The sequence below is a fragment of the Streptomyces sp. NBC_00523 genome (assembly GCF_036346615.1).
Lineage (GTDB): Bacteria > Actinomycetota > Actinomycetes > Streptomycetales > Streptomycetaceae > Streptomyces.
Genome location: NZ_CP107836.1, coordinates 3,698,233 through 4,149,506, shown reverse-complemented (window position 1 = coordinate 4,149,506; position 451,274 = coordinate 3,698,233). Strand labels below are relative to the sequence as shown.

The following is a 451,274-nucleotide window of genomic DNA, read 5'->3' as shown; positions in this document are numbered from 1 at the left end:
ACCACCCCGGAACCCGCGCCCGCCGCCTCCGCGCCCGCCCCGGCGGCCGCCCCCGCCGGGACCGAGCCCGAGCCCGTCCACACCCTGGGGACGGACCCCGCCGCCCGGCCTTCCGCCCCCGAGCCCATGCGCTCCGACTCCGCCTCGGAGACCACCGGCAACCTCCCGAAGTTCGGCGAGAGCGGCCTGCCCAAGCGCTCGCGCGGGCGCACCCTGGCCGCCGCCGAGGCCCGGGCCCGGGCCACCGCCCCCGAACCCGCCCGGGAGACCGGCGCGGCGGAGGACGCACCCGACCCCAAGGCGCGGGCGGCCCGCTTCAGCAGCTTCCGCAACGCCGTACGGCCCGACTCCCCACCCCCGGAGGACAGCTCCCGATGACCGCCACCACCGACGAGAAGCTCAACTGGCTGCTGGAGGGGCTCCTCGAACGGACCCCCGGCGCCCGGCACGCCCTCGTGCTGTCGAGGGACGGCCTCAAGCTGTGCCGTACGCCCGAACTCTCCGTCGACCAGGCCGACCAGCTCGCCGCGATCTCCGCCGGCATCCAGAGCCTGTCCCACGGCGCGTCCGTGGAATTCGGCAACGGCAGCGGCGGCGTCCGCTCCGCCATGGCCGAGTTCTACGGCGGCATCCTCTTCATCGTGGAGGCGGGTGCGGGCGCCCACCTCGCGGTCGTCGCCGCCGAGAGCGCCGACGTGGGCCTCGTCGGCCACAACATGAGCGAGCTGGTCGAGCAGCTGGGCGAGCACCTGGTCGCCCCGCCGCGCGAACCCGTCGACACGGTCGCCGCCGCCCGGGGCACGGCCGTATGACACCCCGCCCCCGCCCCGGCAGGGACGACGCGCCGGACCGGCTGTACACCCTGACGGGCGGCCGCACCCGGTCCGACTCCGCCGCCTTCGACCTGGTCACCCTGGTCGTCGCCGAGTGCGAGCCGGCCCCCGGCATGCAGTCGGAGCACGTGGCGATCCTCCGGATGTGCGAGCGGCCCACCGCCGTCGTGGAGATCGCCGCCGATCTCGACCTGCCCGTGAGCATCGTGCGCATCCTGCTCTGCGATCTGCTCGACACCGGCCGGATCAGCGCCCGCCATCCGCGTACCGCACGCGTATCGGACCGGCTTCCCGCCCCCGACATCCTGGAACAGGTGCTCGTTGGACTCCGCAACCTCTGACCGCGCCGCCCTGAGAGCGACGGCCGACAACGGACTGAAGATAGTCGTGGTCGGCGGCTTCGGGGTCGGCAAGACCACCATGGTCCGATCCGTGAGCGAGATCCGTCCGCTCAACACGGAGGAGACGATGACCCGCGCGGGCGAGGCGGTCGACCACCTCGACGGCGTCGGGTCCAAGACGTCCACCACGGTCGCCTTCGACTTCGGCCGGATCAGCCTGGACGAACGCTCGGTGCTCTACCTGTTCGGCGCGCCCGGCCAGGAGCGCTTCTGGTTCCTCTGGGACCGGCTGTTCTCCGGCACCCTGGGCGCCGTCGTCCTCGTCGACACCCGGCGCCTGGCCGATTCCTGGTACGCGATCGACCGGCTCGAACACCACGGCACGCCGTTCATCGTCGCCTGCAACGACTTCGGCGGCCCGCTCCACACCGAGCAGCAGATCCGGGAGGCGCTCGACATCTCCCCGGACGTCCCGCTCGTGGAGTGCGACGCGCGCGACCGGTCCTCCAGCAAGTACGTGCTGATCACCCTGGTCGAGCATCTGCACCGGCTCTCGGCGGCCCGTACGGGGGACACCCCCGCGCCCGCCGAGGACACCCCCGCCCTGACCCCGGAGCCCACCCCGTGACCGAGTGCCCCCACGCGGCCGGTGCCGTGCCGCTGTCCGGACCCCGCTTCCAGGGCGACCCGGTGCGGCTGTACCGGGAGATCCGGCGCGACCACGGAGCCGTGGCGCCCGTCGTCCTGGACGGCGGGCTCCCCGCCTGGCTGGTCCTCGACTACCGCGAACTCCACCAGGTCACCAGCGACCCGGTGCTGTTCAGCCGCGACTCGGACCTCTGGAACCAGTGGGAGAACGTCCCCGCCGACTGGCCCCTGCTGCCCATGATCGGCCGCAAGCAGCCCTCGATCCTCTACACCGTCGGCCCCCGGCACGCCGAACGCGCCGCGATGATCGGCAACGCGCTGGAGGCGATCGACTCGTTCGCCCTCAAGCGCTTCGCCGAGGAGTTCGCCGACGAGCTGATCGACCGGTTCTGCTCCAAGGGCTCGACCGACATCATCGCCGAGTACGCCATGCTGCTCCCCGCCCGCGTCCTGGCCCGGATGTACGGCGTGAGCGACGCGGACGGCGACGCGCTCGTCGGCTCGATCAACGACATGATCGACGGCCGGGAACGCGCCCTGGCCGGCCAGCAGCACCTCGCCGCGACGATGCTGAAGCTGCTGGCCGACAAGCACGCCGAGCCCGGCGACGACGTCGCCACCCGGATGCTGGCCGACCCCGGCGGCTTCACGGACGAGGAGGTCATGCAGGACCTCATGGTCATGATGGCGGCGGGCCACCAGCCGACCGCGGACTGGATGGGCAACTCGCTGCGGCTGATGCTCACCGACGACCGCTTCGCCGCCTCGCTCTCCGGCGGCCGGCACAGCGTCGCCGAGGCCATGAACGAGGTGCTGTGGGAGGACACCCCCACGCAGAACGTCGCCGGCCGCTGGGCCGCGCGCGACACGCACCTCGGGGGCCGCCACGTCCGGGCGGGCGACCTGCTCCTCCTGGGCATCGCGGCCGCCAACTCCGACCCCCAGATCCGCGTCGACGGCTCGGCCCTGACCGGCGGCAACAGCGCCTTCCTGTCCTTCGGGCACGGCGAGCACCGCTGCCCGTTCCCGGCGCAGGAGACCGCCGAGGTCATCGCCCGTACCGGCATCGAGGTCCTGCTCGACCGCCTCCCGGACATCGACCTGGACGTCCCCGCCGGGCAGCTCACCCGGCGCCCCTCCCCCTGGCTGCGGGGCATGACCAGTCTGCCCGTCGTCTTCACACCCACCCCCGCCCTCGGAGGCCGGATATGACTCGCATCGCCCTCGACCCCTTCGTCGCCGACCTGGACGGCGAGAGCGCCGCCCTGCGCGCCGCGGGGCCGCTCGCCGAGGTCGAACTCCCCGGCGGGGTGCACTGTTACGCCGTCACGCACCACGCCGAGGCGAGACAGCTGCTCACCGACGCCCGGATCGTGAAGGACATCAACGTCTGGGGCGCCTGGCAGCGCGGCGAGATCCCGATGGACTGGCCGCTGATCGGCCTGGCCAACCCGGGCCGCTCGATGCTGACCGTCGACGGCGCCGACCACCGCCGGCTGCGCACCCTCGTCGCGCAGGCCCTCACCGTGAAGCGGGTGGAGCGGCTGCGTGCGGGCATCGAGGCGCTGACGACCGCGAGCCTGGACCGCCTCGCGGCCCTGCCCGAGGGCGAACGCGTCGACCTGAAGGCGGAGTTCGCCTACCCGCTGCCGATGAACGTGATCAGTGAGCTGATGGGCGTCGACGCCGCCGACCACCCCCGGCTCAAGGAGCTCTTCGAGAAGTTCTTCTCGACGCAGACGCCGCCGGAGGAGGTCCCGCAGATGATGGCGGACCTCGGCGCGCTCTTCACGAAGATCGTGGACGCGAAGCGGGCGGAGCCGGGCGACGACCTGACCAGCGCCCTGATCGAGGCCTCCGAGGACGGCGACCACCTCAGCAACGAGGAGATCGTCAACACGCTGCAACTGATCATCGCGGCGGGCCACGAGACGACGATCAGCCTCATCGTGAACGCGGTCGTCGCGCTGGAGACCCACCCCGAGCAGCGCAAGCAGGTCCTCTCCGGCGAGGTGCCGTGGGAGAACGTGATCGAGGAGACGCTGCGCTGGAACACCCCGACCTCGCACGTCCTGATCCGCTTCGCGACGGAGGACGTACAGGTCGGCGACAAGGTCCTGCCCAAGGGCGAGGCCCTGATCGTCTCCTTCGGCGCGCTGGGGCGCGACGAGCAGCAGCACGGCCCGACGGCCGGTGAGTTCGACGTGACGCGCTCGCCCAACCGGCACATCGCCTTCGGCCACGGCCCGCACGTCTGCCCGGGCGCGGCCCTCTCCCGGCTGGAGGCGGGCGTCGCCCTGCCCGCGCTCTACGAGCGCTTCCCGGAGCTGGAGCTGGCCGTTCCCGCCACCGAGCTGCGCAACAAGCCGATCGTGACGCAGAACGACCTCTTCGAACTGCCGGTCGAACTGAGCTGACCCGGGCCCCGACCCACGGGCCACGAGTCGGAACCCCTGTCTCATCCGACGGACAGGGTGCGTGGCCTCCGCACCGAGGCGTTACGCTCCGACTCGTGGCCGACATCCAGATTCCCGCTGACATCAAGCCCGCAGACGGGCGCTTCGGCGCCGGTCCCTCCAAGGTGCGGACCGAGGCGCTCGACGCGCTGGCCGCCACCGGCACGTCTCTGCTCGGTACGTCCCACCGCCAGGCACCGGTGAAGAACCTGGTCGGCGCGGTGCGCGAGGGCGTACGCGACCTCTTCTCCCTCCCCGAGGGTTACGAGGTGATCCTGGGCAACGGCGGCTCCACCGCCTTCTGGGACATCGCGACGCACGGTCTGATCGAGTCCAAGTCCCAGCACCTCAACTTCGGTGAGTTCTCCTCGAAGTTCGCGAAGGCCGCCAAGCTGGCCCCGTGGCTGGCGGACCCGACCGTCATCGCCTCCGACCCGGGCACGCACCCGGACCCGCGGGCCGAGGCGGGCGTCGACGTCTACGCCTTCACGCACAACGAGACCTCCACCGGTGTCGCCGCGCCCATCAAGCGCGTCGCGGGCGCCGACGAGGGCTCCCTCGTCCTGGTGGACGCCACCTCCGGCGCGGGCGGCCTCCCGGTCGACATCGCCGAGACGGACGTCTACTACTTCGCCCCGCAGAAGTCCTTCGCCTCCGACGGCGGCCTCTGGATCGGCGTCTTCTCCCCGGCCGCCCTGGAGCGCGCGGCCCGCGTCCACGCCTCGGGCCGGCACATCCCGGAGTTCTTCTCGCTGCCCACGGCGATCGACAACTCGCTGAAGAACCAGACGTACAACACCCCGGCGCTCGCCACGCTCTTCCTGCTGAACGAGCAGCTGACGTGGATGAACACCCAGGGCGGCCTGGACTTCACGACCGGCCGCACCGCCGCCTCCTCCGGCCACCTCTACGGCTGGGCCGAGGAGTCAAAGTACGCGACCCCGTTCGTCACCGACCCGGCCAAGCGCTCCCAGGTCATCGGCACGATCGACTTCGCGGACGAGATCGACGCCACCGCCGTCGCCAAGGCCCTCCGCGCCAACGGCATCGTCGACACCGAGCCCTACCGCAAGCTCGGCCGCAACCAGCTCCGCGTGGCCATGTTCCCCGCGATCGACCCGTCGGACGTCCAGGCCCTGACGGCCTGCATCGACTACGTGATCGAGAAGCTGTAGCCCGTACGTCGGCGAGGGCCCCGCACACCCGGTGTGCGGGGCCCTCGCCGTACGCTCACGCCCCGCCCAGCCCCCACCGCTCCTCCCCGTCCTCCCACTCGCCGGTCCGGGCCAGACCGGCCCCGGCGGCCACCGCCGCCGAGGCCGCGTGTTCGGGGTGGATGTGGGCGACGACAGTCGTGACGCCCACCTCCCGCAGATGCGCGACCAGGCCCCGGGCCGCTTCCCCGGCGTATCCCCGGCCCTGCCACGGGACGCCCACCACCCAGGCGATCTCGGCGCGGTCGCCGCGTACCGTCGCCTGTACGTAGCCCACGAGGGTGTCCCCGGCGCGCAGCACCCAGTTCCACCACAGCTCGGCCGGGTCCGGGGAGCCGGCCGTCTGGCGGGTGTAGCGGGCGCGCAGGGCCTCGGCGGTCTCCGGCTCGCCGCCCGTGAAGGCGTGCAGGGCCGGGTCGGCCAGGACGGCGGCCATCTCGTCCGCGTACTCCACCCGCAGGGGCAGGGCGTCCAGGCGGGGCGTGGCGAAGGGCTCGGGGGTGCGGGGGCTCATGGTCCGGGGACCTTACGCGAAACCCCTGCGGGGCGCCCCGCGCCCGGATGAGCCCGGGCCCGTACCGGCGGACCATGGAGGTATGGATACGGTCCCGCAGCTCAAGCCCTTCGTGAAGCAGTACGCGGTCCTGCTGAGCACGCGGCGGCAGGACGGGACGCACGCCGACACCCCGGTGAACATCGCGGTCGAGGGCGACCACGCCTACATCCGGACGTTCTCCTCGGCGTGGAAGGTGGAGCGCATGCGCAACCACCCGGTGGTGCGGATCGGCCCGTGCACCGTGCGCGGCCGCCCCACGGGCCCGCAGATCGAGGCCCACGCGCGCCTTCTCCCGGCGGGCTCGAAGGAGAACACGCACGCGTCGCGGATGCTGTCCCGCAAGTACCCGGCGATGCACGGGGTCCTCGTCCCGCTGACCCACAGGCTGAAGCGGGACCGGACGCTGCACTACGAGATCCGGCCGATGGAGCCCTGAGCGCGCTCAGCCCTTGCGGCGCCGCCGCCCCAGCAGGAGCAGCAGGAGGATCGCGCCGACCACGACGCCGCCGGTCACCGTGGTGCCCTTAACCGGCACCCCGTCCCCGCCATCGGCCGTGTCCTTCGTCCCCCCGGCCCGGTGCGTGGACCCGCCGCCGCCCCCGTCCCCGGTCTTCTTCAGGTCCACCCGCACGACACTGCTCCGCTCGCCCTCGGAGCCGTACATCAGGGCGGAGCCGTCCGCCGTGTACGTCACGGACTCGGACTGCGGCAGGAGCGGCGCGTCGACGGCGTAGTCCTTGCCGAGCCGCCCGTTCGCGAAGGCGTAGCCCCGGGCGCTGAAGTAGGAGCGCAGGACGAGCTCCTTGCCGTCCGGGGAGAACGCGCCGTCCGTCACCCAGGGCACTTCCCCGACCCGCCGGAAGACGTTGTCGCCGCCGGTGGTGAGCTTCGCGGGCCCCTCGTAGAGGCCGCCGCCGTCCTCGTTCTTCGAGGCGATGTAGACGCGCCCGGTCTTCGGGTGGACCATCAGCGCCTCCGCGTTGCGCGGCCCGTCGGCGTACTTCACGTCGTACTGGGTGGCCCGGACGGTCGCGTCCTTGAGCGTCTTCGGCTCGGGGAAGCGGTAGATCCAGACGTGGTCCCAGCTGCCGTTGAGGTTGTCGCCGATGTCGCCGACGTAGATGTCCCCGTCCGGCCCGATCGAGATGGCCTCGACGTCGCGGGGGGCGCCGACGCCCTTCATGGTGATCGTCGCGACGGTCTTGCCCGTACGGGAATCGACCGCGAAGACGTACGGACCGTCGTCGCTGTCGTTGTGCGTCCAGTAGATCCCCGGGTGGAGCCGGCTCGCGGCGAGCCCGCTGGACTCGGTGATCCGGGGGTCCTCGATGGTGAAGCTCCGGTCGGGCCCGTCGTCGGCGAGCGCGGGGGCCGCGGCGAGGGCGAGAAGCACGACGGCGGTGCCCAGGGAGGACGTCATTCGGTACGAACGCATGGCACAAGTGTCCATCGTCACCTACCGGCGCGTAGCCAAGATCCGCCATGATGGCGCCATGCGTTTCATGTGTGTCGGCGATTCCATGACCATCGGGCGCGCCGGCGACGTCACGTGGCGCTACCGCATGTGGCAGCACCTGGAGGCCGCACCGGACGGCCCGCACGAGCTGGTGGGCCCGCGCACGGCCCTGTACGACGCCGATACGGGCACGGCCTCGTCCTCCGCGTACGCCGCCGACGACTTCCCGCCCGCCGCGCGCCGCCACCTCTCGGGCTGGGGCGAGGGCTGGCTCCACATGGCCCCGCTGATCGCGGACGCGGTGACCGCGCACCGGCCGGACGTGCTGCTGGTCTCCCTCGGCCTGATAGACCTCGGCTTCTACACGGACAGCGCGCAGACGGCGGAGAACGCCGCCGCGTTCCTGACGGCGGCCCGCGAGGCGAACCCGCGCATCCGCGTGGTGCTGCTCCCCGTGATCCCGAACGTCCGGGCGGAGACGGACGCCCCGTTCGCGGCGGAGTGCGCGCACTTCAACGAAGCGCTGGCGAAGACGGTGGCGGACGCGTCCACCCCGCAATCCCCCCTCCTCCTGGCCTCCCACCCCCCGGCGTACGACATCCACACCTCCACGTACGACGGCACCCACCCGAACCCCACGGGCGAACACCACCTGGCAGCGGCCTTCGCGGACGCGATGCACGAGGCGTGGGGCGTGGGCGGCCGATACGCGGCGACGGCCGCCTTCGCAGTCAGTAGTGGTAGCGGGCCGCGAGGATGACGATTTCCTCGGCCGTGACCAGGTAGACGAGCCGGTGCTCGTCATCGATGCGGCGCGACCACGCTCCGGGCAAGTGGTACTTCAACGGCTCCGGCTTGCCGATGCCCGTGAACGGGTCGCGCTTGACGTCCTCGATGAGCTTGTTGATCCGCGCGAGCATCTTGCGGTCGTTCTTGAGCCAGGACGTGTAGTCCTCCCAGCCCTGGTCCTCGAAGACAAGCCTCACTCGGCACCCTCAGCCGGATCGATCAGCTCACGCTCCGACACGTCGACGTGAGCCAGTGCGTTCTCGTAGGCCTTGAGCAGCCGTCGCGCATTCGCCGGAGAACGCAGCAGGTACGAGCCCTCACGCAGAGCCGCGTAGTCATCGGCGGAGACGAGCACGGCATTGCCGTGCTTGGAGACGATCTCGATGGCCTCGTGATCGTCGTTGACCTTCTTGATCAGCGGAAAGAGAGCCTTGCGGGCTTCACTCGCGGTTATGGACATGGCTCAGCCTTCCCTTCAAGAGTGGTACTCGATAACGTACCACTCTCGGCACCCTCGGCAAGAGGTCCCCGCGTCGGGGACCCGTTGTTCGCGGGCGAGGAAGGAATCCGGCATGGAGGAGCTGCGGGGCGGCTACAGGGGGCTCTTCTGGGTGGTGTCGGTGCTGTGCGGGGCCGATCTCCTGTGCATGGCCTCGACCTGGCTGCCCGGTGCGTACACCGTGCCGGAGTGGCTCGTCATCGGACTGTGCCTCGCGATGTTCCCGGCCTTCTTCGTCGCGATGATCTGCAGCCTCATCAGTGGAGCGGCGGCCCAGCTGATGGGCTCCCGCAATGCCGGGCGGCTCGGCAGTTACGTCCTGCTGCTGCCACGCGCCCTCAAGTTCGCCTACGCGGGCGCCATCTGCCTGGCCGCGCTCGGCGTCGCGACCGGCGCCGGCACGGCCCAGGACACGAAAGCAGACGCGTCGGGCTACTACTACACCTACTGGGACAGGACCGCGAACCCTCAGCACAGCGTCAGAGTGGAGCTGACCGAGCCCGCGTACTTCGAGGCGCTGAAGGGACAACTCCGGATCTTCAGCGCCATCCCCGCCGTGCTCCTGGCGTCCAGCAGCTTCCTCGTCCTCGCCTCCGCGTCGGCGTCCGCGGGCCGCACCGGGACGGCTCCGGAGTTCCTGTGACACGGCGGCCCCGTCACCCCGAAGGCTTCGCCCGTACGTGCATCCGCTCGCCCTGCGGTCCGAACAGGCTCAGGAACTCCACCGGGTCCGGTCCCGCCGCCCCCCACCAGTGCGGCGTATGGGTGTCGAACTCGGCCGCCTCGCCCGCCGTCAGGACCAGGTCGTGGTCCCCCAGGACCAGCCGCAGCCGCCCCGACAGGACGTACAGCCACTCGTAGCCCTCGTGCACCCGTTGCTCGACCGGGCCGGACGGGCCCGTCGCCCCCGGCATGACCTGCTTGTACGCGTTGACGCCGCCGAGATGCCGGGTGAGCGGGACGAAGGTCATCCCGTGGCGCTTGAAGGGGCGGAAGGTGACGCGGGGATCGCCCGTGTCCGGCGCGCCGACCAGTTCGTCCAGCTGGACGCCGTACGCCTTCGCCAGGGGCAGCAGCAGTTCGAGCGTGGGTTTGCGGCCGCCCGACTCCAGGCGGGAGAGCGTGCTGAGCGAGATGCCTGTCGTCTCGCTCAGCTGCGTCAGCGTCGTCCCGCGCTCGGTGCGCAGCGCGCGGAGGCGGGGGCCGACGCCCGTCAGGACGGCGGCCAGGTCCTCGTCACCCATCGGGTCTGCCATGGTTCCATTTGCCGACCCGGCAAGGCACCTTGTCAACCGGTGGCGCCCGGGGAGCCCGGTTCCGCCGGACCGATCATCGCCATCGACAGCCGCGTGAACTCACTGGTCAGCCACTCCGGCGGCACCTGCCGGGGCCGCCGCCCGTGGTGCGCCAGCAGCTCGTCCACGGACCGCGTCAGCACCTTCACCACCACCGCGAGGTCGCCGTCCACGCCGTGCCCCCGCGTCCGGGCCCGCTCGGACTCCGCCGTCAGGAACTCCACCCACACAGCGCGCCACATCGAGAGGTGCTCCTCCATCGCCCGGCTCACGCCCAGCACCTCCACGAAGGCGACCCGGGCCGCCTGCGGGTCCCGCGTCACGGCCCGGACATACGCCTCGAAGAGCCTGCGGACCCGCTCCTCGGTCGGACAGGTCTCCATGCCCTCCGCCGCCAGCTCCGCCTGCGCGGCCTGCATCCCGGTCATCGCGACCTCGTCGTACAGGTCGGTGAGCAGCGCCTCGCGCGAGGCGAACTCGCGGTGGAAGTCCCGGACCTCCACCTGCGCCTCCGCGCACAGATCCTCGACAGACGTGTGCGCGTAGCCGTACACCGCGAACAACGTCCGCCCGGCCGCCATGAGTTGCGCGCGCACCCGCGCGGGGTCGCGCACCGCTCGTACGCCGTCCCAAAGCTCCACCACGGTATCCACCACGGGTCCTCCTCAGTCCGTCCAGGCATACGGAGCGTAACGACACAATCACCGTACTGCACCCATCTCGCCCCCCACCACGCCCATAAGCGGCCCGAACAGCAGTGCCGTTCCCCGGAACGGGAGCATGCGCCCCACACCTCCGACAGATATTCGATTCGACCACCCGGCGGGGCGGTTCCCGGTGATTGAATGAACTCGCCCTGCCACAGGCCGACTTGCCTGCGCAAAGAGAGAGTTCGGTCCCCCGCCTCGAAAGGGACCCGTGCGCCCCTCGGAATTCCCCGGCGAGGCCGGGATGCGGACAAAGGTCATAGACGCCTGCGAGTTGCCTCGGCGCCACGGCCTGCCACGCCATGCGCGAGGGGACCACGACGGTGCAGGCCTTCGCGGGCATCACCGTCTACCCGCTGCCCGCGGTCGCCGCCGCCGTCTGGAGGTTCACCCGCCGGGACATCCGCTGACCCCGCCGACGGGCGTACGCCTCACGTGGCTGCGGCGTCCACGGCCAGGATCGTCGCGACCCGTTCCCGCCAGGGCTGCGGGCGCGGTGGGTACTTCGCGAAGTGGGCCTCCTCGGCCGCCTGCTGGGCGCAGGGGCCGCACAAGGTCTCGTCCGCCCTGGGCCGGAAGACGTGCTCCGGCCCCTCCCCCTCGCACGTCACGTGCGGCCTGACCGTCGCCACCGGCGCCACGGGGGCGGGTGCCTCCGGCAGCTTGTGGACGAGGCGGTGGCGTACGAAGCCGTAGGCCGACCGCACTCCTTCCGCCGGGAGGGAGTTCACCAGCGCCTGCCGCAGCTCCGACGCCCTCACGCCCCGTCGCAGCCAGTCCGCCGCCATCCCGGACAGGCCGCGCGCCTCGCGTACGCCGAGGTGCAGTTGCGGGTTCGCGTGCCGCAGCGAGAGCAACACGCGTTCCGCCTCCGCGACTTCCGGATCGGCCGCCGCTCCCGGCTCCGGCGCCGCCTCCGCCGCCTCGGCCGCAGGCGCTTCGGTGGGTGGGTGGGGGGTGTTCTTCTCCCGTTGTCCTTCAACCTCTGGTTGGGAAGCGCCGACCGTCCGAGTACCCGCCCGACCGCCCGCCGGTGACCGATCAGCCGGTTCGGCCTGCGCCTTCGCGCCCCTGAGCCCCCGCGCCTCCTCGTCCGTGAGCGGCACGTTGGAGAACAGCTGATCCGTCATCCACAGCCCACCCTGGCCCTGCCACCGCCACTCGTGGACGTAACCGGCTTCCTTCAGCTGGGACTTGGCCCGCTGGTACGCACGGCCCTTGATCCCGATCCTCTTCGCGTGATCGCTCAGCGCCTCGCTCGCGCGGGACTCGGGCAAACCCTGCACATACATGATCAGAACCTTTGCATCGCTGCTCAGATTCGAATGACGTACGACATCGTGCGCGGCCTTCACATAGGCGCGGGAGGGCGAGATAGCATGCCAAAGCATCTTCGGTGGACCTCGTGAATCCATCAGGGGTGAAGGCCCTCGGCCCCGGGTGTTGCTGCACCCCCCGAGGGCCGCCCCGTGCGCGATGCGCACGGAGCGTAACGACGCCGTCACCGTACAGCAGAGATTCCGTCCGACACCACCTTGGTTACCAGCTCGAACAGAAGTGCTGTATCCACGAACGGATCCTCGGCGGTCGGCTCCGAACGCCAGTCCAGCGGATACGTCAGCCCGCGTAGCGCGGGCACGCCCACGAAGTCCGAACCCTTCCGCACGAGCGCGTCCACGCCCGCCGGCCAGCGGTACGCACTCGCCGTGCCGGGCTCGACCAGGAAGTACATGCTCCGCATCCCGATGTGCGAACGGATGATCGGGCCTGCCTGAAAGTCCGTGAACTGCATGATCTCGTACGAGACTTGCTCGCCAAGTACGCCCGAGATCCGCACCGCGTCGAAGTGAATGCCCGCGTGCCGCAGGGCGTGACCGCTGACGGGGATCCAGCTGGGCACCAGGGTCGGTGAATTTTTCGGTTCCATACGGTAAGCGTCGGCGTCCGCACTTAACGTGACCAGAGGCACAGGGAGTCTGTGCACCGTTGTGAACTCGGAGGTGGGGCTGTGCACTCCAGTAGTACTGGCGACGGAACCGCTGAGATGTTCGGTGCGCTGTTACGGCACTGCCGCGAGCAGGCCACCCTGTCCCAGGAAGCATTGGGGCTCAGGATCGGCTTCTCCAAGTCGCAAGTGGCGATGGTGGAGAGGGGACACAGACCACCGAAGGGGAGCTTCGTCCCAAAGGCGGACTCGGCGACGGGGGCGAACGGTGCGCTGATCGCTGCGGCGTTGAAGCTGAAGTTCAGCCACCTGGCCACCTGGTTCGGCCCATTCGCCGAAGAGGAAGCCAAAGCCATGATGAGGCACGAGTACGAGTGCCATGTCGTGCCCGGTCTCCTACAGACAGAGGACCACGCGCGAGCCATGTTCCGTGGGGCCTGCCCGCCCATCGAGGACGACGAGATCGAGGGCAGGGTCGTCGCTCGCCTCGCGCGACAAGCCCTGCTGACTCGCAAGCCGCTGCCGGACATCAGCTTCGTCCTGGAAGTAAGCGCGCTCGCACGTCCCATCGGCGGACGGGACGTGCACCGCGCACAGCTTCAGCACATCCTCGAGGTCAGCCAGCTGCGGCATGTGCACATTCAGCTGATGTCGCCCCACAGGGAGACACATGTCGGCCTGAGTGGCCCCTTCGTCCTCCTGGAAACCGAAGACCGGCGGCGACTGGCGTACTTGGAGGTCCAGAGCCGGAACTTCCTTGTAAGCGAACAACCGCACTTGGCAGACTTGTTCGCCACGTATGGCATGCTGCGAGCCCAGGCTCTTAGCCCTGAAGAGTCGCGCGAGTGGATCAAGCAGATGGTGAAGGACTATGAGCACTGACCTTGAGTGGTTCAAGAGCAGCTACAGCGGCCCGGACAGCGGTAACTGCATCGAGGTCGCCCTCTCCTGGTCCAAGAGCAGCTACAGCGGCCAGAACGGCGGTGACTGCGTAGAGGTCGCCACCTGCCCCCACACCGTCCACGTCCGCGACTCCAAGGACATCACCGTCCCGGCCCTCGCCCTCTCCCCCGGCGCCTGGGACACGTTCATCCGCCACACCGCCGCGTAACGCGGCGCCCCGCGCCCCGCGCCCCGGCCCATGATGGTCCGGGGCCGTTGCCCTCTCACTTGTGGGCGCGCTTGGCGCGCTCGTCGGGAGGCAGCTTCATCGCGTCCGCGACAGCGGGATCAGGTGGCGTCGACTTGAGCGCTGAGACCAGTTCTCCGGGCTCCTTGCCGAAGAACGGCCCCCGTGCGTCGGCCGGCTTGGTGTCGCCGTCCGCCTGCCGCACACTCGGGATGACGTCGCCCTCGCCCAGGATTCCGTCCTGGTAGGGAATGATGGAATTCGGGCTCAGCGTCGACCAGCCGGCATTCTGCACCGTCTTGGTCTTGCTGAAGTAGAGGATGGGCAGAACGTACTGCTTGCCTACCTCCAGCATGGGTTCGCCCTCCATGCGGACGGCGTCGCGCCGGTCACCGTGGAACTGCCAACCGTCGATGTCCGTCTCGAAGGTTGACGGCGCGTTCGACGCTTCGTTCCGCGACCACAGCACCTTGTCGATCCGGAGACTGATCACCCGCGGGATGTAGCCCTCGCCCGCCTCGGTCTCTTCCGGCGTCGGGGCGAGTTCACGCTGACCGGTCACCGTCGCGACCACGAGGTGATCACCGTAGGTGACCCAATCCGTGAGTGTGTCACTGGGCAGCAGCTGATCGCCGTGGGAGATGGTCACCGAGGATCGAGCCGACTGATGATCGTCCCCGTGGGCCTGAACCACCAGTAACGTCACCAAGGCTCCGACAACGATGGCTGATCCAGCAGTAGCTGCCAGAACCTTAGAGCGCATGCGATGACCCCCGGTCAGTAAGTGGCGTTGGTCTCGGAGACGTTGTGCGACTCGATGTACGGGTTGTTTCCGTAGCCGGGCGTTTCCATGCAGGCGTCACTCGTCCCGCGCCGCGAACACCTCGCGCGCGGCGGCGAGCCCGTTCAGCGCGGCCGGGAAACCGGCGTAACCGGCCATCTGCGTGATGACCTCCACGGCCTCCTCACGCGTGCCGCCCACGTTGAGCAGGCCGTGGAGGTGCACGCGGAGCTGCGGGCCGACCGTGCCGAGGGCGGTGCACAGGGCGACGGTGACGAGTTCGCGGGTCGGGAGGTCGAGGCCGGTACGGGAGTAGATGTCGCCGAACGAGAATTCCAGCACGTAGCGGGCGAGGTCGGGCGCGATGTCCTTGAGGGAGTCGATGACCTGCTGGCCCGCGTGCCCGTCGATGTCGGCGAGGGCCTGCTGACCGCGTGCGAGCCGGTCGCCGCCCGGGGTGTCGGGGACGGGGACGAACGGGGCGTCGTCGGGGCGGGACTCGAAGACCTCGCGGGCGGCGGTGAGGCCGTTGAGGGCGGCGGGGAAACCGGCGTACACGCAGACGTGGATCAGCACCTCCACGATCTCCTGCCGCGTGCAGCCGACGTTGAGCGCGCCGCCGATGTGGAAGCGGAGCTGGGGCGCGGCGTTGCCCATCGCGGCGAGGGCGGCGACGGTGCTCAACTGGCGCTGACGGCGGGTGAGTCCGGGGCGCGTGTAGATGTCGCCGAAGCCGAACTCCACGATGTAGCGGCCCATGTGCGGGGCGATGTCGGCGAGGCCGTCGATGACGGCGTCCTGGGCGCCGTTCGCGACCTCGCTGAGGGCCGCGTATCCGCGCTCGTACCGGTCGTTCTGCTGTTCGGTGCTCATGCGGATGACGGTAGGAGTTCGAGTGCGCTCCAACGCAAGCGCGCCCTGCGAAAACCGGTGGGGCGGGGGCGGGGGCGACTGCGATGATGCCCGGATGGACGAGCCGAACCCGATCGATCTGGACACCTGGCCGCGCCGGGAGCACTTCGCACATTACCGGCGGCGGGTGCCGTGCACGTACTCGATGACGGTGGAGGTCGACGTCACCGCGCTCACGGCCGCGCTGCGGCGCTCGCCGCGCAAGTCGTACCTGGCGCAGGTGTGGGCGCTGGCCACGGTGGTCAACCGCCACGAGGAGTTCCGCCTGTGCCTGACGGAGTCGGGCGACCCGGCGGTGTGGCCGGTGGTGCACCCGGCGTTCACGGTGTTCAACGCGGACCGGGAGACGTTCGCGTGCGTGTGGTCGCCGTACGACGCGGACTTCGGCACCTTCCACGACGCGGCGGCCCCCCTGCTGTCGAAGCACGCGGACGCGACGGAGTTCTTCCCCCAGGGCCCGCCCCCACCGAACTCGTTCGACGTCTCCAGCCTCCCGTGGCGCGCCTTCACCGGCTTCAACCTCAACATCCGCGACGGCTACGACCACTTGGCCCCGATCTTCACCCTGGGCCGGTACGTGTCACGCGACGACCGCGTCCTCCTCCCCCTGGCGGTGCAGGTGCACCACGCGGCGGCGGACGGGTTCCATGCGGCGCGACTGGTGAACGAGCTGGAGACGCTGGTCGCGGAGCCGGACTGGCTGTAGGACCAAGGGGGCCCGGCGCCCGCGCCCCCACACCTGGGGCCACGCCGTCATCACCTGGCCCGACGGAACCGTCCGCGAAGGCTGGCTGCGGGCCGGGGACGCCATGGACTTCACCTCCGCCGTAGCCGCAGAGACCGCCCTCGGCCTCGCCGCAGGCAAGGCCCGCCCCGGCGCCCACACCCCGGCCGCCGCCCTCGGCCCCGACCTCGCCATCGCCGCCGGAGCCGACTTCGTGGACGCCGCCATGCGCTGAGGCAGGGCCGGGCGGGGCCGAGCGAGATGCACGGCCGAGCGACGGCACTCCTGCGGGCCAACTGACCGGATCTGTCCCCCGATGCCCTCGGCAGGACACGGCGTTTGATGAAGGCGGCCGTACGGGACTGCCTGGTCAAGGGGTACGAACCGCTGATCGACGTACTGGAACTGCCGGACAAGGACGACCGCCATGTCCTGGCCGCGGCGATCCGTGCCAAGGCCCAGGTGATCGTGTACGGAGAGATCCAGCGCATCGCCGACAGCTGGACGAATCCGCCGGGCACGGCGCCGACGTGATCGAGCGCCTGGGCAGGAACCGTCTCGTCTCGTCCGCCGCGGCCCTGCGGGCGCTCGCCTGACCCCGGGCGTCAGCCCCGCAGCTCCGCCACGTCCTCCTCGGTCAGGACCAGGTCGCGGGCGGCCATGTTCTCCTCCAGGTGGGCGAGGTTGCCCGTGCCGGGGATGGCGAGCAGGGACGGGGACGAGGCCAGGAGCAGGGCCAGCTGGACCTGGGTGGTCGTTGCGCCCAGGCGGGTGGCGACCTTTTCCAGGCGGGTCGTGTCCAGGGGGGTGCGGCCGCCGCCGAGGAGGAAGAACGGGACGTACGCGATGCCGGCGGCCTCGCACTCCGCGAGGAGGGCCAGGTCGTCCGCGTACGGGTTCTGGACGCAGACCACGGGGGCGATGGCGCGGGCCTCCGCGAGCTGGGCGGCGTCGATGTTGCTGACGCCGAGGTGGCGGATCAGGCCCTCCTCGCGGAGGGCGGCCAGGGCGGCGAAGCGTTCGGCGACGGACTCGCCGCCGGGGCCGCTCATGCCGCCCACCCGGAGGTTGACGACGTCGAGCCGGTCGACGCCGAGGGCGGTCAGGTCCGCCTCGACCAGGGCGCGCAGCTGGTCGGGGGTCGCCTGGACGCTCGGGTGGCCGTCGGGGCCGGGCAGGGGGCCGACCTTCGTCGCGATGACCAGGTCGTCGGGGTAGGGGGCGAGCGCCTCCCGGATGAGGTCGTTGGCGCGGACGTCGCCCCGGGCGTAGAACGCGGCGGTGTCGATGTGGTTCACGCCCAGCTCGATGGCCCGGCGGAGCACCGCGATGCCGTTCTCCGGGGTGCGGGTGGGGCCGTCGAACGTGCTCATGGGCAGGCGCATCGCGCCGAAGCCGAGACGGTTGACGGTGAGGTCGCCGCCGAGGGCGAACGTGGTGGTCGTCATGGATTCATGCTCTCCGGAGGGCCGGGCACGGCCCAGCGCGTGGCAGGTTGCTGCCAGCCGTACTGCCAGACTGGCGGTATGCGGAACGAACAGATCTTCTCGGTCCACGGCGACGCGGAGCTGCTGACACGCGCCGGACACCTCCTCGAATCCGCCCGCACCGAGTTCCTGTGCGCCGCTCGTACGCTGACGACCTGGCCCCGGCCGGAGACCTGGACGACCCCGGGCCCCGGCTTCACGACCCGGAAGCTGCTCACCCCGGCGGCCCTGGCGGACGAGGCGACCCGCGAGCACCTGCGGCTGGTGCTGGGCGCCGGCGCGCAGGTCCGCATCACCGACGCGGAGCTCCCGCACGAGACGATCATCATCGACCGCCGGGTCATGATCCTGGCCGGCCGCGAGGCGCCCACCGGTCGCGAGTACTCGGTCACCACCGCGAAGACCATGATCGACGGGGTGCATTCGCTGTTCGACGCGATGTGGAACCAGGCGGCGGACTACGACGCGTACCTCGCCACGGACACCCCGCAGCTGACCCCGGACTCCCGCCAGATCCTGGAAGCCCTCAGCACGGGCCGCACCGACGACTCGGCCGCCCGCCACCTCGGCCTCTCCCTCCGCACGTACCGCCGCCGCGTGGCGGAGCTGATGGTGACGTTGCAGGCCGCGTCCCGGTTCCAGGCGGGGCTGCGGGCGGGGAAGCTGGGGCTGCCGGGGGGCGGCGGGCACTGAACCCGGGGCGCCCCCTCGCGCCGGAGCGCGGAGGGGGTGCCGGGGGCGGGGGTCAGGAGAGGCAGCCCGCGGTGGTCGGTCCCATCGAGGTGATCGTGTGCGTCACCGTGATGGTCTGGCCCGGGGACAGGGTGAAGTTGTACTCGGCGGCGACGCAGTACAGCTTCGACGTGTCGTTGGAGAGGGTGGTGACCTCGGTGGGCCGCAGGAACGTGTAGTCGCTCCCGTCGGCGACGTACACCGTCGGCTCGTAGATGTCGTTCGTGGTCATGCAGACGTACCCGTCGAGGTGGCACGGGGTGGCCGCGGCCGTCGCCGCGGTCGCCGCGCCCGAGCCGAAGGCGGTGAGGCCGGCCAGGGTGGCGGCGACCAGGGCTCCGCGCATGACGTTGTGTCGCAACATGAGGGTGTTCCTTTGCAGTTGGGCGCGAAGGGTGACCGCGCTCTCCGAACTAAGCCGGTTCGCATGGGGGTTGCCGCGAACCGGCGCGCGATCGGAAGCTAGGGAAGGCCCGTTACAGGTGCGTTACTGCGGTGCCAGCGTGCGTACCACGCAGAACTCGTTGCCCTCCGGGTCCGCCAGGACCACCCAGCTGCGGTCCTCGCCCTGGCCGATGTCCACGCGGGTGGCGCCCAGGGCGAGGAGGCGGGTGACCTCGGCCTCCGTGGAGCAGTCGATCGGGCTCACGTCCAGGTGGAGGCGGTTCTTGACCGCCTTGGTGTCCGGGACCCGCTGGAAGTAGATCGTCGGCGGCATCTGCCGGGCCCGGATGTCCTCCGCCGTCGGGTCCCAGGAGCTGATCTCGACCATGTGCTCCGTACGGTCGAGGACCGTGAAGCCCAGGACCTCGCACCAGAACGCGGCCAGGCGCTCCGGGTCGTGGCAGTCGACGCTCAACTCGGTGAACCTGCTGGTCATTCCGCCGCCTTCCGTAGGGTGAATTCGTTGCCGTCCGGGTCCAGGAACACCCCGTCCGGCCCACGTCGCGCACCCAGTTCGATGAGGCGGGCGGCCTCCGTCTCCCCGTCCGCGCCCGGCGGGAGCGTCAGCTCGAAGTACAGGCGGTTCACGTCCGGCTTCGCGTTGACCGGCGGGCCGCCCCAGGTGAGCTTCGTGCCGCCCTCCGGGGACTGGACCGCCGTCTCCTCGTCCTGGTCCCAGACCAGCGGCCAGTCCAGGGCCGCGCTCCAGAAGTAGCCGACCGCCTGGGTGCCGTCGCAGGCGACCGCGCCGATCACCCCGGTGTCCGCCAGGAACTTGTTGCCGGCCTCGATCACGCAGAACTCGTTGCCGTCCGGGTCGGCGAGGACGATGTGGCCCTCCTCCGGGGTCTGGCCGATGTCGATGTGCCGGGCGCCGAGTTCCAGCGCCCGGGCCACCGTCTCCCGCTGGGCCTCCGGGGTCGCGCTCGTCAGGTCGAAGTGGGCCTGGTTCTGCCGGGTCTTGGGCGCCTGGCTCTCGGTGAAGCGGAGCGCGTAGCCCTTGCCGTCCGGGGGAACGACGACCGTGCCGTCACCGGACCGCTCCCAGCGCAGGAGCCCCGCCCAGAAGCGGGCCAGGTCCGGCGGGTCGGTGGCGTGGAAGCCGATCGCTGAAAGGTGGGGCGTCATCTGTCGTACGTCTCCGATCCGTTGGCGTGCGCCCGCGCATACTAGGGACGGCGTACGGGAAGGGCATCCGGATTTCCGGGGCGCCCTCAGTCCAGCGTCACCCGCGCCGTCACCGGCAGGTGGTCGCTGCCGGTCTCCGGGAGCGAGCGGACCCGGCCCACCGTCGCCTCCCTGGCCATCACCTGGTCGATCCTCGCCAGCGGGAAGGACGCCGGGAAGCTGAACGCGAACCCGCGCTCCGAGACGTTCAGCCGGGACGTCAGGGGGTCGATCCCCCGGTCGTCCACCGTGGCGTTGAGGTCGCCGAGCACGATCACCGGGCCCGTGGTCTCCGCGTCCAGCGCCCGGCCCAGCAGCCGGGCGCTCTCGTCGCGGCGGGCGGTGCCGAGGCCGCCCGCTCCGAGCCGGAAGGACGGCAGGTGCGCCACGTACACCGCGACCTCGCCGAGCGGGGTGCGGGCGACCGTGCGCAGGCCCCGGCTCCACGGCTCCGGAACGGACTCCGGCTTGATATCCACCGTCCGGGTGCCGGTGAGGGGATGCCGCGACCAGATCCCGACCGTGCCCCGGACCTCGTGGAACGGGTAGCGGGCGGCGAGTTCGGTCTCGTACGCGGGCAACGCCTCCGGGACCAGTTCCTCCAGGGCGATCAGATCGGCGCCCTGGGCCGCCAGCGTGCGGGCCGTGCCCGCCGGGTCCGCGTTCACGTCGCTGACGTTGTGCTGCACCACGACCAGGTCACGCGGGCCCGGGTCCGCCGCCGGAAGCAGCAGCCCGCCGAACGCGTACGCCCACGCCACCACAGGCAGGACCACGGCCGCCGCCGCGAGCGCCGACCGGCGCAGCAGGGCGAGGGCCAGCAGGGGCACGACGGCGAGCCCGAGCCAGGGCAGGAGCGATTCCAGGAGGCTGCCGAGGCGGCCGGGGGTGTTGGGGACGAGGCCGGGGGCGACGAGGAGGAGCGCGGCGAGGGCGGAGAGGGCCGCGAGGACCCTGCCGCGCCGCCAGGGGCCGGGGCGGCGGGCGGGGGCCTCGGCGACCCGCTCCCGGACGCGCCACCGGACGGCGTCCCCCCACCGCACGCTCATGCCTTCCCCCGCTGCCCCGACCTGCGCAGCCGGGACCGTACCGCTCGCTGGGCGACCGGGCCCAGGCCCTCCAGCGCGGCGGCCAGGGCGGCGAGTTGGTCCAGGGATGCCAGGGCCTGTTCGGCACCGGACGGGTCGACGCCCTCGTACAGTTCCAGGCCGACGAACGCCGCCGAGGCCGCCTTCGCCAGGCCCGTCACGTCCACGAACTCGGCGAGCGGTGTGCCCGCCAGGACGCGGGTGAGGACCCGCTCGATCTCGTCGGTCCAGAGGGTGAGGCCGGCCGCCGTGGCCGCCGCGAGGCGCGGTTGCGTCTGGCCTCCGGCGAGCAGCTGGCCCAGCACGGCAACCTGGCCGCCCGCGCGCTCGGAGGCGTTCAGCTCGCGGGCCACGGCGAGGAGTTCGCCCAGCGAGCGGACCGCGTCCAGGCGTTCCCGGTAGGTGGCGAGGCGCTGTTCGGCGCCGTAGCGGCAGGCGGCGGCGAGCAGGTCGTCGACGGTGCCGAAGTGGTAGAAGACGAGGGCCTGGTTGACCCCGGCGGTCGCGGCGATGCTCCGCGCGGAGGTCTTCGCGATGCCCTGCTCGGTGAGCGTGGCGAGGGCGCCGGTGAGGAGCTTGGTACGGGTGTCCGTCGCGGTGTCCTTCGTGGTGCCCCTGGCCCCGGAACCGCTGCTCCTCGCCGCGGACGCCTCGCTCTTCCCGGCAACCGCCTCGCTCATGCCCGTACCTCCTCGCGTACCGGACGCAGATCCTGCCGTATCCCGCGCGCCGGTGCGTACTCCGCCGTGAACGAGCCCTCGTAGCCGAAGAGGGGGCCGAAGCGGCGGTTGGTGACGCGGACCTGGATGCGGAAGCGGCCCGCCGCCTCGTCGTACGACTCGCGGACCACCGCGTCGCCCCCGATCAGCTGCGGCACCCGTACGTCCACCGGGCCCTCGCGGAAGCGGTGTTCGCCGGAGCGGATGACGAGGGCGCCCGCGCTGTCCACGGTGAGGTGCAGGTCGGTCGCGAGGTGCTGGTGCGTGCCCAGGTAGTCCACCACGCACCCGCGTTCCGGGCTGTGGACCATCGTCGCGTCGAAGCGCCGGGGCCCGTCCGGGAAGGCGAACGTCCGCACGAAGGTGACCGTTTCGCGGCCGAAGGAGTCCGTGAAGGGCACGTTCTCGATGGTGAAGGGGATGTTGCGGCCGGTGCGCGGGACCAGGATGTTGCGCGTGCCGCCCAGCGCGAGGAACGGCCGCACCCACGGACCGCCGTGCCAGACGCGGTCCATCACCCCGCGCCCCGTACAGGACTCGCCGCTGTCCAGGCCGACGGAGAAGCGGCGCCGGATGCGGGGGTGGAGGCGGTCGAAGTCGGCCCCCAGAGCCTGCCGGAAGATCGAGTTCACGGGTGCTCCAAACGGTCGAGCAGGGCGGGCGGGGTGGCGGTGGCGCTGGCGGGCCCGCGCCCCGGCGGGCGGCGCAGACAGCGGCGGGCGGCCGGGGTGCCGGGCAGCGGCGGCAGCAGGAGGGCGGCGAGCAGGACCGGCACGGCGGCGACGAGCACCGGCACGGCGGCGAGCGGCGCGGCCCAGGCCGCGGCGGCCACGACGAGCAGCCGGGCCGCCACCTCCCCCAGGGACCGCCACAGCGCCCGCTCCGGGGTGATCCCGCGCTCGCACCACAGCCGCAGCCGGTCGAACGACCAGGCGGTCGCCCAGCCCATCAGCGGCCGGAAGAGCAGGCGGTCCGCGAGCCTGCCCCAGCGCGGCGCGTAGTCGTACCCCGTGAGGAAGCGGAGACCGCCCTCCGCGCAGGGCACGTAACGCCAGTAGCCCCGGCCCTCCGTCAGGAACGACAGCGGATGCGCACAGGCGAACCGGAGAGCCGACGTCCGCGTCCCGTCCGGGCGGTGGCGCTCCCCGGCGGAGATCCCGGTGCCGGAGACGAAGAACCCGGGCAGCACCCGTACGCCGTACGTGAAGCGCTGTGGCTCCCCCTCCGCGCCCGGCAGGTACGCGATCCGCGTGAACCGCAGATCCCAGCGCTGATGCTGGGCCGGATCCTGCGTGCGTTCCCAGACAAGGTCCAGGTCAACCCCGATCCGCGCCTCGATGTACAGGCCGTCGCTCACGATCCCCTACCCCCCTCGGGTCGATTGAGCAGTCGCTCAAATCGCGATGACGCAGACAGTAGAGGAGTTTGAGCGACTGCTCAAGTGGCGGTGCGGGTGCCGCCAGTGGAGGGACGCGGGCGCGTGCGTGCGGGTGGCCCACGGCCCTGCCGCCCGGGGGCCGCCGGAAGCACGGACTTACGTTCCCGGGCATGAAACGGACCTCTGCCCTCGCCACGACGGCCTGCCTCCTGTGCCTGGCCGCCGCCGTCCCCGCCGCCCCCGCCGCGGCCGACTACTCCGGCAACCCGCTGGCCGGGGACAGCGGATTCGGGGTGCTCGTCCAGGACGACGCCGTCCTGGGCAGTACGGAGACCGAGGGGTCGGTCGCCATCGGAGGGAACCTCACCTACGGGCCGGGGTACAACGTCGCGCTGCAGACCCCGGGCACGTTCACCGCGCCCGGCGACGACCGCCCGACCGCCCTGCTGGTCGGCGGCAGAATCGATCATGCGGCCAGCTCGCCGCAGGGCGTGCTCCAGGTCCTCAGCGGCGGCTACGTAAAGGTCGGCGACCCGACCGGCTCGACGGTCCTGGACGAGGACTCCAACGGCGCCGAGGTGAACACCCACATCGTCGCCGCAGGCGCCGGGTACGACTCGACGCCCCGCGTACAGGAAACGGTCCACCAGCCGGTCGAGTCCGTCACCGACACGACGGGCCTGCCGGATCTGGACGCGCTCTTCGCGACCTTCCGCAACCGCTCGGACGCCATCGCCACCTGCGCCACCAACGTCGTCCTGCGCGACGCCTCCGGCACCCCGCTGCCCGACCAGACGGGCTTCCCCGCCGGCACGAGCGCGCACATCACCCTCACCGAGGGCGAGACGAACGTGCTCCGGCTGACCGGCGAGCAGCTGAACAACCTGTCCGAGCTCACCTTCGACAACCAGCCGGACGCGACCACCCCGTTCGTGGTGGACATCGACACGACCGGCACGGACAGCACGTACGTCTGGCACATCCCGAACCTCGCGGGCGTCTCCGGCGACCAGGCCCCGTACATGCTGTGGAACTTCCCCGACGCCACCGACATCACCATCGCGGACGGCGACTCGCTGGAGGGCACGATCTACGCGCCCCGCGCCCACCTCACGGACCTCGACCCGTCCAACATCGAGGGCACGATCGTCGTACGGGAGCTCACGGCCGGACCACTCGGCGACGGCGGCACCTCGGTGGACGCGGGCGAGATCCACCAGTTCCCGTTCGCCGCCGACATCGACTGCGCCGGTACGGGACCCTCCCCGTCCCCGAGCCCGACGGACTCCACGCCGACACCCACCCCGAGCCCGACGGACTCCATGCCCACCCCGAGCCCGACGGACTCCATGCCCGCACCCACCCCGACGATGTCGTTCCCCGGCCCCTCGCCGACGGAAAGCTGCCCCACAACACCCCACCCGGACCACAGCGGCCACCACCACCACCCGCCGCACGGCGGCCGCGACCACCGCCCGCCGCACGGCGGGCTGGCCGACACGGGGACGGCCACCACTCTCTACGCGGCGGGCGGCGCTTTCGCGCTGGCGACGGCGGGAATCTTCCTGCTGGGCCGCAGGCGCAGGCCGAGGCACTGACGTACTGAATATGCGTGTTTCTGCGATGTTTTTGCTCTTCCAATACGACTACTTGCGGCCTGCCCGGCGCGACAGCTACGTTCGCCCGCAGTCGAGCGAGTGGAGGAGCACGTGCCGAAGGACCCCGCGCGGGTCGGGTACCGGGACGTCGTCTTCGCCCGGATCGACGGCTACCGTCCGCTGCTCCTCGACCTGACCGTGCCCGCCGACGCCCCCGGGCCCGTGCCGCTGCTCATCTGGATCCACGGCGGAGCCTGGCGCGCCGGGTCGCCCCGGGTCGGCGATTCCTGGCTGGGCGTCGCGGACCCGGTCGGCGCCGCGCTGGCCGCCGGATACGCCCTCGCGACCGTCCAGTACCGGTTCAGCGGCGAGGCGCACTACCCCGCCCAGCGCGACGACGTCCGCGCGGCCGTCGCCGCCCTGCGCCGCCTCGCGCCGGAAGCCGGGCTGGACCCCGCACGGTTCGGGGCCTGGGGCGAGTCGGCGGGCGGCCACCTCGCCGCCGTACTCGGGCTCGACCGGCGGGACGCGGAGCCCGATTCGGAGGTTCAGGCGGTCGTGGCGTGGTACGCGCCCAGCGACCTCACCACCCAGGGGCGCGACCCCGGCTCACCGGAGAGCCTGCTCCTCGGACCGGAGGCCGCCCAGCAGGAGGAGGCCCGCAGGCCGGCCGGGCCGCTGGCCCACGTCTCCGCGGCGGCCCCGCCCACGCTGCTCATGCACGGCGACGCGGACCGGCTCGTCCCGTGCGACCAGAGCCGCAGGTTCGCGGACGCGCTCACGGCGGCGGGCGCCACCGCCGAGCTCGTCGTCGTACCGGGGGCCGGTCACTGCTTCGTGGGGGCGGATCTGCGGGAGCCCGTACGCCGCAGCCTGGACTTCTTCGACCGCCACCTGTGAGCCGGGACGGCCTCACCGCCCCGGAAACCGCTCCCCGCACGCGCTGCAGAAGACCGGCGCCGACTCCGGGGACATCCGCCCGCACTCCGAACACACCCGGTCCAGCGCGCAGGGCGCCTCGCCGCCCTCCTGCGCGTACACCGTCGGCTTGAGCGTCAGGCCGGGGCGGCGGCGGTGCACCGTCAGATAGGCGAGGCCGTCCGGGCCCGCCGTCACGGAGCGGCGCGAGGTGCGGGGCAGCCACGTCACCGTGCTCGGGGCCAGTGTCAGCGGCGCGGAACCGTCGCCGGGCACGATCCGGCCGCCGCCCGCGAGGACGACCAGCAGCACGTCGAGCACGTCCTCCCGGTGCTCCCCGACCTCCGCGCCCGGCGGCAGCCGCACGAGGTTCGCGTCCAGCTCCCTCCCCTGCCGGTCGAGCTGCCACAGGGCGCCCCGGTCCTCGGGGCCCGCGGCGGCGAGCAGTTCGTCCAGTACGGCCAGCACCTCGGGAGTCGCGTTCACGCCGCCCAGGCTACGACCGCGTCCCCCTAAGCTGTACCGCTGCCGAACGAGGAGACACCGCGTCATGCGCGAAGAGAAATACCCCCCGATCGAGCCCCACGACCACGGCATGCTCGACGTCGGCGACGGCAACCTCATCTACTGGGAGGTCTGCGGCAACCCCGCCGGAAAGCCCGCCCTCGTCGTCCACGGCGGCCCCGGCTCCGGCTGCACCGAGCGGCCCCGGCGGTACTTCGACCCGGAGCGCTACCGCGTCGTCCTCTTCGACCAGCGCAACTGCGGCCGCTCGACGCCGCACGCGAGCGACCCGGCCGTCGACCTGCGGCACAACACCACGGACCACCTGGTCGCCGACATGGAACGCCTCCGCGCACACCTCGGGATCGACCGCTGGCTGCTGTACGGGGGTTCCTGGGGCTCCACGCTGATCCTGGCGTACGCCGAGCGGCACCCGGAGCGGGTCGCCGAGATCGTGATCCCGGCGGTGACCACGACCCGGCGCACCGAGATCGACTGGCTGTACCGGGGCGCCGGGCTCTTCTACCCGGAGGCGCGGGACCGCTTCCGGGCCCACGTCCCGGAGGCCGCGAGCGACGCGACCCCGGACGTGCTCGCCGCGTACGCCCGGCGCACCGTGGACCGCGATCCGGCGGTACGGGCGCGGGCGACGGCGGAGTGGTGCGCCTGGGAGGACGCGGTGCTGTCCGGCGAGGCGTACACGGGCCCTCCCCCGTTCAGCGGGCGGCCCGGCCGGGCTCAGGAGGCGCTGGTGCGGATCTGCTCGCACTACTTCTCGCACGGCGCCTGGCTGGAGGAGGGGCAGCTGATCCGGGACGCGGGGCGGCTGGCCGGGATTCCCGGGGTGCTGGTGCACGGACGGCGGGACATGGGCGGGCCGCTGGGCACGGCGTGGGAGCTGGCCCGGGCGTGGCCGGACGCGGAACTGACGGTGATCGAGGACGCGGGGCACCTGGGCGGGGCGGCGACGAGCCGGGCGATCCTCACCGCACTGGACCGGTTCGCGGCGGCCTAGGCGGAGACACGCTTGCTTCGAGCGCGCTCGAAGGAGTTGGCTTGGGGCCCATGAAGTACACGCAGCTCGGACGCACCGGACTCAAGGTAAGCCGCCTCGTCCTGGGGACGATGAACTTCGGCCCCCAGACCAACGAGAGCGACAGTCACGACCTCATGGACGCCGCGCTGGACGCCGGCGTCAACTTCTTCGACACCGCGAACGTCTACGGCTGGGGCGAGAACAAGGGCCGCACCGAGGAGATCCTCGGCACCTGGTTCGCCAAGGGCGGCGACCGCCGCGACAAGGTCGTGCTCGCCACCAAGGTCTACGGCAACATGGGCGCCGACGGCGAGGCGTGGCCGAACCACGACAAGCTGTCCGCGGTCAACATCCGCCGGGCCGTCGACGCCAGCCTGAAGCGGCTCCAGACGGACCACATCGACCTGTACCAGTTCCACCACGTCGACCGGGACACCCCGATCGAGGAGATCTGGCAGGCCATCGACGTACTGATCCAGCAGGGCAAGATCCTGTACGCCGGTTCCTCGAACTTCTCCGGCTACAAGATCGCCCAGGCCAACGAGCGCGCCCGGCAGCGGGGCAGCTACGGCCTGGTCAGCGAGCAGTGCATCTACAACCTGATGGAGCGCGGCGCCGAGATGGAGGTCATCCCGGCCTCCCAGGAGTACGGCCTCGGCGTCATCCCGTGGTCGCCGCTGCACGGCGGCCTCCTCGGCGGCGCGATCCGCAAGGAGCGCGAGGGCGGCGGCGCCCGCTCCACCTCCGGCCGCTCCGGCGACGCGCTGGCCGACCCGAAGGTCCGGGCGCAGATCCAGGCGTACGAGGACCTGCTCGACAAGCACGGCCTGGAGCCCGGTGAGGTGGGCCTCGCCTGGCTGCTGACGCGGCCCGGGATCACCGGCCCGATCTCCGGCCCGCGCACGCGGGAACAGCTCGACTCGGCGCTGCGCGCGGTGGAGCTGGAGCTGTCGGCGGAGGTGCTGGACGCGCTGGAGGAGATCTTCCCCGGCCCGGGCCCGTCGCCGGAGAACTTCGCCTGGTAGAGGTAGAAGTCGCCCGTCAGCCGACGGCGGCCGCCACGGCGACGACAGCGAACATCAGTACGAGCACGGCCGCCATGATGCGGTTTCTGGTCTTCGGGTCCACCCGACGAGCGTAACCGCCCCGGCCTACGTGAACGCGACGCGGCCCCGCCCCGGAGAACCGGGAGCGGGGCCGCGTAGTCGCGTGCGAGCGTAACCCCTACGCCGCCGTGGCCAGCTGCTCGCGCGGGACGAAGCGGACGTGCGGGCGGCCCGGGCGCAGGTCCACCTTGAGGCGCAGACCGCCGAGGCGGGCCAGGATCACGCCGATGCCGACCGCCGCCGCGAGGGACAGCGCGCCGCCGACCACCATGCCGGTGCGGGCGCCGTACGCGTCGCTGATCCAGCCGACGATCGGGGCGCCCACCGGCGTACCCCCGGCGAAGACCATCATGTACAGGCTCATCACACGGCCGCGCATGGCCGGGTCGGACGCCATCTGGACGCTGGTGTTGGCGCTGATGTTGGTCGTCAGGCCGATCATGCCGATCGGGACGAGCAGGACCGCGAAGATCCAGACGTTCGGCGCGAGCGCCGCGACGATCTCCAGCAGGCCGAACGCCGTACCGGCGGCGACCAGCATCCGCAGCCGCGAGGAGCGGCGGCGGGCGGCGAGCAGGGCACCGGCCAGGGAGCCGGCGGCCATGAGGATGTTGAAGAACGAGTACATCCCGGCGCCGCCGTGGAAGATCTCGTCCGCGAAGGCCGTCAGCCAGATCGGGAAGTTGAAGCCGAAGGTGCCGACGAAGCCGACCAGGACGATCGGCCAGATCAGCTCGGGGCGCCCGGAGACGTACCGCAGCCCCTCGCGGAGCTGCCCCTTCGCGCGCGGCACGACGACGGACTTGTGGAGCTCACTCGTCCGCATCATCATCAGGCCGACGAGCGGGGCGAGGAACGACAGGCCGTTGAACATGAAGGCCCAGCCGCTGCCGACCGTGGTGATCAGCACACCCGCGACGGCGGGACCGATGAGCCGGGCCGACTGGAAGTTCGCCGAGTTCAGGCTGACCGCGTTGCGCAGCTGCGCGGGGCCGACCATCTCGGACACGAACGCCTGACGGGCCGGGTTGTCGACCACGGTGACCATGCCGAGCAGGAACGCGATCAGATAGACGTGCCACACCTGGACCACGCCGGAGAGCGTGAGCACGGCGAGCACGACACCGCAGGCGCCCAGGGCGGCCTGGCTGACGAGCAGGAGCTTGCGCTTCGGCAGCCGGTCGGCGATGACACCGCCGTACAGGCCGAACAGCAGCATGGGGAGGAACTGGAGCGCCGTGGTGATGCCTACGGCGGCGGCGGACCCGGTGAGGCTCAGAACGAGCCAGTCCTGCGTGATGCGGGACATCCAGGTACCGGTGTTGGAGATCACGGCGCCCGTGGCGAACAGGCGGTAGTTGCGGATCTTCAGCGACGAGAAGGTCCCGCCGGTCTTGCTCTCGTGGGTGGAAGTCGGTGCGGGGGCGGAGTCTGCTCCGGATCCCGTACTCAAAAGGGTTCGCCTCCTCGGCGTGGACATCTTGCTGGTCGACGGGACGGAGACGCGTCTCGCGGAGACGCGGTTCTCACAGGTGGGCGAGCTTCTCCAGCACGGGCGCCGCGTTGCGCAGCGTCTCCCACTCGTCCTCGTCCAGGCCCTCGGCGAGCGTGGTCAGCCAGGCGTTCCGCTTCTTGCGGCTCTCGGCGAGCATGGCCTCGGCCTGCTCGGTCTGGCTGACCATCTTCTGACGACGGTCATCGGGGTGCGGTTCCAGCCTGACCAGCCCCTTCGATTCCAGCAACGCGACGATGCGGGTCATCGACGGCGGCTGGACGTGCTCCTTGCGGGCCAGCTCACCCGGCGTGGCGGAACCACAACGGGCGAGCGTCCCGAGCACCGACATCTCGGTCGGGCTCAGCGACTCGTCGACGCGCTGATGCTTCAGGCGCCGGCCGAGCAGCATGACGGCGGAACGGAGGGAGCTCACGGCGGCGGCACTGTCGCTGTCGTGGATCAGGTCAGGCATGTTTGTTAGCGTAACTCATTACCTACCCTAAAGACCACTTGTGGTACACGCGCGAGAGGGAGATCACTCCGCCCGTCCGGATCGGCACGGGGCGTGAACGTGGCGGGTTTACCAATCGATCACCCAAACGAGTGAGCCGGTGGCGGAAAATCTCGCGCGGCGGGCCCGTGGGGCGTAACCCTGCTTGGCATGGGATCGACAGTGCTCAGCCTGCGCATAGACGGTGAGCTGCTCGACCGGCTCAAGCAGCATGCCGCAAAACGCGGAATGAGCGTCCAGGACTATGTGGTCCGGACGCTCATTCGCGACGACTTCGACGAGCGCTTCCAGTCGGCCGTCGAGGAGACGGAGAAGTTCTACGGGCCGGAGAAGCTCTGCCCGGCGGACGGCGTACCGGCCGAGGAGGTCAACTGACCCCCCGGGGCCGGACCGCGCCCCGCCCCTACGTGAGGCCGAGCGCCGGCATCATGTAGTAGAAGACGAAGACCGCCGACACCGCGTACATCGCGGCGGGCACCTCGCGGCCCCGGCCGGAGGCCAGGCGCAGCACGGTGAAGGCGATGAAGCCGATGCCGATGCCGTTGGTGATCGAGTACGTGAACGGCATCATGACCATGGCGAGGAACGCCGGGATCGCGAGCGTGAAGTCGTTCCAGTCGATGTCCCGCACCGAGCCCGCGATGATCAGGAAGCCCACCGCCAGCAGGGCGGGGGTCGCCGCCTGCGAGGGGACCATGGTCGCCAGCGGCGTGAGGAACAGCGCCACCGTGAACAGCAGGCCCGTGACGACACTGGCCAGACCCGTACGGGCGCCCTCGCCGACGCCCGCCGTGGACTCCACGAAGCAGGTCGAGGCGGAGGAGGAGCTCGCACCGCCCGCGGCGACCGCGACACCGTCCACGAAGAGCACCCGGTTGATGCCCGGGAAGTTGCCGTCGGCGTCCGTCAGCTTGGCCTCGTCGCCGACACCGAGGATGGTGCCCATCGCGTCGAAGAAGCAGGACAGCAGCACGGTGAAGACGAAGAGGATGCCGGTCAGCACGCCGACCTTGTGGAAGCCGCCGAACAGGCTGAAGTGACCCAGCAGCCCGAAGTCCGGCGTGGCCACGGGGTTGCCCGGCCACTCCGGCACGGTCAGGCCCCACGCCTCGCCCGGCAGGTCCGCGACCGCGTCGATGATCAGCGCGACGACGGTCATCGCCACGATGGAGATCAGGATCGCGCCCGGCACCTTGCGGACGATCAGGATCAGGGTGAGCAGCGCACCCAGCACGAAGACCAGGACGGGCCAGCCGTTGAGGTGGCCGTCGGAGCCGAGCTGGAGCGGCACGGTGGTGTGCGCGGCGTCCGGGATGCGGGAGACGAAGCCCGAGTCGACCAGGCCGATGAGCAGGATGAACAGGCCGATGCCGATCGCGATGCCCTTGCGCAGCGAGCCCGGTACGGCGTTCATCACGCGCTCCCGGAGCCCGGTCGCGACGAGCAGCATGACCACGATGCCCGCGAGGACCACCATGCCCATGGCGTCGGGCCAGCTCATCCGGGGGGCGAGCTGGAGGGCGACGACGGTGTTGACGCCGAGGCCCGCGGCCAGCGCGATCGGCACGTTGCCGATGACGCCCATGAGCAGCGTGGAGAACGCGGCGGTGAGCACGGTCGCGGTGACCAGCTGGCCGCCGTCGAGCTGGTGGCCGTACATGTCCTTCGCGCTGCCCAGGATGATCGGGTTCAGCACGATGATGTAGGCCATCGCGAAGAAGGTCGCGAATCCGCCGCGGATCTCGCGGGCGACCGACGACTTCCGCTCGGAGATCTTGAAGAAGCGGTCCAGCCCGTTGGTCGGCTGGGGAGTCGGGGCATCGACCGGAGCGGTGGCCGAGGGGGACATGTATGACCTCAGTACGTGCCTAGAGGGGATCAAAAGTGGTCAGCTTTGGACTTTCACACGAATAATTCGAGCCAGCCGTAAGCAGATTCAGTATGAATACATAAGGCGAAGATCGCTATCTCCGCGCGTAGACCCTTGGGCCGACTGGCCCGACGAGGCTTATATACGCGACGCATACACTGGCCGCATGGCGAAGTGGACACCCAAGCACGAGGCACCGGAGCCCCTGGAGGGCCCGGTCGTCGCGACCATCACCGGCGGCACGATCCTCTGGTTCGTCCTCTTCCTCGTCCAGATCCCGTTCTACAGCTGGTACGACGACCACGGCCATCTGTGGTGGGTGTGGACCTGCCTGGCCGGCGCGGGCCTCGGCCTGATCGGCATCTGGTACGTACGGGGCCGCGACGCGGCCCTCAAGCGCGCGGCGGCCGCGGCGACGGCGGCGGACCCGCAGGCCGACTGAGGCGGAGCCCCGTACCGTCGAACCATGACGCAGCGGGCATCCGAACTTTCCGGGGAGCAGCGCGCCGGCGCACCCGGGCGCGGGCTGACGGCGGCCGAGGTCGCCGAGCGGATATCGCGGGGCGAGGTCAACGACGTACCGGTGCGGTCCTCGCGGTCGCTGACCGAGATCGTCCGGGCCAACGTCTTCACCCGGTTCAACCTGATCATCGGCGTGCTCTGGGTGATCATGCTGGCCGTCGCGCCGATCCAGGACAGCCTGTTCGGCTTCGTGATCATCGCCAACACCGGCATCGGCATCGTGCAGGAGTGGCGGGCCAAGAAGACGCTGGACAGCCTCGCGGTCGTCGGTGAGTCGAAACCCGTCGTCCGGCGCGACGGGAAGGCCGCCGCGATCCACACCTCCGAGATCGTCCTCGGCGACCTGATCGAGCTGGGCCCCGGGGACAAGGTCGTCGTGGACGGCACGGTCGCCGAGGCGGACGGCCTGGAGGTGGACGAGTCCCTGCTCACCGGCGAGGCGGACCCGGTCCTCAAGAAGACCGGCGACACGGTGATGTCCGGCAGCTTCGTCGTCGCCGGGGGCGGCGCGTTCACCGCGACGAAGGTCGGGCGCGAGGCGTACGCGGCACAGCTCGCCGAGGAGGCGTCCCGCTTCACGCTCGTACGGTCCGAGCTGCGCAGCGGCATCTCGACCATCCTGAAGTACATCACCTGGATGATGGTGCCGACCGCGACCGCCCTGGTGATCAGCCAGCTGGTGGTCAAGGAGCACAACTTCAAGGATTCCATCGCCCGCACGGTCGGCGGGATCGTCCCGATGATCCCGGAGGGGCTGGTCCTGCTGACCTCGGTCGCCTTCGCGATCGGGGTCGTACGCCTGGGCCGCAAGCAGTGCCTGGTGCAGGAGCTGCCCGCCATCGAGGGCCTGGCCCGGGTCGACGTCGTCTGCCTGGACAAGACCGGCACGCTCACCGAGGGCGGCATGGACGTCACGGAGCTGCGCCCGCTGGGGGACGCCGAGGAACCGTATCTGCGCCGCGTCCTGGCGGCCTTCGGCGCGTCCGAGCCCCGTCCCAATGCCAGCCTCCAGGCCATCATCGACGCCTACCCGGCGCCGGAGGACGGCGCCTGGACGACCACCGGCACGCTGCCCTTCTCCTCCGCCCGCAAGTACAGCGGCGCCGCGTTCACCGAGGACGGCGGCGCCTCCTCCGCCTGGCTGCTCGGCGCGCCCGACGTGCTGCTGTCCGAGGACGACCCGGCGCTCGCGGAGATCGGACAGCTCAACGAACAGGGCCTCCGGGTGCTGCTGCTGGCCCGGGCGCGGGGCGAGCTGGACGCGCCGGACGCGGCCCGGGGAGCGGATCCGGCCGCCCTCGTCGTACTGGAACAGCGGCTGCGGCCCGACGCGGGGCAGACCCTCGCGTACTTCGGCGAGCAGCGGGTCGCGACGAAGGTGATCTCCGGGGACAACGCGGTCTCGGTCGGCGCGGTGGCCGCGAAGCTCGGGATGGAGGGCGCGGAGCATCCGCTGGACGCGCGCCGGATGCCGGAGGACACGGACGAGATGGCGTCCGCGATGGAGCAGAACGCGGTGTTCGGCCGGGTCACCCCGCAGCAGAAGCGGGAGATGGTCGCCGCGCTCCAGTCACGCGGGCACACGGTCGCGATGACCGGCGACGGCGTCAACGACGTCCTCGCGCTGAAGGACGCCGACATCGGCGTCTCCATGGGCTCGGGCTCCGAGGCGACGCGCGCGGTCGCCCAGATCGTGCTGCTGAACAACAGCTTCGCGACCCTGCCGTCGGTCGTCGCCGAGGGCCGCCGCGTGATCGGCAACATCACCCGGGTCGCGACCCTGTTCCTGACGAAGACCGTGTACTCGGTGCTGCTGGCCGTCCTGGTGGTCTGCTTCCAGGTCGAGTACCCGTTCCTGCCGCGCCATCTGACCCTGCTGTCCACGCTGACGATCGGCGTCCCGGCGTTCTTCCTGGCCCTCGCCCCGAACAAGGAGCGCGCGCACCCGCACTTCGTACGCCGCGTGATGCGGTACGCGATCCCCTCGGGCGTCATCTGCGCCGCCGCGACCTTCGTGATGTACCTGATCGCCCGGCACCACTACTCCGGCACGGGCGCCCTGGACGCGGAGACGAGCGCGGCGACGCTCACGCTGTTCCTGGTCTCCATGTGGGTCCTGGCGATCATCGCCCGCCCGTACACCTGGTGGCGGATCTGCCTGGTGGCCGCGATGGGCCTGGCGTTCCTGGTCGTCCTCGCGGTGCCCTGGCTCCAGGACTTCTTCGCCCTGAAGCTGGTGGGCACCCAGATGCCGTGGACGGCGGTGGGCATCGCCGTGGTGGCGTCGGTGGCCCTGGAGTACGCGTGGCGGCTGGTGGGCCGCCGCTTCGGAGGGTGAAACGGCGGCCCGGGCCGGGCTACTTCACGTCGACGTAGTCGCCCGTGGCGGTGGCGGCCGGGGTGGTGGACGTACCGGCGAAGGTGTAGCGCCAGTAGCCGTCGACCGTGGCCTTCACGGTCGTCCTGGCGTCGCCCTTGTTGTTCGTCTTGACGGTCTTCACCGTGGTGTAGGTGCTGCTGCCCTTCTTACGGAACTGCAGCTTCACGGACTGGCTGGTGTAGCCGTGGTACTTGAGGTCGTCCCAGTTGGCCCGCGAGAGCCAGCCGGTGACGGTGATGGTCTTGCCCTTCTTGACGGGCTCGGGGGAGGCGTTGACGGTCTGCTTCGACGCGCGCTGCACGAGGGTGGTGCCCAGCTTGTCCTGGACGACGAAGCCGATGTCCTCCGGATCGGCCTTGTCCGGGTCCTGACCGTTGAGCGCGACCGCGTAGCCCACGGCCTTCCACTTCGTGGCGTCGGCGTTGCCCAACAGGTCGAACTCGGGGTAGACCGCGATGTTCCCCTTGCAGGTGGCGACCGTGGCGGACACCTTCTTGCAGACGGGGGAGTCGTCGCCGTAGAACTCGTTGGCCGGGTTGTCGAACGAACCGCGGTAGAGCCCGACCTCCAGCATGAAGTCCTTGGCGAAGATGTTCACGTCCGCGGCGTGCGTCACCGTGAAGGTGGTCGGGACCCGCTTGGTGTACGTGGTCCCCACCACCAGCGGCTTGCCGCCGTTGACCGTGAACTTCGAGAAGGTGAGGGCGAGCGGAGCGGGCTCGCCCTCGGGCGCGGCGGAGCGGGCTCCGGACTTCGCGCCGGTGTGCGCGGCGGCGGACTGCGCCGCGCGCGCCAGCTCGGCGATGCTGCCGGTCGAACCGTGCGCGCCGTCGGCCTGGGCGGCCGACGGAAGGGCGAGAGCGGAAAGGGCCAGGGCGCCGCTGACAGCGGCCACGGTGGCACGTATGCGCATGTTCGTTCCCCAAGGTGGAGAAGGGGGCCCGCCGCGACGGTCGTCGCGCGGGCCCAAGGGTGTCTACGGAGCCTGATGGCTCAACAGACGAGACGGCCCCCACCTGTGAACGGTTGTGTGCTTCCTGAGACTTTTTTGTGAAGGCACCCTTCCGGTTCGCTCAGTCGAACCAGCGGTCCCGTGCCAGCTCCTCCGTACGGGACGGGTCCTCCAGGAGCGCCGCGACCTCGAAGCGGCGGGGCCACTGGGCGGCGGCCCAGGCCAGGCCCGCCGCGACGCCCTCCAGGGTCGCGGCGTGCACCACGCCGTCCGGGGTGCGGCGCCAGTCGAGTTCCACGCCGCCCGCGCGGAGTTCGCCGTGCTCGATGTACGTGGCCGGGGTGGCGGGCCCCAGCAGGACGCGGACGGACTCGGGCACCTCGTGCTCCTCGCCGTCGCTCGTGACCTCGGCCGCCACGGTCTCGCCGAGCCGCCGCACCTGGAACAGCTCGGCCAGCTCCGCCGCGTGCGCCGGGGCGACGGGCAGCAGCGGCAGCCCCTCGGTGAGCGGCAGCAGGTCCGGCGCGTCGGCGATCACCGCGTCCGCCGCGTCCACCACCCGCACCTCCCCGTCCACGACCGCCCGCAGCTCGTCCGGGAGCGTGACCTGGTCCGGGTCGAGCGCGGACAGGGCGGTGTACAGCGCGTGCAGCTGTACGGCGCTGACCGGGCGGTCCGCGTCGGCGAGGCGGCCCAGCAGCTCGGCGGCCCCGCCCGGCTCGTCCAGGAGGGCGGCGACCGACGTCCGTACGCCCAGGGCGCGCAGCACCTCGGCGTCCTCGAATCCGGTCGCGTCGGCGGAGTCGTAGAGCCCCGCGAGCCGGGGGTCCCCGCCGTGGGTGCGCAGGCCCGCCGGGCGGCGGCCGTCCAGCACCGGGTGGCCGCGCAGCCACCAGGCGGTGTACGGGCGGACGGACTCCGTGGTGCCGTCCGGGAGCAGCACCCGGACCGGCTGGGTGAGCGCGTCCCGCAGCGGCGGCCGCGCCAGCATCGCGAGGGCCTGCGGCCAGGCGTCGTCGTCCACCAGGTCCAGATCGCGTACGGCGACGAGCTCGGTCGCGACCGGCGGCACCGGGCTGTCCGGCAGCTGGTCGAGGATGTCCTCGCACCACACGTCCACCGCGTCGAGCAGCCCGGCGTCGTCCGGCTCCGCGAAGTCGCTGTCCCGGGGCTCCAGTTCGTCCGGGTCCAGGACGACATCGGTGGCCCGTACGAGCGCGAAGGTGGCGAGCACCCCGCAGGCGGTGAGCGGCTGTTCGCCCCAGCGCTCGGCCAGCTCCGCGTCGCACAGGGCGAGTTCGCCCTCGCGCATGACCTGGGCGAACGGGCTGTCCGGCAGCACGAGTTCCCCGGCGGGGGCGAGTTCGCCGTCCTCGTCGGGCAGCGCGAGCGCGCCGAGCCAGGGCTCCTCGCCCGGTTCCAGGGCGGCGTCCCGGGCCAGGGTGAGCACGGTCTCCGCCAGCTCGTCGCCGTCGAGCGCGTCCTCGTCCCAGATCTCGCCCGCGTCCAGCGACCCGGCGACGGCGGCCCGCACCTGCGGGGTCGTCAGCACGGCGCGCGGGGTGGCGGGCAGGGCCCCCAGCTTCTCCAGGAGCGGATGCGCGGCGTCCGGATGCGCGACCTTGAGCCCGAGCCGCCCGAGGCGGTCCAGGACGGGCCCGGACAGGGCGTCGGGGAGCGGGAGGAGGACCTGCCGGGGGCCGATGGTGGTGCGGGGAAGCGCGGGCGCTTCGGGGTCGCCGGAGGGGGTGTCCGGGCCGCCCCTGGCCAGTCCCGTACCCGCGCCCGCCAGCGGAACCGGGAGGCCCGAGAGGCGGTCCGGGTCCACCCCGGCCAGGCTGTCGTAGAGCCGCCGCCACCAGGCGGGTTCGCGTTCCAGGCCGGCCAGGCGGTCGATCGCCTCGGTCAGCGGGACGCGGGCGACGCCGAGCGTGCGCAGCTCGACGCGCCGTTCGAGCCCGGCGGGCAGCAGGCACGGCAGCACCTCGGCCAGCACGGCGACCGTCAGCGTGCCGGCGCCCTCCACCACCTCGGCCTCGACCGGCCGCAGCCCGACCGTGTCCTTGCGGACGCCCTCGTCCCAGCCGTCCCAGCGCTCCGGTTCGGCGGCGGGGTCGCGCGGGGCGGCGGGCTCCAGGAACGCCACACGCGGCAGCCGCTCCAGGATCGCGCCGCGCAGTGCGCCGTCCAGCACGCCCTGGCCCAGGGGGCCCGGGACCAGGGCGATCGTCGCGACGGACACCGGCTCCCAGTCGCCGAGCAGCTCCGCGTACGCGTCGGCGGCGCGCTGCACCAGGAAGTCGGTGAGCGGTCCGGGGGCGGGGTGCCTGCGGGTGGTGTCCAGCGGCAGCGAAGCGATGAGCAGCGCGGGCAGGCCGAGCGGTTCGTCGGTGGGCGTCGGCGCGTGCACGACGGGTGCGGTACGGGGGTGGACCGGGGCGCCGTCCGCGTCCACCGGGACGGCCCAGGTCACCGACCAGTGCGGGCGGAGGCGTTCCTCCAGCGGGCGGTCCGCGAGCAGGGCGGGCTCGATCGGGCCGTGGTGGACGGCGGTGCGCCAGCGGTTCGTCCCGTGCGCGGAGTCCTCGATGTGGGTGTACGGGCCGTGCTGGGAGCGGCGGAGGGTGCGTACGCCCTCCGGGGTCTCGACGACGACCTCTTCGAGCCCGGTCAGCGTGAGGAGCAGGGCGTCGTCCACGGCGGCCAGCAGCCGTCCGACCAGGTCCTCGGCGACGCCGTCGCGCAGGGGCAGCACGACGACGGTGTCGTAGCCGTCGGGCGCGGTGCCCTCGGCGGGCAGCGGGAGGCGCAGCAGCGGTACGTGGCCGTCGCGGCGGCGCAGCTCGTCGCCCAGGCCGGGGCTGCCGACGGCGGCCTCCCGGGCGAGTTCGCGGGCCTCCGCGAGGGACCAGCGGACGCCGCCGTGGCGGCCGGTGACCGCCGGCTCGTCGCTCACCGCGAGCACGGCGGCGAACCCGACGCCGAAGCGGCCCACGGCGCCCTCGTGCCCCTCGCGCTTTGCGGAGGCGCGCAGGGTGGACAGCGATTCGACGCCGGTGGCGTCCAGGGGGGCGCCGGTGTTCGCGGCGGCGAGGACGGCGGGGTGGCCGTCCACTGCGGGGTGCAGCGTGAGCCTGAGGCGGCCCGGGGTGCCTGCCCGGGCGGCCGCGTCGGCGGCGTTCTGGGCCAGCTCGACCACGAGGCGGTCGCGGTAGCCGCCGAGCGCGAGGTCCTCCTCGGCGTTGGCGTCCTCCCGGAACCGGGCGGGTCCGGCGCCCCAGGCGGCGAGCACGCCACGCCGCAACCGCGCGGTGCCGAACGGATCGCCCTCCGTCGCGTTGATGCCCATGCGCGTGCTCCCTCTCGGTCAAGGGTCAGGGACCCCGGCCCACGGTCCACGCGAACCCGGCCGACCTCACCCGAAGGCTTCCGTCCTCAATCGCCGGACAGGCTGGGTTTCACCACCTGCCCGCCCACTCCCGGCCTACCCGGCCGACACACTCAAGCCCGTCCGGCGATTGAGGACGGAACCGGTTCGCCGGAGGGACCCGAGGACACAGGGGCCCCGGGCGAAGTCCGGCTACGCGTCCCCCAGGTCCCCCGAGGCCCCCCGGGCCTCATCGTGCAACGCGTACTCATCCACCCGCATCGTGTCCAGCCGATGCGGCACCGCCGCCGGCGGCTTCGGCATGACCGCCGCCTCCGAGTGGCCCCCGCACCCGTACGACAGCGACACCACATGCCCGTCCGCCGGACCGAACTCGTTCGCGCACACCCCGAACGCCTGCCGCAGCGAGCCCGACAGCGGGACCAGGAAGGCGCAGGAGACGCACGAGGCCGGCGCGGCCTGTGCCATCGGGGTCTTCGGGCCGAACTCCTCGTCCCAGCGGTCCGCCGCCGAGTGCAGCCCGTAACGCGACAGCACCCGCGCCCGCCGCATGCCGAGCTCGTCCGCCACCGCCGCGATCGATCCGCGCACGGCCGGGTCCGGGCGCGTCGTCAGCTCCGCGTCCTCGACGTCCACCAGGTCGGCCAGCTCATCGGTGGCCGGCGCGTTCGGCAGCGGCTCGTCCGCCCCCGTGTAGCCCGGTTCGAGCCGCAGGTCGTCCGACTCGGTCGGCAGCAGGTCCCCCGGACCCATGTCCCCCGGCCGCAGCCGCTCGCTCCACGGCACCCACTCCGGCGCGAGCAGCGCGTCGGAGCCCGGCAGCAGCACGGTCTCGTCCAGGGTGACGTTCTTCGCGCGGGACGCACGGGCCACCGTCACGGCCCAGCGCCAGCCCCGGTAGCCGGGGTCCTTGCACTCGAAGTAGTGCGTGACGACCCGGTCCCCCTCGGAGACCACCGCCACATGCTCACCCACGATCCCCGGCGCGGCCGCCTCCTCCGCCGCCGTGCGGGCGAGGTCTACCGCCTCGGCGCACAAACGGTCGGGAGCGGGGGTACGGGCGGTACGGGCCGAACGGCCTCGCGTCGTCGCAGCACTCACAGGTCTCGCTTCTCTCCTACGCCAGTCTCACGAGCGCGCCAGCACATCGACCATCGATTTCGGCCATACGGTCGCGGACGGAGCGGACCTGAGGGCCGCGTCGACGTCCACACCCGTTGAGCCAACCTCGGGCACGCCTTCCGTCATCCATTCTGCGGGATCGACGAGAGGCGCGCGGCCGAGAACAACCGCCGGTGGCGCGCTACGCACGCTACCCTCTCCGCCGCTCCCCGCCCACCTGCCGTCCGAAACGCCGACGATTCCACCCCCGCGCCGACCCCGCGCAAGGCCGCTCCCGGACCCCCGCGCACGGCCTTTTCGCGCCGAACCGACGCCGCGCGCCCCGTCCCGGCACCGGCGCGGCACTGACCCGACGGGGCGGTCCGGACCGCGCCCCGCCAGGATGCCGGTTCGCGTTGCCCGGTCCTGGGGCACTATGACCAAGTGGCTTCAGCCAGGTCGCACGACGGTCCCGGCCCGCTCCGCAGTGCGGGCCGGTCGATCGGTCATGCCCTGCGCGTCCCCTTCACCGGCACCGCCCGCTCCATCCGCAAGGCAACCCACGCGCACGGCGCCGGCGAGAGCGGCCTCGGCAAGCTGATCGAGCTGCACGCGGTGAACGGCGCGGGCGATGTGATGATCACCGTCGCGCTCGCGTCCACCGTGTTCTTCTCCGTACCGACCGACCAGGCACGCGGCCGCGTCGCGCTGTACCTCGCGGTGACGATGGCGCCGTTCATCCTGCTGGCCCCGGTCATCGGCCCGCTCCTGGACCGCCTGCCGCACGGCCGCCGGGCCGCGATGGCCGGATCCATGCTGGCGCGGGCGGTGCTGGCGCTGACCATGTCGGGCGCGGTCGCCACCGGCGACCTGGAGCTGTACCCGGCGGCGCTCGGCGTACTGGTCTGCTCGAAGGCGTACGGAGTGGTGCGCAGCGCCGTCGTACCGCGCCTGCTGCCACCGAAGTTCTCGCTGGTGAAGGCGAACTCACGGGTGACCCTGGCCGGGCTGCTGGCCACCGGGGCCGCCGCGCCCGTCGGGGCGGGGCTCCAGACGATCGGCCCGCAGTGGCCGCTGTACGGCGCGTGCGCGATCTTCGTCGGCGGCGGGATCCTGGCGTTCACGCTGCCGCCCAAGGTGGACTCGGCGAAGGGCGAGCGCCGGGCGCAGCTCGTACCGCCGCACGGCGGAAGCGAGCCGCGGCCGTCCTCCACGAAGCCCGGAAACAAGACCGGAAACAAGACCGGGACCAAGAGCCGCGAGCGGCGGCCCGGACTGCGGTCGGTCGGCCCCTCCGTGCTGCACGGCCTCCAGGCCAACGCGGCGCACCGCGCGCTCTCCGGGTTCCTGATCTTCTTCCTCGCGTTCCTGCTGCGCGAGCACCCGCTCGCCGGGCAGAGCGCAGCGATCTCGCTGGGCATCGTCGGCGTGGCGGCGGGCGTGGGCAACGCGCTGGGCACGGCGGTCGGCTCCTGGCTGCGGGCGCGCGGCCCGGAGATCATCGTCGCCTCGGTACTGGCCCTGGCCCTGGGCGTGGCGGTCCTGGCGGCCGTCTTCTTCTCCACGGTCATGGTCGCCGCGCTCGCCGCGACGGCGGGGCTCACCCAGGCGCTGTCGAAGCTGTCGCTGGACGCGATGATCCAGCGCGACGTGCCGGAGGAGGTGCGGACCTCCGCGTTCGCCCGCTCCGAGACGGCGCTCCAGATGGCCTGGGTGGTGGGCGGCGCGATCGGCATCGCCCTCCCCCTCAACGGCGTACTGGGCATGTCCGTCGCCGCCGGGCTGCTCGCCCTCGGCGCGGCCGCCTCCGTACGGGGGCTGCTGGGCGCCGCGCGGCGCGGCTCGCCGCACCCCCGCGTGGCGTGAGCGGGAGCGACCGATAGCCTTCGGCCCATGACCGTTGCGTTCTTCTCCGGTAAGGGCCGTCGAATCGGCGTCGCTCTTGGTGCCGTGTCCGCGGGACTCCTCGTCCTCTCCGCCTGCGACAAGCCGACGCCGCTCGCCACCGTGACGGTCGGCGACAACTCGGTGAGCTCCGAGGCCGCCTGCTACAACGACGGCAAGGCCCTCAAGAACTCCGAGGCCCAGAAGTGCCTCAACAAGGAGGCGGAGAAGAGCATCAAGGTCTCGATGACCGACACGGTGCACTTCGGCGTCGACCCGGAGATCGCGGACAACGGCTGGACCCTCTTCCTCGACGGCCAGCGCGGCGAGCCCGAGCCCTCCAAGAAGACCTACCGGTCGATCAACGGCAGCGCCTTCTTCTCCACCCAGACCGAGGGGGCCGCGCCGAAGAACTCCCAGGTCAGCATCGTGGAGACCAAGGGTGCGAAGGTCATCGGCATCTGGCACTTCAAGCTGGAGAAGTCCGACTGACGTGCGTGTACTCGTCGTGACCGCGGTCCCGGTGGAACGGGACGCGGTCACGCGTGCGTACGGGGACGAGCCCGAGGTGCGCCGGGTGCGCGGCGCGGAGATCCACCGCGCCGGCCCGCTGGACGTGCTCGCGGGCGGCGCGGGCCCGGCCGCGTCGGCGGCCTCGGCGGCGTTCGCGCTGGCGGCGGACCGCTACGACCTGGCGGTCTCGGCGGGCATCGGCGGCGGCTTCGCGCCGGTCGCCCCGCTCGGCTCGCTGGCCGTGTCCCGCCGCGTCGTCGCGGCGGACCTGGGCGCTGACACGCCGGAAGGCTTCGTGCCCGTGACCGAGCTCGGCTTCGGCCGCGCCGCGCACCTCCCGCCCCGCTCCCTCGTACGCGCCGCCGCCGAGGCCACCGGGGCGACGGCCGGGGACATCCTCACCGTCTCCACCGTCACCGGCACGGCGGACCGCACCGCCGCGCTGCTGGCCGCCCACCCGCACGCGGTCGCCGAGTCCATGGAGGGCTTCGGGGTCGCGGAGGCGGCGGACCTGGCCGGCGTACCGGTCCTGGAGATCAGGGCCGTGTCGAACGTCGTCGGCCCGCGCGACCGCGACGCCTGGCGCATCGGCGACGCGCTGACCGCGCTGACCGAGGCGTTCGGGAAGCTCATACCCGTACTGGAAGGCTGGACCCGCCATGACCGAGACGACACCGCGGACTGACACGCTGCGCATCGCCTTCTCGCCCTGCCCGAACGACACGTTCGTCTTCGACGCCTGGGCGCACGGCCGGGTCCCCGGCGCACCGGCGCTGGACGTCACCTTCGCGGACATCGACCTCACCAACGGCATGGCCGAGCGCGGCGAACTGGACGTGCTCAAGGTGTCGTACGCGGTGCTGCCCTGGGTCCTGGAGGAGTACGCGCTGCTGCCGTGCGGTGGGGCGCTGGGCCGGGGCTGCGGCCCGCTCGTCCTGACCCGCGAGGCGGGCACCGACCTGACCGGGAAGACGGTCGCCGTACCGAGCGAGCGCTCGACGGCTTACCTGCTGTTCCGTCTCTGGGCGGCCGAGGTGGTGCCGGGCGGGGTGGGCGAGATCGTCGTCATGCCCTTCGACGAGATCATGCCCGCCGTCCGGGACGGCAAGGTGGACGCCGGCCTGGTCATCCACGAGGCGCGCTTCACGTACCAGAACTACGGCCTGCACAACCTGGCCGACATGGGCCGGCACTGGGAGGACACCACCGGCCTGCCGATCCCGCTCGGCGCGATCATCGCCAAGCGCTCGCTGGGCGCGGACACCCTGAAGCTCCTCGCCGAGTCCGTACGCACGTCGGTCCGCATGGCCTGGGACGATCCCGAGGTGTCCCGCCCGTACGTCACGGCCCACGCCCAGGAGATGGACCCGTCCGTCGCGGACCAGCACATCGGCCTGTACGTGAACGAGTTCACCGCGGACCTGGGCGAGGACGGCTACGCGGCGATCCGCGGCCTGCTGACCCGCGCGGCGGCGGAGGGCCTGGTGCCGGCACTGGCACCGGACGCGCTGTCGTTCGGCTGAGAGCCGGGCGTGTCCCTGTGCCGCTTCCCGGCCCGCCCGACGCAGAACGCGTCGGGCGCCTTCTTCAGATTCGGGTAGTCGAGCCGCGCGACCAGCTCGACCTGATAGCAGGCCATCGTCTCCTGGAGGTCGTCGGGGCGACCGTAGCGGGCGTGCGTGGAGAAGGTGACGACTGTGATGTCACCCTCCCGGAAGAGCCCGGCGACCTCGACGCCCCCCTCGTGCGGCACCGGAACGGCGGCCAGCCGCGCCTCGGTGAGCGGGGCTTCGCGGGAGGCGTCGAACAGCGCCCTGGCGTAGGCCCCGGCGTCGCGCTCCATGCCGGGGCCCATCTGGCTCTCGGTCGTGGTGCCGGGCGGTGGCGGTTCGGGAAGCGTCGCCATCACCCACACGAAGCCGATGACGACGACGGCCGCGAGGGTCCCGCCGCAGCCGGCGACGGCACGGTAGGTCGCGGACTGACGCGGCGGGGAATAGCCGGCGCTCATAGCGGTCCTTCGGCGCATCAGGGGGTGGCCTCCGCGCGTTGCGGAGGTCACCCCCTGATGCCGGTTCGGAGGGCGGGAGCCCTCGGGGTCAGTACTTGGCCGCGGCCAGAGCCTGCTGGAAGGCCAGGGCGTAGCGGGAGGTGCCGGTGTTCGTGGGGTGGTAACTCTCCATGCTGGGGCAGATCAGTGCCCCCGGGCAGGAGAAGTCGCCCAGTACCCCGTCGGCGGGACCTGCGACCAGGTCGTTGATGCCCGAGGGGTTGTCACACATCCGGTAGCCGTCGAACGCGTCGTCGGGAGAGTAGAAGGTCACGGGGACTCCGTTCCCCTTGGCGGTGTTGACGGCGGCCTGCTGCTTCTCCTTCATGTCGTCCGCCCAGCCGTTGATCAGAACCTGGGCACCCGTAGTCATCACACTGGTGCAGGTGAGGCTGTTCGGATTGAACAGCTTCGGGTACCCGAGAAGAATGATCTTGGCGTTCTTCGCCTTCTTGTGGATGCGGTCAAGGGTGTCCGGCAGCCTGCCCGTGGCATACGTGAGCCTCTGCTGGACGGTGGCATCGTCCGGGCAGCCCACGAGGATGTTGCCGCAGTCACCCACGGTGCCACCGAAGTTGGCGTCGTTCCCGCCCAGGGTGAGAGCCACCAGCGTGGTGTCGTCGTTGAGGAAGCCCGAGTCCATCTGGGTCACCTCCCCGTAACGCCCCAGCGAGCCCGGATCCCCGACCCCCGGTGAGGCGTAGAAGGGATCCACATCGTACGTATAGGCCCCGCTGCACGCCACGGAGTGGAAGTCCAGGGTCTTGTCCAGGGCATCCGCGCGGCCCCCCACCGTGGTGGACGAGCTGGCCAGGACCGCCTTGCGCGCCCAGGAGTTGCGGCTGCGCATGCAGGCGTTCCAGTTGTGGCCGGGCGAGGTCTGGCTGCTGAGGGAGGCGTACGGGCCCGTGACCGTCCCGTAGTCGTACGCACCGGCGCCGGTGCCCGAGGAGTAGGAGTCGCCGAGCTGCACGACGATGTCCTTGGGCTTGGCCGGAAGCGGCTGGAAGGCGACGGCGTCCCAGGTGACGTCCTCGTCCGCCGTGCCGTCGGGCGTGTAGTTGCTCAGCGAGACGCTCTGGGTGCCCGACGCGGAGGAGAAGTTGAAGACGCCGAGGCTGACCCAGCTGTTGTTCTCCACGTGCACGTTGAGGATGCGGTTCTGCGAGGGGCCCGCACCCGGGTCGATGGTGTAGACCGCGTCCTGGGTCTGGGAACCCGTATCGGGCAGATGCACCATGACGCGGGTCCAGCCGTCGATCGGCTGGCTCAGCTTCCAGGTGCCGGTGATCGCCATGGGCCCGCTGACATCCGGGGTGTGGGCGAGGTCGTACTCGTACGCGTTGGTGGCGCCGGTACCGGAGTTGCGGGTATGGGCGTACCAGAAGTGGTCACCGAAGCCTCCGCCGATCTGGTGGAGGTCCCCCTTGGCCTCGTAGTGTTTGTCGCTGTCCGCTTCGAACGGGCTGAACTTGAAGGTCCCCTTGTTGGACCAGGCCGCCTTGGAGCAGCCGTCAGTCATCGTGGGGACATCGTTGGGCACGTTGTCCACGACCAGGGCGCCGGCGGGCACCGAGTTGTTGCACATGTGCCCGGACCCGTTGTTGCCGTTGGGCAGCTCCGACCTGAGGGTCTTGTACGTCAGGTACTCGTGGCCGCAACTGGAGGGGCAGTTGACCTTCCAGGTGGTCTGGGTCGCGTGGTACCAGTGCGGCGGGTCGCAGGTCTCGCCGAGGTGGTCGACCTCGCAGCGCGGCGGGTTGGCCGGGTCGCAGGCGTTCACCTGCGGGTCGCAGAAGGTGTCGAGCTCCGGCTTGACGGTGGAGCGGTCGTGGTCGGTGCTCCACCAGGCGGGCGAGTAGCCGGCGGTGTTGCTGTCGTCCACGACGCCGTCGGAGCCGTAGGCGCGCCCGGTGTCCATCGGCCAGGCGCCCCAGCCGAGCACCTTCTCCTCGTACGACCAGTTCTGCGGGTGGGCGGCGTCGGCGTAGGTGTTGTTGTCCAGGAACGCGTGCCGGTCCGGCGGGTAGAGCGGGTTCGACGGGTTGTTGAGGAAGCCGAGCCCCCACGGCTCGGTCGGGCCGCCGCCCGGGACGTAGAAGTTGAACCCCGAGTTGTAGTTCCACAGCGCGGCGAACCAGTTCTCCGGCGCGGCGGGGTCGTCCGTGTTCAGCTTGAGGGTGGTCGAGGCGTTGTCGGTGTGGATCTCGTTCCACTTGTCCGAGAGCGTCCTCGCCGCCACCGCGATGTTGGACGTGTAGTCGAGGGCGATGGCCTTCTGCTCGGCGGCCGTGAACTCACCGACGCCTCCGATCTTCATGCCATCGGTCTGCTGGCCGATGCCGTAGCCGCAGTCGGCCTTGGTCCAGTCGATCAGCCAGTGGTCCGACGGGTTGGTCGGGCTGTTCGGGTGGCCGTAGAAGCCGTTGGTGCTCGCGAGGGTGGAGCTGGTCTGCCCGGGCAGCGCACCGCCCTCGGCCTGCCACATGTTCGATTCCTGGGCCACCACGCCGAGCAGGACCTGGGCGGGGATGCGTCCGCCGTTCGTCCCGTTCAGGGTGGGCAGCGGGAACATGCCCTGCGGGTTGACCGTGCCGAGCCCGTTGGCCGTGCGCCAGCCGCCCTGCCGGACGTACCCGCTGGTGAGTTCTCCGCGTATGGCCATGTCGACGGCCCACTCGACCTGGTTGGGCGTCGGCTGGTACGCCTGCTGCTTGGGGTCGTTGCGCGGCTGCGAACAGGCCCGGTCGTTGTCGATGGTGGTGTTGGGGTCGCCGACCACAGTCGCCGCCAAGGCGGTGCTCTTGGCGGTCGCGGTGTTCTTGGCGGTCGCGGTGTTCTTGGCGGTCGCGCCCTTGGCCGTGGCCGTCAGGGCCGGGGACGCCTTTTTGCCCTCTGTGGCGTGCGCCGCCTCCGGGCCGGTGGCCGCGGCCGCGGGCACCGTGAAGGAGATCTTCTTCGAGGTCGCCGGGATCTCGGTCTTGATCTGGAGCGGCGAGGGCGCGTTCCACCCCGTCGCCGCCAGGGGGCTCGACACATGGCTGCGCAGGCTGACCGCGACCGCCTGGTCCACGGCGAGCGCCCCCGTGGAGGAGACCTTCGCGTCGGCCGGCACCTTCAGGTGCCGTACCGGAGCGGGCAGGTCGCTCGTGGACGTGGGCGTGCCGGTGAGGAAGACCCGTCCGGCGGTGCCGGCCTCCAGGCCGAGCGAGCCCGTGGCGCCCTGCGCGAGGGTGGTGGTGCGGCCGTCCAGCGAGCGGCGCGCCCGCACCGTCTTGCCCTTGCGGTCCAGGAAGTTGACGCCGCCCTCGGCGTCGGCCCGCAGCTCGAAGGCGGGCCCGGAGGTGGCGGCGAGCTCGGTGGTGCGGTCCTCGCGGTCGAACCGGATCAGCCGGCCCGCGGCGGCACCGACGATGGAGTCGCCGACCGGGACCGCCGAGGTGATCTGGACGTTCTCGGCCTGTTTCCGGGTGACGGTTCCGGTGGCCGTGTCGACGGTCAGCAGCCGGGTGCGGTTCTGGTCGTCGTCGCCGAGCTGCGTCAGTACGGCGGTCTCGCCGGTACCGCAGCCGGGGTTGAAGTACCCCAGGGTGACGTTGTCGGAGAGCTTGGTGACCTTGCCGTTCGTCAGGTCGACGACCGCCGCGAAGGCGCCCCGCTCCATCAGTTCCGGCTTGTTGGTGAACTCCCGGGGGGCGTACACCACGACGGCGCGTTTGCCGGACCCGGTGACACAGGAGTTCCCGATCCACAGGGCCGTGCCGAACCCGGGCTCCGAGAGCGTGGCCACGGTGCGCCACTGGTACGCCTGCTTGCTGTCGGCGGCGAGCACATGGAGGCCCGATCCGTCACCGGCGACCGTGACGGCGCGGTCCGCGGACTTCTTCCATGCCTTCGGCAGGTCCTTCTCGGGGGCCAGCACCTTGGACGACTGGTCCTGGCGCGGCCCCTGGGGGCCGGCGTCCTCCACCACCGCGGTGCCCTCGTGGGACGGACCGGCCCACGCCTGTCCGCCCTGGATCAACCCCGCCGCGACGACGGCCATGGTGACCATCGCACAGGGGATGCGTGTTCTCTTCCGCACTCTCAAGGATTCTCCAAGTTTATGTATATATCTGGCAAAGGAGCATGCTCTCGATATGTCATTTGGCGCATGCGCGAGTTCGGGAACTCCCCCATTCGGCAGGGGTCGCCCTCACCGCCCGTCAGTCGAAAGTCAATTACCTTTGAATTCCGAGTACAAATTCCCCCTGCGACGCAACCTGGCACACATATGCCCGCCCGGTCACGTTCGCCTGGTAGACGGCTGGTCAATTCCGCAGAACCGGGCGAAGACCAGGGACGTCGCACCTCTGGCGCTACGTCGGGACGACCGGCTGCGGCGGGCTAAATTCCACATGCTGGACGAGAATATTCAATGAGCCCCCTTTACGAGTCGGCACGGCCGCCACCGGACACCGATAACTCCCCGCACCTGCCTGTTCCCAACCTCGCGGAGCATGGCGTAAATGCGTCAGCCGCGATACACCTTGGGGCACCTTGGGGTGATTCATGGGGGCTGCCCCGCCTCTCCCGAGTGCGCTAACTTGGTACGCGCTACAGACTTAGCGATCCCCGGGGGGGGGAAATGAGTAAGTCGGACATAGGTAACGGAGTCAACGAAAGAGAGCTAAGGCTCCTGCAACTCCTGTATTCCGGATATGAGGACGCCCGGGCGGCGCGCGCCCTGGGGCTGAGCCACCGCACCGTGCAGCGTGATGTGAAAGGGCTGATGCTCAAGGTCGGCGTGAACAGCAGGCTGGCGCTCGGCGCACGGGCGCAGGAACTCGGCTGGCTCGACCGGACCCGCGGGGGCGATGAGGGCCGTCGGCCCGAAGCACCATGGGAGCAGGGGGTGGCCGGCCAGGATGCCGCCTAGCTGAGGGCCACCGGGTCGGGGGCGTACAACACATGTGGGCGCCCCCCGGCCGGGGACGCCCACACCGCGATGTCTCGCTGCTACACGTCGAGCTGGTCCGCGACCGCTCTCAGGAGGCCGGCGATCTTGGCGCCCGCCGCCTTGTCGGGGTAGCGGCCGCGCTCCAGCATCGGCGTGATGTTCTCCAGGACGGTCGTCAGGTCCTGGACGATCGAGGCCAGCTCGTCCGGCTTGCGGCGCTGGGCGGCCGCGACGGACGGGGTCGGGTCGAGGATCGACACGGAGAGCGCCTGGTCACCGCGCTGGCCGGCGACCACGCCGAATTCGACGCGCTGACCGGGCTTGAGAGCGTCGACCCCGGCCGGGAGCACGGACGAGTGCACGAAGACGTCGCTGCCGTCGTCGCGGGAGAGGAAGCCGAAGCCCTTCTCGCTGTTGAACCACTTGACCTTGCCAGTCGGCAAAGCACGCACCCCATCTCAACCCGTATGCCGGAACGAATGCCCTCAGCAGGTCAGGCCGTCCTGTGGTCGTGCTCCCCTGCTGGCTGAAGCCTCCACAGGGGAAGTACCCCTCGTCAAGCCTGGTCATCCGGACTGTGTCCGGAAACGGCACCTGCGTCACCCGGACACCGTTCCGCCCTCCACCCGGAGACGGTTTCGCTGCGTCCGGGAACTACCCTGGCGGGGTGAGTACCTCATCTTCCGGCGCGGGCGACCGGCTGGTCCGGATCGGCGCGATCGTCTTCCTCATCGGCGCCCTCTCCACCCTCGCCACCATGGCCCCGCTCTTCCTCGGCACCGATCCGCTGCCGTCCATCGCCTGGTCCCTCTGCATGCTCATGGGCGTCGGCTTCCTGATCGCCGCGGCAGGCGTGATCCGCTCGGCACGGGCGGGGTCGCGGGAGCGGTAGCCGCGTCGTCCGGCCTTTGGCCAGAAATGCGTTGCACTTGCAATGCACCCCTTGGTAGAGATGGAGCTCCTTGCAGCGCCGTACCGGGGGGACGACATGACGGGATGGGACATCGATCCGGGCGGGGTGGAGTCGATCCTGTCCCTGGTCGGGCTTGCCGCCAAAGACCTGAGCAAAGACGTCAGGGGCTACGGCAGGAGCGTCGAGGACGCGGCGGTGTCCGCGGGGACGATCAGCGGGCCCTATTGCGGTGAGGCGCCGTCGGGTCCGGTGGGCGCCGCCGTCGTCAACTTCGTGACCGACACACAGCACAAGATCACGTTCATGGCGGCCCGGGCCAAGAAGTCGATGGACGGCACGGTCAAGGCGACCACCGAGTACATCGAGGGCGACCTCGCCATGGCGGCCCGGGCTCAGCGCGAGGCGGCCAAGGCCCCCACCCCCGCGGAGCTCAGAGCCGCCGGAAAGCCGCCCGGCGAGCGGGACGGGAAGTAGCCGCCGTGATCCAGCCCGGCGGCATCCCGCAGTACACCGGCGACTTCGCCCAGTTGGAAAAGGCCGCGTCCGGTCTTCGTACGCACGCCCTCGGCATCCGCACCAGCGGGAAGGACGTGCATTCCCGCTTCCAGGCGACGGCCGGTTACTACAAGGCACCCGAGGCCGACCAGCTGTTCTCGTCCACCCAGCCGGTGATGGACACGGCGGAGGAGTTCGCCACGGACATCGAATCGCTGGCCGACGCCCTGGACACGTTCATTCACGAGGCGAAGCCGCACGCGGACCGGCTCAAGCAGCTGAAGCTGGACGCGATCGACTTCGTCCACGGCGTCGAGGGTGACGACGACTGGACCGAGGACCAGAAGAAGCTCGACGAGCACCAGGCCCTGATGGACGACGTGGCCACGGCTCAGGACGGCTTCCACGAGGCGGAACGCAAGGCCGCGAACGTGATCGAGGCGATCAGTCCGGCCATGTCCAGGCCCCGCTGGACCGTCGACGACGGCTCCCACGGGCCCCGTACGTACGGCCCGTCCGAGGACCTGCTCGCGGGGATGAAGAACCTGCCGTGGGGCAGCCCCGAAGACCGCACGTACGAACGCTGGAGCCTCGGCTGGTGGGGCCACGGGGCCAAGAGCTGGGCCTGGGAGGGCCTTGCCAAGGACAGCATCTGGGGCGGCATCGACGGCCTGGGCACGCTGGTGGGCTTCCACGGGGAGAAGGACCGCGACGAGGCATGGGACGGCTTACGCCGGACAGCCGTCGGCGGGTACGCGTACGGCATGGACGCCCTGGGCCAGGGCGAGCACCTGTCGGACTGGCAGCGGGAGAGCGAGGCGTACGCGAAGGAGTTCGCCAAGCAGCTCGTCGCGTACGACGTCACGCCGGAGGACCCGGCCCGGGGCCACGCCATCGTCTCGTTCAATCTCCTCACCCTCTTCGCGGGCCCGCTGGGGGTCGCCGCCAAGCTCGGCAAGGGCGGAACGTTCGCGAAAGCGGCGGGCACCGTGGCCCGGATCGGTGACGCCCTGGACCCGCTCGGCGGCGCGTTCAGAGCGGCCAAGGCCCTGTCGGACCTGCCCAAGGTCTCCCAGGTACTCGCCAACGTCAGCGACCACCTCCGCATCCCGGCCTCACGCTTCCCCGACGGCGTCCTGGACCTGGACCACCGCTACCGCATCGACAAGGACGGCAACTTCGTCCCCCTCGACCGCGAGGGCAACCCCCACCTGGAACCGGCGAGACACGAGCCGACGGCAGAGGGCCGGACCGGCGACGAACACCCGGCCCGCCGGGAGCCGGCCGCCGTCGGAGGCCACGCGCCCGACGCCACGACCCACGCGGGCGAAGGGTTGCCGCCGCGTGGCGGGCGCGATGCCGGGCACGTCGCGAATGCTGATGCCCCGGGCAGCCACCATACCGACGGTGAGGGCGACGGAACGCACCACACCGCGGACTCCGGACCGGCAGAGGCACATGCGGGGCACGACAACTCTCCGGCGCCTCCTTCCGACATCGACCCGGCGAAGTACAGCAAGGACATCGGCAACGTCGCGCAGGCACAGACCGGACGAATCACGCCCGAGCAGGAGGCCGGAGTGGTCGACGAGCTGGCCCGCGCCAAGATGGACGTTCGCGACCAGCAGACCCTGCTCCGTTCCTTGCGCAAGGATCCGTACGGCGCCGGTGTGGCCGAGATGATCACACGTGGCCATCTCCGCGACGTGGAGGGCTACAAGTCGCTGCTCAACATGTGCAAGCAAGGCCCCAGCAAGGCGGACCCGAAGGGAATGGTGCCGGCCGCGTACATGGCTATGAGACTGGCAACCGAACTGCAGGAGCACGGAGTGGCTCGCATCGGAGTGGAGCTCGACACGAGGACGTTCGACCTGGACGTCTACACGCGGCATCCCGATGGCTCGATTGCATACGGATACCAGCTCAAAGACGTCAATAACATCAACGGGATCAGCAGCGCTGCCGAGAAGGCGTCCAGTCAGTTGACGTATGAGGGAATAGACCATCGCGTGGCGCTTCTGGATATCCATAAGCCAATGTCGGACCTCACACCCCGCATGTTCAACAAGGCGGAGTTTCTCGCCCGGAAAATGAACGGAACCTTCCTCCTGCGTTTCACCGATGGTTCCCTGTCCGTACCGCCGAGCGGAACTACGTTCCCGTAAGGAAACATCATGTCAAGACTGCTGCGCGCACCCCGGGAGTGCGGTTCCTGGTACTGGGACCTGTACGACTTCGCCGAGCCGGGGCTGAGGTCCGCCCTCATGGTTGCTGCCCGCATGTGTGACGTTCTGGCCGGGCTCGAACTCCTTACGCCGACCGCGCTCACGTACAGGTGGTATGTCCTGGACATAGGGGCAACAGGCGTAACAACCACCCTTGAGCTCACCAGGGGACTGAGTGACCCGACCGTTCCTGAACGAGTCACCGGCAGCCGCCCCACGGCACAACCGGCCGCCGACATCGCCGACATCGCCGTGCTCGGCGCAGGAAAGTGGTTCGATGCGGACGGCCGGTCCTGGTCCGAATCCGAACTGGTGAATCTGTCCCTTTCGACTGCCCCGACCGGACTCTCGGCAGAAATCAGGGTGCACCACGATGTCTGGGGATGGCATGACTTCGCGGGCCGGCCCCAGCCCGCGGTGTACGACAAGAATGCTCCACGGCTCACGGCAGCCCTGGCCGAACTGAGCGGCCTGCTCGGCATGAACCCCGAACCCGGCGAACCGACGTATTTCGGAGCGGCTACGCGTGAGGGGATCGCCACACGCGAAGTACAGGAGGACGGCATGGGCCCCGACGTGACCGACAGGCTGTGAGTGAGTCCGGGAAGGGCGCCGACATGATCACCTCATCTCCTGTCGGCGAGTGGTCATGGGAGCCCCGTGCGAAGGATGCTGAGTTCAGGCACGGACATGCTGCGCAGACCGCGACGGACCTGTGGCGCCGGTTGGCGGAGCCGGGGCTCGCCCGGCCCGGCGGGAAGGCCGGGGTGCGGGTCTCCCACCGGAATGACCCTCGGGACCGCGTCGTCATCCGTATCGACTGCCCCGGCACATGGCTGGAGCCCGGGGGCACGTACCGCGCCGAGAAGCTGTTCGCCGTTCAGGTGGAGGTGTGGGGCGGCACCCTGCTGGTCGCGACGCTGGAGACGTACTCCGATGCCTGGCTGACCATGGACACCCGCGGCAGGGAACAGCCCGAGGTGTACGCGCTGAACGCATCCCGGCTCGCCGCCGCGCTCGACGGCATCTCGGCGCTGCTGGGCGGTCCGCCCGAAGCGGGTGAGGAGAATCGGTACGCGGCACCGAGCACGACCGGATTCAGGGACGTACGGGCCGAAGGTCCCGCCTACGACGATGCCTGGGGGACCTTCGAGACGCTCGACCGCGCACGGCTGCTCGACTCCCGCTTGCCGCGGTCCGAGGACGACTACGAGCAGATCGCCGACGGCCCCGTCCGGTACGTCGCGGTCCGGCGGGACGACCGGACGCTGGGATTCGTCTGGGCGGCCGTCGACGATTCCGCCGCCGGGTACGTCCCCCGTACCGCAGCCGGTGACGAGGCGTTCGACGCCGGGGCGGCCTGGGTCACGGCCCTCAGGGAAGCCCGTCGCAGCGGGCTCACCCCGCTCGCGGCACTGCGGGACGCGGTCCGGCGCCCCGCGCCGCCGGAAGCCGGTGTCATCGCCGAGGGGGGTCCCGTGGAAGCACCGTCCCTGGACGCCCTGGAGGAGCTGTCCGGCCGGTACTGACCGCATCGCGCGCCATCCTCACAAGACGGAGCAGCATGACCCAGGACGTCATCGCACTCACCCCCCGAATGCCCGACCCGAAGGCGCTGCTGGCCGGGTTGCACGCGGGCGGCCCCGACCTGCGGGTGGACGAGGCCGGGGACGGGGCCGTCGTGCGACTGTGCGCGGACTCCGGACAGACGCTGGTCTCGCTCGAAGCACCCCGGTATCTCCAAGTGTCCGGCGAGGTCGAGAGGCTGCTCGGCAAGGGTGTCTGGGACGAGTCGCCCGTGTGGTGGACGGAGGCGCGGGCGTCCAGTGCGGCGGCGGGCGCGGCCCGGCTCGCGGGGTCCGTCGGGGGGCGGCTGGCAGCGGTGCTCGGGGGCGCCGTCTGGCCGCCCCGGGCCGGGCACACCGAGGTGGTCCCCGGCCTCGCGGGGCTCAGCGGCGATACGGCGCCCCCCGGTGTCGACGTGCTCACCGCGAGGGCGGCCGTCGTCATCCAGGGACGCCCCGTCGTGGCCGCGACCACGTGGCTGACCGACGTCGCCCGTAGTGCCGTACGCACCGGGCGGGAGCTGCAACTCGTCACGCCTCCGGATACCCGGCTCACGTTCCCCGTTCACACCTTGCTCGACGGGGTGCCTTCGCGCTGGGTCGTCCGGGATCCGGAGTGCGGCTACTACGACGGCCTCTCGGGGGCCGTACTCAACTGGCACGACGGGCACTTCGCCCCCGCCACCACGGACAACGGCGCGCCCCGGACCGCGGAGGCCTTCCGGCGGCGGGCCGGGTACGAGGGGGAACGGCAGCTGCTCCTCTCCCTGCGCACGATTCATCCGGCCGATGACCGCCTCGTCCTCGGCGGCGCCCTGGAGCTGGCCTGGCGCACGCTCACGGGAGCGCCACCCGCCGGGTGGTCCACCGCGGAGCCCGTCAACGTGCCCTGGTCACCGCGCCAGCTGACCGAACTGGCCCGTGGGCGCGCCCGGCAGTCCCTGCCCACCTGGGTGGTCGCCGTGGGCGGTTCGGGCCGACCCTCGATCGCCACCGTGCGGGTGTCGCACACCGCTGCCGGCGTCGAGGAACGCGCCACGATCGTCCTCGGCTACGGGCCCGGCCACGACGTGCCGCTGGATCACGTGCCGGAACTCGCGGCGTCCCTGTCCACGGGGCACGGCCTCGCGACCATGGTCACCCAACTGCGTTCCGCCCGGGCCGACCTGAGTACCGCAGCCCGGTACGAACCGCCTCCAGTGCCCGTCTCCTTCACCCTGGGGCCCGACGCCGTCGCTGGTCTCGACCTCACCGGCACAGCCCTCGCCGACACCGTGCCGGTGCGGCTCGGATCGACCGCCAGACCGGGGCTGCACTACGTGCTGGGCGACGGCGACGGCCCGTCCGGCGGGGAACGGCTGCGGGAGATCCACGTACGCATGAGGCGCGCCGCCCGGACCGCTGATTCGGTCTCTCCGCGAGGCTTTTGACGGGGTGTCGGGGCTGTGCTTCGCTGCCCCGGGCATGTTGTTCCTCTGCCCGGAAGGCCGCTCATGACCAAGCTCCTGTCCCTCATCACCCCCGTGCACCGGGCCGGGCTCACGTATCTGCGGGAGACGTACGACTCGCTCGCGGGCCAGGTGCTGCCCGAGGGGTGGGAGTGGGAGTGGCTGATACAGGAGGACGGGGAGGGGGTCGGGGCGGCGGAGTTGCTGCCGGACGATCCCCGGATCAAGGTCGCTTCCTCGCGGCGCGGCGGGCCGCATGTCTCGCAGACCGTGGCGCTGGGGCGGTCGTACGGGGAACTCGTCAAGACGCTGGACGCCGATGACCTGCTGACCGAGGGGGCCCTCGCCCGGGACATCCGGGTGCTGACCGAGCGGCCCCAGGTCGGGTGGGTCACCTCGGCCGTGCTGGACCTGATGCCGGACGGCAGCCGCGTCGGCTTCCCGGACCCGGCGGAGGGGCCGGTCGAGCCGGGCGACGTCCTCGCCCACTGGGAACTGCACCACCGGGCGCAGGTCCACCCGGCCACCCTCTGCGTACGCCGGCAGCTCATCGTCGCCCTCGGCGGCTGGACCGCCCTGCCGGCCTCGGGCGACACCGGGCTGCTGCTCGGGCTCGACGCCTTCAGCCCGGGCTGGTTCATCGCCGAGGTGGGGCTCCTCTACCGGAAGCACGACGGCCAGATCACCACCGACCCGGCCCATGCGCAGGGGCCCGAGTGGGACGCGCGCATGCGGGTCATCGGGGAGCGGGCCAGGGCGTTCCGGGAGCTGTTCGGGGCGCGTTAGCGCGCGGTGCGCCGCGTGTACGCGTCCAGCCAGGCGGGGAGTTCGGTGAGCGAGGCGAGGACGGTGTGCGCTCCGGCCGTGCGCAGTTCCTCCGCGTCGCAGGGGCCCGTCGTGACGCCCACCGGGACGGCGTTCGCGGCCTGGGCGCCGCGGACGTCGCCGATGTGGTCGCCCACGTAGACCGTGGCGCCGTGCTCCTTCAGCGCGACGGCCTTCTGCTCGGCCCAGAGGTTGCCCGCGATGACGTCCGGCTCGATGCCGAGGTGGGTCAGGTGCAGCTTGGCGTTCGGCTCGTACTTGGCGGTGACGACCATCGTGCGGCCGCCGCGCTCCCGTATCGCCTCGATCGCCTCCCGGGCGCCGGGCAGGGCGAGGGTCGGCTCGATGGCGTACGTGGGGTACATCGCCCGGTACCGGTTGGCCATGGCGGGGACGTCGGCGGCGGGGAACCAGTTCGCGAGCTCGTCCTCCAGCGGGGGGCCGAGGCGGCTCACCACGAGATCGGTGTCGATCGGGGTGCCCGTCTCGGCGACGAGGGCCTCGTAGACGGCCTTGATGCCGGGGCGGGAGTCGATGAGCGTCATGTCCAGGTCGAAGCCGACCGTGAGGGGTGAGGGGGTCATACGACCCATTGTGCCGGGCCGGCCTTCGGCCGGGGGTGGGGTTTCGGGCGCGCCCGGGTGGGCGGGACGGTGGGCCGCCGGGGGCCCGGGCGCGGGGTTCCGTCCTCAAACGCCGGACGGGCTTGGGTGGCGCGGGCGTCCAGGAGGCGCTCGGTTCCGTCCTCGCCGGACGGGGCGGCGCTCCCCCTACCTCCGCCTCGACCGCCACAGCAGGAACAGCGCCGACGCCACCGCCGCCGTGCGTACTGTGACCGGCCATACGTCGCTCAGCGCGTCCTTCATGCCGTGTTCCGGGATCGGGGTGCCCCAGCGGCCGTCCATGCGGCCCCAGAGCCAGACCAGGGCGGCCGTCGCGATCACGCCGGGGAGGCCCATCGCGGCCCACTTCGCTTCCGCGCGGGACAGTTTGCGGGAGCTGTACGCGAGCAGCCAGCCGCCCGCGAGGGCCAGCAGGGAGCCCATCGCGGCGCCCACCACGAGAAGGGCGGCCGCCAGCAGCAGGACGGGGTGGCCGATGCCCCGGCGGGGGGCCGCCTCGGGGGCCGCCAGGACCGGGCGGGCGCGGCGGAACCGGCGGCGCGCCTTCTCCGGAGGGGCCTCCGGCTCCGCCTCCTCCTCCGGAGCCTCGTCCTCCTCTTCCTCCTCCTCGGCCTCCGGCTCCGGCTCCGGCGGCCGCAGCAGCGCCGGGATCTCGACGCCGCCCCGGAACCCCGGCACCTCCGTACCCGGGCCGAACTCGCCGAACGCCCCGGGCCCCGTCTCACCGAACGGCCCGGGCTCGTCCCGCCACCACTCGCCGTCACCGGCGTCCGCCCCCAGCTCGTCCATGCCCAGCCGGTGGGGGGCGGAGTCGTCGGGGCCGACCCGGTACGGGGCCGAGTCGTCCGGATCCGCCTGCTGCGGCACCGGAGCGTCGGCGTCCGGGTTCGGCCGCCGCAGCCCGAAGCGGCCCTTGGCCGCGCGGCGCGGCGCGGGGGCGTCCGGGGCGGCCCCCCGCGCGGCCGGACCCCGAAGACTCGCGCGACGTGGTTCAGGGATTTCCGGATGCTCCGGCGGCTCCGCCGCCCCCGTCTTCGCCGCTGCCGCCACCAGGTCGTCCGGGGTGCCGAGCGCGCCGATGATGCGGCGTACCTGACCGGGGGTGTGGGCGCCCTGCGCCTCGCGGCGGCGGTCGATTTCCGTGCGGAGCTCCGCGATGAGGCGCATTCGGGCGCCCGACGGCAACTGTTGCTGCTGAGCCAGGTCGCCGACCCGGCTCAGGTAGTCGTAGACGAGCTGGTCGCTCTCGATCCCCACGCGTCGCTTCCCCTCGGTTCCCCGCCACCGGCCTGCACCGACGGTAGCGCCCTCAGGGCTGTCCGGAGCGGCTAACGTGGGGCGGATGGGGACGACCACACCACCGCGGACGCTCGCCGAGGCGCTGCGCGCCCGGGACGACGAGTCACTGGCCGGGCTGCTGCGGGCGCGGCCCGATCTCCTCTCCCCCGTGCCGGGCGACATCACGCAGCTCGCCACGCGCGCGGGCACCCGCGCGTCCGTCGTACGCGCCCTGGAACGCCTGGACCGGTTCGCCCTCCAGGCCGCCGAGGCGCTCGCGGTGGCGCCCGACCCGGCACCGTACGACACGCTGCTCGGGCTGCTGACCGGCGACGGGCAGGACGACGGCGAGCAGCGCGACGACGTGGGCACCGCGATCACCGAGGCGCTGCCCGGCGCGCTCGGGACCCTGCGGGAGCAGGCGCTCGTCTGGGGCGACGACGACCGGCTCCGGCTCGTCCGCACGGCGCGGGAGCTGCTGTCGCCGTCGCCGCAGCACCCCTCCCCCACCGGTCTCGGGCCGACCGTCGCCGAGGCCACCGCGGGCATGTCGCCCGGCCGGCTCCAGGAGATCCTGGCCGCCGCCGGGCTGCCCGCCACGCACGACCCGGTGTCCGCGGTGGCGGCCCTGACCGGGCTGTTCACCGACCGCGCCCGGATGGGCGAGCTGCTGGACACCGCGCCCACGGAGGCCCTAGCGGTGCTGGACCGGCTCGTGTGGGGGCCGCCGTACGGGGAGGTCACGCCGAATCCGACGGCGCCCGTGAAGTGGCTGCGCGACCGGGGGCTGCTGCTGCCCGTCTCGACCCGGACCGTCGTGCTGCCGCGCGAGGCGGCGCTGCATCTGCGGGCCGGGCGTGCCCACCGGACGCCGGAACCCCGGCCTCCGGCCGTGACCGCCGTCGCCGAACGCGATCCACAGGCTGTGGACAGCGCGGCGGCCGGCCAGGCGTTCCTGGCGGTGTCGACCGTCGAGGAGCTGCTGAAGCACTGGAACGGCGGCGGCCCGGCCGTCCTGCGCGCGGGCGGGCTGAGCGTGCGGGAGCTGCGGAAGACGGCGACCGCGCTGGACGTCACCGAGCCGGCCGCCGCGTTCTGGGTGGAACTCGCGTACGCGGCCGGGCTGCTGGCCTCCGACGGCGAGGCGGACGAGCGGTACGCGCCGACGCCGGCGTCCGACGAGTGGCTGGAGGCGCCCGCGCAGGAGCGGTGGGTCACCCTCGCGACGGCCTGGCTCACCGCGACCCGGACCTCCGGCCTGGTCGGCGGCCAGGACGCGAAGGGGCGGGCGCTGTCCGCGCTCGGCCCCGACCTGGACCGTTCCGCCGCGCCGGAGGTACGCCACCGGGTCCTCGCCCTGCTCGACACGTTGCCGGCCGGCACCGCGCCCGACCCCGAGTCCGTGCTCGCCCGGCTCCGCTGGGAGCGGCCGCTGCGCGGGGCCGCCGCCGAGGGGACCACGGATCTGCGGTCCCGGATCGCCCTGTGGACGCTGAACGAGTCGGAGCTGCTGGGCATCACGGGGCGCGGCGCGCTCGCCGGCCAGACCCGCGCCCTGCTCACCGAGGGGCCCGCGAAGGCCGCCGGGCTGCTCGCCCCGCTGCTGCCGGAGCCCCTGGACCACGTGCTGCTCCAGGCCGACCTGACGGCCGTCGCGCCCGGTCCGCTGGAACGCCCGCTGGCCGACATGCTCGGCACGCTCGCGGACGTCGAGTCCAAGGGCGGGGCGACGGTGTACCGCTTCACGCCCGGGTCCGTACGCCGGGCCCTGGACGCCGGGCAGACCGCCGCCGACCTGCACGCCTTCCTCGCCACGCACAGCCGTACGCCGGTGCCGCAGCCGCTGAGCTATCTCATCGACGACGTGGCCCGCCGCCACGGGCACCTCCGGATCGGCGCGGCCTCCTCGTACGTGCGCTGCGACGACGAGACCGTGCTCGGCGAGATCCTGGCCGACAAGCGGTCAGCCGCGCTGCGGCTGCGCCGGATCGCGCCGACGGTGCTGGCGGCGCGGGCCGACCCGGCGTCCCTGCTCGACGGGCTGCGCGAGATGGGGTACGCCCCCGCCGCGGAGTCCGCCGACGGCGACGTCCTGATCACCCGCGCCGGGGCCCTCCGCACCCCGCCCCGGTCCGCGCCCGTCCCCGTCCCCGAGGGCCCGCCCGTGCCGGACACCACGCTTCTCGGCGCGGCGGTCCGGGCGATCCGGGCCGGGGACGACGCGGCGACGGTCGTCCACGCCCAGAAGGACACCGCCGCCGCGACGCCGCCGGGCGCGCTGCCCCGCACCACCGCCGCGGAGACCCTGGTCACCGTCCAGGCCGCCGCGATGACCGGCTCCGCGGTGTGGATCGGCTACGTCAACGCGGAGGGCGCCGCGAGCCAGCGCGTGATCGCCCCGGTCCGCGTGGAGGGCGGCTATGTGACGGCGTACGACCACACGGCGGACGAGATCCGCACGTACCCGCTGCACCGCATCACGGGCGTGGCGGAGCTGGCGGAGTAGGCCGGCCGTACCTGTTTGCCTCCGGGCCGGGCGTGGGCACACTTTGGCGTGTCCGCGACTACGGGGGATTCACATGCGACGTACCGACGCTGCCCGGCAACTGGGCGGCTTCGTCCGCGAGCACCGCACGGACGGCGGCAGACGCCTGGTGCAGGCCGGTGTGATGTCGGCCGTCGGCGCGGCCGGACTGGCCTTCGGGATACCGGTCGCGCTCGCGTCCGTCGGCACCACGGACGGGGCCCCGGAGCTGGCCGGACTCCTCCTCGGGGTCGGCCTCGTGGGCCTGGGCCTCGGGATCTGGCGGTTCGTCCAGGGCTTCCGTACGCGTGAGCAGAGCTTCGACGTCCACGAGCGGGGGCTTACGCACCGGGTCGCGGGGGCCGCGACGCTGATCCCGTGGGAGGACATCGCGTCGGTGGGCGCCCACGGCGATGACGGGCGGCCGTTGGCCGAGGCGCGGGGGATGGGCTTCGCCTGCGTGATCCGCCTCCGCGACGGCCGGGCCATCCGGATCGACTCCTTCACGGCCGACGCCCCGGAACTGGCCCTCACGGCGCACGCGGCGGTCCACCAGGGCCGGCTCCCCCGGGGCCGCGGCCGCCGTCCCCCGACCTCGTGAGCGCTGCCCTGCGGACCGCCCGCGCACATCCCAGCCCGTCCGGCGCTTGAGGACGGAACCGGTGCGCCCGGACCGGGGCAATCGCGCGAGGCCCCCCAGTCCGGACCGGGCCAACGACACACCGCCCCCGCATGCGGCACACTGGAGGTTTCCCCCGAGCCGGAAGGGCCAACGCGCGTGAGCGGACCCCTCATCGTCCAGAGCGACAAAACGCTCCTCCTCGAAGTCGACCACGAGCAGGCCGACGCCTGCCGTCGGGCCATCGCGCCGTTCGCCGAGCTGGAGCGGGCGCCCGAGCACATCCACACGTACCGGCTGACCCCGCTCGGGCTGTGGAACGCCCGCGCGGCCGGGCACGACGCCGAGCAGGTCGTGGACGCGCTCGTGACGTACTCCCGGTACCCCGTACCGCACGCGCTGCTCGTCGACATCGCCGAGACGATGGACCGCTACGGCCGCCTCACCCTGTCCAAGCATCCCGTGCACGGGCTCGTCCTGACGACGACGGACCGGCCGGTCCTTGAGGAGATCCTCCGGTCGAAGAAGGTCCAGCCCCTGGTGGGCACCAGAATCGACCCGGACACCGTCGCCGTGCACCCCTCCGAGCGCGGCCAGGTCAAGCAGACGCTGCTCAAGCTCGGCTGGCCCGCCGAGGACCTCGCGGGGTACGTGGACGGCGAGGCGCACCCGATCGAGCTGGACGAGGACGGCTGGGCGCTGCGTCCGTACCAGCAGCAGGCCGTCGACGGCTTCTGGCACGGCGGGTCCGGCGTCGTCGTGCTCCCCTGCGGCGCGGGCAAGACGCTCGTCGGCGCGGGCGCGATGGCGCAGGCCAAGGCGACGACGCTGATCCTGGTCACGAACACCGTCTCCGCCCGCCAGTGGAAGCACGAGTTGGTGAAGCGGACCTCGCTGACCGAGGACGAGATCGGCGAGTACAGCGGGACCCGCAAGGAGATCCGGCCGGTCACGATCGCCACCTACCAGGTGCTGACGACCCGCCGGAAGGGCGTCTACCCGCACCTGGAGCTCTTCGACTCCCGCGACTGGGGCCTCGTGATCTACGACGAGGTGCACCTGCTCCCCGCCCCCGTCTTCAAGTTCACCGCCGACCTCCAGGCCCGCCGCCGCCTCGGCCTGACCGCGACGCTGGTCCGCGAGGACGGCCGCGAGTCGGACGTGTTCTCGCTCATCGGACCCAAGCGGTTCGACGCGCCGTGGAAGGAGATCGAGGCGCAGGGCTACATCGCCCCGGCGGACTGCGTCGAGGTCCGGGTCAACCTCACGGACTCCGAGCGGCTGGCGTACGCGACCGCCGAGGCCGAGGAGAAGTACCGGTTCTGCGCGACCACCGCGACGAAGCGGAAGGTCACCGAGGCGCTGGTGCGCAAGCACAAGGGCGAGCAGACCCTGGTCATCGGGCAGTACATCGACCAGCTGGACGAGCTGGGCGAACATCTGGACGCCCCGGTGATCAAGGGCGAGACGAGCAACGCACAGCGCGAGAAGCTGTTCGAGGCGTTCCGCCAGGGCGAGCTGAACGTGCTCGTGGTGTCGAAGGTGGCGAACTTCTCCATCGACCTGCCGGAGGCGACGGTCGCCATCCAGGTGTCGGGGACCTTCGGTTCGCGCCAGGAGGAGGCGCAGCGCCTGGGCCGGGTGCTCCGCCCGAAGGCCGACGGGCACGAGGCGCGGTTCTACTCGGTCGTCGCGCGCGACACGATCGACCAGGACTTCGCGGCGCACCGCCAGCGGTTCCTGGCCGAGCAGGGCTACGCGTACCGCATCGTCGACGCGGACGAGCTGCTGTCGGAGAGCTGAGGAAGGGGCACGGGTGCGGCGGTCAGCGCCGCCGCACCCCCGCCTCCTCCGCGTACTCGCCGAGGACGACGACGCCGAAGGCGGCCTGCGCGAAGACCTTCACGGCACGCAGGGCGCCGGCGGCGCGGTTGTGGGGGTGACCGGGGGCCTCGGTGGCCCCGGTCCTTCTCGGGTCAAGGGTGACGGTGCTCATGTATCCATGGTGCTCCGGACGGGCGCGCCGGGGCGTCGCCCCACAGACGGAAGCGCGACGCCACCCGCGTACGCCTCCGGTCGCACGGCACCCCCTACGGGAGGACGGCGTCACCTAGGGGACGGACGAGTGCCGACGGACGCGCGCCGACGGACGAGCGACGAGCCTCGGAGCCGTAAAAAAGCATTCGCGCCCATCCCCCACGCCCCGGTACACTCCCCGGTCTGCCCGCCTCCCGCACCGTGGTACCGGCGGCCCCCGAGGGGCCCTTCCGGCAGCCGGGGGAGCGCCGCCGACCGGACGGAAACCGGCCGACAACCGTACGCACGATCGATCCCCGAGCGGACCGCACACCCCCCAAGGGTGAGACGCGGTCCGTCGTCCTGCGTTGAATGCCGGAGGCAACACCGTGCCCGCGCACGAATTCGAGAGCGACACCACCACCGACCCCCTCGCCCATGAGCGCGCCCATCTCGCGGCATCCCGCGCCGCGCTGCGCGCCATGCGGGAGGACGCCCAGGCCCTGGACATCCGCGACGTCACCGCGAACTGGGTGAACGCGGCGGTGCTCCAGGCCCAGATCGACGAGCGCATCAAGTCGCTCGCGGACCTGGCCCACACCCCGCTGTTCTTCGGGCGCCTGGACTACCTGCACGTCGTCGGGGCGGAGGAGGCGGAAGGCGCCGAGGGCGAGGAGTTCTACATCGGGCGCCGCCATGTGCACGACGCGCAGGGCGACCCGATGGTGATCGACTGGCGCGCCCCGGTCTCCCAGCCGTTCTACCGGGCCTCCCGCAAGGACCCGCTGGACGTCGGCCGCAGGCGCCGCTTCGGCTACACGGGCGGCGACCTCACCGCGTACGAGGACGAGCACCTGACCGACCCCGCCGAGGCGGAGCAGACGAGCAAGCTGCTCCAGGCGGAGATCGAGCGCCCCCGCGTCGGCCCCATGCGGGACATCGTCGCGACGATCCAGCCCGAGCAGGACGAGATCGTCCGCAGCGAGCTGGGCGGCACGGTCTGCGTGCAGGGCGGCCCCGGCACCGGGAAGACCGCCGTCGGCCTGCACCGGGTCGCGTATCTGCTGTACGCGCACCGCGAGCGCCTGGCCCGCACCGGCACCCTGGTCGTCGGCCCGAACCAGTCCTTCCTGCACTACATCGAGCAGGTGCTCCCGGCCCTCGGCGAGCTGGAGGTCAAGCAGGCGACCGTCGAGGACCTGGTCACCGGGCAGATCGAGGTCCGGGGCACGGACGAGGCCCCGGCCGCCGTCGTGAAGGGCGACGCCCGCATGGCGGAAGTGCTGCGGCGCGCGCTGCGCTCGCACGTCACGCTGCCGACCGAGCCGGTCATGGTGGTGCGCGGCTCGCGGCGCTGGCGCGTGCCGGCGTACGAGATCGAGGAGATGGTCCAGGAGCTGCTGGCCCGGGACATGCGCTACGGCGCCGCCCACGAGGCGCTGCCCCAGCGCATCGCGCACGCCGTCCTGGTGCGCATGGAGCAGTCGGGCGAGGCGCCCGACGACCGGGTGCAGAATTCGGTGGCCCGCAACCCCGCCGTGAAGGCGGCCGTGAAGGCGATCTGGCCCGCCGTGGACCCGGCGAAGCTGGTCCTGCGGCTGCTGTCCGACGCGGATTTCCTGGCGGTGCACGCGGAGGGGCTGCTCTCCGAGGACGAGCGGAAGGCGATCCTCTGGACCAAGCCGGCGCGCAGCGTGAAGACCGCCAAGTGGTCCGCTGCGGACGCGGTGCTGATCGACGAGGCGGGCGACCTGGTGTCGCGTACGCACTCGCTCGGCCATGTCGTGATCGATGAGGCGCAGGACCTCTCCCCCATGCAGTACCGCGCGGTCGGCCGCCGCTGCTCGACCGGTTCGGCGACCGTCCTCGGCGACCTGGCGCAGGGCACCACGCCCTGGTCGACGCAGAGCTGGGAGCAGGCGCTGCACCATCTGGGCAAGGCGGACGCGCTGGTGGAGGAGCTGACGGCCGGATTCCGCGTGCCGCGCGATGTCATCGCGTACGCCTCCCGGCTGCTCCCGGTGATCTCGCCGGGGCTGACGCCCGTGGAATCGGTGCGTGAGTCGCCGGGGTCGCTGTCGGTACGGGAGGTGGCCTCCGATGCGCTGGACGCGGCGGTCGTCGCGGCCTGCGAGGAGTCCCTGACGCACGAGGGGTCCATCGGCCTGATCGCCGCCGACGCCCGCATTCCCGCCCTCGCCGACGCGCTGACCGCGGCCGGGCACACGTACCTCTCCCCCGGCCAGGAGACGACCGCCGAGTCCCGGCTCACCCTGGTCCCGGCCTCGCTGGCGAAGGGCCTGGAGTACGACTACGTGGTGCTGGACGAACCGGCCGCCGTGATCGACGGCGAACCGGACGAACGCACGGGCCTGCGCCGCCTGTACGTGGCGCTGACCCGTGCGGTCTCCGGCCTGACGGTGCTTCACGCGACGCCGCTGCCGGAGGAGTTGGCGTAGCGAAGTGAACGGGGGCGGGGGGACCCTCGTCACCCCCGCCCCCGCCCGGTCATCAACCCGCCGTGCAGGCACGCCCGTTCAGCTTCACGGTGCCCGGGTCGGCCGCCGGGCCCGTGCGGCTGCTGTTGAACCCGAAGTCGATCGAGGCTCCGGGTGCCAGCGTCCGGTTCCAGGACAGCGGCGCGGCCGTCACCGTCCGTCCGTACTGGCCGAGTTCGGCGCTCCAGGTGTGGCTGAGCTTCTGGTCGCCGGGCAGCAGCCAGGTCAGGGACCACGGCGTGACGGCCTTGCTGCCGGTGTTCTTCACCGTGACCGTGGTGGTCGAGCCGGTGTTCCACGGGTGCGAGGAGTACGTGACCTGGCAGGCCCGCTCCGGACCGGTGGCGTCGCCCGCGTCGTCCAGGTAGGAGGCGATGTAGGCCAGCGGGGCGTTCCAGTTCACCGCGACCTCGTTGGTGGCGTACGAGCCGTTGTCGTCCAGGTAGCACATCGCGGCCGCGCACCCCTTGAGCTTCGCGGCGGCCTCCGGGTCGCCCGAGGTCGGCGCGGTCAGGTTGGGCCCGCCCGCGAGGGACCCGGCGGGCGGGTGCGGCAGGGACGGGTCGGACTCGTGTGCCCAGAACCGGTGGTGCTGGTTCTGCGAGTACCGCTCGCCGTAGCCGGTGACGTACGACTGGTTCAGCGGGTTGCGCCCGAAGAGGTAGTCCGCGCCGCGCAGCACCGCGTCCCGGTAGCCGGTGTCACCGGTGAGGTCGGCGGCGGTCGCCAGCACGATCATGTTGTTCAGGACCTGACTGTTCGAACCCCAGGCGTAGTTCAGGTCCTTGGGCGCGTACGGCACGCCGTACAGCTGGTCCTCGGTCTGCGCCTTGTACTGGTCGGCGGCGGTCGTCACGACGTTGCGTACGTCCGCGAGCTGGGCGGCCGTCAGGTCGTTCGGGACCGTGGCCAGGGTCAGCACGCCGAGCCCGGCGGTGCCGCCCCACCACATCCCGCCGTCGGCGGGGAAGGCCGCGTCCACGTCACCGTGCAGCGGCGAGTCCAGCAGCGCCTGGCGGTACGTGTCCTTGCCGGTCGTGGTGAACAGCTCGGCGGCGGCCCAGTAGAACTCGTCGCTCACGTCGTTGTCCTCGTACGTCCCGCCCCCGACGCCGTCGGCCGGGCTGGCGTACACCGCCGGATGTGCCTTCGCGGCGGTCCACGCGGCCTCGGCGGCGGTACGGCACTGAGCGGCGAACTCCGCGTCGAACGGGGCGTACAGCCGGGCGCATTGGGCGGCCGTCGCGGCGAGATTCAGGGTCGCGGCGGTCGTCGGCGGGTGCAGTTCGCGCTGCTCCGGGTCGAGTTCGGGCCGCATCGGGATGCCGGTCCAGTTGGCGTCGTGCACCTTGTGGTGGGCCATGCCCGCGAGCGGCTGCCCGGCCGGGACCTGCATGCGCATCAGGAACTCCAGCTCCCAGCGCGCCTCGTCGAGGATGTCCGGCACGTCGTTGCCGTGCTCGGGCACCCGCAGCGCGCCGTCGCCCAGCTCGGCCGCCTCCGCGCCGTCGGCGGTCAGCGTGCGCTCGTAGGTGTCCATCAGCTCGGCGACCGCGATGCCGCCGTTCACGACGTACTTGCCGTGGTCCCCGGCGTCGTACCAGCCGCCGCGCACGTCGAGCCGGTAGTCGCAGACGCCCGCCTGGCAGGGCACGTCCGTGTCGCCCTTGTTCGGCGCCACCCCGAGGTGGCCGGCCGGGCGCGCGTACTCCTCGCCGACGAGGTCCGCGTCGATCGCGATGCCGCTGCGGTTCTGGTAGAAGTACGCCAGCGAGTCGGACCGGAGGCCGTCGTACAGGTCCGCCCGGATCGAGAAGGGCTCGCTGACCTGCCCGTCCGCCTCGATCGTGAAGCCGTCGCCGGTGGCGGTGGCGTCGCTGAAGTCGAAGGTCTGCACGTTCTGCCGCGAGGTCGGGTCCTCGCCGCCGGGCTTGGTCGTCCCGCTCGCGACGGTCGCCCCGTCGGCCGCCTTCAGCGCCCACGGCAGCGGGTCGGTCGCGTCGGTGACCAGGGTGCCGGTCTTCGGGCCCTTGGGGAGGTAGCCGACCTGGTTGACCCGCACGGGGGACCCGGTGTCCGGCTCGTACACGGGCGGCTCGGCGCCCCCGCGCAGCGACACGTCGTCCACGCAGAAGGTCGCCGCGTTCGCGCCCCCGCCGACCTGGAAGGCGACCTGCGCGGCGTCCTGGTCGGCGGACGCCGTGAAGACGTGCGTGTGGACGGCCGCCTCGGCCCCGATCTGATCCGTCGCGGACAGGTCGGCGGTGTACGGGTCCGTCGCCATCTGCACGTTGGTGTGAATGGACAGCGGTACGGTCGAACTCGCCGTGTACGTCAGGGTGTACGCCTCCCCCGCGACGAGCGGGATGTCGTTCTGCCCGACGATCGCGTCCCATGGGTTGGCGGTCCCGCCCGGCACGTCGGCACACAGCCGCCCGTCCACCACGGCGACCGGCGCATTGGCCGTCGACCACCAGGGCGCGACCCCCGCGGAGAAGTCACCATTGGTGATCTGCTCCGGAGCGGGGTCGCCGTCGGCGGCGACGGCACCGGGCGCGGTCAGAATGCCGCCGCAGAGCGCGGCAGCCGCCAGCACACCAATCGCGCGGCGCCTGCGCCGAACGAAGGACGGGGGCGAGGAGACGTTCACCTGGAGCCTTTCGTCGTGGGGCCGGAAGAGCGAGATGGGAGCGCTCCCACAACAGATGGGCATGCCGGGGAGGCGCGCCATGGGAGCGATCCCATCACCGCGAGGCCATTGTGGGGCGGGGGGCGGCGGTTGCGCCAGGGTCATGACAGAACGACGTTCCGGCCCGCGACTTGGTCGCCCCGGTCCGGGGCAAGGGTTCCGTCCTCAATCGCCGGACGGGCTGGGTTTCCCGGCGCCACCACCGAAATCAGCCCCTCCGGCGTTTGAGGAGCGGGGGTCCGGGGGCAGCGCCCCCGCGGGAACGGCGCGCAACGGGCGCACCCGGCGGCACCGCACCGCCCCCACGCCCCGCGCCTAGCGGTCGAGCACCGCCCGCCACTCCCGTACCGCATCCGCGTCCACCGGCCCGGCCCAGCCACCGGGCCGCGCCGCGCCACCGATGTGCACGGCGTCGATACCCGCGTCCAGGAGCGCCGGAAGGTGCTCCAGCCGCAACCCGCCCCCCACAAGAATCCGCGGCTCGTACCCGGGTTCGCCCCGCCGTCCCGCCTCGGCCACCAGCGTCGGTATCCCGGCGTCCACGCCCGCCGCCGCCCCGGCCGTCAGATACGTGTCGAGCCCCGGCAGATCCGCGAGCGCCTTGCGCAGCGCGTCCCGGTCGGCCGCCCGGTCGATCGCCCGGTGGAACGTCCACCGGCAGCCGTCCAGCGCGGCGACGAGCCGTTCGACCGCGACGAGGTCGGGGTTCCCGTCCGCGTCCAGGAAGCCGAGCACGAACTCGTCCGCCCCCTCCGCCCGCAGCTCCCGCGCCTTGCGTACGAGTATCTCGACGTCACCGGCCGCGAAGCCGTCGGCGACCCGGAGCATCACCCGAAGCGGAATGTCCACCGCGGCGCGGATCGCCGCGAAGGTCGCACAGGACGGGGTGAGGCCGTCCGCCGCCATGTCGGTGACCAGCTCAAGCCGGTCCGCACCACCCGCCTGGGCAGCGACCGCGTCCTCCGCGTCGAGAGCGATCACCTCCAGGACTGCACGGTTGCTCATGGGATCCCAATCCTCCAGGAAGCAGCTACAGGTCTAGTCCAATGGCCCAGCCTACGGGGCGGTAGGCCGACGGCGCAGCCCTGACCGCGAACGTGAAGATACGCGAGGCCAAACGGCCGACAAGCGACCGACCGGCGGAGCCCGTTCATCCGCAAAGGATCACCCTTGCCTCGACATAGGGGGTGGGGGTATACATGGAAGGAGAAGAGATACCCCCCAGGGGTACCTACGCCAGGGTATCCGGGGACCACCACGAGGAGGGCCGCCCCGTGTCAGCGCCCACGCACACCGCGCACCCAGCGCACGCCGCACAGGCCGAGGTAGAGCTGGCCATCGGCGGCATGACCTGCGCCTCCTGCGCGGCCCGTATCGAGAAGAAGCTCAACCGGATGGACGGCGTCACGGCCACCGTGAACTACGCCACGGAGAAGGCCCACGTCACCTACGACGGCGCCGCCGCCTCCGTACAGGACCTCGTCGCCACGGTCGAGAAGACCGGCTACACCGCGCACGAACCCGCGCCTCCGGCACGTACGACGGAAGAGGCGGCCGTACCCGCCCCGCAGGCGCCCGACACCCTGCGGCAGCGGCTGATCACGGCCGTGCTCCTCGCGGTGCCGGTGGTCGCGATGTCGATGATCCCGGCGCTCCAGTTCGACAACTGGCAGTGGCTCGCGCTCACCCTCACCGCCCCCGTCGTCACGTACGCGGGCTGGCCGTTCCACCGGGCCGCGTGGACGAACGCGCGGCACGGCGCGGCGACGATGGACACGCTCATCTCGCTCGGTACGTCGGCCGCGTTCCTGTGGTCGCTGTGGGCGCTGTTCTTCGGCACGGCCGGGATGACCGGCATGACGCACCCGTTCGAGCTGACCATCGGCCGCACCGACGGCGCGGGGAACATCTATCTGGAGGCGGCGGCCGGCGTCACCGCGTTCATCCTCGCCGGGCGCTACTTCGAGGCCCGGTCGAAGCGGAAGGCGGGCGCCGCGCTGAAGGCGCTCCTCGAACTGGGCGCCAAGGAGGTCGCCGTCCTGCGCGACGGCCGCGAGGTGACCGTGGACACGGCGGACCTCCACGTCGGCGACCGCTTCCTCGTGCGCCCCGGCGAGAAGATCGCCACGGACGGCACGGTGGTCGAGGGCTCCTCGGCGGTCGACGCGTCCATGCTCACCGGCGAGTCCGTCCCGGTCGAGGTCGCCGTCGGCGACACGGTGACCGGCGCGACCCTCAACGCGGGCGGTCGCCTCGTGGTCGAGGCGACCCGGGTCGGCGCGGACACGCAGCTCGCCCGGATGGCGAAGCTGGTCGAGGACGCGCAGAACGGCAAGGCGGGCGCGCAGCGCCTCGCGGACCGGATCTCGGCGGTGTTCGTCCCCGTGGTCATCGCGCTCGCGCTCGGCACGTTGGGCTTCTGGCTGGCGGACGGCGCGGGGATCACGGCCGCGTTCACAGCGGCGGTGGCGGTCCTGATCATCGCCTGCCCGTGCGCGCTCGGCCTCGCCACGCCGACCGCGCTCATGGTCGGTACGGGGCGCGGCGCCCAGCTCGGCATCCTGATCAAGGGCCCCGAGGTCCTGGAGTCCACCCGCCGGGTCGACACGATCGTCCTGGACAAGACGGGCACGGTGACGACGGGCCGGATGACCCTCCAGACCGTGCACACGGCCCCCGGAACCACGGAATCCGAAGCCCTGCGCCTCGCCGGAGCCCTGGAACACGCCTCCGAACACCCCATCGCCCAGGCGGTGGCGACCGGAGCCGCGGAACGCACGGGCGCGGCTCTTCCCACTCCGGAGGACTTCGCGAACGTCCCCGGTCTGGGGGTGCAGGGCGTGGTCGACGGCCACGCGGTCCTCGTCGGCCGCGAACAGCTCCTCGCGGAGTGGGAGATACGCCTCCCGGCCGGCCTGGCCGCCCGCAAGGCCGAGGCGGAGGCCGCCGGACGGACGGCCATCGCGGTCGCCTGGGACGGCGAGGCGCGCGCGGTGCTCGAAGTGGCCGACGCGGTGAAGGACACCAGCGCGGAGGCGATCGGCCGCCTGCGCCGCCTGGGCCTGACCCCCATCCTGCTGACCGGCGACAACCGGGCGGTGGCGGAGTCGGTCGCGGCCGAGGTCGGGATCGACGAGGTGTACGCGGAGGTCATGCCTCAGGACAAGGTGGACGTCGTCAAGCGCCTCCAGGCGGAGGGCCGCTCGGTGGCGATGGTCGGCGACGGCGTGAACGACGCCGCCGCGCTGGCCCAGGCCGACCTCGGCCTGGCGATGGGCACGGGCACCGACGCGGCGATCGAGGCGGGCGACCTGACCCTGGTCCGCGGCGACCTCCGCGCGGCCCCGGACGCGATCCGCCTGGCCCGCCGGACCCTGAGCACGATCCGGACGAACCTCTTCTGGGCCTTCGCGTACAACGTGGCAGCGCTCCCGCTGGCCGCGGCGGGCCTGCTGAACCCGATGATCGCGGGCGCGGCGATGGCCTTCTCGTCGGTCTTCGTGGTCGGCAACTCGTTGCGCCTGCGCGGGTTCAAACCCAGCCCGTCCGACACACCCAGCCCGTCCGGCGTCTGAGGACGGAACCGCTCACGGGGTGGCCCCAAGCCCACGGGGTCGCCCCGGAAAGCCGCCTAGTTGCTCTGACCGGTAAGGGTCGCCGGGTTGGTGGTCGCGACGGTTGGATGTGCGGCGACGTCCGATCCGATCGCTGGAGGCGCGGTGGCCGAGCCTGTCCGTGTGCGCAGACTGACCGACCAGGAGGGGCAGAAGCTGCAGCAGATCGTGCGCCGGGGCAGCACGAGTTCGGTGCGCTACCGGCGCGCGATGATGCTGCTGGCCTCGGCCGGCGGGAACCGGGTGCCGGTGATCGCCCAGCTGGAACTCGTCGCCTACCTGCGGAAAGTGCACGGCCGCGTCATCCGCATCGGCCGTGAAGCCCTACGGTGCCTGCTCCGGCGCCGCGGCACCACCTTCCAACGCACCAAGACCTGGAAGGAGTCACCCGACCCTGATCGCGACGCCAAGCTGGACCGGATCGAGCAGGTGCTGGAACGCTTCCCGGACCGGGTCTTCGCCTTCGACGAGTTCGGGCCCCGGGGGATCCGGCCCACCGCAGGCTCCTGCTGGGCGAAGCAGGGCAAGCCCAACCGGCTGCCGGCAACCTACCGCCGCACCCACGGCGTCACCTACTTCCACGGCTGCTACTCCGTGGGCGACGACCGCCTGTGGGGCGTCAACCGCTGCCGCAAGGGCACCGCCAACACCCTGGCCGCGCTCAAGTCGATCCGCGCCGCCCGGCCCGACGGCGCCCCGATCTCCATCATCCTGGACAACCTCTCCGCCCACACCGGCGCGGACATCCGCCGCTGGGCGAAGAAGAACAAGGTCGAGCTGTGCTACACCCCGACCTACGCTTCCTGGGCCGACCCGATCGAGGCCCACTTCGGCCCGCTGCGGCAGTTCACCCTGGCCAACTCCCACCACCGCAGCCACCCCGCGCAAACCCAGGTACTGCACCGCTACCTGCGCTGGCGCAACACCAACGCCCGCCACCCTGACGTACTCGCCGCCCAACGCAAGGAACGCGCCCACATCCGCAGCGAAAAGGGCATCCGCTGGGGCGGACGCCCCCTCAACACCGCAGCCTGACCAGCCGTGAACAGCAGCTCCCGAACGCCGGCGGGGCAAGTTGCAGGAGAAGGACAGCGACAGAAGGATGACTCAGGAGACGGACGGCTCGATCTCCCCCGCGAAGACGATGACCTGGTCGATGAGGCTCCGTCGCAGATGGACGACATCCGTTCCCGCCAGGCGGGGGCCTCCATCAGGCGTGGTGAAGACCCACTGGTACCGGGCCCATTCGTCAGGCATGTCCACCGCTGAGCAGCGCACCATCGTGCCGGTCCCCGCCGGGTGGCGCCGGATGTCCAGCACGAACCGCTCGACCGCCGCGATTCCTTCGCTGCGACCCAACGGGCCCCAGAAGACCACGTCCGAGGTCAGGGCCTGGGAGAGCAGGGCAGTCACATAGCTGTCGTCCGAGGCGTTGAACGCGGAGATGAACGTGTCGATCGCGGAGCGTGCGGTCTCTTCCTGCATGCCCCAGTAATACCAGCCGTTTCGCGTGCGCTCGCCCCACGAGCCGCCTTCCGATCACGGTGAACCATCCCGGTCACAGCACCCGGCCCCCATCCGCGCCTCCAGGCGCCCCCGCACGGCCGCCCACTCCTCCCTCGTAATCGAAAAGATCGCCGAATCCCGCAACCGCCCCTCCTCCCCCGGCACCCACGAAGGCGACCAGTTCCGCAGCACGCCCTCGAACGTGGCGCCCACCGACTGGATCGCGGCGCGCGAGCGCTGGTTGCGCGCATCGGTCTTGAGGTCGACGCGCGAAACACCCCACTCCTCGAACGCGTGCCGGAAGAGCAGGTACTTGGACTCGGTGTTCACCCCGGTGCCCTGCGCGGACGCGGCGAGCCAGGTGAAGCCGACCTCGATGGCGGTGAGACTGTCGTCGCCCATCCAGTACCGCGGCTCCCAGAAGGCCGTGGCCCCGATGACCCGCCCGGACCCCCGGTCCACCTGGACGTAGGGCGCGAGCTTCCCGTCGGCGGCGCGCCCCAACTGCGCGTCGATGTACCCCTCGACCTCCCCGGGCCCGGGCACCCAGGTGTAGCCGTACGAACTCCGGTCCTCCTGCCCCGCGAGCAACAGCCCCTCCGCGTGCCGGTGTTCGAGCGGTTCGAGCCGCACCCGAGAACCTTCCAGAACCGGCCCCACCAGCACGAAAGTCATCGCTCACCCCATCCAGTCGGCACCAAGGAATCAACGGGCCCACGCCCGCGCGTAGATTCCCAGAGCCCCGCCCCCCATGTCGCCCGAATATGGCCGCCCGCCGCCCCCCAACCCCCTTTGTCAGTCCCCCCGTCTACGCTCGCCGCATGACTTTGATCGACAGTGCGTGCGAGTTCCCCGGGCACGAGGTCAACCTCGTGTTCGCCCGGGGGTTGTCCCGGGACGCGCTCGTGGCGGGGGTGCGGGAGCAGAATCGTGAGGCGCTCGCCGAGGGCGAGGCAGGAGGTTGGGCATGGGCCGTGCATGACATGGCCAACTGGGAGATCGAGGACTACGACGACATCGACTACACGCGCATCTGCGCGTCCGGGGGCGAGATCGTGGTCATCGTGACCGAGCCGTGCAGCGCCAAGGCGCACGGGCCGAGCTTCACGTATCTGCGCGACGGGAAGTGGATCGTCCACTTCAGCTTCGAGGACGTGGAGGAGCGCGTCGGCGACAACCCCGACTACATGTCCGCCGAACTGCTCGCGGCGAATCTCATAGGCCCCGACGCGGAATGCGTGGCCTGGGAGACCGATCCGAGCCACGACTGCGACGTGCACGACTTCGACAAGAGGGAGCGGATCATGCGCGCGATAGCCGCCTGCTTCGGTCTGCCCTCGCCGCCGCTCGCCCCGGAGGTGGCGGCGCTGTGAGCGTCCCCTTCATCGCCCCGGACACGTTCGTCACGTACGCCAAGGGCCTCGACCTGCCTGCCCTGAGCGGGATCTACACGGACCTGGGCCTCCCCGCCCGTACGCAGGGCGCGTCCGACGGCTGGGCCTGGCTGACGCACGACGCGGCCACGTACAAGGGCGGCGACCTCGCGACGCGGGCGGGTTACCTCACCGGATTCCGTTACGAGGAACGCTTCGGCCGTCCCAATCCCCTGGAAACCGTGTTCCTGGCCTCCACCCCGGCCTGCGCGTGCCCCCATGGGCAGAACTACTCGGTCCCGCACTGCGAGGCGCACCCGTTCCACTTCATCCACAGCAGGGGCGGCTTCTCGACCACGTACTTCAACCTGGGCGCCCGTCGCGAGTCCCGCCGCTCCGGCGACCTGCTCGTACGCGAGCTGCTGGCCGCCGGGATCGTCGGCCGGGAGACCCCGCGGTACGAGACCGAGCCCGGGTTCAACGCGGACGGCGCCGTGACCCTGCGGATCATCGCCGACCACTTCGGTCTGCCCGCCACCGCCTGAGCGGCGGGGCGCGCCGCACCGCACCGCCCCCCGCCTCAGCCGAAGAGGTTCAGCTCGCCCTCCCGCGCCCCGGACAGCTCGTACCGCGTGCCGGTCAGCGGCCGGCCCGCGTACAGCCGGATCAGCGTCGCCCCGTCCCCGGCGTACCGGCCCGGCTCCCGGCCGCCGTCCTCCGGGCCGAGCCGCAGCTCGCCGTCCGGGCCGGTCAGCCGGGCGGTGAGCGGGACCGGGCTCCGCTTCCGGGACACCGCCGCGAGCAGGTCCAGGGCGGGGGCGAGCCCGGCCCCCGCATAGGCCCCCTCGGCCCCGAACGCCTCGCGCACGTCCCCCGCGTGCACCCACTCGCCGAGCGCGATCCCGTCCATCGCCCCGCCCGCCGCCGCGATGACCGCGCCCGCCTCGGTCATCCCGCGTTCCAGCTCGTCCACGACGCGCGCGTTCGTCCAGTCGGCCCGCTCCGCGATGTCCCGGTCATTGGCCTCGGGGCTGAACACCCCCGGCTCGAACCGGCCCTCCACCACCCGCGTCAGCGCGGCCCCGCAGTGCGCGAGCACGTCCCGCACGGTCCAGCCGGGGCAGGCGGTGCGCAGCTCGAAGTCGCGGTCGTCCGCCTGGCGCAGCAGCGGTACGAAGACGTCCCGCTCGGTGCGCAGCAGCAGACCGGGCAGTTCCGGATCACGTTCGTCAGCCATGGCCACAACATAACGCCCGCCTGCGGAAGGGGACTTCGGGCGGCCCGCGCCGCGACCGGCCGCCGGGCCTACCCTCGTACGCATGACGGACGACCACCGCACGCAGTACGAGGATGCGCTCCGCACCCGCTGGCACGACGCCCTCGTCGCGGCCCGGGGCGGCGCAGACGGGCCCGATCCGCTTCCGTACGCCGACAACCTCCTCGCCCGCTGGGCCGAGCCGCAGCGCAAGTACCACACCATCGCCCACCTCGCGGCGGTCCTGGACCGGATCGACACCCTCGCCGGGCACGCCGCCGACGCGGACGCCGTACGGCTGGCGGCCTGGTTCCACGACGCGGTGTACCGGCCCGACCGGTCGGAGAACGAGGAGCGCAGCGCGGTGCTCGCCGAGCGGGCGCTCCCGGAGGCCGGGGTGCCGGACGCGGTGACCGGGGAGGTCGCCCGGCTCGTCCGGCTCACCGTCACGCACGACCCGGCCACCGGCGACACCAACGGCGAGGTGCTGTGCGACGCGGACCTGGCCATCCTCGCGGCGCCGCCGAAGGAGTACGGGGAGTACGCGGCGCAGGTCCGCGAGGAGTACGGCTTCGTGCCGGACGAGGCGTTCCGCGAGGGGCGGGCGGCGGTGCTGCGGCAGCTCCTGGGACTGCCGCAGTTGTTCCGTACGCCGTACGGCATGAGGGAGTGGGAGCCGAAGGCGCGGCAGAACCTGCTGACGGAGCTCGAACTGCTCACGCACTGAGCCGTGGCGGCCGGGCAGCCGGGGAATGTGCCGGGCGGCCGGGGAATGTCAGGAACGTTTCCGCTGTTGCGACCTGTCATGCCTGACTCCGCGCGCGCCTCTTCCCGTATGCCCCTGGCCGTATACATTCTCGGCCTCTCGGTCTTCGCCCTGGGCACGAGCGAGTTCATGCTCTCCGGGCTGCTGCCCCCGATCGCCGACGACATGGACGTGTCGATTCCGCGCGCCGGACTCCTCATATCCGCGTTCGCGATCGGCATGGTCGTCGGCGCCCCGCTGCTCGCCGTGGCGACGCTGCGGCTGCCGCGCCGCACGACGCTCATCGCGCTGATCTCGGTGTTCGGTCTCGGCCAGGTCGCGGGTGCGCTCGCGCCGACGTACGAGGTGCTGTTCGCGTCCCGCGTGGTCAGCGCGTTCGCGTGCGCCGGTTTCTGGGCGGTCGGGGCGGCCGTCGCCATCGCGATGGTGCCGGTGAACGCGCGGGCCCGCGCCATGGCCGTGATGATCGGCGGGCTGTCCATCGCGAACGTGCTGGGCGTCCCGCTGGGCGCGTTCCTCGGCGAGAACCTGGGCTGGCGGTCCGCGTTCTGGGCGGTCGGCGCGGCCTCCGCGGTGGCCCTGGCCGGCGTGATGACGCTGATCCCGCGCATCCCGCTGCCCGAGGAGAAGCCGCAGCTCAAGCGGGAGATGGGCATCTACCGCGACCGCCAGGTGTGGCTGTCGATCGTGATCACCGCGCTCGCGGCGGGCGGGGTGTTCTGCGCGTTCAGCTACCTCGCGCCGCTGCTGACGGACGTGGCCGGTCTGGACTCGGGCTGGGTACCCACCGTCCTCGCGCTGTTCGGCGTGGGCGCCCTGGTCGGTACGACGATCGGCGGCCGGGTCGCGGACGCGCACCTCTTCCGGGTGCTGCTGAGCGGGATCGCGGCGTCGACGGTGTTCCTGGGGGCGCTGGCGCTGTTCGCGTCGAACCAGGCGGCCGTGATCACGCTGTCGTTCCTGCTGGGCCTGTCGGCGTTCTACACCGCGCCCGCGCTCAACGCCCGGATGTTCAACGTGGCGGGCGCCGCGCCGACGCTGGCGGGGGCGACGACGACCGCCGCGTTCAACCTGGGCAACACGGGCGGACCCTGGCTCGGCGGCACGGTGATCGACGCCGACTTCGGCTTCGAGGCGACGGCCTGGGCCGGGGCGGCGATGACCGTGGCGGCACTGGTGGCCGTGGTGTTCTCGCTGCGGCTCCAGCGGGCGCATGGCTCGGCGGCCTCCCGGCTGGTGGCGCAGGGTTCGCCGCAGGCGGCGCCGGTGGAGTCGACGGAGTGCGCGACGGGCTGAGGCGTACGGAGGGGGCGTACGGCGAGGGCTTGAGGGGCTTACGGCTTCGGCGCCGGGCGCCCCTTCGGCCGCCGCAGCCCGGCCTCGGTCAGCCGCCGGACGAGCTCCTTCGAGCCGATCTCCCGCGCCCCGGCCCGCACCGCGTCCTCGTACCGCGCCTCCGGGATGTCGTAGTGGTCGCGCTCGAACGCCCGCTCCGGGGCGCCGATGGATGCCGCGAAGGCGTGCAGCTCCTCGAAGGACACATCGCTGACCAGGTGCGACCAGAGGCGCCCGTGCCCGGGCCAGGTCGGCGGGTCGATGTAGAGCGTCACGGCCGGAGTATCCCGCTGAGCGCGCCGACGGGTGCGACCGCCACCGCGGCCTTGGCGCAGACCCAGTGCGGGTGCGGCCCGAGCTCCGGCTCGACGTCCAGCGCGTGCGGGTCGCCCGCGTCGCAGACCGGGCAGAGCGGCCAGCGGCCGTACCGCTCCAGGAGCGCGTCCTGGACGTCCTGGGCGATCAGGCCGACGACGAACTCCGCGCCCTCCGGCCACTGCTCCACCCACCAGCGGCGGTGCGTCACGGCGTCCTCGACCATGGACACGATCTGCGCCTCGGCGACGTTCCCGGCGGCGAGGTCGGCCATGACGAGGGCGCGGGCGGTGTGCAGCGCCTGCTCCAGGCGGTCGGGCCGGTCGGACCCCGGCGGGTTCTGCTCCATGCAGCCATTGTCCACCCGTATGGCGGCGTCAACGGCTTTCGCCAAAGGTCACACCAAAGAGGGTTGACGCCCTTCCGACTTGAAAATATCTTTCAAAGGTGACCAATGACCTGAAGGAAAGTTTCAGTACGGATTCGCCGCCCGCCCCGGCGGCCCTGGCCGCCAAGGTGCGGACGCTGTCGCCGTCCATGACCCGCTCCATGCAGCGCGTCGCCGAGGCCGTCGCAGGCGACCCGGCGGGCTGCGCCGCCCTGACGGTCACCGGTCTCGCCGAGCTGACGGGCACCAGCGAGGCGACGGTGGTCCGCACCGCCCGCCTCCTGGGGTACCCGGGCTACCGCGACCTGCGCCTCGCGCTCGCCGGTCTCGCTGCCCACCAGGAGTCCGGCCGCGCCCCCGCCGTCACCGCGGACATAGCGGTGGACGACCCCATCGCCGACGTGGTCGCCAAGCTGGCCTACGACGAGCAGCAGACCCTCGCCGACACCGCCGCCGGGCTCGACACGGTGCAGCTGGGCGCCGCGGTCGCCGCCGCCGCCACCGCGCGCCGGATCGACATCTACGGCGTGGGCGCGTCCTCCCTCGTCGGCCAGGACCTGGCCCAGAAGCTGTCCCGGATCGGACTCATCGCCCACTCCCACACGGACCCGCACCTCGCGGTGACCAACGCCGTGCAGCTCCGCTCCGGCGACATGGCCATCGCGATCACGCACTCCGGCTCGACGGGCGACGTCATAGAGCCGCTGCGCGTCGCCTTCGACCGGGGCGCGACGACGGTCGCGATCACCGGCCGCCCCGACGGCCCCGTCACGCAGTACGCGGACCACGTGCTGACGACGTCCACGGCGCGCGAGAGCGAGCTGCGCCCGGCCGCGATGTCGAGCCGCACCAGCCAGCTCCTGGTGGTCGACTGCCTGTTCATAGGCGTCGCCCAGCGTACGTACGAGACGGCCGCCCCGGCCCTCGCCGCCTCCTACGAGGCGCTGGCCCACCGCCACACCCCGCGCACCCGCTGACCGTCACCCGGACGCCCTCCGGCAGCGCCCCGCACCCGCCCCGCCACCGCACGCCGTACGAGAAAGCAGAGCCGCCCTCCATGACCTCCCTGACCGACGCCACCCCCGACGGCTACGGCGAGCTGCGCGCCGAGCTCGCGACCCTCACCACCGAGGCGTTCCGCCCGGAGCTCGCCGAGATCGACCGGCTGGCCACGGCGGACATCGCCCGGATCATGAACGGCGAGGACCAGACCGTCCCGGCCGCCGTCGCCGAGCGGCTGCCCGAGATCGCCGCCGCGATCGACGCCACCGCCCAGCGCATGGCCCGCGGCGGCCGGCTGATCTACGCGGGCGCGGGCACCGCGGGACGGCTGGGCGTGCTGGACGCCAGCGAGTGCCCGCCCACGTTCAACACCGACCCGGCCGACGTCATCGGCCTGATCGCGGGCGGCCCGTCCGCCATGGTCACCGCCGTCGAGGGCGCGGAGGACAGCAAGGAGCTGGCCGCCGCCGACCTGGAGGCGCTGGAGCTCACCGCCGACGACACGGTGGTCGGCATCTCCGCCTCCGGCCGTACGCCGTACGCGATCGGGGCCGTGGAGCACGCCCGGGCGAAGGGCGCCCTGACCCTCGGCCTGTCGTGCAACGCGGACTCCGCGCTGGGCGCCGCCGCCGAGCACCCCCTTGAGGTCGTCGTCGGCCCCGAGCTGCTGACCGGCTCCACCCGGCTCAAGGCGGGCACGGCCCAGAAGCTCGTGCTCAACATGATCTCGACCATCACGATGATCCGCCTCGGCAAGACGTACGGGAACCTCATGGTCGACGTGCGTGCCTCCAACGAGAAGCTGCGGGCCCGCTCCCGGCGCATCGTCGCGCTGGCCACGGGCGCGTCCGACGAGGAGATCGAGGCGGCCCTCGCCGCCACGGACGGCGAGGTGAAGAACGCCATCCTGACGATCCTCGGCCAGGTCGACGGCCCCACGGCCGCCACGCTCCTGACCGAGTCGGACGGCCACCTCCGCGCCGCGCTCGCCGCCGCCCCCCGCACCACCTGACCTGCCGCACCACCTCTCCCGCACAGCAAGGCACCACGCACCATGGCTACAGAAGACAAGAACCGCGCCACTGCCGCCGCGATCCTTCCGCTCGTCGGTGGCGCCGCGAATGTCAGCTCCATCGCCCACTGCATGACCCGGCTCCGGCTCGGGCTGCACGACCGTTCGCTCGTCCAGGACGACGCGCTGAAGGCCGTTCCCGCGGTCATGGGCGTGGTCGAGGACGACACGTACCAGATCGTGCTCGGTCCCGGTACGGTCGCCCGCGTCACCCCCGAGTTCGAGAAGCTGGTCGAGGAGGGGAAGGCGGAGGCCCCGGCCCCCGCCCCGGCCCCGGCCGGCGCCGCCCCGCTCACGGCGGAGGAGCTGGCCGCGCAGGGCGCCGAGATGAAGGCGGCCCGCAAGGCGAAGAACGCGACGCCGTTCAAGCTGTTCCTGCGCAAGATCGCCAACATCTTCGTGCCGCTGATCCCGGCCCTGATCGGCTGCGGCATCATCGCCGGGCTCAACGGCCTGCTGGTCAACCTCGAATGGCTGCCGTCGGTCACCCCGGCGCTCGCCGCGATGGCCTCCGGCTTCATGGCCCTGATCGCGGTCTTCGTCGGCTACAACACCGCGAAGGAGTTCGGCGGCACGCCGATCCTGGGCGGTGCGGTCGCGGCGATCATCGTCTTCCCGGGCGTCGCGAACATCGAGGCGTTCGGCCAGAAGCTCTCCCCCGGCCAGGGCGGCGTCCTCGGCGCCCTCGGCGCGGCGGTCCTCGCGGTGTACGTGGAGAAGTGGTGCCGCCGCTGGGTGCCGGAGGCGCTGGACGTGCTGGTCACGCCGACGCTGACGGTCCTCATCTCCGGCCTGGTCACGATCTTCGGCCTGATGTACGTGGCGGGCGAGGTCTCCACCGCGATCGGCGACTTCGCGGACTGGCTGCTCTCCAACGGCGGCGCGGGCGCGGGCCTGATCCTGGGCGGCTTCTTCCTCCCGCTCGTCATGCTGGGCCTGCACCAGGCGCTGATCCCCATCCACACCACGCTGATCGAGCAGCAGGGCTACACGGTCCTGCTCCCGATCCTCGCCATGGCCGGTGCGGGCCAGGTCGGCGCGGCCATCGCCACGTACTTCCGCCTCCCGCGCAACGAGTCGATCCGCAAGACCATCAAGTCCGCCCTGCCCGCCGGGTTCCTCGGCGTCGGCGAACCCCTGATCTACGGCGTCTCGCTCCCGCTGGGCCGCCCGTTCATCACGGCCTGCGTGGGCGGCGCGTTCGGCGGCGCGTTCGGCGGCTTCTTCAACCAGCTGGGCGACGCGGTCGGCTCCACCGCGATCGGCCCCTCCGGCTGGGCCCTGTTCCCCCTCCTCGACGGCAACCACGGCCTGGGCGCCACGATCGCCATCTACGCGGGCGGCCTGCTCGTCGGCTATGTGGCGGGCTTCCTGGCGACGTACTTCTTCGGCTTCAGCGGGGAACTCCTGGCGGAGTTCAACGTGAGCCAGGAGGAGGACGCCGCCACGGCAACGGCGACCCCGGACCCGGCCACGCCTTCCGATACGGCGAAGGCACCGGCGGCGGTCTGAGACTCGCGTGAAACGGAGCGGCGGCCCCCTTCACCACGGGGGCCGCCGCTCCGTCGTGGCCGAAAGTGCGCCAAGGATGGCCGAGAACAGCCCCCTCCAAGGAGATCCGGCGCGGGTCGATGTGAACACCAGCTGATTCAAGCCTGAATCACTCCTGTCCCGCTGGTGACACTCATGCGCGGAGAATCCCTGGGGGGACATTGCCTTCCGCTACACCCGGCCGTTTCGGTCTCGCACGCGCGAAGCGCGCGAGACGCATCTCGGCCTGCACCGCACTCGTTCTCTCCGCCGGCATGCTGCTGGCGGCTCCGGCCTCGGCCGACGACGCCTCCAGGGGCTCCGGCGGCCCCGAGACGCCGGCCACTACGAAGCCGCGCCTGGACCTGAACGGCAACGGCGACAACGACCTCATCTACCGAGGCGTGGACGGCGTCCTGTACGTCAAGGCGGGCCCGTACGCCCCGGACTACCCGTTCCGCATCCCCGCCACCGACCAGCAGGAGATGCACAAGGACATCATCGCGATGGGCGACCTCAACGCCGACGGCCCGCCCGAGATCGTCACGCTGTCCGCGACCGGCACGCTCACGCTGTACCCGAGCGCGGGCGAGGAGAGGACCTCCCCCGCCACCTGGTCCGGTGACGGCTGGCAGAAGTACAACAAGATCCTCTCCCCTGGCGACCTGACCGGTGACGGCCGCAACGACCTGCTCGCGCGCACGCCCTCCGGCGACGTCTACCTCCACGCGTCCACCGGCGCCATCAAGGGCGAGCCCTTCGCGCCCGCGGTCAAGGTGGCCTCCGGCTGGGAGACGTACGACCAGATCGTCGGCCTCAACGACAGCAACGGTGACGGGTTCGGCGATGTCGTCACCCGCACCAGGGGTGGCGACCTGTACTTCCTCGCGGGCACCGGCGACGCGGCGAAGCCCTTCAAGGCGCCCAGCAAAATCGGCTACGGCTTCGAGATCTACAACCAGCTCGTGGGTGTCGACGACATCAACGGAGACGGCCACGGCGACCTCCTGGGCCGCAAGCCGAACGGCGAGACGTACATCTACCGGTCCACCGGTCAGGGCACCTTCCGCACGCGTGTCGCCGATGCCTTCGGCTGGCAGAAGGCCGCCCTTTTCGTCGGCCAGGGCGGCAACCCCGACTTCGGCAAGCATGAGGCCGTGGGCACCACCGACAACGGCAGTTCGTGGTGGTACGACTCCAGGAACAACGGACAGTTCGCCCCCCGCACGTTCTACTACACCGCCCAGTCCGGGCTGACGAGGCTCGTCTCCTCCCTCGACGTCGACGGCCGGGCCGAACTGCTCCAGGTCCAGGGCGGCCGGATGACCATCGGGAACCACTCCTTCGGCAGCGGCTGGGGCGCCTACGACGATCTCATCGGGCCGGGCGACCTGAGCGGTGACGGCAAGGGCGACCTGCTGGCCCGCGACACCAAGGGCGACCTGTACCTGTATCCGGGCAACGGCCTCACCGAGTTCGGTGCCAAGATCAAGGTCGGCTACGGCTACGGCACGTACCGCCACATCGTCGGCGCCGGCGACCTCACCGACGACGGCAGGACCGATGTGGTGGCCGTCGCCAAGGACGGCACGCTGTACCTGTACGCGGGCACGGGCCAGGCGTCCGCGCCGCTGAAGGCGCGCGTGAAGATCGGCTCCGGCTTCGACATCTACAACAAGTTCGCCGCGCCCGGCGACATCAACGGCGACGGCAGGGCCGACCTGGTCGGCGTCAACGGCTACGGCGACCTGTACCGCTACACGTCCACCGGGACCGGCACGATCACCAAGCGCGTACAGATCGGCTACGGCTTCAACATCTACAACGGCCTGTACTGATCACTGCGCCTTCGACCGGAGCGGCGGCCCCTGCACCAAGGGGGCCGCCGCTTCGTCGTAGGCCTCAGACCGGAAAGCCGTCCGTGGGCAGCGTGACGTCGAACGGCGCGGGAAGCGCGAGCGGCTTGCCGAACGGCACCGCGTCGGAGTGCTTGTACGTGCCGTGCTCGCTCGGCTCCGTGAACAGGGTGGCCAGGGCGCCCCGGGTGTCGAACCGGTCGATCAACAGGTACATCGGCACCCCGGCCCGGGCGTAGGCCCGGTACTTCTTCGTGCGGTCCTCGCGGGCGTTGCCCTTCGAGGTGATCTCCACGACGAGGAGGGCGTCGGAGGCGTCCATCGGGGCGCTGACGCCGGGGTCGGCGGCGTCGATCAGCTCGGACGGCATGACCACGAGGTCGGGGACGTAGAGCTTGTCGAGCGGGGCGACGTGCACGCCCAGCGTCTGGTAGATCTCCAGTTCGTCCGGCAGATTCCCGTAAAGACAGCGCTGCACCTTGGCTGCGATCCCGTTGTGATGTGCATGCGGCGGCGGTACCAAGACGATCTGCCCCTCGTCGATCTCGGCGCGCCACCCCTCGGGCACGTCCAGTTCCTGCCAGGTGCGCAGAAGGTAGTCCCACTGGCGGCCTTCAGGGTCCTGCTGGGGTTCGACCATCGCGGCGGTCATCGCGGGTCCCTTCTCCGAAGCCTGTCCGAGGAGCGTAGATCGGCGGATTCACGGCACAGGGCCGCTTTCCTCAGCGTCCCACGTCCGAGTGACCGGCGCACCGAGCGCCGCTCACCGTTGCCCCTGAGCCAACCCCAACAACACCCCATGCGTCTCCCGGTCCGCAGCCACCACCAGCCCGCCCGCGCCCCGGTCCACCGGCAATCCGTCGATCCCCGTCACCACGCACCCCGCCGCCTCACACAGCGCGATGCCCGCCGCGAAGTGGACGCTGTCCAGGCGGAGGCCGGGCCCACCGTCGGTGAGGTACGCGGCACGGCGCCCCGCGGCGACCCACGCGACGGCCACCGTGCTGGAGACGACGCGCGGGCGGAACCCGGCGACGAACTCCGGCGTGGCCATGAGCTCCACCGCGCGGAACCCCGGCGCGTGCGGGAACGGCGGGTCCAGGTTGAGGTCCACCAGCCGCGACCCCGCCGAGGGTATGAGGCGGGCGTCCCACCCGTCCGAGCCCCGGACCCACGCCCCCGCGCCGTCCGTCCAGAAGACCTCGCCGCTGAACGGGTCGGCGGAGGCCGCCGCCACGATGCCGGCGGACGAGGCGGCGTCCCGGAGCGCGACGTTCACCGCGACGAGCATGTTGCCCACCGCGTAGTTGAGCGTCCCGCACAGCGGGTCCACCAGCCACCGGCGCCCCGCCCCGGCCGCCCCGCCCGCCCCGCTCTCCTCGCCCGTCACCGCGTCATCGGGCCGGGCCGCGCGCAGCACGTCGAGCACGGCCTCCTCCGCCGCGATGTCGGCGGCCGTGGCGAAGTCACCGCCGCCCTTCTCGTACCGCGTCAGCGATGCCCCGTACATCTCGCGTACGACGGACGCCCCCGCGGACGCCGCCCGAATGGCCACTTGCGCATCGCTTTCCATGGTCACCATCTCCGCAGGCTAACTCCGGTCACCCGAAGCCCCGTTCGCCCCCCACCCACACCGCGACCTCCGCAGCCCCCCGCCGGACCGCCTCATCCCCGTCCCAGGCAAGCGCCGCGCACGCCGCCGCGAGGTCCGGCGCCTCCGCGTCCAGCACCCCCGTCTCCAGCCAGTCCGCCTGCCCCTCGTCCGCCCCGGCCACCGCACGGGCAAGCACCCGCACCGCCGCCACCGACCCCACCCGGGCCAGGGCCTCCGCCGTCCGCCGCGTCACCGCTGTGTCCTCCGCGTCCAGCAGCAGCCGCACCAGCACCTCCGCGACCTCGGGCACCTCCGCGAAGGCCGCGAGGTCCCGCCCCGCACGCGCCCGCCCCTCCCACGAGGGAGACGACGCCGCGGCCAAGCCCGCCTCCCACGCGCTCACCTCGGCAACTGCCCTTCCCGGTTGATCTCCGTCACCCGCGCCCGCAGCACCGCCCCCGGCGGCGCCTGCCGTACGGAGTCGGCCGGGCAGTCCCACACCACCCCGCCCCCCGGCGGCCGCAGCCGCACGTACGGCCCGACGCGCCCCAGCACCCGGCCGATCCGCCCGTCCCGCACGTCCACCGCGAACGACCCCGGCTCCGGCGTACACGCCTCCAGGGCCTCCCCGGCCTCCCCGCCCGTCATGACGCCGCCGCCCTCTCGTCCAGCACCCGGCTGAGCTGCTGCGCCGCCGCGAGATTGCAGCGCCCCAGGTCCACCAGGACCGCCGGGTCCTCACCCGCGCACGAAGCCGCGTCGATCCGCAGCGAGGGCAGCTTCACCCCGGCCCGCGCGAAGCCCTCTCTCAGCAACGCCACCAACTCCTCCGCCTCCCGAATCTTCGCCACTGCCGCCCTGCGCCGTTCCGTTGTCGTCATGATCCATTCCTTCCACGCTGAGTAATGACGATGCATACCCAGAGTGGTGATTCTCTCGCTAGCCTGGAAGAGGCGCAGGCCCAACAACCGCTCGTGTGTAACAGGGAGTTGTCATGCCAGGTCCCAAAGAGCTCGACCCCGCCTCCTCGCCTCGCGCCCTCCTGGGCGCCGAACTCCGCCACCGAAGAGATCGCGCGGGCCTGTCCCAGGCCGAACTGGGCCCTCTGCTGTTCGTCAGCGGCTCCTTCATCGGCCAGTTGGAGGACGGCAGCCGCCGCATGCAGATGGACCAGGCGCTCAGGCTTGACGACATCCTGAAGGCCGACGGCTTCTTCAAGCGCAACTGTGCGGCTTTGGAGAAGTCGAAGTACCCGGATCACTTCGCGGAGGCAGCGGAGGCGGAGGCCCGCGCGACGGAGATCAAGGAGTACGCGCCGCAGCTCATCCCGGGCCTGTTGCAGACGGAGGCGTACGCGCAGGCAGTGTTCAGGAGCGGACTCCCCACGGCCGCCGAAAGCACGATCGAGGAACTGGTAGCCGCCCGTCTCGAACGAACTCAGATCCTCGCCGATCCAACCACGCCGTTGTTGTGGGCCGTGTTGGACGAATCGGTGTTACGTCGACGGGTGGGCGGCCCTGACATCATGGCAGCAGCACTTCGCCACATCGCCGGGCTGATGAGGCGGCACCGGGTCATCGTGCAAGTTCTGCCATTCTCAGCGGGTGCCCACACGGCCATCGAAGGCTCGCTCAAGCTGATGGCGTTCTGCGACGCACCTCCGCTCGCGTACCTACAGGCCCTGGGCACAGGGCAGTTGCAGGACGATCCGGCAACGGTCAGGCAGTACGAACTGACCTACGATCTGGTCGTGGCCAGCGCGCTCTCACCGGCAGCGTCCCTGGCGTTGATCGAGTCGGTGGCGGAGGATTACGAGCATGAGGCACAAGAGTTCTAATTACGATCTGTCCACGGCTATTTGGCACAAGTCGAGCTACAGCGGCGCAAGCGGCGGCGACTGCGTAGAGGTCGCAACATGGCGCAAGTCCACGTACAGCGGTCCGAGCGGCGGCGACTGCCTCGAAGTCCTCGACGGCATCCCGGACGTCGTCCCCGTCCGGGACTCGAAGGTCACCGACGGCCCGGCGGTCGTGTTCGCGACGACCGCCTGGCAGCAGTTCGTCACCGACCTGAAGCACGTCTGACGCGACGAGACCCGGAAGCCGGTACCACTGGCGGACACAGTGGTACCGGCCGCCTTGACCTCAACCACGCTTGAGGCAAGACGATCTCATCCATGCAGACAGCAGCTACGGAATGGATCAGGCAGAACTCCCACGCGCTCACCGCGCGGAAGCCCGACGAACCGTTCGACGACCTGCGGCCGCTCGCCCCGCTGGTGCGCGACGCCAGGATCGTCGCACTGGGGGCCGCCACCCGGCAGACACGCGAACTGTCGGAGGTGGCGCACCGCGTGGCGCGCCTGCTGGTGGAGGAGGAGGGCTTCCGGAGCGTCGTCCTGGAGGGTGACGATCCCGGCAGGCTCGGCCTGGCGGCGTACGTGGCCACCGGCGCGGGGGACCCGGGGGCCATGCTGGCGGAGGCCCGGGCGTTCTGGCGGACCGGGGAAATCCTCGAACTCGTACGGTGGATGCGGGCGTACAACGAGCGTCACCCGGGCGACCCGGTACGTCTCGCGGAGCCACCGACCGCACAGGCGGGCACCCTGGCAGAAGCGGAACGCGCACTCGCCGACGGTGCGGCCTGGTGGCAGCGGCACACGGGCGACAAGGTCGTCTACTGGGGCGGCATGGCCCACACCGCCATCGGCACCCCGCGCACCGTGTCCGTCTCCCCCACCGAGCCCCCACAAACGCACCGGAACATGGGCGGTTACCTGCGCGAGCGCATGGGTACGGGCTTCCGCTCCATCGGCCTCACGATGCCCATGCCCACCCCGAGCCCGGCCTTCGTGGACACCGTCCTGACCGAGGCCGCTGGTACCGGGCCGGCCTACTTCCTGGACCTGACCCTCCCCCGCCCCGAGCCGGTACGCCGCGTCCTGGACACCCCGACCCGCACCCGCCTGATCGGCCCGACGTACGACCCACGGCACGACGAGTCCCACCACATGTCGGGCGCCGCCCTGACCACCTGGTTCGACGCGATCATCCACACCCAGGAGGTGACCCCGTCCCGCCGGATCACTGAATGATCGCGCCCCGGCTGCTACTCCGCCGGTGACCAGGGAGCGGAGCACAAGTGCGCGACGCTGCGCCGGTCACGGCCCTCCCGAGGTCCGTCAGCGGCCTTGCCCACCGCGACCATGGAAACGATCGCCCAGCCCGGGTTCGGGGCCAGCTCCTTCGTCATCCCTTCCAGGTCGAACGCCCGGAACTGGTGCGCGGCCAGCCCCATGGCCTGGGCCTGAACGGTCATGTGCGCGATGGCCTGGCCGAGGTCGTAGTCCGCGAACTCGGAGTAGAGCACCTGTGTGTCATCGACGTACCGGCGCGTGAGGGTGACGACGAGCAGGCCCGCGTCCGTCGCCCAACGGGCCGAGCTCGGCGCAAGATGAGGGATCATCCGGTCGTGCTCCGGCTCACCGGGCCTGCCGGTGAAGAAGCCCCACGGCTGAGAGTTCCCCGCCGACGGCGCCCACCGCGCGGCTTCCAGCAGCAGCCCGAGTGCGTGGTCGTCGACAGCCGCCGCCGGATCGAACCGGTAGGGGCTGAACCGCCCGGCAAGCAGTGGGTGTATACCGCTGGGCGGTTGCTGAGGACGATGCATGCTCCGCTGCAACCGGCGCCCACGAGTGCGTATTCCGACCGCTGCGAGCGGCTTGATCACGCCTCGATACGTGCTCTAGTGCGCGATGCCGTCGATCAGCTCGCGCGCCCCCTGACGCAGCAGCGCGACGGCGACAGACGTGCCGAGCGTGGCGGGGTCGAGGCGACCCGCCCACTCGTGGGCGTTGAGGACGGTCTTGCCGTCCGGTGAGAACACGCAGGCCCGGAGCGACAGTTCGCCGTTGCCCTCGACCCGGGCGAATCCGGCGATCGGGCTGTTGCAGTGGCCCTGCAGGACGTGCAGAAGCATGCGCTCGGCCTGCGTCTCCCGGTACGCGTCGGGGTCGCCGAGCGGGCTGATGGCGTCGATGATCTCGGCGTCGCCCTCGCGGCACTGAAGCGCGAGGACTCCCGCGCCGATCGGCGGAATCATCGCCTCGGTCGACAGGACCTCGGTGATGACGTCGGTCCGCCCGATCCGCTCCAGCCCGGCGACGGCGAGCAGCAACGCGTCCGCGTCGCCCGCGTCCAGCTTCGCCAGGCGCTTGTTCGCGTTGCCGCGCATCGGTACGCATGCGAGGTGCGGGTGCGAGGCGGCGAGCTGGGCGACGCGGCGCACGGACGAGGTCCCGATCCTGGTCCCGGCCGGGAGCTGGTCGAGAGTGAGCCCGCCGGGGTGGATGAGCGCGTCCCGGATGTCGTCCCGCTTGAGGAAGGCCGCGAAGGTCGTACCGGCGGGCAGGGGCCGGTCCGCCGGGATGTCCTTGACGCAGTGCACGGCGAGATCGGCCTCCCCGGCGAGAAGGGCCGCGTCGACCTCCTTGGTGAACGCCCCCTTCCCCTCGACCTCGCTGAGGTCCCCCATCCACTTGTCCCCGGTCGTCTTCACGGGGAGGACGGCGGTCTCGATCCCGGGATGAAGCACGGCCAACTCGGCCCGCACACGCTCGACCTGAGCGAGTGCCATAGGGGAGTCACGGGAAACGATACGAATCAGATCAACCGGCATGAAGGCACGTTAGCCCCGTGGATGCGGCAATTCCATCTCCCACGGTGCCGTCTCCCGGGGCTCAAGCCACGAGATTCGAGCGCTCTTTGAGTGGAATGGTTGGGCGGGCCTGTACCCGCCCACCCGCCCCCGTTACCCGCAAGGGTTCACTTTTCGCGATCAAGTTGCGACGGACGGTAGGCACGCTTTAGCTTCAGCGAGGACATAGACCTTGAAGACGGCCCCCGCCGGTGCGACAACACCGCCAGGGGCCTGACCACCTCGATCGAAGGCTGACGGAGACGATCAGATGGCTGACGACCAGTCTAGTAGCGCGCCCTTCCCCCACCACCCGATGGCGAACCCCGGTTACGGCAAACGTTCCGCGCCGGACGAACGTCCGCGTACGGGTCAGGACTTCACGCACCTCGATCCGCGTGACGCGGCCATCGCCGCGTACATCGACGGGCTGTGCGACGGCGCCGACATCTCCGTCAAGGCACTCGCGAAAGCCCTCCCGTACGGGCAGTGCGCGGTCCGTACGTCGCTGAACCGCCTTCAGGAGGCGGGGCACCTGCGCCGGGGCAGCGAGTGCGTGGCGAGCGGGGTGAACCTGCTGTGGGTGACGCGGACGTTCTTCTCCCGCACCGCGCGGGATGACGCGTGGTGGGCGAGCTTCAGCCGGGGCGACGTACCCAAGGAGACCCAACGGGAAACACGGTCACGGGCGTTCATCCTGCTGGCCGCGCTGGGCCGCCAGGCCCCCGTGCTGTCGCTGTCGCAGAGGGAGTGCGTGACGCTGGAACCCCAGGCGTCGGAGTGGCTGCGCAGGGGCGCCACGGAGCCGGAAGTCCTCCGGGCGCTTACCACCGGACTGCCCGACGTCATCCACCACCCGGCGGCGTTCGTCGCCAAACGCCTCCAGACGAAACTTCCCCCGGCCCGCGAACCCCACCCGGTCCTGCGCACCCTGGAATGCAGCGAGTGCCGGGCCCCGGGCACCCCGGAAGCCCTCCCGGGCGGCAAGTGCCGCCCCTGCGCGGGCAAACCCACCCGCGAGACCCCGGCCCTCCCCGCCCAACAGGTCCGCGCCCAGGCCCGAGCCGTAAGAGCGGGCCTGATCCCCAAGTCGGACCGCCCCAAACGCTGACACGCCACGCAAGGGGATCACGCGATGCCAAGCCAGTGGTGACACCCCGTCAAGGACTGCCGTACGGGCTCGGACCTGGCGTCCTCAGAGCAAAGACCGCTCCGTGCGCACGCGCACGGCCCACAAGGAGAGTCCCACGGCGATGACGCACACCACGACCGCGCCCAGAACGCGATAGAAGCGACGGCCGGCCGTCCTGTCCGCACTGGTGGCAGGCGCGATCGGCGCGAGCTCACTGCTCCTGGCGGCACCGGCACAGGCGGCCGGCTGCAACAGCACCCGCGTCTGCTTCTGGTACAGCGGGACCCTGGGGAAACGATCAACTACACCCTCGGAGCCAAGTACGCCTTCTGCCTCACCGGCTGGTAGCTCCCACCGCCTTCCCGCCACCGCCTCCGCGCCGACCTCGGGCGGCGCGGAGGCGCTGGGTCAGTGGGTGGTCGGGATGATCGTGGGGCAGTACTCCTCGTAGGCCAGGATGCCGGAGGGCAGGAGGTAGCCGTAGTAGATGGCGTCACCGGTCTTCGGACCGACGATGCCGTCCGCCGAAAGACCGCGGCTCCGCTGGAAGTCGGTCAGGGCCGCGTAAGTCGCCTGCCCGTACACGCCGTCGCGCACGATCCCGTACCCCGCCAGCTGCAGTGCCTTCTGCACACAGACGACCGCGTCACCGCGCTGATCGGGCTTGACGTACGGGACACCCACGTCGGCCTGGGCGACGCCGGCGAGCGAGGTGACGGCGATGACGGCGGCACCAAAGGCGACGGCTCCGCGGCGGAGGGCGGTCTTGATCATGAAAGGTTCCCCATCTCGAAAGCGGTCACGGGCCGCCCCGGCAGGGCAGTCCGTGACTCGGACGGGACTCATGCTCAGCGCCGCGCCAGGCGTCCCACCAGGGCTTCCCGTCCCTGAGACATCCCGGGCCAACCGGACACGACCGACCGGCGCGTCCACCCCCGTCCCACCCCCGTCCCACCCGCGTCCCGGTCGCGCTTCCCGGTGCGGGACGCGTCTACGGAGCGACGGGCGCGGCCGGCCGCGCCACCCGCTCGATCATCGCGCGATGCGCCGCGCGGGCGCCCTCGTCGATCGGCTGCTCGTGCTCGGGACGCAGCCCGGTCCGGCCGTCCAGGCCCTCGCGCAGGATGTCGGCGTGCCCGGCATGGCGGTTGGAGTCGCCGAGGACGTGGACCAGGACGGCGAACAGGGTCGTGCGGTCATAGGGTTCCGGCCACCAGGGCACGTGCCCCGGGGCGTCGAGGGAGAGCGCGCCGATCGTCGCGTCGGCGTGCTGCCACGTACGCCGGTAGAACGCGGTGACCTGCTCACAGGTCTCCCCCTCGGCCGCCCACAGGTCACTCCCGTCGGCGTCCTGCCACCGGGGCAGCGGCTCGGGGGAGGGCCGCCCGAAGACCTCCCCGAAGTACCGGGCCTCCACGGTGGCCACATGCTTCACGAGCCCGAGCAGATTCGTCCCGGTCGCCGTCAGAGGCCGCCGCGCGTCGTACTCGGACAGCCCGTCGAGCTTCCAGAGCAACGCCTCCCGGTCGCGCCGGAGCCGCTGGTGCAGAACGTCTTTCGCCGTCTCATCGATCATGCCCGCCGACGCTGTCACGAAGCGCCCGGGCCCTCAAGGACGTCGTCGTAGGAGACGGAACCAAACGATATCGCTCAACCAGGTGGAGTGATATCGTTTTGTTCTCGGGGTCGACAGCGAGGAGCATGCACATGGCCAGGACCGTCATCGACCTCGACGAGGCCATGGTCGCCGAGGCCATGCGCATATTCGGCACCAAGACCAAGGCCCAGGCGGTGCGCCTCGCCATGGAGGACGCGGTCAAGCGCCACCTCCGACAGGAGGGCTTCGACGCCATGGACGCCGGGGAGCTCGACTTCAGGGAGATCGTCGAGAGCACCGGCCCCCGCAACGCCGACGGCAGTCTCAAGCGCGGCGGCGGCCGGGCCGCCTGATGCAGGACCGCTATCTGATCGACAAGTCCGCGCTCGCACGCTGGACCAAACCCGCCGTCAAGCAGGTACTCAAGCCGCTGCACGAGCGGTATCTGCTGGCCGTCTGCCAACCCACCGAGTACGAGATGGTCCACTCGGCCCGGGACAGCTCCGAGGCGACCAGGATCAGCACCTGGTTGCACGCCTTCGACTACCTCCACGTCACGGAGAACACCTTCGCCCGCGCCCTGGAGGTCCAGCGCCACGCCCTCCATGCCGGTTTCCACCGAGCCCTGTCACTCCCGGACCTTCTGATCTCTGCGACCGCGGAGCTCAACCGGCTGACCGTCCTGCACTACGACGGCGACTTCGACATGATCGCCTCGCTCACCGGCCAGCCCGCCGAGTGGGTCGTCCCACCGGGCAGCGCCGACCGCTGAGCGGGGGCCCCTGAGCCGCTACGCCACCGGCCCCGCGCTGTCCGCGATCAGCTTCAGCAGGCCCGGGAAGCGGGATTCGATGTCCTCGCGGCGGAGTTGGGCCATGCGGCTGTTGCCGCGGTCCACCTGGCGGACCAGGCCCGCTTCGCGAAGGACGCGGAAGTGGTGGGTCCGAGTGGACTTGGAGACGGGCAGGCCGAACGACGTGCAGGAGCGTTCCGTGCCGTCCGGCTGGGCGGCCAGGGTGGCCACGACCAGGTAGCGCATGGGGTCGGACAGGGCCTTCATGACGGCCTGGAGCTCCATCTCCTCCGGGGTCGGATGCCCTTCGGCGTCCGGCATGACGCACCTCCTCCGCTTCGGTGACGGGCCTCGCCCCCAAGGTACTACTTGCGTCGTACCTGACGCCGTGCCAGTCTATCCGGCGCCAGGTACGAATTTGCTCGTACCTGACCGCCCTCGCCCGCCCCCTCACCCCCGGAGCCCTCCCGTGCAACAGACCGCCCCCGCCCGGCAGGGGCTGACGCTCGCGGTCGTCCTGCTCGCCGTCTTCGTGGTGCCGACCTCGATATCCGGCACCGCCGTGGCGCTCCCCGCCATCGGCGCCGACCTCCACGCGGGCTCGGCATCCCTTCAGTGGGTGGTGAACGCCTTCAACCTGGCGTTCGCCTGCTGCACCCTCGTCTGGGGCTCGCTCGCCGACCGCATCGGCCGCATCCGTGCCTTCACCACGGGCGCCGCGATCTTCACCGCCGCGTCCGTCGCCTGCGCCGTCACGCCCAATGTGTACGTGCTCGACGCGGCCCGCGCGGTCGCCGGGATCGGCGGGGCGGCGCTCTTCGCCTGCGGGAGCGCGATCATCTCGACGGCCTTCGACGGTGCCGCCCGCGCCAAGGCGTTCGCGCTGTTCGGCACGGTCGCCGGGATCGGCGTCGCGCTCGGCCCCACCGTCTCGGGACCGGCCGTGGACGGACTCGGCTGGCGCTGGATCTTCGGGCTGCACGCCCTGGCCCTGGCGCTCGTACTGCTCTGCCTGCCCGCCGTGGCGCGTACGGTCGAAGAGCCGCGCGGCACCGGCGCACCCCTGCTCGACCTGCGCGGCGCCGCCGTCTTCGTCCTCGCGATGCTCGCGCTCACGTACGCCATCGTGCAGGGCTCGCAGTGGGGCTGGACCGCGCCCGGCACACTCGGCCTGCTCGCCGTCGCGCTCGTCCTGCTCGCGCTGTTCACCGCGCACTCACGGCGGACCGAGGCCCCGCTGCTCGACCTGTCCGTCCTGCGGAACAAGGCGTTCCTCGCATACTGCCTGGTGCCCGTGGCGGCCTCGTTCGGCTTCGTCACGCAGCTCACGTACCTGCCGACGTATCTGACGACCGTCGCCGGACACAGCCCGTCCGCGGCGGGGGCGACGATGCTGCTGCTGACGCTGCCCGTCCTCGCCCTGCCCCTCGCGGGCGCGCACCTGGTGCAACGCGGCACCTCCGCGACCGCCGTGATCCTGGCGTCGCTGGGCTTCCTCGCGATCGGCGACCTCGCCCTGCTGCTCCTCGGCCCGGACACCTCCACGCTCGCCATGGCCGTGCCGATGCTGCTCACCGGGGCGGGCATGGGTCTCTCGGCCGGGCTGGTGGACGCCCAGGCACTCGCCCTGGCCGACCCCGCGAAGGCGGGCATGGCGGCCGGTTTCCTCAACACCCTCCGCCTGGGCAGCGAGGCCGTCGCCGTGGCGGTCTTCGGCTCGGCAGTCGCAGGGCTCGCCGCCGGACGGCAGGGCAGCGGAACGTACCCCGCCGCCTACGACTCCGCCTTCCACACGCTGCTCTGGGCGATGGCGGCCGTCTGCGCGGCGCTCGCGGCGGCCGTCGTCACGCTGGCCCGCAGGGAACCACGAGCCTGAGGGGCGGCCCTACGCCGTGCGCAGCTCCGCGAACACGCCCCGGACCTCCGCGTCCTCCGGCGTACGCCAGGGGCCGGACACGTGACCCTCCACGTCCGCCGGACCGTCCGCGGCGGGTCGCAGGAGGCGGTTCACGCGGAGGGTCACGTCCCTTGTCCACAGGTACGTGCCCGTGGGGTTGTCCGTGGCCTTGGCGGCCGTGACGCCGAGCGGGCTTCCGGGTCCGGAGTGGGTGATCGTCGGGTCCGGGGTGTCGGTGACGCTCTGGGCCTGGGGCTCGGCGCGGCCGTCGAGGAGTGCGAACAGCTGCGCCACCAGGACCGGGTCATGGCAGCCGTCGTACACCCAGCGCTTCCCGAGCACCCCGTGCGTGGTCATGCCGACGAGCGCGTCCTCCGCGCCCGCGAGCGCGGCGCCCCGGTAGGTGAGCGGCACGAAGTACGGCACCGGCACGTCGCCCGAGGTGTCGGTGACCACCATGAGCTCGATGCCCACCTCGCCCTGCGGATCGTCCAGCCGGAAACCGCCGGACTTGATCAGGGAGGGGCGCGTGGGGCCCACGTACCAGGGGCGGGTGGGGAGCCAGGCGGTGAGCAGTTCGAGCTTGGTCGGCGACAGGGTGGTGCGGTGGATGACGGCCATGCCGGAGGTCTCCCTCGGTCGCGTGAACAGCGGGTTTCCCTGCGTGCGGGGGCCGTTGTCAGACCCCCGCGCTAGCGTGAGCCTATGACCTTCGGGGGCGACACCACCGTGCGTATCAGGCCGCAGCAGTTCCACGAGACCGCCGGCCTGGAGGACTGGCGCGTCGTCGGCGAGGGCGCGTGCGCGCACTTCCGCACCGGCGGATCATTCACGGCCGGTACGCGCTTCGCGCAGGCCATCGGCGAGCTGCCGGACCTCGGCGACGACCACCCGGACATCGACGTGCGACGGGACGGCGTGACCGTACGGCTGATCACGCTCACCGATGAGTACTTCGGGATGACCAGCCGTCATGTCGAGTCGGCCCGGCGGATATCGGAGGCGGCCCGGACCCTCGGCCTGACCGCCGACCCGTCCTTCATCCAGACCGTGCAGGTCACCGTCGACGCGCTCGACGGCCCCGCCGTGGTCGCGTTCTGGCGCGCCCTGCTCGGCTACGAGCACCGCGCGGGCAGCCCCGAGGACCTGGTCGACCCGCGCAGGCGCGGCGCCCCCTTCTACTTCCAGCAGCTGGACACCCCGCGCCCCCAGCGCAACCGCGTCCACGTCGACGTATGGGTGCCGCACGACCGGGCCGAGGCCCGGATCGCCGCCGCCCTGGCCGCCGGGGGCCGGCTGCTGAACGACGCGGACGCCCCGCACAACTGGGTCCTTGCCGACCCCGAGGGCAACGAGGCGTGCATAGGGGTGGCCGGCCCGCCCGGACCGGCCACCGACTAGGGCTTACGCCTCACCACGCGGTCGGCGCCGGAGGCGGGACCACCTCCGGGCGGTCGTCGCAGGTGATCGTGTTGGGCAGCAGCCACGGCGCGAGCCAGCCGCCGTCGTTGCCGCCCAGGTCCGTGAGGCCGAACTCCGAACCGGTCGAAGGGAAGTTGAACGAGCCGCAGTTGTTGACGCCCACCGCGCCCACGTTGCGCGCGTCCACGTTCTCGAAGGTGGCGCCGCCCGCCGCGCGGGCGCTCAGCACCGAGGTGCCCGTGCCGTCGACCCTGATGTCCTTGAAGTGGATGTTCTTGATGACGTACTGGTCCTTCACCCCCCAGTCCGAGACCAGCATCACCGCGTTGTACGTGCTGTCCAGGAAGTCGTTGCCGGTGACCCGGATATCGGCGCCGTCGATGCTCCGGTCCAGCGCGTAGACCCACAGCGCGCCGAGCCCGATCTTCCAGTTCAGCTCGAACGTCCCCGCGCGGACCGTGGTGTTGCGCGCGAGGTCCACCTTGCCTGCGAAGGGCTCGGCGCCGAAGCGGGAGCCGAGGTGCAGGGCGCTGCCCTCGCGGACCGGGTCGGCGACCAGGTTGTCGGAGACGGTGATGTCGCTGCCGCCGTAGACCGCGATGCCGTTGGCGAGGACCGGGGTCTGGACGGTGTTGTGGTCGAAGGTGTTGCGGGCGTTGGTGGTCTTCTCGGCCCACATGGCGAGGCCGTCGTCGCCCGAGTTGCGTACGAAGGTGTTCGTGACCCGTGAATCGGTCACGCCCGTGTGGAAGTTGATGGCGTCCGCGATCTGGTCCACGATCACGGTGTCGGAGACCTTCAGGTTCTCCATCGGGCCGTCGAACCACATACCGACCTTGGTGTGGCTGATGTGCAGGCCCGCGATGGTCGAATCGCTCATCGCACCGCCGATCGCGTTGACCTGGTCGGTGTCGATGCGCTCGCGCACGTCGCCCTCGATGGCGAAGCCGGACAGATGCACGTTGCGGCTGCCGCCCTCGGCCGCGGACTTCCCGTAGAAGCCGACGCCGGTGTGCGTCGAGCCGTCCGCGGCGGGCTCGGCGAGCGCGACCTCGCGGCCCTTGATCTTCGTGTACCAGCTGCCCGCGCCGGTGATCGTGACGTCGTCCACGACGATGTGCCGGTCCACGCGGTAGGTCCCCGGCGGGATGTACACCTTCAGATGGGTGCGCCGGGCGAACGCGATCGCCTTCTCGATCGCCCCCGCCGCGTCGTGCCGCCCGGTCGGATCGGCCCCGAACGCGAGGACGTTGGCGGCGAGGAGTTCGACGTGCGGCAGCCCGACGCGCTCGGAGTCCAGCAGGTCGATCGCCGTCCACGCGGCCCGGCTCCCGGCCGGCACGGTCAGCCGTACGGTGTCGCCCGCCCGGTACGTACGGCCGAGCAGGAGGCGCTGCTCGTCGTAGAAGTGGCTCGGCCGGAACGGCTTGTCCACGACCGGGGCGGGCGTCGTCTCCGCGGGTACGCAGCCGCACTCGGTGATCCACCAGTCGGGGTGGAGGAGCCCGGCGCCCGGGTCGTTGGAGAACGGGTACTGGTTGTACAGCCAGGAGTACTGCGAGGTCAGCGTCATCGTGGACCGCTTGGAGCCGTTCACCGCGACGTCCAGCGGCGCCGTGATCCCGCCGCCGCCCGGCGCGTCCGGGATGCTGTAGCGCACGGTGATCGCGTTGGCCGCCGCGGGCAGCGTGAACTCCACGTGCTGCCCGGGCGTCAGCTTGACCGCCTTGCGCCCCGACGCCTCGGACGGCAGCGTGTACGCCTCCCGGTCCGGCCCGATGACCGTGCCGTTGGTGACCGCGTTCTCGGCCTCCTGCTCCACGAACGCCACCTTCGCGCCCCGCCCCCGCACCAGCGCGGGATCGAGCGCGGCGCGCGTGACGACCGGGGCCGGAGCGGCGGCGGGCCGGGGCCCCGCGAGCGCGGGCGCACCGGCCAGCACCCCGAACCCGACGGCGGCCGCGGTCACCGAGGCGACCGTGGACGCGTACAGCCCGGCCCGGCGCGGTCTTCGCACCGCCGCCGCGACAGCGGCGATCTTCCGTGACATCGCATGCCCGTTTCTCTGAGGAGTCGACGGGGCTCAACAGCCGTACACGCGTGGGGAGGCCGCCACCGTCATGAGTGAGGCGACAGTAGGGCGCGCGGCGGCCCGCCCACAAGACTTATGCGAGGAGATTTCCTCAGCGTGAGGCTCGCATGCAATATCTCGTCATCTTTTTGCGTTCAGATACGCAACGGGTTCGCTCAGTCCTCCACCACCGCCAGCGTCAACTCCGAGTCCGCGTGCACCGTCACCCGTACGGGTACGAACTCCGTCGCGTCGGTCCGGGACTCCCCCGTGCCCGGGTTCAGGGCATAGCGCGGGTGGGGGCCGGGGCTGATCTGCCAGCGGACACGGTGGCCCGGGGCGAAGCGGTGGGCGGTCGGGGTCATCGGGACCGTCACACGGACCGGATCCGTGCCCGTGGTGCGCAGGCGGGCCAGGCCGTCGCAGACGTTGACCGACCGGCCCTCCGGGTCCACATCGCACAGCCGGACGAACACCTCGCCGTGCCCCGTGTCCGTGGAGGCGCTGATCCGGGCGGAGACCGGGCCGAGGACGGTGAGGGGTCCGTCCAGGGCGGGCCCGGTGAACGTGAGGACGTCCGCGCGCGCCTCCAGGGACGCGTTGTCCCGCTCCCCCGCCGTACGGGAGAGCAGCGCGCCGCCCAGCGTGGGGACCCGGTCCTCCGGGTCGTGGCGGAAGGAGGCCACGGGCGCGGTGTCCGTGGGGGCCTCATGGGTGAGGTGGCCGTCGGCGGTCGGGTACCAGGAGGCCGTGGACGCCTCCGGGGGCCACGCGTCCAGGTCCCGGACGCCCGCCTCCGCGCCGCCCACGTGCACACGGACCGGCGTCGGGCGCAGACCGGACGGGTCGTCGCACAGGTGGGCCCGGAGCCAGGCCAGGGATTCGGCGAACACCTCGGCCCAGCCCGCCTGGAGCGCCGAGGTGTGGGTCCACGGGCCGACGAGCAGGGACGCCTCGCCGCCCGCCCCGCGCAGCCGGCCGTACTGCGCGAGGGTCTGGTCCACCAGGGCGTCGTACCGGCCGGTGATGAGGGCGGTGGGCACGGCCGTCGCCCCTTCCGCCGCCCCGGCCAGGGACGCGCCCTCCCAGTACGGGTCGTCCGCGTCCGGGTGGGCCATCACCTCGTCCAGCCAGGGGATCTCACCGCCGAGCTCGTCCGCGTACGCCCCGCGCAGCGGACGCGCGGTGACGGCGGAGCGCAGCCGGCGCTGGAGGCGCAGGGTCGCCCGGAGGAACGCGCCCATACCCCGGTGCTGGTAGGTCATGCCGGCGCCCACGGCGAGCGCGGTCCCCAGATTGAGGACGCCGTCGGTGTGGAAGAGGGCGTACGGATCGTGCAGCCCCACCTGCACCACCATGGCCTTCAGCTCCGGCGGGGGATCGAGGGCCAGCGCCCACTGGACGTACCCGAGGTAGCTGGGGCCGACGGTGCCCAACCGCCCGTCGAACCAGGGCTGTTCGCGCAGCCAGCCGACCGCCGCGAGGCCGTCGGCGGGCTCGTTGCGCCAGAGGTGGAAGCCGCCGCCCGAGCCGCCCGTTCCCCGGCAGCTCTGCACGACCACATGGAAGCCCTGTTCGGCGAAGAGGATGCCGTACTGCGGGGACCACGGCACTCCCCGCCCGTACGGCGTACGGACCAGGAGGGTCGGGAAGTCGCCCTCGGCGCGCGGGAAGTAGTGGTCGGTGAGCAGGGGACTGCCGTCGGCGGCGGAGACCGTCAGACCGCGCTCCACGCCCACCTTGTGGCGCGCGGCGGGCAGCCCGCGCCAGGAGGCACGCATCAGCCGGGAGGCGAGCGGCGGCTTCGCGGACGACGGCGTCCATGCGGGCCGGGGGCGGGCGTGGTGCGTCGGTCGGGTCATCTTTCGCCTCCATCGGTACGTCACGCAGCGGTGCGGCAACCCGCACTCTATTCTCGTACTAAGTACGAGAATACTGGATGCTTGGATGGACCGCGGAGGCGACCCGGGTGAGAGAGGCTGAGCACGTGACCCGCACCGAAGGTGCCGGAGGCATCGATCCACGCGTTCTCTGGCGGGAGCAGGACCGGCCCCGGCGCGGCCGCAGACCCGCGTTCAGCCGCGAGGCGATCACGGCCGCCGCGGTCGCCGTCGCGGACGCCGAGGGCATCGACGCGGTCACCATGCGGCGGGTCGCCGCGGAGGTGGGCGCCGGCGTCATGTCGCTGTACAGCTACGCCCCCGACAAGGAGACGCTGCTCGACCTGATGATCGACCACGTCTCCGGTGAGCTGCCGACGGACGGCCCGCTCACCGGCGACTGGCGCGCCGACCTCAAGACCATCGGCCGCCACCAGCGCGCGAACATGCTCCGCCACCCCTGGCTGCCCGCCGCCGTGCAGGCCCGCCGCACCCTGGGCCCCCGCACGCTCGCCTTCGTGGAGCACGCCCTCGCGGCGCTGCGGCCCATCGGGCTCGACGGGGCGGCCCGGCTGGAGATCTTCGCCCAGCTCACGTCCTTCGTGGCGGCCCATGTGGCCTACGAGGTCGGCCAGGCCCGCGCGGCCCAGGACCCCGGGCGGGCGGCCGCCGAGGCGGTGTATCTGGCGGAGGTCGCGGCGGACGGCAGCCATCCGGAGCTCGCGGACGCGCTGGCGACGGCGGGGCGGCCGGTCACCCCGGACGCGATGTTCGACCGCTTCCTCACCCGCCTCGTGGACGGCCTCGACGCGGGCTGAGCTCCCACGCGTACACGTACACACAAAGACACCGGCCCCCGGGGACGCATCCCCGGGGGCCGGTGCTCGGTACTGCTGGAACTGCCGATCCGTCAGGATCAGAAGTCCATGTCACCGCCCGGCATGCCGCCCGGAGCGGCCGCGGCGGCCTTCTCCGGCTTGTCAGCGATGACGGCCTCGGTGGTGAGGAACAGCGCGGCGATCGACGCGGCGTTCTGCAGCGCGGAACGCGTGACCTTCGCCGGGTCGAGGATGCCCTCGGCGATCATGTCGACGTACTCGCCGGTCGCGGCGTTCAGACCGTGGCCGACGGCCAGGTTGCGCACCTTCTCCACGACGACGCCACCCTCGAGACCACCGTTGACGGCGATCTGCTTCAGCGGGGCCTCCAGCGCGAGCTTGACGGCGTTGGCGCCGGTCGCCTCGTCGCCCGAGAGCTCCAGCTTCTCGAAGACGGCCGAGGCCTGGAGCAGAGCCACGCCACCACCGGCGACGATGCCCTCCTCGACGGCGGCCTTGGCGTTGCGCACCGCGTCCTCGATGCGGTGCTTGCGCTCCTTGAGCTCGACCTCGGTGGCGGCACCGGCCTTGATGACCGCCACGCCGCCGGCCAGCTTCGCCAGGCGCTCCTGGAGCTTCTCGCGGTCGTAGTCCGAGTCGGAGTTCTCGATCTCGGCACGGATCTGGTTGACGCGGCCCTGGACCTGGTCGCTGTCACCGGCGCCGTCGACGATCGTCGTCTCGTCCTTGGTGATGACGACCTTGCGGGCGCGGCCGAGCAGGTCGAGACCGGCGTTCTCCAGCTTGAGGCCGACCTCCTCGGAGATGACGGTGCCGCCCGTGAGGATGGCGATGTCACCGAGCATGGCCTTGCGGCGGTCGCCGAAGCCCGGGGCCTTGACGGCGACGGACTTGAAGGTGCCGCGGATCTTGTTGACGACCAGGGTCGACAGGGCCTCGCCCTCGACGTCCTCGGCGATGATCAGCAGCGGCTTGCCGGACTGCATGACCTTCTCCAGCAGCGGAAGGAGGTCCTTCACGTTGCTGACCTTGGAGTTGACGATCAGGATGTACGGGTCGTCCAGGGACGACTCCATGCGCTCCATGTCGGTGGCGAAGTACGCCGAGATGTAGCCCTTGTCGAAGCGCATACCCTCGGTGAGCTCCAGCTCCAGACCGAAGGTCTGGGACTCCTCGACGGTGATGACGCCTTCCTTGCCGACCTTGTCCATGGCCTCGGCGATGAGCTCGCCGATCTGGGTGTCGGCGGCGGAGATGGAGGCGGTCGAAGCGATCTGCTCCTTGGTCTCCACGTCCTTGGCCTGCTCCAGGAGGGCGGCGGAGACGGCCTCGACGGCCTTCTCGATGCCCCGCTTGAGAGCCATCGGGTTCGCACCCGCGGCCACGTTGCGCAGGCCCTCGCGGACGAGCGCCTGGGCGAGAACGGTGGCGGTGGTCGTACCGTCGCCGGCGACGTCGTCCGTCTTCTTGGCGACCTCCTTGACCAGCTCCGCACCGATCTTCTCGTACGGGTCCTCCAGCTCGATCTCCTTGGCGATGGAAACACCATCGTTGGTGATCGTGGGGGCGCCCCACTTCTTCTCGAGGACGACGTTGCGGCCCTTGGGGCCAAGGGTGACCTTGACGGCGTCGGCGAGCTGGTTCATGCCGCGCTCGAGACCGCGCCGGGCCTCCTCGTCGAACGCGATGATCTTGGCCATGTGAAGTGGTCCTCCCGGACAGGGGTGGATTGCTCCGGACCGAGTGGCGCCCGCGACGGACGGCCTGCGTGCCCTGCGGTTCCTTCCCGCCTGGCCTGCGGGCCTCACCGGCCCGGTCCAAAATTCTGTCACTCTCACCTGGAGAGTGCTAAGCCCAATGATTAGCACTCGACCCCCGAGAGTGCAAGCGCCCCCGGCCGGAGTGTGGACAACCCCGGCGACCCCAGGACGCACCTGGGCAACGCGAAGGGCCCGTACCCCTAGGTACGGACCCTTCGTACGTGCGTGGCGTCGCGGCCGACGTGCCGTGCCGGGCTCAGCCGACGGCGAGCTTGACCATGTCCGCCTGCGGCCCCTTCTGGCCCTGCGAGATCTCGAACTCGACCCGCTGACCTTCTTCGAGGGTGCGGTACCCGTCCATCTGGATCGCGCTGTAGTGGACGAATACATCCGCACCACCGTCGACCGCGATGAAGCCGTACCCCTTCTCCGCGTTGAACCACTTGACGGTGCCCTGAGCCATGCCTAACTCCCCTGTAACGTGTGTGCGCCGAAGCGCGTCGACCGCGGCTGAATGTATCTGCCCAACTGCCCTGTGCAACAGGTCAATCGGACGACAATTCTGCGCAGCGCCGATCGCCCGAATATGAGGAATTCATGAGTTTGCGGGGCAAGTCGGGCCCGACAAAGGCGACTTAAGGCGCAAGAGGCGCAGGCACATTGGCTGCTTCTGATCGTGGCGCGGCGCATTCTCATATGCGAGGGGCACGGGCAGCGAAGGGGACTTCCCACACTCTACCCCGCTCAACCATGCAGAATTGCCCCCTCCGCTTCTCTCGCGGAGGGGGCAATTGCGGTGACGCTACGGAGCTTTGGGCTCAGCAGCCGCCGGCCACCGCGGGGATGATCGAGACGCCGGCACCGTCCGGGGTGGCCGCGTCCAGGCCGCCTTCAAAACGCACGTCGTCGTCGTTGACGTACACGTTGACGAAGCGGCGCAGCTTGCCCTGGTCGTCCAGCACGCGGGCGGCGATGCCCGGGTGGTCCTTCTCCAGCGAGGCGATGACCTCGGAGAGGGTCGCACCCTCGGCCGGAACCTCGGCCTGGCCGCCGGTGTAGGTGCGGAGGATGGTGGGAATGCGGACCTTGACGCTCATGGCGGTGCCTTCCTGAAGTCTCGGGTGGTCAGCTGGTGGCGAGTCCGGCGGCGCGGAAGGCGTCCAGGCTCGGGCGGATCGTGGCGGTCGCCTGCGAGGTGTCGGCCACCGCGTCCAGCGTCTTGAGGCCGTCACCCGTGTTCAGGACGACGGTGGTGAGCGCCGGGTCGAGCAGGCCCGCGTCGATCAGCTTCTTCGTCACGCCGACCGTCACCCCGCCCGCCGTCTCGGCGAAGATGCCCTCGGTGCGGGCCAGCAGCTTGATCGCGTCCACGACCTGCTCGTCGTTGACGTCCTCGACGGCGCCGCCGGTGCGGCGGGCGATGTCCAGGACGTACGGGCCGTCGGCCGGGTTGCCGATCGCGAGGGACTTGGCGATCGTGTTCGGCTTCTGCGGGCGGACCACGTCGTGACCGGCCTTGAAGGCGGTGGAGACCGGGGAGCAGCCCTCGGCCTGGGCGCCGAAGATCTTGTACGGCTTGTCCTCGACCAGGCCGAGCTTGATCAGCTCCTGGAGGCCCTTGTCGATCTTCGTGAGCTGCGAGCCGGACGCGATCGGGATGACGATCTGGTCGGGCAGCTGCCAGCCGAGCTGCTCGCAGATCTCGTACGCGAGCGTCTTGGAACCCTCGCCGTAGTACGGACGCAGGTTGACGTTGACGAACCCCCAGCCCTCGCCCAGCGGGTCGCCGATGAGCTCGGAGCAGAAGCGGTTGACGTCGTCGTAGTTGCCCTCGATGCCGACCAGCTCACCGCCGTACACCGCGGCCATGACGACCTTGCCCTGCTCCAGGTCGTGCGGGATGAACACGCAGGAGCGCAGGCCGGCCCGCGAGGCGGCGGCGCCGACCGCACCGGCGAGGTTGCCGGTCGAGGAGCAGGAGAGCGTGGTGAAGCCGAAGGCGCGGGCGGCCTCGACGGCGATGGCGACGACGCGGTCCTTGAAGGAGTGCGTCGGGTTGCCGGAGTCGTCCTTCACGTACAGGCCGCCGGTCACACCCAGCTCGCGGGCGAGGTTGTCGGCCTTGACCAGCTTGGTGAAGCCGGGGTTGAGATTGGGCTTGTCGGCCACATCGGCGGGCACCGGCAGCAGCGGCGCGTAACGCCAGATGTTGTTCGGGCCGGCCTCGATGCGCTTCTTCAGCTCGTCGGAGGAGCCGCTCGGCAGGTCGTACGCCACTTCGAGCGGCCCGAAACAGGACGCGCAGGCGAAAAGGGGACCGAGTGCGAACCGTTCACCGCACTCGCGACAGGAAAGTGCCGCGGCGGGACCCAGGTCCACAGAGGATTCGGTGTGTGCTGCGACGGTTTCAACAGCCATGATGGCGAGGCCCTTTCTCCTCATCTTCCTCACGGCGCGTTTCGCCGCGAGACGGAATTGGCACCTTCCCCACCTGACCTCGCGGTCGGCGGGAGGGTTGCCGGGACTTCAACGGGCCGTTCCCTCTGTCCCTCTGGATGAGCGCTGTGGCAACGGATCTTGGATCCGCGCGTTTGTCGGCGGACCGACCCCGGCATGTGATGGCCGTCCGCGTTGTTCAAGACTGTAACCGAAGGACCGGACGGGTGAGATAGCCGTCCGTACCGCGAGATGGATCACATACAGGGAGTATCGACCGTGCTCGAAGAGGTCGAACGCTGGCTGACCAGGCGTTCCTGGTCAGCCGCCGACCACCCGCCGGGGAGTGCGCGGGCCGCCGCGAACGGTACGGGCGTGAGCGTCGTTCTACCGGCCCTCAACGAGGCCGCGACCGTCGGCGACATCGTCGCCACGATCCGGCGCGAGCTGATGGAGCGCATTCCGCTGGTGGACGAGCTGGTCGTGATCGACTCGGGCTCCACGGACGCCACCGCCGAGGTCGCCCGGCGCGCGGGCGCCCGGGTCGTCCACCGCGACGCGATCCTGCCCCGCCTCCCCGCTCTCCCCGGCAAGGGCGAGGTGCTGTGGCGGTCGCTCCTGGTGACCAGCGGCGACATCCTGTGCTTCATCGACGCGGACCTGAAGGACTTCTCGGCGGACTTCGTCTCCGGCATCGTCGGCCCGCTCCTCGCCCACCCCGAGGTGCAGTTCGTCAAGGCGATGTACGACCGTCCGCTCGGCGAGCTGCCCGGCCAGGGCGGCCGCGTCACCGAGCTGGTGGCCCGCCCCCTGCTGAACCTCCACTGGCCGCTGCTCGCGGGCTTCGTCCAGCCCCTGGGCGGCGAGTACGCCGTACGCCGCTCACTCCTGGAGCGGCTGCCCTTCCCGGTCGGTTACGGGGTCGAGCTCGGCCTGCTCGTGGACGCGCTGCACACCGTGGGCCTCGACGCCCTCGCCCAGGTGGACGTCGGCGTCCGCGTCCACCGCCACCAGGACGGCCAGGCGCTCGGCCGGATGGCCGCCGCGATCTACCGCACCGCGCAGGTGCGGCTCTCCCGCGGCCATCTGGTGCGCCCCTCGCTGACCCAGTACGAACGCGGACCGGACGGGTTCGTACCGCGCACGTACCCCGTCGACACGCAGGAGAGGCCGCCCATGTGCGAGATCGAGGAGTACGTGGCACGCCGCGCGGCCTGATCACGACCCCCACGCCGTCCGGCTTCGTACGTTTGGACGGATCGGGTTCGGGCTAGATTCCGGCCATGGTCTCCGAGCACGCCCCCCAGCCCGCTGCCCAGGTCCTCGTCGCGTCCAACCGCGGCCCCGTCTCGTACGCCGTGGGCGACGACGGCACCCTCGAAGCGAAACGGGGCGGGGGCGGACTCGTCTCCGGCCTCAGCGCCGTGGACGACAAGATGTGGGTCTGCGCCGCCCTCGGCGACGGCGACCGCGAGGCGGTGCGCCGGGGGGTCGGCGAGCCGGGCGTCCGGATGCTCGACATCGACGCCGGGGTGCACGCCGACGCGTACAACGGCATCGCCAACTCCGTGCTGTGGTTCGTCCACCACATGCTGTACCAGACGCCCGTCGAGCCCGTCTTCGACGCGGAGTTCCGCAGGCAGTGGGCCTCCTTCGAGACGTACAACCGGGCCTTCGCCGAGGCGCTGGCCGAGGAGGCGGGCGAGGGCGCGGCCGTCCTGGTGCAGGACTACCACCTCTCGCTGGTCCCCGGCATGCTCCGCGAGCTCCGCCCCGACCTGCGGATCGGCCACTTCTCGCACACCCCGTGGGCGCCCGTCGACTACTTCCGGCTGCTCCCCGACGACATCGCCGAACAGCTGCTGCGCGGCATCCTCGGCGCCGACCGCGCCGCCTTCCTGACCCGCCGCTGGGCGGACGCCTTCATCAGCTGCTGCACGGAGATCCTGGGCGGCACCGGCCGCACCCGCATCGGCGTCCACGGTCTGGGCGCCGACGCCGGATTCCTGCGGAGCCGGTCGCACGAGGCGGACGTGGACGAGCGGATGGCGGCCCTGCGCGAGCAGATCGGGCCCGACCGGAAGACCGTCGTCCGGGTCGACCGCACGGAGCTGTCCAAGAACATCGTCCGGGGCCTCCACGCCTACCGCACGCTGCTGGACGAGCGCCCCGAATGGCGCGAACGCGTCGTGCACGTCGCCTTCGCCTACCCCTCGCGCCAGGACCTCGCGGTCTACCGGGAGTACACCGCGGAGGTCCAGCGGGTCGCCGACGCGATCAACAAGACGTACGGCACGGACGGCTGGACCCCGGTCGTCCTGCACGTGAAGGACGACTTCGCCCGCTCGCTCGCCGCGTACCGGCTGGCCGACGTCGCCCTCGTCAACCCGATCCGGGACGGCATGAACCTGGTCGCCAAGGAGGTCCCGGTCGTCTCCGACGAGGGCTGCGCGCTGGTCCTGTCGCGGGAGGCCGGCGCGTACGAGGAGCTGGGCGAGCACGCGTTCACGGTCAACCCGTACGACGTCTCGGCCACGGCCGACGCGCTGCACGAGGCGCTGACGCTCCCGGACGACGCGCGGGCCGCCCGCACGGAACGGCTGGCCGAGGCGGCCACCGCGCTGCCGCCGCAGCAGTGGTTCCTGGACCAGCTGGACGCGCTGCGGCGCGCTTAGCGACTGGGTCTTTCCTTTGGATCAGCCCGCGAGCCCGGCATGATCCAAAGGAAAGGCCCTAGGCGAGGCGGTCGGCGAGTTCCCGCAGGTACGCCACGACCGCGCCCGGGCCGGGCAGGGACAGGTCGGCGCGGTCGGCAAGCTCCGGCACCTCGGCGCTGCCGCTGCAGATGAGCAGCCCCGGGACGGCGTCCTCGTCCCGTGTCCGGAGCTTCTCCACGGCCGCGAACGCGGCAAGGTCGCCCAGGTCGTCGCCCGCGTACAGCACGGACGTGGCGCCGATCTCGCGCACGTACTCGGTGAGCGCGACGCCCTTGTCCATGCCCGGCGGCCGCAACTCCAGGACCAGGCGCCCCGGTTCCACGATCAGCCCGTGGCGCGCGGCCAGCTCGCCGAGGGGCCCGCGCAGCGCGTCGAACGCGGCCTGCGGGTCGGCGGCACGGCGGGTGTGCACGGCGAGGGCGTGGCCCTTGTCCTCGATCCAGCTCGTGGCCTCCCCCAGCACGCTGGGGAGCTCGGCGCGCACGGCCGCGACGCCCGGGTGCGGTTCGGGGGCGTGCACGGTCCCGGTCACGGCGTCCCAGCGCTCGGCGCCGTAGTGCCCGAGCACGACGAGGTGGTCGAGCCCTTCGACTCCGGCGACCCCGGCATACCGCACGGCTACCTCGGCGGGGCGCCCGGTGATCACGGCCACGGACGCGACCTTCGGCGCGAGGGCGGCGAGCGCCGCCACGGCTCCGGGGTGCGCCCGCGCCTGCTCGGGGTCCGGCACGATGTCCGCCAGCGTCCCGTCGAAGTCGAGCGCGACGAGGGCGTGGGCCGGGCGGGCGAGGATGGCTTCCAGCCCGGTGCGGCCTGCGGTGGTCTGTGGGGTGCCCATGCGTTGAGCGTATCCCCGCGCCCCCGCTGCTCAATCGCCGCAGGGGCTTGAAGTGGCCGCCGCACGATCCAGCCCCGCCGGCGTTTGAGGCGCGGGGTCCGGGGCGGAGCCCCCGGTTTCGGGAAGGGGCGGGTAGGGGAACAGGTCCGCCGCAGGCGCAGCGCAGCCGCACGCGCTTCCTACCGCCGCCCCCGCCGGGCATCCCGTACGCGCCGAAGGCGATTCACCGTCACCGGGTCCTCCTCCAGCGCCCGCCGGTCATCCAGCAACGCATTCAGCAACTGATAATAGCGCGTCGGCGACAACCCCAGCCGCTCCCGGATCGCCCGCTCCTTCGCCCCCGCCCCCGCCCACGACTGCCGCTCCACAGCAAGCACCGCACGATCGCGGTCGGACAGCGGCGCGGACTCGGCAGGGCCGTTCGGGGGGTGGGCGGTCATATCAGCCAATATATGGCGCGCCCCACCCCCGCGGAACGCGGAGGCTACTCCGCCGCTTCCGCCGTCGTCGCATCCCGCGATATCCGCTCCAGCACACTCTGCGGGCTGGACCCGGGCTCGACCGCCTTGCCGATGTTCTCCTTGATCGACTCGCTCGCCGCCGCCCAGGACGTCTTGCCGAAGGGGTAGAACTCCGACTCCGGCAGCGCCGCCAGGAACTGGTGCAGCGGCTTGTACTTGGCGTCGTCCTCCATCGCCGCCGACGCGCTGTTCGTGGGCGGCAGCAGGTCGTACATGTCGGCGAACTGGATCACGTTCTTGTCGGTGAACAGGTAGTCGAAGAACTTGCCGATCTCGACCCGGTGATCGTTCTGCTTGAAGCCCATGATCCAGTCGGCGACGCCCATCGACCCCTCGGTCGGACCGTGCTCGCCGGGCAGCGGGACCATGCCGACGCTGACGCCCTGCTTCTGCGCCTCCTCCATCAGCGTGGGGTGGCCGTTGAGCATGCCGACCTTCCCCTTCGAGAACTCCTCGAACGCCTTGGCGCGGTTCAGCTTGCCGGGGGCGACCGGGCCGACGAGGCCCTTGTCCACGAGGTTCGACTTCAGCCAGTCGAACGTCTTGACGTTCTGCTCGGAGGCGATGTCGTACGAGCCGACCTCATCGGTGTAGGCGCCGCCCCCGCTGAGCATCCACATCAGGGTCTCGGCCTGGGACTCCTCCGGCCCGAGCGGCAGCGCAAAGGGGTAGGACACCCCGCGCTGCTTGAGCGCGGCGGCGTCGGAGGCTATGTCGCTCCAGGTCCTGGGGGCGTTGAGGCCGGCCTGCGAGAAGAGCTTCTTGTTGTAGAAGAGCAGCCGGGTGGAGGCGACGAACGGCAGCCCGTACTGGATGCGGTTGACCTGCCCCGCGTCGATCAGCTTCGGCAGGAAGTTCGCCTGGGTGGGGATGCTCAGCATCTCGTCGGCGGAGTAGAGCTTCCCGGCCTTCGCGTAGTCCGCGTAGGCGCCGATCTGCGCGATGTCGGGGGCCTTGCCGTCCTTGACCATCTTGGCGACGTCGCGGTCGATGTCGGTCCAGGGCAGGACGGTCACGTCGACCTTGATCCCGGGGTGGGTCGCCTCGAAGCTGCGGGCGACGCCGTCCCAGTACTTGTCTGACTTGTTCGCCTCGCTCGTGCCGTAGTCGGCCGCGACCAGCTTCAGCGTCACGTCGCCGGAGCCGCCGCTCGTGCCGCAGCCCGACAGCGTGGCCGTCATCCCCATCACGGCGACAGCCGCCGTCAGTCCCAAGTAACGCCGTCGCACAGCTCAGTCCGTCCTCGTCGATTACACCGCCCGCGGCTCCCGCGTCCGCGCGGGGCACTGCGGGTGAGCTGCGATTTTCCCCGCCACCGGCGTAGAGGTCTACACCACGGAGGTATCGCTTCCACAACGCAGCAGCATTGCACGGGGCCCGCGGCGACTGCTAAGTAGGTCTCGACGTACGGGCCTTATTGGTCCAGACCTTTAACCGACGGCGCGTCAGTTCCCTTACGGGCCCGTTCCGTCGCCCCGAGCCCGCCCAGCCACAAGGAGCCGCTCCGCATGTCGCGTACCGCATCTGAGATTGCCACCCAGCCCAGCTGCTGGCGGCGTGCCGCACAGGCGGGCGCGGAGTTCGAGGGGCTGCCGAAGCCGGGCGAGCGCGTCGCCGTCACCGGATGCGGCACCTCGTGGTTCATGGCCATCGCGTACGCGGCCCTGCGGGAGGCCGCGGGACAGGGCGAGACGGACGCGTACGCCTCCTCGGAGTTCCCGGTGGGGCGGCCGTACGACCGGGTGGTCGCGATCACCCGCTCCGGTACGACGAGCGAGGTGCTGGCGCTCCTGTGCGAGCTGCGCGGGAAGACCGCGACCGTCGCCCTGACCGGCGACCCGAGGACCCCGGTCATGGAGGCCGCCGACGCGGTCGCGGTGCTGGACTGGGCGGACGAGGAGTCCGTGGTCCAGACCCGGTTCGCGACGACCGCGCTCGCCTTCCTGCGGGCGGGCCTGGAGGCGGCCGGTCCGCTTCCCGCGGGCGTGAAGACGGTCGCCGAGGCGGCGGTCGACGCGGAGCTGGCGGTGACCGAGCCGCTGGCCGAGGCGGTGGTCGCGGCCGAGCAGTGGACGTTCCTGGGGCGCGGCTGGACCTACGGTCTCGCCCAGGAGGCCGGGCTGAAGATGCGCGAGGCGGCGGGCGCCTGGACCGAGTCGTACCCGGCGATGGAGTACCGCCACGGCCCGATCGCGATCACCGGTCCGAACCGGGTGGCCTGGGTCTTCGGCGCCCTGCCCGAAGGGCTGGCCGGCGAGGTCGCGGCGGTCGGCGGGACGCTCGTCGCGCACGGGACGGCGGACCCGATGGCCGACCTGATCCGCGCCCAGCGGCTCGCGGTGGTCCTGGCCGAGTCGAAGGGGTACGACCCCGACCACCCGCGCAACCTCTCGCGCAGCGTGATCCTGCCGGAGTAGGGCCTGCACGGGCGGGGAACGGACCCGGGATCGGGCAGGCGCGGAGCCCTTCCCGGGCGGCCTTCTCGACAAACCGGGCCCTTCCCCGTAACCGGTACCGGGATTTTGTATGGATGCGCAACAAACAGCACTAGTGGACTAGACCTTTTGGGGTCCCTCGGGCGAAACTGTTCCACGTGAAACACGTCATCGCCCTCGATGTGGGCGGCACCGGAATGAAGGCCGCACTGGTCGGGGCCGACGGCGCCCTGCTCCACGAGGCACGGCGCGCGACCGGCAGAGAGCGCGGCGCCGACGCCGTCGTGGAGTCGATCCTCACCTTCGCCGCCGACCTGCGTGCGTACGGCGAGGAGCACTTCGGCGAGAGCGCCCTCGCGGCCGGTGTCGCCGTACCCGGCATCGTGGACGCGGAGAAGGGGATCGCCGTCTACGCGGCGAACCTGGGCTGGCGTGACGTACCCATGCGGCAGCTGCTCGGCGAACGGCTCGGCGGCGTACCCGTGGCGCTCGGCCACGACGTCCGCACCGGCGGGCTCGCCGAGGGCCGGATCGGCGCGGGTCAGGGCGCCGACCGCTTCCTCTTCATCCCCCTCGGCACCGGGATCGCCGGAGCCATCGGCATCGCCGGTGCGATCGAGGAGGGCGCCCACGGCTACGCGGGCGAGATCGGCCACATCGTGATCCGGCCGGACGGCCCGGACTGCGGCTGCGGCCAGCGCGGCTGCCTGGAGACCCTGGCCTCCGCCTCCGCCGTCAGCCGCGCCTGGGCGGCCGCGTCCGGCGACCCGAAGGCGGACGCCGCCGACTGCGCCAAGGCCGTCGAATCCGGCGACCCGAAGGCGGTCGAGGTCTGGCAGAACGCCGTCGACGCGCTCGCCGCCGGACTCGTCACCGCGCTCACCCTGCTGGACCCGCGCACGCTCATCATCGGTGGCGGGCTCGCCGAGGCCGGGGAAACCTTGTTCACACCACTCCGTGCGGCCGTCGAGGAACGCGTCACGTTCCAGAAGCTGCCCCACATCGTCCCGGCGGCCCTCGGGGACACCGCCGGATGCCTGGGCGCAGGGCTGCTCGCCTGGGATCTACTCTCCACGGAGGTATCCGCCTGATGGCCGGACGCGCAGACAGCACCGTTCTCGCAGGGGCCCGGGTGGTACTGCCCACCGGCAACGTCGAGGACGGCCGGGTGACCGTCGAAGGCACCCGCATCTCCGGCACCCAGGCCGAGAACGCCCCGGTCCTGGACCTCTCCGGGCACTGGATCGTCCCCGGCTTCGTGGACATGCACAACCACGGCGGCGGCGGCGCGTCCTTCACCTCCGGCACCGTGGACGAGGTCCTGACCGGCGTCCGCACCCACCGCGAGCACGGCACCACGACCCTCGTCGCCTCCACGGTCACCGGCGAGATGGACTTCCTCGCCGAACGCGCCGGCATCCTCTCGGAACTGGTCGAACAGGGCGACCTCGCCGGCATCCACTTCGAGGGCCCCTTCATCTCCCCCTGCCGCAAGGGCGCCCACAGCGAGGCCCTGCTGCGCCACCCGGACCCGGCCGAGGTCCGCAAGCTGATGGACGCCGCGCGCGGCACCGCGAAGATGTTCACCCTCGCGACCGAGCTGCCCGGCGGCATCGAGTCCGTACGGCTGCTCGCCGAGCACGGCGTCATCGCGGCCATCGGCCACACCGACGCCACGTACGAGCAGACCGTCGAGGCGATCGACGCGGGCGCCACCGTCGCCACGCACCTCTACAACGCGATGCCGGCCATCGGCCACCGCGCGCCCGGCCCGATCGCCGCGCTCCTGGAGGACGAGCGGGTCACCGTCGAGCTGATCAACGACGGCACGCACCTGCACCCGGCCGCGCTCGAACTGGCCTACCACCACGCGGGCGCCGACCGCGTCGCCCTCATCACCGACGCCATGGACGCGGCTGGCTTCGGCGACGGCGTCTACCAGCTCGGCCCGCTCGCCGTGAACGTCGAGAACGGCGTCGCCCGGCTGGTCGAGGGCAACTCCATCGCCGGCTCCACCCTCACCCTGGACACCGCCTTCCACCGCGCCGTGACCATCGACCGCATCCCCGTCGAGGACGTGGTCACGTCGATCTCGGCCAACCCGGCGCGACTCCTCGGCGTGTACGACAAGGTCGGCTCGCTGGAGCCCGGCAAGGACGCCGACCTGGTCGTTCTGGACGAGGACTTCCGCCTCAAGGGCGTCATGCGCAAGGGCGAATGGATCGTCCGGCCCGAGGCCGCGGCGAGCTGACTCCCACGTAACGAAGAGACGGCGGTTGGCCCCGAGGTCTGGGCCGACCGCCCCCTCTTTGGCATGATCGCCTGGGAAACCAGCATGGAAAGCGCGTTCCCGGCAGGGAATCAGCGCGCAGCACGGAACGAACGCGAAGGGGCGGCCGCGGTGATCCTCACGGTCACGCTGAACACGGCACTCGACCTGACCTACTCCGTCCCCGCCCTCGTGCCGCACTCCAGCCACCGGGTCACCGACCTCTCCGAGCGCCCCGGCGGCAAGGGCCTCAACGTCGCCCGCGTCCTCACCGCCCTCGGCCACGACACCGTCGTCACCGGCTTCGCCGGCGGTGCCACCGGGAGCGTCCTGCGCGACCTGCTCGCCGCGCTCCCCCGGCAGAGCGGCACCCTCACCGACGCGCTCGTCCCCGTCTCCGGCGACACCCGCCGCACGCTCGCCGTGGCCGACGCGGCGACCGGCGACACCACCCAGTTCAACGAGGCGGGACCGCACGTCACCGCCGACGAGTGGACCGCCCTCCTCGGCGCGTACGCGGACCTGCTGAAGACCGCCGACGCCGTCGCCCTGTGCGGCAGCCTCCCGCCCGGCATCCACGTCGGCGCGTACGGCGAACTCGTCCGGCTCGCCCGCACCGCCGGCGTCCCCGTCCTCCTGGACACCAGCGGCGAACCGCTGCGCCGGGGCATCGCCGCCCGCCCCGACCTGATCAAGCCGAACGCCGACGAGCTCGCCCAGCTCACCGGCTCCCGCGAGCCCCTGCGCGCCACCCGCGACGCCCGCCGCCGCGGCGCCCACGGCGTCATCGCCTCGCTCGGCCCGGACGGCATGCTCGCCGTCACCCCGGACGGCGTCTGGCGGGCCTCGCCGCCCGCGCCGGTCAAGGGCAACCCGACCGGAGCGGGCGACTCCGCCGTGGCCGGGCTGCTCTCCGGCCTCGTGGAGTCCCTGAGCTGGCCGGACCGGCTGCGCCGGGCGGTGGCACTGTCGACGGCGACCGTGCTGGCCCCCACCGCGGGCGACTTCGACCGCACGGCGTACGAGGAGCTGCTGCCGCGCGTCGCCATCGAGGAACACGCAGCGGGGGCGGCCTGACGCCGCGCCCCGCCCCGCACCGGGCCCGCCCGCCGGACCCGGAGAAACAACAGAGGTCAGCAATGCCGCTCGTCAGCACCGGTGAACTCGTCTCGGCCGCCCAGGCCCAGGGACGCGGGATCGCCGCCTTCAACGTCATCACCCTGGAGCACGCGGAGGCCATCGCCACCGGCGCCGAACGCGCCGGCGCGCCCGCCATCCTCCAGATCTCCGAGAACGCCGTGAAGTTCCACGGCGGCCGGCTCACCGCCATCGCCGCGGCCGCCGCCGCCGTCGCAAGGACCTCCTCCGCGCCGCTCGCCCTGCACCTCGACCACGTCGAGTCCGTGGACCTGCTCCACCAGGCCCACGACGAGGGCTTCGGCTCCGTGATGTTCGACGCGTCCAAGCTCACCTACGAGGACAACGTCCGGGCCACCGCCGAGGCCGTCGCCTGGGGCCACGCGCGCGGCATCTGGATCGAGGCCGAGCTCGGCAAGGTCGGCGGCAAGGAGGGCGAGGCCCCGCTCGACGCCCACGCCCCCGGCGTCCGCACCGACCCGGACGAGGCCGCCGCGTACGTCGCCGCGACCGGCGTGGACGCCCTCGCCGTCGCGGTCGGCTCCTCGCACGCCATGACCGAGCGCACCGCCGCCCTCGACCACGAGCTCATCGGCCGGCTCCGCGCCGCCGTCCCCGTCCCGCTCGTGCTGCACGGCTCCAGCGGTGTCCCCGACGACGAGATCCGCCAGGCCGTCGCCGCCTCCGGCATGGTCAAGATCAACGTCGGCACCGCCCTGAACACCGCGTTCACCGGCGCCGTCCGCGCCCACCTGGCCGAGAACACCACGGGCGTCGACCCCCGCAAGTACATCGCCCCCGGCCGCGAGGCCATGGCCGCCACGGTCGCCGGCTTCCTCGCCCTGATGGGCTGAGCGGACCCGGAAAACGCACCGGCCCCCTCGCCCGGAGGCGAGGGGGCCGGAATGGCCGGGGCGCCGGTCAGCGGGTCTGGTGACCGGCCTTCAGCGACAGCTGGTCCAGGTTGGCGTCGCACTGATCGCCCTCGTTGCACGAGATCATCAGCGTGTTCGCGCCCTTGACGAGGTTGACGTAGGCGTACGTCGTCGTCCAGCCCTTCTCCAGGTCGCCCTCGGGGGCGTTGGCGAAGTTCTTCATGTTGATGGACCGCGGGTCCTCCTGGTTGACCGTCAGCGAGGTCTTGGCGTCCTTGCCCGGCACGCCGTACGTCACGAACAGCGTGTACTCACCGGCCTCCGGCACCTCGACGGACCAGGTCGCCGAACGGCCCACCTCGTTGAGGTTGATGTACTGCCCGTTCGCGCTCTTGGCGCCCTTCACGGAGTTGTCGAGCTCCGCCGAACCGCCCAGCAGGAGCGCCGCCGCGTCCTGCTTCGGGAGCTCCACCGGGGCCGAGGAGGACGGGGACGTCTCCGGCGTGGGGGACTCCTCGACCTCCGAGCCGGGCCCCTGCGAGGCGTTCGCCTCGGCCTTCTTGTCCTTGTCGCCGTCGCTCGTCATCAGCGCCGCGCCGATGCCGATGAGCACCACCGCGACGACCGCGACCGCCGCGATCAGGAGGCCCTTGGTGTTCGGGCCGCCCTTGCCGGAACCGCCGCCGCGACCGCCCTGCTGCGGCACCTGTGTGGTGGCCGCGCCGCCGGGATACGTCTCCGGGGCGGCGTACTGCGGGCTGGGCTGACCGTACTGGCCCTGGGGCGCCTGCGGCGGGTAGCCGTACGCCTGCTGCTGCGGCACCTGCTGCCCGTACTGGCGCTCACCGACGGTCCGCACCTGGTTGTACGAGGTCCGGGGCACACCCGGCTGGGCGGCGGGACCCGGGTAGCCGTAGCCGCCCTGTCCCGGCGGCTGCGCACCGGCCGCCTGCCCGTCCGCGTAGAGGTAGCCGAACGGATCGTCGTCCTCGGGTGTGCTCGCGCCGTTGTTCCCGGCCATCCCTGGGTCACTCCTCACCATGTCGTCAGCCGTCGCCGAATAGCGCCGGCCGTCGCCGACCGGCCGAGCCTACCTCGAATGGACGATGTCAAGAATTGACAAGGACCTCGGCGGGAACCCGGGCGGGGACGCGCGGAAGAACGTCAGCCGGCTCTGCGGTGAACCTTCGACCGCGACCGCTTCTCCACGTACATCCGCTGGTCGGCGGAGCGCAGCACCTCTTCCGCGGTCATCCCGCAGGCCGCCCAGCCGATGCCGAAACTGGCCCCCACGCGCACCGCGCGCCCGTCGACCCGAATGGGCGGAATGATCGCATTGCGCAGGCGAACGGCCAGGTCAGCCGCGTCCGCCGCACCCAGGCCGTCCGCGAGAACGACGAATTCGTCACCCCCGAGCCGGGCGACGGTGTCCCCGTCCCGGACACAGGTGGTCAGCCGCCGGGCCACCTCGATGAGCACCGCGTCACCCGTGTGGTGCCCGAAGCGGTCGTTGATCGACTTGAAGCCGTCCAGGTCGCAGAAGAGGACCGCGAGCCCCTTCGCCCCGTCGTCCCGCGATGTGTCCGGCGCCACTGCGTGCACGTGGTGGTCGAAGGGGTGCGCACCCGGACCGCCGACCGGGTAGTGCCCCCGCGTCTCGTCCACGTCCCCGTACGCCGCGTCCACCGCCTCGACGTCCGTCGTCGCCGCCGCGTCCGGCCGGGCGCACAGCCGGGCGCCGAGCCGGGCCCGCAGCTCCGCGCTGTTGGGCAGCCCGGTGAGCGCGTCGTGCGAGGCGCGGTGCGCGAGGTTCAGCTCATGGCGCTTGCGCTCCTCGATGTCCTCCACGTGCGTCAGCAGGAAGCGCGGCCCGTCCGCCGTGTCCGCGACGACGGAGTTGCGCAGCGACACCCACAGGTACGAGCCGTCCCGCCGGCCCAGGCGCAGCTCGGCCCGGCCGCCCTCGGCGGAGGTACGGAGCAGGGTGCCGATGTCCTCGGGGTGGACCAGATCGGCGAAGGAGTAGCGGCGCAGCACCGACGCGGGGCGGCCCAGCAGCCGGCACAGCGCGTCGTTCGTCCGCAGCAGCCGCCCCTGCTGGTCACCGCCCAGCTCGGCGATGGCCATGCCGCTGGGGGCGTACTCGAATGCCTGGCGGAAGGATTCCTCGCTGGCCCGGAGCGCCTGCTGCTCGCGCTCCAGCCGGACCAGGGCCCGCTGCATGTTGGCCCGGAGCCTGGCGTTGCTGATCGCGATGGCGGACTGCGAGGCGTACATATGGAGCGCCTCGCGGCCCCAGGCGCCCGGGCGGCGTCCGTTGCGCGGCCGGTCGACGGATATGACGCCCAGCAGGTCCGAGCCGCCGCCGGACGCGTACATCGGGGCGTACAGCCGGTCCTGCGGGTGCCACTCGTCCTCGAAACGCGGCTCCGGGCCCTCGGTGTGCCACTGCGGCACGTCGTCGTCCAGGAGGACCCAGCCCTCGGTGTGCGGTATGAACCGCAGCCCGTCCCACGCCTCGCCCATGAGCAGCCGGCGTTCCCAGGAGGCGCGGGAGCCGACGCGGCCGGTGATCAGGGCCTCGGCGGCGTGGTTCCCGGCGAGGGCGGCGACGACGAGGTCACCGTCGGGGCGGACGAGGTTGACGCAGGCAAGCTCGTAGCCGAGGTTGGCGACGATCCCGTCGGCCACCGTCTGCAGGGTGTCGGCCAGGCTCCGCGCCGTGTTGAGATCGGCGACGGCCTGGTGCAGCTGCCGCATCGTCGCGAGACGGACGTAGGGCTCCGACTCGGCGTCCATCGCTCGCACTCCCCGAGACCTCGACAGCACTCCAGAATTCATATCGACGTACGTGACGTACTTACTGCAGTGTCACGGCCACTGAATCACAGCGAGCTGTGCACCCGGTACACAGGGTCAGCAAATATTGCAGTCTGTGACTCAAGTCACAAACGAGCGGGAAGAGGTCACAGCAGGTCAGAGAGGTGACGAAAACCGGCGGTCCTAGGGCCTGTCGTCACATTCCCGTCGTCCGCCCGGAGGGCGGGCCGGGCGGCGTCAGGTGCGTGCTCTCGGCGTGCCGGCCCCAGACCCCTGTACTGGATGTACTGGGGTCTGGGGCCGGTGCGGCGAGAGGGCGTGCATGGCGTCGCCCGGCAGACGGGAATGTGACGACAGGTCCTAGGACCCGGCTGGTCCCCTGGCCCGATGCGGGGGCGCGGAACGCGCGGCTAGCGTTCCCGGTGTGTTGCAGACGAAACCCCCCACCCCGCGTACCGAGCCCGTCCCCCATGCTGAGGGGGTGAGCAACGAAGAGTTCCGTGCCGCCCTGTCCCGGCTGGCGGCCGGCGTGGTGCTGGTCACCGCCCAGGAGCCGCCGCTCGACGCGGACGGGCGCGGCGAGGACGTCGGCATGACCGCGACCGCCTTCATGTCCGTGTCCCTGGACCCGCCGCTGGTGATGGTGAGCCTGCGCAACGACTCGCGGATGGACGACCTGCTCGCGGAGCAGCCGCTGTGGGCGGTGTCCGTGCTGGCGGAGAGCCAGCGGCACATCGCGGGCCGGTTCGCGATGAAGGGCCGGATCAGCGACCGGCTGCTCTTCGAGGACATCCCGTACGTACGCGGCGAGGTCACCGGCGCCCCGCTGGCGGGCGGCGCGCTCGCGACCCTGGAGTGCCGCACGGAGCAGCGGGTGGTCGCGGGTGACCACACCCTGGTGATCGGCCGCGTGCTGGGGGCGCGGGTCCCGAGCGGGGACGGCGGACCGCTGACGTACTTCCGGGGGAAGTACCGGCAGCTGGGCTGAGCGGGGGACGGCCCCACCGGCCTCGGGGGCGGCCCTACCAGTCGCGCCCCGAGCGACCCCGCTTCGTGTCGCTGCGCTGCTTCTTCTCGCGCAGCCGTCGTTCGTTGATCCCCCGGGGGATCTTCTTCTTCACGCGCGGCCTGGGCGGCGGGGCGGACGCCTCCGCGAGAAGGGCCGCGAGGCGTACGGCGGCCGTCTCGCGGTTGCGCCACTGCGAGCGGTGCTCCGAGGCGCGTACGGCGATCACACCGCCGGTCAGCCGGCCCGCCAGCCGTTCCAGCGCGCGTGCCTTCCACACCTCGGGCAGCGCCTCGGTGGCGGCGAGGTCGAAGCGCAGCTCGACCTGTGAGTCGCTGGTGTTGACGTGCTGGCCGCCGGGCCCGGACGACCGCGAGAAACGCCACATGAGCTCGGCCTCCGGCAGGGAGACCGAACCTCGGATGACATAGGGCCCGGACATGACACCCATGTTCCCCGCCCCACCAGCTGTTCGTCACCTCTTTTTGCCCCGCACCACCGCCTCTTCGGTAAAGAAAGTAAAGGCGGGCGGAACCTACCGGTCCCCTGTCGGCGTTATGACCTGTGACGGTAGCTTCGTGACCGCGAAGCCCGCACCCGACAGATGAAAGGGACTTCCCATGGCAGTAAGCCTGTCCAAGGGCGGCAACGTCTCCCTCACCAAGGAGGCCCCCGGCCTCACCGCCGTCACGGTCGGCCTCGGCTGGGACGTCCGTACCACCACCGGCACCGACTTCGACCTCGACGCCTCGGCGATCGCGGTCAACACCGGCGGCAAGGTCTACTCCGACGGCCACTTCGTCTTCTTCAACAACAAGGCGACCCCGGACCAGACCATCGTGCACACCGGTGACAACCTCACGGGCGCGGGCGAGGGCGACGACGAGCAGATCAACGTCAACCTGGCGGGCCTGCCGGCCGACGTCGACAAGATCGTCTTCCCGGTCTCGATCTACGACGCCGAGACCCGCAGCCAGAACTTCGGCCAGGTGCGCAACGCGTACATCCGCATCCTCAACCAGGCCGGCGGCGCCGAGATCGCCCGCTACGACCTGAGCGAGGACGCCGCCACCGAGACCGCCATGGTCTTCGGCGAGCTGTACCGCAACGGCGCCGACTGGAAGTTCCGCGCCGTGGGCCAGGGCTACGCCTCCGGCCTGCGCGGCATCGCCCAGGACTTCGGCGTCACCCTCTGACGCAGGCAAGCTCTTCGAGGAGCCCCCGGCCGAACGTCCTGCGGCCGGGGGCTCCCGCATGTCCGGACACCTGATCCCGACACACCCGGTCCCGACCGGTCAAAGGCCGCCGGATAACGGACATGACAGCCCCTCAGTCGGACAAGAACTGGTCAAAGAAATGTGAGGCATTTGTTGGTGCACCGTCAATAACGCCGATTCGGTGGCAGGCTCCCGGCTCGTAACCCCCCACGGAACGAGCAACGGAGTTTGCATGACCCCCCACATGAACACCCGTCGCGCCGCAGCCCTGGCCGCCGTGGCCGCGATGGTCCTCGTCGGCATCCAGTCCGGTGCGGCGAACGCCCACCCGAACACCCCCGGCGACTCCGCCTCCGCCTCCACCCCGGCCTTCAGCAGCGCCTCGGCGCGCACCGCCGCCATCAAGACCGCCCAGTCCGACGCCTCCTCCACCGCCTCCGCGCTGAAGCTGGGCGCCAAGGAGAAGCTGATCGCGCGTGACGTGATCAAGGACGCCCACGGCACCGTCCACACCCGCTACGAGCGCACCTACGCCGGACTGCCCGTCCTCGGCGGCGACCTCGTCACCCACACCGCCGCGAACGGCAAGCTCAAGAGCGTCACCAAGGCGACCACGGCCCGCATATCCGTGCCGTCCACCACGCCGAAGATCAAGACCGCGGCGAGCGCCCGCAAGGTGATCTGGGCCGGCGACGGCACCCCCGTCCTCGCCCTGGAATCGGTCAAGACGGGCGTCCAGAAGGACGGCACCCCCAGCCGCAAGCGCGTCATCACCGACGCCACCACCGGCAAGGTCCTCCAGAGCTACGAGGAGATCGAGACCGCCGGCGTCGGCAACAGCCAGTACAGCGGCAAGGTCGACCTCTCCACCACCGCGTCCGGCTCCGGCTTCGAGCTGACCGACGGCGACCGCGGCGGCCACAAGACGTACGACCTCAACCAGGGCGAGAGCGGCACCGGCAACCTCGTCACGGACGACGACGACACCTGGGGCGACGGCACCGGCAACGACCGCCAGACCGCCGCCGTCGACGCCCACTACGGCGCCGCGCAGACCTGGGACTTCTACAAGTCCGCCTTCGGCCGCGACGGCATCGCGGGTGACGGCAAGGCCGCGTACTCCCGGGTCCACTACGGCGACGCGTACGTCAACGCCTTCTGGGACGACAGCTGCTTCTGCATGACGTACGGCGACGGCGCCGACAACAAGAGCGCCCTCACCGCCCTCGACGTCGCCGGCCACGAGATGAGCCACGGCCTCACCTCGTCCACCGCCAACCTGAACTACTCCGGCGAGTCCGGCGGGCTCAACGAGGCCACGAGCGACATCCTCGGCACCTCCGTCGAGTTCTTCGCCGACAACGCGACCGACGTCGGCGACTACCTCATCGGCGAGAAGATCGACATCAACGGCGACGGCAGCCCGCTGCGCTACATGGACGAGCCCAGCAAGGACGGCGGCTCGGCCGACTACTGGGACAGCGGCGTCGGCGACCTCGACGTGCACTACTCCTCGGGCGTCGCCAACCACTTCTTCTACCTGCTGTCCGAGGGCAGCGGCGCGAAGACCATCAACGGCGTCGACTACGACTCCCCGACCTCCGACGGCTCCACCGTCGCCGGCATCGGCCGGGACAAGGCCGTCCAGATCTGGTACAAGGCCCTGTCCGAGTACATGACCTCGACCACCGACTACGCGGACGCCCGCACCGCCACCGAGAAGGCGGCGACCGACCTCTACGGCGCCGACAGCGCCGAGCTCAAGGCCGTCGACGCGGCCTGGAGCGGCGTCAACGTGAAGTAACCCCTACGCGGGGAGCGGGAGCCGGTCAGCCGTCCGCGGCGGGCCGGCTCCTGCCGTACAGCCACGCCTTCCACAGGTCCGACAGGTCCTGGCCGGTCTCCTCCTCCACGTACGCCGTGAAGTCGGCCGTCGACGCGTTGCGGTGCCGGTACTTCTTCGTCCAGCCCTTCAGCAGCGCGAAGAACTCCTCGTCGTCGTCCACGGCCTCGCGGATCTTGTGGATGACCATCGCCCCGCGCCCGTACACCGGATCGTCCGAGATCCGGGCGGCGGACGGCGGATCGGCGGGCGGGAAGGACCAGTTGGCCTTGTCCTCGTAGGCGTCCTCGAACGACTCCTCGGCCGGGGTGTCGTTCTTCTCCTCCTCCCACAGCCACTCCGCGTACGTCGCCAGCCCCTCGTTCAGCCACATGTCGCGCCAGCTCTCCGGCGTGACCGAGTCGCCGAACCACTGGTGCGCCATCTCGTGGACGAGCAGCCCCACGCTCGGCGGGCCGGGGAAGAACGGCCGGTTCTGCGTCTCCAGCGCGTACCCGGCGTCGTCCTCGCGGTCCACGATCGCGCCCGTCGCGGAGAACGGATACGGACCGAAGTGCTCCGCCTCCCACTCCACGACCTCCGGCACCCGGCTGACCGTCCGCGCGCTCTCCTTCGCCACCTCCGGGTCCACGGCCGTGAACACCGTGATGCCACCCGCCATCGTGGACGTCTTCGTCTCGAACTTCCCGATGGCCAGGGTCGCGAGATAGCTCGCCATCGGCTCGGCGGTGTGCCAGCGGAAGGTGGTGCGGCCCTTCTCCGTGACCGGCGGACCCGCCATCACGCCGTTGGAGACCGCCGTGAGCCCCTTCGGGACGGTGACCGTCAGGTCGTACGCGGCCTTGTCGCTCGGGTGATGGTTGCCCGGGAACCAGGCCATCGAACCGGTCGGCTCACCGAGGGCCAGCGCCCCGTCGTCGGTCGGCAGCCAGCCCTCCTCGGAGTCGTCCGGGTCGGTGATCGTCTTCGGGGAGCCCGAGTAGCGCACGACGACGCGGAACGTCTCACCCTTGCGCAGCCGGTCCTCGACCTTCGCGTCCGTACGGAGCGTCAGCTCGTTGCCCGCCCGGTTCACGGCGGCCGGACGCCCTTCCACGGTCGCCGACTTCACGGTCAGCCCGGCCAGGTCCAGATTGAACGAGCTGAGATCCTGCGTGGCTCGCGCGGTGATCTCGGCCGTCCCGCGCAGGGTCTGCTCGTCCGGGTCCACGTCGAGCGTGAGGGCGTAGTGCGTGACGTCGTAGCCCCCGTTGCCCAGCTTCGGGAAGTACGGATCGCGCACCCCGGACGCCCCCGGCCTGCCCTCCACCCCGCCCGTGCAGGCGGGCGCGAGGAGGGCGAGGGCGAGCAGGGGGAGGGCGGCGCGGGCCGCCCTGCGGCGTGCCGGGGTTCGATGATCCACACCGATGATCCTATGTGCGGAATGTCGTAATCCGGGGGTGGTGGGCCGGGATCACAGCACCGCGATCCCCAGCGGCCGTTCACCGGCCGCCAGACGGACCGGGGGCGTCTTCCCGTCAAGGGCGACGACCGTAATGCCGTTCCAGTAGCCGTCACGGGTGAAGCCTCCTGTGACGTACGCCGTACGGCCGTCCCGCGACACGGCGACGTCCTCGTGCGGGCCGTCCAGCTTCACGACGCGCTCGGAGCCGTCCGGTTCACGGATCGTCAGCGACGCCCCTTCGTCGTCGGAGGCGATCGGTCCGGTGCCGACGACGAGCAGCGTGCCGTCGGGGGCGAGGGCCGCGCCGTGCTGGTGGGTGTTGGCCGTCATCCGCTCGACGGCGACCTTCCCGGTGCGCGGGTCGAGGACCGCGAGCCGCTCGCCCTCGAACGGCAGCAGCAGCTTCCCGTCGGACGGCCGCACCACCGCGTAGTGCGGCTTCAGCCAGGACCCGAGACCGCCCTCGGTGCCGTACGGGGCGACCTCCATGCGGCGCGCGCGGAGCGTGTCCGTACGGACGGACGTCACGTCGAACGAGTCGTGCCCGGTGGCGTACGCCTCCGAGCCGTCGCGCGACACGTCCACGTCGAAGGGCCGCCGCCCCACGGGGACCGTGCCGGTCACCTTCCGGGTCGCGGTGTCGATGACCTCCAGGACCCCGTTGCCATCAGGCACGTTGACGCCGACGTACGCGTGCCGGCCGTCGAGGGCCAGCGCGATACCCATCCCGCCGCCCCGGTATTCGCCGGTCGTCGCGGGGCCGGTCCGCGTCTTGTACGGGATCAGGTCCAGCCGCGTCCGCTTCCCGGTGTCCACGACCGCGACGCCCTCGGCGGTGGTGACCCACGCCCGCCCGTCCGCGCCGACGACGACGCCATAGGGGGCGGTGCCGACCTTCACCCGGTCGAAGGCACCCCGTACCGGGTCCACGAAGGACACGGTGTCGGCCCCGAAGTCGGCGACGAGCAGGGTGCCGTGCGGGGTGGTGCCGGGCTCGGGCGTGGCGGTGGGCGCGGGGGCCTGCGCGGCGGGCGGGGTGGCAGGGGACGCGGGCGCGTCGGTGGCGGCGCACCCGGCGAGCACGGCCGCGGCGGCGACGGCGGCCAGGAGGACGGGGAGGGGGCGCCGGGGGCGGTCCGGGGCCCCGGCTCGGCAGGCGCTCACCGCGTGCCTCCCGTGTCCGACGCGGCACGCAGCAGCGCCGCGATCCCCGCGAAACCGCGCCGCTCCGCGTGCTCCAGGGCGGTCACCCCGTCGCCGTCCGGCAGCCCCGGCGTCGCGCCCGCCGCGAGCAGCAGCTCCACGATCTCCTGGTGCGCCCGGCCGCCGTCGCCGAGGATCACGGCCTCCAGCAGGGCGGTCCAGCCCAGCCGGTTGACGTGGTCGACGTCGATGTCGGTGACCTTCAGCAGCTCCCGTACGTACGCGACATGACCGCGCTCGCTCGCCGGGATCAGCGCGATCCCGCCGAACCGGTTCCGCAGCTTCAGGTCGGGACCGGCGGGCAGCAGGACGCGCAGCATCTCCACGCTGCCCGTGACGCCGGTGGCCAGCCAGGGGCTCTCCTCGCGCCGGTCCTGCGCGTCCGGGTCGGCGCCCGCCGCGACGAGCACCCGGGCGGCCCCGAGGTGGTTGCCGTGGACGGCCAGGAGCAACGGGGTGCGCAGCTCCACGTCGCGGACGTCGACCCGGGCGCCGCCCTCGATCGCGGTGCGCACTCCGTCGGTGTCGCCGGTGCGGGCGGCGTCGAGCAGCTGGTGATCGAGGGCGTTCATGTCCGTCTCCCGGGAGGTGTGCGCGTAGGTACTACTTGGCGAGGGCGGCGACGCCGGCCTGCGCGAACTTCTCGTCCAGGTCGCCGCTCGGGGCGCCCGCGACGCCGATGCCCGCCACCGGGGCACCCTTGACCTGCACGGGGGCGCCGCCCGCGAGGAACAGCGTGCCAGGGATGTCCTTCAGGTTCGGGGCCTGGGCGAGCCGCTTGGCCAGCTCGGAGGTCGGGGCGTTCCACGACACGGCGGTGTACGCCTTCTTCTCGGCCGACTCGTAGGCCTGCGGGCCCGAGCCGTCGCCGCGCAGGGTCAGGATCGTGTTGCCGTTGCGGTCGACCACCGAGACGGCGACGCGCTGGTTCTCCTTCTTCGCCGCGTCCAGGGCGGCCTTCGCGGCCTTCGTCGCGGCGTCGAGGGTCAGGTGCGTGGTCTGCTGGAGGTTGCGGTTCGCCGTGTCGGCCTTGACGGTGGTGGCGGGCGCGGCGGCCGGGGTGGACGCGTTCGCGGACATCGCGCCGAAGGTGCCGGCCCCGAGGGCGGCGGCGACGACGGTACCGGTCAGGACACGGGTGCGCAGCGACATCTTCTTCATCAGGGGCTCCTCAGCGGGGGGCGGAAGCGGGTGGTTCCCGCGTCCTGCATCCATCGTTGGCCCACAACCGCCCCCGGACGGTCGTCGTACCGGCTCGACCCGGCGCCCGGGACGGCTGACGTCCCCATCGGCCGATCGGTTGATGCGCGGACGCCCGTCCGGGGGGACGATGGAATGTCCACGCAGGTCAGCGGGGTTCCTCCGGGACCGGAGAGCAGGGGTACGAGGTGGAGCAGCGGTACGAGGACGGGCTCCGGCCCGCGCCGGAGGAGGGCACCGACGACGGGGACACCCGCTCCCTCGCCCTCCTCATGCACGCCGCGTTCTTCCTGCTCCTCGGCGCCTCGCTCACCCGGTTCCTGCTCCGGCACCCCGGTGAGGCCCGCACGCCCTGGATCATCGGTCTCTCGATCGCCCTGGCCGTGCTGTACGTCGTCGGGCCCGTGCTCGGCTCGCGACCCACCGCCCGCAGCCTGGTCTGGCTCGGTGTGCTCGTCGCCGTGTGGATGACCGTCGTCGTCCTCGCGCCCAGCTTCGCCTGGTGCGCGGTGCCGCTCTTCTACACCGGGCTGCGCATCCTGCCGCCCCGTGCCGCGTACGCGCTCGTCGCCCTGCTCACGCTGTTCGTCGTCGCCGCGCAGCTCCGCCTCGCGCACGGCTTCGACCCCAACCTCGTGCTCGCCCCGCCCGCCGTGGCCGCCGTCGCCACCGCCGTGTTCGTCCACATGCAGCGCCAGGCGGTACGGCAGAGCAGGCTCATCGACGACCTGCTCCGCACCCGCCGCGAACTCGCCGCCACCGAGCGCCGCGAAGGCACCCTCGCCGAACGCCAGCGGCTGTCCATGGAGATCCACGACACCCTCGCCCAGGGCCTGTCCAGCCAGCAGATGCTCCTCCAGGCCGCCGACCGCACCTGGGACACCGACCCGGCCGCCGCCCGACGCCACATCCGTACCGCCGGAGGCATCGCCGAACGCAACCTCGCCGAGGCCCGCCGCTTCGTCCACGACCTGGCCCCCGCCGACCTGGCCGAGGGCGGCGGCCTCGACGCCGCCCTGCACGCACTCGCCGCCCGCGAAACCGCCCAGGCGCAGGGCAGGTTCACCGTCCGCTGCCACATCGAGGGCGCCCCGCACACCGTCCTGCCCGACCGCACCCAGTCCGCGCTGCTGCGGATCGCCCAGGGCGCCCTGGCCAACGTCACCGAACACGCGGGCGCCACCGAGGCCGCCCTCACGCTCACGCACCTGGACGACCGCACCGTCCTCGACATCGCCGACAACGGCCACGGCTTCACCCCCACCGCCACCGCCCCCGGCGGGGTGCGCGGCCACGGGCTGCCCGCCATGCGCGCCCGCCTCCACCAGCTCGGCGGCACCCTCACCATCGAATCGGCCCCCGGCGAGGGCACCGTCGTCACCGCCACCGTTCCCGTCGCCCCCACACCCCAGGACCCCGCATGAGCGCCGACCCGACCGCCGACGTCACCGCGGGCCCGACCGCGGACCGCATCCGCATCCTGCTCTGCGACGACCACGCCGTCGTACGCGCCGGGCTCCTCGCCCTCCTCGGCAGCGAGCCCGACATCGAGGTCATCGGCGAGGCGGGCAGCGGCGAGGAGGCCGTCGCGCTCGCCACCCGGCTCACCCCGGACGTCGTCCTGATGGACCTCCAGCTGGGCAGCGGCATCGACGGCGTCGAAGCTACCCGTCGCATCGCGGCCGGGCCCGGCACCCACGTCCTCGTCCTCACCACGTACGACACCGACGCCGACATCACGCGCGCCATCGAGGCGGGCGCCACCGGCTACCTGCTCAAGGCCGAACGCCCCGAGGAGCTGTTCGCCGCGATCCGCTCCGCCGCCCAGGGCCGCACCACGCTCTCCCCGCCCGTCGCCAGCCGCGTGATGGCCCGCATGCGCGCACCCCGCCACACCCTCACCGACCGCGAACGCGACATCCTCGGCCAGCTCTCCCGGGGCCTCGGCAACCGCGAGATCGCCCGCGCCCTGTTCATCAGCGAGGCCACGGTCAAGACGCACCTGGGGCGCATCTACGACAAGCTCGGCGTCGACACCCGCGCGGGCGCCGTCGCCGTCGCCAAGGAGCAGCGGCTGCTGCCGTAACGGGCGACACGCCGGGCATGACACCATCGAACCGTGCTCGACATCGGCTACTCCCTCTCCCGCCGCTTCCCGGACCCCCCGCAGACCGACTACCGCCGCGCGGACGTCCGCGCGCTGCGGCACGACCTGTTCTCCGGGGACGTCTACCTCGCGGACACCAAGGCGGACCGCGAAGTGTCCACAGCCTGGGGATGGGTGCCGGTGCTCGACTTCGCCTGGGCGCTGTGCGACATCGTCGAGCAGCTCGACCAGGACCCGCGCGGCAGCCGTTCGCACCGCCGCCAGCAGGCCGAACTGGACTTCACCGAGTCCACCGACCGCATGCTCTTCGAGCGCCGCTTCGGCTGGGTCGACATCGAGGCCGACTGGATGGACCCCGAGGAACCTCCGCTGACCTTCAGCCACTCCCTGCTGCGCCGCGAGGCCCGCGACTTCCTGCACGACCTGATCGCCGACCTGGCCGACATGCACGAGGGCCTGGCGGACAACCCGGCCGTCTGGGACCTCCAGGCCCGCTTCCCCCGCCTCTGACCGGGCGCCCCGCCCCGCGCCTCACGCCTCCGACCGGGGCGACGGGGGGCCGCGGGGGCCTCACGCCTCCACCCGCACCCCGATCTGCGCCGCGAACGCCGGTGCCAGCTCCATCAACTGCACCGGACTGATCACCGCGCCCGCCAGCCGCTCCACGCCCCGCGCGATGTCCAGCTCCGCGGTCCCCCGCAGATCCACGTCCTCCATCCGCACCGCACTGAAGTCCGCCCGCTTCAGCACGCAGTCCCGGAACTCGACCCGCTTCAGCCGCGCGCCCCCGAAGTCCGGCTCCGCCAGCACACAGCCTTCGAAGACGACGTCCGTCAGCCGGGCCTCCCGCAGATTCAGGTAGTCGATCTTCCCGCCCCGCACCACCACCCGCTCCAGCACGGCACCGTGCAACTGCACCCCGCCCAGCCGCGCGTCCACCACCTCGACGTCCCGCAGCGACGCCTCCGCGAGCTCGGTGCCCACCCCCCGTACGCCCGTCAGCACCGAATCGATGAACCGGGCCCGCACCAGCTCCGCCCGGTCCAGGGCGCAGCCCTCCAGCGCGCAGTCCATGAACCGCGCGCCCCGCCCCGACGCGTCCGCCAGGTCCACCGACGCGCCGAACCGCAGCCCGTCGTAATCCCCGTCCGGTTCGAGGCCGCCCTCCCCGAAATCCACCAGCGGCGGCAACCGCACCTCCGGGCGCCGCGCCGCCTTCACACCACCGCTCCGACCACCACTGCGCACCATGCCCCCATCGTGACGCACGCCACTGACAACGCCCCGCCCGCACTTGACCTCGACCGCGCTTGAGGTCAGAGGCTGGGGCCACCAGCACCCACACCAGTCCGGGGGATCCCGCCATGCACGCCGTACGCCTCCACACCTTCGGCCCCGCCGAGAACCTCCGCCACGAGCGGACCGAGGACCCCGTCCCCGCACCCGGCCAGGTCCGCATCGCCGTCCGCGCCGCAGGAGTCCACCTCCTCGACACCGCGCTGCGCCAAGGACTCCCCGGCCCCAACCCGGTCCCCACCCCGCTGCCCACCATCCCCGGGCGCGAGGTCGCCGGCACCGTCGACGCCGTCGGCGAGGGCACCGACACCGCCTGGCTCGGCCGCGACGTCGTCACCCACCTCGGCAACGTCCCCGGCGGCTACGCCGAACTCGCCGTCACCGACGCCGACCGGCTCCACCCCGTGCCCGAAGGGCTCGGGCACGCCGAGGCCGTCGCCATGATCGGCACCGGCCGCACCACCCTCGGCATCCTCGCCGCCACCCCGCTCGGCCCGGACTCCGTCGTCCTCGTCACCGCGGCCGCCGGAGGCATCGGCACGCTGATCGTCCAGTACGCCAAGAACGCCGGGGCCACCGTCATCGGCCTCGCGGGCGGACCCGCCAAGACCGCCCGCGTCCAGGAGAACGGCGCCGACCTCGCCGTGGACTACACCCGCCCCGACTGGCCGCGCCGCGTCCGCACCCACCTGGACGCCCTCGGCCTGCGCGCCACCGTCCTCTACGACTCCGTCGGCTCCACCACCGCCCGCGCCGCCTTCGGCCTCCTCGGCGAGGGCGGGCAGCACGTCGTCTACGGCTGGTCCGGCAACGACGGCCCGTTCACCCCGTCCCCCGGTGAACTCGCCGCCCGCTCCCTCACCTCCGAGAACGTCCTCGGACCCGGCCTGCTCCGCAGGGGCGGCGGACTGCGCGCCCTGGAGACCCGCGCCCTCGCCGAAGCCGCCGCGGGCCGCCTGCGCCCCGCGGTCCAGAGCTACCCGCTCGCCCGCGCCGCCGACGCCCACCGCGACCTGGAGACCCGGGGCACCATCGGCAAGGTGGTCCTCATCCCCTGACGGCGGCCCCGGTCACGGACCCCGCCCGGCTCACGCCCCGCCCAGCTCCGCCAGCGCCCCGTCGGTCAGCCGGTACACCGTCCACTCGTCCTGCGGACGCGCGCCCAGCGACTCGTAGAACGCGATCGACGGGGCGTTCCAGTTCAGCACCGACCACTCCAGGCGCTCGTAACCCCGCTCCACACAGATCCGCGCCAGCTCCGTCAGCAGCGCCTTCCCGTGCCCGCCGCCGCGCCGCTGCGGGCGTACGTACAGGTCCTCCAGGTAGATGCCGTGCACCCCGCGCCAGGTCGAGAAGTTCAGGAACCAGAGCGCGAAGCCGACGACCTCGCCGTTCTCGTCCGACTCCGCGATGTGTGCGTACGCCGCCGGCCGCTCGCCGAACAGCGCCTCCCGCAACTGCTCCTCCGTCGCACGCACCTCGTGCAACGCCTTCTCGTAATCGGCCAGCTCACACACCATGGCGTGGAGGACGGGGACATCGGCGGGGGTAGCGGTACGAATCATGCGTGCAGGGTAGACATCGCCCCGCCGACGCTTACCCCCGGCCCATCGGTGAGACGGACCTCCGCACCACCCGAGCGATCTCCGCCTGCTCCGGAGCCAGCCGCCGCGCCCCGCCCTCCGCCGACCAGCACGCGTTCTGGAGCACCCGCCCCAGCGTCCACGCCGCCGCCCGCCCCCGGTCGAGCCCCAGCACCCCGGTCATCGCGTCGAACCGCTTCCCCACCGCGCCCGCGTCGAACCGGTCCACCAGCGCGGGCAGCAGTTCGAACCCCGGGTCCCCCACCAAGGGCTTCGGATCGATGGCCACCCACCCGCCGCCGTCCTCCCGCGCCAGCACGTTCCCGAAGTGCAGGTCCCAGTGGAGCAGCCGGTCCCCCGGCTCCCCCGCCACCTCACGCACCGCCGCCGCACAGTCCCGTACGAGCGCCCGCTCCTCCTCGTCCACCAGACCCGCCACGACATCCGGTGCGGCGGCCAGCATCCGCGCGGCGGCCTCCCCGAGCCCCCGCAGCCCGGCCCCGGAGCCCGTCGCGCCCGCCACCGCCCCCGGCCGCACCGCCGTCAGCTCCGCCAGCAGCCCCGCGATCACCCGGACCGCCCGGTCCGCGTCCGGCTCGCCCGCCAGCGCGCGGTGTCCGTCCAGCCGCTCCAGGAGCATCGACCCGGTCTCCGGATCGTGCTCCAGCAGGCGCACCGCCCCGGCCCCCGCCGCACCCCACAGCCGCAGCGCGACCGGCTCCCCCGCCGTCTCCGCGTCCACCGGCTGCAACTTCAGCACCGCCCGCCGCCCGTCCCCCTCCCGGACCACCGGCAGGACCAGCGCGCACACCCCGTACATCGCCGCACCGTCCCGGCGCAGCCCCCACCGCTCCAGGAACTCCGCCGCCCGCCCCGGCAGCGCGGCCACGAACGCCCGGCCCGCCTCCCCGTTGTATGCGGACTGAGTAGCGATGAGGGCATCCGGAATGTCGATCACGCCCCCGATCGTAGGAGCGTGCGTCAATCGGGCATGCCCTCCGGCCACCCAGCCCCGCCCGCCCGGCCCCGCACCACCCCCGCCGGGCGGCTGCTCCGCGCCCTCGGCTCCTGGATCCGCAGCGCCCCCGCCGGGCGGCTGCTCCGCGCCCTCGGCTCCTGGATCCGCAGCGCCCCCGGCACGTACCTCTGGCTGACCGCCCTCTTCGTCACCACGGTGATCGTCCACCAGATGTCACCGGCCTTCGAGGAGGAGTTCCTCCGCCAGCGCTCCACCAACATCCACGAGCTCTCCCGTAACCCCGTCCGCGTCCTCATCACCAGCGCCTTCTGGATCGACAGCGGACAGTGGCTCCCCTACGCCGTCCTCTACACGGTCTTCCACGCCCCCGCCGAACGCCGCCTCGGCACCCCGCGCTGGCTCGCCGTCGCCGCGACCGCGCACGTCCTCGCCACCCTCGTCAGCGAGGGCATCCTCGCCTGGGCCATCCGCCACGGCCACGCCCCGGCCTCCGCCGCCAACACCCTCGACGTGGGCGTGAGCTACGCCCTGGCCGGCGTGGTCGCGGTCCTCACCTATGACGTCCCCCGCCCCTGGCGCCCGGCATACCTCTTCGCGGTCCTGGTGATCTACACGGTCCCCCTGATCACCAACCCGACGTTCACGGACATCGGCCACCTGACGGCGGCCCTGATCGGCCTGGGCTGCTACCCGCTGACACGGCGCGGAACGAAGGCGTGAGAAACCGGGTCGAGGCCCCCCAGGCGGCGCCCGTCTCAGTTCATGTCGTGCAGGAATTCCCCCAGGGCGGCCAGCAGTTCGGCCGGTGCGTCCTCCTGGACGAGATGCCCGGAGCCGGGGATGATCCTCAGCCGAGAGCCCGGCAGCGCGTCGGCCAGCTCATGCGCCTTGGCCACCGGAATCCAGGTGTCGTCCTCCCCCCAGCAGACCATCACCGGAACCGCGACCTTCGGATACAGCGGCTGGATCTCGTCCGTGAACCGCTGGTCGGCCTGGGCGATCTGCCGGTAGAAGGCGGCCTGGCCGACCTCGGTCAGCCACGGGGACGCCAGCGCGCTTGCCGTGGCGGGGTGCAGCCCGGGGCTGCTGGCCGAACTCAGATACTCCCGCAGCAGAGCGGCGTGCAGGGCCGGCGGAAGCTGCTCGAAAACGTCGGTGTGCCGGCCGACCAGCCGGAAGAACGGCGACCCCCAGGGTGCGAGCGCCACCGGATCGACGAGCGCCAGTCGCCCGTAGCGGACGCCGTGCAGCAGATGGGCGCGGAGGGCGACGGCCCCGCCGAAGTCATGGGCGACCACCGCGGGCGCGTCGAGCCCCCAGTGCCCCATCAGCTCGGCGAACACCTGGCCCTGCGCGCCCAGCGAGACGTCCTGACCCTCGTGCTGCTCCGATGCCCCGTAGCCGGGCATGTCCCAGACGTACACCGGGTGCCGGTGGGAGAGGGCCCGCGCGATCCCGCGCCAGACGAAGGACGAGAACGGGGTCCCGTGCAGCAGCACCACCGGATCCCCGTGCTCCGGCCCCAGCCGGTCCCAGCGCACTTCTCCGACGCGGCTCCGGTAGGTCTTGGTCAACTTCCAGTCGGTCAAGGCTCCCTGTCCTCCGCTCGCCCCCGTAAGCGTGCAGAACGGCCATTCCGGCAGCCGGGCGACGAGCGTCGGAGTGCGCACCGACCCCCGGCGGGTATCGTGCCCGGGGGTCGGTCGCGTACCGCCTGTGACCTGCGGTTTCTCATCTGAGCCCCCTGTCGGATTCGAACCGACGACCTACGCATTACAAGTGCGTTGCTCTGGCCAGCTGAGCTAAGGAGGCGTGCCGGAGCAGTCTAACCAACCCGGCCCCCGGCCCCGTGCAGAAATTTCACAGCCAGTGAACTACTGACAGATTCGAAACCTCCAGGTAGCGTCCATGCAGGTTCACTCAGATGGACCAGACCACTCCCTTACAACGGATCGTCCGGCACGTTCCTGCCGGTGGAGGAGAAGAATCAGCATGGCCAGTGTCACGTTCGACAAGGCGTCCCGCGTCTACCCCGGCTCCACGAAGCCCGCGGTCGACCAGCTCGAGATCGACATCGCGGACGGCGAGTTCCTCGTCCTCGTCGGTCCCTCCGGTTGTGGCAAGTCCACCTCGCTCCGCATGCTCGCGGGTCTCGAGGACGTCAACGGCGGTTCCATCCGCATCGGTGACCGCGACGTCACGCACCTGCCGCCGAAGGACCGGGACATCGCCATGGTGTTCCAGAACTACGCGCTGTACCCGCACATGACCGTCGCGGACAACATGGGCTTCGCGCTCAAGATCGCCGGTGTGAACAAGACCGACATCCGGGCGAAGGTCGAAGAGGCCGCCAAGATGCTGGACCTCACCGACTACCTGGACCGCAAGCCGAAGGCGCTCTCCGGTGGTCAGCGCCAGCGTGTGGCGATGGGCCGCGCGATCGTGCGTGAGCCCCAGGTCTTCCTCATGGACGAGCCGCTGTCGAACCTCGACGCCAAGCTCCGTGTCTCCACCCGTACGCAGATCGCCTCGCTCCAGCGCCGCCTGGGCATCACCACCGTGTACGTCACGCACGACCAGGTCGAGGCCCTCACCATGGGCGACCGCGTCGCGGTCCTCAAGGACGGCCTCCTCCAGCAGGTCGACTCGCCGCGCAACATGTACGACCGCCCGGCCAACCTCTTCGTCGCCGGCTTCATCGGCTCCCCCGCGATGAACCTGGTCGAGGTCCCGATCACCGACGGCGGCGTGAAGTTCGGCAACAGCGTCGTCCCGGTCTCCCGCGAGGCGCTGACCGCCGCCGCGAACCGCGGCGACACCACCGTCACGGTCGGCATCCGCCCCGAGCACTTCGACATCGTGGAGCACGGCGGCGCCGCCGCGAAGACCCTCACCAAGGACTCCTCGGACGCCCCGGCCGGCCTGGCCGTCTCGGTCAACGTGGTCGAGGAGCTCGGCGCCGACGGCTTCGTCTACGGTGCCGCCGAGGTCGGTGGCGAGCACAAGGACCTGGTCGTCCGCGTCGGCGGCCGCGCCGTCCCGGAGAAGGGCACCAAGCTGCACGTCGTGCCCCGCCCGGACGAGCTGCACGTCTTCGCCACGTCGACCGGTGAGCGCCTCACCGACTGACGTCGCACACGCTGTACGGTGGCCCCGCACGATCTCCGTGCGGGGCCACCGCGCGTCCCGGGCACCGTCCGCAGCCCCGGACGCGTTTGAAGCGGCGGAGGCGAATTCCCCGCCAGAACGGTCATTTCGCTTCCGTTCGTCAACACGCGATTCGAAAAGCACACTCGAACCATCCCCCGCGAGGGTGACGTAATGTCGCCACGCCATCACCGGCCGCTACGCTCGCTGCGTGACCCACACCGTGCGCCGTATCGGCCGAACTCTCGCTTTCGTACTGCCCGTCGTCATGGTCCTGTCCGGGACCCTCGCGGTCACCGCCGTGCCGTGGGCAGCCAGCAACTCCGACTCGCAGCTCCTCGCCGCGTCGGCACGTACCGTCCCCGACGCCAAGGGCGCCGAGGCCGCCGTCAAGCAGCGCGCCCCGCAGGACGTCCTGCGCGACCGGCTCCTCCAGGAGCTCCGCGCCAAGGACCCGGGTGTCGCGCTGACGGACCTCCAGCGCGCCGTCGAGGGACGCCCGTCGCTCGCCAAGCACTGCATGTCCATCGCGAAGACCCTGGGCAAGGCCGCCGTCGACAAGTACGGCCCGACGCGCGCGCACCGCTTCTCGCGCCCCGTCTGCGACACCTCGTTCGCCTCGGGCGTCGCCCAGTTCAGCTGACCGACGCGACACTCCCCGCTGCCGGGCACGGCTTATCGTGCCTGGCATGCATACGTTTCCGACGCAGGCCGTGATCCTGGCGGGTGGCCAGGGGTCACGGCTGCGCCCGTATACCGATGACCGCCCCAAGCCGATGGTCGAGATCCCGGGTACCGGGACGCCGATCATCGGCCATCAGCTTTCCTGGCTGGCCGCCGAGGGCGTGACCGACGCCGTGGTGTCGTGCGGGCATCTGGCCGAGGTGCTCCAGGAGTGGCTGGCCGACGCGGTGCTGCCGCTGCGCGTCACGACGGTGGTGGAGTCCGAGCCGCTGGGACGCGGCGGCGGCCTGAAGTACGCGGCGGCGCGGCTGCCCGAGCCGGACGAGCCCTGGTACGCGACCAACGGGGACATCTGGACGCGGTTCTCGCTGCGCGAGATGGCGGCCTTCCACGCGGAGCGCGACGCGACCGCGACCCTGGCGCTGGCCCGGCCCCGCATTCCGTGGGGCGCGGTCGAGACGGACGCGTTCGGGCACATCACGGACTTCATCGAGGCGCCGCCGTCGCCGTATCTGATCAATGCCGGGGTGTACGTGTTCTCCCCCGCCTTCACGGGACTGCTGCCGGACCGGGGCGACCACGAGCGGACCACGTTCCCCCGGCTGGCCCGCGAACGCCGGCTGGCCGGGTATCCCTTGCCGCACGGGGCGTACTGGCGGGCGATCGACACCGCGAAGGACCTGACGGAGGCCGCCAAGGAGCTGGACGGGCGGTAGGACGTACGACGACGGGGCGGGCCCGGAGGATTTCCCTCCGGGCCCGCCCCGTCTCCCGTGGGGCGCCCGCCGTCAGCCGAGGAGGCCGCCGATCGGGTTGCGGCCCCCGCTGCCGCCGTCGCCGCCCGAGCTGGACCCGGGGTCGGGCTCGGAGCCGCCGGTGGTGGAGCCGCCGCCGGTGCCGGTGGTCCCGGAGGAGCTGGGGCCGGAGCTGGTGGCGGGCGGCTGCTGGGGGGTGGTCTGCTGCGGGGGCTGCTGGCCGGTGCCCTGGGTCTGGCTGGGCTGTCCGGTGCTCGCGCCCGCCGCCTGGCCCGTCTCCCGGACGCTCTCCGAGGACGGGGTCGAGGCGTCGGCGGACGGGGTGTGCGGTGCGGTGCTGTGCGAGGGCGTGGGCTGCCGGCCGGTCGGGCTCTTCGACGCCTTGCCCTTGCGGGACTTGTCGGGGAGGGGCGAGCCGGGCAGCTGGTTCGTGGGGACGCCGTGGGGGCCGGGGACCGTGACGACCTCCGTGGAGCGGACGGCACCGCCGAGGACGGAGCCGATGAGCAGGGTGAGGCCGACGACGATGCTGGCGACGACGGCGCCCCGGCGCAGCACGCGGCGGCGCAGGTCCCAGATCTCGGAGCGGGGGCCGAGCTTGCGCCAGGCTTCCCCGGCGAGCCGTCCGTCGATGGAGTAGACGGGGGCGCCCGCGATGATCAGCGGGCTCCAGGCGGCGAGGTAGATGATGTCCGGCGCGTCGTAGGCGGCGACGGTGCGCCAGCTGACGGTGACCAGGAGGGCCGCGGACAGCAACGCGCCGACGGTGGCGGCGACCCGCTGCCAGAGCCCGAGGACGGTGAGGACGCCGACGACGACCTGGAGGAAGGCGATCGAGAGCCCGGCACCGACCGGGTGCGACAGGGCGAACTCGCGCAGCGGCTCGGCCAGCGCCCACGGATGGAGCGAGTTGAGCCACTTGACCATCGAGCCGCGCTCGCCGCCGTCGAAGTAGACGGGGTCGCAGAGCTTGCCCATGCCCGCGTAGATGGAGATGAAGCCGAGGAACACCCGCATCGGCAGCAGGACGACGCCGAGGTTCATGCGGCGGCCCGGGTAGTACGCGTGGCGCACGTCGTCGGTGCCGCCCTGACGCCGGCCGCGGTCCTCCTCGTCGGTGAGGTCGACGGCGGGCTCGTCGTCGTACGGGCCCCGCGCGTCGTAGCGGTCCGGGTCGTACGGGCCGGGGTCGACGGGGTCGTAGGCACCGACCGCCCGGCGCATCGGGGGCAGCAGCGGGCCGCCGGAGCGGGGTGCGCCGATGACCGGGGTGGGCTGGGTCTCCTCGAGCGAGGACTCGTCGAGGCGCGGGATGACCTGGGTGCCGCCGCCGCGCCCTTGGTCGAACTCGTAGGAGGCGTACGGGTCGTAGGGGTCGTACGCGGTGTCGGGGCGGCCGGCGGTGGAGTTGCGTACGGCCTGGAGGAGTCCGGTGGCGCCGGGGTCGCCGGGGGCGGACTTGCCGCTCCAGACGACGGGGGCGCGCCGGCCGCGTCCCGCTCCGGGGGCGCTCATGGCGGGGATCCTGGGCGCGCCGGCGGAGGTCACACCGCGCAGCCGAGCGCGCTGGCCGGGCGCGAGCTGCACCCGGAAGCTGGCGTGGTTGACGATGACCTGCGCAGGGTCGCAGTCCACCTTGGTCATGCTCAGGGCGGGTAGTTCGTCGAACCGAGGCGTTCTGGTGTCCACACTCATCTAACCGAGTGATGTGTGATTAGGACACTGCCTCCACCGTGTCGAAGGTGTCCGAGACCCGTCAACAGGTGGTGGGGGGTTGCGCGGGGGCGCGTGCACGTGCGCGCGCGCCCCCGGGTGGCCCGTTCCGGGCCGGTGGATCAGGCGCGGCGGCGCGCGACCTCGTACATCACGATGCCGGCGGCGACACCGGCGTTGAGCGATTCGGCACCGCCCGGCATGTTGATGCGGACGCGGTAGTCGCAGGTCTCGCCGACGAGGCGGCCGAGGCCCTTGCCCTCGCTGCCGATGACGATGACGACGGGCCCGGCGAGCGCTTCGAGGTCCTCGACGGTGTGCTCGCCGTCGGCGGCGAGGCCGACAACCGCGATGCCCTCCTTCTTGAAGGCTTCGAGGGCGCGGGTCAGGTTGGTGACCTTGGAGACGGGGGTCCGGGCGGCGGTACCGGCCGAGGACTTCCAGGCACCCGCGGTCATGCCGGCCGCGCGGCGCTCGGGGACGACGACGCCGTGGCCGCCGAAGGCGGAGACGGAGCGGACGATCGCGCCGAGGTTGCGCGGGTCGGTGACGCCGTCCAGGGCGACGATGAGCGGGTCCTCGCCGTTGTCGTACGCGGCTTCGAGGAGGTCCTGCGGGTCGGCGTACTCGTACGGCGGGACCTGGAGGACGAGACCCTGGTGGTTGAGCCCGCCCGTCATGCGGTCGAGCTCGGGGCGCGGCGCCTCCATGAGGTTGATGTTGCCGCGCTCACCGGCGAGCTGGAGGGCCTCACGGACGCGCTCGTCGTTGTCGATGTACTGCTGGACGTAGAGCGTGGTGGCGGGCACGCCGTCGCGCAGGGCCTCGAAGACCGGGTTGCGGCCGACGACCATCTCCGAGGTGCCCTTGACGCCGCCGCGCCGGGGGGCGGGACGGCGGTTGGCGGCCTGCTTGGCCTTGGCGGTCGCGATGCGGTTCTTCTTGTGCTTCTTGCGCTCCTCGGCGGGCGGGGTGGGGCCCTTGCCCTCGAGGCCACGGCGTCGCTGGCCACCGCTGCCGACCGTGGCGCCCTTCTTGTTGGACGTGCGGCGGTTCCTGCGCTGGCTGTTCCCGGCCATGACCTACCTGTTTCGTTGCTTCGTCGTGCGTACGTATAAGTGCAGTGTGCCGCCCGGCGGACCGGGCGGCATGTGGTGGGCTACTGGCGCGGGCCGAGTGTCCACCGGGGGCCGGACGGGCTGTCCTCGATGACGAGTCCGGACTGGTTGAGCTGGTCGCGGATGGCGTCGGCGGCGGCCCAGTCCTTGCGGGCGCGCGCGGACTGCCGCTGGTCGAGGACGAGGCGGACCAGGGTGTCCACCACGCCGTGGAGGTCGTCGCCGCGGTCGCCCTCGCCGGCCCAGTGGTCGTCCAGCGGGTCGAGGCCGAGGACGCCGAGCATGGCGCGGACCTCCGCGAGGCGCGCGACGGCGGCTTCCTTGTCGTCGGCGGCGAGGGCGGAGTTGCCCTGGCGGACCGTGGTGTGGACGATCGCGAGGGCCTGCGGGACGCCGAGGTCGTCGTCCATGGCCTCGGCGAAGGCGGGCGGCACCTCGGCGGCCGGGGCGACGGTCTCGCCGGCCTTCTCGGTGACCCGCTGGACGAAGCCCTCGATGCGGGCGAACGCGGACTCGGCCTCGCGCAGGGCCTCCTCGCTGTACTCGATCATGGACCGGTAGTGCGGGGTGCCCAGGTAGTAGCGCAGGACGATGGGGCGCCAGGTCTTGACCATCTCGCTGACGAGCACGGAGTTGCCCAGCGACTTCGACATCTTCTCGCCGGACATGGTGACCCAGCCGTTGTGCACCCAGTAGCCCGCGAAGTCGTCGCCGAACGCCTTGGCCTGGGCGATCTCGTTCTCGTGGTGCGGGAAGATCAGGTCGATGCCGCCGCCGTGGATGTCGAAGGCGGTGCCGAGGTACTTGTGCGCCATGGCGGAGCACTCCAGGTGCCAGCCGGGGCGGCCGCGGCCCCAGGGCGTCTCCCAGCTGGGCTCGCCGGGCTTGGACGCCTTCCACATGGCGAAGTCGCGCTGGTCCCGCTTGCCGGTCTCGCCCTCCCCGGAGGGCTGGCGCAGGTCGTCCAGATCCTGGTTGGACAGCTCCAGATAGCCGGGGAACGAGCGCACGTCGAAGTAGACGTTGCCCTCGGCGGCGTACGCGTGGCCGCGCTCGATGAGGCCCCGCATCATCTCGATCATCTCCGGGACGTGCCCGGTCGCGCGCGGTTCGTAGGTGGGCGGCAGGCAGCCGAGCGCGTCGTAGCCCGCGTTGAACGCCCGCTCGTTCTCGTAACCGATGGACCACCAGGGGCGGCCCTGCTCGGCGGACTTGGTGATGATCTTGTCGTCGATGTCCGTGACGTTCCGGACGAACGTCACGTCGTAGCCGCGGTAGGCGAACCAGCGGCGCATGATGTCGAAGTTCAGTCCGGACCTGATGTGCCCGATGTGCGGGGCGGCCTGGACGGTAGCGCCACAGAGGTAGATCGAGACACAGCCCGCTGTGAGCGGGACGAAGTCACGGATCTGCCGGGCGCTGGTGTCGTACAGGCGAATAGTCACCCCTCAAGGGTAGTGGGCCCGCACCAGTGCCCCGCGCCCCTGTGGATATTGCGGGCGCAGTTGTTACGGGGGCGGGCGCGGGCGCGTTACTACAGGGCGGGGGCGGGCGCCCGCGCGCGGGGTCAGCCGGTGCGGTAGACGAGGGCGGTCGCGAGGCCGGCGATGCCCTCGCCGCGGCCGGTGAAACCCAGCCCGTCGGAGGTCGCGGCGGACAGCGAGACGGGGGCGCCGACGGCGTCGGACAGCACCTGCTGCGCCTCCTCGCGCCGCTTGCCGATCTTCGGGCGTACGCCGACGACCTGCACGGCCACGTTGCCGATCTCGAACCCCGCCGCGCGGACGATGCGGGCGGCCTCGGTGAGCAGGGTGACCCCGGCGGCGCCGGACCACTCGGGCCGCCCCGTGCCGAAGTGCTGCCCCAGGTCGCCGAGGCCGGCGGCGGAGAAGAGCGCGTTGCACGCGGCGTGGGCGACGACGTCCGCGTCGGAGTGGCCGGCCAGGCCGGGGCCCTCGCCGTCCCAGCGCAGACCGGCGCACCACAGCTCGCGGCCCTCTTCGAAGGCGTGGATGTCGGTGCCGATGCCGACGAGCGGGATGACGGGGGCGGGGCCCTGGGCGGGCCCGGGGGTGTCAGAAGCCATCGTTGGCCCTCCTGCGTGCGAGAACCGCCTCGGCCAGGACCAGGTCCAGGGGGCGGGTGACCTTGAACGCCTCTTCGTGTCCGGGGACGACGACGACGGGCGCGCCGAGCTGTTCGACCATGCCCGCGTCGTCGGTCGCGCCCTCGCCGCTGACAGCGACCTGCTCGTGGGCGCGGAGCAGGGTGGCGCGGTCGAAGCCCTGCGGGGTCTGTACGGCCCTGAGCCGGGCGCGGGCCGGGGTGGAGAGCACCGGCTCGGGCGCGCCGGGGGCCCCGGGCTCGACCTCCTTGACGGTGTCGGCGAGCGGCAGGGCGGGAACGACGGCGGGGGCGCCGTCGCGTACGGCCTCGACCACCGCGTCGACGGTGTCCACGGGGACGAGGGGCCGGGCCGCGTCGTGCACCAGGACGGCGGAGATGGTGCCGGGGAGCGCGTCCAAGCCGCGCTTCACGGATTCCTGGCGGGTCTCGGCTCCGGGCACGACGAGGAAGTCGGTGCGCTCCGGCAGGGCGTACTCGTCCAGGAGGGCGCGGACCTCGGCGACGCCCTCGGGCGGTGCGACGACGACGACCAGGGACACGTGCCGGGAGGCCGCCATGGCACGGACGGCGTGCACGAGCATGGGCGTCCCGCCGAGCGCGCGGAGCGCCTTGGGGGCGCCCGGGCCGAGCCGAACGCCGCGGCCGGCCGCGGGGATCACGGCGGCCGTGCGGTAAGGACGCGGTTCTTCAGACATCGGTTGCACTCCGAGGCTTCGGCATGTTTGTGTCCACGGCCGACGTGGGTATGGCCACAAGCGAGCCGGGCGCTGCGCCATGACTCGACCGGGACCCTTTCCGTGACCCCGGGCGAGCCGGGACACGCCGCGGCCGTTCGGGGTCGGTCTCGCACGCCGGTTCAGCAAGATCGCGAGCAACGTACCAAGGACGTGTACCGGGGGATCATCGGCAAGTGGCCGGAATTCGCCGTTGGATTGCGGTCCGGACATGCCGCAGCGCCCGACGACACAGCGTGAATACAGCTGGTCAGCGGGCACCGCGGCACATTATCTACGGCCGGTGCGATCCGGTCGTCATGACCGGTGCCATCCGGTTCAGGATGCGAGGACCTCGTCGAGGAGAGCCTCGGCCTTGTCCTCGTTGGTGTTCTCCGCGAGAGCGAGCTCACTCACCAGGATCTGGCGCGCCTTGGCGAGCATGCGCTTCTCACCTGCGGAGAGTCCGCGCTCACGCTCGCGACGCCACAGGTCGCGAACGACTTCGGCGACCTTGATGACATCGCCGGATGCGAGCTTCTCGAGATTTGCCTTGTAGCGCCGGGACCAGTTCGTCGGCTCCTCGGCATACGGTGCGCGCAGCACCTCGAAGACGCGGTCCAGCCCTTCCTGCCCGACTACGTCGCGCACACCCACGAACTCCGCATTGTCCGCCGGCACACGCACCGTCAAGTCGCCCTGAGCGACCTTGAGCACCAAGTAGGTCTTGTCCACGCCTTTGATCTGGCGAGTTTCGATAGCCTCGATCAGCGCGGCCCCGTGATGGGGATAGACCACGGTGTCGCCAACCTTGAACGTCATGTGACAGGTACCCCTTCCGTGGCTATCAAGCGTAACACGAGAATCGCCACTCCTGAATGGCGTTTTCGCAGGTCAGGGCATATCTCGGGGCTTGACAAGAGAGACACGGACGTGCTGCGGAGGGCCCCCGGAAGAGGGTATTCGCAGGTCGGAGCGGCTGTCCGGCGACGGAGAAACGCGGACGTTACACACACTCCGGCCCGCTTCGAAGGGGCCGAACGTCCCGTTTTGTCGGGTTCCGCTTGCTGAACATTCCGTAGTCCGTTCGATGATGGATCACTCGTTCGGACGTAAGTGCCGATGGCCAATGAAATTGATCAACGTACGACCCCGGCGGGGATTATGCGCAATGAATGCGCCACCGTCCGTGAACAGCGCAGGAAGCCCGGGGCGAACGCGTGGCCGGAATTTGATCAAGCGCGTTATGTGGAGGGACTGCGAATGTCCGTACGTGTCCGGCCCCCACGATCACGGGCCCGTCAGGGGCGGGTCGGGTGCGGGGCGGTGAGGAGGGCTCGGTAACCTGACGGCTGACAGACCCTTAGGGCGGCTTTACCCCAGGCGCCCGACCCGTCCGAACCGTCCGCACGTTCAAGGAGTTGCCGCCGCCGTGAGCCGCAGCCTTCGACACGGCGCCCTCGCCGCCACTGCCATCGCGTTCTCGATCACCGCGCTCACCGCATGCGGTGCGGGCAACAACGCGCAGACGCTCGAAGTCCGCCCGGACAACGCCTCCACCCGGTCCGGCGACATCAAGATCCAGAACGCCAACGTCATCACCCAGCCCGAGCGCGAGGCCAAGGGCCCGGCGGTCGTCACCGCCACGCTGTTCAACAACGGCTCCCGGGCGGAGACCCTGGAGTCCATCACCCTCAAGGGCGGCAGCGGCACCGTGCAGCTGCACCCCGCCGAGGGCTCGGGTCCGGTCGTCGTCCCGGCCGGCGGCCGGGTGATCCTGGGCGGCCAGGGCAACGCCTCCGCCGTCATCGAGAACGGCGACGAGGCCACGGAGAACGGCAACGTGCAGCCGCTGGTCTTCAAGCTCAGCCGCTCCGGCGACATCTCGCTGGCCGCCTCGGTCGTCCCGGCCAAGCACTACTTCAAGGGCTTCGGCCCCAGCGCGCTGCCCGAGCCGTCGAAAACGCCGGACGCCTCGCCGTCCGGCTCCGCGTCGCCGGACGCGTCCGGGAGCCCGTCCGGCGAGGCGTCGGCCTCGTCCTCGGCCTCCGAGTCCGGTCAGCCCGGCTGAGCCGCACCCCGCACCGCACATGGCCGAGGCGCCTTCCCGCCGGGGGAGGCGCCTCGGCCATGTCATGCGTACGGGCCGGCCTACGGCTCGAACTTGTACCCGAGGCCCCGGACCGTCACCAGGAACCGGGGCGCGCCCGGGTCCGGCTCGATCTTGGCGCGCAGCCGCTTCACGTGGACGTCGAGGGTCTTGGTGTCGCCCACGTAGTCCGCGCCCCAGACCCGGTCGATGAGCTGCATCCGGGTCAGCACCCGGCCCGCGTTGCGCAGCAGCATCTCCAGCAGGTCGAACTCCTTGAGCGGCAGGTCGACCTTGCCGCCGGAGACCGTGACGACGTGCCGGTCGACGTCCATGCGGACCGGTCCGGCCTCCAGGGCGGCGGGGGCGACCTCCTCGGGCTCGCCGCGGCGGCGCAGCACGGCCCGGATGCGGGCGACGAGCTCACGGGAGGAGAAGGGCTTGGTGACGTAGTCGTCGGCCCCTATCTCCAGGCCGACGACCTTGTCGATCTCGCTGTCCTTGGCGGTCACCATGATCACGGGCACGTTGGAGCGGCTGCGCAGCTGGCGGCAGACCTCGGTGCCGGGGAGTCCGGGCAGCATCAGGTCGAGCAGCACGAGGTCGGCGCCGTTGCGCTCGAACTCGTCCAGGCCGTCGGGTCCGGTGGCCGCGATGGCGACCTCGAAGCCTTCCTTGCGGAGCATGTAGGACAGGACGTCGCTGAAGGATTCCTCATCCTCGACGACAAGCACTCGGGTCACGGAAGGGCCTCCGGGGAAGGGAATGAATCGAAGGAGTCGGGGGCGGCGTCCGGGTGGGACGCCGCGTCGCCGTTGACGATGAGCGGGCCGCCGGACGCACGGTCCCGGCCGCGTGCGGAGCCCGCTTCGGGCAGCCGCAGGGTGAAGGTGGAGCCCTGTCCCTCCGAGCTCCACACGGTGACCTCCCCGCCGTGCGAGGCGGCCACGTGTTTGACGATGGCCAGGCCGAGGCCCGTACCACCGGTGGCGCGTGAGCGGGCCGGGTCGACGCGGTAGAAGCGTTCGAAGACCCGTTCCCGGTCCTTCTCGGAGATGCCGATGCCCTGGTCGGTCACGGCGATCTCGATCTCCTCCCCGCCGGGCACGACCACGCGGCGGGCGGCGATGCCGACGCGGGTGCGGGCGGGGCTGTAGTTGACGGCGTTCTCGACCAGGTTGCCCAGGGCCGCGGCGAGCTGGCCCCGGTTCCCCCATATCCGCAGGTCGGCGGTGCCGCCGGCGGCCATGGTGATCTGCTTGGAACCGGCCTGCTGGCGGCAGCGGTCGATGGCCTCGGCGACCAGCTCGTCCACGCGGACCGGCTCGGCGTCCTCCAGCGGGTCGTCGTTCTGCACCCGGGAGAGGTCGATCAGCTCCTGGACGAGGTTGGTGAGCCGGGTCGCCTCGATCTGCATCCGGCGGGCGAAGTGCTCGACGGCCTCCTGGTCGTCGGAGGCGTCGAGCACGGCCTCCGAGAGCAGGGACAGGGCGCCGGTCGGGGTCTTGAGCTCATGGCTGACGTTGGCGACGAAGTCGCGCCGGACCGCCTCGATGCGACGGGCCTCGGTGAGGTCCTCCACCAGCAGCAGCACCAGCCGGGAGCCGAGCGGGGCGACCCGCGCGGAGACCGCCAGGGCCTCGCCCCGGCCCGTGCCGCGGCGCGGGAGGTCCAGTTCGACCTGGCGTATCTCACCGTCGCGGCGGGTGTCCCGCGCCATGTTGAGCATCGGCTCGACGGCGAGGCGGCCGCCCCGGACGAGCCCCAGCGCGTACGCGGCGGAGCTGGCCTTGACGACGCTGTCGCTCTCGTCCAGCACCACCGCGGAGGAGCTGAGCACGGACAGCACCGTGTCGACGCCCGGGGGCAGCGGGGCGCCGCTGTCGGACCGCAGGGAGGTGCGCGTCGGCTTCTTCTGGTCGCGCTCGCTCCAGCGGAACGCCAGCATGGCGATCACACCGGTACCGACACCGGCGATCGCGGCAGCTGCGGCGACCGCCGCGTTCACGTCCATGTGTCCAGGTTATGCGGCGCGTCGGACACTCTCCCAGCCGTCCGGGGGCCTCCTCGGTCACTCGTCGCCCAGAGTTCACCGAGGGGCAAGGGCCGGTTCACTTGGCCGGTCGGAATCCGACGCGTACGCCCGTCACGGTGGTGTCGTGGGGTTCGGAGCCGGTCATCGGCGGGCCCCGGCCTCGGTCAAGGACTGGAGAGGGACACCCATGCGTGACGCGTACCACGAGGAACTCGACTCGATCGGCGAGGGCCTGGTCGAGATGGCACGGCTCGTCGGCTCGGCGATAGGCCGGGCGACGACGGCGATGCTCGACGCCGATCTGAAGCTGGCGGAGTCGGTGATCGCCGCCGACCAGAAGGTGGACGACCTCCAGCACGAGCTGGAGGCCCGGGCCATCGCGCTCCTGGCCCGCCAGCAGCCGGTGGCGACCGATCTGCGGATCGTCGTGACGTCGCTGCGGATGAGCGCGGACCTGGAGCGCTCGGGCGACCTCGCCCAGCACGTCGCCAAGCTGGCCCGGCTGCGCTTCCCGCAGTCCGCGGTCCCGCACGACCTGCACGCCACCATCCTGGAGATGGGCCAGCTCGCGCAGCGCCTGATGGCGAAGGCGGCCGAGGTGATCGTCACCAAGGACGTCGACCTCGCGCTCCAGCTGGAGCAGGACGACGACGAGATGGACCTGCTGCACCGCGCGCTGTTCCAGCACCTGATGGACGACCGCTGGAAGCACGGCATCGAGACGGCCGTCGACGTGACGCTGCTCGGCCGTTACTACGAGCGGTTCGCGGACCACGCGGTGTCGGTGGCGAAGCGCGTCGTCTACCTGGTGACGGGTGAGCACGCGGACGAGATCCAGCAGCCCACGCCGGTCGACGGGGCTTAGGGGCGACGGGGCGCTCAGGAAGGCTCCGGCGCGGGAAGGGCGGGGCGCTCGTGGCCGGGCGCACGCCCGCGCGCACGGCTCGTACATACGTTCCTGCGCACGTGCGCCGTTGATGCGCCCGTCCGGGTGGGCATGCAATAGGACGGGGCGGCACGACGTGTCCGTACGCCCCGGGTCGCGGGCCCCTCGATGGGCGTGCGGCCCTGTCGTACGCCTTGAGGAGGAACCATGGCCGACTCCCCCATGACCGAACCGGAGCGGGAGGCCCCCGCCGAGGTGGTGCCGCTGACCGTGCTCGGCGCCTGCGGCTGCGGATCGGGCTGCGGGTGCGGCTGCCAGTCCGGGGCGCCGTGCCAGTGCGGGGGCTGCTCCGGCTGACGCCGCCGGCCGCTGGGCCGTACGGGTTACGAGGGTGACGCCTCCGCCTTCGTGACCCGTGCCCCGGCCGGCCGCGCCGGTGCGGCGGTCTCCGCCACCGCGGTCTCCGCGTTCGGCAGGCCGCGCATGAGCAACCAGTAGCCGGCGGAGGCCACCGTGCCCAGGAGTGCGGTGGTCGCCCACAGCCAGCCGGCGCCGAAGTGGTCGATGACCACACCGGACATCAGCGGGGCGATCAGCGCGGCGGCCGACCAGGACAGGGTGTACATGCCCTGGTAGCGGCCCCTGCCGTGGGCCGGGGACAGCTGGACGACCAGGCCGTTCTGCACGGGCGCGTTGATGATCTCGGCGACCGTCCACACGCTGATGGTCAGCGCGTACACCCCGACGGAACCGGCAAAGGCCGTCAGCCCGAACCCGTACCCCGCGAGCAGCGAGGAGGCGACGAGCAGCCGGCGCGGGTCGCGGCTCTGGATGAACCGGGTGACGGGGATCTGGAGCACGACGATGAGGACGCCGTTGACGGCGATCGCCGTACCGAAGTCGGAGCTGCTGAGCCCGTCCGCGCCCATGGCCACCGGCAGGCCCACGTAACCCTGCTGGAAGATCAGCGCGATCACGAACGACAGGCCGACGACGCCCATGAACCGTCCGTCGCGCAGCACCGTGGAGAGCCGTACGCCGTCGTCGGCGGGCACCCCGCCGACCGTGGGCCCGCCGGACCGCTCCGGCCGGGACTCGGGCACCTTCAGGAAGACGACAACCGCGCAGACGAGGGTCATCGCGGCCTCGCCGACGAAGCCCGCGAGATAGCTGTACTCGGCGACGAACCCGGCACCGGCGGAGGAGACCGCGAAGCCGAGGTTGATGGCCCAGTAGTTGAGCGAGAAGGCCCGCACCCGGTCCTTCGCGGGCACGATGTCGGCGATCATCGCCTGGACCGCCGGGCGGGAGGCGTTGCTCGCCATGCCGACGACGAACGCGACCCCGGCGATGGCCGCCGGATGCGTCATGAAGCCGAGCACGGCGACCGCGGCGGCGGTGGAGAGCTGGGCGGCGAGCATGGTGGGCCGCCGCCCGATGCGGTCGGTCAGCACCCCGGCCCCGAGCGAGGAGACGACCCCGCCGAGCCCGTGGAGGGCGGCGACGAGACCGGCGTACGAGGCGGAGTAGCCGCGGTCCAGGGTCAGATAGAGGGCCATGAAGGTGGCGACGAACGCGCCCAGGCGGTTGACCAGGGTGCTGGTCCACAGCCACCAGAACTCCCTGGGGAGCCCGGAGACGGTTTCCCGGGTGGCGCGGGTGGCCCGTCCGAGACCGGTGGCAGACATACGGGTTCCCCCCAGGGACGTACGACGGATGACGCCGGGGGAAGTAAGAGGCCCACCGACGGTCCGAACATTACGAATCCGTGGGAGGCCGCTGCCACTCAATTGACGCCCCCCGTCAAACGACGGAACGCCCCCTCCTCCGGCCCTGTCCGCTCTGTGACCGGTCGCGCGCGCCTCGGACGGGTTCGATTACGCTCGGACTCATGGCCGACGCACCGTACAAGCTGATCCTCCTCCGCCACGGCGAGAGCGAGTGGAACGCGAAGAACCTGTTCACCGGATGGGTGGACGTCAACCTCACCGAGAAGGGCGAGAAGGAGGCGGTCCGCGGCGGTGAGCTGCTGAAGGACGCCGGCCTGCTCCCCGACGTGCTGCACACCTCCCTCCAGAAGCGCGCCATCCGCACCGCCCAGCTCGCGCTGGAGGCCGCGGACCGCCACTGGATCCCCGTCCACCGCTCCTGGCGTCTGAACGAGCGCCACTACGGCGCGCTCCAGGGCAAGGACAAGGCGCAGACGCTCGCCGAGTTCGGCGAGGAGCAGTTCATGCTCTGGCGCCGCTCGTACGACACCCCGCCGCCCGCCCTCGAGGACGGCACCGAGTTCTCCCAGAGCGACGACGCGCGCTACGCGACGATCCCGCCGGAGATCCGCCCGCGCACGGAGTGCCTGAAGGACGTCGTCACGCGCATGCTGCCGTACTGGTACGACGGCATCGTCCCGGACCTCCTGACCGGCCGCACGGTCCTGGTCGCCGCCCACGGCAACAGCCTCCGCGCCCTGGTCAAGCACCTCGACGGCATCTCCGACGCCGACATCGCGGGCCTGAACATCCCCACGGGCATCCCGCTCACCTACGAACTCGACGCGGAGTTCCGCCCCCTGAACCCGGGCGGCACCTACCTCGACGCGGACGCGGCCAAGGCCGCCATCGAGGCCGTGAAGAACCAGGGCAAGAAGTAACGACAGCCCCGAGAAGCCCCCGCCCTGCATCGTCGGACGGGGGCCTTCGCGTGGCACCCCGCTGAGCGAGCAGACCTTACGTCAGATCACATCACCCAACGCGAGGGCTCTCTCCGCGCTGTCGATCAGCTCCTTGTACGTGAGGACTTCAACCCGGTTCAGATGTGATGCGTGAATGCGCAGAGCCTCGCTGATTTCCGCTTCTGCAATTTCTGGCTGACTCAGCGGGTGCCCGATGAGGACGAGTGCGCTCGCCCGACGCGTATCGATCCCGAACTCCGTCAATATTCGTTCTCGGCTCTCGTCCAGGCCGACGAGGTAGTTGATGGCCTGACCAACGGCCTCGGACACCTCTCTTCTCGGCACCCAGGAGCCTCGATGCTCCTTCACCAGCTTCACACCAGCAGCTCTTTTCAGTTCGACGATGTACAGAGAGCCGTCCCCGCGGATGAGCGGGATGTCAACCTCGTCTCCAGGCACCAACCTTCGTTGCCGGGCTTCCCCGATGAAGTGTCCGCCGAATATCCAGTGCATCCCCTTTAGGGCCCTCTGCAGAGCGTGCTCGGTCGTAGTGGCATCTTCAGCCAGTCGCCGCAGCTCACGCAGGTGGGTCGCCCTGCGTTGCAGCTCTGCCGCAAGCAGGACCGTACGGCCGTCTGCATCCGCCCCGAGGACCGCAAGCGCATCGGGGGACGACACGATTCGGCGCGCGGCTCCCGCTGGATCTTTTATCTCCACCCGATTGTTCAGCACTCGCTCGGTCCACAGCGCGTGCTCTGCCATCCCACGAGGTATGTAGTAGCGCGCCGGATCTTCTGCGGGGGCTTGCATGAATCGAGCGTCCGCACCCAGCCCGCGAACGTATTGCACAATCTCCGCAAGACTACAATCAGGATGGTCTTCGAGGTATCTCTCGGCTTCCGCGCACCAGAATTCGTTCATCATGGCCACGGTTCTCGAAATCGAACCGAGCCCCAACTCGTCACGAGGGCCGTGATCCACATAACGCAATCGGTACTTCTCTTCGTAGTCGGGTCTGAGCAGTCTTCCTTCCGCGTAGTGAAGAGCATCTTGAAGTGACCGCACGACCTCCCACTCCTCCGGCTGAGCGGCCGTGAGTCGCGCCGCGCCGAGGAGTTCCGTAAGCCGCTTTCCTCCCTTTCGCCTCCCTCCGGTGCCGGACCGAATGTGGCGCAGAGTCGCGGCAAGCGCGCTCTTGACGGTTTCCTCCGTAGCGGCAGCGAGGATCCGCCCGAGGTGCATCTCGAGAGCCATGTCAGATCGTGTGGGCATGAGCGGGAGTCTGACGCATGAGCTCCGATAAGTTCGGCTCTTGTGTCCGCGCAGACGACCGATCACCGGTCCATCATCGATGCAATCCTCGACAACTGCGGCCGCTCCACGCTGCCGTACCAGCAGGCCCACCGCGGCGATACCTTCGGGACCGCGTTCTGGTTCAACGACCTCATCGCCGTGGACGACGACAACGAAACGTACGTGCAGTACCTCATGACCGCAGGGGCGTTGACCCGGTACGACCTCGCCGAGATACGTCTGCGGCCCGGGCTCTCGGAATCCCCCATGAGCGCGAACGGCCTGATGATGATGGGGTTCCAGGAGGGCTGGACGCCCCTCGGTGACACCGGCGTCTCCGTCATGCCCGCAGGTGTGCTGCACTCGCTCGCGCGGCGGAAGAAGTGGGCGTGGGCGACCGATGAAATCACCGACGGCATCGCCGCGAAGCCGGAGGACCTCGCGTTGCTGGGCGACGGTCCGATGCCGGCATATGTACTGGGCCATGACGTGGGGCCGGACCGCACTCAGCGGGAACAGGCCGTGATCATCGGTGAGATCGTACGGCGCGGCGACGGACAGGAGTTCGTCTGGGGCGGGCGCATCCCCCACGGCTGTGCCGGGGCGCCGGTCTTCGTGGGGCGCCACCTCGAGGAACGCAGCTTCCGGCTCGTGTGCCTCGGCGTCCTACTGCCCGGCGAGAGCGGGATGGCGTGTCATCGCGTGGCCGGCTTCGACCGGATACGTACCGCCGTACGAGGTCTGCCGCGGCAACCCGTCGCCGAGACCCATGACTCGGCGCCCGCCCCAACCCGGTGGTGGCGCAGACGGGAGTGACGCGCGTCACCCCGGCCCGTACCCTGGGCGCCCTGCGGGGAAGAGCGGGAGGGCGGTTATGGGTGAGCCTTTGAAGACCTTTGTCGGGGGTGCCGAGGTCGAGGTGCCCAACAGCATTCCGGCAATCCGGGACGCGCTGCCGGAGGGGCGGCGGGCGGAGTTCGAGCGGGCCATCAACGAGGCGGGGGTGCATGAGATCCAGGCCGTGATGCGGCACTGGATGCTGGAGGCCGTGCCCGATCCGGAGGCCGAGCGGATTCTGGACCGGCTGGCGCGGGACGAGGCCGAGAGGCGGAGCGTCGCTTGAGCTTCCGGATCTCCTACGCGCCGCCCGCCGACGACACCCTTGCCAAGATGGCGGACGGTGAAACATTCCGGGCCGGGATGGCGGCGACCCTGGGCCGTGAGCCCTATGGGCACGGGTCGACCGCCGTCAAGGGGGAGCACGATCGCCGGGAGGCGACGGTCGCCGGGGCGATCGTGCTCTATTACGTCTCCGGTTCGGTCCTCACCGTCACCGTCGTACGGCTCGTTCCGCTTCCTTGACGGAAGGTCAGGCGAGCTTCTTCGCCTGCGCGTCGATCACCGCGGTCGGCAGGTCGAAGTCCTCGCCGGAGCCCGCGGCCGCGAGGTTCATCGAGCTGAGCGTGGCGAGCGTCGCGCCCTGACGCAGCGCGGTGAGCTTGAGGGAGTTCTTCTCGCCGTCCGACTCCACCGTCACCGTCCAGGCCGCCGCCCCCTCGCCGCCCTTGACCTGCTCCTCCGCGATCTTGGCGACCTTCTGCTTGTCCCCGCCGACGGTGAGCGTGAAGCCGCCCGCGCAGTCCGTCGCGGCGGTGCGCAGCGCGGCCAGCGTCTCCTCGGCGCCCTTGCCGTCGTACGACGCGAGCGTGGTCATCGTGGTCGTGATGTCGAAGGCGGCCTTGAACGCCTCCTCCGGGTCGGCGATGTCCTTGTCCGCGCCCTTCTTCGGCACGCTGGCCACCTTGCGCTGCGTGCTGGCGACGGGCGAACCGGCCTTGGCACCCATCAGCGCGTCGCCGAAGACGTCGCAGGACTCCTTGTCCGCGGTCACGTCCTTGGCGTCGATCAGGTCGGCCGGACCGGCCTTGGTGATCTTGTGGTCCTTGACGTCGCCCTGCGCCAGCGAGACCTGCTCCAGCTCGGCGGCGGACAGCGCCTTCGCGGGGGCCTCCGCGCCCTTGTCGTCGCCCTTTTCCGACGGCTGGGCCGAGGAGCCGGCCGCCTTGTCGGCGCCCTTGTCGTCGCCGTCCGAACCGCAGGCGGCGGTGAACAGCGCCAGGGACATCACGGTGGCGGCAACGGCGGTACGGCGTATGACAGTGGGTCGCATGGCCCGTCCTTCTGCTCAAAGTGTTTCGCCCGCACGCGAGCAGCCCCGCCGGGTTCGGCGCGGCTGAAATAGGGGTGCGTGGGGGTGATCCAACTCTATGAGCCCGCTGTGGTTTGGCAATCCTTTACCTTGGGCATCGCACGTGATCGTGACGACGTCGTGATCACTTCGCGCACACCGTTCAGGGGGAGCCCGCCGTGCCGATCGATTCCGTTCCCGCCGATGTCCTCGCCGCGTTGGGCACGCCGCCCGGTCTGGTCGCCTCCTGCGAACCGCTCACCGGGGGCACGTACAACGCCGTCAGCCGCGTCCGGCTGACGGACGGGCGGGACCGGGTGGTGAAGGTGCCGCCGCCGGCCGCCGGGGACTGCCTTTCGTACGAACACGACCTGCTGGTCAACGAGGTGACGTTCTACCGGGCCGCCGCCGACGAGACCTCCGTGCCCCTCGTCGTACGCGCCGAGCTCGACCCGGCCGCCGCCACCGGCCCGTACGTGGTCATGTCCGCCCGCGCCGGCCGCCCCTGGCACGAGCTGACCGGCGCGATGGCCGACGGCGAGGAGGCGCGGCTGCGCACCGAGCTCGGGCGGATCATCGGCCGGCTGCACGGCGTGCCCGCGCCGGGCGGCTTCGGCTACCCCTCGCAGGCGCTCGGCCCGCTCGCGCCCACCTGGCGGCAGGCGTTCACCACGATGACGGACGCGGTCCTGGCCGACGCGCGGACGTACGCGGCCCGGCTGCCCCGTACGGCGGCGGAGACCTGCGCGGTGCTCGGCGCAGCCGCGTACGCGCTGGACGACGTGACCCGGCCCGCCCTGGTCCACTTCGACCTGTGGCAGGGGAACATCCTGGTCACCGGTGAGCCGGGCGCCCGGCGGGTGGGCGGGGTCATCGACGGGGAGCGGATGTTCTGGGGCGACCCGGCCGCCGACTTCGTGTCGCTCGCTCTGCTGGGTGACATCGCGGACGACAAGGATTTCCTCGCCGGTTACGGGGAAGAGGCGCCGGGCGGGCCCGTGGAGTTCGACGCCTCGCTGCGGCTGCGGCTCGCGCTCTACCGGGCGTATCTGTATCTGATCATGCTGGTCGAGACCGTGCCGCGCGGCACCTCCGGGGACCAGCTGGAGTGGACCTGGAACGAGGTCGCGCCCCGCCTGGAGGCCACGCTGAGGGAGATCGAGTCGGCGACGCGCGTACGGGGGTGACGCGAGGTCAGCCCGCGGAGCGCCGGGTGAGGTGCGCGAAGGCGTCGAGATTACGGGTGGACTCGCCGCGCGAGACCCGCCAGGCGTACTCCTTGCGGATCGCGGTCGCGAAGCCGATCTCCAGCAGGGAGTTGAAGGCGCCGTCCGCCGCCTCCAGCACGGAGCCGAGCAGCCGGTCCACCTCCTCGGGCGTCACCACGGACAGCGGCAGCTTGCCGGTGAGGTAGATGTCGCCGAGCGGGTCGATCGCGTAACTCACGCCGAACAGGCGCAGGTTCCGTTCCAGCAGCCAGCGGTGCACCGCCGCGTCGTTCTCGTCGGGGTGCCGGATGACGAAGGCGTTGAGCGAGAGGCTGTGCGCGCCGACGATCAGTGAGCAGGTGGTCGACAGCTTGCGGGTGCCGGGGAGCTGGACCACATAGTTGCCCGGTGCGGGGCTCTCCCAGTCGAGCCCGGCGTCGGCGAAGCTCGCTTCGAGGACCTGGGCGGCCCGGGTGGCCTCGTTCTTCGCCGGTACGGGTGCGTCAGCCATGTTTCGAGCGTACGTCAGGTGGCAAAGGCGCGCGGTCGGGACCGGTGGTGAGGAGGGTTACGCGTGAACGGGCGCGGGAAGAGGCGGCCGGGCTGTTACACGTGACGCGTGCGGGCCCGCCTGCGGTGTTCCTGGATCGCGGCCGTGTACACGTCCGCGGTGGCGGCCGCCGCCGTGTCCCAGCCGAACCGCTGGGCGTGCTCCGCCGCCGCCCCGCCCATCCGGGCGACCAGCTCCGGCGCCCGCGCGAACCGCTCCAGCGCCTGGGCGTACGCGGCCGGATCGTGCCCCGGTATCAGGAAGCCGCTGACCCCGTCGCGCACGGCCACCGGGAGGCCGCCCACGGCCGCCGCGACGACCGGTGTCCCGGCCGCCTGGGCCTCGACCGCGACGAGTCCGAAGGACTCGCTGTACGAGGGCATGACCAGCACGGACGCGGCCCGGAACCAGTCGGCGAGCTGGTCCTGCCCGACCGGCGGGTGGAACCGCACGACGTCCGCGATGCCCAGCCGGGCGGCGAGCTTCTGCAGCCCCTCCGGCTTCGCGAGGCCGCTGCCGCTGGGGCCGCCGACGACGGGCACCACGATCCGGGACCGCAGCGAGGGGTTCCGGTCGAGCAGCACGGCGACCGCCCGCAGCAGCACGTCGGGGGCCTTCAGCGGCTGTATGCGGCCCGCGAAGAGGGGGATCAGGGCGTCCTGCGGGAGGCCGAGACGGGCGCGGGCGGCGGCCCGGCCGTCACCGGGACGGAAGCGTTCGAGGTTGACGCCGGGATGGACGACGGCGACGGCCTGCGGATCGGCGTCGTAGAACCGGACCAGCTCGCCCGCCTCCTCGGCGGTGTTGGCGATCAGCCGGTCGGCGGCGTCCACGATCTGGGTCTCGCCGATGACGCGGGCGGCGGGCTCGGGGCTGTCGCCCTCGGCGAGCGCGGCGTTCTTCACCTTCGCCATGGTGTGCATGGCGTGCACGAGGGGAACGCCCCAGCGCTGCGCGGCCAGCCAGCCGACGTGTCCGGAGAGCCAGTAGTGGGAATGGACGAGGTCGTAATAACCGGGGCGCTGACCGGCCCACGCCTGCATCACCCCATGGGTGAAGGCGCAGAGCTGCGCGGGCAGCTCCTCCTTGGCCAGACCCTCGTACGGCCCCGCGTCGACGTGCCGGACGAGGACACCGGGCGCCAGGTCCACGGCGGAGGGCAGCCCTCCGGTGGTGGAGCGGGTGAAGATCTCGACCTCGATATTGATCGCGGCCAGCCGCTTGGCCAGCTCCACGATGTACACGTTCATTCCGCCGGCGTCGCCCGTCCCCGGCTGGTGCAGCGGGGAGGTGTGCACGGAGAGCATCGCGATGCGGCGGGGCCTGCGGTGACCGGCGGTGAAGGAGCCGGTGAGACCTGCGGGGAACCTGAGACGTGGTGCGCCACGGCTGGTGCCGAGCCGAGAGACGTACTGGGTCACGTCGTCCGTCCTCCTCGCTGGGCCCCGGTGCCGGCGCGGTTCACGGCATGGCACCGAAGGGGCACACGGTCCCTTCGAAGGTGGGGAACAGCGGAATCCCTCCTTTCATTTCCGCTTTGCCAAATCATTACGGCACAAACGCGGGGGCCGTCCCGATGCTCTCCCGCCCGCCCGGCGCCCGCATCCGCCCGGATCGTTACGCTCTGTGTCATGCGCCCGATCGGCACCGCGACCCGCGGGACCACCAACCCGAACCGGCTGCGCCGCATGGACCGCTGGATCGCCGCCACGCACGGCCCCGCCCTGCGCCGCGCCGACACCCCCGTCGCCGTCGACCTCGGTTACGGGGCCGCGCCCTGGACCGCCGTCGAGCTGCTGGAACGCCTGCGCACCGCCGAACCGCGTACCGCGGTGGTCGGCATCGAGATCTCCCCGGAGCGGGTCGCCGCCGCGCAGCCGTACGCCCGCGAGGGCCTCACCTTCCGGCACGGGGGCTTCGAGATCCCGTTGCCGGAGCGGCCCTCCCTGATCCGGGCGGCGAATGTGCTGCGCCAGTACGACGAGGGCGAGGTGGCCGGGGTCTGGCAGCGGCTGTGCGAGCGGCTGGCGCCGGGCGGGCTGCTGGTGGAGGGCACCTGCGACGAGATCGGGCGGCGGCACGTGTGGGTGGCGCTGGGGCCGGAGGGACCGCGCACGGTGACCTTCGCGACCCGGCTCGGCTCGCTGAACCGGCCGTCCGATCTCGCCGAACGGCTGCCGAAGGCGCTGATCCACCGCAATGTCCCGGGTGAGCGGGTGCACGCCTTCCTGCGCGACTTCGACCGGGCGTGGGCGGCCGCGGCGCCCTACGCCTCGCTCGGGGCCCGGCAGCGCTGGATCACCGCGGTGCGGGCGCTCTCGGGCGACTGGCCGCTGACGGACGGGGTGCGGCGGTGGCGCCAGGGCGAGGTCACGGTGGCGTGGGAGGCGCTGGAACCCGGGGGGTGGTGAGGGGGCGCACTCGGACAGCGCGAGGGCGCGTCCTCGTTGCGCCGGGATTCACCCCTGCGGTGGGAACGGCCGGCGGGCATCGTTCGTCGGAGTGAGTGGGGAAGTCGGGGGCGCGGGGGTGGCGGGGAGTGACGGAAGAGCGTAGTGCCGCCCGAAGGCCGGAGTGTGTCTGCCTCTGTTGCTTTTCAGTACGGCATGGCACGATCTGGTCGACGCCACATGTTACTGACGGTTAATCAGTTTTCTGGTACTGCTCGAACAGTTGGGAACTGCTCGGAGGGGGAGCTCGTGTACCGACGCCACTGTGCCGCCGCCGCGATGACTCTGGTCTGCGCGCTGGCGGTCCTCGCCTCGCCGGTCCAGGCATTCGCCGCACCGACACCGCCGGGGTCCGCCGATGGTGGCGGGAAGAGCCTGGAACAGGTGCGCGCGGAGATCGACGAGCTGTACCTGGAGGCGGGCGCCGCCACGGACGCGTACAACCTCGCCGAGGAGAAGGCCAAGAAGCAGTCGGGCGAGCTGGTCGGGCTGGCGCAGTCGATAGTCGAGGGCCGGGCGAAGATCGCCGCCCTCAAGGACCGGGCCGGCGCCCAGGCCCGCGAGGAGTACCGCAACGCCGGGCTCCCGCCGGGCGCGCGGCTCATGCTCAGCGGCGACCCCCAGCTCTTCCTCGACGGCATCAGCCGCAACCGCCAGGGCCAGCAGGCCGGCAAGGGGCTCCTGGAGGAACTGACCAGGACGCAGCAGGACCTGGAGACGTACACCAAGGACGCCAGCACCAACTGGACCAAGCTGGAAGCCAGCCGGGTCAAGCAGGCCAAGGCCAAGAAGAAGATCAACTCGCAGATAGCGGCGGCGAAGAAGCTGGAATCGCGGCTGGAGAAGGAGGAGCGGGCCCGGCTCCTCGAACTGGAGCAGGAGGCGGCGCGGCAGGCGCAGACCGCCTGGCTCGACTCCGGCGCACTGCAGGAGATCAACCGGGACGCGAGCCCGCTCGGCAAGCAGGCAGTGGCCTTCGCGACCGCGCAGATCGGCAAGCCGTACGTGTGGGGCGCGGAGGGCCCCAAGTCGTACGACTGCTCCGGGCTGACGTCCCAGGCGTGGGCGGCCGCGGGCCGCCCGATCCCGCGCACCTCGCAGGAGCAGTGGCGGCTGCTGCCGCACATCGCGATCAAGGACATGCGCCCCGGCGACCTGATCATCTACCACGCCGACGCCACCCACGTCGGCATGTACGTGGGCAACGGCCAGATCATCCACGCCCCGCGCCCCGGCCGCGACGTCACCCTGGCGGGCGCGGGCTCGATGCAGATACTCGGCGTGGTCCGCCCCGACGCGTAGTCCTTGGGCGGACGGCGGGACGGCGGGACGGGGCGGCGCGTGGCCGCGCCGGACGTGGTTGCCTGGGGGCGCAGGGCCCGGGCAACCCGGGTGAGGCGGGCCACTGTCGGGGGTGGGTTGCGCGTGACCTTTGTCATGTCGCTGTAGCGCGGCCCACCGTGCCTGATCCGTGGTGGGACGCGGCTTATGGCGGTGCATATGCCGGCCGCGGCGGGCGGGTCGGCATTCCGTTCCCCTGGTCCGGACCGCTATGGTCCCCGTCTGGCGGGACGTCGTTCGTCGCTCCGCCGCGCCCTCGGGGGGAGGGAAGGAAACCCGAACCGATGCCCGTATCCGTACCGCAGCCGTGTTCCGCGCCCGCTGCGGAGAACAGCTCCGGCGCCGGCCTCACCCTCCTCGTGATCGAGGACGACCCGGCGGGCACCTTCACCGCCCCGGAGCTCTCCACCGCGGCCGGTGCCCGGGTCCGTATCCGTGCCGCCCGGAACCTCACCGAGGCGGGCCGGCTCCTCACCGACGACGTGGACTGCATCCTGCTCGACCTGGCCCTGCCGGCCGGCGCCGAGGCGCGGGGCGACGGCGAGGGCGAGGAGGACGGACTCGCCACGCTCAAGCACGTCCTGCGGATCGCACCCCGGCACGCCGTGCTCGCCCTCACCGCGGAGGACGACGCCGAGCTGGCCGCCGAGGCGGTCCGGGTGGGCGCGCAGGACTATCTCTTCCGGGGCGAGCTGGACAGCAGGCTGCTGAGCCGGGCCATCCGCTACGCCGTGGAACGCAAACGGGCCGACGTCGCACAGCACCAGCTCACCGAGTCCCGGCTGCGCGCCGAGGAGAACGCCCGGCTGGAACGCGGGCTGCTCCCGACCCCGCTCCTCGACGGCTCCGACCTGCGCTTCGCGGCGCGCTACCGCCCGGGCCGCAGCCGCGCGCTGCTCGGCGGGGACTTCTACGACACCGTCCGCACCCCGGACGGCACGGTGCACGCGATGATCGGCGACGTCTGCGGCCACGGCCCGGACGAGGCCGCGCTCGGCGTGGAACTGCGCATAGCGTGGCGCGCGTTGACGCTGGCGGGGCTGTGCGGCGACGAGCTGCTGTCCACCCTCCAGGAGGTCCTGGAGCACGAGCGGGAGAGCGAGGAGATCTTCGCGACGCTCTGCACGGTGGACATCGCCCCGGACGGCCGCCGCGCGGGCCTGTGCCTGGCCGGGCACCCCGCGCCGCTGATCGCCCGCCACGGACGGGCGGCGCAGCTGCTCCCGTACGAGGACGGCGGACCGGCCCTGGGCCTGCTGCCGCGTGCGCGGTGGCCGCGACGGCAGGTGGAGCTGGGCGGCGCCTGGAGCCTGATGATGTACACAGACGGCCTGATCGAGGGCCGCGTCGGCGACGGCACGCAGCGCCTCGGCCAGGACGGCATGGTGGCGATGATCAACCGGCAGCTCGCCGAGGGCCTGACCGGCGAGGAGCTGCTGGAGGCGGCGGTCACCCAGGTGCGGGAGCTGAACGGCGGCGAGCTGACGGACGACGTCGCGGTCCTGCTGCTCGACCGCGACCAGGAAACCGCCCGGTCCCGGCCCCCGGTCGGCGCGCGGCGCGTGAACATCCCGCGCCCGCGCCCGGCCTCACCGGCGGCGGCTCAGCGCCCGCCGTTGTAGGGGCCGTACGGGCCGTCGCTGCTGGATCCGCCGCGTCGGCGGCCACCGCCGCTGACGGCCTTGAGGGCGGGCCGTACGTCCACGAAGAAGACGATGGTGGCGATCAGCCCGGCGATCTGCAGGAAGATGAAGATGGGCCAGAGGTTCACCGCGACCACGATGCCGAGAATGATCAGCCAGAAGGACTTCTTCTGCTTGTCCGCGGCGCGGTAGGCGTCCTCGCGGGCCATCAGGGCCATGACCAGCGCGACCACGGCGAGGACGAGCATGGCCGCGGAGAGCAGCCCGAGGAACGAGTTGAAGCCGTCGAGCAACATGATGTGCACCGCCTAGTCAGGTGAAAGCGCCTCGCGGCCAAGGTACCGGGACAACGAACGGGCCACCCGGAATGTGCCCGCCCGCCGCCCCGGCACACCTGCCGAGGGCATCGGCGCTACTTGCCGGAGGGCGGGGTGGCCTTCTTCGCGGCGGGCTTCCGCGCCGGAGCCTTCTTGGCGGCGGCGGGCTTGGCGACGGGCCTCGGCTTCGCGGCGGCCGGCTTGGCCGTGGTGGCGGGCTTGACCGCGGCCGGCTTCGCGGCGGGAGCGGCCTTCGCGGGGGCGGCCGGCTTCGGCGCGGCGGCCGGCTCGGACTCCTTGCGCGGCTCCACGACGACGGCGATCTCCACGATCTCGTCGGCGGTCTCGCCCCGCCACGTCCGCACGGTGCGCTCGCCGCGCTCGGCGACCTTCTCGTACGTCTCCCGGGCCCGTACGGCGTACTCGGCGGCGACGCCCACCCCGCGCAGCGCCAGGTCCTGGGCGTTCTCGCCGAGCTTCTTCAGGTCGGTGTCGAAGGCGCCGATCACCTCGGTGACCTTGGCCTGGAGAACGGACTGCGCCTCCCGGGCCTGCTCGGTGACCTTCTCCTGCACGGCCTTGGGGTCGGTGTTCCGTACCGCCTCGATCCGCTCCGGGGCCTCGGCCCGCAGCTGGTCGAGCAGCGCGGGCACCTTGCGGGCCTGGCGCACGGCCAGGTCGGCCGTGCCGGCGGCGAAGTAGAGGGGGGTCGGGTCGGTGAGGGTCTTGCGCAGGTCATCGGTGATGGCCATGACTGTGGTCCTCCCGGATCATCAGACTGGGTGTGAGGGTGATGGAGCTCTCAAGCTGTATCGGCAGCACTGCCGTCGGCATTGAAGGGAGCGTCTGCCCCGGCCTCGTCGTCCAACCCGTTCTCCTTGCGGAAGGACGCGTAGATCTGGAGCAGCACGCTCTTCTGGCGCTCGTTGATCGACGGATCGGCGAGGATCACCGCCCGCGTCTCCAGCTCGTCCTGCTGCCGCTCGTCCAGAATCCCGGCCCGTACGTACAGGGTCTCGGCGGAGATGCGCAGCGCCTTGGCGACCTGCTGCAACACCTCGGCGCTCGGCTTGCGCAGCCCGCGCTCGATCTGGCTGAGGTAGGGGTTGGACACGCCGGCGGCATCGGCGAGCTGCCGCAGCGAGAGCTGCGCACTGCGGCGCTGCTCCCGCAGGTACTCGCCGAGATTGCCGACGTTGAGTGAGGCCATGCCTCGATGCTGCCCCCACTTGCTAACTTTTGCAAGCAGCCGCTTGCAAAAGTGTTCCACGTTACCCGTCGGCGCCGATGCGGCCCTTTCGTCATGCAGGGAAACAACCAGGCGGGCCAGACCGGACCGGCCCGGCAGGATGGGTGGATGGGAAACGTATCGTTACGCCGGCTCGACCTCGGGTACTTCGTCCGGCCCGCCTCGGAGACGGGCGGTCCGCAGCCGCGCGTCGAACCCGTCCTCGCCTACCTGGTCCGGCACGACAACGGGCTGATCCTCTTCGATACCGGTATCGGTGACGCGGGTCCGGAGACTGAGGCGCACTACCGGCCCCGGCGGCGGGCGTTGCGGGAGGCCCTGTCGGGGGCGGGGGTCGGGCTCGACGAGATCGCCCTGGTCGCCAACTGCCATCTGCACTTCGACCATTGCGGCGGGAACCCCCTCCTGGGCGGCCGGCCCGTCCTGGTCCAGGACGTCGAACTGGCCACCGCCCGCGCGGGCGGCTACACCGTCGACGCGCTGGTCGACTTTCCGGGTGCGGTGTACGAGGAAGTCACCGGCGAAGCCGAGATCTGGCCGGGAGTCCGGATCGTGCCGACGCCCGGGCACACCGACGGGCACCAGTCGCTGGTGCTCCGGCAGAGCGACGGCACGGTGGTCCTCGCCGGGCAGGCGCACGACTTCGCCTCCCACTTCGCGTCCGACCAGCTGGCGCGCCAGGCGGCCCTGGACGGCGTGGAGCCGCCGCTTCCGCCGTATCGGCCCTGGCTGGACCGGCTGGCCGACTTCGACCCGCGCCGCGTGCTCTTCGCGCACGACTGCTCGGTCTGGGAGCCGGCGCGGTCCTGAACGGCGGTTCGATGACGGGGTGCAGCCCCTCCGGAATCTGAGCACGCCGGCTCCTCCTCAGCCGCGCCCCCCGAGGAAGCCCGCCACCACCGCTCCGAACGCCTCCGCGTCGTCCGCCCACGGGTAGTGCCCCGCCCCCGGCTGCACGACGAGTGCGGCGTCCCGGAACAGCTCGGCGAACGTGGTCACCGCACTCGGCGGGCTGTTCAGGTCGTACGCGCCGGCCAGCAGCAGGACGGGCGCGGTGAGGGAGGCGAGGGCCTTGCGGGTGGCCGGCGGATCGAACGCCCCCTCGGCGCCGAAGAGGGCGACGGACTCCGGGTTGCCGGGGCGGCCGAGCGCCTGCAAGCGGCGGGCCGCGTCGTCCCAGCGGCCGTGGAAGAACGGCTCGACCGCCGCCCAGTCCGTGCCATTCCCGCGTGTGATCGCCTCCAGCGCGGGGAAGGCCGTCGGGAACCACGGTTCACCGCTCCTCAGCCGCGCGAGCGCCCGCCGCTCGTCCCCGGTGACGTCGATGCCGACCGCCCGCGTGCTCGGGGCGATCAGGGCCAGCCCGCCGATCCGGTCCGGGTGGCGCTCCGCGTACCGCACCGCGATGTTCGCCCCGGCGGAGTGGCCGAGCAGATCGACGCGGGCGAGCCCGAGGTGGCGGCGCAGCGCCTCCACGTCCTCGGCCAGGCGGTCGCAGCGGTACGTGGAGACGTCCGCCGGGACCGCCGAGCCGCCGTTGCCCCGCAGGTCGGGGACGACGAGGCGGCGGTGGGCCGACAGTCCGCCGAGGTCGCCCAGGTACCGGGAGTCGGCCGGGCCGCCCGGCACGCAGACGACCGGGTCGCCGGGGCCGTCCCCGTACGTCCGGTAGGCGAGCAGGGTGCCGTCGGGCGCGGTGAAGGTGTGCGTGGTCATGAGGGCAGGGTGGCAGCTATAACCTAGTTATACAACCTGGTTATGGAGTCTCGGTATATAACTGGGTTGTGGCAGCAGGCGATCCGACGCAGCAGAAGAACAGCTCCCCCGCGCTCACCGAGGCGCAGGCCGCGCGCATGCTCGCCGGGATGAACGAGGTCATCCGCGCGGGCGAGGAGACGCGGCGGCTGCGCACCGAGATGATCAAAGTGCTCGCCGACCTCGGCTGGACCCAGGAGCGCATCGCCCGCCTCACCGGAATGAGCCAGCCCGCCGTCTCCAAGCAGGTGGTCAAACACCGCGACGCCGGACCGCCCCAACCCGTCGGCCTCGCGCTCGGGCAGGACGACCCCCCATGGCTGGAGGGGCGGCTGTGGGGCGTCGCCGAGGACATCACGGAGACGTACGGCTCCGCCGCGCGCTGCCACCCCGTCGTCGACGCCCTCGCGCGCGGCCGGCAGCGCCTCACGCCCGAGAACACCGACGCGCTGCGGCGGCTCGTCGAGGAGGACCTGCGGCGGTACGGGGACGGGCTGGCGGCGCACCGGGCCGCGTACGACGAGATCAGCCGTGCGCTCGACGTGCCGTCACGGACCACCGGTACGCCGCCCGGCTCCCCGTCCGTACGCCGTACGCTCGCCCACCGCCTGCAACTCGACCGGCTGCGGGGCGAGTAGGCCCGGGGGGCAGGGTGCCCGCCGCGCCGTAGGCTCGTCCGTATGACCTCGTTCCTGCCGCTCCTCGTCTGCACCGGCGCTCTCGCGGCGGTCATGGGCCTGCTCGGGTGGCTGGCCGTACGGGCCCGGCGGCGCGGGGCGGCCGGATCGGCGATGGGGGCCGCGCTGGCCGCGTACGACGAGGCGTTCCGGGTGACCGCCCACGAGTCGTACTACGAGGTCCGGGCGCAGGCGGACCGGCAGGCGTCGATGGCCTCGCCCGACGACGCGTGGCGCCCCTTGCACGACCGGCGCGGCCGCCGCCCCGGCGCGACCCGCGCCCGTGGCTCCCTGCGTCACCGCAACGCGTTCGTACGGTGGTGGCGCCGCAGCGGCTGACGCCGGTCCGGCGGGGGGCGGACCGCGCTGGTCGTCCTGGGCACCGTCGGCCTGGGCGCCCGCCGCCTCAGAACACGTCCGGGCACCAGGCCCTCCGCGCCGCCCGGAAGACCGCGTCCGCCTTCGCCGCCGCGCCCGGGGTCAGCTCCTCCACCCGGCCCAGCGCCGCCAGCCGCAGCACCGATTCGTCGCCGAGCCAGAGCGTGCCCAACTCCCGGACGTCCAGCGCCAGGTCCGCCGAGCGCGTCGTCGGCGCGCAGGTGGCGCCGTCCGGGGTGGCGTCCAGGTGGAAGCGGCCGGCCGCGTAGCCCGCCGCGTCCCGGATCTCCAGGACCAGCGACCCGGGCACCGCGTACGTACGGGCCTCAAGGGCGCGTACGACGTCCAGGACGCGCACCCACAGGAAGTCCGCCTGCGTCACCACACGCGCCGCGCGCGGGTCCGGCAGCAGCAGCGGGAGCAGGTCGTCCGCCGGGCGGATGCCGGTACGGATGGTGGAGATCCAGTCCACCGAGCACAGGAAGTGCCACAGCGCCCGCTCCGCCGCCGGGGTCACCGCGATCATGTCGCGCACCTTCGCGCCGTTCAGCGGCTGCTTCGCGTCGCCCCAGTTGTCGTCGGCGCGGTAGATCAGCAGGCCGTCGACCGTGCCGTCCGCGCCCCGGTACACGGCGTAGAAGGGCTCGGTCCAGTGGTCCTGGGCGAAGACCCCCTCCCCCGTGGTCTTGTCCCACCAGCGGCCGTCCCGGCTCACCGCACCGTGCTGCCGGGCCCGCAGCCGGTCGTGCAGGGCGGGGCCCAGCTTCCGGACCTCCGCGCCGTCCACCAGGTCGATCCGGCCGCCGTCGCCGGCCGCCGGGACCCGGCGGTGCGGGTCGAGACCCGTGCGGTGGACGTCGACCTCCCACACGGTGGCCTGGGCCGCCGGGCCGAAGCCGTACCTGCCGTAGATCGGGTACTCGGCCGCGATCAGCGTCGCCGCCACGTCCCCGCCCTCCTTCGCCTCCGCCAGGTCCGCCGCCATCATCCGCGAGAGCAGACCGCGCCGCCGGTGGGTCGGCGAGACGGTGACGTTGGTGACCGCGTCGGTCGGCACGGTGGCACCGCCGACCACCGTCAGCTCCTGCGCGAAGGAGCGGAACGTCGCCACGCACCGCCCCGCGTCGAACGCCCCGCGCGTACGCGAGAGGTCCGTGTACGCCATGCGCCCCGACACCTCCTCCTCCGGCGGTGTGGGCGGCCGGAGGAAGCCGGTGTTCAGGGCGCGCAGCCAGTCGGGGAACTCGGACGGGGTGACGAGGCGGATATCGAGGGCGTTCATGCGCCCCACGCTAGGCAGCGCGCTACGGGATGTCGCCCGGTTTTGGCGCCCGTGGGCGCGGGAAGAGCCGGGGCTCAGAAAGCCGCCCGGATCTCCCCCACCTCCACCCCGCCGCCCAGCAGCGGCGCCCGGCCGATCCGCCCGACCACCGGGGCGTCGATCCCCAGCAGCCCCAGCGCGCGAGCCAGGACCGGGCCCAGTGCCCGGATCGAGCCGTCATCGATCTTGAAGGCCAGCGCCCGGCCGTCCGCCAGGGCCACCGCCTGCACGGCCTCCGCGCCCATCTTCGACAGGGTGCCGGGCACCTCGCGCATCAGCCAGGTGTCGGGGCGCCGGGTGCCCGCCACGTACTCCGGGTGCGCCCGCATCGCGTCCGCCACCCGGCGCTCCGCCGTACCCGGCTCGGCCGTGACGAAACCGCGGAACGCGCGCGCCAGGCCCACCAGCGAGATCGCCATCAGCGGCGCCCCGCAGCCGTCCGTGCCGACGGTTGCGACCTCCTCGCCCGCGGCCTCCTCCACGACCTGGTGCACCAGCCGCTGGAGGGGGTGCGCCGGGTCCAGGTAGCCGTCCATGTCCCAGCCGTTGCGCGCGCAGACGGCGAGCATCGCCGCGTGCTTGCCGGAGCAGTTCATCGTGATGCGCTCGCGGACGCGGCCGGCGGCCAGATACGTCTCGGCCTCCACCGCGTCCAGCGGCAGGTCCGGCGGGGTCTGCAGGTCCTCGGGCGACAGTCCGTGCTCGGTGAGCATCTTGCGTACGAGATCGAGGTGGAAGTCCTCGCCGGAATGGCTCGCGGCGGCCAGCGCCAGCCGCTCCCCCGACAGGTCGAGCCCGGCCCGCAGCACCGCCGCCGCCTGCATCGGCTTGTTCGACGAGCGCGGGAAGACCGGCGCTGCCGGGTCGCCCAGGGACAGCTCCACGCTGCCGTCGGCGGCCAGCACGACCAGCGAGCCCCGGTGGTGGCCCTCGGTGAAACCGGACCGCACGACCTCCGCCAGCACCGGCAGGCCGGGGGCCGGGTCGGATATGGCGGGGGTGCGGGCTGCGCTGGAGGTCATGGTGGCCTTCCGGGGACGGGAGGGACCCGCCCGTCCCCGGAGGGATCGCCTCAGGCGAGCAGGTCGTCTACTTGTGCTTCCCCGTCACGGTACCTGCGGGCGATCTCCGCGCCGCAACCGTCCGCCGTGCGCTGGAGCCGGTGCCGGCGCCGGGAAACCTGCTGTTCGTAGCGGACGAGGCGCCCCATCGCGGTGTGCAGCTCTTCGTCCGTCCGGGCGTCGAGGTCGGACAGCTCCACCTCGGCCAGCGTCTCGGCGGCGAGCTTGCGGTACTTGTCGCTGCGCGGCGTGGACAGCGTGACGTGCCGGGCGGACGAGCGCTGCGGGGACGGGGCGTCGGCGAGGATCTCCGACAGCCGGTCCACCACGGGCGACTCCGGGTCCCGGCGCCGGGCCAGCTCGGCCCGCAGGATGTCGATCCGCCCCTGCACGAGCCGCCGCACATAGCTGAGGTCGGCCTCGTCGCGCTGGGCGTCGCGGCGCAGCGCGCGCAGCTCCGGCAGGCGCAGGGCGGTCAGTTCGGCCCGGGCCGCTCCGTCGCCGGTGTCGTCGCCCTGCCCGGTCCGCTGTACGGGTGGGCGCATGGTGCTGATGCTCGTACCGTTGCCCGTGCTGCTGACACCGGGGCGCGCGACCGGCACTGCGCCCGGGGACTGCCCGGTTCCATGGGTGCTCATGCTTGTGTCCATCCCCTCGACCCGGTGCGTCGGCGCACCGCCTCCCGAGCATCGTGCCACCCCGAGGGGCCTTCTGAGGTTGCTCTGTACCCGTTCGGCCCAAGATAGGTTGGTCTGTATGCGTGCAGTGGTACAGAGGGTGGATGGTGCGAGCGTCACGGTGGCGGACGCCGCGGACGGCGACGGCGGTTCCCGCGTCGTCGGGGAGATAACCGGCGAGGGCCTGTGTGTGCTGGTGGGGGTGACCCACGACGACACCCCGGAGAAGGCGGCGCAGCTCGCCCGGAAGCTCTGGTCGGTCCGCATTCTGGAGGGCGAGAAGTCCTGCTCCGACGTGAATGCGCCGCTTCTGGTGATTTCGCAGTTCACCCTCTACGGGGATGCCCGGAAGGGCCGCCGCCCCACCTGGAACGCCGCCGCGCCCGGCGAGGTCGCCGAGCCGCTGGTGGACGAGGTGGTGGCGCGGCTGCGGGCGCTCGGGGCGACGGTGGAGACGGGCCGGTTCGGGGCGGACATGCGCGTCTCGCTCACCAACCACGGCCCGTTCACCGTCATCGTCGAGGTCTGAACCCCGCCCCCGGAGCCCCTACGGTTCGACCACCGTCTCCTGCGCCGCCGCCGTGTCCCCGGCCAGCAGCTGCGCGTCGACCGCCACGTTCCGCTTCACCAGGGCGAGGGCGATCGGGCCCAGCTCGTGGTGGCGGGCGGAGGTGGTGACGAAGCCCAGCTGGCGACCCTCCGGCCCGTCCGACGCGAGCCGGACCGGGGTGCCGGGGCCCGGCAGGTGGACCTCGCTGCCGTCCAGGTGCAGGAAGACCAGGCGGCGCGGCGGCTTCCCCAGGTTGTGCACCCGGGCGACGGTCTCCTGACCCCGGTAGCAGCCCTTCTGGAGGTGGACGGCGACGCCGATCAGGCCCAGCTCGTGCGGGATGGTGCGGTGGTCGGTCTCGAAGCCGAGCCGCGGCCGGTGCGCCTCCACGCGCAGCGCCTCGTAGGCCAGCACCCCGGCGACCGGGCCGTGCTCCGCCGCGTACGCCTCCAGCCCGGCGCGCGGCAGGAACAGGTCGCGCCCGTGCGGTGTCTCGCGTACGACGGCCCCGTCCGGGACCTCGGCGATCGAGCCGGCCGGGAGGTACACCACCGCGAAGTCCTCGGTGCGGTCGGCGACCTCCACCCGGTAGAAGAACTTCATCGACTCCAGGTACGCGATGAGGTCGCCCTGCGTACCCGGTTCGACGTGCATCCACACCGTCTCGCCGTCGTCCACGAGATACAGGGCGTGTTCGATGTGGCCGTTCGCGCTGAGGATGAGCGCTTCGGTGGCCTGGCCCGGGGCGAGCTCGGTCACGTGCTGCGTGATCAGGAGGTGCAGCCAGGCCAGCCGGTCGCCGCCGGTGACGGCGACGACGCCGCGGTGCGAGAGGTCGACCAGGCCCGAGCCGTCGGCGAGGGCGCGCTGCTCGCGGAACAGATCGCCGTAGTGCGCGGCGACGCCTTCGTCGCGGCCCTCGGCGGGGACGGCGCCGGGCAGGGACAGCAGGGGGCTCTTCATGCGACCAGCGTACGACTGGTTTTCGGACCCCGGCCGCCCGGTGCCCCGGGGCCCGGCGGCCCGGTGCCTCAGACCTCGTCCGCCGGGGCCGGAGCGGGGGCGTCCGGGTCGTCCTTCGCCGCCTTCGCCGTGCAGTCGGCGCAGCGGCCGAAGATCGCGAAGTGCTTCATGTCCGTCTCGAACCCGAACGCGCCGCGCAGCTTCTCGGTGAACTCCGCGACGACGCTCACGTCGGCCTCGATCACGTCCGTGCAGTCCCGGCACACCAGGTGGATGTGGTGGTGGCGGTCGGCCAGGTGGTACGTGGGAGCGCCGTGCCCCAGATGGGCGTGGCTGACCAGCTCCAGCTCCTCCAGGAGCTCCAGCGTCCGGTAGACCGTCGAGATGTTCACGCCCGACGCGGTCCGGCGCACCTCGCAGAGGATGTCGTCGGGCGTCGCGTGTTCGAGCGTGTCGACGGCCTCCAGGACCAGCTGGCGCTGCGGGGTCAGCCGGTAACCGCGCTTCCGGAGATCGGTCTTCCAGTCGGTGCTCACCACAGCCCCCAGTGTAGGTCCGGGCGGACGGCTACTCGGCGGAAACGGCGGCTACTTGAAGAAGGCGATCCCGTCGTCCGGCAGGTCACCGAGGCTCTTGGCCATCGCCTCGACCTCCTCGGGCGTGACGGTCTTCTTCAGGTGCGCCGACATGTACGGCCGCAGCTCGACCTCGGGCGTCGCCTTCTCGCCGACCCACATCAGGTCGCTGTTCACATAGCCGTAGAGCCGCTTGCCACCGCTGTACGGGCCGGAGGCCGCGGTACGGGCCACCGCGTCGGTGACCAGGTCGATCTGCGGCTTCTTGTCGGCCAGCTCGCCGTACCAGATCTCGATGACGCCCTGGTCGCGGGCCATGACGACCTCGACCTTGCGGTCCTTGTCGATGCGCCAGTAGCCGGTCTCGGTCTCCAGCGGACGGGACTTGTTGCCGTCGGCGTCGAGGACCCAGGAGTGCGAGGTGTACTCCAGGAAGTCACGGCCGTCGTGGCGGAACGTGACCTCCTGACCGAAGTTGCACTTCTCGGCGCCCGGGAAGTCGGAGACTCCCGCGCCCACCCAGTTACCCAGGAGGAAGGCCAGCGGGACGAGGTCCGGGTGGAGGTCGGACGGGATCTCGATCATGAGCGGCTCAGTCGATCTGTGAGGCGGGAGGCGGGAACGCCGGGAACGGGGAGGTGGTCAGCGCTGACCCTGGTACAGCTTCTTCACGGTCACGGCGGCGAAGGCGAGAACGCCGACGCAGACCAGGACCAGCAGGGCGGAGAAGAATGCCTCAAGCACGGGGGGCTCCTCGGACGAGCGGTTTGGCGGCAGTACAGGGCAGTACAGGACCGGGCCCCAGCCTAATAGGTGGGGCCCGGTCCCGCCGTTCCGGGGCCGGTCAGCCCAGCAGCTGGTTCTGGAGGATCAGCGTCTGGTGGAACGGCACGCCCGGCGTCCCCGCAGCGCCCTTGCGGGACTGGACGACCACGGCGAGCGTGTCCCCCGCGATGACGAAGCCCGTCCGCACCTGCGCGGCGCCGTAGGGCTTCGGCTCGCTGAACACGTACGAGGCCGTGGCCTCCACCTTCCCGCCGCCCTTCCAGCTCTCGTCGAGCTCCATCTCGTCCGCGCCGAGCAGGTCGTCCCCGGCCGACGCCCCGATGAAGCGGTCGTCGCGGTACGCGTCCGCGTCGTCCGCCGAGCTGAACTGGAGCAGGTAGATCCGGTTCGACGTGCCGTCGGGCATGGTCCAGCCGCGGGCCGCGATGTGCCGCAGGGTGCCCTCGCGCAGGGTCTCGCCGATCCCGGCGCGCCCGCCCTCGGCGAACTCGGAGGCGAACTGCGCGTTGCTCACCCAGCCGCCCTTGAGCTTCTTGTCCACCGTGGCTCCGGCCGGGGCGGGCAGCAGCAGCTCGCGCAGGTCCGCGTGGTGGATCTCGGACGGGTTGCCGTCGCTGTAGGGGCGCGGCTTGTCCGCCGGGAGCGCGGGCAGGGTGAGCCGGGGGTAGTCCCAGCGCCCGTCGTCCTCGGTGGCGAGACCGGGTACGTCGGTGCGCTCCATCGAGGTGATGCCGTACGCCGTACCCGCCCCGGCCGCGCCGAACACCAGCACGGCGGCGGTCCACCGCGCCACGGCCCGCAGCACCCGGCGCGGCGGCCGGGGGCCCTGCGCCACGGGGGCCGGGGGCAGGGGCGGCATGGGCGGAAGGTCCGGGAGCTCCGGAAGCCGCGGGGGCTCGGGGGCGGCGGAGACCGGCGCCTCGGGCTCCGGACCGGTCGCGGGTGCGGCCGTCTGCTCGGTCATACGTACTCCCCCGGGGACGTGATGTGCTTCAGCTGGTCCTTCACCAGTTCGGCGACGGCCGACTTGCGGAACGGCTCGATGCCCGACGCCGAGAAGGTGACCATCACCTCGCCCTCGTACGCCATGCAGAACATGCCCTCGATCCGCCGCTCGTCGTCCTTCGGGTCGAGGAAGCAGGAGGCGTTCTTCGGGTGGCCGGCGATCTTCGGGCCGTCGCGCAGGACGTCGATGCTATCGAAGAGCTCGTGCCGGAAGGTGTAGAGGTCCCGGACGGCCCTCTTGTCCTTCATCCGGACCAGCTGGGTGTCGATGACCAGGTCGTTGTCGTGCGAGGCGTAGGTGCGGACCGCCAGGCCCTGGATGCGGAGCTTGTCGATCCGCTTCTCGAAGTCGCGCCGCTGCCGGCCCGACAGGCCGCGCCCGCCGTCCTTCATCTCGGCGGTGGCCGCGGCGCCGCTGACCTCGGCGTCGTTGCCGTACGTGCCGGAGTCCGGGCCGAGCCGGTAGCCGGCCGGGACGGGCAGCAGCAGCTTGCTGAGCTCGGTGGTGGCCCGGCCCCGCGCCAGGTCCCCGGCGGGGTCCTTGGCCGGTTCACGGGCGGGCTTCTGCCACAGCTGCGTCGGGACCGCGCGGTCCGCGCCGTCGACGGTGGCCTTCGTGTACGCGGCGGCGCCGCCGACCGCGGCGAGCACCAGCACGACGGGGAGGACCGTGAGGACCACCCGGCGCGCCCTGCCCCTGCTCGCGGGAGCGGGCGCCGCGAAGGGGATGTCGTCGCTCACCGGCGGAACGGCCTCGGGGGTGTGGTCGTCGTTCACAGGCGCTCCAGCTGTCGCTCGGCCAGCGTCCGGATGTCCTTCTTGCTGATCGGAGCGCTGTCGTAGATGTGGATGTCGACCATCACGTCGCCCCGGCTGAAGATCGCCCTGGCCTGGTAGAAGGGCAGGTACCCGGCCTTGCGCTCGGCCGGGAAGAGGTAGTAGCGGCCCTCCGCGCTGCCCTTGACGGCGGTGCCCTCGTTACCGGCGGCCTTCTCGTCGGGCATGTACGAGCGCTGGTCCTCGGCGTGCGCGGCGGCCGCGGCGCCCGAGCGGAACTGCACCAGGTACACGTCGGCCGCGCGGTACTCCCCCTTCTTCCAGGACGTGCCCGCGACGCGGCGGAGTCCCTGGTCGAGAAGGTCGCCGTACATGTAGTCCTCGTTCTCGAAGTTCATGGCGTAGTCCGCCGCCCCCAGCCACCCGTCCTGGGTGAGGGCGGTCAGGGCCTTGTCCTCCTGCCAGCCCTTCGGCCGGGGCACGATCAGCTTGCGCAGGTCCCCCTCCGTGCGGACCCGGCGGTCCTGCGAGGCCGGCAGCGGGTCGGGCGCCTTGCCGGTGGGCAGGGCCTTCGCCGGGTATGCCAGACCCGGCTGCGAGAGCGCGGCGAGCGGCGTCGGGGCGCGGTCGGCCTGGACGCCGTAACCGGTCGCGATGCCGCCGGCGATGCCGAGCACGGCCGCGGCGGCGATGATCAGGGTCGTACACCCGCGCGGGCGCCGCTTCACGGCGGCGGCGGGCTCCACTGCGGGCTGCACTGCGGGCTGCACGACGGCCTCCGGCCGCTCCCCCGCCCCGGCCGCTTCGGCCGCATCGACGGGCGGCTCGGGCTGCCCGTCGGAAACGCTGTCTTTCGGATGCAAAATGGGTCCCCCCCACGAGACCTTGAAGCACGGATTCCGTATCCGCGCACACAACTGACCCACAGGTACGGGGTGGGGTTGTGCGGCCGAGGATTACAGTTCCGTATATGCCGAAGAAGCTCGTGATCAAGGTGACCGCAGGTGCCGACTCCGCCGAGCGCTGCTCGCAGGCGTTCACGGTGGCGGCGGTGGCCGTCGCCAGCGGGGTGGAGGTTTCGCTCTGGCTGACGGGGGAATCGGCGTGGTTCGCCCTGCCGGGCCGCGCCGCCGAGTTCGAACTGCCGCACGCCGCACCGCTGCCGGACCTGATCGAGTCCATCCAGGCGGGCGGCCGGATCACGCTGTGCACGCAGTGCGCGGCCCGGCGCGACATCACCGAGGAGGACGTCCTGGAGGGCGTGAGGATCGCCGGGGCGCAGGTCTTCGTCAGCGAGATCATGGCCGACGGGGTGCAGGCGCTCGTCTACTGAGCGGACCGCTCAGCCGCGCCGCTTCCGGCCGTCCAGCTCGTCCCACCACGCGTCCGACTCCGGATCGCCGGTGGCCCCGGTCGCGCCGCCGTCCTTGCCGGTCTTCGCGTCACGGGGCGACGGCTGCTGCTGCCGCTGCTCCTGCCCGCCGGGCTCGTCCCACCAACGGTCCTCGGGCCCTTTGCGGTTGCCGACCATCGCCGCGACGGGCGGGATCACCATCGCGACCACGCACATCGCGATGGCGGCCGGCATCGACCAGAGCCTCACGAAGGCCCAGGCCGAGACGAAGAGGACGAGGCATACGCCCATCAGTACGAAGTAGGCGCGCCGGCGTCGGCGGTACATGAGTCCAGCGTAGGCCCGATCGGCCTGCTCGGCCGGTCCTGGGAGAACCCGCACTTCACGCGGGCGGCACGAAGGGCCGTACCCGTGCCAGGCAAGCGTCCAAACCCCCTGGGGTACGGCCCTTCGGCCGGTCATCGGCTGTCGCCGACAGCGGTACTAGACCGCGATGGCCACCTCGGCCAGGCCACCGGTCTGCGCGACGACCGTGCGGTCCGCGGTGCCGCCGGGGACGAGGGCGCGAACGGTCCAGGTGCCCTCGGCCGCGTAGAAGCGGAACTGGCCGGTCGCCGAGGTCGGGACCTCGGCGGTGAACTCGCCGGTCGAGTCCAGCAGGCGGACGTAGCCGGTGACGGGCTCGCCGTCGCGGGTCACGCTGCCCTGGATGGTGGTCTCACCGGGCTTGATGGTCGAAGCGTCGGGGCCGCCGGCCTTTGCTCCACACATGGTTCAGTCCTTCTGGTCGGGGGTCGTGCAGGTCCGGGTCGTACGGATTACTTGTTGGCGCCGAGCTCGATCGGGACGCCGACGAGGGAGCCGTACTCGGTCCACGAACCGTCGTAGTTCTTGACGTTCTCCTGGCCGAGCAGCTGGTGCAGCACGAACCAGGTGAGCGCGGAGCGCTCGCCGATGCGGCAGTACGCGATGGTGTCCTTCGACAGGTCGACCTGCTCGCCCTCGTAGAGCGCCTTGAGCTCTTCGTCGGACTTGAAGGTGCCGTCGTCGTTGGCGTTCTTCGACCACGGGATGTTGCGGGCGCTCGGCACGTGGCCGGGGCGCTGCGACTGCTCCTGCGGGAGGTGCGCCGGGGCGAGCAGCTTGCCGCTGAACTCGTCGGGCGAGCGCACGTCGACCAGGTTCTGGGTGCCGATGGCCTTCACGACGTCGTCGCGGTAGGCGCGGATCGACTCGTCCTGCGGCTGGGCCTGGTACTGCGTGGCCGGGCGGGACGGGATCTGGTCGCCGTCCACGAGGTCGCGGGAGTCGAGCTCCCACTTCTTGCGGCCGCCGTCGAGCAGGCGGACGTCCTGGTGGCCGTAGAGCTTGAAGTACCAGAACGCGTAGGACGCGAACCAGTTGTTGTTGCCGCCGTAGAGGACGACCGTGGTGTCGTTGCCGATGCCCTTGGCGGACAGCAGCGCCTCGAAACCGGCCTGGTCGATGAAGTCGCGGCGGACCGGGTCCTGGAGGTCCTTGGTCCAGTCGATCCGGATCGCGTTCTTGATGTGGTTCTTCTCGTACGCGGAGGTGTCCTCGTCGACCTCGACGATGGCGACCTGCGGGTCGTCGATGTGGGCCTCGACCCAGTCGGCGTCTACCAGGACGTCACTGCGGCTCATTGTGTTTCTCCTCCGGGGCAGTCTGCGGCGAGATGGTGCACGGGTCGTGCGTGATGCGGATGTGCGGGGCGCGGGCCCGTATCCACGGGCGGCATGCGCGATGGCCCCGACGTGCGGTCGAAGGGCCTGGGAATGCGGGAAACCGGGCGTCCCGCTCAGACAGTGCGACAGAGCATGGCGGCGACGCGGCACAGGTCCACTGCCCGCCGCTTCGTGAGATCCGCCTGGCCACCCCGAGGGAGGCCGTCCATAGAGCACTGCATGGGACCGATCGTAGGGACGTACGGGCGGACATGTCACCGCCATGTCGCATGTTGAGACAGGATCGTCCGCAATACGGAACAGCTGCCGCTACGACACCGGCCCGGCGCCGTCGCGCGAGGCGCCCGGGCGGTCCGCCATCTGCGGACCGGACCCGTCCGTCTCACTATGTGGCCGGGCCACTCATCCCCGCCCGCGCGCGGACCCGGTCATGCGGGCCTGGTCACCCCGCCAGCCGCACGTCGGTGCCGGTCCCCGATATCTCCAGACCGTCCTCGGTCGGCTGGATCCTCTCCAGCTTCAGGCCGTTCGGCAGCCCGCCGACCTCGCGCTCGAAGTCGGTCTTCTCGCGGATCAGCTTCTCCAGGCCGGGAATGCCCTCACCCGGCACCTTGTCCGCGTGGACGCGGACGGTGTGGCCGTCGAGCAGCGTGACGGTGGACAGGACGCTGCGCGAGATCGGGCGTCCCAGGACGTTGACCGTCCCGGTCACCTTCACCTTGTTCCTGCCGCCGTACTCGACCTTGACGCCGTCGCTGGCGGCCTTGGTCAGGTCCTCGTACGAGATGACGACCGTCCCGGTGGCGCGGTCGGCGACGGCGCCCGAGAAGCCGTCGGTCAGCCGCACGTCGTGCAGCTCGGCGTCCAAGGTGGAGATCCGCAGCGTGCGCCCCCCGGCGCGGGTCCCGATGCCGGTGATCTTCACGTCGACCTCGTCCAGCTCCGAGCCGGCGAGCTGGGTGAGGAACGGGAAGCCCTTGACGGAGATGTCGGTGGAGTCGATCCGCGCGCCCGGGATCTCCACCCGGTCCTCGGCCTGCGACTCGGCGATGTACACCGCCACCCGGTCCACAGCCACGAACAACGCCGCCAGGATCACCAGGGCGATGACCCATATTCGCAGTGCACGCATGCCTGTCCTTCCCCCCACCCTGCCGTCCGTACGGCGTGATCGACGTGCGAAAGCCCCCCAACGGTTCCCCGTGGAGGGCCTCGCCATGCGGATGGAACGGTACGGATTCCAGCGGTACGGGACTACGTCAGCACGCGGCCCAGCACATAGACGGCCGGCGCGGCCGCGGTCAGCGGCAGGGCCACACCCGCCGTCATGTGCACGAAGCGTGACGGGTAGTCATAGCTCGCGACCCGCAGCCCGATCAGCGCGCAGACCCCGGCGGCGAGGCCCAGCAGCGCCCCCTTCGCACCCAGGTCCGTGAAGCCCCCCGCCACCGCTCCCGCCCCCGCCGCGACGGCCAGCGCGGCCACCACGGACACCGGCGCGGGCAGCGGAAGCGCCCGTACGAGCACGGCGGCGGCCACCGCGACCGCGCCCACCGTCACGGCGTCCGGGACGGCCGCGAGGTGGCCGGCCGCCAGCACCGCGAGGGCGGCCGAGGCGACGGTGGCCATGAGGCCCTGCATCCGCTCGTCGGCGCCGGCCCGGCTGCGCAGCTGGAGGACCACGGTGAGCAGCACCCAGACGCCCAGCGTGCCGATGATCGCCGCCGGACCGTTCTCCCGGCCCGCCGCGAGCAGCGCCACATCGGCGACCAGGCCGCCGGCGAACGCCAGCGCGATGCCCTGCCGGGCCGGCCACATGCCGTTCAGCCGGAACCAGCCCGCCGCCGTCACCGCCTGGAGCAGCACCAGCGGCACGGCCAGCGCGTACGAACCGATCGCCGCGCCGAGCGCCAGCAGCAGCCCGAGCACCGCGGTGATCGCGGCCGGCTGGATTCCCGGCGCGATGATCGGGGAACGCCCCTCGGCCCGGGCGCGCTGCGCGTCGGTGATCCGGGCGTTGCCGAGGGTGGTGGGCGCGCTGTACCCCTCGGCGCCGGAAGCGGCGGGGGCGGGCGGCACGGGCGCCACGGGCTCGGGCGCCACGGGCTCCGCGTGGACCTCGGGCGGCAGCGGGTAGGAGCCGGTGCCGACGGGGGCGGCGTGCGCCCCGTGCTGCGCGGGGCCGTCCGTGCGTTGCACCGTCGGCTGGTACTGCGTGTCCCAGGTCTGCCCCTGCCAGGTCTGCGTGGCGCCCTGGTCCGCCTGCCCGGCCGAGGGGTCCGGGTACGCCTGCTGCGGGTAGCCCTGTGCTGGGTACCCCTGCTGCGGATCGCCGTACTGCTGCTGGTCCTGGCCGTACGCGTACTGCTGCTGCGGGTCCTGCTGCCCGTACCCGTACTGCGGCTGCTGTTCCGGGCCCTGGCCGTACCCGTACTGCGGCTGTTGCTGATCGTTGCTCATGTGCTGGGGTTCACCCTCCTGCGAACGGCGGGAGCACCTCGACCGTGCCGCCCTCGGCAAGGCGTACGGTCTCATGGCTCCGGGTACCGACGGGATCGCCGTCGATGAGGAACGAGCACCTGCGCAGGACGCTGCTCAGCTCGCCGGGGTGCCGCTCGCGCACCGCGTCGAGCGCCTCCTTGAGGGTCGCGGCGGCGTACGGCTCCTCCGCGGTCCCGGCCGCGGCCTTGGCGGCGGCCCAGTAACGGATCGTTCCCGCGGGCATGGCGGCGCTCCTTTCGTTCCGTTGCTCCGGTGCCGGTTCGGGGGACACCGGCCCCCCATCATGGTTCACCGTCGCACCACCCAGTCGGCGATGCGGGTGAGCAAGCTCTCGTCGGCCGCGTTCTCCGCGTGCCCCATGCCGCGCTCCAGCCACAGCTCCGCCGCGTCGCCCGCCGCGGCGGCGAGCATGCGGGGGTGGTCGAGCGGGAAGTACGGGTCCCGGTCGCCGTGCACGAGCAGCAGGGGGGCGGGGGCGATCAGGGCGGCGGCCTCCACCGGGGAGAGCGGGACCGGGTCCCACGCCTCGCGGTGGATGCGCGTGCGGAAGCCGTAGCGCCCGACAAGCCGTCCGGCGGGCCGGGTCACCATCCAGTGCAGGCGGCGCATCGGAGCCGTCCCCCGGTAGTACCAGCGCGCGGGGGCGCTCACCGACACCACCGCGTCCGTGTGCGCCCCCGTACGCGCTCCCGCGCGCCCCTCGCGCTCCTCAACGTCCCGGTCCGCTCCGGCGTCCCCGCCGTCCGCCCCCGGGGCGGCGTACAGCGCGCCGTGCCGCAGCACCACCGAGCCGCCCATCGAGAAGCCGACGGTCACCACGCGCCGGTGCCCCAGCGAGCGCGCCCAGCCGACCGCCGCCGCCAGGTCCAGCACCTCGCGGTCGCCGACCGTGGAGAACCCGCCGGACCTGCCGTGACCACGGAAGGAGAAGGTCACCACCGCCGCGTACCGGGAGAACGTGCGTACCGCCCTGCGCACCGCCGGGCGGTCCACCGAACCGGTGAATCCGTGCGCGACGACGATCGCCGTCTCCCCGCCGTCATCCCCCGTACACGGGTCGTACACCGCCTCGATCCAGGTCCCGTCGTCCGCCCGCAACGCGGCCCTCAGGGGCACCCGCGTGACCGAGCGAACAGCGAAATCCGGAATTCTCCCCTCTGACACAGAACTCATGTGGGTTATTCTCCTGTGAAGAGGATCCGGGCAAAGCAGCCCCCGGATCCTTTTGTGCTTTCCGGGCGTTGTTACGGCAACGTTTCGACAAGCTCAGCGGAACCGTACGAAGCAGAGCCGCATACTCCCCCGGGCCCGGCCCGGGAGTGCCCCTCTCGCAGGGAACGAGGAGGACCGAACGTCATGGGCGAGCCGACCACGCACCATCAACGACCGACGAACCGGGCAGGTGGACGGCGATGAGCTCTCTGCTGCTCCTCACGAATGCCCTCCAGCCCTCGACGGAGGTGCTTCCCGCCCTCGGTCTCCTGCTTCACAGCGTGCGCGTCGCACCCGCCGAGGGCCCCGCGCTCGTGGACACCCCGGGGGCCGACGTGATCCTCGTGGACGGGCGCCGCGACCTCCCGCAGGTCCGCTCGCTCTGCCAGCTGCTGCGGTCCACCGGACCCGGCTGTCCGCTGATCCTCGTCGTCACGGAGGGCGGCCTCGCGGCCGTCACCGCCGACTGGGGCATCGACGACGTCCTGCTGGACACCGCGGGCCCCGCCGAGGTCGAGGCCCGGCTGCGGCTGGCGACCGGCCGCCAGCAGATCACCGCCGACGACTCCCCGATGGAGATCCGCAACGGTGACCTGTCGGTGGACGAGGCGACGTACAGCGCGAAACTCAAGGGCCGGGTCCTCGACCTGACCTTCAAGGAATTCGAACTGCTGAAGTACCTGGCGCAGCACCCGGGCCGGGTCTTCACCCGCGCCCAGCTGCTCCAGGAGGTCTGGGGCTACGACTACTTCGGCGGTACGCGCACGGTCGACGTCCACGTACGGCGGCTGCGCGCCAAGCTCGGCCCGGAGCACGAGTCGCTGATCGGGACCGTGCGGAACGTGGGCTACCGCTTCGTCGCCCCCGAGAAGGTCGAGCGGGCGGCGGAGGAGGCCAAGGCGGCCAAGCGGGAGGTCACCCGTTCGGAGCAGCCACGCGTAGCCGAGGTCACGGAAGAAGCCCCGGTCCGGCCTGCCAAGAGGTAGTTCCATCCGCGTAGACTGCCGCGCGTGGCCAAGGTGACGCGGGACGATGTGGCGAGACTGGCGGGGACGTCGACCGCAGTGGTCAGTTACGTCATCAACAACGGACCCCGGCCGGTCGCCCCGGCCACGCGCGAGCGGGTGCTCGCCGCGATCAAGGAGCTGGGCTACCGGCCCGACCGGGTCGCCCAGGCGATGGCCTCGCGGCGGACCGATCTCATAGGGATGATCGTGCCGGACGCCCGGCAGCCGTTCTTCGCGGAGATGGCGCACGCGGTCGAACAGGCCGCCGCCGAGCGCGGGAAAATGGTCCTCGTCGGCAACTCCGACTACCGCGACGAGCGCGAGGTCCACTACCTGCGGGCCTTCCTCGGCATGCGGGTCTCCGGACTCATCCTGGTCAGCCAGGGCCCGAGCGAGCGCGCCGCCGCGGAGATAGAGGCGTGGGACGCCCGGGTCGTGCTGCTGCACGAGCGGCCCGAGGCCATCGACGACGTCGCGGTCGTCACGGACGACATCGGCGGCGCCCAGCTCGCCACCCGCCACCTCCTGGAGCACGGCAACGCGTACGTGGCCTGCCTCGGCGGTACGGAGGAGACCCCGGCGGTCGGTGACCCGGTCGCCGACCACGTCGAGGGGTGGCGGCGCGCGATGCACGAGTCGGGCCGCTCGACGGAGGGCCGGCTCTTCCAGGCCCCGTACAACCGCTACGACGCCTATCAGGTGGCCCTGGAGCTGCTCGCCGGGCCGGACAGGCCGCCGGCCATCTTCTGCGCCACGGACGACCAGGCGATCGGCGTGCTGCGGGCCGCGCGCGAGCTGCGCATCGATGTGCCGGGCGAGCTGGCCGTCGCCGGGTTCGACGACGTCAAGGAGGCCGGGCTGACCGACCCGCCGCTCACCACGGTCTCCTCGGACCGTCCGGCGATGGCGCGGGCGGCGGTGGACCTGGTGCTCGACGACTCGCTGCGGGTGTCGGGGTCGCGGCGCGAGCGGCTGAAGCAGTTCCCCTCGGCGCTGGTGGTCCGCCGCTCGTGCGGCTGCGGAGAGCCGCCGGCCTCCGCCTGAGCCCCGGGCTTCATATCGGGCATACGAGGTTCTGCCGGGCTTCTCAGGACGCCCTCACGCTCCTCTCATCTTGGCCGGACAGGCTCATAGACATGACAGAGAGCCAGCGCCCGAGCGGCGAGTACCCGATGTACCCCTCGTACGGCAACGGCGAAGCGGCCTACCCGCCGCCGCCGTCATACCAGCCCGCCCAGCCGGTCTTCCCGGACCCGGTGGGCCCCGGAGTCTCCGAGCCGCCCGCGCCCCGGCGCCGGGTCCGCAAGCCGGTCGCGCTCCTCGCCGCCGTGGCCATCGCGGCGGCGATCGTCGGCGGCGGCACCGCCACGGTGATCGGCAGGCTCACCGACGACCCCGCCACCACGGCCGCCGGGAGCGGCATCGTGCCGGGCACCACCGTCTCGCAGAGCGACAAGGGCACGGTGGCCGGTGTGGCCAAGGCCCTCTCGCCGGCCATCGTGGAGATCGGCGCGACCTCGACGGCCGGCCAGTCCACCGGTTCGGGCGTGGTCATCACCTCGGACGGCGAGATCGTCACCAACAACCACGTCATCGCGGACGCCTCCCAGATCAAGGTCACCCTCAGCACCGGCAAGACGTACACCGCCGACGTCGTCGGCACCGACGCCGACAAGGACCTCGCGCTGATCAAGCTCCAGGGCGCGAGCGGCCTGAAGACGGCCACGCTCGGCGACTCCTCCCAGGTCGCCGTCGGCGACGAGGTCGTCGCGATCGGCTCCCCCGAGGGCCTGACCGGCACCGTCACCAGCGGCATCGTCTCCGCCCTCGACCGCGACGTCACGGTCGCCAAGGAGGGAGACAACGGCCGGAGCCAGGGACAGGGCCAGGACCAGCAGGGCGGCGGGCGCCAGTGGCCCTTCGAGTTCGGCGGACAGCAGTTCAACGGCGACACCGGCGAGTCCACCACCACGTACAAGGCCATCCAGACCGACGCCTCGCTCAACCCGGGCAACTCCGGCGGTGCGCTGATCAACATGAACGGCGAGATCATCGGCATCAACTCCGCGATGTACTCGGCGAGCTCCGCCGCCGGCCAGGGCAGCTCCAGCGCGGGCAGCGTCGGCCTCGGCTTCGCCATCCCGGTGAACACCCTGAAGGCCGACCTCGACACCCTGCGGGCCGGGAACGGCTCCTGACCGTACGGGGCTGAGAAACTGGGCCTCCGCGCTCCGGCCCGTACGACCGAGAAGAGGACAAGACAGCGATGAGCCCCGCCGAAGACGAGCCGCAGCGCATCCTGATCGTCGACGACGAGCCCGCCGTGCGCGAGGCCCTGCAGCGCAGCCTCGCCTTCGAGGGATACGGCACCGAGGTCGCCGTCGACGGCCTCGACGCCCTCACCAAGGCGGAGTCGTACGCCCCCGACCTCATCGTCCTGGACATCCAGATGCCCCGCATGGACGGCCTGACCGCCGCGCGCCGCATCCGCTCCACGGGTGCCACCACGCCCATCCTGATGCTCACGGCCCGGGACACCGTCGGCGACCGCGTCACCGGACTCGACGCGGGCGCCGACGACTACCTGGTCAAGCCGTTCGAACTGGACGAGCTGTTCGCCCGCATCCGCGCGCTGCTGCGCCGCAGCTCGTACGCGACGGCCTCGGGCGGTCCGGTCCCCGACGACAACGTGCTCTCCTTCGCCGATCTGCGCATGGACCTCTCGACCCGCGAGGTCATGCGCGGCAACCGGCGCGTGGAGCTGACCCGTACCGAATTCACGCTCCTGGAGATGTTCCTCGCGCACCCGCGCCAGGTGCTGACCCGCGAGCAGATCCTGAAGGCGGTGTGGGGCTTCGACTTCGAGCCGAGCTCCAACTCCCTGGACGTGTACGTGATGTACCTGCGCCGCAAGACGGAGGCCGGCGGCGAACCGCGGCTCGTCCACACCGTGCGCGGTGTGGGGTACGCGCTCCGCTCGGGCGGGGGCGACGGATGACGGGGCCGCTGCGCCGCGTCCGCGCGCTGCCGCTCCGCTCCCGGCTGGCCCTGCTGGTCGCGACGGCGGTCGCGGCGGCGGTGGCCGCGGTGGCGGTGGCGTGCTGGTTCGTGACGCGGGAGCAGCTGGAGGGGCAGCTGGATTCGACGTTGCGGAACTCGACGGTCGACAAGGAGTACCTCGCCGACCTGTACGACTACTGCACCAGCACCGCCAAGGCGCCGCCCCGACCCTACACGGCGATGACCGTCCAGCTCATCGACGCCCAAGGGACGGTCTGCATCGCCCCGGGCGCGTCCGCGCTGCCGGTGACCGAGGCGGACCTCGCGGTCGTCAACCGGCAGCGGGAGGAGGTGCTGCACTCGGAGACCGACACCGACGGGGTGAAGATGCGTGTCTTCACCTACCAGGTGACGGTGACACCGGCCGGGCCGGCCAAGCCGCGCATCCCGATCGGCGTCTCCGTCGCCCGCCCTCAAAGCGAGATCAACGACCCCCTGTCCACCCTCGCCTGGGTCCTCCTCCTCGTCGGCGGCATCGGCGTCGTCGGCGCGGGAGCCGCCGGGCTCTGGGTCGCCCGGTCAGGGCTGCGGCCCGTGGACGAGCTGACCGAGGCCGTCGAGCACGTGGCCAGGACCGAGGACCTGACCGTCCGCATCCCCGCCGAGGGCGAGGACGAGATCGCCCGCCTGTCCCGGTCGTTCAACTCGATGACCGCGTCCCTGGCGACCTCCCGCGACCGGCAGGCCCAGCTCATCGCGGACGCGGGCCACGAGCTGCGCACCCCGCTCACCTCGCTCCGCACCAACATCGAGCTGCTGGCCCGCAGCGACGAGACCGGCCGGGCGATCCCGCCGGACGACCGCAGGGCCCTGATGTCCTCGGTGAAGGCGCAGATGACGGAGCTGGCCGCGCTCATCGGCGACCTCCAGGAGCTGGCCCGCCCGGACGCCGCCCAGCCGGGCCCGCTCCAGGTGGTGGCCCTGCACGACATCACCCGGGCCGCCCTCCACCGCGCCCGGCTGCGCGGTCCGGAGCTGACGATCACGGAGGATCTGGCCCCCTGGTACGTACGCGCCGAACCGGCCGCCCTCGAACGGGCGATCGTCAACGTCCTGGACAACGCGGTGAAGTTCAGCCCGTCGCACGGCACGATCGACGTGGTGCTGCACCGGGGCCGCCTCACGGTCCAGGACCACGGCCCCGGGATCCCCGCCGACGAACTCCCGCACGTCTTCGAGCGCTTCTGGCGCTCCCCGTCCGCCCGCCAGCTCCCGGGCTCGGGCCTCGGTCTGTCGATCGTGGCGCGTACGGTCCAGCAGTCGGGCGGCGACATCGCCCTCACCCCGGCCGAGGGCGGCGGCACGGAGGCGGTGATCAGCCTCCCGGGGGCCCCGCAGCCGCCGCCGGACACCGCACGCGAGTAACACCCCCTCATGCAGAGGCCACGCACATATCTCATAGGATCTTCACAGCTGCCCGCGTGTTCACTCCGCTATGGCTCGCACCGCCTGAACCGTCCGTTTCTCCGGATCGACTCCAAGGGCTCATGTGAAGATTCGCCGCATACTCGCCCCGGCCGTGGCGGTCGCCGTCACCACCCCCGCCGCGCTCCTCTCCGTCACCCCGGCCTTCGCCGACTCCAAGCCGGCGGCGGAAGCCCAGGCCGAACCGACGATCGAGCAACTCGAGAAGGCCGCCGCCGAGGCGCAGAAGGCCTACGACGAGGCCGTTGCCGCGCAGAAGGCCGGTTACGAGGTCCTGAAGAAGGCCCTCTCCGACGAGGCGCCCCTCGCCGTGGCGGCCAAGGCCGCCCGTAAGAAGGCGGACGACGCCGCTGCCGCCAAGACCGCTGCCGACGAGGCCGTCACCGACGCCAAGGCCGCGCTCGCCTCCCTGCCCGACACCGCGACCGACGCCGAGCGCGCCGCGATCGAGAAGGAAGTCGCCGACGCCGAGGCCGCGGCCGCCATCGCGGCGACCGCCAAGACCGAGGCCGAGACCAAGGCCAAGGAGGCCGTCACCGCCTCCGACGACGCCCGTGTCGCCGCCGCCCGCGCCTACGGCGTGCTGCAGAAGGCCGTGGCCGACGCGCTCGCCGTCAAGACGGCCGCCGACGAGGCGCTGGCCAAGGCCCGCGAGGAGGAGGGCGGTCCGGACTGCGTGCCCGCGAACCTCCGCGCCACCCTGACCGGCCTGCCCTCCTCGGTCGTCGCCGGCACGAGCACCACCTTCTCGCTGCGCGTGAAGAACGGCACCAAGGAGACCCTCGACGCGGTCACCACGTACGCGTACGTGCACACCACCGACACGAGCGGCCTCAAGACCACCGACGCGTACATGCACCTCCAGTGGTCCACCGCCGCGTCGCCGAAGTGGCAGGCCGTCGGCAAGGACCACCACATCGGCATCGGTGCGCTGAAGGCGGGCGCGCGGACCGACGTCAAGCTCCGCCTCACCGCGGACGCCAAGACTCCGGCCGGCAACGGCGTCGTCCTCACCTCGGCCGAGTACGTCAACAAGGACGGCTCCTGCGGTGGCGGCCCCGGCATGGACACGACCGCCTTCACGGTCAAGGCCGCGGGCACGGGCACCGGCACGACCGGCGGCACCGGCACCGGAGGCACCACCGGGTCCACCGGAGACACCGGCTCCACGGGCACCTCCGGCTCGACCGGCACCTCCGGGACGCAGGCCCAGGGCTCGGCGTCCGACGAGGCGTCCACCGGCGGCGGCCTCGCCTCCACGGGCTCGTCCGACGCCACCGTCCCGCTCGGCATCGCCGGCGCCGCCGCCGTGGCGCTCGGCGGGGCGGCCGTGTTCGTCGTCCGCCGCCGCAAGGCGGGCGCGGGGGCCTGAGCACACACGTAAAAGAGGAGGGGCTGCGGACCGGTTCGACCGGTCCGCAGCCCCTCCCCGTTTCCGCCGTGCTGCTACTGCACGATCGTGATCCGGTCCGTCGCCGGCGGGTCCAGCGGGGCCGAGGCCGTGGAGTGCGCGGCCAGGTAGGCGTTGAACAGGTCCAGGTCGGAGGCGCCGACCAGCTTGTTCGTGCCCTCGCCGAGCGCCGCGAAGCCGTCGCCGCCGCCCGCCAGGAACTCGTTCATCGCGACGCGGTACGTCTTGCCCGGGTCGATCGCCTCGCCGTTCAGCTTGATCGTGTCCGTGACGACGCGGTCCGCGCCGGACTTGGTCATGTCCAGCGTGTAGGTGAGGCCCTTGGAGACCTGGAGGATCTTCGGGCTGGCCTCGTTCGAGCCGCTGACCTGCTGCTGAAGGGCGCTGACGAGCTGGGCGCCGGTCAGGTCCACGACGTTCATCATGTTGGTGAACGGCTGCACGGTGAACGACTCGCCGTAGGTGACGACGCCGTCGCCCTCACTGCCGGATGCCTTGTACACCAGGTCCGCGCGGATGCCGCCCGGGTTCATGAAGGCGACGACCGCCCCGCCCTTGTCCGCCGGGGCCAGGCCCTCCAGCTGCGCGTCGGCGATCAGGTTGCCGAGCGGCTTCTCCGGGGCGGTGGAGCCGCGCCCGTTGATGTCCGCCGAGATGTAGCCCTGCGGCCGGTTCGCGATCGGGGCCGCGAGCGTGTTCCAGCGGGCGATCAGGTCCGTCATGTCCTTGGCGGGCTTCTGGTCGCGGCTCACGAGGTGGTTCGCGGAGACCGGGTTCGACGGGGTCGGACCGTGGTGCTTCGAACCGTGCTTGCCACTGCCCTTCACCGCCGTGCGCACGATGTCGCCGGTGCGGCGGTCGTACGTCAGCGTCGTGTCCGTGTACAGCCGGCCGAAGGAGGCCGCCGACGTGACCAGGCGCGGGTTGCCCGCGGGGTCCGGGATCGTGCAGACGTACGCCTGGTGGGTGTGGCCCGTGACCAGGGCGTCCACCTTCGGCGAGATGCCCTTGGCGATGTCCGTGATCGGCCCGGAGATGCCGTCACCGGCGCCCGGGCTGTCGCAGTCGTAGTTGTACGAGGAGGAGGCGGGCAGGCCGCCCTCGTGGATGAGCGCGACGATCGACTTCACGCCCTGGCGGTCCAGCTCCTTGGCGTACTTGTTGATCGTCTCGACCTCGTCGTGGAACTTGAGTCCCTTGACGCCGTTGGCCGTCACGATGTTCGGCGTGCCCTCCAGGGTCACCCCGATGAAGCCGATCTTGACGCCGTTCTTCTTCCACACGGTGTACGGCTTGAGGATCGGCTTCCCGGTCTTCTCGCTCGTCACATTGGCCGCGAGGTACGGGAAGTCGGCACCGGGGAACTTCTTGCCCTTCTCGTAGCACCCCTCGACCGGGTGGCAGCCGCCGTTCTGAAGGCGCGCCAGCTCGGTCGCGCCCTCGTCGAACTCGTGGTTGCCGACGCTCGTCACATCGAGGTCGATCTTGTTCAGCGCCTCGATGGTCGGCTCGTCGTGGAAGAGGCCCGACAGCAGCGGGCTCGCGCCGACCATGTCGCCGCCGGCCGCGGTGATCGAGTACGGGTGGCCCTGGCGGGCGGTACGCAGCGAGGAGGCGAGGTATTCGACGCCACCGGCCGGGATCGCCTTCGTCGTGCCGTCGGCCTGCGTCTCGGTGACCGTGCCGGCCGAACCGGCCGGCGGCTCCAGGTTGCCGTGCAGGTCGTTGAAGGACAGCAGCTGTACGTCGACGGTCCGGGCCGGCGTGTGGTGCCCGTGGCCGCCGCCGTGCCCGTGGCCGCGCCCGTGGGCACTGGCCGGCATCGCGGCGACGAGCGCGCCGACGGTGGCGAGACCGGCCGCGGCGGCGAGCACCCGCCGTGACGCCCGGTTCTTCTGCGGTGTCGCTGACATCGGTCCCCTTGTGAGTTCAGCGGGTGAAGTACGAGCCGCAGCCTAGAGTCAACGCGCGTAGCGCGACAGGTGTACGGGGTTACGAAGTGGTTGCCGACCGGTGCGCGGCCGCGGCGCTTACGCTCGTACGCATGACGACTGACGCACCCCTCCCCGCCCCCGGACGCGAGATCCAGACGCTCGACACCCTCTCCCCCGACCAGGCCGCGGCCGTGCTCGACCTGCTCGCCGAGGCCGCGCGGTCCGACGGCCGGCAGGCCGTGTCGGAGCAGGGCCGTCTGCAACTGCGGGGCGGACAGCGGGCGGGCGTACGGCACTTCCTGCTGTCCGCCGGGGGCGTGCTCGCCGGGTACGCGCAGTTGGAGGACACCGACCCCGTGGAGGCACCGGCCGCCGAGCTGGTCGTGCATCCCGCGCACCGGGGCCACGGCCACGGCCGGGCGCTCGGGGCCGCCCTGCTCGCCGCCACCGGGAAGCGGCTGCGGGTCTGGGCGCACGGCGGGAAGGCCGCGGCGCGCCACCTCGCCCAGGTCCTCGGCCTCTCGCTGTTCCGGGAACTGCGCCAGCTGCGCCGCCCGTTGAACCCGCTGAACCTCGCCGAGCCGGTCCTCCCGCCGGGCGTCACCGTGCGCACCTTCGTCCCGGGCGAGGACGACGCCGCCTGGCTCGCGGTGAACCGCGCGGCCTTCGCCCACCACCCGGAGCAGGGTTCCCTGACCCAGCCCGACCTGGACGACCGCAAGGCCGAGTCCTGGTTCGACCCGAAGGGCTTCTTCCTGGCGGAGCGCGAGGACGGCGCGGGCTCCACGGAGCTGATCGGCTTCCACTGGACGAAGGTGCACGCCGAGGAGCAGCTCGGCGAGGTGTACGTGGTCGGCATCCGGCCCGACGCGCAGGGCGGCGGCCTCGGCAAGGCGCTCACCGCGATCGGCCTGCACCACCTGGCGGCGGAGGGCCTGCCGACCGCGATGCTCTACGTCGACGCGGACAACCCGGCGGCGCTCGCCGTGTACGAGCGGATGGGCTTCGTGACGCACGAGGTCGACCTGATGTACCGCACGGAGTCCTGACCCCTCCTCAAGTGTGTTCGGGGCGGCGTCGCTTGACGCCGCCCCTTCTTTACGGCACCCTTTCACTACTCAATTAGTGAAAGGGTGAAGATGGCAGAGTCCGCGGCAGTCGAGTTCCGCATCGACCGGCGCAGCGGCGTCGCCACCTACCTCCAGATCGTCCAGCAGACGAAACAGGCCCTGCGGCTGGGCCTGCTGGAGCCGGGCGACCGGCTGCCCACCGCCCGGGAGGTGGTCGAGGCGACCGCGATCAACCCGAACACCGTGCTCAAGGCGTACCGCGAGCTGGAACGCGAAGGGCTGGTCGAGGGCCGTCGCGGCCTCGGCACCTTCGTCACCCGGTCGCTCGGCGGCGCCGCGGCCGACGACGACTCCCCGCTGCGCGCCGAACTCGCCGCCTGGGCGGGCAGGGCACGGGCGGCCGGACTCGAACGCGACGACGTGAGCGCGCTCTTCACCGCCGTACTGGACAGCACATTCGAGGGGGACCAGGACCGATGACGGGTACCGCACTGGAGGCCGAGGGGCTCGGCATGAGATACGGGGGCCGCACGGGCGACTGGGCACTGCGGGACTGCGCGTTCCGGCTGCCGGCCGGCGCCGTCTGCGCGCTCGTCGGGCCCAACGGCGCCGGGAAGTCCACCCTGCTCGCCCTGGCGGCGGGCTTCCTGCGGCCGGCCGAGGGAACGCTGCGGGTCCTGGGCGACGCGCCCGGCGCATCGCGTGCCCGCATGGCGTACGTCGCCCAGGACAAGCCGCTCTACCCGCAGTTGACGGTCTCCGAAACGCTGTGGGCGGGTGCACAGCTGAACCCGGACGGCTGGGACCGGGAGGCGGCGGCGCGCATCGCCGGACCGCTGCCGTCGGACGCGAAGGTCCGCGACCTCTCCGGCGGGCAGCGCAGCCGTCTCGCCCTCGCCCTCGCGCTGGGCAAGCGGGCCGGACTCCTGCTCCTGGACGAGCCGATGGCCGACCTCGACCCCCTCGCACGCCACCAGCTGATGGGCGCCCTGATGGCCGAGGCCGCCGAACACCGGACGACCATCGTGATGTCCTCGCACATCCTCAGCGAACTGGAGGGCGCCTGCGACCACCTCCTCCTGATCGACGGCGGCCGCGTCCGCCTCGGCGGCGAGACGGACGAACTGCTCGCCGCCCACGCCCTGCTCACGGGCCCGGTCCGCGACCTGACCCCGCACACGGTGATCGAATCCCGCACGACGGGCCGCGCCCTGACCGCCCTGGTCCGCCCGGAGGGCCCGGTCGACCCGGCCTGGGACCGCTCCGAACCCACCCTGGAGGAGCTGTTGCTCGCCCACCTGCGCTCCCCGGAGGCCCCTGCGCTGCTCACGCCGAGCGCGACGGTCCACGAGGCGGTGGCGGCATGAGTGCGGTCACTCTGCGAGGTCCGGTCCGGCTCGTCGTACGTCAGCACCGCCTGGTCCTGTGGATCAGCGGCGCCCTCGCCCTCGCCGGGATCGCCCTGGTGATCGGCGCCTGGTGGTTCACGTCCGCCTCGGCCGACGACTTCGCCGGCACCGGCTGCTCGGTGCGGCACACCGTCACCGGCTGCGGCATCCAGGTCCGCCACTTCCTCAGCATCGAGTTGCACTACGCCCGGCTCCTCGACTACGCCGGGCTGGTCATGACGACCCTGCCCGTACTCATCGGCCTCTACGTCGCCGGGCCGCTGATCGGCCGGGAACTGGAGGACGGCACCTACCGGCTCTCCTGGAGCCAGTCCGTGAGCCCCGCCCGCTGGCTGGCAGCCAAGCTCGCCGTGCCCGGCGTCCTCATCGTGGCCGGGGTCGCCGTACTCTCCGCCGTGTACGCGTGGGGCTCGTCCCGTACGCACGAAACGCACTACCCGGCGCAGTCGTCCGAGCCGCTGGTGAACGGGGCGATGGGCCCCGTCCCCGTCGCCGCCGCCCTGCTCGGCGTCGCCCTCGGCGCGCTCATCGCCCTGCTGCTCCGGCGCACCCTGGCATCGATGACCCTCACCGTGGTCGTCTCCCTCGCGCTGATCGTGGCCAGGGAGGCCGTCCGTCCCGACGGAGCTTTCTGGCCCCTCCAGCTCATGGAAACCGGCATCCTGCTCGTCCTCGCCGCAGCCGCCACCGCCCTCGCCTTCCGGGTCCTGCGGCGCTACCACGCCTGAGGCATTCCCAAACCCGTCCGGGGCTCGGCCCCGGACGGGACCCCCACACACGGCCACCCACCGCTTCCCGCACGTCATGTCGTCGTAACCACGCATTCAGACGGCCTTGCGACCCTCGCAGGATGCAGCCAGCTGTGCCGTCCCCCCGCAACGGGCGAAATCCCGGCAGAACGCGCCCCGACCGCGCCGTCCACGCGATCTCGTCCTCCTCCGACGCGCCCCCTGAGCGCTCCGCGCGGAACAATGGGCCCATGAGCCAGCAGCCCAGCTCCGAGGTCCCGGTCCAGCCCGCCGCCCAGCCGTCCGTCGGCGCCCTCGCCGCACACCGGCCGCACGCCGTCGCCCCCTCCGGGGCGGGCACGGCCCTGTCCACCGCCGCCGATTTCGATCCCGACATCGACGCCGACGCCGACGCCTACGAACCCGAGGTGGACGGCGACGAGCTGCCCCAGGGCCGCTTCCTGGACCGGGAACGCAGCTGGCTCGCCTTCAACGAACGCGTCCTCGAACTGGCCGAGGACCCGACCACGCCCCTCCTGGAGCGCGCCAACTTCCTGGCGATCTTCGCGTCGAACCTGGACGAGTTCTTCATGGTCCGGGTCGCCGGCCTGAAGCGCCGCATCGCGACCGGCGTCGCCACCCGGTCCGCGTCCGGCCTCCAGCCCCGCGAGGTGCTGGACCTGATCTGGACCCGCTCGCGCGAACTCATGGCCCGGCACGCCGCCTGCTACCAGCAGGACGTCTCCCCGGCCCTGTCCGACGAGGGCATCCAGCTGATCCGCTGGCCGGAGCTGACCGACAAGGAGCAGGCCCGCCTGTTCACCTTCTTCCGGCAGCGGGTCTTCCCCGTCCTCACCCCCCTCGCCGTGGACCCGGCCCACCCCTTCCCGTACATCTCCGGCCTGTCGCTGAACCTCGCCGTCGTCGTACGCAATCCGGTCAGCGGCCACCGCCACTTCGCCCGGGTCAAGGTGCCGCCGCTGCTGACCCGCTTCCTGGAGGCGTCGCCGCAGCGCTACGTCCCCATAGAGGACGTCATCGCGGCCCACCTGGAGGAGCTGTTCCCGGGAATGGAGGTGCTGGCGCACCACATGTTCCGGGTCACCAGGAACGAGGACCTGGAAGTCGAGGAGGACGACGCCGAGAACCTGCTCCAGGCCCTGGAGAAGGAGCTCATGCGCCGCCGCTTCGGCCCCCCGGTCCGCCTGGAGGTCGAGGAGTCCATCGACCCGTACGTACTGGACCTGCTGGTCCGCGAGCTGAAGGTGTCCGACGCCGAGGTCTACCCGCTGCCCGGCCCCCTCGACCTCACCGGCCTCTTCGGCATAGCGTCGCTGGACCGCCCCGAGCTGAAGTACCCCAAGTTCGTCGCCGGCACCCACCGCGACCTCGCGGAGGTCGAGTCCGCGTCCGCGCCGGACATCTTCGCCGCCGTACGCGAGCGCGACGTCCTCCTGCACCACCCGTACGACTCCTTCTCCACCTCCGTCCAGGCCTTCCTGGAACAGGCGGCCGGCGACCCGGACGTCCTCGCGATCAAGCAGACCCTGTACCGGACCTCGGGCGACTCCCCGATAGTGGACGCCCTCATCGACGCCGCCGAGTCCGGCAAGCAGGTCCTCGTCCTGGTCGAGATCAAGGCCCGCTTCGACGAGCAGGCCAACATCAAGTGGGCGCGCAAGCTGGAGGAGGCCGGCTGCCACGTCGTCTACGGGCTCGTCGGCCTGAAGACCCACTGCAAGCTCTCCCTCGTCGTCCGCCAGGAGGGCGACACCCTGCGCCGCTACTCGCACGTCGGCACCGGCAACTACCACCCGAAGACGGCCAGGCTCTACGAGGACCTGGGGCTGCTCACCGCGGACCCGCAGGTCGGCGCCGACCTCTCCGACCTCTTCAACCGGCTCTCCGGCTACTCCCGCCGCGAGACCTACCGCCGCCTCCTCGTCGCCCCCAAGTCGCTGCGCGACGGCCTGGTCGCCCGCATCACCAAGGAAGTCACGCACCACCGCGCGGGCCGCCCCGCCTACGTACGCATCAAGGTCAACTCGATGGTGGACGAGGCGATCATCGACGCCTGCTACCGGGCCGCCCAGGCCGGCGTCCCCGTCGACATCTGGGTGCGCGGCATCTGCGCGATCCGCCCCGGCGTCACCGGCCTCTCCGAGAACATCCGGGTCCGTTCGGTCCTCGGCCGCTTCCTCGAACACTCCCGGGTCTTCGCCTTCGGCAACGGCGGCGAACCCGAGGTCTGGTTCGGCAGCGCCGACATGATGCACCGCAACCTCGACCGCCGCATCGAGGCCCTCGTCCGGGTCACCGACCCCGCCCACCGCGCCGCGCTCAGCCGCCTCCTGGAGACCGGCATGGCCGACACCACCTCCTCCTGGCACCTGGGCCCCGACGGCAACTGGACCCGGCACTCCACGGACGCGGACGGCAAGCCCCTGCGGCACGTACAGGAAATGCTCATTGACGCCCGGAGGCGCCGGCGTGCGACGCCCTGACCAGCACACCCAGGCCGCGGCCCCGGCCCACGCGCCCGGCATCACCGGCGTGAGCGCGGGGTCGGTCCTCGGCCCCTATCTGCGCGCCCAGGCCGCGGACTTCCTGCGCAGCCTGCGCCTGCACCGCGAGAACACCGCCCCCACGGACGCCGGATCGCGCGCCGCCGAACAGGCCGCCACCGCGCTGCGCCGCTCCTCCCGCCGGATCGGCGCCACCCTGCGCACCTTCCGCACCGCGCTCGACCCGCTCTGGGCGGAGCAGCTGCGCACCGAGCTCTCCTGGCTCTCCGGCACCCTCGCCCGCGAACACGCGTACGCGGACCGGCTGACCCGGCTCCTGGAGGCGCTGCACGGCCTCTCCGGCGCCCCCGTCCTCCCGGCCGCCCGCAGCGGCGAGTCCACGGGAACGGGCCGCCCCGTCCTCGGCGTCGGCGCCGCCCGCGCCGGTGCCCTGCTGGAACGGCAGCTCACCCTCGCCCGGACCCGCGCCCACTCCGCCGCCCTCCAGGCGCTCGGCTCCGCCCGCTTCCACGCGGTGGCCGACGCGGTCGCGCTGCTCGCCTCCGAGGTCCCGCTCGCCCCTGCCGCGACCGGCCCCGCCGGCGAACTGCTCGCCGGGCCCGCGGACCGGGCCGAGCAGCGGCTGCTGGGGGCCGTCGCCGCACTGCCCTCCGACGAGTCGGCGGAGCCGTACAACGAGGCGCACGACGCGCCCTGGCACCAGACCCGCCTGCTCCTCCGGCTGCACCGCTACGCCCACGAGGTGGTGCACGGCGCCCCCGATCCGGTCCTGGCCGCCCCGGGCCGCGCCCTCGACCTGCACCGGGACGCGGCGGAGGCGGCCGGCGCGGCGGCCGCGGCCGCCCGCACCCCGAGGATCGCCCCGGCGACCGCGTACGCCCTGGGCGTGCTCCACGCCGACCAGCGCCACGAGGTGGAGGCGGCACGCGCGGTCTTCCGCGAGAGCTGGGCCTGTGCGACGACGGGGGCGGCGCGGCCGTGAGCGGCACGGTGCGGGCGGCGGGCTGCGTCCTGTGGCGCCGGCCGCCCGCGCCCGCCGGGGGCGTGGAGCTGTGCCTCGTACACCGGCCGCGTTACGACGACTGGTCGTTCCCCAAGGGCAAGCTGAAGCGCGGCGAGTCCCTGCGGGAGGCGGCGGCTCGCGAGGTCCTGGAGGAGACGGGCCACCACTGTGTGCCGGGGGCCGTGCTGCCCCTGGTCCGGTACGTCGCGCACGGCCGCCCGAAGGAGGTCACGTACTGGTCCGCCGAGGCCACGACGGGCACCTTCACGCCGAACGACGAAGTGGACGCGGTGCTGTGGCTTTCCCCGACGGCCGCCCGCGAAACGCTGACCCAGCCGCGCGACCGCGACGTGCTGGAAGCGGCACTGCGGACGCTGCCGGAGGCGTGACGCCGGAACCGGGCCGCCCGCCACGGTTCACTCTCCGTTCACTCACCCCCGTAAACCACGTCACCTGTTCTGCCTAATTTCAGACCTACCGGGTGCAGCGATCAGCCACTGCACCGCCCGCGTCGCACGCCGCCCGCAAGCAGCCGCGGCGGCTTCTGGAAGGAACACCCGAAAGTGAAGCTTCAGCGCAAGAACCGGCTTCGTGCCACCGCGCTCGGTGCCCTCGCCGTCTCCGGCGCCCTGGTCCTCACGGCGTGCGGTTCGGACGACAACAGCGGCGAGACCTCCGCCACCGGCGGTGCCAAGACGAAGGCCGCGTCCAACGTCAAGTGCGACGGCGCCAAGGGCCAGCTGCGCGCCTCCGGCTCCAGCGCGCAGAAGAACGCCATGGACCTCTGGGTCAAGGAGTACATGGCCGCCTGCTCCGGCGTGGAGATCAACTACAACTCCTCCTCGTCCGGCGAGGGCATCGTCGCCTTCAACCAGGGCACCGTCGGCTTCGCCGGCTCCGACTCGTCGCTGAAGCCCGAGGAGGTCGCCGACTCCAAGAAGATCTGCAAGTCCGGCCAGGGCATCAACCTCCCGATGGTCGGCGGCCCGATCGCCGTCGGCTTCCACCTCGAAGGCGTCGACAGCCTGACCCTGGACGCCCCCACCCTCGCCAAGATCTTCGACACGAAGATCAAGAAGTGGAACGACGAGGCGATCGCCAAGCTCAACCCCGACGCCAAGCTGCCGGACAAGGCGATCCAGCCCTTCCACCGCTCCGAGGACTCCGGCACCACCCAGAACCTCGGCAAGTACCTCGGCGCCGCGGCCCCGAAGGACTGGACGTACGAGGCCGAGAAGAAGTGGCCCGCCCCCGGCGGCCAGGCCGCGTCCGGCTCCTCCGGCGTCGCCTCCTCGGTCAAGCAGGTCGACGGAGCCATCGGCTACTTCGAGCTGTCCTACGCCACCTCGCAGCAGATCTCCACGGTCGACATCGACACCGGCGGCTCCGCCCCGGTCAAGGCGTCCTCCGAGAACGCCTCCAAGGCCATCGCCGCCGCCAAGGTCAAGGGCACCGGCAAGGACCTGGCGCTCGACCTCGACTACACCACCAAGGCCGACGGCGCCTACCCGCTGGTCCTCGTCACGTACGAGGTCGTCTGCGACACCGGCAACAAGGCCGACACCCTCGGCACCGTCAAGTCCTTCCTGACCTACACCGCCTCCGCGGACGGCCAGAAGCTCCTCACCGAGGCGGGCTACGCCCCGATCCCCGAGGAGATCAACGCCAAGGTCCGCGAGACCGTCGCCGGCCTCTCGTAACCAGCCGTACGACACCCAGCGCATCCGGCGGCCGGTCCGGAACACCCCTCCGGACCGGCCCCGATCGCAGCCCCTCCGGTGCACCGCCGCCAGGGGAGCCCCGGCTCCCCCACACAGACCGGAAAGACCATGGCTTCCACCACACAGATACAGACCCCGCCGGGCAGGCGATCTGGCCCCCGGTCCACGGGCCGCGCCGGGGACCGGATCTTCCTCGGCCTCTCCCGCGGCTCCGGCATCCTGCTCCTGGTGATCATGGCGTCGATCGCCGTGTTCCTCACCTACCGCGCCGCGATCGCCATCTCGAAGGACGAGGGCAACTTCCTCACCACCTTCGACTGGAACCCGGCCGGTGACCCGCCCGTCTTCGGCATCGCCGTCCTGCTCTTCGGGACCGTCGTCAGCTCCGTCATCGCGATGGCCATCGCGGTCCCGGTCGCCGTCGGCATCGCCCTCTTCATCTCGCACTACGCCCCGCGCAGGCTGGCCGGCCCGATCGCGTACGTCATCGACCTGCTCGCCGCCGTCCCCAGCATCGTCTACGGCATCTGGGGCGCCCTCGTCCTCGTGCCGTACCTGGAGGGGCTCAACCTCTGGCTCGACCAGTTCTTCGGCTGGACCTACGTCTTCGAGAAGACCGAGATCGGCGTCGCCCGCTCCCTCTTCACCGTCGGCATCCTGCTCGCGATCATGATCCTGCCGATCGTGACCAGCGTCAGCCGCGAGGTCTTCCGCCAGGTCCCCCGGATGAACGAGGAGGCCGCGCTCGCCCTCGGCGCCACGCGCTGGGAGGTCATCCGCCTCTCGGTCCTGCCGTTCGGCCGCTCCGGCGTCATCTCCGCCTCGATGCTGGGCCTCGGCCGCGCGCTCGGCGAGACGATGGCCGTCGCCACCGTCCTGTCGCCGAACTTCCTGATCTCGCTGCACGTGCTGAACCCGGGCGGCGGGACGTTCGCCCAGAACATCGCGGCGAAGTTCGGCGAGGCCGACGCGTTCGGGCGGGACGCCCTGATCGCCTCCGGCCTGGTCCTCTTCGTCCTCACCCTGCTGGTCAACGGCGCGGCCCGGCTCATCATCGCCCGCCGCAAGGAGTACTCGGGGGCCAACGCATGAGCCACGCCACCACCACCCCCGGCGTCCAGGACCTCCCGACGCCCGCACCGGCCGCCCCGAAGGGCAGCCTCAGCAGCCGGTCCCTGCCGCGCCTCGCGCCGCTCGGCTTCGCCGTCGCCGCGATCGCCCTCGGCGTCGGTCTGAGCCTCGCCGCCGGCTGGCAGAGCCGTGTGCAGTGGGGTCTGATCTCCGCGCTGTTCTTCCTGGTCATCTCGTACGTCGCCACCAGCGTGGTGGAGAACCAGCGCCAGGCCCGCGACCGCCTCGCCACCAGCCTGGTCTGGGTGTGCTTCCTGCTCGCCGTCGTCCCGCTGGCCTCGCTGCTCTGGACGACCGTCAGCCGCGGCTCCGAACGCCTGGACGGCTACTTCCTGACCCACTCGATGGCCGGGGTCCTCGGCCCCGAGGCCAGCGGCGGCGTCTACCACGCGCTGATCGGCACCCTGGAACAGGTCGGCATCGCCACCCTGATCTCCGCCCCGCTCGGCCTGCTCACCGCGGTCTACCTGGTGGAGTACGGCAAGGGCGCGCTGGCCAGGGCCGTCACCTTCTTCGTGGACGTCATGACCGGCATCCCGTCGATCGTGGCCGGTCTCTTCATCCTGTCGATCATGCTCATCGCGGGCCTGGAACCCTCCGGCCTGATGGGCGCGCTCGCCCTGACGATCCTGATGATCCCGGTCGTCGTCCGCTCCACCGAGGAGATGCTCAAGCTCGTCCCGAACGAGCTCCGCGAGGCGTCCCTCGCCCTCGGCATCCCGAAGTGGCGCACGATCCTGAAGGTGGTCCTGCCGACCGCGATCGGCGGCATCGCGACCGGCGTCATGCTCGCCGTCGCCCGCATCGCCGGCGAGACCGCCCCGATCATCCTGCTGGTCTTCGGCAGCCAGCTGATCAACACCAACCCCTTCGAAGGCGCCCAGTCGTCACTGCCCTTCTACATCTACGAGCAGTACAAGATCGGGGAGGCCGCGTCCTACGACCGCGCCTGGGCAGCGGCCCTGGTCCTGATCGCCTTCGTCATGATCCTCAACCTGGTGGCCCGCGGCATCGCCCGCTGGAAGGCCCCCAAGACCGGCCGCTAGGCCCGGCGGAAAGCAGCAGTGATTCAGATGGCCAAGCGCATTGACGTCAGCGGACTGTCGGCCTACTACGGCAGCCACAAGGCGATAGACGACATCTCCATGACCATCGAGCCCCGCTCGGTGACCGCCTTCATCGGCCCCTCCGGCTGCGGCAAGTCCACCTTCCTGCGCACCCTGAACCGGATGCACGAGGTCACCCCCGGCGGCCGCGTCGAGGGCAAGGTGCTCCTGGACGACGAGAACCTGTACGGGACGCACGTCGACCCGGTGACCGTACGCCGTACGGTCGGCATGGTCTTCCAGCGCCCGAACCCCTTCCCCACCATGTCGATCTTCGACAACGTGGCGGCGGGCCTGCGCCTCAACGGCTCGTACCGCAAGAGCGCCCTCAACGACGTCGTGGAGAAGTCCCTGCGCGGCGCGAACCTGTGGAACGAGGTCAAGGACCGGCTGAACAAGCCCGGCTCCGGCCTCTCCGGCGGCCAGCAGCAGCGCCTGTGCATCGCCCGCGCGATCGCCGTCGAGCCGGACGTGCTGCTGATGGACGAGCCGTGCTCCGCCCTCGACCCGATCTCCACCCTCGCCATCGAGGACCTGGTCGGCGAGCTCAAGGAGCGGTTCACGATCGTCATCGTCACGCACAACATGCAGCAGGCGGCCCGCGTCTCGGACCGCACCGCGTTCTTCAACCTGGCGGCCGTCGGCAAGCCCGGCAAGCTCATCGAGATCGACGAGACGGAACGCATCTTCTCCAACCCGTCGGTCCAGGCCACCGAGGACTACATCTCCGGCCGCTTCGGCTGATCCCGACGGCCCTCCCGTACGGCCTTGGGGTGCTGCATGGCGGTGCCACCACAAGGCGAAAAGGGTCCGCCCCGCACTCCCTCGGGAGTGCGGGGCGGACCCACGTACAGCAGCCGGCGTCAGCCGAACATCAGGTAGACGACCCCGTAACTCGCGGCGGCGACCAGCGCCGCGGCCGGCATCGTGATGAACCAGCCGAGGATGATGTTCTTCGCGACACCCCACCGCACCGCGTTCACCCGTTTCGTGGCGCCCACACCCATGATCGCCGAGGTGATCACATGGGTGGTCGAGATCGGCGCGTGGAAGAGGAAGGCCGAACCGAACATGATCGACGCACCCGTCGTCTCGGCGGCGAAGCCCTGCGGCGGGTCCAGCTCGATGATCTTCCGGCCGAGCGTACGCATGATGCGCCAGCCGCCCGCGTACGTACCGAGCGACAGCATCAGCGCGCAGACCAGCTTCACCCAGACCGGGATCGGATCGCTCGGGGACTCGACGTCGGCGATGACCAGGGCCATCACCACGATGCCCATCGTCTTCTGCGCGTCCTGGAGACCGTGACCGAGCGCCATGCCCGCCGCCGAGACCGTCTGCGCGATGCGGAAACCGCGCTTGGCCTTGTGCGGGTTGGCCTTCCGGAACATCCACATGATGGCGACCATCACCAGATAACCGACCACCAGGCCGATCACCGGCGACAGGAACATCGGAATGACGATCTTGTCGAGCACCCCGTCCCAGTGCACCATCGTCCCGCCGGCCAGCGCCGCGCCGACCATCCCGCCGAACAGGGCGTGCGAGGACGACGAGGGCAGGCCGAAGTACCAGGTGACCAGGTTCCAGATGACGGCACCGACGAGCGCGGCGAAGAGGATGCCCATCCCCTTGTTGCCCTCGGGCGTCGCGATCAGGCCCTCACTGACGGTCTTGGCGACCCCGCTGCCGAGGAACGCGCCCGCGAGGTTCATCACGGCCGCCATCGCCAGCGCCGCACGCGGCGTCAGCGCACGGGTCGAGACCGACGTGGCGATCGCGTTCGCCGAGTCGTGGAAGCCGTTGGTGTAGGTGAAGCCGAGCGCGACGCCGATGGTCACGATCAGTACGAAGGTGTCCACGTGGTTCAGGACTCCTTGACCGCGATGGTCTCCACCGTGTTCGCGACGTGCTCGAACGCGTCGGCAGCCTCTTCCAGCACGTCCACGATCTGCTTCAGCTTCAGCACCTCTATGGCGTCGTACTTGCCGTTGAAGAGGTGGGCGAGCAGCTTGCGGTGGATCTGGTCGGCCTGGTTCTCCAGACGGTTGACCTCGATCCAGTACTCGGTGAGGTTGTCCATCGTGCGCAGACCCGGCATGGCCTCGGCGGTCAGTTCGGCCGCCCGCGCCAGCACCTCGATCTGCTGCTCCACACCCTTGGGAAGCGTCTCGATCTGATACAGCACGACCAGATCGACGGCCTCCTCCATGAAGTCCATGATGTCGTCGAGCGACGACGCGAGGTTGTAAATGTCCTCACGGTCGAACGGCGTAATGAAGGAGGAGTTCAGCTGGTGGAAGATCGCGTGGGTGGCATCGTCCCCCGCGTGCTCCGCTGCCCGCATGCGCTCCGCGATCTCGGCCCGGGAGGACGAATCCGCCCCGAGCAGTTCCATCAGGAGTTTCGAGCCCGTGACGATGTTGTCCGCGGATGCGGAGAACATGTCGTAGAAGCTCGTCTCCCTGGGGGTCAGACGAAAGCGCACGTGGGGTCCTCGGGGTGCTTTGGATTCGGTCAGGCTGATGCTAGGCGCATCATCCGGCCACGGCTAACCGGCATTCTTCAGTGTCGCGCATCGGGCACAGTGATCAGCACGGGACCCCGGTCACGTTTCAGCTGAATTCGTTAGGATATACCCACCAGGGGTATATAAACGGCAGGGTAAAGGGAAAACGGGAGGCAGCAATGACCACCACCGAGGCCATGGGGACCGGGCCCTCACCGGACGCGGCACCCGGCGCCGCCCCCGTGGAAGCGATCGTCACCGACCACGACCGCGGAATACACGGCTACCACCACCAGAAGGCCGAACACCTCAAACGCCTGCGCCGCATCGAGGGCCAGATCCGCGGCCTCCAGCGCATGGTGGACGAGGACGTCTACTGCATCGACATACTCACCCAGGTCTCGGCGTCCACCAAGGCGCTCCAGTCCTTCGCGCTCCAGCTCCTGGAGGAGCACCTGCGGCACTGCGTCGCCGACGCGGCCCTCAAGGGCGGCGACGAGGTCGACGCGAAGGTCGAGGAGGCCACCAAGGCCATCGCCCGCCTGCTGCGCACCTGACCCCCGGCGACCCCTCAGCCCCGGTGGTCGCCCTGCCGGGGGACGGTGGTGCGGTCGGCGCTCACCTTGACGTCGAGCACCTCGTCGATGCGGTCCGCGCTGAGCCGTTCCCCGATCGCCGCGGACGCGGCGATCATCAGTTCCCCGCACAGCTCGATCTCGGCGAGCGCCACATGGTCCGATACGGTCGGGCTGAGCGTCACCACGTCACTCACCTCTCACTGCCGTTACCGGCTTCCCAGAGTAGAGAGCCCGACACGTACCGCGCATGGCACGGACGGACCATTTCACCCCCACCCATGCGGGGACCGTGCGACTCATCTCACGCCCGTCCCTGTTCGATCTCGCCGGTGTAGATGTCCCGGTCGTGCGGCAGCCGTACGGTGACGGGCGCGCCGAACCCGTACAGCAGCGTCGTGGAGACGACCTCCGCCGCCCGGCCCTCGTTGGCGAAGCTGAACCGGTGGCGCACCTTGCGCAGCCGCCCCTGCTCGTCCAGATACGCGTCGAACGGCACGGTCCGCGTGCGGAACCCTTTCGCCGCCGCCCCCAGCGCCGCCCGCGCACCGGGCCCCGCCAGCCGGGCCGCCCGGCCGATGTCCGCGGTGCCCCGGTAGTGCCGCACGGTCACTCCGGCCACATCCGTCTCGCCCACGTACGTCACGGCCCCCGCGCCCCGCAGCAGTTCGGCGGCGGCCAGCGGATCGGTCACCCCGCCGGTGACCAGGTTCCCGTCCTCCAGGGCCGTCGTGTCGATCCGCACCCACTTGTCGGCGGGCACCCCCGCACCCCGGTTCATCATGTACAGCGCACCCGGCGCCAGCAGCTCCGTGATCGGCCGGTGCTCCTCCTCGCCCGCCGCGTCGGGCGGCAGCACCACCTTCAGCCGGCCCGAACCGGCCCGGAAGTCGTACGCCCCCGAGCCCCTGATCGTGACCCGGGTGCCGCCGGCGGCCGTCTCCATCGACGTGCTCACCTCGGCGCTCGCGACCCCGTCCCCGGCGAGCACCGCCGCCGCCCGCCGCACCACCTCGGCGCCGCCGTCCCGGGCGTCCGCGGCCGCCGTGGCACGGTCGACGCCGCCGCCACCGGCACACCCGGCGGCCGCCGCCGCCACGCCCACCGCGGCGAGGGCGCGCACGACGCGCACCCCGCCTCCGGACCTGTGCTGCTGCACCACCATCGCCTGCCCATCCCCAAACGCCGAACCGCTTGCCCGAGGTCGTGTCCGCCTCGCATAACGACGGCCGGTGCCCCCTGTAACGTCCACGCCCCCGATTGGCGCCGTCGGCGTCGCCCGCGCGCCCCCCGACGGTTGACGGACCCCTCCCGGCCGGGCCGCCCCGCCCAGTACCGTGTTCGCGTGTACGACCAACACGCCGCCGAGGTCCCGCCGGCCCGCCCCGCCCATGAACCGACCACCGTCGAACGCGGCTCGTTCTGCACCGCCCGCTGCGCCTGCGGCTGGTCCGGGCCCGCCCGCCGGTCCCGCGACCGGGCCCGCGCGGACGCCGACGAGCACCGCACCACGGCCTGACCACCGGCCCTCCCCCAATCCGGCCTGACCCAAGGGAAAGACCCTCTCCCCCACTCCGGAGGTCCGATGACCCCGCCGAACCGGCGCACGCTCCTCGCGGCGGGCGCCGCCGTCCTCACCGGTGCCACCGCCACCGCCTGCGAGGGCACCGACACGACGGACCCGGCCCCCGGCGACACCACGGCCGCCAGCAGGCCCGCGTCGTCCCCGGCCCCCTCGGCGTCCAAACCCTCCGGCCCGGCCGACTGGTCCGCACTCGGCAAGAGCCTCGACGGGCCGCTGATCCGCCCCGGCGACACCGCGTACGCGACCGCCCGTCAGCTCTACAACACCCGCTTCGACGGCCAGAAACCGGCCGGGATCGCCTATGTCCGGCACGAGGACGACATCCGCGAGTGCCTGGCCTTCGCCCGCCGCGCCTCCGTGCCGGTCGCGATCCGCAGCGGCGGCCACTCGTACGCCGGCTGGTCGAGCGGCAACGGCCGCCTGGTGATTGACGTCGCGTCACTCAACCGCGTCGAGGCGAACGGCACGATCGGCGCCGGCGCCAAGCTCCTCGACGTCTACGAGGGCCTGGCCACGCACGGCGTGACGATCCCCGGCGGCTCCTGCCCCACGGTCGGCATCTCCGGTCTCACCCTCGGCGGCGGCCACGGCGTCGCCGCCCGCGCCTACGGCCTGACCTGCGACAGCCTCACCGCCGCCACCCTCGTCACGGCCGACGGCCGCACGGTGACCGCCGACGCCAAACGCGACCCGGACCTCTTCTGGGCCCTGCGCGGCGCGGGCAACGGCAACTTCGGCGTCGTCACGAGCCTCCGCTTCCGTACGCACTCCGCCCCCCGGACGGTCACCGCGTACATGTCCTGGCCCTGGTCGCGTGCCCGGAACGTCATCACCGCCTGGCAGGAGTGGGGCCCGGCCCAGCCCGACGAGATCTGGTCCGCCGCGCACCTCGACGCCGGGCCGGGCGGCAGCAACCCGACGGTCTCGGTCTCGGCGTTCAGCCTCGGCACGTACGGGGACCTGCAGAACGCCGTCGACCGCCTCGCCGACCGCATCGGCGCCCCCGCCTCCTCGGTCTCGCTGCGCCGCCGCGACTACCGGGAGGCGATGCTCGTGTACGCGGGCTGCTCGGGCCTCACGGACGCGCAGTGCCACCTGCCGGGGACCACGCCGGGCCGCACCTCGCAGGGCGCCCTCCAGCGCGAGACGTACGCCGCCGCCTCCGACTTCTACGACCGCTCACTGCCCCCGGCGGGCGTGTCGGCCCTGCTCGAAGCGGTCCTGGCGTTCACCCGCCTCGCCCCCGGCCAGGGCGGCGGCGGTTCGGTCGCGCTGACCGCGCTGGGCGGGGCGGTGAACCGGGTGGACCCGGGGGCCACCGCGTTCGTCCACCGCCGCTCCCGGATGCTCGCCCAGTACATCGGGGCCTGGCGGCCCGGGGCCCCGGGAACCGCCCAGCAGAAGTGGCTGAAAGAAACCCATGCGGCGATGCGCCCGTACGCCTCCGGGGCGGCGTACCAGAACTACACGGACCCGTCCCTCACCAACTGGCGCTCCGCGTACTACGGCTCGGGGGCGGCGCGCCTGGCCCAGGTGAAGAAGCGGTACGACCCGGAGGGGCTGTTCACGTACGCGCAGGGGGTGTGAGGGGCGGAGGGCCCCACATACACGTGTGCCCCGGGCCGCCCTCGCGGGCTCCGGGGCACATGCGTGAGGGGGACGGGCTTCAGGCCGCGAGGCCCTTCTCGCCGTCGGTCCCGCCACCGCGCGAACCGGGGCGCGGCTCGGGGATCCCGAGCGCGTCGTCCCGGCCGGAGTCCGCCGTCCGGGGACGGCGCGAGCGGACGAGGGGGCCGAGGCGGGCGGACCGGGAGACGGCCGCCACGAGGGGCGTCAGCAGCATCATCGCCAGGGGCGCGAGGAGCAGCGCGACGGCCGTACCGAGGGCGAAGCCGCCGACGACGTCCGTCGGGTAGTGGACGCCCATGTAGACCCGGCAGAAGCCTTCCAGCAGGGCGAGCCCGATGGCCGCGATGCCGAACTTCCGGTGGGCGACGAAGAGCCCGACGCCGAGGGCCATCGCCATCGTGGCGTGGTCGCTGACGAACGAGAAGTCGTTCTTCCCGTCCACCAGGACATCGAGCCCGGAGTGGTCCTTGAACGGCCGCGGCCGTTCCACGAAGCCACGGATCGGGATGTTGATGAGCAGGGCGATCCCGGCCGCGAGCGGGGCCCAGACGAGCCCGGCCACCGCCGACACGGAGTCCTCGGCCGTGCCGCGCCGGCGAACGCTCCACCAGCACCACAGGACCACGAGGACCATGCCGAACATGATCCCGTACTCTCCGACGAACTCCATGACCCGGTCGAACCAGGTGGGAGCGGACTTGGCGAGCCCGTTGATGTCGTAGAGCAGGCTGACGTCGGGGTTCGACCCATCCAGTGCGAGTCCAGCCATCTGCTGCGGCCCCTTGCCTTGTCTGCTACTGCGGCACACGTCCCTGTGCGCCGCGATTCACGAACCCCCGTGTTCGGTCCGTCCACGTCGATCACTCACGCGCCCAGCCAGAGAACGACACGCCGCGTGCGTACGTTCCACTCTCCACCGAATGATCACCACGACGTTATCGAAGAGTGACACATCGTCGCAGCTCAGGGCCCGGGCTTCACGGAGGGTTTCCGGCCACCACCGCACGCGCCTCAGGCGGCCGGCCGCGCGGTCGGCAGCGCCGCCGCCCCATCCTTGGTCACGCGTGTGGCACCGAAGTAATCGGGCGAGTCGATCTTGTCGAACCGGATGACCGCACCAGTGTACGGAGCATTGATCATGTACCCGCCCCCGACGTACAGGCCGACGTGATGAATGGCACGGGAATTGGTCAGATCGTCGGAGAAGAACACCAGATCACCGGGGAGCAGTTCATCCCGCGAGGGATGCGGCCCGGCGTTGTACTGGTCGTTCGCGACGCGGGGCAGCTCGATGTCGACGGTCCGGTACGCGGCCTGGGTCAGCCCGGAACAGTCGAACCGCCCGCCCTGCTCGGGCGTACCGTTGCCGCCCCACAGGTACTTCGTGCCGAGCTTCTTCTGCGCGAAGTAGATGGCCCCGGCCGCCTGCTGGGACGGCTGCACACGGCCCACAGGCCGGGCGAAGCTCTTCTCCAGTGAGCGGATGATCTTGACGTAGTTCCTGGTCTCGGCGATGTCGGGCACGCCGCCCGACTTGATCACGCGGTACGCCCCCGCGTTGTAGGCCGCGAGCATGTTGTCGGTGGGGTCACCGGGGACCTTCTTCACGTACCCGGCGAGCTCGCAGTCGTACGAAGCGGCGGAGGGGATCGCGTCGGCCGGGTCCCACACGTCCCGGTCCCCGTCCCCGTCCCCGTCGATCCCGTGCCCCGCCCAGGTCCCGGGGATGAACTGCGCGATGCCCTGCGCGGCGGCGGAGCTCTCGGCGCGGGGGTTCCACCCGCTCTCCTGGTAGAGCTGCGCGGCGAGCAGGGCCGGGTTGATCGCTGAGCACAGGTTCCCCCACTTCTGCACCAGCCCCTGATACTTGGCCGGCACCGCTCCCTTGGCCAACGCGACGGCCCCCCCACCGGCGCCCCCGACGAGCCCGGCAGCCGCGGAGTAGGTCCCCACAACGAGCAGAGCCACGAAACACAGGGCCCCCCCGACCCCGACCCCCATGGCCACCCAGAATCTACGCACCCGTCAACCATCCCCCATCGGGGCACGGTTCGGGAGCGTTTTCGACGGTGTGTACGAGTCACACGGGGGCGCTCAGGGAGCGCCGACCGACCAGAACCCGTCGCGGACGTTGGGAGCGGGTACCGGTTCGCCCACATGCTCGTCGCCGCCGGCACGCGGAGTGGGCTTAGAAACCGAGGACCGGTCCACGCACGGCGTAGCGACCTCAAAGAACGCCTGCCCACGCCCCCCGATGAGTAGCCTCACTCGGAATCGGTCCGGCGTCTCAAAGTACGTTGCCGGGCTCTGCGCACTGGCGTTTACGCCGACCTGGCGGTACCCAGCCTTCTGCCACTGCCGTTCAACAACTCCCAGGAAGCTTCCCCGTCGCTCCTCAGAGATCACCGTGGTCACAGCCCTTCTGCGTGAAACATCACAGTTTCCTTCAGTCGATTCCCCATGAACCCACTCCACCGGAGGTTTGATTCCGGAAAATGTCTCGTCAAGGATCCTGTCAGCTCGATCGGCAGCCTCCTGCATGTTCAATCCACCACTCCTCTCACCATCCTGCGAAACGCTAGAATCATCCGCCAACGCACAGCTTGACACCAGCAACAGGGCAGCTACTGCGGCAACCATTCGAGTCTTCACCTTGGACGCTCCCGCTCAATTTCATCCGACTTTCCGGCAACAATTCTCGCGATGTTGTCTGCAGACACTTGGTCTTTCGCCGGGTCGAAATAGTTGGAGTGCGCTTCCCCGGGTCTGTGCCCCCACTCCAGGGGGCGAGGTCCTTCACTTACGGCAAACCGGGTTGCCCCGAATTCCCGATGCGCGGGATCGGTACCGAACCAAACGTCACTTTCGTCGCTCTGGGCGTCTTGCGCCGCATACCCCATAGCGCCGCCAGCCACGCCACCTGCCACACCACCGACCGCTGCCCCAACGGGCCCTCCACTCAGCCCGAGCGAAAATCCGGCCGAAGCGCCCCCAACGATCCCGGCACCCAAGCCACTCGCTTCCCGATCATTAGGCAACTTCGTGACAGGGTCGTTCTCGGCGGCGCCGACGAAGACGTGCTCCCTCCCCACCCCGAGTTCATCTGCGGACCGTGCACCCGTTCCCGGGCTTCCGAGCAAGACCACGTCGTCAGCCCCCGGGATTCCGCCCATCTCCTGAGCAGCTAGGCCCACTGTCAGCGAACCGTACGAGTGCCCGATCGCAGTGACATGAGGGTCTGAATTCTGATTCGTTACCGAAATGCCCTCCATGAACTGGTTGTAGGCAGCCGCACCGGTCACCGCGTTCGACTGACCCGTCACACCCAGAGGGTCATCCAACGACGCCTGCGGAGCGTCATACCCAAGCCACACAATTGATGCCACCGAAGCATCGGGGTCCATCTCTTTCGCGCCGATGGCGGTATCACGAGCCCGCTTGAGGTCCCCCCTAGCAAAATCCTCATCCAACGACGTATTCAACCCCGGCACATACGCCGCCACATTCCGCGCCGTATCCGGATTCCCGTACGACACAATCGCGCGCCCGTTACCCTCGTCCCCGATGCCGAGGAGGTACATCGGCGGCTGGCCGCCCTCGGCCAGTTGGCGGTCGATCTCCCGCAACCCCGCCAACCGCACCCGAGACACCTCGTCATCCCGCCCCTCCAGCTTCCCGATCAGGAGCTGGAGGTTGTCGCGGTTCGCCGTGTCGCGGATCAGGGACGGGATGCCGTCCAGGTTGCCGATCTGGTCCGGGTACACCGCGAGGTACTCCTCGCGCTGTTCGTCCGTCAGGTGCGCCCACCACTCCCGCACCGCCGCAGGCGCCGCGTTACGCGGGATGCGGGACTTGAGGTACCCGCGCGCCGCCTCCCGGACCGCCGCCGCGTCACCCGCCGCGTCGGTCCACGTGCGGTCCGGGACCTTGAGCCCCTCCTCCGCCCGCAGCCGGCGCAGGATCCGGGTGAAGCGCCAGTCGATCCGGGCAGCCGCACGGACCGCCCCCGTGACCCGGTCCGAGATGTCCCGCGCCCTCGCGGCATGGGTGTCCGGGGTGCCCAGCCCCGAGGGAGGCAGCAGCCCGGGCATACCGGTCACCCGAGCCGTGCCACCGGGCAGCGGATCACCGTCGAACAGCCCCCCGGGCCCGGACGGGTACGACACCGACCCATCCGCGTGCACGGTGAACCTCAGCGACTCCGCCTCCTCCAACGCCCGCCGCAGCACCCCCTGCTGCACCCGCATCTCGTGCGCGAGGCTGTTCAACGCGGTCCGGATCAACCCGCACTCGGTGTACACGTACTGCAGGTTCCGGCTCATCCGCCGCAGCCGCCCGACCGCAGCATCGGCCGCCGCGCCCCGCTGGGACTCGCGCAGACCGACGAGGAGCTGCTTCTCGATCCGGTCCCGCCCCGCATCCGCACGGTTGCTCGCCTTGCCCCAGCCATCCGCCGCGCTCTCCAGCTCGGCGCACTTGAGGTCGCGTAACTGAGCCCACGTCAACGTGGAGGACAGCGCGGTCACCGCTCGACCCCGTGGGTCGGACGCGCGACGGGCGAGAAGGACGACCGCACGGACTCATTCGTCTCCCCCCTGCGCCCGCGCGACAGCGCGCAGGCTGCCCGCGAGCGCCCCGCACTCATGGCGGGCGGACTCGACACGGCGTACCCAGGACTCCCGCACCGCACCCAGCTCGGCCAGCGAGTTCAGACCGGCGGTCCCCGCGATCAGCCCCTCGTGCGCCGTCGTCAGTTCCCCGCGTACGGGACCGAGATGGGCCCCCATCCCCTCCGCACCCCCGGCGGCCCGCAGCCACGCACCACCGCTGTGCCGCAGCTCATCCCCGGCAGCAGGGCCACCGCCGGCGGCGGAGCCGCCCCCGCCGCCACCCGCGAGATCGACCAGCCTCAACCGCGCACCACTCATCGTCCACCCCGTTCTTGATCACGAAGATCGTGGAGCGGCACTGTGCCAAACGCGGCAACCGCGACACGCCGGACACACAGCGGCCGGGGAGCGGGCACACCCCCGCTCCCCGGCCCTGCCAACGCCTCGCCCCCGACCGGGGATCACCCGATCGATGGACCGGTCCTAACTCCCGTACGCCCTCGGATCCTCCTCACCGAGCCGCCGCAACGCGGCCGCCGCACGGTCCTCCGGCGGGGTGCCGTCCTCCGCGATGTGCCAGCGGATCTGCCGTACGTAGCCGTCCTCACCGTCGTAGAAGAGGCTGATCAGGGTGTCCTCGGGGTTACTGAAGGCCGTCCCGGCCCAGTCGAGCCGGACATTCCAACGCGCGAGGAGGTCCGGCCGGCCGCGCAGCCCGTCGGCGATCAGCCGGGCGGCCCGGCGGGCGGGCCACATCCAGCTCTCGTCGTCCGACGCCCGGGCGATCTCGGCGTCGTACGCTGCGGCGTCGAAGCGGAGCTCGGGCAGTTCCCGTTTGCCGCCCGGCGGAACGTGGCGTCGCCAGCCCGACCAGACGACCTGATCCCCGTCCCGCCGGACGGTGACGTACAGCGCACCGCAACAGCCCTCCGTGCAGTACGCCTCGGCGAGCTGCACCTCGCGCGGTTCGTCCGTGGCCCGCAAGGTGTCGGGGAACAGCAACTCCTCGGGGGAGTTGGCGGGCCCCTGACCGAAGTAGTCCGGGACCAGCGGACGCCCGTCGACAAGGACGCGCGCCTCGACGGCGCCCGGTTCGTCGGGGTCACGCTCGTGCACGGCGATACGCAATCGCGCACCCGGCTCCTGCGGCGCCCCCAGCACCTGCGCCCGCGTACGCCGCACCCACGCGGCCCGCCACCGCACACCGGGCTCGTCGCCCTCCCCGTCCGGCACCACACACCACTCCGGCCGCCTCAGAACGGCCGTCAGCTCCGACAGCGCCGCCTCACGCCGCCCGGGCCCCCAGTCGTGCAGCACGGCGGGCCCGGTGCTCAGCTCCTGAACGGCGGACAGGAGAAGCGCATGGTGGTCGAGCGTGGGGGGAAGGAGCCCGGCGCCCCGGGCGAACGCCTCGTACGCGCGAGGGGCGTCCAGGTAGGAGAGGATCGCGGGCCGATAGTCGCGGAGGCTGGTCATGAGGAACAGCAGCCGCCCGGTCCGGGCGATCAGCGCGGCGCCCTCGGAAGCCGGAAGCGCTGGCACCTCGGCCAGTAGATCCACCAGCCCGGACGCCTCCGCCACCCGCCGCGCCACCTCGGGCCCCACGCCCCCCGGGAGCGCGACCAGCCATTCCCGTACGGCGGTACGGTCGCCGGCGTCGAGGGCGGCAAGCAGCGGCACGAAGGTCACGGCCTCACCTTGGTTGCGGAGTTCGAGCAGCGCACCGGCAGGCCGGTCCAGGGCGTCGAGCGCGTGGACGACGGGGTACACGAGGGTGCGCAGCCGGCCGAGGGTCCGGAGATACGGCACATCCTGCGACTCACCCAGCCCGGTGAGCAGGGCGAGCCCGACGCAGACGGCCCGGTATCCGGTCCCCGTACGCACGAGCACCCGCGCCAGCGCCCGCGCGCGTTCCTCGTTCTCCACCGGCATCCCGGCGACGAGGAGACGCAGGGTGCGATGCCTGACAGGCGGGTCCAGGGCGTCGAGGCGCCGATGCACCTCTTCAGCCGCCTCGACGGGGTCGGGGGCGGCCAGCAACGGACGGAGAAGACGGGTCAGCTCGTCCTTGGTTCGAGTGAAGTCCCGGCTGACCCGGTTGGACGGGCCACGGCGGGGTACGGGCGGCGCCGCGTCCGCCTGGCACCAAGGCCCCTCGGGCTCGGCGTGTTGGACACGCAGCGCGCACGCGTATAGGGGGGCGGGCCGGGGAGTGAGCGCTCCGCGCTCTTCCGGGGCGCTCAACGGGCGGGGTGGTTCTCGATTCCATAGGTCATGGCGCGGAGTGTGGCAGAGCCGCGCATCACCACGCCAGCACTTTTCCTCCGGGCGCGGTAACACGCGTGCTTTCCCCGCCCAGCCGGAAGAATGCGCCCCCATGAGCTCATCGTCCCCCTCCCCCAGCTTCTGGCACCGGCCCATGGTGGCGCGCAGCGCCGACGAGCAGCACCGCGCCTCGACGATGCTGGAACTCTTCTTCGACCTCTGTTTCGTCGCCGCCGTCGCCCAGGCCGCGTCCGCCTTCGAGCACGAACTCGCGGCAGGCCGCATCGGCCACGCCGTCCTCGGCTACGCGATGGTGTTCTTCGCGATCTGGTGGGCGTGGATGAACTTCACCTGGTTCGCCTCCGCGTACGACACCGACGACGTCCCGTACCGGCTGCTGACGCTCGTACAGATCACCGGCGCGCTCGTCCTCGCGGCGGGCGCGCCCGAGGCGCTGGAGCACGAGGACTTCACCGTCATCACCTGGGGCTACGTGATCATGCGGCTCGCCATGGTCACACAGTGGCTGCGCGCCGCCCGCTCGGACCCGGAACGGCGCCGCACCTGCCTGGGGTACGCCGCCGGGATCTTCCTGGTGCAGATCGGCTGGGTCGTACGGCTGGCCCTGCCCGAGGACACCGGCCTGGTGACGTTCGCGGTCCTCGTCGTCGCGGAAATCGCCGTTCCCGCACTGGCGGAACGTAAAACCACCACCACCTGGCACCCGCACCACATCGCCGAACGGTACGGGCTGTTCACGCTGATCGTGCTCGGCGAGTCCATCACCGCCGCCACCGTTGCCGTACGCGCCGCGCTGGACACGCACGCGGCGCTCGGCGACCTCGCCGCACTGGTCGCGGGCGGACTCCTGACGGTGTTCGCCCTGTGGTGGCTGTACTTCGCGCAGAGCGCACCCCGGCTGCTGACCAGCCTGCGTACGGCGCTGCTGTGGGGGTACGGGCACTACCTCGTCTTCGCGTCGGCCGCCGCGGTCGGCGCCGGGCTCGCCCTCAACGTCGCGCACACCGCGGGCCACGGCCACATCTCCGACCGCACGGCGGCGGCCGTCTACACCGTCCCGGTCGCCGTGTTCATCACCCTCGTCTGGCTGCTGCACCACCGCACCGCGGGGCTTCGCCGCGCGGCCGACGTGCTCCACCCGGTGGCGGTCCTCGCGGTCCTGGCGGCCACGTACGCCCCGTCCCCCATCCTGACCACGGGCATCGTCACCGCACTGCTCATCGCGGCGACCCTGCTGCTGGCTGCCCGGGACGCGGGCAGCGACGCCGGGCGGACCGACGCGCACTGACGTCAGCGGCCGGAGGGCACCGCCTGTCCGGGCAGGGCGATCCCCTGCGCCTGGGCGGTCCTCCCCGGCCGCAGGGTCCACGGCACCGGAGGCGTGGACGCCAGCCAGCCCTCCTCGATGAGGGTGTGCACGATGACCCCGCGCAGCTCCCGCCCGAGCTTCTTCCACCGCAGGCCCTTGCACAGCTGGCCGTGCGACGGCCCGTGGCCGTGCTCCGCCCGGAACTCGACGGTGTACAGGGCCGCCTCGCGCCCGCAGTCCGGATGGGCGGCCCGCCACGCCTCGTACGCGTCGAGAGCCGTCCGGGGCGCCGGCAGCGGGGACGGCCCGCACATGAACGCCGGAGCGAGCCGCACGAAGGGGAGGTGGCAGAGCGCGCACGCCTCGACCGCCTCCGCGTGCCGCCGCAGTGCGGGGCTCACGCCGGACTTCCAGGCCGCCCAGCTCTCCGGGGTGGGCTCGGCGGCGGCCGCCGCCTCCCGGGCCGCCCGACGTTCCTCCTCCGCCCGCGCGATCGCGGCAATCTCCTCCGGGGTACGGAACCGGCCCGCGAGGTGCCTCACCGACTCACCGAGCCGGTAGGTCTGCCCGGACACCTCCGCGAGGAACCCCTTCTCCAGGAGCACGGGCACCGCCCCGTAACAGGCGGCGGGCAGCTCGGCCGGTGCCTGGCCGACCAGTTCGTCGGAGCAGTGGGCCGCCAGGAACAGCGCGGCCAGCCGGACCCCCGACGCCCCCTTCCGTACCGGCTTGGCGAGCCTCGTGCGCATGGACCAGCCCGACACCCGCGACCGCGCGTCCTTGCCGAGACGCAGTGCGCGGTCGGGCCCCGGGGCCAGGTCCGGCACCACGATGGCGTACGGCACATCCGGTTCCCCGCCGATGAGCTGCCCGGGCACATCCCACCCCGCCGCCGTCAGCTCGGCCAGGGCGCCCTCCGGGTCCTCCAGCCGCAACGACCGCAGATCGGTCCCGGTGAGGTTGCCCGCCCCCGTCCGCGCGGCCCGGATCCCCACGACGACCGCCAGGAGCCGCGCGTCGACGGAGTCCAGCGGCAGGCCGGCCACGTACGAGAGGAGCGCACGGGCGCCCTCCCCCTGGCGCGGTGTGAGCAGGAAGGGAGGCGGCGAGGCGGCGGGACCGTCTCCGGCGGAAGCGGTCGTCACGGGCGGCACGGCGGACACGACAGGCTTGGGCACATCACATCTAACGGTGATCGGACCGCCGAAGTCACGCGCGGACCCGGTCTTCCCGCACGGCCACCGGGCCATGCACCACCCGAAGCCCTCGTTCGAGGGACGTCGCGAGGGACGTCAGCCGGACGTCAGGCAGGCGTTAGCAGAACATGAGCGGCGCGCGGGAGGCTTCCCCTGTCAGACGGTCCGGAGGGGGAGCGGTTCGCCGCAGATCCCGGCCCTGTCTGCACCGACCGACCCACCGACCGCCACACACTTCGGGGATTCCCATGCGTACGTTCCGCAACCGCACCGCCGTCCTCGGCGCCGCCGCCACCGCCGTGCTCGCCCTCGCCCTCACCGCCTGCGGCGGGGACGGCAGCGGGACGAAGGCGGCCGGCCCGGCCGACGGCTCCGCCTCGGCCAAGGCCACCGTGGCCGCGAAGGACACCTCCAAGGACACCGCCGGCGACGCCGCCCAGGACCAGGGCAGCACCGCGGGCGACGGCGCGAAGACGGGCGGCGGCTCCACGGACGCGGTCACCTCCAGCACCGGCAAGTCCAACGGGGGCGCCGCGAAGACGGGCGGGTCCACCGCCGGCGACACCAGCGACTCCTACGCGTACAAGCACCCCTGCAAGAGCGGCGACCTGTCGGTGCGCGTGTACGCCCGCGAGGGTTCGGCCACCCAGCACGTGATCGAGGTCAACAACACCGGCAAGAACTCCTGCGGCCTGAGCTACTTCCCGCGCGTCAGCCTGGGCGCGGCGAAGGCCACGGACCACAGCGGCGACATCATCCCGCTGGTCCCTAGCGGCCTCGGCGGCGCTCCGGCGTACCCGGTGAAGCCGAAGACCGCCGCGATCGCGGTGATCGACCTCAACCCGGGCGGCGGAAACGGCGTGACCTGGGTGGACGAGCTGAACGTACTCGCCGACGGCGACCACATGGCCAACGCCGAGCAGCTCAACTTCCCGCTCGGCCCCGACGTGAAGGTCGGCACCCCGAAGCTGGGCCTGTACGAGCGCACGGTCGCCGACGCGGTGGCCTCCATGAAGCAGGCGAACACGAAGCCCTGACCTCCCGGGCCACGACGGTGCCCTCGGACGGACCAAGACGGTCTGTCCGAGGGCACCGCTACGATCCGGGCATGCCTGCCTTCCGCGACTTCAACTTCAAGCTGATCGTCATCGACAAGCTCATGTACGACGACGAGACGCTCACCCCGGCGTTCCGCATAGCCGACTGCCTGAAGGCGAAGGGCATCGACGACCCGCAGACCTACGCCTACGACAACGACCTCGCGTTCACCGTCCTGGACGAGGCCCGCGCCCACTTCGAGGCCCTGGAGATCAGCCCGGAACTCCTGGCGACGGTCGAGACGCTGGACGTCGACGGCGGCCTGCAGGTGTACCAGGAGTGCGCGCCGGTCTGGGACGGAGAGGACGGCCTCTTCGACGTGGGCTCGCTGGACGACCTGGACCTGCTGCCGAACCTGCGGCTGATCGAGGGCGTGGACAACTGCGGAATCGGCATGTCGTTCGACACCGACGTCCTCGCGAGCCGCGGCATCGCCACCGACTGACGGACGACGCCCCGTCAGGGACGCTCCCTGAGCTGCCTGTACGGGTCCGGCCGTACGTGTCCGGCGCCCGCGCGGCGGGAATGATCAATCGCATGAAAGAGGACAACAGAGACACCGCAAGCAGCACACCCGGCCAGATCCTGCACTGGAACCTGTTCATAGGCGGCCACCTCAGCGCCTCCGTACCCGTGCGCCTGGTCGAACGAACGGACACCGGACAACTGGTGTGGATGAAATCGGGCACCCCGATGTGGCGCACCGCCCTCCCGCGCGGCGTGACCCACCTGCGCGACATCGCCCCGCACGAGCGCCCGGCCGAGGGCTTCCCCGTCGTCGCGGGCCGCTGGCCGATGGGCGACGCCCTCTTCTACCAGCCGACGGGGGCGGCCCACGCGGTGCTGTGGCTCTTCGGCCGCAGACACAAGTTCCGCGGCTGGTACGTCAACCTCGAACGGCGCGTGCATCACGGCGCGGACATCGACATCGCCGACCACGAGCTGGACATCAACGTGGCCCCGGACCGGACGTGGAGCTGGAAGGACGAGCAGTCCTTCGCCGACAAGACGGGCCACCCCGCGTACTGGACGGCCGAGGAAGCGCTGGCGATCCGGTCCGAAGGAGCGACGGTCGCACAGCTCGCCGAGGCCGGAACCTTCCCCTTCGACGGCTCATGGTGCGACTTCCGGCCACCTTCGTACTGGAAGACCCCACCGCGTCCACCGGTTCCGCGTCACCCGCTGCTGCGCCCGACGGGCGCTCCGACCTCGCCTCCGCCGCCCTGAAGTGGGCGATTCGGCCGCCGCGGGATATCTCGGCCGGTCTGGCGTGATGACGATCATTGCCCGACGTCACTCTCCGTGATACACAGAGTAACCATACGCATTTCGCTCACACACCGATTCGATCCGCAGGTCAGGGCGGTCAGACCGGTCAAATGTGCGAGATCCGGGTAAAGAGAGCCGTGAAGCCGTCGTACGAATCCAGTTTCATCAGCGAAGATAGAGAGTGACCCGTGCCATGCGGTACGGGCGGTGAACTACCCAACTGGGGCGGTGACTTACATGATCCTGGCAGCTGAAAAGGGCGACATCACCACCATCATCGGCGGAATCGCCCCGAACTGGGGGCCGTTCGGCACCCTGGGCAACGAGGCCCGCGTGATGATCGAGGTGGTGATGGCGATCGCCATCCTGCTGTGCCTCGGCATCGCGGTCTGGGGGGCGGCCAAGCAGCGGATCGGCGCGACGGCTCTGCGCGACACCTTCAGCGCGGAACAGGGCAAGGGGCTGATCGTGGCCGGTCTGACCGGTGTGTTCATCATCGGATCGCTCGGCACCCTGTTCACCATTGTGTACGGGATGGCCGTCTGACCTGGCGTCACCCCCGAGCCGGGGCTCGTCCGCCCCACCCCTCCCATCCGTCCGTCGTGCCCACCGGCAGAGGTTGCGTACCCCTGATGTCGAGTCACCACACCGCGTCCGCGCGGAGAGCAGCACGGCTACCGTCGTACTACAACGCGGTTCAAGCAACGGTTGAGGGGGCGTACGCGGCATGAGTCTCGGCGACGAGGACGGCTACGGCAACGACGCGGGACGCACGAGCGACGCCTACAGCACGATCGGCGGCACCCGCCAGACCCGCACCCGCCTGCCCGACGGCCCCACCGGCGACCCCTACGGCCCCCGCCGCCCGGCCCGCAACTCCCGCTCCCTCATCACCTTCGCCGGCGTGGTGATCCTCCTGCTGGGCGCCATCGCCTTCGCCAACATGGGCGGCGACAAGACCGACTCGAACGGCAAGTCCGACACCACCTCCGGCAACAAGGCGGACGCCGCCCCGACCTCACCCACCGGCACAAAGCCGGTAACAGGCAAAAACGGCACCATCCCCTCAGGCTTCGCCCACGACCAACAGGGCGCGGAGAGCGCGGCCTCCAACTACGCGGTGGCGTTGGGGTCTGCCGACATGTTCGTCGCCTCATCCCGTCAGGCCATCGTGCAGGCCACCCACGATCCGGCCGTCGTGGGAAAGCTGACTACAGATCTTGATACCGCCTACTCACCGGACTTCCTCAAGAACGTCGGACTGAACGACGACGGCAAGGCGCCCAGCGGCTTGACATTCGTCTCTCGCACGGTCCCAGTGGGAACGAAGGTGGTCGAGCACACCGCAGACTCGGCCACGGTCGAGGTCTGGTGCACCGGTCTCGTCGGAATGGCCGGTGAAGGCTCCACGAAGCCGGTGACCGAGACTTGGTTCACGATCTCGGAAAAGCTCAAGTGGATCGGCAATGACTGGAAGATCGAGTCGTCGAGTCAGACAGAGGGGCCCACTCCCGTCAGCGGTGACAACCGGGCTTCCTCGGCCGACGAGATCGCCGGCGCGGTAGAGGGTTACGGAGGATTCGTCTATGCCCGCTAGCCGTCGCCGGAGCATGCGCTCCCTGACCACACTGAGCATCCTTCCCGCGATGGTCCTGCTTGCCTCACGGGCCGCAGCGGCACCATCGCCGTCCCCGTCGCCCAGTAAAGAGGGCAACGATGCATGCGATCTCATCGTGGGACTCGCCAAGGACTACTGCGAAGGCGGGAGCGCCAGCTCCCCCCGGTCCACCCCACCCTCCAGCACCGACCCCGCACTAGACCCGCTCACCTCGCTCGGCCGGGGCTGCGCCGACGCCGCCGCGTGGATCGTGGGCAAGCTCAGCGACGCCGTCAAGGGCACCGCCAACGTCGACTTCACGAACACGCGCTTCCTCCAGCAGTACGCCATCGTCTTCGCCGCCTCCACCGTCCTCACGCTCGTCCTCTGGCTCCTCGCCGTAGCCAAACGAGCCATCCGCGGCGTCCCCCTCACCACCGCCATCTCCGAGGCCATCGGCTTCCTCTGGCTCACCGTCCTCGCCTCCGCCTTCACCCCCCTCATCCTCTACACCATCGTCTCCGCCACCGACGGCGTCACCGAAGTCATCGCCTCCTCCTCCGGCGGCCAGACCGACGTCTTCTTCGGCTCCTTCGCCCAAGCCCTCAAGAAGGACTCCGACATCGGCGGCGGCCCGATCATGCTGATCGTCGTCTCCCTCGTCTCCATCCTCGCCGCCGGCATCCTCTGGCTCGAACTCGTCATCCGCGCCGCCCTGCTCTACGTCGGCGCCCTCCTGGGAACCGCCGTCTACGCCGGACTCGTGGACAAGAACATGTGGGGACACGTACGCCGCTGGGCAGGCATCATGATCGCGGTGATCATGGTCAAACCCGTCATCGTCGTCGTACTCGGCCTCGCCGGCGCCCTCTCCTCCGACGACGGCCCCGACGCCTTCTCCGCCGTCGTCTCCGGCCTCGCCATCATCCTGCTGGCCATCTTCGCCTCCGCCATGATCTACCGCTTCGTCCCCGGCTTCGGCGACGAGATCCAAGGCGCCCGCACCAACCGCAAGCAGGCCACCGACGGCTCCCAGGCCGCCGCCATGATCAGCTCCCCCGCCGCCCTCGTCTCCCAGGGCATCAAGACCCACAGCAGCCGCGGCGGACAGAACAGCGGCGACACCAGCAGCGGCGGCGGCCGCCCCGCCAACCCCGTCAGCGGCGGAGTCGCCGCCCACAGCTCCCGTAACCCCGGCGGCGGATCCACCCCCTCCGCCGCACCCCCGCCCCGCAGCGGCTCCCCGACCGCCGGCACCCCCCACAGCAGCCGCGGCACCCGCGGCGGACCAGGCAGCACAGGTAACAACCGCACAGGAGGTGGCGGGCGTTGAGCACACAGTCCCATCCGATCGCGCCCCGCCGTACGTATCTCATCGGCCGCGCCCGGCCGAACGCGATCGTCGGCAAGAACCGCGAGACGGGCGAAATCGCCCTGATCATCGCCGGCGCGTTCCTCGGCATGATGAGCGGCCTGCTCGTCCCCGTCCTCTCCCTGCGCATCGTGCTGCTCACCGGCTTCCCGCTGCTCGCCATCGCCATGGTCTACGTCCCGTACCGGCACCGGACCTTCTACAAGTGGTTCGAGATCAACCGCAGCTACAAGCGCTCCCTGCGCCGCGGCACCACCTACCGCTCCACCGCCATCGAAGCCGGCACCCGCGCCGACGGCCGCGAGGTCGAGATCGGCCCACCGCCCGGCATCGGCCGCATCAACTGGCTCTCCGCCCCCTTCGGCCCCGACGAGATCGCCGTCCTCCTCCACGCCGACCGGCGCACCGTCACCGCCGCCATCGAGATCGAGGGCCCCGGCGTCGGCCTGCGCGACAGCGAGGACCAGGAAGCGCTCGTCGACCGCTTCGGCACCCTCCTCAAGCACGTCGCCAACGGAGACGGCTTCGTCACCCGCCTCCAGATGCTCGCCCGCACCCTCCCCGCCGACCCCGACGCCCACGCCAAGGACGTCGCCCAGCGCGGCGCCCAGGCATCCCCCCGCTGGCTCCAGGACTCCTACGACCAGCTCCAGTCCATGGTCTCCACCTCCAGCGAGCAGCACCGCGCCTACCTCGTCGCCTGCATGCACTTCAACCGCGAGCTCGCCGCCGAGGCCCACGCCATGGCCCGCGCCGCCCGCCCGCACTCCGGCCGCAAGCTGGACCGCGACGCCGGCCTCGCCGTCGTCATGGCCCGCGAGCTCACCGACATCTGCGCCCGCCTCGCCGAAGCCGACATCCGGGTCCGCCAGCCCCTCGGCCAGAGCCGGCTGGCCTCCCTCGTCCACTCCATGTACGACCCCGACCACCCCATCGACCACATCCAGGCCATGACGAAGCGCAACGCCTGGCCCGCCGAGCTCGACGCCGTCGAGCCGACCTACCTCCAGGCCAAGACCCGCGAATCGTCCACCCGCGCTCCCTGGTGCCACTCCACGGCCTGGGTGAAGGAATGGCCGATGACCCCCGTCGGCGTCAACTTCCTGGCCCCCCTCCTCGTCCACACCCCCGACGTCATCCGCACCGTCGCCGTCTGCATGGACCTGGAACCCACCGAGATCGCCATCGAGCGCATGCTCACCGAGAAGACCAACGACGACGCCGAGGCCAGCCGCCAGGCCAAGATGAACCGCACCGTCGACCCCCGCGACATCGCCGCCCACGGCCGCCTCGACCAACGGGGTGAAGACCTCGCCAGCGGCGCCGCCGGCGTCAACCTCGTGGGGTACATCACCGTGTCGTCCCGCTCCCCCGAGGCCCTCGCCCGCGACAAGCGGACCATCCGCGCCTCGGCCGGAAAGTCGTACCTGAAGCTCGAATGGTGCGACCGCGAGCACCACCGCGCCTTCGTCAACACCCTGCCGTTCGCCACCGGCATCCGCCGCTAACCGCCAGTCCGCGACACCGAGAGGGAGGTCAGTCACGCCATGCGAGATCCGCTGTCCGCGTTGTCGGACGCCTTTACCGCCTTCCTCTTCGGGAAGGTGGAGACCACCCGGCTGCCCGTCCGCACCTCGACCGGCCAGGCCCAGGCCGTCTACCTGCCCACCGCCGCCCCCGGCCTCGGAGACTCCGGTGTGATCATCGGCCGCGAGGTGTACTCCGGCAAGGGCTACATCTACGACCCCTTCCAGCTCTACGGACAGCAGCTCCCCGCTCCGCACTGGCTCGTCCTCGGCGAGTCCGGGAACGGCAAGTCCGCGCTGGAGAAGACGTACGTGCTCCGCCAGCTCCGCTTCCGCGACCGACAGGTCGTCGTCCTCGACGCCCAGGGCGAGGACGGCGTCGGCGAGTGGAACCTCATCGCGCAGGAGCTCGGCCTCACCCCCATCCGCCTCGACCCCACCTCCGCGCTCAACGGCGGCATCCGGCTCAACCCGCTCGACCCGGCCATCACCACCACCGGCCAGCTCGCCCTGCTCCGCACCATCATCGAAGTCGCCATGGGCCACGGCCTGGACGAACGCTCCGGCTTCGCCCTCAAGGTCGCCCACGCCTACGTCAACGCCACGACGACCGACCGCCAGCCCGTCCTCACCGACATCGTCGAGCAGCTGCGCCACCCCGAACCGGAATCCGCCCAGGCGATGAACGTCGACATAGACGACGTCCGCGCCTGGGGCCTGGACGTCGCCCTCGTCCTCGACCGGCTGGTCGACGGCGACCTGCGCGGCATGTTCGACGGCCCGACGTCCTTCGGCATCGACCTGGACGCCCCCCTGATCGTCTTCGACCTCTCGCACATCGACCGCAACTCCATCGCCATGCCCATCCTGATGGCGATCGTCGGCGTCTGGCTCGAGCACACCTGGATCAGGCCCGACCGCAAGAAGCGCATCTTCCTGGTCGAAGAGGCCTGGCACATCATCAACTCGCCCTTCGTCGCCCAGCTCTTCCAGCGCCTGCTGAAGTTCGGCCGCCGCCTCGGCCTCTCCTTCGTCGCCGTCGTCCACCACCTCAGCGACGTGGTCGACGGCGCCGCCGCACGCGAAGCCGCCGCCATCCTCAAAATGGCCTCCACCCGCACGATCTACGCCCAGAAGGCCGACGAGGCCAGAGCCACCGGCCGGGTCCTCGGCCTGCCCCGCTGGGCCGTCGAAATCATCCCCACCCTCACCCCGGGCATCGCGGTCTGGGACGTGAACGGCAACGTACAGGTCGTCAAACACCTGATCACCGAAGCCGAACGCCCCCTCGTCTTCACCGACCGCGCCATGACCGAGTCGTCTGTGAGCGACCAGCTCCCGGACGACGTAAGAGCCGCCGACCTCGAAGCGGAGGAACGCGCGGCCAGGATCGAGAACCAGCAGCGACTGAACGAGTCGTCCGAGTCAACGGTGGCATGACATGGCAGGGAGCGACGGGGGACGGTCCGGCGACGGCAAGGGGGGCGGCATCCCCGACGGCCTGCTCGTCGGACTGCTGGCCTTCCTTCTCGGACTGACGCTGATGGCCTGGGCGGCCACCGGATTCGCCGGACTCCTCGCCCACGGCGCCTGGCCCGACGGCGTCACACCGACCGAGACACCCCTGGCCCTCCGCCGCCTGCTGGAGGCCCCGCACGACCTGCCCGCCGCTTGGCCCAGCACCCCACCCGGCCAGCTCTCCGGGTACGGCCTGTTCTGGGGCCTGCTCATCGGCGAACTGATGGTTCTGGTGGTGCTGACGATCTTCGTCATGGGCGTCATCACCCGCTGGCGCGCCGGACTGGCCCGCCGCCGCGCGGAACGCAACGAACGGCTGGCCCTCCTCGAACAGGCCCACCGCGAGGAGCGCGCACGGCGCAAGCTGGCACAGGGCAAGGGCCGGAAGACCGGCCGGCGGAACAAACAGCAGGACTACGCGTACGAGTCGGCGCTCGCCGAGCCGGAACCGGCCCCCGAGCCCACCCCCGACGCCCTCCGCAAGACGCCACCCGTCCCCGCGCCGGCCACCCCCGTTCCCGCCGAACACCTCACCGAAACCGCACCGCAGACAACGGCCCTTCCGCCCGAGGCCGCCCCCGAAGCACGCACCGCCCGAAAAACACCGCCCGCACCGACGCCCACCGAACCGGCCCTCGCCACCACCCCCCTCCCCGCCACCGTCCCCTCCCCGCGCACCCCCCTCGTCCTCTACGGCCCCGCCGCCACCCGCCGGGCCACCGCCGTCCAGGCCATCCGCGAAGCCGACGGCCCCGTGCTCGTCGTGACCTCCGACCCCACCCTCTGGGCCGAGACCAAGGACGCCCGCGCCAAGCTCGGCCCCGTCCTCGTCTACGACCCCGGCCACCTCTGCGACACCCCGGCCCGGCTGCACTGGGCGCCCACCGCCGGATGCGAGCAGGCCGACCGGGCCGCGGCCCGCGCAGGCGCGCTGCTCGCCCCCGTCCGCCCCCAGGCCCGCGTCGACTCGGCGACGGCCGACATCGCCGAAACCCTCCTGCGCTGCTGGCTGCACGCCGCCGCCATCGACGGCCGCCCCTTCCGCCAGGTCCACCGCTGGGCCATCGGCGGCAACGCCCACGAACCGGTCCGCCTGCTGCGCACCCACCCCAAGGCGGCCCCCGGACTCGCCGGACTCCTGGAGTCCGCGCTCACCGGCCATCCCGAACGCCGCGAGATGGCCCAGGAACTGACGGTGCGGGCGTTCGGCGCCCTCTCCTCCGTCCACGTCCGCGACGCCTGCACACCAAATCGAGCAGATGCGCTCGCACTGGATTCCTTTGCGGACGAAGGGGGCAGCATCTATGTGGTGGGCGAAGCCATCGAAACCCCGCGATCCGGTCCAGGGACGATGCCCCTGCTCACCGCGTTCGCCGCAGACGTGGTCGAGCACGGCCGCCGCATGGCCGCACGGTCATCCGACGGCCGGCTCGACCCACCAATGACGCTCGTCCTCGACGACATCGCGGCCGTCGCACCGCTGCCCCGCCTGCCCGAACTGCTGAGATCCGGCCAGACCCAGGGCCTGTCCACCATCGCCCTGCTCCGTTCCCCGGAACAGGCCCGCTCACACTGGACGCAACAGCTCCGGACACCCAGCAGCCTCTGAGCAGCGGGCACGGGCCTCAGGGCCGCGCCACCGCGTACTCCAGCTCACGCGCGTCCGGATCGCCGGGCATCGGCACCGACTCCCCGGTCGGCACAAAGCCGAACCGCCGGTAGAACGCCTCGGCGCGCGGATTGTCCTCGTGCACATACAGCCGTACGCGCTCCAGCCGCGGCGCCTCCAGCGACCACGCCCAGTCCACAGCCGCCCGGAACAGCGCGTCCGCCACTCCCGCGCCCCGCGCCTCCGGCCGTACGAACACGCCGACCAGGTGCCCCTGGTTCACCGACACCGCCTCACCGAACCGCGCCTCGACGTCCGGGCCCTCCACGAGCACCGTCACCGAGCCCGCCCAGGCACCGTCCGGGCCCTCCGCGACGAACTGCCGCACCTCGCCCCCACCGTCCTCGGAGGCGTCCACCGTCCGCTCCCGCCACGCCTCGTCGGAGCGCTTCAGCCCCTGCTCGTACGTCTCCAGGAACGCCACCGGGGCGGCCGGGTCCTGCAAGGCGGCCAGCCGGAGCTCCTTCACCGACCGCCATTCGTCGGCGCGCACCGGCCGTATCACGTAGTCCATGCCCCGATCCTGACCCGCCCTCCCGAGACCACGCAAACGGATTGGTCCCGCCTGCCACGTGTCGTCCCCCGGTACTACACGCCCCCGCACATTCCGCCCTCCGGTCCGACGACCGGCCCTCGCCCGCTCCGTAGCGTCGACCGCATGATCAGGGCACACGCACTCACCAGGCGCTACGGGGACCGGTGGCGTCCGCCGTCCACCGCCACCCCGCTCACCGGACCCATACAGCGTCTGTTCCTGCGCATCCGCGCCATCGATCAGCGCCGGCCGTCGGTCTGGAACGGCGTCCTCACCACCTGCTGGGTGCTGTTCGCCGTCCTCGACGTCTCGTCGGGCGGCTGGCGCACGGTCGCGGCGGACCCGCACGTCCCGGCACCGCTGGTGTTCACCATGAGCGCGGCCTTCTCCGTCCCGCTGCTGTGGCGCCGCAACCACCCGCTCGCGGTGCTCCTCTTCATGGCGCCGTTCTCGCTGGCCAACGTGTGGACGGGTGCGCTCATCCAGGCGGCGCTGCTCCAGGAGATCGTGGTCTTCACCATCGCGGTACGCCTCCCGATGCGCACCCTCGCCTGGTCGGGCGTCCTGATCGCCGCACCGCTGGTGATCACCTCGGGCCGGTTCCCGGAGGTCGGGGGCCGCCTCCTGCTCCCGCACGTCTGAATGTTCGCCATCGCCGCCCTGGCGGGAATCCTGGTGCGTACGCGCAAGGAGTACACCGAGGCCCTTCTCGACCGGGCCGACCGCCTGGAACGCGAACGCGAGCAGCAGGCCCGTCTGGCCGCCGCTGCCGAACGGACCCGGATCGCCCGGGAGATGCACGACATCATCGGCCCCAACCTCTCCGTCATCACGACCCTGGCCGACGGCGGCTCGTACGCGGCGGCCCGCAGCCCGGCGCGCGCGGTCCAGGCGCTGGAGGCCATCGGCACCACGAGCCGCCAGGCCCTCGCCGAACTCCGCCGCCTGCTCGGTGTGCTGCGCGACCAGCCGGAGGAAGCGGACCGCACCCCGCAGCCCACCCTGGACGACATCGACGCACTCTTGGAGGGCGTACGCCAGGCAGGTCTGCCGGTACGTCTCGAAGTACGGGGTACGCCTCCGGTCCAACCGCCCACACCAGGACGTCAGCTGACGGTCTACCGGGTGGTGCAGGAGTCCCTGACGAACACGCTGAAGCACGCGGGCACTTCACCGTCACTCGCGGCCGACGTCACCCTGACGTACCGGCCCGGCGCGCTGGAAGCCCTCGTCACGGACAATGGCAACCCGCCCCGGAACGAGCGGAGCTCCGCAGGCACTGGGCAGGGCATCACAGGGATGCGCGCACGCGCTTCCCTGTACGACGTCACACTCGACGCCGGACCGTCCGCCGAAGGCGGCTGGCAGGTACGGCTCCGGCTCCCCCTGGAGGACTCCCCCTCGTGACGACCGTGCTCATCGCGGACGACCAGCCGATGCAACGCTTCGGCTTCCGCATGCTGCTGGAGAGCCAGGACGACATGACGGTCGTCGGCGAGGCCGCCAACGGCCACGAAGCGCTTCAGCTCGTCGCCCGGCACCAGCCGGACGTGGCCCTGATGGACATCCGCATGCCGCTCCTGGACGGCATAGAGGCAACCCGCCGCATCATCAGGACGGGCTCCCGCACCCGCGTCCTGATCGTCACGACATTCGACCTGGACCGGTACGCGTACGACGGCCTCCGCGCCGGCGCCAGCGGCTTCCTGATCAAGGACGCGTTGCCGGAGGAGATGCTGTCCGGCATCAGGGCCGTGGCCCTCGGCGACGCGGTGGTCGCCCCGAGCCTCACCCGGCGGCTCCTGGACGCGTACGTACAGCACTTGCCCGCCGAACCGGGCGAACCGGCCGCCCAGGATCTGCGCATCGCCGGCCTCACCGGCCGGGAACGGGAGATCCTGACGGTGATCGGCCAGGGCTGGACCAATCCCGAAATCTCCGAGCGCCCGGCTGGTCTCCCCGGGCTGAAACGCAGAAAAGCCCCGTGCCACAAGGGCACGGGGCTCTTCCTAAAAGGAGTTCGGCGGCGTCCTACTCTCCCACAGGGTCCCCCCTGCAGTACCATCGGCGCTGAAAGGCTTAGCTTCCGGGTTCGGAATGTAACCGGGCGTTTCCCTAACGCAATGACCACCGAAACACTATGAAATTGAACCAACCGGATGAAAACACGGCTGTTCGTTATTTCAGAACTAACACAGTGGACGCGAGCAACTGAGGACAAGCCCTCGGCCTATTAGTACCAGTCAGCTCCACCCGTTACCGGGCTTCCACATCTGGCCTATCAACCCAGTCGTCTACTGGGAGCCTTAACCCTTCAAGAGGGTGGGAATACTCATCTCGAAGCAGGCTTCCCGCTTAGATGCTTTCAGCGGTTATCCTTTCCGAACGTAGCCAACCAGCCATGCCCTTGGCAGAACAACTGGCACACCAGAGGTTCGTCCGTCCCGGTCCTCTCGTACTAGGGACAGCCCTTCTCAATATTCCTACGCGCACAGCGGATAGGGACCGAACTGTCTCACGACGTTCTAAACCCAGCTCGCGTACCGCTTTAATGGGCGAACAGCCCAACCCTTGGGACCGACTCCAGCCCCAGGATGCGACGAGCCGACATCGAGGTGCCAAACCATCCCGTCGATATGGACTCTTGGGGAAGATCAGCCTGTTATCCCCGGGGTACCTTTTATCCGTTGAGCGACAGCGCTTCCACAAGCCACTGCCGGATCACTAGTCCCGACTTTCGTCCCTGCTCGACCCGTCGGTCTCACAGTCAAGCTCCCTTGTGCACTTACACTCAACACCTGATTGCCAACCAGGCTGAGGGAACCTTTGGGCGCCTCCGTTACTCTTTAGGAGGCAACCGCCCCAGTTAAACTACCCATCAGACACTGTCCCTGATCCGGATCACGGACCCAGGTTAGACATCCAGCACGACCAGAGTGGTATTTCAACGACGACTCCACAACCACTGGCGTGGCCGCTTCAAAGTCTCCCACCTATCCTACACAAGCCGAACCGAACACCAATATCAAACTATAGTAAAGGTCCCGGGGTCTTTCCGTCCTGCTGCGCGAAACGAGCATCTTTACTCGTAGTGCAATTTCACCGGGCCTATGGTTGAGACAGTCGAGAAGTCGTTACGCCATTCGTGCAGGTCGGAACTTACCCGACAAGGAATTTCGCTACCTTAGGATGGTTATAGTTACCACCGCCGTTTACTGGCGCTTAAGTTCTCAGCTTCGCCACCCCGAAGAGCAGCTAACCGGTCCCCTTAACGTTCCAGCACCGGGCAGGCGTCAGTCCGTATACATCGCCTTACGGCTTCGCACGGACCTGTGTTTTTAGTAAACAGTCGCTTCTCGCTGGTCTCTGCGGCCACCCCCAGCTCACCGAGTAAATCGGATCACCAGTGATGGCCCCCCTTCTCCCGAAGTTACGGGGGCATTTTGCCGAGTTCCTTAACCATAGTTCACCCGAACGCCTCGGTATTCTCTACCTGACCACCTGAGTCGGTTTAGGGTACGGGCCGCCATGAAACTCGCTAGAGGCTTTTCTCGACAGCATAGGATCATCCACTTCACCACAATCGGCTCGGCATCAGGTCTCAGACTTATATGCACGACGGATTTGCCTACCGTGCGTCCTACACCCTTACCCCGGGACAACCACCGCCCGGGCTGGACTACCTTCCTGCGTCACCCCATCGCTTACCTACTACAAGTCTGGTTCGTCGGCTCCACCACTACCCTCAACTCCGAAGAGATCGGGCCGGCTTCACGGACTTAGCATCGCCTGATTCAGTACTGGGCGTTTCAAAGCAGGTACCGGAATATCAACCGGTTGTCCATCGACTACGCCTGTCGGCCTCGCCTTAGGTCCCGACTTACCCTGGGCAGATCAGCTTGACCCAGGAACCCTTAGTCAATCGGCGCACACGTTTCTCACGTGTGTATCGCTACTCATGCCTGCATTCTCACTCGTGAACCGTCCACAACTCGCTTCCGCGGCTGCTTCACCCGGCACACGACGCTCCCCTACCCATCCCAGCAGGCGTTGGCCCTTTATGCTGGAATGACACGACTTCGGCGGTACGCTTGAGCCCCGCTACATTGTCGGCGCGGAATCACTTGACCAGTGAGCTATTACGCACTCTTTCAAGGGTGGCTGCTTCTAAGCCAACCTCCTGGTTGTCTCTGCGACTCCACATCCTTTCCCACTTAGCGTACGCTTAGGGGCCTTAGTCGATGCTCTGGGCTGTTTCCCTCTCGACCATGGAGCTTATCCCCCACAGTCTCACTGCCGCGCTCTCACTTACCGGCATTCGGAGTTTGGCTAAGGTCAGTAACCCGGTAGGGCCCATCGCCTATCCAGTGCTCTACCTCCGGCAAGAAACACACGACGCTGCACCTAAATGCATTTCGGGGAGAACCAGCTATCACGGAGTTTGATTGGCCTTTCACCCCTAACCACAGGTCATCCCCCAGGTTTTCAACCCTGGTGGGTTCGGTCCTCCACGAAGTCTTACCTCCGCTTCAACCTGCCCATGGCTAGATCACTCCGCTTCGGGTCTAGAGCGTGCAACTCAAACGCCCTATTCGGACTCGCTTTCGCTACGGCTTCCCCACACGGGTTAACCTCGCTACACACCGCTAACTCGCAGGCTCATTCTTCAAAAGGCACGCAGTCACGACGCACCGAGCAAGCTCGATGCGCGACGCTCCCACGGCTTGTAGGCACACGGTTTCAGGTACTATTTCACTCCGCTCCCGCGGTACTTTTCACCATTCCCTCACGGTACTATCCGCTATCGGTCACCAGGGAATATTTAGGCTTAACGGGTGGTCCCGCCAGATTCACACGGGATTTCTCGGGCCCCGTGCTACTTGGGTGTCTCTCAAACGAGCCGTTGATGTTTCAGCTACGGGGGTCTTACCCTCTACGCCGGACCTTTCGCATGTCCTTCGCCTACACCAACGGTTTCTGACTCGTCTCACAGCCGGCAGACTATGAAAGAGAGATCCCACAACCCCGCATGCGCAACCCCTGCCGGGTATCACACGCATACGGTTTGGCCTCATCCAGTTTCGCTCGCCACTACTCCCGGAATCACGGTTGTTTTCTCTTCCTGAGGGTACTGAGATGTTTCACTTCCCCTCGTTCCCTCCACACTGCCTATGTGTTCAGCAGCGGGTGACAGCCCATGACGACTGCCGGGTTTCCCCATTCGGACACCCCCGGATCAAAGCTCGGTTGACAGCTCCCCGGGGCCTATCGTGGCCTCCCACGTCCTTCATCGGTTCCTGGTGCCAAGGCATCCACCGTGCGCCCTTAAAAACTTGGCCACAGATGCTCGCGTCCACTGTGCAGTTCTCAAACAACGACCAGCCACCCACCACCCCACCCTCACGGGCGAGTTCACTGGGGCCGGCAACCGAAGGACAGACTCAAACGAGCCCGTACCTTCAGATACCCAACAGCGTGCCCGACCCGACCAGTTGTTCCTACACGTTCCACGCCGAAGCAGTACTAGTGACAAACAACTTGTCGTGCCGAGTAGTCAACGTTCCACCCATGAGCTGACCACCGTCGAACATTTGCCGACGTAGTGGCTCTGGATTCCTTGCGGAATCTAGATGCTCCTTAGAAAGGAGGTGATCCAGCCGCACCTTCCGGTACGGCTACCTTGTTACGACTTCGTCCCAATCGCCAGTCCCACCTTCGACAGCTCCCTCCCACAAGGGGTTGGGCCACCGGCTTCGGGTGTTACCGACTTTCGTGACGTGACGGGCGGTGTGTACAAGGCCCGGGAACGTATTCACCGCAGCAATGCTGATCTGCGATTACTAGCAACTCCGACTTCATGGGGTCGAGTTGCAGACCCCAATCCGAACTGAGACCGGCTTTTTGAGATTCGCTCCGCCTCGCGGCATCGCAGCTCATTGTACCGGCCATTGTAGCACGTGTGCAGCCCAAGACATAAGGGGCATGATGACTTGACGTCGTCCCCACCTTCCTCCGAGTTGACCCCGGCAGTCTCCTGTGAGTCCCCATCACCCCGAAGGGCATGCTGGCAACACAGAACAAGGGTTGCGCTCGTTGCGGGACTTAACCCAACATCTCACGACACGAGCTGACGACAGCCATGCACCACCTGTACACCGACCACAAGGGGGGCACCATCTCTGATGCTTTCCGGTGTATGTCAAGCCTTGGTAAGGTTCTTCGCGTTGCGTCGAATTAAGCCACATGCTCCGCTGCTTGTGCGGGCCCCCGTCAATTCCTTTGAGTTTTAGCCTTGCGGCCGTACTCCCCAGGCGGGGAACTTAATGCGTTAGCTGCGGCACCGACGACGTGGAATGTCGCCAACACCTAGTTCCCAACGTTTACGGCGTGGACTACCAGGGTATCTAATCCTGTTCGCTCCCCACGCTTTCGCTCCTCAGCGTCAGTAATGGCCCAGAGATCCGCCTTCGCCACCGGTGTTCCTCCTGATATCTGCGCATTTCACCGCTACACCAGGAATTCCGATCTCCCCTACCACACTCTAGCCTGCCCGTATCGACTGCAGACCCGGGGTTAAGCCCCGGGCTTTCACAACCGACGTGACAAGCCGCCTACGAGCTCTTTACGCCCAATAATTCCGGACAACGCTTGCGCCCTACGTATTACCGCGGCTGCTGGCACGTAGTTAGCCGGCGCTTCTTCTGCAGGTACCGTCACTTTCGCTTCTTCCCTGCTGAAAGAGGTTTACAACCCGAAGGCCGTCATCCCTCACGCGGCGTCGCTGCATCAGGCTTTCGCCCATTGTGCAATATTCCCCACTGCTGCCTCCCGTAGGAGTCTGGGCCGTGTCTCAGTCCCAGTGTGGCCGGTCGCCCTCTCAGGCCGGCTACCCGTCGTCGCCTTGGTAGGCCATTACCCCACCAACTAGCTGATAGGCCGCGGGCTCATCCTTCACCGCCGGAGCTTTCAACCTTCTCCCAGGAGGGAGAAAGTATTATCCGGTATTAGACCCCGTTTCCAGGGCTTGTCCCAGAGTGAAGGGCAGATTGCCCACGTGTTACTCACCCGTTCGCCACTAATCCACCCCGAAGGGCTTCATCGTTCGACTTGCATGTGTTAAGCACGCCGCCAGCGTTCGTCCTGAGCCAGGATCAAACTCTCCGTGAATGTTTTCCCGTAATCGGGAGACACATCACGAGAGCGGAACGAACAGGGTCGGAATATGACCCGTCGTCCACTGCGTCCTCGCTGTGTTTTGCCTACCCAGTCAATGACTCGGCAGGACTTTCAAAGGAACCACCAACCTGCCGAAGCAGGCCGGGGTATCAACATATCTGGCGTTGACTTTTGGCACGCTGTTGAGTTCTCAAGGAACGGACGCTTCCTTTGTACTCACCCCTGCGGGCTTTCCTCCGGGCGCTTCCCTTCGGTCTTGCGTTTCCGACTCTATCAGACTCTTTCGTGTCCGATTCCCGGTCGAAGCGGGTCAAGCGGTTTCTGCTTTCCAGTTCTTCGCTTTCGCGTTTCCCTTTCCGGCGAGTCCGACTCTATCAGATCCCTTCGGGCCTGATTCCCAGTCAGCGGGGCTTGTCCTCCGGGCTGTTGGGCCCTTCCGACGTCCAAAACTCTAGCGGATTTTCCCGGCGGCTCATAATCGGGCCTTCGAAATTAATTTCGGCATGCCGAAATTTCCCCGAACGGGAGATCGTGCTGAGTTTGGTGTGCCGCGTCTGCGGCGGGATCGGCTGCCGCAGAACCGTTCAGGCTCCGTGGCAACCCGAAGAACCTTACGGATCGCCGAGGGGCGTGTCAACCCCTCCCCACCTGCCCCGCCGGGCCGCTCAGTCCAGGTCGGTGAGCCGGCCGCCGGCGTCCGGCTGGGCGTGCTCCACCCTCCGCAGCAGGCGGGTCAGCATCGCGCCGAGCACCCCGCGCTCCTCGCCGTCGAGATCCTGGAGCAGGTCCGCCTCGAAGTCCGTGGCCATCCGCATCGCCTCCAGCCACTTCGTACGGCCCTCGTCCGTCAGCTCCACGATGACGCGGACGCGGTTGTTCTCGTCCCGGTCGCGCGTCACCAGGCCCTCACCGGCCATCCGATCGATCCGGTGCGTCATCGCGGCCGGGGTGAGACCGAGCCGCTTGGCGAGCTCGCCGGGGCCGAGGCGGTAGGGCTCTCCGCCCAGCACCAGGGTCTTCAAGACCTCCCACTCCGCGTTGCTGATGCCGAGCGCGGCGAGCTGTCTCCCGTACGCGACGTTCATCCGGCGGTTCAGCCGGCCGAGTGCGGAGACGACCTGTTCGACCTGGGGGTCCAGGTCGCGGTACTCGCGCTGGTAGGCGGCGATCTGCTCGTCGAGGCTCGGCTCATCGAGTCCGGGCTCGGTGGTGTCGGACATGGCGCGCAGTATGGCACGCCACCCATAGCCGTCGAAGTCCTTCGAGTCGTAGTGTTCAACGTCTAACTTTAGTGATAAAGTCTTCGGGTTCGAGTCGTTCGATCGGTACGACTCAGAGGCTTCGAGAGCTTGAGGTAGGTGAGTGTGACCAGGGAAATGGGCGCAGCACTGCGGCGGATCCAGCTGGGGAGCGCGCTGAGCGCGTTCGGGCTCGGGTTCACCGTTCCGTATCTGTACGTCTATGTGGCGCAGGTACGGGATCTGGGCGCCGGTACGGCCGGGATCGTGCTGGCGGTCTTCGCCATGGCGGCGCTTGCCGTGCTGCCGTTCACCGGCCGGGCGATCGACCGTCGCGGTCCGCTGCCCGTGCTGATCGCCGCCTCAGCCGTCGCTTCCCTGGGCGCCGTCGCGCTCGGTGTGTCCTCGCAGGTCACCGCCGCCGTTCTGGCGGCTGCCGTGCTCGGCGCCGGCACCGCCGTCATGCAGCCCGCGCTCGCCACCATGCTCGTCCGGTGCACCGGTCCCGCGACCCGCACCCGGGCCTTCGCGATGCAGTTCTTCCTGCAGAACCTGGGCCTGGGGATCGGTGGTCTGGTCGGCGGGCAGATCGTCGACACGAGCAGCCCGGCGTCGTTCACGCTGCTGTTCCTGATCGAAGCGGTCATGTTCCTGGTGCTCGGCGTCATCGCGGCGACCGTGCGGATGCCGAGTGCCCCCGTCAGCGCGCCGGAGGCGGCGGCCGGGGCACCGGCCCCGCGCGGCGGACTGCGGACGCTGCTCTCGCACCGCGCGATGGTGCAGCTGTGCGTGCTGGGCTTCGTGCTGTTCTTCGCCTGCTACGGGCAGTTCGAGTCCGGGCTCGCGGCGTACGGCACCGAGGCCGCCGGCATCGAGCCCTCCACGCTCGGCATCGCGCTGGCCGCCAACACCGCTGTGATCGTCGTCGCCCAGTTCGTCGTGCTGCGTCTCGTGGAGCGCCGGCGGCGCACCCGGGTCATCGCGGCGGTCGGCCTGATCTGGGCCTTCGCCTGGATCGTGGCCGGTTACGCGGGCCTCGGGCACGGCAGCCAGACCATGGCGACGGCCGCGATGATCTCCACGTACGCGCTGTTCGGGCTCGGCGAGTCCATGCTGTCGCCGACCGTCGCGCCGCTGGTGGCGGACCTGGCGCCGGAGTCGATGGTGGGCCAGTACAACTCGGCGTTCGCGCTCTGCAAGCAGCTCGCGCTGGCCGTCGGCCCGGCCGTGGGCGGTCCGATGGGGGCCTCGCTGCACGGCCCGTACATCGTGACGTTCGTGCTGTTCTCGCTGGGCATCACCGCGCTCGCGCTGCGGCTCGGCCGACGGCTCACCCCCGTACAGGACCAGCCCTCGCTCGCGCACGTGCCGTCGCGGGTGGTGGCCGTCTCCGTGCCGGAGAGCGCGCCGGAGCCCATGGCCGCCGCGCGCTGAGCGCGGCCGCTACCGCGGCAGGACGAACTCGCACCACACGGCCTTGCCGCCGCCCGGCGTGCGGCGGCTCCCCCACGACGTGGCGATCGAGGCGACGATCTCGATGCCCCGGCCCGCCTCGTCCGCCGGTTCGGCGCGGCGGCGGCGCGGCAGGTGGTCGTCGCCGTCGGTCACCTCGATGATCAGGCGGCGGTCGGTGCGGCGCAGGCCGAGGCGCATCGGCGGGGTGCCGTGCTGGAGGGAGTTCGCGACGAGCTCCCCGGCGGCGAGGACCCCGAGGTCGCACAGCTCCACCGGGAATCGCCACGAGGCGAGCACGCCCGTCGCGAAGGCGCGGGCGCGGGGAGCCGCTTCGATGCCGCCGAGCAGTTCGAGCGAGGCGTTGTGGAACAGCTCCGCGGCGGCGCCCGTGCGCGCCGGGTGCTGCACGACCAGGACCGCCACGTCGTCGTCGTGCTCCGCGGTGACGTTGAGGGAGCGGATCAGCCGGTCGCAGACGACCTGCGGCGCGCCCGTCGCCCCGGACAGCGCCCGCTCCAGCGCGCCCACGCCCTCGTCGATGTCCTCGCTGCGGCGCTCGACCAGCCCGTCCGTGTAGAGGACGGCGGTGGAACCGGGCGGCAGCGGGATCGTGCCCGAGGTGTGGATCCAGCCGCCGGTGCCGAGCGGCGGGCCGATCGGCTCCTCCGCTCGGTGGACCGTGCCGTCCTCGTCGCGCACCAGGATCGGCAGATGGCCAGCGGAGGAATAGACGAGCAGCCCCTCGTTGGGGTCGTGCACGGCATAGGCGCAGGTGGCGATCTGGCTGGCGTCGATCTCGGCGGCGAGCCCGTCGAGCAGCTGAAGGACCTCGTGCGGCGGAAGGTCAAGCCGGGCGTACGCCCGTACGGCGGTGCGGAGCTGACCCATGACGGCGGCGGCGCGCACCCCGCGTCCCATCACGTCCCCGATGACCAGCGCGGTGCGGCCCGCGCCGAGGGTGATGACGTCGTACCAGTCGCCGCCGACCGCGGCGTCCGTGCCGCCCGGCTGGTAGGTGGCGGCGATCCGCAGGTCGTCGGGCTGTTCCAGCTCCTGCGGGAGCAGCGAGCGCTGGAGGGTGACGGCGGTTTCGCGGTGGCGGCCCTCGCTGGCACGCAGCCGTTCGGCGGCCTCGGCGTGATCGGTGACGTCGGCCGCGTACACGAGGACTCCGCTGTCGCGGCCCTTCTCCTGGTCGGGGCGCACAGGAGTGCAGGTCACGGTGTACGAGCGGCCGTCAGCGGCCTTGCGGGACTTGACCGTGCGCGGGGTGCCGCTGCGCAGGACCTGGTCCATGAGGGGGAGCAGGCCGATCTCGGCCAGCTCGGGCATCACCTCGGCGGCCGGGGCGCCGCAGGGGCGGGGGCCGAAGGCGGCGGCGTACGCGTCGTTGACGTAGGCGATGTGGTGGTGGGGGCCGTGCACCAGGGCGACGAGGGCGGGCAGCCGGCCCAGGATGTCGCGGGCGGAGAGGTCCTCCAGGTCGGGCGCCGAGGGCAGCGGGACGCCGACGGTCCCGCCCTGCGGCGGGGCGGCGCCCGGTTCGGCGCGGGCCGCCGGTACGGAGCTGTGGTCCTCCCGGGCGGCGCGACGCTGCGTACCGGGGAGGCGGGCGCTCCAACGCGTGAAGTTCACGGAATTTCTGGCCTCGTGTGTCGGTCTGGTCCGCTCGGGCGGGTGCTTCCTCTGCCAGGGCGTCGGGCGCGTTCGTCGCTCCTGGGGCGGTTTTCGCTGGTCACTGTCGGTTGCTGCCGGCCGGGTCACTCTGTGCAGATGTGGGCCCACCCATGGTCACACGTCCAGTGTGTCGGACCCTACTGACAGTCGTCCCCGTCCGGCCGCGGGCGGCGTCCGGCGGCGAGTTCGAACTCGGCCCGGGGGTGCTCCAGGGAGCCCAGGGAGACGATCTCGCGTTTGAAGAGACCGGCGAGCGTCCATTCGGCCAGGACGCGTGCCTTCCGGTTGAAGGTGGGAACCCGGCTCAGGTGGTACATGCGGTGTATCAGCCAGGCCGGATAGCCCTTCAGCCGACGCCCGTAGATGTGCGCGACGCCCTTGTGGAGTCCGAGCGAGGCGACGGAGCCCGCGTAGCTGTGGCGGTATTCGGTGAGCGGTCCCCCGTCGAGCGCGGCGACCAGGTTGTCCGCGAGGACCTTCGCCTGGCGGACGGCGTGCTGGGCGTTGGGGGCGGTCGTGCGGCCGGTTTCGGCGGCGGTGAGATCGGGAACGGCGGCGGCGTCGCCCGCCGACCAGGCGTGTTCGGTGCCCTCGACGGTGAGCTTCGCGGTGCACACGAGCCTGCCGCGTTCGTCCAGGGGGAGGCCGGTGGCGGCGAGGAGCGGGGCGGGTTTGACGCCGGCCGTCCACACGAGGGTGCGGGTGGGGAAGCGGGAGCCGTCGCTGAGGACGGCGACGCGGTCCTCGCAGGAGTCCAGCCGGGTGTCGAGGCGTACGTCGATGTTGCGCCCCCGCAGTTCCCGTACGGCGTACCGGCCGAGGGATTCGCCGACCTCGGGCAGGATGCGGCCGGTGGCCTCCACGAGGATCCATTTCAGGTCCTCGGCCTTGATGTTGTGGTAGTACCGCGAGGTGTAGCGGGCCATGTCCTCCAGTTCCGCGAGCGCCTCCACACCCGCGTAGCCGCCGCCGACGAAGACGAAGGTCAGGGCGGCGTCTCGGACGGCGGGGTCCCGGGTGGCGGACGCGATGTCCATCTGTTCGATGACGTGGTTGCGCAGCCCGATGGCTTCCTCGATCGTCTTGAAACCCACGCCGTGGTCGGCGAGGCCGGGGACGGGGAGGGTGCGCGAGACGGACCCGGGGGCGAGGACGAGCTCGTCGTACGCGATCTCCAGGGCGCCGGTGCCGTCCTCACCGCTGGCGAGGGTGGTGACGGTCGCGGTGCGCTTGGTGTGGTCGATGGCCCGGGCCTCGCCGATGACGATGGTGCAGTGCGGCAGGACGCGGCGCAGCGGTACGACGACATGGCGCGGCGAGATCGAGCCGGCGGCGGCCTCGGGGAGGAACGGCTGGTACGTCATATAGGGCTCGGGCGCGACCACCACGATCTCGGTCTCGCCGCTTCTCAGTCTCTGCTTCAGCTTCCGCTGGAGACGCAGCGCTGTGTACATCCCGACGTAGCCTCCGCCGACGACGAGAATGCGCGTGCCGGGCGGGGGGCCGGGGGGTGTGCCCCCGGAAGCTGAAGCCATCACCACCCCATGACGCAACGTGCACCGGAATTTGTCCACAGGCCCGGCAAATTGTGTGACCGGAGGTCGTGGACGGGCCGGTGGTGCGGGACGGACCCTTGGTACGCAAGCCCCGCAGGTCAGGCATTGCGGCAGGGGGCCGGGACGGGGATCAAGTGGTGACCAACCGGTCCTTGCGCCGATCCGGGGGCGCTCCGGGCGGAACTGCCCCCTTCTGAATTGACCCGGGCTCAACTATGTTCGTATGTCGTCGGGGTGTCGGACGGTGACGATCGGTCCACCCTCGACGGACACGGCGGGAGTCTCCGGGGGGAGACGCGTCATAACCGGGGGAACAGTTATGGACATTCAGGAATCGCATTGGCCGACCACTGCTGTCGCGCCTGAAAGCAGCGGACACATCGGGGCAGTTGGCACCCTCAACGGAACGGGCGGCACCACGACGACCGCGCCTCCGGCGGCGGTGAACGCGCTGGGCAACGGCCTCGGTGCCCAGCCCGCCGGTGTGCCGGCGCACGCACGGTCCGCCCCGCTGCGGGTGGACGCGCAGCGCAATCTCGAGCACGTACTGCGTGCTGCGCGCGAGGTGTTCGGGGAGCTCGGTTACGGGGCCCCGATGGAAGACGTGGCCCGTCGGGCCAGGGTCGGCGTCGGTACGGTCTACCGGCGCTTTCCCAGCAAGGACGTGCTGGTGCGCCGGATAGCCGAGGAGGAGACCGCCCGGCTGACCGACCAGGCGCGTTCCGCGCTCGGGCAGGAGGACGAGCCGTGGTCGGCGCTCTCGCGCTTCCTGCGGACCTCCGTGGCCTCGGGGGCGGGGAGGCTCCTGCCGCCGCAGATACTGCGGGTCGGTGTGGAGGCCGAGGACTCGACCGTGGTCGGTGAGGCCGGCGAGGGCGGGGACGAGCCCCGGGTGCCGCAGCAGCGGCAGGAGGCGGGCACGGCCGCGCCCCGGGCGGTGGCCCGGCAGCGGACCGGTCCGGAGGCCGGCGACGAGGACCTGGGCGCCGGTGCGGCCGAGCTGCTGGAGGTCGTGGGGCGGCTGGTCGACCGGGCCCGGACGTCGGGCGAGCTGCGCCACGATGTGACGGTGTCGGACGTCCTGCTGGTCATCGCGACGGCCGCGCCTTCGCTGCCGGACGCGGCCCAGCAGGCGGCGGCCTCTTCCCGGCTGCTGGACATCCTGCTGGAGGGGCTGCGCTCGCGTCCCGAGTGACGGGTGCCGCGCGGGGCGGGGCCGCGATGCCCTGCCTCCCGCCCGCTGCCGCGTCAACCCAACCCCTCGCTCCTTCCCCGAAGGAGTGCCGACCAGCACTCGCATTTAGCGAGGACGCCCCGGATGAGTGGTTGGTGGGACTGAGGGCACGCCGCATCGGCGCTCTGTGGCACGCTTGCCCGGTATTCGGGTCCGATGGCGCATACGGGGGCGTCCGCGATGAGCGGTGACGGGCAGAGGGAAGAGTCGTACGACGGTGTGTCCACCGCCGGCGGCGGTACGGAGCCGGCCGGCTCACCCGGGCACCAGGTGCCGAGCCAGGCCGTCCCCGGCCACCACGAGGTCGACACGGAGGCGGACGACCCAGGCGGAACGGTCCTGCCGGGCCCCTGGCCGCCCGCGCCGGCCGACGGCGGCGGAGCGGAGAGCGCTTCCGAGAGCCCCGGCGCGGGTCCGGCCGAGGCCGTTCCCGCCGTGCCCATGCAGCGGGCGGGGCGGGGCTCCGGCGGGGCGGACGGCGCGGCGGCGGGGCCGTCGGACGCGCAGTTGATCCAGCGCATGCGGGAGGGCGACAACCTCGCCTACGACGAGCTGTTCCGGCGCCACTCCCAGGCCGTGCGCCGCTACGCCCGCACCTGCTGCCGGGACGCGCACACCGCCGACGACCTGACCGCCGAGGTCTTCGCCCGGACGCTCCAGGCGGTACGGGGCGGCAAAGGGCCCGAGGAGGCGGTGCGCGCCTACCTGATGACGGCGGTCCGGCATGTGGCCGCTGCCTGGACGAAAACCGCGAAGCGCGAACAACTGGTGGACGACTTCGCCGCGTTCGCCGCCCAGGCCGCCCGGTCGTCCGAGGTGTCCGACGACGACACCCTCGACCTCGGGGCGGACGTGCTCGCGATGCACGAGGCCGAGCAGTCGATGGCCATGCAGGCGTTCCGCAGCCTCCCGGAGCGCTGGCAGGCGGTGCTGTGGCACACCACCGTCGAGGAGGAGTCGCCCAGCGACATCGCGCCCCTGTTCGGGCTGACCGCCAACGCCACGTCGGTGCTGGCCAGCCGGGCACGTGAAGGGCTCAAGCAGGCGTATCTGCAGGCCCATGTGAGCCAGGCGCTCACCTCCGGCGGCGACTGCGCGCGGTACGCGGACCGGCTCGGCGCGTACGCCCGGGGCGGGCTGCGGATGCGGGCGGAGCGCGGGCTGCGGGGGCATCTGGACGAGTGCGCGAAGTGCCGCGTCGCGGCGGGCGAGCTGGCCCACGTCAACGCCGGCATCCCCGCGCTGCTCCCGGTCGCGGTCATCGGCTGGTTCGCCGCCGGGTACGCCGTCAAGGCCGCCGGAATCGTGGCGGGAGGCGCGGTCGGCGCCGCCGGGGCGAGTGCCGCCGCGGCGGCTACCGGAAGCGGCTCGTCCGCAGGCACGGCGGGGGGTGCGGCGGCCTCCGAGGGGCTCGGCGCGCCCGCCAAGGCCGGCATCGCCGCGGCGGTGGCCGTCGCGGCTGCGGCCGGGCTCGTCTGGGCCCTGGTGGGCGACGACAGCCCCCGGCCCGAGGCGAAGCCGGTCCCCAAGCCCCCGGCCGTGGCGCCCGCGGTGCCCTCGCCGACGCCGCCGAAGCCGGCTCCTCCGGAGCCCACGCCCCCGAAGCCCGCGCCGCCGGCCCCCACACCGCCGGAGCCCACGCCCACCCCGACGCCCAAACCGACGCCCACGCCGACACCGAAGCCGACGCCGCCGCCGAGTCCCACGCCGCCGCCGACGTCCCCACCGCCGAAGCCGCCCCCCAGCCCGCCCGCCCCGACACCGCCGCCTCCCGCTCCGGCGCCGGACGTCTACCAGGTCAACGAGCTGGACTACTCCCTCTTCGGCGACCACACCGCACCCGAGGTGGTGCTCGGAGAGAGCGGCTGGGTCTGGCAGCGCTCCGGCGTATCGGTCGGCGGCACGCAGTACGCGCACGGGGTGACCGTGAACGGCCGCTCCTCCGTGGTCATCCAGCTGAACCGCCAGTGCACCCGTTACGAGGCCATGGCCGGGGTGGACGACCTCACCATGGGGCTCGGCGCGGTGCGGTTCTCGGTGTTCGGCGGGGACGGGACGCGGCTCTGGCAGTCCGCCGTGGTCCGGGGCAACGACCCCGCCGTGCCGGTCGGGGTGAACGTGGCGGGCCAGGAGCGGATCCGGCTGGTGGTCGAGCCGGAGCAGCCGTTCGGCGGGGCCGCCCTCGCGGACTGGGCCGAGTCGCGCATCAGCTGCCGCTGAGGATCGCGGGGGCCCGCCCCTCGGCGCGGGCGGGCCGCGCTCGGCACAGCAGGCCCGGTGTCACGGCAGGTCCGCGACGACCTCCTGCAGCAGGGCGATGACGTCGTCCAGGGACAGCCCGTTGCCCGCGGCGCGCTCCTCCTCGTAGCGCGCGGAGCCCAGCGCCTCGCGGCTCAGGCGCTCGGCCGCGTCGGTCTCGGCCAGCTCCCCCTCGGTCCGCGGGCTCGACGTCCGCCGCCAGTCGTCGGCGGCGGCGGACACCCGGGCAGCCACCGCGTGGTGGCCGAGCTGTGCCAGGACCGACGCCGCGCCGTCCGCCAGATGCCCCGTGACGATCTCGGCGCACTGAGCCTCCTTGGCCGCGACGAGAGAGCCGGTCAGCCCGCGCGCCCCGGCGACGAGGCCGCCGTCGGGCCCCGGCTCGTGCACCGCGATCCGGGCCGACAGGCCGGCCATCGCCACGGTGAAGTGGGACGGCGGGCCACCGCGCCCGGCCTCCTCCAGGGCGGCCGTGAGCAGCCGCCGGGCGTCCGCGATGTCGCCCCGGTAGAACGCCATCGTGGCACGCAGGTAGTGGACGTACGCGCTGGCGTCATGGGCCTGGTGGCGTTCGGCCTCGGCCTCCGAGCTGTCCAGCCGCTGACGGGCCTCCGCCAGGTCGCCGGTGCGGTAGGAGAGTTCGGCGAGCCGGGCCAGGAGGAATGGGGCCTCGGCGTGGGCGCCGACCTCGCGGGCGAGCAGCAGCGCCTCCTCGTACGCGGTGCGGGCCTCGGCGTAGCGTCCGCGCATCATGCCCGCCTCGGCCGCCGCGCTCGCCACCTGGGCGCGCATCCAGCGGTCGCCGACGCGCCGGCTCAGGGTGCGCAGCTCGTCCAGGTCGTCATCGATCCCGGGCATGCCGCCCGGCATGTCGACCACCATGTGCGCGCGGAACATCAGGATGACGCCGTACTCCCACGGGCCGCCGTGCTCGCGGGCGTTGTCGACCGCCGCGTCGATCTTCTCCCGGGCGTCCTCCGGCGTACCGGTGAGATACGCGGTCATCGGCCAGAGCAGTCCCGGGAACCGGACGCTGTGGGTGAGCGAGGTGGCGAAGGCGTCGGCCACCCGCATCACGAGCGCGTGGAGCGCGGTGTCGTCGTGCGCCATCGCGGAGTGCCCGCTCTCCGCCGCGAAGAAGAACCACAGCATGTGCAGGTCCATCCGGGGCCAGTACCGGGGGTCCGACTCGTCGGTGGGTTCGGGGCCGAGCTCACGGGCCTTCCGGCTCCAGGACAGCCCCTCGGAGCGGTAGTTGCGCAGCCACCAGAACCAGCCCATGGCCAGCACCAGACGGGCCGCTTCCGCCTCGGAGGAGGAGGCGGGCGAGGTGGTGCGCTGGAGCACGGCCCGGATGTTGTCGAGGTCGGTCTCCAGACGCTGGATCCAGGGCAGTTGCTCGTCGGAGCGCAGCAGCGGATCGGCCTTCTCGACCAGGGCGAGGAAGTAGGCGGTGTGCGCGCTCTCGACGGCGGCGCGCACCTCAGGGACCTCGGCGCACCGCTCGGTGGCGTACTCGTGGATCGTCTCCAGGAGCCGGTAGCGCATCGCGCCGTCCGCGCCCGGGGCGGCCACCACCAGGGACTTGTCGACCAGCGCGCCGAGCAGGTCGGCGGTGTCGGTGGCGGGCCCGCCGGGGACGGCCGGTGTCCTGATGACCGCTTCAGCGGCGGCCAGGTCCCAGCCACCCGCGAAGACGGAGACCTGGCGCAGGGCGGTGCGCTCGTCCTCGTCCAGGAGGTCCCAGGACCAGTCGACCACCGCGCGCAGCGTCTGCTGGCGGGGCAGCACGGTCCGGCTGCCGCCCGTCAGCAGACGGAACCTGTCGTCGAGCCGGTCCGCGATCTGACGCGGTCCGAGCAGGCGCAGTCGGGCGGCGGCCAGCTCGATGGCGAGCGGCAGCCCGTCCAGCCGACGGCAGATCTCAGCGACGGCGTCCGCGTCGTGCGCGGGCCCCTGACCGGGGTCGAAGCCGGGGCGCACGGCCCTGGCCCGCTCCGTGAACAGGCGGTGCGCGGGGTCGGCCGGCAGGGGGTCGACCGGTCGCACGGACTCACCGGGCACCGCGAGCGGTTCGCGGCTGGTGGCGAGGATGCGCAGCTGTGGGCAGCGGGTCAGCAAGCTCTCGGCCAGCGCGGCGGCGGCGCCGATGACGTGCTCGCAGTTGTCGAGAACGAGAAGAACGGGTGCGGGGCGGGCGCCGTGGCCCAGCCGGTCGACCAGCAGGTCGACCGGGTCCGTGCGCGGGGGCGCGGCATCGAGGGCGGTATCCCGCAGGAGGGCGGTCTCCCGCAGCCCGAGCGCGGAGAGCACGGCGCCCGGGACGGCCTCGGGGTCTTCGACGGGGGCGAGTTCGGCGATCCAGACATCCGGCGGAGCCTCGCCCGGTCCAGGGGCCAGATGTGCGGCGGACTCCTCGGCGAGGCGGGTCTTCCCGGAGCCGCCGGGGCCGGTGAGGGTGACCAGCCTCGACCGGGTCAGGTCCTCGCGGATGGCGCGCAGTTCGGGCTCGCGCCCCACGAAGGAGGTGAGCCGGGGACGCAGATTGCTCCGACCGGGTTTCACGTGAAACAACCCGGTTTCGGCGGGCGCGGGCGCCGGGGCGAGGAGTTCGCGGTGCAGGGCCGACAGTTCGGGCCCGGGATCGGTGCCGAGCCCATCCGCGAGGGCGCGGCGCGCGTCCTCGTACGCGGCGAGCGTCGGCCTGCCGGCCGTCGCCGCGCAGGGCCCGTATCAGCTGGGCCCGGAAGCGCTCGTCGTACGGGTGGGCGGCGGTCAGCTCGGTCAGCTCGGCGACCAGGGCGGCGGCCGGGGGTGCGGCCTCGCCGGGCTCTGCGGTGAGGGGTTCGGCGAGGGCCGGCGTCCCGGAAGCGGACTCCATGGCGGCCCCGGTGCCGCCCGGGCCCGCACCCCCGCCCGGGCCCGCACTCCCCGCACCACCCGCCGCGCGGCGCAGGTCCGCCTCGATGCGGCGTTCCAGGGCGGCGATGCGGTGGGCCTCGGGGCGCAGCGCATGACCCTGGTCCCCGTCGGGCAGGTCGGCCAGGGCCGGGCCGCGCCAGAGGGCGAGGGCGGTCCGCAGGGTCCGGGCGGCGCGGTCCGGCGCGCCCGCCTCCAGTTCGGCCCCGCCCTGCCGGGCCAGCCGCTCGAACACATAGAGGTCGACGTCGTCCGGGCCGGCCGTCAGGCGGTAACCGCCCGGCGTACTGGCCAGCGCCTCCCGGCCCAGCACCCGGCGGAGCCGCCCGACGAGGGCCTGGAGGGCGGCGGGCGCGTCAGCGGGAGGATCGTCCGCCCAGACGTCGTCCACGAGGTCGGCCACGGGCACGGGGCGTCCCGGCCGCAGGGCGAGGGCGGCGAGAAGAGCGCGCAGCCTGCTGCCACCGAGGGGCAGCGCGCCACCGTTCTCGTCTCGCGCCTCGGTGGCGCCCAGGATCAGATACCGCACGGCACCATTGTGTCCCGGCGGAAGTGCCGGTGAGCAGCGGTCGGACGGACCGGGACGCCTGGGGACGAACCCACCCGACGGGCACCCGCCCCGGCGGACACGTGGAGACGAACCCACCCGGCGCACCCCCGCCCCGGGACACCTGAGGACGAACCCACCCCGGCGCGCCCCACCCCCTCACCCCTGAAGCGAGCGCCGGGCCGGGACCACACCTCCCGCCACCGCGCGCTGCCGGGGGGCCGCCGTACCGGTCCAGCAGGTGCCGCGCCGGGAGACGAGGCGGCGCAGCCACAGCTCCGTGGAGGCGAGCTCGGCAAGGCCGTCCAGGGGCAGCGGCTCCCCCTCGGAGGCCGCGCGCAGGGCCTTGCGCACGACGCGGGCCTCCACGAGACCGGCGTCGGCGAGCAGCGGGGCGTCGAAGAGCGCGATCAACTCGGGCAGGGCGGCGCGCAGCCCGGTCCGGGTCACCGCCGTCGAGGTGTGCTGCGAGGGGGCGCCCCAGCCGGGCGGCAGCTCGTGGATGCCCGCGCCGGCCAGGACACGGCGCAGGATCGCCGCACGGGCGCCCGGCTGGACCCGCAGCGACTCGGGCAGCGCGCGGGCCGCGCGTACGACCTGGTTGTCCAGGAAGGGGGCGTGCAGCCGCTGGCTGCGGATCTCGGCGGCCTGCTCCAGGATGCGGTGGTCGGCGGCGCTGCGGGCGAGGGCGGCCCTCGCGCGGGCCTCGCCGGGGCGCTGGACCGAGGAGGGGCGGATCGCCGCCTCCTGAAGACGAACCGATACTTCTGCCAGCGCCTCCCCGGTGAGCCACCGGGCGGCCGGGCCCGGTCTCGACCAGGCGAGTGCGGCGAGCGACGCATCGGCCGGGGTGTCGAGGCCGGGTGCGAGGCGGTTGGCTTCGGGCAGCCGCCCTGCCGCCGTTTCGAGGCCGGTGCGATAGGACGTACGGGCCAGCTTGCGGGCCGCCCGGTAGACGGTCAGCGGCACGAACAGCGAGTGCGCGGAGGGGCCTTCGGCCTTGGCGAGGGCGGCGACCGGGCGCAGCAGGTGGCGGCGGCGCCGGTCCATCAGCAGGTCGGCGAGGCGGGCCGGGTGGGCGTCGAGCACCTGCCGGGCACCGGCGCCCACGAAGTGGTCGGCGCTGCCCGCTGAGAGCCGGCGCCGGTGCCGTTCGGCGAGGACGAGGGAGGGAGCCGGCTCGTCGGTGAGCGGCCCGGCCCCCAGCTCGGCGTAGGGCAGGGCCTCTTCGCCCGCCGCGACGACGACGTGGTGCAGCCGGGGGTTGGCCGCGATGGCGCGGGCCCGTTCGAGTTCGGGTTCGTGGGCGCGGGTCGTCAGATCGTTGAAGGTGACCGCGAGCAGCCGCTCCCCCGCCCCGGTGCCGTGGCCCAGGATCGTGCCGGGCAGCCCGGGCAGACCGGCGGCGAGCAGGGCGAGGGTCGCCGACGCGCTGCCCCCGGAGAGGTCGGCGCCGATGCCGGGCACGGGCGCGCCCCGGGCGGCGCGGCGTTCGGCCGGGCCCATGCCGGGGACCGGGCCGGGGTCGGGCGGCAGGGTCTCCGGGGCGTGGCGCGGGGCCAGGAGCCGGGCGCGTACCGCTTCGACCAGGGCGTCGCGCACCCCGTCGACGGCGCTCACCGGGTCGAGCTCGGGCGCCGCGACGGCGAGGGAGGCCACCGCCTCGTAACCGGTGATCTCGCGCGAGCCCTCGCGGAGGATCAGGGCGTGGCCGGGCGGGATGCGCTTCACGCCCGCGTAGGGGGTGCCGTCGCGCAGCGCCTCCGGGGTCTCGGGGCAGGCCAGCAGGGCGGCCAGGTGGCCGATGTCGAGCTGGGCCTCGATGAGATCGGCGAGCGGCAGCGCGGCGGTGGCGTACGCCGTGCCCCCGGCCCACGGTGTGTAGAAGACCGGGCGGGCCCCGGCGAGGTCGCCGACGACGGTGATCCGGCGGCCGATCTGGACGACGACCGTGTAGCTGCCGGTCCACGCGGTGAGGTGGCGCAGGGCGCCGCCCCGGGCGGCCAGCAGACCGACGCGCAGCTGTTCGTCGGTGGCCCCGCAGCAGCCGAGGACGGCGAGCCGGACCATGGGGGCGCCTTCGGCGGTGTCCACCCGGACGGTGCGGATCTCATCGGGCCGCCAGTCGCCGACCGCCCAGAGCGGATCGGGGTCGCCCCACAGGAGTTGGGAGCCCACGGGGTGCATCGTGCGCCCGTCGTCGCTGCCGCCGACCGCCCCGGCCGTGCCGAAGCTCGCGGCGATACTGCTCCAACCCACCAACCAACGCATCGCCGCCTCCACAGGCTGTGGACAAAAAACGGCGCGGCAGGCAAGCAGCCGGAGAACTCCGGTGACGATCGGCGCCGTTGCGGACATGCTGCCACGACAACGGCGCGCAGGAGTGGCTACGGACGGCGCACGTCGTGAGCGCATGCGCCCCTGGCAAAGGCCGCTGGGCGGACACCGGGACGCGCGATCCGTGCGGGGCTCGCGCGCGTCGCCCGGGAGAGCAACGGAAGTGCGGATTCCGGGCGTTGCGTTCCCCGGTACGGCCCCGCGCGAACGGCCCGCTTCCGGCCAACGCCCGGACCCGGATCCCGCGACGGCGGGAGGGCACCCGCCTCCCCCGGCCCGACCTCGTCCGACCGTCGACATCCGGCCAATCTCAGGGCGGAACGGAACCGTTGGCCATCCGCTCCATGGACCGATTCGCTCCGGTATCAACACACTTGGCCGCCGACGCCCCGGTCAGCGCATCCGCTCGGCCATCCACCCGCCGCACCGAAGGTCCCCACCCGGGGACCCCCGGGAACACACGGTCCGGGAGGCGGGCCTCGCCCCCCGGACCGGTCCACCGCCTGCGGGGAATGAGGCGGCGATATCCCCCAGCCCCCCGCATCGGACGCGGCGGGCCGATCCACGCACCACCCATGCAAGCGCCGCCTCCGGGACCGGGCCAGAGCGCACGTGCGGGCGCACGGCCACACACCAGGGTGCACGCACGGAGCCCTCGGAGGACCCCGGCCGAACCCGCCGGGATCGAGCGGGGCGACAGCGGACACGAACGCCCCGCGCGCCGGTCCGCGCTGGTCGGCAGGGAGAGGAAGCGGCGCGACGAAGCCCGTACACCGCCGCCGCGAAGCGGAATCGCACACCCTCACGGGCCGGCCCGCATCCCGCTCCGGCGATCTCCACTCCCCCTCCCCCGCACCGCCGCCATTCCCCCGCTCTTCCTTTTCCCTTCCTCCGCCGCGTGTTCGCCTCCACCGCCCCGCACGCCCCTCGCGTCACCTCCCGCCCCACAGCACCCCGCGCGTGGCCGGGACGGACAACAATCCCGCCATACGGACGTCCGGCCCTTAACGGTAGGGATGCGACGAACTACGCTGGGTGCACTGATGTTCTCTGCAGGGCGGCATATTCCCCGGGGCACGGCCAAATGCGTGTGCGGGCGGAGTGACAGGGTTCGTCCCTGGGGAGAACACGGTACGAATGCCGCGCGCCGAGACGGTGACGCGGCTGCCGTCTGTGTGTCGAGGGGTGGCCATGTCCAGGGAGCAACGAGGACCGAACGAGAAGCTCGGCACCGTTCTCGCCCTCGCGGGAATCAGTAACGCCGGGCTCGCCCGACGGGTCAACGACCTCGGGGCGCAGCGCGGACTGACCCTCCGCTACGACAAGACGTCGGTCGCCCGGTGGGTCTCAAAGGGCATGGTGCCCCAGGGCGCCGCGCCCCATCTCATCGCCGCGGCGATCGGCGCCAAGCTGGGCCGGCCCGTCCCGCTGCACGAGATCGGTCTCGCCGACGCCGATCCGGCGCCGGAGGTCGGCCTGGCGTTCCCGCGTGACGTGGACGCGGCCGTCCGGTCCGCGACGGAGCTGTACCGGCTGGATCTGGCCGGGCGGCGCGCGGGCAGCGGCGGGATCTGGCAGTCGCTCGCGGGCTCGTTCTCGGTGAGCGCCTACGCCACACCCGCGTCCCGCTGGCTGATATCCCCCGCCGACCCCTCGGTCGCGCGGGCACCGGCCACGGCCGGGGGGCAGCCGACCGGCGCGCACGGCGCACCGGGGGCGCACGGCCCCGCCGGGGCGCCCGCCCAGCCGGGCACTGCCGCGTCGCCCGCCCAGGCGACCGGGACGGCCACCGGCCACAGCCTCCTGATCCCGGCCCAGCCCGGCCCCGAATCCGGAGGCGACGCCTCCTCGTTGCGCGTCGGCCACAGCGACGTATCCAAACTCCGCGAGGCCGCCCAGGACGCGCGCCGCTGGGACTCCAAGTACGGCGGCGGCGACTGGCGCTCCTCGATGGTCCCCGAGTGCTTACGCGTGGACGCCGCCCCGCTCCTGCTCGGCTCGTACAGCGACGAGGTCGGCCGGGCGCTGTTCGGCGCGGCGGCCGAGCTCACCCGGCTCGCCGGGTGGATGGCCTTCGACACCGGCCAGCAGGAGGCGGCCCAGCGGTACTACATCCAGGCGCTGCGCCTCGCCCGGGCGGCGGCCGACGTGCCGCTCGGCGGCTACGTCCTGGCGTCGATGTCGCTCCAGGCGACCTATCGCGGCTTCGCCGACGAGGGCGTCGACCTCGCGCAGGCCGCCGTCGAGCGCAACCGGGGGCTCGCGACCGCCCGCACGATGAGCTTCTTCCGCCTGGTCGAGGCCCGCGCCCATGCGAAGGCGAACGACGCGCCGGCCGCGGGGGCCGCGCTCAAGGCGTCCGAGAGCTGGCTCGAACGCTCCCGGGAGGGCGACGCCGACCCGGCGTGGCTCGGCTTCTACTCGTACGACCGGTTCGCGGCCGACGCCGCCGAGTGCCATCTCGACCTGAAGGCGCCCCGCCAGGTCCGGCGCTTCACCGAGCAGGCGCTGTCCCGGCCCACCGAGGAGTTCGTCCGCTCGCACGGGCTGCGGCTCGTCGTGTCGGCGGTCGCCGAGCTGGAGTCGGGGAATCTGGACGCCGCCTGCGCTGCCGGCACCCGGGCCGTGGAGGTGGCGGGCCGCATCTCGTCGGCGCGGACCACGGAGTACGTACGCGACCTGCTGCACCGACTGGAGCCGTACGGGGACGAGCCGCGCGTCGTGGAGCTGCGCGAGCGCGCCCGCCCCCTTCTGGTCGCCCCGGCATAGAAATCCCGACGTCGGCATGGAGGTCCCGCTTCCGGGGAACCGCCACGCTGACCGCACGGGTTTGAGTGCGTTGTCAGTGGGTCAGTGCACTATCGGGGTGGGAGGTGGCGTGATGATGACGCACGCGGCGTACGACTGCGATGTGCTGGTGATCGGCGGCGGGATCGTCGGCCTGTCGGCCGCGTACGCGCTCACGCGCACCGCGCCCGGCACCCGGGTGACCGTGCTGGAGAAGGAGAAGGGCCCGGCGCGCCACCAGACGGGCCGCAACAGCGGGGTGATCCACAGCGGGATCTACTACCCGCCGGGCTCGCTCAAGGCGCGGTACGCGCTGCGCGGCGGCGCCGAGATGACCGACTTCTGCCGGGAGCACTCCATCCCCCACGCGGTGACCGGCAAGCTGATCGTCGCGACGGACCGCGCCGAGCTGCCCCGGCTGCACGCCCTGGTCCAGCGCGGCCGCGAGCACGGGCTGCCGGTGCGCGAGCTGGGGCCCGCGCAGATCGCCGAGTACGAGCCGAAGGTGCGGGGCCTCGCCGCGATCCGGGTCGGCACGACGGGCGTGTGCGACTTCCGGGCGGTCGCCGGGCGCCTCGCCGACGAGGTACGCGGCGCGGGCGGCGTGATCCGCTTCGGCGCCGAGGTCACGGCGATCGACCGTCGCCCCTGGGGCGTGGCCGTGCGCACCGCCGACGGGCTGGTGGTCCGGGCCAGGGTGCTGGTCAACTGCGCGGGGCTGCACTGCGACCGGATCGCCCGGATGGCCGGCGACGACCCGGGGATGCGGATCGTGCCGTTCCGGGGGGAGTACTACGAGCTGGCGCGGCCCGAGCTGGTGCGCGGGCTCGTCTATCCGGTGCCCGACCCGGCGTTCCCGTTCCTCGGCGTCCACCTGACCCGGGGCTTCGACGGCTCCGTCCACGTCGGCCCCAACGCGGTGCCCGCCGCCGCCCGCGAGGGCTACGGCTGGCCCGTCGTCCGGCCCCGCGAGCTGATGGACACGCTCAGCTGGCCCGGCTCGTGGCGCATCGCCCGCAGACACTGGCGGTACGGGGCGGGCGAGGTGCACCGCTCCCTCTCGAAGCGCGCGTTCACGCAGGCCGTCCGCCGCCTCCTGCCCGAGGTCAGGGAGGAGGACCTGCGCCCCTCGCCGGCCGGGGTCCGCGCCCAGGCCGTGCTCCGGGACGGCACGCTGGTGGACGACTTCCTGATCCGCGAGGCCCCGCACACGGTGCACGTGCTGAACGCCCCGTCGCCCGCCGCCACCGCCTCGCTGCCCATCGGCCGCGAGGTGGCCCGCCGCGCCCTGCTCCGGGCCCGGGCGGCGGGCTGGAAGCCGCCGGAGCGGGCGACGACGGGGTGATTCCCGCGCCCTCCGTGGCAGGACGCCCGTCCCCGTAGAATCAGGGCATTGTGTCTGAGCCCAAGAACCCCTCCCCGACGCCCGACGACGGCACCGTGCCCACCACCGCCGGGATCCCCGACGACGTGCGGGCCGCGTCCCTGGAGCGCGCGCGCCGGATGCGTCAGCAGCCCCGCTTCCCCGGCGGTCCCGCGGCCGACCCGGCCGGCTCGCACCACGAGCGCCGCATCCGCAGCTTCCAGCCGCGCCGCAGCCGGGTCACGCCCGGCCAGCAGAACGCCCTGGAGCGGCTCTGGCCCAAGTGGGGCCTGGACATCGACGGGCTGAGCGTCCTGGACCTGCCCGCCCTGTTCGACGGCCTCCCGGTGGTCCTGGAGATCGGCTTCGGCATGGGTGAGGCCACCGCGCAGATGGCGGCCGACGACCCGGGCACCGGCATCCTCGCCGTCGACGTGCACACGCCCGGCCAGGGCAACCTGCTCGGCCTCGCCGACCGGAACGGCTCGGCCAACGTCCGGGTCGCCAACGGCGACGCGATCATCCTGCTGCGCGAGATGCTGGAACCGGATTCGCTGGACGGGCTGCGGGTCTACTTCCCCGACCCGTGGCCCAAGTCCCGCCACCACAAGCGCCGGCTGATCCAGCCGGAGTTCCTGGACCTGGTGGCGGGCCCGCTGAAGTCCGGGGCGATCGTGCACTGCGCGACCGACTGGGAGCCGTACGCCGAGCAGATGCTCGACGTGCTGACCGCGCACCCCCTCTTCGAGAACACGGTGGCCGACGGCGGTTACGCCCCGCGCCCCGCGTTCCGCCCGCGGACCCGGTTCGAGGGCCAGGGCCTGGGGAAGGGCCACGTCGTGCACGACCTGCTCTTCGCGCGCGTCTAGGGCCTTTCCTTTGGGTCAAGCCCTGGCCCGACGGGCACCATGGCCGTTGTCCGACCCGCTCGTTAGGGTCGAGGGGTGTCCGACGGGTCTGTTCAGCGACAACGGTGGGATCAGCCGGCCGTCCCGGTGCTCCAGGAGCAGCGGGTCGGCGAGATCCTGGCCGCCGTGCCGGCGCGGGGCCAGTGGCGTTACCGGCCGCGCCGCGTCGGCCTGCTCTGGCGGAACCGTACGTTCCGAGTCATCGCCGTCTTCACGCTGCTGGCGCTCTGCGGGGTGGTGATCCTCGCCCTGGTCCGCGACCAGACCGGCACCGAGGGCTTCCTCGTCGGCCTGAGTCTGGCCGTCCTGCCGGTCCCGGTGCTGATGACGGCCTTCCGCTGGCTGGACCGGGTGGAGCCGTCGCCGTGGCGGAATCTGCTGTTCGCCTTCGCGTGGGGCGCGTGCGCGGCGGCCCTGGTCGCCATTCTCGCCAACTCGTTCGCGACCCGGTGGATAGCCGACAGCGATCCGGGGAACGCCGACACCCTCGGTGCCACGGTCATCGCACCGGTGGTCGAGGAGAGCGCCAAGGCCGCCGCCGTGCTGCTGCTCTTCCTCTTCCGCCGGAGGGACTTCACCGGGATCGTGGACGGCGTCGTCGTCGCCGGGTTCACCGCGACGGGGTTCGCCTTCACCGAGAACATCCTCTACCTGGGCAACGCCTTCGGCGAGGACCAGCAACTGGACTCCGGCTTCGCGTCAGTGACCGTGGTGACGTTCCTGGTCCGTGCCGTGATGACCCCCTTCGCCCACCCGCTCTTCACCGTCCTGACCGGCATCGGTCTCGGGATCGCCGCGAGCAGCGCCGCCGGCCGCCGGGTGCGGCGCATCGCCGTACCGCTGCTCGGCCTGGTCCTCGCGATGGGCATGCACGCCCTGTGGAACGGCTCGGCGACCTTCGGCCGGTACGGCTTCTACCTCGTGTACGGGGCGTTCATGGTCCCGGTGTTCGGCCTGGTGACCTGGCAGGTGATCCGAGCCCGCCGCAAGGAGCTGCGCTCCCTGGCCGTCGAGCTCCCCGCGTACGCCGAAGCCGGCTGGCTCACCCCCGACGAGCCCCGCGCCCTAGCCTCGATGCGGGCCCGCGCCCTGGCCAGGAACGCGGCGCGCAGGCGGTACGCGGTGAGCGCCTCCGGCCATCCGTACCACCCGGACTACGCGAGGGTCCGTGCCAAGGAGGCGAAGGAGCGCGGCAGGGCGGCGGCGCGGGCGGTCGCCGAGTACGAGGCGTTCGCGACGTCCCTGGCCTCCCTGCGCCGACAGGCCGGACTGGGCAGGGCCGACCCGGACTTCGCCGCGCGCGAGCTGGAGCTGCTGCACCACCTGTGGCAGCGCCGCGAGATCGCGGGCCCCGCCCTCGCGTACGCGGCCCGGGCCACGCACCGCCGGCCGCCCGGCTACACGGCCGCCTGGCCACCTCGCCGACCGTACGCGGGCGGGCCCGTGCCCTACGCGTACGGCAACCCGGCCCCGTACAACGGCAACCCGAATCCGTACGGCAACCCGGCCCCGTACAGCGCCCCGCCCACGTACCCGACGACGCAGCCCTACGGTCAACACCCCTACGGCCAACAGCCCCACGCCAACGGGCCGCAGGCCTGATCGCTACGCCGAGGCCGCCGTCAGCGTCGACAGCTCCTCGTCCGTCAGCTCAAGCCCGGCGACCGCCAGCAGGGCGGGCAGCTGGTCGACCGTGCGGGCGGAGGCGATCGGCGCGGCGACCGTCGGGCGGGACGCGAGCCAGGCCAGGGCCACCGTCGCGATCTCGGCGTCCCGGTCCCGCGCCACCGTGTCGAGCGCGGCGAGCACCCGCTGTCCGCGCTCCGACTCCAGGTGACCGGCCGCGCTCCCGGCGCGGGCGCTGTCCACAGCAGTCCCCGGGCGGTACTTGCCGGTGAGGAAGCCGGCGGCCAGCGCGTAGTACGGGACGGCCGCGAGCCCGGCGTCGGCGGCGGTGTCCTGGAGCTCGCCCTCGTAGGTGTCCCGGGACACGAGGTTGTAGTGCGGCTGGAGCGCCACATAGCGGGCCAGGCCCTCGCGTTCGGAGAACTCCAGCGAGGCGCGCAGCCGCGCGGCGCTGATGTTGGAGGCGGCGATCTCGCGGACCTTGCCCTCCTTCACCAGCTCGTCGAGGGCCGTGATGATCTCCTCGACCGGGACCGTCTCGTCATCGAAGTGTGTGTAGTACAGGTCGATGTGGTCCGTGCCGAGGCGGCGCAGCGACTCCTCGGCGGCCGACTTGATCGTGGGCGCCGAGAGGCCCTTGTAGCCGGGCAGCGCACCGACCTTGGTGGCCACCACGACGTCGGACCGGTTGCCGCGCGACGCGAGCCACTTGCCGATGACCGTCTCCGACTCGCCGCCCTCGTTGCCGGGCACCCAGTGCGAGTAGGCGTCGGCGGTGTCCACGAAGTTGCCGCCTGCCGCCGCGTACGCGTCGAGGACGGCGAAGGACTGGGTCTCGTCAGCGGTCCAGCCGAAGACGTTTCCACCGAGGCAGAGCGGGAAGACCTGGAGGCCCGACGGGCCGAGATTGCGCAGTGAAGTCATAGGTGGAACAACAGCTTCCGGGCTATCCGCTATTCCGTGCCATCTACATCCGGCAGGCTGCTCCCTGCGGAGGCTGCCGCTGTACGCGAACCGGCAGCCCTGACGTCGGGGGGGGGTGTGCGTCAGGGCTGCCGGGGTTCGGAAGGCCGCGTGCGGGGAAGGGCCGGGGTGCCGGAGGAGGAGTCCTCAGACCGTCAGGCCGCGGGCGCGCAGCCAGGCCATCGGGTCGATGCCGGTGCCGTCCGGGGTGTGGACCTCCAGGTGGAGGTGCGGGCCGGTCACGTTGCCGGTCGCGCCGACGCGGCCGATGGTGTCGCCGGTGGTGACCTTCTGGCCGACCGTGACGCCGATCGAGGACTGGTGGCAGAACCACAGCTCGGTGCCGTCCTCCAGCTCCAGCACCGTGCGGTAGCCGTAGGCGCCGGACCAGCCGGCCGACTTGATGGTGCCGGTGTGGATGGCCTTGATCGGGGTGCCGGTCGGGGCCGCGAAGTCGAGGCCCGTGTGGTAGCCGGAGGACCACATGGAGCCGGCCTCGCCGAACGTCGAGGTGATCGTGTACGAGGAGGTGGGGATGGCGTAGCTGGCGGCGAGCTTGGCCAGGCGCAGCGCCTCGGCCTTCTTCTTCGCCTCCTCCTCCGCCTTCTTCTTCTCAGCGGCGGCCTTGGCCTCGGCCTCGTCCTGCTGCTTCTTCGCCTCGGCGGCCGCCTTCTCGGCAGCGGCCTTCTCCTCGGCCGCCTTCGCCTCGGCGTCGGCGGCGCCCTGCTGCTGTTCGGCCTGCTGGAGGATGCGGGCGCGCAGCGCCTCACCGGCGTCCGTGGTGCCCTGCTCGGCCTCGGCGGTCGTGATGCCGGCGGTCGTCAGCGGGGCGGCGGCGGTGGCGGTCGCGGGGGTTTCGGCCTCGCTCTCACCGGAAAAGAACGCGCCCACGCCGGGAAGGGACTTGGCGTCGGGGAGATTGCCCGTGATGGAATCGGGAAGAGAGATGGAGACCGGCGGCTTGCTCTGCGCGGTGGCCATGCCTCCCGCACCGACGGCCGCGATGACACCGACGCCGAGGACGGTGGAGCTACGGGCCAGACCATTGCGCTGCTTGGCGACACGGTGCTTGCCGCGGACGGGGCGGACGGACTCCTCGGTGGGGTTCCATTCCTCCCAGGTCCGCTCGGAGTCGGCGTCGTCGGCGCGGAAGCCGCTGCCGTAACCGGCGCCGGTGGCAAAGCCATTGCCCCGGTCGGTCGCGTAGTCGCCGCCCTGTTCCGGGATGTAAGCGGTGCCGGGGCCGGACGCAAAGTCGGCGCCGTACTCGGGCACGAACCGGGAAGGTGATTCGGGGGCAGGCTTGTTGGACGCCACGCGGGCGCGCTCCTTTCCTTCCTTCTCGCCTACCGGGTTAGCTGACGGGTTCGGAGCAGGAAGGTCTCCTACGGGTTCCTCCGCCTCTTGTGAAGACGAAGATGCCCGATTCACCCCATGTAGGTGGTTCCCCGGTTCCCTTGCGGAATTCGGCGCACGCGCGCGGCGCCGTCCCTGACGACGGCTGGGACAACCGCGCTGCGTTATCGAACGTTAATAGACAGACGGGTCCGATTCCAAGCTGTTCCCACTGATCGTTCACGCGCCCGGCCTGGACTTTACGGGACACAACCGGGTGGAATCGGGCGAGTTGATCGACGCTCAGCCACTACGCGTTTTCTGACGTTGCGTCAAATGTTATGCGGAGCGACGCTCCTCAGTCACGCAGCGTGGTACCCCCCTTGATGATCTTCACCGTCCTGCGCCGGTCGGGCTGTCCCTTGGCCGGCCGGGCCACCGCGAGCAGCGCCATGTCGTCGGTCGACTCGCCCCCCGTATGCAGCCGTACGTCGTCGGTCAGCGCGGACAGCAGCTCCTCGGGACCCGGGAAGAGCCGCCCGCGCAGCCGTTCCGCCGGGTCGTAGAAGACACCCTCGGCGTCACGGGCCTCCGACAGGCCGTCCGTGTAGAACAGCAGCGTCCCGCCGGGCGGCAGCTCCCACTCGTCCGAGCGGTCCGGCCGCACCCCCAGGTCCATGCCCAGCGGCAGCGCGGGCTCCGTGGGCGTCAGCGCCTCCACCGCCCCGTCCCCGCGCAGCAGCAGCGGCTCGGGGTGGCCCCGGTTCACGATCCGCACGAACTGTCCGCCCGGCCGGATCTCTGCGAGCGCGGCGGTCACGAACTCCTCGAACTCATCGAAGCCGCCACCCCGCGTCGACTCACGCGCCAGCGCCCGCTCCAGCCGCTGCGCCACGCCCTCCAGCGACTTCTCGTGCTCCGCCGCCTCGCGGAACGCCCCGATCACCACCGCCACCGCGCCGACCGCCTCCAGCCCCTTCCCGCGTACGTCCCCCAGCACGAGCCGTACGCCGTACGGAGTGTCGGCGGCCGCGAAGAGGTCGCCCCCGACGAACTCGTCCGCCTGCGCCGCCTCGTACCGCGCGGCCACCTGGAGTCCGCCGATCCGCTCCGGCGGGACGGGGAGCACGGCTCGCATGGCCGTCTCGGCGATGATCCGGGCGGACGCCAGCTGCTCGCTGCCGCGCCGCACGACCCGGTTGATCACACACGCCTGGACGGCGACCGTGAGCACGGTGAGCATCTCGATGAACGAGACCACCTCGACCAGGTCGCCGGTGTAGAGCCGGATGCCCGCGACGGCGAGCACTGCGGCGATCCCGATCCGGATCGTGGTGCCCAGACCGAAGAAGGGCGCGGCGATCAGCGGGGCGGCCGCGAAGATCGGGACGGCCGTGAAGGAGGGCGGCGTGAAGAGGTCGAACACCACCCCGATGACGATCATCGTCACCGGCAGCACCCGGACGAACCGGCGGCTGCCCGCGCCGTCGGGCCCGCGCCACCGTCGCTCCCACTTCCTCACCTGCGGTCTCCTGCCCGGTGCGGCCACGGCCGGTACCGCGCACCTCCCCCAGCCTCGCGCCCGCCCGGCCACCGGGCGAGTCCTCGGCCGCCGAAGGGGCGACAACGCGTATGCGCCGACAACGCATCAGGCCCGGCACGCTGCATGCGTGCCGGGCCTGATCCTTCAGTAGCGGGGACAGGATTTGAACCTGCGACCTCTGGGTTATGAGCCCAGCGAGCTACCGAGCTGCTCCACCCCGCGTCGGTGAACCCAACTCTACGGCATCTTCGGAGCTCTCATGACCACCACCCGTCCCGCGCACCCCGTGCGCACCGGCGGCGCGGACCACGGCCGCCCTTGACCCGAACCCCAAAGTGCCGAAAACGAGAAGGTGTTGCGAGGAACATGTGTTCTGACGCAAGGTATCTGCTGCACCCCCCGGCTCGGTGGGCTGCCCGTGTGAGCAGGCCCCGACCGCGCATGCCGGCGCGCGCGGAGAGCTGCTCCCGGTCTCTGATCGCAGCCTGTCTGGAGGGCTCTCGACCATGGCCGCACCGCTCGCCGCCTCCGATAACACCCCCGCCCCCTCGGCCACCCCGCCGTCACCCGCACGCGCCGCCGCCAAGAGCGGCCTCATCGGCGGTGTGATGGGCGCGGCGATGAGCGCGGCGGTGAACTACCTGGCGATCGGCCTCCCGGGCAGCGCGTCCGTCAACGCGGTCAACCACGCGATATCGGGCCTGATCAGCGGATTCCTCGCCGGTTTCATCGGCATCATGGTCCACAGCAAGAAGACGGCGGCGGCGGCCGCGGCCACCGCCCCCTCCGAGCCGGAGAAGTAGCCACCGCCCTCCACAGCGCTCCCCCTCCAACGGGCGCACGGACCCATATGGCGATATGACTGATTTCAGACTCAGCCATTTCGAGGCTCCGGGAGTGGACGATGGACGACTATCCCCTGCTCAACCTGTTCTGGACGATGCTCTGGTTCTTCCTCTGGATCATGTGGCTCTTCCTCCTCTTCCGGGTCATCATGGACATCTTCCGCAGCGATGACCTGAGCGGCTGGGCGAAGGCCGGCTGGCTGATCCTGGCGCTGGTACTGCCCTATCTGGGCGTGCTGATCTACGTGATCGCCCGCGGCAAGTCCATGGGCAAGCGCGACGTCCAGGAAGCGAAGGAACGCGACGCCGCCTTCAAGGCGTACATCAGGGACGCGGCGGGTACGGAGGGCGGCAGCCACCACAAGAGCGGCGGCCACGTCGAGGACCTGTCGAAGCTCGCCGACCTCAAGGACAAGGGCGCGATCACCGAGGAGGAGTACCAGCGAGCGAAGTCGAAGCTCCTGGTCTGACGCCCGCCCCCGCACACGACGGAGCCCCGGGTCGCGCACGCGCTGACCCGGGGCCACGAGGTAGGCCGTGTGGGACTCGAACCCACAACCAACGGATTAAAAGTCCGCTGCTCTGACCAATTGAGCTAACGGCCCTCGGCACATCACCCCCGAGCATAGCCCGCCCCGGCCGCGCAGCCGATCGGGTATCGACCACGCGGCCCCGTCACCGGGTGGGGCGGGCTCAGGACTCAGGGCCGAGGGCTCAGAAGATGGCCTTGTACGTCTGCCAGCCGGTGGCGATCTGCGTACGGGCTCCGAAGGAGCCCTTGCCGTTGCCGTTGTTGCGGAACAGCTTGCCCGCCGAGTCGCGCACGACGAAGTCGTTCCGGCCGTCGCCGTTCAGGTCGCCGACGCCGATCAGCGCGTTGTACGAGCTGCCCCAGTCCGAGAACACCTTCACGCGCGGCGCGAAGCGGCCGTTGCCCAGGCCGTTGTAGCGCCACAGGCCGCCGTTGCGGTCGTGGCCGAGCAGGTCGGGGACGCCGTCGCCGGTGATGTCGCCGACGCCGGTGATCTGGGCGTACGTCCGCCAGTCGGTGTTGATCCGGGTCTTCGGGAGGAACTTCCCGGCGGCCGTGCCCGCGTAGAAGTAGATGTCCCCGGTGGACGTCTGACGGGCGACGAGGTCGGCCCGCCCGTCGCCGTTCAGGTCGCCGGGTGACGTCAGCACGTCGTACTGCTGCCAGCCGCCGCCGATCACGGTGTGCTTGCCGGCCGGCTTGTAGCCGGAGGTGCCGCAGTTGCCTTCGTACCGGCGCAGTTCACCGCCGGGCATCCGGACGAACAGGTCGGAGCAGCGGTCGCTGCCGGTGTCCGCGAAGGGCACGGCGAGGGTGCCGGCCGGCCAGCCGGTCCCGGACGCCTTGCCGCTGAAGACACCCGAGCCCTGCCCGAACTGGATGGTCAGGTCCCCGTGCGAGTTGAGCGTGACGAGGTCGCCGATGCCGGAGCGGCCCTGGTCGTGGAAGCCCGCCTTGCCGCCGCCGACCGAGATGGTCCCGTTGGCGGTGTACTTCCCCGAACCGTCCTCGGCCGTCGCCGTCAGGGTCCAGGTGTGCGTGCCGTTGCCCGTGTATCCGCCCGCGTCCGTCAGGCCGTCCCAGTTGACGTCCGCCTCGGTGCCGTCACCGCCCTTGAGGGTGCGCACCGTGCGGCCCGTCCAGTCCTTGACGGCGTACGTCCAGGAGACGGGCTTGTTGAACTGCCAGCTGCTGTTCCAGCTCTCCAGTCCGTCGACGCCCTTGATGTCCATGTACGCGTCGCCGAGATCGGAGGCGATCTTCGCGAGGGACTGCGCGGGCACCCCGCTGGGCACGACGTGCAGGGTCTGCGCGGCGTCGAGATACGCGATGTCGCCGCCGAACTTGTCCACCGCCCAGGTCAGCCGCCGCTGGTCGGCGGTCTTCCCCGCCGGGAGCGCCGCAATCACGCGCGGGGCGGCCGCCTTGCCCGTGTGGAAGTCGGTGAGCAGCAGCTCACCCGCGCTCCGGTCGTGCCGGACGAGGTAGCCGTCGCCGACGAGGGCGGGCCCGGACGGCACGGTGAACGACTTCTTCGCCGTACGGTCGTACACGCCCGCGGCACCGGTCGTCCCGCAGTTCCAGTAGAGCCAGCGGCCGACCGCGCGCACCTCCTTGATCACGCAGGGGGCGCCGGTGGCCGCCGTCTCCACGACCTTCTTCGTCCCCAGGTCGGTCGCGCTGAGCGCCCCGGTGGTGGTCGCCGCCCAGAGCGTCGTCCCCCAGACGGAGGCCGCGCTCGGGGTGCGGACGACGGGGTCGGCGGTCGAGGTGTAGCCCGGGTACATGCCCGCCTGCTGCTTGGCGGGGGAACCGCCGTTGACGACGTAGGCGCGCCCCGTCGTGTCCACGATCCGCGCGGTACCGGCCGGGTAGTGGGTCCCGGTCCCGTGGTACGAGTTTCCGGGCGCCCGGAACTGCACGCTCTCGGTGCCGGCGTCGTCGCCGTCGACGAACACCACGCCGACGTCCCCGTGGCCCGAGGCCATGAGGTCGACGCACGCGCCGTTGTCGCAGGGCACCGTCCTGAGGTGCGCGTCGTTGGCGTACGTCCCGGCGAAGGCGAGGCTCTGACGCTCCCCCACGGTCGTGGCGTCGGCGGACACCCGGCGGTCGAACACCATGCGGTCGCCGGAAGCGCTCCGCTCCGCCGTCACCAGCCGCCCGCCCGCGAAGTCGAGGCCGTAGACCCCGGTCGTCGCCACGGTGGCGGGGGCGGGGTCGGCGGCGCTCGCCGGTACGGCGGCCGTGGCGAGCACGGTCGCCCCGGCCACGGCGCCCACGAGCGCGACGCGCCCGCGTATGAACACGGTCAAGAGAAGGTCCTTTCCGGGAAGCCCGGAGGTCGAGCCAATGATCAGAAGAGATTCTTGTACATCTGCCAGCTGCCGCCGACCTTGGTACGCGCCGCCAGCGCGCCCTTGCCGTCGCCGCGGTAGCTCCACAGCACCCCGGACGTGTCGCGGGCCAGCAGGTCCGCGCGTCCGTCGCCGTTCAGATCGCCGGAGCCGACCATCGTGTCGTACATGGTCCAGCCGTACCCGATCTTGGTACGGGCGCCGAGTGTGCCGTTGACGGTGGCGGGGTAGCGCCACACGTTGCCCGAGCGGTCGCGGGCCACCAGGTCGCCCTTGCCGTCGCCGTCCAGGTCGCCCGTCCCGGCCAGGAGGTACCCCTGCCAGCCGTAGCCGATCTTCACCCGGGGCTCGAAGAGGCCGTCGCCCTTGCCCTTGTAGAAGTACAGGTCGCCGGAGGGCGTCCGGCCGAGCAGATCGGCGCGCCCGTCGCCCGACATGTCGCCGGGCGAGGTCAGGGCGTCGAACATGTTCCAGCCGGTGCCGATCTTCTTGTACGCCGTGGTGGGCTTGAGCGCGGCGCCGCAGCCCGGCTTGTACGCGCGCAGCTCGCCCGCCTTCGTACGGACCAGCACGTCGTTGCACCGGTCGCCGCTGACGTCCTCGAACGGCACGGCGGCGGTCACGGTGTTACCGCCCGTCCAGCCGGTGCCCGACACCTTGTCCTCGACCCGCCCGGCCCCGGTCCCGGTACCGGCCCGCCAGTCGGCCTTCCCGGCCGAGGTGAACGCGAGCAGGTCCCCGTACCCGTCATTGCCGACGAAGTCCCGTGCCACGGCTGCCGCTCCGGAGACCTTCACCGTCCCGGAAGCGGTCAGGGCGGCACCCCGGCCGTCGGCGGGCTTCGCGGTCAGCGTCCAGCTGTACGCGCCATTGGCCACGAACCGGCCATCCGCGTCCTTGCCGTCCCACCCGGTCTTCACCAGGCCCCGCACCTCACCACCGGCCAGCGTGCGGACCGTGGCCCCCGTCGCGGCGTTCCGCAGCGTCAGCTGCCAGGACGACGCGGGCTTCGACAGCCACCAGCGGGGTGACCAGGGAGCGCTCGCGACGTTCACCGATGCCGCGGCGGCGAAGTCGCGGACGGACAGTGCGGAGGCCGTCACACCGGACGGGACCACGTGCACCCTGCCGTCCGTGTCGGCGAAGGCGAGCGGGCCTCCGAACCGGTCGACGGTCCATCCCTCGCCCTGCGCGGGATTGGCCGGCCGGCCGACGACGTGGGTGCCCGTCGTGCCCCGCACATCGGTGACGGAGAGGACCCCGTCCTTCTCCCATCCGACGTAGCCGTCACCGAGCATCGCGTCCCCGTGGGCGGGGAGGCGGACCGACTTCTTCGTGACGGTGCCGTAGACGCCGGAGGTGCCGGTCGCGCACTCCCAGTAGAGGTCGGTGCCGTTGGCGCGAAGATCCGTGAGGTCGCAGTCGCCGACGTCGACGCTGCGGATGTTCTTTCCGGTGCGTACGTCGAGCGCCTGGACGACGCCCTGCGAGGCACCCTCCACCCACAGCGTGGATCCGTCGATCGCGAACGCCGGCATGTACGCATTCTGGGCGGGGCCCGTGTAGACCGGCTTCCCGGTGTCCAGGTCGATGACCTGCAGACGCGGGCTGTGGTCCTCCGAAGACGGTCCGGGAATCCTTGCCACGGTGTAGCGGCCGGACGCCTGCATCGTGTCGTGCGGCTGCTGGTACGTGGGCTGGTCGTTGACCTTCCGGGCCGGCAGGGACGCCGACTCGTCGAGGACGCTCAGCCCCGTGCCGTTGATGCCCTGGTACGCCAGCCGGCCGTCACCGGTGGACTGGACCTCCTCGCACCAGTCCCAGTCACAGCCCGCGTACTGGTTGAACAGCCCCCGGTCCACGCGCGGACCGGCCGTCGGACCGCCGCTCAGCGAGATGTCGGTCCGGCGCAGCCGCGCCTGGCCGAACGGGATCCTGTCGACGGTGTGCAGGCGCCCCTGAGCCATGCTCATGCCTTCGACAACGGTGGCGATCGCGGCGACTTCGGCCACCTTCGCCGTGGTGACCCTGCCTTCCACGCCCGCCCGCAGCGCGTACACGGAACTGGTCGCGTCCTGACTCCCGCTCGCCCTGCCCAGCAGCATCGTTCCGTCGGGCTCGACCACCGGGATCGCTGCGGCACGATCGAGGACCACGCGCTCCGGGCCGCCGGTCACCGGGACCGCGAGGACGGTGTGGTCGGTCGCGGTGTCCCCGCCGGTCGCCGACGGCCGGGTGTACAGGACCTCGTCGCCGACCACGCCGAGCAGTTTCTCGTCACCCACATCTGTGAGGGTGATCTCGTGGGCGGGCTTCGAGAGGTCCGTCAGGTCCCACACGCGGTAGGTGCCCGTGTCGCCGAACCGCTGGACCACCCGCTGTCCTCCGGGCGTCACCCAGCTGTTGGGGAGGGCAGTCGGGTGCAGTCCCGACCCGTCCAACCGGTACACGACCCGTCGGCTGTCCACAGTCGCCTCGACGAACACGCCGTCCGCGCTGCCGTGCTCCTGGACGTACAGCGACCTGGCCCCGTCCGGCAGTCCGGCCACCGGGGTCTCCACCACCTGGCCGTTCTCCCACGACAGCTGACGCAGTGCCGGCTTGCCCTCGGTGGTGGCGGTCGTGACGACCGTGCCGCCGTAGGTGCCGGCGTGGCGCCACCCCGAGGGGATCGGCAGGGACCACTCCTGCCCGGTCCGCATGTCCCGCTGGACGGGCGACGCCAAACCTGTGAAGGTCACGACGTCCGTGCCTGCCACTGTGGCGACCCGCTGCCTGTCCGGCACCGGGACGGCTCGCGTGGACCCGTCGGCGTACGAGGTCCAGTTGTAGCCCTCTCCTGCCTGCCCCCACAGATACCCGGTCGCCCCGGCGCCCACCAGGCGGGCCGCGTTGGGGTTCCGGTTCTGCTCCGCGGGGATGACGAGCCCGGCGGGCGGCGAAGCCTCCGCGCCGGCGGAGGGAGGCACGAACGCCGCCCCGATCCCCAGCGCCGCGATCATCGCGACAGCACTTCTCACGGCCGTAAGGCGTCTCAAGACGAGCCCCTCCTGGGTGCTTCGAGAGCATGAGGAGGACGCGGCAGCATGTGCCGCGGTCTGTGCGAAGTGAAAGCCCCCCGGCCCCTACCCCCCATGCGATTCAGGTGACATTAACAGCAGCCGCGCATGCACCGGTAGCCAGATTCGAACTCGTTCAAAGAACGATGCCGCGAACAAACGAAAGCGGGCCCGTCCTCGAAGGACGGGCCCGCTTCATCAGGTCAGAGACCTACGGACGATCAGCCGTTGCGCTTCCAGCGCGGCTTGTCGTCGCGGCGGCCGAAGGAGCCGGTGCTGGTGCCGGTCGAACGGTGGTCGTCGCGGCGGCCGTTCGGGCGGTCGCCGCCGGAGCGGAAGCCACCGGACGGGCGGTCGTCACGACGGTCGCGGTTGAACGGACGGTCGCCGCCACCGGAGCGGAAGCCACCGGAGGGACGCTCGTCACGACGGTCGCGGTTGAACGACGGGCGGTCGTCGCGGCGCTCGAAGGAGCGGCCACCACGGTCGTCCCGGCGGTCGCCGCCGGAGCGGAAACCACCGGACGGGCGGTCGTCACGACGGTCACGGTTGAACGGACGGTCGCCACCACCGGAGCGGAAGCCGCCCGAGGGACGCTCGTCACGACGGTCACGGTTGAACGACGGGCGGTCGTCGCGACGGTCGTTGCCCCGGTAGCCACCGGAAGGCCGGTCGTCGCGGCGGAACGGACGGTCGCCGCCCCGGTCGCCCCGGTCGTCGCGGCGGTCGTTGCCCCGGTAGCCACCGCGGTTGTCGCGGCGCTCGTAGTTGCCCCGCTCGTCGCGGCGGTCCTCGCGCACGGCCGGCTGCTCCGGCACGGAGGCGGCGGCAGCCGCGAGGGCGGCCTCGGCCTCGGCGGTGACCTCGGCCACGGCGGCCTCGGGGTCGTCGCCGCGCTCACGGGCGGCACGCGCCACCAGGCGGTCGGCCTCCTCGCGGAGCTCGACGGCGCGGCGCTGCGCGCGCTCCAGCTGCTTGGTCAGCTCGGCGGCCTCGCGCTCGGCCTGCTTCGCGGCGTTGTTCGCGGAGTCGGCCTGGACCTCGGTGAGCGAACGGGCGCCGGTGATCTCGGCGACCTCCGGCTCGAAGACGCCCGCGCCCTGCACGATGTGGCGCGAGGCGTCGACGCCCGCGTCCTCCATCAGGCGGAAGATCTGGCGGCGCTGGTGCGGCAGGGCCAGCGAGACGACCACACCGGACTTGCCGGCACGGGCGGTACGGCCCGAGCGGTGCAGGTAGTCCTTGTGGTCACCGGCCGGGTCCACGTTCAGGACCAGGTCGATGCCGTCGACGTGGATACCGCGCGCGGCGACGTCGGTCGCGACGAGCGCGTTGACGTAACCCTTCTTGAAGTCCTCCAGGACCCGGGTGCGCGCGCCCTGCGTCATGCCGCCGTGCAGCGCGTCCGCCTTGACGCCCGCGTCGACGAGCTGCTCGGCGATGCGGTCGGCGCCCAGCTGGGTGCGGACGAAGATGATCGTGCGGCCCTTGCGGGCGGCGATCGCGGAGGTGACCGGCGCCTTGTCCTTCGGCTTCACGACGAGGACGTGGTGCGACATGGTCGAGACGTTGCCCTGGGCGGAGTCGACCTCGTGGGTGACCGGGTTGCTCAGGTAGCGCTTGACCAGCGTGCCGATCTCGTTCTCCATGGTGGCGGAGAAGAGCATGCGCTGGCCGCCCTCGGGGATCTGGTCCAGCAGCTCGGTGACCTCGGGCAGGAAGCCCAGGTCGGACATCTGGTCGGCCTCGTCGAGGACGGCGACCTGGACGTTCTCCAGCGAGCACGCGCCGCGGTTGATGATGTCGCGCAGGCGGCCCGGGGTGGCGACGAGGATGTCGACGCCGCGCTCCAGGGCGTAGATCTGGTTGCCCATCGACGTACCGCCGCAGACGACCTTCATCTTCAGGCCGAGCACGTCGCCGTACGGCTGCAGCGCGTCCGCGACCTGCATCGCGAGCTCACGGGTCGGGGTGAGGATGATCGCGCGGGGCTTCTTCTTCTCGGTGCGCCCCTCCGCCAGCGCCGACAGGGTCGGCAGGCCGAAGGAGAGGGTCTTGCCGGAGCCGGTACGGCCGCGGCCGAGGATGTCCTTGCCGGCCAGGGCGTCCGGGATGGTCGCCGCCTGGATCGGGAAGGGCGTGGTCACACCGTTCTGCGCGAGCTTGCGGACGATGCCCTCGGGCAGGCCCAGGTCGGCGAAGGTGACGGTCGGCTCAGCGGCCTCGGCGGTCTCGGCCACGACGGCCTCGGCGACAGCGGTGAGCTCGTCGTTCTCGACGTTCTCGGGCATGACGGTGTGGTCAGAACTGGAAATTGACATGCGAAATGCGAAACCTTCCGGAGTCTCGGCACGCGCCCATAACTCCGTGATTTCGCAATGTCGACCGCCTCAATGCGGTCCAGCCACGGCAAGGGAGAGTACGCGCCACACGGCGCTCTTCTGTGTCGGCGCCGGGCAATGGGATCAAACGATCTACCACCATACGCACTCTCACCCACATTGCGCAAGCCGCCTCCCCTCGCCCCTCCCCTCAGGCCGGTCCCACCTGCGGTGATGCCTCCGGCGTACGCAGCTCCGCCACCTCGTCCGGCCACCCCAGGGCGTCGGTACGGAACTGAGCCGCCGGAGACGCCGAGGGCTCCGGCGGCGCGGACTCCGAGGGCTCCGGACCGGGCTCCTCCGGGTCCGGCGGCGCGGGCGAGTCCGCCGGATCCTCCGGACCGGGTACGGGGTCGGCCGGCACCGAGGGCTCCGGCGGCGCGGACCCGGCCGGGCCCTCCGGTACGGACGGGCGGGCGACCCGGCCCTCGCCCTTCTCCGGCCCGCCCCCGGGCCCGCCGGAGGCCGGGGCGCTCCCGGAGGGCGACGCGGAGGCGCTCGGCCCGGCGCCCCGGCGCTCGGCCTGCGCACCGGCGCCGCCGATCCGCGAGTGCCCGGTCCCCGTCACCGTGGAGCCGTTCGGCTCGACCGCGGCCCCCTTCGGCTCGGCGAACCGCGAGGGCGCCGGTTCCGCCCCGTCGGAGCCGACGCTCATACAGCCGGTGGACGTGGCGAGCGTGACAGCGGTGACCGCTGCCCAGCGGACGGGGACGGAGAACTGGCGCACGGGGGCACCTCCGGGGACGCGAGGAAGGACGGGGCCTGACATGAACGAGACGGGTGCGCTCTGCCCAACTCCCTTGACCCCGCCCGGGACACGCCCGCCGGGGCGGCTCCTTCACCGCGGCCGCCCCGCGCGTGCGCCGCGACCGCCCCGCGCCCGGCTCAGCCGTAGCCGAGCGCGTGCAGCCTCTCGTCATCGATGCCGAAGTGGTGGGCGATCTCGTGGACGACGGTGATCTCCGTCTCCGCCACCACGTCCTCGCGCGTCTCGCACATCCGCAGCGTCGGACCCCGGTAGATCGTGATCCGGTCCGGCAGCACGCCCGCGTACCACTCACCGCGCTCGGTCAGCGGCGTGCCCTCGTACAGGCCGAGCAGTTCCGGGTCGTCGGACTCCGGCTCGTCCTCGACGAAGACCGCGACGTTGTCCATCAGCCGGGTCAGCTCCGGCGGAATCCGGTCCAGCGCCTCGGCGACCAGTTCCTCGAACGCTTCCCGCGTCATCTCCAGCACCCGGCCATTGTCCCGTACGGCCACCCGGCCCGCCCAGGTCCCCGCACCCCGGCATACCCGCACCACGACTGGGGCAGGGGCACCCAATGGCCCGCGCCCGACTCCCCTTCCGCCGCCCGATATCCCGCCGCGCCGCCCGCGGCCCTCTCGCCGCACCCCACCCCTTCTTCCGGGCGCTCGGACTGGTCGTCGTGGTGCTGTTCGGCGCCTGGCTCGGGCTGCTCGCGGTGGGCAGCGTCCGGACGCCCGTGGGGCCGATGGACACGACGATGACCCTGCGGCCCTCGCTCAACGGCGGCACCAAGATCAACGTCTCCCCTCTCGGCGCCCTGGAGCTGGACTCGCACCGCGCCCCGGTCCGCCTCGACGTCGACGTGGACCGGCTCGACCCGGTCCGCTCGCAGGCCCTGGTCCAGCACCCCGAGCGGCTGGCCGGGCTGGAGGACGAGGTCACGTCGGACGTCGCCTCGGGCACCCGCGAGCTGGCGCTGCGCTCCTGCGTGGCGGTGGTGACCGGGGCGACGGCGCTGGGCCTCGCGGTGTACCGCAGGCCGCGCCGGGCCCTGGCCGCCGGGGGCCTGGCCCTCGCGCTGCTGGCGGCTTCCGGCGTGGGCGCGTACGCCACCTGGAACCCGAAGTCGGTCCTGGAGCCCAAGTTCTCCGGGCTGCTCTCCAGCGCCCCCTCGGTCGTCGGCGACGCCCGCTCGATCGTCAGCGACTTCGACGTCTACCAGCAGGAACTGGCCCGCCTGGTCACCAACGTCACCAAGCTGTACGACGCCACCTCGACGCTCCCGGTCTACAGCCCGGACCCGGCGACCCTGCGCGTCCTGCATGTCTCGGACATCCATCTGAACCCGGCCGCGTGGCACATCATCGGCTCGCTCGTGGAGCAGTACGACATCGACGTGATCATCGACTCCGGCGACACGATGGACCACGGCACCGCCGTCGAGAACAGCTTCCTGGACCCCATCGCCGACCTGGGCGCCCCCTATGTCTGGGTGCGCGGGAACCACGACTCGGCCGTGACACAGAAGTACCTGTCCGACAAGAAGCGCTTCCCGAACGTCCACGTCCTGGATCAGGGCCGGGCCGTGACCCTCGGCGGGCTGCGGGTCGCCGGCATCGGGGACCCGCAGTTCACCCCGGACCGGACGGGCCCCGAGCAGGCGGAGGACGTCGAGGGCGTGGCCGGCCGCACGCTCGCCGCCGCCCTGCGCGAGCAGCAGCGGTCCGGCACCCCCGTCGACATCGCCGTCGCCCATGAGCCGGAGGCGGTGAAGGAGACGGACGGCGAGGTGCCGCTGGCGCTGGCGGGCCATGTGCACCACCGGCAGAACGAGGTCCTGAAGGGCGGCACCCGGCTGATGATCGAGGGCTCCACGGGCGGCGGCGGGCTGCGGGCCGTCCAGAACAAGAAGCCGGAACAGGTGCTCGCGTCGGTGCTCTATCTGGACCGCTCGACCCGCCGCCTGCAGGCCTGGGACGAGATCACCCTGGGCGGCCTCGGACTGACGACGGCCGAGGTCAGCCGCCATCTGCCGGAGCAGAAGCCCGCCCTCACGAGCCCGTCCCCGACCGGCCCGAGCCCGTCCCCGTAAACCGTTTTGGCGAACGCCGCCGGCATCCCATATGCTTCTCACGTCCCCGACGCGCTGCAAGGCGCGCAGGCGGGCCCTTAGCCCTCATCGTCTAGTGGCCCAGGACGCCGCCCTTTCAAGGCGGTAGCACGGGTTCGAATCCCGTTGGGGGCACGCTTGAACGTGTGCGAGACTTGTCTCGCACATTGCTTGGTCCTGTGGAGCAGTTAGGAGTGCTCGCCACCCTGTCAAGGTGGAGGCCGCGGGTTCAAATCCCGTCAGGACCGCTGAGGTTTCACGTGAAACCTTGTGGCTGGGTAGCTCAGTTGGTACGAGCGATCGCCTGAAAAGCGATAGGTCGCCGGTTCGATCCCGGCCCCAGCCACTTCCCGAAGGCCCCGTCCGATGGACGGGGCCTTCGCCGTTCCGGAAGGTCTTCGCCGTTCCGGAAGGTCTTCGGCAGCCCACCGGGAAGCGCCGCCCGAAATGGGTTCGCCCTTCCTCCGGCCCGGGTGAGATCCTGGGATCCGTATGTCTACTTCCTTCGCCGATCTCCAGTCCCGGCTCGCGCAGCTCTCGCTCCGCGACGCGAACCGGCTCGGCCGCCGCCTCGAGGGCGCCCGCCGCATCCGCAAGCCCGAGGCCCAGCGGGCCGTGCTGGACGAGATCGCCGCCCAGGCGGACAAGGCAGCCGGGCGGCTCGAACAGCGGGCCGGCCGGATGCCCGCCATCACGTACCCGGAACAGCTCCCGGTCAGCCAGAAGAAGGACGAGATCCTGGAGGCGATACGCGACCACCAGGTCGTGATCGTCGCCGGTGAGACCGGCTCCGGCAAGACCACCCAGATCCCCAAGATCTGCATGGAGCTGGGCCGGGGCCTCCGGGGCATGATCGGGCACACCCAGCCGCGCCGGATCGCCGCGCGCACGGTGGCCGAGCGGATCGCCGACGAGCTGAAGACGCCGCTCGGCGAGACCGTCGGCTGGAAGGTCCGCTTCACCGACCAGGTGAACCCGGACGCGACCTTCGTCAAGCTGATGACGGACGGCATCCTGCTCGCCGAGATCCAGACGGACCGCGAGCTGCTCGCGTACGACACGATCATCATCGACGAGGCCCACGAGCGGTCGCTGAACATCGACTTCCTGCTCGGCTATCTGGCCCGGCTGCTGCCCAGACGCCCCGACCTGAAGGTCGTCGTCACCTCCGCGACCATCGACCCGGAACGCTTCTCGCGCCACTTCGGCGAGGCCCCGATCATCGAGGTCAGCGGCCGTACGTATCCGGTCGAGGTGCGGTACCGGCCGCTGCTCGAAGAGGACGGCGAGGACTCCGACCGCGACCAGATCACCGCGATCTGCGACGCCGTGGACGAGCTCCAGTCCGAGGGCCCGGGAGACGTCCTGGTCTTCCTCTCCGGTGAGCGCGAGATCCGCGACACCGCCGACGCGCTCGGCAAACGGAACCTGCGCAACACCGAGGTGCTCCCCCTCTACGCGCGCCTGTCGCACGCCGAACAGCACCGGGTGTTCCAGCGCCACACCGGCCGCAGGATCGTGCTGGCCACCAACGTCGCCGAGACCTCGCTGACCGTCCCCGGCATCAAGTACGTGATCGACCCGGGCACCGCCCGCATCTCCCGCTACAGCCACCGCACCAAGGTGCAGCGGCTGCCGATCGAGCGGATCTCGCAGGCCAGCGCCAACCAGCGCAAGGGCCGCTGCGGCCGTACCTCGGACGGCATCTGCATCCGGCTGTACTCCGAGGACGACTTCCTCACCCGCCCGGAGTTCACCGACGCGGAGATCCTCCGTACGAACCTGGCCTCCGTAATCCTCCAGATGACCGCCGCCGGCCTCGGCGACATCGAGAAGTTCCCCTTCATCGACCCGCCGGACCACCGCAACATCCGTGACGGCGTGCAGCTCCTCCAGGAGCTCGGCGCCCTCGATGCGGCGGAGAAGGACCCGAAGAAGCGGCTCACCCCGCTCGGCCGCAAGCTCTCGCAGCTGCCGGTGGACCCGCGCCTGGCCCGTATGGTCGTGGAGGCCGACCGCAACGGCTGCGTCCGCGAGGTCATGGTCATCGCCGCCGCGCTCTCCATCCAGGACCCGCGCGAACGGCCCTCCGACAAGCAGACGCAGGCCGACCAGCAGCACGCCCGGTTCAAGGACGAGACGTCCGACTTCCTGGCCTTCCTGAACCTGTGGCGCTACATCCGCGAGCAGCAGAAGGAGCGCGGCTCCTCCAGCTTCCGCCGGATGTGCAAGCAGGAGTACCTGAACTTCCTCCGCATCCGCGAGTGGCAGGACATCTACGCCCAGCTGCGCACGGTCGCCAAGCAGATGGGCATCGAGCTCAATGAGGAGGACGCGCCCGAGCAGTCGGTGCACACCTCCCTGCTGGCCGGACTGCTGTCGCACATCGGGCTGAAGGACACCGAGAAGAACGAGTACCTGGGCGCCCGCAGCGCCAAGTTCGCGATCTTCCCCGGTTCGGCGCTGTTCAAGAAGCAGCCGCGGTTCGTGATGTCGGCGGAGCTCGTGGAGACCTCCCGGCTCTGGGCGCGGGTCAACGCCAAGGTCGAGCCGGAGTGGATCGAGCCGCTGGCCCAGCACCTGCTGAAGCGCACCTACAGCGAACCGCACTGGGAGAAGGACCAGGCCGCCGTGATGGCGTACGAGCGGGTCACGCTGTACGGCGTGCCGATCGTCGCCCAGCGCAAGATCAATTTCGGCCGGATCGACCAGGAGACCTCGCGGGACCTCTTCATCCGCAACGCCCTGGTCGAGGGCGACTGGCGCACGCACCACCAGTTCTTCCACGACAACCGCAAACTGCTCGGCGAGGTCGAGGAGCTGGAGCACCGCGCCCGGCGCCGCGACATCCTCGTGGACGACGAGACGCTGTTCGACTTCTACGACCAGCGCATCCCCGAACACATCGTCTCCGGCGCCCACTTCGACTCCTGGTGGAAGCACAAGCGGCGCGACGAGCCGGACGCGCTCGACTTCGAGCGCTCGATGCTCATCAACGAGAAGGCCGGGGCCGTCACCAAGGACGACTACCCGGACTCCTGGCGGCAGGGGAAGCTCAAGTTCCGGGTGACCTACCAGTTCGAACCGGGCGCGGACGCCGACGGTGTGACCGTCCACATTCCGCTCCAGGTGCTGAACCAGGTCACCTCGGAGGGCTTCGACTGGCAGATCCCGGGGCTGCGCGAGGAGGTCGTCACCGAGCTGATCCGCTCGCTGCCCAAGCCGATCCGCCGGCACTACGTGCCCGCGCCGAACTACGCGGACAAGTTCCTCGACCGGGCCGTGCCCCTCCAGGAGCCGCTGCCGGTGACGCTGGCCCGTGAGCTCCAGCGGATGGTCGGGGTCCCGGTCACCGCGGAGGACTTCGACCTGAGCCGGGTCCCGGACCACCTCAAGATCACCTTCCGGATCGTGGACGAGCGGCGCCGCATGGTCGCCGAGGACAAGGACCTGGAGGCGCTGAAGCTCCGGCTGCGCCCGAAGGCCCGCCAGGCCCTCTCCAAGGCCGCGGCGGCGACCGCGGGGCCCTCCGGCGAATCCATCGAGCGTTCGGGCCTGAAGGACTGGACGATCGGCACGCTGAACAAGGTCTTCGAGACCCGGCGTGCGGGTCAGCCGGTCAAGGCGTACCCGGCGCTGGTGGACCAGGGCGAGACAGTGGCCGTACGCCTCTTCGACACCGAGGCCGAGCAGGCACAGGCGATGTGGCGCGGCACCCGGAAGCTGATCCTGCTGAACATCCCGGTGAACCCGGCGAAGTTCGCGTCGGACAAGCTGACGAACCAGCAGAAGCTGGCCCTGTCCCGCAATCCCCACGGTTCGATCCAGGGCCTGTTCGACGACTGCGCGACGGCGGCCGCCGACCGGCTGATCGCGGCGCACGGCGGCCCCGCCTGGGACGAGGCGTCGTTCCGGACGCTCTACGACAAGGTGCGCGCGGACCTCGTGGACCTGACCGTGCGCACGATCGGCCAGGTGCAGCAGATCCTGGCGGCCTGGCAGGCGTGCGAGCGCCGGCTGAAGGCCACCAACAGCCTGGTCCTGATCAACAACGTCACGGACGTACGCGACCACCTGGCGCGCCTGATGCCGCCCGGCTTCGTCACCGCGACCGGGCTGCGCAGGCTGCCCGACCTGATGCGCTACCTGGTGGCGGAGGACCGCAGGCTCCAGCAGATGCCGACCAACGTCCAGCGCGACACCACGCGCATGGAGAAGGTCCACGAGATGCAGGACGAGTACGCCTGGCTGCTGGAGCAGCTGCCCAAGGGCCGCCCCGTCCCGCAGGAGGTACTGGACATCCGGTGGATGATCGAGGAGCTGCGGGTGAGCTACTTCGCGCACGCCCTGGGCACCGCGTTCCCGGTCTCGGACAAGCGGATCGTGAAGGCGATCGACGCCGCCGCACCCTAGTCCATCTCCGTAACGGACCTGCCACCCCGAGTGAGTTCGACCGCACCCGCTGAACTCCTGTACAGTCTGTTTTCGCAGCCGGACGCAAGGAAGGCAGCAAAACCTGGTCCTGTGGAGCAGTTAGGAGTGCTCGCCACCCTGTCAAGGTGGAGGCCGCGGGTTCAAATCCCGTCAGGACCGCAGTAACGAAAGCCCGGATCGCATCGATCCGGGCTTTCGCGCGTCTTGACTGCGGTGTCCGCCGACGAGTACTCAGAAACCAGGGGCCGCCCCGTGATTCCTGGAGTGGGGCGGCGCGCATCCACCGGGAGGTGGCGCGATGGGGGCATCCACGGGCGAGAGCCGGCGCGAGCGGACACAGGGTCTCGCGAAGGCACCCAGGCACGACGTCCGCGCACTGCTGCGCGCGCACCTGGCCGCCGCCTCCGGCTACCGGCACCTCACCCGGCGCTGCGCGGTCTGCGCCCGGCTGCTGAGGCTCGCCATGGAGCCCGTAACGGCCCCACAGGCCGCCCGGACGGCCGATCGGCCCGCCGGACCGCCCGAGCCGCCCACGAGGCGCCGACGGGTCCCCGTGCAGCCGTCGCGCAGCGGGGACGTAAGTCCTCCCACGACATGACCTTCGGCGGCGCCGTCGGCTTCCTCACAGTGGCAGGCTCGTAGTTGGCAACACTCGTGCAGTGTGACGGGTGTCACTGAATCAGTTTTGAGAAGGGGGTCCTTTACACCCTTCCTACAACTAGCGAATTTAATATGTGCAATTGCACCTCCCGGAAGGATGTCCTCCGGATACCCCCGCACCGCCCGCCGACACCACGGGCGACGCTGCGAGTGAGGCCGTCGGCGAGGCCCCGGCCGCCGGACCCGGCTGCGCAAACGACGCCGTAAGCCGACGGGGGGCAGGCGCAAGGCGGAGCCGTTCCAGGCGCAAAAAAATCGCGCTGGACCCGGCGGAGTCCAGCGCGATCGGATGACATGACCCGTACGACACAGGTATGGCGCCCGTTGGGGCGGGCGCCCGTCATATGGAGCTATGGGTGGGCAAGAGGGTTGGGGGACCCAGAAGCCCAGGTGTGACGGGGTGACAGGGGGTTTGTCAGGCCTCGCTGCGCTGCTGCGGAATACCCGCAAGCAGTGCGCGGACCTCTGCCTCGCGGTACCGGCGATGCCCACCGAGCGTGCGGATGGACGTGAGCTTGCCTGCCTTCGCCCAACGGGTAACCGTCTTCGGGTCCACGCGGAACATCGTGGCAACCTCAGCCGGGGTCAGCAGCGGCTCGGCATCAGGGGTGCGAGCGGTCATGAGCGGCCTCCTCGGGAGAACCGAACCATCTCGGTTCTTTCCTCTAAATTCTGCACCTTGACCCACGTTGCCCGAAATGGCGGACGCGGGCCGAGTCGGTTATAGGACGAACGGCTTGTCCTCGGCACTACAACTACACCATCCGTCCAGCCCGGTCGGCCAAACCGATGGAATTGCCCTCCCAGGTGTCCATCAGCGACGGAAAGCCGATGGACCATGCCATAGCGGACAGTCACACCACCGTGACGATCAGTCACAGAGCGATCAGGAGTCATCAGACCCCCCATAGCGTGCAATGCTGAGTGATCCGCCCATACATGGACGGATGGAGTCCTCACCGGACTCCTTGTCCTATTTTGGCACGAGGAGTAGGGAAGGGCGCAAGGGCCCCGTAAGTGCTATCCATCACGGTTGAGGCAAAGGCCCGGTTCGGGACGTAGGTCCCGCCACCCCCTGGGCCCCTTCCGCCCCTTCACCCACACGTGTCACATCCGGAACCGGTTCACGGGCCGTCCGCGCAAGGTGGCGCGCCGGTCAGTTGGCGAACTGACGGTCCCTTACGGCCCGCCAGCGCTCCGCGAGACGCGCGTACGCCTCGGCCGCCCGCTCCGCGTCCCCCGCCCGCAGCGCGGCGATCCCCTCCGCCACGTCGGCGGCGCTCCGGTCGACGCTGAGCTCCCGCTCCGGCAGCGCGTGCACGAGCCCGCCGTAGTCCAGCTCCACGAGCGAGCGCGGGTGGAACTCCTCCAGCCACCGCCCGACGTCCACGAGCCCCGCCGTCAGCGGACCCTCGTCCATCGTCTCCCGCAGCGTCCGCAGCGACCGGGCCAGCCGGCGCCGCGCCTCGACCATCGGCGTCCGGTACCGGAACACCGGAGGCTCCCCGGCCGGACCGGCGACCACATGCTCCCGCTCCTCGTCCGCGAACAGCACGAACCAGCGCACCGGCACCTGCCACACCGCCGTCCTGATCCACGGCCGGGCGTCCGGATTGCGCTCCGCCCACCGCTCGTGGTCCGCCAGCGCCTGCCCGCGCACCACCGGCGGCAGCACCGCGTCGAGCACCGGCCCGGGGAACAGCTCCGCCAGCCCGTCCATCGCCAGCCAGCCGCGCAGCCGGGTCCGCCACGGGCACACGCACACCACGCCGTCCACCTCGGCCACGAACGCGTCGGCGCTCTCGTGCGCCGGCACTCCGGCGGGCGGGGTCGCCACCAAGTCGGCCAGCGAGCGCCTGAGTTCGTCCTGTGCCGTGGGCACCCGGTCGCGGGCCGCGTAGCGGGCCCAGTGGGCGCGCTCGCCCTCCGGGAAGGCCGCCAGTGGCTCGTACACCCGGAGGTAGGACGCGTAGGGAACCAGCACCGAAGACACCACCGACATGCGGTGATCGTGTCACGCCTGTCCCCCGGTGGGGGGTGATCCTTGGCACTGGAACAGATCTACGTGGGGGTAGGACTTACGCTCTTGCCCAGCCGGGCCGTCCGTACGGCCGGTCCGGCGGGCCCTCCCCACCTTCAGGAGGGTCTTTCCGCCGCTTCGTACTTGGGAGTCACCACAGTGACCGATGTGACCGGCGCGCCTGTCGATGTCCTGCACACCCTGTTCCACTCGGACCAGGGCGGACACGAACAAGTCGTCCTCTGCCAGGACCGGGCCAGCGGCCTCAAGGCCGTCATCGCCCTCCACTCCACCGCCCTGGGCCCCGCCCTCGGCGGCACCCGCTTCTACCCGTACGCCTCCGAGGCCGAGGCCGTCGCCGACGCGCTGAACCTCGCGCGCGGCATGTCGTACAAGAACGCCCTGGCCGGGCTCGACCACGGTGGCGGCAAGGCCGTCATCATCGGCGACCCCGAGCAGATCAAGAGCGAGGAACTGCTGCTGGCCTACGGCCGGTTCGTCGCCTCGCTCGGCGGCCGGTACGTGACGGCCTGCGACGTCGGCACCTACGTCGCCGACATGGACGTCGTGGCCCGCGAGTGCCGCTGGACCACCGGCCGCTCCCCCGAGAACGGCGGCGCCGGCGACTCGTCGGTGCTCACCGCGTTCGGCGTCTTCCAGGGCATGCGGGCCTCGGCCCAGCACCTGTGGGGCGACCCGACGCTGCGTGGCCGGAAAGTGGGGGTCGCCGGTGTCGGCAAGGTCGGCCACCACCTGGTCGAGCACCTGCTCGCGGACGGCGCCGACGTCGTGATCACCGATGTGCGCGAGGAGTCCGTCCGCCGGATCACCGACAAGCACCCCCAGGTCGCCGTCGCGGCGGACACCGAGGCGCTGATCCGTACCGAGGGCCTGGACATCTACGCCCCCTGCGCGCTGGGCGGCGCCCTCAACGACGACAGCGTGCCGGTGCTCACCGCGAAGGTGGTGTGCGGCGCGGCCAACAACCAGCTCGCGCACCCGGGCGTCGAGAAGGACCTGGCCGACCGGGCCATCCTGTACGCGCCCGACTACGTGGTGAACGCGGGCGGGGTCATCCAGGTCGCGGACGAGCTGCACGGCTTCGACTTCGACCGGTGCAAGGCGAAGGCCACGAAGATCTTCGACACCACGCTGGCCATATTCGCACGTGCGAAGGAAGACGGCATTCCGCCGGCCGCGGCGGCCGACCGGATCGCCGAACAGCGGATGGCGGACGCCCGTCGGCGCTGAGCCGGCGCCCCTCCGCGGGGCCGCGGCCCGCCGGCCGGCGAGACAAGACTCACGCCGGTCGGCGGGTCGCCTGCCGATAAGAGGTTAAAATCGCAGTTGACCAGCGAGGACGGGGCGTCTCGTGGGTCCTCTTCCGGGGCGCGTGATGCGGGCGGCGTACCGTATGGCCGCGGAAGCAGGTACCGTTAAAGCTCTACAGGCACGGTCTCTCTACCGAGAGTCCGTCCTGAAACATGAACGCGTGTCAAGACTCTGGGGCCGTCGAGCCCCGTCACCGAGGGGGTCGAGCCATGGGGCGCGGCCGGGCAAAGGCCAAGCAGACAAAGGTCGCCCGCCAGCTGAAGTACAGCAGCGGCGGGACGGACCTGTCGCGTCTGGCCAATGAGCTGGGCGCATCGACTTCGAGTCAGCCACCGAACGCGGAGCCGTTCGAGGACGACGACGAGGAAGATGACCCGTACGCACAGTACGCGGATCTGTACAACAACGACGAGGACGAGGACGAGAACGACCAGTCCGGTCCGTCGTCCAAGCGCCGCGGCGCTTGACCTCGCGCTGACACATCACCCCGGTTCGGAGCTCCTCCGGACCGGGTTTTGTGCTGCCTGCGTACGGGAAGAGCGAGGCGGCCGGTGACCGGCCGGGCCCGTCGGCCCGGCCAATCCTCCCGCTCAGCGTGCGTACGAACCCACCAGCTCGGCGCCGGTCGCGTGGTCGCCCCGGGCGGTGATCTCGCCGGCGACCCAGGAGTCGACACCCCGGTCGGCCAGCGTCGTGAGGGCCGCGTCCACGGACTCGGCGGGGACGACCGCGATCATGCCGACGCCCATGTTCAGCGTCTTCTCCAGCTCCAGCTGCTCGACCTGACCGGCCTTGCCGACGAGGTCGAACACCGCGCCCGGGGTCCACGTGGAGCGGTCCACCGTCGCGTGGAGGTCGTCCGGGATGACCCGGGCGAGGTTGTTGGCCAGGCCGCCGCCGGTGACGTGGCTGAAGCCGTGCACCTCGGTCGTACGGGTGAGGGCCAGGCAGTCCAGCGAGTAGATCCGGGTCGGCTCCAGGAGCTCCTCGCCCAGGGTCCGGCCGAACTCCTCGACCTGGCGGTCCAGCGCCCAGCCGGCCCGGTCGAACACCACGTGGCGGACGAGCGAGTACCCGTTCGAGTGAAGCCCGGAGGACGCCATGGCGATCACGGCGTCACCCTCGCGGATGCGGTCGGGGCCCAGCAGGCGGTCGGCCTCGACCACGCCCGTACCGGCTCCGGCCACGTCGAAGTCGTCCGCGCCCAGCAGACCCGGGTGCTCGGCCGTCTCGCCGCCGACCAGCGCGCAGCCGGCCAGCACACAGCCCTCGGCGATGCCCTTGACGATGGCCGCGACACGCTCGGGGTGCACCTTGCCGACGCAGATGTAGTCGGTCATGAACAGCGGCTCGGCGCCGCAGACGACGAGGTCGTCCACGACCATGCCGACGAGGTCGTGACCGATCGTGTCGTACACGCCCATCTGGCGGGCGAGGTCGACCTTGGTGCCGACGCCGTCCGTGGCGGAGGCCAGGAGCGGACGCTCGTAGCGCTTGAGCGCCGAGGCGTCGAAGAGGCCGGCGAAGCCGCCGAGGCCACCGAGACCCGCGACCTCGGGGCGCTGCGTCTTCTTCACCCACTCCTTCATCAGCTCGACGGCGCGGTCGCCGGCCTCGATGTCGACGCCCGCTGCCGCGTAGGAAGCACCTGTTGTCTCAGACATTGCCTGGGATCTTTCGTGTGGAGATACGGGGCTGGGGGAAGGGCTGCCGGACGGTCCGGGTCACGGACGCCGCAGCGCGTCGGCCGCCGCGGTCGCCGCGGGGCCCGCCGCCAGCTCGGTCTCCAGCAGCTGCTTGCCGAGCAGCTCCGGGTCCGGGAGCTCCATCGGGTACTCGCCGTCGAAGCAGGCGCGGCACAGGTTCGGCTTGTCGATCGTCGTCGCCTCGATCATCGAGTCGATCGAGATGTACGCGAGCGAGTCGGCGCCCATCGACGTGCCGATCTCCTCGACGGACATGCCGTTGGCGATGAGCTCGGCGCGGGTCGCGAAGTCGATGCCGAAGAAGCAGGGCCACTTCACCGGCGGGGACGAGATCCGGATGTGGATCTCGGCGGCACCGGCCTCACGGAGCATCCGGACCAGTGCGCGCTGGGTGTTGCCGCGGACGATCGAGTCGTCCACGACCACCAGGCGCTTGCCCTTGATGACTTCCTTGAGCGGGTTCAGCTTGAGGCGGATGCCCAGCTGGCGGATCGTCTGGGACGGCTGGATGAAGGTCCGGCCGACGTAGGCGTTCTTCACCAGGCCGGCGCCGAACGGAATCCCGCTGGCCTCCGCGTAACCGATGGCGGCCGGGGTGCCGGACTCCGGCGTCGCTATGACCAGATCCGCCTCGACGGGCGCCTCGGCGGCCAGCTTGCGGCCCATCTCCACCCGGGAGAGGTAGACGTTGCGGCCCGCGATGTCGGTGTCGGGGCGCGCCAGGTAGACGTACTCGAAGACACAGCCCTTGGGCTTCGCTTCCGCGAATCGCGAGGTACGCAGACCGTTCTCGTCGATGGCGACCATCTCGCCCGGCTCGATCTCGCGGACATAACTGGCGCCGCAGATGTCGAGGGCTGCGGACTCCGACGCGACGACCCAGCCGCGCTCCAGGCGGCCGAGGACCAGCGGGCGGATGCCCTGCGGGTCACGGGCGGCGTAGAGCGTGTGCTCGTCCATGAAGACCAGGGAGAAGGCGCCCCGCACCTCGGGAAGCACCTGGGCGGCGGCCTCCTCGATGGTGAGCGGCTTGCCGTCGTCGTCGGTCTGGCCGGCGAGCAGCGCGGTCACCAGGTCGGTGTCGTTGGTCGCGGCGACCTGGGTGGCGCGGCCGTCCTTGCGCGGGAGGTCGGCGACCATCTCCGCGAGCTGGGCCGTGTTGACCAGGTTCCCGTTGTGACCGAGGGCGATCGAGCCGTGCGCGGTCGCACGGAACGTCGGCTGCGCGTTCTCCCACACCGAGGCACCGGTGGTGGAGTAGCGGGCATGACCGACCGCGATATGGCCCTGGAGCGATCCCAGGGAGGTTTCGTCGAAGACCTGCGAGACCAGTCCCATGTCCTTGAAGACCAGGATCTGGGACCCGTTGCTCACTGCGATGCCCGCGGACTCCTGTCCACGGTGCTGCAGGGCATACAGTCCGAAATAGGTGAGCTTGGCGACCTCTTCGCCCGGAGCCCAGACACCGAAGACGCCGCAAGCGTCCTGGGGGCCCTTCTCTCCGGGGAGCAGGTCGTGGTTGAGTCGTCCATCACCACGAGGCACGCCATCGAGTGTAGGGGAGATCGACCACTGGTCCGAATTGGGGATCCCCCGCCCCACCACCGGCGGAGCTCCCCCGAAGACCGCTCCCGGACCCCTCGGATCAGTCACGCACGGTAATCTCGGGCCTTCCCCGATCTACGCGCGGCAACCGCCGCAGGGCAGGCGGCGCCCGGATCACCGGCCATCCACCGACAGGTTCCGGCCACCCGGAAGACCCTGCGAAGAGGCCCGTCGTGGCACTGCGTGAGCCGGTTCCCGGGCGCCGGGAGCAAGCAGCCCGACCGGTCGTTTCGTGGCGAGCCTCACACCATGGGCGCCCGGTATGCGGCATCTCGGGGCGTCCGGCGGCCGGGTCAGGCCATCAGCGGCAGCAGCTCGGAGAGATCCGCGCGCTCGCCGCTCGCGGCGACCCTGGCCGCTTCGACCTCCCGCGCCCACTCCGTACGCCCGGTCGCGAGCCGGATCCAGGTGAGCGGGTCGGTCTCGACGACGTTGGGCGGGGTGCCCCTGGTGTGACGCGGCCCCTGGACGCACTGCACCACCGCGAACGGCGGCACCCGGACCTCGACCGAACCGCCGGGCGCCCGCTCGGCCAGCGCGTCGGCGAGGAGCCGGCTGCACGCGGCGAGCGCCTGCCGGTCGTACGGGACGGAGAGCCCGGTCGCCTCGTTGAGGTCCCAGGTGTGGACGACGAGCTCCACGGTGCGGGTGACCAGGAAGTCGCCGAGGCGCATCGCCCCGACCCGGGTGGCCAGCAGCCGGTCCTCGGAGGCGCCGTTCACCAGGGCCTCGAAGCGGGCGGCGACCTCCCCGTAGAGCGCGTCCAGGTCGGGGGCGGCGGCGGCCCGTTCGGCGGTGTCGTCCGCGATCCGGGGGGCCCGGGCCGCTGTGGTGAACGGCCACTCCAGGAGGGACACCTCGGGCCTGGCGAGGGCCGGCGCGGGCAGCTCCAGCGTCCGGCTGACGTGCGCGAGGGCCATGGTGAGGTGCACGGCGAGCTCGCGCACCGTCCAGTCACCGAGTCCGCTCGGCGCGGCCAGCTGCTCCGGGGTCAGCGTGCGCACGCCGTCCCGGACGTGGGCGAACTGGGCGAGGACCGCGGCGCGGGTCCTGGCCGGGTCGTAGCGACGGGCGCGCTTCTGCGAGGGCGGCATGCCGGGGAGCCTACGACGCGGCACCGACAGGGCGTCCGCCCCGCAGCCGCGGGGCCCCCGGGTCAGGTGCGCGTCGCGTAGTCGCCGAGGCCCTTCTCCAGCAGGTCGAAGCCCCGGTGGGCGAGGGCGACGGCGTCGGGGACGACCGCGGCCGCCGGTTCGCCGGCCAGCAGGCGCCTGCGGTTCTCGGTGAGCAGGGCGTTGCGCGTACCGAGGAGCTGGGAGGCGACGATGCGCGCGATGACCGGCTCCTCGCCCTCCTCGATCAGGGCATCGGTGAGCTGGTCCTGCGTACGCACGAAGAAGGAGTGGGCGCGGGTGAGCAGGGCGGGCGTCTCCAGGATGAGCCGGACGATGCCCAGGGCCAGCGGGTGGTCCCCCATCCCCACCGAGGGATCGTGGCGCTCGACGGCCTCCACGAACTGCCTCCGCAGCGCCGCGACCGCCGATTCACCGGGCGCGCGCTCCCGCACGATCCGGGCGGCGTCGCCGACGTGCTCCTCCAGCGGCGCGAAGACCAGGTCTTCCTTGCTGTCGAAGTAGTTGAAGACGGTCATTTTCGATACATCGGCCGCGTCGGCGATCTCCGCGACGGAGACCTGGTCGAACCCGCGCTCGGAGAAGAGCGTGGTGGCCGTTTCCAGCAGCCGCCGCCGGGTTTCCCTCTTCTTGCGCTCGCGCAGGCCCATCCCCTCGGTCATGACCTCACTGTACCAGGATGAAAATTAATCCTGGATGAAAACTTGACTCGGTACAGAAAAACGGTGAACAGTGGGACCGACCACAGCGGTGCGCGTCGGCACCGCCCAGCAGGGGGGATCCCAGTCATGCCCGGAACAGCCACAGCGCCCGCGCCAGGGCGGACGACCGCGGACGGACAGCAGGCCGGCGGCCGGAGCGTCACGATCGCCGTGGCGCTCTGCATCGTCACGATCCTGCTGGCCGTACTGGACTCGAACATCGTGTCCTCGGCGACCGTCCCGATCGTCCGCGACCTCGACCCGGTCCACGGCGTCGACCGGATCCCGTGGCTGATCGCCGCCTACCAGCTCGCCGCGACCGCCGCGCTGCCCCTGTACGGCAAGCTCTGCGACACCCTCGGCTCGAAGAAGGTCTTCATCGGGGCGCTCGCCACCTTCCTCACCGGCTCCGCGCTGTGCGGGATGGCCCAGTCCATGGGCGAGCTGATCGCCGCCCGCGCCTTCCAGGGCATCGGCGGCGGCGGGCTGATGAGCGTCACCATGGTCGTCCTGCGTCAGCTCGGCGCGGCGGGCCCCAAGGAGGGCGAGGGCGCCAAGGAGGGCGAGGGCTCCCAGACCAAGGGCGACAGGAAGGGCAGCATCGGCGGGATCATCGCCGGTGCGGGCATGGCGCTCGGCCCCTGGCTGGGCGGTGCCCTGGCCGACCACGCGGGCTGGCGCTGGATCTTCTACGTCAACCTGCCCGTCGGCATCGCCGTCCTGATCGGCGCGGTCTTCGTCGTGAAGCTCCCCGCCCGCACCGCGCGCCACCGCATCGACTTCCTCGGCGCCGGTCTCGCCGCCGCCTTCTCCACCGCGCTGCTCCTGGTCACCGAATGGGGCGGCGAGGACTACGCGTGGACCTCGCCGGTCATCGTCGGCCTCGCCGTCGCCGCCGTCGTCGCGCTCGGCCTGTTCCTGTGGCGCCAGGCCACGGCCGCTGAACCGATCCTGCCGCTCTCGCTCTTCCGGCTGCGGCTCATGCGGTACGGCTTCGCGGTCCAGGGTCTGGTCGGCGTCGCGATGATGGGGTCGATCGTCTACGTGATGATCTACCTCCAGGTGGTCCGCGGGGTCGCCGCGACGTCGGCCGGTCTCTTCCTGGTCCCGATGGCGATCGGCATGACCGTCGTCGGGCTCGTCTCCGGGCGCCTGGTCGCGGCCGGCTGGTCGCAGAAGACCTTCGTCGTCAGCGGCACGGTCTTCGCCTCCGCCGCCCTGGCCCTGCTGACCACGCTCGACACGGACACCGGCCTGTGGACCGTGCGCGGCGCGCTGCTGCTCATGGGCATCGGCTTCGGCCAGCTCATCGGCCAGCTGATCGAGCTCGTCCAGGACACCGCCCCGCCCGCCCAACTGGGCGTCGCCACCACCGGCGTCCGCTTCTTCCAGACCCTCGGCACGGCCCTGGGAGCCTCCCTCTTCGGAGCCGTACTCACCAGGGTCTACGCCGCCAAGGGCCCCGGCGGAACGACCAGCGACATCGGCCGCCTCACCGGGGTCGCCCACGACCGGGCCCTGGACGCCTTCGTCTCCTCGACGGACGTGGTCTTCGCCTGCGCCACCGGCGCCATGCTCCTCGCCCTGATCCTGGCGATCCGGCTGCCCGGCACCCGTACGAGGGCCTGACCCTTCCCCGTACGAGCCGGGGCCGAACCTCCCACCGGGGCCGCGCACTTCCCCGTACGCACCACGCGAAAACCCCCGACCGGGCAGAACCGGTCGGGGGTTTCGGCGTGTGCGATCCGGGAACTACGCGAGCAGCGCCGGGATCGTCTCCTCGTGCGCGGTGCGCAGCTCGCTCAGCGGGATGCTGAACTCGCCCTGGATCTCGATCGCGTCGCCGTCCACGACACCGATGCGGGTCACGGGCAGCCCGCGCGCCCCGCACATGTCGTTGAAGCGCAGCTCCTCGCTGCGCGGCACCGAGACGACCGCGCGGCCCGCGGACTCGGAGAACAGCAGCGTGAACGCGTCGAGGCCGTCCGGCACGACCAGCCGGGCACCCTTCCCGCCGCGCAGGCAGGACTCGGTGACCGCCTGGATCAGGCCGCCGTCCGACAGGTCGTGCGCCGCGTCGATCATGCCGTCGCGGGAGGCCGAGATCAGGATCTCGGCGAGCAGCTTCTCGCGGCCCAGGTCCACCTTGGGCGGCATCCCGCCGAGGTGGTTGTGGACGACCTCGGACCAGGCCGAGCCGCCGAACTCCTCACGCGTGTCCCCCAGCAGGTAGAGGAGCTGGCCCTCTTCCCCGAAGGCGACCGGCGTACGCCGCGTGACGTCGTCGATCACACCGAGCACGGCCACGACCGGCGTCGGGTGGATCGCCGTGTCACCGGTCTGGTTGTACAGCGAGACGTTGCCACCGGTGACCGGGGTCCCCAGCTCCAGGCAGCCGTCCGCGAGACCGCGGGTGGCCTCGGCGAACTGCCACATGACGTCGGGGTCCTCGGGCGAACCGAAGTTCAGGCAGTCCGAGATCGCGAGCGGCTTGGCACCGGTCGCGGCGACGTTCCGGTACGACTCCGCCAGGGCGAGCTGCGCGCCCGTGTACGGGTCGAGCTTCGCGTACCGGCCGTTGCCGTCGGTCGCCATGGCCACGCCGAGGTTGGACTCCTCGTCGATGCGGACCATGCCGGCGTCCTCGGGCATCGCGAGCACGGTGTTGCCCTGCACGAACCGGTCGTACTGGTCCGTGATCCAGGACTTCGACGCCTGGTTCGGCGAGGCGACCAGCTGGAGGACCTGCTCGCGCAGCTCCGCGCCGTTCGCCGGGCGGGCCAGCTTGCCGGCGTCGTCGGCCTGGAGCGCGTCCTGCCAGGACGGGCGGGCGAACGGGCGGTGGTACGTCGGGCCCTCGTGGGCGACGGACCGCGGCGGCACGTCCACGATCTGCTCGCCGTGCCAGAAGATCTCCAGCTGCGAGCCCTCGGTCACCTCACCGATGACGGTGGCGATGACGTCCCACTTCTCGCAGATCTCCAGGAAGCGGTCGACGTGCTGCGGCTCGACGATGGCGCACATGCGCTCCTGCGACTCGCTCATGAGGATTTCCTCGGGCGAGAGGGAGGAGTCGCGCAGCGGCACGGTGTCCAGCTCGACGCGCATGCCGCCGGAGCCCGCGGAGGCCAGCTCGGACGTGGCGCAGGAGAGCCCGGCGCCGCCGAGGTCCTGGATGCCCGCGACGAGCTTCTCCTTGAAGATCTCCAGGGTGCACTCGATGAGGAGCTTCTCCTGGAACGGGTCGCCGACCTGGACGGCCGGGCGCTTGGCCGGGCCGGTCGACTCGAAGGTCTCCGAGGCCAGCACGGAGACGCCGCCGATGCCGTCACCACCGGTGCGGGCGCCGTACAGGATGACCTTGTTGCCGGGACCCGACGCCTGCGCGAGGTGGATGTCCTCGTGCTTCATCACACCGATGCAACCGGCGTTGACGAGCGGGTTTCCCTGATAGCAGGCGTCGAAGACGACCTCGCCGCCGATGTTCGGCAGACCGAGGCAGTTGCCGTACCCGCCGATGCCCGCGACCACACCCGGCAGGACCCGCTTGGTGTCCGGGTGGTCGGCCGCACCGAAGCGCAGCGGGTCCACGACGGCGACCGGGCGGGCACCCATGGCGAGGATGTCGCGGACGATGCCGCCGACGCCGGTCGCCGCGCCCTGGTACGGCTCGATGTACGAGGGGTGGTTGTGCGACTCGACCTTGAAGGTGACCGCGTACCCCTGGCCGACGTCGACCACACCGGCGTTCTCACCGATGCCGACGAGCATGGCGTCGTTGGCGGGGACCTTCTCGCCGAACTGCTTGAGGTGGACCTTGCTGCTCTTGTACGAGCAGTGCTCGGACCACATCACGGAGTACATGGCGAGCTCGGCGCCGGTGGGACGGCGGCCCAGGATCTCGCGGATGCGCGCGTACTCGTCCTCCTTGAGGCCGAGTTCCTTCCAGGGCTGCGCGGTGTCCGGGGTTTCGGCCGCGTGCTTGACCGTGTCCAGGCTCATGCGTTGACCAGCTTCTTGATGATCGAGGTGAAGAAACCGAGACCGTCGGTGCGACCGGTGCCGATCAGCGGCTCCACTGCGTGCTCCGGGTGCGGCATCAGGCCGACGACGTTGCCCGCGGCGTTGGTGATGCCGGCGATGTCGCGCAGCGAGCCGTTCGGGTTGCGGCCCACGTAGCGGAAGGCGACGCGGCCCTCGGCCTCCAGCGCGTCGAGCGTGTGCTCGTCGGCGGTGTAGCGGCCGTCCATGTTCTTGAGCGGTACGGAGATCTCCTGGCCCGCGGAGTAGTCCGAGGTCCAGGCGGTCTCCGCGTTCTCGACGCGCAGGGTCTGGTCGCGGCAGATGAAGTGCAGGTGGTTGTTGCGCAGCATCGCGCCGGGCAGCAGGTGCGCCTCGGTCAGGATCTGGAAGCCGTTGCAGATGCCGAGGACCGGCATGCCCGCCTTCGCCTGCTCGATCACCGTCTCCATGACCGGCGAGAACCGGGAGATGGCTCCGGCGCGCAGATAGTCGCCGTACGAGAAACCGCCCGCCAGGATCACCGCGTCGACCTGGTGCAGGTCCTTGTCGCGGTGCCACAGCGATACGGGCTCCGCGCCCGCGACGCGAACGGCCCGGAGGGCGTCCTGGTCATCGAGCGTGCCCGGAAAGGTGACGACTCCGATACGAGCAGTCACTTCGACTCCTCGGCGTTCTCCACCTTGACGGTGAAGTCCTCGATCACGGTGTTGGCGAGGAACGTCTCCGCCATCTCGTGAATACGGGCGAGGGCGGCGTCATCGACCGGCCCCTCGACCTGCAGCTCGAAACGCTTTCCCTGACGTACGTCCGCGATTCCCTCGAAGCCGAGACGGGGCAGTGCGCGCTGCACCGCCTGTCCCTGCGGGTCGAGGATCTCGGGCTTGAGCATGACGTCGACTACGACGCGTGCCACTGGCACTCCCGGTGTGGTGGTGTGGTGCGGCTGTTTCTCCGGAGGGGGTACCCCGGACCCCCGCGGGTCCACTCAGCGTACCTGGCCGGAAATTCTACGCGGGTAGATATCAAACGGGATAGATCACGTCCAGATATCGGCCGATCGCCGGACGGCGGAAAAGCCGCGAAACAAATGCTCACGAGCGGCACACATAGCGGGCGGACACGCGGAAGTAATTGGACGGGCTTCACAATGCGGTACCACTCGCTGTACAAATGATTACCGGGGAATGCAGCATTGCCCCGGAGCACCGACAACAGTCGGCCCGCATCCGCGCTCACAGCCGGAAGGCCGGCATCGACGCATGTCAGACGCGTCGATGCCGTAGGAAAGGACCGATATCCGTGGCGCAGCGCGTAGTGGTCACACTCTCCGACGACATCGACGGGGGCACGGCGGCGGAAACGGTCACCTTCGCCCTGGACGGGAAGTCGTACGAGATCGACCTCAATCCGTCCAACGCAAAGAAACTGCGCAGCGCCCTGGCCCCGTACATGGCGGCCGGTCGCAAGCAGACAAATGCCGGCAAGCACGGCAAGACCCCCGTTCCGTACCGGCACACCTCGCTCGCGCCCGACCCGGCGGCGGTGCGCGCCTGGGCGCGCTCGCACCGGATGGACGTGCCCGCCCGGGGCCGCATCCCGAAGAGCGTGTACGAGGCGTTCCAGGAAGCGAGTTGACCCGGCGACAGGTCCGGCGGGGCGCCGCCGGAGGACCTGCGGGGGAGCCGACTTGCGCGACACCCCCGCAGGTCGGATAGAGTCTGGAACACGCCGAGGGGCGAGGCCGAAAAGGCCGAACCCCACGCAGCGTGCGGGTGTAGTTCAGTAGTAGAACATCCCCCTTCCAGGGGGAAGGCGCAGTGTGCAATTCCTGTCACCCGCTCTGCACGACTTGCAGGACCACTCCGGTGGATCAGGTAGAGTAGTGCTCGCTCCACCGGTGAAAGCCGAGTGGTTGCAATGCGGACGTAGCTCAGTTGGTAGAGCGCAACCTTGCCAAGGTTGAGGTCGCCAGTTCGAACCTGGTCGTCCGCTCAGAATACGAAGGCCCCGGTCGATTACGACCGGGGCCTTCGTCGTGTTCCCGTCTCTTCCGGTCGGCTCCCTGTGTCTTCCCGGCCCGTGCGCCACGACCCATGACGTTTGTCATGAGTGGTGATGACAGTCCGCACTGCCCCGGGCCCGGCGCGGACGGAAACCTGAAGACATGACCAGCGACGACAAGTCCCGAGAGTGCGTGATCCAGGCGGAAGACGTCCGGCGCAGCTATGCCGGCGGCTTCGAGGCCGTGTCCAGCGTCTCCTTCTCCGTGGCCCGCGGCGAGCTCTTCGCCCTCCTCGGTACGAACGGGGCCGGCAAGACCTCCACCGTCGAGCTCCTGGAGGGCCTGGCCCTGCCGGACGGCGGCACGGTCCGCGTGCTGGGCCACGACCCCTACGGCGAGCGCGCGCGGGTCCGCCCGCGGATAGGCGTGATGCTCCAGGAGGGCGGCTTCCCGTCCGAGTTGTCGGTGACCGAGACGGTACGGATGTGGGCGGGCTGCACCAGCGGTGCCCGGCCCACCGGCGAGGCCCTGGAGCTGGTCGGGCTCGGCCACCGCGCCCGCGTCCGGGTCAAGCAGCTCTCGGGCGGTGAGCGGCGGCGGCTCGACCTGGCGCTGGCGCTGCTCGGCCGGCCCGAGGTGCTCTTCCTGGACGAGCCGACCACCGGTCTCGACGCGGAGGGCCGCCGCGACACCTGGGCGCTGGTGCGCCGCCTCCAGGAGGACGGCATCACCGTGCTGCTCACCACGCACTACCTGGAGGAGGCCGAGGCCCTCGCGGACCGACTGGCGATCATGCACCGCGGCCGGATCGTGACCGCGGGCACCACGGCCGAGGTGACGGCGGCCCGCCCCGCCCGCATCCGCTTCGAACTGCCCGAGGGCGTTCCGGCGGCACGGCTGCCCCTGGAGCTCCGCGCCGCCGCCGAGGGCCCCCGGGTCGAGATACGGACGCACCGCCTCCAGGACGCCCTGACCGAACTGCTCGGCTGGGCCGCCGAGTCGGACGTCCGGCTCCACGGGCTCGACGCCCGCTCCGCCTCCCTCGAAGAGGCGTTCCTCGACATCGCGAAGTCCGCCGCCGAAACCGAAGAGGTGCCCGTCCCGTGACCCCCGCGACCACCACCCCCGCGACTACCCCCGGAGCCGCCCCCGCGCGCACGACGGCCGTGAGCCGACTGGCGGCCCTCGGCCGGGCCGAACTGTCGTTGCTCGCCCGGAACAGGACGGCGATCTTCGTCGCGCTCCTCATGCCGGCGGCCATGATCATGGCGATGAAGTCGGCGTTCGAGAAGGTCGACCTCGACGGGACCGGGCTCAGCGTCGCCGGAGCGACGCTCATGGGCGGCGTCGGGACCGTGCTCATCCAGGCCGTCTACATGAACCTGGCCTCCGCCTACGTCGCCCGGCGCGAGGAGCTGGTCCTGAAGCGGCTGCGCACCGGCGAGGTCACCGACGGGGAGATCCTGGCCGGGACCGCCCTTCCGGCCGGCGCCCTCGCCCTGGCCCAGAGCGCGGTGATCGTCGTCGCCGGAATCGCCTTTTTCGGCCTCGGCGCACCGGAGCGCCCGGAACTGCTCGTGGCGGGGCTGCTGTTGGGCGTGGTGCTGCTGACGGTCCTGGCCGCGGTCACCTCCGTGATCACCCGCACCGTGCAGACCGCCCAGCTGACGACGCTGCCGCTGTTCCTCGTCTCGATGATGGGCTCGGGCCTCTTCATCCCGCTCGACATATTCCCCGACCGGCTCGCGGCGGTCTGCGCGTACCTGCCGCTGACCGGTGTGATGACCCTGGTCCGGGCCGGCTGGTTCGGCGGCCCCGAGGGCACCGACCTGCTCGGCGCCGCGTTGACCGGGCTGGTCTGGACGGCACTGGCCGTGTTTGCTGTGCAGCGGTGGTTCCGCTGGGACCCCCGCCGCTGACGAGGAGGTTGGGCCGTGATGCGCGTACGGGGCTGGTACCGCGGCTGGCAGGAGCGCAGCAAGATGGAGCGGATCGACCTGTACTCGCGGTTCACCGTCTCCTGCATCCCCTGGCTCTTCGCCCTGGCCTGGCAGGGGGCGCCCTTCGACCACGACATCCGCCACGCCCCGCTGCCGCTGGCCCTCGGTCTGGCGCTGCTCCTGGTGAGCCTCGCGCAGTGCCTGCTGAGCAACCGGAACCTGCACGCTTCCTACGAGCACTACCTGGGCATCTCCGTCTTCCCGGGGCGGCGCCTGGCGGCCCCCGTGGTGCTTCTGGTCGTGGCCGTCGGGCTCCTGGCGGCGCTGGCCGGGGCGGACGGCGTCAAGGGCTCGGGGCTGCTGCTCATGACGCTGAACGCGCCGATGGCCCTGGTGATCACGCGGGTGCTCCTGGTGCCGGTCCGCCGCTTCCTGGTCGAGTCCCTCTGTCTCACCGCCCTGATCACCGGCGCCCTCGCGGTGGCCGGCGTCCGGGGCGGCACCCTGGCGGGAGTGCTGCCCTGCAGCCTCTTCGGCTGTGTGCTGGTCCTGATCTCGGTCCGGCCCAGCGCGTGGAGCATGAGCGTCATGTGGCAGGCCGAGCAGGCCCGGGGCATACAGGCCAGGCTCGCCGTGGCGGAGGAACGGCTGCGGTTCGGGCGGGACATGCATGACGTGCTGGGCCGCAACCTCGCGGTGATCGCGCTCAAGAGCGAGCTGGCGGTGGAGCTCGCCCAGCGCGGCCGGCCGGAGGCGGTGGACCAGATGATCGAGGTGCAGCGGATAGCGCGCGCCTCGCAACAGGAAGTACGCGATGTGGTGCGCGGCTACCGCGAAGCGGACCTGAGTACGGAACTGGCCGGTGCACAGGGGGTGTTGAGCGCGGCCGGCATCGAGTGCACGGTGACCGGCGACAGCGGCGAGCACCTGCCCGCGCCCGTGCAGTCGGCGCTCGGCTGGGTCGTCCGGGAGGCGGCCACCAACGTGCTGCGCCACGGCGACCCGCGCCACTGCGTGATCCGGGTGGCGGTCTCCGTCGGCTCCGTGGCGCTCGAGGTGGAGAACGACGGCGCGGCGCCCGCCGGGACGGCGCCCCCGCCCACCTCGGACGGGCCGGGCTCCGGACTGGCCGGTCTCCGCGAACGACTCGCCGCGCTGGACGGGATGCTGGAGGCGGGCCCGGCGAAGGGCGGCCTGTTCCGGCTGACGGCGACGATCCCGCTGGCGCAGGCCCCGGCGGCACGCCGCGCGCCCCTGGCCCTGCGTCCCGCGGTCATGGTGGCCCCGGGTGTGATGGTGAGGTCGCGATCCGGCCTCGTGGAGGAATGACGATGACCGCGGTACGGGTACTGCTCGCCGATGACGAGCATCTGATCCGGGGCGCGCTCGCCGCCCTCCTCGCGCTGGAGGAGGACCTGGTGGTGGTCGCGGAGGCGGCGACGGGTCCGGAGGCGCTGGCCATGGCCCGGGCCCACCGCCCGGACGTCGCGGTGCTCGACCTGGAGATGCCCGGGGCCGACGGTGTGAGCGTGGCCACATCGCTGCGGGCCGAACTCCCGGACTGCCGGACCATGATCGTGACCAGCCACGGCCGGCCCGGCCATCTCAAGCGGGCCCTCGCGGCGGGCGTGCGGGGCTTCGTGCCCAAGACCGTGAGCGCCCGCCAACTGGCCGGCATCATCCGTACGGTGCGGGCGGGGAACCGTTACGTGGACCCGGAGTTGGCGGCCGACGCCATCGCCGCCGGGGACTCCCCGCTGACCGTGCGCGAGACCGAGGTGCTGGAGCTCGCGGTCGACGGGGCGCCGGTCTCGGAGATCGCCGAGCGGGCCTCGCTCTCGCAGGGGACCGTACGGAACTACCTCTCGGCGGCCGCCTCGAAGCTGGGTGCGGAGAACCGTCACGCGGCAGTGCGTCTCGCGCGCGAGCGGGGATGGGTATAGTAGGTCTCGCGCTTCGGCGTTTGCGGACGTAGCTCAGTTGGTAGAGCGCAACCTTGCCAAGGTTGAGGTCGCCAGTTCGAACCTGGTCGTCCGCTCAGATGAAGAAGCCCCCGGCCTTTCGGTCGGGGGCTTCTTCATTTGGCGTTCCTACCAGGACGTGCCGGTGAGGAGTTCGAACGCCTCGATGTACTTGGCGCGGGTCGCGTCCACGATCTCCTGGGGCAGCGGCGGCGGAGGCTGCTCGCTCTTGCGGTCCCAGCCGGAGGCGGGGGACGTCAGCCAGTCGCGGACGAACTGCTTGTCGTACGACGGCTGCGCGTGGCCCGGCTCCCAGGAGGCGGCCGGCCAGAAGCGGGAGGAGTCCGGGGTCAGGACCTCGTCGGCGATGATCAGTTCCTCGCCGCCGTCGGCGGTGGGCGCGTAGCCGAACTCGAACTTCGTGTCCGCGAGGATGATCCCGCGCTCGCGGGCGATGTCGCGGGCCCGGCCGTAGACGTCCAGGGTGGTCCGGCGCAGCGCGACGGCGGTCTCCGTACCGACCTGGCGGGCCACCTCCTCGTAACTCACGTTCTCGTCGTGGTCACCGACGGCGGCCTTGGTGGCGGGGGTGAAGATCGCGCCCGGCAGCTCGGAGCCGTCGACCAGGCCGTCGGGGAGGCCGATGCCGCAGACGGTGCGCGAGGCGTTGTACTCGACGAGGCCGGAGCCCGCCAGGTAGCCGCGGGCGACGCACTCGACCGGGACCATCCGCAGCGACTTGCAGATCATCGTGCGGCCCTCCCAGTCGGCGGGCGCCCCGGCGGGCACCTCGGTCGACAGGACGTGGTTCGGCACGAGGTCGGCGAGCTGGTCGAACCACCACATCGAGAGGCGGGTCAGGACGCGGCCCTTGTCCGGGATCTCGGTCGGCAGCACCCAGTCGTACGCGGACATCCGGTCGCTGGCGACCATGACGAGGTCACCGGCCTCGTTCCGGTACAGGTCGCGCACCTTGCCGGTGTGCAGGTGGGTGAGCCCCGGCACCTGCACCGGCTCGGGCTTTTCTACGAATCCGGACACGCTGCCTCCGCGTACGTTGTTCCAAGAACCGTTCCGATTGTCCCGTATCCGGGAACGGCCGGCTGCGGAGGGGTGCCGTCCGGGTGGGCGCGGGAGCGCGGGGTGGGCGTCTCCGGTCAGGCGCGCTTGCAGATGCGGTCGAGGAGGTTGGCGGTGGCCTTCTGGATGCGCGGGTCCACATGGCCGGGGCGGTCCAGGGCCGGGGACCAGGCGAAGGTGCCCGAGGCGAAGACGAGCGCGCCGGACGGGGCCCGGTACAGCGAGGTCTCCTGGTGCCGCATCACGCCCTCGCTGTCCTGGTACGGGGAGTGGGCGAGCAGGATGCGGTTGTCGTGCTCCGGCAGCGTGGTGCGCGGGAAGTAGCGGTCGGCCTCGCCCGCCACCAGGCCCTCGATCTCGTCGCCCTCACCGGCACCCGTCGCGTCCCACAACCAGTGCTCCGCGTTCCGCACCACCAGGGGGTGGGGCTCGGGGACCCGGCCCGCGTACTGGATGCCGAGCAACTGCTGCTCCGGGCGGTCGATCTCACGCCAGAGCGCGGGCTTGCCGGGCCCCCTGCGCTTGCGGCAGGTGAGCAGCCGGTCCGGCACCCCGGACGCCGAAGGTCCCAGGCTGACCTGCCAGTACATGGTGTTGGCGGAGAGGTAGACCAGGGAGGTGCCGTGCTCGCGGGCGCGCTCGGCGGCCCGGCGCATCGGCACCGACCAGTACTCGTCGTGGCCCGGGAAGACCAGGCCCCGGTAGCGGGTGGGGTCGACCCGGCCCGCGTGCAGGTCGCGGGTGTCGGCGTAGGCGAGGTCGTAGCCGTAGCGCTCGGCCCAGCGGATGAAGTCGTACGCGTGTCCGACGTGCAGCGGGAGGCCCGCGCCCGCGTAGGGGCGGTCGAAGGAGACGGTGACCGCCGCGTCCTCCTCCCCGAGGAGCCGGCCCTCCTCGTCCCAGGCGTGATAGAGGCTGGCGCCGGTCCGGCCGTCCTCCGGATAGAGGTTGTACGCCTGCCAGGTGACGTCCGGCAGGACGAGCAGCAGGTCCGCCGGGTGGTTGTCGCGGATCGTGAACGGGATGTGGGAGCGGTAGCCGTCGAGTGTGGTGAGAACGGCGACATACGCCCCGAGCGACCAGTAGCTGGGGATCTGCAGCCGCCAGGACAGCCACCAGTGGTGGCAGGAGACCGTGCGGTCGGCGGTGAGCGGGGCCGGCTGCACGATGCCCGAGAGCCGGGGGCTCGTGGTGATCTTCGAGGCGCCGTCGCCCCCGTAGTGGCCGATCCGGTAGACGTCCACGGAGAACTGCTGCGGCGGGTCCACCGTGATGTGGAAGTCGATCGCCTCACCGGGGGCCGCGGCGCCCGTGGAGGTGAAGCCCTTGATCTGGCGGCGCACATCGTCGGCGGTGCGGGTGCCGCCGCCGGTGGAGCCGCGGGACAGGGTGGGGTCCACGTACCAGGGCACGACCTGGCCGGTGTCGTCGAAGTAGTTCTCGCTGCCGCGCAGCCAGGGGAGCGGCCCCTGGCCGAAAGGGTCGGTCACGGCATGCGCCAGGGCACCCGATTCCCACCGACGGATCTGTTCAGCCCCCATCACGCTCCCCCTCCCTCAGGCCCCCGGATCAACTGTGGTGCGCCGTCAGTCAGCGCCGTTCCCCAGCACATCACATAACGCACGCACTCCGTCACCGTTCGTCGTGAATTGACGTTAACGGAAGCTGTCGCTCCGGTTATGCGGTTGTTCTCGGCCATCCCGTCCGCCCCGGGCCCCGGTCGGCGGGGGCCTGTTTCAGACGAGACGGACGGGCTTGTCGGTGCGTACGCCGACCGAGGCGAGCCAGGACCGCAGCGGTCCGGCGTCACCGTCCTCGATGAGGCTGAGGACGGGGCTGCCGAGGTCCGCGCGGCGCTCGCCGTCGACCAGCAGCGTGGGCCCGTCGAGCCAGTCGAGGCCGGGCGCCGCGCCCGCCGTGTCCACGGCGGCGCAGCAGACCATGGCCGCGACGTGATCGGCGAGCAGCTCGGTGCCGGTACGGGGCGGCTGGAGCGGGAACAGCGGGAGCGGGTCGGGGCCCCAGAGCGCGAGGAGATCGTCCCCGGCGGCGGGGTCGGGGGCGGACAGGGCGCCCGGGGCTGTGGCCTTCGCCCGTCTCTGCGCCTCGTCCTCAGCCTCGGCCTCCTCGCGGGCCACGGCGGCGGTGATCCCGGCCGCCAGCTCCTCGCCACCGGCCTCCCCCGCCTCCAGGTGCTCGACCACGCGGTCCAGCGTGGCCACCCCGCCGACGGCCGCGGCGGGCGGCACGCCCACGGCGTCCAGGACGCGGTGCAGCCGGGCCGCCTCCGAGCGCCACTTCCGGTCGACCACCTCGTCCGGATACTGCTGCCAGTCCACCGGGGACCAGTCGGGGCCGGTCTCGGCGGGCCCGCCGTGGAACAGCCGCGCCGCCAGCAGGGACGCCGCCTCGTCGGCCGCCCCCGGCTCCTCCAGGAGGTCGCAGGCGGGCCGCTCGCCGAGCCGGGAGGCGTACCCCTCGGCCAGCCGGTCGCGGCGGGAGAGCTCGGTGAGCGCGGCGACCACGCCCGCGTCCAGCTGCGAGGGCCAGCGGCCCATCCGCCAGGCGGGCAGCGCGACCCGGGTCAGCAGCCGGTCCCAGCCCGCGTAGGCGAGGCCCACCTGCTCCTGCGCGACGATGCGCAGCCCGTAGTCCACCTCCCGGGCCCGCAAGGACGCGGCGGCCGCGACCCCCCGCTCCATCTCCGCGGCATGACCGCGACAGCTGCGCAGCAGTATCCGGGCGATCCGCCCGACGAAGACGCGCGGCAGCCGCAGGGCCCGGCGCACCGGCCCGCGGGCGGGGACGGCGGCATCGGCGACCGCCCCGTCCAGGCCCCGGACGAAGCGCCGGGCGGCGGCTATGTCGGGCTGGGCGGAGGCGCTGGTGCCCGCCACGACCGGGGCGAGCAGGGCACGCAGCTCGGCGACCCGCATCCACCACAGGAACGGGGAGCCGATGACCAGCACGGGGGCCGCCTCGGTCCGGCGGGCGGAGCCGTCGGACGCCGGATGCGTACGGTCCTCCAGCCAGCTGTCGCAGTCGGGCGTGAGGGCTATGGCCGAGGGCGCGGGTACGTCGAGCCGGTCCGCCAGCTCGCGGACCAGGCGGTAGAGGTCGGGCGCCGCCGCCTCGCTGAGCGGGACGGTCGGGCTGACCGCCGGCTTCGCCCGTACGACCGCGAGCGCGACGGCTCCCGCGATCAGCAGGACCACGACCGCGCAGACGGCCACGGCCCAGCGCGCCGCGTCCCAGCCGCCGCCGTCCGCGAACCCCCGCGCGCCTGCGGCGAACAGCACCACGGCCAGCGCGGCGGGCAGCAGTGCCACAGCTGTCGCCCTGCCGCGGATGCGCAGCAGGACGAGCGCCCGGGCCGTCGCTGCCCGCGCACCCGGCTCCTCACCCGTACCGGTACCGGACACGGCTGGACCTCACCCCCTCTGCCCCCACGGCGGTGTTGCTCACTCCCCCACTGTGGCACCGGCCACTGACATCGCAATGCCGGTGGGCCAAGTGCCGGAACGCTTGCGCCGCACCCTAGTTGGGGGTGCGGCGGGCGTCATCCGGATGGCTCAGCCGTCACTCGATGGAATGGCTTTGGTCAAAGGTGTTGAGGTGCGAGGGGTCAGCGGGGTACGGGCCGGAGCCCACCGCGCGTCCGGTTCAGGCTCCGGCGGCCGCCGCGTCCTCCGCGGCCTTCTTGGCGATGTCCGTACGGAGCTGGGAACCGTCGAGCCGGATCCGCGCCGCAGCCGCATAGGCGCGCTCACGGGCGCCCGCGAGGTCGTCGGCCGTCGCCGTCACGGACAGCACTCGGCCGCCCGCGCTGACGACGGTGTCGCCGTCGCTCTTGGTGCCGGCGTGCAGCACGTACGCGTGCGGGGCGTCCTGCGCCGCGACCTCGTCCAGCCCCTCGATCGGGTCACCCGTGCGCGGGGTGCCCGGGTAGTTGCGCGAGGCGATGACCACGGTGACGGCCGCCTCGTCGCGCCACACCAGGGGCGGCAGCTGGTCCAGGGTGCCGTTGGCGGAGCCGAGCAGCACACCGGCCAGCGGCGTCCGCAGCCGCGCCAGGACGACCTGGGTCTCCGGGTCGCCGAACCGGGCGTTGAACTCGATGACCCGCACACCGCGCGAGGTGATCGCGAGGCCCGCGTACAGCAGCCCCGAGAAGGGCGTACCGCGCCTGCGCATCTCGTCCACGGTCGGCTGGAGCACCGATTCCATGACCTCGTCGACCAGCTTGGGGTCGGCCCACGGCAGCGGGGAGTACGCGCCCATGCCGCCGGTGTTCGGACCCTCGTCGCCGTCGAGGGCGCGCTTGAAGTCCTGGGCGGGCTGGAGCGGCAGCACGGTGGTGCCGTCGGTGATCGCGAAGAGGCTCACCTCGGGGCCGTCGAGGAACTCCTCGATGACCACCCGGTCGCAGGCCAGCGCGTGGGCGCGGGCCACCTCGACGTCCTCGGTCACGACGACGCCCTTGCCCGCGGCGAGACCGTCGTCCTTGACCACGTAGGGCGCGCCGAACGCGTCGAGGGCGCTGTCGATCTCGGCGGGCGTGGTGCACACGTAGCTGCGGGCGGTGGGCACGCCCGCCCCGGCCATGACGTCCTTGGCGAACGCCTTCGAGCCCTCCAGCTGCGCGGCGGCACCGGACGGGCCGAAGCACGGGATGCCCGCGGCGCGCACCGAGTCGGCGACACCGGCGACGAGCGGCGCCTCCGGGCCGACGACCACCAGCCCGGCGCCCAGCTCGGCGGCGAGGCGCGCGACGGCGACGCCGTTGAGGGCGTCGACCGGGTGCAGTTCGGCCACCTCTGCGATGCCGGCGTTGCCGGGGGCGCAGTACAGATCGGTGACGTCGGGGTCGAGGGACAGAGAGCGGCACAGGGCGTGTTCGCGGGCGCCGCCGCCGATGACGAGGACCTTCACGGGGTGCAGCCTAGCCGCCGGGGCGCCGCGCCCTTGACGGACGCCGGTCCGTGGACAGGGGGCGGCCCGCCTACTCGTTGTTGAACTCCTCGACCACCGTGGCCCCCAGCTCGCGGACGATCAGCTCGTGCCCGGAGAGGGCGGAGTCGACCAGGTCGGGGTCGTCGGCCTCCGGGATGTCGTCCTCCGGGGCGACCGGCTTCGGCGCCTCGGGGGCCGCGTAGGAGGCGGGCGGCGGCCCGGCCGAGGAGCCGGAGCCCGGCTGCTGCGGAGCGGGCGCGGGAGCCGGTGCCGGGGCGGGCGCGGGGGCGGCGGGCCGCTCGTACGACTGCGGGGCCGGCGCGGCGGGGCGCGGCGCGGCGGGCGGCGGGCTGTACGGGCGCTGGGCACCGCCGGAGGGGGGCTGCGGGGGCTGTCCGGCGCCACCCGACGGGTCGACGATCGCCTCGATCTTCCACTGGGCGTTGAACTGCTCCGCCAGCGCCTGCCGCAGCACGTCCTCGCTGCCGCTGCTCGTGAAGTTGTCCCGCGCACCCGCGTTGAGGAAGCCGATTTGCAGCGTGCTGCCGTCGAACCCGGTCACCTGGGCGTTCTGGCTGAGAAGGATCCACGTGAAACGTCGGCGGTTCTTCACCGCCTCCAGGATGTCGGGCCACATGTTGCGCACCTGGCCTGCGCCCTGCGCCATGCCCGGAGCGGTCTCGGGCGCGGCGGGGGCTGTGGGGGCGCTCTGTGGGGTCGGGGTCGCAGCCGGGGGCGGGGCGGGGGCCCGGCCGGGTGCGGCGGCGGTGGGCCAGCCACCGGGCCGGCGCCCCTGGTCCGGGGCGGGCGCGGCGGCGGGCCAGGCACCGGGCCGCTGCCCGGCGGCGGGCGCCTCCGCGGGCGGCGGTGCCTGTACGGGGGCGGGGGGCGGGGTCCGGGGCGCCACCGGGGCCGGGGCGGGGGGCTGCGCGTCGCCCCGGACGGCAGCGCGGGCGGAGGCGGGCCCGGCGTCCGGCTGGGGGGCGGGCGGGACCGGTGCGTGGGCGAGGGCCTCGGGGCCGGGCACGTAGCCCATGGCGGGCCCCGGGCCGGTGGTGGCAAAGGAGGCGCCCCGCTCCAGTCGGTCCAGCCGGGCCTGCATGGAGCGCTCGTCGTCGAAGGCGGCGGGCAGCAGGACGCGGGCGCAGATGAGCTCGACCTGGAGGCGTGGCGAGGTGGCGCCACGCATCTCCGTAAGCCCCTCGTTGACCAGGTCTGCGGCGCGGCTCAGCTCGGCGGCGCCGAACACGGACGCCTGGGCCTGCATGCGCTCCACGACGTCGGCGGGGGCGTCGATCAGCCCCTTCTCGCCCGCGTCCGGCACGGCGGCCAGGATCACCAGGTCGCGCAGCCGCTCCAGCAGGTCGGCGACGAACCGGCGCGGATCGTTGCCGCCCTCGATGACCCGGTCCACGACCTCGAAGGCCGCGGCCCCGTCGCCCGCCGCGAAGGCATCCACGATCGAGTCGAGCAGCGAGCCGTCCGTATAGCCGAGCAGTGCCGTCGCCATGGCGTACGTCACACCCTCGTCGCCCGCACCGGCGAGCAGCTGGTCCATGACAGACATCGAGTCACGCACGGACCCGGCCCCGGCGCGCACGACGAGCGGCAGGACGCCGTCGTCCACGTGGCTGTTCTCCCGGCCGCAGACCTCGGCGAGGTAGTCGCGCAAGGTCCCGGGGGGCACGAGGCGGAACGGATAGTGGTGTGTACGCGACCGAATGGTCCCGATGACCTTCTCGGGCTCCGTGGTCGCGAAGATGAACTTCAGGTGCTCCGGCGGCTCCTCCACCACCTTCAGCAGGGCGTTGAACCCCGCCGACGTCACCATGTGCGCCTCGTCGATGATGTAGATCTTGTAACGACTCGACGCCGGTCCGAAGAACGCCTTCTCCCGCAGATCACGGGCATCGTCCACGCCACCGTGCGAAGCGGCGTCGATCTCGATCACATCGATGGACCCCGGCCCGTTGCGCGCCAGGTCCTGGCAGGACTGGCACTCCCCGCAGGGCGTGGGCGTGGGCCCTTGCTCGCAGTTCAGGCAGCGGGCCAGGATGCGCGCACTCGTCGTCTTGCCGCAGCCTCGCGGGCCGCTGAACAGGTACGCGTGATTGACCCGGTTGTTCCGCAGGGCCTGCTGGAGCGGGTCAGTGACATGCTCCTGACCGATGACCTCGGCGAACGACTCGGGGCGGTAGCGGCGGTACAGCGCAAGGGACGACACACCTACGAGGTTATCGGGGCGCACTGACAACCGGCCCCGACCGTGACCCGCACCACCCGGAAACGCAAGGGCCCCCCACGCACCCGCCAGAGCCGACCTACCCTTGCTGCCTTCCGGCCCTGGGGGAGTTCAGTCAGATAGCGCCACGTGAGGGGCTGACGCCCACCTTAGCCGATCCCCACCCCCACAAGTCCACCTCGGCCACCGTCCCGACCCCTCCCCGGGGAACGGGTTCGCGAGCACTCCTCAACGTCTTGTATTGTTTGCCGCGGAGGATTCGCCTAGTGGCCTAGGGCGCACGCTTGGAAAGCGTGTTGGGGGCAACCCCTCACGAGTTCGAATCTCGTATCCTCCGCCATTGCTCTCACCGGGCAATACATCGAAGGCCCCCGCAGTTCGCTGCGGGGGCCTTCGACGCGTTCGGGCTCTGGAGGGTCACCCGTTGCCGACGCGCAGGATGCCGGTGATGGTGCCCTGGTAGATCACGCCGCCGGGGGCGATGGAGCCGACCATCTGGAGGGTGTCGTAGAGGGCGCTCGTGCCGAGGTAGTGGGTGCGGACGGTCTTGCCGGTCGCGGGGTCGATCTCGGCGTAGAAGAACGAGTCGAGGATCGAGGTGGTGTCGGTGAAGGGGAGGGCGGGGGCGCGGACGACCGTGTGGATGAGGCCGTCCGCGGTGGACAGCCGGGGTACGGCCGCCGAGCGGATCTTGGTGTCCCACTTCAGGTCGCAGCCGGATCCGTCCGCGCGTACGTCGACGCGGCTGAGGCCGCCCTCGAAGTCGGCGGAGGCCGGAGTGGACGGGCCCGCGTCGTCGGGGAGCGCGGGATAGGGGTATCCGTAGGTGCTCGCGACGAAGACGGAGTTGCCGGCGCCCACCGGGGAGTTCTCGCTGCCGCTGCCACCGGTCCGGAGAACGGGGACGGAGCACACCTGGGCACCGGTGTCCGTGCGGTAGACGAGCAGGTTCTCGGTGGGGGCGGCGTTGTCCACGACCGTGAGGTAGTCGGTGCCGGTGCGGGGGCCGAAGAACGTCGGGGTGGAGCCGGTGCCCCAGCTGAGCTGGCCGGGCTTGCGCGCGGGCCCTCGGTCGTAGGGTTGCCGCCAGGCGATGCCGGGAACGCCGTCGTCCCCGGCGGTGAGCAGATAGGTGGCCTGCGTGGTCGCGACGGCGGTGCCGGCGGGCGCCGTCGAGATGGAGTTGTCGACGCGCTCCCCGGCGGGGAGCGTCAGGGCGTGGACGGCGCCCGTGCGGTCGTCGGCCGTGCCCACGATGCCGCCGCCGGTGGCGAACCAGACCCGGCCCTGCCAGTCCGGCGAGATGCCGGTGACCGCGTCCCCCTCCGGTACGGCCGACGTCAGCGACAGCGAGTCGGCGACGTACAACTCCCAGCCGCCGGAGGCCGTCCGGCGGTGGGCGATGCGCAGCAGGGTGCGGTCGCCGTCCACCGCGACCAGCCGGTCCTGGTGGTCGAGGTACGCGTAGACCCCGCCGAGCAGCGAGCCCTTGGCGATCTTCAGCTCGGCCAGCGAGTCGCCGGTCGCCGGGTCCAGCAGGTGCACGGTGGGGACCTGGCCGAGGATCGGCGTGCAGAGCGCCACGGGGTATCCGTCGGCGCCGACCAGGACGGTCGGGCAGGCCGACTGCAGGGTGACGCGCCTGGAGGTCAGCGGTCCGGTGCCCGGGCCTGGCAGCGGGGTGGCGTCGGACGAGCCGGTGTCGCCGTGCATGGTCGCGGTGCCCTGGGGCCCCGCGTACGGGTTGTGCGGTGGGAGCGGGTCGAAGACCGTGGCCGCCTGCGCCGGGAAGGCGGACCCCAACGCGAGAAGAGCGGCGGCACCGAGCACGGCGGCGCGCGGGAACAACGGGAGACGCGGCATGGCGATGTCCAATCGGGCGAGTAACACGCGGGCCGGCCGGGAAGGGGCCGGCTTACGGGACCGGGAAAGCGACGCCCTCGGCCGTCCCGCGTCACTACCCGCCCCGGAAATCGGATCGGGTGGGCCCGGCACGAAACAACGTCCGCGCGGTACGGACCGGAAGCGGTCGGCGACGAGGGCACGGCGGCAAGGGCCGCGAGGAAGGGAACGGCTGCCCGGCTGAGGGCGGGCCGGTTACGTCAGCGACACAGCGCGCTGGACTGCCGACAGCAGTCGACGTGGCGACGGATCACCAGCAGGACGGGTGCGTAACCGCTGCCTGCCATATCTGTCATGAACATGGATCGTAGTGTCCAAGTCCCCCTGGGCAAACGCCGTTCCGTATCGCGGACGGTGTACGGAAAACCGGCGTCGATGGGGCTGATCCGCGCTGACAACGGGGCAGCCGGACAGCCCTGTGCCATGATCGGCGGTGTTTCGCAGCGCTTGGCCCTCACGAGGAGATCCGGCTGACGCATGGACTGGCTGGAACGTACCGCGACCCTGCGGCAGTGGACCCGGAGTGGGGTTCGGGCGCCGCACAAGCCGTTGTTGGTGTTGTACGCGCTTGCGCGGTTTCAGCAGGATGCCGCGGGGGAACTGCGGTACAGCTCCGTGGAGGCGGATCTGAAGCGGCTGCTGGACGAGTACGGGCCGGGGCGTGCGACGACGCCCGCGTATCCGTTCCACCATCTCGTGAGCGACGGGGTGTGGGAGGTGCGCACCGATCACGGGGCGGGGAGTCCCGGCACCGGCGTACGGGAGTTGCGGGCGACGGGGGCGACCGGGCGGCTGGTGCCGGAGTTGCGGGACGCGTTGCGGCGGGAGCCGTCGTTGCTCGGGCGGATGGCGCGGGTGCTGCTCGACCTCAACTTCCCGCCCTCCCTGCACGAGGAGCTGTGCGAGGCGGTCGGGCTGGAGCTCCAGCCGGCCGAGATCGCCGAGGCGGGAGCGGCCGCGCGGCGGGGGCGGGATCCGCGGATGCGGGAGAGGGTGCTGACGGCGTACGAGTACCGGTGCGCGTTCTGCGGGTACGACGGGCGCATCGGCGCCGTGCCCGTCGGGCTCGAGGCCGCCCATGTGCGGTGGTGGGCGTTCGACGGGCCGGACGTGGTCGAGAACGGGCTCTGCCTCTGCTCCCTGCACCACAAGCTGTTCGACAAGGGGGTCCTCGGCCTCGGTGCCGACGACCGCATCCTCGTCTCGCAGAGCTTCGTCGGCCACAGCGCGGCGGCCGGCGCGCACGTCATAGCGCTCGCCGGCCGCCCGCTCATCGGGCCGCAGTCCTCCGCCGCCCCGGTCGCCCGGGACCACCGCGACTGGCACGCGCGCGAGGTGTTCCACGGCGAGCCGCGCGCGGCGGCGGTCTGAGGCCCCTTACGCCTCCGGCGTCCCGTCCGCCGCGATCCGGCGGAAGCCGAGGTACGGGGTCAGGGCCTCGGGGAGGACGAGGGAGCCGTCCTCCTGCTGGCACTGCTCGAGGAGGGCGGCCAGGGTGCGGCCGATGGGGAGGCCGGAGCCGTTGAGAGTGGCGACGAGCTTGGGCTTGCCGTTCTCGTCGCGGGTGCGGATATGGGCGCGACGGGCCTGGAACGTACCGAAGTTGGAGACCGAGGAGATCTCGCGGTACGTGTTCTGGCTCGGGATCCAGACCTCGATGTCGTACGTGAGCTGCGCCGAGAAGCCCGTGTCACCGGCGGCGAGCATGACGACGCGGTAGGCGAGGCCGAGCTCCTTCAGGCACGCCTCGGCATGGCCGACCATCTGCTCCAGCTCCGCGTCCGCCTCCGCCGGGTCGACGATGCGGACCATCTCCACCTTGGAGAACTGGTGCTGGCGGATCAGGCCCCGGGTGTCCCGGCCGTACGAACCCGCCTCGGACCGGAAGCACGGGGTCTGCGCGGTCAGGGCGAGGGGAAGCTCGGCGGGCGGGATGATCTCGTCCGCGTACAGGTTGGTCAGCGGGACCTCGGCCGTCGGGATGAGGAACAGCTCGCGGTCGGCCACCCCGGTCTTGAACAGGTCCTCCTCGAACTTCGGGAGCTGTCCGGTGCCGGTCATGGTCTTACGGGTGACCAGATACGGGACCGCGTGCTCCACGTAGCCGTGGCGGCGGGTGTGCAGGTCGAGGAAGAGGGTCGCCAGGGCGCGTTCCAGGGCCGCGCCCGCGCCGCGCGTGACAGCGAAGCGGGGGCCCGAGAGCTTGGTCGCCCGGGCGAAGTCGAGGATGCCCGTCGCCTCGCCGAGGTCGACGTGGTCCTTCGGCTCGAAGGAGAAGACCGGCGGCGTGCCCACGCGCCTGACCTCGACCGCGTCCGCGTCGCTGTCGCCGTCCGGGGACGCGTCGGCCGGGAGGTTCGGAATGCTGAGGAGGAGGTCGTTCAGCTGCTCCTGGACCTGCTCCTGATCCGCGTCGATGTTCCGGATCTCGTCCTTCAGCTCGCGGGCCCGCTCCTTCAGCTTGGTGATGTCACCGCCCTGACGCGCCGTCTGCTGGACCTCGCTCGCCACCCGCTTGGACTCCGCACGCAGCTCGTCCGCCGAGCGGATGTTCTGGTTCCGCCGGGACTGGAGCTCCTCCAGCGCGGGCAGGTCCAGCGCGTAACCGCGACGAGCGAGCCGGCGTACCGCTTCGGCACCCATGTCGATCAGGGCGCGGGCATCATGCATGAGGAAGATCCTTCTGGTCCGGCGAACGGGTCCGTGCGTTGTGGGACCGACGGTAGCAATCAGCGCACCGCGCACGACTCGCAATATCGGCGGGGCCACCTCACCGGCTCCGCGCGGACCGCAATCGGACTTCACGATTCCTTCACGGATAGTCCATACGGGGGATACGGTTCTCCCGTGTGCGGCGAGTTGCGCTGCGTCACGGAACAACCTGCTGCCGTCGCCAGGGCGCGACCCGACGCGGCCGCGCGTCTGGGGGACTGCATGCGTGAGATGACCAAGGGTGCCAACGTCGGGCTTGCGGACCTCAGCGACGATGCCGGCACGGTCATCGCGAGCCTGAGCTGGAGCAGCACCGCCGGGGACGGCGACGCGGACGTGTCCGTGCTCCTGCTGGACGCCGGGGGCAAGGTCCGGGGCGACGCCGACTTCTTCTACTACAACAACCCCTCCGCGGCCGACGGCAGCGTGCAACTGCTGGGCAAGACGCCGACGGACGGCGGCAGCGAGGACCGCATCAGCCTCGACCTGACCGCCGTCCCCGAGGACGTCGAGCGCCTGGTCGTTGCCGCGAGCCGGTACGGCGGCTCCCGCTTCGGCGACCTGGACGACCTGCGGATGACCGTCGCCGACCGGTCCGGCGAGGTGCTGCTCGGGTTCTCGATCGGCGACGCGTCCGTGGAGAGCGCCTTCATCTTCGGCGAGCTGTACCGGCGCGGTACGGAGTGGAAGTACCGGGCCGTCGGCCAGGGTTACGAGACCGGGCTCGCCGGACTCGCCACCGACTTCGGCATCGACGTGGACGACGAGGGCGAGAACGAGTCGGCGGACGAGGCCGCGCACGCGGTTGCGGACCCGGGTGACGGGGAAGACGCCCCGCCCGCCGCCGAGTTCGCCGGTGCCGCCCAGCCGCTCCCCGCCGTTCCCGCGCAGCCCGGCCCGAAAACCTCGGCGGTCGAAGAGCAGCCGGCCGCCCCCGCGCCCAAGCGCCCCCGTGCCCGTACGGCGAAGAAGAAGGTGACCCTGCCCGCCCTCGCCACGAAGTCGCTCGCCGAGAACGACTCCTGGCGGGCCGCACGGCTCTTCCCCGCCTCGAACCTCAAGAGCGACAAGGAGCGCGAGGTCCGGGCGACCTCCGTGCTGCTGTCCGTGATGGCGCAGGTGCCGGAGTTCGGGCGCCGGCTGACCGCCGCCTTCGGGGCCCCCGCCGGGCGCATGCAGACCTTCACCGAGGTCTCCCTCCCGCACGGCGAGACCCCGAAGCGTCCCGACGGGGTGATCCGGGTGGAGCGGGCGGGGAAGCTGTGGACCGCGCTCGTGGAGACGAAGACCAACGGGAACGCGCTGAAGTCGGAGCAGGTCCAGAACTACATGGACATCGCCGCCCGCCGCGGCTACGAGGCGGTGATCACGCTCTCCAACGACGTGGCGCTGGAGGGCAGCCCGCTGGTCGAGGTCAAGACCGACGGACGGCGCAAGCACAAGGTGGCCCTGTGGCACCTCTCGTGGGCGGAGGTGGCGCACCAGGCCCAGATGCTCATCCGGCACGAGGGTGTGGGCAACGCCGCCCACGCGTGGCTCCTTCAGGAGCTGCTGCACTACCTCCAGCACGAGAACTCCGGCTGCCACGGCTTCCAGAACATGGGCCCCTCGTGGGTGCCCGTGCGCAACGGCATCGACGAGGAGACGCTCAGCCAGGGCGACCCGCGCGCCGTGGAGGTCGTGGAGAGCTGGGAACGGCTCATCCGCCAGGTCTGCCTGCGGATCGGCGGCGAGCTGGGGCAGAAGGCCCTGCCCGTCCAGCGCACCCCGCGCGGCACCACCGCCCTCTCCCGGCGCGCCGCGCACGCCGACCGGCTCTGCGAGGAGGGGCGGCTCGCCGCCGAACTGCGGGTGGACGGATCGCCCGGCACCATCACGATCGTCGCCGACCTGCGGACCGGGAAGCTGCGCACCTCGGTGGAGATCCCGGTGCCCGAGGGGGCCTATCCGCTGACGTCGGCCAAGCGCCTGATGCGGCAGCTCGCCGAGGCACCCGCCGATCTGCACGTCGAGACGCTGGTCGAGGGGCAGAACGGCCCGCGCGGCACCCTGGAACGCCTGCGTCCGGAGCCGGGCGACGTGCTTCCCCGCGACGGCAGCCGGATCACCGGGTTCCGGCTCTCGCTCTTCAAGAGCATGGGCGCCACGCGGGGCAACGCCGAGACCGGGTTCATCCGCAGCGTCGACAACGCGGTGGACCGCTTTCACTCGCACGTGATCGCCCACCTCGCGCAGGCCGAGCGCCGCACCCGCCGCACACCCGCCCCGGAGCCGGAAAGTACCCGGGTCCCGGCGCCCGCGGGGGCCTGAGCCGGCCCCCGCTGACCGGCAAACGGCTGCAAACCGCTCGGTCGGCGGTGGTTGTGCTGGCCGTCGCCCCCGGCGCTCGTCATGATGCCGCCCATGACCAAGAGCGACGATGGCCGAGACATCACCCTCCGGATCGCCCAGGAGCCGGCGGCGGACGAGCTTCTCGCACGCAGTCCGCTCGCCGCCCTGGTGGGCATGCTGCTCGACCAGCAGGTGCCGATGGAGTGGGCCTTCGCGGGCCCGCACGCCCTGGCGCAGCGCATGGGCAAGGACGATCTGGACGCCCATGAGATCGCCTCGTACGACCCGGAGGCGTTCACCGGACTGTTCACCGCCAAACCCGCGCTGCACCGCTATCCGGGCTCGATGGCGAAGCGGGTGCAGCAGCTGTGCCAGTTCCTGGTGGCGCAGTACGACGGTGAGGCGGCCGCCGTATGGACCGATGCCGCGACCGGGGCGGAGCTGCGCCGGCGGCTCAACGCCCTGCCCGGGTTCGGTACGCAGAAGGCGCAGATCTTCCTCGCGCTCCTCGGCAAGCAGTTCGGGGTCCGGCCGCCGGGCTGGCGCGAGGCGGCGGGGCCGTACGGGGAGGAGGGCTCGCGCCGGTCCGTCGCGGACATCACCGGGCCCGAGTCGCTGGCCGAGGTGCGCGCGTTCAAGCAGGAGGCCAAGCAGGCGGCGAAGGCCGCGAAAGCCGCGGCGAAGGGCAAGTGAGCCTTCTTGTACGCGGCGTGGTGGCAATCGTGGCTGCGCCCGGTGGCTCCTGACCGGTAGGCTTTCCGTGTGATCTTCAAGCGCATCGGAAATGGGAAGCCTTATCCCGACCACGGCCGGGAAAGCACCCGGCAGTGGGCGGATGTCGCGCCGCGCCCGGTCCGCCTCGACCAGCTCGTGACCACCAAGGGACAGCTGGACCTCGAAACCCTGCTCGCCGAGGACTCCACCTTCTACGGCGACCTCTTCGCGCACGTCGTGAAGTGGCAGGGCGACCTCTACCTGGAGGACGGGCTGCACCGCGCGGTCCGTGCCGCGCTCCAGCAGCGCCAGGTGCTGCACGCCCGCGTGCTCGAACTCGGCTGACGCCTCGGAGCCCGTACGGGGTTCGTTCGGGTGTTTTCCCACCCGGACGGGTGCGATCCATTGATCATTTAGTAGGCATCATCACCGGGTCGCACTACGCTGCGCCCATGAGCATGCTCACTCCCCCCGGCATGGGCGGAAAGTACCGCATCACGGGTGACAAGTACCCCCGCATGCGACGCCCCCGCCGCCGCAGCAAAGTGGTCCTCGCGACCCTCGCCTCCGTGGTCGCCCTCGGGCTGGCCGGATGGGGCACCTTGCAGCTCATCGATGTCTTCACAGGCGGCGACAAGACGGCCAGTGCCGCCGACCGGAACGAGCGCTGCCCGTCCCCGGAGGCGTCGAAACCCGCCAAGGTGCTGCCGCAGCCCGCGAAGATCACGGTCAACGTCTACAACGCGACCACGCGCGGCGGTCTCGCCAAGGCGGCCGCCGACGAGCTGAAGAAGCGCGGGTTCAAGATCGGCGAGGTGGGGAACGCGCCCGCCGCGTACGACAAGAAGGTGCCGGGTACGGGCATCCTGCTCGGCGCCCCGGCCGCCAACGACGGCACGTTCCCGGTGCTGGGCGCCCAGCTGCCCGGGGCCACGACGAAGACCGACGCCCGCAAGAACGGGGCGGTCGATCTGATCATCGGCAAGAAGTTCACCGCGTTCAGCAAGCCGCAGACGGCCGCCGCCGCGCTGTCCGCGCTGACGAAGCCCGCCCCGGCGCCCTCCTCCTGCTGAGGACGGCGCCGGGCGGGGGCGTTCGCGCAGGAGTGCCTAGTCGACGGTGCCGTACATGCGGTCGCCCGCGTCACCGAGGCCCGGCACGATGTAGCCGTTCTCGTTGAGCCGCTCGTCGACCGAGGCGGTGACCACGGTGACCGGCGTCCCGGCGAGCTCGCGCTCCATGACCTCGACGCCCTCCGGGGCGGCGAGGAGCACGACCGCGGTGACGTCGTCCGCGCCGCGCCTGATCAGCTCCTGGATGGCCGCGACGAGCGTGCCTCCCGTGGCCAGCATCGGGTCCAGGACGTAGACCTGGCGGCCCGAGAGGTCGTCGGGCATCCGGCTCGCGTACGTGGACGCCTTCAGCGTCTCCTCGTCGCGGATCATGCCCAGGAAGCCCACCTCGGCGGTCGGCAGCAGCCGGACCATGCCGTCCAGCATGCCGAGACCGGCCCGCAGGATCGGGACGACCAGGGGGCGGGGGTACGACAGCTTCACTCCGGTGGTGGGTGTCACCGGGGTCTCGATGTCGACCTGTTCGGTGCGCACATCGCGGGTGGCCTCGTACGCGAGCAGGGTCACCAGCTCGTCGGCGAGGCGCCGGAAGGTCGGGGAGTCGGTGCGCTTGTCGCGCAGGGTGGTGAGTTTGTGCGCGACCAGCGGGTGGTCGACGACGTGGATCCGCATGACTCCCAGCGTAGCCGCGCCTCCCGCACCCGTGCGCTGGCATCATCCACACGTTCGGGGGGAAGGTGGTGGCATACGGACCCAGCGACGCAGCCAGCTTGGGGGTGAAGAGCCGATGGCCGACGGGGCACAGAGCGCCGAGGACCCCAGGAACGCGCGGACTCCCCGGAGCACACCTGACACCCCCGACGCACCGGACTCCCCCGACACGGCCGAGACCGACGCACAGCGCCGCCGTCGGCGCGCCCAGTTCCTCCGCGAGCTCCACGAGGCGAAGGCGCTGCGCGACCGGGTGCAGCCGCGGCGGGTCAAAGCCGCCCGAATGCGCCAGGCCATGCGGATGCGTACGTTCCGCTGGTAGCCCCCCGGCCTGCGGAAAAGCCGCTGGTGACGGTGGTGGAGAGAACTGATGGCCGACTCAACCGCCGAACTGCTCTCGCGAAGCGCCGGTTTCTGTCACGATGCCGAATGGGCGGGACGCAGGGCAGCCGGAGCACCGACTGTTCCCCGCCCGGACCGGCCCTTGGCCCCGAGACCAGTGGGAGAGTCACGGTGTACTTCGCCGCACTGCTCGCGCGCACCGAAGACGGGTGGGAAGCGAGCGACACGGAGCTCGACGATGTGGAGACCCTGTCCGACCTGACGGATCTGGCCCGTGACGCCTCGGTTGACGAGGACACGGTGCTCGTATTCATCGAGCAGGAGGACGCCTGGTTCGGCGTCGTCCGGGTGGACGGTGAGGAGGACCCCCGGATCTACGTCTCGGACGCCTCCGCCGCCGCCCGCTCCTCGTACGGGGAGATCCTGCTCACCGACGAACTGCTCGGCCGCGAACCAGGCGCCGAGGACACGATCGCCGCCCTGGAGGAGCTCGTCGGCCTCGACGGCACCGAGGACGGCGAGCCCGAGACCACCGCCACCAACGACAATGACGAGGACGACGAGGGGCCCTCCGCGGGCGTCGTCCCGGCCGGCCCGATCGGCGACTCCGGGGTCCTGTCCGACCTCGGGCTCCCCGAGGCCGAGCTGCTGATGCTGCGGACGGACGCCCTGGCGGAGATCGCGGACGCGCTGGGGGCGGCCGAGGTGCTGGAAACCGTCCGCTAGGGTCTTTCCTTTGGATCAGGCCGGATCAGGGAGCGGGCTGTGGTGCCGTGCATCGCAAGGCGGAGGATTGAGGCAACGCGGAGCGTTGGTGATTGACGACAACGCCGCGAGGCGCGGTGCCACAGCCCGCGAGCCCGGCATGATCCAAAGGAAAGGCCCTAGGGTCCGCGGGTGACCGATGCACCCCACCCGGACCTGCCCGATCCCGTACGGGACCCGTGGCGGGCGGTGATGCGCCGCGCCCTGGCCGAGGCCGACCGTGCGGCGGCGACCGGTGACGTACCGGTCGGCGCCGTCGTCCTCGGCCCGGACGGCGCGCCGCTGGCCACCGGGCACAACGAGCGCGAGGCGACCGGCGACCCGACCGCGCACGCCGAGGTCCTGGCGCTGCGCCGGGCCGCCGCCGCGCTCGGTGAGTGGCGCCTGTCCGGCTGCACCCTGGTGGTCACCCTGGAGCCCTGCACGATGTGCGCGGGCGCCCTGGTGCAGGCCCGGGTGGACCGGGTGGTCTACGGCGCCCGGGACGAGAAGGCCGGTGCCGCCGGCTCGCTCTGGGACGTCGTACGCGACCGCCGCCTCAACCACCGCCCCGAGGTGGTCGCCGGGGTCCTGGAAGCCGAGTGCGCGGCCCCGCTGACGGCCTTCTTCCGGGACCGCTGACCTGGCCGGGCCGGGGTGCGCGGCGTGGTCCCGTAACGGATTTCGGCGTACGGCCAACATGGTCTAAGCTCTCTCTCGGTAGCGTGTCCGAGCGGCCGAAGGAGCTCGCCTCGAAAGCGAGTGTGGGGAAACTCACCGAGGGTTCAAATCCCTCCGCTACCGCCAGCGAGAACCGCCCCCGAACCGTGTGAACGGATCGAGGGCGGTTTTGCGTGTGCCCGCGCCGGGTCAGTCGGCGGTTACGGCACGGCGGCCATGCCGCGCTCGGCCACCGCGCTCGCCAGGCCCTGCCATGTGCCGATCGGAAAGAGGTTCGTGCCGGGCAGCACGGCCGCCTCGAACCCGGCGGCCGTTTCGGCGGCCCAGCCCGCCATGTCGGTGTCGTCGTCTTGCGCACGGAAAGCAACCACGGGTATGGGAAGTGCCTCGCGCCGTACGTGCCGGTAGCCGGCGACCACGCCGAAGTCCGCCGCCACGGCCGGGCGCAGCATCTCGAACAGCACCGGATCGTCAAGAACCTCTTCCGGCACCATGCCCACGCCCCGCAGCTCCGCCCGGATGTCCGTGCCCGGTGGGTCGGCGGCGACGCGCCCGGGGGCTGCCGAGCTGACGAACAGCGCGGCCGGCAGCCGCTCACCGCGGCGGCGCAGTGCGTGGGCCAGCTCGTAGGCGACTACGGCTCCCATGCAGTGTCCGAAGAACACAAAGTCGGTCCTCGCCTCGAAGTCGTCGGCGAGGGCGTGCACGAGGGGCTCCATGGCGCTGTAGGAATGCTCGCGGAGCCGGTCCTCCCGGCCGGGCAGACGAGCCGCCATCAGGTCGACCTCGTCGGGCAGCCAGGACCGCCACTGGCGGAACTGACCCGCGCCCGCACCCGCCCATCCAAAACAGGCCACGGTCACCGCTCCGTGCTCAGCGCCTCCCGGCCAGTGCACGAAACTTCCCTTGGTCAGGAAACGCACAGGGTTGATCCCTCCAGGACTCGGAGCGCCGCGTAGTCGACCTTGCCGTTGGCGCTCAACGGCAGTGCCTCGACCCAGTGCGTCTCGTCGGGCAGCATGTAGGCGGGCAGCCGGTGCCCGATCGCTCTGCGGAGCGCCTGCCCGTCGATCGGTTCGCCTGTGTGGAAGGCGTACAGCCGTCGGTCCCGGACCAGCACCGCAGCATCGGCAACGGCCGGCACGGTACGCAGGGCTCCCTCGATCTCGCCGAGTTCAACGCGGTAGCCGCGCAGCTTCACCTGACGGTCCAGCCTGCCCAGATGTATCAGGCCGGAGTCGGCGCGCCGTATCCGGTCGCCGGTGCGGTACCAGTGCTCTTCGGTGAGCGGGCCCGGTCCTTCGTACAGCTCCGCCCGGACGCCGTCGAAGGTGAGAAAGCGGCCCTCGTTGTGCGTGGCGTCCAGGTATCCGGGGAACCGCTGTGGTCCTCGGACACATAGTTCGCCTTCATCGGCGGGCCGGCCGTCCTCGTCGAGCAGCACATGTTCCAGGGCCGGGTACACCGAACCGATCGGCACCGTCCCGTTGCGTGTTCGACGCCATTGCGTCGGCGACCGCGGCAGACGGTACTCGGTGCAGCTCACGGTCAGTTCGGTCGGCCCATACACGTTCTCGATGACGCTGTCGGGCGCGGCCTCCGCCCACGCCCTCGCCTGCTCGTGGGTGAAGGGCTCCCCGATGAACACGCTGTACCGCAAGGACGGCATGGCACCGGGCTCCAGCGCGCGAACCCGCTGGGCGAACGACACCGCCGAGGGCACCGAGTACCAGTGCGTGATCTCCTCGCGCGCCACATAGAGCGTCGGCGTCAGCAGATCACGGGCGGTCGGAACGACCAGGGTCGCGCCGGACGTCCAGGTGGCGAACAGGTCGAACACGGAAGGATCGAAGGTGAGGTCGAATGTCTGCGACAGCCGGCAGCCAGGCCCGAGTTCGTACCGGTCACCGATGTGATCGAGGTAGGAAGCGACGCTCCTGTGGCTCACCGGCACCCCCTTTGGTTTGCCGGTCGAACCGGACGTGAACAGCACGTACGCGAACTCGTCCGGCTCAGCGGTGGCCCCCTGGAAGTCCTCTGCACCGTCCTCCGGGGCGACGAGCACCGGCTTCCCCGCTGCGTGCAGCACCTCGGTGAGCGCTTCGCCCTCCGCGTCCACCAAAACCACGTCCACCTCGCCCTCGACCGCGATGGTGACGTTTCGGGCGGCGGGGAACACGGGGTTCATCGGCACGACGGTCGCCCCGAGCCGCAGGATCGCCAGATAGCCCGCGTATGCGGTGATGGAGCGTGAGGCGCACAGCCCCACACGCAGCACCCGGCCGTGCCTCTCCCGGATCGAGCAGGCGATCGCACCCGCGAGGCGCCACAGGGCGCGGTACGTCAGGCGCCTGCCCCCGGCCTCCAGCGCGACGTGTTCCGGAAAAGTCCCGGCGATCCGCTCGACACGGTGCACCGCGCTCTCGAACTCAGTCATGCGGACCCTCCCCGTTCGATCGCCGAGAGCATCGTGGTGACCCAGTGGCCGTTGGACACGTCGTCGGCGGCGAACAGCGCCGCAACTGCCGAGACGGCCCCGGACACGATCTTGTCCAGGCCCTCGGCCGAGTCGGCCGCGAGGAGAAGTCGGCAGGTCAGCCCCTCGATGGCCGCCCTCGGGTCACCCTGCCGTGCGATCTCGTCCACAGAGACGACACCGGGGATCCCCACCAGTTCAGCTGTCCGCACGTCCGAACGGACCAGGCCCGTCCGGACGGGGAAAGGCACGTACAGCGTGCACCGGTAGCCCTCTCCCGGCCCGGCCGCCACCTCGGGAGCCCTGCCGAGCGCCACCGTGAGCGCGCACGCCGCCAGGTCCGGGCCGCCAAGCTGCCTCACCAGCCGGTGCACTTCACCGCCCAGCCGGCCGTTTACCTCGATGACCTCGACGTCCTGCGGCGTCACCCGCAACTCGGTGTGCGTCAACCGGTCGCGGACGCCGAGTGCGGCCAGCGCCCGGTCCGTGGCAGCGAGTACACGGGCCCGGTCCGCGGCCTGCAGTCGAGACGGGTAGACGTCGCCCGTCTCCGTGATGCCCTGGCAGATGTGGAGCGGCAACTTGTCGACAACCGCGACGTGGTGGCGCGCGTCGGCGACTGACACGGTGTCCACGGAAACATAGTCCGCTAGCCACGGCACCCCGGACGGATGCGATCCGTTCGGGATGAATCTCTCATAGGTCAGCCGCGCCCACTGCTCCCGGGAGGCGTATTCGGCGTCCACATCGTCCTGTTCGCGCAGCAGACCGATGCCCGCGCCGGCCACGCCCCGGCGGGGCTTCAGCAGGCCGGGCAACCCCAGTGTGGCGACCGCCGCGCGTAGATCGCCCGGGGCGTCGACCGCCCCGGCGACCGAGCCGAACGCCTTGCGTTGCACCAGCTTGTCCCAGGGCCTCTCGGCCGAAGCGGCCCCAGGCAGCCCGAGCCCCGCCAACAGCAGGTCGCAGGTGTCCAATTCGCTGTCCAGGAAAGTCGTGCATCCCCGCAGCCCCAGCGTGCGAGCGGACGCGACCGGGTCGGCCGGGTCGAGCATGGCGGTCTCCATGAGGCTGCCCGCCGCCGCGACAAGCCGCGGATGCCTGTGCGCCGTGTCGGCGCGGAAGAGCAGCACGGGGGTGCACCAGCCCGTGGCGGCACGCAGAAGGTCTCTGCTCGTGGCGGATGCCTGAGGCCCGTGCAGCACGCCCACCCTTGGCAGCGCCCCGTCCGTCTCCCTCTCCGGGTAGGCGGGCATCAGGCGTCCTTCAGGCATGCTTCGGTCACCGCGGACAGCCGACCGTCGAGAAACAGCGCGCTCATAGGGAAGGTGATCGACAGGGCCGCCTCGACCCGGTCGATCAGCTGCACAGCGCTCAACGAGTTGCCACCTAGCGCGAAGAAGTCGTCGTCCGGCCCGCATCGGTCCAGGCGCAGCACCTCGCACCAGATTCTGCTGATCGTTTCCGTGGGGTTGCCGGTCGTAGTCATTGTTGTGCCTCCGCGGAGTTCTCTTGAGTGGTGATCAGGTGCCAGACGTCGGAGGCTTCGGCTCCCCGCATGATCTTGGCCTGTTCCGATTCCAGGCCGAGTTGAATTCGGCGGCAGCCTCTGCGGAGCGCGTGGCGCAGTGGTGCGTAGAACAGCGTCTCGGCCCATCCGAGGCGCCTGTGCTCCGACGAGTCGTCCAGGCCGACCTCGTACATCTCCAGGGTGTCGCCGTGGCGGCAGCCGAATCCGGCGGCGATCAGGCCGCCCTCGGCATCACGAGTGAGGAACGCGACGAACTCGGCCTCGGTGCCACTGGCCCACTCGGTCAGGCGGAACGCCGCTAGCCGTTCGTGGTCGGGTATGCCGTAGCGGCGCTTGAGCCGGGTCACCAGGGGGGCGGCGGCGGGGATCGCGTCGAGAGCTGGCACTTCTTCGGTGCGCAGACCGGCAGCCTCGCGGTCACGCCAGTCGCGGCGGACGACCGACCTCTTGCGGCCGGAGAGACGGGCCAGGTAGCCCTCCTGCGTATCGAAGTCGATGTCCAGTACCGACATCCGCGAGACCGGGCGAACCTCGGCCGAGGAGGGGAATCCGGCCCGGAACGCCTCTGCCTGATCGTCGCGCACATACAGGGCCGCCGCCCTCAACCCGTGCGCCGCGGCGTGTTCGACACCCGCCCGCACCAGCTGTCGGCGGATTTCGGCTGCCTGCCCGCGCTCACAGCCGCGCGCGACGACGGCACCCGCGACCAGGTCGTGCCGGCCCCCGAGCAGCAGATGTTCGTCCGCCGCTTTCAGGGCGTAGTCGGGATCGGGCAGGTCAGGCACCCTGCTGCGGTGCGTCGACAGGAATCCCACCGGGGTGTCCCCGACCGTCGCCAGCACGTACCCCTGCTCCCAGCGCGGGTCGCTGCGGCGGGCGTGCACCTTTCCGGGGGCCAGGGCCACCGCACCGATTTCCCAGTCGGTACCGAGGAACGCCGCGGGAAGACGGCTCGCGTCCACTACGTACAGCTTCATGCCTGCACCTCGATCCGCTCCTTCTCTCGTACGGACGGGGCCACGGTGGCGGTGATCGCCAGAAGGACCAGGCCGACAGCCAGAAAGACCAGCGCGGTCGGCGCTCCGCGCTCCTCCAGGAGGAAGCCCGCGATCAGTGAGCCGAGCGGCACCGGGCCGAACGACACGAGTGCGAACACCGAGCCCACCCGGCCCTGAAGGTGGTCCGGGGTGCTGCGCAACCGATGCACTTCGACCCCGACGATCCAGATCGGTCCGACGAACGCGATGACCACGATCGCGGGACCGAGCACGACAAGCTCAGTGGACAGCGTGAGCACCACGACCAGGGAGGCCCAGACCCAGCTGACCGCCATCACCACATGCGCCAGCCGCAGGCGCTCGTTCACCCACGAGGCGATGAGCGATCCCACGGTGCCACCGGCCCCGGCGCAGCCGAGCACGAGGCCGATCGTGACCGATGAGTGGCCGAGCCCCTGAAGCAGGACCACAACGACCAGCGTCAGGGCCTGGAAGGCGATGTTGCTCCCCGCGATCAGCAGGGCCGTGGTGCGCAGGAACGGTCGACGCCACAGCCACGCCGCGCCCTCACGGAGCTCCGCCGTCCACCGTTGGCGCCGCCGCGGCTCGTCCTGCTGGAACGAACCGCGAATGCCCAGCAGAGTCCCGAACGACACCAGGTAGGAGAGGAGATCGAAGAGGAACGGCACCCACCTGCCGATGGCAAAGAGCACGCCGCCGAGCGGCTGGCCCACCAGGTAGGCCGCACGGTCACGGGCGACGAAGCGTGACATCGCCACGGCCAGGTCATCCTCGGGGACGAGGTTGCTCAACGCCGCCTGCTCAGCGAGGTCCGCGTGTACGGTCAGCGTGCCCTCGACGAAGGCGACCAGCACGAGCTGCCAGATCGGCACCACGTCGAGGGCCAGGCCGACCAGTACGGTGACGAGTGCGAGCGCCCGGCCGATGTCGCACAACATCATCAGCCGGCGTCGGTCCACCCGGTCCACGACCAGCCCCGCAGGCAGCGTGCAGAGCGCATGCGGGAGGGCTGCCGCGAAGCCGACCAGGCCCGCGTCGCTCGGGGAGCCGGTCAGCGCCAGCACAAGCAAGGTGTACGCGAATGACGAGGCCGTACCGCCCAACGCCGAAAGAGCGGATCCGGTCCACAACAAACGGAAGTCGCGGTTCATCGGCGAGGGCCGTCCAGGATCGCAGCCAGCACACCGACGTGCTCGGGTTCCAGAACGCCGAGGTGGTCCCCGGCCATTCGGTGCACGTTCAGCCGGCCGCCGCACAACTCCGTCCAGGACCCGCGATACCGGTCAGGGGTGAGCCCCTGGACGACGGTGTGGTCGCCTTCCGCCGACTCGTCGCCCAGCACCAGGTTGACCGGCCAGTCCGGCGCCCGGTACCGGTAGCCGAAGACTGCCTCAAGCAGGCTCCGCCAGCCCCGCACATGTGCGAGCCAGCTCGCCGTGTCCAGTTCCTCCGGCGACGGCAGTTCCTGTTCCACCAGGTCCGCGAGTGCGGCGGCCGCGCGCTGATCCCCGGCCTCCAGCAGCTCCTCGCAGCGGCGGAAGGCGATCAGCTCGGCGGACGCGTCGGAACCATCCGCGATCGGGTCCAGCAGCGTCAGTTCGACGTCCCTGCCGGCGCGGTGCAGCATCGCGGCCATCTCCCAGGCGATCGGCGCGCCGCCGCACCAGCCCAGGACGCGGGCTCCGGAATCGGGGTGCACCGCGTGGAACTCCGCGAGGTAGCGGGCGGCCAGGTCCGTCACGCCTCCCGAGCCGGGGTACTGGAACGCGGCGACCGGCTGGTCGTCGGGCAGTCGGGCTGTCAGATTCCGGTACCAGTGCGCGCTGCCCCCTCCGGGGTGCACGCAGAGCAGCGGGACCTTCGTGCCCTCCTTGCGAAACCACACCAACGCCTGGTCCGGGAACACGCCGCCGGTCGAGTTCCGGCGGCCCTCCAGCACGGTGGCCAGAGCGCGGATCGTGGTGTGGCTACGCACGTCACGTACGGACACCCCCAGCTTGCCCGCGATCCGAACGGCGGTCAGTGAGTGGCCCCCGAGGTGGTGGAACTCCTCGTCGACGCCGATGTCCGGGAGCCCCAAGGCCTCCCTCCACACCCGTGCGATCCGGTGCTCCGCCGCCGTGGACGGCGCATCGCCCACGGCGCGGCCAGCCAGCGGCCGGGGCAGAGCGGCACGGTCCAGCTTGCCGCTCACGGAGCGCGGCAGTTCGGGCAGCGTGACGACATGGCTGGGAACCATGTAGTCGGGCAGCCTTTCGCGCAGGAACCCGGTGAGGTCGTTGTCCTTCCCCACCACGTACGCGACCAGGCTCTGGTCGTGGACGGCGGCGACGGCCTGCCTGACGTCGGGATGCCGGTGCAGTACGGCTTCGATCTCGCCCAGTTCCACCCGGTGACCTCGCACCTTGACCTGGCGGTCGAGCCGGCCCAGGTACTCGATCTCGCCATCACTCCGGCGGACCGCCCGGTCGCCGGTGCGGTACATCCGGCTGCCAGCCGGGCCGAAGGGGTCGGGCACGAACGCCGCAGCCGTGGCCAGGGGCTGTCCGAGGTAGCCATGGGCCACGCCGGGACCGGCGAGGCACAGCTCACCAGGCACCCCGACCGGCACCGGCTGGAGACGGCGGTCCAGCACATGGCACCGCGTGTTGGTGATGCCCCTCCCAATACTCGGTTTGCCTCCCCCGGGGAGCAGCGGCACGCCCGTCGCCATGATCGTGTACTCGGTCGGTCCGTACAGGTTGAGCATCTTCACGAGACCGGCCCACTCGTCGGCAAGGGCCTCAGGACACTCTTCGCCCGCTACGGCGACCACCCGCAGGTCGGGCAAGCCGGCCGGCTGGAGCGTGGCGAGAGCGGACGGGACGATCACGAGGTGCGTGATCCGTGTACGCCGCAGGCTCTCCCTCATGGGGTCCCCGGGCACCCGGTCACCGGGGTCGAACATGCAGAGGGTGGCTCCGTGGACGAGGGCCTGGAACATTTCGAACAGGGCCATGTCGAACACAGCTGGTGCGAGCTGGGCGACCCTGGCGCCGGGGCCGATGTCCAGCATCTCGGAGTGCGGGCCGATCATGTTGGCGACACCGCGGTGCCCGACGATGACCGCTTTCGGTACACCGGTGGAGCCCGAGGTGTAGATCAGGTAGGCGGCGGCATCCAGATCCAGCCGGACCTCGGCGTCCGGGCCGTCGCGCAGTTCCGTACCGTCAGAGAGAACGTGATCGGTATGCGCCAGCATGGGCGCCGTCCGGGCGGATGGCTGCTCCGGGTCAACGATCAGGAAGGCGGCGCCCACCATGTGCACGCCGAGGATCGCCGCCACCAGGTCCGCATCCATACACCTGCTGATGCCGACGACGGCGCCAGGCCGGACGCCGGACGCTGTCAGGTGACGGGCGAACCGCCGCGTCCGGTCCCACAGCGCGCGGTAAGTGACGTCCACGCCGTTGTGCTCGACGGCGACCGCGTCCGGCGTACGCCGCACCCAGTCCTCGATCACCGCGAGGAGATGGCGTTCCTGGGGCGCGACGACCGTGTCCTGCGCTGCGGCCAGGGCTCGGCGCAGGTCAGCGGGTGGCAGCAGGCAGTCCGTAACCGCGCCGTCCGGATCGGACGCCATCGCTGCGAGCACCTGCCCGAAGAGGCGCCCCAGCAGCCGTCCGTACTCGGGCGCGACACGTTCGGGACGAGCGGTCAGCACCAGGCTGCCCGGCTCGGTCGAGACCGCGAGGCCGAACTCGTTCGGGCTCAGGTCCACGATGTCCTCGGCGTCGACGATCTCGTCGTCCAGCACATGGAAGTTCAGGTAGTTGAACGCGATGCCGAGCAGGCTCCCGCCCACCCCGAGGTCCGCCCCGAGCGCCGCCATCGGGTACCGGCGATGCGGATGCACCGCGATCTCCTCGGCGAAGACCGCACGCACGAACTCCCGCCAGGAGCCGGTCACCGGTGGGCAGGTCACCGGGATCAGGTTGAGGAACATGCCACGCACCTGGTCACCGCCGACGACTTCCGGCCTGCCGTTCGATACCAGGCCCGCATAGAAGCCGGTCTGGCCCGATACCAGGGCGAGTACCCGCAGGTGGGCAGCGAGCAGCACGGACTTGAGCGGTGCCTGGGCGCGCCCGGCCAGTTCGAGGAGCCCGCGTTCCACCGGTTCGAGCGGCACGCGTACCTCGTAGTCCGTCCCGTCCGGTTCACCCCGGAAGGTCTGCGGCAGGGCAGCCGGCTCCGCCTCGGCGAGCCGGTCCCGCCAGAACTGGCGGTCCGGGCCGTCCGGATCGGCGCTGCGTCGTTCGGAAGCCACGAAGTCGGCGAAACGGACCGCCGGGACCCGCGTCTCCGCCGGCTCGCCCCTGGCCTGAAGGGTCATGTAGTCCCGAAGGAGCTCCGTCACGAGCGAATTGTGGCTCCAGCCGTCCAGGATGAGATGGAACTCCACCAGGCACAGCTCCCAGCGCCGGTCGCCCGTTCGAATCGCGTGCAGCCGCAGCAGCGGGGCCGCCGACAGGTCGAAGCCCTCGGCCCGCTCCCTCTCCAGAACGCCGGCCACCGCCTTCTCCCGGTCGGCACCGGACAACGAGCGCAGGTCCGTGCAGCGCACGTCGATGTCGGCGGCCGGATGCACCAACTGGACGGGCTCGGCGCAGGTGTTCACGTCGAGCGACGTGCGCAGGACCTCGTGGCGGGCCACGGCGAGGGAAGCCGCCGTACGCAGTCGGGCCTCGGAGAAATCTCCATCGTCGCGGACCGGGTACCGGGTCACGTTGTGGTAGCGGCGCACGTCGTCGTTGAGGAACTCGTACAGCATGCCCGCCTGGGTCTGGGACAGGGGGTAGGCGTCGACCAGTCCGTCGGGCAGCAGCCCCCGCTCCCCCGGACCGAGCAGCGCGAACGGCGCGACGAGGGGCTCGTCGGTGATCGTGCCGCCGGCCCTCTCCGCGAGTTCAGCCACGGTCTGGTTGCCGTACAGATCGGTGACGGTGACGTCGATGCCGGCCGCACGCAGCAGGCCGACCACGCGCACCGCCCTGATCGAGTCTCCACCGAGCCCGAAGAAGTTGGCGTGCGCCCCCGCTCGGGGAACCTCCAGCACTTCCGCGTACGCCGAGGCGACGGCCGCCTCCACCGTGGAGCGCGGCGCGACGAACTCCGCCTCCTGCGCCATGCGCGGGACCGGCAGGGCGCTGCGGTCGACCTTGCCGTTCACCGTGAGAGGAAGCCGGGCCAACGGCGTGACGACGCTCGGCATCATGTACCGGGGTAGCACGTTCTTGAGGTGGGCCCGCAGTACGGCCGGCTCGGCCTGCGTGACGGCGTAGGCGACGAGCCTGTCTCCCGCCACTGTGACCACTGCGCCCGTGACGTCCGGGTGCGCCACCAGCGCGCTCTCGATCTCGCCCGTCTCGACACGGTGTCCGCGGATCTTCACCTGCTGGTCGCACCGGCCGAGGTACTCCACGTCGCCGTCCGGCAGGCGGCGCGCGAGGTCTCCGCTGCGGTACATCCGTGCGCCCTCGGCCTCCGCGAACGGGTCGGGCAGGAAGCGCAGGGGCGTGAGCTCGGGACGGTTCAGGTAGCCGAGGGCCACGCCCTCCCCACCCACGTAGATCTCACCCGGCACACCGACCGGGCAGGGGCGCCGAGCACCGTCCAGGACGTACAGGCGCAGGTCGGCGAGGGCCGGGCCGATCGGGCTGCGTCCCGGCCGGTCCCCCGGGGTCATCCGCCTCGCGGTGACGTGAACCGTCGTCTCGGTGATGCCGTACATGTTGATCATCTCGGGGGCGCGATCGCCCAGTGCCCGCCACCAAGGACGGAGGAGGCCGGGCTCCAGGCTCTCTCCACCGAACACGATGACCCGCAGGCTGGACTCCATCGGGACCAGTCCGGCGAAGGCGGAGGGCGTCTGACTGAGTACGCTGACGCGTTCGGCGACGAGCAGCTGTGCGAACTCATGGGGCGAACGGCAGATTTCGGCCGGCACCACGACCAGTGTGCTGCCGTGCACCAGCGCACCCCACAGCTCCCAGACCGAGAAGTCGAAGGCGCAGGAGTGGAACAGGGTCCAGACATCGTCCTGGTGCAGCCGCACCACCTGCCCGGCAGCCGTGAACAGCCGACTCAGGTTGTGGTGGGTGACCAGCACGCCCTTCGGCCTGCCGGTCGATCCCGAGGTGTAGATCACGTACGCCGAATCATGTGGTCGTACGGGCACGGCGGGTGGGGTGTCCGCTCGTTCCTGAAGCAGGTCGTCATCGATCTCTTCGAGCACCAGCCGCGCCCCGGCGTCGGCCACCATGAACGCGGTGCGTGCCTCCGGCTGCTCCGGATCGAGCGGCAGGTATGCCGCCCCTGAGCGGAGTACGGCCAAAAGTGCCACCACGAGGTCGTAGCCGCGTGGCAGGCGGACGCCCACGAGGTCCCCGCGGCCGATGCCCTGCGCCAGCAAGAAATGCGCCAGCCGGTTGGCGCGGGAGTTCAGTTGGCCGTAGGTGTGGTCCTGCCCCTCGAATCGCACGGCCACACGCGTGTCGTCCACACCGGCGATGAGCTCCGCGACCCGAGCCTCGGGAGCGGCAGGCCGACTACGGGCGAGCGGCGCGATGTCCGGTTCCGCTTCGGCCAGTGGGAGACTCCCCACGGGGATGGCGCTGTCGGCCACGACCGCCCGCAGAAGACGCACGAGGAACCCAGCGATGCGGCTCACGGTTTCGCGGGTGAACACGGCGGTCGGGTAGGTGAGGTCGCCCGTCCAGCCTCCGTCCGCCCGTTCCCGCAGCGTGACCGTGAGGTCGAACTTCGCGGCGACCCAGCCGACCGGTACTTCCTCGACCGTCAGACCGGCGAAGGGCTGTGGCCCGTCGTCCTCGCCTTCGATGGTCAGGCTGACCTGGAACAGGGGGTGCCGCCCGGGGTCACGGACCGGACGCAACTGGCGCACCAGCCACTCGAACGGAATGTCCTGGTCCGCGTAACAGTCGACGGTCGTGTTGCGCACCTGCTGAAGCAGCGTGGCGAAGTCTGGGTCGCCGGAAAGGTCGGCCCGTATGACGAGCATCGTGGCAAAGCAGCCGACAAGGCCCTCGAGTTCGCTACGTGTCCGGCCGTTGACCGGCACGCCGACCGCGATGTCGTCATGACCGGTGATCCTGGCGAGAAGCGCGTGCAGTGCGGTCAGCACTGTCATCAGGGGTGTGGCCCCGTGGCCGCGGCCCAGCTTGGAAACCCCCGCCACCAGGTCCGCCGGTACGTCGAACTCGACGCTGGAGCCGGTGTCGTCCCACTCGGCCGGATGGGCGTGGTCGGTCAACAGCGGCAGCGGGCCCAGCCCGTCGAGCCGTTCCTTCCAGCGCGCCATTCCCTCGGTCGCCCCGCCGAGCCGACGGGCCTGCCACTGCGCGAAGTCGGCGTACTGCACCGGAAGCTCCACATGGGGCGGGGTGCTGCCTTCGGCGTACGCCGCGTAGGAATCGGCGAGTTGCCCGAACAAGACTTCGTGCGAGCCGCCGTCGAAGGCGATGTGGTGGACGGCGAGGAGGAAAACATGGTCGTCGGCCGCGAGCCGGATCAGGTCGGCACGCCACGGGTGGTCTCGTTCCAGGTCGACCGGGCGCGAGGTCAGTTCGTCGATCTCCGCGCGCAGAGCGGACTCCTCGCACTCGACGAGCCGAAGGCGGACCGGTGACGGTTCGTCGACCACCTGCGCGGGCTCTCCGTCGCTCAGGACATAGCGGGTACGAAGCACCTCGTGCCGCGCCACCAGATCGGAGAGAGCCGCCTCCATCGCCTCCCGGTCGAGCGGGCCGCGCAGGCGGAGCGCGGTGGGCACCAGGTACTCCGTCCGGCCCGGCCGCAGCTGGTCGACCAGCCACAGCTGCCGCTGCGCCGACGACAACGGCAAGGCTCCGTCCCGTGGAGCCTTGGGTATCGCCATTCGGTTGCGTATCCACCGCGCGTGCTGCTCGTTCATGCCTTGGCTCCTCATATCGTTTCGCCGAGTGCCGAGAGCTCGGCCTCGATACGGGCGCGCACGACGTCCGCGAGCTGGGCAACCGTGCCCGCCTGGAAGAAGACGTGCAAGGGCAGTTCGACGCCGAGCTCCCGCTGCACCCGCATGGATACGCGGGTGGCCAGGAGCGAGTGACCGCCGAGGTCGAAGAAGTTCTGCTGGTCTCCGACGGTCTTCCGGCCCAGTACGTCACACCAGATGCCGGCGATCGAAGCCGCTATGGGATCGGACAGCCGGCCCTGCCCCTCGACGGCGGCGTCCTCGACCACCGGTACGGGCAGCGCCCCGTGGTCCACCTTCCCGTTGGGGGTCAGCGGCAGGGCGTCGCACACCACGTACGCCGCCGGCACCAGGTGACCAGGCAGCCGGCCGCGCAGGAACTCCGCGATGTCCCCCTCGGACAGAGCGTGTCCCGCCCCTGGCACCACATGCGCCACCAGGCCCAGGTCCCCGGGCCGCAGCTCCACAGCGACGACCGCGACGTCCCGGATGCCGGGGTGCGCCCGGGCAACGGACTCGATCTCGCCGGGTTCGACCCGGAAGCCCCGGATCTTGACCTGTCGGTCGGCTCGGCAGAGGAACTCGTACACGCCGTCCGCCCGGCGGCGCACCAGATCGCCGGTCCGGTAGAGCCGTGAGCCCGGCGGCCCGGAGGGCGCGGGGACGAACCGCTGCGCGGTGAGGTCCGCTCGGCCGTGATACCCGAGCGCGACACGTCCACCGCCGACGTGCAGTTCCCCGGCGGCCCCGTCCCCGACCGGCCGGCCCGCCTCGTCGAGTACCAGCATGTCCGTTCCGGGCAGCGGCCTTCCGATCGGCACCAGGGCGTCGCCACCCGCCTCGGCCTCGGCGGCGGATACCAGGTGCAGGGTGCACGCGATCGTCGCCTCGGTCGGGCCGTAGGTGCACGCGAACCCGCCCGGCACGCCCAGCTCGTACCAGGCGCGCGCGTCGGCGTAGGTCACGATGTCGCCGCCGACGCTCATGAGCCGCAGCGTCCTCAGCCGCTCATCAGCGGGCTGTGCGACCCGGGCCAGTTCCCGGTAGTACACCGGGGTCACGTCGGCCACGGTCACGCCGAACTCCGCGAACTGGTCGAGCACCCGGCCGGGATCGACCGCGCGCAGATCGAGCACCACCACCGCGCCTCCCACCAGCAGCGGCGCGACCGCCTGGTCCATCGAGGCATCGAAGGTGAGCGCCGCGAGCAGCGCCATGCGGGCGTCCGAGGACAGGCGGTACCCCTCCGCCATGCGGAGGCAGTGGTCGGCGAACGAGCGGTGCGACACCACCACGCCCTTCGGGCGCCCGGTCGAACCCGATGTGTGGATTATGTAGGCGATGTCGCAGGACACATCCGGTGCCGTGGCCGGCCGATCGGCGATCGTCTCCCGCTCGGCATCGACCCGTATCACGCGCGGCCCGAACAACCGGTCGGTCGCCGCTTCGGCCACTACGGCGACGGCGGACGTCTCCGTCAGGATCTCCGCGAGGCGGTGGTCCGGATCGTCGGCGTTCAACGGCAGATACACCGCACCGGCGCGCAGGACCGCGAGGAGGGCGACGAGTGCCTGCCGGCCACGGGTGAGGCATACGCCGACCACGTCGCCCGCGCGTACGTCCAGGTGATGCGCGAGGCGGTTCGCCTGCTCGTCCAGCTGCCGGTAGGTCAACCGGCCCTCCGGGTCGACGACCGCGACGGCGTCGGGCGTCCGGGCGGCCTGCTCGGCGATCAGCCGGTGCACCGGGCGGTAGGCCGACCAGCGGTTCTCCTCGGCCAGTTCCTGGAGCAACCGCACGAACGCCTCGCAGTGACGCTCGATCGTGGAGGCGTCGAACAGGGAGGTCGCGTATTCCAGCTCGGCGGACCAGGCCCCGTCCGGGTGCTCGGTGACCGCCATGCCGAGGTCCACCATCGAGACGGAGCACCCGGCGTCCATGGGCACCAGGTCCAGCCCCGGCAGGGAGAAGGGCGTGCCGTCGGCGTCATGGACCTGGAACATCGTCTGGAACACCGGGGTCCGCGAAGGGTCGCGCCTTGGCCTGAGGGCGACGACGAGTTGATCGAATGGCACCGCTTCGTTCGCCTGCGCGCCCAGGACGGTGTCCCGGACGGCGTCCACGAGCGCGTCGAAGGAGGTCAGCCCGGACATGTCGGTGCGCAGGGCCAGCGTGTTCACGAAGCAGCCGACCAGGTCCTCCGCGTCGACCAGGTCGCGGCCGGCGGAAGGGGTGCCGATGACGATGTCCGACTGCCCGCTCAACCTGTGCAGGAAGACCTGGTACGCCGCCAGGAGCGTCGTGAAGCCGGTGGCCCCACGCGCCCTGCCCCGATCGATCAGGCGGCTTACGGAGTCCGCCGGCAGCGCGAACGCACGGACGGCTCCGGCCGACTCTCGCAGCTCAGGGCGTGGCCGGTCGGTGGCCAGGGACAACTCCGGCGCCCCGGCCAACGACTTCAGCCAGTACGCCAGCTGTTCCTCCGGAACCGGCTGCCGACGCTTCCAGGCCGCGTAATCCGCGTACTGCATCGGCAGCGGTGCCGGCTCGTCGCCGGCGTACGCGGCGTACAGGTCACGGGCGAGCACGTTCCAGGACCACCCGTCGCAGGCGATGTGGTGCGTCTGGAGCAGAAGCACGTGCTCCTCGGGGCCGAGGCGAGCGACGGTCACCCGGAATGGCACCTCGGTGGCCAGGTCGAACCCGCGCGACGCCTCGGCCTCCAGCTCCGCGAGCGTCGCGACCTGGGCCACCCGGACCTCGCCCGGCTCTTCGATCACCTGGAGGGGAGCATCCTCCTCCACCACGTACCGGGTGCGCAGGACTTCATGGTGGGCCGCCACTCTTCCAACCGCCCGCGTCAACGCCGTCAGGTCCAGGCGTCCGCGTACCCGAAAGGCCAGTGACACGAGGTATTCGGTGCCGGTCGGGTCCAGCTTGTCCAGCATCCACAGGCGCTCCTGCACGGGCGAAAGCTCCAGCGGCCGGCCCCGTACAACCGCCGCCACCGGAGTGGCCCCGGCCGAGGGAGCCTCCTTCGCCGCCGCGGCGATGCCGGCCACGGTCGGTGCGGCGAACACCGCCGCGACTCCGACGTCCACGCTGAGCCGGTCCCGCAACCGGGACACCAGCCGGGTCGCCACGATCGAGTGCCCGCCGAGCTCGAAGAAGTCGTCGTGGACCCCGACCCCGGTGACTCCGAGCAGCTCGCCCACCAGCGCCGCGACCACCCGCTCCAGCTCGGACCGGGGAGGAGCACCGGCGGGACGCGCCCTACCGGCCTCGGGCAGCGCGCTCCGGTCCAGCTTCCCGTTCGCCGTCATCGGGAGTACGGGCACCGCGACGACGACAGACGGCACCATGTACGCCGGCAGCCGCTCACGCAACCAGTCCCGGAGGTCCGCAGTCCCCGCGCCCCTCTCCGGCACCACGTAGGCGACGAGCGCCGCACCGTCCTGGGGCACCACGGCGGCGGCCCGCACCTCCGGGTGGCTCACCAGCATCGACTCGACCTCAGCGGGGTCTACGCGGTGCCCCCGGACCTTCACCTGGGCGTCCCGGCGCCCGATGAACTCCAGAACGCCGTCCACGCGCTGCCGCACCACGTCGCCTGTGCGGTACATCCGGGCTCCCGGCACGGTCGTGAAGGGGTCGGGCAGGAAGGCCGCCGCGGTAGCGGCGGGCCGGCCTCGATAGCCCTGTGCGACGCGGTCTCCCCCGATGACCAACTCCCCGCATGTGCCGACGGGAACCGGGTACTGGTGCTCGTCAAGTACGTAGGCGCCGGTGCCTGCGAGCGGGCGCCCGATGGGAATGACGTCCTGGCCGGCCGCGTCCTCGGGCACCTCGTGCGCCGTGCAGGTGATCGTGGTCTCGGTCGGCCCGTATACGCACGCCACCCGTCCGGGCAGCCCGAGCCCCCGCCAGCGCCGGACGTCCTCCCCGCTCACCACGTCGCCGCCGAGATTGAGCAGAGACACCTGCCGCAAGCGCTCGTCGTCGACGACCGCGCGGTCTACGAGCTCCCGGTAGTACATCGGGGTGACATTGACGATCGACACCTGGTGCTTGCCCAGGTCTTCGAGCACCTGGTCGGCGGACTGGCTGCGCGGATCGAGCACGACGACCGCCGCCCCGCGGAGGAGCGGAACGAGGATCTGCTCGATGGACACGTCGAAACCGAGGGCGGCCAGCAACGCGATACGGGACTCCGTAGTGACGCCGCAGCGGTCGCCCATCACCTGTACGTGACGGCTCAGGGCTCCGTGTTCGACGAGTACCCCTCGCGGCTCGCCCGTGGAACCGGACGTGTAGGCGACATACGCGACGTCGCGCAGGGCGGGGGGCGTGTGACCCGGGTCGTCAGCCAGCCGTACGCGAGTTATGGGCTCCGCGCCATCGAGCAGCGCACGCAGTCGCTCTGCGGGGTGCCGGGGGTCCAGCCACACGCAGGCCGCACCCGACCTGAGTACGCCCAGGAGGCCGACGACCAGGTCGGCGTCGCGGTGCATCGCCAAGCCCGCGAAGCCGGCGTCGGGAACGCTGAACCGGCGCACCCGGTCGAGCAACTCCGCGTAGGTCAGCACCGTCTCGCCACTGATCACCGCCACGGCGTCCGGTGTGGCTGCGGCCTGTCGCTCGAACAGTTCGACCACCGTGGCGTCCTCGGCGCCCGACGCCTCGGCGGCCGTCACACTGGGCGGGAGCACCGTACCCAGATCGCCGAGGGCCAGTGACGGGTCGGCCACGGCATCGGCCACCAGCGCCGCGAACCCGTCTGCCACGCCCTCCGCGAAGGCGCGGTCGAACAGCGCCGTCGGGTACTCGACGCGTCCCGTCATGCCACCGTCAGGTGCCGGCCGGAGCGACAGGGTGAGGTCCACCTCGGCCAGCGTCGAGTCGTCCGGGATGTCGGTGACGTGGAGGCCCGGCCCGTCGAAGGGGAACGCGGCAGCATCCTCGACGGCGAACAGCACCTGGAACAAGGGGTGCCTGGCACTCTCCCTGGGCGGGTGCACCCGCTCGACCAGACAGTCGAACGGCACGGCGGGCCGGGTCGACGCCGCGAGCAGGTCGGCGCTGGTCGACGCGAGTAGATGGGTGAACGAATGATGGGGCGAGACGTCGACACGGACCGCGAGCATGTCGGCGAACAAGCCGACCACCGAGTGCCACTCGGCACGATCGCGCCCGGCGACCGGGGTTCCGATCGCAAAGTCGGCCTGCCCGCTTACGCGTCCCAGGACGGCCGCGAAGCAGGAGAACCAGGCCGCGAACGGAGTCGTTCCGCACGCCCTGCTCAATGCCTTGAGCTGTTCGGCCACCGCCGCGGGCAACCGGAATTCGACCGCGTCGCCTTCTGCCGACCAGGCGTCCGGCCGCCGGTGGACCAGTGGCAGTTCCAGCGGCGGCACGCCCGCGATCCGCTGGGCCCGCTCGTCGAGCAACGCCTCGAACTCCGCGGACCCCAGCCACTCCTCCTGCCACGCCACGAAATCCGGGTACGACGGCCCCGCGGGCCGCTCACCGAGAGGGCTGCCCGTCACGACGGCGCGGTAGCAGGCGGAGAGGTCCGACGCGACGATGCTTGCGGACCATCCGTCGATCGCGATGTGGTGCGCGGTGAAGGTCAGGACATGTTCCTGCACTCCTGTCCGGGTCAGCCGCCAACCTGCGACGGGGCCCGCGCGCAGATCGACGTCCGCATCGAGGAGCACGTCCCCGGGCCGGTCGACGGCCCGGGCCGGGGTGTACCTGACTCGTAGCTGATCGTGCCTGGCCACGACCTCCGCGATCGCGCGCCATAACGCGTCGACATCCAGTTCTCCCCGCACACGCACGGAGTACCGGATGACGTAATCCGGGTGAAGCTGCTCAAGCAGACGCATGCGGTCTTCGCCCCTGGACAGACGGCCGCTGTCGACGGTGCGTGCGGGCACAGGCGCCGGGGGCGGATTTCCGGACCCGGACGTCAATACTGCAACTATTCCATTCACGGTGGGGCCGTCGAAGAAGTCCGCCAACTCGATCGCACCGTCGCCGAATACCGAGCGGAGCCGGGCGACCACTTTCATCGCACCGAGCGAATCTCCTCCCAGGTCGAAGAAAACGTCGTCGGGAGTACTCGGATTCCGGCCGAGTGCCTCCTGCCAGGCCGCCATTACGGCGATGTGCTCGACGTTCACCGGGCCCGCCCGCTGAGCGGCCTCAGATCGGTCCAAACGCGGGCGATGTGGTCGAGGCACTGCTGTTCGTCGCCTCTCACCCCTTCATATCGCCAGCCGGACGGCAACTCACGGCCCTCCGGCCAGATGGAGTACTGCTCCTCAGCGTTCACGACAACGGCGTAGGTCATGGCGGTGACTTTCCACTCCACAGTCCTCGCCCCGTCATCAGCGGGTCACCGGCGGAGCAACCGGCCTCCGACCAGGACGGAAAGGCGACGAGCGCCGTCGCGTCATCAAGACGTCATCGACGCGTCATCCCCGAAGGCCCGGAACTCGGAGAGACCGGATTGTTAGAGTCCCCACTGGAGGGGGGCTTCACTGTGCATTTTCGCGTATTAGGTCCACTTGAGATATGGAATGGTGACATTCGGGTAGCGTTGTCCAGCGCGCGTCAAAGACGTCTGCTCGCGGCACTTCTACTGTCTCCTAATGCGATGCTGCCGATTCCGAGATTGATCTCGGCACTGTGGGAGGAGAATCCACCGACAACCGCGACAAAGCAGGTGCAGAACTGTGTGTCGGGACTTCGAGAACGGCTGACCGGGTACGGCAGTACGTCGATCGAGACGGACGGACCCGGCTACCGCATTCAAGTCGACGATGAACATCTGGACCTCTTACGCTTCCGCCGGGGTATGAACCGGGCACGGAAACTCAGCGCCGCCGGGGACCTGGCGAAAGGGGCAGCAGAGGCAGGCCAGGCACTGGCCCTGTGGCGCGGGCCCGTTCTGGACGGGATAGGCACGAGCTCGCTGGCCGACCGCACGATCGGCATCACGGAGCAGGGATTGGTCGCTTTCGAGGAATGCGCGGAGTGGAAGCTGTCGCTCGGCGCCAACGACGAAGTCGTCAATCAGCTGACGCAGTTGGTGGCCCAGCATCCGCTTCGGGAAAGACTCTGCGCCCAGCTGATGGTCGCGCTCGGCCGCAGTGGCCGTTCGGCGGAGGCACTGCTGGTCTTCCACCGGCTGCGCAGACGTCTGCAGGCGGAGTTGGGAGTGGGACCGGCCGCCGAGGTACAGGCCGCCTACGAGAGCATTCTCCGAAAAGACGTGACGTCTTCGACGCAGAAGGCCCGGTCCGGGCGCCACCCGCACATGCGCGAGGACGGCGGGGCGCCCGGCACCAACGCCGACGCCGCCCCAACGCAGGAGGCGTGGGCCGACCTTCCGGTGGCGTCACGCACCCTCGCGTTACCTCACCTGGGGACGGTCGGGCCGGCCACGCCGTCGGACAACCGGCCGGAGACGGGCCCGACCGTGCTCCGCGGGTCGCGGCAGCCACCCGCCCCCGTATGGTGCGGCACCCTGACCAATTGGCGCACCGCGGTCGACCAGGCGCCGAAACCCCCGGAGCTGGGCCCGGCCACGGGCGGCATCATCGGCCCGGACGATCCGCGACTGCTCTTCCACGGCAATATGCGGCCGGTCCGCACCCCGGCGATAAGCTCCGCCGAACTGGTGGTGCACAGACAGCTCATGGCGAACGCCCGGCGGACGCGTGGACGGATCGGAATCCTCGTCGACGGCCCCGCGAACACCGGGAAAAGCGAACTGCTGGCGTGGATCGGACAGAACTACGAAAGGCGAATAAACGAGCGCTACGGGCCGAACGTCGACCGCATTCCGGTCATAGCCCTCAGCGTTCCGGCCAAAACCGGGGGCAGCCGTGACTGGCCGGCCTCCTTCGCCCGCTTCCTCGGCCTGGACCACGAACAACCGGACCGTGATCCAACCGACTCGGTCTGCTACATCATGAGGCACTGCCACACCCAGTTGGTCCTCATCGACGGGATGGAACGCCTCGAACCCGGTGCGGACACGGAACACTCGCTCGCATTCCTCAAGTACATCAGTGACGAGACCGGGGCGACCTTCGTCTACTGCGGCCGCAACAGCCGCGCCATCGTGGAGAGGATGTCGTCCGACCACGAGAAGCCGCTCGCGGAGGAACAGGATCGCTGGCATGACCATCCCCTGTTGATGACCAGCCCCCTCGGGTTCGACCGGACAGGAAGAGAGCGCCTCCACCACATCGTCAACGAGTTCGACAAGGATCTACGCCTCCACAACCACCAGCCCGGCGACCTGGCCATGCTCGCCTCCCAGCTGCACCGGCGGAGCAAGGGCTACATGCGCGCCCTGTCGCAGCTCATCTGCCAGGCGGCTCAGGAGGCCATCCTCACGGGTGAGGAACGCATCACCCCGGCGCTCTTCGAGGGGCTGGCGGTCGGCAAGGTCATCGCCATCTGACTCACCCCGACCCGTGCTCCGCCAACCGCCCCCGAACCGTGTGAACGGATCGGGGGCGGTTTTGCGTGTGCCCGCGTCCGGTGCCGGTTGGTCACCGGGCCCCGTGCTGGGGGATCATGCCGGGGGCGGCGGGACGCCCGCCGGGGCCGGCCGCCGCCGTCCGGACAGCCGAGAGAAGAAAGCACTGGCCGTGATGCAGATCGTGCGGGGCAAGAAGCTCGAAAAGGCCGCCGAGGGTGAATTCGAGCGGCTGGTCCAGGAGAGTTCCCGGGTCGTCGTCGATGTCGGTACGGGGGACGCCCGGGCGTCCTATCGCATCGCCAAGGAGAATCCGGACTGGCTGGTCGTGGGCGTGGACCCGGCCTGGCAGCGGATGACGCAGACGAGCATTCGCAGCCGCCGCAAACCCGCCAAGGGCGGCGTACCCAATCTGCTGCTCGTGAACGCGGCGATCGAGAATGCCCCGGAGGAGCTGCGGGGGGCCGCCGATGAATTGCTGGTCCTGATGCCGTGGGGGAAATTGCTCCACGGTCTCGTGCGGGGCGACGAGGACATCTGGAGCGGCCTTCGTACGGTCGCCAAGCCGAATGCGCCGCTCACGGCCACGGTCGGCACCAGCATTTGGCGGGAGCCCGTGCCGCGGGACATCCAGGGCCTCCCGGAGCTGACCCCTTCGTACGTCGAAGAGGTGCTCGGCGAAAAGGCGCTCGCCGCCGGCTGGAAGGTCACCGGTTTCCAGCTCACGAAGGCCGAGGACGCCGCCGCCGTCTCCTCGTCCTGGGCGCGCAGGCTGGACTCGGACAGCACCGAGGTCATCGCGACCCTGACGGCGGTCACGGCCGGACCGGAGGAGTGAGCCCGGCGGGTCAGCCCGTCGGGAACTGCCTGCAGTACTCGTACATCGCCATGGCGCCGGCCGTGGCGACGTTGTAGCTGTGCGGGGAGCCCCAGACCGGGATCTCCACGCACTCGTCCACACACGCGAGCTCGTCCTCCTTGAGGCCGGTCCGCTCGTTTCCGAGGACGATGACCGCCTTACGGGGGAAGCTGATCTCGTGCAGGCTCTTCGAATGGGTGGCCTGTTCGAGCGCGATGATGGTGTAACCGTCCTCGCGCATCTTCTTCAGCACCGGCGGAAGGCTCCGGCGCATTTCGATCTCGACGTTCTCGGCACCGTCGCGCGCGATCTTCGGGTCGAGTTTCACATTGCCGCAGGCGATGATCCGCTCGACTCCGCAGCACCCCGCCGTCCGCACCACGCTGGACAGATTCACACGGCTGCGAAACGCCGAGCACGCGATGACGAGCTCGCGGTTACGGAGCAGAGGGGTGCCCGGCTTATGGCGGAGGTGTTCGAACATGCCGGGAAGTCTACTGGGCCACCGCCGGACCGCTCCGCGCCCGCGGACGCGGACTACGATGACCGGTCCGGACAACGCACCTAGGCCCTGGAGAAGGCAATGAAGATCCACGCCCGGGGCCACGGACACGTCCGCGCGACCCACGCCAAGACGCTGGAGTTCACCGGCGAGCGGGAGATCACGCCCCGGGCGACCTGCGTCGTGGGGGTGGACGCCGCCTTCGACCAGGAGGGTCTGGCCCTTCTGCGCGGCCCCGTCGCCGTCCGCCTCGCGGCCGGGCCGCACGTCGCGACCGGCACCGCCGTCGTCAACCCGCACCACGAGGTGACCGACCGCCTGGTGCTCCGGCGCAGCGACCACGCCTCACCGGACACCTTCGCCTTCCGCAGCACACTGGTGGCGAGCGACCTCGACCCGGACTTCGTGGCCGCGCTGGGAGACCCGGCGACCGAGGTGACCCTGACGCTCACCGAGTCCGGGCCGCGCCGGCCGCTGGTGCTCGTCCACCGCCGCGGCCTGCCGGAACCGGAGGGGCGCCCGGGGCTGCTGTGGCGCGCGGCGGACGCCTCGGTGGACCTGGACGGGGCGCGCGTCCCGGACGAGGCGCGCGCGGCCCTCGCGGACGGCGGGGTTCTCGCCGCCTCCGTCTCCGGCGCGCTGGAGGGCGTCTCGCAGGCGGCCCGGGCGTGGCTGGCCGATGCGGCGGCTCAGGGGGCCCGGTTCGAGGTGACGGGCGACGCGACCGGGACCGTACCAGCGCTGCTCGCGGCGGGGCTGCCGGTCGCGCCGGTGGTCCACCTGGGCCGGACCGACCGCCGGGCGCTCGCCGCCGCGCCGCAGGCGGAGCTGCTGCGGACGGCACCGGCCCCCGTGGTGTTCCGGGCGCCCGCCGCCGATCTCGCCGTGCTCGCGGAGGTGCTGGCCGGGTCCGCCGAGGACCGCCGGATCGCCGTGCCGGACGGGCATGCCGATCTCGGGCACGGGGTGAGGTGGCTGCCGCTCTCCGAGGCGGCCGGGGCCGTCGGGGGCGAGGAGGAGGGCGTGTTCGTCCTGGCGCCTCCGGAGCGCGCCGCCTGGAACGTGGACCTGCGGCCCCTGGTCCCGCTGCTGGTGGAGCAGGGAGTCACCGCGCGCACCCTCAGCACGGTGCTCCGCCCGTTCGGGATCAGCCGGCGGGACCTGTACGACGCGTTGGGGGATGCGCAGGGCTCGCGCGAGAAGAAGTAGGAGGAGGGGGAAGCGGCATCGGGGGGATGTGCCGCTTCCCCCGGTCACGGGGCCTGCCGCTCCTTGCCGCGGTCGGGGGAGGCCACGGCATGGTCCCCGGCAGGGTTCCCGTTCCCGGCCCCCCGGAGTCCGAGGGGCTCACCTTCCATCCTGCCTCGCCGGGACCCCCTCGCGGGCGGACCAAGGGCCCCGATGCGCGGGACGTTGGTCCCTGGCCCCCGGGGCCGAGGTCGCGGTCCGGGACGGAAACGGCCGATGGATCCGCGCATACGTGTGGATAGACTCGCCCGACCGCACAGGGGATCGAAACCGCAGGGGATCGAAGGGGAGTCAGGGGCCGATGGTGCAAGCGAAGAAGATAGCTCTCTACGTGATTGTCGTCTTCGTGCTCTACACGATCATCAACTCCCCCGCCCGGGCCGCGGACCTGGTGCAAGTAGGGTTCGAGGGCATCGCGGACGCCGCGCAGGGCGTCGGCGACTTCATGTCCGAGCTCGTCAACTAGGGGTACCGCGTGATCCGCCATCTGGTCCTGTTCAAGCTGAACGACGGCGTCGAGCGGGACGACCCGAGGGTCGTCGCGGGTGCGGAGGCGTTCCGGGCGCTGGAAGGGACCATCCCGGAGCTGGAGTTCTGGGAGTGCGCCTGGAACATCACCGACCGGCCGATCGCGTACGACTTCGCCATCAACTCGGCGGTCGCGGACGAGGCCGCGCTGAAGCGTTACATCGAGCACCCGGACCATCAGGCGGCCGCCGGTCAGTGGCGTGAATTCGCCACCTGGGTGATCGCCGACTACCCGTTCTGACGCCTTCGGCCCTGCGAGCCCCTCACCGCGACGGTGAGGGGCTTTTCTTTGTCCCAGGACCCGATGGACGCCCGGCGCACGTTTTAAACCCGGGCAAGGTCAACACGGCGCTATGGGGTGCTTGCACATAGTGGTCATGTCTTGTGATGCTATGACCGCTTTTGACGGACGAATTGACCGAAGTTGACCGCAAGCCGTAGTTGTTGACCGCGAAGGGGTGGCGTCATCGTGCCGGCCAGTACAGCGCCTCAAGTGCCTCCCCAGGTCCACCAGGCGGCACCGGCCGCCCCGCCCGCCGGGCCGTCGGCCCAGCCGCCGGGCCAGGTGCAGACGACGGTCCACGAGACCCCCGATGAGACGGCCGCCCCCGCCCGGTCCCGGACCGCCGACACCAGGGCACTCACCCAGGTGCTCTTCGGGCAGCTCAAGAACCTGGAGCCGGGCACCGCGGAGCACGACCGGGTGCGCACCGCGCTGATCGAGGCCAACCTCCCGCTCGTGCGGTACGCCGCCGCGCGGTTCCGCAGCCGGAACGAGCCGATGGAGGACGTCGTCCAGGTCGGCACCATCGGGCTGATCAACGCGATCGACCGCTTCGACCCCGAACGCGGCGTCCAGTTCCCGACGTTCGCGATGCCCACCGTGGTCGGCGAGATCAAGCGGTACTTCCGGGACAACGTGCGCACCGTCCACGTCCCCCGCCGGCTGCACGAGCTCTGGGTGCAGGTCACCGGCGCCACCGAGGACCTGACGACCGCGCACGGCCGCTCGCCCACCACCGCGGAGATCGCCGAGCGGCTGAAGATCTCCGAGGACGAGGTGCTGGCCTGCATCGAGGCCGGGCGCTCGTACCACGCGACCTCGCTGGAGGCGGCCCAGGAGGGCGACGGGCTCCCCGGCCTCCTCGACCGGCTCGGCTACGAGGACCCGGCCCTCGCGGGCGTCGAGCACCGGGACCTGGTCCGGCACCTCCTCGTACAACTGCCCGAGCGGGAGCAGCGGATCCTGCTGCTGCGGTACTACAGCAACCTGACGCAGTCCCAGATCAGTGCCGAACTGGGGGTCTCTCAGATGCATGTGTCAAGGCTCCTGGCCCGGAGTTTCGCCAGACTGCGATCCGCAAACAGGATCGAGGCGTAGCCGAAACGGGTAGACCGTTCCCGGGGCGTTTCCCGGGGCCCAAAAGCCCCACACCCCTTGTTAACTGCGCAGACTCCCCCTGGACTTGTCGACAAGTCACTACAGCGTGTTGCCGACATGTGACATTCTGCGGGAAGTGAGTTTGCCGCAGCCCCGCCTCCGGTATTCAGGTGGAGGCTGCGTTCCTCCGATGGTCGTGGCCACCGCGACCGTCCGCGACCTCAAGGGGGTGGCATGTCCGAAGAACAGGGCAGCTCGAAGGTGCTCACGCTCGAAAAGAGCGAGCCTGCACCCGTTGCGCTCACCAGCTCGCCGGAAGCCATCGACACCCGCACGCTCTCCCGCTCCCTGTTCCTGCGGCTCGCCGCGCTGGGCCCCGCCCCGGGTCCCGGTGGGACCGACAGCCCGGAGCGTGCCTATGTGCGGGACACACTCATCGAGCTCAACCTGCCCCTCGTGCGGTACGCGGCGGCGCGGTTCCGGAGCCGTAACGAACCGATGGAGGACATCGTCCAGGTCGGCACCATCGGCCTGATCAAGGCGATCGACCGCTTCGACTGCGAACGGGGCGTGGAGTTCCCGACGTTCGCGATGCCGACCGTCGTGGGCGAGATCAAGCGCTTCTTCCGCGACACCTCGTGGTCGGTGCGGGTGCCGCGCCGGCTCCAGGAGCTCCGGCTCGCCCTCACCCGGACCAGCGACGAGCTCGCGCAGAAGCTCGACCGCTCGCCGACCGTGCCGGAGCTGGCCCGGGCGCTCGGGGTCTCCGAGGAGGAGGTGGTCGACGGTCTGGCCGTGGGCAACGCCTACACGGCCTCGTCGCTGGACTCGCCCGCCCCCGAGGACGACGGCGGCGAGGGCTCGCTGGCCGACCGGCTGGGTTACGAGGACACGGCGCTGGAAGGCGTCGAGTACCGCGAATCGCTCAAGCCGCTGCTGGCCAAGCTCCCGCCGCGCGAGCGCCAGATCATCATGCTGCGGTTCTTCGCCAACATGACCCAGTCGCAGATCGGCGAGGAGGTGGGCATCTCGCAGATGCACGTCTCCCGTCTGCTGACGCGTACGCTCGCCCAGCTCAGGGAAGGGCTCATCGCGGACTGAGTCCGCACCCGCCTCACCACCGGCCGCCGGGGCCTCCTCGGCGGCCGGTGCGCATTCCCGTACGGCGGCGGCCGCACACCGAAGCGCCGCCCCCTCGCGAATCGGCGAGGGAGCGGCGCGAAGACGGATGCGGGCCGGGGCGCGTAACGGGTCGGTCAGCCGAGCGCGAGCCAGGCGACCGCGCCCAGCACGATGACCACCGCGACGATTCCGGCGATCAGTCCGGTCCTCGGACCGGAGGAGACGGCGGCGGGCTGCTGCGCGCGCTGCGGCTCGCCCTCATCGACGAAGGCGCGGAACATCTGGGTGCTGCCGGCCGGGTCGTGGGAGCCCTCGGGACCCTGCGGTGCGTGGGGATTGTGTGCCATGTCGCAGGACCCTAGCGAACTCGGGCGAACGGCCCAACCCCCGGGCGCCGCCCGCCGATCCGCCACCGGTGTGTCGCGTACCACATCACCCCCTCCTCTACCGCAGACACTGCGGGTTTGACCAGGACCCGGCGCAGCCTTTTGCGTTCCTTTACTCCCGCAAGCCCCTTTTCGTTTGCCTGCAGCAACCAACGGCTTCTATGGTTGCCCTAAGCAACAAGATGACCGGTGAGATTGTCTGGGGGGTCCCGTGGCCGCACGGAGTCAGTACGAAGAACTGGCCCGGCAGCTGAGCGCCATCGGAGCCGTCAAACGAGGTCTCGCCCGCATCCTGCCCGCCGAGTGCCCCGGTGGATCCGCCGCCGTGCTGACTCTGCTGAGCCGGCACGGGGAGATGCGGATCAGCCGGCTGGCCGAGCTCCTCGCGGTCGACATGTCGGTGACCAGCCGGCACGTCGCCCACGTGGCGGAACGGGGCTGGATCGAACGGTTCCCGGACCCGGCGGACAAGCGCTCCCGCATCCTGCGGCTGACCCCCGCGGGCGAAGGGGTGCTGGAGGACCTCTACCGCCGGTCGACCGAGATGTTCGCCTGCCATCTTCAGGATTGGTCCGACGACGAGGTCGGACAGCTCAACACGTTGCTGGCCCGGCTGCGCGACAGCTTCTCCTGTCGCGGCACCGGAGGGTGCGCCCCCGGAAAGCACAGCGGCGACTGCCGCTCGCGCCGGGCCGACAGCCACGACGGCTCGTACACCCGTACACCCGCGTAACAGAAGCAAAGACAAGGACTTACATGGCTACGACCACACCAACCGGTGTGCGGGGCGGCCACGCCAAGCACGGGGGCCACGACGCCTCCGACGGCACGCCGATGTCACACCGGCAGATCATGGAGGCACTTGCCGGGCTGCTGCTCGGCATGTTCGTCGCGATACTGTCGTCCACCGTCGTCTCCAACGCCCTGCCGGAGATCATCTCCGACCTGGGCGGCGGGCAGAGCGCCTACACCTGGGTCGTCACCGCCTCGCTGCTGGCGATGACCGCGACCACCCCCCTGTGGGGCAAGCTCTCCGACCTGTTCAGCAAGAAGCTGCTGGTCCAGATAGCCCTGATCATCTATGTCGCGGGTTCGGTCGTCGCCGGGCTCTCGACCAGCTCGGGCATGCTGATCGCCTGCCGTGTGGTGCAGGGCATCGGCGTCGGCGGTCTGTCCGCCCTCGCCCAGATCGTCATGGCCGCCATGATCGCCCCGCGCGAGCGCGGCCGTTACAGCGGCTACATCGGCGCGGTCTTCGCCGTCGCCACCGTCGGCGGCCCGCTGCTCGGCGGCGTCATCACCGACACCAGCTGGATGGGCTGGCGCTGGTGCTTCTACGTGGGTGTGCCGTTCGCGGTCATCGCTCTGATCGTGCTCCAGAAGACCCTGAAGCTCCCGGTCGTCAAGCGCGAGGTCAAGGTCGACTGGACCGGCGCCTTCTTCATCAGCGCCGCCGTCTCGCTGCTGCTCCTCTGGGTGACCTTCGCGGGCGACAAGTACGACTGGATGTCCTGGCAGACCGGCGTGATGCTCGCGGGCTCCGTGGTCCTCGCGCTGCTCTTCGTCTTCACCGAGTCCCGCGCCAGCGAGCCGATCATCCCGCTGCGGCTCTTCCGCAACCGGACCATCACGCTCGCCTCGCTCGCCTCGCTGTTCGTCGGTGTCGCGATGTTCGCGGGCACCGTCTTCTTCAGCCAGTACTTCCAGCTGGCGCGCGACAAGTCGCCGACGATGTCCGGTGTCATGACGATCCCGATGATCGGCGGGCTGTTCCTCTCCTCGACCATCTCCGGCCAGGTCATCACCCGCACCGGGCGCTGGAAGGCCTGGCTGGTCAGCGGTGGCTTCCTGGTCACCGCCGGTCTCGGCCTCCTCGGCACGATCCGCTACGACACGACGTACTGGCACATCGCGATCTTCATGTTCGTGATGGGTCTCGGCATCGGCATGATGATGCAGAACCTGGTGCTCGCCACGCAGAACCAGGTGGACCCGAAGGACCTCGGTTCGGCCAGCTCCGTCGTCACCTTCTTCCGTTCCCTCGGTGGTGCGATCGGCGTCTCGGCGCTGGGCGCCGTCATGGCGAACCGCGTCACCCATTACGTGAAGGACGGCCTGGCGGACCTCGGCCCGCAGGGTGCGGCCCTGGGCCACGGCGGCACCGGCGGCGGGGGCATCCCCGACCTGGACAAGCTGCCCGCCCCGTTCCGTACGGTCATGGAGGCCGCCTACGGTCACGGCGTCGGTGACGTCTTCCTGTACGCCGCTCCGGCCGCGCTGCTCGCCTTCCTGATCACGCTGTTCATCAAGGAGGTCGCGCTCAAGTCCCGGGCCGGCAACGACGCCCCGGCGCAGGCCGACGCGCCCGCCGAGGCCCCCGCCGACACCGTCACCGAGGCGGTCGCCGAGGGCGCCGCCGGAGTCACCGCCGTCGACACCACCGAGGTGGCTCCCGCCGACGAGGCCGAGGCCCCCGTGGACTTCGGCAAGGGCGGCACCCCCGTCCGCGGTGTGGTCCGGGGCGCCGAGGGCGCGCCCGTGGCCCGGGCGGCCGTCACGCTGATCTCGCTCGGCGGCCGGCAGCTGGGCATCGCCGCGGCGCAGGCCGACGGGAGCTACGCGCTGGCCGCCCCGGGCGCCGGTTCGTACGTCCTGATCGCGTCCGCCGACGGATTCCAGCCGCAGGCGTCCACCGTGGTCGTCGGCGACGAGCCGCTGGCGTACGACATCCTCCTCGCGGGGACGAGCGGCCTGGCCGGCACCGTGCGTGCCGCCGAGACCGGTACCCCGGTCGCGGACGCCATGGTCATCGTGACCGATGTCCGCGGCGACGTCCTGGCCACCGGCAAGTCCGCCGAGACGGGCGACTTCGCCTTCGGCGAGCTCGTCCCCGGCGCGGTGACCGTCGCGGTCAACGCGGCCGGCTTCCGCCCGCTGGCCCTGCCGGTCGAGATCGGCGGCCAGGGGGTCACCCGGGCCGACGTCGCGCTCCGGGCCGGTGCGCTGGTCCAGGGAGTCGTGCGGGCCGGTGCGAGCCGCCGCCCGCTGCCCGACGCCCGGGTCACGCTGGTCGACGCGGCCGGCAACGTGATCGCCAACTCGACCACCGGGGAGGACGGGGCGTACGCCTTCGCCGACCTGGACGCGGGCGAGTACACGGTCATCGCGACCGGCTACCCGCCGGTGGCCGGTGCCCTGACGGTGGCCGGTCACGGGGTCGACGGCCACGACATCGAGCTCGTCCACCCGGGCGAGTAACCCGACGGGTACGGGGGTAGAACCCCGGCCCGCATCAGAACCCCTGGCGGGGGCGGCGCTTTTCGAGCGGAGGCGCCGCACCGGCCGGTGGAAATGGGCCCCGGCGGCGGGGACGGCAGGCAGGGGACGGCCTGCCGTCCCCGCCCCGGGGCCCGACTCATTGAATGACCCGGTCCGGTGGACGGACGACGGGTCATGAGCAAGGAGAGAGAACGGGATGGGACTTCGCGCACAGGTACGGACGCGGGACGGCTGGGCCGTGCAGCACGCGGTCGTGACGGTCACCGACATGACCGGCACCCAGGTGCTGCGCGCCGCCGCCGACGAGGCCGGAGCGGTACGGGCCGACACCCCGCTGTCCGCGGGCGCGTACACGGTGATCGTCACGGCGGTCGGGTACGCCCCCGCCGCCTCCACCGCCCTCGTCACGGCGAGCGGCACGGTCGAGGCGGGCACGGTGGTGCTCAACCGCCAGGGCGGTGTGGAGCTGCCGCCGCCGGGCGCCTGGTCGCTGGACCCGGCGCACTCCTCGGTGGGCGCGGTCGCCCAGCACCTGGGGATCTCCAGCGTGCACGGCCGGTTCACCGCGTTCGGCGGGCGCATCGAGATCTCCGAGGACGTCCAGAGCTCCCGGGTCGAGGCGGTCATCGACGCGTCGAGCATCGACACCGGCAACGGCATGCGGGACAAGCACCTGCGCTCCCCCGACTTCCTGGACACCGACCGGTTCCCGGAGATCACCTACCGCTCCAGCGGGCTGACCCCGGCCGGGCCCGACCGCTGGACCGTGCACGGCGAGCTGACGATGCGCGGTGTGAAGCGGCCCGTCGACCTCGACCTGAGCTACCTCGGCACCGGCCCCGACCCGTGGGGCGGGGTGCGCGCTGCGTTCAGCGCGACCGCCGAACTGCGCCGCGAGGACTTCGCCATGAACTACAACCAGGTGGTCCAGGCGGGCATCGCGGCGATCGGCACCACGCTCCGCGTCGAGCTCGACATCCAGGCCGTGCAGGGCGATTCCCTGCCCGCCGTCTGACAGCCCTCCGTCGTAGGGTCGGTTCCATGGCACCCAACATCGCAACGAACACCGCCGTGGAACTCGACGCCCTGCTGGAGTTCGTACGGCCCCGGCACCGGGCGATCCTGCTGACCACCCGGGCCGACGGCCGCCCCCAGGGCTCCCCGCTCACCTGCGGCGTCGACGACGCGGGCCGGATCGTGGTCTCCACGTACCCCGAGCGCGCCAAGACCCGGAACGCCAAGCGCGACGCACGGGTCAGCGTGATCGTCCTGTCCGACGACTGGAACGGGCCCTGGGTCCAGATCGACGGCTCGGCGGAGGTCATCGACACGCCGGACTCGGTCGAACCGCTGGTCGAGTACTTCCGGAACATCTCCGGCGAGCACCCGGACTGGGACGAGTACCGGGCGGCGATGGTGAAGCAGGGCAAATCGATCATCCGGATCACCCCGGAGCGCTGGGGCCCCGTCGCCACCGGCGGCTTCCCGGCCCACCTCGCCCCGTGATCTCCCCCGCCCTGCTCGACCGGGCCCGGATCGTCGCCGGGCCCGAGGTCGGCGAGACCGCCGTGCGCGGGCTGGCGGCGGCCACCGGGCGCCCCGTCGAACGCGGCCCCGTCGAGGGCCCCTTCGTGTACGTGGGTGCCGCGCTGCCCGACGCGGTGCGCGGGGCGGACCTGATCTGGTTCCACAGCGTCAACGCGGGCACGGACGCCCTGCTGCGCACCGGGCCCTGGCCGGACGGCGTGCTGCTGACCCGGACCGTCGGCCGCATGAGCGAGCGGATCGCGCAGTACGTGCTGGGCTGGGTGCTCGCGGAGTGCCAGTCCGTCCCGGAGTTCGCCGCCCAGCACGCCCGCGCCGAGTGGCGCCGCATCGACTCCGAACTCGTCGCCGGACAAACCGCCGTGGTGCACGGAATCGGCCGCATCGGCTCCGCCGTCGCCACGCTGCTGCGGGCCTGCTCCATCCGGACCGTGGCCGCCGCCCGCACCCCGCGCCCGGTGCCGCCCGGCTTCGACGCGGTGGTCCCGGCGGACGAACCGGTGGCCGCCCGCTGGGTGGTCGCCGCGCTCCCGCTGACCGGAGCGACCGCGGGCTATTTCGGGGCGGACCGGTTCGCGGCGATGGGCGGGGCGACGTTCCTCAATGTGGGGCGGGGGGCGACGGTTGATCTGGGAGCGCTGGAGGGGGCGTTGCGCTCCGGGGCGGTGGGGCGGGCGGTGCTCGATGTGCTGGCCGACGAGCCCGCGGCGCCCGGGGACGCGTGCTGGCGGCTGCCGCGTACGGTCGTCACCTCGCACTCGGCGGGGATCACGGCGGACGAGGACATCGTCACGGACTTCGCGGCGTGCCTGCGGGAGGTGGCGGAGGCTCGGGTTCCGGCGCTCGGGGTGGACACGGGGCGCGGCTACTGAGCCCTGAGCGGGTGCGCTCCCGCACCTACTGAGCCCTCAACGGGCGCGCTCCCGCATCGCGTCGATCCCCGCGATCAGCAGGTCCAGCGCGAAGGCGAAGTCGCGCTCGCGGATCTCCTCCACGGTGGCCCCGCCGCGCGCCGCCAGCAGGCCCGGCGAGTCCTCCATGAAGCCGTCGAGCCGGGGCTGCTCCTGGATCGCCGCCCTCGCCTGCCGGACGTACTCGTCCTGGCTGAGCCCCGCCTCCGCGCTGCGCCGCGCGAACCGGCCCTCGGCCGTGCCGAATCCGTACACGAACTGGAAGACCGCCGCCAGCGCCCCGCCGTGGCTCTCCGGGGGCAGGCCGGTCGCCCGGATGACGTCCTGCACGGTGCGGGTCACCAGGAGCGCGTGCGGGCCCAGGTTGAGGAAGCGGCCCGCGAGCGGCGAAACCCAGACGTGCCGCACCAGCAGCCCCCGGTACGCCGCCGCGACCGCGCGCAGCCGGTCCTGCCAGGGGGCGTCGGCGGGCGGCGGCGCGATCTCGCTGTAGACCGCGTCGAGGGCCAGTTCCAGCAGGTCGTCCTTGGTGTCCACGTACCAGTACAGGGACATGGCCGTCACGTTCAGCTCGGCGGCCAGCCGGCGCATGGAGAACTTCGCCAGGCCCTCGGCGTCCAGCAGCCGGACCGAGGCCGCGGTGATCCGCTCCCGGTCGAGCCCGGCCGGCTGGTCCGCCCGGCGGGAGCGCGCGGGCTGCCGGGTCTCCAGCCACACGCTGGACCGGACAGGGTTCTTCACGCGGTCGGCCGCGGACACCATGGCGCACTCCCTCGTCTCGCCGGCGGGACGGACGGACCGGCCGCGTACCGCCTGCCCACGAAACGGAGGCTTACGGTCCGGCAGGTCCCGCCCGATGCTATGCCGCGGTCGCGGTCGGGCGGCGCGGGATCGCGGTGGGTGGGGCGTACAAGTGTCTTCTCGTGGGTACGGTGCCCGTCGCCACATCGGATACGACCTGCCCCGGAAGCTGGAGTGATATGTCACTGCGTCGTCGTACGGTGGAAGTCCTGGTGGCCGCAGGGTTGTTGGGGGCTGCGCTCGCGCCTCCCGCGACGGCGGCGGGGCACGGGCGGGCGCCCGGGCAGTCGGTCCCGCTGCGCGTCGCCACGTACAACATCCATGCCGGGGCCGGCATGGACAACGTCTTCGATCTCGACCGGCAGGTGGCCGCGCTGCGCGCCCTGGACGCGGATGTGATCGGGCTCCAGGAGGTGGACGTCCGCTGGGGCGACCGGAGCGAGTGGCGGGACCTGGCGGCGGAGCTGGGCAGGCGGCTGCGGATGCATGTCTCCTTCGCACCGATCTACAGCCTCGGCCCGGTGGAGGAGGGCGGTCCCCGGCGGGAGTTCGGCGTCGCCGTGCTGTCCCGGTACCGGATCGTGAGCGCCGAGAACCACGATCTGACCCGGCTCTCCACGCAGGACCCGAACCCGGTCCCGGCGCCCGCGCCCGGCTTCGGCGAAGTGGTGCTGAAGGTGCGCGGGCTGCCCGTCCATGTGTACGCGACGCATCTCGACTACCGGGCCGACCCGTCCGTCCGGGTCGCCCAGGTCGCGGACACCCGGCGGATCATGGCGGAGGACCAGGCGCACGAGCGGCGGCCGGTGCGGCAGATCCTGCTCGGCGACTTCAACGCGCCGCCCACCGCTCCGGAGCTGGCGCCGCTGTGGAAGGAGCTCACCGACATCGAGCCCGGCGGGCCGACGTACCCGGCGCTGAATCCGGTGCAGCGGATCGACTACGTGGCGGTTTCGAAGGACACCGTTCGGGTACGCGGCGCGGCGGTGGCCGAGGAGACGATCGCCTCGGACCACCGCCCTGTCGTGGCCGATCTGTTGCTGCGGAGGTGAGTTCTGCGGTTCAGCTGTCCGTCGTCGGCTGTCGTCGTCAGCTGTCCGTCGTCGGCTGGGTGAGGTCGTAGAAGGTGGCGCTGCCCGCCGTCACCTCCTTGAAGTTCTTCTCCACCCAGGAGGAGATCTGCGAGGCTGTGCCGCTTCCGCTGCCGCCCATGCCGCCGCCCATGCCGCCGCCCGAGACGAAGTAGTGGATGCGGCCGTCCTCGACGTACTTCTTGAACTGCGCGAGTGTCGGGGACGGGTCGCTTCCGTTGAAGCCGCCGATGGCCATGACGGGGTCCTCGGTCGCGAGTTGGTAGCTCGCGGCGTTCTGGGAGCCGATGGCCGCTGCGGCCCAGGTGTAGTCGTCGGCGTTCTTCTCCAGGAGCGCCTTGGCCTCGGAGCCGACGGACGCGCCGTTGAGGAGGCCGCCCATGCCACCGGCTCCGCCGCGTTCGCCCATGGTGGGCGGGGTGGAGCCTCGGCCGTTCTGGCCGTTGCCCCGGGCCTGGTTGCCCTGGTTCTGGCTCGTTCCCTGGCCGGGCGGGGTGCCGGTGGGGGGCTGGCCCATGCCGGTGCCCTGCTGGTTCGTGCCGCCCTGGCCCGGGGGCATCCCGCCGCCGCCACCCGGGCCGCCACCTCGGCCGCCGCCACCGCCGCCGGGGCCGCCGCCCATGCCGCCCAAGGACGGGCCTGCGGTGACGATGGAGCCCTGGTGGCCCGTGTTCAGGGTGCTCACGGTGTACGCGGCCGGTCCGGCGAGCGACGCGGCGAAGCCCAGGACGACCGCGACGAGGGCCAGTTGGCGGCCGAGCCGGGCCGCGAGCAGCAGGCCCACCGCCGCCACGAGCCCGGTGACGAGCACCGCCGTCCGCAGCCACGGCAGGTAGTCCGGGGTGCGGCCGAGGAGCACGTACGCCCAGTACGCCGTCAGCGCGACGGTCGCGGCCAGCGCGGCGCCCGCCCACCAGCGGGCCCGCTCCTCCCACAGGACCGTGACGCCCATGCCGATCAGCGCGGCCAGATAGGGGGCCAGGGCCACCGTGTAGTACTGGTGGAAGATCCCGGCCATGAAGCTGAACACGGCGGCCGTCATCAGCAGCGAACTGCCCCACACGAGGAACGCGGCCCGCGCGGTGTCGGTGCTCCCCCAGCGCTTAATGCCTGGGAGGTGCCCCCCTGCACGCCAGGTCAGCCAGATTCCGGCGACGAGCAGGATCAGGGCGGCGGGCAGCAGCCAGGAGATCTGGGCGCCCACCTCGGAGTTGAACATCCGGCCGATGCCGGTCTCGCCCCACTGACCGCCGCCGCCCCGGCCGCCTCCGCCGCCTACGCTGCCGGTCTCCTCGCCGTTGATCCGGCCGAGCCCGTTGTAGCCGAAGGTCAGCTCAAGGAACGAGTTGTTCTGCGAACCGCCGATGTACGGGCGTGAGGAGGCGGGCCACAGTTCGACGGCCGCCACCCACCAGCCGCCCGCGACGACCATGGCGAGCGCCGAGAGGCCGAGCTGCCCGAACCTCTTCCGTACGGAGACCGGCGCGAACACCGCGTACAGCACGGCCAGCGGCGGGAGGATCAGGAACGCCTGGAGGGTCTTCGACAGGAACGCGGCCCCCACCGCGACGCCCGCCCACACCAGCCACTTCGTACGGCCCTTCTCCATCGCGCGCAGCACGCAGTAGACGGTGACCGTCATCAGCAGCGCCAGCAGCGCGTCCGGGTTGTTGAAGCGGAACATCAGCGCGGCGACGGGCGTCAGCGCGAACACCGCCATGGTGATGAGCCCGGCGGCGGCACTGAACCGGCGGCGCACGGCCGCGTACAGCACCCCGGCCGTCGCGGCGGCCATCACCACCTGCGGGGCGAGGATCGCCCAGGAGCTGAGGCCGAAGACCCGCACCGACAGGGCCATGGGCCACAGGGTGGCCGGCGGCTTGTCGACGGTGATGGCGTTGGCCGCGTCGAGCGAGCCGAAGAAGAACGCCTTCCAGCTGCGGCTTCCGGCCTGCACGGCGGCGGAGTAGAAGGAGTTGGCGTAGCCGGAGGCGCTGAGGTTCCAGAAGTACGCCAGCGTGATGACGAGCAGCAGGGCCAGGAAGGCGGGGCGCACCCAGGGCGCGTCCTCGGACCGGCCGCGCCAGATCCGGCGGGGTAGTGAGGCACCGGGCCGTGCGTGCCCCGGGGGCGTGTCCGGCCGGGCGGCCGGAGCGTAGGCGGGGTCGAGCGTGGTCATCGGACGTTCCTCGGGTCGGGGACGGTTTCGGCGGTGGGGTGTGCGGGAACGGCGGCGGGGTGCGTGGCGGGGTGCACCGGGTTTCCCGGGCCTGCGGCCGGGAAGGGCGCGGCCGGTGCGGCAGCCGTCACCGGGTTTCCCCGCTCCCGGTCCGGGAAGACCCACGCGCGGAAGAGCAGGAAGCGCAGCACCGTCGCCGCGAGGTTCGCCGCGATGAGCACCGCGAGTTCGGTGCTGTGGGAGGGCGAGCCGGAGGCCGCGCCCAGGGCCGCCAGCGAACCGCTGGTCAGGGCGAGCCCGATGGCGAAGACCACGAGGCCCTGCGCCTGGTGGCGGACCGCGCCGCCCCGGCCACGTACCCCGAAGGTGAGCCTCCGGTTGGCGGCGGTGTTCGCGACGGCCGAGACGAGCAGCGCGGCCCCGTTGGCGAGCTGGGGACCGGCGCCGAGCCGGAAGAGGGAGTACAGCGCCAGGTAGAACAGCGTGGACAGGGCGCCCACGACGCAGAACCCGACGAGCTGACGGGCCAGCCCGCCCGGCACCCCGCCGATCGCCCGGTCGCGCGGATCGTCCCCGAAGGGCCGCGCCAGCCGGTCCAGCGGCAGCGCGCCGACGGCCAGCGCCCGCCCCACCCGCCACACGCCCTTCAGGTCATCGGTGGCGGTCCGGACGATGTGGACCGTGGAGTCGGGGTCGTCCACCCAGTCGACGGGCACCTCGTGGATGCGCAGCCCGGCCCGCTCTGCGAGCACCAGCATCTCGGTGTCGAAGAACCAGCCGGTGTCCTCCACCATCGGCAGCAGCCGCTGCGCGACCTCCCGCCGGATCGCCTTGAACCCGCACTGCGCGTCACTGAACCGCGCGGACAGCGACGAACGCAGGATGATGTTGTACGCCCGCGAGATGAACTCCCGCTTCGTCCCCCGCACCACCCGCGAACTGCGCGCGAGCCGCGATCCGATGGCGAGGTCGGAGTGCCCGGAGATCAGCGGCGCCACCAGCGGGAGCAGTGCGTTGAGGTCGGTGGACAGATCGACGTCCATATACGCGAGGACCGGCGCGTCCGAGTGGGTCCAGACGGTACGCAGCGCCCTTCCGCGCCCCTTCTCCTCCAGCCGGAAGGACCGCACCCCCGGCAGCGACCGCGCCAGCCGCTCCGCCACCTCGGGCGTCCGGTCGGTGCTGGCGTTGTCGGCGACGGTGATCCGGAAGGCGTACGGGAAGGTGTGGGCCAGGTGCTCGTGCAGCCGCAGCACGCACGGTTCGAGGTCCTTCTCCTCGTTGTAGACGGGTACCACCACATCGAGCACGGGCACACCCGCCGCACCGCCCACTCCGGCGAGGAGGTGGTCCCGGGCCGGCAAGGTGCTCCAAGGAGTCTCTGTTCGCATGCCATCGACAGTCGCCAACCCCGCTGTCACGGCCATGTGCTGAGGCTGTGGCCCAGATGTGAGTGCCCCCGGTTCCCGCCCTCAGAGCTCGGCGTCGCCCCACTCCGTGACGGCCACCTCGTCGCCGGCCGACAGCTTCCCCGGCGCGACCACGGAGAACTTGGCGCCGAACACGACGCCCCCGCTCGCCGCCCGCCGGTATCCGGCGAGGGTGCGCAAGGGCTCCGGGCCCCGCCGCACGCCGGCCTCCTGCGCGACCAGGGTGACGGCACAGCGCACGGCGAGCTTCGCGTAACCCAGCTCGGCGTCACCGATGCTGACGCGGCGCGCCCGGTCCTCGGCGTGCGGTTCGCCCGCCCAGCCGCCGTCGACCACGATGTTCGGGCGGAACCGGTCCATCGGCAGCGGCGGGGCGCCCCGCTCGGCCATCCGCCGGTTGAGGAGGTCGAGGGAGGCGACGGACAGCAGGTGCACGGCGCTGCTGTCGGCGTAGCCGGACGGGCCGGAGACCAGGCCCTCGGCGATCCGGTCGTGCTCCGGCGGCACGCGGACGAGACGGCTGGGGGTGCCGAGGACGTCGGAGAGCCAGGCGGCGACGTCTTCCCCCTGATCGATGCCTTGGAACATCGCGCCGAACAGATCAACGTCCCGGCGGGGCGCGGACATCGTCACGTCGAGGCCCACTGTGCCGTGACCGTCCGTACCAAGGACGAGGCGGGCACCGTCGGCGCTGACAGTGGGCCGGATCAGGGCGAGACGGGGATGGCGGCGCTGGGTGCGGAAGACCCCGTCCTCGCTGATGACCATGAAGCTGCGGTCATGCGCGAGACCCGCGGGTGTCAGGACCGCCTCGCTCATCGATGTACCCGCGCATCCCTTGACGGGAAAACAGACGAGATCCACCACCCTGGCCACGCGCCCCCCTCGGGTCCACGACCACTATCCGGTCTTCGCTCCGCCGTCGGCGGCTCTTTCGCTTGGATGCCGCGGACAGCCACGCGCGATGCGGGTACGCCATGGACGGACGGGGAATTGAGCCCAGTGAACGGTTTGAACAACATACTGACCGGCAACCGCTACCCCGGGCGCGGGGTCCTGTGGTGCAGGACCGGCGACGGCGACACGCTCGGCGCCTACTTCCTCACCGGGCGCAGCCCCGCCTCCCAGGCCCGCACCCTCCGCCGCACCGCGGACGGCACGCTGATCGTCGCCCCGTCGGAACCGGGCGAACACGACCATCTGCGCCACTACGTCGCCGCCCGCCAGAGCGGCCGGTGGCTCGTCTACGGCAACGGCGAACAGGTCGCCGCGGTCGCCGGCCGACTCGACTCCGGAGACGTACCCGCCCTGGCCCTGGACGGACTGGACTACGAACCCGACCCGCCGATCTTCACCCCCCGGCTGACCGTCGTCGCCGACGGCGCTCCGGGCGGACGGGCCTGGTTCGGCGCCGCACGGCACAGCGGCGGGGAGCGCACGGCCACCAACCGGCTGATGCTGGAGGTCGCCGGCCTGGAGCCCGGCGAAGGGGTGCTCATGACGACCTACCGCTCGGACAGCGACGGGATCAGGACCGGCGATCCGTTCGCCGAGGTCCGCGTCGCCGCCGGAGACCGCGACGGCCTTCTCGAAGAGCTGTGGACCGCCCTGCCGCCCGAGCTCCGGATCGCCGCCGCGGTCTTTTCACCCGGCGCCCTGGCGGAGGCCGACATCCGTCAGGCGGCGGCCCGGAGCTGACACCGGGGTCCGGTAACCATCCGCATCCGTCCGCTCCGCGGGCAGCCGGACCGCGAACACCGTCTCCCCCGGCACCGAACGCACCTCCACCGCGCCGCCGTGGGCCGTCACCACCGCCTGGACGATCGCCAGGCCGAGGCCCGTCGAACCGGCGTTGCGGGAACGGGAGGCGTCACCCCGGGCGAAGCGTTCGAAGACATGGGGGAGGAGGTCCGGGGGGATGCCGGGACCGTCGTCCCGGATCTCCACGGTGACCCAGGGGTCGCCGGTTCCGGCCAGGACGCGGGCGGTGACCGTGGTGCCCGGCGGGGTGTGGGTACGGGCGTTGGCCAGGAGGTTGACCAGGACCTGGTGGATACGGGTCGGGTCGGCGCGGACCGTCGCCGGGGCGTCCGGCAGGTCCAGGCGCCACTGGCGGGCGGGCTCGGCGCGGTCCGCCGCGCGGGCATCGCTCACCGCGTCCACGACGAGCGGCGAGAGATCGGTGCTCTCGTACGAGAGCGGGCGGCCCGCGTCCAGGCGGGCGAGCAGCAGCAGGTCCTCGACCATGCCCGTCATCCGCTGCGCCTCCGACTCGATGCGGCCGAGCGCGTGCCGGGTGTCCGGACCGGGGTCCTCCCTTCCGCGCCGGGTGAGTTCGGCGTAGCCGCGTATCGAGGCCAGCGGCGTCCGCAGCTCGTGACTGGCGTCCGCGACGAACTGGCGCACCCGTGTCTCACTTCGCTGCCGCGCGTCCAGGGCCGAACCGACGTGCCCCAGCATCCGGTTGAGCGCCGCGCCGACCTGGCCGACCTCGGTGCGCGGATCCGCCTCCGCGTCCGGGACCCGCTCGAAGAGGGCCACCTCGCCGCTGTGCAGGGGAAGTTCGGAGACCCGGGTCGCGGTCGCCGCCACCCGGCGCAACGGCCGCAGCGCCACACCGACCATCGCCGCGCCCGCGATCCCCGCCGCGACGAGCCCCGCGCCGGTCACGCAGACCTCCACCAGGATCAGGGTGCCCAGCGCACGGCTCACCTCACTGGTGGGGATGCCGACGAGGACCGTGCCGCCGTCGTCCGTCGGCACCGCCCGCACCCGGTAGCCGCCCAGTCCGGGCAGCTCGACGTCGTGCGCGCGGTCGTCCGCCGTGACACCGGCCTCCGTCACCGCGTCCCGCTGCGCGTGGGTCAGCGGTTCGGTGTTCTCACCGGCGTCGAACCCGCCGTCCTTCACGACGGCCGAGTCCGTGATCTCCCCCCGCTCGACCAGCGCGCCGAAGGTCTCCAGCGGCTGACCGCCCATGCCGATGAAACCGAGCGGATCACGCTCCGGGGATGTTTTCGGGCCCCCGGGCGAGGGAACACCCGGCGCCCGCTCGGCCCGGACCGCTATGTCCCGCAGCTGGTCGTCGAGTTTCCCGTACATGTAGCTGTGGAACGCGATCGCGGTCACCGAGCCGATCACGGCGGCGACGACGGCGATCAGGGTCACCGCCGAGACCACCAGGCGGGTGCGCAGGGTCCACGGCCGCCGCATCGCGCTACTCACCGGGCTTGATCAGGTATCCCGCCCCGCGCCGGGTGTGGATCATGGGCGCTCGGCCCGCGTCGATCTTCTTGCGCAGGTAGGAGATGTACAGCTCGACCACGTTGGCCTGGCCGCCGAAGTCGTAGTTCCAGACCCGGTCCAGGATCTGCGCCTTGCTGAGCACCCGGCGCGGGTTGCGCATCAGGAACCGCAGCAGCTCGAACTCGGTCGCCGTCAGGTGGATGTTCTTCCCGCCCCGGCTCACCTCGTGGCTGTCCTCGTCCAGCATCAGATCGCCCACGACGAGCTGCGACTCGCCGCGCGCCGCCGCCGCCGTCCCCGAGCGCCGGATCAGGCCGCGCAGCCGGGCCACGACCTCCTCCAGGCTGAACGGCTTGGTGACGTAGTCGTCGCCGCCCGCCGTGAGCCCGGCGATCCGGTCCTCCACGGAGTCCCGCGCGGTCAGGAACAGCACCGGTACGTCGGACAGTTCCCGCCGCAGCCTGCCGAGGACGGCGAGCCCGTCCATGTCGGGCAGCATCACGTCGAGGATCACCACATCGGGCCGGAACGCGCGGGCCGTACGCACGGCGGCCGCGCCGTCGCCCGCGCTGCGCACCTCCCAGCCCTCGTAACGAAGCGCCATCGACAGCAGCTCCGTGAGCGAGGCCTCGTCGTCCACGACCAGCACCCGCACGGGGGTGCGGTCCGGCCTGAGCAGTTCGGTACGCCCCTGGGGCGAGGTCGTCGTCGTCATGACGCCAGCCTCCGGGACGGCTCTGAGAGAGTTCTTTCCCGTTTCTGTGAATTCCCTGAGAAAGCCGCGCCGGGGCCCTCAGACGCCGAAGAGCGCCTTCGCGTTGTCGTGACAGACCGCCCGGAGCCAGTCGTCACCCAGGTCCAGGCGCTCCAGGGCGTGCAGTTGGTGGGCGTACGGGTACGGGATGTTCGGGAAGTCCGTGCCCAGCAGCACGCGGTCGCCGAGGTCCGCGAGGCGGCCGAGCTCCGCCGGGGGGAACGGGCTGAACTCCTCGACGAAGTCCGTGAACGCCATCGTCGTATCCAGCCTGACCTCGGGATACGCCTCCGCGAGCGTCAGGAACTCCGCGTACTCCGGCATCCCCATGTGCGCCACGATCAGCCGCAGCCGGGGATGCCGGGCGAGGACGCGTCCGATGGGACCGGGGCCGGTGTGCTTGCCGGGCGCCGGGCCGGAGCCGCAGTGCGTCACGACCGGGATGCCCGCCTCCGCGAGCAGCCCCCACACCGGGTCGAGCAGCGGGTCGTTCGGGTCGTACGCGCCGACCTGGAGGTGCGCCTTGAAGACCCGGGCCCCCGCCTCCACGGCCTCCCGCACATAGCGCCCGGCGTCCGGTTCGGGGAAGAACGTCGCGGTGTGCAGGCAGTCCGGCGTCCGCGCGGCGAATCCGGCCGCCCAGTCGTTCAGCCAGGCCGCCATCCCCGGCTTGTGCGGGTACAGCATCGACGTGAAGCGGAGCACCCCGAACGAGCGGAGCACGGCCAGCCGTTCCGCCTCCTCGTGCCGGTAGGCGATCGGCCATTCCAGACCGGTCAGCGGACCCGCCGAGTCGAAGTACGCCCACACCTTGCGCAGGACCCGCTCCGGCATGAAATGCGTGTGTACGTCGATGAGCCCGGGCAGCCCGAGCCGCTGCCGGAACCGCACCACGTCGTCGTGATCGTCACCCATACGGGCGACCATCTCAGAACAGCCCGTCCTGCGCCGCCCCACCCCCCACCACGACGGTCGGCACGCTCACCCCGGCCGCGCCCGCCCCGGCCGCCGTCAGCGTCCAGCCGGTCATCAGCCGGGTGTCCACGATGACGAGGCCCTGAGAACCCGCGTCCAGGTGGAGGTCGGGTCCCGCCGCCGCGACGAGCCGCCCCGCCACCGCGCCCCCGTCCACCAGACCGGCCACCGCGCGGACCGGCCCGGACCGGGGCATCGCGCCAGGGCCGGTCCCCGCCCTCGCCCCCAGCCCGAACACCTCCGCGTGGTCCACCGCCGCGAACGGCAGCCGCTGCAGCGCCTCCGGCCAGCCGCCGCCCTCCAGGGCCGCCGCCTTCCCGTACAGCTCCGCGACCTCGCCCGCCCGCTCCACCGGGTCCGGGAGGGCCGCCCGCACCTCCCGCTTGCGGGCGTACGGGATGCGGTCCGGGACCCCGAGGGCCGCCCGCAGCACCTCCTCGGCCCGGCGCGCCGCCATCAAGGGCCCCCGGCCCAGCCAGCTGAAGACCACCGCCCCCTGCTCCCGCAGCCGCGCCGCGCCCCGCTCCTCCCCGGTGATCCCGACCTTCACCATGCCGGGCCCGAACCACGCGAGGTACACCCGGTACGTGCGGGGGTCGTCCGGGATCGTGTCGGCGGCCACCGAATGCGCCCGGTCGAGCCGCCCGCACTCGGGGCAGCGGCCGCCCGTGGAGCCCGCCGGGACCACGGCACCCAGCGGGCAGGCGTTGCCCCGGGCCCCGGAGCAGCGCCGCTCACCGGACGCCCGGAAGCCGAACTCCGTTCCGTACGCCAGGACGCTCGCCCGCGTCCGCGTCCCCTTGCGCCAGCCCAGCGCGGGGCCGTCGGAGCCCTCGGGCCAGCGGAGGCCGGTGCACTGCCAGTCCATGTCCGCAGCGTACGGGCGAGCACTGACAACGGGCCCGGGGCTACGATTCCGGGCATGACGACCGTGCAGGACGTGGACCGGTTCGAGGCGGCCAGGCCCCGGCTGGAGGCCATCGCCTACCGCCTCCTGGGCTCGGCGAGCGAGGCCGAGGACGCCGTGCAGGACACCTACCTGCGCTGGCAGGCCGCCGACACCGGGCGGATCGAGGTCCCCGAGGCGTGGCTGACGAAGGTCCTCACCAACCTCTGCCTCAACCAGCTCACCTCCGCCCGCGCCCGCCGCGAGACATACGTGGGCGCCTGGCTGCCCGAACCGCTGCTCGCCGGGGACCCGATGCTCGGCCCCGCCGACACGGTGGAGCAGCGCGAGTCGGTCTCGTACGCCGTGCTCACGCTCATGGAGCGGCTGACGCCCGGCGAGCGGGCCGTGTACGTGCTGCGCGAGGCGTTCGGTTATCCGCACCGGGAGATCGCGGAGATCCTGGACCTCGGCGAATCCGCCGTGCAGCAGGTCTACCACCGGGCGAAGAAGCACATCGCCGACGGCCGGACGCGCACCGAGGTGGACGAGGCCGCCGCCCGCCGGGTCATCGAGGAGTTCCTGCTCGCCGCCGCGGGCGGCCGTACCGAACCGCTCGTGGAGCTGCTGACCTCCGACGCGATCTCCATCGGCGACGGCGGCGGAAAGGTGCCCGCGCGCGCCAAGGCGTTCGAGGGCGCCAAGGCCGTCGCGACGTTCATGCGCGGCCTGCTCAAGCCGGGCAAGGCGAAGACCGCGATGACCGGCGGTTCCGTGGAACTGCACATGACGTACGCGAACGGCGCCACCGCCGTCCTGGCGGTCGTCGGCGAACGCGTCATCGGCGTCATGTGTGTGGAGGTCACCCCGGAGGGAATCGCTTCGTTCCGCAACCAGGTCAACCCGGACAAGCTGGAACGCGCGACCCGGCAGTGGGCGGCGATGGAACACGGAAAGCCGCTGCTCACAGCCTTCTGAGCACTCAGTGACGCAGGTCACACCACACTCCTGTCAGGAAAGCGCGGGCTACCCGGTTCAAGGGTCGAGAAACCACCCCGCAGGGGCGAACCCGCGCGAGACAGGAGCAGGCACATGCAGCAGCACCGCATCATCGTCCTCGGAGCCGGATACGCCGGAGCCATCGCGGCGGGCCGCGTCGCCAAGCGGCTGCGCCGTGAGGACGTCAGCGTCACCCTCGTCAACGCGGAGCCCGACTTCGTGGAGCGCGTCCGCATGCACCAGCTCGCGGCCGGCCAAGCCCTCAAGCCCCGCCCCTTCACCGAGATGTTCGCCGGTACGGGCGTGGAGCTGAAGGTCGGCCGGGTGACCGCCGTGGACGTCGACCGCAAGGCGGTCACCGTCGGCAGCGCGGACGGCGAGGAGGAGTTGGCGTACGACTCCCTCGTCTACGCCCTCGGCAGCGCCTGGAACACCCAGGGCGTCCCCGGGACCGCCGAGCACGCCCACGAGATCGCGAGCCGCCCCGGCGCGCTCCGGCTGCGCGAACGGCTGGCCGCCCTCGCACCCGGCCAGTCCGTGCTGATCGTCGGCGGCGGACTGACCGGCCTCGAAGCGGCGACCGAGTTCGCGGAGGCCCGCCCGGACCTCGACATCGCCCTCGCCGCCCGCGGCGGCCTCGGCGACTGGCTCTCGCCCAGCGGCCGCGCGCACGTCCGCAAGGTCTTCGACCGGCTCGGGATCACCGTCCACGAGAACACCGCCGTCGCGGAGGTCGGGGCCGGTTACGCCACCACGGCCGAGGGCACCTCGTACCAGGCGGCGGTCACCGTCTGGACGACCGGCTTCGCGGTCCACCCGCTCGCGGCGGCCACCGCCCTGGAGACCTCGGAGACCGGCCAGATCGTGGTCGACGCGACCATGCGCTCGGTCTCGCACCCCGATGTGTGCGCGATCGGGGACGCGGCCCTCGTCGCGGGCCCCGGCGACAAGCCGCTGCGGATGTCCTGCGCCTCGGGCGTCCCCACCGCCTGGCAGGCGGCCGACGCCCTCGCGGCCCGCCTCGCCGGCACCAAGGTCCCGTCCACCCCGCTGCGCTACTTCAACCAGTGCATCTCGCTGGGCCGCAAGGACGGCCTCATCCAGTACGTCACCGCCGACGACCGCGCGGTCAAGGCCGCGCTGACGGGCCGTATCGCCGCGCTCTACAAGGAACTGGTCTGCAAGGGCGCCGCCTGGGGCGTGGCCAACCCGACAACGGGCATGCCGACCCGCCGCCGCCCGGTCGCGGTGTCCACCTCGGTCGCGCCGGTGGAGGCCGCGGGGCGGTGAGGGGTGCGGGGCCCAGGCAGAAGTACGGGCTGTGCTGTAATCCCCCCTAAGCACAGGGGGCGGGGACAACCATGGCGGCGAGGACCGGACGGCTGGCAGGAGTACTCGTATGGGCGGCGCTCCTGCCGCTGACGGCCTGCGACGACGCCCCCGACGAGGACCGCACGACCACCCCGGCCCAGGCCGCGCGCAACTACCAGCAGGCCAACCTGGACCAGGACTACAAAACGGTGTGCGAGTCCACCACCGAACGCTTGCGCCGAGCCCAGCACGCCCCCACGATCGAAGAGTGCGTCGACCTCATCACCACCCGCCGGATCGGCAGCACTGAGGGGATGCGGATCAGCACGGGCAAGCCGATCGACCTCCCGGCCTACGGCTCCCACCCCGCAGGCACCGGCATACGGGTGACCATCGGCCCCATAGGCAACGACATGTACACCCACACCGCCCTCCGCCTCGTCCCCGACGACGACACCTGGCTCGTCGACCAGGCGGTCAACCTTGTGGACGGCACAGACCCAACAGCCGTACGAGAAGCACTGAAGCGCAAGTAGTCATGACCACCGACCCCACGCCCTTCCCGAGCCCGCCGGAAGCACTCGGCCAACGGCCGCAGCGCTGCCGGGTGGTTGGGCAGGGGCGGCCAAAGGTCCCGCCCGATGGCCACGGCCAAGGTGTGGTGCTGCATCCGCGCCGGCGGCCCCGGAACCGTACGCGGCGATGGCCCTTGGCTCGGTCACGGGGATACGGCCCGACGTGGCATGGGGCACCGCCCCGTGGTTCGGGGATCAGCGGTTCCTCGGTGCGGTGAGCGCTCAGGCGTTGGCGGAGGCGTGCCTGAGAGTTCTGGACTACGACCACGCCCTGGACACCGAAGAGATGCGGGAGTCGTTCACTCCCTGGTTCCATGCCCTGGACGTGGTCTCCGAACGCTCTCCTGTACCGGAGTCGCTGGCCGCCATGCCCCGGCTGCCCCGTGCCTGTGGCCGCTTCGAGTTGGCTTTCGCCCTCTGCGACCGCGCCGATGCCGTCGACCCGGTCATGTGGATCGCAGTCGCACGAGCGAACACCTGGCGTGCGAAGGGCGACCTGGACCGGGCTGCGGCCGCCTTCGAGCAGGCCCTGACGCTGGATGCCGCCAACTGGTCCCTCTACCTGGACGTGCTGATCGACTACGCATGTGCGGGGCGCGGGCTGCCAAGCGCCCTTGTGGCCGAGGCCCTCGTTCTCCGAGGGAACTGAGCACACCCTGTGCCACCTGATTCGCGACACGAGACGGTCGCCGTCACACACTGCCGTCAACGCAAAAACCAGAGGCCCTGTGGATCACTCCACAGGGCCTCTGGTTTGCTGTGCACTCGGCAGGATTCGAACCTGCAACCTTCTGATCCGTAGTCAGATGCTCTATCCGTTAAGCTACGAGTGCTTGTGCTTCCGGGGTTTTTTCCGCCCCGTCGGCGTTGCGAGAACAACATTACATGACCTGCGCCGGGACGCGAAATCCATTAGGCGCACCCGGCCTGAGCTGGGCAGATGCCGAGGAACGGCCGAAGCCCCGGTCCTGGGGACCGGGGCTTCGGTGTGGTGCGGAGGCGGAGGGATTTGAACCCTCGATGGGGTGTAAGCCCCAAACCGCATTAGCAGTGCGGCGCCATAGACCGGACTAGGCGACGCCTCCATCCGCAACGCCCGCGCGAGCGCGAGTGGTGCGTGCAGATGATGACACAGCTGCACGCTGCGCCACCAATCGCGGCCTACGGTACTAGGCGGTCGGCCACGAGGGCAAAGCGGTTGCCGTGCGCAACGCCGGGGCGCGTCGCGCGTTAGGCAGGGCGGGGGCGCCGCCCCCGCAGGTTCTTCCGCCACAGGAGTCCGCCATGATGCGCCGTCTCGCTCTCACCGCTGTCGCGTCCCTCGCCGCGCTGTCCGCCGCCGCGCCCGCCGCCACCGCCGCGTCCGGGCCCCTGCCGCTGCCGCTGTCCCTGCCGCTCCTCCAGGACGACGGCGCGGGGACGCGGCTCACCGTGGTCGTCGCCGGGTCGGGGAACCCGGAGGCCGACGGCAGGTACGAGCTGGAGTGCGGGCCGGCCAAGGGAAGCCACCCGGTCGCGGCACAGGCGTGCGAGCGGCTGGACCAGCTGGAGGGGGAGGGGACGGACCCCTTCGCGCCGGTTCCCCGGGACGCGATGTGTACGCAGCAGTTCGGCGGGGAAGCCACCGCCCGTGTCACCGGCACCTGGCACGGCCGCCACGTGGACGCCTCGTTCCGGCGGACCAACGGGTGCGAGATCGCCCGGTGGAACGGTCTGCGGCCGGTCCTGCCGAACGTGCGGTGACCGGGCCCGAGGCCCCTCGGCGGGTCGGCCGCGGGGGGCGATGCGACTCGGAGCCGTACAACGTACGCACCAAACCTTGGTGAGAGCTCCCCCTCATCCGCAGCCCCACGCCCCTCCCCTGCCTTTAGACTCCTTCAGTGACAGCCTGAGGCCCGAGGGGCAAGATGGGGCCGCTGTCGGCAAGGTGCAGTAATCAGGGAGGAAGCGTCGTCGTGAGCAGCAGGCCATCCCGAGGCGCTGCTCGCCTCGCAGCCATACTCGACGCCCTTCCGGACGGGCTTCTGCTCGTCAACTGCAACGGTACGGTCGTCAACGCCAACACCATCGCCCTCGAAATGTTCGAGTCGCCGGGCACCGCGCTCGTCGGCCGCGGGCTGCTCGATCTGCTGCCGGAGTTCGACTCCAAGCTGATCCCGGGGTCGATGCGCCGGCCCGAGGCTGCGGACGAGCGGGGCCGTACCAAGCCCACGCGCATGATCGCGCGGCGTACCGACGGCAACGAGTACCCCGTCGAGGTGACCAGCGCCAGCCTGGAGGACGGGCAGGCGGCCTACAAGGACGTCCAGGGCTCGTACGGGGGCAGCTACACCGGTGACGAGCTGCTGATGCTCGTCGTGCGCGACCTCTCCGGCACCGTCGACACCGAGGCCGAGCTGGCCCGCTCGCAGCGCCAGACCGAGATGATCCTGCGCGCCGCAGCCGAGGGTGTCGTCGGTACGGACACGGACGGCCGGGTCGTCCTGGTCAACCCCGCCGCCGCACAGATCCTCGGCTTCCGGGCCAGCGATCTCGGCGGCCAGGAGCTGCACCCGCTGATCCTGCACTCCCGCGCGGAGGGCGAGCCCTTCCCGTACGAGGAGTCCCCCCTCGCCGACACGCTGAAGTCGGGACGCAAACACCGGGTGCGCGGGCAGGTTCTGTGGTCCAAGAGCGGGGAACAGGTGCCGGTCGACCTGACCACCGCCCCCGTCCGCGACGGCGACCAGCTCGTCGGCGCCGTGATGACGTTCACCGACCGCCGCCCCTACGAGGAGCTGGACAAGCGGCGCAAGGACGAGACCGCCGAGCTGACCGCGAGCCACACCGCCGCGGTCACCGAGCTCACCGAGCGGCACACCGCCGAGCTCGCCGCCCTCAAGGAGGCGCACGCCGCCGAGCTGGCCGACCGCACCGAGCGGTACGCCTCCGAGCTGGAGGAGCAGTCCGAGCGGCTGGCCGACCTCACCGCCCGGCACACCCAGCTCACCGCCGTGCTCGGCGAGTCGCTGCGCGGCCCCCTGGAGGAGCTGCGCGGTGAGCTCTCCGCGCTCGCCGCCGACCCCGCCGGTCAGCTGTGGCCCGAGGCGAACCAGATCCTGCACCACCTGGCCGCGGGCTACGCGCGTATGACGACGCTCATCGACAATGTGCTCGGCTACCAGCGCCTCGACGCCGGTGCCGAGGCGCTGGCCAAGACGCGGGTGCTGCTCGACGGGGTCGTCACGGCCGGGATCGACGCCGCGGTCGAGCTGATCGGCCCCGGCCGGGCCCAGTTCGCGGTGCACGCCCCGCCGATCGAGGCCGAGGTCGACGCCGGACGCCTGGTGACCGCCCTCGCGCACCTCGTCGCGGACGTCGCCGGCGTCGACTCGACCGGCAAGGCCCGCCTCGTGCCCGGTGGCGGGTACGTCGACTCCACCGTCGTGGTCGCCGCCGCCCAGCGCGGTGACGTCGTACGCATCGAGGTGCGCGGACCGTTCGCCGGGGGAGACCCGGTGCACGTGCCCATCGTGAGCGGCATCGTCCGCGCGCACGGTGGTGTGCTCCAGACACACGAGATGCCGGGCATGAGCGGCAGTGCGTACGTACTGGAGGTGCCGATCGGCGCGGGCGCGGGGACCGTGGCGCCTCCGGAGCCGCCCGCACTGCCGCAGGTGGAGGCCGCTCCTCCGGTGGCGCCCGCGTCTCTTCCCCTCGGGGAGGCCGGTCATGCGGACCCGGCGCCGGTGGTGTCGGACGCACCCGAGGCGGGAAGGGGGCGGCGCCGGGCGCGGCGTTCCTCCACCGACGCCTTCCTGGACAGCCCCCTGGGCGGCTCCGACGGCAGCGGCGAGCTGGAAGCGGCCCCCGGGGACACCGGCGCGGCCGCGCCGACCGGTCGCCGGCGTGCGCGGCGTGCCGCCCCCGCGCCCGAGGCCCCGAACGAGCTGATCCCCGCCCAGCAGGTCACCGAGGGCTCCGGACGCCGTCGCGGGCGCCCCAGCCCCGCCGAGACGGGCGCCCCGGGCCAGGCCCTCGCGCTACCCGCGGCCGCCCCGTCGGAGGGGTCCGTGGTGACCGCCGCCGAGGGTGCGCAGGGTGGGCGGCCGCAGCTCGGGCAGACGGTGCCCCCGCAGGGCGTTCCGGCCGGTGCGCAGGTCCCGGTCGCGGCCGGCGGACACCGGGGCAACGCGGGTGACGAGGGCCGCCTCGCCCTTCCCCCCGTAGTGAACGCCGTCGAGTCCACGGCGCCCGCCGCCTTCTCGAACCTCGAAGACGCCGGACGCCCGGCACCCGCCCCGGTGGGCTCCTCGCCGGAGCTGCCCGCCCCGGCACCGCAGCCGACCGGGCGACGCCGCCGCGCCCTGGCCGCCGCCCAGGAACGGGCCGCCGCCGCCGAGGCCGGACCGCGCGTCCCCTTCGCCCTCCCGCCCGCCGACGCGGACCGGGCGGCCCCTGCTGCCGGGGGGCCGGACGGGTCCCTGGGCGCGGGGGTCGGGGGTGCGGTCGGGGCGCCGGGTTCTGCCGACGCGCTCGAGGGCGCCGATTCGGGTTCGTACGACGTCGGCGTGGGTACGGACGAGGCCGTCGCGGCCGATTCGTACGGCGTTGGTGCGGGTACGCGTGCGGCCGGACCCGCCGCGTTCCAGCCCGGGGCCGGGCTGCACGGCGGGCCGGACGATGCCCCCGGGGCGCCCGCCGCGACCCCGTCCGACTCCCCGGCCGGGACACCGGAGCATGCCCCCGTACCGCCGCAGGCCCAGCCCGCCCCCACCGGTCGGCGCCGCGCCCGCCACGGGGACACGGGGCCGCAGGAGGCGCAGCCCGCGCCGTTCGCGCTGCCCGCGCAGACGGCACCGGCCGCCGAGACCGCGTCGCCCGCCCCCGACGGCCCCATCGCCGACCCCAGGCTCGGCACCCCGGGCGCGCCCTTCGCGCCCCCCGCCCAGCCGGAGCAGCCCGGCGCCCCGGCCGATGTGCCCGCACCGCCCGCGCACCCCGGCGGCTGGGAGGACGACGACGCCTCCGGCCAGGGGCCCGCCGCACCCGCCGCCGCGCCGGAAACGCAGAGCACCGGACGTACGACCCGCACCACCGGCACGGCCGCCCCCAGCGCGGCCGCCCCCGCCGGTCCCCCGGCCCGCCCCCGTACGCTGGCGCCCGCGCCCGACGCCCGGCGGCAGCCGCTGCCCGCCGAGGCGCCGATGCCGGGGGGCTCGGATTCGACGCAGGGGCGCGCGTTCAGCGTGCGCACGCTGGGGCAGGGCGTGCCGTTCGCCCAGCACATCGCCCACCAGCAGAACCAGACCCTGGGCGGCAGCAGCGTCGGCCGCCGTCGCAAGCTGGCCGCGCCCCCGGAGCCCGAGCCCGCCCAGGACGAGCGCCCCGCGCCGCCCGCCCCGGCTCCGGCCCCCGCGCCCCCGCAGCCCGCGCCCGCGGCGCCCGCCGCCACCACCGTGCACGGGCAGGGATCGGGACAGCTGCTCTCCGCACCCGCCGCCGAAGGGCGCGCGTACGCCATCGGGGCGCCCGACGAGGGCGCGGCCGAGGGACCGGAGCCGCTGGACGGCCCCGGTGGCGCGGTCGAGGTCGCCAACCGCCCGTCCCCGCAGCCGGTGGACGACGAGCTGCCCCCGGAGCCGCTGGACAACCCGCGCCGACTGCTCGTCTGGCCCGCGCCCGACGTCTCCACGCAGCAGGCGCTGAGCGACCGCGGCTACCGGCCGGTGATCGTGCACTCGCGCGAGGAGGTGGACGCGCAGATCGCGGCGTTCCCCGCCGCGCTCTTCGTGGACCCGTTGACCGGGCCCATCACCCGAAAGGCGCTCCAGTCCCTCCGGCAGGCGGCCGTCGCCGCCGAGGTGCCCGTCCTGGTCACCGCCGGTCTCGGACAGGCGTCGCGGGAGGAGGCGTACGGTGCCGACCCCGCCGTACTCCTGAAGGCGCTCGCGCCGCGCGACAGCGAGCAGCACCCGCCGCGCGTCCTGCTGATCGAGGAGCACCAGGACATCGCGGCGGCGCTGACGGAGACGCTGGAACGGCGGGGCATGCAGGTGGCATGCGCCGCGACGGACAGCGAGGCCGTGGCGCTGGCGACCCGGATGCGGCCGAATCTGGTGGTGATGGACCTGATGCAGGTACGCCGCCGCCGGGCCGGGATCGTGGACTGGCTGCGCGCCAACGGACAGCTGAACCGCACCCCGCTGGTCGTCTACACCTCGGCCGGCATCGACGAGGCGGAGCTGCCGCGCCTCGGCTCCGGCGAGACCGTGCTGTTCCTGGCGGAGCGCTCCACGAGCGACGAGGTGCAGTCCCGCATCGTCGACCTGCTCGCGAAGATCGGCACGAACTGACCGGCGTACCGAGGCATACGACGAGGGCGGTACGGGAACACACCCGTACCGCCCTCGCTCTGTCCGGTCCTCAGAGGACCGGACAACGGATCAGAGCTGCGTGATGTCCAGCTCGCCCTGCGCGTACTGCTTGCGGATGACCTTCTTGTCGAACTTGCCGACGCTCGTCTTCGGCACGGACGGGATGACCGACCACCGCTCCGGCAGCTGCCACTTCGCGATCCCCGAATCGGCGAGGAACGCCCGCAGCGCCTCGTAGTCCGCGGTGGCGCCCTCCTTGAGGACGACCGTGGCGAGCGGACGCTCACCCCACTTCTCGTCCGGGACGGCCACGACGGCGGCCTCCGCGACGTCCGGGTGGGCCATCAGCGCGTTCTCCAGCTCGACGCTGGAGATCCACTCGCCACCGGACTTGATGACGTCCTTCGCCCGGTCGGTGAGCGTGAGGAAGCCGTCCTCGCTGATCACACCGACGTCACCGGTCTTCAGCCAGCCGTCCTCGCTGAACTTGTCCGCGGGCCGCAGCGCCTCGCCGTCCGCACCGCCGTAGTACGCACCGGCGATCCAGGCGCCTCGCACCTCCAGCTCACCGGCCGACTCGCCGTCCCACGGCAGGTGCTCGCCGGCCGGGCCGACCAGCCGCGCCTCGACGCCCGCCGGAAAGCGGCCCTGGGTGACGCGGTAGGGCCACTCCTCCTCCGGGGTCAGTCCGGCGGGCGGGGTGGCCATGGTGCCGAGCGGCGAGGTCTCCGTCATGCCCCAGGCGTGACAGAGGCGGACGCCCAGCTTGTCGTACGCCTCCATGAGGGAGGGCGGGCAGGCGGCGCCGCCGATCGTGACGTTGGCCATGGACGTGAGGTCGCGCGGGTTGGCGGTGACCTCGGCAAGCAGGCCCTGCCAGATGGTGGGGACGGCCGCGGCGTGCGTCGGGCGCTCGCGCTCGATCATGTCGGCGAGCGGGGCGGGCTGGAGGAAACGGTCGGGCATCAGCATGTTGACGCCCGACATGAACGTCGCGTGCGGCAGGCCCCAGGCGTTCACGTGGAACTGCGGAACGACGACGAGGGTGGTGTCCTTGTCGGTCAGACCCATCGACTCGGACATGTTGACCTGCATGGAGTGCAGGTAGATCGAACGGTGCGAGTAGACGACGCCCTTCGGGTCCCCCGTCGTGCCGGAGGTGTAGCACATCGCGGCGGCCTGGCGCTCGTCCAGCTCCGGCCAGTCGAAGCTGGTGGGGCGGCCGACGAGCAGCTCCTCGTAGTCGTGCACGCGCACCGCCGCGCCGTCCAGGACGGAACGGTCACCGGGACCCGCGACGATCAGGTGTTCCACCGACGTCAGCTGGGAAAGCAGCGGCGCGATGAGCGGCAGCAGGGAGCCGTTGACGATGACGACCTTGTCGTCCGCGTGCTTGACGACCCAGACCAGCTGCTCGGCGGGAAGGCGGAGGTTCAGCGTGTGGAGAACGGCTCCCATGGACGGGATGGCGAGGTACGCCTCCACGTGCTCGGCGTTGTTCCACATGAGCGTGGCAACACGCTGATCCGCGTCGATGCCGAGTTCGTCGCGCAGGGCGTTGGCGAGCTGGGTGGCGCGCCGGCCGATCTCCGCGAAGCTGCGCCGGTGCGGCTCCTGCTCTCCGGTCCAGGTCGTGACCTGCGACTTCCCATGAATCGTCATCCCATGCGTCAGGATGCGGGTGACAGTCAGCGGTACGTCCTGCATGGTGCTGAGCACGGCGTCCTCCCGGTGGGCGCTACGCGGCAGTAGGGTTCCGCTGATTCTGCGCACATACCGCTTGGTATGTCACTACTTCCGGGGGTACGAATCGGTGTCGTCCCGCAATGTCACACCACCCGGGACCGGGCCGGATCACCCTGTTCCGCCGCTGCGGGAGGCCTCCGTTCAGCGGTCCGAGGTCAGCTCCGGGTCCTCGCGGAGCTTGCCGAGCGCCCGGGAGACCGCGCTCTTGACCGTGCCGACGGACACCCCGAGCACCTCGGCGGTCTGCGCCTCGCTCAGGTCCTCGTAATAGCGGAGGACGACCATCGCCCGCTGGCGCGCCGGCAGCTTCAGGACCGCGCGCCACATCGCGTCGTGCAGCGACTGCCGCTCCGCGGGGTCGGGGCCGGGAACGGCCTCCGGCTCGGGCAGCTCGTCGCAGGCGAACTCGTCGACCTTGCGCTTGCGCCACTGCGAGGTCCTGGTGTTCAGCAGGGCCCGACGGACATATCCGTCGAGCGCACGGTGGTCCTCGATCCGGTCCCAGGCGACGTACGTCTTGGTGAGCGCGGTCTGCAGCAGGTCCTCGGCGTCGCTCGGATTGGCGGTGAGCGAGCGCGCCGCCCGCAGCAGCACCGGACCGCGCGCCTGCACGAACGACGTGAACGAGGGGTACGGGAGGTGCGGCACCGCCGAGGTGCGCGCCGTGTGCGCGGCGCGGCCGGAGGCGCCCGGCGTGCGCGCAGACGCGTACGTGCGTACCGGTGCGGCTCCCCTGTGGGTGCCCGTGCGGACTGGCGTGGTCATGCCTCCACGCTAGGAGCGGGGCCCGCTGCCCAAATCGCCCCCAGGTCCCGAAACCGCGTCCGTCTCAGGGTGTAGGACCGGGACCCCCTCCACCTCCTGTAGGTGGAGGGGCAGGTACCCGCGGCGTCGGGGTCACCCCTGAGGCGGGGGCGCGAACGGCGGACGGCCCGCCCGTGCGCCGGAGTGGCGTACGGGCGGGCCGTCGGGTGCGTCCGTACGCGGCCCGGCCCCCCGACCGGGCCGCGAACGGAGCGGCGGTCACCAGAGGTTCGTGAAGTTCACCGCCAGGTTGTGCGTGGACTGGTCGATGTTGGTGAAGGCGGACCCGTTCACCTGCGCGGAGGTGCTCTGGTTCGACGCTCCGGACCCCGTCGCCTGCTGCTGCGAGGTCGAGGAGTTGCCCGCGTTGTCCCGGCCGACCCCGCTGCCACTGATCGTGGCCACGCCCGCGTTCGATCCGCTGCTCGCGAACGAGCCGTTGTCCGCCTGGGCCACTCCGCCGAGGAGAACGGCGGCCAGCGGCAGCGCGGCAACAACGGCGAGGACACGAGCGGTACGGATGCTTGCCATGTCTGTTCCTCCAGGAACCGGAAGTAGGGCTGAGGCTGAACCCGGGCCGGCGGCCGACCCGCCCGGTGTGCTGATCACGACGTCGCGGACCAGAACTGCCCACCGCCACCCCGGCGAACCACCCACAGCTTCCGCTTCCCCCGCAAGCGTGAGGAACCCGAACCAAACCCCTGACCTGGCGCGAACTATGCGCCCAGCGCCCGCATGAGCGACCTCGAACGAGGGAAAGGCGGAGGCGGACCCGACCGGATTCGAACCGGCGTCCTCACGGTTTTGGAGACCGCGCGCGACGACCTCTGCGCTACGACCCCGCCCCCACCGGCCACCCTAGGAGCCCCCGCACACACGAACGGCCCCCGACCGATTCGCCCGGTCGGGGGCCGTTCACCGCGGTGGGTGTGGGATTTGAACCCACGGTGACTCGCGCCACGACGGTTTTCAAGACCGTTCCCTTAGGCCGCTCGGGCAACCCACCCCGCGCCGGCGCGGTCGGTGAGGACCGGTCCGGCGCGGGGAACAGCCTAGCCGGTCAGCTGTCGCCCTTGCGCTCGCCCAGGGTGACTTCGGCCGTCGCCGTCTTGCCGTCGCGCTCGTAGGTCAGGGTGACCCGGTCGCCCGGCTTGTGGGTCCAGATCTCGCCGATCAGGGTGGGGCCGCTGTCGACGGGGGTGTCGTTGAACTTCGTGATGACGTCGCCCGCGCGCAGGCCCGCCTTGGCGGCCGGACCGTTCTTCGTGACCGCCTCCGTGCCGCCCGTGCCCTGGTCCGCGATGACGGCGCCGTCGCCCTTCTCGTCCATCGTCACCGTGGCACCGATGACCGGGTAGACGGGCTGGCCGGTCTTGATCAGCTGCCGGGCGACGGTCGACGCCTGGTTGATCGGGATCGCGAAGCCGAGGCCGATGGAGCCCGCCTGGCTCTGGCCGGAGCTGCCGGTCGACTGGATCGCCGAGTTGATGCCGATGACCGCGCCGCCCGAGCTGAGCAGCGGGCCACCGGAGTTGCCCGGGTTGATCGAGGCGTCGGTCTGCAGGGCGCTCATGTACGAGTTGCTGCCGCCGTTGCCGTCACCGGAAGCGACCGGGCGGTTCTTCGCGCTGATGATGCCCGTGGTGACCGTGTTGGACAGGCCGAACGGGGCACCGATCGCGATCGTGGAGTCGCCGACCGCCACCTGGTCCGAGTTGCCCAGCGGCAGCGGGGTCAGGGACTGCGGCGGGTTCTTCAGCTTGATGACGGCCACGTCGTAGCCCTGGGCCCGGCCCACCACCTCGGCGTCGTACTTCTTGCCGTTGGAGAACGTCGCCGTGAGCTGGCCGCTGTCCGCCGCGGAGGCCACCACATGGTTGTTCGTGAGGATGTGGCCTTCCTTGTCGTACACGAAGCCGGTGCCCGTGCCGCCCTCGCCGTCACCGCCCTGCGCCTCGATCGTCACGACGCTCGGCAGCGCCTTGGCGGCCACACCGGCCACCGTGCCCGCGTCGCGCTTGAGGTCCTGCGGGTTCGCCGAGGCGGAGACCGTGGTCGAGCCCGAGCCGTCGTTGCGGTCCGCGGCCCAGTAGCCGAGGGCACCACCGATGCCGCCCGCCACGAGCGCCGCCACCACCACGGCGGCCACCAGACCGCCCGCACCGCGCTTGCGCGGCGCCTCGGGCGTGTGCGTGGCGCCGGGCGGGCCCCAGACCGGGCCGCCACCGCCGCCGTGCGCCCCATGGGCGTACGCCGGGACGGCGGGCGGCGGCGGGGGCCAGCCCGCGTCGGCCGCGGACTGCGGCGGGGGCGGAGGCGCGTACTGCGGGTTGGTCGGGAAGGCGGCCGTCTGCGCGGTCGCGGGGTCCGGCGCGGAAGGGACGGGGGCGGGCTGCTGGTCCGGCGCCTGCGCGACCGGCTGCTGCCGGGTGGCCGTCTCGTCCGGGTGGGAGGCGGCGGGGGGCGCGTCCTCGGGGTGCGCCTGGGGAGCGTCGGCCGGCACGGGAGGTACGGACGGGGCGGCCTCGGCCGCGTTGCCCTCGTTGCCCTCGTTCTCGGTGCTCACAGCTCTTTACTCCTCGGTTCCACATCAGTCATTCGGCAAGAGATCCGCTGTGTACGTGTCCGCAGTCAGCTTTTCCCACGACACGTCAGGCCACTGTAAGCAGGAGCTGTGCATCTGCGCACGATCCTTACATCGGACAAAACGACCTCGCGTCGCAAGGTGTGCACGGCCGTGTTCCCGCGGTGACACCATGAACCGGGTGAACCGAGCACGGCAGCAGCACCCCATGCAGCATCCCATCCAGGTCATCGCCCACCGGGGCGCGTCCGACGACGCCCCCGAGCACACCCTCGCCGCGTACCGGAAGGCGATCGAGGACGGTGCGGACGCCCTGGAGTGCGACGTACGGCTCACCGCCGACGGCCACCTCGTCTGCGTACACGACCGCAGGGTGAACCGTACGTCCAACGGGCGCGGTGCGGTCTCCGCCCTGGAGCTGAACGCCCTCGCCGCCCTCGACTTCGGCTCCTGGAAGGACCGCGACGAGACGGAGTCGCCGGACTGGGACCCGGTGCCCGGCGAGCTCACCTCCGTACTCACCCTGGAACGCCTGCTCGAACTCCTCGTGGAGACACGGGCGTCCGGGCGGCCGCTCCAGCTGGCGATCGAGACCAAGCACCCGACCCGCTGGGCGGGACAGGTCGAGGAGCGCCTTCTGCACCTGCTGAAACGCTTCGAGCTCGACGCGCCGCCACCGGCCGGCACCCCTTCGCCGGTCCGCGTCATGAGCTTCTCGGCCCGCTCGCTGCACCGCGTCCGGGCGGCCGTGCCCCACCTGCCCACCGTGTACCTGATGCAGTTCGTGTCGCCGCGGCTGCGCGACGGACGGCTGCCCGCAGGGGCGCGGGTCGCCGGGCCCAGCGTCCGGATCGTACGCAGCCATCCCGGTTACATCGAACGGCTGCACCGGGCCGGACACCGGGCGCACGTCTGGACGGTCAACGAGCCGGAGGACGTCGAGCTCTGCGTAGGGCTCGGAGTCGAGGCCATCATCACCAACCGCCCCAAGCAGGTCCTGGCCCAGCTCGGCCGTTCGTGACCGCGACGCACCCTGACCGCGACGCACCTCTGCCGCAGCGCCCCCTTTGCGCATGAACGCACCTTTACGTATGAACGCATCAGCCCATCTGCTCATCAGGAGATCAACTACAGGGAGTACACCGGCGCACTCGGACTGTGCCTGTTCGTGACGAGTGCGTCACTGACAGCCCCTTGGCCGGTTTCCGGCACAGCTCAGGAGGGCATCCACTCCGTGGCGTGGGGGCAAAGGAGGTCTCGGGGGTGGCGTTGGTGGTGGCACAGGAGGTGCCCACGTCGTCGAGCATGGCCGTTCCCCATGGTCCTGCGGGCGTGGGCCAGGCGCGGCACCGGATGCGCGAGCAGTTGCGCAGCCACGGGGTGTCGGATTCGGTCGTCGACGATGCGGTGCTGATTCTTTCCGAGCTGCTCAGCAATGCCTGCCGGCACGGCAGGCCGCTGGGCTGGCAGACCGAGACGGGCGACGGCGACGTGCGCGCCGCCTGGCGTGTCGACAGGACGGGTGGACTGACCGTCGAGGTGACGGACGGCGGCGGCCCGACCCGGCCGATTCCGGCCACCCCCTCGGTGACCGCTCGCGGCGGCCGGGGGCTCAACATCATCAGCGCCCTGGCCCAGGAGTGGGGCGTACGGGACGACGCACCGGGCGAGGTCACCGTCTGGGTGCTGGTCGACGGAGGCCACGGCTCCCACGGCGCGCGGGGCAGCGGGCGGCCCGCCGGGATGACCGGGCTGGCGGGTGCACCGAAGGCCACCGTCGTGCCGGGGCTCGAAGGGCTGGATTTCAGCGGCGCGTTCGACGACGCGTTCGATGACGTGGGCTGAACACCCGGGCGTGGCCGTGCGGGTCGTGTACGTGGACCGGGTCGGCCGTACGCGCGGTGGCGCCCGGGGCGACTAGGCTCGCGGGCCAGACCGCACTGTCGCAATCGGGAGTAAGCCCACCATGGCGAAGAAGCGCCCTCAGACCAAGGCCGGGAAGCAGCAGCTCAAGGACGGCGAGATCCCGGTGGTCGGGGCTCGTGAGCCCTGCCCGTGCGGTTCGGGCCGCCGCTACAAGGCGTGTCACGGCCGCGCCGCGGCACAAGCGGTGACCGAGCTGGTCCACCGTCCGTTCGAGGGCCTGGCCGGGGAGTGCGACTGGGTCGCGCTGCGCGAGCTGGTCCCGGCGGCCACCGCCGGTCTTACGCTCAAGGGCGGCCTGCCCGAGGGCGTGCCGTCGGTGACGCTCGCGACGGTCCTGCCGATGGCGTGGCCCGCCCTGCGCCGCGACGACGGCTCCGTCCTGCTCGCCCTGCAGAACGACACCTCCTCCGGCGACCTCAGCCGGGACCTCGCGGACACGCTGAGCCGCGCGCTGGAGGCGGAGCCCGGCTCGCCCGTGGCCGCGCGCCGTGTGCCGGCCGACGGGCCCCGGCTGCAGGACCTCCTGGACAACGAGGCGCCCTTCGCGCCGGTCGTCCACTCCGGCTTCGAGTTCTGGGTGCCGGACTCGGAGAACGCCACGGCCGAGGTGTCCGCCTCGCTCGAACGCGCGAACGAGGCGGCGATCCCGACCGCCCTGCTGTCGGGCGTGGACGCCGCCTACTGGTGCGAGACGCCGGAGAAGAACCACCTGCGCTGGGTCATGCCGCATGCCGAGGAGGATCTCCTCGACGCGCTCGCCCGGCTGCACGCCGCGGGCGAGTCCTCGCTCGGTGAGGACACCCGGCTGGTCGGCTCTTTCCGGGCGCACGGGCTGATGGTCCCGGTCTGGGACCTGCCGACCGCGATGGGCGCCGAGGACTGCGAGAAGCCCGCCGCCGCGTTCGCGGAGCGGCTCGCCAAGGCGCTCGCGTCGGACGCGCCGCTCACCGCCGAGGAGCGGCGGGCGCGCGGCGGCCTCACCAACCGCCAGGTGACGCTCAGCTGACCGTGACCGCCGCTCGGCCCGGACGGTGACTCCCGTCACAACTCGCCGTACTGGCAGGTAAATCGCTGTCCGAATACGCGAGATCGAATTTGCGAACGGCAGATCTCTTGTTACGGTTCAAGAAGCCCGGTCGCTGGTGCATCCCCCGTCGCCAGCGACCGGGCATCCTCATTTCCGGGTACGGCGCGCTCCGCGCACCCGGGGCGCGCAGGCCCGCGTACGGGCCCCTCCCGGTCCGCCCCACCGCTCACCCGCCCCAGCTCCTCGGCACGATGGCCCGGCGTCAGCCCTGCGGCCCAGGAAGCCGGTTGGACCTGCGCCGGGACCGGAACAGCGCCCGAGATGCCATCAGAAAGCTTCGCACCGCCGGGTTTTGCGACGCCCGAATTCCGCGGCATCACCGACACCTCCGGACAAACGGATGCGCCACGAGCAACGCCACCGTTTAGCCGGAAATCGTGAAGCAGGACAGAAGGGAGTGGGAGGAACGAGGAAGAACGGAAGGGATTCACCGGAGATCGGACAGAGAAGCGACAGAACTCCGTAATGAATGCCATCTGAAAGAACACGCACGCATCAGAATCTGGCCAACCCTGCCCCCGACCGCTCAGTGCGTCAGTCTGCTACCGCCGTCGGGGGCACTCGTGCTCGCCTCGACCAGGGCGTCCAGCACGGCCTCGACGTCCGGCAGCCAGGGCGACGGCGCGGCGGCGCCCTTGGGGCGTGAACCCGGAGTGCGCTCCGGCGCGCGCTCCCAGCGAACCTGCCCGGTACCGATCTCCGACGGCGGCAGGACGACGTAGCCGCCCTCCCCGTGGAACCGCAGCGAGCTGGGCACCCGGTCCTGCGCGTACAGCAGCTCGCCGAGCCGTTCCAGGGTGTACGGGGCGACCAGCAGCGCCCACCGGGTGGGCGTCGCCACCACGGGGCCCAGGCGCAGGCCCGCCCGGTCGAGCGCGGCCAGGGCGCGGGCACCGGCCACCGCCGGCAGGCTCAGGGCGCACGGCGCACGGCCGCCCGTGGCGAGCAGCACCGGCGCCGTCGGCCGGTTCGTCCACCACCAGCGCACCATCCGGGCATCGGTGGTCGCGGCGAGCAGTCCGGGATCGAAGGGGTGCGCGCCGGGCACCGCGCACTCGGGATCGGGGCACGCGCAGCGACGGGTGCGGTCACCGTCCCCGCGCAGCCCCGCTCCGGGGAGCAGGGGCCACTGCCACTCCGTGGCGCAGGTCAGGGCCGCGTCGAGCCGGGCGGAGTCGCCCCTGCGGCCGAGCCTGCGTCGCCTTCCGAGGATCTCGCGCATGACCGCTCGTTCCTTTCCGTTGAACGCCGAGGGTCCGCCTCACATCGTGCGTGGTCACACCATGCCTGCGGATCTTCTGGATGTACGTGCTCGTCGAGCCTGCGGTACGGGTCGTTCGTCGGTACCGAGCGTGAGCCGTGCTGAGCCGGATCGAGCTGCTTGCGGTCGGCATCGTGGCGAGGTGCGGGGCGCACGGCGCTTCCGCGGTCCGTGCGTGCGGCCTCACCACTCGGGGGTGGGGCGCGGCCGTCACAAGAGAGGACGTCCGGGCCCGCTGCCAGGTTCCGGGGGCGGGCGGGGCCACCCCTGGCCATCCAAAGAATTACGTACCCAGCATGCCCGGAATGACGCGCCCCAGGGACTTCACCCGGAGGTGCACCCCCCGTAGGGCAGACCCAGTCGACCGCTAATGCGCACGGCGAGGTGCGTTTTTTGGCCAAGTTGATTTAGGCGTGGACACCGGGTTTTCCGGGGGGACAATGCTGGACATCGCCTCACTTGTGCGTGTACATGTGGATGCACTGGTAGCGGCGCAGAATGACATGGGGGTTTGCGATGCTATTCGACGGAACACACCGATCGGAAAGCTGGCGACCATGAGCGCTCCGCACCTGCCAAAACTGGCTGGAATCGATCCCACAGTTCCGGTTTCGGACGAGACTCCCGGGCCAATCGAGGCGGTGCCCCCGGCGCCCGGCGCCTTCCTCCAGGACCGGCTCGCCGGCTGGGTCTCCGACCTCACCACGCTCCACGAGCTCACCGAGCGCCTGGCCGGAACCAGCACCCTGGACGACGCACTGCACGAGTTCCTCGACGCCGGAGCCGCCCTGGTCGGCGCCCGCAGGGGCCTGGTCGCCTTCGAACCCTCCGACCGGCGCGGCCCCGTCAGCACCATCGGTCTCGGGCTGGCCCACGCCGAACTGGGCCAGATCGAGACCGTGCCGCGCAGCGCCACCTCGTACGGACGCATCCTGGAGGGCCTGCCCAACCCGGACGGCCCGCTGACCACCCCCGACCTGCTCGGCGACACCGGCCTGGACCCCCGCAGACGCGAGGTCGCCGCCCGCCTCGGCTACGCCGCCAGCTACGCACTCCCCCTCGCCACCGCGACGACCGGACGGCTCGGCGCCGCCGTCTGGCTCTACGACGAACCCGCCGAACCCCTGGAACGCCAGCGCCACCTCGTCGGCCTGTACGCCGGATACGCCTCCGAGCACCTGGCCCGCCTGCTGGAACTGGAACGGGCCAGGGCGGACGTCGCCACCGTGGCCGAGGAGCTGCTGCCCACCCGGCTGCCCCGGATCCCCGGCGTCCAGCTCGCCGTCCGCCACGAGGTGGCCCCGCAGGGCGGCGGCGACTGGTACGACGCCCTGGCCCTGCCGGAGGGCGCCCTCGGGCTCGCCGTCGGCTCGGTGGGCGGCTCGGGCCCCAGCGCGCTCGCCGCCACGGGACGCCTGCGCGCCGGACTGCGCGCGTACGCGGTGATGGAGGGCGAGGACCCCGTCGCCGTGCTCTCCGACCTCGAACTGCTGCTCCGGCTGACCGAGCCGGCCCGTTCGGCGACCGCGCTCTTCGCGTACTGCGAACCGGCCCGCCGCAGGATTCTGCTCGCCGGGGCCGGGCACACGCCGCCCCTGATCATCGGCGAGCGCCGCACCTCGTACGTGGAGACCACGCTCTCCGCCCCGCTGGGCATGCTGTCCTGCTGGGAGGCACCCAGCGTGGACGTCACCGCCGCACCCGGAGAGACGGTTCTGCTGTACACCGACGGGCTGCTGCGCCGGGCCGGCGACTCGATGGACCGGGCGTACGCGCGCCTCCATTCGGCGGCGTCGAGCGTCCCCAGGGCGCTGCGCGGGGACGCCGCCTCGGTGGCCGACCACGTGGTGCGCACCGTGCTGCCGGACGGGGCCGGGCGGGCGGACTGCGCCGAGGACGTGGTCGTGCTCGCGGCCCGGTTCGACTGATCCGGGACCTTCGCGTGTAAGAGGTCTTCCGGCCCTGGGCCCCCTTCCGTACGCCCGTACGATGGAGGAGGTCCAGCGTCGTATCAAGGAGAACAGTCGTGTCTGAGGAGTTCCCGGAGACCCCGGAGACCGAAGAGACAGAGCCGGTCAAGCAGCGGAAGAACGGCCTGTACCCGGGCGTGTCCGACGAGCTCGCCGCGAGCATGCAGTCCGGCTGGGCCGACACCGAGCTGCACGGCCTGGAGCCGATCGCCCAGGCCGGTCACACCGCCGACCGCCGCGCCGCGCTGTCCGCGCGCTTCCCCGGCGAGCGGCTGGTCATTCCCGCGGGCCGGCTGAAGACCCGTTCCAATGACACCGAGTACGCCTTCCGCGCCTCCACCGAGTACGCGTACCTCACCGGCGACCAGACGCAGGACGGCGTCCTCGTCCTGGAGCCGGCGGACGACGGCCACGAGGCGACCCTCTACCTGCTGCCCCGCTCGAACCGGGAGAACGGCGAGTTCTGGCTCGACGGCCAGGGCGAGCTGTGGGTCGGCCGCCGCCACTCACTCACCGAGGCCGAGCAGCTGCTGGGCATCCCCGCCAAGGACGTGCGCGAGCTGCCCGCCGCGCTGGCCGAGGCCACCGGCCCCGTCCGCAACGTCCGCGGCCACGACGCCGGCATCGAGGCCGCCCTGACCGACAAGGTCACCGCCGAGCGCGACGAGGAGCTGCGGGTCTACCTCTCCGAGGCGCGCCTCGTGAAGGACGCCTTCGAGATCGCCGAGCTGACGAAGGCGTGCGACATCACCGCGCGCGGCTTCGAGGACGTCGTGAAGGTCCTCGACAAGGCCGAGGCCACCAGCGAGCGCTACATCGAGGGAACGTTCTTCCTGCGCGCGCGCATCGAGGGCAACGACATCGGGTACGGCTCGATCTGCGCCGCGGGACCGCACGCGACCACCCTGCACTGGGTACGCAACGACGGCGCCGTCCGCTCGGGCGAGCTGCTGCTGCTGGACGCCGGGGTGGAGACCAACGACCTCTACACGGCCGACGTGACCCGCACCCTTCCCATCAGCGGCACGTTCACACCGCTCCAGCGCAAGATCTACGACGCGGTGTACGAGGCCCAGGAGGCGGGTATCGCCGCGGTCAAGCCCGGCGCCGACTTCCGCGACTTCCACGACGCCGCACAGCGGGTCCTCACCGAGAAGCTCGTCGAGTGGGGCCTGCTCGGCGACCTGTCGGTGGAGAAGGTCCTGGAGCTGGGCCTTCAGCGCCGCTGGACCCTGCACGGCACCGGCCACATGCTCGGCATGGACGTCCACGACTGCGCCGCCGCGCGCACCGAGGCGTATGTGAACGGCACCCTGGAACCGGGCGTCTGCCTCACCGTCGAGCCCGGTCTCTACTTCCAGGCCGACGACCTCACCGTGCCCGAGGAGTACCGCGGCATCGGCGTCCGGATCGAGGACGACATCCTCGTCACCGAGGACGGCAACCGGAACCTCTCGGACAAGCTGCCCCGGCAGGCCGACGAGGTCGAGGCGTGGATGGCCGCGCTCAAGGGCTGATCCGCCGCCTGCGCCACGTAAGGAGGGGCGCCCCGCTCACGACACCATGAGCAGGGCGTCCTTCCGCCATTTCAGGACCTTGTCGAAGCTCACGACCGCGCCGGCGCACCCCGGGCGGTTACCGAAGTGGACGTGGTCGGCCAGCTGTTCGATCAGGCACAGGCCCCGTCCCTCCTCGGCGGTGACGGGCGGATACGACGCGTACTGCGGGTCCGGCAGTCCGCTCCCGGGCTGCCGCTCCGACGTGTGAGGCCCGCCCCGGGTGGGAAAGCCGGGCCCCGAATCGGCGACTTCGATGCGGCACTTCTCGCCGTCCAGATACGCGGTGACCCGGTACTGGCCACTGGCCGTGGCCGACGGGTCCTCCCAGGCGTCCCGGTCCTTCCGGGTGCCGTCCGAGGTGGCGTCGTACTCCCCGCCGTGCTCGACCGCGTTCGCACAGGCTTCGCTGAGCGCGAGAGACAGGTCGAAGGAGATGTCCGGGTCCACGCCCGCGGATTCCATCGTGCCGAGCAGGAACCGGCGGGCGAGCGGGACGCTCGCAGCATCGCGCCGCAAATGGAGTGACCACCAGATGCTCATGCTCCGGCCTCCTGGTTGCGGCTAGACATACCGCTACGTATTGCCGCACTCGGGCGGTCGTAAGCACGTGCGTGCTCTGATGCCGCCCATTCGGCGGATAGCCGGACGCACCCCACCCGTGTATCCCGGTGCCACACGCCCGTCACGCCCGGACCGGGAGCTGCCGGAATCCGTGCGAACGGCCCTGGTCACGCCCAATCCACCCGGAAGACGACCTTCCGGACCTGCCGTACGGGGGCGGGGGGCCGGGTGCGATGATGGGCCCGCCATGTCTGTGTCAGTGGGACGCGCCGGAGCCGGTCTACGGCTGCTGAGGGCCGCGGTGTTCGCCGCGGTCTGCGTCGCGTTGTCCGCGGCCGGGCACGCGCTGGCCGCCTGCGCGACCGTCCCCTGGTGGACGCTGCTCGCCGGATTCCTCGGCGTCCTCGCGGTGGCCGTCCCCCTCGCCGGACGCGAACGCTCACTGCCCTCCATCGCCGCGGCCCTGGCCGGCGGACAGCTCGCCCTGCACACCCTGTTCGGGCTGGGCACGCACACCATGACCCCCGGGGCGACGGGCGGCGACGACGCGCTGATCCGGTTCGCGGCGAGCCTTGTCTGCGGCGCCGGACCCCAGCAGCTGAACGCCGCCGACGCGCGGCACATCGTCGGCACCGCGGGCATCGACCCGGCGGCGGTGACCGCCCAGGCGCACCAGCATCCGGCCGCCGCCCCTTCCGGCCCCGCCTGGGACACCCCGGCCGGCCTCCTCCACACGCTTCCCAGCCTGCCCATGCTCCTCGGGCACCTGCTGGCCGCCCTGGCCACCGGCTGGCTGCTGCGGCGGGGCGAGGTCGCCCTGTTCCGGCTCGCCCGGCTGTCGGCGCACGGCGCCCAGCAGGTCGCGGCCGGGGCCCGGCTCCGGGCGCTGCGCGACGCGTTCCGGCTCGTCGCCGCCCTGCGCAGCGGCCTGGCCGGCGAGGCCGCGACCGGGCCGCGCACTCCTCGTACCGCCGTGGACGCACCGTGCCCGGCCACCGCGGATCCGTTGCAGCACCTGGTGATCCGGCGCGGACCGCCCTCCGCGCTCGCTCTCGCAGCCTGACGCGACGCCCTCCACACGATGCGCACCCGCCCCTCCGGGCCCCAGTGCGCGTTCCACCCGTACGGAAGTGGCGTCGCGATACCGGTGCGCACCCGTGCGCCGGAGCACCTTTCCTTCGTGCCCTGTGGAGTGATCCCTGTCATGAACGTTTCCCGCATCGCCCTCGTCGGCGGCGTCGCCGCGTCCACCGTGCTGCTGCTCGCCGGTACGGCCTCCGCCCACGTCAGCGTCCAGCCGCAGGGCGAGGCCGCCAAGGGCGGCTACGCCGTCATCAACTTCAAGGTCCCCAACGAGCGTGACAACGCCTCGACGACCAAGCTCGAAGTGAACTTCCCGACCGACCACCCGCTGGCGTCCGTCATGCCGCAGCCGGTGCCCGGCTGGGACATCGAGGTGACGACGAGCAAGCTGGCCAAGCCGCTGCAGATGCACGGCAAGACGATCAACGAGGCCGTCTCCAAGGTCACCTGGACCGGCGGCAAGATCGAGCCCGGCCGCTTCCAGCAGTTCCCGCTCTCCGTCGGCCAGCTCCCCGAGGACGCCGACCAGCTGGTGTTCAAGGCGATCCAGACGTACTCCAACAAGGAGGTCGTGCGCTGGATCGAGGAGCCCAAGGAAGGCGCCGACGAGCCCGAGTCCCCCGCCCCCGTCCTCAAGCTGACGGCCGCGGCCGACGACGCGCACGGGGCGGCCGGCGCGGACTCGAAGTCCTCGGACTCCGCTGCCGACTCCGCCGAGAAGAGCGGCGAGACCACCACCGCTTCGGCGTCCTCCTCCGACTCCTCGGACAACACCGCCCGGGTACTCGGCATCGTCGGCATCGTCATCGGCGTCGCCGGCGTGGCGTTCGGTGTCCTGGCCGGGCGCCGGCGTACGACCTGACAGGCCCCACGGGGGCCAGGCTCTCCTGGCCCCCACCCGCTCCACCGACTCCTCAGGAACAGTGCTCCATGGTTAAGAAGATCGTTCCGGCCGCGGCGCTCGTCGTCGCGGCCGCGCTCACCCTGTCCGCCTGCGGCGGCAGTGACAACGACAGCAAGAAGCCCGTGGCCGACGTGTCGATGCAGACGAAGACGCAGGCCGCGACGGTGCTCGACCAGCCGTTCACCAAGCCCGACCTCGTCCTGACCGACACGCACGGCAAGAAGTACGACCTGCGCAAGGAGACCAAGGGCAAGCCGACGCTCATCTACTTCGGCTACACCAACTGCCCCGACGTCTGCCCGCTCATCATGAGCAACATCGCCATCGCCAAGAAGGCCCTGCCCCAGGCCGACCAGGACAACCTCCGGGTCGTCTTCGTCACCACCGACCCGGAACGGGACACCCCGGCCTCCCTCGGCAGCTGGCTCAAGGCGCAGGACCCCTCCTTCATCGGCCTCACCGGCGACTTCCCGGCCATCCAGGCGGGCGCCCGGCAGATCGGCATCGGCATCTCCCCGCCGAAGAAGGAGAAGGACGGCACGGTCGTCTCGATGCACGGCTCGCAGGTCATCGCCTTCTCCCCGAAGACCGACAAGGGCTACGTGCTGTACAGCGAGGACACCACGCCCGACGACTACACCAAGGACCTCCCCAAGATCGTCAAGGGGGAGAACCCGTGAACCACCGCACCACCCTCGCCGCTGCCCTGGCCGTGACCGCGGGCCTGACGCTGGCGGGGTGCTCGACCTCCTCGGACAAGCCGGAGCTGAAGGTCATCGGCGGGTTCATGCCGCAGCCCGTCAACGACATGGCGGCCGGCTTCCTCGTCGTGCAGAACAATGGCACCGGCGACGACCGCCTCACCTCGGTCACCAGCCCGCTCTCGGACGACGTCACGATCCACGAGACGAAGGACCAGGTCATGCGGAAGGTGACGTCCTTCGACGTGCCCGCGGGCGGTGAGCTGGATCTCGAACGTGGTGGCAGCCACATCATGTTCATGAAGCTCAAGAAGCAGCCGAAGCAGGGCCAGAAGGTGTCCGTGGAACTGCACTTCGAGAAGGCCGGCGCGATCGAGGTCGACCTTCCCGTGAAGGAGACCACCCACAACCCGAAGAAGCAGTGAGGGACTGACACGCCATGACAGCCACCGCCCCGCCCTTCGGGCCGCCCCCGTCCGCCCTGCGCCGGCCGCTCGCCGCAGCCGGGCTGCTCACCGCGCTGCTCGGCGCGGTGCTCGGCCTGCTGCTGGCCGTCGCGGCCCCCGCGTCGGCCCACGCCGCGCTCACCGGGAGCGATCCGCAGGACGGGGCGGTGGTCGCCACGGCACCCACCCAGGTCACCCTCACCTTCTCCGAACAGGTCGCCCTCGGCGCGGACTCCATCCGCGTCCTGGACCCCTCGGGCAAGCGCGCCGACACCAAGACCGCCCCGCGCGACCTGCACAGCGGGTCCACCGTGAAGTACGGCGTGGCCCTGCGCGGCGGCCTCGGCAACGGCACGTACACCGTGGCCTGGCAGGCGGTCTCCGCCGACAGCCACCCGGTCTCCGGCGCCTTCACCTTCTCCATCGGGGCACCCTCCGAGACCAGCGTCGCCCTCCCCGACAGCGAGGCCGGGGGCGGACTCGTCGGCACGCTCTACGACATCGCGCGCTACGCCGCGTACGCCGGGTTCATCGTGCTCGCGGGCGGTGCCGCCTTCGTTCTGGCCTGCTGGCAGCGCGGGGCGGGGGCGCGTCCGCTGCAACGTCTGGTCGTACGCGGCTGGATGACGCTCACCGCGGCGACCATCGCGATGTTGCTCCTGCGCAGCTCGTACACCGGCTCCGGGGAGCTGGGGGACGTCCTCGACCTGGACGGCCTCAAGGCGGTCCTCGACACCAAGCCCGGTGCCGCCCTCGTTTCGCGGCTCCTGCTGCTCGGCGCCAGCGCCCTGTTCGTCGCGGTGCTCTTCGGCACGTACGCCAAGCGCGAGGACCCGCGCGAGAAGAGGGACCTCACCTTCGGCCTCGCCATCGGCGGCGCCGTCATCGCCGCCGGTATCGCGGGCACCTGGGCGCTCGCCGAGCACGCGTCGACCGGTATCCAGCCCGGCATCGCGATGCCCGTGGACGTGCTCCACCTGCTGGCCGTCGCCGCCTGGCTGGGCGGGCTCGTGGCGCTGCTGACCGCGCTGTACCGCACGCCCGACCTGACCTCCGCGGCCGTACGCCGCTTCTCCACGATCGCCTTCGTCAGCGTGGTCGTCCTCGTCGCGACGGGCGTCTACCAGTCGTGGCGGCAGGTCGGCACGTGGTCGGCGCTGACCGGTACGGGCTACGGGCAGCTGCTGCTGGTCAAGGTGGGGCTCGTCGCCGTCCTGGTGGGCATCGCGTCGATGTCGCGCCGGTGGACGGGGAAGCTCGCGGAGGGCAGCGATGCCCCGGCCGCGGTGACGCCCGAAGCCGACGAGGAGCCCGAGGCCGGAGCGGAGGCCGAACCGGATACCGCCGATGACCCCGCCCGCGCCGCTCAGCTCGCCCGGCAGCGGGCCGCCGTGGCCACCGCCGAGAAGAAGCGGATACGCGACGCCGACCCCGGCCGGTCGGGGCTGCGCCGCTCCGTACTGGCCGAGGTCGGCGTGGCCGTGGCCCTGCTTGCGGTGACCACCGTGCTGACGTCGACCGAGCCGGGTCGTACGCAGGAAGAGGCGGCCCGCTCCACGTCGGCGGCGGCCGGTCCCGTGGACAGCGGTCCCGTCAACCTCGCGCTGCCCTTCGACACCGGCAGTACGAACGGCAAGGGCACGGTACGGATGGACATCGACCCGGGCCGCACCGGCGCCAACGTGATCCACCTGTGGATCGAGGACCCCGCCAAGAAGCCCATGGACGTCCCCGAGGTGAAGGTCGCCTTCACCCTGGAGTCCAAGGACATCGGCCCCCTGCCGGCCGTCCCGGTCCGGCTGACCGAGGGCCACTGGACCGCCACCGGCCTCCAGCTCCCGATCGCGGGCGACTGGAAGGTCGCCGTGACGGTACGGACCTCCGACATCGACCAGACGACGGTCGACAAGAACGTGAAGATCGGCTGAGCAGGACCGTGAGCGGAAAAAGCACGCGCAGCAACACCCCTAACGCCCAGGCCACGAGTAACACCCAGGCCCTCTCCCGGCGGCGGCTGCTCGGCACCGCAGGCGCCGCCGGGGCGACCGGGCTGGTCCTCGGCGCGGCCGGCGGCGCCACCGGCTATGCCGCGACCCGTGACGAGGCACCGGCCGCACTGACCACGGTCGGCTCCACCGAGGTGATGTTTCACGGGAAACATCAACCGGGGATCACGACTCCGCTTCAGGCGTCCGGCCATCTGATCGCCTTCGACCTCGCCCCCGGGGCCGGACGCAAGCAGGCCGCCGCCCTGATGCGCCGGTGGTCCGCGGTGGCACAGCGACTGATGGCCGGCGAACCCACCGCGGGCGCGGCGGACGGCCCCGGACACGACACCGGTGTCGCGCTGGACGCGGGCCCGTCCTCGCTCACCGTCACCTTCGGCTTCGGCGCCACCTTCTTCGAACGCACCGGCCTCACCAAGCACCGCCCGCCGGGGCTCGACCCGCTGCCGCCGTTCTCCTCCGACCACCTCGACGCGGGCCGGTCCAACGGAGACCTGTGGGTCCAGATCGGCGCCGACGACGCGCTCGTCGCCTTCCACGCGCTGCGGGCCGTACAGAAGGAGGCCGCCTCGACGGCCACCGTGCGCTGGCAGATGAACGGCTTCAACCGCGCGCCCGGCGCGACCGCGAAGCCGATGACGGCCCGCAACCTGATGGGCCAGATCGACGGCACCGGCAACCCGAAGCCCACGGACGACGACTTCGCCCGGCGCGTGTTCGTCCCCGGCGGCCAGGACCCGGCGTACGACTGGCTCACGGGCGGCTCCTACGCGGTGGTCCGGCGCATCCGGATGCTCCTGGACGACTGGGAGAAGCTGCCGGTGGAGCGCCAGGAGCGGGTCATCGGCCGACGCAAGGCGGATGGCGCCCCCCTCAGCGGCGGCACCGAGACCACCGCGATGGACCTCGACAAGGCGGGCCCGGACGGCAAGCTGCTGATCCCGGACAACGCGCACGCCCGGATCTCGTCCCCCGAGCGCAACAGCGGTGCGGCGATGCTGCGCCGGCCGTTCTCGTACCACGACGGGATCTCCCGGGACGGCACCCCGGACGCCGGGCTGCTGTTCATCTGCTGGCAGGCCGACCCACTGCGCGGCTTCGTCCCGGTGCAGCGCAAGCTCGACCGGGGGGACGCGCTCTCCCCCTTCATCCGCCACGAGGCGAGCGGGCTGTTCGCGGTGCCGGGCGGGGCGGCGGCCGGTGAGTACGTGGGGCAGCGGCTCCTGGAGTCCTGAGCCGCGGAGGCCCACCCGTCCGGGGCTTCCGCGCCGTCACCGCGCACTAGGGTGACGGTATGTCCGCCACGCGCTACGCCTATCTCGGCCCCGAAGGCACCTTCACCGAGGTCGCCCTCCGTACGCTCCCGGAAGCAGCCACCCGCGAGCTCGTCCCGATGGTCTCGGTGCCGGCGGCTCTGGACGCGGTGCGCAACGGAACGGCCGCCGCGGCACTCGTACCGATCGAGAACTCCGTCGAGGGCGGCATCACCACCACCCTCGACCAGCTCACCAGCGGAGAGCCGCTGATGATCTACCGCGAGGTGCTCCTCTCCATCACCTTCGCGCTGCTCGTACGGCCCGGCACCAAGCTGTCCGACATCAAGACGGTCACCGCTCACCCGGCCGCGCAGCCGCAGGTGCGCAACTGGATGGCCGCCCATCTCCCGCAGGCGGTATGGGAGTCGGCGGCATCCAATGCGGACGGTGCGCGGCTCGTGCAGGAGGGCCGCTACGACGCCGCCTTCGCGGGGGAGTTCGCGGCGGAGCGGTACGGACTCGAACCGCTGGTGACCGAGATCCACGACGCGGAGAACGCGCAGACCCGCTTCGTACTCGTGGGCCGTCCGGCCCGGCCCTCCGCGCCGACCGGTGCGGACAAGACCTCCGTGGTCATCTGGCTGGGCGACGACCATCCCGGCGCCCTGCTCGAACTGCTCCAGGAGTTCGCGGTGCGCGGGGTGAACCTGATGCTGATCCAGTCGCGGCCGACCGGGGCCGGCATCGGCAACTACTGCTTCGCGGTGGACGCGGAGGGCCACATCTCCGACCGCCGGGTCGGCGAGGCGCTGATGGGGCTCAAGCGCATCTGCCCGAATGTGCGCTTCCTCGGCTCCTATCCGCGGGCCGGTGTGACTCCGGAGAACGTACGCCCGCTGCGCGCGGGCACCTCCGACGCGGAGTTCACCGAGGCGTCCGACTGGCTGGCACGCAACCAGGATGGGCGGGCCTGATCCAGCCCTGGGCCCCTTGGCCCGGGGCTGCTTCGTGTCCACAGGGCCGGTGCGATCAGAGGATTGTCCACCCCGTGGAAAAGTTATCCACAGGCGAGGGATTACACCTGGGGACAAGTCGACACCGCAATCCGACATGGTCGACAAACCGACACAGCCCACTCACACCCATCCACAGGGCATCTGTTCGCCCCGTGTCAGCCCAATTCCGTTGATCAACTCTTTAGGGCTAGCAATTCCCACCCGAACGAGCGCGTGAAACGGGTTTGAACCTTGAATCCAGGTGCATTCACCAGGCCCCCGGAATGATCTCTTCCACGTCCACAGACTTCCCCCACAGCCTGTGGATAACTTTGACGAGTCGACCACTCCTGTGGAAAAGCGCCGCCCAACTACCCCACCACGCAAGCCTCGTGGCCCACTCGCCCCACAATGCCGAATACCGGCAATTCGGGCAAAGCGCCACGCTTGGTCCTATCGGTTCAAGTGGGCGAAGCCGACACCGGTAGCCTGGAGGAGTGATTGACCTTCGCCTGATTCGTGAGGACCCCGACCGTGTTCGCGCCTCCCAGCGCAACCGGGGAGAGGACGTCGCACTCGTCGATGCCCTGCTCTCCGCCGACGAACGGCGCAGGTCGTCCGGGGCCGCTTTCGACGAACTCCGTTCCGAGCAGAAATCGCTCGGCAAACTCATCCCCAAGGCCTCTCCCGAGGAGCGCGCCGCACTCCTGACCCGCGCCGAGCAGCTCAAGGCCGACGTCAAGGCGGCCGACGCCGCCCAGGACGAGGCCGACGCGGAGACCAGGAACCTGCTGCTGCGGCTCGGCAACATCGTCCACCCGGACGTGCCGGTCGGCGGCGAGGAGGACTTCGTCGTCCTGGAGACGCACGGAACGATCCGCGACTTCGGCGCCGAGGGATTCCAGCCCAAGGACCACCTCGAGCTCGGCGAGGCCCTGGGCGCGATCGACATGGAGCGCGGCGCCAAGGTCTCCGGCTCCCGCTTCTACTACCTGACGGGCGTCGGCGCGCTGCTGGAGCTCGCCCTCGTCAACGCGGCGATCGCCCAGGCCACCGAGGCCGGCTTCACCCCGATGCTGACCCCGACCCTGGTCCGCCCCCGCGCCATGGAGGGCACCGGCTTCCTCGGCCAGGCCGCGGAGGACGTCTACCACCTGGACAAGGACGACCAGTACCTGGTCGGCACCTCCGAGGTACCGCTCGCCGCGTACCACATGGACGAGATCATCGACGCGGAGAAGCTGCCGCTGCGCTACGCCGGCTACTCCTCCTGCTACCGCCGCGAGGCGGGGACGTACGGCAAGGACACCCGCGGCATCTTCCGGGTGCACCAGTTCACCAAGGTCGAGATGTTCTCGTACGTCGACCCGGCGGACGCGGAGTCCGAGCACCTGCGGCTGCTGGACTGGGAGAAGCAGTGGCTCACCGGCCTCGAACTGCCCTTCCAGGTCATCGACGTCGCCAGCGGCGACCTGGGGGCCTCGGCCACCAGGAAGTACGACTGCGAGGCGTGGATCCCGACGCAGGGCAAGTACCGCGAGCTGACCTCGGCGTCCAACTGCTGCGAATTCCAGGCGCGCAGGCTCTCGGTCCGGATGCGGGACAACCGCGACGGCAAGAAGACCATGCGGCCCCTGGCCACGCTGAACGGCACGCTTTGCGCCGTCCCGCGCACCATCGTGGCGATCCTGGAGAACCACCAGCTGGCCGACGGTTCGGTGCGGGTACCCGAGGTACTCCGCCCCTACCTGGGCGGGCGCGAGATTCTGGAGCCGGTCGTCAAGTGACCTTCCCCTACAAGCTCGTCGCCACCGACCTCGACGGCACCCTGCTGCGCGACGACGAAACGGTCTCCGCACGAACGCGCGAGGCGCTGAAGGCCGCCGCCGGTGCCGGCGCGGCGCACATCGTCGTCACCGGCCGCGCCGTCCCATGGACCCGGCACATCCTGGACGACCTCGGCTACGAGGGCCTGGCCGTCTGCGCGCAGGGCGCCCAGGTCTACCACGCGGGTGAGCGCAGGCTGCTCACGTCGCTCACCCTGGACCGGCAGCTCGCCGGGCTCGCCCTCTCCAAGGTCGAGGCCGAGGTCGGTCCGCTGGCGCTGGCCGCGAGCCGCGACGGGCTCGACGGCGAGGTGCTGGTCGGGCCGGGCTACCGCGTCCAGGAAGGACCGCGTCCGGCCGTCTTCGTCCAGGACCCGGCCGAGATGTGGGCCGCTCCGCTGAACAAGGTGTACATACAGCACCCGGATCTGGACGACGACGCACTGGCGAAGGCCGCGCGGGCGGCGGTCGGCAATCTGGTGGACGTGGTCATGGCGGGCCCCGGGGTCGTGGAGATCCTGCCGCTGGGACTGAGCAAGGCCACCGGCCTCTCGCTCGCCGCGCGCCGGCTGGGCGTGAAGGCCGCGGACACGATCGCCTTCGGCGACATGCCCAACGACATCCCCATGTTCGCCTGGGCCCGGCACGGCGTGGCCATGGCCAACGCCCACGCCGATCTGAAGGCCGTCGCCCAGGAGACCACCACGTCGAACGACGACGACGGGATCGCCGTGGTGCTGGAGCGGTTGCTGCGGGAGTCGTAGACCGCCCGCTCTCTTCGCGCGGCTCAGGGACCGGGGCACCGCCCCGGTCCCTGAGCCTTTTCTCCGGCTGCCCGGGTCGGATCAGCGCTTGTTGCGGCGGTTCAGCTCCTTCAGATTGCGCGCCAGGGCGTCCATGCGGTCGTCGAGCCGGACCACGTCCTCGGAGACCCCGCTGAGCCGCACGCTCATGGCGCCGACGACCTGGTGGGTCGCCTCCAGCCTGCGGTCGAGGCTGTCGAGCCGGTGCGACATCCGGTTGAGGACCGGGCCCAGTTCCTGGAGCGCGGTGCCCACGCCTGCCAGATGGCTCTCGACCCGGGTGACCCGGTGTTCGAGCGACGCGTATCCCGCGCGCAGGTCCTGCTCGGCGTCGAGCAGATACGTACGCACGCAGCGCGCGACGTCGCTGTCGCGAAGAAGCATGGCGACGTTGAGGACGGTCCGGCGGGTGAAGAGACGCAGCTGAGTGGCTGCCTGTGGATAACTTCCGACCCCTTCACCTGCCCATAGGGACAACATGTCCCTATGGAAGGCTTCCAGGTCAGAGCCTCGAAGCGTCCTGAGCCCGTTCTCCTCCAGCTCGACTCGATGGCGGTGGGTCAGCTTTTTGACCACCTCTGTGGATACTTCGAAGTAACGAGCCACGTCCTCTGTGCGAAGGTGAAGCCCATCCGGGAGCATGACAAGGCACTTCACCTTGTCCAGGACGTCGACGCGTCCCATCTGTTCGACGCGCAGGGCGCGTGATTCGAGCAAGGCGACTTCCGTCGGCATGAGCTGCCTTCCGTTCGTGAAAGCTTCGCGGAAATGGACAGCCCTCTCCCCGGGCTTCAGGGGCGGAGGACGCTCACGGTTGCCACTCACTCAAGGAACCGACCGGCGGGTGCTTCCTCGCCGTATCGGCCATCTGCACATTTCACGAACGCTACGACGCCACGGATTCCAGTTGCCTCCACGCACCGTGAACAACGCACCGATAAACGTACAGTTACGCGTAAGACTGTCCGACATGTGACAACCCCCGGCCGATGACCGGGGGTTGTCACATGTCGGACGGCGGTCCGCTCACTCCTCGCCGGCCAGCTTCAGCGTGCGCAGCTTCTGCCCCGCGTACCAGGTCGCCGCGACGGTGACCACGGCCAGCAGGACCGTGGCGAGCGGCAGACCGACGTCCGAGGTGATCGCACCGTTGCCGCCGGTCTTCTCCGCCAGCGCGAGCGACCACTGCTGCACGCTGAGCGTGCGCGCGCCCGGCACCAGGCTGCCGAACAGCGCCTCCCACACCAGCGCGTAGACGAGGCCCAGCACCACCGCGTGCCGACTGACCGTGCCCAGCAGCAGGAACAGCGCGCTGTAGGCGATCGAGGCAACCAGGGCGGCGATGGTGTACGCCACCGCGATCTGCTGGCCGTTGCCGTTGAGGATCAGGCCCGCGATCATCGTCGGCACCGCCGAGAAGACCATGGTCACCGCGATCGCGACGATCAGCTTGGTGAAGATGATCGTCGGCCGGCTCACCGGCTTGGACAGCAGATAGACGATCGAGCCGTCATCGATCTCCGGCCCGATGGCGCCCGTGCCGGCGATCACGCCGATCAGCGGCACCATGGTGGCGATGGCGAATCCGCCCAGGACGTCCGAGGCCACCTGGTCGTCGGCCCCCGCGAACATCCGTACCGCCACCGCGATGACGATGAGCAGTGCGGGCAGGACGAAGAGGATGGCGGCCCGGCGCCGGCCGAGCAGCGCCCGGTAGGTGAGCCGGGCGACTGTGGGGTCGTACATGACGTCACAGCTCCTTGTCGGCCTCAGGCCGCTACGAGATAGGAAAAGACCGATTCGAGGGACTCGTCGGACGGTGAAACGGTCAGCAGACGAATGCCCTGCTCGCGTGCGACCTTGGGCAACAGCGTGGTGAACCGGGCAAAGTCGATCGCCTGGATACGCAAAGCGTTCTCGCTCAGGTCCACTTCGATCCCCGCAGTCGACGGGTCGGCGATGAGCGCGGCGGCCAAAGCCCGGTCGTCGCTGGACCGTACGAGATAGCGGTGCGGGCGGTCCGTCATCAGCCGGCGGATGCGGCGGAAGTCACCGGAGGCCGCGTGCCGGCCCGCGACGACGACCTCGATGTGCGAGGCGAGCTGCTCGACCTCTTCGAGGATGTGCGAGGAGAAGAGGACCGTCCGGCCCTCCGCGCCCATCCGCCGCAGCAGGTCCATCAGCTGCATCCGCTGGCGCGGGTCCATCCCGTTGAACGGCTCGTCCAGCAGCAGCACGGACGGGTTGTGGACGAGCGCGGACGCCATCTTCACGCGCTGGCGCATGCCCTTGCTGTACGTCGCGATCTTGCGGTCCTGCGCGTACTCCATCTCGACCGTGGCCAGAGCCGTGGCCGCCTCGGCGGCGCCCAGTCCGTGCAGTTCGGCGTTGGCCACCACGAACTCGCGGCCGGTCAGGAAGTCGTACATCGCCTCGCGCTCCGGGACGATACCGATCTCCCGGTACACGGCCTCGTTGCGCCAGATCGCCTTCCCGTCCAGCGTCACCGTGCCCGTGGACGGAGCGAGGAACCCGGCCATCATGTTGATCAGCGTCGACTTGCCGGCGCCGTTGGGGCCCAGCAGGCCGGTGACACCGGGGCCCACGGTCATGCTGACGTCGTTGACGGCGACCACGTTGCCGAACCAGCGGGAGGTGTGGTCGATCTCGATCGTGGTCACAGCCCGACCTTCCGGTAGCGGCGCATCAGTACGGCGTACGAGCCGGCGACGAGCGCGAGGACAACGAGCAGGTAGACGACTCCGGCACCGGCGCCCGGGCCGTTCCCGCCGGGGAAGGCCGAGGTCGCGCCGAGGAACGCGGTCTGCACTCCGTCGACCAGCGTGAGCGGGGAGAACAGCCCCAGCCACGGCACCGCGCCTTCCGAACCCGTGGACCAGGCGATGCCCTGGACGGTCGAGACCGCCCCGTACGTGATCATCAGCAGCGCGATGACGGCCGCCACACCGAAGCCGCGGCGCGGGGTCAGCGCGGCCATCACCAGGCCGAGTCCGGCGAACAGCACGGAGAGCAGCAGCACGGAAACCATCCCCTGGGCGAACCACGTGGTCTGGTCGCCGAAGTCGAACTTCCCCAGCAGCGCGCCGATGTAGAGGATCACGACCGGCGCCCCGGTGAGCACGAAGACCGCGGAGGCCATGGCGGCGAACTTGGCGAGGACGTAGTCCCCGTGCTCGATCGGCCGCGAGAAGTACAGCGGCACGGTCTTGAACCGCAGGTCCCTGGAGACCGCCTGCGGCGCCTGCGCGGCGATGAACAGGCTGATGACGGGCTGCAGGTAGATCGCGAACGACGTGTACTTGATGGGGAGTTTCGTCGTCCCCGGGGCGGCGATGGCGACGGCCACGATGATCGCCGCCACCATGCACATCACGCCGAACAGCAGCATGGGCAGCACTTTGGACTTGGCCGACCGGCCGAGCCCGAAGGAGCCGCGCAGGGTCTGCGAGTAGAGCGAGCGGCGGGCGTACGCGCGCCCGAGCCGCGGGCCGTCGTAGGCGCGGTAGCCGATGTTGTGGATCCGGGAGGTCTCGTTCCCGGTCGCGGCGCCGGTCTCAGTGCTCATCGCGTCCGCTCCCCTTCTGCAGTACGGCTCCGACCGGCACGGCCGCGGGCGTCGCCTCGTCGCTGCGGAACACCTCGGCGATGTGGTGCCGGCGCTGTTCCATGCGTACGAGGCCGAGTCCGAGCCCCGCGACGCTGTCGCGTACGAGGTCGTACGTCTCCTCGCCCGTCGCCTCGACCAGCAGGATGTGCCCGGCACCGGGCAGCCCCTGGGTGTCCAGTCCGTCGAGACCGACGAGTGTGACGCCCGCCTCGGTGAGGGAAAGGCGCAGGGCGCCCGTTCCGTCCGGGTGGGTGTCGCTGTCGGTGACCTCGACCGCGAGGGTCGTCGTGGTCTGGGTGAAGTCGCTGGTGGAGCTGGAGCGCAGCAGCTTTCCGCCGTCGACGACGACGACGTGGTCGCAGGTGCGTTCCAGCTCGCCGAGCAGGTGCGAGGTGACCAGGACCGAGATGCCGAAGTCGCTGTAGATCCGGCGGATCAGGCCGAGCATCTCGTCGCGGCCGACCGGATCGAGCCCGTTGGTCGGCTCGTCGAGCAGGACCAGCTGGGGGTCGTGCACCAGCGCCTGGGCCAGCTTCACGCGCTGCTTCATGCCCGTCGAGTAGCCGCCGATGGGGCGGTAGCGCTCCTCGTACAGGCCGACATGGCGCAGGGTGTCCGCCGTGCGTTCTCGGGCGGCGGTCGGCGGCAGGCCGGACATGCGCGCCATGTGGACGACGAACTCGGTGGCCGAGACGTCGGGCGGCAGGCAGTCGTGCTCCGGCATGTAGCCGACCCGCTCGCGGATGGCGGGACCGCTGGTCGAGACGTCGAGCCCGAGCACGGCGGCCCTGCCCTCGGTCGCGGGGGACAGCCCCAGCAGGATCTTGATCAGCGTGGACTTGCCGGCCCCGTTGGCGCCCACCAGCCCGGTCACACCCGGGCCGATGTCCAGGGTGAGCCGGTCAAGTGCGGTCACCCGGGGGAACCGTTTACTCAGACCTTCGGCAGCGATGACATTCACGGATACGACGGTAGTGGCGCGGACCACAGCGGTCGTCAGACCTGACGGCTGGATCGGCGTCAGCCTCGAGTTGTAGGGGACCCGTAAGGGGACCCCATTGAGGACCACGGCAGCCCGCGCCGAAAGCCGTCATGGCCTGCACGAAGAGTTATCCACAGGCCATGCGCACCCCTTGACGTAGCCGCCGGTCATTGTCACATTCATCAGTGTCACGTTACGAGCACGTACCGCACACAGCAGCGAACGGACGGTGGCATGGCGTCACGAGGGAAGAGCGAACGGCCCGTGGGCACGGGGCGGTCCGGAGGAAACGGCGGCCCGCGTCTGCTTGATCTGCCGGGCGCCCGCGAGCGCCGGGTGGCCACGGGCGGCATCGAGCTGTGCGTGGTCGAGCTGGGAGACCCGGAGCGGCCGACGATCGTGCTGGTGCACGGCTATCCGGACAGCAAGGAGGTCTGGACACAGGTCGCCGCCCAACTGGCCGACGCGTGGCACGTCGTGCTGTACGACGTGCGCGGGCACGGCGGCTCGACGGCGCCGAAGCCCCTGCGCGGCGGTTTCACGCTGGAGAAGCTGACCGACGACTTCCTGGCCGTGGCCGACGCGGTGAGCCCGGACCGTCCTGTGCACGTGGTGGGGCACGACTGGGGTTCGGTCCAGTCCTGGGAGTTCGCCACGGTCAGCCGCACGGAGGGCCGGATCGCGTCCTTCACCTCGATGTCCGGCCCTTCCCTGGATCATTTCGGGCACTGGATCAAGCGCCGGGTGAACCGGCCCACCCCGCGCCGGGTCGGCCAGCTCCTCGGGCAGGGCGCCAAGTCCTGGTACGTGTACATGCTGCACACCCCGGTCCTGCCGGAGCTGGCTTGGCGCGGGCCGCTCGGCAAGCGGTGGCCGGGCATTCTGGAGCGGCTGGAGAAGGTGCCCCCGGGCGACTACCCGACGTCCTCCCTGCCCAATGACGCGGCGCACGGGGCCTGGCTCTACCGGGACAACGTCCGTGCCCGGCTGAGCAGGCCGCGTGCCGACGCGTACGCGCACGTGCCGGTGCAGCTGATCACGCCGACCGGGGACGTCTTCCTCTCGGAGCAGCTCTACGACGATCTTGAGTCCTGGGTTCCGCAGTTGACCCGTCGCTCGCTTCCGGCCAAGCACTGGGTGCCGCGCACCCGGCCGGACCAGCTGGCCTCGTGGATCGGGGAGTTCGTGACGGCCACCGAGTCGTCCCGGGCGACCGGCGCTCCGGTGGAGGCCCGTGCGAGTGGGCCGTACGCGGAGTGGTTCGGCGGCCGGCTCGTGCTGGTGACGGGGGCGGCGGGCGGGATAGGGCGCGCCACGGCGCTGGCCTTCGCGGAGGCGGGTGCCCGGGTGGTGGCCGTCGACCGGGATGCCGAAGGGGCCGAGCGCACTGCGGAGGCCGCCCGGCTGGCCGGGGCTCCGGAAGCCTGGGCCGAGGCGGTGGACGTGAGCGACGAGCAGGCCATGGAGAAGCTTGCCGCCCGGGTGGCCGCCGAGTACGGCGTGGTCGATGTGCTGGTCAACAACGCGGGTATCGGGCTGTCGGGCCCGTTCCTGGAGACGACGTCCGAGGACTGGCGGAACGTCCTCGATGTGAACCTGTGGGGGGTCATCCACGGCTGCCGGCTCTTCGGGCGGCAGATGGCGGAGCGCGGTCAGGGCGGCCATATCGTCAACACCGCTTCCGCGGCGGCCTTCCAGCCGTCCCGCGCACTTCCCGCGTACAGCACGTCGAAGGCCGCCGTGCTGATGCTCAGCGAGTGCCTGCGCGCCGAGCTCGCCGAGAAGTCGATCGGGGTCAGCGCGATCTGCCCCGGGATCGTCAACACCGGCATCACGACCACGGCGCGGTTCGTCGGTACGGACGCGGCGGAGGAGCAGCGCCTGCGGAGGCGCGCCGGCAAGCTCTACGGCGCGCGCAACTACCCGCCGGAGAAGGTCGCGCAGGCGGTCCTCCGTGCGGTCGTGCGCAATCAGGCCGTCGTCCCGGTGACGCCGGAGTCCCACGCCGTACGCTTCCTGTCCCGCGTCGGTCCTGGTGTGCTGCGAGGTGTCGCCCGGCTGAAGCCGCCGCTGTGAGCAGGGCGAGGGCTGGAGGTCCCGAGGTCCAACCGGAGGCGGCGGCAGGCCTGTTGGTACCCGAATACCGGATCGAGGATCTCGCGCACGCAAGTGGTGCCACGGTCCGTACGATTCGCGGCTACCAGGACCGCGGACTGCTGCCCGCCCCGGAGCGGCGGGGCCGGTCCAATGTGTACGGCCCCGCCCACCTCGGCCGCCTCCGGCAGATCTCCGATCTGCTGGACCGGGGCTACACCCTGGCCAGCATCAAGGAGTTGCTGGACGCCTGGGACACGGGGCGCGGACTGGGCGGTGTGCTGGGGCTCGTCGCCGAGGTGCACGGCCCGTGGACGGACGAACGGGCCGGCCGCATCACCCTCGCCCAACTGATGGCGAAATTCGGGGGAGAGGCGGATGAGCGGGCCATCGGCGAGGCGATCGAGCTCGGCGTCCTCGAACGGATTCCGGGAAACGACGACGAGTTCGGCGTGCCGAGCCCCCAGGAACTGGCGGTCGCGGTCGAGTTGTACGCCGCGGGCGTGCCGCTCTCCGCGATTGCGGGGCAGCTGAGGGAACTTCGCGGCCAGGTCGAGCAGATAGCCTGCCGCTTCCTTGAGTTCACGACCGAGCACGTCTTCGCCCGATATCTGGGGCATCGGCCACCGACCGACGCAGACGCGGATGACGCGGCGTCGATGGTGCGGCGGCTGAGACCGCTTGCCCAGCAGACCGTGGACGTCGAACTCGCCCGGGCGATGAGGATGTTCGCCACGCAGTACCTGGCGGACAACTTGGCCGTCGACGTGCTCGGCGAAGCGGTCCCCGCTGCTCGGAACGAGGTGTCCGTGAGTCTGCCCGCCTCGACAATCGACGCGGTCGAGCGCCTGGTTGGGTCGAACAGCGTCGGCGCGTTCATTGCCGCCGCCTCCGAACGGGAGGTGAACAAGAGGACGTTGGACTCCCTTGTCTCACCAGCCCCCAGGAAATGACAAGTTACCCAAAACGCCTATTTGGGAAGACGGTTGTCCACAGCAAAGCCAATTTGCCTGTGGATAAGTCGAACTGACTGTGGATCAAACCTCGGAGCGAAAACCGTTCCGGTGAAGCTCGGGCGAAATGGAGATGCACCGAGGACATGTCAGGGGCACGCTGAAGGGATGGATGAAAGACGCACCGTCAAGGTGTCCAAGTACCTCTCCAAGCACCTGCGGCATCAGCCCGAGCGGATCGGGATCACGCTCGACGCCCACGGCTGGGTGCCGATCGAGGAGCTGCTGAGCGCGGCCGCTCGCCATCACTTCCCGATCAGCAGGGCGGAGCTCGACCATGTGGTCGCCTCCAACGACAAGCAGCGTTTCGCCGTGGACGCCGACCGCATCCGGGCGAGCCAGGGCCACACCGTGGCCGTCGACCTGGGGCTCCCGCCGGCCGAACCGCCCGCGTACCTCTACCACGGCACGGTCGGCCGGACCCTGGACGCGATCCGTGCCGAGGGGCTGCGCCCGATGAACCGCACCCATGTGCACCTCTCGCCCGACCGCGAGACCGCCACCCGCGTGGGGGCCCGGCGCGGGCGCCCCGTCGTGCTGTCCGTGGACGCGGGCGCCATGCACCGCGCGGGCCACACCTTCTGGGTCAGCGCCAACGGGGTGTGGCTCACGGATGCCGTGCCCGCCGAGTTCCTGCGCCTGCCGAGCTGATCCGGGAACCGAGAGCGTGCGGGCCCCGGCCCGGACCTGCCCCCACCCCCAGCCCCGCCCCTGTCCCCGTCAGCCGGCCAGCTGCGCCGCGCCCCGTGTCGCGATCTCCTCGAACAGCTTCTCGTCCGGCACCGCCGCGTCGAACCCCGGCCCGTCCGCGGGCACCGGCGCATGGATGACGATCTCCGTGAACCCCAGCTCCGCATGCCTGCCCGCGAAGTCCACGAACGCGTCGACGGAGTCGAAGGGCCGGCCCTCACCCGCGGCGAGGCCCGGGTTGAACTCCGGCGTGAACCCGGTGAGCAGCACCTTCTCCAGCCCGGCCACATCCCGCCCGGCCTCCGCGCACGCGCGCCCCAGCCCGTCCACCTGCCGGCCGAGAGCCTCGACCGACTGCGCGCCGCTGCCCGCCTCGTAGAGCTTCGGGTCCCCCGTGGTCACCCACGCCTGACCGTGGCGCGCGGCCAGCGCCAGACCGCGCGGCCCCGTGGCGGCGACGGCGAAGGGCAGACGGGGCCGCTGCACACAGCCGGGCAGGTTCCGCGCCTCGGTGGCCGCGTAGAACTCGCCCTCGTACGACTTTCCGGCCGGCTCGCGCAACAGGGCGTCGAGCAGGGTCACGAACTCGCCGAAGCGGTCGGCGCGTTGCCGCGGCGTCCACGGCTCCTCACCGCTCCGCAGCAGGGTCGTCGCGTCGAAACCGTTGCCGCCCGCACCGATGCCCAGTGTGATCCGGCCCGCCGAGATGTCGTCGAGCGAGATCAGCTCCTTGGCGAGGGTGACCGGGTGGCGGAAGTTCGGTGACGTCACGAGGGTGCCCAATCGCATACTCCGCGTCACCGCGGCTGCCGCCGTCAGCGTGGGGATCGCCCCGAACCACGGCCCGTCCCGGAACGACCGCCATGACAGGTGGTCGTAGGAATAGGCCGCGTGGAAGCCGAGTTCCTCGGCTTCCTCCCACACCCTCCGGCCTTTGGCCCAGCGGTGGATCGGCAGAATGACAGTACTCAGACGCATGAGGACGATTTTATGGGCCTGGACTGCGCACCAGCGGTGCAGCACGACGTGCCGGCAGTCTCATGGAGGCGGACGGCCGGGGGCGCGCGGCTCGCTAGTCTGGCAGCGTGGGCAAGAGGAGCGATGCCGAACTCGACGCGCTGATCGAAGAGGCGACCGTCGACACGTACGACGAGGTCGAGGCCGTCAACGGATTCCTGGCGGTCATCGATGAACACCTGGACGTGCCGTTCACCACGACCGTCCTGGGTGTCGAGGTGACCGTGGTCGAGATCCGCCTCACGAACGACTCCCGCTTGGTCGCCCGTTGCGTTCGAAAGGGGCTCCGTCAGGACATCGGCCTGGCGGAACTGCCACTGCCGCAACCACCCCCGGCGGGAGCGCGCTGGATCGATGCGTACCGACGCTGGTCCGGTTGCTGATGAAGAGCAAATCGGACGAAATCCGAAACGCTTCGGAGCACGACATGAACGCCGTCACAGACCTCGCACACCTCCTGCGACGTAGTGCCGAACTGAAGGAAGACCTCGTTGCGTTCGGAAAGAGCCGCCCCTTCGCACGGTTCCTCGATCCGCTCCTGTCGGAAGCAGTCGGTCCCGACGGCGTGTGGGACGAGACGACCGCGACCAACGTCATCGACCACTTCCTGCTGCAGTACCGCCTTCCTGACGGCAACACGGTCGCCGACCGTTTCGTCTCCCGCCGAACGGCCCTGACCGATGCCGACCGGCAGATGGTCCTGGCCTGGCGTGACCCTGTGGAGGGACTCTTCGAGGTACGGGACAGGCGCGGCGACTCCCTGCTCCTCCTCAATCTGCTGGACGACCTCGAATACCGCGCCTACACCAACGCCGGGCCAACCGCCTTGCGCGGGGTCACGAAGGGAGGTTTCCTCTGCGCCCGACTGGCAGCGCTGGCACCGGTGCCCGGCGCGTGGCTCTTCTCCGGCGCGATGTCCTCCTACCCGCGCACCGCCGTTTCGGAGATCGCGGCCGCGGCCCTCGACCTGGCCACCAGCCGGCCCGACCTCGTCTTCCGCAACCCGGAGAAGGTCGAGCAGGGATGGCACTCGATGCGTGAGGACCGAGCCTCCTTCGTCGAGTTCTTCGGCACCGATGAGCTGATCCTCACACCCGAGGAAGCCGAGGACCGCATGAATGTCTACTACCGCCACCGGCACCACGCCGCCGGCGCCGGGCGAAACACCGGATCCCCCCGGGGCGGGCGACACGCTGTTCCGGGCCTGCCCCTCTTCACGCTGCCACCCGAACTGGCGCGGGCGGAGACCGTCGGCGTCATCTACGACCAGGTCGACGGGCTCAACTTCTACGCTGACTACGGATCGTTGCGGGACCTCTTCGCCAACCCCGACCTTCCGGGGCGCGCCCGCCACCAGGACCTGCTCCGCACGTATCTGCGCGACGAGTCGATCACGCCGCTGCCGATCCGCCGGCTGACCGCCGCACATGCGAGGACCGTCGACATGGTGTTCCGAAAACTCCTGCGACGGCCCGACTTCAGCTGGAACGAGCACGGCGACGCCCTCCTGCGCCGACGCAAGCCCTGGTACGTCGAAGCCGAACAGCGCCCCGGGGTCTCAGTCGTCGGCGACCGGCTCAGTGAGCTCCTGCGCAGACGGTCACGCTGAGCCCTCTGACCGTCCCCCACCGAGCGCGTGGCCGAACCGAGCGGCCGGCGGGTCGAACCGTAGAAGCGTGGAGCTTCAGGAACAGCCACTACGCGATGTGCGAACGAGGCTTGACCGAGGTGACGAGCGTGCCGAGCCGCAGCCGGTCGGTGGCCGCCGCGGCTGCCGTGAGCGTCGGCAGCGCACCGAACCACGGGCCGTCCCGGAAGGCCCGCCAGGACAGGTGGTCGTAGGTGTATGCGGCGTGGAAGCCCAGCTCCTCGGCACGCCGCCAGCGCTCGCGTCCGCCCCGGTGCCAGCGGTGGATCGGCAGAATCACAGTGCTCAGTCGCATGGGGCGACCCTACGAGAGGACGAGGAGGCGCCGCATCGCGTGTGTGGTGCGGACGGCCCCCGGGGACGACGCCGACATATGCCGGAGGAATGTTCGGAGGTCAGGGCACGTGCTCTCAAATGTGCGACCCTCCGCACGCACGTGCGCTTCCATGCGCGAGAATGTACGGGTGACCACCGTTATCGAGCAGTCCGCTCCCGTCGCTCCCCGGCTGATCGCCACGGATCTGGACGGCACTCTTCTGCGCGACGACAAGACCGTCTCGGACCGCACGGTCCGGGCGCTCGCGGCCGCCGAGGAAGCGGGGGTCGAGGTCTTCTTCGTCACCGGCCGCCCCGCCCGCTGGATGGACGTCGTCAGCGACCACGTGCACGGACACGGTCTGGCGATCTGCGCCAACGGCGCGGCCGTCGCCGATCTGCATGCCGGCGGACGGCTGCTGAAGGTCCGGGGCCTGGAGCGCGAGACGGCGCTCGATGTCGTCCACACGCTGCGCGACGCCGCTCCCGGCACGTCCTTCGCCGTCGAGCTGGCCACCGGCATCCACTACGAGCCCGCCTACCCGCCCTTCTACCTCGACCCGGGCGCCACCGTGGCCGTCGCGGAGAAGCTGCTGCACGAGGAGACCCCGGGCGACGGCGTGCCCGTGCTGAAGCTGCTCGCCCGCCACGGCGAGCTGGACCCGGACGAGTTCCTGGCGCTGGCCCGGGCGGCCGCCGGGGAGCGCGCCACCTTCACCCGGTCGAGCCCCACCGCGCTCATCGAGATCAGCGGGCCCGGCGTCTCCAAGGCCAGCACCCTGGAACTGTGCTGCGCCGAGCGCGGCATCGCGGCCGCCGAGGTCGTCGCCTTCGGGGACATGCCCAACGACGTGGAGATGCTGAGCTGGGCCGGCAGCTCGTACGCCATGGGCAATGCCCACCCGGCCGCCCTGGCCGCCGCGTCCGGCCGTACGGTCACCAACAACGAGGACGGCGTGGCCGTGGTCATCGAGCGCATCCTCGCCGAACGCGCGGGAAGCCTCGCGGGGCGCTGAGCCGACCGGGGCCCGGGCCCGAGAAGTCCAGCCCGGGCCCTCAAGCCGCGCACCGGCCCTCACAGCGGCGCCTGCCACACCACCGTCGTACCGCCGCCGCCCGCCCCGATCCCCCGCTCGAACCAGCTGGCCCCGCCCAGCGACTCCGCCCGGCGGGCCAGATTCCGCAGTCCGCTGCGGCGGCCGCCCTCCGGCATGCCCACCCCGTCGTCGGCGACCGAGAGCCGCACCGCCTCCCGCCCGTCGTCCAGCGTGACGGTGGCGTCCACGACCACCTCGATGCGGGCCGCACCGGCGTGCCGGAAGGCGTTGGACAGCGCCTCCCGCAGCGCCGCGATCAGGTTCTTGGCCGTCAGCTCGCCGACCAGTGAGTCGACCGCCCCGAGGAAGCGGTGGGACGGTTTGAAGCCCAGGGGCACGGACGCCATGTTGATCTCGCGCAGGACCCGGGTGCGCAGCCCGGACGGCGCCTCCGCCGGTTCCTGCTGGAGCGCGAAGATCGCGGTCCGGATCTCCTGGATGGTCACGTCCAGCTCGTCCACCGCCCGGCCGACCCCGGTCTGCACCTCCGGGACGTCCGACCGCCGCTGCGCGCTCTCCAGCATCATCCCGGTCGCGAACAGCCGCTGGATGACCAGATCGTGCAGGTCACGGGCGATCCGGTCGCGGTCCTCGTAGACCGCCAGGCGTTCCCGGTCGCGCTGGGCGTCGGCCATCATCAGGGCCAGGGCGGCCTGCGAGGCGAACTGCGTGGCCAGTGTCCGTTCCGTCTCCGTGAAGGGCCGGTCGCCCCTGGCCCGGGGCGTGGCCAGCGCGCCCAGCACCCGGCCCCCACTGCGCAGGGGCAGCAGCATGCTGGGCCCGAACGGATCCGCCAGCCTGGTGATCAAGCGGGTGTCGGTGGCCGAATCGTCGACGAAGACCGCCTCGCCGCTCAGCAGCATGCCCACCACCGGGCTCTGAGCGGGAACGATCACCCCGAGCGAGTCGGCCGGATCGTCCGCCGAGACGGCGACGATCTCCAGGCCGCCGCCCTCGGCCGGCAGCAGCACGATGCCGGCGGCGGCCCCCGCGAGACGGCGGGCCTGTTCCGCGACGACCGTGAGGGCGTCGTCGGCGTCGCTGCCGGAGAGCAGGGCGGTCGTCACGGCGACCGATCCGTCGATCCACCGCTCGCGCTGCCGGGCCGCCTCGTACAGCCGCGCGTTGCCGATGGCGATACCGGCCTCCGTCGCCAGTACGCGCACGAGGTGCAGGTCGTAGTCGCTGAACTCGCCGCCGCCGTCCTTCTCGGCGAGATACAGATTGCCGAAGATCTCGCCCTGGACCCTGATCGGAACGCCGAGAAACGTGCGCATCAGCGGATGCCCGGGCGGAAACCCGGCGAACCTCGGGTCGCTGGTCAGGTCCGCGAGGCGCAGCGGGCGGGGGTCGTGGATGAGGGCGCCGAGCAGGCCCTGGTGCCCGTCGGGCAGCCGGCCGATCTCGTGGGCCACCGGGTCGGGCACCCCATGGGTGACGAAGTCGGAGAGCCCCTCGCCCTCCTCGTTCACGACCCCGATCGCGGCGTAGCGGGCGTGGGCCAGCTCCGCCGCCGTCTCGCAGATCCGGTCGAGCGTGGAATGCAGTTCGAGGCCGGTCCCGACGGAGCGCATGGCTTCCAGCAGGCGCGGCACCTGGGCGGTCAGCTCGGTGGACAGGCCCTGCAGGCTCCTGGCCGGATCCTCCTCAGACATACTGCGAGCCTAATGAGGTGCATTTGCCCTGGAAAGTCGGAACTGGACTCGTGCTGTTCCGGAAGCGGGTCCGCGCCGCTTCCGGAAGCAGGTCTACGCCGCTTCCGGAAACGTGCCCGCGCCCTTCCGGAAGCGGCCGGGCAGGACCTACGAGCGGGCCCCCACGGCCGCTCCCGGCTGCCCGGTGCTCTCCCGTTCCCGCGCCAGCATCCGCCGCAGCGGGCCGTCGACCGAGGCCAGTACGTCGTACGGGCCCCGCTGCACGATCGAGCCCGCCTCCAGCACCACCACCTCGTCCACGGCGTCGAGACCGGCGAGCCGGTGCGTGATCAGGACCGTCGTACGTCCCAGGGTCGCCGCCAGCAGGTCCGCCGTCAGGGCGTCCGCTGTGGGCAGGTCCAGGTGCTCGGCGGGCTCGTCGAGTACGAGGACGGGGAAGTCGGCGAGCAGGGCCCGGGCCAGGGCGAGCCGCTGGCGCTGGCCTCCGGAGAGGCGGGCGCCGTGCTCCCCGACGAGGGTGTCCAGCCGGTCCGGCAGCGCGTCCGCCCAGTCGAGCAGCCGGGCCCGCGCCAGGGCGTCGCGCAGTTCGGGCTCGGTCGCGGCGGGACGGGCGAGCCGCAGGTTCTCCCGGAGCGAGCTGTCGAAGATGTGGGCGTCCTGGGCGCACAACCCGACGTACCTCCGCACGGTGTCCCCGTCCAGCGCCGAGGCGTCCACGCCGCCGATCCGGTAGCTGCCCGCCCGCGCGTCCAGGAAGCGCAGCAGCACCTGGGCCAGCGTGGTCTTCCCGGAACCGGAGGGCCCCACGACGGCGATCCGGCGGCCCGCCTCCAGCGTGAGGTCCACGGCGGCGAGGGCGTCGTGGGCCGTGTCCGCGTACCGGGCCGACAGACCGCGCAGCTCCAGCGGGAACGGGCTCACCGGTGGCGCGGCCGGCGCTTCGGGCTCCCGTACGGGCACGGGGGCGTCCAGCACCTCGTACACGCGCTCCGCGCTCCGCTTGACCCGCTGCCGGTACTGGGCGGCGAGCGGCAGACCGGTCACGGCCTCGAAGGCGGCCAGCGGGGTGAGGACGACGACGGCGAGTTCCACACCGGCGAGCCGGCCGTCCGCCACCGCCGGAAGGGCGACCAAGGCCGCGGCCACCACGGTGAGGCCGGCGATCAGAGCGGTGAGACCGCCCCCGAGCGCGGTCGCGGACGCCGCACGCGACGCGATCCGGGTGAGGGTGGCGTCGGCCGCGCGGGTGCGGGCCACACGCCCCGGCAGAGCACCCGCCACGGTCAGCTCGGCCGTCCCGCCCAGCAGATCGGTGATCCGGGTAGCCAGACCGGCCCGGGCGGGGGCCAGGCGGCGCTCCGCACGGCGCGCGCAGGCACCGCTGACGAGCGGAACCCCGACGCCCGCCAGCAGCAGCCCCACGGCCAGGACCAGGCCCGCCTGGGGGAGCAGCCAGCCGGTGAAGCCGACGGTCGCTGCGCCCACGAGGACGGCGGTGCCGACGGGCAGCAGCCACCGGAGCCAGTAGTCCTGGAGCGCGTCCACGTCCGCGACCAGCCGCGAGAGCAGATCCCCGCGCCGGGCGCCGCGCAGGCCGCCCGGCGCGATGCGCTCCAGGCTGCGGTACACGGCGACGCGCAGTTCGGCGAGCATCCGCAGGACCGCGTCGTGCGAGACGAGGCGCTCGGCGTAGCGGAAGACGGCCCGTCCGATACCGAAGGCACGGGTGGCCGTCACGGCGACCATCAAGTACAGGACGGGCGGCTGCTCGGACGCCCGGGAGATCAGCCAGCCGGAGACCGCCATGAGCCCCACGGCGGACCCCAGAGCCAGGCTTCCCAGCAGCAGGGCGAGCCCGAACCGGGCACGCTGGGCGCCTGCGGCGTCCCGGACCCGGGTCAGCACGTGCCTGCGCGCCGTCGTGGCCTCCGTGGGCGCTTCCGCTGCGGGCGCCGGCTCGGCCGGCAGGATGTCGCTGGGCGCGCCGGCAGCGTTCGCGGGGCTGGGCAGCGACACAGCGGCTTCCTTAGCAAGGGCAGCCGGAGCCGTCAGCGTCACCACCCGGTCCGCGACCGACAGCAGGGCCGGCCGGTGCACCACCAGCAGCACGGTCCGGCCCGCCGCCAGCCTCCGTACGGCCTCGACGACCCCCGCCTCCGTCTCGCCGTCCAGGCTCGCGGTCGGCTCGTCCAGCAGCAGCACCGGCCGGTCGGCGAGGAAGGCCCGGGCCAGCGCGATCCGCTGCCGCTGGCCCGCGGAGAGACCGGCACCGTCCTCACCGAGCACCGTGCGGTCGCCGTCCGGAAGCCCTCGTACGAACTCGTACGCCCCCGCGTCGCGCAGCGCCGCCGTCACCGCGCTGTCGTCGGCGGCGGGCCGGGCGAGCCTCACGTTCTCCGCGATGGTGCCCGCGAAGAGATGGGGGCGCTGCGGGACCCAGGCGATGCGCTCCCGCCAGCGTGCGAGGGAGATGTCCGCCAGATCGGTGCCGCCGACCCGTACCCGACCCTCGTCGGGGGCCGTGAAGCCCAGCACCACGTTCAGCAGGGTGGACTTGCCGACACCGCTCGGGCCGACCAGGGCGACCGTCTCCCCCTCCTCGACGGTCAACCGGGCAGCGGCGAGCGAAGGCTCGGACCGCCCCTCGTGGCGTACCGTCACCCCCTCCAGCTCCAGCCGCAGCGACCCGGGCACCTCCCCCGTACCGCTCGCGCGGGGTTCCGTCTCCAGCACCGCGAAGACCTCCTCCGCCGCCGAAAGGCCCTCGGCTGCCGCATGGAACTGCGCGCCCACCTGACGGATGGGCAGGTAGGCCTCGGGCGCGAGGATCAGGACCAGCAGGCCGGTGTAGAGGTCGAGTTCACCGTGCACGAGCCGCATGCCGATGGTGACCGCGACGAGGGCCACCGAGAGGGTGGCGAGGAGTTCGAGGGCGAACGAGGACAGGAAGGCGATCCGCAGGGTGCGCAGGGTGGCCTGCCGGTACTGCGAAGTGATGCGGCGGATGGATTCGGCCTGGGCCTTCGCCCGGCCGAACACCTTCAGCGTCGGCAGCCCGGCCACCACGTCGAGGAAGTGACCGGAGAGCCGGGAGAGCAGCCGCCACTGACGGTCCATCCGCGACTGGGTCGCCCAGCCGATCAGGATCATGAAGAGCGGGATGAGCGGCAGCGTGACCACGATGATCGCAGCCGACACCCAGTCCTCGGTGACGACCCTGGCCAGCACGGCCACCGGCACGACCACCGCGAGCCCCAACTGGGGCAGATAGCGGGCGAAGTAGTCGTCCAGCGCGTCGATCCCCCGGGTGGCCAGCGTCACCAGCGAGCCGGTGCGCTGACCGCTCAGCCAGTCCGGCCCCAGCTCCGCAGCCCGGTCGAGCAGCCGTCGGCGCAGCTCGGACTTGACCGCCGCACCGGCCCGGTGGGCGGCCAGCTCGGTGAGCCAGGCGACCAGGGCCCGCCCGAGCGCGACCGCCGCGAGCAGCGGGAGCGGGGTGCGCAGCCCGCCCGCCGTGAGCCCGTCCTCGAAGCCGCCCACCACGATCTCGGCGATGAGCATGGCCTGGGCGATGACCAGCGCCGCCCCGGCCAGGCCGAGAACCACCACGGCCACCATGAACAGGCGGGTGGCGCGGGCGTGGCGGAGCAGGCGCGGGTCGATCGGTTTCACGTGAAACATCCCTTACGGCTCGGCTCGGTCAGGGAACTCACCGCGTCAGTGCGCTTCGGCGATGTGCTGGGTGCCGATCCGCTTGCGGAACACCCAGTACGTCCACCCCTGGTAGAGCAGTACGACCGGGGTGGCGATCCCGGCACACCAGGTCATGATCTTCAGCGTGTACGGGCTGGACGAGGCGTTGGTGACCGTGAGGCTCCAGGCATCGTTCAGCGAGGACGGCATGACGTTCGGGAAGAGCGTCAGGAACAACATGGCGACCGTCGCCGCGATGGCCACTCCGGAGAGCGCGAAGGACCACCCCTCACGGCCTGCCGCGGTCATCCCGATGGCACCGACCAGCGCCGCCGCGGCGACGACCATCGCGATCAGGCTCCGCCCGTCCCCGTTCTCGAGCTGGGTCCAGAGGAGGAAGGCGAGCGCGAGCACAGCCGTGACGGCGCCCAGCTTCAGGGCCAGCCCACGCGCCCGGGCCCGGATGTCACCGGCCGTCTTCAGCCCGGCGAACACCGCGCCGTGGAAGGTGAAGAGGGTGAGGGTGACCAGGCCGCCGAGGAGCGCGTAGGGGTTCAGCAGGTCGAGGACGCTGCCCGTGTACTCCATGTGGGCGTCGATCTTCACGCCGCGCACGATGTTGCCGAAGGCCACACCCCACAGCACGGCGGGGATCAGCGAGGTCCAGAAGATCGCGTGCTCCCAGTTGGTCTGCCACTTCTCCTCGGGCCGCTTCGCCCGGTACTCGAAGGCGACACCGCGCACGATCAGGCAGAGCAGGATGACCAGCAGCGGCAGGTAGAAGCCGGAGAACAGCGTGGCGTACCACTCGGGGAACGCGGCGAAGGTCGCTCCGCCGGCGCTGAGCAGCCAGACCTCGTTGCCGTCCCAGACCGGGCCGATGGTGTTGATCAGCACCCGCCGTTCCTTGCGGTCCCGGGCCAGCAGCTTGGTGAGGACGCCGATTCCGAAGTCGAAGCCCTCCAGGAAGAAGTAGCCGGTCCACAGGACGGCGATGAGCACGAACCAGACGTCGTGGAGTTCCATATCTCGGCTCCCGCTCTCAGTAGGAGAAGGCCATGGGCCGGTCGGCGTCTTCGTGGTCGCCGCCGATCCGGGTGGGCGGGTTGAGGTCGTCGTCCGTGAGCTCCGGCGGTCCGGCCTTGATGTACTTCAGGAGGAGCCGGACCTCGATGACGGCGAGCACCGCGTACAGCACGGTGAAGACGATCAGCGAGGTCAGCACCTCGCCCTGGGAGACACCGGGGGAGACCGCGTCACGGGTGCGGAGCACGCCGTAGACCACCCAGGGCTGCCGGCCCATCTCGGTGAAGATCCAGCCCCAGGAGTTGGCGATCAGCGGGAAGAGCAGCGTCCACAGGGCGACGATCCAGTAGCACCGGGTGAGACGCGGGCTCAGGGCCTTGGTCTTGAAGAGAACCAGATGCGGCACCTCGTCCTCACCCGTGCGCATCGCCTCGGGCAGCATGAACTTCTTCCGGGTGAGCCACAGGCCGAGGATGCCGAGGCCGAACGAGGCCATGCCGAAGCCGATCATCCACCGGAAGCTCCAGAAGGCGACCGGGATGTTGGGCCGGTAGTCACCGGGGCCGAAGCGCTCCTGCTCCGCCTTGTTGATGTCGTTGATGCCCGGCACGTACGAGTGGAAGTCGTCGTCGGCGAGGAAGGACAGCACCCCTGGTACGGAGATCTCGACGGAGTTGTGGCCCTTGCTGACGTCTCCGTAGGCGAAGATCGAGAAGGGGGCGGCGTTCTGCCCGTCCCACAGCGCCTCGGCCGCCGCCATCTTCATCGGCTGCTGCTTGAACATCACCTTGCCGAGCTGGTCACCGCTGACGGCGGTCAGGAGGCCGGAGATCACCACGGTGATCAGGCCCAGCCGCAGCGAGGTCCGCATCACCGGAATGTGCTTCTTGCGGGCCAGGTGGAAGGCCGCGATGCCGACCATGAACGCGCCTCCTACCAGGAAGGCGGCCGTGATGGTGTGGAAGAACTGGGTCAGCGCGGTGTTCTGCGTGAGCACGTGCCAGAAGTCGGTGAGCTCGGCGCGTCCGCGCTCCTTGTTGATGCGATAGCCGACCGGGTGCTGCATCCAGGAGTTGGCCGCCAGGATGAAGTAGGCGGAGAGGATGGTGCCGAGGGACACCATCCAGATGCAGGCGAGGTGGATCTTCTTCGGCAGCTTGTCCCAGCCGAAGATCCACAGGCCGATGAAGGTGGACTCGAAGAAGAACGCGATCAGGGCCTCGAACGCGAGCGGAGCCCCGAAGATGTCACCGACGAATCGCGAGTAGTCGGACCAGTTCATCCCGAACTGGAACTCCTGGACGATGCCGGTGACGACACCCATGGCGATGTTGATCAGGAAGAGCTTTCCCCAGAACTTGGTGGCCCTGAGGTACTTCTCCTTGTTCGTCCGCACCCAGGCGGTCTGCAGGCCGGCGGTGAGCGCCGCGAGAGAGATCGTCAGAGGAACGAAGAGGAAGTGGTAGACGGTCGTCGTACCGAACTGCCATCGCGCCAGGGTCTCCGGCGCCAGAGCTAGCTCCACGTCGTCTTCTCCTTACGTCACCGCCGCCACAGCGGCGATTTGTCCGTGAAATCCAACGGATCACGGGAGGAAGCAGGACACGCTTGTGAACGCGTTCACATTCACAAGCAATTATGGCGCACACGCTTTCGGGACCTTCGCCCGGGGTCCCCTGGCACCCGCCGACCCCGCGCCGGGCCTGTGAAAGGGCATAGGAAAGGGCCCCGCGCCTCTCACGAGACACGGGGCCCGGTTGCCGAGTGGCGCGGCTACAGCTCCTGGCGGAACGCCTCCGTCACCTTCAGGAACAGGTCGTTCGCCTCGCCCTCGCCGATCGTCACACGCACGCCCTCACCCGCGAACGGCCGGACCACCACCCCGGCCTTCTCGCAGGCCGCCGCGAAGTCCAGGGTGCGGTCGCCCAGCCGCAGCCAGACGAAGTTCGCCTGGGACTCGGGCACCGTCCAGCCCTGCCGCACCAGGGCCTCGGAGACCCGGTCCCGCTCGCACACCAGCGAGCCGACCCGGCCGAGCAGCTCGTCCTCGGCGCGCAGCGAGGCCACCGCCGCGTCCTGGGCGAGCTGGCTCACGCCGAACGGCACCGCCGTCTTGCGCAGCGCGGCCGCCACCGGCTCATGGGCCACCGCGAAGCCGACCCGTAGCCCCGCGAGCCCGTACGCCTTGGAGAACGTCCGCAGCACCGCCACGTTGGGGCGGTCCCGGTAGATCTCGAGGCCGTCGGGGACCTCGATGTCGCGGATGAACTCCTTGTACGCCTCGTCCAGCACCACGAGCACATCGCTCGGCACCCGGTCGAGGAATCGTTCCAGCTCGGCGCGGCGCACGACGGTGCCGGTCGGGTTGTTCGGGTTGCAGACGAAGATCAGCCGCGTCCGGTCGGTGATCGCGTCCGCCATCGCGTCCAGGTCGTGCACATCAGCGTCGGTCAGCGGCACCTTGACCGAGGTCGCGCCGCTGACCTGCGTGATGATCGGGTACGCCTCGAAGGAGCGCCAGGCGTAGATCACCTCGTCGCCCGGGCCCGAGGTGGCCTGGAGCAGCTGCTGGGCCACGCCGACCGAACCGGTGCCGGTGGCCAGGTGCGACACGGGAACACCGAAACGGTCGGCCAGCTCGTTCATCAGACCGGTGCAGGCCATGTCCGGGTAGCGGTTGAAGTGCTGGGCGGCCGCGAGCGCGCTCTCCATCACGCCCGGCAGCGGCGGATACGGGTTCTCGTTGGAGGACAGCTTGAAGGCGGCGGGTCCGTCCGCCGATGCCGGTTTGCCCGGAACGTAGGCGGGAACGCCGTCCAGTTCGGCACGCAGCTTGGGGCTCGTCTCGCTCACCGCAGGTCCTCCTCGACCGTCCGTACACATCAATACTGCTCACCTTATGAGGATTGGACGCCGCTGCGAACGGGTGGACAGCGGATTCGTCCGGTGAACCCCGGAATGAGGGGGAGCGCGACCGGCGGTGGCGCGCGCCGGTGGCTCACTCCGTGGCGCGCGTCCCTCGAAAAGGTGAGTTGAGACCTCCCCGAGACCTTGCCCCCTCGGCAGGTCCATCCGGCCGGATGCATGACACATGACGGCAGAGCCCGCCAACAGCCTTGTTTCATAAGGCGGTTGCCGCCCGATGACCTTGCAGAAACGTGCCTGTCAACGCGTGAATATGCGACCGGACCGATGCCCCGCCCGACCCCTACTATCGGCTCGCCATGACAGCAGCAGGGAAGCACCAGGTGAGCCGTACGGAGACCCCCCGGCGCGGCGGCAGGCAGGGACGTGCCGGAATCCGGGATGTGGCCGCCGCGGCCGGCGTCTCCATCACGACCGTCTCCGACGCGCTCAACGGCAAGGGCAGGCTCCCGGACGCCACCCGCCGCCATGTCCGCGAGGTCGCAGAGCGCCTGGGCTATCGCCCTTCCGCAGCGGCCCGCACGCTCCGTACCGGCAAGTCCGGCCTCATCGGCCTGACCGTGACGACGTACGGGGATGAACCTTTCACCTTCACCGAGTTCGCGTACTTCGCGGAAATGGCGAGAGCGGCCACCTCGGCGGCCCTCGCCCGCGGCTACGCCCTGGTCATCCTCCCGGCGACCTCGCGCCACGACGTCTGGTCCAACGTGGCGCTCGACGGCACCGTCGTCATCGATCCGTCCGACCAGGACCCGGTCGTCTCCGAGCTGGTCCGCCAGGGGCTGCCCGTCGTCTCCGACGGCCGTCCCGCCGGGTCGCTGCCCGTGACCGCCTGGGTGGACAACGACCACCGGGCCGCCGTGCTCGACCTCCTCGACCATCTCGCCGCCGCCGGAGCCCGCCGTATCGGACTGCTCACCGGCACCACCACCGACACGTACACCCGGCTCTCCACCACCGCCTACCTGCACTGGTGCGAGCGCGTGGGACAGGATCCGGTCTACGAGTCCTATCCCGCCCACGACCCGTGCGCGGGAGCGGTGGCCGCCGACCGGCTGCTTGCCCGTCCGGACCGCCCCGACGCCGTCTACGGGCTCTTCGACCCCAACGGCACGGACCTGCTGGCGGCCGCGCGCCGCTACGGTCTGCGCGTCCCCGAGGACCTGCTCCTCGTCTGCTGCAGCGAATCCACGGTGTACGCGACGACCGAGCCGCCCATCACGACGCTCTCGCTGAAGCCGCGGAGGATCGGCACGGCAGTCGTCCAGCTGCTCATCGACGCGATCGAGGGAGTCGACCAGGACGGCCCGGTGGAACGCGTGGTGCCGACCGAACTCATCGTCCGGACGTCCTCGCAACGCCGTCCGCCCCGCACCACGGTCAGTGCGCCGCGCTCCCCGGCAGGGGACTAATCATCCCAATTAGGACCAATCGACCGACGAACCTGGCATGCGGAAGGATTCACCACCCCTGGTGCGTCCCAGAGCACGATCTGCATTCCTATGATGGGCGCACGACACCGCGGACCAACCCGACCAGCAGGGCCCGTCAGGTGTACGGCGGCGCGACGGTGGTGTGGAGGGGTCGATGACACAGGGGGCCGGTCAGGAACCCGTGGTGCGGACGGCGACGTTGCGCGACTTCCGCGTACCGCCCTATGCGCAGTCCCCCGCGCCGCCCGCGTCGCCGCACCCGGGGAACGCCTTCCCCGAGGGCGAGCCGCCCGAGGGGTACACCCCGACGGCGCGCGACCTTCCCGTCATCAGCGTCGACGAACCCGCCCAGGTGCAGCCCGTGCCCGAACCGCGTCCCTCCGCCGAACCGGGCCTCGGCCCTCTCTTCGTGGTCGGTGACGTCCACGGCTACCTGGACGAGCTGCTCGCCGCCCTCGCGGAACAGGGCCTGATCGACTCCGAAGGCCGCTGGGCGGCGGGCAACGCGCGCCTCTGGTTCCTCGGCGACTTCACGGACCGGGGCCCCGACGGCATCGGCGTCATCGACCTCGTCATGCGGCTCTCCGCCGAGGCGGCGGCCGCCGGCGGCTACTGCAAGGCCCTCATGGGCAACCACGAGCTGCTGCTCATCGGCGCCAAGCGGTTCGGCGACACCCCGGTGAACTCCGGCGCGGGCACGGCCACCTTCCAGGCGGCCTGGCTGCTCAACGGCGGGCAGAAGACGGACATGGAGCGCCTTCAGGACGTCCACCTCCAGTGGATGTCCCGGCTCGACGCCGTCGTCGAGGAGGACGGGCACCTCCTGATGCACTCGGACACGACGGCGTACCTCGACTACGGCTCCACCATCGAGGACGTCAACGACACGGTCCACGCCATCCTCACGCGCAACGACGCCGACGAGTGCTGGGACCTCTTCCGCAAGCTCACCAAGCGGTTCGCCTTCCGCGACGACTCGGGCGCCCAGGCCGTCCAGGAGCTGATGGCGGCGTACGGCGGCCGACGCGTCGTCCATGGTCACAGCCCCATCCCGTACCTGACCGGCGAGGTCGGCTCCGAGGACGGGGAGGACGGCGCCGGGCCGCAGGTCGACGGGCCGCATGTGTACGCGGACGGGCTCGCCATCGCCATGGACGGCGGGGTGACCATGGCCGGAAAGCTACTGGTCGTCCAACTCCCCCTGCATGGCTGAGGCCCTGCGGGGAAGACGCATCCCGAGCTGACCACGCCGAGTACTGGGGCTATTTCCGGAAACCCTCTGTCACCCCGTGCTGTGCGCGCTCTACCATCGGCCTATCAGTAAGCAGGCTCTCCTCCGTTTCCGCCCGAACTGCCCGGATCCAGCGGGCATACAGGCCCGACGGAGCATCGGGGGATGCAGATGAACAGCGCTCCGCACCTGCTGACCGAGGACCGGCCCGAGTACGAACGGCTCCTCGACGACGCACTGCGTCACGCACACGAACGACCGGAACTGGCCGCTGTCGGCGAACGCCTCAGCGCCGCCCAGCTGCGCACCATGGCGCTGGCGGCCGTCGCCCTGATCACCGCCACGGCCTCCGACGAGTACGAGCAGTACGTGAAGGCCCGTGACGCGGCACGCGCCACCGCCCGGGACACGGCTTCCGGCCCGGCGCCGGACGGCCTCGGTCAGTCGGGCGCCGGCATAGGAGCGGTCGTCACCGTTCTGGCGCCGATGCTGGCGGGTACGGCGGCGGCCATATTCCTGCTGGTCGGCTACCTCCTGAAGATGCTGGAGCCACCACCGGCGTTCGCCGGCCCCATGGTGGACGCGGGCTGGTTCTTCGCCGCCGTCACGGCCGCCGCCATCTTCGTCGCCGCCATCGGCCTGCTCATCGCCGCCCTGCGCAACGGCTCGACGTCCCTGCCCGCCCGGGATGCCCGCGAGCAACTCCCCGACGACGTGGCCCTCGCCAAGGACGTCTGGCGGCAGGCGCTGCTGGAACGGGGCATCGTGCCCTTCCTGCGTGACGCCCTCACCGAGCCCGCCGGGCCCGCGGTCCCCACCCCGCACCGCCCGACGGGCCGCCTCCCCAAGATCGGCTACAGCAGGCCCGACTTCGCCGGGCCGGACGAGGGCCCGGCGGCCGCGCCCCGGCCCACGTACAGCAGCCCGGACTTCACCAGCCCCGACTTCGGCGGTCCCGAGCACGAACCGGACTGACCGCCACGGCCCCGGCGGAAGACGCCGGAGCCGTGCGCGGCCGGTCCCGTGCCAGGTCAGTCGGCCAGCGGCAGATAGACCCGGTTCCCGCCCGCAGCGAATTCACGCGACTTGCCGAGCATCCCCTCGGCGATCTCCTCGGCCGTCGCCTCCGCGCCCTCCCCGCCGCCGAACTGCTCGTTGATGCTGTGGCTGATCTTCATCGAGCAGAACTTCGGGCCGCACATCGAGCAGAAGTGCGCCGTCTTCGCGGGCTCGGCCGGCAGCGTCTCGTCATGGAACTCCCGCGCCGTGTCCGGGTCGAGCGCCAGGTTGAACTGATCCTCCCAGCGGAATTCGAACCGGGCGTCCGACAGCGCGTCGTCCCACTCCTGCGCCCCCGGATGCCCCTTGGCCAGGTCGGCGGCATGGGCCGCGATCTTGTACGTGATGACCCCGGTCTTCACATCGTCCCGGTTCGGCAGCCCCAGGTGCTCCTTGGGCGTCACGTAACAGAGCATCGCCGTCCCCCACCAGGCGATCATCGCGGCGCCGATGCCCGAGGTGATGTGGTCGTACGCCGGCGCGATGTCGGTGGTCAGCGGGCCGAGCGTGTAGAACGGCGCCTCCTCGCAGATCTCCTGCTGAAGGTCGATGTTCTCCTTGATCTTGTGCATCGGGACGTGCCCCGGACCCTCGATCATGGTCTGCACGCCGAACCGCTTGGCGACCGTGTTCAGTTCGCCGAGCGTGCGCAGTTCGGCGAACTGGGCCTCGTCGTTGGCATCCGCGATCGACCCGGGACGCAGCCCGTCGCCCAGCGAGTACGTCACGTCGTACGCGGCGAGGATCTCGCAGAGCTCCTCGAAGTGCTCGTACAGGAACGACTCCTTGTGGTGCGCCAGGCACCACGCCGCCATGATCGAGCCGCCCCGGGAGACGATGCCGGTCTTGCGCCGGGCGGTCAGCGGCACGTACGGCAGGCGTACGCCGGCGTGCACCGTCATGTAGTCCACGCCCTGCTCGGCCTGCTCGACGACGGTGTCCTTGTAGATCTCCCAGGTCAGTTCCTCGGCCCGACCGTCGACCTTCTCAAGGGCCTGGTAGAGAGGGACGGTTCCGATCGGTACGGGTGAATTGCGAAGAACCCACTCACGGGTGGTGTGGATGTTGCGGCCGGTGGAAAGGTCCATGACCGTGTCCGCGCCCCACCGGGTCGCCCACGTCATCTTGTCCACCTCCTCCTCGATGGAGGACGTCACCGCGGAGTTGCCGATGTTGGCATTGACCTTCACCAGGAACCGCTTTCCGATGATCATCGGCTCGGTCTCCGGGTGGTTGACGTTGGCGGGCAGCACCGCGCGGCCGGCCGCGATCTCCTCGCGCACCACCTCCGCCGCCACGTTCTCGCGGACCGCGACGTACTCCATCTCCGGGGTGATCTCCCCCCTGCGGGCGTACGCGAGCTGGGTGACGGGACGCCCGTCCCTGCTCCGCCGCGGGCGGCGCGGCCGACCGGGGAACACCGCGTCCAGATTGCGGAGCCCACCCCGCGGCGAGGTGTGCTTGAGCCCGTCGTCCTCGGGGCGGGCGGGGCGGCCCGCGTACTCCTCGGTGTCGCTGCGGGCGATGATCCAGTTCTCCCGGAGCGGTGCGAGGCCGCGCCGGACGTCGGTCTCGGCCGCGGGGTCGGTGTACGGCCCGGACGTGTCGTACAGCGTCACGTCCTTGCCGTTGGTCAGGTGCACCTGGCGGACCGGCACCCGGATGTCGGGGCGCGGCCCCTGGACGTATCCCTTGTGCCAGCCGATGGACTTCCCGGCCTCGTCGCTCTGATTGGAGGCAGGCGTGCGTGTGTCCGATGTGGTCATGAGACCTACTCCCTACGCCGGCATTACCCGGTAACAGGTTCGGCGGTCGGCGCAGCGTCTCCCGTACGGTCGTACGGCGGTCAGCGCCCTCTCAGCCCGGTGCTCCGAGCTCCCGCGTGTGCAAAGGTGCCACCACGCTAGCCCCCGGACGGGCGGGCTGAACAGAGGGCCCCTCCCTTCTTGCGATGATCGGCCGGTGACGCCCCCTCATCGCGACCCAGAACCGCAGGGCCATCAGCACACCCACAGCCATGGCCCGGCCGCACCCGTCTCCACCCATCTGCGCAAGGTGATCGCCGCCGTGCTGATCCCCTTCGCGACCGCCGTACTCGTCGGTCTCGTCGCGCTCTGGCCGAATGGTGCGCCGGGGCACGAACGGACCGGTGTCGGTTTCGACCGGCAGACCCAGCAGGGAAAGGTGGTGAGCGTCGTCAAGGTCGACTGCAAGGACGTGAACGCCGCCCAGCTTCCCGTCAGCGGCGAGACCCAGCCCCCCGAGGACCGGCCGGCTTCCGGGGGACTCTGCGAGAAGGCCACCGTCGAGGTCACCACCGGCCCCGACGCGGGGCGCCGGTTCGTCGAGGTCGTCCAGCCGGACGCACCGAGGCAACTGCGGGAGGGCCAGGGGGTGGTGGTGGCGTACGCCCCCGACGCGCCCCATGACCTCCAGTACTCCGTGACGGACGTGAACCGGAAGTTCCCGCTGATACTGCTGGCCGGGATCTTCGCCCTCGCGGTGGTGCTCGTGGGCAGGATGCGCGGGGTCATGGCCCTGGTGGCGCTCGCCCTGTCGTTCGCCGTACTGACCCTGTTCATCCTTCCGGCCATACTTCAGGGCTCGAATCCCCTGCTGGTGGCGGTCGTCGGGGCCGGAGCGATCATGCTGATCGCGCTCTACATCTGCCACGGGCTGACCGCCCGCACCTCCGTCGCCGTCATCGGCACCCTGATCTCACTGCTCCTGATCGGGCTGCTCGGCTCGCTCTTCATCGGCTGGGCGAGCCTGAGCGGGAACACCGACGACAACACCGGCCTCATCCACGGCCTGTATCCGCACATCGACATGAGCGGACTGCTGCTGGCCGGCGTCATCATCGGCTCCCTGGGAGTGCTCGACGACGTCACGGTGACCCAGACCTCGGCGGTCTGGGAGCTGCGCCAGGCGAACCCCACCATGAGTGCGAAGCAGCTCTACCGGGCAGGGATCAGAATCGGCCGCGATCACATCGCCTCCGTGGTCAACACCCTGGTGCTCGCCTATGCGGGCGCCGCGCTGCCCCTCCTGCTGCTGTTCACGGTCGCGCAGAGCAGTGTGGGGACGGTCGCCAACAGCGAACTGGTGGCGGAGGAGATCGTGCGCACCCTCGTGGGCTCGATCGGACTGGTCGCCTCCGTGCCGGTGACGACAGCGCTCGCGGCGCTGGTCGTCTCTGCGGACCGCACGGGGGTCGGCGCGGAAGCCGGAGCTTCGGCACCCGTGCGGAGCGGCAGGGGCCGGCGACGACGGGCGAGGTCGTGACCGGAACACACAGCGTGATTCACCCGATCGGCAGGTGTCGTGTTCGAGTGGCAAGACGGCTCCCGGGCCGTGGACCGCTTCAGCCCGCGTTCTGCTCTTCGGCCAGAATGCGCCCCAGCGCCTCCTCCAAGTTGCCGTCGAAGTCACCCAGAGTGCACTCCTGCCCGAGGGGCACCAGCTTGTCCGTACGGTCGAGGAAGGCGACAAGAGGTGCCGTGCCCGCCCGGAAGAGCGCACGGTCGGCGCCCACCTGCAGCCGGATGTGGACATCGCACAGCCCCTCCGGCTCGGTCGGCGCGATGTGCACATCGCCGTCGCCACTGGGGCTGTTGAGGCCGTCGAGCAGCAGCTCACGGCCGAAGGCCCAGGTGACGGGGGCGTCGCCGGGCAGATGGAAGGTCATCCGGATCGCGTACGGATCGCACACTTCGTACCGGAGCTCCACCGGGATACGGAATGAGAGCTCCTCGGAGACGAGGAAGCTCATCATGACCTCAGCTTGAACCGACTCGCGCATCGTTCAACCCCGCAGTAGATGAATCTGGCCAGGAATGATCCCCCATGGCCCTATTGACGCCATCGTGGTGCACGCGATAGCAGATCACAAGGAGTGATTTTTCAGATACTGATAGAGAACACGAACGAACGCAAGAGGCTCGACACTTCACCGCGTAGTCGTTCGACTGCGGGCAGCAACCGATCCTCCTCGTGGAGGGGTACCGAAATGGCCATCGCGGCGGCGGTGAATCCGGCCGTGATCGGGATGGCCGCGCAGACGGTTCCGAGCGCGTACTCCTGACGCTCGATGACCGGTTCCGTACGCTCCAGCGACCGCAGCCGGGTGAGGAACGCCGCACGGTCGCGCACCGAGTAGCGGGTCAGCGGGCGCACCGGGTGCCGGTCCAGGTGGTCCTCGCGGGCCTTCTCGTCCAGCCGGCTCAGCAGACACTGGCCGATCGCGTGCGCGTGCCCGGTCTCACGGAACGCCGCCCACTCGTCGACCGCCGGCCGCTCGGGGGTGTCCGCCACGGCGAGCAGCTCGATCTCGCCCTCGCGGTAGATGGCGCAGTACACCGGGGCTCCGACGATGTCCCGCCAGCGGCCCAGCGAACGGGCCATGACGCTGCGGCGGTTCTGAGCGGCGCGGTCGCCCATCAGCCGTTCGGCGGCGGCGCCGAAGCGGAAGACGCCGTTCTCCCGGCGCAGATACCCCTCATGGGTCAGGGTCCGCAGCAGGTGGTAGGCGGTGGGAAGAGGAAGCCCCGCTTCCCTCGCCAGCTGTTTGGCCGGGGCCCCGTCGCGATGGGTACCCACAGCCTCCAGCAGCCTCAGCGCCCGCTGCACCGACCCGATGAGCGTCGGAACAGCCGTACTCGATGCCGTGGTCAACGGTCACCCCCAGGCGTGGTGACGGGCGGTCAGCCCGCCCGTGGGGGCCGCCCCCACAGGTCTGCCGCGGACCTGGGGGTCCGGAGACCGGATCCCGCACAAACCACTGGTCGGGGTGGTGACTTACGGTGTTTTCCCAGGTGATGGCAGAGGAGTGTCACTGTATCGGCCGCCCTGTGACCGGGTGCCGATTCGCGTTTCCCTTAGCTCAGCTGGGCTAATCCCCCGTCGGGCGTGCGGTCACCAGCCGTTTCCGGAGGACGACGACATGAACTTCCGTACGACGAAAACTAGCCCGCCGACCAGGATCACGAAGATCAGGATCTTGAAGAGCAGACCGACCACGAACGCGACCAGGCTGGCGATCAGACCACCGAACACGACGATCGCGAGCACGGGCACCGCGATCCACTTCACCCACCAGGGCATCCCAGCGAATATCTCCCGCACGGCCATCGTCCTTACCTCGTCTCTGTGAGTTCCTGCTTCGATGCTAGAGGCGAAAGACGGCCGCCGGACCCCGGGAACCCCTTGTCCTCCCCTGATCGATCCCTTAGGGAACCCTGGGACGGACCAGCCGCGAACTCATCCCTCGGGTGGCGAGAAGACCACCATCACGCGCAGGTCCTCGGTGATGTGGTGAAACTTGTGGGCAGTGCCGGCGGGTACGTACACGACGCTTCCTCTTCCCACCTGTGTCGTTTCCATGCCGACGGTGATCGACGCACGACCACTGACCACGAAGTAGACCTCGTCCTGGCTGTGCGGCTTCTGCGGGTCGAGCTCGCCCGCGTCCAGGGCGTACAGACCGACCGACATGTTCCGCTCGCGAAGAAACTGCAGGTAAGCACCGTCGTTGGCGGCCCGTTCCGCCTCCAGTTCGTCCAGCCTGAATGCCTTCATGGACCGCCCGCCCCTTGCCTCTGCCCAGCCGGTGTTCGCCACCGATCATGTCTGCCACGATCAGACACATGAAGAATTTCGTAGTCAAGACGATCGCCAACGCGGGTGCGCTGGCCGTGGCCATCTGGCTGGTCCAGGACATCACGCTGACCGGCGGCAGCACCGGCCGCAAGGCCCTGACCCTGGTCCTCGTCGCGTTGGTCTTCGGCCTGGTCAACGTCGTGGTCAAGCCGATCGTGAAGCTGCTCACCCTGCCGCTCTTCATCCTCACGCTGGGCCTGATCACCCTCGTGGTGAACGCCCTGATGCTGCTGCTCACCTCGTGGCTGGCCGGAGTGCTCGACCTGAGCTTCCACGTCGAGGGCTTCTGGACCGCCGTCCTCGGCGGCCTGATCATCTCGATCGTGTCCTGGGCGCTGAACGTCGTCCTCCCGGACGAGGACTGATCCGCCCGGCGGGAAGCGACCCGCGTCCACCTGAAACAGTGCGACCAGGACCGGTGACCGGCCGGGGAGAGAAGCGAGGAAGAACCATGAGCACCCAGGGCGACGGAACGCGCGCGGTACGCGCGGGACTCCCGGAACCGCAGCAGTACGAGCCCACCCTCCCCGGACCGGTCTTCGCCGCGCACTTCCACCTGTCCGGCGAGCCGACCGGCCCCTACACCTACGGCCGGGACGGCAACCCGACCTGGACCCGGCTGGAAGAGGCCATCGGGGAGCTCGAAGCACCGGGCGAGGACGTGGAGACCACCGTCTTCGCCTCCGGAATGGCGGCGATCTCGGCCGTCCTGCTCTCCCAGGCGCGCACCGGCGACGCCGTCGTGCTCCCCGATGACGGCTATCAGGCGCTTCCTCTGCTGCGCGAGCAGCTGGAGGCGTACGGAGTCGAGGTGCGGACCGCGCCGACCGGCGGCGACGCACAGCTCGCCGTCCTGGAGGGCGCCAAGCTCCTGTGGCTGGAGACGCCCTCCAACCCGGGCCTCGACGTCTGCGACGTGCGGCGCCTCGTCGAGGCCGCGCACGCCGGCGGCACGCTGGTCGCCGTCGACAACACCCTCGCGACCCCGCTCGGCCAGCGTCCGCTGGAGCTGGGCGCCGACTTCTCCGTGGCCAGCGACACCAAGGGCATGACGGGCCACGGCGACCTGCTGCTCGGCCACGTGACCTGCCGCGACCCCGAGCTCACGGCCGGAGTGCGGCGCTGGCGCAAGATCGCCGGCGCGATCCCCGGCCCGATGGAGGCATGGCTCGCGCACCGGTCGCTGGCCACGCTGGAGCTGCGGATCGAGCGGCAGTGCGCCGGCGCCCTCGCGCTCGCCGAGGTGCTCGCCAAGCACCAGGCCGTGTCCGGGCTGCGCTACCCCGGCCTGCCCACCGACCCCTCGTACGCGAACGCGGTACGCCAGATGCGGCGCTTCGGCTCCGTGGTGTCGTTCGTACTCGCCGACCGGGGGACCGCGGAGCGCTTCCTCGCGGCCCTGCGGCTGGTCGAGGACGCCACCAGCTTCGGAGGCGTACGCTCCACCGCCGAGCGGCGGGGCCGCTGGGGCGGCGACGCCGTGCCGGAGGGCTTCATCCGCTTCTCCGTCGGTGCCGAGAACACCGCCGATCTGGTGGCCGATGTCGAACAGGCCCTGGCCGCGGCCACCGCCGGGAACTGATCCCGTCGCGCGGTCCGGCGGTCCGAGCCTCCCCCCTCGTGGCTCGGACCGCCCCGGCCCCTCCCGTTCTCCTCGGGAAGAGCCGCCTCGACAAGGCTAGTTGACTCTGCGTCAGTGTCCAATCACAGTAGCGGCAGCGACCTATCGACATATTTATGGTTGTCCGGGGTCCTATCGGATGCGTCACTGCGTGAGGGCGGGAGGGACGAGACGTGGATCTGGCCCTGTTGCGCACCTTCGTCACCGTCCATCGAGCCGGCTCGTTCACCCGCGCCGCCGCGCTGCTGGGCCTCTCGCAGCCCGCCGTGACCTCCCAGATACGCACCCTGGAACGGCAGCTGGGCCGTCCGCTGTTCCTGCGCGGGGCCCGAGGAGTCACCCCGACGACGATCGGCGACGAACTCGCGCACCGGGCCGCCCCGCACCTGGACGCGCTGGTCGAGATCGCCGAGACCGACCTCGATGAGAAGTCGGGCGTACGGACCCTGCATCTGGCGGGTCCACCGGAATTCCTCTCCCTGCGCGTCCTGCCCGCGCTCACACCGCTGATCGCTCAGGGCCTCGCACTGCGCGGTTCGTTCTCCGCCGACACGGACGAGACCCTGGAGGGCCTGGCCGCCGGTCACCACGACCTGGCCGTCGTGACGGTCCGGCCGCGCGGGGAACTGCTCACCGCCACCCCGCTCTGCGACGAGGAGCACGTCCTGGTCGCCGCCCCGCGCTGGGCCGGCCGGCTGGGACCGGGCACGCTGCGACGCAACGGTCCCGTGGTCCTGGAGCAGCTGCCCGTGGTGGAGGTGCACGAGAGCCTGCCGCTCGTCTCCCGCTACTGGGCCGCCGTCTTCGACAGTGCGCCCGCGGCCGCCGGCGCCGTCATCGCCCCTGACCTGCGGGCGGTCCTGGAGTGCGCGGCCGCCGGCGCCGGGCTCGCCGTGCTGCCGCGCTATCTGTGCGAGGACGCGCTGGAACGCGGCGAGGTGGTGGCGCTTCTCGACCCTCCGGTCCCGCCCCTGCGCACGTACTTCCTGGCCGCGCGGACCGGCACGCTCGCGCTTCCGCATCTTGCCCGGGCACACGAATGGCTGCTGCGGGCGGCGGGCGACTGGTGACCGCAGGAGCACCCGACAGCGCCCCGGTGTTTCAGAACGGGTCCCGTGGGCCACGCTTCTGCCATGACCGAACGTCCTGTGGTCAAGCGCACCGCACGCGCCATCCTGCTCGACGGTGACGACCTCATCCTCATCAAGCGCACCAAGCCCGGCGTTGACCCGTACTGGCTCACGCCGGGTGGCGGCGTCGAGCCCGAGGACGCCACCGTTGTCGACGCCCTGCACCGCGAAGTGGACGAGGAACTGGGCGCCAAGATCACCGACGTGGTGCCCTGCTTCGTGGACACCGTGGAGCACATCGAGCAGGGCGGGGTGAAGGGCGTCAAGGTCCAGCACTTCTTCGTCTGCCGCCTCGACTCCATGGACCTGTCCCTGCGCCACGGCCCCGAGATCGACGCCCCCTGCGGGGAGTACGACGTCGTACGCGTGCCCTTCAGCCGGGTCGGCATCGCCGCAGTGCACCTCGTACCGCTGTCGTTGCGCCACTACTTGGACGGCAATATCGAGGGAGTCCGGGCCTTGCACGCCGCCGACCTGGGCTGACGCGCCGGCTCGTGTTTCACGTGAAACCGTGTGCGACCGAGGGTCGGGCCCAAATTTCGCTGCGGGACCCGGCCAGTTCCGGTAAAGCGGTGGACGGGCGATCACAGGTCGGAGAGCCTGACCCGTATGCCCAGCTCATTGCCCCGCCCGCTGTCCGATCTCCCCGTCCGGCGCCTCACTCGGGACGACCTGGTCGTCTGCGCCGATCTCAGCGAGGACCGGGGCTGGCCGCGCGATGAGGAGCGCTGGGCGCTGCTGCTCGCCGCCGGTACGGGCTACGGCATCGATGACCCGGACAGCAAGGGCCTTATGGCGAGCTGCGTAGTGGTCCCTTACGGCCCCGAGATGGCCGCTGTCGGCATGCTGCTGGTCGCCGGGCGCCATGCCCGGCGGGGAGTCGGCCGGTATCTGATGCAGCGGGTGATCGAGGCCGCAGGAGACACCCCGCTCAGCCTCCATGCGACAGCGGCGGGCCGCCCCCTCTACGAAGAGCTCGGATTCACACCGGTCGGACGCACCGTCCGCCTGACCGGCGCCTTCGCACCGGCTGCGGCAGCCGACCCGAAGTCCCTCGGCGGCTCGCGGACCGTCATCCGGTCCGCTTCCGCCCACGACCTGCGGGCGGTGGTGCAGCTGGACTCGGTTGTCTTCGGGCTCGACCGTACGCATCTGCTGACCCGGCTCCCGGCGTTCGCCAATCACCTGCGGGTCGCCGAGGAGGACGGGGAGCTGACCGGGTTCGCCGCGCTCTCGCCGAGCGCGGCGAACCATGCGGTGGGCCCGCTGATCGCGAAGGACACCTCCACCGCGCAGCTGCTCGTGGCCTCGCTGGCCGAGGCGACGGACCAGCCGCTGCGCGTGGACGTCGACGCCCGCCACGAGGACTTGCTGGACTGGCTCGGGCGCTGTGGACTGCGGTCGAGCTCGGAGACCACGGTGATGGCGCTCGGCGGACGGCAGTACGCGGACTGGCCCCGGTACTTCGCGCCCTTCAGCCTGGCCACGGGCTGACCCCCAGGAATCAGCTGCGGGGCTCGGGAACCATCGCCGGCTCCGGGGTATGGGTGGCGACGAGACGGCTCGGTGCGGTCGTACGGCGCTCCAGCGCGCTGGAGGCGAGGGCGACGACCAGCGCCGATGCCGCGAGTGCCGCTCCGACCCAGTTGGGGGCGGTGTAGCCGAGACCGGCACCGATGACGATCCCGCCGAGCCAGGCCGCGAGCGCGTTGCCGAGGTTGAAGGCACCGATGTTCATCGCGGAGGCCAGCGTCGGGGCGTCCACCGCCTGGTCGAGCACCCGCTTCTGGAGCGGAGGCACGGTCGCGAAGCCGAAGGCACCGATCAGGACGAGGGTGACCGCGGCCGCGACCTTGTTGTGGGCGGTCAGGGTGAACAGAGCCAGGACCAGGGCGAGGCCGCTCAGCGACACGGAGAGCATGAGCGTGGGGCGGCGGTCGGCGTACCTGCCGCCGATCAGGTTGCCGCCGACCATGCCGAGGCCGAAGAGGACCAGCAGCCAGGTGACGGCGGAGGCCGAGTACCCGGCGGTCTCCGTCATCATCGGCGTGATGTAGGTGATCGCCGCGAAGACGCCGCCGAATCCGAGGACCGTCATCGCCATGGCGAGCAGGACCTGCACATTGCGGAAGGCGGCGACCTCCTGCCGCAGCCTGACGCCCTTGGCGCGGGGCTGTTCGGGGACGAGCCGGGCGACGCCGAACAGGCCGAGGACACCCAGCGCGGCGACCAGGAAGAACGTGACCCGCCACCCGGCGTGCTGTCCGACGTAGGTGCCCACCGGCACCCCGACGACGTTGGCGACGGTGAGGCCGGTGAACATCAGGGCGATGGCGCCCGCCTTCTTCTGCGGGGCGACGAGATCGGCCGCCACGACCGCTCCGATGCCGAAGAAGGCACCGTGGGCGAGCGAGGCGATCACACGGCCGACGACCATCACTTCGAAGACGGGGGCGGCCGCGGTGATCACATTGCCGACGATGAACAGGCCCATGAGGATCATCAGCATCCGCTTGCGGCTGATCTTCGTGCCGAGCGCGGTCATCAGCGGCGCCCCGAGGACGACGCCGAGCGCGTAGCCCGTGGCCAGGAAGCCTGCGGCCGGGATGGACACCTGGAAGTCGGCGGCCACCTCGGGGAGCAGCCCCATGACCACGAACTCAGTGGTCCCGATACCGAATGCCCCGATGGCCAGGGCGAGGAGTGCGAGCGGCATGGGTTCCCTTCCCAGACGATTGCTACTGCGCCTTACATGCGTAGACAATAATTGCAGACGCTCTTTAATTGCAAGCGCTGGCTATTGCGGGCGTCGGCTACTCTGGACGTAAGCAGCTCCGGCACGGAGGAGAGACCATGACAGCCACGGACCCGGCCCTCACCGCCCTCTCCCAGGGCTGGATCGCGCTGTCCCTGCTCCACGGGAAGATCGAGAACCGCATCGAGCGGGCCCTGCAGAGCGGCCACGACCTGAGCGTGCGCGAGTACTCCCTGCTGGACGTGCTCAGCCGCCAGCACAGCGGCCCGGGCGGACACCTGCAGATGAAGCAGGTGGCGGACGCCGTCGGGCTGAGCCAGAGCGCCACCACGCGCCTGGTCACCCGCCTGGAAGACCGCGGACTGCTGACCCGGTACCTCTGCGACACCGACCGCAGGGGCATCTACACCGACGTCACCCCCGACGGGCTCACGCTGCTGTCCGAGGCCCGCCCCACCAATGACCGCGCTCTGCGCGTCGCGCTCGACGAGGCCGCCGAGAATCCGGAACTGGCCCCGCTCGTCCGGGCCGTCGAGGGACTGAAGGCCGTCCCCGCTTAGGCCCTGCCGACTGCGTAGGCTGCGGATCATGAGCGATCTGGAAATACGCCGCGCGACCGCTGACGACCTGGCCGAGATCGTGGCCCTGCTCGCCGACGACCCGCTGGGCGCGCAGCGCGAGTCGCCGGACGACCTCGCGCCCTACCGAGCGGCGCTCCGGCGGCTGGCCGACGACCCGAATCAGCACATGATGGTCGCCGTGCGCGAGGAGCGCGTCGTCGGGACTCTGCAGCTGACCCTGATCCCGGGGCTGTCCCGGCGCGGTTCGACCCGGTCCGTGATCGAGGGGGTCCGCATCCACGCGGACGAACGGGGAAGCGGTCTCGGCACCCGGCTGATCCAGTGGGCGGTGGACGAATCACGCCGACAGGGCTGCCAGCTGGTCCAGCTCACCTCCGACACGTCCCGCACCAACGCGCATCGCTTCTACGAACGGCTCGGGTTCGTCGCCAGCCACGTGGGCTTCAAGCTCGCCCTCTGACCCGCCTGCCGCGTTCCCGAGGAGCCGCCGTGCAACGCATCAGTGACGAACAGCGCCGCATCCGGATCGTCCGCCGTCATCTGCTGGCCCCAGGGGAACGGGCGTCGTCGCCCGTCGCGGTGGCCGACGCCCTCGTCGCGCTCCACGCGACCGACGCGGCCACCGTCTTCCTCTCGGCCTGCGCCAGGCTCGCCGAGCCGGACACCGCCGCGGTGGAGCGGTGCCTCTACGAGGACGTCTCGCTGGTGCGGATGCTGTCCATGCGCAACACCCTCTTCGTCGTGTCGAACGAGATGGCCCCGCACGTCGAGGCGGCGAACGCGCGCGCTGTGGCCGCCAAGGAGCGCCGCAACCTGCTCAAGCACCTCCACGAGGACGGAAACGGCCTGGACGAACGCTGGCTCGACCGGACCGAGAAGAGCGCCCTCGCCTTCCTGGAAGACAGCGGTCCGGTCTCGGGCAGCGAACTCGCCGCCGGTGTGGCCGCCCTTCGCACAAAGATCACCGTCTTCCCCGGGAAGAAGCAGGAAACGGTCCAGGGCGTCGCGACCCGGGTGATCCGGGTACTGGCCGCCGAGGGCAGGATCCGCAGAGACCGACCGCGGGGCTCCTGGACCTCCAGCCAGTTCCGCTGGGCCCTGGCCCGCCCCCGGCCGGTGGAGGAAACCGCTCCGGCCCAGGCGGAACTGGCCCTGCGCTGGCTCCGGGCGTACGGTCCGGGCACCGAGGCCGACCTGAAGTGGTGGACCGGCTGGGGCACCCGCGAGGTCCGTACCGCTCTCACGGCGGTCGGAGCCGTGGAGGTACGGCTCGACAACGGGGCCCCGGCCTGGGTCGCCCCCGGGGACACGGAGCCCGAGCCCGCCCAGGCCCCCTGGGCGACCCTGCTGCCCGGGCTCGACCCGAGCGGCATGGGCTGGGCGGACCGCGGCTTCCATCTGCCGGCCGAACACCGGGCAGCCCTCTTCGACCGCTCGGGCAACATCGGCCCCACGGTGTGGTGGGACGGCCGGATCGTGGGCGGCTGGGCCCAGCGAGGCGACGGTGAGCTCACGTGGCGGCTGCTGACCGATCCCGGCCGGGAGGCCACGGCAGCGATCGAGACCGAGGCGGCCCGGCTGGCGGGCTGGGTGGGGGAAGCCCGGATCACCCCGCGCTTCCGGACCCCGCTGGAACGGGAGTTGACCGCCTGAGCGGCTGTGCTGCCCGTTTCACGTGAAACGGGCAGCACCTGTACCTGGGCGTGTCCGGCCGGGTTCAGTCCCCCAGACCGCGCCACCCCTCCTCGTCCACACCACCGGGCACCGCCGCGACGGGGCCGTACGGCTCACGTGTGAAGACGAAGGACCCCAGATCGAGGTGGCTCACGCTGCCGTCCGCGTTCCGCACGATCCGCAGCGTCTCCCCCGCGTAGTAACCGTCCAGGCCGACCCAGGTGCCGTCGGGGCGCGCGGTGAAGCGGGCACCCCGGCCCTGCCCGTTCACCTGCCGCAGCTCCAGCCCGCGATCGGCGGTCAGCGTCAGGATGTTGGGGCGTGTGGCCCAGTACCACGGCCCGGTCAGGGCAAGGAGTTCCGCGTCCACCTCGGGCAGCGGGCGCCACGGCTCAGGGATTCGGGGCTCGGCCTCGGCGACGATGTCAACGAGGTCGGCGGCCACCTCGCCGATCGCGACCCCGGACGTCGCGTTGACGAGCACCACGGCCGTCACGTCGTCCTCGGTGCTGACCCAGAGGGCGGCCAGGAATCCGGGAAGCGAGCCCGTGTGCCCGATGAAGGTCCGGTCCTTGCGCCGGACCAGCTGCAGCCCCAGGCCGTAGTGATCGACCCACTCACCGGGTGCGGGAGCGGCCGACGGCTGCTTCATCTCCTCCACGGAGGCCGCGGCGAGCACCCGGTCGTCACCTCCGGCGAGGAAGGCCGCGAAGCGGAGCAGGTCCGCGGTCGTGGACCAGAGCTGTCCGGCGGGCGCCATCAGGCCCAGGTCCTCGGCCGGTTCGGGAAGCAGGGCGTCCGCCCAGGGGTGCACCGCCCAGCCTCTGGCGTGCGGGGCCTGGGGAAAGGAACTGGTCCGGTGCATACCGAGGGGTTCCAGCACCTCGCGGCGCAGTACCTCCTCCCAGGACGCCCCGCGCACGGCCTCGACCAGCGAACCGAGCAGCGTGTAGCCCGGGTTGGAATAGTGGTGCCGGTTGCCCGGCGGGTGCATCGCGACCTGCTCATCGAGCACGTCCGCGAGCGTGGGCCGCAGGCTGCCAGGGGTCCGCTCCCACCAGGGCGCGGTCGTCTCGGCTCCGAGCCCCGCACTGTGGCCGAGCAGCTGATGAATGGTCACGTCCCCCGCACCGGTGCCGGGCAGGTGCTTCTCCAGCGGATCCGCCAGGCCGAGCAGCCCCTCGTCACGCAGTCGCATCACCAGGACGGCAGTGAAGGTCTTGGTGAGGGACCCGATCCTGAACTGCGTTTCGGAGTCCGGGGCGTGACCGTCGACGCAGCTGCGCGCCCCTTCCCAGACCACCTGTCCCTTTCGTTGCACGGCGGCGACGAGAGAAGGGGTGCGTCCTTCGGCCTGAGCCGTGGCGACGCGGTGCAGCAAAGCGCGCCGGGTACCGGGAAGCAACTGTTCAGCTGGAGAAGTCATCATCAACAACTACCGCCCGCACCGGCGGAAGGCGACTCCATTTCCCGGCCCGGTGCCGGTCAGGTCTGCGCCATGTCCACGAAGCGGGAGTAGTGGCCCTGGAAGGCGACGGTGATCGTCGCCGTAGGCCCGTTTCGGTGCTTGGCCACGATCAGGTCCGCTTCGCCGGCGCGCGGCGACTCCTTCTCGTACGCGTCCTCGCGGTGCAGCAGGATCACCATGTCGGCGTCCTGCTCGATGGAGCCGGACTCACGGAGGTCGGAGACCATCGGCTTCTTGTCCGTGCGCTGCTCGGGGCCACGGTTCAGCTGGGAGAGCGCGATGACCGGCAGCTGAAGCTCCTTGGCCAGGAGCTTGAGGTTTCGCGACATGTCGGAAACCTCCTGCTGACGGCTCTCGGCACGCTTCGAACCGCCGGACTGCATCAGCTGGAGATAGTCGATGACCACCAGCTTGAGGTCGTTGCGCTGCTTGAGGCGACGGCACTTCGCCCGGATCTCCATCATGGAGAGGTTGGGGGAGTCGTCGATGTAGAGCGGGGCCGCGGAGACGTCCGGCATCCGCCGGGCCAGGCGCGTCCAGTCCTCGTCGGTCATCGTGCCGGAACGCATGTGGTGCAGGGCCACGCGTGCTTCGGCGGACAGCAGACGCATCGCGATCTCGTTGCGCCCCATTTCCAGGGAGAAGATCACGCTGGGCATGTTGCTCTTGATCGAGCAGGCACGGGCGAAGTCCAGGGCGAGGGTCGACTTACCCATGGCGGGACGGGCCGCGATGACGACCATCTGGCCCGGGTGCAGACCGTTGGTCAGGGCGTCGAGGTCGGTGAACCCGGTGGGCACGCCCGTCATTTCGCCGCTGCGGGAGCCGATCGCCTCGATCTCGTCCAGGGCGCCTTCCATGATGTCGCCGAGCGGCAGGTAGTCCTCGCTGGTCCGCTGCTCGGTGACGGCGTAGATCTCCGCCTGGGCCGAGTTCACGATGTCATCGACATCGCCGTCGGCCGCGTATCCCATCTGCGTGATCTTCGTACCGGCTTCCACGAGCCGCCGCAGGACAGCGCGTTCGTGGACGATCTCCGCGTAGTACGAGGCGTTGGCCGCCGTCGGCACCGACTGGACCAGGGTGTGCAGATAAGGCGCCCCGCCCACCTTGGTGATCTCGCCGCGCTTGACCAGCTCGGCGGCCACGGTGATCGGGTCGGCGGGCTCGCCCTTGGCGTAGAGGTCGAGGATCGCCTGGTAGACGGTCTCGTGCGCGGGGCGGTAGAAGTCGTGGCCCTTGATGATCTCCACGACGTCGGCGATGGCGTCCTTGGACAGCAGCATGCCGCCGAGCACGGACTGCTCCGCGTCCAGGTCCTGGGGCGGCACCCGCTCGAAGCCGGCGGAACCGCCCTCCCAGTCGGTGGACTCACGGCCGCGGTCGTGGCGGTCGCCCCGGTCCCGGTCCTCACCCCGGCGCTGGCGGGATACGGGCAGCCGGTCACTGGGGCCGGTGTCCGCCCATGGGTCGTCCAAGGGTTCGGGAATGCTCATCCGGCCACCTCCTCCCGTCCGCTCCGCGGACCTAGCCGTGCTCCTCTTTCTTACGGCACGGCACCGACAAACAAGACCCCCGACTCCGGTTCCGGTGTGTCGAGTTCTGCGGTGCCGCAGAGCCGAAACAGGGTGGGGGCGCCGGACTACGGTAGGCGGCTCCGCACCGTCAGCCAATCTGGTTATCCACAGGCCCTGTGGATGAGCGAGCAGATGCTGTGGAGAACCCCTCGGAACCTGTGCACGGACCGGGGGACAGCACTGTGGACAAACTCATAGACCACCTGCAAATACCACTGTGACCTGGGCTTTTCCCGTCCACCGGCTGTGGGGGAGAAAAAGTTGGGCGGTCGGGGCGAGATCATCGCATGTCCGGTGCAAGAGTTGCCCACAGACAAGCAAATGTAAGGACCCACAGCCGATTGCATCTCTTACCTGTGGAAGATTAGATTGGCTGCCATGATCCAGCCACCGGGAACCCCGTCTTCCCGCCGCCGACGGCACGACCGCGAGATCATCGCGCTCGCCGTCCCGGCCTTCGGCGCGCTCGTGGCCGAGCCGCTTTTCGTGATGGTCGACAGTGCCATCGTCGGCCATCTCGGCACCCCCCAGCTGGCCGGACTGGCGGTCGCCGCCGCCCTCCTGACGACCGCGGTGAGCATCTTCGTCTTTCTCGCGTACGCCACCACGGCAGCGGTCGCCCGCCGGGTGGGCGCCGGAGATCTCGCCTCCGCGATCCGCCAGGGCATGGACGGCATCTGGCTGGCGCTCCTGCTCGGTGTCGCCGTCATCGCCCTGACGCTTCCCCTCGCCCCCTGGCTCACCGAGGTGTTCGGCGCCTCCTCCACGGCGTCGCCCCACGCCATCACCTATCTCCGGATCTCCAGCCTCGGCATCCCCGCGATGCTGGTGGTCATGGCCGCGACCGGGGTACTCCGGGGCCTCCAGGACACCCGCACCCCGCTCTACGTCGCCGTCGGAGGCTTCGCCGCCAACGCGGCCCTCAACGCCGGCCTCGTCTACGGCGCCGGCCTGGGCATCGCCGGCTCGGCCTGGGGCACCGTCATCGCCCAGCTCGCGATGGCGGCCGCGTATCTGGTCGTCGTCGTGCGGGGAGCGCGGCGCCACGGCGCGTCCCTGCGCCCCGACGCCGCGGGCATCAGGGCCTGCGCCCAGGCGGGTGCGCCCCTCCTGGTCCGGACGCTGTCGCTGCGGGCCGTCCTGCTCATCGCCACGGCTGTCGCCGCCCGGCTCGGCGACACCGATATAGCCGCCCACCAGATCATCCTCTCCCTGTGGAGCCTGATGGCCTTCGCTCTCGACGCCATCGCCATCGCCGGGCAGGCCATCATCGGGCGCTATCTGGGCGCGAACGATGCACAGGGCGCACGCGAGGCGTGCCGGCGGATGGTGGAGTGGGGCATCGCGTCCGGTGTGGTCCTGGGCGTACTGATCGTCCTGGCCCGGCCACTGTTCGTCCCCCTGTTCACCAGCGACACGGCGGTCCAGGATGCCCTGCTGCCCGCCCTGCTGGTGGTGGCGGCCACCCAGCCGATCGCCGGCGTCGTCTTCATCCTGGACGGCGTGCTGATGGGCGCCGGCGACGGGCCGTACCTGGCCTGGGCCATGCTCGTCACGCTGGCCGTCTTCGCCCCCGCGGCCCTCCTGGTCCCCACTCTGGGCGGCGGGCTCGGCGCCTTGTGGTGCGCGATGGCGCTGATGATGATCGTGCGGATGGCGACGCTCTGGCTCCGTACCCGCTCCGGGAAGTGGCTGGTCACCGGGGCGACCCGCTGACCGATTCGGCATGTTTCACGTGAAACGGCGAAGGGCCGCACCCCGGAGGGTGCGGCCCTTCACTGTTCTGCTGAGGTGCGGCCCGATCAGGCAGCAACAACCTCGACGCCGAGCTTCGCAGCGACCTCGGGGTGCAGACGGACGGACACCTGGTGCCCGCCCAGCGTCTTGATCGGCGAACCGAGCTCGACGCGACGCTTGTCGACGTCCGGACCACCGGCGGCCTTGATCGCCGAGGCGATGTCGGCCGGGGTGACGGAGCCGAAGAGCCGGCCGGCGTCGCCGGAGCGAACGGCCAGACGGACCTTGACGGCCTCGAGCTTGGCCTTGACCTCGTTGGCCTGCTCGATCGTCGCGATCTCGTGGATCTTGCGGGCGCGGCGGATCTGCGCCACGTCCTTCTCGCCGCCCTTGGTCCAGCGGATGGCGAAGCCACGCGGAACCAGGTAGTTGCGGGCGTACCCGTCCTTGACGTCGACGACGTCGCCAGCGGCACCGAGGCCGGTGACTTCCTGGGTGAGGATGATCTTCATGTTTCGGTCACCCTTCCCTTATCGCGCGGTGGACGTGTAGGGCAGCAGCGCCATCTCACGGCTGTTCTTGACTGCCGTGGCGACGTCACGCTGGTGCTGCGTGCAGTTGCCGGTGACGCGGCGGGCACGGATCTTGCCGCGGTCGGAAATGAACTTCCGCAGCATGTTCGTGTCCTTGTAGTCCACGTACTGGGTCTTGTCCTTGCAGAACGCGCAGACCTTCTTCTTAGGCTTGCGCACAGGCGGCTTCGCCATGGTGTTTCTCCTGTGTGATCAAGAAGTGGGGGTACGAGCTTCCCTAGAAGGGGGGCTCGTCCGAGTAGCCGCCGCCGGAACCGCCGGAGCTTCCGCCCCAGCCGCCTCCGCCGCCGCCCTGCTGGCCCCCGCCCTGGCCGCCGGCAGGCGCGCTCGTGGCCCACGGGTCGTCGGCGGGAGCACCGCCACCGCCCTGCTGGCCACCACTGGGACCGCCGCCCCAGTTACCGCCGCCCTGCTGGCCGCCGCCGTATCCACCCTGGCCGCCCTGACCACCGCGACCGGTGGTCTTGGTGACCTTGGCCGTGGCGTTCTTGAGGCTGGGGCCGACTTCCTCGACATCCAGCTCGTAGACCGTGCGCTTGACGCCCTCGCGGTCCTCGTAGGACCGCTGCTTCAGCCGGCCCTGCACGACAACGCGCATGCCTCGCGTGAGCGACTCGGCGACGTTCTCCGCCGCCTGCCGCCAGACCGAGCAGGTGAGGAACAGGCCTTCGCCGTCCTTCCACTCATTGGTCTGCCGGTCGAAGATGCGGGGAGTGGACGCGACACGGAACTTCGCGACCGCCGCACCGGACGGGGTGAAGCGCAGCTCGGGGTCGTCGACGAGATTGCCGACGACCGTGATGACGGTCTCGCCTGCCATGGATGAACCTCTCGGCGGGGATTGCTTCTGGCTGCTTGCTGCTACTCGAACCCGATGACCACTGAGCTAGAAGCTCAGTGGATCTCGGGACGGAGGACCTTGGTCCGGAGGACCGACTCGTTCAGGTTCATCTGGCGGTCGAGCTCCTTGACGACCGCAGGCTCGGCCTGCAGGTCGATGACCGAGTAGATGCCCTCGGGCTTCTTCTTGATCTCGTAAGCGAGACGACGACGGCCCCAGGTGTCGACCTTCTCAACCTTTCCTTCGCCCTCACGGACGACGGAGAGGAAGTTCTCGATCAGCGGGGAGACTGCGCGCTCCTCGAGATCGGGGTCGAGGATGACCATCACCTCGTAGTGACGCATGTGGAACCCACCTCCTTTGGACTCAGCGGCCACGGTCGTTCCGTGGCAGGAGGGTCGTGATGCGTTGAGCAACGGTGCCCGAGTAAAACAGCCCCCACTGACAACGCCCTCGATGAGGAGGGGCGGTCCATGCGGGCCTGGGCAGACACCGGTGCAGACCGTCCAGAGTACCCGCAGACCGGCTTCCGGTTGAAATCCGGTGGTCAGGGGACGCAATCTGTACACATCGGGTGTGAGCGGCGCCACAACCGCGCCGCATGTCGGCCAGGAGGTACTCCATGGCACACGTAACGCGGACCCGCCCCTCCGTCTCGCTCTTCGCCACGGACGGCAGGCCCCATCCGCTGCAGGGCGCGCTCGTGGTGATCACGCTCGTCCTCGGCGCCCTCGCCTTCGTCTCGGCGATGTTCCACAACCTGCACCTGCTCAGCTCGTGGGCGGGCCTCATCGGGATCCTCACGGGGGCGTACGGCCAGTACATCTCCGTCACCACGCGCGAGAGGTTCCCGCTGATCGTCGGCATGGGCGCATCCGCCCTCGGGTTCTTCCTCGGGATGGCCCACGGCGGACTCTTCGGCGGCGTGATCGGCTGACCTCCCGGGTCCGGCCCGGGCGGCTCCGTCACCGGACGGGGCCGCCCCCGCACGCGTACAGGCACACGGGGCCAGACAGCTCGCTCCACGGCCACAGTAGGCTTCGGCGCGAGAGCCGGAGCCCCTGACCGATGGGGACACACCTGCCGAGGAGCGCCCCGCATGAGCCTGACCCTGAGGACCATCAGCCGAGAGCAGCATCTGGCCTACATCCAGAGTCTGCCCGCGGCCAGCCACATGCAGGTCCCGGCATGGGCGGATGTGAAGGCCGAGTGGCGCTCCGAGAGCCTGGGCTGGTTCGACAAGACCGGTCAGCTCGTCGGCGCCGGCCTGGTGCTCTACCGGCAGCTCCCCAAGATCAAGCGCTACCTGGCGTACCTGCCAGAGGGCCCGGTCATCAACTGGTACGCCCCGAATCTGAGCGACTGGCTGGAGCCGATGCTGGCGCACCTCAAGCAGCAGGGCGCCTTCTCGGTGAAGATGGGCCCGCCGGTGGTCATCCGCCGCTGGGACGCCGCGGCCATCAAGGGCGGCATCCAGGACCCGGACGTGAAGCGTCTGCGGGACGTCGAGGCCACGCACATCGAGCCGCGCGCCTTCGAGGTCGCCGACCGGCTGCGGAAGATGGGCTGGCAGCAGGGCGAGGACGGCGGCGCCGGCTTCGGTGACGTACAGCCCCGCTACGTCTTCCAGGTGCCGCTGGCGAACCGTTCGCTGGAGGACGTCCACAAGGGCTTCAACCAGCTCTGGCGGCGCAACATCAAGAAGGCCGAGAAGGCCGGCGTCGAGGTCGTCCAGGGCAGCTACGCGGAGCTCTCCGAGTGGCAGCGGCTGTACGAGATCACGGCGGAGCGCGACCGCTTCCGCCCGCGCCCGCTCGGCTACTTCCAGCGCATGTGGACGGCCCTCAACAGCGAGGACCCCAACCGGATGCGGCTCTACTTCGCCCGTCACGAGGGCGAGAACGTCGCGGCGGCGACCATGCTGATCGTCGGCGGACACGTCTGGTACTCGTACGGCGCCTCGGCCAACCACAAGCGCGAGGTCCGTCCCTCGAACGCGATGCAGTGGCGGATGCTGCGCGACGCGTACGCCATGGGCGCCACGGTCTACGACCTGCGCGGCATCTCCGACTCGCTGGACGAGACCGACCACCTCTTCGGTCTGATCCAGTTCAAGGTCGGCACCGGCGGCCAGGCCGCGGAGTACCTCGGCGAGTGGGACTTCCCGCTCAACAAGCTGCTCCACAAGGCGCTCGACATCTACATGTCACGCCGCTGATCCGAGCCCCACAGCTGACGAAACCGTCTTCATTGGTTTCAATGGGGCCTGAACACGCTTCTCCTCCCTGATCCACCGCAGCCACCAGAAGGGTCCCGGACCGGCCATGGCGCTCTCCCTGTACGTCGACACCGCGCGCTGGCGGGCGCACCAGAAATCCGTTATCGACCAGTTCCCCGGCATCGTTCCGGTCTGCAAGGGCAACGGGTACGGCTTCGGTCACGAGCGGCTGGCCGACGAGGCGATCCGCTTCGGGTCCGACATCCTCGCGGTCGGCACCACCTACGAGGCGGCCCGCATCAAGGACTGGTTCAGCGGTGACCTGCTGGTCCTCACGCCGTTCCGGCGCGGTGAGGAACCGGTGCCGCTGCCCGACCGCGTCGTACGGTCCGTGTCCTCCGTGGACGGGGTGCACGCCCTGGTGGGCGCCCGGGTCGTCATCGAGTGCATGAGCTCCATGAAGCGCCACGGCGTCAAGGAGGAGGAGCTCGGGCAGCTGCACGCGGCCATCGAGGACGTACGCCTGGAAGGCTTCGCCCTCCACCTGCCGCTGGACCGCACGGACGGGTCGGACGCGGTCGAGGAGGTCATCGCGTGGATGGACCGCCTGCGGGCGGCCCGGCTTCCGCTGCACACGATGTTCGTCAGCCACCTGCGCGCCGACGAGCTCGCCCGGCTGCAGCAGCAGTTCCCGCAGACCCGGTTCCGCGCCCGCATCGGCACCCGGCTCTGGCTCGGGGACCACGAGGCGACGGAGTACCGGGGCGCCGTGCTCGACGTCACCCGCGTCGTCAAGGGCGACCGGTTCGGCTACCGGCAGCAGAAGGCCGCGTCCGACGGCTGGCTGGTCGTCGTCGCCGGCGGCACCTCGCACGGTGTGGGCCTGGAGGCCCCGAAGGCGCTGCACGGCGTGATGCCGCGCGCCAAGGGTGTCGCCCGGGCCGGCCTGGCCACTGTGAACCGCAACCTGTCCCCGTTCGTCTGGGCGGGCAAGCAGCGCTGGTTCGCCGAACCGCCGCACATGCAGGTGTCGATCCTGTTCGTGCCCTCGGACGCCGAGGAGCCCCGGGTGGGCGACGAGCTGGTGGCCCACCTGCGCCACACGACCACGCAGTACGACCGCATCGTCGAACGCTGAGTCCGCGCGCCGCCCGCCCCGCTCAGTCGGCGGCGGGCGTGCCGGCCGTACCCCACTCCACCCGCGGCCCGGGCGCCGCGGGCAGCGCCTCCCGGCGTGCCGCACCGGTATCGACCAGGTGGGACAGTACGAACACGTCCTCGGCCCCGTCGAGCACCCCGCCCGACGGGTCGTCCGAGCCGTCGCGCCGCACCCCGTCGCGTTCCGGCATCACGACGTCCCGTACGACGACGGCGCACAGGTACAGCGTGCCCAGCAGATGCAGCACGATCGCCAGCTGGTAGCCCTCCGTCGGCAGCCCCTGGTGCTTGTCGCCGCTCGTCGTGTAGGCGAGGTACAACCAGATCCCGAGGAAGTACAGGACCTCGCACGTCTGCCAGATCAGGAAGTCCCGCCAGCGGGGCCTGGCCAGCGCGGCGAGGGGGATCAGCCACAGCACGTACTGCGGTGAGTAGACCTTGTTGACGAGGATGAACACCGCGACGACGAGGAACGCGAGCTGCGCGAAGCGCGGCCGGCGCGGTGCCGTCAGGGTCAGGACACCGATCGCGGCACACAGCGCGATGGTGGCCACCGTCGAGACGGTGTTGACCGTGCCGACGTCGATGGACTCACCGGTGCGCTGCGTGATGACCAGCCAGAACGACCCGAAGTCGATGCCGCGTTCCTCGCTGAAGGTGTAGAACTTCTTCCACCCCTCGGGCGCGAAGACCATGACCGGCAGATTGACCACCAGCCAGGAGCCCGCCGCTCCCAGCGCCGCCGCCCCGAACTCCCGCCACTTGCCCGCCCGCCAGCACAGGACGAACGCGGGCCCCAGCAGCAGGACGGGGTAGAGCTTCGCGGCCGTCGCCAGGCCGATCAGGATGCCGAACGCCAGCGGGCGGCTCCGGGACCACATGAGCATCGCCCCGGCCGTGAGAGCCACGGCCAGCAGGTCCCAGTTGATCGTGGCGGTGAGCGCGAAGGCGGGCGCGAGCGCCATCAGCAGGCCGTCCCAGGGGCGCAGCCGGTGTGTGCGCGCGACGCAGACGGCGATCACGGCGGTGCAGATCATCAGCATCCCCGCGTTGACCAGCCAGTACGTCTGCTCCTGCCCCTGGATGGAACCCCCGCCCGGGGTCAGCCACGCCGCGACCTGCATGAACACCCCGGTGAGAACGGGGTACTCCAGGAACTGCATGTCCCCGGGCAGCCGGTCGAAGTACGGCACCAGTCCGTCGGCGAAGCCGCGCCCCGAGTACAGGTGCGGGATGTCCGAGTAGCACGCGTGCGTGTACTGGGAGCCGGCTCCCCTGAACCAGGCCCAGTTGTAGCAGGGCAGCTTCTGCACCATGCCGAGCGCGAACATCCCGATGGCCACCAGGGCGATCGCCCCCACCGGGGTGAGTGCGGCGCTGCCGAGCCGCGACCAGCGGCCCGACCTCCCGCCGATCAGCTCGCTCCCGGCCGCCGCGACCTCGTCCCGGTGCGTGGGCCGTACGACGGGCCGTTCCTGGTGCACGCTCGTGTCCTCTGCGCTTGGCATGCCGCACATCCTGCCGTACGGCGCTGTGGAAAGGACGAGGGCCGCCGCACCGGGGTGCCGCGGCCCTCATCGCCTGCTGTACCGGGCTCTACCCGGTCGTACCACCCCACCAGCTGGTGGTCCCGGTGCTGTTGTTCCCGGTGCCGTTGGTGTTGCCCCCGGTGGCGCCGTTGTTGGTTCCGGTGCCCCCGTCCGAGCCGTCGTCCCCACCCGTCGTGCCGGTGGAGGTGCCGGTATCCGTGCCGCCGTCGTTGCCCTGGCTCGTGCCCGTGTCCGTACCGCCGTCGTTGCCCTGAACGGTGCCCGCGTTGGCGCCGCCGTTGTCCTGGCAGTTCCAGCCCCACGTACCGCAGGTGTCGCTCGGGTCGGGGGTCGGAACGTCGGGCGTGGGCGTGGGCGTCGGGGTCGGCTTCGTCGTCTCGGTCTCGGTCGGCGTGGGCGTGGGCGTCGGCGAGGGCTTCTTGGACGCGCCGCCGCCGTAGACCTTGTCCCCGATCGGCTCCGCCTTGGGGAAGGGCTCCGCCTTCTCCTTCTTCATCGCCTCGACCATGTAGTCGTGCCAGACCTGCGCGGGGAACGACGCACCGTGGATCTTGTCCTTGCCACCGGTGCCGTACATCTTCTCGAACGCACGGTTCTTGTGCTTCTCGTTGTCGTCCAGCCGGTACATGCTGATCGCCGTCGACAGCTGCGGCGTGTAGCCCACGAACCACGCGGACAGGTTGTCGTCGGTCGTACCCGTCTTGCCCGCGACCTCACGGCCCGGGAGCTGGGCGGACGTACCGGTGCCCTTCGCCACGACGTTCTTGAGCACGTCCGTGACGTTGTCGGCGATGACGCTGTCGAAGGCGCTCTTGGTGACCGCCTTGTGCTGGTACTCCGGCTTGCCGCGCTTCTTCACCTCGGTGACGGAGTAAGGATCGCGCTGCTGGCCCCGAGCCGCGAAGGTGGCGTAGGCGCCGGCCATGCTCGTCGTGCTGGGCGAGGACGTACCGATCGAGAAGGACGGCACGCTGGAATCCGCCATGTAGCGGTCGTCCTTCAGGCCCGCCGCGATGGCCGCCTTCTTCACCTTGTCCGTGCCGACGTCCATGCCCAGCTGCACGTAGGGGGAGTTGGCGGACCACTGCATGGCCTCACGCAAGGTGATGTTGCCGAACGACTCGTGGTCGTCGTTGGTCTGCAGCCACTCCTTGCCGGCCTTGTCGGTCCAGACGTCGCCGTTGTACTTCTTGATCTTCAGCTTGTTGGCACCGTTGTAGATGCTGAGCGGTGAGACCTTCGTACGCTGCGACTCGTCCTGCTCCGCGTCGCCGGACGGGTCCCGCTTGCCGTACTCCATGGCGGCTGCCAGCACGAAGGGCTTGAAGGTCGAGCCGACGGCGGCGCCGGTGGGGTCGGCGTTGCTCTGGTAGTGCCTGGTCGCGTCCACGCCACCGTAGATCGCCTGGATCGCGCCGGTCTTGGGGTCGACCGACGAACCGCCGAACTGCACGTGGGTGTCTTCCGGGCGCTTCTTCGGGTCGATGTTCTCGTCGTAGACGCGCTTGACTGCCTTGCTCAGCTGATTGACCTTCGTCTGGTCGAAGGTCGTGTGGATCTCGTAACCGCCCTGGTCGAGCATGTCCTTGTTGATCTTGGTGTGCTCGTAGATCTCGGCATTGGCGGTGTTGACGAGGTAGCCGATCTGGCCGCCCAGCTGCGCGGCCCGCTTCGGCTTGTTGGGCATCGGGAACTCCGTGTACCCGTCCCGCTCCTTCTGCGACATACGGCCGTCCTTCACCTCCTCGTCAAGGATCCACTTCCAGCGCTTCTCCGCCCGCGCGCGGTTCTTGGCCGCGGTCGCCTGCACCCGATCGACCTCCGGCGCACCGGCCGGGTCGTAGTAACTGGCGCCCTTGAGGAGGCTGGCCAGGAAGGCGCACTGGCTCGCGTTCAGGTCCTTGGCGTCCACGCCGTAGTACGTACGGGCCGCGGCCTGGATGCCGGAGGCGCCGCGCCCGTAGTACGAGACGTTCAGGTACCCGGCCATGATGTCCTTCTTCTTCATCTCGCTGCCGACCTTGAGCGTGATGAAGAGTTCCTCGAACTTGCGGCTGAGGGTCTGCTCCTGCGACAGCCGCGAGTTCTTGACGTACTGCTGGGTGATGGTCGAACCGCCCTGGGTCTGACCGCCCTTGGCCATGTTGAAGACGGCCCGGGCGATACCCATGGGGTCGATGCCGTGGTCGGTGTCGAAGGTCTTGTTCTCGGCCGAGATGACGGCGTTTCGCATCGCCTCGGGGATCTGCGCGTAGTCGATGACCTGGCGGTTGACCTCACCGCCGGTGGCCACCATCTGGCTGCCGTCCGCCCAGTAGTAGACGTTGTTCTCCGCCTTCGCGGCGGCCTGGACCTCCGGCTTGGCCACCATCGCGTACGCGAGACCGGCGAGACCCATCAGCAGGCCGAGGAAGCCGATGCACAGGCTGGACACCAGCTTCCAGGACGGAACCCAGCGCCGCAGACCCTGACGGCCGGCGCGCGGGTAGTCGATGAAGCGCTTCTTGCCCGGACGCCTGCCTCCGCGCCCGCCACCCTCGTGCCCGCCGTCCCCGCCACCGCGACGCCGTCCACCGCCGCCGCCGTCGGAACCTCCACGGCCTCCGCCGCCTCGCTGGGCCGCCCGTCTGGTGGCCGCACGACCTGCGTACGGGGCCTCCTCGCCATGCGAGTCGGAAGGTGAGGCTGAAGTTACTCCGCGTGACGGTGCTGCGCGGCGTCCTGAGGACTGCTGGGCGGCGCGTCGGGCCGCGGCACGTCCGCCGCCTTGCGGTTGCGACGTCTTGCGACGGTGCTCGCTCATCGAACGACTACTCCTCGGGCAGGCGAGAACGCCTGGAAGCGGCAGGTGAGATCCGGTCCCCCGAATGACGGGCCGGCCCGGCGACGGGCTCGCCCGCTATGCGTCCGGATGGCCCGCGAACACTCACGCATGCGCGCGTCTCGCGGTTCCCGGTGGTCTGCATGCCGCACAGACTACGCACGGTCAAAACCCTCCTGGGACCGAACTTCACCCCAAATAACGCAAGTCGGTTCCTACGAATTGGCGATGTGACGCCGCTCACTGAGGCTCCCCTTGTCGGCGCCGCCGGTCCGATCTATCGTGCTGATGTATCGAGTCGATACATCAGCTCGGTACATCGATTCGGCACAAGGGACCGTGAGAGCACTCGGAGAAGGAGGGGCGAGGTTGAGCCGACGTTCCGGCATCCTCGAGTTCGCCGTCCTCGGACTGCTCCGCGAATCCCCGATGCATGGCTATGAGCTGCGCAAACGCCTCAACACCTCGTTGGGCATCTTCCGTGCCTTCAGTTACGGGACGCTCTACCCCTGTCTCAAGACGCTGGTCGCCAGCGGCTGGTTGATCGAGGAACCGGGGACCGCTCCGGCGGAGGCGGCACCCGGCTCCGGCCGGCCCGTCGCTCCCGCCTCGTCCCTGGCGGGGCGCCGAGCCAAGATCGTCTACCGATTGACGGCTGAAGGTAAGGAGCACTTCGAGGAGCTGCTCTCGCACACCGGCCCCGATTCCTGGGAGGACGAGCACTTCGCGGCTCGCTTCGCCTTCTTCGGGCAGACGGAGCACGACGTGCGCATGCGGGTGCTGGAAGGCCGTCGCAGCCGGCTGGAGGAGCGCTTGGAGAAGATGAGCGCCTCTCTGGCCCGCACCCGTGAGCGCCTCGACGACTACACGCTTGAGCTGCAGCGACACGGCATGGAGTCCGTGGAGCGCGAAGTGCGCTGGCTGAACGAGCTCATCGAGAGCGAGCGGTCGGGACGGGATCAGCGACGATCCTCGCCCGAGGGCTCAGCTCAGCAGAAGACCTCAGGAGAGCCTGACGGCCTGCCCCGGCGGGGAGACAACCCGCCGGATCCGTCCGGCGACACCGCCAAGTGAGTTCACCGCAGATCCGCGGCGGGCTCATCAGAAACATCCATTACACACAGGGAGCAACCGGAATGGGTTCGGTTCGCGTAGCCATCGTCGGCGTGGGCAACTGCGCCGCCTCGCTGGTCCAGGGCGTCGAGTACTACAAGGACGCCGATCCGGCCGGCAAGGTGCCCGGTCTGATGCACGTCCAGTTCGGCGACTACCACGTGCGGGACGTCGAGTTCGTCGCCGCCTTCGACGTCGACGCGAAGAAGGTCGGCCTCGACCTCTCGGACGCCATCGGTGCGAGCGAGAACAACACCATCAAGCTCTGCGACGTGCCGAACGCCGGTGTCACCGTCCAGCGCGGCCACACCCACGACGGCCTGGGCAAGTACTACCGCCAGACCATCGAGGAGTCGGCCGAGGCCCCGGTCGACATCGTCCAGATCCTCAAGGACCGCAAGGTCGACGTCCTGGTCTGCTACCTCCCGGTGGGTTCCGAGGTGGCCGCGAAGTTCTACGCCCAGTGCGCCATCGACGCCAAGGTCGCGTTCGTCAACGCTCTTCCGGTCTTCATCGCCGGCACCAAGGAGTGGGCGGACAAGTTCACCGAGGCCGGTGTCCCGATCGTCGGCGACGACATCAAGTCGCAGGTCGGCGCCACCATCACGCACCGCGTGATGGCGAAGCTCTTCGAGGACCGGGGTGTCATCCTGGACCGCACGATGCAGCTGAACGTCGGCGGCAACATGGACTTCAAGAACATGCTCGAGCGTGAGCGCCTGGAGTCCAAGAAGATCTCCAAGACGCAGGCCGTCACCTCGCAGATCCGTGACCGCGAGCTCGGCGCGGACAACGTCCACATCGGCCCGTCTGACTACGTGGCCTGGCTGGACGACCGCAAGTGGGCGTACGTGCGCCTCGAGGGCCGCGCCTTCGGTGACGTCCCGCTGAACCTGGAGTACAAGCTTGAGGTCTGGGACTCCCCGAACTCCGCCGGTGTCATCATCGACGCCGTCCGCGCGGCGAAGATCGCCAAGGACCGCGGCATCGGTGGCCCGATCCTCTCGGCCTCCTCGTACTTCATGAAGTCCCCGCCGGTCCAGTACTTCGACGACGAGGCCCGCGAGAACGTCGAGAAGTTCATCCGCGGTGAGGTCTCCAACTGACTCCCGTGAGTCAGCCGCGCAGATGAGGAGCGGCAACGCTTCTCTGCTGCCGCGCCGTTGAGGGCCCCCGGGCAATCCGCCCGGGGGCCCTCGTCGTGTGTGACCCTTGCTCCCATGCCCGTCGCGCGCGACCTGCGCATACTTCTCCGCCTCCCGGACTTCCGCCGCCTGCTGGCCGTGCGGGTCCTGTCCCAGTCGGCCGACGGCGTCTATCAGGTGGCGCTGGCCACGTACGTGGTCTTCTCGCCGGAGAAGCAGGCGTCCGCCGGGGCGATCGCCTCGGCCATGGCCGTGCTGCTGCTCCCCTATTCACTCGTCGGGCCCTTCGCGGGTGTGCTGCTGGACCGCTGGCCCCGGCGTCAGGTCTTCGTCTACGGCAACCTGCTGCGCTCCGGGCTCGCCTGCTGCACCGCCCTCCTGATCATCCTCGGGGCTCCGGCATGGCTGTTCTACGCCTCCGCTCTGTGCGTCACCGCGGTCAACCGCTTCGTCCTCGCCGGTCTCTCCGCCGTTCTGCCGCGCGTGGTCGAGCGGAAGCATCTGGTGCTCGCCAACTCGCTGTCGCCGACCGCGGGCACCCTTGCCGCCACCGCGGGCGGCGGACTCGCCTTCGTAGTACGGCTGCTGGCGGCTTCGGACTCCGCCGTGGTGCTGCTCGGGGCGGCGCTCTACCTCGCCTCGGCGCTGGCGGCGCTGAGCCTGGCGGCGAAGCTCCTCGGGCCGGACCGCGAGGCCGGCCGCATGTCGCTACGGGCAGCGCTGAGGGCGGCGGCCGGAGGACTCCTCGACGGACTGCGGCACTTGCTGGAGCACCGGGGCGCGTCCCGGGCGCTGGCCGCGATGACGGTGATCCGGTTCTGCTACGGGGCGCTGACCGTCATGGTCCTGATGCTCTGCCGGTACGCCTGGACGGAGAACGAGGACGACGGTCTGGCGCTCCTCGGCCTGGCGGTGGTCGTCTCCGGTGCCGGGTTCTTCGCGGCGGCGGTACTGACTCCCTGGGCCGCGGGGAGGCTCGGGCGGCTCCGTTGGATGGTGGTGTGCGCGGGCACCGCCGCGATCCTCGAACCGGCCCTGGGGCTGTGGTTCGCTCCGGCGCCGATGCTCGTCGCCGCGTTCGTCCTCGGCCTCGTCACACAGGGGGCGAAGATCGCCACGGACACCGTGGTGCAGACCGCCGTGGACGACGCCTACCGGGGCAGGGCCTTCTCGTTCTACGACGTGCTGTTCAACGTGGCCTTCGTGGCCGCGGCGGCGGTCGCCGCGCTGATGCTTCCGCCTGACGGACGGTCCGTGGTGCTGGTGATCGGTGTGGCGCTGCTCTACGCAAGTTCTGCCCTGTGCCTCGCGTATTGGAGTCGGGGCGGTGATGTCCTATAGCGTGCCCGCGTCAAACACGACGCACGAATCACGGGGGAATCCAGATGACTTACCCGCCGCAGCAGGGCAACGTCCCCTACGGCCAGCAGCCTCAGGCCTACCCGCCGCAGCAGGGCGGATACGGCTACCCGCCGCAACAGCCCCAGCAGGGGTGGGGCGGCCCGCAGCAGCCGCAGGGCTGGGGAGCCCCTCAGCAGCCGCAGCAGCCCCAAGGGTGGGGCACCCCTCCGCAGGGGCCTTCGCAGCCCTCGGGCGGCAAGAAGGCGTTCCTCGCCACCCGCAACATCATCATCATCGTCGTGGGCCTCGTCGTGCTCGCCGGGCTGAAGTTCGGCCTGGGTGACATGTTCGAGTCCGACGCCAAGGCCGCTGCGGTCGGGGACTGCTTCGAGAACAAGGGCACCAACTACAACCCGGACATGAACTCCGTCGACTGCAGCTCGTCCGCCGCCGAGTACAAGGTCGCCGAGGTGCACGACAACACCACCGACACCGACCTCTGCGACCCAGAGAAGTACTCCGCCTACACCGAGAGCTCGGGTCGCCGTAAGAGCCGGAACAGCGTGGTGCTCTGCCTGACGCCGCTCAAGCCGACCGGCTGAACCTCCGCAGTACCCAGAAGACCGACCGAGGGCGTTGTTTCACGTGAAACAACGCCCTCGGCGTATGCGTCGGCGCTCATGTTTCACGTGAAACATGAGCGCCGACGCATGGAACGA

General features: G+C 71.3%; 405 protein-coding genes, 15 tRNA genes, 3 rRNA genes, 1 other RNA gene, 5 pseudogenes and 2 riboswitches (1 of these 431 running past the window's edge). Of the genes and pseudogenes, 221 read left to right on the top strand and 208 right to left on the bottom strand.

Annotated features, from left to right (window positions below; genetic code table 11):
- The 7 genes from OHS17_RS18855 to serC form a co-directional block, all read left to right on the top strand.
- Nucleotides 1–378: the final stretch of a sensor histidine kinase gene (locus OHS17_RS18855; protein WP_330313118.1), read on the top strand. 1,101 nt of this gene lie to the left of the window's left edge; the window shows 378 of its 1,479 coding nt (coding positions 1,102–1,479); the start codon falls outside the window, past its left edge; it ends in the stop codon at nucleotides 376–378.
- Nucleotides 375–812 (top strand): roadblock/LC7 domain-containing protein, encoded by a 438-nt coding sequence (locus OHS17_RS18850; RefSeq protein ID WP_330313117.1) that lies wholly within the window; start codon nucleotides 375–377, stop codon nucleotides 810–812. Before OHS17_RS18855 ends, OHS17_RS18850 begins: the two co-directional genes overlap by 4 nt.
- Nucleotides 809–1,174, top strand: a complete 366-nt coding sequence (locus OHS17_RS18845) for a DUF742 domain-containing protein (protein ID WP_161211670.1) — start codon at nucleotides 809–811, stop codon at nucleotides 1,172–1,174. The genes OHS17_RS18850 and OHS17_RS18845 overlap by 4 nt, the downstream gene beginning before the upstream one ends.
- Nucleotides 1,155–1,802: a GTP-binding protein gene (locus OHS17_RS18840; protein WP_026171310.1), complete on the top strand. Its 648-nt coding sequence runs from the start codon at nucleotides 1,155–1,157 to the stop codon at nucleotides 1,800–1,802. Before OHS17_RS18845 ends, OHS17_RS18840 begins: the two co-directional genes overlap by 20 nt.
- A complete protein-coding gene (locus OHS17_RS18835) occupies nucleotides 1,799–3,034 on the top strand; it encodes a cytochrome P450 (protein ID WP_018101476.1) in 1,236 nt (411 codons plus the stop codon). Before OHS17_RS18840 ends, OHS17_RS18835 begins: the two co-directional genes overlap by 4 nt.
- On the top strand, nucleotides 3,031–4,239 hold the full coding sequence (locus OHS17_RS18830) for a cytochrome P450 family protein (RefSeq protein WP_161211668.1): 1,209 nt from the start codon (nucleotides 3,031–3,033) through the stop codon (nucleotides 4,237–4,239). Before OHS17_RS18835 ends, OHS17_RS18830 begins: the two co-directional genes overlap by 4 nt.
- 95 nt (nucleotides 4,240–4,334) lie before the next feature.
- A complete protein-coding gene (serC, locus tag OHS17_RS18825) occupies nucleotides 4,335–5,453 on the top strand; it encodes a phosphoserine transaminase (protein ID WP_330313116.1) in 1,119 nt (372 codons plus the stop codon).
- A gap of 55 nt (nucleotides 5,454–5,508) precedes the next feature.
- Here the strand turns inward: serC and OHS17_RS18820 are convergent, their stop codons facing one another.
- Entirely contained in the window at nucleotides 5,509–6,006 is a 498-nt protein-coding gene (locus OHS17_RS18820) for a GNAT family N-acetyltransferase (RefSeq protein WP_330313115.1), read from the bottom strand.
- Between the two features lie 82 nt (nucleotides 6,007–6,088).
- Here OHS17_RS18820 and OHS17_RS18815 point away from each other — a divergent pair, with 82 nt between their 5' ends.
- Nucleotides 6,089–6,484 carry a PPOX class F420-dependent oxidoreductase gene (locus OHS17_RS18815; RefSeq protein ID WP_330313114.1) on the top strand — a complete coding sequence of 132 codons (396 nt, stop codon included), beginning with the start codon at nucleotides 6,089–6,091 and terminating at the stop codon, nucleotides 6,482–6,484.
- 6 nt (nucleotides 6,485–6,490) lie between these two features.
- Here the strand turns inward: OHS17_RS18815 and OHS17_RS18810 are convergent, their stop codons facing one another.
- Nucleotides 6,491–7,483 (bottom strand): WD40 repeat domain-containing protein, encoded by a 993-nt coding sequence (locus OHS17_RS18810; protein ID WP_330313113.1) that lies wholly within the window; start codon nucleotides 7,481–7,483, stop codon nucleotides 6,491–6,493.
- A 7-nt stretch (nucleotides 7,484–7,490) separates the two neighbouring features.
- On the opposite strand from OHS17_RS18810, the gene OHS17_RS18805 reads away from it, so the two are divergent.
- Nucleotides 7,491–8,264 carry a GDSL-type esterase/lipase family protein gene (locus OHS17_RS18805; RefSeq protein WP_330315292.1) on the top strand — a complete coding sequence of 258 codons (774 nt, stop codon included), beginning with the start codon at nucleotides 7,491–7,493 and terminating at the stop codon, nucleotides 8,262–8,264.
- On the opposite strand, the gene OHS17_RS18800 is transcribed toward OHS17_RS18805, so the two are convergent.
- Both OHS17_RS18800 and OHS17_RS18795 read right to left on the bottom strand, forming a co-directional pair.
- The gene (locus OHS17_RS18800; RefSeq protein WP_330313112.1) at nucleotides 8,236–8,490 is read right to left on the bottom strand and encodes a Txe/YoeB family addiction module toxin; all 255 of its coding nucleotides are present in this window, start codon (nucleotides 8,488–8,490) and stop codon (nucleotides 8,236–8,238) included. The genes OHS17_RS18805 and OHS17_RS18800 overlap by 29 nt on opposite strands.
- On the bottom strand, nucleotides 8,487–8,753 hold the full coding sequence (locus tag OHS17_RS18795; protein WP_330313111.1) for a type II toxin-antitoxin system Phd/YefM family antitoxin: 267 nt from the start codon (nucleotides 8,751–8,753) through the stop codon (nucleotides 8,487–8,489). Before OHS17_RS18795 ends, OHS17_RS18800 begins: the two co-directional genes overlap by 4 nt.
- Before the next feature lie 112 nt (nucleotides 8,754–8,865).
- Between OHS17_RS18795 and OHS17_RS18790 the strand changes: the two genes are divergently transcribed.
- The gene (locus OHS17_RS18790) at nucleotides 8,866–9,435 is read left to right on the top strand and encodes a hypothetical protein (protein WP_330313110.1); all 570 of its coding nucleotides are present in this window, start codon (nucleotides 8,866–8,868) and stop codon (nucleotides 9,433–9,435) included.
- A gap of 13 nt (nucleotides 9,436–9,448) precedes the next feature.
- Here OHS17_RS18790 and OHS17_RS18785 read toward each other — a convergent pair whose 3' ends face one another.
- The 4 genes from OHS17_RS18785 to OHS17_RS18770 form a co-directional block, all read right to left on the bottom strand.
- The gene (locus OHS17_RS18785; protein ID WP_330315291.1) at nucleotides 9,449–10,036 is read right to left on the bottom strand and encodes a helix-turn-helix domain-containing protein; all 588 of its coding nucleotides are present in this window, start codon (nucleotides 10,034–10,036) and stop codon (nucleotides 9,449–9,451) included.
- A gap of 44 nt (nucleotides 10,037–10,080) precedes the next feature.
- Nucleotides 10,081–10,743, bottom strand: a complete 663-nt coding sequence (locus tag OHS17_RS18780) for a TetR/AcrR family transcriptional regulator (RefSeq protein ID WP_330313109.1) — start codon at nucleotides 10,741–10,743, stop codon at nucleotides 10,081–10,083.
- 482 nt (nucleotides 10,744–11,225) lie between these two features.
- Nucleotides 11,226–12,086, bottom strand: a complete 861-nt coding sequence (locus OHS17_RS18775) for a hypothetical protein (RefSeq protein ID WP_330313108.1) — start codon at nucleotides 12,084–12,086, stop codon at nucleotides 11,226–11,228.
- Between the two features lie 209 nt (nucleotides 12,087–12,295).
- Nucleotides 12,296–12,694 carry a hypothetical protein gene (locus OHS17_RS18770; protein WP_161211674.1) on the bottom strand — a complete coding sequence of 133 codons (399 nt, stop codon included), beginning with the start codon at nucleotides 12,692–12,694 and terminating at the stop codon, nucleotides 12,296–12,298.
- 144 nt (nucleotides 12,695–12,838) lie between these two features.
- Between OHS17_RS18770 and OHS17_RS18765 the strand changes: the two genes are divergently transcribed.
- Together OHS17_RS18765 and OHS17_RS18760 are read left to right on the top strand one after the other, a co-directional pair.
- On the top strand, nucleotides 12,839–13,621 hold the full coding sequence (locus tag OHS17_RS18765) for a helix-turn-helix domain-containing protein (protein ID WP_330313107.1): 783 nt from the start codon (nucleotides 12,839–12,841) through the stop codon (nucleotides 13,619–13,621).
- Complete coding sequence (locus tag OHS17_RS18760) at nucleotides 13,611–13,850, top strand: DUF397 domain-containing protein (protein ID WP_330313106.1); 240 nt, start codon at nucleotides 13,611–13,613, stop codon at nucleotides 13,848–13,850. The genes OHS17_RS18765 and OHS17_RS18760 overlap by 11 nt, the downstream gene beginning before the upstream one ends.
- A 55-nt stretch (nucleotides 13,851–13,905) precedes the next feature.
- Here the strand turns inward: OHS17_RS18760 and OHS17_RS18755 are convergent, their stop codons facing one another.
- The gene (locus OHS17_RS18755) at nucleotides 13,906–14,574 is read right to left on the bottom strand and encodes a hypothetical protein (RefSeq protein WP_330313105.1); all 669 of its coding nucleotides are present in this window, start codon (nucleotides 14,572–14,574) and stop codon (nucleotides 13,906–13,908) included.
- A 153-nt stretch (nucleotides 14,575–14,727) separates the two neighbouring features.
- Entirely contained in the window at nucleotides 14,728–15,522 is a 795-nt protein-coding gene (locus OHS17_RS18750; RefSeq protein ID WP_330313104.1) for a carboxymuconolactone decarboxylase family protein, read from the bottom strand.
- Between the two features lie 94 nt (nucleotides 15,523–15,616).
- Here OHS17_RS18750 and catA point away from each other — a divergent pair, with 94 nt between their 5' ends.
- From catA to OHS17_RS18735, 3 genes are all read left to right on the top strand, one after another.
- Nucleotides 15,617–16,267, top strand: a complete 651-nt coding sequence (gene catA, locus OHS17_RS18745; protein WP_330313103.1) for a type A chloramphenicol O-acetyltransferase — start codon at nucleotides 15,617–15,619, stop codon at nucleotides 16,265–16,267.
- Between the two features lie 103 nt (nucleotides 16,268–16,370).
- Entirely contained in the window at nucleotides 16,371–16,520 is a 150-nt protein-coding gene (locus OHS17_RS18740) for a hypothetical protein (protein WP_330313102.1), read from the top strand.
- A 107-nt stretch (nucleotides 16,521–16,627) separates the two neighbouring features.
- Nucleotides 16,628–16,819: a hypothetical protein gene (locus OHS17_RS18735; RefSeq protein ID WP_330313101.1), complete on the top strand. Its 192-nt coding sequence runs from the start codon at nucleotides 16,628–16,630 to the stop codon at nucleotides 16,817–16,819.
- Nucleotides 16,820–16,890: 71 nt separating this feature from the next.
- Here the strand turns inward: OHS17_RS18735 and OHS17_RS18730 are convergent, their stop codons facing one another.
- Nucleotides 16,891–17,733, bottom strand: coding sequence for an oxidoreductase (locus tag OHS17_RS18730; RefSeq protein ID WP_330313100.1), 843 nt, complete (start codon nucleotides 17,731–17,733; stop codon nucleotides 16,891–16,893).
- A gap of 78 nt (nucleotides 17,734–17,811) precedes the next feature.
- Between OHS17_RS18730 and OHS17_RS18725 the strand changes: the two genes are divergently transcribed.
- Nucleotides 17,812–18,465, top strand: coding sequence for a DNA-binding response regulator (locus OHS17_RS18725; RefSeq protein ID WP_330313099.1), 654 nt, complete (start codon nucleotides 17,812–17,814; stop codon nucleotides 18,463–18,465).
- A gap of 52 nt (nucleotides 18,466–18,517) precedes the next feature.
- On the opposite strand, the gene OHS17_RS18720 is transcribed toward OHS17_RS18725, so the two are convergent.
- The 7 genes from OHS17_RS18720 to OHS17_RS18690 all read right to left on the bottom strand — a co-directional run bounded on the left by OHS17_RS18720 (nucleotide 18,518) and on the right by OHS17_RS18690 (nucleotide 23,279).
- Complete coding sequence (locus OHS17_RS18720) at nucleotides 18,518–18,868, bottom strand: hypothetical protein (RefSeq protein ID WP_330313098.1); 351 nt, start codon at nucleotides 18,866–18,868, stop codon at nucleotides 18,518–18,520.
- 123 nt (nucleotides 18,869–18,991) lie between these two features.
- Entirely contained in the window at nucleotides 18,992–19,384 is a 393-nt protein-coding gene (locus OHS17_RS18715) for a VOC family protein (RefSeq protein WP_330313097.1), read from the bottom strand.
- Nucleotides 19,381–20,076, bottom strand: coding sequence for a VOC family protein (locus OHS17_RS18710; protein WP_330313096.1), 696 nt, complete (start codon nucleotides 20,074–20,076; stop codon nucleotides 19,381–19,383). Before OHS17_RS18710 ends, OHS17_RS18715 begins: the two co-directional genes overlap by 4 nt.
- An 86-nt stretch (nucleotides 20,077–20,162) precedes the next feature.
- On the bottom strand, nucleotides 20,163–21,164 hold the full coding sequence (locus tag OHS17_RS18705) for an endonuclease/exonuclease/phosphatase family protein (protein ID WP_330313095.1): 1,002 nt from the start codon (nucleotides 21,162–21,164) through the stop codon (nucleotides 20,163–20,165).
- Entirely contained in the window at nucleotides 21,161–21,883 is a 723-nt protein-coding gene (locus tag OHS17_RS18700; protein WP_330313094.1) for a TetR/AcrR family transcriptional regulator, read from the bottom strand. Before OHS17_RS18700 ends, OHS17_RS18705 begins: the two co-directional genes overlap by 4 nt.
- The gene (locus tag OHS17_RS18695; protein ID WP_330313093.1) at nucleotides 21,880–22,554 is read right to left on the bottom strand and encodes a DUF4166 domain-containing protein; all 675 of its coding nucleotides are present in this window, start codon (nucleotides 22,552–22,554) and stop codon (nucleotides 21,880–21,882) included. Before OHS17_RS18695 ends, OHS17_RS18700 begins: the two co-directional genes overlap by 4 nt.
- Entirely contained in the window at nucleotides 22,551–23,279 is a 729-nt protein-coding gene (locus OHS17_RS18690; RefSeq protein WP_330313092.1) for a hypothetical protein, read from the bottom strand. Before OHS17_RS18690 ends, OHS17_RS18695 begins: the two co-directional genes overlap by 4 nt.
- A 191-nt stretch (nucleotides 23,280–23,470) precedes the next feature.
- Here OHS17_RS18690 and OHS17_RS18685 point away from each other — a divergent pair, with 191 nt between their 5' ends.
- Entirely contained in the window at nucleotides 23,471–24,898 is a 1,428-nt protein-coding gene (locus OHS17_RS18685) for a choice-of-anchor A family protein (protein ID WP_330313091.1), read from the top strand.
- 111 nt (nucleotides 24,899–25,009) lie between these two features.
- On the top strand, nucleotides 25,010–25,798 hold the full coding sequence (locus OHS17_RS18680) for an alpha/beta hydrolase (RefSeq protein ID WP_330313090.1): 789 nt from the start codon (nucleotides 25,010–25,012) through the stop codon (nucleotides 25,796–25,798).
- A 12-nt stretch (nucleotides 25,799–25,810) separates the two neighbouring features.
- On the opposite strand, the gene OHS17_RS18675 is transcribed toward OHS17_RS18680, so the two are convergent.
- Nucleotides 25,811–26,302, bottom strand: coding sequence for a hypothetical protein (locus OHS17_RS18675; protein WP_330313089.1), 492 nt, complete (start codon nucleotides 26,300–26,302; stop codon nucleotides 25,811–25,813).
- 64 nt (nucleotides 26,303–26,366) lie between these two features.
- On the opposite strand from OHS17_RS18675, the gene pip reads away from it, so the two are divergent.
- Nucleotides 26,367–27,335 carry a prolyl aminopeptidase gene (pip, locus tag OHS17_RS18670; protein WP_330313088.1) on the top strand — a complete coding sequence of 323 codons (969 nt, stop codon included), beginning with the start codon at nucleotides 26,367–26,369 and terminating at the stop codon, nucleotides 27,333–27,335.
- A 50-nt stretch (nucleotides 27,336–27,385) separates the two neighbouring features.
- Nucleotides 27,386–28,381, top strand: a complete 996-nt coding sequence (locus OHS17_RS18665) for an aldo/keto reductase (protein ID WP_161207349.1) — start codon at nucleotides 27,386–27,388, stop codon at nucleotides 28,379–28,381.
- Nucleotides 28,382–28,580: 199 nt separating this feature from the next.
- On the opposite strand, the gene OHS17_RS18660 is transcribed toward OHS17_RS18665, so the two are convergent.
- Nucleotides 28,581–29,915 carry an MFS transporter gene (locus OHS17_RS18660; RefSeq protein ID WP_330313087.1) on the bottom strand — a complete coding sequence of 445 codons (1,335 nt, stop codon included), beginning with the start codon at nucleotides 29,913–29,915 and terminating at the stop codon, nucleotides 28,581–28,583.
- A gap of 73 nt (nucleotides 29,916–29,988) precedes the next feature.
- Nucleotides 29,989–30,429: a MarR family winged helix-turn-helix transcriptional regulator gene (locus OHS17_RS18655; protein WP_018101514.1), complete on the bottom strand. Its 441-nt coding sequence runs from the start codon at nucleotides 30,427–30,429 to the stop codon at nucleotides 29,989–29,991.
- A gap of 189 nt (nucleotides 30,430–30,618) precedes the next feature.
- Here OHS17_RS18655 and OHS17_RS18650 point away from each other — a divergent pair, with 189 nt between their 5' ends.
- Nucleotides 30,619–30,843, top strand: coding sequence for a hypothetical protein (locus tag OHS17_RS18650; RefSeq protein WP_037821530.1), 225 nt, complete (start codon nucleotides 30,619–30,621; stop codon nucleotides 30,841–30,843).
- A 28-nt stretch (nucleotides 30,844–30,871) separates the two neighbouring features.
- Here OHS17_RS18650 and OHS17_RS18645 read toward each other — a convergent pair whose 3' ends face one another.
- Nucleotides 30,872–32,317, bottom strand: coding sequence for an NCS2 family permease (locus tag OHS17_RS18645; protein ID WP_018101516.1), 1,446 nt, complete (start codon nucleotides 32,315–32,317; stop codon nucleotides 30,872–30,874).
- Between the two features lie 187 nt (nucleotides 32,318–32,504).
- Here OHS17_RS18645 and OHS17_RS18640 point away from each other — a divergent pair, with 187 nt between their 5' ends.
- Together OHS17_RS18640 and OHS17_RS18635 are read left to right on the top strand one after the other, a co-directional pair.
- A complete protein-coding gene (locus OHS17_RS18640; protein WP_018101517.1) occupies nucleotides 32,505–32,780 on the top strand; it encodes a DUF2530 domain-containing protein in 276 nt (91 codons plus the stop codon).
- 24 nt (nucleotides 32,781–32,804) lie between these two features.
- Entirely contained in the window at nucleotides 32,805–35,198 is a 2,394-nt protein-coding gene (locus OHS17_RS18635; RefSeq protein WP_330313086.1) for an HAD-IC family P-type ATPase, read from the top strand.
- Nucleotides 35,199–35,217: 19 nt separating this feature from the next.
- Here the strand turns inward: OHS17_RS18635 and OHS17_RS18630 are convergent, their stop codons facing one another.
- The 3 genes from OHS17_RS18630 to OHS17_RS18620 form a co-directional block, all read right to left on the bottom strand.
- Nucleotides 35,218–36,153, bottom strand: coding sequence for a hypothetical protein (locus OHS17_RS18630; RefSeq protein WP_330313085.1), 936 nt, complete (start codon nucleotides 36,151–36,153; stop codon nucleotides 35,218–35,220).
- A gap of 160 nt (nucleotides 36,154–36,313) precedes the next feature.
- On the bottom strand, nucleotides 36,314–39,541 hold the full coding sequence (locus OHS17_RS18625) for a sacsin N-terminal ATP-binding-like domain-containing protein (protein ID WP_330313084.1): 3,228 nt from the start codon (nucleotides 39,539–39,541) through the stop codon (nucleotides 36,314–36,316).
- 231 nt (nucleotides 39,542–39,772) lie between these two features.
- Nucleotides 39,773–40,681, bottom strand: a complete 909-nt coding sequence (locus OHS17_RS18620) for a DUF3027 domain-containing protein (protein WP_330313083.1) — start codon at nucleotides 40,679–40,681, stop codon at nucleotides 39,773–39,775.
- A gap of 444 nt (nucleotides 40,682–41,125) precedes the next feature.
- Here OHS17_RS18620 and OHS17_RS18615 point away from each other — a divergent pair, with 444 nt between their 5' ends.
- Genes OHS17_RS18615 through OHS17_RS18600 form a run of 4 tightly spaced genes read left to right on the top strand, consistent with a single transcriptional unit; the run spans nucleotide 41,126 to nucleotide 44,601 of the window.
- The gene (locus tag OHS17_RS18615; protein ID WP_330313082.1) at nucleotides 41,126–42,547 is read left to right on the top strand and encodes an MFS transporter; all 1,422 of its coding nucleotides are present in this window, start codon (nucleotides 41,126–41,128) and stop codon (nucleotides 42,545–42,547) included.
- 27 nt (nucleotides 42,548–42,574) lie between these two features.
- Nucleotides 42,575–43,057, top strand: coding sequence for a DUF2771 domain-containing protein (locus OHS17_RS18610; RefSeq protein WP_330313081.1), 483 nt, complete (start codon nucleotides 42,575–42,577; stop codon nucleotides 43,055–43,057).
- A 1-nt stretch (nucleotide 43,058) separates the two neighbouring features.
- Complete coding sequence (locus OHS17_RS18605; RefSeq protein WP_330313080.1) at nucleotides 43,059–43,763, top strand: futalosine hydrolase; 705 nt, start codon at nucleotides 43,059–43,061, stop codon at nucleotides 43,761–43,763.
- Nucleotides 43,738–44,601 (top strand): 1,4-dihydroxy-6-naphthoate synthase, encoded by an 864-nt coding sequence (locus OHS17_RS18600; RefSeq protein ID WP_330313079.1) that lies wholly within the window; start codon nucleotides 43,738–43,740, stop codon nucleotides 44,599–44,601. The genes OHS17_RS18605 and OHS17_RS18600 overlap by 26 nt, the downstream gene beginning before the upstream one ends.
- Here OHS17_RS18600 and OHS17_RS18595 read toward each other — a convergent pair.
- Nucleotides 44,514–45,089, bottom strand: coding sequence for a hypothetical protein (locus OHS17_RS18595; RefSeq protein WP_330313078.1), 576 nt, complete (start codon nucleotides 45,087–45,089; stop codon nucleotides 44,514–44,516). The genes OHS17_RS18600 and OHS17_RS18595 overlap by 88 nt on opposite strands.
- 88 nt (nucleotides 45,090–45,177) lie before the next feature.
- The gene (locus tag OHS17_RS18590) at nucleotides 45,178–49,212 is read right to left on the bottom strand and encodes a golvesin C-terminal-like domain-containing protein (protein WP_330313077.1); all 4,035 of its coding nucleotides are present in this window, start codon (nucleotides 49,210–49,212) and stop codon (nucleotides 45,178–45,180) included.
- Between the two features lie 543 nt (nucleotides 49,213–49,755).
- Between OHS17_RS18590 and OHS17_RS18585 the strand changes: the two genes are divergently transcribed.
- Complete coding sequence (locus OHS17_RS18585) at nucleotides 49,756–50,046, top strand: LuxR C-terminal-related transcriptional regulator (protein WP_330313076.1); 291 nt, start codon at nucleotides 49,756–49,758, stop codon at nucleotides 50,044–50,046.
- Between the two features lie 80 nt (nucleotides 50,047–50,126).
- On the opposite strand, the gene OHS17_RS18580 is transcribed toward OHS17_RS18585, so the two are convergent.
- Nucleotides 50,127–50,510 (bottom strand): cold-shock protein, encoded by a 384-nt coding sequence (locus OHS17_RS18580; RefSeq protein WP_018101528.1) that lies wholly within the window; start codon nucleotides 50,508–50,510, stop codon nucleotides 50,127–50,129.
- Nucleotides 50,511–50,734: 224 nt separating this feature from the next.
- On the opposite strand from OHS17_RS18580, the gene OHS17_RS18575 reads away from it, so the two are divergent.
- The 7 genes from OHS17_RS18575 (at nucleotide 50,735) to OHS17_RS18545 (ending at nucleotide 57,499) form a co-directional block, all read left to right on the top strand.
- Nucleotides 50,735–50,959 (top strand): hypothetical protein, encoded by a 225-nt coding sequence (locus OHS17_RS18575; protein WP_018101529.1) that lies wholly within the window; start codon nucleotides 50,735–50,737, stop codon nucleotides 50,957–50,959.
- A gap of 96 nt (nucleotides 50,960–51,055) precedes the next feature.
- Complete coding sequence (locus OHS17_RS18570) at nucleotides 51,056–51,454, top strand: DUF6507 family protein (RefSeq protein WP_161208188.1); 399 nt, start codon at nucleotides 51,056–51,058, stop codon at nucleotides 51,452–51,454.
- Nucleotides 51,455–51,459: 5 nt separating this feature from the next.
- Nucleotides 51,460–53,640, top strand: a complete 2,181-nt coding sequence (locus OHS17_RS18565; RefSeq protein WP_330313075.1) for a hypothetical protein — start codon at nucleotides 51,460–51,462, stop codon at nucleotides 53,638–53,640.
- Nucleotides 53,641–53,649: 9 nt separating this feature from the next.
- The gene (locus OHS17_RS18560) at nucleotides 53,650–54,294 is read left to right on the top strand and encodes a hypothetical protein (protein ID WP_330313074.1); all 645 of its coding nucleotides are present in this window, start codon (nucleotides 53,650–53,652) and stop codon (nucleotides 54,292–54,294) included.
- A 23-nt stretch (nucleotides 54,295–54,317) separates the two neighbouring features.
- Nucleotides 54,318–55,229, top strand: coding sequence for a hypothetical protein (locus OHS17_RS18555; protein ID WP_330313073.1), 912 nt, complete (start codon nucleotides 54,318–54,320; stop codon nucleotides 55,227–55,229).
- A 35-nt stretch (nucleotides 55,230–55,264) separates the two neighbouring features.
- Nucleotides 55,265–56,695 (top strand): DUF6177 family protein, encoded by a 1,431-nt coding sequence (locus tag OHS17_RS18550; protein WP_330313072.1) that lies wholly within the window; start codon nucleotides 55,265–55,267, stop codon nucleotides 56,693–56,695.
- Between the two features lie 63 nt (nucleotides 56,696–56,758).
- Nucleotides 56,759–57,499 (top strand): glycosyltransferase, encoded by a 741-nt coding sequence (locus tag OHS17_RS18545; protein ID WP_330313071.1) that lies wholly within the window; start codon nucleotides 56,759–56,761, stop codon nucleotides 57,497–57,499.
- Here the strand turns inward: OHS17_RS18545 and OHS17_RS18540 are convergent.
- Nucleotides 57,496–58,122, bottom strand: a complete 627-nt coding sequence (locus tag OHS17_RS18540; protein ID WP_330313070.1) for an HAD family hydrolase — start codon at nucleotides 58,120–58,122, stop codon at nucleotides 57,496–57,498. The two genes, OHS17_RS18545 and OHS17_RS18540, sit on opposite strands and share 4 nt — an antisense overlap.
- 186 nt (nucleotides 58,123–58,308) lie before the next feature.
- Nucleotides 58,309–59,418: a hypothetical protein gene (locus tag OHS17_RS18535; RefSeq protein ID WP_330313069.1), complete on the bottom strand. Its 1,110-nt coding sequence runs from the start codon at nucleotides 59,416–59,418 to the stop codon at nucleotides 58,309–58,311.
- A gap of 85 nt (nucleotides 59,419–59,503) precedes the next feature.
- Between OHS17_RS18535 and OHS17_RS18530 the strand changes: the two genes are divergently transcribed.
- From OHS17_RS18530 to OHS17_RS18520, 3 genes are all read left to right on the top strand, one after another.
- A complete protein-coding gene (locus OHS17_RS18530) occupies nucleotides 59,504–61,945 on the top strand; it encodes a helicase C-terminal domain-containing protein (RefSeq protein ID WP_330313068.1) in 2,442 nt (813 codons plus the stop codon).
- A gap of 73 nt (nucleotides 61,946–62,018) precedes the next feature.
- On the top strand, nucleotides 62,019–62,564 hold the full coding sequence (locus OHS17_RS18525) for a hypothetical protein (RefSeq protein ID WP_330313067.1): 546 nt from the start codon (nucleotides 62,019–62,021) through the stop codon (nucleotides 62,562–62,564).
- 177 nt (nucleotides 62,565–62,741) lie between these two features.
- Nucleotides 62,742–64,385 (top strand): DNA repair helicase XPB, encoded by a 1,644-nt coding sequence (locus tag OHS17_RS18520; protein WP_330313066.1) that lies wholly within the window; start codon nucleotides 62,742–62,744, stop codon nucleotides 64,383–64,385.
- A gap of 22 nt (nucleotides 64,386–64,407) precedes the next feature.
- Here OHS17_RS18520 and OHS17_RS18515 read toward each other — a convergent pair whose 3' ends face one another.
- A complete protein-coding gene (locus tag OHS17_RS18515; RefSeq protein ID WP_203598674.1) occupies nucleotides 64,408–64,578 on the bottom strand; it encodes a hypothetical protein in 171 nt (56 codons plus the stop codon).
- A gap of 409 nt (nucleotides 64,579–64,987) precedes the next feature.
- On the opposite strand from OHS17_RS18515, the gene OHS17_RS18510 reads away from it, so the two are divergent.
- Nucleotides 64,988–67,057, top strand: coding sequence for a HelD family protein (locus OHS17_RS18510; protein WP_330313065.1), 2,070 nt, complete (start codon nucleotides 64,988–64,990; stop codon nucleotides 67,055–67,057).
- Nucleotides 67,058–67,109: 52 nt separating this feature from the next.
- Here the strand turns inward: OHS17_RS18510 and OHS17_RS18505 are convergent, their stop codons facing one another.
- On the bottom strand, nucleotides 67,110–69,746 hold the full coding sequence (locus tag OHS17_RS18505) for a glycoside hydrolase family 9 protein (protein ID WP_330315290.1): 2,637 nt from the start codon (nucleotides 69,744–69,746) through the stop codon (nucleotides 67,110–67,112).
- 354 nt (nucleotides 69,747–70,100) lie between these two features.
- The gene (locus tag OHS17_RS18500; RefSeq protein WP_330313064.1) at nucleotides 70,101–70,790 is read right to left on the bottom strand and encodes a copper homeostasis protein CutC; all 690 of its coding nucleotides are present in this window, start codon (nucleotides 70,788–70,790) and stop codon (nucleotides 70,101–70,103) included.
- A 269-nt stretch (nucleotides 70,791–71,059) separates the two neighbouring features.
- Between OHS17_RS18500 and OHS17_RS18495 the strand changes: the two genes are divergently transcribed.
- Nucleotides 71,060–73,360, top strand: a complete 2,301-nt coding sequence (locus OHS17_RS18495) for a heavy metal translocating P-type ATPase (protein WP_330313063.1) — start codon at nucleotides 71,060–71,062, stop codon at nucleotides 73,358–73,360.
- A 144-nt stretch (nucleotides 73,361–73,504) separates the two neighbouring features.
- Nucleotides 73,505–74,434, top strand: a complete 930-nt coding sequence (locus OHS17_RS18490) for an IS630 family transposase (RefSeq protein ID WP_330313062.1) — start codon at nucleotides 73,505–73,507, stop codon at nucleotides 74,432–74,434.
- Nucleotides 74,435–74,506: 72 nt separating this feature from the next.
- Here the strand turns inward: OHS17_RS18490 and OHS17_RS18485 are convergent, their stop codons facing one another.
- Together OHS17_RS18485 and OHS17_RS18480 are read right to left on the bottom strand one after the other, a co-directional pair.
- A complete protein-coding gene (locus tag OHS17_RS18485; protein ID WP_330313061.1) occupies nucleotides 74,507–74,884 on the bottom strand; it encodes a nuclear transport factor 2 family protein in 378 nt (125 codons plus the stop codon).
- A 54-nt stretch (nucleotides 74,885–74,938) separates the two neighbouring features.
- The gene (locus tag OHS17_RS18480) at nucleotides 74,939–75,580 is read right to left on the bottom strand and encodes a GNAT family N-acetyltransferase (RefSeq protein ID WP_330313060.1); all 642 of its coding nucleotides are present in this window, start codon (nucleotides 75,578–75,580) and stop codon (nucleotides 74,939–74,941) included.
- Nucleotides 75,581–75,732: 152 nt separating this feature from the next.
- Between OHS17_RS18480 and OHS17_RS18475 the strand changes: the two genes are divergently transcribed.
- Entirely contained in the window at nucleotides 75,733–76,278 is a 546-nt protein-coding gene (locus OHS17_RS18475) for a hypothetical protein (protein WP_330315289.1), read from the top strand.
- Nucleotides 76,275–76,823, top strand: coding sequence for a hypothetical protein (locus OHS17_RS18470; protein WP_330313059.1), 549 nt, complete (start codon nucleotides 76,275–76,277; stop codon nucleotides 76,821–76,823). Before OHS17_RS18475 ends, OHS17_RS18470 begins: the two co-directional genes overlap by 4 nt.
- Before the next feature lie 35 nt (nucleotides 76,824–76,858).
- On the opposite strand, the gene OHS17_RS18465 is transcribed toward OHS17_RS18470, so the two are convergent.
- Entirely contained in the window at nucleotides 76,859–77,515 is a 657-nt protein-coding gene (locus OHS17_RS18465; protein WP_330313058.1) for a maleylpyruvate isomerase family mycothiol-dependent enzyme, read from the bottom strand.
- Between the two features lie 82 nt (nucleotides 77,516–77,597).
- Here OHS17_RS18465 and OHS17_RS18460 point away from each other — a divergent pair, with 82 nt between their 5' ends.
- Together OHS17_RS18460 and OHS17_RS18455 are read left to right on the top strand one after the other, a co-directional pair.
- Nucleotides 77,598–78,260: an HD domain-containing protein gene (locus tag OHS17_RS18460; RefSeq protein WP_330313057.1), complete on the top strand. Its 663-nt coding sequence runs from the start codon at nucleotides 77,598–77,600 to the stop codon at nucleotides 78,258–78,260.
- 108 nt (nucleotides 78,261–78,368) lie between these two features.
- Nucleotides 78,369–79,595, top strand: a complete 1,227-nt coding sequence (locus tag OHS17_RS18455; protein WP_330313056.1) for a Cmx/CmrA family chloramphenicol efflux MFS transporter — start codon at nucleotides 78,369–78,371, stop codon at nucleotides 79,593–79,595.
- Between the two features lie 38 nt (nucleotides 79,596–79,633).
- Here OHS17_RS18455 and OHS17_RS18450 read toward each other — a convergent pair whose 3' ends face one another.
- Nucleotides 79,634–79,909, bottom strand: a complete 276-nt coding sequence (locus OHS17_RS18450; RefSeq protein WP_330313055.1) for a DUF4031 domain-containing protein — start codon at nucleotides 79,907–79,909, stop codon at nucleotides 79,634–79,636.
- Nucleotides 79,906–80,298 carry a hypothetical protein gene (locus tag OHS17_RS18445; RefSeq protein ID WP_330313054.1) on the bottom strand — a complete coding sequence of 131 codons (393 nt, stop codon included), beginning with the start codon at nucleotides 80,296–80,298 and terminating at the stop codon, nucleotides 79,906–79,908. Before OHS17_RS18445 ends, OHS17_RS18450 begins: the two co-directional genes overlap by 4 nt.
- 98 nt (nucleotides 80,299–80,396) lie before the next feature.
- Between OHS17_RS18445 and OHS17_RS18440 the strand changes: the two genes are divergently transcribed.
- The 4 genes from OHS17_RS18440 to OHS17_RS18425 all read left to right on the top strand — a co-directional run bounded on the left by OHS17_RS18440 (nucleotide 80,397) and on the right by OHS17_RS18425 (nucleotide 85,779).
- Nucleotides 80,397–81,314, top strand: coding sequence for a MurR/RpiR family transcriptional regulator (locus OHS17_RS18440; protein WP_018101550.1), 918 nt, complete (start codon nucleotides 80,397–80,399; stop codon nucleotides 81,312–81,314).
- Between the two features lie 80 nt (nucleotides 81,315–81,394).
- The gene (gene murQ / locus OHS17_RS18435) at nucleotides 81,395–82,351 is read left to right on the top strand and encodes an N-acetylmuramic acid 6-phosphate etherase (protein WP_330313053.1); all 957 of its coding nucleotides are present in this window, start codon (nucleotides 81,395–81,397) and stop codon (nucleotides 82,349–82,351) included.
- Nucleotides 82,352–82,393: 42 nt separating this feature from the next.
- On the top strand, nucleotides 82,394–83,923 hold the full coding sequence (locus tag OHS17_RS18430) for a PTS transporter subunit EIIC (protein ID WP_330313052.1): 1,530 nt from the start codon (nucleotides 82,394–82,396) through the stop codon (nucleotides 83,921–83,923).
- 293 nt (nucleotides 83,924–84,216) lie between these two features.
- Nucleotides 84,217–85,779 carry an FG-GAP repeat domain-containing protein gene (locus OHS17_RS18425; protein WP_330313051.1) on the top strand — a complete coding sequence of 521 codons (1,563 nt, stop codon included), beginning with the start codon at nucleotides 84,217–84,219 and terminating at the stop codon, nucleotides 85,777–85,779.
- Between the two features lie 64 nt (nucleotides 85,780–85,843).
- Here the strand turns inward: OHS17_RS18425 and OHS17_RS18420 are convergent, their stop codons facing one another.
- From OHS17_RS18420 to OHS17_RS18400, 5 genes are all read right to left on the bottom strand, one after another.
- A complete protein-coding gene (locus OHS17_RS18420; RefSeq protein ID WP_330313050.1) occupies nucleotides 85,844–86,449 on the bottom strand; it encodes a Uma2 family endonuclease in 606 nt (201 codons plus the stop codon).
- Between the two features lie 111 nt (nucleotides 86,450–86,560).
- Nucleotides 86,561–87,379, bottom strand: coding sequence for an inositol monophosphatase family protein (locus OHS17_RS18415; RefSeq protein ID WP_330313049.1), 819 nt, complete (start codon nucleotides 87,377–87,379; stop codon nucleotides 86,561–86,563).
- A gap of 19 nt (nucleotides 87,380–87,398) precedes the next feature.
- Nucleotides 87,399–87,773 carry a HEAT repeat domain-containing protein gene (locus tag OHS17_RS18410; protein WP_330313048.1) on the bottom strand — a complete coding sequence of 125 codons (375 nt, stop codon included), beginning with the start codon at nucleotides 87,771–87,773 and terminating at the stop codon, nucleotides 87,399–87,401.
- A gap of 17 nt (nucleotides 87,774–87,790) precedes the next feature.
- Nucleotides 87,791–88,039: a hypothetical protein gene (locus OHS17_RS18405; protein ID WP_330313047.1), complete on the bottom strand. Its 249-nt coding sequence runs from the start codon at nucleotides 88,037–88,039 to the stop codon at nucleotides 87,791–87,793.
- Nucleotides 88,036–88,272, bottom strand: a complete 237-nt coding sequence (locus OHS17_RS18400; RefSeq protein WP_330313046.1) for a hypothetical protein — start codon at nucleotides 88,270–88,272, stop codon at nucleotides 88,036–88,038. Before OHS17_RS18400 ends, OHS17_RS18405 begins: the two co-directional genes overlap by 4 nt.
- 113 nt (nucleotides 88,273–88,385) lie before the next feature.
- Here OHS17_RS18400 and OHS17_RS18395 point away from each other — a divergent pair, with 113 nt between their 5' ends.
- From OHS17_RS18395 to OHS17_RS18385, 3 genes are all read left to right on the top strand, one after another.
- The gene (locus tag OHS17_RS18395; protein ID WP_330313045.1) at nucleotides 88,386–89,228 is read left to right on the top strand and encodes a helix-turn-helix domain-containing protein; all 843 of its coding nucleotides are present in this window, start codon (nucleotides 88,386–88,388) and stop codon (nucleotides 89,226–89,228) included.
- Nucleotides 89,209–89,475 carry a DUF397 domain-containing protein gene (locus OHS17_RS18390; RefSeq protein WP_330313044.1) on the top strand — a complete coding sequence of 89 codons (267 nt, stop codon included), beginning with the start codon at nucleotides 89,209–89,211 and terminating at the stop codon, nucleotides 89,473–89,475. The genes OHS17_RS18395 and OHS17_RS18390 overlap by 20 nt, the downstream gene beginning before the upstream one ends.
- 92 nt (nucleotides 89,476–89,567) lie before the next feature.
- Complete coding sequence (locus OHS17_RS18385; RefSeq protein WP_330313043.1) at nucleotides 89,568–90,485, top strand: erythromycin esterase family protein; 918 nt, start codon at nucleotides 89,568–89,570, stop codon at nucleotides 90,483–90,485.
- 14 nt (nucleotides 90,486–90,499) lie between these two features.
- On the opposite strand, the gene OHS17_RS18380 is transcribed toward OHS17_RS18385, so the two are convergent.
- Both OHS17_RS18380 and hemC read right to left on the bottom strand, forming a co-directional pair.
- The gene (locus OHS17_RS18380; protein WP_330313042.1) at nucleotides 90,500–91,060 is read right to left on the bottom strand and encodes a nitroreductase family protein; all 561 of its coding nucleotides are present in this window, start codon (nucleotides 91,058–91,060) and stop codon (nucleotides 90,500–90,502) included.
- Nucleotides 91,061–91,135: 75 nt separating this feature from the next.
- The gene (hemC, locus tag OHS17_RS18375) at nucleotides 91,136–92,068 is read right to left on the bottom strand and encodes a hydroxymethylbilane synthase (RefSeq protein ID WP_330313041.1); all 933 of its coding nucleotides are present in this window, start codon (nucleotides 92,066–92,068) and stop codon (nucleotides 91,136–91,138) included.
- Between the two features lie 334 nt (nucleotides 92,069–92,402).
- On the opposite strand from hemC, the gene OHS17_RS18370 reads away from it, so the two are divergent.
- The gene (locus OHS17_RS18370; protein WP_330313040.1) at nucleotides 92,403–93,197 is read left to right on the top strand and encodes a hypothetical protein; all 795 of its coding nucleotides are present in this window, start codon (nucleotides 92,403–92,405) and stop codon (nucleotides 93,195–93,197) included.
- Between the two features lie 429 nt (nucleotides 93,198–93,626).
- On the opposite strand, the gene OHS17_RS18365 is transcribed toward OHS17_RS18370, so the two are convergent.
- Nucleotides 93,627–93,992: a peptidoglycan-binding domain-containing protein gene (locus tag OHS17_RS18365; RefSeq protein WP_330313039.1), complete on the bottom strand. Its 366-nt coding sequence runs from the start codon at nucleotides 93,990–93,992 to the stop codon at nucleotides 93,627–93,629.
- A 217-nt stretch (nucleotides 93,993–94,209) separates the two neighbouring features.
- Nucleotides 94,210–94,794: a DinB family protein gene (locus OHS17_RS18360; RefSeq protein ID WP_330313038.1), complete on the bottom strand. Its 585-nt coding sequence runs from the start codon at nucleotides 94,792–94,794 to the stop codon at nucleotides 94,210–94,212.
- Nucleotides 94,795–94,925: 131 nt separating this feature from the next.
- On the opposite strand from OHS17_RS18360, the gene OHS17_RS18355 reads away from it, so the two are divergent.
- Nucleotides 94,926–95,168, top strand: coding sequence for a type II toxin-antitoxin system VapB family antitoxin (locus tag OHS17_RS18355; protein WP_330313037.1), 243 nt, complete (start codon nucleotides 94,926–94,928; stop codon nucleotides 95,166–95,168).
- The gene (locus OHS17_RS18350) at nucleotides 95,168–95,587 is read left to right on the top strand and encodes a PIN domain nuclease (RefSeq protein ID WP_330313036.1); all 420 of its coding nucleotides are present in this window, start codon (nucleotides 95,168–95,170) and stop codon (nucleotides 95,585–95,587) included. The genes OHS17_RS18355 and OHS17_RS18350 overlap by 1 nt, the downstream gene beginning before the upstream one ends.
- Nucleotides 95,588–95,605: 18 nt before the next feature.
- Here OHS17_RS18350 and OHS17_RS18345 read toward each other — a convergent pair whose 3' ends face one another.
- Nucleotides 95,606–95,929 (bottom strand): ArsR/SmtB family transcription factor, encoded by a 324-nt coding sequence (locus OHS17_RS18345; RefSeq protein ID WP_330313035.1) that lies wholly within the window; start codon nucleotides 95,927–95,929, stop codon nucleotides 95,606–95,608.
- 148 nt (nucleotides 95,930–96,077) lie between these two features.
- On the opposite strand from OHS17_RS18345, the gene OHS17_RS18340 reads away from it, so the two are divergent.
- A complete protein-coding gene (locus tag OHS17_RS18340; RefSeq protein WP_330313034.1) occupies nucleotides 96,078–97,484 on the top strand; it encodes an MFS transporter in 1,407 nt (468 codons plus the stop codon).
- A 9-nt stretch (nucleotides 97,485–97,493) separates the two neighbouring features.
- Here the strand turns inward: OHS17_RS18340 and OHS17_RS18335 are convergent, their stop codons facing one another.
- The gene (locus OHS17_RS18335) at nucleotides 97,494–98,126 is read right to left on the bottom strand and encodes a maltokinase N-terminal cap-like domain-containing protein (RefSeq protein ID WP_330313033.1); all 633 of its coding nucleotides are present in this window, start codon (nucleotides 98,124–98,126) and stop codon (nucleotides 97,494–97,496) included.
- Between the two features lie 84 nt (nucleotides 98,127–98,210).
- Here OHS17_RS18335 and OHS17_RS18330 point away from each other — a divergent pair, with 84 nt between their 5' ends.
- A complete protein-coding gene (locus OHS17_RS18330) occupies nucleotides 98,211–98,906 on the top strand; it encodes a VOC family protein (protein WP_330313032.1) in 696 nt (231 codons plus the stop codon).
- A 10-nt stretch (nucleotides 98,907–98,916) separates the two neighbouring features.
- Here the strand turns inward: OHS17_RS18330 and OHS17_RS18325 are convergent, their stop codons facing one another.
- Together OHS17_RS18325 and OHS17_RS18320 are read right to left on the bottom strand one after the other, a co-directional pair.
- Entirely contained in the window at nucleotides 98,917–100,977 is a 2,061-nt protein-coding gene (locus OHS17_RS18325) for a glycosyl hydrolase family 28-related protein (RefSeq protein WP_330313031.1), read from the bottom strand.
- 197 nt (nucleotides 100,978–101,174) lie between these two features.
- Entirely contained in the window at nucleotides 101,175–102,860 is a 1,686-nt protein-coding gene (locus OHS17_RS18320; protein WP_330313030.1) for a CocE/NonD family hydrolase, read from the bottom strand.
- Between the two features lie 125 nt (nucleotides 102,861–102,985).
- On the opposite strand from OHS17_RS18320, the gene OHS17_RS18315 reads away from it, so the two are divergent.
- A complete protein-coding gene (locus tag OHS17_RS18315) occupies nucleotides 102,986–103,696 on the top strand; it encodes a TetR/AcrR family transcriptional regulator C-terminal domain-containing protein (RefSeq protein ID WP_330313029.1) in 711 nt (236 codons plus the stop codon).
- A gap of 98 nt (nucleotides 103,697–103,794) precedes the next feature.
- Here the strand turns inward: OHS17_RS18315 and groL are convergent, their stop codons facing one another.
- From groL to thrC, 4 genes are all read right to left on the bottom strand, one after another.
- Nucleotides 103,795–105,417: a chaperonin GroEL gene (gene groL / locus OHS17_RS18310; RefSeq protein WP_072487928.1), complete on the bottom strand. Its 1,623-nt coding sequence runs from the start codon at nucleotides 105,415–105,417 to the stop codon at nucleotides 103,795–103,797.
- A gap of 316 nt (nucleotides 105,418–105,733) precedes the next feature.
- Nucleotides 105,734–105,940 carry a cold-shock protein gene (locus OHS17_RS18305; RefSeq protein ID WP_003967346.1) on the bottom strand — a complete coding sequence of 69 codons (207 nt, stop codon included), beginning with the start codon at nucleotides 105,938–105,940 and terminating at the stop codon, nucleotides 105,734–105,736.
- Nucleotides 105,941–106,295: 355 nt separating this feature from the next.
- Nucleotides 106,296–106,574, bottom strand: a complete 279-nt coding sequence (locus OHS17_RS18300; RefSeq protein WP_018101573.1) for a MoaD/ThiS family protein — start codon at nucleotides 106,572–106,574, stop codon at nucleotides 106,296–106,298.
- A 28-nt stretch (nucleotides 106,575–106,602) separates the two neighbouring features.
- The gene (thrC, locus tag OHS17_RS18295; RefSeq protein ID WP_330313028.1) at nucleotides 106,603–107,895 is read right to left on the bottom strand and encodes a threonine synthase; all 1,293 of its coding nucleotides are present in this window, start codon (nucleotides 107,893–107,895) and stop codon (nucleotides 106,603–106,605) included.
- Between the two features lie 17 nt (nucleotides 107,896–107,912).
- Nucleotides 107,913–108,039: riboswitch (SAM riboswitch) on the bottom strand.
- A 153-nt stretch (nucleotides 108,040–108,192) separates the two neighbouring features.
- Between thrC and OHS17_RS18290 the strand changes: the two genes are divergently transcribed.
- Together OHS17_RS18290 and OHS17_RS18285 are read left to right on the top strand one after the other, a co-directional pair.
- Entirely contained in the window at nucleotides 108,193–109,131 is a 939-nt protein-coding gene (locus tag OHS17_RS18290; protein WP_330313027.1) for a glucosyl-3-phosphoglycerate synthase, read from the top strand.
- 65 nt (nucleotides 109,132–109,196) lie between these two features.
- Nucleotides 109,197–110,588 carry an alpha,alpha-trehalose-phosphate synthase (UDP-forming) gene (locus OHS17_RS18285; RefSeq protein WP_330313026.1) on the top strand — a complete coding sequence of 464 codons (1,392 nt, stop codon included), beginning with the start codon at nucleotides 109,197–109,199 and terminating at the stop codon, nucleotides 110,586–110,588.
- Nucleotides 110,589–110,646: 58 nt separating this feature from the next.
- Here OHS17_RS18285 and otsB read toward each other — a convergent pair whose 3' ends face one another.
- The 3 genes from otsB to OHS17_RS18270 form a co-directional block, all read right to left on the bottom strand.
- A complete protein-coding gene (otsB, locus tag OHS17_RS18280; protein WP_330313025.1) occupies nucleotides 110,647–111,468 on the bottom strand; it encodes a trehalose-phosphatase in 822 nt (273 codons plus the stop codon).
- A gap of 179 nt (nucleotides 111,469–111,647) precedes the next feature.
- A complete protein-coding gene (locus tag OHS17_RS18275; protein WP_018101578.1) occupies nucleotides 111,648–111,908 on the bottom strand; it encodes a DUF3263 domain-containing protein in 261 nt (86 codons plus the stop codon).
- 44 nt (nucleotides 111,909–111,952) lie between these two features.
- Complete coding sequence (locus OHS17_RS18270; RefSeq protein WP_330313024.1) at nucleotides 111,953–113,170, bottom strand: ABC transporter substrate-binding protein; 1,218 nt, start codon at nucleotides 113,168–113,170, stop codon at nucleotides 111,953–111,955.
- A 327-nt stretch (nucleotides 113,171–113,497) separates the two neighbouring features.
- Between OHS17_RS18270 and OHS17_RS18265 the strand changes: the two genes are divergently transcribed.
- From OHS17_RS18265 to OHS17_RS18245, 5 genes are all read left to right on the top strand, one after another.
- Nucleotides 113,498–114,406 carry an SIS domain-containing protein gene (locus OHS17_RS18265; protein WP_330313023.1) on the top strand — a complete coding sequence of 303 codons (909 nt, stop codon included), beginning with the start codon at nucleotides 113,498–113,500 and terminating at the stop codon, nucleotides 114,404–114,406.
- A gap of 215 nt (nucleotides 114,407–114,621) precedes the next feature.
- Entirely contained in the window at nucleotides 114,622–115,515 is an 894-nt protein-coding gene (locus OHS17_RS18260) for an ROK family protein (protein WP_383164495.1), read from the top strand.
- Nucleotides 115,515–116,675, top strand: coding sequence for an N-acetylglucosamine-6-phosphate deacetylase (gene nagA, locus OHS17_RS18255; RefSeq protein WP_330313021.1), 1,161 nt, complete (start codon nucleotides 115,515–115,517; stop codon nucleotides 116,673–116,675). Before OHS17_RS18260 ends, nagA begins: the two co-directional genes overlap by 1 nt.
- A 150-nt stretch (nucleotides 116,676–116,825) precedes the next feature.
- Nucleotides 116,826–117,770: a 1-phosphofructokinase family hexose kinase gene (locus OHS17_RS18250; RefSeq protein ID WP_018101583.1), complete on the top strand. Its 945-nt coding sequence runs from the start codon at nucleotides 116,826–116,828 to the stop codon at nucleotides 117,768–117,770.
- A gap of 62 nt (nucleotides 117,771–117,832) precedes the next feature.
- Nucleotides 117,833–118,684 carry a class II fructose-bisphosphate aldolase gene (locus tag OHS17_RS18245; RefSeq protein ID WP_073862389.1) on the top strand — a complete coding sequence of 284 codons (852 nt, stop codon included), beginning with the start codon at nucleotides 117,833–117,835 and terminating at the stop codon, nucleotides 118,682–118,684.
- Between the two features lie 67 nt (nucleotides 118,685–118,751).
- On the opposite strand, the gene OHS17_RS18240 is transcribed toward OHS17_RS18245, so the two are convergent.
- Together OHS17_RS18240 and cdgB are read right to left on the bottom strand one after the other, a co-directional pair.
- Nucleotides 118,752–119,726 carry a carbohydrate-binding protein gene (locus OHS17_RS18240; RefSeq protein ID WP_330313020.1) on the bottom strand — a complete coding sequence of 325 codons (975 nt, stop codon included), beginning with the start codon at nucleotides 119,724–119,726 and terminating at the stop codon, nucleotides 118,752–118,754.
- A gap of 143 nt (nucleotides 119,727–119,869) precedes the next feature.
- A complete protein-coding gene (gene cdgB / locus OHS17_RS18235; protein WP_161212511.1) occupies nucleotides 119,870–121,504 on the bottom strand; it encodes a diguanylate cyclase CdgB in 1,635 nt (544 codons plus the stop codon).
- 445 nt (nucleotides 121,505–121,949) lie between these two features.
- Here cdgB and OHS17_RS18230 point away from each other — a divergent pair, with 445 nt between their 5' ends.
- On the top strand, nucleotides 121,950–122,513 hold the full coding sequence (locus OHS17_RS18230; RefSeq protein ID WP_330313019.1) for a flavin reductase family protein: 564 nt from the start codon (nucleotides 121,950–121,952) through the stop codon (nucleotides 122,511–122,513).
- Nucleotides 122,514–122,547: 34 nt separating this feature from the next.
- On the opposite strand, the gene arfB is transcribed toward OHS17_RS18230, so the two are convergent.
- Nucleotides 122,548–122,982 carry an alternative ribosome rescue aminoacyl-tRNA hydrolase ArfB gene (gene arfB, locus OHS17_RS18225; protein ID WP_330313018.1) on the bottom strand — a complete coding sequence of 145 codons (435 nt, stop codon included), beginning with the start codon at nucleotides 122,980–122,982 and terminating at the stop codon, nucleotides 122,548–122,550.
- A 169-nt stretch (nucleotides 122,983–123,151) separates the two neighbouring features.
- Between arfB and OHS17_RS18220 the strand changes: the two genes are divergently transcribed.
- Together OHS17_RS18220 and OHS17_RS18215 are read left to right on the top strand one after the other, a co-directional pair.
- Nucleotides 123,152–123,727 carry a TerD family protein gene (locus tag OHS17_RS18220; protein WP_330313017.1) on the top strand — a complete coding sequence of 192 codons (576 nt, stop codon included), beginning with the start codon at nucleotides 123,152–123,154 and terminating at the stop codon, nucleotides 123,725–123,727.
- A 253-nt stretch (nucleotides 123,728–123,980) separates the two neighbouring features.
- Nucleotides 123,981–125,552, top strand: coding sequence for a M4 family metallopeptidase (locus OHS17_RS18215; RefSeq protein WP_330313016.1), 1,572 nt, complete (start codon nucleotides 123,981–123,983; stop codon nucleotides 125,550–125,552).
- A gap of 25 nt (nucleotides 125,553–125,577) precedes the next feature.
- Here OHS17_RS18215 and OHS17_RS18210 read toward each other — a convergent pair whose 3' ends face one another.
- Genes OHS17_RS18210 through OHS17_RS18195 form a run of 4 tightly spaced genes read right to left on the bottom strand, consistent with a single transcriptional unit; the run spans nucleotide 125,578 to nucleotide 129,399 of the window.
- Entirely contained in the window at nucleotides 125,578–126,993 is a 1,416-nt protein-coding gene (locus tag OHS17_RS18210; RefSeq protein ID WP_330313015.1) for a M1 family metallopeptidase, read from the bottom strand.
- Nucleotides 126,994–127,044: 51 nt separating this feature from the next.
- Nucleotides 127,045–128,199, bottom strand: a complete 1,155-nt coding sequence (locus OHS17_RS18205; protein WP_443066139.1) for a hypothetical protein — start codon at nucleotides 128,197–128,199, stop codon at nucleotides 127,045–127,047.
- Nucleotides 128,196–128,810 (bottom strand): ankyrin repeat domain-containing protein, encoded by a 615-nt coding sequence (locus tag OHS17_RS18200; protein ID WP_330313014.1) that lies wholly within the window; start codon nucleotides 128,808–128,810, stop codon nucleotides 128,196–128,198. Before OHS17_RS18200 ends, OHS17_RS18205 begins: the two co-directional genes overlap by 4 nt.
- A gap of 31 nt (nucleotides 128,811–128,841) precedes the next feature.
- Nucleotides 128,842–129,399, bottom strand: coding sequence for a GlcG/HbpS family heme-binding protein (locus tag OHS17_RS18195; RefSeq protein ID WP_330313013.1), 558 nt, complete (start codon nucleotides 129,397–129,399; stop codon nucleotides 128,842–128,844).
- Nucleotides 129,400–129,626: 227 nt separating this feature from the next.
- Here OHS17_RS18195 and OHS17_RS18190 point away from each other — a divergent pair, with 227 nt between their 5' ends.
- From OHS17_RS18190 to OHS17_RS18180, 3 genes are read left to right on the top strand one after another with little or no spacing between them, the layout of a single operon-like run.
- Entirely contained in the window at nucleotides 129,627–130,862 is a 1,236-nt protein-coding gene (locus tag OHS17_RS18190) for a sensor histidine kinase (protein WP_330313012.1), read from the top strand.
- A complete protein-coding gene (locus OHS17_RS18185; protein ID WP_330313011.1) occupies nucleotides 130,859–131,524 on the top strand; it encodes a response regulator transcription factor in 666 nt (221 codons plus the stop codon). The genes OHS17_RS18190 and OHS17_RS18185 overlap by 4 nt, the downstream gene beginning before the upstream one ends.
- A 33-nt stretch (nucleotides 131,525–131,557) precedes the next feature.
- The gene (locus OHS17_RS18180; RefSeq protein ID WP_330313010.1) at nucleotides 131,558–132,055 is read left to right on the top strand and encodes a hypothetical protein; all 498 of its coding nucleotides are present in this window, start codon (nucleotides 131,558–131,560) and stop codon (nucleotides 132,053–132,055) included.
- A 60-nt stretch (nucleotides 132,056–132,115) separates the two neighbouring features.
- Here the strand turns inward: OHS17_RS18180 and OHS17_RS18175 are convergent, their stop codons facing one another.
- Nucleotides 132,116–132,796, bottom strand: a complete 681-nt coding sequence (locus OHS17_RS18175) for a pentapeptide repeat-containing protein (RefSeq protein WP_330313009.1) — start codon at nucleotides 132,794–132,796, stop codon at nucleotides 132,116–132,118.
- A gap of 113 nt (nucleotides 132,797–132,909) precedes the next feature.
- Between OHS17_RS18175 and OHS17_RS18170 the strand changes: the two genes are divergently transcribed.
- Nucleotides 132,910–133,899, top strand: coding sequence for a zinc-binding dehydrogenase (locus OHS17_RS18170; protein WP_330313008.1), 990 nt, complete (start codon nucleotides 132,910–132,912; stop codon nucleotides 133,897–133,899).
- Nucleotides 133,900–133,929: 30 nt separating this feature from the next.
- Here OHS17_RS18170 and OHS17_RS18165 read toward each other — a convergent pair whose 3' ends face one another.
- Both OHS17_RS18165 and OHS17_RS18160 read right to left on the bottom strand, forming a co-directional pair.
- The gene (locus OHS17_RS18165) at nucleotides 133,930–134,406 is read right to left on the bottom strand and encodes a GNAT family N-acetyltransferase (RefSeq protein ID WP_073862380.1); all 477 of its coding nucleotides are present in this window, start codon (nucleotides 134,404–134,406) and stop codon (nucleotides 133,930–133,932) included.
- Between the two features lie 31 nt (nucleotides 134,407–134,437).
- A complete protein-coding gene (locus tag OHS17_RS18160) occupies nucleotides 134,438–135,382 on the bottom strand; it encodes an aminoglycoside phosphotransferase family protein (protein ID WP_330313007.1) in 945 nt (314 codons plus the stop codon).
- Nucleotides 135,383–135,415: 33 nt separating this feature from the next.
- Here OHS17_RS18160 and OHS17_RS18155 point away from each other — a divergent pair, with 33 nt between their 5' ends.
- Nucleotides 135,416–136,123, top strand: coding sequence for a rhomboid-like protein (locus OHS17_RS18155; RefSeq protein ID WP_330315287.1), 708 nt, complete (start codon nucleotides 135,416–135,418; stop codon nucleotides 136,121–136,123).
- A 35-nt stretch (nucleotides 136,124–136,158) separates the two neighbouring features.
- On the opposite strand, the gene OHS17_RS18150 is transcribed toward OHS17_RS18155, so the two are convergent.
- Nucleotides 136,159–136,992, bottom strand: coding sequence for an alpha/beta fold hydrolase (locus OHS17_RS18150; RefSeq protein ID WP_330313006.1), 834 nt, complete (start codon nucleotides 136,990–136,992; stop codon nucleotides 136,159–136,161).
- 149 nt (nucleotides 136,993–137,141) lie between these two features.
- A tRNA-Thr gene (locus OHS17_RS18145) sits at nucleotides 137,142–137,215 on the bottom strand.
- Nucleotides 137,216–137,395: 180 nt separating this feature from the next.
- Here OHS17_RS18145 and OHS17_RS18140 point away from each other — a divergent pair.
- The 3 genes from OHS17_RS18140 to OHS17_RS18130 all read left to right on the top strand — a co-directional run bounded on the left by OHS17_RS18140 (nucleotide 137,396) and on the right by OHS17_RS18130 (nucleotide 139,950).
- On the top strand, nucleotides 137,396–138,532 hold the full coding sequence (locus OHS17_RS18140) for an ABC transporter ATP-binding protein (RefSeq protein WP_330313005.1): 1,137 nt from the start codon (nucleotides 137,396–137,398) through the stop codon (nucleotides 138,530–138,532).
- Nucleotides 138,533–138,761: 229 nt separating this feature from the next.
- The gene (locus OHS17_RS18135) at nucleotides 138,762–139,193 is read left to right on the top strand and encodes a hypothetical protein (protein ID WP_330313004.1); all 432 of its coding nucleotides are present in this window, start codon (nucleotides 138,762–138,764) and stop codon (nucleotides 139,191–139,193) included.
- Nucleotides 139,194–139,239: 46 nt separating this feature from the next.
- Complete coding sequence (locus OHS17_RS18130) at nucleotides 139,240–139,950, top strand: nucleotidyltransferase family protein (RefSeq protein WP_073964751.1); 711 nt, start codon at nucleotides 139,240–139,242, stop codon at nucleotides 139,948–139,950.
- A gap of 72 nt (nucleotides 139,951–140,022) precedes the next feature.
- Here the strand turns inward: OHS17_RS18130 and OHS17_RS18125 are convergent, their stop codons facing one another.
- The 6 genes from OHS17_RS18125 to OHS17_RS18100 form a co-directional block, all read right to left on the bottom strand.
- A complete protein-coding gene (locus OHS17_RS18125; RefSeq protein WP_330313003.1) occupies nucleotides 140,023–141,633 on the bottom strand; it encodes a DoxX family membrane protein in 1,611 nt (536 codons plus the stop codon).
- 191 nt (nucleotides 141,634–141,824) lie between these two features.
- Nucleotides 141,825–142,781, bottom strand: a complete 957-nt coding sequence (gene rlmB / locus OHS17_RS18120; protein WP_330313002.1) for a 23S rRNA (guanosine(2251)-2'-O)-methyltransferase RlmB — start codon at nucleotides 142,779–142,781, stop codon at nucleotides 141,825–141,827.
- Between the two features lie 80 nt (nucleotides 142,782–142,861).
- On the bottom strand, nucleotides 142,862–144,265 hold the full coding sequence (cysS, locus tag OHS17_RS18115) for a cysteine--tRNA ligase (protein WP_330313001.1): 1,404 nt from the start codon (nucleotides 144,263–144,265) through the stop codon (nucleotides 142,862–142,864).
- 122 nt (nucleotides 144,266–144,387) lie between these two features.
- Nucleotides 144,388–144,906, bottom strand: a complete 519-nt coding sequence (ispF, locus tag OHS17_RS18110; protein ID WP_330313000.1) for a 2-C-methyl-D-erythritol 2,4-cyclodiphosphate synthase — start codon at nucleotides 144,904–144,906, stop codon at nucleotides 144,388–144,390.
- A complete protein-coding gene (ispD, locus tag OHS17_RS18105; protein WP_161207973.1) occupies nucleotides 144,896–145,642 on the bottom strand; it encodes a 2-C-methyl-D-erythritol 4-phosphate cytidylyltransferase in 747 nt (248 codons plus the stop codon). Before ispD ends, ispF begins: the two co-directional genes overlap by 11 nt.
- A gap of 357 nt (nucleotides 145,643–145,999) precedes the next feature.
- Nucleotides 146,000–146,482, bottom strand: a complete 483-nt coding sequence (locus OHS17_RS18100) for a CarD family transcriptional regulator (protein ID WP_006380568.1) — start codon at nucleotides 146,480–146,482, stop codon at nucleotides 146,000–146,002.
- 610 nt (nucleotides 146,483–147,092) lie between these two features.
- Between OHS17_RS18100 and OHS17_RS18095 the strand changes: the two genes are divergently transcribed.
- A complete protein-coding gene (locus OHS17_RS18095) occupies nucleotides 147,093–147,731 on the top strand; it encodes a DUF461 domain-containing protein (protein ID WP_330312999.1) in 639 nt (212 codons plus the stop codon).
- Nucleotides 147,732–147,811: 80 nt separating this feature from the next.
- Here OHS17_RS18095 and OHS17_RS18090 read toward each other — a convergent pair whose 3' ends face one another.
- Nucleotides 147,812–148,492, bottom strand: coding sequence for a response regulator transcription factor (locus OHS17_RS18090; protein WP_018519642.1), 681 nt, complete (start codon nucleotides 148,490–148,492; stop codon nucleotides 147,812–147,814).
- Nucleotides 148,489–149,763 (bottom strand): sensor histidine kinase, encoded by a 1,275-nt coding sequence (locus OHS17_RS18085; RefSeq protein WP_330312998.1) that lies wholly within the window; start codon nucleotides 149,761–149,763, stop codon nucleotides 148,489–148,491. The genes OHS17_RS18090 and OHS17_RS18085 overlap by 4 nt, the downstream gene beginning before the upstream one ends.
- Nucleotides 149,764–149,971: 208 nt before the next feature.
- Here OHS17_RS18085 and phoU point away from each other — a divergent pair, with 208 nt between their 5' ends.
- Both phoU and OHS17_RS18075 read left to right on the top strand, forming a co-directional pair.
- On the top strand, nucleotides 149,972–150,649 hold the full coding sequence (gene phoU / locus OHS17_RS18080) for a phosphate signaling complex protein PhoU (protein WP_161207976.1): 678 nt from the start codon (nucleotides 149,972–149,974) through the stop codon (nucleotides 150,647–150,649).
- A gap of 228 nt (nucleotides 150,650–150,877) precedes the next feature.
- Complete coding sequence (locus OHS17_RS18075; protein ID WP_185992863.1) at nucleotides 150,878–151,027, top strand: hypothetical protein; 150 nt, start codon at nucleotides 150,878–150,880, stop codon at nucleotides 151,025–151,027.
- A 26-nt stretch (nucleotides 151,028–151,053) separates the two neighbouring features.
- On the opposite strand, the gene OHS17_RS18070 is transcribed toward OHS17_RS18075, so the two are convergent.
- Entirely contained in the window at nucleotides 151,054–152,358 is a 1,305-nt protein-coding gene (locus tag OHS17_RS18070; protein WP_330312997.1) for an MDR family MFS transporter, read from the bottom strand.
- Between the two features lie 203 nt (nucleotides 152,359–152,561).
- Here OHS17_RS18070 and OHS17_RS18065 point away from each other — a divergent pair, with 203 nt between their 5' ends.
- On the top strand, nucleotides 152,562–153,320 hold the full coding sequence (locus tag OHS17_RS18065) for a phosphoglyceromutase (RefSeq protein WP_018101617.1): 759 nt from the start codon (nucleotides 152,562–152,564) through the stop codon (nucleotides 153,318–153,320).
- An 81-nt stretch (nucleotides 153,321–153,401) separates the two neighbouring features.
- Here the strand turns inward: OHS17_RS18065 and OHS17_RS18060 are convergent, their stop codons facing one another.
- The gene (locus OHS17_RS18060; RefSeq protein ID WP_330312996.1) at nucleotides 153,402–154,595 is read right to left on the bottom strand and encodes a Shedu anti-phage system protein SduA domain-containing protein; all 1,194 of its coding nucleotides are present in this window, start codon (nucleotides 154,593–154,595) and stop codon (nucleotides 153,402–153,404) included.
- Between the two features lie 60 nt (nucleotides 154,596–154,655).
- Between OHS17_RS18060 and OHS17_RS18055 the strand changes: the two genes are divergently transcribed.
- Genes OHS17_RS18055 through OHS17_RS18045 form a run of 3 tightly spaced genes read left to right on the top strand, consistent with a single transcriptional unit; the run spans nucleotide 154,656 to nucleotide 155,996 of the window.
- Nucleotides 154,656–155,450, top strand: a complete 795-nt coding sequence (locus OHS17_RS18055) for a hypothetical protein (protein WP_330312995.1) — start codon at nucleotides 154,656–154,658, stop codon at nucleotides 155,448–155,450.
- A gap of 58 nt (nucleotides 155,451–155,508) precedes the next feature.
- A complete protein-coding gene (locus OHS17_RS18050; protein WP_073964763.1) occupies nucleotides 155,509–155,757 on the top strand; it encodes a hypothetical protein in 249 nt (82 codons plus the stop codon).
- Nucleotides 155,754–155,996, top strand: coding sequence for a hypothetical protein (locus OHS17_RS18045; protein WP_330312994.1), 243 nt, complete (start codon nucleotides 155,754–155,756; stop codon nucleotides 155,994–155,996). The genes OHS17_RS18050 and OHS17_RS18045 overlap by 4 nt, the downstream gene beginning before the upstream one ends.
- 7 nt (nucleotides 155,997–156,003) lie before the next feature.
- Here OHS17_RS18045 and OHS17_RS18040 read toward each other — a convergent pair whose 3' ends face one another.
- Entirely contained in the window at nucleotides 156,004–156,804 is an 801-nt protein-coding gene (locus OHS17_RS18040) for a hypothetical protein (protein ID WP_330312993.1), read from the bottom strand.
- 197 nt (nucleotides 156,805–157,001) lie between these two features.
- Between OHS17_RS18040 and OHS17_RS18035 the strand changes: the two genes are divergently transcribed.
- On the top strand, nucleotides 157,002–158,009 hold the full coding sequence (locus OHS17_RS18035; protein WP_330312992.1) for a phosphotransferase family protein: 1,008 nt from the start codon (nucleotides 157,002–157,004) through the stop codon (nucleotides 158,007–158,009).
- Between the two features lie 7 nt (nucleotides 158,010–158,016).
- Here OHS17_RS18035 and OHS17_RS18030 read toward each other — a convergent pair whose 3' ends face one another.
- Together OHS17_RS18030 and mshA are read right to left on the bottom strand one after the other, a co-directional pair.
- Nucleotides 158,017–158,541, bottom strand: coding sequence for a YbjN domain-containing protein (locus tag OHS17_RS18030; RefSeq protein WP_161207981.1), 525 nt, complete (start codon nucleotides 158,539–158,541; stop codon nucleotides 158,017–158,019).
- Between the two features lie 95 nt (nucleotides 158,542–158,636).
- Complete coding sequence (gene mshA, locus OHS17_RS18025; RefSeq protein WP_330312991.1) at nucleotides 158,637–160,001, bottom strand: D-inositol-3-phosphate glycosyltransferase; 1,365 nt, start codon at nucleotides 159,999–160,001, stop codon at nucleotides 158,637–158,639.
- A 210-nt stretch (nucleotides 160,002–160,211) separates the two neighbouring features.
- Between mshA and OHS17_RS18020 the strand changes: the two genes are divergently transcribed.
- The 3 genes from OHS17_RS18020 (at nucleotide 160,212) to OHS17_RS18010 (ending at nucleotide 163,993) form a co-directional block, all read left to right on the top strand.
- Nucleotides 160,212–160,991 carry a class I SAM-dependent methyltransferase gene (locus OHS17_RS18020; protein WP_330312990.1) on the top strand — a complete coding sequence of 260 codons (780 nt, stop codon included), beginning with the start codon at nucleotides 160,212–160,214 and terminating at the stop codon, nucleotides 160,989–160,991.
- Nucleotides 160,992–161,279: 288 nt separating this feature from the next.
- On the top strand, nucleotides 161,280–162,332 hold the full coding sequence (locus tag OHS17_RS18015; RefSeq protein WP_330312989.1) for a C40 family peptidase: 1,053 nt from the start codon (nucleotides 161,280–161,282) through the stop codon (nucleotides 162,330–162,332).
- A gap of 323 nt (nucleotides 162,333–162,655) precedes the next feature.
- A complete protein-coding gene (locus OHS17_RS18010; RefSeq protein WP_330312988.1) occupies nucleotides 162,656–163,993 on the top strand; it encodes a PP2C family protein-serine/threonine phosphatase in 1,338 nt (445 codons plus the stop codon).
- Here OHS17_RS18010 and OHS17_RS18005 read toward each other — a convergent pair.
- The 3 genes from OHS17_RS18005 to OHS17_RS17995 form a co-directional block, all read right to left on the bottom strand.
- Nucleotides 163,975–164,310, bottom strand: coding sequence for a DUF2516 family protein (locus tag OHS17_RS18005; RefSeq protein ID WP_018101634.1), 336 nt, complete (start codon nucleotides 164,308–164,310; stop codon nucleotides 163,975–163,977). The genes OHS17_RS18010 and OHS17_RS18005 overlap by 19 nt on opposite strands.
- Before the next feature lie 116 nt (nucleotides 164,311–164,426).
- Nucleotides 164,427–165,083 carry a hypothetical protein gene (locus tag OHS17_RS18000; protein ID WP_330312987.1) on the bottom strand — a complete coding sequence of 219 codons (657 nt, stop codon included), beginning with the start codon at nucleotides 165,081–165,083 and terminating at the stop codon, nucleotides 164,427–164,429.
- 50 nt (nucleotides 165,084–165,133) lie between these two features.
- Nucleotides 165,134–165,541: a helix-turn-helix domain-containing protein gene (locus OHS17_RS17995; protein ID WP_018101636.1), complete on the bottom strand. Its 408-nt coding sequence runs from the start codon at nucleotides 165,539–165,541 to the stop codon at nucleotides 165,134–165,136.
- A gap of 147 nt (nucleotides 165,542–165,688) precedes the next feature.
- Here OHS17_RS17995 and OHS17_RS17990 point away from each other — a divergent pair, with 147 nt between their 5' ends.
- Nucleotides 165,689–166,390, top strand: coding sequence for an N-acyl homoserine lactonase family protein (locus OHS17_RS17990; protein WP_330312986.1), 702 nt, complete (start codon nucleotides 165,689–165,691; stop codon nucleotides 166,388–166,390).
- Nucleotides 166,391–166,447: 57 nt separating this feature from the next.
- Here OHS17_RS17990 and OHS17_RS17985 read toward each other — a convergent pair whose 3' ends face one another.
- Nucleotides 166,448–167,296 (bottom strand): alpha/beta fold hydrolase, encoded by an 849-nt coding sequence (locus OHS17_RS17985; RefSeq protein ID WP_330312985.1) that lies wholly within the window; start codon nucleotides 167,294–167,296, stop codon nucleotides 166,448–166,450.
- Between the two features lie 68 nt (nucleotides 167,297–167,364).
- Here OHS17_RS17985 and OHS17_RS17980 point away from each other — a divergent pair, with 68 nt between their 5' ends.
- Both OHS17_RS17980 and OHS17_RS17975 read left to right on the top strand, forming a co-directional pair.
- Nucleotides 167,365–167,973, top strand: coding sequence for a sigma-70 family RNA polymerase sigma factor (locus tag OHS17_RS17980; protein WP_330312984.1), 609 nt, complete (start codon nucleotides 167,365–167,367; stop codon nucleotides 167,971–167,973).
- Nucleotides 167,974–168,015: 42 nt separating this feature from the next.
- A complete protein-coding gene (locus OHS17_RS17975) occupies nucleotides 168,016–168,351 on the top strand; it encodes a hypothetical protein (protein ID WP_330312983.1) in 336 nt (111 codons plus the stop codon).
- Between the two features lie 67 nt (nucleotides 168,352–168,418).
- Here the strand turns inward: OHS17_RS17975 and OHS17_RS17970 are convergent, their stop codons facing one another.
- The 3 genes from OHS17_RS17970 to OHS17_RS17960 form a co-directional block, all read right to left on the bottom strand.
- Nucleotides 168,419–169,672 carry a GNAT family N-acetyltransferase gene (locus tag OHS17_RS17970; protein WP_330312982.1) on the bottom strand — a complete coding sequence of 418 codons (1,254 nt, stop codon included), beginning with the start codon at nucleotides 169,670–169,672 and terminating at the stop codon, nucleotides 168,419–168,421.
- A gap of 74 nt (nucleotides 169,673–169,746) precedes the next feature.
- Nucleotides 169,747–170,733, bottom strand: coding sequence for an asparaginase (locus OHS17_RS17965; protein ID WP_330312981.1), 987 nt, complete (start codon nucleotides 170,731–170,733; stop codon nucleotides 169,747–169,749).
- A 50-nt stretch (nucleotides 170,734–170,783) separates the two neighbouring features.
- Entirely contained in the window at nucleotides 170,784–171,410 is a 627-nt protein-coding gene (locus OHS17_RS17960) for an RsiG family protein (RefSeq protein WP_330312980.1), read from the bottom strand.
- A 118-nt stretch (nucleotides 171,411–171,528) separates the two neighbouring features.
- Between OHS17_RS17960 and dtd the strand changes: the two genes are divergently transcribed.
- The gene (dtd, locus tag OHS17_RS17955) at nucleotides 171,529–171,978 is read left to right on the top strand and encodes a D-aminoacyl-tRNA deacylase (protein WP_073862360.1); all 450 of its coding nucleotides are present in this window, start codon (nucleotides 171,529–171,531) and stop codon (nucleotides 171,976–171,978) included.
- A gap of 18 nt (nucleotides 171,979–171,996) precedes the next feature.
- Here dtd and ygfZ read toward each other — a convergent pair whose 3' ends face one another.
- The 6 genes from ygfZ to OHS17_RS17925 form a co-directional block, all read right to left on the bottom strand.
- The gene (gene ygfZ / locus OHS17_RS17950; RefSeq protein WP_330312979.1) at nucleotides 171,997–172,962 is read right to left on the bottom strand and encodes a CAF17-like 4Fe-4S cluster assembly/insertion protein YgfZ; all 966 of its coding nucleotides are present in this window, start codon (nucleotides 172,960–172,962) and stop codon (nucleotides 171,997–171,999) included.
- A gap of 68 nt (nucleotides 172,963–173,030) precedes the next feature.
- Nucleotides 173,031–173,501 carry a Fur family transcriptional regulator gene (locus OHS17_RS17945; protein WP_330312978.1) on the bottom strand — a complete coding sequence of 157 codons (471 nt, stop codon included), beginning with the start codon at nucleotides 173,499–173,501 and terminating at the stop codon, nucleotides 173,031–173,033.
- Between the two features lie 48 nt (nucleotides 173,502–173,549).
- Nucleotides 173,550–174,122 (bottom strand): FABP family protein, encoded by a 573-nt coding sequence (locus OHS17_RS17940; RefSeq protein WP_073862358.1) that lies wholly within the window; start codon nucleotides 174,120–174,122, stop codon nucleotides 173,550–173,552.
- Between the two features lie 259 nt (nucleotides 174,123–174,381).
- Nucleotides 174,382–175,287 carry a hypothetical protein gene (locus tag OHS17_RS17935; RefSeq protein ID WP_330312977.1) on the bottom strand — a complete coding sequence of 302 codons (906 nt, stop codon included), beginning with the start codon at nucleotides 175,285–175,287 and terminating at the stop codon, nucleotides 174,382–174,384.
- Nucleotides 175,284–176,105, bottom strand: a complete 822-nt coding sequence (locus OHS17_RS17930; RefSeq protein ID WP_330312976.1) for a hypothetical protein — start codon at nucleotides 176,103–176,105, stop codon at nucleotides 175,284–175,286. Before OHS17_RS17930 ends, OHS17_RS17935 begins: the two co-directional genes overlap by 4 nt.
- Nucleotides 176,102–176,968 (bottom strand): hypothetical protein, encoded by an 867-nt coding sequence (locus OHS17_RS17925; protein ID WP_330312975.1) that lies wholly within the window; start codon nucleotides 176,966–176,968, stop codon nucleotides 176,102–176,104. Before OHS17_RS17925 ends, OHS17_RS17930 begins: the two co-directional genes overlap by 4 nt.
- 107 nt (nucleotides 176,969–177,075) lie before the next feature.
- Here OHS17_RS17925 and OHS17_RS17920 point away from each other — a divergent pair, with 107 nt between their 5' ends.
- Nucleotides 177,076–177,438, top strand: coding sequence for a DsrE family protein (locus OHS17_RS17920; protein WP_018101651.1), 363 nt, complete (start codon nucleotides 177,076–177,078; stop codon nucleotides 177,436–177,438).
- A gap of 9 nt (nucleotides 177,439–177,447) precedes the next feature.
- On the opposite strand, the gene OHS17_RS17915 is transcribed toward OHS17_RS17920, so the two are convergent.
- The 8 genes from OHS17_RS17915 to OHS17_RS17885 form a co-directional block, all read right to left on the bottom strand.
- Nucleotides 177,448–177,786, bottom strand: a complete 339-nt coding sequence (locus OHS17_RS17915; RefSeq protein WP_330312974.1) for a DUF3099 domain-containing protein — start codon at nucleotides 177,784–177,786, stop codon at nucleotides 177,448–177,450.
- Between the two features lie 156 nt (nucleotides 177,787–177,942).
- Entirely contained in the window at nucleotides 177,943–178,230 is a 288-nt protein-coding gene (locus OHS17_RS17910) for a DUF1416 domain-containing protein (protein ID WP_018101653.1), read from the bottom strand.
- A gap of 47 nt (nucleotides 178,231–178,277) precedes the next feature.
- Nucleotides 178,278–179,123, bottom strand: coding sequence for a sulfurtransferase (locus tag OHS17_RS17905; protein WP_132904905.1), 846 nt, complete (start codon nucleotides 179,121–179,123; stop codon nucleotides 178,278–178,280).
- A 155-nt stretch (nucleotides 179,124–179,278) separates the two neighbouring features.
- Entirely contained in the window at nucleotides 179,279–179,374 is a 96-nt protein-coding gene (locus tag OHS17_RS33900; protein ID WP_443053342.1) for a putative leader peptide, read from the bottom strand.
- A gap of 233 nt (nucleotides 179,375–179,607) precedes the next feature.
- Nucleotides 179,608–180,297 carry an LmeA family phospholipid-binding protein gene (locus OHS17_RS17900; RefSeq protein WP_330312973.1) on the bottom strand — a complete coding sequence of 230 codons (690 nt, stop codon included), beginning with the start codon at nucleotides 180,295–180,297 and terminating at the stop codon, nucleotides 179,608–179,610.
- Nucleotides 180,298–180,419: 122 nt separating this feature from the next.
- Nucleotides 180,420–181,625, bottom strand: coding sequence for a hypothetical protein (locus OHS17_RS17895; RefSeq protein WP_330312972.1), 1,206 nt, complete (start codon nucleotides 181,623–181,625; stop codon nucleotides 180,420–180,422).
- A gap of 10 nt (nucleotides 181,626–181,635) precedes the next feature.
- Nucleotides 181,636–181,890 carry a MoaD/ThiS family protein gene (locus OHS17_RS17890; RefSeq protein ID WP_018101657.1) on the bottom strand — a complete coding sequence of 85 codons (255 nt, stop codon included), beginning with the start codon at nucleotides 181,888–181,890 and terminating at the stop codon, nucleotides 181,636–181,638.
- Nucleotides 181,891–181,955: 65 nt separating this feature from the next.
- On the bottom strand, nucleotides 181,956–182,840 hold the full coding sequence (locus OHS17_RS17885; protein ID WP_383164363.1) for an alpha/beta fold hydrolase: 885 nt from the start codon (nucleotides 182,838–182,840) through the stop codon (nucleotides 181,956–181,958).
- 239 nt (nucleotides 182,841–183,079) lie between these two features.
- On the opposite strand from OHS17_RS17885, the gene OHS17_RS17880 reads away from it, so the two are divergent.
- The 6 genes from OHS17_RS17880 (at nucleotide 183,080) to OHS17_RS17855 (ending at nucleotide 189,743) form a co-directional block, all read left to right on the top strand.
- Nucleotides 183,080–183,865: a response regulator transcription factor gene (locus OHS17_RS17880; RefSeq protein WP_330312971.1), complete on the top strand. Its 786-nt coding sequence runs from the start codon at nucleotides 183,080–183,082 to the stop codon at nucleotides 183,863–183,865.
- A 24-nt stretch (nucleotides 183,866–183,889) separates the two neighbouring features.
- Nucleotides 183,890–184,930, top strand: coding sequence for a LacI family DNA-binding transcriptional regulator (locus OHS17_RS17875; protein ID WP_018101660.1), 1,041 nt, complete (start codon nucleotides 183,890–183,892; stop codon nucleotides 184,928–184,930).
- A 92-nt stretch (nucleotides 184,931–185,022) separates the two neighbouring features.
- Nucleotides 185,023–186,084 carry a S1C family serine protease gene (locus OHS17_RS17870; protein WP_330312970.1) on the top strand — a complete coding sequence of 354 codons (1,062 nt, stop codon included), beginning with the start codon at nucleotides 185,023–185,025 and terminating at the stop codon, nucleotides 186,082–186,084.
- Nucleotides 186,085–186,152: 68 nt separating this feature from the next.
- The gene (locus tag OHS17_RS17865) at nucleotides 186,153–186,884 is read left to right on the top strand and encodes a response regulator transcription factor (protein ID WP_330312969.1); all 732 of its coding nucleotides are present in this window, start codon (nucleotides 186,153–186,155) and stop codon (nucleotides 186,882–186,884) included.
- A complete protein-coding gene (locus OHS17_RS17860; RefSeq protein ID WP_330312968.1) occupies nucleotides 186,881–188,311 on the top strand; it encodes a HAMP domain-containing sensor histidine kinase in 1,431 nt (476 codons plus the stop codon). Before OHS17_RS17865 ends, OHS17_RS17860 begins: the two co-directional genes overlap by 4 nt.
- Nucleotides 188,312–188,435: 124 nt before the next feature.
- Nucleotides 188,436–189,743 (top strand): LPXTG cell wall anchor domain-containing protein, encoded by a 1,308-nt coding sequence (locus OHS17_RS17855; RefSeq protein WP_330312967.1) that lies wholly within the window; start codon nucleotides 188,436–188,438, stop codon nucleotides 189,741–189,743.
- A gap of 74 nt (nucleotides 189,744–189,817) precedes the next feature.
- On the opposite strand, the gene OHS17_RS17850 is transcribed toward OHS17_RS17855, so the two are convergent.
- Nucleotides 189,818–191,695 (bottom strand): bifunctional metallophosphatase/5'-nucleotidase, encoded by a 1,878-nt coding sequence (locus tag OHS17_RS17850; RefSeq protein WP_330312966.1) that lies wholly within the window; start codon nucleotides 191,693–191,695, stop codon nucleotides 189,818–189,820.
- A 131-nt stretch (nucleotides 191,696–191,826) separates the two neighbouring features.
- On the opposite strand from OHS17_RS17850, the gene mshD reads away from it, so the two are divergent.
- The 11 genes from mshD to pstB all read left to right on the top strand — a co-directional run bounded on the left by mshD (nucleotide 191,827) and on the right by pstB (nucleotide 203,153).
- A complete protein-coding gene (gene mshD, locus OHS17_RS17845) occupies nucleotides 191,827–192,765 on the top strand; it encodes a mycothiol synthase (protein WP_330312965.1) in 939 nt (312 codons plus the stop codon).
- 90 nt (nucleotides 192,766–192,855) lie between these two features.
- Complete coding sequence (locus tag OHS17_RS17840) at nucleotides 192,856–193,266, top strand: GntR family transcriptional regulator (protein WP_018101667.1); 411 nt, start codon at nucleotides 192,856–192,858, stop codon at nucleotides 193,264–193,266.
- A complete protein-coding gene (locus tag OHS17_RS17835; protein WP_330312964.1) occupies nucleotides 193,263–194,153 on the top strand; it encodes an ABC transporter ATP-binding protein in 891 nt (296 codons plus the stop codon). Before OHS17_RS17840 ends, OHS17_RS17835 begins: the two co-directional genes overlap by 4 nt.
- Nucleotides 194,150–194,923: a hypothetical protein gene (locus tag OHS17_RS17830; RefSeq protein ID WP_330312963.1), complete on the top strand. Its 774-nt coding sequence runs from the start codon at nucleotides 194,150–194,152 to the stop codon at nucleotides 194,921–194,923. The genes OHS17_RS17835 and OHS17_RS17830 overlap by 4 nt, the downstream gene beginning before the upstream one ends.
- A gap of 251 nt (nucleotides 194,924–195,174) precedes the next feature.
- On the top strand, nucleotides 195,175–197,427 hold the full coding sequence (locus OHS17_RS17825; RefSeq protein WP_018101670.1) for an RNA degradosome polyphosphate kinase: 2,253 nt from the start codon (nucleotides 195,175–195,177) through the stop codon (nucleotides 197,425–197,427).
- Nucleotides 197,393–198,430: a CHAD domain-containing protein gene (locus tag OHS17_RS17820; protein ID WP_330312962.1), complete on the top strand. Its 1,038-nt coding sequence runs from the start codon at nucleotides 197,393–197,395 to the stop codon at nucleotides 198,428–198,430. The genes OHS17_RS17825 and OHS17_RS17820 overlap by 35 nt, the downstream gene beginning before the upstream one ends.
- Nucleotides 198,427–198,840 (top strand): NUDIX hydrolase, encoded by a 414-nt coding sequence (locus OHS17_RS17815; RefSeq protein ID WP_330312961.1) that lies wholly within the window; start codon nucleotides 198,427–198,429, stop codon nucleotides 198,838–198,840. Before OHS17_RS17820 ends, OHS17_RS17815 begins: the two co-directional genes overlap by 4 nt.
- 174 nt (nucleotides 198,841–199,014) lie before the next feature.
- Nucleotides 199,015–200,151, top strand: a complete 1,137-nt coding sequence (gene pstS / locus OHS17_RS17810) for a phosphate ABC transporter substrate-binding protein PstS (protein ID WP_330312960.1) — start codon at nucleotides 199,015–199,017, stop codon at nucleotides 200,149–200,151.
- A gap of 129 nt (nucleotides 200,152–200,280) precedes the next feature.
- Entirely contained in the window at nucleotides 200,281–201,264 is a 984-nt protein-coding gene (gene pstC / locus OHS17_RS17805; RefSeq protein WP_330312959.1) for a phosphate ABC transporter permease subunit PstC, read from the top strand.
- Complete coding sequence (gene pstA / locus OHS17_RS17800) at nucleotides 201,261–202,349, top strand: phosphate ABC transporter permease PstA (protein ID WP_330312958.1); 1,089 nt, start codon at nucleotides 201,261–201,263, stop codon at nucleotides 202,347–202,349. Before pstC ends, pstA begins: the two co-directional genes overlap by 4 nt.
- A 27-nt stretch (nucleotides 202,350–202,376) precedes the next feature.
- Nucleotides 202,377–203,153, top strand: a complete 777-nt coding sequence (gene pstB / locus OHS17_RS17795) for a phosphate ABC transporter ATP-binding protein PstB (RefSeq protein ID WP_330312957.1) — start codon at nucleotides 202,377–202,379, stop codon at nucleotides 203,151–203,153.
- Nucleotides 203,154–203,272: 119 nt separating this feature from the next.
- On the opposite strand, the gene OHS17_RS17790 is transcribed toward pstB, so the two are convergent.
- Both OHS17_RS17790 and OHS17_RS17785 read right to left on the bottom strand, forming a co-directional pair.
- Nucleotides 203,273–204,271, bottom strand: coding sequence for an inorganic phosphate transporter (locus tag OHS17_RS17790; RefSeq protein WP_073964811.1), 999 nt, complete (start codon nucleotides 204,269–204,271; stop codon nucleotides 203,273–203,275).
- 5 nt (nucleotides 204,272–204,276) lie between these two features.
- A complete protein-coding gene (locus OHS17_RS17785; protein ID WP_026171331.1) occupies nucleotides 204,277–204,897 on the bottom strand; it encodes a DUF47 domain-containing protein in 621 nt (206 codons plus the stop codon).
- A 200-nt stretch (nucleotides 204,898–205,097) separates the two neighbouring features.
- Here OHS17_RS17785 and OHS17_RS17780 point away from each other — a divergent pair, with 200 nt between their 5' ends.
- On the top strand, nucleotides 205,098–205,475 hold the full coding sequence (locus OHS17_RS17780; RefSeq protein WP_018101680.1) for a metal-sensitive transcriptional regulator: 378 nt from the start codon (nucleotides 205,098–205,100) through the stop codon (nucleotides 205,473–205,475).
- A gap of 14 nt (nucleotides 205,476–205,489) precedes the next feature.
- On the opposite strand, the gene OHS17_RS17775 is transcribed toward OHS17_RS17780, so the two are convergent.
- Nucleotides 205,490–205,681: a hypothetical protein gene (locus OHS17_RS17775; protein ID WP_330312956.1), complete on the bottom strand. Its 192-nt coding sequence runs from the start codon at nucleotides 205,679–205,681 to the stop codon at nucleotides 205,490–205,492.
- 116 nt (nucleotides 205,682–205,797) lie between these two features.
- Nucleotides 205,798–206,658: a hypothetical protein gene (locus OHS17_RS17770; protein ID WP_330312955.1), complete on the bottom strand. Its 861-nt coding sequence runs from the start codon at nucleotides 206,656–206,658 to the stop codon at nucleotides 205,798–205,800.
- 180 nt (nucleotides 206,659–206,838) lie between these two features.
- Here OHS17_RS17770 and OHS17_RS17765 point away from each other — a divergent pair, with 180 nt between their 5' ends.
- Both OHS17_RS17765 and OHS17_RS17760 read left to right on the top strand, forming a co-directional pair.
- Entirely contained in the window at nucleotides 206,839–207,012 is a 174-nt protein-coding gene (locus OHS17_RS17765; RefSeq protein WP_018101683.1) for a hypothetical protein, read from the top strand.
- A 66-nt stretch (nucleotides 207,013–207,078) separates the two neighbouring features.
- Nucleotides 207,079–208,665, top strand: a complete 1,587-nt coding sequence (locus OHS17_RS17760; RefSeq protein ID WP_330312954.1) for an FAD-binding oxidoreductase — start codon at nucleotides 207,079–207,081, stop codon at nucleotides 208,663–208,665.
- Nucleotides 208,666–208,744: 79 nt separating this feature from the next.
- On the opposite strand, the gene OHS17_RS17755 is transcribed toward OHS17_RS17760, so the two are convergent.
- The 6 genes from OHS17_RS17755 to OHS17_RS17730 form a co-directional block, all read right to left on the bottom strand.
- Entirely contained in the window at nucleotides 208,745–209,476 is a 732-nt protein-coding gene (locus OHS17_RS17755) for a phosphatase PAP2 family protein (RefSeq protein WP_073862340.1), read from the bottom strand.
- Between the two features lie 242 nt (nucleotides 209,477–209,718).
- A complete protein-coding gene (locus OHS17_RS17750; protein ID WP_330312953.1) occupies nucleotides 209,719–210,729 on the bottom strand; it encodes a C40 family peptidase in 1,011 nt (336 codons plus the stop codon).
- Between the two features lie 72 nt (nucleotides 210,730–210,801).
- On the bottom strand, nucleotides 210,802–211,347 hold the full coding sequence (locus tag OHS17_RS17745; protein ID WP_330312952.1) for a hypothetical protein: 546 nt from the start codon (nucleotides 211,345–211,347) through the stop codon (nucleotides 210,802–210,804).
- A gap of 8 nt (nucleotides 211,348–211,355) precedes the next feature.
- Nucleotides 211,356–213,233: an alpha/beta hydrolase gene (locus OHS17_RS17740; RefSeq protein ID WP_330312951.1), complete on the bottom strand. Its 1,878-nt coding sequence runs from the start codon at nucleotides 213,231–213,233 to the stop codon at nucleotides 211,356–211,358.
- A 54-nt stretch (nucleotides 213,234–213,287) separates the two neighbouring features.
- Nucleotides 213,288–213,620, bottom strand: a complete 333-nt coding sequence (locus OHS17_RS17735) for a hypothetical protein (RefSeq protein ID WP_330312950.1) — start codon at nucleotides 213,618–213,620, stop codon at nucleotides 213,288–213,290.
- Nucleotides 213,621–213,800: 180 nt separating this feature from the next.
- Nucleotides 213,801–215,357 (bottom strand): hypothetical protein, encoded by a 1,557-nt coding sequence (locus OHS17_RS17730; protein ID WP_330312949.1) that lies wholly within the window; start codon nucleotides 215,355–215,357, stop codon nucleotides 213,801–213,803.
- A 337-nt stretch (nucleotides 215,358–215,694) separates the two neighbouring features.
- Here OHS17_RS17730 and OHS17_RS17725 point away from each other — a divergent pair, with 337 nt between their 5' ends.
- Nucleotides 215,695–216,891, top strand: a complete 1,197-nt coding sequence (locus OHS17_RS17725; protein WP_330312948.1) for a low temperature requirement protein A — start codon at nucleotides 215,695–215,697, stop codon at nucleotides 216,889–216,891.
- A gap of 2 nt (nucleotides 216,892–216,893) precedes the next feature.
- Here OHS17_RS17725 and OHS17_RS17720 read toward each other — a convergent pair whose 3' ends face one another.
- On the bottom strand, nucleotides 216,894–218,057 hold the full coding sequence (locus OHS17_RS17720; protein ID WP_330312947.1) for a hypothetical protein: 1,164 nt from the start codon (nucleotides 218,055–218,057) through the stop codon (nucleotides 216,894–216,896).
- Nucleotides 218,058–218,356: 299 nt separating this feature from the next.
- On the opposite strand from OHS17_RS17720, the gene OHS17_RS17715 reads away from it, so the two are divergent.
- The 9 genes from OHS17_RS17715 to OHS17_RS17675 all read left to right on the top strand — a co-directional run bounded on the left by OHS17_RS17715 (nucleotide 218,357) and on the right by OHS17_RS17675 (nucleotide 228,097).
- On the top strand, nucleotides 218,357–219,145 hold the full coding sequence (locus OHS17_RS17715; RefSeq protein ID WP_330312946.1) for a DUF4232 domain-containing protein: 789 nt from the start codon (nucleotides 218,357–218,359) through the stop codon (nucleotides 219,143–219,145).
- 71 nt (nucleotides 219,146–219,216) lie between these two features.
- Nucleotides 219,217–219,651, top strand: a complete 435-nt coding sequence (locus tag OHS17_RS17710; RefSeq protein ID WP_330312945.1) for a DUF6892 domain-containing protein — start codon at nucleotides 219,217–219,219, stop codon at nucleotides 219,649–219,651.
- Between the two features lie 92 nt (nucleotides 219,652–219,743).
- Nucleotides 219,744–220,433, top strand: coding sequence for a DUF402 domain-containing protein (locus OHS17_RS17705; RefSeq protein ID WP_330312944.1), 690 nt, complete (start codon nucleotides 219,744–219,746; stop codon nucleotides 220,431–220,433).
- 279 nt (nucleotides 220,434–220,712) lie between these two features.
- Complete coding sequence (locus OHS17_RS17700; protein WP_018101695.1) at nucleotides 220,713–221,021, top strand: hypothetical protein; 309 nt, start codon at nucleotides 220,713–220,715, stop codon at nucleotides 221,019–221,021.
- A gap of 181 nt (nucleotides 221,022–221,202) precedes the next feature.
- Nucleotides 221,203–222,072 carry a hypothetical protein gene (locus tag OHS17_RS17695; RefSeq protein ID WP_330312943.1) on the top strand — a complete coding sequence of 290 codons (870 nt, stop codon included), beginning with the start codon at nucleotides 221,203–221,205 and terminating at the stop codon, nucleotides 222,070–222,072.
- Between the two features lie 49 nt (nucleotides 222,073–222,121).
- Nucleotides 222,122–223,405: a hypothetical protein gene (locus OHS17_RS17690; protein WP_443066138.1), complete on the top strand. Its 1,284-nt coding sequence runs from the start codon at nucleotides 222,122–222,124 to the stop codon at nucleotides 223,403–223,405.
- Nucleotides 223,402–224,952 (top strand): SCO6880 family protein, encoded by a 1,551-nt coding sequence (locus tag OHS17_RS17685; RefSeq protein ID WP_330312941.1) that lies wholly within the window; start codon nucleotides 223,402–223,404, stop codon nucleotides 224,950–224,952. The genes OHS17_RS17690 and OHS17_RS17685 overlap by 4 nt, the downstream gene beginning before the upstream one ends.
- Nucleotides 224,953–224,991: 39 nt before the next feature.
- Nucleotides 224,992–226,410, top strand: coding sequence for an ATP-binding protein (locus tag OHS17_RS17680; RefSeq protein ID WP_330312940.1), 1,419 nt, complete (start codon nucleotides 224,992–224,994; stop codon nucleotides 226,408–226,410).
- Nucleotide 226,411: 1 nt separating this feature from the next.
- Nucleotides 226,412–228,097, top strand: coding sequence for a type VI secretion protein (locus OHS17_RS17675; protein WP_330312939.1), 1,686 nt, complete (start codon nucleotides 226,412–226,414; stop codon nucleotides 228,095–228,097).
- Nucleotides 228,098–228,113: 16 nt separating this feature from the next.
- Here OHS17_RS17675 and OHS17_RS17670 read toward each other — a convergent pair whose 3' ends face one another.
- Entirely contained in the window at nucleotides 228,114–228,671 is a 558-nt protein-coding gene (locus OHS17_RS17670) for a GNAT family N-acetyltransferase (protein WP_330312938.1), read from the bottom strand.
- A gap of 144 nt (nucleotides 228,672–228,815) precedes the next feature.
- Here OHS17_RS17670 and OHS17_RS17665 point away from each other — a divergent pair.
- Together OHS17_RS17665 and OHS17_RS17660 are read left to right on the top strand one after the other, a co-directional pair.
- Nucleotides 228,816–230,099, top strand: a pseudogene (locus OHS17_RS17665) (sensor histidine kinase).
- A pseudogene (locus OHS17_RS17660) lies at nucleotides 230,096–230,638 on the top strand (response regulator); the annotation flags it as partial. The pseudogenes OHS17_RS17665 and OHS17_RS17660, both read left to right, overlap by 4 nt.
- Before the next feature lie 72 nt (nucleotides 230,639–230,710).
- Here OHS17_RS17660 and rrf read toward each other — a convergent pair.
- The 4 genes from rrf to OHS17_RS17640 all read right to left on the bottom strand — a co-directional run bounded on the left by rrf (nucleotide 230,711) and on the right by OHS17_RS17640 (nucleotide 237,088).
- A 5S ribosomal RNA gene (rrf, locus tag OHS17_RS17655) occupies nucleotides 230,711–230,827 on the bottom strand.
- Between the two features lie 78 nt (nucleotides 230,828–230,905).
- Nucleotides 230,906–234,031: ribosomal RNA gene (locus OHS17_RS17650) — 23S ribosomal RNA — on the bottom strand.
- A 302-nt stretch (nucleotides 234,032–234,333) separates the two neighbouring features.
- A 16S ribosomal RNA gene (locus OHS17_RS17645) occupies nucleotides 234,334–235,859 on the bottom strand.
- The 16S, 23S and 5S rRNA genes sit together here, the layout of an rRNA operon.
- 674 nt (nucleotides 235,860–236,533) lie before the next feature.
- The gene (locus OHS17_RS17640) at nucleotides 236,534–237,088 is read right to left on the bottom strand and encodes a MarR family winged helix-turn-helix transcriptional regulator (protein WP_018101704.1); all 555 of its coding nucleotides are present in this window, start codon (nucleotides 237,086–237,088) and stop codon (nucleotides 236,534–236,536) included.
- 156 nt (nucleotides 237,089–237,244) lie between these two features.
- On the opposite strand from OHS17_RS17640, the gene OHS17_RS17635 reads away from it, so the two are divergent.
- Nucleotides 237,245–238,540: an MFS transporter gene (locus tag OHS17_RS17635; RefSeq protein WP_330312937.1), complete on the top strand. Its 1,296-nt coding sequence runs from the start codon at nucleotides 237,245–237,247 to the stop codon at nucleotides 238,538–238,540.
- A gap of 9 nt (nucleotides 238,541–238,549) precedes the next feature.
- Here OHS17_RS17635 and OHS17_RS17630 read toward each other — a convergent pair whose 3' ends face one another.
- Nucleotides 238,550–240,196 (bottom strand): ATP-binding SpoIIE family protein phosphatase, encoded by a 1,647-nt coding sequence (locus OHS17_RS17630; RefSeq protein ID WP_330312936.1) that lies wholly within the window; start codon nucleotides 240,194–240,196, stop codon nucleotides 238,550–238,552.
- Between the two features lie 179 nt (nucleotides 240,197–240,375).
- A complete protein-coding gene (locus OHS17_RS17625) occupies nucleotides 240,376–241,692 on the bottom strand; it encodes an NAD(P)/FAD-dependent oxidoreductase (RefSeq protein WP_330312935.1) in 1,317 nt (438 codons plus the stop codon).
- A gap of 421 nt (nucleotides 241,693–242,113) precedes the next feature.
- Here OHS17_RS17625 and OHS17_RS17620 point away from each other — a divergent pair, with 421 nt between their 5' ends.
- Both OHS17_RS17620 and OHS17_RS17615 read left to right on the top strand, forming a co-directional pair.
- Nucleotides 242,114–242,989 carry a TetR/AcrR family transcriptional regulator gene (locus OHS17_RS17620; RefSeq protein WP_383166118.1) on the top strand — a complete coding sequence of 292 codons (876 nt, stop codon included), beginning with the start codon at nucleotides 242,114–242,116 and terminating at the stop codon, nucleotides 242,987–242,989.
- Nucleotides 242,990–243,208: 219 nt separating this feature from the next.
- A complete protein-coding gene (locus OHS17_RS17615; RefSeq protein ID WP_330315284.1) occupies nucleotides 243,209–245,248 on the top strand; it encodes a sigma-70 family RNA polymerase sigma factor in 2,040 nt (679 codons plus the stop codon).
- A 60-nt stretch (nucleotides 245,249–245,308) separates the two neighbouring features.
- Here the strand turns inward: OHS17_RS17615 and OHS17_RS17610 are convergent.
- Both OHS17_RS17610 and OHS17_RS17605 read right to left on the bottom strand, forming a co-directional pair.
- Nucleotides 245,309–248,735: pseudogene (locus OHS17_RS17610) on the bottom strand (AfsR/SARP family transcriptional regulator).
- Between the two features lie 177 nt (nucleotides 248,736–248,912).
- The gene (locus OHS17_RS17605) at nucleotides 248,913–251,024 is read right to left on the bottom strand and encodes an asparagine synthase-related protein (protein WP_330312934.1); all 2,112 of its coding nucleotides are present in this window, start codon (nucleotides 251,022–251,024) and stop codon (nucleotides 248,913–248,915) included.
- A gap of 1,257 nt (nucleotides 251,025–252,281) precedes the next feature.
- Here OHS17_RS17605 and OHS17_RS17600 point away from each other — a divergent pair.
- The 4 genes from OHS17_RS17600 to OHS17_RS17585 all read left to right on the top strand — a co-directional run bounded on the left by OHS17_RS17600 (nucleotide 252,282) and on the right by OHS17_RS17585 (nucleotide 257,750).
- Entirely contained in the window at nucleotides 252,282–253,859 is a 1,578-nt protein-coding gene (locus tag OHS17_RS17600) for a sporulation protein (RefSeq protein ID WP_330312933.1), read from the top strand.
- A gap of 112 nt (nucleotides 253,860–253,971) precedes the next feature.
- Nucleotides 253,972–255,222 carry an L-2-hydroxyglutarate oxidase gene (lhgO, locus tag OHS17_RS17595; RefSeq protein WP_330312932.1) on the top strand — a complete coding sequence of 417 codons (1,251 nt, stop codon included), beginning with the start codon at nucleotides 253,972–253,974 and terminating at the stop codon, nucleotides 255,220–255,222.
- Nucleotides 255,223–255,272: 50 nt separating this feature from the next.
- On the top strand, nucleotides 255,273–256,109 hold the full coding sequence (gene trmB / locus OHS17_RS17590; RefSeq protein ID WP_383166106.1) for a tRNA (guanosine(46)-N7)-methyltransferase TrmB: 837 nt from the start codon (nucleotides 255,273–255,275) through the stop codon (nucleotides 256,107–256,109).
- A gap of 75 nt (nucleotides 256,110–256,184) precedes the next feature.
- Entirely contained in the window at nucleotides 256,185–257,750 is a 1,566-nt protein-coding gene (locus OHS17_RS17585) for a PrsW family intramembrane metalloprotease (protein WP_330312931.1), read from the top strand.
- A gap of 3 nt (nucleotides 257,751–257,753) precedes the next feature.
- Here OHS17_RS17585 and OHS17_RS17580 read toward each other — a convergent pair whose 3' ends face one another.
- The 4 genes from OHS17_RS17580 to OHS17_RS17565 form a co-directional block, all read right to left on the bottom strand.
- Entirely contained in the window at nucleotides 257,754–258,698 is a 945-nt protein-coding gene (locus OHS17_RS17580; RefSeq protein WP_330312930.1) for an aldo/keto reductase, read from the bottom strand.
- A gap of 186 nt (nucleotides 258,699–258,884) precedes the next feature.
- Nucleotides 258,885–260,054, bottom strand: a complete 1,170-nt coding sequence (locus OHS17_RS17575) for a M23 family metallopeptidase (protein ID WP_330312929.1) — start codon at nucleotides 260,052–260,054, stop codon at nucleotides 258,885–258,887.
- Nucleotides 260,055–260,065: 11 nt separating this feature from the next.
- Nucleotides 260,066–260,219: riboswitch (cyclic di-AMP (ydaO/yuaA leader) on the bottom strand.
- A gap of 211 nt (nucleotides 260,220–260,430) precedes the next feature.
- A complete protein-coding gene (locus OHS17_RS17570) occupies nucleotides 260,431–261,594 on the bottom strand; it encodes a PP2C family protein-serine/threonine phosphatase (RefSeq protein WP_330312928.1) in 1,164 nt (387 codons plus the stop codon).
- Nucleotides 261,595–261,763: 169 nt separating this feature from the next.
- Nucleotides 261,764–261,837, bottom strand: a tRNA-Met gene (locus tag OHS17_RS17565).
- Between the two features lie 284 nt (nucleotides 261,838–262,121).
- Here OHS17_RS17565 and OHS17_RS17560 point away from each other — a divergent pair.
- Both OHS17_RS17560 and OHS17_RS17555 read left to right on the top strand, forming a co-directional pair.
- Nucleotides 262,122–262,418 (top strand): hypothetical protein, encoded by a 297-nt coding sequence (locus OHS17_RS17560; protein WP_330312927.1) that lies wholly within the window; start codon nucleotides 262,122–262,124, stop codon nucleotides 262,416–262,418.
- A gap of 101 nt (nucleotides 262,419–262,519) precedes the next feature.
- Nucleotides 262,520–262,930, top strand: coding sequence for an SHOCT domain-containing protein (locus OHS17_RS17555; protein ID WP_330312926.1), 411 nt, complete (start codon nucleotides 262,520–262,522; stop codon nucleotides 262,928–262,930).
- A 61-nt stretch (nucleotides 262,931–262,991) separates the two neighbouring features.
- On the opposite strand, the gene OHS17_RS17550 is transcribed toward OHS17_RS17555, so the two are convergent.
- The 6 genes from OHS17_RS17550 to OHS17_RS17525 form a co-directional block, all read right to left on the bottom strand.
- Nucleotides 262,992–263,065, bottom strand: a tRNA-Lys gene (locus OHS17_RS17550).
- Nucleotides 263,066–263,174: 109 nt separating this feature from the next.
- Entirely contained in the window at nucleotides 263,175–265,301 is a 2,127-nt protein-coding gene (locus OHS17_RS17545; RefSeq protein ID WP_330315282.1) for an FG-GAP-like repeat-containing protein, read from the bottom strand.
- Nucleotides 265,302–265,348: 47 nt separating this feature from the next.
- Complete coding sequence (locus tag OHS17_RS17540; protein WP_330312925.1) at nucleotides 265,349–268,369, bottom strand: FG-GAP-like repeat-containing protein; 3,021 nt, start codon at nucleotides 268,367–268,369, stop codon at nucleotides 265,349–265,351.
- Between the two features lie 260 nt (nucleotides 268,370–268,629).
- Nucleotides 268,630–270,699: a DEAD/DEAH box helicase gene (locus OHS17_RS17535; protein ID WP_018101723.1), complete on the bottom strand. Its 2,070-nt coding sequence runs from the start codon at nucleotides 270,697–270,699 to the stop codon at nucleotides 268,630–268,632.
- Nucleotides 270,700–270,940: 241 nt separating this feature from the next.
- The gene (locus tag OHS17_RS17530; protein WP_330312924.1) at nucleotides 270,941–271,516 is read right to left on the bottom strand and encodes a hypothetical protein; all 576 of its coding nucleotides are present in this window, start codon (nucleotides 271,514–271,516) and stop codon (nucleotides 270,941–270,943) included.
- 158 nt (nucleotides 271,517–271,674) lie between these two features.
- A complete protein-coding gene (locus tag OHS17_RS17525; protein ID WP_018101725.1) occupies nucleotides 271,675–272,025 on the bottom strand; it encodes a metallopeptidase family protein in 351 nt (116 codons plus the stop codon).
- Nucleotides 272,026–272,111: 86 nt separating this feature from the next.
- Between OHS17_RS17525 and OHS17_RS17520 the strand changes: the two genes are divergently transcribed.
- From OHS17_RS17520 to OHS17_RS17490, 7 genes are all read left to right on the top strand, one after another.
- Entirely contained in the window at nucleotides 272,112–273,629 is a 1,518-nt protein-coding gene (locus tag OHS17_RS17520) for a metallophosphoesterase family protein (protein ID WP_330312923.1), read from the top strand.
- Between the two features lie 80 nt (nucleotides 273,630–273,709).
- A tRNA-Glu gene (locus tag OHS17_RS17515) sits at nucleotides 273,710–273,782 on the top strand.
- Between the two features lie 38 nt (nucleotides 273,783–273,820).
- A tRNA-Asp gene (locus OHS17_RS17510) sits at nucleotides 273,821–273,895 on the top strand.
- Between the two features lie 24 nt (nucleotides 273,896–273,919).
- Nucleotides 273,920–273,993, top strand: a tRNA-Phe gene (locus OHS17_RS17505).
- Nucleotides 273,994–274,139: 146 nt separating this feature from the next.
- The gene (hrpA, locus tag OHS17_RS17500; RefSeq protein WP_330312922.1) at nucleotides 274,140–278,060 is read left to right on the top strand and encodes an ATP-dependent RNA helicase HrpA; all 3,921 of its coding nucleotides are present in this window, start codon (nucleotides 274,140–274,142) and stop codon (nucleotides 278,058–278,060) included.
- A 105-nt stretch (nucleotides 278,061–278,165) separates the two neighbouring features.
- Nucleotides 278,166–278,240: transfer RNA gene (locus OHS17_RS17495), tRNA-Asp, on the top strand.
- A 139-nt stretch (nucleotides 278,241–278,379) separates the two neighbouring features.
- Nucleotides 278,380–278,679, top strand: coding sequence for a DUF6274 family protein (locus tag OHS17_RS17490; RefSeq protein WP_330312921.1), 300 nt, complete (start codon nucleotides 278,380–278,382; stop codon nucleotides 278,677–278,679).
- Nucleotides 278,680–279,156: 477 nt separating this feature from the next.
- Here the strand turns inward: OHS17_RS17490 and bldC are convergent, their stop codons facing one another.
- On the bottom strand, nucleotides 279,157–279,363 hold the full coding sequence (gene bldC / locus OHS17_RS17485; RefSeq protein WP_003949541.1) for a developmental transcriptional regulator BldC: 207 nt from the start codon (nucleotides 279,361–279,363) through the stop codon (nucleotides 279,157–279,159).
- Nucleotides 279,364–279,897: 534 nt separating this feature from the next.
- Nucleotides 279,898–280,743, bottom strand: a complete 846-nt coding sequence (locus tag OHS17_RS17480) for a hypothetical protein (protein WP_330312920.1) — start codon at nucleotides 280,741–280,743, stop codon at nucleotides 279,898–279,900.
- A gap of 177 nt (nucleotides 280,744–280,920) precedes the next feature.
- Between OHS17_RS17480 and OHS17_RS17475 the strand changes: the two genes are divergently transcribed.
- A complete protein-coding gene (locus tag OHS17_RS17475; RefSeq protein ID WP_330312919.1) occupies nucleotides 280,921–282,012 on the top strand; it encodes a Leu/Phe/Val dehydrogenase in 1,092 nt (363 codons plus the stop codon).
- Between the two features lie 290 nt (nucleotides 282,013–282,302).
- Nucleotides 282,303–282,560 carry a DUF3073 domain-containing protein gene (locus OHS17_RS17470; RefSeq protein WP_018101730.1) on the top strand — a complete coding sequence of 86 codons (258 nt, stop codon included), beginning with the start codon at nucleotides 282,303–282,305 and terminating at the stop codon, nucleotides 282,558–282,560.
- Between the two features lie 123 nt (nucleotides 282,561–282,683).
- On the opposite strand, the gene purM is transcribed toward OHS17_RS17470, so the two are convergent.
- The 4 genes from purM to OHS17_RS17450 form a co-directional block, all read right to left on the bottom strand.
- A complete protein-coding gene (gene purM / locus OHS17_RS17465; protein WP_073863782.1) occupies nucleotides 282,684–283,757 on the bottom strand; it encodes a phosphoribosylformylglycinamidine cyclo-ligase in 1,074 nt (357 codons plus the stop codon).
- 60 nt (nucleotides 283,758–283,817) lie between these two features.
- Nucleotides 283,818–285,344 (bottom strand): amidophosphoribosyltransferase, encoded by a 1,527-nt coding sequence (purF, locus tag OHS17_RS17460; RefSeq protein ID WP_330312918.1) that lies wholly within the window; start codon nucleotides 285,342–285,344, stop codon nucleotides 283,818–283,820.
- A 353-nt stretch (nucleotides 285,345–285,697) separates the two neighbouring features.
- Nucleotides 285,698–286,498, bottom strand: a complete 801-nt coding sequence (locus OHS17_RS17455; RefSeq protein WP_330312917.1) for a maleylpyruvate isomerase family mycothiol-dependent enzyme — start codon at nucleotides 286,496–286,498, stop codon at nucleotides 285,698–285,700.
- Between the two features lie 62 nt (nucleotides 286,499–286,560).
- Nucleotides 286,561–287,199 (bottom strand): TetR/AcrR family transcriptional regulator, encoded by a 639-nt coding sequence (locus OHS17_RS17450; RefSeq protein WP_330312916.1) that lies wholly within the window; start codon nucleotides 287,197–287,199, stop codon nucleotides 286,561–286,563.
- Nucleotides 287,200–287,325: 126 nt separating this feature from the next.
- Between OHS17_RS17450 and OHS17_RS17445 the strand changes: the two genes are divergently transcribed.
- Nucleotides 287,326–288,867: an MFS transporter gene (locus OHS17_RS17445; RefSeq protein ID WP_330312915.1), complete on the top strand. Its 1,542-nt coding sequence runs from the start codon at nucleotides 287,326–287,328 to the stop codon at nucleotides 288,865–288,867.
- A gap of 123 nt (nucleotides 288,868–288,990) precedes the next feature.
- Here OHS17_RS17445 and purL read toward each other — a convergent pair whose 3' ends face one another.
- Genes purL through purS form a run of 3 tightly spaced genes read right to left on the bottom strand, consistent with a single transcriptional unit; the run spans nucleotide 288,991 to nucleotide 292,174 of the window.
- On the bottom strand, nucleotides 288,991–291,240 hold the full coding sequence (purL, locus tag OHS17_RS17440) for a phosphoribosylformylglycinamidine synthase subunit PurL (protein ID WP_161211572.1): 2,250 nt from the start codon (nucleotides 291,238–291,240) through the stop codon (nucleotides 288,991–288,993).
- The gene (purQ, locus tag OHS17_RS17435) at nucleotides 291,237–291,917 is read right to left on the bottom strand and encodes a phosphoribosylformylglycinamidine synthase subunit PurQ (RefSeq protein ID WP_018101737.1); all 681 of its coding nucleotides are present in this window, start codon (nucleotides 291,915–291,917) and stop codon (nucleotides 291,237–291,239) included. The genes purL and purQ overlap by 4 nt, the downstream gene beginning before the upstream one ends.
- Nucleotides 291,914–292,174: a phosphoribosylformylglycinamidine synthase subunit PurS gene (gene purS / locus OHS17_RS17430; protein ID WP_018101738.1), complete on the bottom strand. Its 261-nt coding sequence runs from the start codon at nucleotides 292,172–292,174 to the stop codon at nucleotides 291,914–291,916. The genes purQ and purS overlap by 4 nt, the downstream gene beginning before the upstream one ends.
- A 386-nt stretch (nucleotides 292,175–292,560) precedes the next feature.
- Here purS and OHS17_RS17425 point away from each other — a divergent pair, with 386 nt between their 5' ends.
- The 8 genes from OHS17_RS17425 (at nucleotide 292,561) to OHS17_RS17390 (ending at nucleotide 297,241) form a co-directional block, all read left to right on the top strand.
- Nucleotides 292,561–292,896: a histone-like nucleoid-structuring protein Lsr2 gene (locus OHS17_RS17425; RefSeq protein WP_330312914.1), complete on the top strand. Its 336-nt coding sequence runs from the start codon at nucleotides 292,561–292,563 to the stop codon at nucleotides 292,894–292,896.
- Between the two features lie 133 nt (nucleotides 292,897–293,029).
- Nucleotides 293,030–293,101 (top strand) — tRNA-Gly (locus OHS17_RS17420).
- 79 nt (nucleotides 293,102–293,180) lie between these two features.
- Nucleotides 293,181–293,253 (top strand) — tRNA-Gly (locus tag OHS17_RS17415).
- Between the two features lie 172 nt (nucleotides 293,254–293,425).
- Complete coding sequence (locus tag OHS17_RS17410) at nucleotides 293,426–294,370, top strand: ABC transporter ATP-binding protein (RefSeq protein WP_330312913.1); 945 nt, start codon at nucleotides 293,426–293,428, stop codon at nucleotides 294,368–294,370.
- Entirely contained in the window at nucleotides 294,367–295,182 is an 816-nt protein-coding gene (locus OHS17_RS17405; protein WP_330312912.1) for an ABC transporter permease, read from the top strand. Before OHS17_RS17410 ends, OHS17_RS17405 begins: the two co-directional genes overlap by 4 nt.
- An 18-nt stretch (nucleotides 295,183–295,200) precedes the next feature.
- Nucleotides 295,201–296,532 (top strand): sensor histidine kinase, encoded by a 1,332-nt coding sequence (locus OHS17_RS17400; RefSeq protein ID WP_330315281.1) that lies wholly within the window; start codon nucleotides 295,201–295,203, stop codon nucleotides 296,530–296,532.
- A gap of 2 nt (nucleotides 296,533–296,534) precedes the next feature.
- Nucleotides 296,535–297,146, top strand: coding sequence for a response regulator transcription factor (locus OHS17_RS17395; protein WP_073863787.1), 612 nt, complete (start codon nucleotides 296,535–296,537; stop codon nucleotides 297,144–297,146).
- Between the two features lie 22 nt (nucleotides 297,147–297,168).
- A tRNA-Gly gene (locus OHS17_RS17390) sits at nucleotides 297,169–297,241 on the top strand.
- Between the two features lie 52 nt (nucleotides 297,242–297,293).
- Here the strand turns inward: OHS17_RS17390 and OHS17_RS17385 are convergent.
- The 6 genes from OHS17_RS17385 to ffs form a co-directional block, all read right to left on the bottom strand.
- On the bottom strand, nucleotides 297,294–298,205 hold the full coding sequence (locus OHS17_RS17385; protein ID WP_330312911.1) for a phosphoribosylaminoimidazolesuccinocarboxamide synthase: 912 nt from the start codon (nucleotides 298,203–298,205) through the stop codon (nucleotides 297,294–297,296).
- Between the two features lie 116 nt (nucleotides 298,206–298,321).
- The gene (locus OHS17_RS17380) at nucleotides 298,322–299,785 is read right to left on the bottom strand and encodes a N,N-dimethylformamidase beta subunit family domain-containing protein (protein WP_018101745.1); all 1,464 of its coding nucleotides are present in this window, start codon (nucleotides 299,783–299,785) and stop codon (nucleotides 298,322–298,324) included.
- A gap of 195 nt (nucleotides 299,786–299,980) precedes the next feature.
- Nucleotides 299,981–301,666, bottom strand: a complete 1,686-nt coding sequence (locus tag OHS17_RS17375) for a hypothetical protein (protein WP_330312910.1) — start codon at nucleotides 301,664–301,666, stop codon at nucleotides 299,981–299,983.
- A 241-nt stretch (nucleotides 301,667–301,907) separates the two neighbouring features.
- Nucleotides 301,908–303,176: a phosphoribosylamine--glycine ligase gene (gene purD, locus OHS17_RS17370; protein WP_330312909.1), complete on the bottom strand. Its 1,269-nt coding sequence runs from the start codon at nucleotides 303,174–303,176 to the stop codon at nucleotides 301,908–301,910.
- 70 nt (nucleotides 303,177–303,246) lie between these two features.
- Complete coding sequence (locus OHS17_RS17365; protein ID WP_330312908.1) at nucleotides 303,247–305,421, bottom strand: DNA polymerase III subunit gamma and tau; 2,175 nt, start codon at nucleotides 305,419–305,421, stop codon at nucleotides 303,247–303,249.
- Between the two features lie 64 nt (nucleotides 305,422–305,485).
- An RNA gene (gene ffs / locus OHS17_RS17360) (signal recognition particle sRNA small type) lies at nucleotides 305,486–305,580 on the bottom strand.
- A 111-nt stretch (nucleotides 305,581–305,691) separates the two neighbouring features.
- Here ffs and OHS17_RS17355 point away from each other — a divergent pair.
- Nucleotides 305,692–305,779, top strand: a tRNA-Ser gene (locus OHS17_RS17355).
- 77 nt (nucleotides 305,780–305,856) lie between these two features.
- Here OHS17_RS17355 and OHS17_RS17350 read toward each other — a convergent pair.
- Nucleotides 305,857–307,302: a hypothetical protein gene (locus OHS17_RS17350; RefSeq protein ID WP_330312907.1), complete on the bottom strand. Its 1,446-nt coding sequence runs from the start codon at nucleotides 307,300–307,302 to the stop codon at nucleotides 305,857–305,859.
- 516 nt (nucleotides 307,303–307,818) lie between these two features.
- Here OHS17_RS17350 and OHS17_RS17345 point away from each other — a divergent pair.
- Nucleotides 307,819–308,712: a phosphorothioated DNA-binding restriction endonuclease gene (locus tag OHS17_RS17345; protein WP_330312906.1), complete on the top strand. Its 894-nt coding sequence runs from the start codon at nucleotides 307,819–307,821 to the stop codon at nucleotides 308,710–308,712.
- 6 nt (nucleotides 308,713–308,718) lie between these two features.
- Here OHS17_RS17345 and serS (OHS17_RS17340) read toward each other — a convergent pair whose 3' ends face one another.
- Entirely contained in the window at nucleotides 308,719–310,011 is a 1,293-nt protein-coding gene (gene serS / locus OHS17_RS17340) for a serine--tRNA ligase (protein WP_330312905.1), read from the bottom strand.
- 264 nt (nucleotides 310,012–310,275) lie between these two features.
- Between serS (OHS17_RS17340) and OHS17_RS17335 the strand changes: the two genes are divergently transcribed.
- From OHS17_RS17335 to OHS17_RS17320, 4 genes are all read left to right on the top strand, one after another.
- On the top strand, nucleotides 310,276–312,363 hold the full coding sequence (locus tag OHS17_RS17335) for a TerD family protein (RefSeq protein WP_330312904.1): 2,088 nt from the start codon (nucleotides 310,276–310,278) through the stop codon (nucleotides 312,361–312,363).
- Nucleotides 312,364–312,456: 93 nt separating this feature from the next.
- Complete coding sequence (locus OHS17_RS17330) at nucleotides 312,457–313,077, top strand: HhH-GPD-type base excision DNA repair protein (protein WP_330312903.1); 621 nt, start codon at nucleotides 312,457–312,459, stop codon at nucleotides 313,075–313,077.
- Between the two features lie 69 nt (nucleotides 313,078–313,146).
- Nucleotides 313,147–313,443 (top strand): type II toxin-antitoxin system VapB family antitoxin, encoded by a 297-nt coding sequence (locus OHS17_RS17325; RefSeq protein WP_018101777.1) that lies wholly within the window; start codon nucleotides 313,147–313,149, stop codon nucleotides 313,441–313,443.
- Between the two features lie 131 nt (nucleotides 313,444–313,574).
- A complete protein-coding gene (locus OHS17_RS17320) occupies nucleotides 313,575–314,171 on the top strand; it encodes a LytR C-terminal domain-containing protein (protein ID WP_330315280.1) in 597 nt (198 codons plus the stop codon).
- Nucleotides 314,172–314,207: 36 nt separating this feature from the next.
- On the opposite strand, the gene upp is transcribed toward OHS17_RS17320, so the two are convergent.
- Nucleotides 314,208–314,843, bottom strand: coding sequence for a uracil phosphoribosyltransferase (gene upp / locus OHS17_RS17315; protein WP_018101779.1), 636 nt, complete (start codon nucleotides 314,841–314,843; stop codon nucleotides 314,208–314,210).
- A gap of 115 nt (nucleotides 314,844–314,958) precedes the next feature.
- On the opposite strand from upp, the gene OHS17_RS17310 reads away from it, so the two are divergent.
- From OHS17_RS17310 to OHS17_RS17295, 4 genes are all read left to right on the top strand, one after another.
- On the top strand, nucleotides 314,959–315,204 hold the full coding sequence (locus tag OHS17_RS17310; protein WP_330312902.1) for a hypothetical protein: 246 nt from the start codon (nucleotides 314,959–314,961) through the stop codon (nucleotides 315,202–315,204).
- Between the two features lie 191 nt (nucleotides 315,205–315,395).
- Nucleotides 315,396–315,950 carry a tRNA adenosine deaminase-associated protein gene (locus OHS17_RS17305; RefSeq protein ID WP_330312901.1) on the top strand — a complete coding sequence of 185 codons (555 nt, stop codon included), beginning with the start codon at nucleotides 315,396–315,398 and terminating at the stop codon, nucleotides 315,948–315,950.
- Nucleotides 315,951–316,121: 171 nt separating this feature from the next.
- On the top strand, nucleotides 316,122–316,610 hold the full coding sequence (tadA, locus tag OHS17_RS17300; RefSeq protein WP_443066137.1) for a tRNA adenosine(34) deaminase TadA: 489 nt from the start codon (nucleotides 316,122–316,124) through the stop codon (nucleotides 316,608–316,610).
- 77 nt (nucleotides 316,611–316,687) lie between these two features.
- A tRNA-Ser gene (locus OHS17_RS17295) sits at nucleotides 316,688–316,775 on the top strand.
- A 74-nt stretch (nucleotides 316,776–316,849) separates the two neighbouring features.
- On the opposite strand, the gene OHS17_RS17290 is transcribed toward OHS17_RS17295, so the two are convergent.
- The 10 genes and pseudogenes from OHS17_RS17290 to OHS17_RS17250 form a co-directional block, all read right to left on the bottom strand.
- Nucleotides 316,850–317,506 (bottom strand): thioesterase II family protein, encoded by a 657-nt coding sequence (locus OHS17_RS17290; protein WP_330312900.1) that lies wholly within the window; start codon nucleotides 317,504–317,506, stop codon nucleotides 316,850–316,852.
- A 53-nt stretch (nucleotides 317,507–317,559) separates the two neighbouring features.
- Nucleotides 317,560–319,086, bottom strand: a complete 1,527-nt coding sequence (locus OHS17_RS17285; protein ID WP_330312899.1) for an AMP-binding protein — start codon at nucleotides 319,084–319,086, stop codon at nucleotides 317,560–317,562.
- Nucleotides 319,083–320,258, bottom strand: coding sequence for an ATP-grasp domain-containing protein (locus OHS17_RS17280; protein ID WP_330312898.1), 1,176 nt, complete (start codon nucleotides 320,256–320,258; stop codon nucleotides 319,083–319,085). Before OHS17_RS17280 ends, OHS17_RS17285 begins: the two co-directional genes overlap by 4 nt.
- A 122-nt stretch (nucleotides 320,259–320,380) precedes the next feature.
- Complete coding sequence (locus OHS17_RS17275; RefSeq protein WP_330312897.1) at nucleotides 320,381–320,614, bottom strand: phosphopantetheine-binding protein; 234 nt, start codon at nucleotides 320,612–320,614, stop codon at nucleotides 320,381–320,383.
- The gene (locus tag OHS17_RS17270) at nucleotides 320,611–321,633 is read right to left on the bottom strand and encodes a GNAT family N-acetyltransferase (protein ID WP_330312896.1); all 1,023 of its coding nucleotides are present in this window, start codon (nucleotides 321,631–321,633) and stop codon (nucleotides 320,611–320,613) included. Before OHS17_RS17270 ends, OHS17_RS17275 begins: the two co-directional genes overlap by 4 nt.
- Entirely contained in the window at nucleotides 321,630–322,826 is a 1,197-nt protein-coding gene (locus OHS17_RS17265) for an MFS transporter (protein WP_330312895.1), read from the bottom strand. Before OHS17_RS17265 ends, OHS17_RS17270 begins: the two co-directional genes overlap by 4 nt.
- On the bottom strand, nucleotides 322,823–329,650 hold the full coding sequence (locus OHS17_RS17260) for an amino acid adenylation domain-containing protein (RefSeq protein WP_330312894.1): 6,828 nt from the start codon (nucleotides 329,648–329,650) through the stop codon (nucleotides 322,823–322,825). The genes OHS17_RS17265 and OHS17_RS17260 overlap by 4 nt, the downstream gene beginning before the upstream one ends.
- Before the next feature lie 11 nt (nucleotides 329,651–329,661).
- Nucleotides 329,662–335,523, bottom strand: a complete 5,862-nt coding sequence (locus OHS17_RS17255; RefSeq protein WP_330312893.1) for an amino acid adenylation domain-containing protein — start codon at nucleotides 335,521–335,523, stop codon at nucleotides 329,662–329,664.
- 153 nt (nucleotides 335,524–335,676) lie between these two features.
- Nucleotides 335,677–335,850, bottom strand: a pseudogene (locus OHS17_RS33895) (acyl carrier protein); the annotation flags it as partial.
- A gap of 20 nt (nucleotides 335,851–335,870) precedes the next feature.
- Nucleotides 335,871–336,044 carry an MbtH family protein gene (locus OHS17_RS17250; protein WP_330312892.1) on the bottom strand — a complete coding sequence of 58 codons (174 nt, stop codon included), beginning with the start codon at nucleotides 336,042–336,044 and terminating at the stop codon, nucleotides 335,871–335,873.
- Nucleotides 336,045–336,236: 192 nt separating this feature from the next.
- On the opposite strand from OHS17_RS17250, the gene OHS17_RS17245 reads away from it, so the two are divergent.
- A complete protein-coding gene (locus OHS17_RS17245) occupies nucleotides 336,237–338,168 on the top strand; it encodes a BTAD domain-containing putative transcriptional regulator (RefSeq protein ID WP_330312891.1) in 1,932 nt (643 codons plus the stop codon).
- Nucleotides 338,169–338,361: 193 nt separating this feature from the next.
- Nucleotides 338,362–339,024 (top strand): class I SAM-dependent methyltransferase, encoded by a 663-nt coding sequence (locus OHS17_RS17240; protein ID WP_330315278.1) that lies wholly within the window; start codon nucleotides 338,362–338,364, stop codon nucleotides 339,022–339,024.
- Between the two features lie 10 nt (nucleotides 339,025–339,034).
- On the opposite strand, the gene OHS17_RS17235 is transcribed toward OHS17_RS17240, so the two are convergent.
- Complete coding sequence (locus tag OHS17_RS17235; protein WP_330312890.1) at nucleotides 339,035–339,529, bottom strand: TrmH family RNA methyltransferase; 495 nt, start codon at nucleotides 339,527–339,529, stop codon at nucleotides 339,035–339,037.
- A 99-nt stretch (nucleotides 339,530–339,628) separates the two neighbouring features.
- Here OHS17_RS17235 and OHS17_RS17230 point away from each other — a divergent pair, with 99 nt between their 5' ends.
- From OHS17_RS17230 to OHS17_RS17210, 5 genes are all read left to right on the top strand, one after another.
- A complete protein-coding gene (locus OHS17_RS17230; protein ID WP_330312889.1) occupies nucleotides 339,629–340,756 on the top strand; it encodes a DUF371 domain-containing protein in 1,128 nt (375 codons plus the stop codon).
- A gap of 340 nt (nucleotides 340,757–341,096) precedes the next feature.
- On the top strand, nucleotides 341,097–341,261 hold the full coding sequence (locus tag OHS17_RS17225; RefSeq protein WP_018101786.1) for a hypothetical protein: 165 nt from the start codon (nucleotides 341,097–341,099) through the stop codon (nucleotides 341,259–341,261).
- A gap of 9 nt (nucleotides 341,262–341,270) precedes the next feature.
- Complete coding sequence (locus OHS17_RS17220) at nucleotides 341,271–341,564, top strand: Dabb family protein (protein ID WP_018101787.1); 294 nt, start codon at nucleotides 341,271–341,273, stop codon at nucleotides 341,562–341,564.
- Nucleotides 341,565–341,792: 228 nt separating this feature from the next.
- The gene (locus tag OHS17_RS17215; RefSeq protein WP_026171347.1) at nucleotides 341,793–342,704 is read left to right on the top strand and encodes an RNA polymerase sigma factor SigF; all 912 of its coding nucleotides are present in this window, start codon (nucleotides 341,793–341,795) and stop codon (nucleotides 342,702–342,704) included.
- Nucleotides 342,705–342,938: 234 nt separating this feature from the next.
- The gene (locus OHS17_RS17210; RefSeq protein ID WP_018101789.1) at nucleotides 342,939–343,805 is read left to right on the top strand and encodes an RNA polymerase sigma factor SigF; all 867 of its coding nucleotides are present in this window, start codon (nucleotides 342,939–342,941) and stop codon (nucleotides 343,803–343,805) included.
- A gap of 155 nt (nucleotides 343,806–343,960) precedes the next feature.
- On the opposite strand, the gene OHS17_RS17205 is transcribed toward OHS17_RS17210, so the two are convergent.
- A complete protein-coding gene (locus tag OHS17_RS17205) occupies nucleotides 343,961–344,173 on the bottom strand; it encodes a hypothetical protein (protein WP_330312888.1) in 213 nt (70 codons plus the stop codon).
- Nucleotides 344,174–344,423: 250 nt separating this feature from the next.
- Here OHS17_RS17205 and OHS17_RS17200 point away from each other — a divergent pair, with 250 nt between their 5' ends.
- The 5 genes from OHS17_RS17200 to OHS17_RS17180 all read left to right on the top strand — a co-directional run bounded on the left by OHS17_RS17200 (nucleotide 344,424) and on the right by OHS17_RS17180 (nucleotide 349,908).
- Nucleotides 344,424–344,945 (top strand): MarR family winged helix-turn-helix transcriptional regulator, encoded by a 522-nt coding sequence (locus OHS17_RS17200; protein ID WP_330312887.1) that lies wholly within the window; start codon nucleotides 344,424–344,426, stop codon nucleotides 344,943–344,945.
- A gap of 23 nt (nucleotides 344,946–344,968) precedes the next feature.
- Nucleotides 344,969–347,470, top strand: coding sequence for an MFS transporter (locus OHS17_RS17195; protein ID WP_330312886.1), 2,502 nt, complete (start codon nucleotides 344,969–344,971; stop codon nucleotides 347,468–347,470).
- Nucleotides 347,471–347,687: 217 nt separating this feature from the next.
- Nucleotides 347,688–348,506: a YceI family protein gene (locus OHS17_RS17190; protein ID WP_330312885.1), complete on the top strand. Its 819-nt coding sequence runs from the start codon at nucleotides 347,688–347,690 to the stop codon at nucleotides 348,504–348,506.
- 26 nt (nucleotides 348,507–348,532) lie between these two features.
- The gene (locus OHS17_RS17185; RefSeq protein ID WP_330312884.1) at nucleotides 348,533–348,997 is read left to right on the top strand and encodes a PPOX class F420-dependent oxidoreductase; all 465 of its coding nucleotides are present in this window, start codon (nucleotides 348,533–348,535) and stop codon (nucleotides 348,995–348,997) included.
- On the top strand, nucleotides 348,994–349,908 hold the full coding sequence (locus tag OHS17_RS17180; protein WP_330312883.1) for an NAD(P)-dependent oxidoreductase: 915 nt from the start codon (nucleotides 348,994–348,996) through the stop codon (nucleotides 349,906–349,908). Before OHS17_RS17185 ends, OHS17_RS17180 begins: the two co-directional genes overlap by 4 nt.
- A 36-nt stretch (nucleotides 349,909–349,944) precedes the next feature.
- Here OHS17_RS17180 and OHS17_RS17175 read toward each other — a convergent pair whose 3' ends face one another.
- Nucleotides 349,945–350,709: a TetR/AcrR family transcriptional regulator gene (locus OHS17_RS17175; protein WP_330312882.1), complete on the bottom strand. Its 765-nt coding sequence runs from the start codon at nucleotides 350,707–350,709 to the stop codon at nucleotides 349,945–349,947.
- A 218-nt stretch (nucleotides 350,710–350,927) separates the two neighbouring features.
- Between OHS17_RS17175 and OHS17_RS17170 the strand changes: the two genes are divergently transcribed.
- Entirely contained in the window at nucleotides 350,928–351,800 is an 873-nt protein-coding gene (locus OHS17_RS17170) for an endonuclease/exonuclease/phosphatase family protein (RefSeq protein ID WP_330312881.1), read from the top strand.
- 37 nt (nucleotides 351,801–351,837) lie between these two features.
- On the opposite strand, the gene OHS17_RS17165 is transcribed toward OHS17_RS17170, so the two are convergent.
- From OHS17_RS17165 to OHS17_RS17155, 3 genes are all read right to left on the bottom strand, one after another.
- Nucleotides 351,838–354,018 carry an ArnT family glycosyltransferase gene (locus tag OHS17_RS17165; protein ID WP_330312880.1) on the bottom strand — a complete coding sequence of 727 codons (2,181 nt, stop codon included), beginning with the start codon at nucleotides 354,016–354,018 and terminating at the stop codon, nucleotides 351,838–351,840.
- Entirely contained in the window at nucleotides 354,015–355,409 is a 1,395-nt protein-coding gene (locus OHS17_RS17160; protein WP_330312879.1) for a bifunctional glycosyltransferase family 2/GtrA family protein, read from the bottom strand. Before OHS17_RS17160 ends, OHS17_RS17165 begins: the two co-directional genes overlap by 4 nt.
- A gap of 81 nt (nucleotides 355,410–355,490) precedes the next feature.
- The gene (locus OHS17_RS17155) at nucleotides 355,491–356,324 is read right to left on the bottom strand and encodes an MOSC domain-containing protein (RefSeq protein WP_330312878.1); all 834 of its coding nucleotides are present in this window, start codon (nucleotides 356,322–356,324) and stop codon (nucleotides 355,491–355,493) included.
- Between the two features lie 126 nt (nucleotides 356,325–356,450).
- On the opposite strand from OHS17_RS17155, the gene OHS17_RS17150 reads away from it, so the two are divergent.
- Nucleotides 356,451–357,146: an IMP cyclohydrolase gene (locus OHS17_RS17150; protein WP_330312877.1), complete on the top strand. Its 696-nt coding sequence runs from the start codon at nucleotides 356,451–356,453 to the stop codon at nucleotides 357,144–357,146.
- Here OHS17_RS17150 and OHS17_RS17145 read toward each other — a convergent pair.
- The 4 genes from OHS17_RS17145 to OHS17_RS17130 all read right to left on the bottom strand — a co-directional run bounded on the left by OHS17_RS17145 (nucleotide 357,093) and on the right by OHS17_RS17130 (nucleotide 361,291).
- Nucleotides 357,093–358,661 (bottom strand): sensor histidine kinase, encoded by a 1,569-nt coding sequence (locus OHS17_RS17145; protein WP_330315277.1) that lies wholly within the window; start codon nucleotides 358,659–358,661, stop codon nucleotides 357,093–357,095. The genes OHS17_RS17150 and OHS17_RS17145 overlap by 54 nt on opposite strands.
- Nucleotides 358,662–358,665: 4 nt before the next feature.
- Complete coding sequence (locus OHS17_RS17140; RefSeq protein WP_330312876.1) at nucleotides 358,666–359,409, bottom strand: response regulator transcription factor; 744 nt, start codon at nucleotides 359,407–359,409, stop codon at nucleotides 358,666–358,668.
- Between the two features lie 78 nt (nucleotides 359,410–359,487).
- A complete protein-coding gene (locus tag OHS17_RS17135; RefSeq protein ID WP_330312875.1) occupies nucleotides 359,488–360,363 on the bottom strand; it encodes an amidohydrolase family protein in 876 nt (291 codons plus the stop codon).
- A gap of 13 nt (nucleotides 360,364–360,376) precedes the next feature.
- A complete protein-coding gene (locus OHS17_RS17130; protein ID WP_330312874.1) occupies nucleotides 360,377–361,291 on the bottom strand; it encodes a DUF2797 domain-containing protein in 915 nt (304 codons plus the stop codon).
- 54 nt (nucleotides 361,292–361,345) lie between these two features.
- On the opposite strand from OHS17_RS17130, the gene sigJ reads away from it, so the two are divergent.
- The 4 genes from sigJ to OHS17_RS17110 all read left to right on the top strand — a co-directional run bounded on the left by sigJ (nucleotide 361,346) and on the right by OHS17_RS17110 (nucleotide 364,843).
- Nucleotides 361,346–362,287 carry an RNA polymerase sigma factor SigJ gene (sigJ, locus tag OHS17_RS17125; RefSeq protein ID WP_330312873.1) on the top strand — a complete coding sequence of 314 codons (942 nt, stop codon included), beginning with the start codon at nucleotides 361,346–361,348 and terminating at the stop codon, nucleotides 362,285–362,287.
- A 114-nt stretch (nucleotides 362,288–362,401) separates the two neighbouring features.
- The gene (locus OHS17_RS17120; RefSeq protein WP_330312872.1) at nucleotides 362,402–363,598 is read left to right on the top strand and encodes an NAD(P)/FAD-dependent oxidoreductase; all 1,197 of its coding nucleotides are present in this window, start codon (nucleotides 362,402–362,404) and stop codon (nucleotides 363,596–363,598) included.
- 71 nt (nucleotides 363,599–363,669) lie between these two features.
- Complete coding sequence (locus OHS17_RS17115; protein WP_330312871.1) at nucleotides 363,670–364,155, top strand: hypothetical protein; 486 nt, start codon at nucleotides 363,670–363,672, stop codon at nucleotides 364,153–364,155.
- A gap of 166 nt (nucleotides 364,156–364,321) precedes the next feature.
- Nucleotides 364,322–364,843 carry a hypothetical protein gene (locus OHS17_RS17110; protein WP_330312870.1) on the top strand — a complete coding sequence of 174 codons (522 nt, stop codon included), beginning with the start codon at nucleotides 364,322–364,324 and terminating at the stop codon, nucleotides 364,841–364,843.
- Nucleotides 364,844–364,954: 111 nt separating this feature from the next.
- On the opposite strand, the gene OHS17_RS17105 is transcribed toward OHS17_RS17110, so the two are convergent.
- A tRNA-Arg gene (locus tag OHS17_RS17105) sits at nucleotides 364,955–365,027 on the bottom strand.
- 161 nt (nucleotides 365,028–365,188) lie between these two features.
- Nucleotides 365,189–365,279 (bottom strand) — tRNA-Ser (locus OHS17_RS17100).
- A 199-nt stretch (nucleotides 365,280–365,478) separates the two neighbouring features.
- Here OHS17_RS17100 and OHS17_RS17095 point away from each other — a divergent pair.
- Both OHS17_RS17095 and OHS17_RS17090 read left to right on the top strand, forming a co-directional pair.
- The gene (locus OHS17_RS17095) at nucleotides 365,479–365,937 is read left to right on the top strand and encodes an SSI family serine proteinase inhibitor (protein ID WP_330312869.1); all 459 of its coding nucleotides are present in this window, start codon (nucleotides 365,479–365,481) and stop codon (nucleotides 365,935–365,937) included.
- A gap of 212 nt (nucleotides 365,938–366,149) precedes the next feature.
- Complete coding sequence (locus OHS17_RS17090) at nucleotides 366,150–370,529, top strand: PAS domain-containing protein (protein WP_330312868.1); 4,380 nt, start codon at nucleotides 366,150–366,152, stop codon at nucleotides 370,527–370,529.
- A 90-nt stretch (nucleotides 370,530–370,619) separates the two neighbouring features.
- On the opposite strand, the gene OHS17_RS17085 is transcribed toward OHS17_RS17090, so the two are convergent.
- The 5 genes from OHS17_RS17085 to OHS17_RS17065 form a co-directional block, all read right to left on the bottom strand.
- Complete coding sequence (locus tag OHS17_RS17085) at nucleotides 370,620–372,269, bottom strand: long-chain fatty acid--CoA ligase (protein WP_330312867.1); 1,650 nt, start codon at nucleotides 372,267–372,269, stop codon at nucleotides 370,620–370,622.
- Nucleotides 372,270–372,437: 168 nt separating this feature from the next.
- Nucleotides 372,438–373,061, bottom strand: coding sequence for a SigE family RNA polymerase sigma factor (locus OHS17_RS17080; RefSeq protein WP_018101815.1), 624 nt, complete (start codon nucleotides 373,059–373,061; stop codon nucleotides 372,438–372,440).
- 258 nt (nucleotides 373,062–373,319) lie between these two features.
- Entirely contained in the window at nucleotides 373,320–373,631 is a 312-nt protein-coding gene (locus OHS17_RS17075) for a hypothetical protein (RefSeq protein WP_018101816.1), read from the bottom strand.
- A gap of 390 nt (nucleotides 373,632–374,021) precedes the next feature.
- A tRNA-Ser gene (locus tag OHS17_RS17070) sits at nucleotides 374,022–374,106 on the bottom strand.
- Nucleotides 374,107–374,160: 54 nt separating this feature from the next.
- Nucleotides 374,161–375,666, bottom strand: a complete 1,506-nt coding sequence (locus OHS17_RS17065) for a S1C family serine protease (RefSeq protein ID WP_330312866.1) — start codon at nucleotides 375,664–375,666, stop codon at nucleotides 374,161–374,163.
- A 190-nt stretch (nucleotides 375,667–375,856) separates the two neighbouring features.
- Here OHS17_RS17065 and OHS17_RS17060 point away from each other — a divergent pair, with 190 nt between their 5' ends.
- From OHS17_RS17060 to OHS17_RS17050, 3 genes are all read left to right on the top strand, one after another.
- A complete protein-coding gene (locus OHS17_RS17060; RefSeq protein WP_330312865.1) occupies nucleotides 375,857–376,705 on the top strand; it encodes a glycerophosphodiester phosphodiesterase family protein in 849 nt (282 codons plus the stop codon).
- A 359-nt stretch (nucleotides 376,706–377,064) separates the two neighbouring features.
- Nucleotides 377,065–377,529, top strand: coding sequence for an ATP-binding protein (locus tag OHS17_RS17055; RefSeq protein ID WP_383164953.1), 465 nt, complete (start codon nucleotides 377,065–377,067; stop codon nucleotides 377,527–377,529).
- 121 nt (nucleotides 377,530–377,650) lie between these two features.
- A complete protein-coding gene (locus tag OHS17_RS17050; RefSeq protein ID WP_330312863.1) occupies nucleotides 377,651–378,616 on the top strand; it encodes a DUF5926 family protein in 966 nt (321 codons plus the stop codon).
- Nucleotides 378,617–379,223: 607 nt separating this feature from the next.
- Here OHS17_RS17050 and OHS17_RS17045 read toward each other — a convergent pair.
- A complete protein-coding gene (locus OHS17_RS17045) occupies nucleotides 379,224–379,919 on the bottom strand; it encodes a bifunctional DNA primase/polymerase (RefSeq protein WP_330312862.1) in 696 nt (231 codons plus the stop codon).
- 479 nt (nucleotides 379,920–380,398) lie between these two features.
- On the opposite strand from OHS17_RS17045, the gene OHS17_RS17040 reads away from it, so the two are divergent.
- Together OHS17_RS17040 and OHS17_RS17035 are read left to right on the top strand one after the other, a co-directional pair.
- The gene (locus OHS17_RS17040) at nucleotides 380,399–381,886 is read left to right on the top strand and encodes a PP2C family protein-serine/threonine phosphatase (protein ID WP_330312861.1); all 1,488 of its coding nucleotides are present in this window, start codon (nucleotides 380,399–380,401) and stop codon (nucleotides 381,884–381,886) included.
- A 98-nt stretch (nucleotides 381,887–381,984) separates the two neighbouring features.
- Complete coding sequence (locus tag OHS17_RS17035; protein ID WP_330312860.1) at nucleotides 381,985–383,445, top strand: aminopeptidase P family protein; 1,461 nt, start codon at nucleotides 381,985–381,987, stop codon at nucleotides 383,443–383,445.
- 36 nt (nucleotides 383,446–383,481) lie between these two features.
- On the opposite strand, the gene OHS17_RS17030 is transcribed toward OHS17_RS17035, so the two are convergent.
- Nucleotides 383,482–384,027, bottom strand: a complete 546-nt coding sequence (locus OHS17_RS17030) for an ATP-binding protein (protein ID WP_330312859.1) — start codon at nucleotides 384,025–384,027, stop codon at nucleotides 383,482–383,484.
- Between the two features lie 268 nt (nucleotides 384,028–384,295).
- On the opposite strand from OHS17_RS17030, the gene OHS17_RS17025 reads away from it, so the two are divergent.
- The 9 genes from OHS17_RS17025 (at nucleotide 384,296) to OHS17_RS16985 (ending at nucleotide 394,029) form a co-directional block, all read left to right on the top strand.
- Nucleotides 384,296–385,111, top strand: a complete 816-nt coding sequence (locus OHS17_RS17025) for a hypothetical protein (protein WP_330312858.1) — start codon at nucleotides 384,296–384,298, stop codon at nucleotides 385,109–385,111.
- Between the two features lie 141 nt (nucleotides 385,112–385,252).
- A complete protein-coding gene (locus OHS17_RS17020) occupies nucleotides 385,253–385,993 on the top strand; it encodes a YcnI family copper-binding membrane protein (RefSeq protein WP_330312857.1) in 741 nt (246 codons plus the stop codon).
- A gap of 68 nt (nucleotides 385,994–386,061) precedes the next feature.
- Nucleotides 386,062–386,715: an SCO family protein gene (locus tag OHS17_RS17015; protein ID WP_330312856.1), complete on the top strand. Its 654-nt coding sequence runs from the start codon at nucleotides 386,062–386,064 to the stop codon at nucleotides 386,713–386,715.
- Entirely contained in the window at nucleotides 386,712–387,161 is a 450-nt protein-coding gene (locus OHS17_RS17010; protein WP_330312855.1) for a copper chaperone PCu(A)C, read from the top strand. Before OHS17_RS17015 ends, OHS17_RS17010 begins: the two co-directional genes overlap by 4 nt.
- A 14-nt stretch (nucleotides 387,162–387,175) precedes the next feature.
- Complete coding sequence (locus OHS17_RS17005; RefSeq protein ID WP_330312854.1) at nucleotides 387,176–389,110, top strand: copper resistance CopC/CopD family protein; 1,935 nt, start codon at nucleotides 387,176–387,178, stop codon at nucleotides 389,108–389,110.
- 8 nt (nucleotides 389,111–389,118) lie between these two features.
- Complete coding sequence (gene efeB, locus OHS17_RS17000; protein ID WP_330312853.1) at nucleotides 389,119–390,423, top strand: iron uptake transporter deferrochelatase/peroxidase subunit; 1,305 nt, start codon at nucleotides 389,119–389,121, stop codon at nucleotides 390,421–390,423.
- Nucleotides 390,424–390,482: 59 nt separating this feature from the next.
- Nucleotides 390,483–391,418, top strand: coding sequence for a prephenate dehydratase (gene pheA / locus OHS17_RS16995; RefSeq protein WP_330312852.1), 936 nt, complete (start codon nucleotides 390,483–390,485; stop codon nucleotides 391,416–391,418).
- A gap of 518 nt (nucleotides 391,419–391,936) precedes the next feature.
- On the top strand, nucleotides 391,937–393,226 hold the full coding sequence (gene serS, locus OHS17_RS16990) for a serine--tRNA ligase (RefSeq protein WP_330312851.1): 1,290 nt from the start codon (nucleotides 391,937–391,939) through the stop codon (nucleotides 393,224–393,226).
- Nucleotides 393,223–394,029, top strand: coding sequence for an HAD family hydrolase (locus tag OHS17_RS16985; RefSeq protein WP_073863828.1), 807 nt, complete (start codon nucleotides 393,223–393,225; stop codon nucleotides 394,027–394,029). Before serS (OHS17_RS16990) ends, OHS17_RS16985 begins: the two co-directional genes overlap by 4 nt.
- Before the next feature lie 81 nt (nucleotides 394,030–394,110).
- Here OHS17_RS16985 and OHS17_RS16980 read toward each other — a convergent pair whose 3' ends face one another.
- The 5 genes from OHS17_RS16980 to OHS17_RS16960 form a co-directional block, all read right to left on the bottom strand.
- Nucleotides 394,111–394,803 carry a hypothetical protein gene (locus OHS17_RS16980; RefSeq protein ID WP_330312850.1) on the bottom strand — a complete coding sequence of 231 codons (693 nt, stop codon included), beginning with the start codon at nucleotides 394,801–394,803 and terminating at the stop codon, nucleotides 394,111–394,113.
- 291 nt (nucleotides 394,804–395,094) lie between these two features.
- Nucleotides 395,095–395,814, bottom strand: a complete 720-nt coding sequence (locus OHS17_RS16975; protein WP_073966701.1) for an ABC transporter permease — start codon at nucleotides 395,812–395,814, stop codon at nucleotides 395,095–395,097.
- Nucleotides 395,815–395,837: 23 nt separating this feature from the next.
- Nucleotides 395,838–396,749, bottom strand: a complete 912-nt coding sequence (locus tag OHS17_RS16970; RefSeq protein ID WP_018101836.1) for an ABC transporter ATP-binding protein — start codon at nucleotides 396,747–396,749, stop codon at nucleotides 395,838–395,840.
- The gene (locus OHS17_RS16965) at nucleotides 396,746–397,654 is read right to left on the bottom strand and encodes an ABC transporter permease (protein WP_330312849.1); all 909 of its coding nucleotides are present in this window, start codon (nucleotides 397,652–397,654) and stop codon (nucleotides 396,746–396,748) included. Before OHS17_RS16965 ends, OHS17_RS16970 begins: the two co-directional genes overlap by 4 nt.
- Nucleotides 397,644–398,612 carry an ABC transporter ATP-binding protein gene (locus OHS17_RS16960; RefSeq protein WP_330312848.1) on the bottom strand — a complete coding sequence of 323 codons (969 nt, stop codon included), beginning with the start codon at nucleotides 398,610–398,612 and terminating at the stop codon, nucleotides 397,644–397,646. Before OHS17_RS16960 ends, OHS17_RS16965 begins: the two co-directional genes overlap by 11 nt.
- A gap of 369 nt (nucleotides 398,613–398,981) precedes the next feature.
- Here OHS17_RS16960 and OHS17_RS16955 point away from each other — a divergent pair, with 369 nt between their 5' ends.
- The 3 genes from OHS17_RS16955 to OHS17_RS16945 all read left to right on the top strand — a co-directional run bounded on the left by OHS17_RS16955 (nucleotide 398,982) and on the right by OHS17_RS16945 (nucleotide 402,436).
- A complete protein-coding gene (locus OHS17_RS16955) occupies nucleotides 398,982–400,754 on the top strand; it encodes an SDR family oxidoreductase (protein WP_330315276.1) in 1,773 nt (590 codons plus the stop codon).
- Between the two features lie 50 nt (nucleotides 400,755–400,804).
- On the top strand, nucleotides 400,805–401,725 hold the full coding sequence (locus OHS17_RS16950) for a MerR family transcriptional regulator (protein WP_443053269.1): 921 nt from the start codon (nucleotides 400,805–400,807) through the stop codon (nucleotides 401,723–401,725).
- A 168-nt stretch (nucleotides 401,726–401,893) separates the two neighbouring features.
- Nucleotides 401,894–402,436 carry an RNA 2'-phosphotransferase gene (locus tag OHS17_RS16945; RefSeq protein ID WP_330312846.1) on the top strand — a complete coding sequence of 181 codons (543 nt, stop codon included), beginning with the start codon at nucleotides 401,894–401,896 and terminating at the stop codon, nucleotides 402,434–402,436.
- Nucleotides 402,437–402,505: 69 nt separating this feature from the next.
- On the opposite strand, the gene OHS17_RS16940 is transcribed toward OHS17_RS16945, so the two are convergent.
- The gene (locus tag OHS17_RS16940; RefSeq protein ID WP_330312845.1) at nucleotides 402,506–403,453 is read right to left on the bottom strand and encodes an LLM class flavin-dependent oxidoreductase; all 948 of its coding nucleotides are present in this window, start codon (nucleotides 403,451–403,453) and stop codon (nucleotides 402,506–402,508) included.
- Between the two features lie 107 nt (nucleotides 403,454–403,560).
- Between OHS17_RS16940 and OHS17_RS16935 the strand changes: the two genes are divergently transcribed.
- Both OHS17_RS16935 and OHS17_RS16930 read left to right on the top strand, forming a co-directional pair.
- Nucleotides 403,561–403,875, top strand: coding sequence for a hypothetical protein (locus OHS17_RS16935; protein ID WP_330312844.1), 315 nt, complete (start codon nucleotides 403,561–403,563; stop codon nucleotides 403,873–403,875).
- A 44-nt stretch (nucleotides 403,876–403,919) separates the two neighbouring features.
- Complete coding sequence (locus OHS17_RS16930; RefSeq protein WP_330312843.1) at nucleotides 403,920–405,101, top strand: hypothetical protein; 1,182 nt, start codon at nucleotides 403,920–403,922, stop codon at nucleotides 405,099–405,101.
- Nucleotides 405,102–405,216: 115 nt separating this feature from the next.
- On the opposite strand, the pseudogene OHS17_RS16925 reads toward OHS17_RS16930, so the two are convergent.
- Nucleotides 405,217–405,435: pseudogene (locus OHS17_RS16925) on the bottom strand (LLM class flavin-dependent oxidoreductase); the annotation flags it as partial.
- Nucleotides 405,436–405,586: 151 nt separating this feature from the next.
- Here OHS17_RS16925 and OHS17_RS16920 point away from each other — a divergent pair.
- Nucleotides 405,587–406,471, top strand: a complete 885-nt coding sequence (locus tag OHS17_RS16920) for a Cof-type HAD-IIB family hydrolase (RefSeq protein ID WP_330312842.1) — start codon at nucleotides 405,587–405,589, stop codon at nucleotides 406,469–406,471.
- Between the two features lie 59 nt (nucleotides 406,472–406,530).
- Here OHS17_RS16920 and OHS17_RS16915 read toward each other — a convergent pair whose 3' ends face one another.
- The 5 genes from OHS17_RS16915 to hisC all read right to left on the bottom strand — a co-directional run bounded on the left by OHS17_RS16915 (nucleotide 406,531) and on the right by hisC (nucleotide 415,779).
- Entirely contained in the window at nucleotides 406,531–408,207 is a 1,677-nt protein-coding gene (locus OHS17_RS16915; protein WP_330312841.1) for a GAF domain-containing sensor histidine kinase, read from the bottom strand.
- A gap of 147 nt (nucleotides 408,208–408,354) precedes the next feature.
- A complete protein-coding gene (gene cydD / locus OHS17_RS16910) occupies nucleotides 408,355–411,879 on the bottom strand; it encodes a thiol reductant ABC exporter subunit CydD (RefSeq protein WP_330312840.1) in 3,525 nt (1,174 codons plus the stop codon).
- Between the two features lie 45 nt (nucleotides 411,880–411,924).
- On the bottom strand, nucleotides 411,925–412,926 hold the full coding sequence (gene cydB / locus OHS17_RS16905; RefSeq protein ID WP_330312839.1) for a cytochrome d ubiquinol oxidase subunit II: 1,002 nt from the start codon (nucleotides 412,924–412,926) through the stop codon (nucleotides 411,925–411,927).
- A 16-nt stretch (nucleotides 412,927–412,942) separates the two neighbouring features.
- Nucleotides 412,943–414,451 carry a cytochrome ubiquinol oxidase subunit I gene (locus OHS17_RS16900; protein ID WP_330312838.1) on the bottom strand — a complete coding sequence of 503 codons (1,509 nt, stop codon included), beginning with the start codon at nucleotides 414,449–414,451 and terminating at the stop codon, nucleotides 412,943–412,945.
- A 248-nt stretch (nucleotides 414,452–414,699) separates the two neighbouring features.
- Nucleotides 414,700–415,779, bottom strand: coding sequence for a histidinol-phosphate transaminase (hisC, locus tag OHS17_RS16895; RefSeq protein WP_330312837.1), 1,080 nt, complete (start codon nucleotides 415,777–415,779; stop codon nucleotides 414,700–414,702).
- A 371-nt stretch (nucleotides 415,780–416,150) separates the two neighbouring features.
- Here hisC and OHS17_RS16890 point away from each other — a divergent pair, with 371 nt between their 5' ends.
- From OHS17_RS16890 to OHS17_RS16880, 3 genes are all read left to right on the top strand, one after another.
- On the top strand, nucleotides 416,151–417,263 hold the full coding sequence (locus tag OHS17_RS16890) for a LacI family DNA-binding transcriptional regulator (RefSeq protein WP_026171354.1): 1,113 nt from the start codon (nucleotides 416,151–416,153) through the stop codon (nucleotides 417,261–417,263).
- 175 nt (nucleotides 417,264–417,438) lie between these two features.
- The gene (locus OHS17_RS16885; RefSeq protein WP_330312836.1) at nucleotides 417,439–418,497 is read left to right on the top strand and encodes a metallophosphoesterase; all 1,059 of its coding nucleotides are present in this window, start codon (nucleotides 417,439–417,441) and stop codon (nucleotides 418,495–418,497) included.
- 183 nt (nucleotides 418,498–418,680) lie between these two features.
- Nucleotides 418,681–419,490, top strand: coding sequence for a hypothetical protein (locus tag OHS17_RS16880; protein ID WP_330312835.1), 810 nt, complete (start codon nucleotides 418,681–418,683; stop codon nucleotides 419,488–419,490).
- Nucleotides 419,491–419,546: 56 nt separating this feature from the next.
- On the opposite strand, the gene thiC is transcribed toward OHS17_RS16880, so the two are convergent.
- Nucleotides 419,547–421,340, bottom strand: coding sequence for a phosphomethylpyrimidine synthase ThiC (gene thiC, locus OHS17_RS16875; RefSeq protein WP_330312834.1), 1,794 nt, complete (start codon nucleotides 421,338–421,340; stop codon nucleotides 419,547–419,549).
- A gap of 196 nt (nucleotides 421,341–421,536) precedes the next feature.
- Between thiC and OHS17_RS16870 the strand changes: the two genes are divergently transcribed.
- Nucleotides 421,537–422,859 carry a YibE/F family protein gene (locus OHS17_RS16870; protein ID WP_330312833.1) on the top strand — a complete coding sequence of 441 codons (1,323 nt, stop codon included), beginning with the start codon at nucleotides 421,537–421,539 and terminating at the stop codon, nucleotides 422,857–422,859.
- Nucleotides 422,860–422,938: 79 nt separating this feature from the next.
- Here the strand turns inward: OHS17_RS16870 and OHS17_RS16865 are convergent, their stop codons facing one another.
- From OHS17_RS16865 to OHS17_RS16850, 4 genes are all read right to left on the bottom strand, one after another.
- Nucleotides 422,939–423,376: an SsgA family sporulation/cell division regulator gene (locus OHS17_RS16865; RefSeq protein WP_018101854.1), complete on the bottom strand. Its 438-nt coding sequence runs from the start codon at nucleotides 423,374–423,376 to the stop codon at nucleotides 422,939–422,941.
- Nucleotides 423,377–423,477: 101 nt separating this feature from the next.
- Nucleotides 423,478–424,248, bottom strand: a complete 771-nt coding sequence (locus tag OHS17_RS16860) for an IclR family transcriptional regulator (protein WP_275942098.1) — start codon at nucleotides 424,246–424,248, stop codon at nucleotides 423,478–423,480.
- 240 nt (nucleotides 424,249–424,488) lie between these two features.
- A complete protein-coding gene (locus OHS17_RS16855) occupies nucleotides 424,489–424,704 on the bottom strand; it encodes a DUF5326 family protein (protein WP_026171356.1) in 216 nt (71 codons plus the stop codon).
- A gap of 129 nt (nucleotides 424,705–424,833) precedes the next feature.
- Entirely contained in the window at nucleotides 424,834–425,151 is a 318-nt protein-coding gene (locus tag OHS17_RS16850; RefSeq protein ID WP_018101857.1) for a cupin domain-containing protein, read from the bottom strand.
- A gap of 68 nt (nucleotides 425,152–425,219) precedes the next feature.
- Here OHS17_RS16850 and OHS17_RS16845 point away from each other — a divergent pair, with 68 nt between their 5' ends.
- From OHS17_RS16845 to OHS17_RS16825, 5 genes are all read left to right on the top strand, one after another.
- Complete coding sequence (locus tag OHS17_RS16845; protein WP_073966683.1) at nucleotides 425,220–425,597, top strand: phage holin family protein; 378 nt, start codon at nucleotides 425,220–425,222, stop codon at nucleotides 425,595–425,597.
- 86 nt (nucleotides 425,598–425,683) lie between these two features.
- Entirely contained in the window at nucleotides 425,684–426,814 is a 1,131-nt protein-coding gene (locus tag OHS17_RS16840; protein ID WP_330312832.1) for a cystathionine gamma-lyase, read from the top strand.
- Between the two features lie 212 nt (nucleotides 426,815–427,026).
- Nucleotides 427,027–427,923 carry a LysR family transcriptional regulator gene (locus OHS17_RS16835; RefSeq protein ID WP_330312831.1) on the top strand — a complete coding sequence of 299 codons (897 nt, stop codon included), beginning with the start codon at nucleotides 427,027–427,029 and terminating at the stop codon, nucleotides 427,921–427,923.
- Nucleotides 427,924–427,986: 63 nt separating this feature from the next.
- The gene (locus OHS17_RS16830; RefSeq protein WP_330312830.1) at nucleotides 427,987–428,466 is read left to right on the top strand and encodes an NUDIX hydrolase; all 480 of its coding nucleotides are present in this window, start codon (nucleotides 427,987–427,989) and stop codon (nucleotides 428,464–428,466) included.
- A gap of 126 nt (nucleotides 428,467–428,592) precedes the next feature.
- Nucleotides 428,593–429,477 carry a GNAT family N-acetyltransferase gene (locus OHS17_RS16825; protein WP_330312829.1) on the top strand — a complete coding sequence of 295 codons (885 nt, stop codon included), beginning with the start codon at nucleotides 428,593–428,595 and terminating at the stop codon, nucleotides 429,475–429,477.
- 10 nt (nucleotides 429,478–429,487) lie between these two features.
- Here OHS17_RS16825 and OHS17_RS16820 read toward each other — a convergent pair whose 3' ends face one another.
- Complete coding sequence (locus tag OHS17_RS16820; protein ID WP_330312828.1) at nucleotides 429,488–430,699, bottom strand: MFS transporter; 1,212 nt, start codon at nucleotides 430,697–430,699, stop codon at nucleotides 429,488–429,490.
- Between the two features lie 137 nt (nucleotides 430,700–430,836).
- Between OHS17_RS16820 and OHS17_RS16815 the strand changes: the two genes are divergently transcribed.
- Genes OHS17_RS16815 through OHS17_RS16805 form a run of 3 tightly spaced genes read left to right on the top strand, consistent with a single transcriptional unit; the run spans nucleotide 430,837 to nucleotide 432,972 of the window.
- On the top strand, nucleotides 430,837–431,298 hold the full coding sequence (locus OHS17_RS16815) for a MarR family winged helix-turn-helix transcriptional regulator (protein WP_330312827.1): 462 nt from the start codon (nucleotides 430,837–430,839) through the stop codon (nucleotides 431,296–431,298).
- 28 nt (nucleotides 431,299–431,326) lie between these two features.
- Nucleotides 431,327–431,779 carry a GNAT family N-acetyltransferase gene (locus OHS17_RS16810; RefSeq protein ID WP_330312826.1) on the top strand — a complete coding sequence of 151 codons (453 nt, stop codon included), beginning with the start codon at nucleotides 431,327–431,329 and terminating at the stop codon, nucleotides 431,777–431,779.
- A gap of 29 nt (nucleotides 431,780–431,808) precedes the next feature.
- On the top strand, nucleotides 431,809–432,972 hold the full coding sequence (locus tag OHS17_RS16805; protein ID WP_330312825.1) for a winged helix DNA-binding domain-containing protein: 1,164 nt from the start codon (nucleotides 431,809–431,811) through the stop codon (nucleotides 432,970–432,972).
- A 64-nt stretch (nucleotides 432,973–433,036) separates the two neighbouring features.
- On the opposite strand, the gene OHS17_RS16800 is transcribed toward OHS17_RS16805, so the two are convergent.
- Together OHS17_RS16800 and dnaB are read right to left on the bottom strand one after the other, a co-directional pair.
- Nucleotides 433,037–434,419: a serine hydrolase domain-containing protein gene (locus OHS17_RS16800; RefSeq protein ID WP_330312824.1), complete on the bottom strand. Its 1,383-nt coding sequence runs from the start codon at nucleotides 434,417–434,419 to the stop codon at nucleotides 433,037–433,039.
- Nucleotides 434,420–434,478: 59 nt separating this feature from the next.
- A complete protein-coding gene (dnaB, locus tag OHS17_RS16795) occupies nucleotides 434,479–435,957 on the bottom strand; it encodes a replicative DNA helicase (RefSeq protein ID WP_018101868.1) in 1,479 nt (492 codons plus the stop codon).
- Between the two features lie 459 nt (nucleotides 435,958–436,416).
- Here dnaB and OHS17_RS16790 point away from each other — a divergent pair, with 459 nt between their 5' ends.
- Nucleotides 436,417–437,754, top strand: a complete 1,338-nt coding sequence (locus OHS17_RS16790) for an MATE family efflux transporter (protein ID WP_330312823.1) — start codon at nucleotides 436,417–436,419, stop codon at nucleotides 437,752–437,754.
- Nucleotides 437,755–437,840: 86 nt separating this feature from the next.
- On the opposite strand, the gene rplI is transcribed toward OHS17_RS16790, so the two are convergent.
- The 4 genes from rplI to rpsF form a co-directional block, all read right to left on the bottom strand.
- Entirely contained in the window at nucleotides 437,841–438,287 is a 447-nt protein-coding gene (gene rplI, locus OHS17_RS16785; protein WP_018101870.1) for a 50S ribosomal protein L9, read from the bottom strand.
- 18 nt (nucleotides 438,288–438,305) lie between these two features.
- Nucleotides 438,306–438,542 (bottom strand): 30S ribosomal protein S18, encoded by a 237-nt coding sequence (gene rpsR / locus OHS17_RS16780; RefSeq protein ID WP_003967857.1) that lies wholly within the window; start codon nucleotides 438,540–438,542, stop codon nucleotides 438,306–438,308.
- A gap of 43 nt (nucleotides 438,543–438,585) precedes the next feature.
- Nucleotides 438,586–439,188, bottom strand: coding sequence for a single-stranded DNA-binding protein (locus OHS17_RS16775; protein WP_161207614.1), 603 nt, complete (start codon nucleotides 439,186–439,188; stop codon nucleotides 438,586–438,588).
- A gap of 74 nt (nucleotides 439,189–439,262) precedes the next feature.
- Nucleotides 439,263–439,553 carry a 30S ribosomal protein S6 gene (gene rpsF, locus OHS17_RS16770; RefSeq protein WP_018101872.1) on the bottom strand — a complete coding sequence of 97 codons (291 nt, stop codon included), beginning with the start codon at nucleotides 439,551–439,553 and terminating at the stop codon, nucleotides 439,263–439,265.
- Nucleotides 439,554–439,831: 278 nt separating this feature from the next.
- Between rpsF and OHS17_RS16765 the strand changes: the two genes are divergently transcribed.
- From OHS17_RS16765 to OHS17_RS16755, 3 genes are all read left to right on the top strand, one after another.
- On the top strand, nucleotides 439,832–440,146 hold the full coding sequence (locus OHS17_RS16765) for a hypothetical protein (RefSeq protein WP_161207613.1): 315 nt from the start codon (nucleotides 439,832–439,834) through the stop codon (nucleotides 440,144–440,146).
- 162 nt (nucleotides 440,147–440,308) lie between these two features.
- On the top strand, nucleotides 440,309–441,427 hold the full coding sequence (locus OHS17_RS16760) for a lipid II:glycine glycyltransferase FemX (RefSeq protein WP_018101874.1): 1,119 nt from the start codon (nucleotides 440,309–440,311) through the stop codon (nucleotides 441,425–441,427).
- 106 nt (nucleotides 441,428–441,533) lie between these two features.
- Nucleotides 441,534–442,565 (top strand): alanine racemase, encoded by a 1,032-nt coding sequence (locus OHS17_RS16755; RefSeq protein ID WP_018101875.1) that lies wholly within the window; start codon nucleotides 441,534–441,536, stop codon nucleotides 442,563–442,565.
- Nucleotides 442,566–442,587: 22 nt separating this feature from the next.
- Here OHS17_RS16755 and OHS17_RS16750 read toward each other — a convergent pair whose 3' ends face one another.
- Together OHS17_RS16750 and OHS17_RS16745 are read right to left on the bottom strand one after the other, a co-directional pair.
- Nucleotides 442,588–444,093, bottom strand: coding sequence for a glycosyltransferase family 87 protein (locus tag OHS17_RS16750; protein ID WP_330312822.1), 1,506 nt, complete (start codon nucleotides 444,091–444,093; stop codon nucleotides 442,588–442,590).
- 88 nt (nucleotides 444,094–444,181) lie between these two features.
- Nucleotides 444,182–446,938: a transglycosylase domain-containing protein gene (locus OHS17_RS16745; protein ID WP_330312821.1), complete on the bottom strand. Its 2,757-nt coding sequence runs from the start codon at nucleotides 446,936–446,938 to the stop codon at nucleotides 444,182–444,184.
- 387 nt (nucleotides 446,939–447,325) lie between these two features.
- Here OHS17_RS16745 and OHS17_RS16740 point away from each other — a divergent pair, with 387 nt between their 5' ends.
- From OHS17_RS16740 to OHS17_RS16725, 4 genes are all read left to right on the top strand, one after another.
- Nucleotides 447,326–448,030, top strand: a complete 705-nt coding sequence (locus OHS17_RS16740) for a PadR family transcriptional regulator (protein WP_018101878.1) — start codon at nucleotides 447,326–447,328, stop codon at nucleotides 448,028–448,030.
- A gap of 62 nt (nucleotides 448,031–448,092) precedes the next feature.
- Entirely contained in the window at nucleotides 448,093–449,175 is a 1,083-nt protein-coding gene (locus OHS17_RS16735; protein WP_018522072.1) for an inositol-3-phosphate synthase, read from the top strand.
- Between the two features lie 114 nt (nucleotides 449,176–449,289).
- Nucleotides 449,290–450,555 (top strand): MFS transporter, encoded by a 1,266-nt coding sequence (locus OHS17_RS16730; protein WP_330312820.1) that lies wholly within the window; start codon nucleotides 449,290–449,292, stop codon nucleotides 450,553–450,555.
- Nucleotides 450,556–450,599: 44 nt separating this feature from the next.
- Entirely contained in the window at nucleotides 450,600–451,157 is a 558-nt protein-coding gene (locus OHS17_RS16725) for an LppU/SCO3897 family protein (RefSeq protein WP_330312819.1), read from the top strand.
- Nucleotides 451,158–451,274: the final 117 nt, after the last annotated feature.

What these genes read in the sequence shown, in the direction of transcription:
- OHS17_RS18850 (WP_330313117.1), top strand. Translation starts at nt 375, where the DNA reads ATGACCGCCACCACCGACGAGAAGCTCAACTGGCTGCTGGAGGGGCTC.
- OHS17_RS18845 (WP_161211670.1), top strand. Translation starts at nt 809, where the DNA reads ATGACACCCCGCCCCCGCCCCGGCAGGGACGACGCGCCGGACCGGCTG.
- OHS17_RS18830 (WP_161211668.1), top strand. Translation starts at nt 3,031, where the DNA reads ATGACTCGCATCGCCCTCGACCCCTTCGTCGCCGACCTGGACGGCGAG.
- OHS17_RS18820 (WP_330313115.1), bottom strand. Translation starts at nt 6,006, where the DNA reads ATGAGCCCCCGCACCCCCGAGCCCTTCGCCACGCCCCGCCTGGACGCC.
- OHS17_RS18815 (WP_330313114.1), top strand. Translation starts at nt 6,089, where the DNA reads ATGGATACGGTCCCGCAGCTCAAGCCCTTCGTGAAGCAGTACGCGGTC.
- OHS17_RS18810 (WP_330313113.1), bottom strand. Translation starts at nt 7,483, where the DNA reads ATGCGTTCGTACCGAATGACGTCCTCCCTGGGCACCGCCGTCGTGCTT.
- OHS17_RS18795 (WP_330313111.1), bottom strand. Translation starts at nt 8,753, where the DNA reads ATGTCCATAACCGCGAGTGAAGCCCGCAAGGCTCTCTTTCCGCTGATC.
- OHS17_RS18790 (WP_330313110.1), top strand. Translation starts at nt 8,866, where the DNA reads ATGGAGGAGCTGCGGGGCGGCTACAGGGGGCTCTTCTGGGTGGTGTCG.
- OHS17_RS18785 (WP_330315291.1), bottom strand. Translation starts at nt 10,036, where the DNA reads ATGGGTGACGAGGACCTGGCCGCCGTCCTGACGGGCGTCGGCCCCCGC.
- OHS17_RS18775 (WP_330313108.1), bottom strand. Translation starts at nt 12,086, where the DNA reads ATGTATGTGCAGGGTTTGCCCGAGTCCCGCGCGAGCGAGGCGCTGAGC.
- OHS17_RS18765 (WP_330313107.1), top strand. Translation starts at nt 12,839, where the DNA reads ATGTTCGGTGCGCTGTTACGGCACTGCCGCGAGCAGGCCACCCTGTCC.
- OHS17_RS18760 (WP_330313106.1), top strand. Translation starts at nt 13,611, where the DNA reads ATGAGCACTGACCTTGAGTGGTTCAAGAGCAGCTACAGCGGCCCGGAC.
- OHS17_RS18750 (WP_330313104.1), bottom strand. Translation starts at nt 15,522, where the DNA reads ATGAGCACCGAACAGCAGAACGACCGGTACGAGCGCGGATACGCGGCC.
- catA (WP_330313103.1), top strand. Translation starts at nt 15,617, where the DNA reads ATGGACGAGCCGAACCCGATCGATCTGGACACCTGGCCGCGCCGGGAG.
- OHS17_RS18740 (WP_330313102.1), top strand. Translation starts at nt 16,371, where the DNA reads ATGGACTTCACCTCCGCCGTAGCCGCAGAGACCGCCCTCGGCCTCGCC.
- OHS17_RS18735 (WP_330313101.1), top strand. Translation starts at nt 16,628, where the DNA reads ATGAAGGCGGCCGTACGGGACTGCCTGGTCAAGGGGTACGAACCGCTG.
- OHS17_RS18730 (WP_330313100.1), bottom strand. Translation starts at nt 17,733, where the DNA reads ATGACGACCACCACGTTCGCCCTCGGCGGCGACCTCACCGTCAACCGT.
- OHS17_RS18725 (WP_330313099.1), top strand. Translation starts at nt 17,812, where the DNA reads ATGCGGAACGAACAGATCTTCTCGGTCCACGGCGACGCGGAGCTGCTG.
- OHS17_RS18720 (WP_330313098.1), bottom strand. Translation starts at nt 18,868, where the DNA reads ATGTTGCGACACAACGTCATGCGCGGAGCCCTGGTCGCCGCCACCCTG.
- OHS17_RS18715 (WP_330313097.1), bottom strand. Translation starts at nt 19,384, where the DNA reads ATGACCAGCAGGTTCACCGAGTTGAGCGTCGACTGCCACGACCCGGAG.
- OHS17_RS18710 (WP_330313096.1), bottom strand. Translation starts at nt 20,076, where the DNA reads ATGACGCCCCACCTTTCAGCGATCGGCTTCCACGCCACCGACCCGCCG.
- OHS17_RS18705 (WP_330313095.1), bottom strand. Translation starts at nt 21,164, where the DNA reads ATGAGCGTGCGGTGGGGGGACGCCGTCCGGTGGCGCGTCCGGGAGCGG.
- OHS17_RS18700 (WP_330313094.1), bottom strand. Translation starts at nt 21,883, where the DNA reads ATGAGCGAGGCGGTTGCCGGGAAGAGCGAGGCGTCCGCGGCGAGGAGC.
- OHS17_RS18685 (WP_330313091.1), top strand. Translation starts at nt 23,471, where the DNA reads ATGAAACGGACCTCTGCCCTCGCCACGACGGCCTGCCTCCTGTGCCTG.
- pip (WP_330313088.1), top strand. Translation starts at nt 26,367, where the DNA reads ATGCGCGAAGAGAAATACCCCCCGATCGAGCCCCACGACCACGGCATG.
- OHS17_RS18665 (WP_161207349.1), top strand. Translation starts at nt 27,386, where the DNA reads ATGAAGTACACGCAGCTCGGACGCACCGGACTCAAGGTAAGCCGCCTC.
- OHS17_RS18655 (WP_018101514.1), bottom strand. Translation starts at nt 30,429, where the DNA reads ATGCCTGACCTGATCCACGACAGCGACAGTGCCGCCGCCGTGAGCTCC.
- OHS17_RS18650 (WP_037821530.1), top strand. Translation starts at nt 30,619, where the DNA reads ATGGGATCGACAGTGCTCAGCCTGCGCATAGACGGTGAGCTGCTCGAC.
- OHS17_RS18645 (WP_018101516.1), bottom strand. Translation starts at nt 32,317, where the DNA reads ATGTCCCCCTCGGCCACCGCTCCGGTCGATGCCCCGACTCCCCAGCCG.
- OHS17_RS18640 (WP_018101517.1), top strand. Translation starts at nt 32,505, where the DNA reads ATGGCGAAGTGGACACCCAAGCACGAGGCACCGGAGCCCCTGGAGGGC.
- OHS17_RS18635 (WP_330313086.1), top strand. Translation starts at nt 32,805, where the DNA reads ATGACGCAGCGGGCATCCGAACTTTCCGGGGAGCAGCGCGCCGGCGCA.
- OHS17_RS18630 (WP_330313085.1), bottom strand. Translation starts at nt 36,153, where the DNA reads ATGCGCATACGTGCCACCGTGGCCGCTGTCAGCGGCGCCCTGGCCCTT.
- OHS17_RS18625 (WP_330313084.1), bottom strand. Translation starts at nt 39,541, where the DNA reads ATGGGCATCAACGCGACGGAGGGCGATCCGTTCGGCACCGCGCGGTTG.
- OHS17_RS18610 (WP_330313081.1), top strand. Translation starts at nt 42,575, where the DNA reads ATGACCGTTGCGTTCTTCTCCGGTAAGGGCCGTCGAATCGGCGTCGCT.
- OHS17_RS18600 (WP_330313079.1), top strand. Translation starts at nt 43,738, where the DNA reads ATGACCGAGACGACACCGCGGACTGACACGCTGCGCATCGCCTTCTCG.
- OHS17_RS18595 (WP_330313078.1), bottom strand. Translation starts at nt 45,089, where the DNA reads ATGAGCGCCGGCTATTCCCCGCCGCGTCAGTCCGCGACCTACCGTGCC.
- OHS17_RS18585 (WP_330313076.1), top strand. Translation starts at nt 49,756, where the DNA reads ATGAGTAAGTCGGACATAGGTAACGGAGTCAACGAAAGAGAGCTAAGG.
- OHS17_RS18570 (WP_161208188.1), top strand. Translation starts at nt 51,056, where the DNA reads ATGACGGGATGGGACATCGATCCGGGCGGGGTGGAGTCGATCCTGTCC.
- OHS17_RS18560 (WP_330313074.1), top strand. Translation starts at nt 53,650, where the DNA reads ATGTCAAGACTGCTGCGCGCACCCCGGGAGTGCGGTTCCTGGTACTGG.
- OHS17_RS18555 (WP_330313073.1), top strand. Translation starts at nt 54,318, where the DNA reads ATGATCACCTCATCTCCTGTCGGCGAGTGGTCATGGGAGCCCCGTGCG.
- OHS17_RS18550 (WP_330313072.1), top strand. Translation starts at nt 55,265, where the DNA reads ATGACCCAGGACGTCATCGCACTCACCCCCCGAATGCCCGACCCGAAG.
- OHS17_RS18545 (WP_330313071.1), top strand. Translation starts at nt 56,759, where the DNA reads ATGACCAAGCTCCTGTCCCTCATCACCCCCGTGCACCGGGCCGGGCTC.
- OHS17_RS18540 (WP_330313070.1), bottom strand. Translation starts at nt 58,122, where the DNA reads ATGACCCCCTCACCCCTCACGGTCGGCTTCGACCTGGACATGACGCTC.
- OHS17_RS18530 (WP_330313068.1), top strand. Translation starts at nt 59,504, where the DNA reads ATGGGGACGACCACACCACCGCGGACGCTCGCCGAGGCGCTGCGCGCC.
- OHS17_RS18525 (WP_330313067.1), top strand. Translation starts at nt 62,019, where the DNA reads ATGCGACGTACCGACGCTGCCCGGCAACTGGGCGGCTTCGTCCGCGAG.
- OHS17_RS18515 (WP_203598674.1), bottom strand. Translation starts at nt 64,578, where the DNA reads ATGAGCACCGTCACCCTTGACCCGAGAAGGACCGGGGCCACCGAGGCC.
- OHS17_RS18500 (WP_330313064.1), bottom strand. Translation starts at nt 70,790, where the DNA reads ATGAGCAACCGTGCAGTCCTGGAGGTGATCGCTCTCGACGCGGAGGAC.
- OHS17_RS18485 (WP_330313061.1), bottom strand. Translation starts at nt 74,884, where the DNA reads ATGCAGGAAGAGACCGCACGCTCCGCGATCGACACGTTCATCTCCGCG.
- OHS17_RS18480 (WP_330313060.1), bottom strand. Translation starts at nt 75,580, where the DNA reads ATGACTTTCGTGCTGGTGGGGCCGGTTCTGGAAGGTTCTCGGGTGCGG.
- OHS17_RS18465 (WP_330313058.1), bottom strand. Translation starts at nt 77,515, where the DNA reads ATGGCTGACGAACGTGATCCGGAACTGCCCGGTCTGCTGCTGCGCACC.
- OHS17_RS18460 (WP_330313057.1), top strand. Translation starts at nt 77,598, where the DNA reads ATGACGGACGACCACCGCACGCAGTACGAGGATGCGCTCCGCACCCGC.
- OHS17_RS18455 (WP_330313056.1), top strand. Translation starts at nt 78,369, where the DNA reads ATGCCCCTGGCCGTATACATTCTCGGCCTCTCGGTCTTCGCCCTGGGC.
- OHS17_RS18445 (WP_330313054.1), bottom strand. Translation starts at nt 80,298, where the DNA reads ATGGAGCAGAACCCGCCGGGGTCCGACCGGCCCGACCGCCTGGAGCAG.
- murQ (WP_330313053.1), top strand. Translation starts at nt 81,395, where the DNA reads ATGACCTCCCTGACCGACGCCACCCCCGACGGCTACGGCGAGCTGCGC.
- OHS17_RS18430 (WP_330313052.1), top strand. Translation starts at nt 82,394, where the DNA reads ATGGCTACAGAAGACAAGAACCGCGCCACTGCCGCCGCGATCCTTCCG.
- OHS17_RS18425 (WP_330313051.1), top strand. Translation starts at nt 84,217, where the DNA reads ATGCTGCTGGCGGCTCCGGCCTCGGCCGACGACGCCTCCAGGGGCTCC.
- OHS17_RS18420 (WP_330313050.1), bottom strand. Translation starts at nt 86,449, where the DNA reads ATGACCGCCGCGATGGTCGAACCCCAGCAGGACCCTGAAGGCCGCCAG.
- OHS17_RS18415 (WP_330313049.1), bottom strand. Translation starts at nt 87,379, where the DNA reads ATGGTGACCATGGAAAGCGATGCGCAAGTGGCCATTCGGGCGGCGTCC.
- OHS17_RS18405 (WP_330313047.1), bottom strand. Translation starts at nt 88,039, where the DNA reads ATGACGGGCGGGGAGGCCGGGGAGGCCCTGGAGGCGTGTACGCCGGAG.
- OHS17_RS18400 (WP_330313046.1), bottom strand. Translation starts at nt 88,272, where the DNA reads ATGACGACAACGGAACGGCGCAGGGCGGCAGTGGCGAAGATTCGGGAG.
- OHS17_RS18395 (WP_330313045.1), top strand. Translation starts at nt 88,386, where the DNA reads ATGCCAGGTCCCAAAGAGCTCGACCCCGCCTCCTCGCCTCGCGCCCTC.
- OHS17_RS18390 (WP_330313044.1), top strand. Translation starts at nt 89,209, where the DNA reads ATGAGGCACAAGAGTTCTAATTACGATCTGTCCACGGCTATTTGGCAC.
- OHS17_RS18385 (WP_330313043.1), top strand. Translation starts at nt 89,568, where the DNA reads ATGCAGACAGCAGCTACGGAATGGATCAGGCAGAACTCCCACGCGCTC.
- OHS17_RS18380 (WP_330313042.1), bottom strand. Translation starts at nt 91,060, where the DNA reads ATGCATCGTCCTCAGCAACCGCCCAGCGGTATACACCCACTGCTTGCC.
- hemC (WP_330313041.1), bottom strand. Translation starts at nt 92,068, where the DNA reads ATGCCGGTTGATCTGATTCGTATCGTTTCCCGTGACTCCCCTATGGCA.
- OHS17_RS18370 (WP_330313040.1), top strand. Translation starts at nt 92,403, where the DNA reads ATGGCGAACCCCGGTTACGGCAAACGTTCCGCGCCGGACGAACGTCCG.
- OHS17_RS18365 (WP_330313039.1), bottom strand. Translation starts at nt 93,992, where the DNA reads ATGATCAAGACCGCCCTCCGCCGCGGAGCCGTCGCCTTTGGTGCCGCC.
- OHS17_RS18360 (WP_330313038.1), bottom strand. Translation starts at nt 94,794, where the DNA reads ATGATCGATGAGACGGCGAAAGACGTTCTGCACCAGCGGCTCCGGCGC.
- OHS17_RS18355 (WP_330313037.1), top strand. Translation starts at nt 94,926, where the DNA reads ATGGCCAGGACCGTCATCGACCTCGACGAGGCCATGGTCGCCGAGGCC.
- OHS17_RS18350 (WP_330313036.1), top strand. Translation starts at nt 95,168, where the DNA reads ATGCAGGACCGCTATCTGATCGACAAGTCCGCGCTCGCACGCTGGACC.
- OHS17_RS18345 (WP_330313035.1), bottom strand. Translation starts at nt 95,929, where the DNA reads ATGCCGGACGCCGAAGGGCATCCGACCCCGGAGGAGATGGAGCTCCAG.
- OHS17_RS18335 (WP_330313033.1), bottom strand. Translation starts at nt 98,126, where the DNA reads ATGGCCGTCATCCACCGCACCACCCTGTCGCCGACCAAGCTCGAACTG.
- OHS17_RS18330 (WP_330313032.1), top strand. Translation starts at nt 98,211, where the DNA reads ATGACCTTCGGGGGCGACACCACCGTGCGTATCAGGCCGCAGCAGTTC.
- OHS17_RS18325 (WP_330313031.1), bottom strand. Translation starts at nt 100,977, where the DNA reads ATGTCACGGAAGATCGCCGCTGTCGCGGCGGCGGTGCGAAGACCGCGC.
- OHS17_RS18320 (WP_330313030.1), bottom strand. Translation starts at nt 102,860, where the DNA reads ATGACCCGACCGACGCACCACGCCCGCCCCCGGCCCGCATGGACGCCG.
- groL (WP_072487928.1), bottom strand. Translation starts at nt 105,417, where the DNA reads ATGGCCAAGATCATCGCGTTCGACGAGGAGGCCCGGCGCGGTCTCGAG.
- OHS17_RS18305 (WP_003967346.1), bottom strand. Translation starts at nt 105,940, where the DNA reads ATGGCTCAGGGCACCGTCAAGTGGTTCAACGCGGAGAAGGGGTACGGC.
- OHS17_RS18300 (WP_018101573.1), bottom strand. Translation starts at nt 106,574, where the DNA reads ATGAGCGTCAAGGTCCGCATTCCCACCATCCTCCGCACCTACACCGGC.
- thrC (WP_330313028.1), bottom strand. Translation starts at nt 107,895, where the DNA reads ATGGCTGTTGAAACCGTCGCAGCACACACCGAATCCTCTGTGGACCTG.
- OHS17_RS18285 (WP_330313026.1), top strand. Translation starts at nt 109,197, where the DNA reads ATGGTCTCCGAGCACGCCCCCCAGCCCGCTGCCCAGGTCCTCGTCGCG.
- otsB (WP_330313025.1), bottom strand. Translation starts at nt 111,468, where the DNA reads ATGGGCACCCCACAGACCACCGCAGGCCGCACCGGGCTGGAAGCCATC.
- OHS17_RS18275 (WP_018101578.1), bottom strand. Translation starts at nt 111,908, where the DNA reads ATGACCGCCCACCCCCCGAACGGCCCTGCCGAGTCCGCGCCGCTGTCC.
- OHS17_RS18270 (WP_330313024.1), bottom strand. Translation starts at nt 113,170, where the DNA reads ATGACGGCCACGCTGTCGGGCTGCGGCACGAGCGGCGGCTCCGGCGAC.
- OHS17_RS18265 (WP_330313023.1), top strand. Translation starts at nt 113,498, where the DNA reads ATGTCGCGTACCGCATCTGAGATTGCCACCCAGCCCAGCTGCTGGCGG.
- OHS17_RS18260 (WP_383164495.1), top strand. Translation starts at nt 114,622, where the DNA reads ATGAAGGCCGCACTGGTCGGGGCCGACGGCGCCCTGCTCCACGAGGCA.
- nagA (WP_330313021.1), top strand. Translation starts at nt 115,515, where the DNA reads ATGGCCGGACGCGCAGACAGCACCGTTCTCGCAGGGGCCCGGGTGGTA.
- OHS17_RS18245 (WP_073862389.1), top strand. Translation starts at nt 117,833, where the DNA reads ATGCCGCTCGTCAGCACCGGTGAACTCGTCTCGGCCGCCCAGGCCCAG.
- OHS17_RS18240 (WP_330313020.1), bottom strand. Translation starts at nt 119,726, where the DNA reads ATGGCCGGGAACAACGGCGCGAGCACACCCGAGGACGACGATCCGTTC.
- cdgB (WP_161212511.1), bottom strand. Translation starts at nt 121,504, where the DNA reads ATGGACGCCGAGTCGGAGCCCTACGTCCGTCTCGCGACGATGCGGCAG.
- arfB (WP_330313018.1), bottom strand. Translation starts at nt 122,982, where the DNA reads ATGGGTGTCATGTCCGGGCCCTATGTCATCCGAGGTTCGGTCTCCCTG.
- OHS17_RS18220 (WP_330313017.1), top strand. Translation starts at nt 123,152, where the DNA reads ATGGCAGTAAGCCTGTCCAAGGGCGGCAACGTCTCCCTCACCAAGGAG.
- OHS17_RS18215 (WP_330313016.1), top strand. Translation starts at nt 123,981, where the DNA reads ATGACCCCCCACATGAACACCCGTCGCGCCGCAGCCCTGGCCGCCGTG.
- OHS17_RS18200 (WP_330313014.1), bottom strand. Translation starts at nt 128,810, where the DNA reads ATGAACGCCCTCGATCACCAGCTGCTCGACGCCGCCCGCACCGGCGAC.
- OHS17_RS18195 (WP_330313013.1), bottom strand. Translation starts at nt 129,399, where the DNA reads ATGAAGAAGATGTCGCTGCGCACCCGTGTCCTGACCGGTACCGTCGTC.
- OHS17_RS18185 (WP_330313011.1), top strand. Translation starts at nt 130,859, where the DNA reads ATGAGCGCCGACCCGACCGCCGACGTCACCGCGGGCCCGACCGCGGAC.
- OHS17_RS18175 (WP_330313009.1), bottom strand. Translation starts at nt 132,796, where the DNA reads ATGGTGCGCAGTGGTGGTCGGAGCGGTGGTGTGAAGGCGGCGCGGCGC.
- OHS17_RS18170 (WP_330313008.1), top strand. Translation starts at nt 132,910, where the DNA reads ATGCACGCCGTACGCCTCCACACCTTCGGCCCCGCCGAGAACCTCCGC.
- OHS17_RS18165 (WP_073862380.1), bottom strand. Translation starts at nt 134,406, where the DNA reads ATGATTCGTACCGCTACCCCCGCCGATGTCCCCGTCCTCCACGCCATG.
- OHS17_RS18155 (WP_330315287.1), top strand. Translation starts at nt 135,416, where the DNA reads ATGCCCTCCGGCCACCCAGCCCCGCCCGCCCGGCCCCGCACCACCCCC.
- OHS17_RS18140 (WP_330313005.1), top strand. Translation starts at nt 137,396, where the DNA reads ATGGCCAGTGTCACGTTCGACAAGGCGTCCCGCGTCTACCCCGGCTCC.
- OHS17_RS18130 (WP_073964751.1), top strand. Translation starts at nt 139,240, where the DNA reads ATGCATACGTTTCCGACGCAGGCCGTGATCCTGGCGGGTGGCCAGGGG.
- OHS17_RS18125 (WP_330313003.1), bottom strand. Translation starts at nt 141,633, where the DNA reads ATGACCAAGGTGGACTGCGACCCTGCGCAGGTCATCGTCAACCACGCC.
- rlmB (WP_330313002.1), bottom strand. Translation starts at nt 142,781, where the DNA reads ATGGCCGGGAACAGCCAGCGCAGGAACCGCCGCACGTCCAACAAGAAG.
- ispF (WP_330313000.1), bottom strand. Translation starts at nt 144,906, where the DNA reads ATGGCTTCTGACACCCCCGGGCCCGCCCAGGGCCCCGCCCCCGTCATC.
- ispD (WP_161207973.1), bottom strand. Translation starts at nt 145,642, where the DNA reads ATGTCTGAAGAACCGCGTCCTTACCGCACGGCCGCCGTGATCCCCGCG.
- OHS17_RS18100 (WP_006380568.1), bottom strand. Translation starts at nt 146,482, where the DNA reads ATGACGTTCAAGGTTGGCGACACCGTGGTCTATCCCCATCACGGGGCC.
- OHS17_RS18085 (WP_330312998.1), bottom strand. Translation starts at nt 149,763, where the DNA reads ATGGACGTGAACGCGGCGGTCGCCGCAGCTGCCGCGATCGCCGGTGTC.
- phoU (WP_161207976.1), top strand. Translation starts at nt 149,972, where the DNA reads ATGCGTGACGCGTACCACGAGGAACTCGACTCGATCGGCGAGGGCCTG.
- OHS17_RS18075 (WP_185992863.1), top strand. Translation starts at nt 150,878, where the DNA reads ATGGCCGACTCCCCCATGACCGAACCGGAGCGGGAGGCCCCCGCCGAG.
- OHS17_RS18070 (WP_330312997.1), bottom strand. Translation starts at nt 152,358, where the DNA reads ATGTCTGCCACCGGTCTCGGACGGGCCACCCGCGCCACCCGGGAAACC.
- OHS17_RS18065 (WP_018101617.1), top strand. Translation starts at nt 152,562, where the DNA reads ATGGCCGACGCACCGTACAAGCTGATCCTCCTCCGCCACGGCGAGAGC.
- OHS17_RS18060 (WP_330312996.1), bottom strand. Translation starts at nt 154,595, where the DNA reads ATGGCTCTCGAGATGCACCTCGGGCGGATCCTCGCTGCCGCTACGGAG.
- OHS17_RS18050 (WP_073964763.1), top strand. Translation starts at nt 155,509, where the DNA reads ATGGGTGAGCCTTTGAAGACCTTTGTCGGGGGTGCCGAGGTCGAGGTG.
- OHS17_RS18040 (WP_330312993.1), bottom strand. Translation starts at nt 156,804, where the DNA reads ATGCGACCCACTGTCATACGCCGTACCGCCGTTGCCGCCACCGTGATG.
- OHS17_RS18030 (WP_161207981.1), bottom strand. Translation starts at nt 158,541, where the DNA reads ATGGCTGACGCACCCGTACCGGCGAAGAACGAGGCCACCCGGGCCGCC.
- OHS17_RS18020 (WP_330312990.1), top strand. Translation starts at nt 160,212, where the DNA reads ATGCGCCCGATCGGCACCGCGACCCGCGGGACCACCAACCCGAACCGG.
- OHS17_RS18010 (WP_330312988.1), top strand. Translation starts at nt 162,656, where the DNA reads ATGCCCGTATCCGTACCGCAGCCGTGTTCCGCGCCCGCTGCGGAGAAC.
- OHS17_RS18005 (WP_018101634.1), bottom strand. Translation starts at nt 164,310, where the DNA reads ATGTTGCTCGACGGCTTCAACTCGTTCCTCGGGCTGCTCTCCGCGGCC.
- OHS17_RS18000 (WP_330312987.1), bottom strand. Translation starts at nt 165,083, where the DNA reads ATGGCCATCACCGATGACCTGCGCAAGACCCTCACCGACCCGACCCCC.
- OHS17_RS17995 (WP_018101636.1), bottom strand. Translation starts at nt 165,541, where the DNA reads ATGGCCTCACTCAACGTCGGCAATCTCGGCGAGTACCTGCGGGAGCAG.
- OHS17_RS17990 (WP_330312986.1), top strand. Translation starts at nt 165,689, where the DNA reads ATGGGAAACGTATCGTTACGCCGGCTCGACCTCGGGTACTTCGTCCGG.
- OHS17_RS17985 (WP_330312985.1), bottom strand. Translation starts at nt 167,296, where the DNA reads ATGACCACGCACACCTTCACCGCGCCCGACGGCACCCTGCTCGCCTAC.
- OHS17_RS17975 (WP_330312983.1), top strand. Translation starts at nt 168,016, where the DNA reads ATGACCTCGTTCCTGCCGCTCCTCGTCTGCACCGGCGCTCTCGCGGCG.
- OHS17_RS17970 (WP_330312982.1), bottom strand. Translation starts at nt 169,672, where the DNA reads ATGAACGCCCTCGATATCCGCCTCGTCACCCCGTCCGAGTTCCCCGAC.
- OHS17_RS17965 (WP_330312981.1), bottom strand. Translation starts at nt 170,733, where the DNA reads ATGACCTCCAGCGCAGCCCGCACCCCCGCCATATCCGACCCGGCCCCC.
- OHS17_RS17960 (WP_330312980.1), bottom strand. Translation starts at nt 171,410, where the DNA reads ATGAGCACCCATGGAACCGGGCAGTCCCCGGGCGCAGTGCCGGTCGCG.
- dtd (WP_073862360.1), top strand. Translation starts at nt 171,529, where the DNA reads ATGCGTGCAGTGGTACAGAGGGTGGATGGTGCGAGCGTCACGGTGGCG.
- ygfZ (WP_330312979.1), bottom strand. Translation starts at nt 172,962, where the DNA reads ATGAAGAGCCCCCTGCTGTCCCTGCCCGGCGCCGTCCCCGCCGAGGGC.
- OHS17_RS17940 (WP_073862358.1), bottom strand. Translation starts at nt 174,122, where the DNA reads ATGATCGAGATCCCGTCCGACCTCCACCCGGACCTCGTCCCGCTGGCC.
- OHS17_RS17935 (WP_330312977.1), bottom strand. Translation starts at nt 175,287, where the DNA reads ATGACCGAGCAGACGGCCGCACCCGCGACCGGTCCGGAGCCCGAGGCG.
- OHS17_RS17920 (WP_018101651.1), top strand. Translation starts at nt 177,076, where the DNA reads ATGCCGAAGAAGCTCGTGATCAAGGTGACCGCAGGTGCCGACTCCGCC.
- OHS17_RS17915 (WP_330312974.1), bottom strand. Translation starts at nt 177,786, where the DNA reads ATGTACCGCCGACGCCGGCGCGCCTACTTCGTACTGATGGGCGTATGC.
- OHS17_RS17910 (WP_018101653.1), bottom strand. Translation starts at nt 178,230, where the DNA reads ATGTGTGGAGCAAAGGCCGGCGGCCCCGACGCTTCGACCATCAAGCCC.
- OHS17_RS17905 (WP_132904905.1), bottom strand. Translation starts at nt 179,123, where the DNA reads ATGAGCCGCAGTGACGTCCTGGTAGACGCCGACTGGGTCGAGGCCCAC.
- OHS17_RS33900 (WP_443053342.1), bottom strand. Translation starts at nt 179,374, where the DNA reads ATGGACGGCCTCCCTCGGGGTGGCCAGGCGGATCTCACGAAGCGGCGG.
- OHS17_RS17900 (WP_330312973.1), bottom strand. Translation starts at nt 180,297, where the DNA reads ATGCGTGCACTGCGAATATGGGTCATCGCCCTGGTGATCCTGGCGGCG.
- OHS17_RS17895 (WP_330312972.1), bottom strand. Translation starts at nt 181,625, where the DNA reads ATGAGCAACGATCAGCAACAGCCGCAGTACGGGTACGGCCAGGGCCCG.
- OHS17_RS17890 (WP_018101657.1), bottom strand. Translation starts at nt 181,890, where the DNA reads ATGCCCGCGGGAACGATCCGTTACTGGGCCGCCGCCAAGGCCGCGGCC.
- OHS17_RS17885 (WP_383164363.1), bottom strand. Translation starts at nt 182,840, where the DNA reads ATGAGTTCTGTGTCAGAGGGGAGAATTCCGGATTTCGCTGTTCGCTCG.
- OHS17_RS17880 (WP_330312971.1), top strand. Translation starts at nt 183,080, where the DNA reads ATGAGCTCTCTGCTGCTCCTCACGAATGCCCTCCAGCCCTCGACGGAG.
- OHS17_RS17870 (WP_330312970.1), top strand. Translation starts at nt 185,023, where the DNA reads ATGACAGAGAGCCAGCGCCCGAGCGGCGAGTACCCGATGTACCCCTCG.
- OHS17_RS17865 (WP_330312969.1), top strand. Translation starts at nt 186,153, where the DNA reads ATGAGCCCCGCCGAAGACGAGCCGCAGCGCATCCTGATCGTCGACGAC.
- OHS17_RS17860 (WP_330312968.1), top strand. Translation starts at nt 186,881, where the DNA reads ATGACGGGGCCGCTGCGCCGCGTCCGCGCGCTGCCGCTCCGCTCCCGG.
- OHS17_RS17850 (WP_330312966.1), bottom strand. Translation starts at nt 191,695, where the DNA reads ATGTCAGCGACACCGCAGAAGAACCGGGCGTCACGGCGGGTGCTCGCC.
- mshD (WP_330312965.1), top strand. Translation starts at nt 191,827, where the DNA reads ATGACGACTGACGCACCCCTCCCCGCCCCCGGACGCGAGATCCAGACG.
- OHS17_RS17840 (WP_018101667.1), top strand. Translation starts at nt 192,856, where the DNA reads ATGGCAGAGTCCGCGGCAGTCGAGTTCCGCATCGACCGGCGCAGCGGC.
- OHS17_RS17835 (WP_330312964.1), top strand. Translation starts at nt 193,263, where the DNA reads ATGACGGGTACCGCACTGGAGGCCGAGGGGCTCGGCATGAGATACGGG.
- OHS17_RS17830 (WP_330312963.1), top strand. Translation starts at nt 194,150, where the DNA reads ATGAGTGCGGTCACTCTGCGAGGTCCGGTCCGGCTCGTCGTACGTCAG.
- OHS17_RS17825 (WP_018101670.1), top strand. Translation starts at nt 195,175, where the DNA reads ATGAGCCAGCAGCCCAGCTCCGAGGTCCCGGTCCAGCCCGCCGCCCAG.
- pstC (WP_330312959.1), top strand. Translation starts at nt 200,281, where the DNA reads ATGGCTTCCACCACACAGATACAGACCCCGCCGGGCAGGCGATCTGGC.
- pstA (WP_330312958.1), top strand. Translation starts at nt 201,261, where the DNA reads ATGAGCCACGCCACCACCACCCCCGGCGTCCAGGACCTCCCGACGCCC.
- pstB (WP_330312957.1), top strand. Translation starts at nt 202,377, where the DNA reads ATGGCCAAGCGCATTGACGTCAGCGGACTGTCGGCCTACTACGGCAGC.
- OHS17_RS17780 (WP_018101680.1), top strand. Translation starts at nt 205,098, where the DNA reads ATGACCACCACCGAGGCCATGGGGACCGGGCCCTCACCGGACGCGGCA.
- OHS17_RS17770 (WP_330312955.1), bottom strand. Translation starts at nt 206,658, where the DNA reads ATGGTGGTGCAGCAGCACAGGTCCGGAGGCGGGGTGCGCGTCGTGCGC.
- OHS17_RS17760 (WP_330312954.1), top strand. Translation starts at nt 207,079, where the DNA reads ATGACCCCGCCGAACCGGCGCACGCTCCTCGCGGCGGGCGCCGCCGTC.
- OHS17_RS17755 (WP_073862340.1), bottom strand. Translation starts at nt 209,476, where the DNA reads ATGGCTGGACTCGCACTGGATGGGTCGAACCCCGACGTCAGCCTGCTC.
- OHS17_RS17745 (WP_330312952.1), bottom strand. Translation starts at nt 211,347, where the DNA reads ATGGTTGCCGCAGTAGCTGCCCTGTTGCTGGTGTCAAGCTGTGCGTTG.
- OHS17_RS17725 (WP_330312948.1), top strand. Translation starts at nt 215,695, where the DNA reads ATGAGCTCATCGTCCCCCTCCCCCAGCTTCTGGCACCGGCCCATGGTG.
- OHS17_RS17715 (WP_330312946.1), top strand. Translation starts at nt 218,357, where the DNA reads ATGCGTACGTTCCGCAACCGCACCGCCGTCCTCGGCGCCGCCGCCACC.
- OHS17_RS17710 (WP_330312945.1), top strand. Translation starts at nt 219,217, where the DNA reads ATGCCTGCCTTCCGCGACTTCAACTTCAAGCTGATCGTCATCGACAAG.
- OHS17_RS17705 (WP_330312944.1), top strand. Translation starts at nt 219,744, where the DNA reads ATGAAAGAGGACAACAGAGACACCGCAAGCAGCACACCCGGCCAGATC.
- OHS17_RS17700 (WP_018101695.1), top strand. Translation starts at nt 220,713, where the DNA reads ATGATCCTGGCAGCTGAAAAGGGCGACATCACCACCATCATCGGCGGA.
- OHS17_RS17695 (WP_330312943.1), top strand. Translation starts at nt 221,203, where the DNA reads ATGAGTCTCGGCGACGAGGACGGCTACGGCAACGACGCGGGACGCACG.
- OHS17_RS17690 (WP_443066138.1), top strand. Translation starts at nt 222,122, where the DNA reads ATGGTCCTGCTTGCCTCACGGGCCGCAGCGGCACCATCGCCGTCCCCG.
- OHS17_RS17680 (WP_330312940.1), top strand. Translation starts at nt 224,992, where the DNA reads ATGCGAGATCCGCTGTCCGCGTTGTCGGACGCCTTTACCGCCTTCCTC.
- OHS17_RS17675 (WP_330312939.1), top strand. Translation starts at nt 226,412, where the DNA reads ATGGCAGGGAGCGACGGGGGACGGTCCGGCGACGGCAAGGGGGGCGGC.
- OHS17_RS17670 (WP_330312938.1), bottom strand. Translation starts at nt 228,671, where the DNA reads ATGGACTACGTGATACGGCCGGTGCGCGCCGACGAATGGCGGTCGGTG.
- OHS17_RS17640 (WP_018101704.1), bottom strand. Translation starts at nt 237,088, where the DNA reads ATGTCCGACACCACCGAGCCCGGACTCGATGAGCCGAGCCTCGACGAG.
- OHS17_RS17635 (WP_330312937.1), top strand. Translation starts at nt 237,245, where the DNA reads ATGGGCGCAGCACTGCGGCGGATCCAGCTGGGGAGCGCGCTGAGCGCG.
- OHS17_RS17625 (WP_330312935.1), bottom strand. Translation starts at nt 241,692, where the DNA reads ATGTACACAGCGCTGCGTCTCCAGCGGAAGCTGAAGCAGAGACTGAGA.
- OHS17_RS17620 (WP_383166118.1), top strand. Translation starts at nt 242,114, where the DNA reads ATGGACATTCAGGAATCGCATTGGCCGACCACTGCTGTCGCGCCTGAA.
- OHS17_RS17615 (WP_330315284.1), top strand. Translation starts at nt 243,209, where the DNA reads ATGAGCGGTGACGGGCAGAGGGAAGAGTCGTACGACGGTGTGTCCACC.
- OHS17_RS17605 (WP_330312934.1), bottom strand. Translation starts at nt 251,024, where the DNA reads ATGCGTTGGTTGGTGGGTTGGAGCAGTATCGCCGCGAGCTTCGGCACG.
- OHS17_RS17600 (WP_330312933.1), top strand. Translation starts at nt 252,282, where the DNA reads ATGTCCAGGGAGCAACGAGGACCGAACGAGAAGCTCGGCACCGTTCTC.
- lhgO (WP_330312932.1), top strand. Translation starts at nt 253,972, where the DNA reads ATGATGACGCACGCGGCGTACGACTGCGATGTGCTGGTGATCGGCGGC.
- OHS17_RS17580 (WP_330312930.1), bottom strand. Translation starts at nt 258,698, where the DNA reads ATGACTTCACTGCGCAATCTCGGCCCGTCGGGCCTCCAGGTCTTCCCG.
- OHS17_RS17560 (WP_330312927.1), top strand. Translation starts at nt 262,122, where the DNA reads ATGGCCGCACCGCTCGCCGCCTCCGATAACACCCCCGCCCCCTCGGCC.
- OHS17_RS17555 (WP_330312926.1), top strand. Translation starts at nt 262,520, where the DNA reads ATGGACGACTATCCCCTGCTCAACCTGTTCTGGACGATGCTCTGGTTC.
- OHS17_RS17535 (WP_018101723.1), bottom strand. Translation starts at nt 270,699, where the DNA reads ATGCCCGAGAACGTCGAGAACGACGAGCTCACCGCTGTCGCCGAGGCC.
- OHS17_RS17520 (WP_330312923.1), top strand. Translation starts at nt 272,112, where the DNA reads ATGGCCCGCGCCCGACTCCCCTTCCGCCGCCCGATATCCCGCCGCGCC.
- hrpA (WP_330312922.1), top strand. Translation starts at nt 274,140, where the DNA reads ATGTCTACTTCCTTCGCCGATCTCCAGTCCCGGCTCGCGCAGCTCTCG.
- OHS17_RS17490 (WP_330312921.1), top strand. Translation starts at nt 278,380, where the DNA reads ATGGGGGCATCCACGGGCGAGAGCCGGCGCGAGCGGACACAGGGTCTC.
- bldC (WP_003949541.1), bottom strand. Translation starts at nt 279,363, where the DNA reads ATGACCGCTCGCACCCCTGATGCCGAGCCGCTGCTGACCCCGGCTGAG.
- OHS17_RS17480 (WP_330312920.1), bottom strand. Translation starts at nt 280,743, where the DNA reads ATGTCGGTGGTGTCTTCGGTGCTGGTTCCCTACGCGTCCTACCTCCGG.
- OHS17_RS17470 (WP_018101730.1), top strand. Translation starts at nt 282,303, where the DNA reads ATGGGGCGCGGCCGGGCAAAGGCCAAGCAGACAAAGGTCGCCCGCCAG.
- purM (WP_073863782.1), bottom strand. Translation starts at nt 283,757, where the DNA reads ATGTCTGAGACAACAGGTGCTTCCTACGCGGCAGCGGGCGTCGACATC.
- OHS17_RS17455 (WP_330312917.1), bottom strand. Translation starts at nt 286,498, where the DNA reads ATGCCGCCCTCGCAGAAGCGCGCCCGTCGCTACGACCCGGCCAGGACC.
- OHS17_RS17450 (WP_330312916.1), bottom strand. Translation starts at nt 287,199, where the DNA reads ATGACCGAGGGGATGGGCCTGCGCGAGCGCAAGAAGAGGGAAACCCGG.
- OHS17_RS17445 (WP_330312915.1), top strand. Translation starts at nt 287,326, where the DNA reads ATGCCCGGAACAGCCACAGCGCCCGCGCCAGGGCGGACGACCGCGGAC.
- purL (WP_161211572.1), bottom strand. Translation starts at nt 291,240, where the DNA reads ATGAGCCTGGACACGGTCAAGCACGCGGCCGAAACCCCGGACACCGCG.
- OHS17_RS17410 (WP_330312913.1), top strand. Translation starts at nt 293,426, where the DNA reads ATGACCAGCGACGACAAGTCCCGAGAGTGCGTGATCCAGGCGGAAGAC.
- OHS17_RS17400 (WP_330315281.1), top strand. Translation starts at nt 295,201, where the DNA reads ATGCGCGTACGGGGCTGGTACCGCGGCTGGCAGGAGCGCAGCAAGATG.
- OHS17_RS17395 (WP_073863787.1), top strand. Translation starts at nt 296,535, where the DNA reads ATGACCGCGGTACGGGTACTGCTCGCCGATGACGAGCATCTGATCCGG.
- OHS17_RS17380 (WP_018101745.1), bottom strand. Translation starts at nt 299,785, where the DNA reads ATGGGGGCTGAACAGATCCGTCGGTGGGAATCGGGTGCCCTGGCGCAT.
- OHS17_RS17350 (WP_330312907.1), bottom strand. Translation starts at nt 307,302, where the DNA reads ATGCCGCGTCTCCCGTTGTTCCCGCGCGCCGCCGTGCTCGGTGCCGCC.
- OHS17_RS17345 (WP_330312906.1), top strand. Translation starts at nt 307,819, where the DNA reads ATGGACTGGCTGGAACGTACCGCGACCCTGCGGCAGTGGACCCGGAGT.
- serS (WP_330312905.1), bottom strand. Translation starts at nt 310,011, where the DNA reads ATGCATGATGCCCGCGCCCTGATCGACATGGGTGCCGAAGCGGTACGC.
- OHS17_RS17335 (WP_330312904.1), top strand. Translation starts at nt 310,276, where the DNA reads ATGCGTGAGATGACCAAGGGTGCCAACGTCGGGCTTGCGGACCTCAGC.
- OHS17_RS17330 (WP_330312903.1), top strand. Translation starts at nt 312,457, where the DNA reads ATGACCAAGAGCGACGATGGCCGAGACATCACCCTCCGGATCGCCCAG.
- OHS17_RS17320 (WP_330315280.1), top strand. Translation starts at nt 313,575, where the DNA reads ATGGGCGGAAAGTACCGCATCACGGGTGACAAGTACCCCCGCATGCGA.
- upp (WP_018101779.1), bottom strand. Translation starts at nt 314,843, where the DNA reads ATGCGGATCCACGTCGTCGACCACCCGCTGGTCGCGCACAAACTCACC.
- OHS17_RS17310 (WP_330312902.1), top strand. Translation starts at nt 314,959, where the DNA reads ATGGCCGACGGGGCACAGAGCGCCGAGGACCCCAGGAACGCGCGGACT.
- OHS17_RS17285 (WP_330312899.1), bottom strand. Translation starts at nt 319,086, where the DNA reads ATGACTGAGTTCGAGAGCGCGGTGCACCGTGTCGAGCGGATCGCCGGG.
- OHS17_RS17275 (WP_330312897.1), bottom strand. Translation starts at nt 320,614, where the DNA reads ATGACTACGACCGGCAACCCCACGGAAACGATCAGCAGAATCTGGTGC.
- OHS17_RS17270 (WP_330312896.1), bottom strand. Translation starts at nt 321,633, where the DNA reads ATGAAGCTGTACGTAGTGGACGCGAGCCGTCTTCCCGCGGCGTTCCTC.
- OHS17_RS17265 (WP_330312895.1), bottom strand. Translation starts at nt 322,826, where the DNA reads ATGAACCGCGACTTCCGTTTGTTGTGGACCGGATCCGCTCTTTCGGCG.
- OHS17_RS17260 (WP_330312894.1), bottom strand. Translation starts at nt 329,650, where the DNA reads ATGAACGAGCAGCACGCGCGGTGGATACGCAACCGAATGGCGATACCC.
- OHS17_RS17250 (WP_330312892.1), bottom strand. Translation starts at nt 336,044, where the DNA reads ATGACCTACGCCGTTGTCGTGAACGCTGAGGAGCAGTACTCCATCTGG.
- OHS17_RS17240 (WP_330315278.1), top strand. Translation starts at nt 338,362, where the DNA reads ATGCAGATCGTGCGGGGCAAGAAGCTCGAAAAGGCCGCCGAGGGTGAA.
- OHS17_RS17235 (WP_330312890.1), bottom strand. Translation starts at nt 339,529, where the DNA reads ATGTTCGAACACCTCCGCCATAAGCCGGGCACCCCTCTGCTCCGTAAC.
- OHS17_RS17230 (WP_330312889.1), top strand. Translation starts at nt 339,629, where the DNA reads ATGAAGATCCACGCCCGGGGCCACGGACACGTCCGCGCGACCCACGCC.
- OHS17_RS17225 (WP_018101786.1), top strand. Translation starts at nt 341,097, where the DNA reads ATGGTGCAAGCGAAGAAGATAGCTCTCTACGTGATTGTCGTCTTCGTG.
- OHS17_RS17210 (WP_018101789.1), top strand. Translation starts at nt 342,939, where the DNA reads ATGTCCGAAGAACAGGGCAGCTCGAAGGTGCTCACGCTCGAAAAGAGC.
- OHS17_RS17205 (WP_330312888.1), bottom strand. Translation starts at nt 344,173, where the DNA reads ATGGCACACAATCCCCACGCACCGCAGGGTCCCGAGGGCTCCCACGAC.
- OHS17_RS17195 (WP_330312886.1), top strand. Translation starts at nt 344,969, where the DNA reads ATGGCTACGACCACACCAACCGGTGTGCGGGGCGGCCACGCCAAGCAC.
- OHS17_RS17190 (WP_330312885.1), top strand. Translation starts at nt 347,688, where the DNA reads ATGGGACTTCGCGCACAGGTACGGACGCGGGACGGCTGGGCCGTGCAG.
- OHS17_RS17185 (WP_330312884.1), top strand. Translation starts at nt 348,533, where the DNA reads ATGGCACCCAACATCGCAACGAACACCGCCGTGGAACTCGACGCCCTG.
- OHS17_RS17175 (WP_330312882.1), bottom strand. Translation starts at nt 350,709, where the DNA reads ATGGTGTCCGCGGCCGACCGCGTGAAGAACCCTGTCCGGTCCAGCGTG.
- OHS17_RS17170 (WP_330312881.1), top strand. Translation starts at nt 350,928, where the DNA reads ATGTCACTGCGTCGTCGTACGGTGGAAGTCCTGGTGGCCGCAGGGTTG.
- OHS17_RS17165 (WP_330312880.1), bottom strand. Translation starts at nt 354,018, where the DNA reads ATGACCACGCTCGACCCCGCCTACGCTCCGGCCGCCCGGCCGGACACG.
- OHS17_RS17160 (WP_330312879.1), bottom strand. Translation starts at nt 355,409, where the DNA reads ATGCGAACAGAGACTCCTTGGAGCACCTTGCCGGCCCGGGACCACCTC.
- OHS17_RS17145 (WP_330315277.1), bottom strand. Translation starts at nt 358,661, where the DNA reads ATGCGGCGGCCGTGGACCCTGCGCACCCGCCTGGTGGTCTCGGCGGTG.
- OHS17_RS17140 (WP_330312876.1), bottom strand. Translation starts at nt 359,409, where the DNA reads ATGACGACGACGACCTCGCCCCAGGGGCGTACCGAACTGCTCAGGCCG.
- OHS17_RS17135 (WP_330312875.1), bottom strand. Translation starts at nt 360,363, where the DNA reads ATGGGTGACGATCACGACGACGTGGTGCGGTTCCGGCAGCGGCTCGGG.
- OHS17_RS17130 (WP_330312874.1), bottom strand. Translation starts at nt 361,291, where the DNA reads ATGGACTGGCAGTGCACCGGCCTCCGCTGGCCCGAGGGCTCCGACGGC.
- sigJ (WP_330312873.1), top strand. Translation starts at nt 361,346, where the DNA reads ATGACGACCGTGCAGGACGTGGACCGGTTCGAGGCGGCCAGGCCCCGG.
- OHS17_RS17120 (WP_330312872.1), top strand. Translation starts at nt 362,402, where the DNA reads ATGCAGCAGCACCGCATCATCGTCCTCGGAGCCGGATACGCCGGAGCC.
- OHS17_RS17115 (WP_330312871.1), top strand. Translation starts at nt 363,670, where the DNA reads ATGGCGGCGAGGACCGGACGGCTGGCAGGAGTACTCGTATGGGCGGCG.
- OHS17_RS17110 (WP_330312870.1), top strand. Translation starts at nt 364,322, where the DNA reads ATGGCCCTTGGCTCGGTCACGGGGATACGGCCCGACGTGGCATGGGGC.
- OHS17_RS17095 (WP_330312869.1), top strand. Translation starts at nt 365,479, where the DNA reads ATGATGCGCCGTCTCGCTCTCACCGCTGTCGCGTCCCTCGCCGCGCTG.
- OHS17_RS17080 (WP_018101815.1), bottom strand. Translation starts at nt 373,061, where the DNA reads ATGACCACGCCAGTCCGCACGGGCACCCACAGGGGAGCCGCACCGGTA.
- OHS17_RS17075 (WP_018101816.1), bottom strand. Translation starts at nt 373,631, where the DNA reads ATGGCAAGCATCCGTACCGCTCGTGTCCTCGCCGTTGTTGCCGCGCTG.
- OHS17_RS17060 (WP_330312865.1), top strand. Translation starts at nt 375,857, where the DNA reads ATGAACCGGGTGAACCGAGCACGGCAGCAGCACCCCATGCAGCATCCC.
- OHS17_RS17050 (WP_330312863.1), top strand. Translation starts at nt 377,651, where the DNA reads ATGGCGAAGAAGCGCCCTCAGACCAAGGCCGGGAAGCAGCAGCTCAAG.
- OHS17_RS17045 (WP_330312862.1), bottom strand. Translation starts at nt 379,919, where the DNA reads ATGCGCGAGATCCTCGGAAGGCGACGCAGGCTCGGCCGCAGGGGCGAC.
- OHS17_RS17040 (WP_330312861.1), top strand. Translation starts at nt 380,399, where the DNA reads ATGCTGGACATCGCCTCACTTGTGCGTGTACATGTGGATGCACTGGTA.
- OHS17_RS17030 (WP_330312859.1), bottom strand. Translation starts at nt 384,027, where the DNA reads ATGAGCATCTGGTGGTCACTCCATTTGCGGCGCGATGCTGCGAGCGTC.
- OHS17_RS17025 (WP_330312858.1), top strand. Translation starts at nt 384,296, where the DNA reads ATGTCTGTGTCAGTGGGACGCGCCGGAGCCGGTCTACGGCTGCTGAGG.
- OHS17_RS17020 (WP_330312857.1), top strand. Translation starts at nt 385,253, where the DNA reads ATGAACGTTTCCCGCATCGCCCTCGTCGGCGGCGTCGCCGCGTCCACC.
- OHS17_RS17015 (WP_330312856.1), top strand. Translation starts at nt 386,062, where the DNA reads ATGGTTAAGAAGATCGTTCCGGCCGCGGCGCTCGTCGTCGCGGCCGCG.
- OHS17_RS17005 (WP_330312854.1), top strand. Translation starts at nt 387,176, where the DNA reads ATGACAGCCACCGCCCCGCCCTTCGGGCCGCCCCCGTCCGCCCTGCGC.
- pheA (WP_330312852.1), top strand. Translation starts at nt 390,483, where the DNA reads ATGTCCGCCACGCGCTACGCCTATCTCGGCCCCGAAGGCACCTTCACC.
- OHS17_RS16980 (WP_330312850.1), bottom strand. Translation starts at nt 394,803, where the DNA reads ATGCCGACGGAAGTCGCCTTGCTCGAATCACGCGCCCTGCGCGTCGAA.
- OHS17_RS16975 (WP_073966701.1), bottom strand. Translation starts at nt 395,814, where the DNA reads ATGTACGACCCCACAGTCGCCCGGCTCACCTACCGGGCGCTGCTCGGC.
- OHS17_RS16965 (WP_330312849.1), bottom strand. Translation starts at nt 397,654, where the DNA reads ATGAGCACTGAGACCGGCGCCGCGACCGGGAACGAGACCTCCCGGATC.
- OHS17_RS16945 (WP_330312846.1), top strand. Translation starts at nt 401,894, where the DNA reads ATGGATGAAAGACGCACCGTCAAGGTGTCCAAGTACCTCTCCAAGCAC.
- OHS17_RS16940 (WP_330312845.1), bottom strand. Translation starts at nt 403,453, where the DNA reads ATGCGTCTGAGTACTGTCATTCTGCCGATCCACCGCTGGGCCAAAGGC.
- OHS17_RS16930 (WP_330312843.1), top strand. Translation starts at nt 403,920, where the DNA reads ATGAACGCCGTCACAGACCTCGCACACCTCCTGCGACGTAGTGCCGAA.
- OHS17_RS16920 (WP_330312842.1), top strand. Translation starts at nt 405,587, where the DNA reads ATGCGCGAGAATGTACGGGTGACCACCGTTATCGAGCAGTCCGCTCCC.
- OHS17_RS16915 (WP_330312841.1), bottom strand. Translation starts at nt 408,207, where the DNA reads ATGTCTGAGGAGGATCCGGCCAGGAGCCTGCAGGGCCTGTCCACCGAG.
- cydB (WP_330312839.1), bottom strand. Translation starts at nt 412,926, where the DNA reads ATGGAACTCCACGACGTCTGGTTCGTGCTCATCGCCGTCCTGTGGACC.
- OHS17_RS16890 (WP_026171354.1), top strand. Translation starts at nt 416,151, where the DNA reads ATGACAGCAGCAGGGAAGCACCAGGTGAGCCGTACGGAGACCCCCCGG.
- OHS17_RS16885 (WP_330312836.1), top strand. Translation starts at nt 417,439, where the DNA reads ATGACACAGGGGGCCGGTCAGGAACCCGTGGTGCGGACGGCGACGTTG.
- OHS17_RS16880 (WP_330312835.1), top strand. Translation starts at nt 418,681, where the DNA reads ATGCAGATGAACAGCGCTCCGCACCTGCTGACCGAGGACCGGCCCGAG.
- thiC (WP_330312834.1), bottom strand. Translation starts at nt 421,340, where the DNA reads ATGACCACATCGGACACACGCACGCCTGCCTCCAATCAGAGCGACGAG.
- OHS17_RS16865 (WP_018101854.1), bottom strand. Translation starts at nt 423,376, where the DNA reads ATGCGCGAGTCGGTTCAAGCTGAGGTCATGATGAGCTTCCTCGTCTCC.
- OHS17_RS16855 (WP_026171356.1), bottom strand. Translation starts at nt 424,704, where the DNA reads ATGGCCGTGCGGGAGATATTCGCTGGGATGCCCTGGTGGGTGAAGTGG.
- OHS17_RS16850 (WP_018101857.1), bottom strand. Translation starts at nt 425,151, where the DNA reads ATGAAGGCATTCAGGCTGGACGAACTGGAGGCGGAACGGGCCGCCAAC.
- OHS17_RS16845 (WP_073966683.1), top strand. Translation starts at nt 425,220, where the DNA reads ATGAAGAATTTCGTAGTCAAGACGATCGCCAACGCGGGTGCGCTGGCC.
- OHS17_RS16840 (WP_330312832.1), top strand. Translation starts at nt 425,684, where the DNA reads ATGAGCACCCAGGGCGACGGAACGCGCGCGGTACGCGCGGGACTCCCG.
- OHS17_RS16830 (WP_330312830.1), top strand. Translation starts at nt 427,987, where the DNA reads ATGACCGAACGTCCTGTGGTCAAGCGCACCGCACGCGCCATCCTGCTC.
- OHS17_RS16825 (WP_330312829.1), top strand. Translation starts at nt 428,593, where the DNA reads ATGCCCAGCTCATTGCCCCGCCCGCTGTCCGATCTCCCCGTCCGGCGC.
- OHS17_RS16820 (WP_330312828.1), bottom strand. Translation starts at nt 430,699, where the DNA reads ATGCCGCTCGCACTCCTCGCCCTGGCCATCGGGGCATTCGGTATCGGG.
- OHS17_RS16815 (WP_330312827.1), top strand. Translation starts at nt 430,837, where the DNA reads ATGACAGCCACGGACCCGGCCCTCACCGCCCTCTCCCAGGGCTGGATC.
- OHS17_RS16810 (WP_330312826.1), top strand. Translation starts at nt 431,327, where the DNA reads ATGAGCGATCTGGAAATACGCCGCGCGACCGCTGACGACCTGGCCGAG.
- OHS17_RS16800 (WP_330312824.1), bottom strand. Translation starts at nt 434,419, where the DNA reads ATGACTTCTCCAGCTGAACAGTTGCTTCCCGGTACCCGGCGCGCTTTG.
- dnaB (WP_018101868.1), bottom strand. Translation starts at nt 435,957, where the DNA reads ATGAGCATTCCCGAACCCTTGGACGACCCATGGGCGGACACCGGCCCC.
- OHS17_RS16790 (WP_330312823.1), top strand. Translation starts at nt 436,417, where the DNA reads ATGATCCAGCCACCGGGAACCCCGTCTTCCCGCCGCCGACGGCACGAC.
- rplI (WP_018101870.1), bottom strand. Translation starts at nt 438,287, where the DNA reads ATGAAGATCATCCTCACCCAGGAAGTCACCGGCCTCGGTGCCGCTGGC.
- rpsR (WP_003967857.1), bottom strand. Translation starts at nt 438,542, where the DNA reads ATGGCGAAGCCGCCTGTGCGCAAGCCTAAGAAGAAGGTCTGCGCGTTC.
- OHS17_RS16775 (WP_161207614.1), bottom strand. Translation starts at nt 439,188, where the DNA reads ATGGCAGGCGAGACCGTCATCACGGTCGTCGGCAATCTCGTCGACGAC.
- rpsF (WP_018101872.1), bottom strand. Translation starts at nt 439,553, where the DNA reads ATGCGTCACTACGAGGTGATGGTCATCCTCGACCCCGATCTCGAGGAG.
- OHS17_RS16765 (WP_161207613.1), top strand. Translation starts at nt 439,832, where the DNA reads ATGGCACACGTAACGCGGACCCGCCCCTCCGTCTCGCTCTTCGCCACG.
- OHS17_RS16760 (WP_018101874.1), top strand. Translation starts at nt 440,309, where the DNA reads ATGAGCCTGACCCTGAGGACCATCAGCCGAGAGCAGCATCTGGCCTAC.
- OHS17_RS16755 (WP_018101875.1), top strand. Translation starts at nt 441,534, where the DNA reads ATGGCGCTCTCCCTGTACGTCGACACCGCGCGCTGGCGGGCGCACCAG.
- OHS17_RS16750 (WP_330312822.1), bottom strand. Translation starts at nt 444,093, where the DNA reads ATGCCAAGCGCAGAGGACACGAGCGTGCACCAGGAACGGCCCGTCGTA.
- OHS17_RS16745 (WP_330312821.1), bottom strand. Translation starts at nt 446,938, where the DNA reads ATGAGCGAGCACCGTCGCAAGACGTCGCAACCGCAAGGCGGCGGACGT.
- OHS17_RS16735 (WP_018522072.1), top strand. Translation starts at nt 448,093, where the DNA reads ATGGGTTCGGTTCGCGTAGCCATCGTCGGCGTGGGCAACTGCGCCGCC.
- OHS17_RS16730 (WP_330312820.1), top strand. Translation starts at nt 449,290, where the DNA reads ATGCCCGTCGCGCGCGACCTGCGCATACTTCTCCGCCTCCCGGACTTC.
- OHS17_RS16725 (WP_330312819.1), top strand. Translation starts at nt 450,600, where the DNA reads ATGACTTACCCGCCGCAGCAGGGCAACGTCCCCTACGGCCAGCAGCCT.